408 protein-coding genes, 4 tRNA genes, 1 other RNA gene, 1 pseudogene and 3 riboswitches (2 of these 417 cut by a window edge) are annotated in these 461,373 nt (G+C 62.9%); of the genes and pseudogenes, 153 read left to right on the forward strand and 261 right to left on the reverse strand.

Going from position 1 to position 461,373, the window contains the following annotated elements:
- Positions 1-61 carry the 3' portion of an ABC transporter ATP-binding protein gene (locus A0W34_RS16035; protein WP_063316078.1) on the forward strand. 968 nt of this gene lie to the left of the window's left edge, so 61 of the gene's 1,029 nt are visible here — the last part of the coding sequence; the start codon falls outside the window, past its left edge; it ends in the stop codon at positions 59-61.
- Entirely contained in the window at positions 58-864 is an 807-nt protein-coding gene (locus A0W34_RS16040) for an ABC transporter ATP-binding protein (RefSeq protein ID WP_007728720.1), read from the forward strand. Before A0W34_RS16035 ends, A0W34_RS16040 begins: the two co-directional genes overlap by 4 nt.
- Before the next feature lie 71 nt (positions 865-935).
- On the opposite strand, the gene A0W34_RS16045 is transcribed toward A0W34_RS16040, so the two are convergent.
- Together A0W34_RS16045 and A0W34_RS16050 are read right to left on the reverse strand one after the other, a co-directional pair.
- Complete coding sequence (locus A0W34_RS16045) at positions 936-2,267, reverse strand: ABC transporter substrate-binding protein (protein ID WP_003944031.1); 1,332 nt, start codon at positions 2,265-2,267, stop codon at positions 936-938.
- 208 nt (positions 2,268-2,475) lie between these two features.
- Positions 2,476-3,093, reverse strand: coding sequence for an ANTAR domain-containing response regulator (locus A0W34_RS16050; protein ID WP_003944029.1), 618 nt, complete (start codon positions 3,091-3,093; stop codon positions 2,476-2,478).
- Between the two features lie 107 nt (positions 3,094-3,200).
- Here A0W34_RS16050 and A0W34_RS16055 point away from each other — a divergent pair.
- Positions 3,201-3,277: transfer RNA gene (locus tag A0W34_RS16055), tRNA-Leu, on the forward strand.
- Positions 3,278-3,352: 75 nt separating this feature from the next.
- Positions 3,353-3,967 carry an AMIN-like domain-containing (lipo)protein gene (locus A0W34_RS16060; protein WP_081557930.1) on the forward strand — a complete coding sequence of 205 codons (615 nt, stop codon included), beginning with the start codon at positions 3,353-3,355 and terminating at the stop codon, positions 3,965-3,967.
- A gap of 111 nt (positions 3,968-4,078) precedes the next feature.
- Here the strand turns inward: A0W34_RS16060 and A0W34_RS16065 are convergent, their stop codons facing one another.
- Positions 4,079-5,050: a bifunctional 5,10-methylenetetrahydrofolate dehydrogenase/5,10-methenyltetrahydrofolate cyclohydrolase gene (locus tag A0W34_RS16065; RefSeq protein WP_081557931.1), complete on the reverse strand. Its 972-nt coding sequence runs from the start codon at positions 5,048-5,050 to the stop codon at positions 4,079-4,081.
- Between the two features lie 22 nt (positions 5,051-5,072).
- A riboswitch (ZMP/ZTP riboswitch) is annotated at positions 5,073-5,153 on the reverse strand.
- A 174-nt stretch (positions 5,154-5,327) separates the two neighbouring features.
- On the opposite strand from A0W34_RS16065, the gene A0W34_RS16070 reads away from it, so the two are divergent.
- Complete coding sequence (locus tag A0W34_RS16070; RefSeq protein WP_030536752.1) at positions 5,328-5,831, forward strand: SRPBCC domain-containing protein; 504 nt, start codon at positions 5,328-5,330, stop codon at positions 5,829-5,831.
- A gap of 33 nt (positions 5,832-5,864) precedes the next feature.
- Here A0W34_RS16070 and A0W34_RS16075 read toward each other — a convergent pair whose 3' ends face one another.
- From A0W34_RS16075 to A0W34_RS16130, 12 genes are all read right to left on the reverse strand, one after another.
- Entirely contained in the window at positions 5,865-6,746 is an 882-nt protein-coding gene (locus A0W34_RS16075) for an acyl-CoA thioesterase (protein ID WP_003944096.1), read from the reverse strand.
- Positions 6,747-8,165, reverse strand: coding sequence for a pyruvate kinase (gene pyk / locus A0W34_RS16080; protein ID WP_003944038.1), 1,419 nt, complete (start codon positions 8,163-8,165; stop codon positions 6,747-6,749).
- A gap of 82 nt (positions 8,166-8,247) precedes the next feature.
- Positions 8,248-9,750, reverse strand: a complete 1,503-nt coding sequence (locus A0W34_RS16085; RefSeq protein ID WP_050656517.1) for a glutamate synthase subunit beta — start codon at positions 9,748-9,750, stop codon at positions 8,248-8,250.
- Entirely contained in the window at positions 9,743-14,227 is a 4,485-nt protein-coding gene (gene gltB, locus A0W34_RS16090) for a glutamate synthase large subunit (protein WP_081557932.1), read from the reverse strand. Before gltB ends, A0W34_RS16085 begins: the two co-directional genes overlap by 8 nt.
- Before the next feature lie 133 nt (positions 14,228-14,360).
- On the reverse strand, positions 14,361-15,188 hold the full coding sequence (locus A0W34_RS16095) for a TM2 domain-containing protein (RefSeq protein ID WP_081557933.1): 828 nt from the start codon (positions 15,186-15,188) through the stop codon (positions 14,361-14,363).
- 126 nt (positions 15,189-15,314) lie between these two features.
- Positions 15,315-15,740 carry a TM2 domain-containing protein gene (locus A0W34_RS16100; protein WP_030536756.1) on the reverse strand — a complete coding sequence of 142 codons (426 nt, stop codon included), beginning with the start codon at positions 15,738-15,740 and terminating at the stop codon, positions 15,315-15,317.
- Positions 15,737-16,810: a prolipoprotein diacylglyceryl transferase gene (gene lgt / locus A0W34_RS16105; RefSeq protein ID WP_180279703.1), complete on the reverse strand. Its 1,074-nt coding sequence runs from the start codon at positions 16,808-16,810 to the stop codon at positions 15,737-15,739. The genes A0W34_RS16100 and lgt overlap by 4 nt, the downstream gene beginning before the upstream one ends.
- Entirely contained in the window at positions 16,807-17,610 is an 804-nt protein-coding gene (trpA, locus tag A0W34_RS16110) for a tryptophan synthase subunit alpha (RefSeq protein WP_003944010.1), read from the reverse strand. Before trpA ends, lgt begins: the two co-directional genes overlap by 4 nt.
- A complete protein-coding gene (gene trpB / locus A0W34_RS16115) occupies positions 17,607-18,956 on the reverse strand; it encodes a tryptophan synthase subunit beta (RefSeq protein WP_007728699.1) in 1,350 nt (449 codons plus the stop codon). The genes trpA and trpB overlap by 4 nt, the downstream gene beginning before the upstream one ends.
- A 74-nt stretch (positions 18,957-19,030) precedes the next feature.
- Complete coding sequence (gene trpC / locus A0W34_RS16120) at positions 19,031-19,840, reverse strand: indole-3-glycerol phosphate synthase TrpC (RefSeq protein WP_003944016.1); 810 nt, start codon at positions 19,838-19,840, stop codon at positions 19,031-19,033.
- A gap of 125 nt (positions 19,841-19,965) precedes the next feature.
- Positions 19,966-20,670, reverse strand: coding sequence for a TIGR02234 family membrane protein (locus tag A0W34_RS16125; RefSeq protein WP_081557934.1), 705 nt, complete (start codon positions 20,668-20,670; stop codon positions 19,966-19,968).
- Complete coding sequence (locus tag A0W34_RS16130; protein WP_058227001.1) at positions 20,667-22,253, reverse strand: anthranilate synthase component I; 1,587 nt, start codon at positions 22,251-22,253, stop codon at positions 20,667-20,669. The genes A0W34_RS16125 and A0W34_RS16130 overlap by 4 nt, the downstream gene beginning before the upstream one ends.
- A 57-nt stretch (positions 22,254-22,310) precedes the next feature.
- On the opposite strand from A0W34_RS16130, the gene A0W34_RS16135 reads away from it, so the two are divergent.
- Complete coding sequence (locus A0W34_RS16135; protein ID WP_081557935.1) at positions 22,311-22,769, forward strand: peroxiredoxin; 459 nt, start codon at positions 22,311-22,313, stop codon at positions 22,767-22,769.
- A gap of 39 nt (positions 22,770-22,808) precedes the next feature.
- Here the strand turns inward: A0W34_RS16135 and A0W34_RS16140 are convergent, their stop codons facing one another.
- Positions 22,809-23,591 carry a dioxygenase family protein gene (locus A0W34_RS16140; RefSeq protein ID WP_003944012.1) on the reverse strand — a complete coding sequence of 261 codons (783 nt, stop codon included), beginning with the start codon at positions 23,589-23,591 and terminating at the stop codon, positions 22,809-22,811.
- A 174-nt stretch (positions 23,592-23,765) separates the two neighbouring features.
- Here A0W34_RS16140 and A0W34_RS16145 point away from each other — a divergent pair, with 174 nt between their 5' ends.
- A complete protein-coding gene (locus A0W34_RS16145) occupies positions 23,766-24,275 on the forward strand; it encodes a MarR family winged helix-turn-helix transcriptional regulator (RefSeq protein ID WP_030536759.1) in 510 nt (169 codons plus the stop codon).
- A gap of 28 nt (positions 24,276-24,303) precedes the next feature.
- Here the strand turns inward: A0W34_RS16145 and A0W34_RS16150 are convergent, their stop codons facing one another.
- Positions 24,304-25,842: an FAD-binding protein gene (locus tag A0W34_RS16150; protein ID WP_058037528.1), complete on the reverse strand. Its 1,539-nt coding sequence runs from the start codon at positions 25,840-25,842 to the stop codon at positions 24,304-24,306.
- Positions 25,843-26,039: 197 nt separating this feature from the next.
- Between A0W34_RS16150 and A0W34_RS16155 the strand changes: the two genes are divergently transcribed.
- On the forward strand, positions 26,040-26,630 hold the full coding sequence (locus A0W34_RS16155) for a TetR/AcrR family transcriptional regulator (protein WP_003943994.1): 591 nt from the start codon (positions 26,040-26,042) through the stop codon (positions 26,628-26,630).
- Here A0W34_RS16155 and A0W34_RS16160 read toward each other — a convergent pair.
- The 20 genes from A0W34_RS16160 to A0W34_RS16255 all read right to left on the reverse strand — a co-directional run bounded on the left by A0W34_RS16160 (position 26,627) and on the right by A0W34_RS16255 (position 46,129).
- Positions 26,627-27,085, reverse strand: a complete 459-nt coding sequence (locus tag A0W34_RS16160; protein WP_232330054.1) for a hypothetical protein — start codon at positions 27,083-27,085, stop codon at positions 26,627-26,629. The genes A0W34_RS16155 and A0W34_RS16160 overlap by 4 nt on opposite strands.
- Before the next feature lie 5 nt (positions 27,086-27,090).
- Complete coding sequence (locus A0W34_RS16165) at positions 27,091-27,627, reverse strand: hypothetical protein (protein WP_231915200.1); 537 nt, start codon at positions 27,625-27,627, stop codon at positions 27,091-27,093.
- Entirely contained in the window at positions 27,594-28,913 is a 1,320-nt protein-coding gene (locus A0W34_RS16170) for an MCE family protein (protein ID WP_081557936.1), read from the reverse strand. Before A0W34_RS16170 ends, A0W34_RS16165 begins: the two co-directional genes overlap by 34 nt.
- Positions 28,910-30,043 (reverse strand): MCE family protein, encoded by a 1,134-nt coding sequence (locus A0W34_RS16175; protein ID WP_198035648.1) that lies wholly within the window; start codon positions 30,041-30,043, stop codon positions 28,910-28,912. The genes A0W34_RS16170 and A0W34_RS16175 overlap by 4 nt, the downstream gene beginning before the upstream one ends.
- Positions 30,040-31,302 (reverse strand): MCE family protein, encoded by a 1,263-nt coding sequence (locus A0W34_RS16180; protein WP_030536765.1) that lies wholly within the window; start codon positions 31,300-31,302, stop codon positions 30,040-30,042. The genes A0W34_RS16175 and A0W34_RS16180 overlap by 4 nt, the downstream gene beginning before the upstream one ends.
- A complete protein-coding gene (locus A0W34_RS16185) occupies positions 31,302-32,324 on the reverse strand; it encodes an MCE family protein (RefSeq protein WP_030536766.1) in 1,023 nt (340 codons plus the stop codon). Before A0W34_RS16185 ends, A0W34_RS16180 begins: the two co-directional genes overlap by 1 nt.
- Positions 32,321-33,343 (reverse strand): MCE family protein, encoded by a 1,023-nt coding sequence (locus A0W34_RS16190; protein ID WP_081557938.1) that lies wholly within the window; start codon positions 33,341-33,343, stop codon positions 32,321-32,323. The genes A0W34_RS16185 and A0W34_RS16190 overlap by 4 nt, the downstream gene beginning before the upstream one ends.
- The gene (locus A0W34_RS16195) at positions 33,340-34,509 is read right to left on the reverse strand and encodes an MCE family protein (protein ID WP_064689619.1); all 1,170 of its coding nucleotides are present in this window, start codon (positions 34,507-34,509) and stop codon (positions 33,340-33,342) included. The genes A0W34_RS16190 and A0W34_RS16195 overlap by 4 nt, the downstream gene beginning before the upstream one ends.
- A gap of 9 nt (positions 34,510-34,518) precedes the next feature.
- Positions 34,519-35,391 (reverse strand): MlaE family ABC transporter permease, encoded by an 873-nt coding sequence (locus A0W34_RS16200; RefSeq protein ID WP_003944051.1) that lies wholly within the window; start codon positions 35,389-35,391, stop codon positions 34,519-34,521.
- Positions 35,388-36,128 carry an MlaE family ABC transporter permease gene (locus A0W34_RS16205; RefSeq protein WP_030536769.1) on the reverse strand — a complete coding sequence of 247 codons (741 nt, stop codon included), beginning with the start codon at positions 36,126-36,128 and terminating at the stop codon, positions 35,388-35,390. The genes A0W34_RS16200 and A0W34_RS16205 overlap by 4 nt, the downstream gene beginning before the upstream one ends.
- Positions 36,129-36,162: 34 nt before the next feature.
- Positions 36,163-37,416 (reverse strand): cytochrome P450, encoded by a 1,254-nt coding sequence (locus A0W34_RS16210; RefSeq protein WP_030536770.1) that lies wholly within the window; start codon positions 37,414-37,416, stop codon positions 36,163-36,165.
- Positions 37,417-37,469: 53 nt separating this feature from the next.
- A complete protein-coding gene (locus tag A0W34_RS16215; protein ID WP_030536771.1) occupies positions 37,470-39,107 on the reverse strand; it encodes an acyl-CoA synthetase in 1,638 nt (545 codons plus the stop codon).
- Between the two features lie 26 nt (positions 39,108-39,133).
- Positions 39,134-40,381, reverse strand: coding sequence for a hypothetical protein (locus A0W34_RS16220; RefSeq protein WP_081557939.1), 1,248 nt, complete (start codon positions 40,379-40,381; stop codon positions 39,134-39,136).
- A 5-nt stretch (positions 40,382-40,386) separates the two neighbouring features.
- Positions 40,387-40,938, reverse strand: a complete 552-nt coding sequence (locus A0W34_RS16225) for a hypothetical protein (RefSeq protein WP_007728648.1) — start codon at positions 40,936-40,938, stop codon at positions 40,387-40,389.
- A 37-nt stretch (positions 40,939-40,975) separates the two neighbouring features.
- Positions 40,976-41,167, reverse strand: coding sequence for a ferredoxin (locus A0W34_RS16230; protein WP_020907945.1), 192 nt, complete (start codon positions 41,165-41,167; stop codon positions 40,976-40,978).
- Positions 41,168-41,169: 2 nt separating this feature from the next.
- Positions 41,170-42,564, reverse strand: a complete 1,395-nt coding sequence (locus tag A0W34_RS16235) for a cytochrome P450 (protein ID WP_007728646.1) — start codon at positions 42,562-42,564, stop codon at positions 41,170-41,172.
- Positions 42,561-43,367 carry an SDR family oxidoreductase gene (locus tag A0W34_RS16240; RefSeq protein ID WP_003944110.1) on the reverse strand — a complete coding sequence of 269 codons (807 nt, stop codon included), beginning with the start codon at positions 43,365-43,367 and terminating at the stop codon, positions 42,561-42,563. The genes A0W34_RS16235 and A0W34_RS16240 overlap by 4 nt, the downstream gene beginning before the upstream one ends.
- A complete protein-coding gene (locus A0W34_RS16245; protein ID WP_003944019.1) occupies positions 43,367-44,572 on the reverse strand; it encodes a cytochrome P450 in 1,206 nt (401 codons plus the stop codon). Before A0W34_RS16245 ends, A0W34_RS16240 begins: the two co-directional genes overlap by 1 nt.
- Complete coding sequence (locus A0W34_RS16250) at positions 44,569-45,135, reverse strand: TetR/AcrR family transcriptional regulator (protein ID WP_024487471.1); 567 nt, start codon at positions 45,133-45,135, stop codon at positions 44,569-44,571. Before A0W34_RS16250 ends, A0W34_RS16245 begins: the two co-directional genes overlap by 4 nt.
- A 136-nt stretch (positions 45,136-45,271) precedes the next feature.
- Positions 45,272-46,129 (reverse strand): mycofactocin-coupled SDR family oxidoreductase, encoded by an 858-nt coding sequence (locus A0W34_RS16255; protein WP_007728643.1) that lies wholly within the window; start codon positions 46,127-46,129, stop codon positions 45,272-45,274.
- A gap of 217 nt (positions 46,130-46,346) precedes the next feature.
- On the opposite strand from A0W34_RS16255, the gene A0W34_RS16260 reads away from it, so the two are divergent.
- From A0W34_RS16260 to A0W34_RS16280, 5 genes are all read left to right on the forward strand, one after another.
- Entirely contained in the window at positions 46,347-47,813 is a 1,467-nt protein-coding gene (locus tag A0W34_RS16260) for an aldehyde dehydrogenase (RefSeq protein WP_007728641.1), read from the forward strand.
- A 47-nt stretch (positions 47,814-47,860) separates the two neighbouring features.
- On the forward strand, positions 47,861-48,610 hold the full coding sequence (locus tag A0W34_RS16265) for an SDR family oxidoreductase (RefSeq protein ID WP_081557940.1): 750 nt from the start codon (positions 47,861-47,863) through the stop codon (positions 48,608-48,610).
- Positions 48,607-49,542, forward strand: a complete 936-nt coding sequence (locus A0W34_RS16270; protein WP_081557941.1) for an NAD(P)-dependent oxidoreductase — start codon at positions 48,607-48,609, stop codon at positions 49,540-49,542. Before A0W34_RS16265 ends, A0W34_RS16270 begins: the two co-directional genes overlap by 4 nt.
- A complete protein-coding gene (locus tag A0W34_RS16275) occupies positions 49,539-50,000 on the forward strand; it encodes a carboxymuconolactone decarboxylase family protein (protein WP_003944075.1) in 462 nt (153 codons plus the stop codon). Before A0W34_RS16270 ends, A0W34_RS16275 begins: the two co-directional genes overlap by 4 nt.
- An 87-nt stretch (positions 50,001-50,087) precedes the next feature.
- Entirely contained in the window at positions 50,088-51,554 is a 1,467-nt protein-coding gene (locus A0W34_RS16280; protein WP_047272229.1) for an FAD-dependent oxidoreductase, read from the forward strand.
- Between the two features lie 10 nt (positions 51,555-51,564).
- On the opposite strand, the gene A0W34_RS16285 is transcribed toward A0W34_RS16280, so the two are convergent.
- The 3 genes from A0W34_RS16285 to A0W34_RS16295 all read right to left on the reverse strand — a co-directional run bounded on the left by A0W34_RS16285 (position 51,565) and on the right by A0W34_RS16295 (position 80,408).
- Positions 51,565-52,386 (reverse strand): helix-turn-helix domain-containing GNAT family N-acetyltransferase, encoded by an 822-nt coding sequence (locus tag A0W34_RS16285; protein ID WP_003944042.1) that lies wholly within the window; start codon positions 52,384-52,386, stop codon positions 51,565-51,567.
- A gap of 102 nt (positions 52,387-52,488) precedes the next feature.
- On the reverse strand, positions 52,489-53,511 hold the full coding sequence (locus A0W34_RS16290; RefSeq protein WP_003944025.1) for an alpha/beta hydrolase: 1,023 nt from the start codon (positions 53,509-53,511) through the stop codon (positions 52,489-52,491).
- A gap of 86 nt (positions 53,512-53,597) precedes the next feature.
- On the reverse strand, positions 53,598-80,408 hold the full coding sequence (locus A0W34_RS16295; RefSeq protein ID WP_081557942.1) for a non-ribosomal peptide synthase/polyketide synthase: 26,811 nt from the start codon (positions 80,406-80,408) through the stop codon (positions 53,598-53,600).
- A gap of 260 nt (positions 80,409-80,668) precedes the next feature.
- Here A0W34_RS16295 and A0W34_RS16300 point away from each other — a divergent pair, with 260 nt between their 5' ends.
- The 3 genes from A0W34_RS16300 to A0W34_RS16310 are packed head-to-tail and all read left to right on the forward strand — an operon-like array spanning position 80,669 to position 85,151.
- A complete protein-coding gene (locus A0W34_RS16300) occupies positions 80,669-81,493 on the forward strand; it encodes an FAD binding domain-containing protein (protein ID WP_007733027.1) in 825 nt (274 codons plus the stop codon).
- Complete coding sequence (locus A0W34_RS16305) at positions 81,490-84,183, forward strand: molybdopterin-dependent oxidoreductase (RefSeq protein ID WP_054828039.1); 2,694 nt, start codon at positions 81,490-81,492, stop codon at positions 84,181-84,183. Before A0W34_RS16300 ends, A0W34_RS16305 begins: the two co-directional genes overlap by 4 nt.
- Positions 84,180-85,151 carry an antibiotic biosynthesis monooxygenase gene (locus A0W34_RS16310; protein ID WP_021333615.1) on the forward strand — a complete coding sequence of 324 codons (972 nt, stop codon included), beginning with the start codon at positions 84,180-84,182 and terminating at the stop codon, positions 85,149-85,151. The genes A0W34_RS16305 and A0W34_RS16310 overlap by 4 nt, the downstream gene beginning before the upstream one ends.
- Before the next feature lie 85 nt (positions 85,152-85,236).
- Here the strand turns inward: A0W34_RS16310 and A0W34_RS16315 are convergent, their stop codons facing one another.
- Both A0W34_RS16315 and A0W34_RS16320 read right to left on the reverse strand, forming a co-directional pair.
- Entirely contained in the window at positions 85,237-86,475 is a 1,239-nt protein-coding gene (locus A0W34_RS16315) for an HNH endonuclease signature motif containing protein (RefSeq protein ID WP_081557943.1), read from the reverse strand.
- 117 nt (positions 86,476-86,592) lie between these two features.
- Positions 86,593-89,745 carry a multicopper oxidase family protein gene (locus tag A0W34_RS16320; protein WP_081557944.1) on the reverse strand — a complete coding sequence of 1,051 codons (3,153 nt, stop codon included), beginning with the start codon at positions 89,743-89,745 and terminating at the stop codon, positions 86,593-86,595.
- A 269-nt stretch (positions 89,746-90,014) separates the two neighbouring features.
- Between A0W34_RS16320 and A0W34_RS16325 the strand changes: the two genes are divergently transcribed.
- Entirely contained in the window at positions 90,015-90,626 is a 612-nt protein-coding gene (locus A0W34_RS16325; RefSeq protein WP_007732226.1) for a hypothetical protein, read from the forward strand.
- A gap of 34 nt (positions 90,627-90,660) precedes the next feature.
- Here the strand turns inward: A0W34_RS16325 and A0W34_RS16330 are convergent, their stop codons facing one another.
- Both A0W34_RS16330 and A0W34_RS16335 read right to left on the reverse strand, forming a co-directional pair.
- Entirely contained in the window at positions 90,661-91,674 is a 1,014-nt protein-coding gene (locus A0W34_RS16330; protein WP_007732228.1) for a cation diffusion facilitator family transporter, read from the reverse strand.
- Positions 91,671-92,093 (reverse strand): ArsR/SmtB family transcription factor, encoded by a 423-nt coding sequence (locus tag A0W34_RS16335; protein WP_003942406.1) that lies wholly within the window; start codon positions 92,091-92,093, stop codon positions 91,671-91,673. The genes A0W34_RS16330 and A0W34_RS16335 overlap by 4 nt, the downstream gene beginning before the upstream one ends.
- A gap of 109 nt (positions 92,094-92,202) precedes the next feature.
- Here A0W34_RS16335 and A0W34_RS16340 point away from each other — a divergent pair, with 109 nt between their 5' ends.
- On the forward strand, positions 92,203-92,628 hold the full coding sequence (locus tag A0W34_RS16340) for a nitroreductase/quinone reductase family protein (RefSeq protein ID WP_029255500.1): 426 nt from the start codon (positions 92,203-92,205) through the stop codon (positions 92,626-92,628).
- Positions 92,629-92,688: 60 nt separating this feature from the next.
- Here A0W34_RS16340 and A0W34_RS16345 read toward each other — a convergent pair whose 3' ends face one another.
- The 4 genes from A0W34_RS16345 to hisI form a co-directional block, all read right to left on the reverse strand.
- The gene (locus A0W34_RS16345) at positions 92,689-93,075 is read right to left on the reverse strand and encodes a DUF2784 domain-containing protein (protein WP_003942402.1); all 387 of its coding nucleotides are present in this window, start codon (positions 93,073-93,075) and stop codon (positions 92,689-92,691) included.
- Positions 93,076-93,148: 73 nt separating this feature from the next.
- Positions 93,149-93,409: a hypothetical protein gene (locus A0W34_RS16350; protein WP_232329864.1), complete on the reverse strand. Its 261-nt coding sequence runs from the start codon at positions 93,407-93,409 to the stop codon at positions 93,149-93,151.
- A 62-nt stretch (positions 93,410-93,471) separates the two neighbouring features.
- Positions 93,472-93,765 (reverse strand): DUF1905 domain-containing protein, encoded by a 294-nt coding sequence (locus tag A0W34_RS16355; RefSeq protein ID WP_054828037.1) that lies wholly within the window; start codon positions 93,763-93,765, stop codon positions 93,472-93,474.
- A 6-nt stretch (positions 93,766-93,771) separates the two neighbouring features.
- Positions 93,772-94,119 carry a phosphoribosyl-AMP cyclohydrolase gene (hisI, locus tag A0W34_RS16360; RefSeq protein WP_003942390.1) on the reverse strand — a complete coding sequence of 116 codons (348 nt, stop codon included), beginning with the start codon at positions 94,117-94,119 and terminating at the stop codon, positions 93,772-93,774.
- Between the two features lie 101 nt (positions 94,120-94,220).
- Here hisI and A0W34_RS16365 point away from each other — a divergent pair, with 101 nt between their 5' ends.
- Positions 94,221-94,742 carry a universal stress protein gene (locus A0W34_RS16365; protein ID WP_054828036.1) on the forward strand — a complete coding sequence of 174 codons (522 nt, stop codon included), beginning with the start codon at positions 94,221-94,223 and terminating at the stop codon, positions 94,740-94,742.
- A gap of 21 nt (positions 94,743-94,763) precedes the next feature.
- On the opposite strand, the gene A0W34_RS16370 is transcribed toward A0W34_RS16365, so the two are convergent.
- The gene (locus A0W34_RS16370; RefSeq protein ID WP_081557945.1) at positions 94,764-96,245 is read right to left on the reverse strand and encodes a flavin-containing monooxygenase; all 1,482 of its coding nucleotides are present in this window, start codon (positions 96,243-96,245) and stop codon (positions 94,764-94,766) included.
- Positions 96,246-96,349: 104 nt separating this feature from the next.
- On the opposite strand from A0W34_RS16370, the gene A0W34_RS16375 reads away from it, so the two are divergent.
- Positions 96,350-96,967 (forward strand): TetR/AcrR family transcriptional regulator, encoded by a 618-nt coding sequence (locus A0W34_RS16375; protein WP_030537064.1) that lies wholly within the window; start codon positions 96,350-96,352, stop codon positions 96,965-96,967.
- Here the strand turns inward: A0W34_RS16375 and hisF are convergent.
- The 11 genes from hisF to A0W34_RS16425 form a co-directional block, all read right to left on the reverse strand.
- Positions 96,964-97,737, reverse strand: a complete 774-nt coding sequence (hisF, locus tag A0W34_RS16380; protein ID WP_081557946.1) for an imidazole glycerol phosphate synthase subunit HisF — start codon at positions 97,735-97,737, stop codon at positions 96,964-96,966. The two genes, A0W34_RS16375 and hisF, sit on opposite strands and share 4 nt — an antisense overlap.
- On the reverse strand, positions 97,734-98,567 hold the full coding sequence (locus A0W34_RS16385; RefSeq protein ID WP_003942414.1) for an inositol monophosphatase family protein: 834 nt from the start codon (positions 98,565-98,567) through the stop codon (positions 97,734-97,736). Before A0W34_RS16385 ends, hisF begins: the two co-directional genes overlap by 4 nt.
- A 9-nt stretch (positions 98,568-98,576) precedes the next feature.
- Positions 98,577-99,311, reverse strand: coding sequence for a bifunctional 1-(5-phosphoribosyl)-5-((5-phosphoribosylamino)methylideneamino)imidazole-4-carboxamide isomerase/phosphoribosylanthranilate isomerase PriA (gene priA, locus A0W34_RS16390; RefSeq protein ID WP_003942371.1), 735 nt, complete (start codon positions 99,309-99,311; stop codon positions 98,577-98,579).
- Between the two features lie 19 nt (positions 99,312-99,330).
- Entirely contained in the window at positions 99,331-99,582 is a 252-nt protein-coding gene (locus A0W34_RS16395) for a hypothetical protein (RefSeq protein WP_042449550.1), read from the reverse strand.
- Positions 99,579-100,214, reverse strand: a complete 636-nt coding sequence (hisH, locus tag A0W34_RS16400) for an imidazole glycerol phosphate synthase subunit HisH (RefSeq protein ID WP_003942389.1) — start codon at positions 100,212-100,214, stop codon at positions 99,579-99,581. Before hisH ends, A0W34_RS16395 begins: the two co-directional genes overlap by 4 nt.
- Positions 100,215-100,223: 9 nt before the next feature.
- On the reverse strand, positions 100,224-101,345 hold the full coding sequence (locus A0W34_RS16405; protein ID WP_081557947.1) for an MFS transporter: 1,122 nt from the start codon (positions 101,343-101,345) through the stop codon (positions 100,224-100,226).
- A gap of 68 nt (positions 101,346-101,413) precedes the next feature.
- Positions 101,414-101,563, reverse strand: coding sequence for a hypothetical protein (locus A0W34_RS33190; RefSeq protein WP_007732248.1), 150 nt, complete (start codon positions 101,561-101,563; stop codon positions 101,414-101,416).
- The gene (gene hisB, locus A0W34_RS16410) at positions 101,560-102,174 is read right to left on the reverse strand and encodes an imidazoleglycerol-phosphate dehydratase HisB (protein ID WP_003942383.1); all 615 of its coding nucleotides are present in this window, start codon (positions 102,172-102,174) and stop codon (positions 101,560-101,562) included. Before hisB ends, A0W34_RS33190 begins: the two co-directional genes overlap by 4 nt.
- The gene (locus A0W34_RS16415; RefSeq protein WP_042449556.1) at positions 102,171-103,313 is read right to left on the reverse strand and encodes a histidinol-phosphate transaminase; all 1,143 of its coding nucleotides are present in this window, start codon (positions 103,311-103,313) and stop codon (positions 102,171-102,173) included. Before A0W34_RS16415 ends, hisB begins: the two co-directional genes overlap by 4 nt.
- Complete coding sequence (hisD, locus tag A0W34_RS16420; RefSeq protein WP_037130144.1) at positions 103,310-104,632, reverse strand: histidinol dehydrogenase; 1,323 nt, start codon at positions 104,630-104,632, stop codon at positions 103,310-103,312. The genes A0W34_RS16415 and hisD overlap by 4 nt, the downstream gene beginning before the upstream one ends.
- Positions 104,633-104,785: 153 nt before the next feature.
- A complete protein-coding gene (locus A0W34_RS16425) occupies positions 104,786-105,268 on the reverse strand; it encodes a hypothetical protein (RefSeq protein ID WP_232329865.1) in 483 nt (160 codons plus the stop codon).
- A 132-nt stretch (positions 105,269-105,400) separates the two neighbouring features.
- On the opposite strand from A0W34_RS16425, the gene A0W34_RS16430 reads away from it, so the two are divergent.
- The 3 genes from A0W34_RS16430 (at position 105,401) to A0W34_RS16440 (ending at position 110,545) form a co-directional block, all read left to right on the forward strand.
- Complete coding sequence (locus A0W34_RS16430; protein ID WP_081557948.1) at positions 105,401-108,655, forward strand: arabinosyltransferase domain-containing protein; 3,255 nt, start codon at positions 105,401-105,403, stop codon at positions 108,653-108,655.
- Positions 108,656-108,795: 140 nt separating this feature from the next.
- Positions 108,796-110,049 (forward strand): glycoside hydrolase family 1 protein, encoded by a 1,254-nt coding sequence (locus A0W34_RS16435; RefSeq protein ID WP_081557949.1) that lies wholly within the window; start codon positions 108,796-108,798, stop codon positions 110,047-110,049.
- Positions 110,050-110,095: 46 nt separating this feature from the next.
- Positions 110,096-110,545 carry a hypothetical protein gene (locus tag A0W34_RS16440; protein WP_007732260.1) on the forward strand — a complete coding sequence of 150 codons (450 nt, stop codon included), beginning with the start codon at positions 110,096-110,098 and terminating at the stop codon, positions 110,543-110,545.
- On the opposite strand, the gene A0W34_RS16445 is transcribed toward A0W34_RS16440, so the two are convergent.
- On the reverse strand, positions 110,523-111,326 hold the full coding sequence (locus A0W34_RS16445; RefSeq protein WP_081557950.1) for an AraC family transcriptional regulator: 804 nt from the start codon (positions 111,324-111,326) through the stop codon (positions 110,523-110,525). The genes A0W34_RS16440 and A0W34_RS16445 overlap by 23 nt on opposite strands.
- Before the next feature lie 92 nt (positions 111,327-111,418).
- Between A0W34_RS16445 and A0W34_RS16450 the strand changes: the two genes are divergently transcribed.
- The gene (locus A0W34_RS16450) at positions 111,419-112,222 is read left to right on the forward strand and encodes a sulfite exporter TauE/SafE family protein (protein WP_197492815.1); all 804 of its coding nucleotides are present in this window, start codon (positions 111,419-111,421) and stop codon (positions 112,220-112,222) included.
- Here A0W34_RS16450 and A0W34_RS16455 read toward each other — a convergent pair.
- Both A0W34_RS16455 and A0W34_RS16460 read right to left on the reverse strand, forming a co-directional pair.
- On the reverse strand, positions 112,219-112,824 hold the full coding sequence (locus A0W34_RS16455; protein ID WP_030537073.1) for a dihydrofolate reductase family protein: 606 nt from the start codon (positions 112,822-112,824) through the stop codon (positions 112,219-112,221). The genes A0W34_RS16450 and A0W34_RS16455 overlap by 4 nt on opposite strands.
- On the reverse strand, positions 112,818-113,474 hold the full coding sequence (locus tag A0W34_RS16460) for a nitroreductase family protein (RefSeq protein WP_003942413.1): 657 nt from the start codon (positions 113,472-113,474) through the stop codon (positions 112,818-112,820). Before A0W34_RS16460 ends, A0W34_RS16455 begins: the two co-directional genes overlap by 7 nt.
- Before the next feature lie 110 nt (positions 113,475-113,584).
- Between A0W34_RS16460 and A0W34_RS16465 the strand changes: the two genes are divergently transcribed.
- Positions 113,585-114,214 carry a LysE family transporter gene (locus A0W34_RS16465; RefSeq protein WP_037130153.1) on the forward strand — a complete coding sequence of 210 codons (630 nt, stop codon included), beginning with the start codon at positions 113,585-113,587 and terminating at the stop codon, positions 114,212-114,214.
- Between the two features lie 21 nt (positions 114,215-114,235).
- Here the strand turns inward: A0W34_RS16465 and A0W34_RS16470 are convergent, their stop codons facing one another.
- The 5 genes from A0W34_RS16470 to A0W34_RS16490 form a co-directional block, all read right to left on the reverse strand.
- Positions 114,236-114,907, reverse strand: coding sequence for a DUF1345 domain-containing protein (locus A0W34_RS16470; RefSeq protein WP_030537075.1), 672 nt, complete (start codon positions 114,905-114,907; stop codon positions 114,236-114,238).
- A 53-nt stretch (positions 114,908-114,960) separates the two neighbouring features.
- Positions 114,961-116,280 carry a lipase family protein gene (locus A0W34_RS16475; RefSeq protein WP_081557951.1) on the reverse strand — a complete coding sequence of 440 codons (1,320 nt, stop codon included), beginning with the start codon at positions 116,278-116,280 and terminating at the stop codon, positions 114,961-114,963.
- Between the two features lie 20 nt (positions 116,281-116,300).
- Positions 116,301-117,632 carry an SAM-dependent methyltransferase gene (locus A0W34_RS16480; protein ID WP_081557952.1) on the reverse strand — a complete coding sequence of 444 codons (1,332 nt, stop codon included), beginning with the start codon at positions 117,630-117,632 and terminating at the stop codon, positions 116,301-116,303.
- A 127-nt stretch (positions 117,633-117,759) separates the two neighbouring features.
- Positions 117,760-119,316 carry a pyridoxal phosphate-dependent decarboxylase family protein gene (locus A0W34_RS16485; protein ID WP_198035649.1) on the reverse strand — a complete coding sequence of 519 codons (1,557 nt, stop codon included), beginning with the start codon at positions 119,314-119,316 and terminating at the stop codon, positions 117,760-117,762.
- A 3-nt stretch (positions 119,317-119,319) separates the two neighbouring features.
- Positions 119,320-120,711 (reverse strand): MFS transporter, encoded by a 1,392-nt coding sequence (locus tag A0W34_RS16490; RefSeq protein ID WP_198035650.1) that lies wholly within the window; start codon positions 120,709-120,711, stop codon positions 119,320-119,322.
- Positions 120,712-120,835: 124 nt separating this feature from the next.
- On the opposite strand from A0W34_RS16490, the gene A0W34_RS16495 reads away from it, so the two are divergent.
- From A0W34_RS16495 to A0W34_RS16500, 3 genes and pseudogenes are all read left to right on the forward strand, one after another.
- Positions 120,836-121,489, forward strand: a complete 654-nt coding sequence (locus A0W34_RS16495) for a GNAT family N-acetyltransferase (RefSeq protein ID WP_193595236.1) — start codon at positions 120,836-120,838, stop codon at positions 121,487-121,489.
- A 116-nt stretch (positions 121,490-121,605) separates the two neighbouring features.
- Positions 121,606-121,656: pseudogene (locus tag A0W34_RS33745) on the forward strand (hypothetical protein); the annotation flags it as partial.
- A 41-nt stretch (positions 121,657-121,697) separates the two neighbouring features.
- Complete coding sequence (locus tag A0W34_RS16500) at positions 121,698-122,135, forward strand: DUF5655 domain-containing protein (protein WP_232329866.1); 438 nt, start codon at positions 121,698-121,700, stop codon at positions 122,133-122,135.
- Positions 122,136-122,483: 348 nt separating this feature from the next.
- On the opposite strand, the gene A0W34_RS16505 is transcribed toward A0W34_RS16500, so the two are convergent.
- Positions 122,484-138,695, reverse strand: a complete 16,212-nt coding sequence (locus A0W34_RS16505; protein ID WP_081557953.1) for a non-ribosomal peptide synthetase — start codon at positions 138,693-138,695, stop codon at positions 122,484-122,486.
- Between the two features lie 192 nt (positions 138,696-138,887).
- Here A0W34_RS16505 and A0W34_RS16510 point away from each other — a divergent pair, with 192 nt between their 5' ends.
- Entirely contained in the window at positions 138,888-140,747 is a 1,860-nt protein-coding gene (locus A0W34_RS16510) for a DUF4012 domain-containing protein (protein ID WP_081557954.1), read from the forward strand.
- A gap of 181 nt (positions 140,748-140,928) precedes the next feature.
- Positions 140,929-141,960: an iron-siderophore ABC transporter substrate-binding protein gene (locus A0W34_RS16515; RefSeq protein WP_007732282.1), complete on the forward strand. Its 1,032-nt coding sequence runs from the start codon at positions 140,929-140,931 to the stop codon at positions 141,958-141,960.
- 36 nt (positions 141,961-141,996) lie between these two features.
- On the opposite strand, the gene A0W34_RS16520 is transcribed toward A0W34_RS16515, so the two are convergent.
- From A0W34_RS16520 to A0W34_RS16545, 6 genes are all read right to left on the reverse strand, one after another.
- On the reverse strand, positions 141,997-142,500 hold the full coding sequence (locus A0W34_RS16520) for a GbsR/MarR family transcriptional regulator (RefSeq protein ID WP_003942377.1): 504 nt from the start codon (positions 142,498-142,500) through the stop codon (positions 141,997-141,999).
- 61 nt (positions 142,501-142,561) lie between these two features.
- Positions 142,562-143,818 carry a hypothetical protein gene (locus A0W34_RS16525; protein WP_081557955.1) on the reverse strand — a complete coding sequence of 419 codons (1,257 nt, stop codon included), beginning with the start codon at positions 143,816-143,818 and terminating at the stop codon, positions 142,562-142,564.
- Between the two features lie 34 nt (positions 143,819-143,852).
- A complete protein-coding gene (locus tag A0W34_RS16530) occupies positions 143,853-145,844 on the reverse strand; it encodes a glycosyltransferase family 39 protein (protein WP_081557956.1) in 1,992 nt (663 codons plus the stop codon).
- 93 nt (positions 145,845-145,937) lie between these two features.
- Complete coding sequence (locus A0W34_RS16535) at positions 145,938-146,450, reverse strand: GNAT family N-acetyltransferase (protein WP_081557957.1); 513 nt, start codon at positions 146,448-146,450, stop codon at positions 145,938-145,940.
- A 123-nt stretch (positions 146,451-146,573) separates the two neighbouring features.
- Positions 146,574-147,878, reverse strand: coding sequence for an HNH endonuclease signature motif containing protein (locus A0W34_RS16540; RefSeq protein ID WP_081557958.1), 1,305 nt, complete (start codon positions 147,876-147,878; stop codon positions 146,574-146,576).
- A 48-nt stretch (positions 147,879-147,926) separates the two neighbouring features.
- Positions 147,927-148,820, reverse strand: coding sequence for a dihydrodipicolinate synthase family protein (locus A0W34_RS16545; RefSeq protein WP_081557959.1), 894 nt, complete (start codon positions 148,818-148,820; stop codon positions 147,927-147,929).
- Positions 148,821-148,891: 71 nt separating this feature from the next.
- On the opposite strand from A0W34_RS16545, the gene A0W34_RS16550 reads away from it, so the two are divergent.
- Complete coding sequence (locus A0W34_RS16550) at positions 148,892-149,800, forward strand: LysR substrate-binding domain-containing protein (RefSeq protein WP_042450126.1); 909 nt, start codon at positions 148,892-148,894, stop codon at positions 149,798-149,800.
- A 6-nt stretch (positions 149,801-149,806) separates the two neighbouring features.
- On the opposite strand, the gene nadC is transcribed toward A0W34_RS16550, so the two are convergent.
- The 3 genes from nadC to nadA are packed head-to-tail and all read right to left on the reverse strand — an operon-like array spanning position 149,807 to position 153,284.
- Positions 149,807-150,679 (reverse strand): carboxylating nicotinate-nucleotide diphosphorylase, encoded by an 873-nt coding sequence (nadC, locus tag A0W34_RS16555; RefSeq protein WP_003941805.1) that lies wholly within the window; start codon positions 150,677-150,679, stop codon positions 149,807-149,809.
- Entirely contained in the window at positions 150,679-152,250 is a 1,572-nt protein-coding gene (locus A0W34_RS16560) for an L-aspartate oxidase (protein WP_003941771.1), read from the reverse strand. The genes nadC and A0W34_RS16560 overlap by 1 nt, the downstream gene beginning before the upstream one ends.
- Positions 152,247-153,284, reverse strand: coding sequence for a quinolinate synthase NadA (gene nadA, locus A0W34_RS16565; protein WP_003941702.1), 1,038 nt, complete (start codon positions 153,282-153,284; stop codon positions 152,247-152,249). The genes A0W34_RS16560 and nadA overlap by 4 nt, the downstream gene beginning before the upstream one ends.
- Positions 153,285-153,386: 102 nt before the next feature.
- Between nadA and A0W34_RS16570 the strand changes: the two genes are divergently transcribed.
- The gene (locus A0W34_RS16570) at positions 153,387-154,115 is read left to right on the forward strand and encodes an NUDIX hydrolase (protein ID WP_007733069.1); all 729 of its coding nucleotides are present in this window, start codon (positions 153,387-153,389) and stop codon (positions 154,113-154,115) included.
- 14 nt (positions 154,116-154,129) lie between these two features.
- Here the strand turns inward: A0W34_RS16570 and A0W34_RS16575 are convergent, their stop codons facing one another.
- Positions 154,130-154,462 (reverse strand): short-chain dehydrogenase, encoded by a 333-nt coding sequence (locus tag A0W34_RS16575; protein ID WP_081557960.1) that lies wholly within the window; start codon positions 154,460-154,462, stop codon positions 154,130-154,132.
- 109 nt (positions 154,463-154,571) lie between these two features.
- Positions 154,572-155,174 carry a TetR/AcrR family transcriptional regulator gene (locus tag A0W34_RS16580; RefSeq protein WP_007733070.1) on the reverse strand — a complete coding sequence of 201 codons (603 nt, stop codon included), beginning with the start codon at positions 155,172-155,174 and terminating at the stop codon, positions 154,572-154,574.
- An 83-nt stretch (positions 155,175-155,257) separates the two neighbouring features.
- Here A0W34_RS16580 and A0W34_RS16585 point away from each other — a divergent pair, with 83 nt between their 5' ends.
- The gene (locus A0W34_RS16585) at positions 155,258-156,088 is read left to right on the forward strand and encodes an SDR family NAD(P)-dependent oxidoreductase (protein ID WP_081557961.1); all 831 of its coding nucleotides are present in this window, start codon (positions 155,258-155,260) and stop codon (positions 156,086-156,088) included.
- Between the two features lie 11 nt (positions 156,089-156,099).
- Here the strand turns inward: A0W34_RS16585 and A0W34_RS16590 are convergent, their stop codons facing one another.
- Genes A0W34_RS16590 through bioB form a run of 3 tightly spaced genes read right to left on the reverse strand, consistent with a single transcriptional unit; the run spans position 156,100 to position 157,936 of the window.
- On the reverse strand, positions 156,100-156,690 hold the full coding sequence (locus A0W34_RS16590; protein ID WP_081557962.1) for a DUF2567 domain-containing protein: 591 nt from the start codon (positions 156,688-156,690) through the stop codon (positions 156,100-156,102).
- Between the two features lie 11 nt (positions 156,691-156,701).
- A complete protein-coding gene (gene bsaP / locus A0W34_RS16595; protein WP_003941741.1) occupies positions 156,702-156,926 on the reverse strand; it encodes a biotin synthase auxiliary protein BsaP in 225 nt (74 codons plus the stop codon).
- A complete protein-coding gene (bioB, locus tag A0W34_RS16600; protein ID WP_024487821.1) occupies positions 156,923-157,936 on the reverse strand; it encodes a biotin synthase BioB in 1,014 nt (337 codons plus the stop codon). The genes bsaP and bioB overlap by 4 nt, the downstream gene beginning before the upstream one ends.
- 164 nt (positions 157,937-158,100) lie before the next feature.
- Between bioB and A0W34_RS16605 the strand changes: the two genes are divergently transcribed.
- Complete coding sequence (locus tag A0W34_RS16605) at positions 158,101-158,757, forward strand: TetR/AcrR family transcriptional regulator C-terminal domain-containing protein (protein ID WP_065352567.1); 657 nt, start codon at positions 158,101-158,103, stop codon at positions 158,755-158,757.
- Here A0W34_RS16605 and A0W34_RS16610 read toward each other — a convergent pair.
- Together A0W34_RS16610 and A0W34_RS16615 are read right to left on the reverse strand one after the other, a co-directional pair.
- Positions 158,743-159,063 (reverse strand): AzlD domain-containing protein, encoded by a 321-nt coding sequence (locus tag A0W34_RS16610; RefSeq protein WP_058226959.1) that lies wholly within the window; start codon positions 159,061-159,063, stop codon positions 158,743-158,745. The genes A0W34_RS16605 and A0W34_RS16610 overlap by 15 nt on opposite strands.
- A complete protein-coding gene (locus A0W34_RS16615; protein WP_198035651.1) occupies positions 159,060-159,755 on the reverse strand; it encodes an AzlC family ABC transporter permease in 696 nt (231 codons plus the stop codon). The genes A0W34_RS16610 and A0W34_RS16615 overlap by 4 nt, the downstream gene beginning before the upstream one ends.
- A 64-nt stretch (positions 159,756-159,819) precedes the next feature.
- On the opposite strand from A0W34_RS16615, the gene A0W34_RS16620 reads away from it, so the two are divergent.
- The 3 genes from A0W34_RS16620 (at position 159,820) to A0W34_RS16630 (ending at position 161,311) form a co-directional block, all read left to right on the forward strand.
- Entirely contained in the window at positions 159,820-160,392 is a 573-nt protein-coding gene (locus tag A0W34_RS16620; protein ID WP_058226957.1) for a helix-turn-helix domain-containing protein, read from the forward strand.
- A gap of 101 nt (positions 160,393-160,493) precedes the next feature.
- A complete protein-coding gene (locus tag A0W34_RS16625) occupies positions 160,494-160,907 on the forward strand; it encodes a VOC family protein (protein WP_003941719.1) in 414 nt (137 codons plus the stop codon).
- 29 nt (positions 160,908-160,936) lie between these two features.
- Positions 160,937-161,311 carry a VOC family protein gene (locus A0W34_RS16630; RefSeq protein ID WP_003941681.1) on the forward strand — a complete coding sequence of 125 codons (375 nt, stop codon included), beginning with the start codon at positions 160,937-160,939 and terminating at the stop codon, positions 161,309-161,311.
- A 5-nt stretch (positions 161,312-161,316) separates the two neighbouring features.
- On the opposite strand, the gene A0W34_RS33195 is transcribed toward A0W34_RS16630, so the two are convergent.
- Complete coding sequence (locus A0W34_RS33195) at positions 161,317-161,481, reverse strand: hypothetical protein (protein WP_003941708.1); 165 nt, start codon at positions 161,479-161,481, stop codon at positions 161,317-161,319.
- A gap of 288 nt (positions 161,482-161,769) precedes the next feature.
- Here A0W34_RS33195 and A0W34_RS33655 point away from each other — a divergent pair, with 288 nt between their 5' ends.
- From A0W34_RS33655 to A0W34_RS16660, 7 genes are all read left to right on the forward strand, one after another.
- Entirely contained in the window at positions 161,770-161,898 is a 129-nt protein-coding gene (locus A0W34_RS33655) for a hypothetical protein (protein ID WP_003941742.1), read from the forward strand.
- Entirely contained in the window at positions 161,882-162,397 is a 516-nt protein-coding gene (locus A0W34_RS16635; protein ID WP_100084659.1) for a tail fiber domain-containing protein, read from the forward strand. The genes A0W34_RS33655 and A0W34_RS16635 overlap by 17 nt, the downstream gene beginning before the upstream one ends.
- A 10-nt stretch (positions 162,398-162,407) precedes the next feature.
- The gene (locus tag A0W34_RS16640; protein ID WP_232329867.1) at positions 162,408-164,381 is read left to right on the forward strand and encodes a helix-turn-helix domain-containing protein; all 1,974 of its coding nucleotides are present in this window, start codon (positions 162,408-162,410) and stop codon (positions 164,379-164,381) included.
- 106 nt (positions 164,382-164,487) lie between these two features.
- Entirely contained in the window at positions 164,488-165,780 is a 1,293-nt protein-coding gene (locus A0W34_RS16645; protein WP_050655329.1) for a hydroxymethylglutaryl-CoA reductase, degradative, read from the forward strand.
- 5 nt (positions 165,781-165,785) lie between these two features.
- The gene (locus A0W34_RS16650) at positions 165,786-166,754 is read left to right on the forward strand and encodes a hydroxymethylglutaryl-CoA lyase (protein ID WP_081557965.1); all 969 of its coding nucleotides are present in this window, start codon (positions 165,786-165,788) and stop codon (positions 166,752-166,754) included.
- A gap of 76 nt (positions 166,755-166,830) precedes the next feature.
- Positions 166,831-167,322 carry a hypothetical protein gene (locus A0W34_RS16655; RefSeq protein ID WP_003941716.1) on the forward strand — a complete coding sequence of 164 codons (492 nt, stop codon included), beginning with the start codon at positions 166,831-166,833 and terminating at the stop codon, positions 167,320-167,322.
- Positions 167,319-168,701, forward strand: coding sequence for a tripartite tricarboxylate transporter permease (locus tag A0W34_RS16660; RefSeq protein WP_003941745.1), 1,383 nt, complete (start codon positions 167,319-167,321; stop codon positions 168,699-168,701). The genes A0W34_RS16655 and A0W34_RS16660 overlap by 4 nt, the downstream gene beginning before the upstream one ends.
- Before the next feature lie 61 nt (positions 168,702-168,762).
- Here the strand turns inward: A0W34_RS16660 and A0W34_RS16665 are convergent, their stop codons facing one another.
- The 3 genes from A0W34_RS16665 to A0W34_RS16675 form a co-directional block, all read right to left on the reverse strand.
- Entirely contained in the window at positions 168,763-170,175 is a 1,413-nt protein-coding gene (locus A0W34_RS16665; RefSeq protein WP_232329868.1) for a GGDEF domain-containing protein, read from the reverse strand.
- A 187-nt stretch (positions 170,176-170,362) separates the two neighbouring features.
- The gene (bioD, locus tag A0W34_RS16670) at positions 170,363-171,046 is read right to left on the reverse strand and encodes a dethiobiotin synthase (protein ID WP_058226955.1); all 684 of its coding nucleotides are present in this window, start codon (positions 171,044-171,046) and stop codon (positions 170,363-170,365) included.
- Positions 171,043-172,188: an 8-amino-7-oxononanoate synthase gene (locus tag A0W34_RS16675; protein WP_081557966.1), complete on the reverse strand. Its 1,146-nt coding sequence runs from the start codon at positions 172,186-172,188 to the stop codon at positions 171,043-171,045. The genes bioD and A0W34_RS16675 overlap by 4 nt, the downstream gene beginning before the upstream one ends.
- A 38-nt stretch (positions 172,189-172,226) precedes the next feature.
- On the opposite strand from A0W34_RS16675, the gene A0W34_RS16680 reads away from it, so the two are divergent.
- From A0W34_RS16680 to A0W34_RS16700, 5 genes are all read left to right on the forward strand, one after another.
- Entirely contained in the window at positions 172,227-173,519 is a 1,293-nt protein-coding gene (locus A0W34_RS16680; protein WP_030537108.1) for an adenosylmethionine--8-amino-7-oxononanoate transaminase, read from the forward strand.
- Between the two features lie 57 nt (positions 173,520-173,576).
- Positions 173,577-175,916 (forward strand): glycogen debranching protein GlgX, encoded by a 2,340-nt coding sequence (gene glgX / locus A0W34_RS16685; protein WP_003941662.1) that lies wholly within the window; start codon positions 173,577-173,579, stop codon positions 175,914-175,916.
- Between the two features lie 13 nt (positions 175,917-175,929).
- On the forward strand, positions 175,930-178,296 hold the full coding sequence (treY, locus tag A0W34_RS16690; protein ID WP_081557967.1) for a malto-oligosyltrehalose synthase: 2,367 nt from the start codon (positions 175,930-175,932) through the stop codon (positions 178,294-178,296).
- A gap of 94 nt (positions 178,297-178,390) precedes the next feature.
- A complete protein-coding gene (locus A0W34_RS16695) occupies positions 178,391-179,203 on the forward strand; it encodes a mycofactocin-coupled SDR family oxidoreductase (protein WP_081557968.1) in 813 nt (270 codons plus the stop codon).
- A 66-nt stretch (positions 179,204-179,269) separates the two neighbouring features.
- Positions 179,270-180,199 (forward strand): NADP-dependent oxidoreductase, encoded by a 930-nt coding sequence (locus tag A0W34_RS16700; RefSeq protein ID WP_058226951.1) that lies wholly within the window; start codon positions 179,270-179,272, stop codon positions 180,197-180,199.
- On the opposite strand, the gene A0W34_RS16705 is transcribed toward A0W34_RS16700, so the two are convergent.
- Positions 180,189-180,635 (reverse strand): PaaI family thioesterase, encoded by a 447-nt coding sequence (locus A0W34_RS16705; protein WP_232329869.1) that lies wholly within the window; start codon positions 180,633-180,635, stop codon positions 180,189-180,191. The genes A0W34_RS16700 and A0W34_RS16705 overlap by 11 nt on opposite strands.
- Positions 180,636-180,690: 55 nt before the next feature.
- Here A0W34_RS16705 and A0W34_RS16710 point away from each other — a divergent pair, with 55 nt between their 5' ends.
- On the forward strand, positions 180,691-181,284 hold the full coding sequence (locus tag A0W34_RS16710; protein ID WP_081557969.1) for a TetR/AcrR family transcriptional regulator: 594 nt from the start codon (positions 180,691-180,693) through the stop codon (positions 181,282-181,284).
- Between the two features lie 34 nt (positions 181,285-181,318).
- Here A0W34_RS16710 and A0W34_RS16715 read toward each other — a convergent pair whose 3' ends face one another.
- Positions 181,319-182,227 (reverse strand): EamA family transporter, encoded by a 909-nt coding sequence (locus tag A0W34_RS16715; protein ID WP_065456576.1) that lies wholly within the window; start codon positions 182,225-182,227, stop codon positions 181,319-181,321.
- Between the two features lie 83 nt (positions 182,228-182,310).
- On the opposite strand from A0W34_RS16715, the gene A0W34_RS16720 reads away from it, so the two are divergent.
- Positions 182,311-183,201 (forward strand): LysR family transcriptional regulator, encoded by an 891-nt coding sequence (locus tag A0W34_RS16720; protein ID WP_081557970.1) that lies wholly within the window; start codon positions 182,311-182,313, stop codon positions 183,199-183,201.
- A gap of 1 nt (position 183,202) precedes the next feature.
- Here A0W34_RS16720 and A0W34_RS16725 read toward each other — a convergent pair whose 3' ends face one another.
- Genes A0W34_RS16725 through A0W34_RS16735 form a run of 3 tightly spaced genes read right to left on the reverse strand, consistent with a single transcriptional unit; the run spans position 183,203 to position 184,493 of the window.
- A complete protein-coding gene (locus A0W34_RS16725; protein WP_081557971.1) occupies positions 183,203-183,559 on the reverse strand; it encodes a PLD nuclease N-terminal domain-containing protein in 357 nt (118 codons plus the stop codon).
- Between the two features lie 58 nt (positions 183,560-183,617).
- Positions 183,618-184,241 carry a TetR/AcrR family transcriptional regulator gene (locus tag A0W34_RS16730; protein WP_081557972.1) on the reverse strand — a complete coding sequence of 208 codons (624 nt, stop codon included), beginning with the start codon at positions 184,239-184,241 and terminating at the stop codon, positions 183,618-183,620.
- A 57-nt stretch (positions 184,242-184,298) separates the two neighbouring features.
- Positions 184,299-184,493: a DUF1918 domain-containing protein gene (locus tag A0W34_RS16735; RefSeq protein WP_003941743.1), complete on the reverse strand. Its 195-nt coding sequence runs from the start codon at positions 184,491-184,493 to the stop codon at positions 184,299-184,301.
- A gap of 179 nt (positions 184,494-184,672) precedes the next feature.
- Here A0W34_RS16735 and A0W34_RS16740 point away from each other — a divergent pair, with 179 nt between their 5' ends.
- From A0W34_RS16740 to A0W34_RS33660, 3 genes are read left to right on the forward strand one after another with little or no spacing between them, the layout of a single operon-like run.
- Entirely contained in the window at positions 184,673-186,685 is a 2,013-nt protein-coding gene (locus A0W34_RS16740; RefSeq protein ID WP_003941782.1) for an MFS transporter, read from the forward strand.
- 58 nt (positions 186,686-186,743) lie between these two features.
- Positions 186,744-187,334, forward strand: a complete 591-nt coding sequence (locus A0W34_RS16745; RefSeq protein WP_003941800.1) for a TetR/AcrR family transcriptional regulator — start codon at positions 186,744-186,746, stop codon at positions 187,332-187,334.
- Positions 187,331-187,462: a hypothetical protein gene (locus A0W34_RS33660; RefSeq protein ID WP_007733137.1), complete on the forward strand. Its 132-nt coding sequence runs from the start codon at positions 187,331-187,333 to the stop codon at positions 187,460-187,462. Before A0W34_RS16745 ends, A0W34_RS33660 begins: the two co-directional genes overlap by 4 nt.
- Before the next feature lie 21 nt (positions 187,463-187,483).
- Here A0W34_RS33660 and A0W34_RS16750 read toward each other — a convergent pair whose 3' ends face one another.
- The 4 genes from A0W34_RS16750 to A0W34_RS16765 form a co-directional block, all read right to left on the reverse strand.
- A complete protein-coding gene (locus tag A0W34_RS16750) occupies positions 187,484-187,897 on the reverse strand; it encodes an arsenate reductase ArsC (RefSeq protein WP_054781566.1) in 414 nt (137 codons plus the stop codon).
- Positions 187,894-188,997, reverse strand: coding sequence for an ACR3 family arsenite efflux transporter (arsB, locus tag A0W34_RS16755; RefSeq protein ID WP_003941673.1), 1,104 nt, complete (start codon positions 188,995-188,997; stop codon positions 187,894-187,896). The genes A0W34_RS16750 and arsB overlap by 4 nt, the downstream gene beginning before the upstream one ends.
- Positions 188,994-189,380: an ArsR/SmtB family transcription factor gene (locus tag A0W34_RS16760; RefSeq protein WP_081557973.1), complete on the reverse strand. Its 387-nt coding sequence runs from the start codon at positions 189,378-189,380 to the stop codon at positions 188,994-188,996. Before A0W34_RS16760 ends, arsB begins: the two co-directional genes overlap by 4 nt.
- Before the next feature lie 64 nt (positions 189,381-189,444).
- Positions 189,445-190,329: a helix-turn-helix domain-containing GNAT family N-acetyltransferase gene (locus A0W34_RS16765; protein ID WP_058039465.1), complete on the reverse strand. Its 885-nt coding sequence runs from the start codon at positions 190,327-190,329 to the stop codon at positions 189,445-189,447.
- 96 nt (positions 190,330-190,425) lie between these two features.
- Here A0W34_RS16765 and A0W34_RS16770 point away from each other — a divergent pair, with 96 nt between their 5' ends.
- Positions 190,426-191,787, forward strand: a complete 1,362-nt coding sequence (locus A0W34_RS16770; protein WP_081557974.1) for an NAD(P)-binding domain-containing protein — start codon at positions 190,426-190,428, stop codon at positions 191,785-191,787.
- Between the two features lie 69 nt (positions 191,788-191,856).
- Positions 191,857-193,578 carry a malto-oligosyltrehalose trehalohydrolase gene (gene treZ, locus A0W34_RS16775; protein ID WP_081557975.1) on the forward strand — a complete coding sequence of 574 codons (1,722 nt, stop codon included), beginning with the start codon at positions 191,857-191,859 and terminating at the stop codon, positions 193,576-193,578.
- A 21-nt stretch (positions 193,579-193,599) separates the two neighbouring features.
- Here the strand turns inward: treZ and A0W34_RS16780 are convergent, their stop codons facing one another.
- Positions 193,600-195,141, reverse strand: coding sequence for an MFS transporter (locus A0W34_RS16780; protein WP_042452853.1), 1,542 nt, complete (start codon positions 195,139-195,141; stop codon positions 193,600-193,602).
- Between the two features lie 128 nt (positions 195,142-195,269).
- On the opposite strand from A0W34_RS16780, the gene A0W34_RS16785 reads away from it, so the two are divergent.
- Positions 195,270-195,791 carry a TetR/AcrR family transcriptional regulator gene (locus tag A0W34_RS16785; RefSeq protein ID WP_081557976.1) on the forward strand — a complete coding sequence of 174 codons (522 nt, stop codon included), beginning with the start codon at positions 195,270-195,272 and terminating at the stop codon, positions 195,789-195,791.
- A 13-nt stretch (positions 195,792-195,804) separates the two neighbouring features.
- Here A0W34_RS16785 and ilvA read toward each other — a convergent pair whose 3' ends face one another.
- The 3 genes from ilvA to A0W34_RS16800 form a co-directional block, all read right to left on the reverse strand.
- The gene (gene ilvA / locus A0W34_RS16790; RefSeq protein WP_007733150.1) at positions 195,805-197,160 is read right to left on the reverse strand and encodes a threonine ammonia-lyase IlvA; all 1,356 of its coding nucleotides are present in this window, start codon (positions 197,158-197,160) and stop codon (positions 195,805-195,807) included.
- Between the two features lie 78 nt (positions 197,161-197,238).
- Positions 197,239-199,014 (reverse strand): pyruvate dehydrogenase, encoded by a 1,776-nt coding sequence (locus tag A0W34_RS16795; protein ID WP_075833420.1) that lies wholly within the window; start codon positions 199,012-199,014, stop codon positions 197,239-197,241.
- Between the two features lie 97 nt (positions 199,015-199,111).
- A complete protein-coding gene (locus tag A0W34_RS16800) occupies positions 199,112-199,546 on the reverse strand; it encodes a nitroreductase family deazaflavin-dependent oxidoreductase (protein ID WP_003941666.1) in 435 nt (144 codons plus the stop codon).
- 186 nt (positions 199,547-199,732) lie between these two features.
- Here A0W34_RS16800 and A0W34_RS16805 point away from each other — a divergent pair, with 186 nt between their 5' ends.
- The gene (locus A0W34_RS16805) at positions 199,733-199,966 is read left to right on the forward strand and encodes a hypothetical protein (protein WP_003941759.1); all 234 of its coding nucleotides are present in this window, start codon (positions 199,733-199,735) and stop codon (positions 199,964-199,966) included.
- Between the two features lie 92 nt (positions 199,967-200,058).
- Here the strand turns inward: A0W34_RS16805 and dnaE are convergent, their stop codons facing one another.
- The 5 genes from dnaE to lspA form a co-directional block, all read right to left on the reverse strand.
- Positions 200,059-203,595: a DNA polymerase III subunit alpha gene (gene dnaE / locus A0W34_RS16810; RefSeq protein WP_003941755.1), complete on the reverse strand. Its 3,537-nt coding sequence runs from the start codon at positions 203,593-203,595 to the stop codon at positions 200,059-200,061.
- A 99-nt stretch (positions 203,596-203,694) separates the two neighbouring features.
- Positions 203,695-204,648, reverse strand: coding sequence for an EamA family transporter RarD (rarD, locus tag A0W34_RS16815; RefSeq protein ID WP_422395647.1), 954 nt, complete (start codon positions 204,646-204,648; stop codon positions 203,695-203,697).
- Positions 204,645-205,328 (reverse strand): hypothetical protein, encoded by a 684-nt coding sequence (locus A0W34_RS16820; protein ID WP_064113283.1) that lies wholly within the window; start codon positions 205,326-205,328, stop codon positions 204,645-204,647. Before A0W34_RS16820 ends, rarD begins: the two co-directional genes overlap by 4 nt.
- Positions 205,325-206,251, reverse strand: coding sequence for an RluA family pseudouridine synthase (locus A0W34_RS16825; protein WP_007733161.1), 927 nt, complete (start codon positions 206,249-206,251; stop codon positions 205,325-205,327). The genes A0W34_RS16820 and A0W34_RS16825 overlap by 4 nt, the downstream gene beginning before the upstream one ends.
- A complete protein-coding gene (gene lspA / locus A0W34_RS16830; RefSeq protein ID WP_003941684.1) occupies positions 206,248-206,934 on the reverse strand; it encodes a signal peptidase II in 687 nt (228 codons plus the stop codon). The genes A0W34_RS16825 and lspA overlap by 4 nt, the downstream gene beginning before the upstream one ends.
- A 68-nt stretch (positions 206,935-207,002) precedes the next feature.
- On the opposite strand from lspA, the gene A0W34_RS16835 reads away from it, so the two are divergent.
- Both A0W34_RS16835 and A0W34_RS16840 read left to right on the forward strand, forming a co-directional pair.
- Positions 207,003-207,929, forward strand: coding sequence for a hypothetical protein (locus tag A0W34_RS16835; protein ID WP_081557977.1), 927 nt, complete (start codon positions 207,003-207,005; stop codon positions 207,927-207,929).
- On the forward strand, positions 207,926-208,693 hold the full coding sequence (locus A0W34_RS16840; protein WP_223304503.1) for a sensor domain-containing protein: 768 nt from the start codon (positions 207,926-207,928) through the stop codon (positions 208,691-208,693). The genes A0W34_RS16835 and A0W34_RS16840 overlap by 4 nt, the downstream gene beginning before the upstream one ends.
- A gap of 364 nt (positions 208,694-209,057) precedes the next feature.
- Here the strand turns inward: A0W34_RS16840 and A0W34_RS16845 are convergent, their stop codons facing one another.
- The 3 genes from A0W34_RS16845 to A0W34_RS16855 all read right to left on the reverse strand — a co-directional run bounded on the left by A0W34_RS16845 (position 209,058) and on the right by A0W34_RS16855 (position 212,579).
- Entirely contained in the window at positions 209,058-209,708 is a 651-nt protein-coding gene (locus tag A0W34_RS16845) for an NAD(P)-binding protein (protein ID WP_087503813.1), read from the reverse strand.
- Positions 209,709-209,936: 228 nt separating this feature from the next.
- Complete coding sequence (locus A0W34_RS16850) at positions 209,937-211,352, reverse strand: DUF1254 domain-containing protein (RefSeq protein ID WP_063316143.1); 1,416 nt, start codon at positions 211,350-211,352, stop codon at positions 209,937-209,939.
- 285 nt (positions 211,353-211,637) lie between these two features.
- Positions 211,638-212,579: a helix-turn-helix domain-containing protein gene (locus A0W34_RS16855; RefSeq protein WP_081557978.1), complete on the reverse strand. Its 942-nt coding sequence runs from the start codon at positions 212,577-212,579 to the stop codon at positions 211,638-211,640.
- 155 nt (positions 212,580-212,734) lie between these two features.
- Here A0W34_RS16855 and A0W34_RS16860 point away from each other — a divergent pair, with 155 nt between their 5' ends.
- The 5 genes from A0W34_RS16860 to A0W34_RS16880 all read left to right on the forward strand — a co-directional run bounded on the left by A0W34_RS16860 (position 212,735) and on the right by A0W34_RS16880 (position 217,941).
- The gene (locus tag A0W34_RS16860; protein ID WP_269750069.1) at positions 212,735-214,333 is read left to right on the forward strand and encodes an MFS transporter; all 1,599 of its coding nucleotides are present in this window, start codon (positions 212,735-212,737) and stop codon (positions 214,331-214,333) included.
- Positions 214,317-215,150: an SDR family NAD(P)-dependent oxidoreductase gene (locus A0W34_RS16865; protein ID WP_198035653.1), complete on the forward strand. Its 834-nt coding sequence runs from the start codon at positions 214,317-214,319 to the stop codon at positions 215,148-215,150. The genes A0W34_RS16860 and A0W34_RS16865 overlap by 17 nt, the downstream gene beginning before the upstream one ends.
- Entirely contained in the window at positions 215,147-215,509 is a 363-nt protein-coding gene (locus A0W34_RS16870; protein ID WP_054781930.1) for a YidH family protein, read from the forward strand. Before A0W34_RS16865 ends, A0W34_RS16870 begins: the two co-directional genes overlap by 4 nt.
- Positions 215,506-215,838, forward strand: a complete 333-nt coding sequence (locus tag A0W34_RS16875; protein WP_198035654.1) for a DUF202 domain-containing protein — start codon at positions 215,506-215,508, stop codon at positions 215,836-215,838. The genes A0W34_RS16870 and A0W34_RS16875 overlap by 4 nt, the downstream gene beginning before the upstream one ends.
- 711 nt (positions 215,839-216,549) lie before the next feature.
- Complete coding sequence (locus tag A0W34_RS16880; protein ID WP_042921836.1) at positions 216,550-217,941, forward strand: glutamate decarboxylase; 1,392 nt, start codon at positions 216,550-216,552, stop codon at positions 217,939-217,941.
- A gap of 83 nt (positions 217,942-218,024) precedes the next feature.
- Here the strand turns inward: A0W34_RS16880 and A0W34_RS16885 are convergent, their stop codons facing one another.
- The 25 genes from A0W34_RS16885 to A0W34_RS17015 all read right to left on the reverse strand — a co-directional run bounded on the left by A0W34_RS16885 (position 218,025) and on the right by A0W34_RS17015 (position 246,331).
- A complete protein-coding gene (locus A0W34_RS16885) occupies positions 218,025-218,513 on the reverse strand; it encodes a hypothetical protein (protein WP_371713249.1) in 489 nt (162 codons plus the stop codon).
- A gap of 131 nt (positions 218,514-218,644) precedes the next feature.
- Complete coding sequence (locus A0W34_RS16890) at positions 218,645-220,009, reverse strand: DNA polymerase IV (protein ID WP_042452844.1); 1,365 nt, start codon at positions 220,007-220,009, stop codon at positions 218,645-218,647.
- A gap of 36 nt (positions 220,010-220,045) precedes the next feature.
- Complete coding sequence (locus A0W34_RS16895; protein ID WP_003941748.1) at positions 220,046-220,384, reverse strand: TfoX/Sxy family protein; 339 nt, start codon at positions 220,382-220,384, stop codon at positions 220,046-220,048.
- A 68-nt stretch (positions 220,385-220,452) separates the two neighbouring features.
- The gene (gene ileS, locus A0W34_RS16900) at positions 220,453-223,566 is read right to left on the reverse strand and encodes an isoleucine--tRNA ligase (RefSeq protein ID WP_047270136.1); all 3,114 of its coding nucleotides are present in this window, start codon (positions 223,564-223,566) and stop codon (positions 220,453-220,455) included.
- 281 nt (positions 223,567-223,847) lie between these two features.
- A complete protein-coding gene (locus A0W34_RS16905; protein WP_075833426.1) occupies positions 223,848-224,162 on the reverse strand; it encodes a hypothetical protein in 315 nt (104 codons plus the stop codon).
- A 49-nt stretch (positions 224,163-224,211) separates the two neighbouring features.
- Positions 224,212-225,039: a DivIVA-like cell division protein Wag31 gene (wag31, locus tag A0W34_RS16910; protein ID WP_003941722.1), complete on the reverse strand. Its 828-nt coding sequence runs from the start codon at positions 225,037-225,039 to the stop codon at positions 224,212-224,214.
- Positions 225,040-225,165: 126 nt separating this feature from the next.
- Positions 225,166-225,444, reverse strand: coding sequence for a YggT family protein (locus A0W34_RS16915; RefSeq protein ID WP_003941780.1), 279 nt, complete (start codon positions 225,442-225,444; stop codon positions 225,166-225,168).
- A gap of 189 nt (positions 225,445-225,633) precedes the next feature.
- Positions 225,634-226,284 carry a cell division protein SepF gene (locus A0W34_RS16925; RefSeq protein WP_003941752.1) on the reverse strand — a complete coding sequence of 217 codons (651 nt, stop codon included), beginning with the start codon at positions 226,282-226,284 and terminating at the stop codon, positions 225,634-225,636.
- 85 nt (positions 226,285-226,369) lie between these two features.
- Positions 226,370-227,119, reverse strand: a complete 750-nt coding sequence (locus A0W34_RS16930) for a YggS family pyridoxal phosphate-dependent enzyme (RefSeq protein WP_081557980.1) — start codon at positions 227,117-227,119, stop codon at positions 226,370-226,372.
- A gap of 6 nt (positions 227,120-227,125) precedes the next feature.
- Positions 227,126-227,893 (reverse strand): peptidoglycan editing factor PgeF, encoded by a 768-nt coding sequence (gene pgeF, locus A0W34_RS16935; RefSeq protein ID WP_051649556.1) that lies wholly within the window; start codon positions 227,891-227,893, stop codon positions 227,126-227,128.
- Positions 227,894-228,001: 108 nt separating this feature from the next.
- Positions 228,002-229,189, reverse strand: a complete 1,188-nt coding sequence (gene ftsZ, locus A0W34_RS16940) for a cell division protein FtsZ (protein ID WP_003941788.1) — start codon at positions 229,187-229,189, stop codon at positions 228,002-228,004.
- 239 nt (positions 229,190-229,428) lie between these two features.
- Positions 229,429-230,067, reverse strand: a complete 639-nt coding sequence (locus A0W34_RS16945; RefSeq protein ID WP_063316280.1) for a cell division protein FtsQ/DivIB — start codon at positions 230,065-230,067, stop codon at positions 229,429-229,431.
- Between the two features lie 164 nt (positions 230,068-230,231).
- A complete protein-coding gene (gene murC / locus A0W34_RS16950; protein WP_030537033.1) occupies positions 230,232-231,740 on the reverse strand; it encodes a UDP-N-acetylmuramate--L-alanine ligase in 1,509 nt (502 codons plus the stop codon).
- Complete coding sequence (gene murG / locus A0W34_RS16955) at positions 231,737-232,906, reverse strand: undecaprenyldiphospho-muramoylpentapeptide beta-N-acetylglucosaminyltransferase (protein WP_003941767.1); 1,170 nt, start codon at positions 232,904-232,906, stop codon at positions 231,737-231,739. The genes murC and murG overlap by 4 nt, the downstream gene beginning before the upstream one ends.
- On the reverse strand, positions 232,903-234,381 hold the full coding sequence (gene ftsW, locus A0W34_RS16960) for a putative lipid II flippase FtsW (protein ID WP_003941724.1): 1,479 nt from the start codon (positions 234,379-234,381) through the stop codon (positions 232,903-232,905). Before ftsW ends, murG begins: the two co-directional genes overlap by 4 nt.
- Entirely contained in the window at positions 234,378-235,901 is a 1,524-nt protein-coding gene (murD, locus tag A0W34_RS16965) for a UDP-N-acetylmuramoyl-L-alanine--D-glutamate ligase (protein WP_081557981.1), read from the reverse strand. Before murD ends, ftsW begins: the two co-directional genes overlap by 4 nt.
- A gap of 5 nt (positions 235,902-235,906) precedes the next feature.
- Positions 235,907-236,989 carry a phospho-N-acetylmuramoyl-pentapeptide-transferase gene (gene mraY / locus A0W34_RS16970; RefSeq protein WP_003941699.1) on the reverse strand — a complete coding sequence of 361 codons (1,083 nt, stop codon included), beginning with the start codon at positions 236,987-236,989 and terminating at the stop codon, positions 235,907-235,909.
- Complete coding sequence (locus A0W34_RS16975) at positions 236,986-238,539, reverse strand: UDP-N-acetylmuramoyl-tripeptide--D-alanyl-D-alanine ligase (RefSeq protein ID WP_065456587.1); 1,554 nt, start codon at positions 238,537-238,539, stop codon at positions 236,986-236,988. The genes mraY and A0W34_RS16975 overlap by 4 nt, the downstream gene beginning before the upstream one ends.
- Entirely contained in the window at positions 238,536-240,170 is a 1,635-nt protein-coding gene (locus tag A0W34_RS16980; RefSeq protein WP_042921840.1) for a UDP-N-acetylmuramoyl-L-alanyl-D-glutamate--2,6-diaminopimelate ligase, read from the reverse strand. Before A0W34_RS16980 ends, A0W34_RS16975 begins: the two co-directional genes overlap by 4 nt.
- A gap of 183 nt (positions 240,171-240,353) precedes the next feature.
- Positions 240,354-242,228, reverse strand: coding sequence for a peptidoglycan D,D-transpeptidase FtsI family protein (locus A0W34_RS16985; RefSeq protein ID WP_003941764.1), 1,875 nt, complete (start codon positions 242,226-242,228; stop codon positions 240,354-240,356).
- Positions 242,225-242,869, reverse strand: coding sequence for a hypothetical protein (locus A0W34_RS16990; RefSeq protein ID WP_003941715.1), 645 nt, complete (start codon positions 242,867-242,869; stop codon positions 242,225-242,227). The genes A0W34_RS16985 and A0W34_RS16990 overlap by 4 nt, the downstream gene beginning before the upstream one ends.
- Positions 242,866-243,879 (reverse strand): 16S rRNA (cytosine(1402)-N(4))-methyltransferase RsmH, encoded by a 1,014-nt coding sequence (gene rsmH, locus A0W34_RS16995; protein WP_007730079.1) that lies wholly within the window; start codon positions 243,877-243,879, stop codon positions 242,866-242,868. Before rsmH ends, A0W34_RS16990 begins: the two co-directional genes overlap by 4 nt.
- Positions 243,880-244,069: 190 nt before the next feature.
- Complete coding sequence (mraZ, locus tag A0W34_RS17000; RefSeq protein WP_003941779.1) at positions 244,070-244,501, reverse strand: division/cell wall cluster transcriptional repressor MraZ; 432 nt, start codon at positions 244,499-244,501, stop codon at positions 244,070-244,072.
- A gap of 594 nt (positions 244,502-245,095) precedes the next feature.
- A complete protein-coding gene (locus A0W34_RS17010) occupies positions 245,096-245,542 on the reverse strand; it encodes a DUF3040 domain-containing protein (protein ID WP_003941660.1) in 447 nt (148 codons plus the stop codon).
- 237 nt (positions 245,543-245,779) lie between these two features.
- The gene (locus tag A0W34_RS17015) at positions 245,780-246,331 is read right to left on the reverse strand and encodes an SAV_6107 family HEPN domain-containing protein (protein ID WP_232329871.1); all 552 of its coding nucleotides are present in this window, start codon (positions 246,329-246,331) and stop codon (positions 245,780-245,782) included.
- A 147-nt stretch (positions 246,332-246,478) separates the two neighbouring features.
- On the opposite strand from A0W34_RS17015, the gene A0W34_RS17020 reads away from it, so the two are divergent.
- The 3 genes from A0W34_RS17020 to A0W34_RS17030 all read left to right on the forward strand — a co-directional run bounded on the left by A0W34_RS17020 (position 246,479) and on the right by A0W34_RS17030 (position 249,544).
- Complete coding sequence (locus tag A0W34_RS17020) at positions 246,479-247,084, forward strand: GNAT family N-acetyltransferase (protein WP_003941672.1); 606 nt, start codon at positions 246,479-246,481, stop codon at positions 247,082-247,084.
- Positions 247,081-248,679 (forward strand): phytoene desaturase family protein, encoded by a 1,599-nt coding sequence (locus tag A0W34_RS17025; RefSeq protein ID WP_081557982.1) that lies wholly within the window; start codon positions 247,081-247,083, stop codon positions 248,677-248,679. The genes A0W34_RS17020 and A0W34_RS17025 overlap by 4 nt, the downstream gene beginning before the upstream one ends.
- 70 nt (positions 248,680-248,749) lie before the next feature.
- Positions 248,750-249,544, forward strand: coding sequence for an LppM family (lipo)protein (locus tag A0W34_RS17030; RefSeq protein ID WP_063892119.1), 795 nt, complete (start codon positions 248,750-248,752; stop codon positions 249,542-249,544).
- 48 nt (positions 249,545-249,592) lie between these two features.
- Here A0W34_RS17030 and A0W34_RS17035 read toward each other — a convergent pair whose 3' ends face one another.
- Complete coding sequence (locus tag A0W34_RS17035; protein WP_003941803.1) at positions 249,593-250,582, reverse strand: methylenetetrahydrofolate reductase; 990 nt, start codon at positions 250,580-250,582, stop codon at positions 249,593-249,595.
- 170 nt (positions 250,583-250,752) lie between these two features.
- On the opposite strand from A0W34_RS17035, the gene A0W34_RS17040 reads away from it, so the two are divergent.
- From A0W34_RS17040 to A0W34_RS17055, 4 genes are all read left to right on the forward strand, one after another.
- On the forward strand, positions 250,753-251,892 hold the full coding sequence (locus A0W34_RS17040; RefSeq protein WP_003941696.1) for a polyprenyl synthetase family protein: 1,140 nt from the start codon (positions 250,753-250,755) through the stop codon (positions 251,890-251,892).
- A 2-nt stretch (positions 251,893-251,894) separates the two neighbouring features.
- Positions 251,895-253,487 carry a phytoene desaturase family protein gene (gene crtI, locus A0W34_RS17045; RefSeq protein ID WP_081557983.1) on the forward strand — a complete coding sequence of 531 codons (1,593 nt, stop codon included), beginning with the start codon at positions 251,895-251,897 and terminating at the stop codon, positions 253,485-253,487.
- Positions 253,488-253,586: 99 nt separating this feature from the next.
- A complete protein-coding gene (locus A0W34_RS17050; protein ID WP_003941737.1) occupies positions 253,587-255,164 on the forward strand; it encodes an alpha-(1->6)-mannopyranosyltransferase A in 1,578 nt (525 codons plus the stop codon).
- A gap of 10 nt (positions 255,165-255,174) precedes the next feature.
- Positions 255,175-256,119 carry a phytoene/squalene synthase family protein gene (locus A0W34_RS17055; protein ID WP_064075442.1) on the forward strand — a complete coding sequence of 315 codons (945 nt, stop codon included), beginning with the start codon at positions 255,175-255,177 and terminating at the stop codon, positions 256,117-256,119.
- A gap of 20 nt (positions 256,120-256,139) precedes the next feature.
- Here the strand turns inward: A0W34_RS17055 and A0W34_RS17060 are convergent, their stop codons facing one another.
- Entirely contained in the window at positions 256,140-256,508 is a 369-nt protein-coding gene (locus A0W34_RS17060) for an Rv2175c family DNA-binding protein (RefSeq protein WP_020969869.1), read from the reverse strand.
- 334 nt (positions 256,509-256,842) lie between these two features.
- Here A0W34_RS17060 and pknB point away from each other — a divergent pair, with 334 nt between their 5' ends.
- Together pknB and A0W34_RS17070 are read left to right on the forward strand one after the other, a co-directional pair.
- A complete protein-coding gene (gene pknB, locus A0W34_RS17065; RefSeq protein ID WP_081557984.1) occupies positions 256,843-258,906 on the forward strand; it encodes a Stk1 family PASTA domain-containing Ser/Thr kinase in 2,064 nt (687 codons plus the stop codon).
- Positions 258,907-258,933: 27 nt separating this feature from the next.
- Positions 258,934-259,362 (forward strand): protein-tyrosine phosphatase family protein, encoded by a 429-nt coding sequence (locus A0W34_RS17070; RefSeq protein WP_003941706.1) that lies wholly within the window; start codon positions 258,934-258,936, stop codon positions 259,360-259,362.
- An 84-nt stretch (positions 259,363-259,446) separates the two neighbouring features.
- Here A0W34_RS17070 and A0W34_RS17075 read toward each other — a convergent pair whose 3' ends face one another.
- The 8 genes from A0W34_RS17075 to A0W34_RS17110 form a co-directional block, all read right to left on the reverse strand.
- Positions 259,447-260,832: a class II 3-deoxy-7-phosphoheptulonate synthase gene (locus tag A0W34_RS17075; protein ID WP_007730070.1), complete on the reverse strand. Its 1,386-nt coding sequence runs from the start codon at positions 260,830-260,832 to the stop codon at positions 259,447-259,449.
- 90 nt (positions 260,833-260,922) lie between these two features.
- On the reverse strand, positions 260,923-261,414 hold the full coding sequence (locus A0W34_RS17080; RefSeq protein WP_003941683.1) for a polyadenylate-specific 3'-exoribonuclease AS: 492 nt from the start codon (positions 261,412-261,414) through the stop codon (positions 260,923-260,925).
- A gap of 66 nt (positions 261,415-261,480) precedes the next feature.
- On the reverse strand, positions 261,481-262,287 hold the full coding sequence (locus tag A0W34_RS17085) for a lysophospholipid acyltransferase family protein (protein ID WP_003941692.1): 807 nt from the start codon (positions 262,285-262,287) through the stop codon (positions 261,481-261,483).
- A gap of 94 nt (positions 262,288-262,381) precedes the next feature.
- Positions 262,382-263,422: an ROK family protein gene (locus tag A0W34_RS17090; protein WP_020969875.1), complete on the reverse strand. Its 1,041-nt coding sequence runs from the start codon at positions 263,420-263,422 to the stop codon at positions 262,382-262,384.
- Positions 263,423-263,546: 124 nt separating this feature from the next.
- A complete protein-coding gene (locus A0W34_RS17095) occupies positions 263,547-263,942 on the reverse strand; it encodes a hypothetical protein (RefSeq protein WP_007730069.1) in 396 nt (131 codons plus the stop codon).
- Positions 263,939-265,189 carry an ArsA family ATPase gene (locus A0W34_RS17100; RefSeq protein WP_003941793.1) on the reverse strand — a complete coding sequence of 417 codons (1,251 nt, stop codon included), beginning with the start codon at positions 265,187-265,189 and terminating at the stop codon, positions 263,939-263,941. Before A0W34_RS17100 ends, A0W34_RS17095 begins: the two co-directional genes overlap by 4 nt.
- The gene (locus tag A0W34_RS17105) at positions 265,190-265,627 is read right to left on the reverse strand and encodes an SRPBCC family protein (RefSeq protein WP_081557985.1); all 438 of its coding nucleotides are present in this window, start codon (positions 265,625-265,627) and stop codon (positions 265,190-265,192) included.
- A 63-nt stretch (positions 265,628-265,690) separates the two neighbouring features.
- Positions 265,691-266,077: a hypothetical protein gene (locus A0W34_RS17110; protein ID WP_003941776.1), complete on the reverse strand. Its 387-nt coding sequence runs from the start codon at positions 266,075-266,077 to the stop codon at positions 265,691-265,693.
- Positions 266,078-266,236: 159 nt separating this feature from the next.
- Between A0W34_RS17110 and A0W34_RS17115 the strand changes: the two genes are divergently transcribed.
- Complete coding sequence (locus A0W34_RS17115; RefSeq protein ID WP_003941777.1) at positions 266,237-268,048, forward strand: AMP-dependent synthetase/ligase; 1,812 nt, start codon at positions 266,237-266,239, stop codon at positions 268,046-268,048.
- 96 nt (positions 268,049-268,144) lie between these two features.
- Here the strand turns inward: A0W34_RS17115 and A0W34_RS17120 are convergent, their stop codons facing one another.
- The 4 genes from A0W34_RS17120 to A0W34_RS17135 all read right to left on the reverse strand — a co-directional run bounded on the left by A0W34_RS17120 (position 268,145) and on the right by A0W34_RS17135 (position 272,718).
- Positions 268,145-269,272: a glycosyltransferase family 4 protein gene (locus A0W34_RS17120; protein ID WP_003941734.1), complete on the reverse strand. Its 1,128-nt coding sequence runs from the start codon at positions 269,270-269,272 to the stop codon at positions 268,145-268,147.
- Between the two features lie 78 nt (positions 269,273-269,350).
- Positions 269,351-270,709, reverse strand: coding sequence for a peptidase MA family metallohydrolase (locus tag A0W34_RS17125; protein ID WP_223304499.1), 1,359 nt, complete (start codon positions 270,707-270,709; stop codon positions 269,351-269,353).
- Between the two features lie 74 nt (positions 270,710-270,783).
- Positions 270,784-271,836: a C40 family peptidase gene (locus A0W34_RS17130; protein WP_003941704.1), complete on the reverse strand. Its 1,053-nt coding sequence runs from the start codon at positions 271,834-271,836 to the stop codon at positions 270,784-270,786.
- A 324-nt stretch (positions 271,837-272,160) separates the two neighbouring features.
- Entirely contained in the window at positions 272,161-272,718 is a 558-nt protein-coding gene (locus A0W34_RS17135) for a C40 family peptidase (protein WP_003941754.1), read from the reverse strand.
- Positions 272,719-272,732: 14 nt separating this feature from the next.
- Positions 272,733-272,911, reverse strand: a riboswitch (cyclic di-AMP (ydaO/yuaA leader).
- A 521-nt stretch (positions 272,912-273,432) separates the two neighbouring features.
- Here A0W34_RS17135 and A0W34_RS17140 point away from each other — a divergent pair.
- Both A0W34_RS17140 and A0W34_RS17145 read left to right on the forward strand, forming a co-directional pair.
- Complete coding sequence (locus A0W34_RS17140) at positions 273,433-275,193, forward strand: DEDD exonuclease domain-containing protein (RefSeq protein WP_198035655.1); 1,761 nt, start codon at positions 273,433-273,435, stop codon at positions 275,191-275,193.
- A 78-nt stretch (positions 275,194-275,271) separates the two neighbouring features.
- Positions 275,272-275,547, forward strand: a complete 276-nt coding sequence (locus A0W34_RS17145) for an Lrp/AsnC family transcriptional regulator (protein ID WP_003941677.1) — start codon at positions 275,272-275,274, stop codon at positions 275,545-275,547.
- An 8-nt stretch (positions 275,548-275,555) separates the two neighbouring features.
- Here the strand turns inward: A0W34_RS17145 and trpD are convergent, their stop codons facing one another.
- Both trpD and A0W34_RS17155 read right to left on the reverse strand, forming a co-directional pair.
- Entirely contained in the window at positions 275,556-276,647 is a 1,092-nt protein-coding gene (gene trpD / locus A0W34_RS17150) for an anthranilate phosphoribosyltransferase (RefSeq protein ID WP_003941751.1), read from the reverse strand.
- Positions 276,648-276,786: 139 nt separating this feature from the next.
- Entirely contained in the window at positions 276,787-277,275 is a 489-nt protein-coding gene (locus tag A0W34_RS17155; protein ID WP_030537046.1) for a hypothetical protein, read from the reverse strand.
- A 127-nt stretch (positions 277,276-277,402) separates the two neighbouring features.
- Here A0W34_RS17155 and ctaE point away from each other — a divergent pair, with 127 nt between their 5' ends.
- The 4 genes from ctaE to qcrB all read left to right on the forward strand — a co-directional run bounded on the left by ctaE (position 277,403) and on the right by qcrB (position 281,733).
- Positions 277,403-278,014: an aa3-type cytochrome oxidase subunit III gene (gene ctaE, locus A0W34_RS17160; RefSeq protein ID WP_007730060.1), complete on the forward strand. Its 612-nt coding sequence runs from the start codon at positions 277,403-277,405 to the stop codon at positions 278,012-278,014.
- Between the two features lie 64 nt (positions 278,015-278,078).
- Entirely contained in the window at positions 278,079-278,930 is an 852-nt protein-coding gene (gene qcrC, locus A0W34_RS17165; protein ID WP_003941682.1) for a cytochrome bc1 complex diheme cytochrome c subunit, read from the forward strand.
- Positions 278,927-280,069, forward strand: a complete 1,143-nt coding sequence (gene qcrA / locus A0W34_RS17170; protein ID WP_007730058.1) for a cytochrome bc1 complex Rieske iron-sulfur subunit — start codon at positions 278,927-278,929, stop codon at positions 280,067-280,069. The genes qcrC and qcrA overlap by 4 nt, the downstream gene beginning before the upstream one ends.
- A gap of 59 nt (positions 280,070-280,128) precedes the next feature.
- A complete protein-coding gene (gene qcrB / locus A0W34_RS17175) occupies positions 280,129-281,733 on the forward strand; it encodes a cytochrome bc1 complex cytochrome b subunit (protein WP_007730057.1) in 1,605 nt (534 codons plus the stop codon).
- Positions 281,734-281,882: 149 nt separating this feature from the next.
- Here the strand turns inward: qcrB and A0W34_RS17180 are convergent, their stop codons facing one another.
- Positions 281,883-282,179 carry an antibiotic biosynthesis monooxygenase family protein gene (locus tag A0W34_RS17180; RefSeq protein WP_075833449.1) on the reverse strand — a complete coding sequence of 99 codons (297 nt, stop codon included), beginning with the start codon at positions 282,177-282,179 and terminating at the stop codon, positions 281,883-281,885.
- A 66-nt stretch (positions 282,180-282,245) separates the two neighbouring features.
- Between A0W34_RS17180 and A0W34_RS17185 the strand changes: the two genes are divergently transcribed.
- Positions 282,246-282,635: a DUF3224 domain-containing protein gene (locus tag A0W34_RS17185; protein ID WP_030537047.1), complete on the forward strand. Its 390-nt coding sequence runs from the start codon at positions 282,246-282,248 to the stop codon at positions 282,633-282,635.
- A gap of 109 nt (positions 282,636-282,744) precedes the next feature.
- Here the strand turns inward: A0W34_RS17185 and A0W34_RS17190 are convergent, their stop codons facing one another.
- Together A0W34_RS17190 and ctaC are read right to left on the reverse strand one after the other, a co-directional pair.
- On the reverse strand, positions 282,745-283,161 hold the full coding sequence (locus tag A0W34_RS17190; RefSeq protein ID WP_003941723.1) for a cytochrome c oxidase subunit 4: 417 nt from the start codon (positions 283,159-283,161) through the stop codon (positions 282,745-282,747).
- Between the two features lie 39 nt (positions 283,162-283,200).
- Positions 283,201-284,265, reverse strand: a complete 1,065-nt coding sequence (gene ctaC, locus A0W34_RS17195; RefSeq protein WP_030537048.1) for an aa3-type cytochrome oxidase subunit II — start codon at positions 284,263-284,265, stop codon at positions 283,201-283,203.
- Positions 284,266-284,584: 319 nt separating this feature from the next.
- On the opposite strand from ctaC, the gene asnB reads away from it, so the two are divergent.
- A complete protein-coding gene (gene asnB / locus A0W34_RS17200) occupies positions 284,585-286,510 on the forward strand; it encodes an asparagine synthase (glutamine-hydrolyzing) (protein WP_003941790.1) in 1,926 nt (641 codons plus the stop codon).
- A gap of 63 nt (positions 286,511-286,573) precedes the next feature.
- On the opposite strand, the gene A0W34_RS17205 is transcribed toward asnB, so the two are convergent.
- The 3 genes from A0W34_RS17205 to A0W34_RS17215 all read right to left on the reverse strand — a co-directional run bounded on the left by A0W34_RS17205 (position 286,574) and on the right by A0W34_RS17215 (position 289,316).
- Positions 286,574-287,551, reverse strand: a complete 978-nt coding sequence (locus A0W34_RS17205) for a carbohydrate kinase family protein (protein WP_003941700.1) — start codon at positions 287,549-287,551, stop codon at positions 286,574-286,576.
- A 196-nt stretch (positions 287,552-287,747) separates the two neighbouring features.
- Positions 287,748-288,098, reverse strand: a complete 351-nt coding sequence (locus A0W34_RS17210) for a HesB/IscA family protein (RefSeq protein ID WP_007730053.1) — start codon at positions 288,096-288,098, stop codon at positions 287,748-287,750.
- 150 nt (positions 288,099-288,248) lie between these two features.
- Entirely contained in the window at positions 288,249-289,316 is a 1,068-nt protein-coding gene (locus A0W34_RS17215) for a glycerate kinase family protein (RefSeq protein ID WP_081557987.1), read from the reverse strand.
- A gap of 134 nt (positions 289,317-289,450) precedes the next feature.
- Between A0W34_RS17215 and A0W34_RS17220 the strand changes: the two genes are divergently transcribed.
- From A0W34_RS17220 to A0W34_RS17245, 6 genes are all read left to right on the forward strand, one after another.
- On the forward strand, positions 289,451-290,107 hold the full coding sequence (locus A0W34_RS17220; protein WP_007730051.1) for a DUF3043 domain-containing protein: 657 nt from the start codon (positions 289,451-289,453) through the stop codon (positions 290,105-290,107).
- A 2-nt stretch (positions 290,108-290,109) separates the two neighbouring features.
- Positions 290,110-290,697 (forward strand): bifunctional adenosylcobinamide kinase/adenosylcobinamide-phosphate guanylyltransferase, encoded by a 588-nt coding sequence (gene cobU / locus A0W34_RS17225; protein ID WP_232329872.1) that lies wholly within the window; start codon positions 290,110-290,112, stop codon positions 290,695-290,697.
- Positions 290,698-290,819: 122 nt separating this feature from the next.
- On the forward strand, positions 290,820-291,878 hold the full coding sequence (gene cobT, locus A0W34_RS17230; protein WP_232330057.1) for a nicotinate-nucleotide--dimethylbenzimidazole phosphoribosyltransferase: 1,059 nt from the start codon (positions 290,820-290,822) through the stop codon (positions 291,876-291,878).
- A 2-nt stretch (positions 291,879-291,880) separates the two neighbouring features.
- Positions 291,881-292,648 carry an adenosylcobinamide-GDP ribazoletransferase gene (locus tag A0W34_RS17235; protein WP_080572302.1) on the forward strand — a complete coding sequence of 256 codons (768 nt, stop codon included), beginning with the start codon at positions 291,881-291,883 and terminating at the stop codon, positions 292,646-292,648.
- 9 nt (positions 292,649-292,657) lie between these two features.
- On the forward strand, positions 292,658-293,632 hold the full coding sequence (locus A0W34_RS17240; protein WP_019748916.1) for a GlxA family transcriptional regulator: 975 nt from the start codon (positions 292,658-292,660) through the stop codon (positions 293,630-293,632).
- A gap of 123 nt (positions 293,633-293,755) precedes the next feature.
- Positions 293,756-294,577 (forward strand): dienelactone hydrolase family protein, encoded by an 822-nt coding sequence (locus A0W34_RS17245; RefSeq protein WP_081557989.1) that lies wholly within the window; start codon positions 293,756-293,758, stop codon positions 294,575-294,577.
- Here the strand turns inward: A0W34_RS17245 and A0W34_RS17250 are convergent.
- Both A0W34_RS17250 and gcvT read right to left on the reverse strand, forming a co-directional pair.
- Complete coding sequence (locus A0W34_RS17250; protein WP_003941766.1) at positions 294,571-295,674, reverse strand: branched-chain amino acid aminotransferase; 1,104 nt, start codon at positions 295,672-295,674, stop codon at positions 294,571-294,573. The genes A0W34_RS17245 and A0W34_RS17250 overlap by 7 nt on opposite strands.
- A gap of 32 nt (positions 295,675-295,706) precedes the next feature.
- Positions 295,707-296,807, reverse strand: a complete 1,101-nt coding sequence (gene gcvT / locus A0W34_RS17255) for a glycine cleavage system aminomethyltransferase GcvT (protein ID WP_050655819.1) — start codon at positions 296,805-296,807, stop codon at positions 295,707-295,709.
- 158 nt (positions 296,808-296,965) lie between these two features.
- Here gcvT and A0W34_RS17260 point away from each other — a divergent pair, with 158 nt between their 5' ends.
- Positions 296,966-298,483 carry a leucyl aminopeptidase gene (locus A0W34_RS17260; protein ID WP_007730044.1) on the forward strand — a complete coding sequence of 506 codons (1,518 nt, stop codon included), beginning with the start codon at positions 296,966-296,968 and terminating at the stop codon, positions 298,481-298,483.
- A gap of 55 nt (positions 298,484-298,538) precedes the next feature.
- Here the strand turns inward: A0W34_RS17260 and A0W34_RS17265 are convergent, their stop codons facing one another.
- The gene (locus A0W34_RS17265) at positions 298,539-298,889 is read right to left on the reverse strand and encodes a hypothetical protein (protein ID WP_003941713.1); all 351 of its coding nucleotides are present in this window, start codon (positions 298,887-298,889) and stop codon (positions 298,539-298,541) included.
- A 364-nt stretch (positions 298,890-299,253) separates the two neighbouring features.
- Here A0W34_RS17265 and sucB point away from each other — a divergent pair, with 364 nt between their 5' ends.
- The 5 genes from sucB (at position 299,254) to A0W34_RS17290 (ending at position 304,695) form a co-directional block, all read left to right on the forward strand.
- A complete protein-coding gene (gene sucB / locus A0W34_RS17270) occupies positions 299,254-301,002 on the forward strand; it encodes a 2-oxoglutarate dehydrogenase, E2 component, dihydrolipoamide succinyltransferase (protein ID WP_081558827.1) in 1,749 nt (582 codons plus the stop codon).
- 120 nt (positions 301,003-301,122) lie between these two features.
- Positions 301,123-302,010 carry a TIGR01777 family oxidoreductase gene (locus tag A0W34_RS17275; protein WP_003941584.1) on the forward strand — a complete coding sequence of 296 codons (888 nt, stop codon included), beginning with the start codon at positions 301,123-301,125 and terminating at the stop codon, positions 302,008-302,010.
- Positions 302,011-302,039: 29 nt separating this feature from the next.
- Positions 302,040-302,801, forward strand: a complete 762-nt coding sequence (gene lipB, locus A0W34_RS17280) for a lipoyl(octanoyl) transferase LipB (RefSeq protein WP_003941602.1) — start codon at positions 302,040-302,042, stop codon at positions 302,799-302,801.
- Between the two features lie 51 nt (positions 302,802-302,852).
- Entirely contained in the window at positions 302,853-303,863 is a 1,011-nt protein-coding gene (lipA, locus tag A0W34_RS17285; protein ID WP_003941610.1) for a lipoyl synthase, read from the forward strand.
- A 76-nt stretch (positions 303,864-303,939) separates the two neighbouring features.
- Positions 303,940-304,695, forward strand: coding sequence for a DUF4191 domain-containing protein (locus A0W34_RS17290; RefSeq protein WP_081557990.1), 756 nt, complete (start codon positions 303,940-303,942; stop codon positions 304,693-304,695).
- Positions 304,696-304,768: 73 nt separating this feature from the next.
- Here A0W34_RS17290 and A0W34_RS17295 read toward each other — a convergent pair whose 3' ends face one another.
- Complete coding sequence (locus A0W34_RS17295) at positions 304,769-305,242, reverse strand: RDD family protein (protein WP_003941579.1); 474 nt, start codon at positions 305,240-305,242, stop codon at positions 304,769-304,771.
- Between the two features lie 213 nt (positions 305,243-305,455).
- On the opposite strand from A0W34_RS17295, the gene glnA reads away from it, so the two are divergent.
- Positions 305,456-306,892, forward strand: coding sequence for a type I glutamate--ammonia ligase (gene glnA, locus A0W34_RS17300; RefSeq protein WP_003941609.1), 1,437 nt, complete (start codon positions 305,456-305,458; stop codon positions 306,890-306,892).
- Between the two features lie 144 nt (positions 306,893-307,036).
- Here the strand turns inward: glnA and A0W34_RS17305 are convergent, their stop codons facing one another.
- The gene (locus A0W34_RS17305) at positions 307,037-307,657 is read right to left on the reverse strand and encodes a YdeI/OmpD-associated family protein (protein WP_042445829.1); all 621 of its coding nucleotides are present in this window, start codon (positions 307,655-307,657) and stop codon (positions 307,037-307,039) included.
- Between the two features lie 122 nt (positions 307,658-307,779).
- On the reverse strand, positions 307,780-308,745 hold the full coding sequence (locus tag A0W34_RS17310) for a helix-turn-helix transcriptional regulator (RefSeq protein WP_081557991.1): 966 nt from the start codon (positions 308,743-308,745) through the stop codon (positions 307,780-307,782).
- A gap of 110 nt (positions 308,746-308,855) precedes the next feature.
- Between A0W34_RS17310 and A0W34_RS17315 the strand changes: the two genes are divergently transcribed.
- Positions 308,856-309,797 carry an alpha/beta fold hydrolase gene (locus tag A0W34_RS17315; protein WP_156888930.1) on the forward strand — a complete coding sequence of 314 codons (942 nt, stop codon included), beginning with the start codon at positions 308,856-308,858 and terminating at the stop codon, positions 309,795-309,797.
- Between the two features lie 42 nt (positions 309,798-309,839).
- On the opposite strand, the gene A0W34_RS17320 is transcribed toward A0W34_RS17315, so the two are convergent.
- The 3 genes from A0W34_RS17320 to A0W34_RS17330 form a co-directional block, all read right to left on the reverse strand.
- Positions 309,840-310,157, reverse strand: coding sequence for a hypothetical protein (locus tag A0W34_RS17320; RefSeq protein WP_228232664.1), 318 nt, complete (start codon positions 310,155-310,157; stop codon positions 309,840-309,842).
- 320 nt (positions 310,158-310,477) lie between these two features.
- Entirely contained in the window at positions 310,478-310,936 is a 459-nt protein-coding gene (locus A0W34_RS17325; protein WP_081557992.1) for a DUF5994 family protein, read from the reverse strand.
- A gap of 96 nt (positions 310,937-311,032) precedes the next feature.
- Positions 311,033-311,428, reverse strand: coding sequence for a PPOX class F420-dependent oxidoreductase (locus A0W34_RS17330; RefSeq protein ID WP_232329873.1), 396 nt, complete (start codon positions 311,426-311,428; stop codon positions 311,033-311,035).
- A 187-nt stretch (positions 311,429-311,615) separates the two neighbouring features.
- On the opposite strand from A0W34_RS17330, the gene A0W34_RS17335 reads away from it, so the two are divergent.
- From A0W34_RS17335 to A0W34_RS17355, 5 genes are all read left to right on the forward strand, one after another.
- Positions 311,616-312,803 (forward strand): inorganic phosphate transporter, encoded by a 1,188-nt coding sequence (locus A0W34_RS17335; protein WP_007735433.1) that lies wholly within the window; start codon positions 311,616-311,618, stop codon positions 312,801-312,803.
- Between the two features lie 14 nt (positions 312,804-312,817).
- The gene (locus A0W34_RS17340; protein ID WP_003941641.1) at positions 312,818-313,099 is read left to right on the forward strand and encodes a hypothetical protein; all 282 of its coding nucleotides are present in this window, start codon (positions 312,818-312,820) and stop codon (positions 313,097-313,099) included.
- Between the two features lie 34 nt (positions 313,100-313,133).
- Positions 313,134-313,460, forward strand: a complete 327-nt coding sequence (locus A0W34_RS17345; protein ID WP_003941653.1) for a DUF3349 domain-containing protein — start codon at positions 313,134-313,136, stop codon at positions 313,458-313,460.
- 11 nt (positions 313,461-313,471) lie between these two features.
- Positions 313,472-313,810 (forward strand): DUF3349 domain-containing protein, encoded by a 339-nt coding sequence (locus A0W34_RS17350; protein WP_007735437.1) that lies wholly within the window; start codon positions 313,472-313,474, stop codon positions 313,808-313,810.
- A gap of 151 nt (positions 313,811-313,961) precedes the next feature.
- The gene (locus tag A0W34_RS17355) at positions 313,962-315,005 is read left to right on the forward strand and encodes an alpha/beta hydrolase (protein ID WP_172827113.1); all 1,044 of its coding nucleotides are present in this window, start codon (positions 313,962-313,964) and stop codon (positions 315,003-315,005) included.
- 72 nt (positions 315,006-315,077) lie between these two features.
- Here A0W34_RS17355 and A0W34_RS17360 read toward each other — a convergent pair whose 3' ends face one another.
- Positions 315,078-315,470 carry a VOC family protein gene (locus A0W34_RS17360; RefSeq protein ID WP_047270830.1) on the reverse strand — a complete coding sequence of 131 codons (393 nt, stop codon included), beginning with the start codon at positions 315,468-315,470 and terminating at the stop codon, positions 315,078-315,080.
- 56 nt (positions 315,471-315,526) lie between these two features.
- Between A0W34_RS17360 and A0W34_RS17365 the strand changes: the two genes are divergently transcribed.
- Together A0W34_RS17365 and A0W34_RS17370 are read left to right on the forward strand one after the other, a co-directional pair.
- Complete coding sequence (locus A0W34_RS17365; protein ID WP_232329874.1) at positions 315,527-316,306, forward strand: helix-turn-helix domain-containing protein; 780 nt, start codon at positions 315,527-315,529, stop codon at positions 316,304-316,306.
- 2 nt (positions 316,307-316,308) lie between these two features.
- Positions 316,309-316,659, forward strand: a complete 351-nt coding sequence (locus tag A0W34_RS17370; RefSeq protein WP_047270827.1) for an inorganic pyrophosphatase — start codon at positions 316,309-316,311, stop codon at positions 316,657-316,659.
- Here A0W34_RS17370 and A0W34_RS17375 read toward each other — a convergent pair.
- From A0W34_RS17375 to A0W34_RS17385, 3 genes are read right to left on the reverse strand one after another with little or no spacing between them, the layout of a single operon-like run.
- The gene (locus A0W34_RS17375) at positions 316,652-317,761 is read right to left on the reverse strand and encodes an LLM class flavin-dependent oxidoreductase (RefSeq protein ID WP_081557995.1); all 1,110 of its coding nucleotides are present in this window, start codon (positions 317,759-317,761) and stop codon (positions 316,652-316,654) included. The genes A0W34_RS17370 and A0W34_RS17375 overlap by 8 nt on opposite strands.
- Positions 317,761-318,606, reverse strand: a complete 846-nt coding sequence (gene thiM / locus A0W34_RS17380) for a hydroxyethylthiazole kinase (protein WP_081557996.1) — start codon at positions 318,604-318,606, stop codon at positions 317,761-317,763. The genes A0W34_RS17375 and thiM overlap by 1 nt, the downstream gene beginning before the upstream one ends.
- Positions 318,607-318,649: 43 nt before the next feature.
- Positions 318,650-319,570, reverse strand: coding sequence for a sulfurtransferase (locus A0W34_RS17385; protein ID WP_081557997.1), 921 nt, complete (start codon positions 319,568-319,570; stop codon positions 318,650-318,652).
- A 128-nt stretch (positions 319,571-319,698) separates the two neighbouring features.
- Between A0W34_RS17385 and A0W34_RS17390 the strand changes: the two genes are divergently transcribed.
- The gene (locus A0W34_RS17390; protein ID WP_003941581.1) at positions 319,699-320,385 is read left to right on the forward strand and encodes a GntR family transcriptional regulator; all 687 of its coding nucleotides are present in this window, start codon (positions 319,699-319,701) and stop codon (positions 320,383-320,385) included.
- 48 nt (positions 320,386-320,433) lie between these two features.
- Here A0W34_RS17390 and A0W34_RS17395 read toward each other — a convergent pair whose 3' ends face one another.
- From A0W34_RS17395 to A0W34_RS17410, 4 genes are all read right to left on the reverse strand, one after another.
- A complete protein-coding gene (locus A0W34_RS17395; RefSeq protein ID WP_081557998.1) occupies positions 320,434-320,955 on the reverse strand; it encodes a hypothetical protein in 522 nt (173 codons plus the stop codon).
- 18 nt (positions 320,956-320,973) lie between these two features.
- The gene (locus tag A0W34_RS17400) at positions 320,974-322,005 is read right to left on the reverse strand and encodes a cupin domain-containing protein (RefSeq protein WP_064074741.1); all 1,032 of its coding nucleotides are present in this window, start codon (positions 322,003-322,005) and stop codon (positions 320,974-320,976) included.
- A 59-nt stretch (positions 322,006-322,064) separates the two neighbouring features.
- Positions 322,065-322,886: an alpha/beta fold hydrolase gene (locus A0W34_RS17405; RefSeq protein ID WP_003941629.1), complete on the reverse strand. Its 822-nt coding sequence runs from the start codon at positions 322,884-322,886 to the stop codon at positions 322,065-322,067.
- A 188-nt stretch (positions 322,887-323,074) separates the two neighbouring features.
- Positions 323,075-324,202: an NDMA-dependent alcohol dehydrogenase gene (locus A0W34_RS17410; protein ID WP_003941634.1), complete on the reverse strand. Its 1,128-nt coding sequence runs from the start codon at positions 324,200-324,202 to the stop codon at positions 323,075-323,077.
- Between the two features lie 166 nt (positions 324,203-324,368).
- Between A0W34_RS17410 and A0W34_RS17415 the strand changes: the two genes are divergently transcribed.
- On the forward strand, positions 324,369-325,229 hold the full coding sequence (locus A0W34_RS17415) for a spermidine synthase (RefSeq protein ID WP_081557999.1): 861 nt from the start codon (positions 324,369-324,371) through the stop codon (positions 325,227-325,229).
- Between the two features lie 9 nt (positions 325,230-325,238).
- On the opposite strand, the gene A0W34_RS17420 is transcribed toward A0W34_RS17415, so the two are convergent.
- The 3 genes from A0W34_RS17420 to A0W34_RS17430 form a co-directional block, all read right to left on the reverse strand.
- On the reverse strand, positions 325,239-328,253 hold the full coding sequence (locus A0W34_RS17420) for a bifunctional [glutamine synthetase] adenylyltransferase/[glutamine synthetase]-adenylyl-L-tyrosine phosphorylase (protein ID WP_081558000.1): 3,015 nt from the start codon (positions 328,251-328,253) through the stop codon (positions 325,239-325,241).
- Entirely contained in the window at positions 328,250-329,590 is a 1,341-nt protein-coding gene (locus A0W34_RS17425) for a glutamine synthetase family protein (protein WP_003941637.1), read from the reverse strand. Before A0W34_RS17425 ends, A0W34_RS17420 begins: the two co-directional genes overlap by 4 nt.
- A gap of 107 nt (positions 329,591-329,697) precedes the next feature.
- A complete protein-coding gene (locus A0W34_RS17430) occupies positions 329,698-331,269 on the reverse strand; it encodes an alpha/beta hydrolase (RefSeq protein WP_081558001.1) in 1,572 nt (523 codons plus the stop codon).
- Positions 331,270-331,476: 207 nt separating this feature from the next.
- Here A0W34_RS17430 and panB point away from each other — a divergent pair, with 207 nt between their 5' ends.
- Genes panB through pip form a run of 3 tightly spaced genes read left to right on the forward strand, consistent with a single transcriptional unit; the run spans position 331,477 to position 333,827 of the window.
- A complete protein-coding gene (gene panB, locus A0W34_RS17435) occupies positions 331,477-332,346 on the forward strand; it encodes a 3-methyl-2-oxobutanoate hydroxymethyltransferase (RefSeq protein WP_007735454.1) in 870 nt (289 codons plus the stop codon).
- 51 nt (positions 332,347-332,397) lie between these two features.
- Positions 332,398-332,835 (forward strand): hypothetical protein, encoded by a 438-nt coding sequence (locus A0W34_RS17440; RefSeq protein ID WP_063316287.1) that lies wholly within the window; start codon positions 332,398-332,400, stop codon positions 332,833-332,835.
- Complete coding sequence (pip, locus tag A0W34_RS17445; protein WP_081558003.1) at positions 332,835-333,827, forward strand: prolyl aminopeptidase; 993 nt, start codon at positions 332,835-332,837, stop codon at positions 333,825-333,827. The genes A0W34_RS17440 and pip overlap by 1 nt, the downstream gene beginning before the upstream one ends.
- Before the next feature lie 4 nt (positions 333,828-333,831).
- Here the strand turns inward: pip and A0W34_RS17450 are convergent, their stop codons facing one another.
- The 3 genes from A0W34_RS17450 to rnpB all read right to left on the reverse strand — a co-directional run bounded on the left by A0W34_RS17450 (position 333,832) and on the right by rnpB (position 336,269).
- Entirely contained in the window at positions 333,832-335,241 is a 1,410-nt protein-coding gene (locus A0W34_RS17450; protein WP_081558004.1) for an RNB domain-containing ribonuclease, read from the reverse strand.
- Positions 335,242-335,349: 108 nt separating this feature from the next.
- Positions 335,350-335,535, reverse strand: coding sequence for a hypothetical protein (locus A0W34_RS17455; protein WP_007735457.1), 186 nt, complete (start codon positions 335,533-335,535; stop codon positions 335,350-335,352).
- A 319-nt stretch (positions 335,536-335,854) separates the two neighbouring features.
- An RNA gene (gene rnpB, locus A0W34_RS17460) (RNase P RNA component class A) lies at positions 335,855-336,269 on the reverse strand.
- A gap of 54 nt (positions 336,270-336,323) precedes the next feature.
- Between rnpB and A0W34_RS17465 the strand changes: the two genes are divergently transcribed.
- Positions 336,324-336,851, forward strand: coding sequence for a DUF1697 domain-containing protein (locus A0W34_RS17465; RefSeq protein WP_007735458.1), 528 nt, complete (start codon positions 336,324-336,326; stop codon positions 336,849-336,851).
- A gap of 28 nt (positions 336,852-336,879) precedes the next feature.
- Positions 336,880-338,115 (forward strand): SLC13 family permease, encoded by a 1,236-nt coding sequence (locus A0W34_RS17470; RefSeq protein ID WP_081558005.1) that lies wholly within the window; start codon positions 336,880-336,882, stop codon positions 338,113-338,115.
- Positions 338,116-338,144: 29 nt separating this feature from the next.
- On the opposite strand, the gene A0W34_RS17475 is transcribed toward A0W34_RS17470, so the two are convergent.
- The 4 genes from A0W34_RS17475 to cobC all read right to left on the reverse strand — a co-directional run bounded on the left by A0W34_RS17475 (position 338,145) and on the right by cobC (position 342,291).
- Positions 338,145-339,284 (reverse strand): bifunctional RNase H/acid phosphatase, encoded by a 1,140-nt coding sequence (locus A0W34_RS17475; RefSeq protein ID WP_081558006.1) that lies wholly within the window; start codon positions 339,282-339,284, stop codon positions 338,145-338,147.
- Positions 339,281-340,018 carry a zinc ribbon domain-containing protein gene (locus A0W34_RS17480; RefSeq protein ID WP_081558007.1) on the reverse strand — a complete coding sequence of 246 codons (738 nt, stop codon included), beginning with the start codon at positions 340,016-340,018 and terminating at the stop codon, positions 339,281-339,283. Before A0W34_RS17480 ends, A0W34_RS17475 begins: the two co-directional genes overlap by 4 nt.
- A 108-nt stretch (positions 340,019-340,126) precedes the next feature.
- Entirely contained in the window at positions 340,127-341,260 is a 1,134-nt protein-coding gene (locus A0W34_RS17485) for a Nif3-like dinuclear metal center hexameric protein (protein ID WP_030537562.1), read from the reverse strand.
- Complete coding sequence (gene cobC / locus A0W34_RS17490; protein WP_081558008.1) at positions 341,257-342,291, reverse strand: Rv2231c family pyridoxal phosphate-dependent protein CobC; 1,035 nt, start codon at positions 342,289-342,291, stop codon at positions 341,257-341,259. Before cobC ends, A0W34_RS17485 begins: the two co-directional genes overlap by 4 nt.
- A gap of 56 nt (positions 342,292-342,347) precedes the next feature.
- Between cobC and A0W34_RS17495 the strand changes: the two genes are divergently transcribed.
- From A0W34_RS17495 to A0W34_RS17505, 3 genes are read left to right on the forward strand one after another with little or no spacing between them, the layout of a single operon-like run.
- Complete coding sequence (locus A0W34_RS17495) at positions 342,348-343,043, forward strand: HAD hydrolase-like protein (protein WP_081558009.1); 696 nt, start codon at positions 342,348-342,350, stop codon at positions 343,041-343,043.
- Complete coding sequence (locus A0W34_RS17500; protein WP_007735468.1) at positions 343,030-343,521, forward strand: low molecular weight protein-tyrosine-phosphatase; 492 nt, start codon at positions 343,030-343,032, stop codon at positions 343,519-343,521. The genes A0W34_RS17495 and A0W34_RS17500 overlap by 14 nt, the downstream gene beginning before the upstream one ends.
- A gap of 48 nt (positions 343,522-343,569) precedes the next feature.
- Entirely contained in the window at positions 343,570-344,508 is a 939-nt protein-coding gene (locus tag A0W34_RS17505) for an SURF1 family cytochrome oxidase biogenesis protein (RefSeq protein WP_081558010.1), read from the forward strand.
- On the opposite strand, the gene A0W34_RS17510 is transcribed toward A0W34_RS17505, so the two are convergent.
- The 6 genes from A0W34_RS17510 to A0W34_RS33445 form a co-directional block, all read right to left on the reverse strand.
- Positions 344,449-345,468: a cobalamin biosynthesis protein gene (locus A0W34_RS17510; protein WP_081558011.1), complete on the reverse strand. Its 1,020-nt coding sequence runs from the start codon at positions 345,466-345,468 to the stop codon at positions 344,449-344,451. The genes A0W34_RS17505 and A0W34_RS17510 overlap by 60 nt on opposite strands.
- Positions 345,469-345,533: 65 nt before the next feature.
- On the reverse strand, positions 345,534-345,758 hold the full coding sequence (locus A0W34_RS17515) for a hypothetical protein (RefSeq protein WP_081558012.1): 225 nt from the start codon (positions 345,756-345,758) through the stop codon (positions 345,534-345,536).
- A 91-nt stretch (positions 345,759-345,849) separates the two neighbouring features.
- Positions 345,850-345,921, reverse strand: a tRNA-Val gene (locus A0W34_RS17520).
- Between the two features lie 32 nt (positions 345,922-345,953).
- Complete coding sequence (locus A0W34_RS17525) at positions 345,954-346,418, reverse strand: peroxiredoxin (RefSeq protein ID WP_003941619.1); 465 nt, start codon at positions 346,416-346,418, stop codon at positions 345,954-345,956.
- A 35-nt stretch (positions 346,419-346,453) separates the two neighbouring features.
- Entirely contained in the window at positions 346,454-346,879 is a 426-nt protein-coding gene (locus A0W34_RS17530; RefSeq protein ID WP_003941575.1) for a DUF3052 domain-containing protein, read from the reverse strand.
- Between the two features lie 177 nt (positions 346,880-347,056).
- Positions 347,057-347,617, reverse strand: coding sequence for a hypothetical protein (locus tag A0W34_RS33445; protein WP_232329876.1), 561 nt, complete (start codon positions 347,615-347,617; stop codon positions 347,057-347,059).
- A 233-nt stretch (positions 347,618-347,850) separates the two neighbouring features.
- Here A0W34_RS33445 and aceE point away from each other — a divergent pair, with 233 nt between their 5' ends.
- The 6 genes from aceE (at position 347,851) to A0W34_RS17570 (ending at position 356,330) form a co-directional block, all read left to right on the forward strand.
- Positions 347,851-350,706: a pyruvate dehydrogenase (acetyl-transferring), homodimeric type gene (gene aceE, locus A0W34_RS17545; RefSeq protein WP_042445740.1), complete on the forward strand. Its 2,856-nt coding sequence runs from the start codon at positions 347,851-347,853 to the stop codon at positions 350,704-350,706.
- A 99-nt stretch (positions 350,707-350,805) separates the two neighbouring features.
- Positions 350,806-352,134 (forward strand): PucR family transcriptional regulator, encoded by a 1,329-nt coding sequence (locus A0W34_RS17550; protein ID WP_003941635.1) that lies wholly within the window; start codon positions 350,806-350,808, stop codon positions 352,132-352,134.
- Positions 352,135-352,261: 127 nt separating this feature from the next.
- Entirely contained in the window at positions 352,262-353,170 is a 909-nt protein-coding gene (locus A0W34_RS17555; protein WP_081558014.1) for an ACP S-malonyltransferase, read from the forward strand.
- Between the two features lie 84 nt (positions 353,171-353,254).
- Positions 353,255-353,530 carry a meromycolate extension acyl carrier protein AcpM gene (gene acpM, locus A0W34_RS17560; protein ID WP_003941649.1) on the forward strand — a complete coding sequence of 92 codons (276 nt, stop codon included), beginning with the start codon at positions 353,255-353,257 and terminating at the stop codon, positions 353,528-353,530.
- Between the two features lie 7 nt (positions 353,531-353,537).
- Positions 353,538-354,788, forward strand: coding sequence for a KasA/KasB family beta-ketoacyl-ACP synthase (locus A0W34_RS17565; protein ID WP_003941591.1), 1,251 nt, complete (start codon positions 353,538-353,540; stop codon positions 354,786-354,788).
- Between the two features lie 108 nt (positions 354,789-354,896).
- Positions 354,897-356,330 (forward strand): acyl-CoA carboxylase subunit beta, encoded by a 1,434-nt coding sequence (locus A0W34_RS17570; RefSeq protein WP_003941597.1) that lies wholly within the window; start codon positions 354,897-354,899, stop codon positions 356,328-356,330.
- A 110-nt stretch (positions 356,331-356,440) separates the two neighbouring features.
- Here A0W34_RS17570 and A0W34_RS17575 read toward each other — a convergent pair whose 3' ends face one another.
- The 13 genes from A0W34_RS17575 to A0W34_RS17635 all read right to left on the reverse strand — a co-directional run bounded on the left by A0W34_RS17575 (position 356,441) and on the right by A0W34_RS17635 (position 371,325).
- Positions 356,441-356,950 carry a DUF3145 domain-containing protein gene (locus A0W34_RS17575; protein WP_042445731.1) on the reverse strand — a complete coding sequence of 170 codons (510 nt, stop codon included), beginning with the start codon at positions 356,948-356,950 and terminating at the stop codon, positions 356,441-356,443.
- A gap of 128 nt (positions 356,951-357,078) precedes the next feature.
- Positions 357,079-357,918, reverse strand: coding sequence for a serine hydrolase domain-containing protein (locus tag A0W34_RS17580; RefSeq protein ID WP_007735479.1), 840 nt, complete (start codon positions 357,916-357,918; stop codon positions 357,079-357,081).
- 36 nt (positions 357,919-357,954) lie between these two features.
- The gene (locus A0W34_RS17585; RefSeq protein WP_007735481.1) at positions 357,955-359,082 is read right to left on the reverse strand and encodes an NDMA-dependent alcohol dehydrogenase; all 1,128 of its coding nucleotides are present in this window, start codon (positions 359,080-359,082) and stop codon (positions 357,955-357,957) included.
- Between the two features lie 307 nt (positions 359,083-359,389).
- Positions 359,390-360,694 carry an HNH endonuclease signature motif containing protein gene (locus A0W34_RS17590; protein WP_081558015.1) on the reverse strand — a complete coding sequence of 435 codons (1,305 nt, stop codon included), beginning with the start codon at positions 360,692-360,694 and terminating at the stop codon, positions 359,390-359,392.
- A 64-nt stretch (positions 360,695-360,758) separates the two neighbouring features.
- The gene (locus tag A0W34_RS17595; protein ID WP_042921920.1) at positions 360,759-361,433 is read right to left on the reverse strand and encodes a response regulator; all 675 of its coding nucleotides are present in this window, start codon (positions 361,431-361,433) and stop codon (positions 360,759-360,761) included.
- Positions 361,430-362,632, reverse strand: coding sequence for a sensor histidine kinase (locus tag A0W34_RS17600; protein ID WP_030536577.1), 1,203 nt, complete (start codon positions 362,630-362,632; stop codon positions 361,430-361,432). Before A0W34_RS17600 ends, A0W34_RS17595 begins: the two co-directional genes overlap by 4 nt.
- An 18-nt stretch (positions 362,633-362,650) precedes the next feature.
- Complete coding sequence (locus A0W34_RS17605) at positions 362,651-364,867, reverse strand: MMPL family transporter (protein WP_058039427.1); 2,217 nt, start codon at positions 364,865-364,867, stop codon at positions 362,651-362,653.
- A 95-nt stretch (positions 364,868-364,962) separates the two neighbouring features.
- Positions 364,963-365,880 (reverse strand): carbohydrate kinase family protein, encoded by a 918-nt coding sequence (locus A0W34_RS17610; protein ID WP_081558016.1) that lies wholly within the window; start codon positions 365,878-365,880, stop codon positions 364,963-364,965.
- 95 nt (positions 365,881-365,975) lie between these two features.
- Positions 365,976-367,070, reverse strand: a complete 1,095-nt coding sequence (locus A0W34_RS17615; protein ID WP_042450146.1) for an ABC transporter ATP-binding protein — start codon at positions 367,068-367,070, stop codon at positions 365,976-365,978.
- Between the two features lie 27 nt (positions 367,071-367,097).
- Positions 367,098-367,964, reverse strand: a complete 867-nt coding sequence (locus tag A0W34_RS17620; protein ID WP_054781981.1) for a carbohydrate ABC transporter permease — start codon at positions 367,962-367,964, stop codon at positions 367,098-367,100.
- Positions 367,964-368,914 (reverse strand): carbohydrate ABC transporter permease, encoded by a 951-nt coding sequence (locus A0W34_RS17625; RefSeq protein WP_019748978.1) that lies wholly within the window; start codon positions 368,912-368,914, stop codon positions 367,964-367,966. The genes A0W34_RS17620 and A0W34_RS17625 overlap by 1 nt, the downstream gene beginning before the upstream one ends.
- Positions 368,911-370,263, reverse strand: coding sequence for an ABC transporter substrate-binding protein (locus tag A0W34_RS17630; RefSeq protein WP_081558017.1), 1,353 nt, complete (start codon positions 370,261-370,263; stop codon positions 368,911-368,913). The genes A0W34_RS17625 and A0W34_RS17630 overlap by 4 nt, the downstream gene beginning before the upstream one ends.
- 63 nt (positions 370,264-370,326) lie before the next feature.
- A complete protein-coding gene (locus A0W34_RS17635; RefSeq protein ID WP_054781980.1) occupies positions 370,327-371,325 on the reverse strand; it encodes a sugar-binding transcriptional regulator in 999 nt (332 codons plus the stop codon).
- A gap of 139 nt (positions 371,326-371,464) precedes the next feature.
- Between A0W34_RS17635 and A0W34_RS17640 the strand changes: the two genes are divergently transcribed.
- Both A0W34_RS17640 and A0W34_RS17645 read left to right on the forward strand, forming a co-directional pair.
- Entirely contained in the window at positions 371,465-372,475 is a 1,011-nt protein-coding gene (locus tag A0W34_RS17640) for an NAD(P)-dependent alcohol dehydrogenase (RefSeq protein ID WP_042450271.1), read from the forward strand.
- A gap of 7 nt (positions 372,476-372,482) precedes the next feature.
- Entirely contained in the window at positions 372,483-373,955 is a 1,473-nt protein-coding gene (locus A0W34_RS17645) for a mannitol dehydrogenase family protein (protein ID WP_081558018.1), read from the forward strand.
- Here the strand turns inward: A0W34_RS17645 and A0W34_RS17650 are convergent, their stop codons facing one another.
- The gene (locus tag A0W34_RS17650) at positions 373,956-374,474 is read right to left on the reverse strand and encodes a DinB family protein (RefSeq protein WP_054781979.1); all 519 of its coding nucleotides are present in this window, start codon (positions 374,472-374,474) and stop codon (positions 373,956-373,958) included.
- Positions 374,475-374,523: 49 nt separating this feature from the next.
- Between A0W34_RS17650 and A0W34_RS17655 the strand changes: the two genes are divergently transcribed.
- Positions 374,524-374,814, forward strand: a complete 291-nt coding sequence (locus A0W34_RS17655) for a hypothetical protein (RefSeq protein WP_081558019.1) — start codon at positions 374,524-374,526, stop codon at positions 374,812-374,814.
- Between the two features lie 370 nt (positions 374,815-375,184).
- Here A0W34_RS17655 and A0W34_RS17665 read toward each other — a convergent pair whose 3' ends face one another.
- Together A0W34_RS17665 and A0W34_RS17670 are read right to left on the reverse strand one after the other, a co-directional pair.
- Positions 375,185-375,589 carry a hypothetical protein gene (locus tag A0W34_RS17665; protein ID WP_232329877.1) on the reverse strand — a complete coding sequence of 135 codons (405 nt, stop codon included), beginning with the start codon at positions 375,587-375,589 and terminating at the stop codon, positions 375,185-375,187.
- A gap of 932 nt (positions 375,590-376,521) precedes the next feature.
- Positions 376,522-376,595 (reverse strand) — tRNA-Ile (locus A0W34_RS17670).
- A 177-nt stretch (positions 376,596-376,772) separates the two neighbouring features.
- On the opposite strand from A0W34_RS17670, the gene A0W34_RS33450 reads away from it, so the two are divergent.
- On the forward strand, positions 376,773-376,970 hold the full coding sequence (locus A0W34_RS33450; protein WP_223304512.1) for a hypothetical protein: 198 nt from the start codon (positions 376,773-376,775) through the stop codon (positions 376,968-376,970).
- Positions 376,971-377,102: 132 nt separating this feature from the next.
- A complete protein-coding gene (locus A0W34_RS17680) occupies positions 377,103-377,726 on the forward strand; it encodes an HAD family hydrolase (protein ID WP_232329878.1) in 624 nt (207 codons plus the stop codon).
- 56 nt (positions 377,727-377,782) lie between these two features.
- Here the strand turns inward: A0W34_RS17680 and A0W34_RS17685 are convergent.
- Positions 377,783-377,855, reverse strand: a tRNA-Asn gene (locus A0W34_RS17685).
- Between the two features lie 136 nt (positions 377,856-377,991).
- On the opposite strand from A0W34_RS17685, the gene A0W34_RS17690 reads away from it, so the two are divergent.
- A complete protein-coding gene (locus tag A0W34_RS17690; RefSeq protein ID WP_003941570.1) occupies positions 377,992-378,243 on the forward strand; it encodes a hypothetical protein in 252 nt (83 codons plus the stop codon).
- A gap of 1 nt (position 378,244) precedes the next feature.
- Here A0W34_RS17690 and dnaG read toward each other — a convergent pair whose 3' ends face one another.
- The gene (gene dnaG, locus A0W34_RS17695) at positions 378,245-380,164 is read right to left on the reverse strand and encodes a DNA primase (protein ID WP_030536590.1); all 1,920 of its coding nucleotides are present in this window, start codon (positions 380,162-380,164) and stop codon (positions 378,245-378,247) included.
- 72 nt (positions 380,165-380,236) lie between these two features.
- On the opposite strand from dnaG, the gene A0W34_RS17700 reads away from it, so the two are divergent.
- Entirely contained in the window at positions 380,237-381,787 is a 1,551-nt protein-coding gene (locus A0W34_RS17700; RefSeq protein WP_081558021.1) for a serine/threonine-protein kinase, read from the forward strand.
- A 13-nt stretch (positions 381,788-381,800) separates the two neighbouring features.
- Here A0W34_RS17700 and A0W34_RS17705 read toward each other — a convergent pair whose 3' ends face one another.
- Entirely contained in the window at positions 381,801-383,099 is a 1,299-nt protein-coding gene (locus A0W34_RS17705) for a deoxyguanosinetriphosphate triphosphohydrolase (protein ID WP_081558022.1), read from the reverse strand.
- 5 nt (positions 383,100-383,104) lie between these two features.
- A complete protein-coding gene (locus A0W34_RS17710; protein ID WP_081558023.1) occupies positions 383,105-383,794 on the reverse strand; it encodes a YdcF family protein in 690 nt (229 codons plus the stop codon).
- Positions 383,795-383,863: 69 nt separating this feature from the next.
- Here A0W34_RS17710 and A0W34_RS17715 point away from each other — a divergent pair, with 69 nt between their 5' ends.
- Complete coding sequence (locus A0W34_RS17715; protein ID WP_081558024.1) at positions 383,864-385,930, forward strand: TPM domain-containing protein; 2,067 nt, start codon at positions 383,864-383,866, stop codon at positions 385,928-385,930.
- Positions 385,931-386,029: 99 nt separating this feature from the next.
- The gene (locus A0W34_RS17720) at positions 386,030-386,767 is read left to right on the forward strand and encodes a polyprenol monophosphomannose synthase (protein WP_003944487.1); all 738 of its coding nucleotides are present in this window, start codon (positions 386,030-386,032) and stop codon (positions 386,765-386,767) included.
- Here A0W34_RS17720 and A0W34_RS17725 read toward each other — a convergent pair.
- Positions 386,742-387,548, reverse strand: coding sequence for a helix-turn-helix domain-containing protein (locus A0W34_RS17725; RefSeq protein ID WP_047270801.1), 807 nt, complete (start codon positions 387,546-387,548; stop codon positions 386,742-386,744). The genes A0W34_RS17720 and A0W34_RS17725 overlap by 26 nt on opposite strands.
- 138 nt (positions 387,549-387,686) lie before the next feature.
- Between A0W34_RS17725 and A0W34_RS17730 the strand changes: the two genes are divergently transcribed.
- Together A0W34_RS17730 and A0W34_RS17735 are read left to right on the forward strand one after the other, a co-directional pair.
- Positions 387,687-388,052 carry a nuclear transport factor 2 family protein gene (locus A0W34_RS17730; RefSeq protein ID WP_054781579.1) on the forward strand — a complete coding sequence of 122 codons (366 nt, stop codon included), beginning with the start codon at positions 387,687-387,689 and terminating at the stop codon, positions 388,050-388,052.
- A 48-nt stretch (positions 388,053-388,100) separates the two neighbouring features.
- Positions 388,101-388,592, forward strand: a complete 492-nt coding sequence (locus tag A0W34_RS17735) for a MepB family protein (RefSeq protein ID WP_054781578.1) — start codon at positions 388,101-388,103, stop codon at positions 388,590-388,592.
- On the opposite strand, the gene A0W34_RS17740 is transcribed toward A0W34_RS17735, so the two are convergent.
- Both A0W34_RS17740 and A0W34_RS17745 read right to left on the reverse strand, forming a co-directional pair.
- The gene (locus A0W34_RS17740) at positions 388,567-389,148 is read right to left on the reverse strand and encodes a dihydrofolate reductase family protein (protein WP_054781577.1); all 582 of its coding nucleotides are present in this window, start codon (positions 389,146-389,148) and stop codon (positions 388,567-388,569) included. The genes A0W34_RS17735 and A0W34_RS17740 overlap by 26 nt on opposite strands.
- Positions 389,149-389,242: 94 nt before the next feature.
- The gene (locus A0W34_RS17745; RefSeq protein WP_003944491.1) at positions 389,243-390,634 is read right to left on the reverse strand and encodes a glycine--tRNA ligase; all 1,392 of its coding nucleotides are present in this window, start codon (positions 390,632-390,634) and stop codon (positions 389,243-389,245) included.
- A 198-nt stretch (positions 390,635-390,832) separates the two neighbouring features.
- On the opposite strand from A0W34_RS17745, the gene A0W34_RS17750 reads away from it, so the two are divergent.
- On the forward strand, positions 390,833-391,216 hold the full coding sequence (locus A0W34_RS17750; RefSeq protein ID WP_003944457.1) for an ArsR/SmtB family transcription factor: 384 nt from the start codon (positions 390,833-390,835) through the stop codon (positions 391,214-391,216).
- An 11-nt stretch (positions 391,217-391,227) separates the two neighbouring features.
- Complete coding sequence (locus tag A0W34_RS17755) at positions 391,228-391,659, forward strand: Fur family transcriptional regulator (protein ID WP_003944514.1); 432 nt, start codon at positions 391,228-391,230, stop codon at positions 391,657-391,659.
- Positions 391,660-391,664: 5 nt separating this feature from the next.
- On the opposite strand, the gene A0W34_RS17760 is transcribed toward A0W34_RS17755, so the two are convergent.
- Genes A0W34_RS17760 through recO form a run of 3 tightly spaced genes read right to left on the reverse strand, consistent with a single transcriptional unit; the run spans position 391,665 to position 393,674 of the window.
- The gene (locus A0W34_RS17760; RefSeq protein WP_019749000.1) at positions 391,665-392,087 is read right to left on the reverse strand and encodes a YbjN domain-containing protein; all 423 of its coding nucleotides are present in this window, start codon (positions 392,085-392,087) and stop codon (positions 391,665-391,667) included.
- Positions 392,084-392,902: an isoprenyl transferase gene (locus A0W34_RS17765; protein WP_003944543.1), complete on the reverse strand. Its 819-nt coding sequence runs from the start codon at positions 392,900-392,902 to the stop codon at positions 392,084-392,086. Before A0W34_RS17765 ends, A0W34_RS17760 begins: the two co-directional genes overlap by 4 nt.
- Positions 392,859-393,674 (reverse strand): DNA repair protein RecO, encoded by an 816-nt coding sequence (gene recO, locus A0W34_RS17770; protein ID WP_029255636.1) that lies wholly within the window; start codon positions 393,672-393,674, stop codon positions 392,859-392,861. Before recO ends, A0W34_RS17765 begins: the two co-directional genes overlap by 44 nt.
- A gap of 96 nt (positions 393,675-393,770) precedes the next feature.
- Here recO and A0W34_RS17775 point away from each other — a divergent pair, with 96 nt between their 5' ends.
- The gene (locus tag A0W34_RS17775) at positions 393,771-394,520 is read left to right on the forward strand and encodes a TetR/AcrR family transcriptional regulator (RefSeq protein ID WP_003944575.1); all 750 of its coding nucleotides are present in this window, start codon (positions 393,771-393,773) and stop codon (positions 394,518-394,520) included.
- Here A0W34_RS17775 and A0W34_RS17780 read toward each other — a convergent pair.
- Both A0W34_RS17780 and A0W34_RS17785 read right to left on the reverse strand, forming a co-directional pair.
- The gene (locus A0W34_RS17780; protein ID WP_003944493.1) at positions 394,517-395,506 is read right to left on the reverse strand and encodes an AurF N-oxygenase family protein; all 990 of its coding nucleotides are present in this window, start codon (positions 395,504-395,506) and stop codon (positions 394,517-394,519) included. The genes A0W34_RS17775 and A0W34_RS17780 overlap by 4 nt on opposite strands.
- A gap of 103 nt (positions 395,507-395,609) precedes the next feature.
- A complete protein-coding gene (locus A0W34_RS17785; protein ID WP_003944516.1) occupies positions 395,610-396,050 on the reverse strand; it encodes a DoxX family protein in 441 nt (146 codons plus the stop codon).
- Between the two features lie 138 nt (positions 396,051-396,188).
- Positions 396,189-396,282, forward strand: a riboswitch (TPP riboswitch).
- A gap of 17 nt (positions 396,283-396,299) precedes the next feature.
- Between A0W34_RS17785 and A0W34_RS17790 the strand changes: the two genes are divergently transcribed.
- Positions 396,300-397,064 carry a 3-oxoacyl-ACP reductase gene (locus A0W34_RS17790; protein ID WP_007731086.1) on the forward strand — a complete coding sequence of 255 codons (765 nt, stop codon included), beginning with the start codon at positions 396,300-396,302 and terminating at the stop codon, positions 397,062-397,064.
- Entirely contained in the window at positions 397,064-398,344 is a 1,281-nt protein-coding gene (locus A0W34_RS17795; RefSeq protein WP_007731085.1) for an LLM class flavin-dependent oxidoreductase, read from the forward strand. The genes A0W34_RS17790 and A0W34_RS17795 overlap by 1 nt, the downstream gene beginning before the upstream one ends.
- Here the strand turns inward: A0W34_RS17795 and dinB are convergent.
- The gene (gene dinB / locus A0W34_RS17800; protein WP_081558025.1) at positions 398,341-399,639 is read right to left on the reverse strand and encodes a DNA polymerase IV; all 1,299 of its coding nucleotides are present in this window, start codon (positions 399,637-399,639) and stop codon (positions 398,341-398,343) included. The two genes, A0W34_RS17795 and dinB, sit on opposite strands and share 4 nt — an antisense overlap.
- Before the next feature lie 122 nt (positions 399,640-399,761).
- Here dinB and A0W34_RS17805 point away from each other — a divergent pair, with 122 nt between their 5' ends.
- Positions 399,762-400,223, forward strand: a complete 462-nt coding sequence (locus A0W34_RS17805; RefSeq protein ID WP_081558026.1) for a MarR family winged helix-turn-helix transcriptional regulator — start codon at positions 399,762-399,764, stop codon at positions 400,221-400,223.
- Positions 400,220-401,200: a zinc-binding alcohol dehydrogenase family protein gene (locus A0W34_RS17810; protein ID WP_081558027.1), complete on the forward strand. Its 981-nt coding sequence runs from the start codon at positions 400,220-400,222 to the stop codon at positions 401,198-401,200. Before A0W34_RS17805 ends, A0W34_RS17810 begins: the two co-directional genes overlap by 4 nt.
- 9 nt (positions 401,201-401,209) lie before the next feature.
- Here A0W34_RS17810 and A0W34_RS17815 read toward each other — a convergent pair whose 3' ends face one another.
- Genes A0W34_RS17815 through kdpF form a run of 6 tightly spaced genes read right to left on the reverse strand, consistent with a single transcriptional unit; the run spans position 401,210 to position 408,977 of the window.
- Entirely contained in the window at positions 401,210-401,890 is a 681-nt protein-coding gene (locus A0W34_RS17815) for a response regulator (RefSeq protein WP_081558028.1), read from the reverse strand.
- Positions 401,887-404,427 (reverse strand): sensor histidine kinase, encoded by a 2,541-nt coding sequence (locus tag A0W34_RS17820; RefSeq protein ID WP_081558829.1) that lies wholly within the window; start codon positions 404,425-404,427, stop codon positions 401,887-401,889. The genes A0W34_RS17815 and A0W34_RS17820 overlap by 4 nt, the downstream gene beginning before the upstream one ends.
- 7 nt (positions 404,428-404,434) lie before the next feature.
- Entirely contained in the window at positions 404,435-405,085 is a 651-nt protein-coding gene (locus A0W34_RS17825) for a potassium-transporting ATPase subunit C (RefSeq protein WP_007731080.1), read from the reverse strand.
- A 6-nt stretch (positions 405,086-405,091) separates the two neighbouring features.
- The gene (gene kdpB, locus A0W34_RS17830; RefSeq protein ID WP_081558029.1) at positions 405,092-407,197 is read right to left on the reverse strand and encodes a potassium-transporting ATPase subunit KdpB; all 2,106 of its coding nucleotides are present in this window, start codon (positions 407,195-407,197) and stop codon (positions 405,092-405,094) included.
- Positions 407,194-408,879, reverse strand: a complete 1,686-nt coding sequence (gene kdpA / locus A0W34_RS17835; protein WP_081558030.1) for a potassium-transporting ATPase subunit KdpA — start codon at positions 408,877-408,879, stop codon at positions 407,194-407,196. The genes kdpB and kdpA overlap by 4 nt, the downstream gene beginning before the upstream one ends.
- Positions 408,879-408,977, reverse strand: a complete 99-nt coding sequence (gene kdpF / locus A0W34_RS17840; RefSeq protein ID WP_007731078.1) for a K(+)-transporting ATPase subunit F — start codon at positions 408,975-408,977, stop codon at positions 408,879-408,881. Before kdpF ends, kdpA begins: the two co-directional genes overlap by 1 nt.
- Before the next feature lie 329 nt (positions 408,978-409,306).
- On the opposite strand from kdpF, the gene A0W34_RS17845 reads away from it, so the two are divergent.
- The gene (locus A0W34_RS17845; protein WP_042450174.1) at positions 409,307-410,725 is read left to right on the forward strand and encodes an amidase; all 1,419 of its coding nucleotides are present in this window, start codon (positions 409,307-409,309) and stop codon (positions 410,723-410,725) included.
- A gap of 4 nt (positions 410,726-410,729) precedes the next feature.
- Entirely contained in the window at positions 410,730-411,281 is a 552-nt protein-coding gene (locus A0W34_RS17850) for a TetR/AcrR family transcriptional regulator (protein ID WP_081558031.1), read from the forward strand.
- On the opposite strand, the gene era is transcribed toward A0W34_RS17850, so the two are convergent.
- The 5 genes from era to A0W34_RS17875 all read right to left on the reverse strand — a co-directional run bounded on the left by era (position 411,278) and on the right by A0W34_RS17875 (position 416,033).
- Positions 411,278-412,195 carry a GTPase Era gene (gene era / locus A0W34_RS17855; protein WP_003944451.1) on the reverse strand — a complete coding sequence of 306 codons (918 nt, stop codon included), beginning with the start codon at positions 412,193-412,195 and terminating at the stop codon, positions 411,278-411,280. The genes A0W34_RS17850 and era overlap by 4 nt on opposite strands.
- A gap of 24 nt (positions 412,196-412,219) precedes the next feature.
- On the reverse strand, positions 412,220-413,524 hold the full coding sequence (locus A0W34_RS17860) for a hemolysin family protein (RefSeq protein ID WP_003944509.1): 1,305 nt from the start codon (positions 413,522-413,524) through the stop codon (positions 412,220-412,222).
- Positions 413,525-413,545: 21 nt separating this feature from the next.
- Complete coding sequence (gene ybeY / locus A0W34_RS17865) at positions 413,546-414,088, reverse strand: rRNA maturation RNase YbeY (RefSeq protein WP_003944525.1); 543 nt, start codon at positions 414,086-414,088, stop codon at positions 413,546-413,548.
- 48 nt (positions 414,089-414,136) lie between these two features.
- Entirely contained in the window at positions 414,137-415,225 is a 1,089-nt protein-coding gene (locus A0W34_RS17870) for a PhoH family protein (protein WP_081558032.1), read from the reverse strand.
- Positions 415,226-415,337: 112 nt separating this feature from the next.
- Positions 415,338-416,033 (reverse strand): TetR/AcrR family transcriptional regulator, encoded by a 696-nt coding sequence (locus A0W34_RS17875; RefSeq protein WP_081558033.1) that lies wholly within the window; start codon positions 416,031-416,033, stop codon positions 415,338-415,340.
- Between the two features lie 128 nt (positions 416,034-416,161).
- Here A0W34_RS17875 and A0W34_RS17880 point away from each other — a divergent pair, with 128 nt between their 5' ends.
- Positions 416,162-417,766 carry an MFS transporter gene (locus A0W34_RS17880; RefSeq protein WP_054187677.1) on the forward strand — a complete coding sequence of 535 codons (1,605 nt, stop codon included), beginning with the start codon at positions 416,162-416,164 and terminating at the stop codon, positions 417,764-417,766.
- Here the strand turns inward: A0W34_RS17880 and A0W34_RS17885 are convergent.
- The 5 genes from A0W34_RS17885 to hrcA all read right to left on the reverse strand — a co-directional run bounded on the left by A0W34_RS17885 (position 417,758) and on the right by hrcA (position 422,950).
- Positions 417,758-418,534: an alpha/beta hydrolase family protein gene (locus tag A0W34_RS17885; protein WP_081558034.1), complete on the reverse strand. Its 777-nt coding sequence runs from the start codon at positions 418,532-418,534 to the stop codon at positions 417,758-417,760. The genes A0W34_RS17880 and A0W34_RS17885 overlap by 9 nt on opposite strands.
- 14 nt (positions 418,535-418,548) lie before the next feature.
- Entirely contained in the window at positions 418,549-419,787 is a 1,239-nt protein-coding gene (locus A0W34_RS17890; protein ID WP_003944568.1) for a L,D-transpeptidase, read from the reverse strand.
- A gap of 123 nt (positions 419,788-419,910) precedes the next feature.
- Positions 419,911-420,672: a 16S rRNA (uracil(1498)-N(3))-methyltransferase gene (locus tag A0W34_RS17895; protein WP_003944495.1), complete on the reverse strand. Its 762-nt coding sequence runs from the start codon at positions 420,670-420,672 to the stop codon at positions 419,911-419,913.
- Positions 420,673-420,674: 2 nt separating this feature from the next.
- Positions 420,675-421,826 (reverse strand): molecular chaperone DnaJ, encoded by a 1,152-nt coding sequence (gene dnaJ / locus A0W34_RS17900; RefSeq protein ID WP_003944460.1) that lies wholly within the window; start codon positions 421,824-421,826, stop codon positions 420,675-420,677.
- Positions 421,827-421,906: 80 nt separating this feature from the next.
- Positions 421,907-422,950, reverse strand: coding sequence for a heat-inducible transcriptional repressor HrcA (gene hrcA, locus A0W34_RS17905; protein ID WP_003944583.1), 1,044 nt, complete (start codon positions 422,948-422,950; stop codon positions 421,907-421,909).
- A 157-nt stretch (positions 422,951-423,107) separates the two neighbouring features.
- On the opposite strand from hrcA, the gene A0W34_RS17910 reads away from it, so the two are divergent.
- The gene (locus tag A0W34_RS17910) at positions 423,108-423,431 is read left to right on the forward strand and encodes a type II toxin-antitoxin system VapB family antitoxin (protein WP_003944521.1); all 324 of its coding nucleotides are present in this window, start codon (positions 423,108-423,110) and stop codon (positions 423,429-423,431) included.
- 3 nt (positions 423,432-423,434) lie between these two features.
- On the opposite strand, the gene A0W34_RS17915 is transcribed toward A0W34_RS17910, so the two are convergent.
- Both A0W34_RS17915 and hemW read right to left on the reverse strand, forming a co-directional pair.
- Positions 423,435-424,055: a CG0192-related protein gene (locus tag A0W34_RS17915; RefSeq protein WP_054782177.1), complete on the reverse strand. Its 621-nt coding sequence runs from the start codon at positions 424,053-424,055 to the stop codon at positions 423,435-423,437.
- A gap of 35 nt (positions 424,056-424,090) precedes the next feature.
- Positions 424,091-425,317, reverse strand: a complete 1,227-nt coding sequence (gene hemW, locus A0W34_RS17920; protein WP_042450186.1) for a radical SAM family heme chaperone HemW — start codon at positions 425,315-425,317, stop codon at positions 424,091-424,093.
- A gap of 502 nt (positions 425,318-425,819) precedes the next feature.
- On the opposite strand from hemW, the gene A0W34_RS17930 reads away from it, so the two are divergent.
- From A0W34_RS17930 to A0W34_RS17960, 7 genes are all read left to right on the forward strand, one after another.
- On the forward strand, positions 425,820-427,547 hold the full coding sequence (locus tag A0W34_RS17930; RefSeq protein ID WP_063316224.1) for a nitrite/sulfite reductase: 1,728 nt from the start codon (positions 425,820-425,822) through the stop codon (positions 427,545-427,547).
- Positions 427,544-428,257, forward strand: a complete 714-nt coding sequence (locus A0W34_RS17935; protein WP_047270796.1) for a phosphoadenylyl-sulfate reductase — start codon at positions 427,544-427,546, stop codon at positions 428,255-428,257. Before A0W34_RS17930 ends, A0W34_RS17935 begins: the two co-directional genes overlap by 4 nt.
- Entirely contained in the window at positions 428,254-429,189 is a 936-nt protein-coding gene (cysD, locus tag A0W34_RS17940) for a sulfate adenylyltransferase subunit CysD (protein ID WP_007731054.1), read from the forward strand. The genes A0W34_RS17935 and cysD overlap by 4 nt, the downstream gene beginning before the upstream one ends.
- Entirely contained in the window at positions 429,189-430,475 is a 1,287-nt protein-coding gene (locus A0W34_RS17945; RefSeq protein WP_020969973.1) for a sulfate adenylyltransferase subunit 1, read from the forward strand. The genes cysD and A0W34_RS17945 overlap by 1 nt, the downstream gene beginning before the upstream one ends.
- A gap of 4 nt (positions 430,476-430,479) precedes the next feature.
- Positions 430,480-431,235 carry a sirohydrochlorin chelatase gene (locus A0W34_RS17950; protein ID WP_081558035.1) on the forward strand — a complete coding sequence of 252 codons (756 nt, stop codon included), beginning with the start codon at positions 430,480-430,482 and terminating at the stop codon, positions 431,233-431,235.
- Positions 431,236-431,329: 94 nt separating this feature from the next.
- On the forward strand, positions 431,330-432,106 hold the full coding sequence (locus A0W34_RS17955; protein ID WP_030536614.1) for a DUF998 domain-containing protein: 777 nt from the start codon (positions 431,330-431,332) through the stop codon (positions 432,104-432,106).
- 55 nt (positions 432,107-432,161) lie between these two features.
- On the forward strand, positions 432,162-433,058 hold the full coding sequence (locus tag A0W34_RS17960; protein WP_064689230.1) for a universal stress protein: 897 nt from the start codon (positions 432,162-432,164) through the stop codon (positions 433,056-433,058).
- Positions 433,059-433,183: 125 nt separating this feature from the next.
- Here the strand turns inward: A0W34_RS17960 and A0W34_RS17965 are convergent, their stop codons facing one another.
- The 6 genes from A0W34_RS17965 to A0W34_RS17985 form a co-directional block, all read right to left on the reverse strand.
- Positions 433,184-434,233 carry a sulfate/molybdate ABC transporter ATP-binding protein gene (locus A0W34_RS17965; protein WP_081558036.1) on the reverse strand — a complete coding sequence of 350 codons (1,050 nt, stop codon included), beginning with the start codon at positions 434,231-434,233 and terminating at the stop codon, positions 433,184-433,186.
- The gene (cysW, locus tag A0W34_RS17970; protein ID WP_003944503.1) at positions 434,230-435,036 is read right to left on the reverse strand and encodes a sulfate ABC transporter permease subunit CysW; all 807 of its coding nucleotides are present in this window, start codon (positions 435,034-435,036) and stop codon (positions 434,230-434,232) included. The genes A0W34_RS17965 and cysW overlap by 4 nt, the downstream gene beginning before the upstream one ends.
- Positions 435,033-435,881 carry a sulfate ABC transporter permease subunit CysT gene (gene cysT / locus A0W34_RS17975; protein WP_030536617.1) on the reverse strand — a complete coding sequence of 283 codons (849 nt, stop codon included), beginning with the start codon at positions 435,879-435,881 and terminating at the stop codon, positions 435,033-435,035. Before cysT ends, cysW begins: the two co-directional genes overlap by 4 nt.
- Positions 435,882-435,888: 7 nt before the next feature.
- Positions 435,889-436,920 carry a sulfate ABC transporter substrate-binding protein gene (locus A0W34_RS17980; protein ID WP_003944569.1) on the reverse strand — a complete coding sequence of 344 codons (1,032 nt, stop codon included), beginning with the start codon at positions 436,918-436,920 and terminating at the stop codon, positions 435,889-435,891.
- 196 nt (positions 436,921-437,116) lie between these two features.
- Positions 437,117-437,206 carry an Ms4533A family Cys-rich leader peptide gene (locus tag A0W34_RS33750; RefSeq protein WP_309599318.1) on the reverse strand — a complete coding sequence of 30 codons (90 nt, stop codon included), beginning with the start codon at positions 437,204-437,206 and terminating at the stop codon, positions 437,117-437,119.
- 123 nt (positions 437,207-437,329) lie between these two features.
- Positions 437,330-437,536, reverse strand: coding sequence for a hypothetical protein (locus tag A0W34_RS17985; protein ID WP_003944489.1), 207 nt, complete (start codon positions 437,534-437,536; stop codon positions 437,330-437,332).
- Between the two features lie 82 nt (positions 437,537-437,618).
- On the opposite strand from A0W34_RS17985, the gene A0W34_RS17990 reads away from it, so the two are divergent.
- Positions 437,619-439,577 carry a glycoside hydrolase family 15 protein gene (locus A0W34_RS17990; protein WP_003944557.1) on the forward strand — a complete coding sequence of 653 codons (1,959 nt, stop codon included), beginning with the start codon at positions 437,619-437,621 and terminating at the stop codon, positions 439,575-439,577.
- Positions 439,578-439,634: 57 nt separating this feature from the next.
- Here A0W34_RS17990 and A0W34_RS17995 read toward each other — a convergent pair whose 3' ends face one another.
- From A0W34_RS17995 to lepA, 3 genes are all read right to left on the reverse strand, one after another.
- Positions 439,635-440,615 carry an ABC transporter substrate-binding protein gene (locus A0W34_RS17995; RefSeq protein WP_232330060.1) on the reverse strand — a complete coding sequence of 327 codons (981 nt, stop codon included), beginning with the start codon at positions 440,613-440,615 and terminating at the stop codon, positions 439,635-439,637.
- An 80-nt stretch (positions 440,616-440,695) separates the two neighbouring features.
- A complete protein-coding gene (locus tag A0W34_RS18000) occupies positions 440,696-441,625 on the reverse strand; it encodes an NAD(P)H-dependent flavin oxidoreductase (RefSeq protein WP_081558038.1) in 930 nt (309 codons plus the stop codon).
- A gap of 6 nt (positions 441,626-441,631) precedes the next feature.
- Positions 441,632-443,524 (reverse strand): translation elongation factor 4, encoded by a 1,893-nt coding sequence (gene lepA / locus A0W34_RS18005; protein WP_003944564.1) that lies wholly within the window; start codon positions 443,522-443,524, stop codon positions 441,632-441,634.
- Positions 443,525-443,596: 72 nt separating this feature from the next.
- Here lepA and A0W34_RS18010 point away from each other — a divergent pair, with 72 nt between their 5' ends.
- A complete protein-coding gene (locus A0W34_RS18010) occupies positions 443,597-444,130 on the forward strand; it encodes a type II toxin-antitoxin system PemK/MazF family toxin (protein ID WP_020969977.1) in 534 nt (177 codons plus the stop codon).
- 30 nt (positions 444,131-444,160) lie between these two features.
- Here A0W34_RS18010 and A0W34_RS18015 read toward each other — a convergent pair whose 3' ends face one another.
- Genes A0W34_RS18015 through A0W34_RS18030 form a run of 4 tightly spaced genes read right to left on the reverse strand, consistent with a single transcriptional unit; the run spans position 444,161 to position 448,486 of the window.
- The gene (locus tag A0W34_RS18015) at positions 444,161-444,934 is read right to left on the reverse strand and encodes an aquaporin (protein ID WP_058039402.1); all 774 of its coding nucleotides are present in this window, start codon (positions 444,932-444,934) and stop codon (positions 444,161-444,163) included.
- Positions 444,935-444,993: 59 nt separating this feature from the next.
- Positions 444,994-445,824 carry a transglutaminase family protein gene (locus A0W34_RS18020; protein WP_007731033.1) on the reverse strand — a complete coding sequence of 277 codons (831 nt, stop codon included), beginning with the start codon at positions 445,822-445,824 and terminating at the stop codon, positions 444,994-444,996.
- A gap of 8 nt (positions 445,825-445,832) precedes the next feature.
- Positions 445,833-446,804, reverse strand: coding sequence for an alpha-E domain-containing protein (locus A0W34_RS18025; protein ID WP_003944483.1), 972 nt, complete (start codon positions 446,802-446,804; stop codon positions 445,833-445,835).
- A 56-nt stretch (positions 446,805-446,860) separates the two neighbouring features.
- A complete protein-coding gene (locus A0W34_RS18030; protein WP_081558039.1) occupies positions 446,861-448,486 on the reverse strand; it encodes a circularly permuted type 2 ATP-grasp protein in 1,626 nt (541 codons plus the stop codon).
- 197 nt (positions 448,487-448,683) lie between these two features.
- On the opposite strand from A0W34_RS18030, the gene rpsT reads away from it, so the two are divergent.
- Positions 448,684-448,944 (forward strand): 30S ribosomal protein S20, encoded by a 261-nt coding sequence (gene rpsT, locus A0W34_RS18035; RefSeq protein ID WP_003944567.1) that lies wholly within the window; start codon positions 448,684-448,686, stop codon positions 448,942-448,944.
- Between the two features lie 672 nt (positions 448,945-449,616).
- Here the strand turns inward: rpsT and holA are convergent.
- The 11 genes from holA to A0W34_RS18095 all read right to left on the reverse strand — a co-directional run bounded on the left by holA (position 449,617) and on the right by A0W34_RS18095 (position 461,136).
- Positions 449,617-450,594 (reverse strand): DNA polymerase III subunit delta, encoded by a 978-nt coding sequence (holA, locus tag A0W34_RS18045; protein ID WP_003944476.1) that lies wholly within the window; start codon positions 450,592-450,594, stop codon positions 449,617-449,619.
- Positions 450,591-452,951: a ComEC/Rec2 family competence protein gene (locus A0W34_RS18050; RefSeq protein WP_081558040.1), complete on the reverse strand. Its 2,361-nt coding sequence runs from the start codon at positions 452,949-452,951 to the stop codon at positions 450,591-450,593. The genes holA and A0W34_RS18050 overlap by 4 nt, the downstream gene beginning before the upstream one ends.
- Positions 452,948-453,829: a helix-hairpin-helix domain-containing protein gene (locus A0W34_RS18055; RefSeq protein WP_081558041.1), complete on the reverse strand. Its 882-nt coding sequence runs from the start codon at positions 453,827-453,829 to the stop codon at positions 452,948-452,950. The genes A0W34_RS18050 and A0W34_RS18055 overlap by 4 nt, the downstream gene beginning before the upstream one ends.
- Positions 453,830-453,910: 81 nt before the next feature.
- Entirely contained in the window at positions 453,911-454,753 is an 843-nt protein-coding gene (locus A0W34_RS18060) for a DegV family protein (RefSeq protein WP_003944515.1), read from the reverse strand.
- 4 nt (positions 454,754-454,757) lie between these two features.
- Complete coding sequence (gene octT, locus A0W34_RS18065; RefSeq protein WP_081558042.1) at positions 454,758-455,540, reverse strand: diglucosylglycerate octanoyltransferase; 783 nt, start codon at positions 455,538-455,540, stop codon at positions 454,758-454,760.
- The gene (locus A0W34_RS18070; RefSeq protein WP_081558043.1) at positions 455,527-456,201 is read right to left on the reverse strand and encodes a histidine phosphatase family protein; all 675 of its coding nucleotides are present in this window, start codon (positions 456,199-456,201) and stop codon (positions 455,527-455,529) included. The genes octT and A0W34_RS18070 overlap by 14 nt, the downstream gene beginning before the upstream one ends.
- Positions 456,198-456,644 (reverse strand): ribosome silencing factor, encoded by a 447-nt coding sequence (gene rsfS, locus A0W34_RS18075; protein ID WP_003944502.1) that lies wholly within the window; start codon positions 456,642-456,644, stop codon positions 456,198-456,200. Before rsfS ends, A0W34_RS18070 begins: the two co-directional genes overlap by 4 nt.
- A 46-nt stretch (positions 456,645-456,690) precedes the next feature.
- The gene (gene nadD, locus A0W34_RS18080) at positions 456,691-457,407 is read right to left on the reverse strand and encodes a nicotinate-nucleotide adenylyltransferase (protein ID WP_003944462.1); all 717 of its coding nucleotides are present in this window, start codon (positions 457,405-457,407) and stop codon (positions 456,691-456,693) included.
- An 18-nt stretch (positions 457,408-457,425) separates the two neighbouring features.
- Positions 457,426-458,889, reverse strand: coding sequence for a vWA domain-containing protein (locus tag A0W34_RS18085; protein WP_003944477.1), 1,464 nt, complete (start codon positions 458,887-458,889; stop codon positions 457,426-457,428).
- Positions 458,890-458,897: 8 nt separating this feature from the next.
- A complete protein-coding gene (locus A0W34_RS18090; protein ID WP_003944506.1) occupies positions 458,898-459,809 on the reverse strand; it encodes an AAA family ATPase in 912 nt (303 codons plus the stop codon).
- Positions 459,810-459,849: 40 nt separating this feature from the next.
- Positions 459,850-461,136, reverse strand: a complete 1,287-nt coding sequence (locus tag A0W34_RS18095; RefSeq protein WP_063316232.1) for a glutamate-5-semialdehyde dehydrogenase — start codon at positions 461,134-461,136, stop codon at positions 459,850-459,852.
- 149 nt (positions 461,137-461,285) lie between these two features.
- Here A0W34_RS18095 and A0W34_RS18100 point away from each other — a divergent pair, with 149 nt between their 5' ends.
- Positions 461,286-461,373: the start of an NADH:flavin oxidoreductase/NADH oxidase gene (locus tag A0W34_RS18100; RefSeq protein WP_042924054.1), read on the forward strand. Its footprint extends 1,016 nt past the window's final position; the window shows 88 of its 1,104 coding nt (coding positions 1-88); it begins with the start codon at positions 461,286-461,288; its stop codon lies off the right edge, out of view.

A 461,373-nucleotide genomic window follows, 5' to 3' on the forward strand; every position in this document is an offset into this window, starting at 1 on the left:
TCTCGCCGCGACGCTGGAATCGAGTCCCGAGGAACCGCGCGGAAGGCACGAGAAGCCATGAGCGAGAACCACGCACGTTCACTCACGCCTGCAGAGTTCGCCGCGACGGCCGAGGAGCATCAGCGACTGTCGGCAGGTGCCCTGCTCCGCGCCGACAGCCTCGTCGCGGGCTACATTCCCGGCGTCAACATCCTGCGTGAATGCAACTTCTTCCTGAAGGAAGGGGAAATCGTCGGGATCATCGGACCGAACGGCGCAGGCAAATCGACACTCCTGAAATCACTGTTCGGACTGATACCGGTACGCGAAGGGTCGGTCACCCTACGCGAGGACAACATCACGTCTGCGCCCGCTCACGTCCTCGTTCAGAAGGGAGTCGGGTACGTCCCTCAGACACAGAACGTCTTTCAGACTCTGACCATCGAAGAAAACCTCGAAATGGGCATCTATCTGCGGCCCAAGGCATTCGCGGAACGATTCGCCTTCGTGAGTGAACTGTTCCCTCTTCTGAGTGAACGACGAAAGGTGAAGGCCGGCGCACTCTCCGGCGGCGAACGCCAGATGGTCGCGATGGGCCGGGCCCTGATGATGGATCCGTCGGTGCTGCTGCTCGACGAACCGTCCGCGGGCCTGTCCCCCATGTTCCAGGACGAGGTGTTCATCCGCTGCAAGAAGATCAATGCTGCGGGTGTCTCGGTCATCATGGTCGAGCAGAACGCGCGCCGCTGCCTTCAGATCTGCGACCGCGGTTACGTACTCGATCAGGGTAAGAACGCGTACACCGACACCGGCGCCAATCTGATGAACGACCCCAAGGTGATCGAGTTGTACTTGGGAACGCTCGCTGGAAGCAAAGAGAAGTAGTACAGACACGAGAATGGGCCAGGGTCGCGAGACCCTGGCCCATTCTCGTTGGCTGCTTACCTGCCCACGACTTACTTGCCCACCACCACGAATCCTTCTGTGGTCAGGGTGTTCTCAGGGCCGAACTTGAGCTTTCCGTACGAACCGATGGACGGCTCCCCCGAATCGTTGAAGTCCAACTCACCGGTGATGCCGTCGTAGTCGATGTCGGTTCCCGCCTTCACCAACGGCAGGCACTCGACGTAGGACGTGCACTTGGTGCCGCCTTCGGTGACGCTGTTGATGTTGGCCGCGATGTCGGTACCGGCCGTCGACTTCGCCTGCTCGGCAGCGAGCGCTGAGATCACCACCGCGTCGTATGACTCTCCGGCGTAGTTGAAGTCGATCAGAGAGGGGTTCACAGCCTTCAGACGATCCTGGAAGGCAGCTCCGACGTCCGTCAGGGGCGTCGTTCCCTGCATGGTGTCGAGCAACGGCTTCGCCACGGATTCGCCGAGAGCGTTGCCCATGTTGCCGTCGACGCCGTACATCGCCATTCCGTCCGACGGGCCGATGCCCACTTCGTGCATGCGCGTGATGATCTTCGCCGACTCTTCGAAGCCCACCAGTGCCACTGCATCCGGATTGAAGTTCTTGACTTGATCGACTTCGGAGTTGAACGACTGCGCGTTCGGGTCGTAGATGATCTTCTCGATCTGATCGGAGGGGACACCCGAATCGATCAGATTCTTTTCGATGTTGTCCGCCAGACCCGTCCCGTACGGGTCGTTGAGGGCCATGATCGCTACGCGCTGACCACCGTCGTCCGAAATGAGCTGTGCGACGGCCTGAGCCTGCAGTACGTCCGTCGGAGCGGTGCGGAAGTACATGCCCTTGTCTGGGTAGCAGACGAATTGGTCCGAGGTGTTGGCAGGCGAGAACATCACGACGCCTGCGCTGGCGATCTTGTCGATCACCTTGAGCGAGACCGAAGACGACGCGGCGCCGACGATGACCTGAGTGCCTGCAGCCAATTCGCGGTCGACGGTGGTATTGGCGGTGTCCGTTGTGGTGTCACCCGAATCGCCGGGAATCAGCTGGACCGGTTGGCCGAGAACGCCTCCGGCTGCATTGACGTCGTTGACTCCCAGCTGGGTGCCCGCGACCATCGGCGGCCCGAGGAACGACAAGCTGCCTGTATCGGGAAGAAGCGTGCCGATGCGCAGCGCTTCCGTGGACGGGGTGGCGCCGGCCTTGGCCTGCTCCGGGGTGCAATCAGTCGTGACGGATGTCGTCGCGGCAGAAGCGCCGGACGTAGAGCCACTCGAAGACGAGTCATCCGACTTGTCCGAGCTACAGCCTGCAAGTGCCAGTGATGCCGCGCCGAGAACTGCAGCAGTACGCACAAGTGTTCGTCTAGCCATCCCACGCTCCTAAGATCAGCCGGTGCTCGCGCCACCCGAACTGGCGCTCGCTGTGGGATCAGACGCTAGACCTTGGAACCGTTTCGCGATCCTTCAAGAAAGCCCTGTGACCTGACTGTTATCTGAAGGTGCACAGTGTTTACACGGCTGTAGCGCTGCGCGACGTTTCGACGGTCGACGCAGCAACCGGGTAACCCGGACACTTTGCTCAAGCGTCCGGTTCACCGCCCAGAGTTTCCAGTACGACCTGTGCGACCGCCTTCATCGTGGAGCGCCGATCCATCGCGGCGCGCTGAATCCACTTGAACGCCTCAGGTTCGGTGAGCGCTTGGCGAACCATTAGAACACTCTTGGCTCGCTCGATCAGCTTGCGTGCTTCGAGCCGGTCCGAAAGATCAGCGACCTCACGCTCGAGCGCCGTCACCTCGCGGAAACGACTGACCGCCAATTCGACAGCGGGAACGAGGTCACTGATCGAGAACGGCTTGACCAAGTAAGCCATGGCGCCGGCATCGCGTGCGCGCTCGACCAACTCGCGCTGACTGAACGCTGTGAGAATGACAACAGGAGCGATGCGTTTGGCGGCAATCTCCGAAGCGGCGTCGATGCCGTCTCTCCTGGGCATTTTCACGTCCATGATGACCAGATCAGGCTTGAGCGACTCGGCCAACTCCACCGCAACCTGCCCGTCACCGGCCTCACCGACGACGTCGTAGCCCTCTTCGCGGAGCATCTCGACCAGATCCATGCGGATCAACGCCTCGTCTTCAGCGACGACAACACGACGGGGTGCGAGCTGATTGCCTTGCGGCTGCGGCGAATTCATGGCCACCATCCTCCTCCATCGAACCGCCCCGACACGAGACGCGAACGATTAGAGGGTACCGGTGTTTGACATTGAAATCGCATCTTCTAATGTAGTCATCGCAACAAGCCCTCGTATCCCAATTGGCAGAGGAAACGGATTCAAAACCCGTCCAGTGTGAGTTCGAGTCTCACCGAGGGCACCACCTGCCGCAGCTGGCCGCACCGCAAGGTTTCGGCATTCGGCTGTACCCCAGATCGACCGCCGTTAGATTCGATCCATGAACGGTCGTCGCCTGATTGCTCTGCTCGGAGCCATATCTGTTTTCGCGCTGCTCCCCGGATGTCAGACTGACGACCAATCCGACACTGCCGGCGAATCTTCCACCCAGACCGTCCTCGATGCTGCAACACAGACAGGCGCCCTTCAGGTCGGCACTCCCCCGATCGATGCCCCACCAACCGAGATCTCCATGCCTCCCCCGTTCCCGAACGACACGGAGGTCCCTTCACCGACTCCGCGCGTCGATGTGACCGAGATCGACGTGATCGATCACGATGGTTTCACCCGCATCACCTATCGCTTCGACGGAAGCGGATCTGTGTTCTGGAAAACCGAATACGTCAGTGAAGCAATCCGAGCGGGTGACAGCACAGTCGTGGACGTCGGAAGTCGATCGATACTTCAAGTCGACCTGATGGGAGTCCAATCGGATTCGTCGCTCAACTCCGTATCTCACGAGGGCGAAAACATCACGCGCATAGACAGTGCAGCCAGGAACAGTGCGATCCTGCAGTCGTTTGTCGGCACGGTCGACATCCGTCCGGCATACACCGTATCGACATCCGATTCACCGTCCCAGTTGACGATCGACATCCCCAAGGCAGACAGCTGACTGTCGAATACCCAATTGCGCGCTCAGCTCAGCCATTCCAGCGCAGCGGTGCGCGACGCGGTAATTCGGTTATCGCGGGGCGGATGAATACTCCGTCTCGAAACCGAGGTCTCACAATCGATCCGAGGCGATTGCGGGGTCCGGTTCAACACGACTGTCATGATTCTCACTGCATGCCCGAACTTCCGCTGCTCGAACTGCTGCTGCCAGTGTTTGTTCCAGCAGGACTGCCACCGTCATGGGGCCGACGCCACCCGGCACCGGTGTGATCGCACCGGCATGTGGGAGCGCAGCGGCGTACTCCACATCTCCGACGTTGCCCTCGTTGTACCCCGCATCGATCACCACTGCCCCAGGCTTGATCCACGTCCCTTTGATCAGTTCCGGAACACCGACGGCCGCGATGACGACGTCTGCCGAGGCGACGTGTGCGGCCAGGTCGACGGTGCGCGAATGGCAGTATGTCACCGTTGCGCCTCGACGCAGGAGGAGCATTCCCATCGGCAATCCGAGTATCGGGCTTCGGCCGACCACGACGGCATGCTTTCCGGAGAGTTCGACGCCTGTGGCGTCGAGGAGGCGCAGGATGCCACTCGGTGTACATGATTCGAATCCCCCACCGGTCAACGCCATTGCCGCGAACGCTGCCGAGGTAACGCCGTCAACGTCTTTGTCGGCCGAGATGGCATCGAACGCGGCCCGTTCGTCGATGTGGCCTGGCACCGGGTGTTGCAGCAGTATGCCGTCGATCGAAGGGTCCGCCGACAACGCTCTCAGCACGTCGACCAGTTCTTCAGTGGTTGTACTCACCGGGAGTTCGACCGTCCGCAACGTCATTCCGACGGCGACAGATCGTTTGACCTTCATCTGTACATACGCCTTCGAGGCCGGGTCCGCTCCCACGATGACGGCGGCCAGGCAAGGAACGTGCCCCGCCTCATCACGAAACTGCCTGGTGCGCACTGACAGGTCCGCGAGCGCAGCATCGGCAATTGCGCGTCCGTCGATTATTCGAGCGGGCGCGGTCTGGGTCGACAGATTCTTGGTAGAGACGTTTTCGGTAGGCCGATTCTCGGTAGACATGGATCCCCTTCACACAAGATGTGTGAAGCACCCAGGCGGTCGATGCCTCGCGATGTGCACTCCCCGGTGGTAATTCCCACCCGCGCCAGTCGTGCGTGGTCAGCGTACCGCGCGTTTGTCTCACTGCCACGAAACGCATCCGGAACGCCGCTCTCAAAACGAGACAAATCGACATAACCTATCAATAGGTAACGATCTGACCTGCAGTTATTCCATCCTAAGCAATTAGATGGCACGATGGGGGCAACCGCACGGGCACCAAGCATTGGAGGCACCGATGGACAACGGCAAGATAAACCTGACCTATGACGGTCGGGTGTCACTGAGCTTCCAACTGGCAATTCCGCACGCACCGGACAAGGTCTGGAAAGTGATAACGGAACGCGAGTACCTCGACGCCTGGTTCCCGGCGGACGTCGATTTCGATCTCACTCCCGGCGCGGATCTGCTGTTCAAGGTGACCCCGGAACAAGTCGAGCGTTTCGGACTGCCAGCAGATCACGTGACGCGCGGGACGGTCATCAGCGTCCACCCGCACCGAATTCTCGAATTCCTCTGGGACGCAGATACTCTGCATTGGGAACTGGCACCGGACGGCACCGGCGGTTGCTGGCTGACCCTCACCCACACGATGGAAGACGAAGAGTCCGCGTACGCCCACGCTGCCGGCTGGCACGCGGGCTTGGAAGTTGTTGCGGCCCAACTCGATGGACGCAAAGTCGACTGGTCTCCGTGGGACCGCGCCGACGAACTCTCACCGCAATATCGCAAGTCTGCTTGATTCTGGGCCCGAGTTCAGTCTCGGGCCCGCATCTCATTCCCCTTTACGCGGGAAATGCCTGATCATTCCTTCTTGGACCACCGTCGCCAACAGCAGTCCTTCCACCGAGAAGTACCGTCCGGTTGCCAGACCGCGCGAACCTGCGGCGACCGGCGATTCGGTGGCGTACAGAACCCAGTCGGTGAACCGGAACGGGCGATGGAACCAGATCGAATGATTGACCGTCGCCGCGACGATACGATCATGACCCCAGGACAAACCATGAGTGGTCAGAATCGAATCGAGCACGGTGGTGTCGGACGAATATGCCAGCGTCGCAGCATGAATGAGCGAATCGTCCGGCAGATCACCGTCGGGGCGCATCCACACCCGATTGTGGTTGAGTTTCTCGCCGGTGCCCTTGAGGATCCACGCCGGATCGTTGGCGTACCGCATGTCGATCGGCTTGAGCGCCGCACTGAAATGCGGCAGTTTTTCCTCGTACCCCACCAGATGATCGCCGATGGGAGGCAACGACTCCGGAAGTGGAACATCCGGGATCTCGACAGCATGGTCGAGCCCCTTGCCGGAGTCCTGGAACGCCGCGAGCATCACGAACAATTCGTTCTCACCCTGATAGGCAGTCACCTGACGGTTGGCGAACGCCCGCCCGTCGCGATGACGATCCACCCGATACTCGATGGGCGCCTTGACATCTCCGCCGCGAATGAAATGGGCATTCACCGCATGGATGGGGCGATCACCGTCGACGGTCCGCCCGGCGGCCATCAGTGCCTGAGACACCAACTGACCGCCGAACGTCCGCGAACCTACCTGTTTCGGGTGGTATCCACGGAACGCGTCTTCACCGATCTGCTCCAGATCCAACAAACCGAGGAGAGTACCGAGGTCGGTGGACGCGTTCGCGTGGGTCACTCAGTGGTCCTCTTCGCCGATACGGTGGACGTGAATGAGGTTGGTGGAACCGACAGTTCCCGGAGGGGATCCGGCAACGATGACCACGAGGTCGCCCTTGACGTACCGCCCGAGGGAGAGCAACGCACTGTCCACCTGACGCACCATCTCGTCGGTTGTGGCCACCGCATCGACCAGGAACGTCTCGGTTCCCCACGTCAGCGTCAGCTGACTGCGCACCGCGGGCAGCGGTGTGAAGGCGAGCAACGGCAGCGGCGTGTGCAGACGAGCCAGTCGACGCACAGTGTCACCGGACTGAGTGAACGCAACCAAGGCCTTGGCGTCGAGACGTTCGCCGATGTCGCGTGCTGCGTACGAGATGACACCGCGCTTGGTGCGCGGGACGTGGGTCAACGGTGGGACACGGGTTGATTCGTTCTCGACGGCCTCGACGATGCGGGCCATGGTGCGAACGGTTTCCATGACGTACTTGCCCACCGAAGTCTCGCCCGAGAGCATGACTGCGTCGGCGCCGTCGAGAACGGCGTTGGCGACATCGGATGCCTCTGCGCGAGTGGGACGTGAGTTCTCGATCATCGACTCGAGCATCTGCGTCGCGACGATGACCGGCTTCGCGTTCTCACGAGCAATCTGGATTGCGCGCTTCTGAACGAGCGGGACCTGCTCGAGCGGCAACTCGACACCGAGGTCACCGCGGGCGACCATGACGGCGTCGAACGCGAGCACGATGGCTTCGAGATTGTCGATGGCCTCGGGCTTCTCGAGCTTCGCGATGACGGGAACGCGGCGCCCGACTCGATCCATGATGGCGTGAACCAATTCGACGTCCGCCGGTGAGCGAACGAAGGAGAGTGCAATGAAGTCGACACCCAGCTTGAGAGCGAACTCGAGGTCGGCGATGTCCTTGCCCGACAGGGCTGGAACGGAGACGTTCATACCGGGCAGTGAGAGGCCCTTGTTGTTGCTGACCGGACCGCCTTCGGTGACCCGACAGACGACGTCGTTGCCGTCGATGGACGTGACGACCAGGCCGACCTTTCCGTCGTCGACCAGCAGTCGATCGCCGGCCTTGGCGTCGCGCGCCAATTCCTTGTACGTGGTCCCGACGCGATCGTGCGTTCCCTCGACGTCGTCGACGGTGATACGAACCTCTTCACCGTTGGCCCAGGTGGTCCGCTCGTCCTTGAATCGGCCGAGGCGAATCTTGGGCCCCTGAAGGTCGGCGAGAACACCGACGGCCTTTCCGGTGGCGTCCGACGCGGCGCGGACGCGAATGTAGTTTTCTTCGTGATCGGCATGCTCGCCGTGGCTGAAGTTGAGGCGCGCCACGTCCATGCCGCTCTCCACGAGCTCACGGATGCGGTCGCCAGAAGCTGTCGCAGGTCCAAGTGTGCATACAATTTTTGTCCGTCGGTTCACGGCTCGAGCCTAGTCGCTACCCCACCGCACTTCTATCCGGCATTTGCGACCTGCACTTTCTGTACTTACTCGATTCAGTTGGTCAGCTCACGAACAGCGGAAATGCCTTTGGATGAACCGGAGCCGGAAGCGCCGACTCGCCTGTGAGAAACATGTCGACGGCACGTGCGGCCGACCTTCCCTCGGCAATCGCCCACACGACCAGCGACGCCCCGCGATGCGCGTCGCCGCAGACGAATACGCCGGGTGTCCGGGTCTGCCACCCGACATCACACTCGATTCTGCCGAGTGGATCGGTGCCGACATCAAGGTCGGTGAGCAGTGGAGCGGTTTCGACGCCGTCGAAACCCAGAGCGAGCAGGACCATCTCGCACACCAGATCCGTCGTGTCGCCGGTCTCCACCAGGGTCCGTTGTCCGTCCTTCGCTCGTGACACGGCTACCGGAACCATCCGGATTGCGCGGACCGCACCCCCACCGTCGTCGAGAAATTCCTGCGCCGCCCATCGGAATCGTTTGTCACTGCCCTCCTCGTCCGCCGGCGAGGTGCGCAGGACCCGCGGCCACAACGGCCATGGGTCGCGATCTCGATCGCGGCGTGCCGGAGGTGGGACGTGGTAGTCCAATTCCGTCACCGAGAGCGCACCCTGGCGATGCACCGTGCCGAGGCAGTCGGCGGCCGTGTCGCCGCCACCGATGATCACGACGTTTTTACCTCGCGCCGAGATGCTCGACGCACCATCACCCTCGCATTCGCGGTTGGCCGCCCGCAGGTACGTCATCGCAGGATGGATTCCGCGAAGACTACGACCCGGTACGTCGGTGTCTCTGACACGATCAGCCCCGACCGCCAGGATTACCGCCTCGAAATCCGTCAGGAGGTCGTGCGCGCTCACGTTCACTCCGACGGCGCAGTCAGTGACGAATCGGGTCCCCTCGGCGGTCAGTTGGTCCAGCCGCCGGTTGATGAGGGCCTTGGGCAACTTGAATTCAGGAATTCCGTAGCGAAGCAGTCCCCCGATCCGATCGCTCCGCTCGAACACCGTGACACTGTGTCCGGCTCGTGTCAGTTGTTGAGCCGCGGCCAGTCCCGCCGGTCCCGAACCGACAACCGCAACACGGTTTCCGCTGTGAACTACCGCAGCCTGCGGCCCCAACCAACCCGACTCCCAGGCGTTGTCGACAATCGCCTGTTCGATGCGCTTGATGGTGACACCCCCCGACGTGTGCTTGTCGTCGAGTGCGAGAACGCACGCCGTTTCGCACGGTGCGGGGCACAGATGTCCGGTGAACTCGGGGAAATTGTTGGTGGAATGCAAATTCTCCGAGGCTTCGGACCACCGTCCACGCCGAACCAGGTCGTTCCATTCCGGAATGAGATTGCCGAGCGGACACCCCACGTCGGCCGAATGGCAGTACGGCACAGCGCAGTCCATGCAACGCGAGGCCTGTGCAGATACGTCTCGATTTCGCACGACGGGATCCAGCGACTCGTATACCGACGCCCAGTCGCCGACACGCACATCGGTCGATCTGGTCGGTGAGCCGGATCGTTTCACGTTGAGGAACCCGCGTGCGTCAGGCATGAGCCGGCTCCACCAGTTCGTTCTCTTCCACGACCTTCCGGTAGTCGACAGGCAAAACTTTGGTGAATCTCGGACTCTGGCCAACCCAGTCGTCGAGAAGTTTTGCCGCCACCGGCGAGCCGGTCGCAGCCAAATGCTCGCCGAGAATTTCGACCAGCTGACTGCAGTCTTCCGCCGAAGGCCGCTCCAGAACGACCATGTCGCCGTTGACCTTCTCTGCCTTCACGTCGAGTACGAAGGCAATTCCGCCCGACATTCCCGCAGCAAGGTTCCTACCGGTTGGGCCGATGATGACGACGCGACCCCCGGTCATGTACTCGCACGCATGGTCTCCGACGCCTTCCACCACAGCGACCGCGCCCGAGTTGCGCACCGCGAATCGTTCCCCGACACGCCCCCTGGCATAGAGCGCACCGCTAGTAGCGCCGTACAGCAGCGTATTGCCGGCAATCACCTGATCCTCCGCCACGAAGGGCGCGTCCTCACTCGGCCGAAGCGCGATTCGTCCACCGGAGAGCCCCTTCCCCACGTAATCGTTTGCATCGCCGACGACGACCAGCGAGATGCCGGGCGGCAGGAACGCACCGAGTGACTGGCCTGCCGTTCCACGGAGCACGACGTCGATGGTGCCTTGAGGTAGCCCGACGGCGCCGTAGCGTCTGGTCACCTCTGCGCCCAGCCTCGTCCCCACCGCCCGATCCGTATTGTGTACTGGCAGTTCGATATGCACGGGTCGAGCGTCCTCGAGTGAGTTCGCGGCGCACTCGATCAGGGTGCGTTCGAGTTCGCTCGAAACAGGTACACACGGCGGGTAGGCCGCGCCGGTCGGCGCGGCCGGAACGTCGAAGAGTGGTGAGAGGTCCAACGTGCGGCTCTTCCAATGCGCCACCGCCGGAGACATTTCCAATACGTCTGCGTGCCCCAGCGCATCGTCGATACTTCGAAACCCCAGTTCTGCCAACAACCGTCGTACGTCGGCGGCGATGAAGCGAAAGAAGTTCTCGACGTACTCGGGCCGGCCGGTGAATCGCTCGCGCAGTTCGGGATTCTGCGTCGCTACTCCGACAGGGCAGGTGTCGAGGTGACATACCCGCATCATGACGCACCCGGCCGCGATGAGTGGCGCCGTGGAAAACCCGTACTCCTGCGCCCCCAGCAACGCGGCGACGACGACGTCCCGCGCCGTGCGCACACCCCCGTCACACTGGACGACGATCCGATCGCGTAACCCGTTGAGCACCAGGGTCTGCTGAGTTTCGGCCAGCCCGATCTCCCACGGCGTACCCGCGTGGTGGATGGACGAGAGTGCCGCAGCACCCGTCCCACCGTCGTGACCGGAGATCAGCACCACGTCGGCGTGCGCTTTGGCCACACCTGCCGCAACAGTCCCGACTCCGACTGCGCTGACCAACTTCACGTGTATCCGCGCACGATCGTTTGCGCATCTGAGGTCGTAGATCAATTGGGCGAGATCCTCGATCGAATAGATGTCGTGGTGCGGGGGCGGAGAAATGAGCCCGACCCCAGGCGTCGAGTACCGGGTTTCCGCGATCCACGGGTACACCTTGGACCCCGGAAGCTGCCCTCCTTCACCGGGCTTGGCACCTTGGGCCATCTTGATCTGAATGTCGGTGGCATTGACCAGGTAATCGCTGGTCACCCCGAAGCGCCCACTCGCGACCTGCTTGACTGCGCTTCGACGCTTGTCGTCACGCAACCGCTCCGGCGACTCTCCGCCCTCACCGGTGTTGGAACGCCCGCCGAGAGCATTCATCGCAACCGCCATCGTCTCGTGCGCCTCCGCAGAGAGGGAACCGTAGCTCATCGCACCGGTGTTGAATCGAGCGAGAATCATCTCGACGGGTTCGACCTGATCGAGCGGAATCGGCGGACGAACCTCACACCGAAATCGAAACAATCCCCGCGGTGTTCCGCCCTGCGCGCTCAGTCGATCGACTTCATCGCTGTAGCGGCGAAAGATTTCACTTCGCCCCGTCCGGGTCGCATGCTGAAGGAAGAACACGGACTCGGGTGTGAACACATGCAATTCACCACCGCGGCGATACCGGAACTCTCCACTGCTGCTCAACTGACGATGCTGCACTGCGGACGACGAGAACGCAGCCGTGTGGCGCATCAGAACTTCGCGCGCGACTTCGGTGATACCGATCCCGCCGATCCGGCTCCGTGTGTTGCAGAAGTATTCGTCGACCAACTCTCGACCCAAGCCCACGGCCTCGAATACCTGTGCGCCCGTGTAGGAGTGAACCGTAGCGATTCCCATCTTCGACATCACTTTGAGCACGCCGAAATTTGTTGCTCTCAGGTAGTTGTCCGACGCAGTCTTCGGATCTATCCCGGGAAGTTCGTCCTGCTCGCTGAGGGCTTGGACAGATTCGAGAGCAAGATACGGGTGGACAGCCGCCGCACCGTAGCCGATCAGCAGCGCGATGTGATGAACTTCGCGCGCGTCACCCGAGTCGACGACAAGGGAAACCTTGGTCCGCAGGCCATGACGAACCAGATCGTGGTGCACGGCTGATACTGCGAGCAATGACGGAATGGGAGCCTGCTCAGGGCCTGATCCACGGTCGGAGATCACCAGAATCTCGATTCCGGCTGCGGCGGCTGTTCGGGCGGACTCACGAAGCCTCTCGACGCCTTCGGTGAGACTGCCCCTCGGATCGAAACCTGCGCGAAGGACAGCGCTTCTCGGAGTTCTTGCGCCGTATAGTTCGGCGACCTTCGCCATCTTTCCCGGTCCGATCACCGGTTTGTCGAGAACAATCCTTCGGCACGACAGCGCCGACGCTTCGAACAAGTTCTGCTCAGCGCCGAGGGTGACACCAAGCGTAGTGACGACTTCCTCTCGAATCGCGTCCAAAGGCGGGTTGGTCACCTGAGCAAAGAGCTGAATAAAGTAGTCGTACAACAGCTTCGGCCGATCCGAGAGAACGGCGAGAGGCGTGTCGACACCCATCGACCCCAACGGCTCCGATCCTGAGCTTGCCATCGGGACAAGAATGTCCCGCAGGTCCTCGGCGTGGTATCCGAAGAGCAACTGCCGTTGCAACAGCGGAGCCGGATCGCCTCGGGCAGGCGCAGTCTCGGGGATGTCCTCGAGGTCGACCAATCCCCCGTCGAGCCAGTCCCGGTAGGGGGCTGTGCTCGCGAGTTCGGACTTGATCTCCGCATCGGAAACGATGCGATGGCGAGCGGTGTCCACGAGAAACATGCGTCCCGGTTCGAGGCGCCCCTTCTCCAACACCTCGGACGTGGGAGCGTCGAACACGCCGCTCTCACTGGCCAACACGATACGGTCGTTCTTCATCCGCCACCATCGCCCTGGGCGAAGACCGTTGCGATCCAACACGGCCCCGACAACAATGCCGTCGCTGAACGTCACGGACGCAGGACCGTCCCACGGTTCCATCAGACAACCGTGAAATTGGTAGAAGGCCTTTATCTCGTCGGGCATCGAAGAATCGTTCTCCCAGGCTCCGGGAATCATCATCGCGATGGCGTGTTGCACACTGCGGCCCCCGAGCGTCAAAAACTCCAGTACTTCGTCGAACGACGAAGAGTCGGATCCTCCCGGGGTGCAGATCGGAAACAGGCGATCGATGTCCCCACCTAAAAGTGTGCTCCGCAGCATCGGCTCGCGAGCGCGCATCCAATTCCTGTTTCCCACAATCGTATTGATCTCGCCGTTGTGGGCGATGCAGCGATACGGCTGAGCGAGTGGCCACGACGGAAATGTGTTCGTGGAGTATCGACTGTGCACGACTGCCAACGCAGTTCGCATTCGGTCGTCGCGTAGGTCGGTGAAGTAACCGGGTAACTGCGCCGGCGTCAGCATGCCCTTGTACACGATGGTTCGGGCGGACAACGAGGGGAAATACACCGCATCATCGGCCGAATGAATTCGCTCGACTTGTCTCCTGAGGGCAAAGACTCGTCGGTCCAAGGCAATTCCGCCCACACTACGATCTCGCGACTCGGCGCACGTCACAAAACACTGACTGATGTACGGAGCGCACTGCGCGGCAACGGTTCCGACGCAGTCTCGGTCGACCGGCACCTCTCGCCACCCGATAATCTGCAGTCCTTCTGCCGCTGCGTACCGGTGTATCCGAACTACCGCGCGCCAACGTGCTTCCTGATCCACCGGGAGAAAGCAGTTTCCGGCCGCGTAGGTGTTCTCACCCATCGCGTTGGGTGGTGGAAGCTCGAACTCGGTCACCGCGTCGAAGAACTCCGTCGGCAGCTGAATCAGAATGCCCGCGCCGTCTCCGCTGTTGGATTCGCGCCCAACTGCGCCGCGATGGGAGAGATTGCCCAGGACCGCCAGCGCATCGTCGACAACGGAATGCAGGTGGCGTCCAGAGGTGTCTGCTACCACGGCTACACCACACGAATCGGTTTCCTGATCGGGGTCGTACAGGCCCCGAGGTTCAGGTATTCGAGAAAACAGCACTCGGCGACCTCCACGCGGACATGCAGCCGACGTGCGCTAGTTTATCAGCCCATAACCGCAGGTCGCGAGAGCAAAACGGTGACCCCCTGATACCGAGGCATCAGGGGGTCACACTTGCCGAGGGTCGTTTCGATCAGCTACGCAAAGGGCGGTTGTACTGATCGCGCACACTGCCGGTCAACATCATGATTCCGTCGATGAGCGGCCAGATGCCACCGATTCCACACGTCAACCAAGTGACCGCGATCTGTGCGACAGCCATGCCGGGCTGGTTGAGATAAAAACGTCCTGCACCGAATCCGCCGAGCAGAATGCCCAGCAATCCGGCAGTCGTCTTCGACTTGTCCGAGTACGGTTCACCGGTCATCGGGTCACGTCCGTATGGTGCGGACGGGTCGACCAGGCCGTAGCCAGGCTGAGGATAACCCTGAGCTTGTGGGTACCCCTGAGGCTGACCGTAACCCGGCTGTGAGTATCCCGGCTGTGAGTATCCCGGCTGGGGGTAGCCCTGCGGCGGAGCCGCGTAGGGATTCGGAGTTTGATCTGCCGGTGCACCGTAGACGGGACCGTCCGTCGGGGTTTGGGTCGGGCTCGAGTAGTCAGGCGCCGGATAGTTCTGGGCGGCGTAGCTTTCCTGCGACGTGTACGGCGCTGTCGGCTGATTCGGGGTGGAATCAGAATCGGCAGCGGGAAACGCTGTGGTCGATGCGGTTCCGGTCGGCGGCGGGTAGATGGGGTGGTTTCCCCACCCCGGACCGTTTCCGACTCCCGAATACGTGTCCCAGCCTGGACCGGTGCCGGTGGTCTCCGTCGACGGCGTCTTTTCGGTGGGTGCCGAGGTTTCCGTCAACGACGCATCCGCCGTCGCGTCGTAGTCGAACGGCGACCCGAACTGCGGTGGAACCGGCGGCTGTGATCCAGACGAGTCCCCCGACTCGGAAGGTTCCGGATTCTTGTTCAAGTTAGGCAACGTACTTTCCTTCGATTCGACGACGGTACGTAATAGCTTTTGTTATCGGACTTCGAGAAGGTTCGACCTTCTCGAGGCCAGTCCCCCACACATGTTTCCTCGGTTCGCGCTCGCGACTCATCCTCGCAATGGCCGGCGAGCACCGTCCCGCGCATTGCCCGAAAGTATCACGATGCCGTCGACGAACGCCCAGATCCAGATTCCGATCGCAAATGGAATTCCGATGAGGAACGCCGACATGAACAGCGCGAAGAACATGCCGAGCAGTTGGCACAATCCGATGCCGACACTTCCGATATAGAGGCGCCCGACTCCACAGATTCCGAAGAAGCCCAGCAAGATCTGCAACAGTCCAGCGGTGGCCTTCGACTTGTCGGAATACGGTTCCCCGGTTACCGGGTGCCGACCGTACGGGGCGTAGGGATCTCCGAACCCGTACATCGATGGAGGCGGCAATGGCTGCTGATATCCGTACGGATTGGGCGCGCCGTAGACCGGTCCCTGATCCTCGGGGAATCCCCCCTGCGAATAGGGACCTGTCACGGCTTGTCTTTCTTCGACAGCTTCACCGCGTCCGACGACTCATCCGACGCTGCCGTGGAGGCGCTTGCCTCACTGGAAGCGGATTCAGCAGCATCGGATTCAGAATCTTCAGCGTCGGCGACTTTCGCGTCGGCCTTCGCCGAGTCAGTTTCGGTAACTGGCGCCGCGACTCCTGCTTCGCCGGCAGCTACCGCAGCGACGTAGTCCTTCGACTTCAAATCAGCCGGATCCTCACGACCCTTCTTCGCCAGGAAGAAGTAGGCCAGTGCGGCGAAGAACACGATCCCCGAAGTGAATGTGTTGACGCGAATGCCGGCGATCTCGTAGGCGAAATCGTCGCGCATCAGTTCGACGACGAACCGGCCCAGGCAATAGCCCGCGACGTACAGAGCAAACAGACGTCCGTGGCCGATCTTGAATCGGCGGTCGACGAGGACCAGCAGGATCACGATCAGGACGTTCCACACAGCTTCGTAGAGGAACGTCGGGTGAACGACCCGAATGACTTCTCCGTTGGAGACACCTGCCAGTTGATCGAGCTGGCCGGAAGAGTTCACACGCTCGAAGATCTCGAGGCCCCACGGGACGGTGGTCTCGCGACCGTACAACTCCTGGTTGAAGTAGTTGCCGATACGACCGATGGCCTGCGCGAGCAAGATTCCGGGCGCAATCGCATCACCGAGCGCGGACACCGGAATGCCGCGTCGACGGCAGCCGATCCACGCACCGATGCCGCCGAGGAACACTGCTCCCCAGATTCCGAGGCCCCCCTGCCACACCTTGAGTGCGTCGAGTGGCTGACCGTTCTCGCCGAAATAGGCGGGCCAGTCGGTCAAAACGTGGTAGAGCCTGCCACCGATCAGACCGAAGGGAACGGCCCAGATCGCGATGTCGAGAACGGTCCCCTTCTCGCCGCCGCGGGCGACCCAACGACGATCTCCCCACACGATCGCGACGATGATGCCGAGGATGATGAAGAGCGCGTAGGCGCGAAGCGCCACCGGTCCGACGTACCAGACGCCTTGGGGCGGGCTGGGGATATAGGCCAGCAGGTCCACAGTTGAGGTCACGACGCCACGGTAGCCGAGCGGACGCCCTCGGCGAGTTCTTCGGTGAGCGAGCGAACCGCTCCCAGGCCGTTCTCGACCGCGGAGACCAGAGCCGAGCCGACGATGACGGCATCGGCGTATGCCGCGATTTCGGCAGCCTGTGCGCCGGAGCGAACTCCCAATCCGACGCCGACGGGAATGTCGGAATGCGCGCGGATTCGTGCGGTCAGTTCCGGAGCCATCGAAGACACGGCGTCGCGAGCGCCGGTGACACCCATCGTCGAGGCCGCGTAGATGAATCCACTACTCGCATCGAGTGTCATCGCGAGTCGTTCTTCCGTCGAGGACGGAGCGACAAGGAAGATCCGGTCGAGGTGGTGCTCCTCGGATGCTTCCATCCAGGCGCCGGCTTCTTCCGGAATGAGGTTGGGGGTGATCAGTCCGAGCCCGCCGGCGGAAGCGAGGTCTCGTGCGAACTTGTCGACGCCGTACTGCAGTACCGGGTTCCAGTAGGTCATCACGACGGCCTTGCCGCCGACCGAACTGATCTGCTCGATCACGGTGAAGATGTCGCGAAGGCGAACGCCGTTGGTGAGTGCAGTTTCGGCTGCACGCTGGATGGTCGGACCGTCCATGACCGGATCGGAATACGCGACACCGACTTCGATGATGTCGCAGCCACCGTCGACCATCGCCTTGAACACGTCGATCGATTCGGGAACGGTCGGATAACCGGCAGGCAGGTAACCGACGAGGGCGGCACGCTTGTCAGCCTTGCAGGCGGCAAAGGTGGGTGCGAGGCGTGATGGTCGTTCGCTCACTTGTCCGAGCCTTCCGTGTTGTCGTTCTCGTCTGCTGCATCATCCGGAGCGGCTGCCTGACCTGAGGCGCCGTCGAAAAGACCGAACCAGCTTGCGGCGGTGTCCATGTCCTTGTCACCGCGACCGGAGAGATTGACGACGATGATCGCGCCCTCACCGAGTTCTTTGCCCAGTCGGAGTGCGCCGGCGACGGCGTGGGCCGATTCGATGGCCGGGATGATGCCCTCGCGGCGCGAGAGCAGCAGCAGCGCATCCATGGCTTCACTGTCGGTGACGGGTTCGTAGGTCGCACGCCCGATATCGCTCAGGTAAGCGTGCTCGGGTCCGACGCCCGGGTAGTCCAGACCAGCAGAGATCGAGTGCGATTCGATGGTCTGACCGTCTTCGTCCTGGAGGAGGTAGGAGTAGGCACCCTGGAATGCACCAGGGGTACCGCCGGCGAACGTTGCTGCATGCCTTCCCGTTTCGACACCGTCGCCGGCCGCTTCGTAGCCAACCAGCCGTACCGACAGATCGTCGATGAACGGGTGGAAGATTCCGATTGCGTTGGAGCCGCCTCCGACGCAGGCTGTGACTGCATCGGGCAGGCGGCCGGTCAGTGCCTGAACCTGGACGCGTGTTTCGAGGCCGACCACTCGCTGGAAGTCCCGAACGATGGTGGGGAACGGGTGCGGGCCTGCCGCGGTACCGAAGCAGTAATAGGTGTTGTCCGCGTGGGAAACCCAGTCGCGCAAGGCTTCGTTGATCGCGTCCTTGAGCGTGCGCGAACCGGTCTCGACCGAAACGACCTCCGCGCCGAGCAGGCGCATGCGTGCGACGTTCAGTGCTTGACGTTCGGTGTCGACAGCACCCATGTAGATGACGCACTCGAGACCGAGCAGTGCACAGGCGGTGGCCGATGCCACACCGTGCTGGCCCGCTCCGGTCTCGGCGATGATGCGGGTCTTGCCCATACGCTTTGCCAGCAGAACCTGACCGAGAACGTTGTTGATCTTGTGAGAACCGGTGTGGTTCAGATCTTCACGCTTGAGAAGGATGCGCGCACCGCCGGCGAACTCGCTCATTCGCGTTGCCTCGAAAATCGGCGACGGGCGCCCGGTGTAATCGCGCTGCAAGCGGTCGAGTTCGTTCAAGAACGTGTCGTCCGCTCGAGCCTTTTCGTACTCCGCAGTGACTTCGTCGATAACCGCCATGAGGGCTTCCGGCACATGCCGTCCGCCGTAGACGCCGAAATGGCCTCCGGCGTCGGGATCGTGGGAGCGCTCGGTGAGTCCCGCGCTGGCCGGCGGCAGATTGCCGCCCTTGAATATTGCACCGGAGCCTGGTTCCTGAGTACGTGAAGTCACCCCACCAGTCTGCCCCAACGGTGTCGCTGGTCACCGCCCGGGTGCATCAAAGCACGCCGGGCGGGTGAAGCGATTTATCGAGACGGTTTGGGGCAGGACGGGTGCGCACCTGCATTGACCAGATCTGCGACGGCCTTGCGAGGGTCGCCGCTGGTCACGAGGCCTTCACCGACGAGCACTGCGTCGGCGCCCGCCCCGGCGTACGCCAACAGATCGGCAGTTCCGCGAACACCGGACTCGGCAATCTTGATCGTCTCGGTCGGAAGACCGGGAGCGATGCGACCGAAGGTGTTCTTGTCCACCTCGAGAGTCTTGAGATTGCGGGCGTTCACACCGATCACCTTGGCGCCGGCTTCGAGCGCGCGGTTGGCTTCTTCCTCCGTGTGCACCTCGACGAGGGCAGTCATTCCCAGAGATTCGGTGCGATCGATCAACGAGGCGAGCGCCTGCTGCTCGAGTGCCGCGACGATCAGCAAGATGACGTCGGCGCCGTGAGCGCGAGCCTCGTGAATCTGGTACGGCCCCACGATGAAGTCCTTGCGGAGCACCGGAATGGTGACCGCTTTACGGACTGCGTCCAGGTCGGCCAACGAGCCGTGAAAACGGCGCTCTTCGGTGAGAACACTGATGATGCGTGCGCCACCGGCTTGGTACGCCGCGGCAAGCTCAGCGGGATCGGCAATGTCGGCCAACGCACCCTTTGACGGGCTCGCTCGCTTGACCTCGGCGATGACGCCGATGCTCGATTCCAGAAGTGCTGCTGCAGCATCGAGTGCAGGCGGTGCAGCGGCCGCAGCAGCCTTGACTGCAGCGAAGTCGAGTACGGCTTCGCGGGCGGCGACATCAGCGCGCACCCCGTCGAGAATCGAGTCGAGTACGGTCATCGTGGCCCGAATCCTTTCTGGGCAAGAGCCCGATGTGAGATACGTCATCAGGGTGGTCTCAGCCTAGTGGGACGAAATTTTGCTACTCCGTCGGGGTACCCACGCAGGTGAGGGTTCAGTCTTACTCAGTGGGACGACCCCGGTTTCGCGCCGTTGTCTCCCCCAACTCCGTCGTCCCCGTCAGTCGCTGTCGGGTCCTCTCCGGCGTCGAGCGCATCCCACAACATCCGTTGTGTCACAGGCTCGTCCGATGCAGGTTTGTCTCCCTGACCGAGCTTGGCCGCGGCCTCGCGGCGCGCGGCAGGGTTGTCGTATTTCGACGACAACCCGCCTCGCACTGGAGGTTTGCGCATCAGAAGTACTGCCGCGCCGAGCGCCGCCACCGCTCCGACCAACGCAAGCAAGGCAGGCAGTACCGAAACAGTCGTCGAGAGATCTTCCGGGTGACCGGACAACTCGGCCAACTCCACCGCTCGGTCCGCAGAGGCTCCGGACACCAACAACTGCACTGCCGGAACCGCTACCGCGACGGCGACGAGGGCAACCAACAGTCCGACTACCCGAAGTGCCCAACCTCGCACCGCAAACGACGCCGCGATCGCCGCCAGAAGCGCGAGCGCGAGCGGAGTCATCGCCGCCGCCCAGGTGCTGCCGTCGAGATCCGTCGTCCTCTCCAGCGTCTTGCCGTCGCTCGAGGTCAGATGAACCCACGTCATTCGTGAGCTGCCCCACAGAGCTGCTGCCGACAACGCCAGCAGAAGCGTTCTCGGCACGGCGGTGCCACGAGACGCGCTTGTAGGCTCCGCTGCACTCGACTCGTTCTCACTCACTGATCGTCACCTCCGATGGTGCGCAGGGTGTGCGCCGACGCAATCGCGCTCAGCACTGCCATCGCCTTGTTGCGGGCCTCGGTGTCCTCGTAGACCGGATCCGAGTCGGCGACGACGCCGGCGCCCGCCTGGACGTATCCGATCCCGTCCTTGATCAATGCCGTTCGGATCGCGATCGCGGTGTCGGCGTCGCCGGCGAAGTCGAGGTAGCCGACGATGCCGCCGTAGATACCGCGCCTGGTCGGTTCCAGTTCTTCGATCAGCTGCATCGCTCGGACCTTGGGTGCCCCCGAGAGGGTTCCAGCGGGGAAGCATGCGGTGACGGCGTCGAGAGCGTGCTTTCCCTCGGCCAGATGACCGGTGACGGTCGATACGAGATGCATCACGTGGCTGTACCGCTCGATGTGCCGGTAGTCGTGCACCTTCACCGTGCCCGGGCGACAGACACGACCCAGATCGTTTCGCCCCAGATCGACGAGCATGAGGTGCTCGGAGTTTTCCTTCTCGTCGGCGAGGAGGTCCTTCTCGAGCAGGATGTCGTCCTCCTCTGTGGCACCGCGCCATCTGGTTCCAGCGATCGGGTGTGTTGTCGCGACGCCCTCGGCGACGGTTACCAGTGCTTCCGGGCTCGAACCGACGATCGAAAACGCCGTCTCTCCATCACCGTTCGGCACGTTGAGCAGATACATGTACGGGCTGGGGTTCGACGCTCGCAGCATCCGGTACACGTCGATCGGTGCTGCAGTGCAATCGATCTCGAATCGCTGCGAGAGAACTACCTGGAATGCCTCGCCCGCTTCGATGTCGCCGATCAACTTGTCGACATCGACACCGAAGCTCTCGGTGGTGCGCTGACGACGGTAGTTCGGAGTCGCTTTCGAAAATGTCGACACCGTCGATTTCGCCGGCGCCGCGAGAGCACGAGTCATCGCGTCCAACCTGGCGACTGCGTCGTCGTACGCCGTGTCGACGCGCTCGTCCGTGCCGTCCCAGTTGACGGCATTGGCGATGAGGGTGATCGCCCCTTCGTGGTGATCGACTGCGGCGATGTCGGCGGCAAGCAGCATGACCATCTCGGGGATCTGCAGGTCGTCGACCGCGGAGTCACCCAATCTCTCGAGGCGCCGCACCGCGTCGTAGCCGAGGAATCCGACCATTCCGCCGGTCAGCGGTGGCAGGTCGGGCAGCCGCTCCGAACGAAGCAGCTCGAGGGTGGCGCCGAGCGCGTCGATCGGGTCGCCGCCGGCCGGAGCACCGGCCGGAACGTTGCCGTACCAGGCCGCCTCTCCGTCCACGACGGTCAGTGCAGCCGGACTTCCGACGCCGATGAACGACCACCGCGACCACGAACGACCGTTCTCGGCCGACTCGAGCAAGAAGGTGCCGGGACGATTGCCGGCCAACTTCTCGTATGCCGAGAGCGGAGTTTCGGAGTCCGCCAACACTTTCCGAGTGACCGGAACGACCCGGTGCTCAGCTGCGAGGGCACGGAACTGCTCCCGGGTGGTGGTGGAATCGGACGCGTCACCGACGATCGCGGTGTCGGACGACCGTGCGGACATGGAGGTGGGCTCGCCGTGCATGCCTCCATCATCCCAGGCTCCCCCACACGGTCGTCGTGCGCGGGTAACCTCGGCCGAATGAAACCAGGCCAACTCGCCCCCGATTTCTCGCTGCCCGACCAGGACGGAACTCCGCGCTCGCTGACGAGCCTGCTCGCGAACGGCCCCTTGGTCCTCTTCTTCTACCCGGCAGCCTCGACGCCGGTGTGCACCGCCGAGGCGTGCCACTTCCGTGACCTGGGCAGCGAATTCGCCGCGGCGGGCGCTTCGCGGGCGGGTATCAGCACCGATACGGTCGAAGCTCAGTCCACCTTTGCCACCGCACAATCCTTCGACTACCCCCTACTCGCCGACACCGAGGGCAAGGTAGCCGAACAGTTCGGCGTCAAGCGCGGACTCCTGGGCAAGTTAGCTCCGGTCAAACGCTCGACCTTCGTGATCGACACCGACCGCACCGTCCTCAAAGTCATCTCGAGTGAACTACGCGCCAACACCCACGGAGACCAGGCGCTCGAGTTCCTTCGCAATCGAAGCTGACGTGCCTGGGCACCTGATTCTCTGCGCGATTTAAACCCTCTATGCGACCTGAATCGAGCGCTTCGCAAGCCCCATCCAGAATCCGTCGATCACCTGGGTGGGCACCTGTTCCGGATCGGACGACGCACCGAGCGTGACGAACAACGGGGCGAAGTGCTCGATGGTCGGATGCGCGTACGGCATCCCGGGAGCTTGAGCGCGGAAGTCGATCAAGGAATCGACGTCACCGGCAGCGAACCTCTCCCCTGCCCACGCGTCGAATTCCGCCGACCATCCCGGGGCCTGCGCCTCCGGTGACGGATCGCGCAGGAACGGTAGCCCGTGCGTGGTGAATCCGGATCCCACGATCAGTACACCTTGCTCACGGAGTGGCCGTAGGCGCTGTCCGAGATGGAGCAAACGCTCGGGATCGAGGGTTGGCAGCGAAATTTGCAGTACCGGGATGTCTGCGTCCGGGTACATCACCGTGAGCGGCACGTAGGCACCGTGATCCAGGCCTCGATTCGGCTGCTGAACCACGCGTTCGTTGTCCGGCATCAACGCGGCAACCTGGGCGGCGAGTTCCGGAGCGCCGGGAGAGTTGTACTTCGCGCGGTAGAACCTCTCGGGAAAACCACCGAAGTCGTAGATGAGCGGGGTGCCCGTGGTCGTCGATCCGATCGTCAGCGGTGCTGATTCCCAGTGCGCCGATACGACGAGGATTGCCGTCGGCCGCGGAAGATCGCCGGCCCACGCCCCCAACTGGTCGACCCACAACGCGCTGTCCACCAGCGGCGGAGCACCGTGGCTGAGATACAGCGCAGGCATGGTTGTGGTGGACATACGGACTCCTCGGGATAGACATTCGTCGTAAGTTGAAGATTCAACCTAATATAGAACTCAACACTTGCGTCCCGCAACTATTCCCCGCAGGATTCTTCTGGACATGCGTCTGAGACGCTGTACACAAGCACGCTCCGTGCACGAAGAATGCTCGACCCGAAGGAGAAGTCACCGATGAGTGAACCGACCGCGCAGCCCGACGCGCAGTCTCAGACGAAGTGGCTCACAGCCGAGCAGCAGGAAGCATGGCTGACACTGATCGCTCTCGTGACACGGTTGCCTGCCGCACTCGACACTCAACTACAACGCGATTCGGCACTCACACACTTCGAATACTTCGTACTCGCGGCACTCTCGGACGCCCCCGACCACAAGCTCCAGTTGTCGGTACTGGCCCAGCGCGCGAACGCGTCCCTGTCCCGCCTCTCGCACGTGATCACGAAGATGGAGAAGGCCGGCTGGGTGAAACGGGAAGTCATTCGTGGCAGCCGCGGCTCCAACGCAGTGCTCACCGACGAGGGAATGGCAAAGGTGGTCGCGGCCGCGCCGCCGCACGTCGCCTCAGTTCAAGGTCTCCTCTTCGAGGGCCTCGACGATCGCCAGGTCGCCCAGCTTTCGTCGTTGGGTACAGCAATGCTCACCCAACTGGACAAGGGAATCGCCGCCGGACTCGGCAAGGCCTGACCACATCCCCGAGACGAGCGACTGATGATCAAGACGGCAGCTTCGCGAGGTCGAGTGCAGCCAAGTGACTGAACAGCATGCTCGCTCCGATCGGGTTTCCACCGCCGGGGTACGTAGTCCCGCTGGCCGCTGCCATCGTGTTCCCCGCCGCGTACAACCCGGCAATCGCCGTACCGTCGGCTTTGAGCACCCTCCCGGTCGCGTCGGTGCGTAGACCACCTTTGGTCCCGAGGTCGGAGATGCCGAACGCGGCAGCGTGAAACGGCCCTTGGTCGATCGGTACGAGCGGCGAAGCCCCCTCGGAGAAGGCGCGGTCGTACGCAGTGTCTCCTCGACCGAAGTCCGTGTCGACGCCAGTCGCCGCAAACGCGTTGAATCGCTTCACGGTCTCCACCAGTTCCGCTGCGGGAACATCGATCTGGGCAGCGAGGTCTTCGAGTGTCTGTGCACTCTTCCACAACCCCGCATCCACATACTGCTCCGTCTGTGCCATGGGTACGTTGGGTGCCTTCACCGGCGGCACTGCGCCTTCTCTGTTGTCGTAGATCATCCAGTACGGCGTGGTTACTTTCCCTGCCCGCATGTGTTCGATGACGGCGCGACCCAAGCGGTCGTACGGCGCTGATTCGTTGACGAATCGGCGACCGTCGTCGTCCACGAAGATTCCGCCGGTGAACCACAGCGCAAACGCGGAGCGCCCATCTGGATGGGTGAGTCCCGGCGACCACCAGGCCTCTCCCATGAGGTCGGTGTCGGCGCCCGCGGCGATGGCCGCCTGGTGCGCCTTCCCGAGGTTGCCGGGGCAGCCCATCGTGTCGAGAGCGGATCCGGGGACACCGAATTCGGCCCGCATGGTCTCGTTCTGCTCGAATCCACCGGCGGCGAGGATCACTCCTCTGCGTGCCTGAATGGTTCGACGCCGACCATCTCGGTCGACGACGGCTCCGACCACCACTCCGTCCTCGACAACCAGTTCCTCGAGAGTGGTCTTCAGGTGCATGGTGGCGTTCGGGAGTTCCGCAAGAGCCAACAGGAATCGACCGATCAACGACTGGCCGCCGACGAGGTACTTCGGCAACTCCTCCCCCAGCCGTTCCGTCGCCAGCGGCGGACGAAGCGAATCACGAAGCGCACCCAGCTTGTTCGCGTTCATCGGCTTGGGAACAATGTGCCGTCCGCTCGCTCGAGCCTTGGGCTCTTCACCGAAGTAGTCGGGCCACGGCAGTATCTGGAACTCGAAGTTCGAGTCCTCTTCGAGGTAGTCGATCAACCCGGCGCCACCTCGAACGTAGGCTTCCTGAACGTCGGCGGGTGTACGATCACCCACCACTGATCGGTAGTACTCCAGCGCATCCTCGATGGTGTCGACGTCCCCGCCCCGACGAAGAACGGCGTTGCACGGGAACCACATTCCGCCGCCGCCCGAGTACGCCGTTGTTCCGCCGTACTTGTCGGTTGCTTCGATCGCAATGACGTCGAGGCCTTCGCGGGCTGCCGTGTACGCGCCGGTGAGTCCACCACCTGATCCCACAGCGAGTACGTCGCACGTCTCGTCCCACTTCGTCATCGTCAGCCTCTCTGATTCTGGGCACAGTTTCCGAACATGTTCTAGAAATCGTTCTAACACATGGACTTAGCGATCGCGGGGGTTCGAAATTCTGTCCCACCGAGCGGGAGCGAGACATGACGCCGAGCGGGAGCGAGAACGAGCAGCGATAGCGCACACTTTGCTCGCACGGGCCTGATCCCGTAGTGTCTGGACACATGTCTGGTAAGACCAAGTTCGAGTCCACTCGTCGACGGCTCACACAGCAGCAAGCCGAAACCGTCGATCGATTGACCGCGGCAGCGATCACGGTCCTGCGCGACAAAGGGTTTGCCGATCTGACTGTGCGAATGGTGGCAGCGGAAGCCGGTGTCGCCGCAGCCACGGCATACACCTACTTTTCGTCCAAGAGTCACCTTGTGGCAGAACTGTTCTGGCGCCGACTCGACGCGGTACCGCACGAGCCCTCCCCCGAGGCGGAACGAGAAGCGCAGGTCTGCTCGGTCCTTCGAAGCGTCGCACTCCTCGTTTCCGACGAACCGGAGCTGGCCGCGGCCGTGACCACGGCGATGATGGGCAATGATCCCGACGTCGAACACCTTCGGGGACGTATCGGCAAGAACATCCGCGAGCGGCTCATCGAGGCGCTGGGGCCGTCATACGATCCCGACGTACTCGAAGCACTCGAAATCTCCTGGTCCGGAGCGCTTGTTCGAGCCGGCATGGGTTACGAGTCCTATTCGCAGATCGCAGACCGGCTCGAAGTCACTGCCAGGCTGATCATGGCGGGCCGCGACAACCTTCACTAGACGGGGGTCATGGCACTCACCAGCCATGTGCCGTCGACTCGATCGAGTGTCACCTCGACTCGGCTCGACGTCGACGCTGGTGCCGGCCGCGCGGTACTCGTCGTGATCTGATCGACGAACACGAGCACTTCCGCGCGGTCCGCGGCAACGGAGAGCACACCGACATCGACGACTCGGGCTTTCGTGCTGATTCCCTGCTCCTTCGACTGTGGGGCAACTGTTTTCGATCCGAATTCGGTGAAACTGTCCTGAAACGATCCGCCGGCGCCTTCGGCCGCTCGTGCGAGATCGTCGTCGACGGTATCGCTGTTGTAGCTCAGGAGCTTCTCGACGAGCGTGGGCGCCACACCGATCACCTCGGCACGTGCGGTTTCAGCGTCCCCCGAACGGTGGTGACTCCAGATCGCAGTGCCGCCGACTCCCATCAAGACCAACGCTGCAAGCGCTATGACCATGCGCTTCACGGCACGAACTCCACACTCGACATCAGTACCCGCCCGTCGACGTCCTCGACACCGACGCGCAGACGGTAGGTGCGCGCCGAAGACTCTCCCGCTGAATTGCCGACCTGAGCAGATGCCGCGATCAGCACCACCCCCGAGTTACCGGATTCCGATGCCAAGGCTGCGGTGTCGACACGCCCGTCGGAATCGACGGCAAAATCACGGATGGACGCGACGAACGCAGATTCGCCGGACTTCAGTTCGTCGGCAAAGGTTCCCGTACTCAGCGACTGCAGTGTCTCGAGGTCCTCGTCGACTGTGGCGGAGTGAACGTCGATCAGAGCGAGGGCTCCTGCGACCGCACCGTCGACGTACTCTTGACGCTGGGACTCTCGCGCGCGGTCCGATCGAACTGCCAGAGCACCGAAGACCACAACGACGCTCAGAGCCGCGAGTGCAATCCAGACCAGGGCAGTGAGTACACCGCGCTTCCCTCCGACCGGATCCAGCACCTCACCTCTCAGCGATTCGTCGGCGTCAGCAACTGTTGCCACGGCTCACCCTCCCCCGGGCCGGAGTCAGCCGGAGCCAACTCCGTGTGTTGATAGTCGACTCCGTCAGGCCCGGTGTACAACTCGCCGGGCGCATTGGTCCCCGACGGCACGTACGCTTCGGGGCTCCGACAGATCTCCGGGCTCGGTGCTCGTTTGCCCGGTACCTCCATGCAGGGAATGTTCCGGGATCCACGAACTGCGAAGACCGAGTTCTGCGGAACTTTGCAGTACAGATCAGCCGGGGTGTCCGGCACACTCATCTGGGTCGGGTCCCGTCGCTGATCGGCCGGAAGGTAACCGGTCGAGCACGCCGCGGGGTCCTGCGCTTGGAGGTGGAAGTTGACGTTCGCGGCGCCGTCCACCTGCCCGCGTTGGACAACGGTTTCCTGTGCCGCAACCAGTGGCGGCAAGATGACGAGCACCTGCTCCAACCCGGCGTTGTACGTCAAAGCCACCTGAGCGGTGCTGGTGAAATTGGCAAGCAGCACAGGCAAAGTGGGCTTGAGGCCTTGAAACAGCAGGTCGGCTTCAGTCGCGAAGCCCGGTCCGGTCTCGAGGATATTGCGCACGGACCCGTCGGCGACCGCCAACTGTCCACTGAGTTGAGCGACACTGGACGCCCACTGGCGAATCTGATCGCCCGTCACCACCTGTGTCTGCAGGAGCGGATCCAACTGCTGTACGAGCGTCGTAGCCGGCGTTGTGGCAGCGGACATCTGATCGACGAACGAAGTGGTCGAATCCAGCAGACGAGCCAGATCCTCGCCCCTGCCTCCGAAAGCTGCCGCGGACTCGTCGATCGCCGATCGCAACTTGTCCTGCGGTACGGATGCGAGCATCGCCTGCGCCTGATCGAGGACCGGTCCGATCTCGGTCGGGATCGTGACAGCGTCGGGGCCGATCACGTCTCCGTCGGTCAGAAAGGGTCCGTCCGCGGTGCTCGGTTGCATGTCGACGTATTGCTCGCCGATTGCCGACACGCTTCGCACCGCTACTGTGAGCCCGCTGGAGGGAACGGGAACCGCACTCTCCAAAGATAATTCGGCGCGTACCACTCCCGGAGACAGACGCACCGACCTGACCTGACCGATGGTGTCGCCGCGATAGGTCACGTTCGCGTTCCGATACAGGCCGCCGGCGTCCGGCAGTTCGACTGTCACCGAGTAGCGCCCGATGCCGAGCATGGTCGGAACTCTCAGGTACGAGATAGCCGCTGCGCTCATGCCTATCACCGCCAGGATCGCGAAGATCGTCAATTGCCTTCGCACCAACTTCGTGAGAATCATCGTCCACCTCCCTGGGCGGGTTGCGCTGTGCCAGGTGGGCCGGGCTGCCCTGTGCCGAGTGGGGCGGTCAAGGGATCGACCAGTACTCCGTTCTCCACGGGGGTTTGCGGCGCCCCGAACGGAGTGCCGAAGCCGAGCCCCGACTGGAGACGATTACTCGTGAGGTCGATCAGCGCCCACAAATTGGTGTAATCGCCGCGCATTCCGTCGTCAATGGTCGTCTGGGGGAAGGGGAAGGTACTCAGGTTGCCCAAATTGTTGATCAGGTCCGGTCCTGTTTCGACCACCTTCTGCAGCGTCAATTCCAAGGCGCTCAAATTGGCTTTCAAATCGTCGCGGGTCCGGTCGACCAGATCGGTCCCGACGTCCCCGAACCTGCCGACCGCATCGAGGGCGGTGGTCAGGTCGACGCGTTGGGCGCTGAGTTCCGCCAAGGCCGGATCAAGGGTCTCCAACGCCTCACCGAGAACGTCTCGCTGAGCCGTGATCTCGCCGGCGAAGACGTCGAGATTCTCCATGGTCGTGACCATCGCATCACGTTGGCGGTCGAGTGTTTCGGTCACGGTATCCATCTGACTCAGCAGGTCGCGCGCCGCATCCGTCCGTCCGCCGAGCGCCGTGTTCAGCTCCGTGGTGATGCTGTGAATCTGAGCGAGCCCGCCGCCGTTGAGGACCAATGACAGTGCCGTCAACGCTTCCTCGGTGGTGGGATAGACGCCGGCCGACGCGAGGGGGATCACCGATCCCTCCGACAACCGCCCTTCCGGCGCAACATCGGTAGGCGGCGCAAGCGCAACGTGTTTGGACCCGAGCAGGCTGGTTTGGCCGATCTTGGCAGTCGCATTGGCGGGCAGGGACACCGAACCGTCGAGTGCAACCGTCACCCGTGCGTGCCAGTTGTCGGTCTCGATCGCACTGATGCTTCCGACCGTCACGTCGTTGACCATGACCGGAGAGTTGGGACTTATCGACGTGACGTCCGGCATCTCGATCACGACTGCGAAACTCCCCTCACCGCGCCCAGCCGCGCCTGGCAGCGAAACCGAATTCAGCCCGCTCCATTGGCAACCCGCCAGAACCAGCACGGTGCTCGCCCCCACACAGACTGTCACCCACCTCCGGGTAGTCATCGGGGTTCCGTCGACGGCATGAGCAGTCCGGCCAGGTCAGGCGCCGGGGGCATGATCGGAAAGCTCAAGGCGCCAGTCGGTTCCAGATCAGGCTCGCTGTACACCAGTTGGTCCGGAAGAGCCCCGAGCGCCCGGGTCGGATTGATGCTCAGGTCCGGGTAGTTCGCCTTGATCGTGTTGAGCAACGGGCCGAGGTATTCGATGCACAAATCCGCGCCCTTCTTCGAGGTGTCGTTGGCCAGGCCGGCGATTCCGCCGCAGATCAAGTCGATCGGGTTGCCGACGTTCTGGAATGCGGGCACACCCACCATCGCTCCTTGGGCCGGCCGGTAGACGTTGTAGTAGTTCGACAACGCTGTCGGAGCCAGATGCAGTACCTTCTCGAGACCTGCGCGCTTGTCGACCAATACCTGGGACACGTCGGCCAACTTCGCGATCTGCTCCGTCAAGCCGGTTCGGTTCTGTTCGACGAACCGCTGTACGTCGACGACGGCGGCGTCCAGATCGGCGAGAGCCGGAGCCAATTGCGTCCGGCTCTCGGCGAGCACACTCGAGACATTTGCCAGTCGTCCTTGGAACTGAACGATCTGTTCGTCGCTTGCGGCGAGTGCGGTCGTGAAGGTCTGCAGGCCGCGGATGGTGCCGAACAGATCGGCTCCGCCTTCGTCGAGTGTGCTCATAGCCTCCGAGAGTTCGGTCACCGAGCGCCCCAGCGCTTCCCCGTTGCCAGCCAGTGCGGATCCGGCACCGTCGAGGAAGTTGGCGGCGGGACCGCGATCGTCCCCGACGGGGCCCAAAGCGTCGGCAGCCCGGCCCAGCTGTTCCTTGATCTGGTCCCACTCGACCGGGACGGCCGTTCTGTCGAGTGGGATCTCCGCACCGTCATTCAGTGCGTCGGCGCCGTCCGTCACCGCCGGCGTCAACTGCACGAAGCGGGCCGAGACCAGCGACTGGGCAACGATCACCGCTTTCGCGTCCTCGGCGACGGGAACCTCGCGCGCCAATTTCAGTTCGACGCGCATTCGATCTCCCTGTGGGGCGATCGCGGTGACGCGGCCGACGTCGACTCCCACGACACGAACGTCGTCACCGACATACAGACCGGTCGTCGAGGTGAAGTAGGCCGTCACGTTGTAGTAGCGCAGATGTTGCACCGCAAGGTATCCCGACACGACGACGATCGCCGCACCGATGACGCTTCCACCAACGACGGCGATTCGGCGCCAGTTCACCGGTTTGCGAACTCGTAAGGCACCCATCATCGAACCTCCGGAATCGGTAGCGGCGCAGGTGGTAGCCCGAACATCGCGTTGATCAACGGTTGGGTGTATTGCGCCGGCACCAGGTTCTGGACGTAGGCGTAGTAGAAGGGGCCGCTGGCCACGGTGTCACCGAGCGTGCCCACGTACGTACCGAGACCGTCGATTCCCTGAGAAAGGTTGTCCTTGTTGTTCTGCAGAATTCCGACAACCGTGTCGAGTTTGCCGAGGACCGGCTGCAATTGCGCCTCGTTGTCGTGGACGAGTCCGCTCAGCTGGGTCGACAACGCCGAGATGTTCGTGATCACTTCCCCCAGCGCCGCCTGTCGCCGATCCAGTTCTCCCAACAAGGCGTTGCCGTCGACGAGTAGCGCGTTGACCTGTGGTCCACGCTCGGCCAGCGTCCCGGCGACGTCGTTTGCATCGGACAGCAAGGTGCGCAACATGTCGTCGCGTCTATTGACGCTGTCGGAGATCCGTGCGACACCGTCCAGCGCCGGCCTCAGGTTCGGCGCACTGTCGGACATCACCTGCCCCACTGCGTCGAGCGATTCGGAGAGTTGGTCGAGATCGATGTCCTCGACCGTCGTGGTGAGGTCACCGAGCACGTCGGGCAGCGAGTACGCCGATCTTGTTCGCTCGACCGGGATCTCGCCGCCGACCGCGATCCTTCCCGGACCGTCCAGATCGAGCGATACCGCTCGCTTGCCGAGCAACGACATCGTGGTGACGGCCGCCGATGTGCTTTCTCCCAAACCGATCGAGCCTTCCAGTGTGAAATCCACGCGCGCGAGTCCGTGCTCGACCTCGATCCGATCCACCGTTCCGATCTTCACTCCGGCGGCGTTGACTTCGTCTCCCGGCGCGAGACCGCTGGCGTCGGCGAACACCGCGCTGTACCCGACACCCGATTTCAGGAACTGCAGATTCTGATACTGGAGCGATGCCAATACGACGGCGGCCGTGACGACCAATCCCACGACCCCCACGCGTACGGCCTGGCTCTGTGCCATCTCTCTCATCGTGGTGCGCACCTTCCGGTCGTCTGATCCACCAGGTCGACAGTGAGCGGCGTACCGTCGGCACCGTCGACCTTCAGTGCGATTCCGCACAGATAGAAGTTGAAGAACGACCCGTACGAGCCGACTCGGATCAGCTGCTTGTAGTTCGAGGGCATGGACGCGAGAATCCGATCGAGCTCACTTTGTTGCTCGATCAGCGGATTCAGGCTTGCGTCCAGCTTCGACAGGTTTCCCGCGATGTCCGGGCGAACTCCGGCGAGGAGATCGGCGAAGGCGCCTGATGCGGTGTTCACACTCTCGACGGCAGTCCCGATCATCTCCCGGTCCGCCGCGAGCCCGCTGACCAGCTGTTGTAGGTGATCGAGAGTGTCACTGAACTGACCACCGCGGCTGCGCAATTCGCTGAGCACACCGTCGAGGTTGCCGATCACTCGACCGATCAGTTGGTCGCGGTCTGCGAGAGTGTTCGTAATCGATCCGGTGTGCGCCAGCACCGATGCCACAGTTCCGGACTGGCCTTGAAACACCTCGAGCAAGGACATCGACAACGCGTTGACCTGCTCCGGGTCCAGGGCTTGAAACAGCGGCTTGAAACCACCGAGTAGCGCATCGAGGTCGAGTGCCGGTGCGGTGCGATCGACGAGGATGCTCTCGCCCTCCGGTTGCGGTTCCGCGATCCCCGGATCGTCGAGCAGTTCGAGGTATCGATTACCCACCAGATCCTGATATCGAACAGCGGCTCTGGTCGATACGGTCACGGTGTCACCCGTATCCACACTGAAACTCACGTGGGCACGGTGATTCCCACCGAATTCGACGGAGCCGACAGAACCGACCGGCACACCGGCGATGCGCACCTTGTCGCCGGCTCTGAGCCCGGAGGCGTTGACGAACTCCGCCGAGTACGACCTCGCGTCGCCACCTCGCATCTGGCCGAACACGAGGATCAGCCCGGCGTTGACGAGGATCATCACCAGAACAAAAATTCCGAACTTGACGGTGTACCCACGAACTTTCATCGGATCTCCGTCCCGAACAGGTAGCTCATCAGATCCGGGACCGTGTTCATCGGTTGCCCACCGTTCGGCTGACGCTCGGGCGCAAACGGATTCACCCCGGTGTCGGTCACCAGGTACGGCGCATTGACGTTCGGGTCGCGCAGTGGAAGGCCCATACACTGCGGGCCACCGGTTGCCGCGACCTTCGGGAGGTCGTCGGGATATCGGTACGGTTCGGTTCCGGCGATCAGACCGATCGACATCTTGATTCCTGGTTGTCCGTTGTAGGCGCCGTCGCCGATCTTCTTGCTCTCCTGCAGTCCGTGGAACATGCAGGGAATCACCGGGGAGTATTCCTCGAGCAGTGCGGTGGTCGGCCGCAGTAACGACAGAACGGTGTCGATACCGGCGGCGTTGGCTCCCAGTACATCTTCTCCGGTGCGGGCGACCCCGATCACGTTGAGCAAGAGGAGATCAAGATTCTGCTGCTCGTCGAGAACAGTGGTTCCCGTCGTCGTGAGCGAGTCGAGGGTGTCCATCAAGTCGAGAACAGCGTCGCGGTAGGTCTGTGTGACGGCTGGTAAATCCGTCAACACATGATCGAGAGCCTCACGTGCAGTGTTGAATTCGAGCAAGGAGGAATCTGCTTGTTCGAGTGCGACCCCGAGCCGTTCGCCGCGTCCTTGCAGAGCAGTCGAGAGGGCACCCAATGTCGAATCGAGTTTGCCCGGGTCCACCGTCCGGAGCACGGTGGTGAGTTTCTCGAACACCGTGTTCAGCTCGACGGTCACCCGGGATGCGTCGATCGTCGCTCCGGCGGCAAGTCGCGCACTACTCGGCTGCTCCGGCGAGGACAGGCTGACGAACTTCGCGCCGAAGGCCGTGTTCGACGTGATCGCCACATTCACGTTTGACGGAATCGATTCGAGCGCTTCGGGATCGATCGACAACGACAGTTGTGCGGTGGCGTCGTCAGTCGGCGTGATGGACTCCACCGAGCCCACGGTCACCCCGGCCATCTTCACCCGCGCGCCCGGATCCATCACGAGCCCCGCGCGCTCCGCGATCACCGTGATCGGGACGCGAGCGACAAACACCTGGTTGAAAGACGCGACCGACAACGCGATGACCCCGACGATCGCCGCAGCCAAGCCCAGAGCAGCCAACTTGTAGCCGTATCTGTGCACGCAGTCCCCCTAACCGGACAGATTGAAGTTGCCGGAACCGCCGTAGAGCGCGAGTGAGACGAGCAGGGTCACCGCCACGACGCAGATCAGCGAGAGCCGAACCCCGCGGCCCACTGCAGTTCCCACGCCCGACGGTCCCCCGGACGCGTTGTATCCGTAGTACGTGTGGATCAGCATCACCAGTAGTGCCATCACGAGCACTTGAACGAAGGACCATGCGACGTCGACCGGATCGAGGAACGTCGTGAAGTAGTGGTCGTAAAGACCCGAGGACTGACCGAACAGCACGACCGTGGTGAATCGTCCGGCCAGAAATGATCCTACGAGCGCCAGTGAGTACAGCGGCAAGATCGCGATCATCCCTGCGGTGACGCGGGTGCTGACGACGTACGGGACCGAACTGATCGCCATCGATTCGAGGGCGTCGATTTCCTCACTGATGCGCATGGCACCGATCTGCGCGGTCGAACCTGCTCCGATCGTGGCCGACAGGCCGATTCCCGCGATGACCGGCGCAGCGATACGAACGTTGATGAAGGCGGAGAAGAATCCGGTGAGCGCTTCGACTCCGATATTTCCCAGTGAGCTGAAACCTTGGATCGCAATGGTGCCACCCGAGGCGAGAGTCAAAAATCCTACGACCGCAACCGTGCCGCCGATCACTGCCAAAGCTCCGGTGCCCATGCTGATCTCGGCTACCAGCCTCAACACTTCTTTCGGGTGTTTGCGAATTGCCCACGGGATGTGAGCGATGGCGCGCGCGAAGAAGACAGCTTGTCGCCCGACGTCGTCGATCGAGCGTGACGTTCGAGCCACCCGAGCCCGCGTGCGTCCGAACTTGCCGATTTGTGCCAGCGAATCCGAAAGCGTCACCTCGATCACCCCGCCGTCAATCGGATGCCGACCGCGGTGACGATGGTGTTGACGACGAACAACGCCATGAATGCGTACACCACCGTTTCGTTGACGGCCTCCCCCACGCCTTTCGGCCCACCCCGTACCGACAGTCCGCGATAGCAGGCCACCAATCCCGCCAGCATCCCGAACAGTGCAGCTTTGACCATCGACAACGCCACCTCGGGCAGGCCGGTCAGCAACGTGATTCCCTCGACGAAGGCTCCAGGGTTCACGCCCTGGAGAAACACCGAGAAGGCGTAACCGCCGGCGATGCCGATGACGCAGACGAGTCCGTTGAGCAGCAAAGCCACCACGGTCGACGCGACCACCCGCGGAATCACCAGCCGAGTGATCGGATCGATCCCGAGCACCTCCATGGCGTCGATCTCTTCACGAATCGTTCTCGATCCCAGATCGGCGGCGATGGCTGTCGCGCCCGCACCTGCCACGATCAGCACCGTCACCACCGGACCGACCTGAGTCACGGCACCGAGCGCGGCCCCGGCGCCGCTGAGGTCGGCGGCACCGATTTCGCGGAGAAGGATGTTGAGGGTGAAACTCACCAGGACCGTGAACGGCACGGCTACCAACACTGTCGGCACGATCGACACCCGGGCGATCATCCAACTCTGCTCGAGAAACTCCTGCACCTGAAAGCGGGTGCGGAACAAGCCCACTGCGACATCGGCGCCCATCCGGTAGAACTGGCCGAGTTCGCGCATCGGGCCCGCAAGTGCAACTCTTCCGCTGTACACGTCAATGCCCCGAAGGGCATGACGTGGAGTTGCCGTAGTCGACCTTGAATTCCTTGATCCCGTTGAGCCAACCGGACGAGAGCCTGCTCGGATCGCCGAGCTTGCTGATGTCGGGCATGTGATCGGCGATCTTGCCGAAGATCAGATCGACCTCCATTCTGGCCAGGTTGGCGCCGACGCAGTAGTGCGGCCCGGTTCCTCCGAACGCGAGGTGCGGGTTCGGGTCTCGGGTGATGTCGAAGACGTCGGGGTTCCCGAAGACGGTTTCGTCGAAGTTCGCCGAGCCGTAGAGCAGTACGACGCGCTGCCCCTTCGCAATCGCAGTGCCGGCAATCTGTGTGTCCACCACTGCTGTTCGTTGCATCGACGTCAGTGGCGAAGCCCAGCGGATGATCTCGTCCGCGGCGGTGCGCGGACGCTCACGCTTGTACAGTTCCCACTGATCCGGATGCTCGAGAAATGCCATCATGCCGAGTGTCGTTGCGTTTCGCGTCGTTTCGTTGCCCGCGACAGCCAACATGATGACGAAGAAACCGAACTGTTCCGGGGTGAGTTTCTGCCCGTCGATGTCGGCATGCACCAAGCGTGAGATGATGTCGTCGAGCGGTTCCTCCCGTCTCGCCTCAGCCAGTTGATAGGCGTAGCCCAGGATCTGCGCCGACGCCATCCGAGACTCGCCGGCGAGCGACTCGTCGTCGTATCCCGTCATCTGATTCGACCATTCGTACAGCTGACGGCGCCCGTCCTGCGGTACACCGATCAGCTCCGAGATCGCCTGCATGGGTAACTCGCTGGCGACCTGGCTGACAAAATCACCGCTACCTTCCGCCACGGCAGCCGACGCTATGTCTTCTGCCCGCGCTTCCAACCCGGCCCGCATCGCTTCCACCGACCGCGGAGTGAACAAGCGCGCCACCAACTTGCGCAGCTGTGTGTGCTCAGGGGCGTCCTTGTTGATGAGGACGTGTTTTGTCGCCTCCAACTCCTCCGCCGAGATGTTGTCTTCATGCCGCGGAATGCAGCCGTTGACGTTGCTCGAGAACTCCTCGCTGCGCAACGAGACGTCGCGGACGTCTGCGTGGCGGGAGACAACCCAACAACCACCGTCGTGAAATCCGCCGGTACCCGGTTCCTGGGCGTTCCACCAGACCGGAGCGCATCGTCGTAGTTCGGCGAACTCGGCAAGCGGGACGCGCTCGCCGTACAGATGCGGGTCGGTCACGTCGAACCCGTCGGGAAGGTCGATCTCAGGCATTGCAGATGCTCCTTTACGGATGGGTGCCGGGTGCCGGGTGTTGCGTGTGAGCGCTAGTCGATCCGGTGGACCGGGTCGCTGTTCTGTGAGAACTCCTTGGCCCAGCGGTAGTCCGGCTTGCCGCTCGGCGCTCGAACGACCTCGTCGGCGATCCAGAAGGAACGCGGAATCTTGTAGCCGGCGAGGTGACTGCGGGCGTGCTTCTCGATGGATTCGAAATCCGGTTCCACACCGTCGCGGATGCGAAGCACTGCCGCCACCCGATTGCCCCACCGCTCGTCCGGAACACCGATCACTGTCGCGTCGTAGATGTCGGGATGGGCCTTCACCACGGCTTCGACTTCTTCCACGAAGACCTTCTCGCCGCCGGTGTTGACCACCATGTTTCCCCGTCCGAGGAGGGTGACCGAGCCGTCGTCCTCGATCCGCGCCCGGTCTCCGGTCACCACTGCCCGTGCGCCGTTCACCTCGCGGAATATCTCGGCCGACTTCACCGGATCCTTGTAGTAGCCGAGTGGAACGTTTCCGAGTTTCGCCAGCCATCCTTCGGCGCCCGAGCCCGGCTCCAACACACGGTTGTCGTCGTCGACGACGACCGTGAATCTGTTGGCACCCACTTTGGGTCCGCCACGCTGCTCGAGCCCTTTGGTTGCGAATCCGATTCCGCCGAAGCCTGTTTCGGACGATCCAACCGAATCGGAGATCATCAGATTCGGAAAGACGTCGAAGAACGCATCTTTGACCGATCCGGAGAAGAGCGCAGCGCCAGAGGCGAGCACAGCCAGGCTCGACCCATCCGGTTGCAATTCGTGATGGGCTTCGACCAGTGGACGGCCCATGGCGTCGCCGGTGATGACCATGACCTGCGGCCGATACTCGGCGACGACTTTCCAGACCTGTGCCGCATCGAACTTCGGTTCGAAGATGACGGTGTTTCCGGAGAACAGAGCGTTGAACGTCGGCATCAGTGCCGAGGTGTGGATCAGCGGTGGAAGCATGCACCACCGCATCGGTTCGGCTGCCGCGGCGCCACCGCGCGACTGCTGGTACTCGTCGGCGATCGGCTCACCCGAATAGAAGTCGTAACCGCCGGCCAATACGCGCCAGATGTCTTCCTGCCGCCAGACGACGCCTTTCGGTCGTCCGGTTGTTCCGCCGGTGTAGAGAACGTAGACGTCATCGCCGGAACGCTCGGGAAATGCATGTTCACCTGTGCGAAGCGAGGATTGGTTGCCGAGCGCATCCTCGTACGCCACTGCCCCTGGAATCGACGGTTCGTTCCCGAGAGCGAGTTCGTCCGCCGCCTCGATCACGTACTTGACCCGCGGCGTGGCCACCAAGGCCTCGGCGACCCGCTCAGCGAAACCACGATGGAAAACCAACGCCGTGAGATCCGCGTTCTCGTACAGATAAACCAATTCGTCGCTCGTGTAGCGGTAGTTCACCGTGATGGGAACGCCGCGGATCTTGAAGGCCGCGAGGACAGCAACCATCGCCTCGATCGAGTTGTGCAGCTGAATACCGATGTGCGAACCGACACCCAACCCGACGGACTGGAAGTAATGCGCCAATCGGTTGGCCCGCTCGTCGAGCTCACGGTATGTCACCTCCTCGCCGGAAACGATCAGCGCGAGGCGATCGGGCATCACATCGACGGAATGCTCGAACAGGTCTGCAAACGTGTACGCCATAGGTTGAGTCCTTCGGGTTCGGCCGGTCAGACGACGAAGAGAGGCAAGGGGATTCCGCGATCTTCGAATACGAATGCCGCGCCGGTACTGACCTTCGTGATGGCGACTTCGACGCATTCCGGAGCGGGAGCTTCGGTGATGTCGACGGCCAGAAGAAGCCCCGCGGCATCTTCGGCCACCACTCTCACGGTGAAGTGCGGATTCACGCCGCGGACCAAAGCTTGGAGAGGATCGAGGTGCTCGCTGCCGAGCAAGGTCGGCCAACCGCCGTCGCGGTCGACAAGAGCTTCTCGCGAGATCCGCAGCTCCAGAGCACCGCCGTCCTGTCGAATCTCGCTCTCCACATACTGCTTCGGATTCAGCAAGGGATGCACGGACAGGACCAATGCCAACGATTCCAGCGTCGAAGGAAGCCCGAGCGCATCTCGAATACGCTGTGCCGCAACTCCCGCGATTCCGGTCAATTGCTTTCGCGTGATCTCGCGAGCCTTGTCTTCGTCGGCACGGCGGCGAACCGCTGCCAGAAAGCCCAACGCCAACAGATGATGCTGCACGCAGATCTCCTCTGCGATACGAACCAAGGCTGATCGCGAGAAGTCGGAAAACCTCAGGTCGGACAACAACGGACCCGAGTAGTCCGCCCTACCGTCCCCACCGTGATCGATCGGGCTCAGCTCGACCGTCACCGCGGCGGTGCTTCCGATCTGCTCGGTGTGCGCGGTCATCACGGGAGGCGTGTGCGACGGGTCGATGGACACGGTCCAGGCGCAGTGCGGATGTCGGTCGGCGGGCCTGCGCGGTGGTCGGTGAATCGGCCGGATCTGGGCGCGCGGGTTGGTCGCGATAGCCGTTGCATCGAAAGTCGGATCCTCGATGTCGTGACACATCGAGGTCACGAACTCATCGCCCAACGGCTCGACGTCCATGAGTGCTCCGCAATGGTCGAGCCAGAATTCACCGTGCAGCGGATCGTCGACCCGGTATCGGAAGTCCATGAACTGTGGAGGAGCGCCGATGTCGAGTTGTAATCCTTTGAAGATCGTCACGACGTCGTCGCCCTCGTATCCGAGAGCCTTCTGCATGCGGCGGGTGTACCAGGGGCTGGCCGACTCCCACTCCTCGACGGCCACCTGTGCCATACCCTCGCGTCCGAATTCGACGATCAGATGCGCCATGCCCGAGCGATCGATCAGCTGCCCGCACAGGAGCAACTCGGGCACCAGCACGGCAAGGTCGCGCTGCGAGAGTGCCTCGAAGGAATCGCGCACCGACATCGGACTCACCACAGCGAAACCGGCGCGGTGCCCACCGGATACCAGCCCGGTAGCGGGTCGCCCGAGATCGATCGCTGGATCCGGCCCTGCATCCCCTTCGAGAGAGCGTTGTTGCCGATCATCTCCATGAACAGTGCCGACACGTTCCCGAAGTCGAAGAAGTCACGCTGCCACGACCATTGGAAATCCCCGCCGTAGCGGAACCAACTACCACCGATACCGTAGACGGAGTAGTTGCTACCGTCCTCACGCTTGGCATCGGAAATCTGCTTCCACAAGCCGATCACGTTTCCGCTACGGTCGTCGATCACAAAGTCTTGATACGGATACTCCCAGCCTTCGAGGCCCTTCATCTCGAGACCGAGCGCGACTTCGCGAATCTCCTCGCGCCCCACCGCCATGAAATCCTGCTTGGGGCCGTAGTTCCACCCGTACGTGGCGTCCTCGGTATACATGTCCGCCAACGGTTTCCAATCGCCGGCGGCTTCGGCCTTTTTGTTTGCCTCGATCCAGCGTTGGACCATCTCGTCGAGCTCTGCGCGGTCGAAACCCGTCATCTGAACTTCCTCCCTCGAGCACATGAATTCGCTGCAATCAATCGACAATTCTCAGGGCGCCGGTCGGGCAGTACCTGACCGCCATCTCGGCTTCACCGCGGAGCGACTCGGGTGGGTCCGAGTCCAGAAGACTGACCTTCCCCCGCTTCGGGACGACAAAGATCTCCGGTGCCTCCAGCTCGCATGCCGCATGGCCTTGGCACAGGTCGAGGTCGACTTCGACGTGCATGATCACCCCTCACGCCCGGGACGTGTTCGGCGCCGGTACCTCACCGCGCACGGCTGCTGCAACTGGACGACCATCTTGCTGTGGTCGTTTCGGTAGGATTCCGACGGCTGCGCCATCTCGAACTCGAAGTCCCGCAGCAGGATCGAGAAGATCGCTTTGAGCTGCATCTGGGCGAACGCAGCGCCGACGCAGCGATGCCGGCCGGCTCCGAACGGAATCCACGTCCAGCGGTTGACGATGTCCTCTTGATTCGGGTCGATGTACCTCCCGGGATCGAAGGTGTCCGGCCGGGGAAAGTCCTCGGCGATTCGATTGGAGATCGCGGGTGTCGCGGCGACAAGATGGCCCTCTCGGATCTCGAAGCCGCCCACTTCGAAATCTCCACGTGCCACCCGCAAAAGGATGATCAACGGCGGATGCAGTCGAAGGGTTTCCTTGACCACAGCCTCAAGAACCGGAATCTGGCGCAGGGCATGAAAACTGATATCGGCGCCGTCGGAGTACAGATTGTCGAGTTCGTCGACGACGTCCGTCATGGTGTCGGGATGCCGCAACATCTCGATCAGCGACCACGCTGCCGTGCCGGAAGTCGTGTGGTGGCCGGCGAACATCATCGAGATGAAGATTCCGGTGATCTCGTCGGCACTGAACCGGAGGTCGCCGTTCTCGTCCTTGACCGAGACCAACACGTCCAACATGTCGCGGTCATCCTTGCCCTGCGGAGGATTCGCGATGCGCCCGTTCATGATGTCCTGTACCAGAGCGACCAACGCCAACCGGGCCTCGTCGCGGCGGCGGAAACTCTCGATCGGCGCGTACGGATCCACGAAAGCCAATGCATCCGTTCCCTGTTCGAGCTCGTGATACAGCTTGGCGAAGCTATCGTCCAGTTCGTCGCGGAACTTCTTGCCGATCAGGCACGCCGACGAGGTGTAGATGGTCAGCTCGGCGAAGAAGTCGAGCAGATCGATCTCGCCTTCGTCTCCCCACTGCGCGACCATCGCCTCGACTTCGCGGCCGATCGTGGCGGCGTGCCCGCGCATCTGTTCGCCGCGCAGAGCCGAGTTGTGCAGCATCTCTTTACGCCGCTCCGGGCTGGCGTCGAAGACGACGCCTTCACCGAATATCGGCTTCATGAAGGGGTAAGCCGCTTGTTGGTCGAGATCCTCGTCGGTGGAGCGGAAGAAGAACTCGTTTGCCTCGGCTCCGGACAGCAAGATCACTGTGCGGTCGGCAAGTTGAAAGGCGCCGACGTCACCACATTCCTCACGCACCCGGCGCATGAGCGCTATCGGGTCGGTTCGCAGTTCCTCGAGATGCCCGTGCGGGAGGTCCCCGCCGGACACCCGCGGCGGCTCGGGCAGTGTTCGCGACGTCTCTTGCACTCCGTGCGTCATGTCGTCTCCTGTGAGTTCGCAGTGGGAAGTTTGTCCAGTGGCGCCTCGGGCTGAACTTCGACGAGCACGATGTGTGCTCCTCGCGGCGCCGACACAACGGCGACGATGGCATTGGCGATGTCCGAGGCGCGCAGAAAGTAACCATGGCGGGCGAACCCCCACTTGCTCCACGATTCCCCGACCGGTCCGATGATCTCCGGCGTCGTGTCCATCCCCATGCCGGTCAGTGTCGGCCCGGGTCGCACGATCGACGCGCGAATGCCTGTTCCCTCGAGCTCCATTCGCATCTGACGCCCCATTGCCTCGAGCCCGGCCTTCGCTGCGTCGTACGCACCCATGAGTGGACGCTGGCGCTCGGCACAATCCGAGCCGATCAGTACGAAGTCACCGCGCTGTCGTTGCCTCATACCGGGGAGTACGCGATGCGCCAATCGCTGCGCACCGACGAGGTGAACTTGGATCTGCCGTAGAAACGCCTCAGGATTCATCTCGTCCGCAGCCCCGAATTCGAGGTCTCCGGCACCGGAGACGACGATTTCCGCGGGGCCGTGGACTGCCTCTGCGGCCGAGACGAACCCGTCGACCGAATCACCGTCCGTGACGTCGAGGAAGTGGGCGAACGCTTCACCACCGTTGCTGCGGATCTTCTCGGCGATGGCTTCGCATTCGGCGACTCGACGCGCACCGAGTGCAACCGGATGCCCGAGTTCGGCCAGGGCATACGCGGTGGCTGTGCCGATTCCCGACGACGCACCACTGATCAGTGCCGGCCGGCGAACGGGATTGGGTTCGAAACGAGGCATCAGCGCACCTGCACTTTCACCGGCAGGGCCGCAAAGCCCCGGACATTTGTCGAATGAACACGCTCGATTCCGGACTCGACGACTTCGTAGTCGCTGACCCGACGCCCGAACTCCGCCAGGGCGATCTTGGCTTCGAGCTTGGCAAGGTGGGCACCGAGGCAGAAGTGCACGCCACCACCGAAACTCGCGAGTTTGCCCGACGAACTCCGGCCGATCTGGAAGCTGTCGGCATCGTCGAAGACGTCGGCGTCTCGGTTGGCCGATCCGATCAGGAGCAGGACCTTCTCCCCCGCCGGAATGGTGCGCCCGTGGTATTCGAGGTCGACAACCGAAGTCCGAGCCACGATCTGACTCGACGTGTCGTAGCGAAGAGTCTCTTCCACCCATTCCGAGGCTCGTTCGGGATCGTCGAGGACCGGTGCGATCTGCTCCCGGTGGTGCGAACCCCAGTACAGAGCGTTTCCGAGAAGCTTGGTCGTGGTCTCGTTTCCGGCCACGACCATCAGAAACATGAATCCGAGGATCTCCTGGTCCGAAAGCTTGTCTCCGTCGATCTCGGCGTCGAGCAAGGCCGAGGTCAGATCGTCCGTCCGCGATCGGCGACGCTGCGCGATCATCTCCTTGTAGTAGCCCATCAAACTGATCGAAGCCTCCACCGCAGGTTGCGGCACGTCGAGAACACCCGCCTCTCGATGCACCACCAGATCCGCCTTGCGCCGCAGTTCGGCTCGGTCGGGTTCGGGGACACCCATGAGTTCGGAGATGACGTCCATCGGCAGCTTTCCCGCCACCTCCGTAATCCAGTCGAACTCCCCCGCGCCCAGCGCGGGTATCAGATGTTGCTTCGTCAGTTCGAGTATCCGGCCGTCGAGCTCCGCAACACGCCGCGGTGTGAATCCGCGAGAAACCAACTGGCGCAACCGCATATGGCGGGGATCATCCATAGCGAGAAACGACATCACATAATGCGCGTGTGGACCGTATGCAGCGGGGTCGAGTGATACTCCGTTTGCGCTCGACAGACGCTTGTTGTCCTTGAATCCGTCGACCACGTCCGCATATCGCGACAATGCCCAAAAGCCCACGTCCGGATTGTGATACAGGGGTGATTCTTCGCGCAGACGCTTGTACGTCGGATACGGATCGTCGTGAAAGTGGTAGTCGTACGGATTGAAGACCACCGGATCGATCAAAGCTTCTGTCATGATTTCTCCAGGATCAGTAGAGCTGAGGCCTCGAGGCGTCCAGCGATTTGCGCGTAGGTTCCGTAGCCGATCCCTGCGCGCAGAAGCGCCCCGGCATAAAGCATTTCGAGCGCTTCCAACACTTCGGGTTCGCCATTCGGATCCAACGCCGAGGCGAGTCGTTGATGGATCTCGAGCCCGATCCGGCCGCGAAGATGTTCCACTTCAGGATCGGATCCGAGCAGTGCATTGGTCACGGCGGCCGATACCTCCGGTTCGTCCGCGAGAAGCAGCGCGATATTTCGAAGTACAGACAGCACGTGCGCGGTACGATCCAACCCTGAGCCATCAGGCGCCGACGAGTTCTGAAGTCTTCGCCAGAAAACCTCTGCGACGAGATGCTCCTTGGACGCGAAATACGTGTAGGCGGTCGCAGTTCCTACGCCCGCTTCGGCCGCAACCGAACGGACAGTCAGTCCGGAAAACTCTTGTTTGCGTAGAACTTTCACTGTTGCTTCGGCAAGCCTAGCCACAGTTTCCGCCTGTTTGCCCGTGAGGCGCCTGCGAGTGGATTCGTAGACAATCGATCCCCCGCCACTTGAATCGCCCCGTTTGCTGGACACGTGTCTGGACGTTACTACAGCGTCCTGTCCAGGGCAACGAAATGGGGAAACTTGGAAAATTCACCACGAACAGGCAGCAGCGACGCGAAAAGTTCTACTACAGACCGATCTTCATCCCGGCACCAGCGTCCACGCGCAGTTGCTGGCCGGTGACGAATCGCGACTCGTCCGAGGACAGGTACACGACTGCATGCGAGATGTCCGCGGGTTCGACCCACGGGGTCGGCATCGCCTGCATGAACGGGAACGTCACAGCCGCATCCTCGGCGGTCGGATTCTCGAGGTCGGGACGGAACGTCCGGTACATCGGCATGCTCTGCAACATGTCGGTGTTCACATTGGTCGGATGAATCGCGTTGACGCGAATGGAACTCGGCCCGAGGGTCAGCGCCAACGAACTGGTATAGGCCTGAATCAGCTTCTTGGCCAAGCCGTATCCGTCGCCACCCGGACCCTGGAGCGCCTGTTGCCCGTTGAATCCGGTCTGCGGCACCAGACCGGCAACAGATCCGATCGCGATGATCGAACCCCCTTCGCCGAGGTATTCCATCGACGCGTGCACTGTATTGACGACACCGAGAAAGTTCACATCGAAGGCGTCGACGAAACCGGCGGTCGACACGTGTTTGCCGAGCGGACAGATACCGGCGTTCGCCACGACGACATGCAATCCGCCCAACTGCCCTACCGCCTCGGCAAGTGCTGTTTCGAGTCCGGCGCGATCACGGACGTCGACACGCGCCGTCACCACCTGCTGCCCGGCCTCTTTCACCAGTCGAGCCGTTTCCTCCAGATCGGCTGGACTGGCGAGCGGGTATTCGTTGCTGGCGATGTCTGCGCACAGATCGAAGGCGATGATGTGCGCGCCCTCCTGCGCGAGACGGACGGCGTGACTGCGCCCCTGACCTCGAGCAGCGCCGGTCACCAACACCACTTTTCCGTCAACTCTGTTCATTTCGACCTCTCTCCTGTGGCTGTGAAGACGTGGTTGTGAATGTGCGGTGAACCGTAGCGGCGCCGCACCGGACACGAGGCGCTTTTCGTCGAAGCAGATCCGAGACCCTCTCGAGACTGCTGGGCTCTCGAAATCTCTTATGCCCCAAAAACCATTGCCTCAACCACAAGTGTGAACTAGAGTCCAGACACATGTCCAGAAAGAGAGGGTTTGCGCTATGACGCTTCGACCCGCAGACAGTTCTGCACTTCTCGTCGACGGAAAGCTGGTTCCCGGATCCGGCGGAACCTTCGAAGTTTTCAACCCGGCGACCGAGGAACTGATCGGCCGTGCGGCCGAAGGCACCGCCGCGGACATGGACGCGGCCATCGCCGCTGCGCGCCGTGCGTTCGACGACACCGAATGGGCACGCGATCACGGGTTTCGCGCTCGCTGCCTGCGCCAACTGTGCGATGCACTCCAGTCCCACATCGAGGAGTTGCGTGAGATCACCGTCGCCGAGGTCGGCGCACCGGTCATGCTGACGAGCGGTCCGCAACTCGAAGGCCCGATCGAAGATCTTCGCTACTGGGCCGATCTGATCGAAACCTATTCGTGGGAACAAGATCTCGGGCACGCGTCACCCATGGGGATTCCGACCCATCGCCGACTGCTCAAGGAAGCCGTCGGCGTCGTCGGCGCAATCACACCGTGGAACTTTCCGCACCAGATCAATTTCGCCAAGCTCGGTCCCGCCCTCGCAGCCGGCAACACCATCGTTCTCAAACCCGCGCCGGACACGCCCTGGTGCGCCGCGCTGGTCGCCAAGGTGATTGCAGAAGAAACCGAGATCCCGGCCGGCGTAGTCAACGTCGTGACGTCGACGGATCACTCCCTAGGCGCGCAGCTGTGCAGCGATCCGCGCGTCGATCTCGTGTCCTTCACCGGTTCCACCGCCACCGGACGCACAGTGATGGCCACGGCCGCGCAAACTCTCAAGAAGGTCTTCCTCGAACTCGGGGGTAAGTCCGCATTCATCGTCCTCGACGATGCGGACATCAAAGGTGCATGCTCGGTTGCCGCGTTCTCCGTCTGCGTTCATGCCGGTCAGGGATGCGCGCTCAGTACCAGACTTCTGGTGCCGCGCGCTCGGTACGACGATGCTCTGGCCGCGGCATCTGCCGCGATGGCGGGTATCCGAGCCGGCGACCCCAGCGCGCGCGGAACGGTGTGTGGCCCGGTCATCTCGGCGCGCCAGCGCGCCAGGGTGGAGAGCTACCTCACCCTCGCGGTCGAAGAGGGCGGCACGATCGTGACGGGTGGGGGCCGTCCCGACGATCGCGAGAGGGGTTTCTTCGTCGAACCCACTCTCATTGCCGGGCTGGACAACTCGTCTCGCGTAGCGCAGGAGGAGATTTTCGGGCCCGTCCTCGTGATCCTTCCGTACGACAACGACGACGACGCTATCCGGATTGCCAACGATTCCCCCTACGGCCTGTCCGGGTCGGTGTGGGGCACCGATCCCGATCGCGTCGCGCACGTCGTTGCCGGTGTCAGAACCGGAACGCTGAGCGTCAACGGCGGCGTCTGGTATTCGGCCGACGCACCGTTCGGCGGCTACAAACAATCCGGGATCGGCCGCGAAATGGGCCTCGCGGGTTTCGAGGAATACCTCGAAACCAAGCTCGTCGCTTCACCTTCCTGACATTCCACACCCTCACCACAGGATCATCACCACGAAAGTAGGTCGACATGGGACGTTTCGACGGTCGCACCGCGATAGTCACCGGAGCAGCGCAGGGTATCGGAGAGGCGTATGCCCGCGCTCTGGCCGCGGAGGGGGCCAACGTGGTCGTGGCGGACCTCAATCGCGAACTCGGTGAAGCTGTCGCCAAGCAGATCACGGCAGACGGTGGAAGTGCCGTGTTCAAGGACGTCGACGTCGCCGACGGGGAGTCGACTGCGGCACTCGCCGACTTCACGATCGAGCAGTTCGGCAGCATCGAGCACCTGGTGAACAACGCTGCCATCTACGGCGGAATGAAGATCGATTCCCTGTTGACGGTGGACTGGGACTACTACCGAAAGTTCATGAGCGTCAACATGGACGGCGCATTGCACGTGTGCAGGGCGGTAGTACCTCACATGCGAGCGAAGGGCGGTTCGATCGTCAACCAGTCCTCCACAGCAGCCTGGCTGTACTCGAACTACTACGGACTCGCGAAGGCCGGCGTCAACAGCCTGACACAACAACTCGCGACCGAACTCGGCTGGTCGAACATCCGGATCAACGCCATCGCTCCCGGCCCTATCGACACGGAGGCGACTCGAACCGTCACCCCCGGCAACATCGTCAAGGACATGGTGAAGCGAATCCCGTTGCAGCGCATGGGAACACCGGACGATCTCGTCGGCATGTGCCTGTTCCTTCTCTCCGACGACGCAGGCTGGGTGACCGGGCAGATCTTCAACGTCGACGGAGGCCAGGTGTACCGGTCATGACGCAATCGGCGCCGAAAGCCAGCGCTTCGAAAACCAGACTGGGATACATCGGCCTAGGCAACATGGGCGCGCCGATGGCGCAGCGCCTCCTGGACTGGCCGGGCGGACTGGTGGTGTGTGATGCCCGCGCAGAAGCGCTCGAACCGTTCACCACTGCGGGCGCGAGCGCAGCATCGACGCCCGCCGACGTTGCAGCGCAGGCGAGCATCATCTCCGTCACGGTGCTCGACGACGCGCAGGTACGCGAGGTTGTGTGCGGGCCGCACGGGATTCTGTCGACCGCACAGCCAGGCACTGTCGTCGCGATTCACTCCACTATCTCGGACACCACGGCGGTGGAACTCGCTGACATCTGTCAACAGCGTGGTGTTCTGCTGGTCGACGCGCCGATCAGTGGCGGTGCCGGCGGCGCAGCGCAGGGCAGGCTGGCAGTGATGATCGGCGGCTCCGACGAGGCGTTCGAAGCCGTCCGCGAGCCCTTCGGATCCTGGGCCGAGCTGGTGGTTCACGCCGGTGACGTCGGCGCGGGAACGCGAATGAAGCTCGCACGCAACCTTCTTCACTTCGTCTCGTTCACCGCCACGACCGAGGCCGCGCGACTCGCCGAAGCAGCAGGACTCGATCTCCGCACGCTCGGAAAGGTCGTCAGGCACACCGATGCGATCACCGGTGGCGCGGGCGCGATCATGCTCCGCGACACCACCGCACCGGTCTCGGAGGACGACCCGTGGTTCTCGATACTGCGGCATGTTCGCAATCTCGGGGAGAAGGACTTGGCCTTGGCCATCGACCTCGGTGATCGGCTGAATCTCGACCTGCCGCTCGCGCACCTTGCGCTCGCCGGACTCGGTGCCGGTCTGGGCGTCGGGAATGACAGCGAAGACAGGCCGGCCGAACCTTCAACGGCATCTACTACTCGGGAGCACGCATGACCGACACCACTCACATGACCGATGCCGGTGGAACCGACGAAAGCCGCATCTCCGAGGCCCGTGCTCGTGGCGTCGCGAAGATGAACGAGGTGTACGGCTGGGAGCTTCCCGCCGACGTTCCCGGCGACTTCTTCGCGGTCACCGCCGACCACCTCTTTGCCGACATCTGGACGCGACCGGGACTGTCGGTACGTGATCGACGACTACTCCTGATCGGTGCCATCACCGCCCAGGGGCAGAACGATGTGGCGAAGATCCAGATCAACGCTGCTCTCCACAACGAGGAGTTGACCGAGCAGCAGTTCGAAGAGGCCGCAATCTTCCTGTGCCACTACGTCGGCTGGCCGCTGGCCACCGGGCTCAACAATGCGCTGATCGCCGTGAAGGCCGACAGACGTAAAGCCGCGCGCGCCAAGGAGAAGGCCGCGGCCGATTCCGCGAAAACGGACACCGACTGACTTTCGGTCGAGATACTGCCATCAGGGCATCGATCACACCCACCGATTCCCCCACCAACCAACCAGAAGAACGAAGGATCCGAATCCATGGCCGAGGCCAGCTCAATCCGTCCGCAGTCCTCCGCAAACATCGAGCAGTGGCACTTCGAGGCTGACGTCGTCGTCGCCGGCTACGGCATTGCCGGAGTGAGTGCTTCGATCGAGGCCGCGCGAGCGGGCGCCGACGTGTTGGTGCTCGAGCGCACGAGCGGCTGGGGCGGCGCTGCGGCGCTGGCAGGCGGATTCATCTATCTGGGCGGCGGGACCCCGTTGCAGCAGGCACTCGGGTTCGAGGACTCCCCCGCCAACATGAAATCGTTCATGATGGCCGCACTCGGTCCCGGCGCCGACGAGGAGAAGATCACCGACTACTGCGAAGGCAGCGTCGAGCACTACAACTGGCTCGTCGACAACGGTGTGCCGTTCAAGGAGAGTTTCTACGGCCAACCCGGCTGGGAAACACCCTTCGACGACGGACTCATGTATTCCGGCGGCGAGAACTCGGCACCGTTCAACACGATCGCGACACCGGCCCCTCGCGGGCACGTTCCACAGATGAGCGGCAAGCGCACCGGGGAGAAGGGCGGTGGTTTCATGTTGATGAAGCCACTGATCGAGACGGCCGAAAGCCTCGGCGTACGAGCAGAATACGACATGCGAGTCCAGCGCCTGGTCGTCGACGGAGATCGAGTGGTCGGCATCATCGCCAAGCAGTACGGCAAGGAAGTGGCAGTTCGAGCACGCACGGGTGTCGTTCTGGCGACGGGAAGCTTCGCCTACAACGAAGCGATGATCCAGTCGTACGCCCCACGGCTGATCGGGCGCCCCGGTGCGGCTATCGAAGAGCACGACGGAAAGTCCATCCAGATGGCGCAGGCTCTCGGGGCCGACCTCGCGCACATGGACGCCACCGAGGTCGCATTCTTCGGCGACCCCCAGTTGATGATCCGCGGCATTCTCGTCAACGGACGCGGCCAGCGCTACGTCAACGAGGACACGTACCCGGGAAGAATCGGCCAGGAGACGCTGCTGCGCAACGAGAATCAGGCCTACCTGATCATCGACGAAGCTTCCTACGAAGAGGGCTGCGCCGCCGACAGTTCCACACCGTTCTTCAGATTCCAGCCCAAGTGGGTGGCCGAGACCGTCGAGGAACTCGAATCCGACATGGGTCTGCCGGAAGGCACCCTCCAGTCGACCGTCGAGGTCTACAACCGCCACGCCGCCCGTGGTGAGGACCCGGTATTGGGAAAGAAGAAGGAGTGGGTCAAGCCGATCGGCTCACCCGTCGCTGCGCTCGATCTTCGCAATTTCACCGCCGGATTCACGCTCGGCGGTCTGCGCACGTCGATCAACTCGGAGGTCATGCACGTCTCCGGCGAACCGATCCCGGGTCTGTTTGCCGCTGGACGATGCACCGCCGGTGTCTGCGCTGGCGGGTATGCCTCCGGAACGTCCCTCGGAGACGGCAGTTTCTACGGGCGACGCGCCGGAGTCAGCGCTGCCAAGGGCTGAGCGTCTCTTCTCAGATGTCAGCGTCCTCGCTGCGACGTTCGAGGAACAACGTGTCACGCCACCGCCCACCCAGTTGAGCGATACGCGAGCGAGTGCCGACGACTCGGAATCCGACGGCCTGGTGCAAGGCGACGCTTGCCCGGTTCTCCGGGAAAATCGACGACTGCACTGTCCAGATCTCACTGGCGTCGGCGGCTTGCACCTGTCGGCGAAGCAGCAGCTTGCCCACGCCGCGCCCGCGAGCGCCGCTACCGATGTAGATGGAGTTCTCGGCGACCCCGCGGTAGCAGTCTCGCGAGGACACCGGGCTGAGGCTCGCCCAGCCTTCGACGCGGCCGTCGATCTCGGCCACCCATCGATGATCGGGTAACCATTGCGCGTCGAGCTTCTCGGCGGATGGCACCGAGGTGGTGAACGTCGCGGTTCCGGTGTCGATTCCTTCGCGGTAGATCGAGCGGACGGCATCCCAGTCGCCGGATTCCATGCGGCGCACCACCACGTCATCGGGAAGAACTCCCAGTGTGTCTTCGACCGGACCGCGAGCAGCCACGACGGCGGCCGCTGCCATCAGATCGGAGTATGCCGTTCCGGCAACACTGACAACCGAAGTGCCTTCACGCACCGAAGCCTCGACAAAACCGACCTCGATCAAGGCCTCGAGGTGGGCACTCAACGCCGACGGCTCGAGTGATGCGGCGTGTGCAATCGTGTCGACGTCGATCGGACCGCCGGCAGCAAGTCGGAGCACTCGCAGCCGCGTCGGATCACCCAGGCACGCAAACCTGCGCGCAAGTACGTCGGTGTCGAGGGGAGCGAGTGTTTCTGAACTCATGAGGCGACTATAACGCCGCTGACCTGCAGTTCGGTCGGCTAGGTTCGGCAAGAGTGTCCCGGAGTGAGAAACAACTCAGCCACCGACCCCAGGGTTCGCCGGCTAACGCGCACCGATCGACGCGGCAATCATCGACCACGAGTTGTGAAGATCGTCCTGCCAGTAACCCCAAGAGTGAGTGCCAGTTGCCCGGAAATCATAGGTGGCCGGGATGCCCAAGGAGTCGAGCCGCTCGGCCAAACGCTGGGTGCACTGGTTCGTCCCGGCCTCGATGACTCCACCCACGATCACCTGGTTCGCCAGAACGCCGAGGTCGCCGTTGACCATCGGTCCGCCCAGATTCTCGTGTGGGCCGGGCAGGCCCGATCCATTGCTGATGTAGAGGTCGACCCCCCGCAATCTCTCGGCGTTGACCACAGGATCGTTGGCTACCCAGCCCGGACCGCCGGGAGGACCCCACATGTTGTCCACGTTGCCGCCGCGGAATCCGACCACGAATCTCACGTAGTCCTGACCGGGTTGAGTACTCGTCTCGGCACACCCGCTGAAAGCACCGACGGCACGGTAAACGGATGGCGCCGCCTCGGCCAGGCTCAGAACCGAGGTACCTGCCATCGACAATCCGGCAACGGCATTCGTACCCGTAGTCCCGAGCGTGGCATCGACGATCGGTGGCAACTCCTGGGTGAGAAATGTGGTCCACTTGTTCAGTCCGAGAACAGGATCGGGCTTCTCCCAGTCGGTGTAGTAGCTGTAGGCACCGCCGATCGGGTTGACGACGTTGACGTTCTTGTCGCCGAAGAAGTCGACGACGTCTGTCCGTGTCTGCCACGTCGCCGTGTCCTCGCCTCCGCCGGCGCCATTGAGTAGATAGAGGGTCGGCCGGGGCGCACTTGTGTCTGCCGGCCGAATCACCTCGAGCGGAATCACCTTGTCCATCGCAGCCGAGTAGACGTACATAGTCAGCTGACGGGCGTTGATCTCCTCGACGTGATCGAGAGCTGAACCGCCTGAAGGGGATGTCGGGGCCGGGTCAGCCGAGGCCAACGCTGCTTCGCCGAACAGTCCCGTCCACGCGACGAGGGCGACGACAAGCATTGCCCGAGTACGTCCGATTCTTCTCATTGCCGCTCCTCGTGCTCGATTGCGGTGCCCGGCAACAGCTCGGTGGCGCTCGCTTCGCGGGCGTGCGGCTTGGTGGCTTGAAGTTGTCATGCCCGTTCGGGGTATCCGGAAAACATCGAGAGCACCCGGGCGAGCTCCGGTCCGATGACCGCCATGGCCGGAGGTTCGATCATCTCGTTGTGTTCGCAGCGCACGGGCACCTCCACGATCCGGCCCGTCACGAGTGGGCTCCATTCCTGCGGCGACCTGTCGCGCGGAATTGTGTCGTCTTCTCCGGATGCCAGGAAGATCAGCAGATCTCCTTCGTAGACCTGGGGAACGAACTGGTGCGTGATTCTCTGTGAAGTCTCGTACCCTCGGGCAATCCGTTCGAGGTCCCGACCGTCGACTCCCGTCTCGGGCCCGAGCCTCCGGGCCAACACGGCCGCCGCCTCGTCGAAGGTCAGATCTCGGTCGGTCTGGGGTTCGAGGCCGAGTCCTCGCAGTATGTCTCGGACGTCGAGTTCGGCTGACGCAGGGGCATCGCCGTTGTCGGGGTAGCTGTCCATCATCGCCAGTGTGGCGACGTCGCGGCCGGACGATTGCAGTTCGACGGCCATGGCGTGCGCGATGACTCCGCCGAGGGACCATCCGAGTAAGTCGTACGGCCCGTCCGGCGAAACGGCCTCCACCTCTTCGACGTAGCGATGGGCTAACTGTTCGATCGACTGATAGTCACCGTCGTCGCTGAGAGCGGGGAGCTGAAGTCCGTACACGGGTCTGTCCTCGGGCAGATACCGCACCAAGCCGGCATACCCCCAGGACAGGCCGATACCGGGGTGCACACAGAACAGCGGTCGCCCAGTCCCTTTCGTCCGCAGTGGAACAACCACGGCGAGAAGCTCTTCCATACCGGCGTCGGCTGTCGGCATGTCGAGGCGTCGAGCGATTCCAGCGGGTGTCGGGTCGAGGAACATCCACTGAAGCGGGATTCTCCGTTGGAAACGAGAGTGCAGTGCGCTGACGATTCGGGTGGCCACCAGGGAGGACCCGCCCAGGTCGAAGAAGCTGTCGGTAGTGCTCACCCGGTCGACACCCAGAACCTCGACGAACGAGTCGACCACGGCGCGCTCGGTGCCGGTGACCGGCTCGCGGAACTCGGCTGCAGCCGAACCGAATTCGGGTTCCGGTAAGGCCTTTCGGTCGAGCTTGCCCACCGGTGTCATCGGAATCCGCTCGAGAAGCACCACTGCCGACGGAACCATGTGCGAGGGTAGTCGGTCGGCTGCGTACGCCCGTATCTCGTCGGTGCCGGTGGCGTCGGCAGCTGACGCACGCACGTACGACACCAGGACCGTTTCACCCGACGGTCCCGTGTGGCCGACAGTCGCGGCGAAGTCCACCGACGGATGGCGTGAGAGAACTGCATCGATTTCCCCGAGTTCGATCCGAAAACCACGGACCTTGACCTGGAAGTCGCTGCGCCCGATGTATTCGAGCGTGTGATGCACTCCATCGCCGGAGCCAACGATTTTGGCACTGTCACCGCCGGATTCACGCCAACGCACGACATCTCCGGTGCGGTACATCCGGCGCCCCGGCGACCCGTACGAGCACGCGACAAATCGTTCCGACGTGAGCGACGCCCGATTATGGTACCCACGTGCCATACCTGGACCGATGATGTACAACTCCCCCGGCACGCCCACCGGGACGGGCTGCAAACGCTCGTCCAGCACCAGGAAGCCGAAGCCCACTGCCGGCGAGCCGATGTTCACTCCCGCACCGGGTTTCATCGAATCGCTGACGCTCGCCTGCACGGTGGTTTCAGTCGGGCCATAGCCGTTGTGCAGCCTCCGACCCGGCGCCCATTGCGCGACGACCTCCGGCGGGCAGGCCTCGCCCACCAGATCGAGAACACGGAGCGCCTCGAAACCGTTGTCACCCAACGCCGCCAGCGCGGTCGGTGTAATGGTGGCATGAGTGACCTGCTCGCGCCGGAAAACATCGGCCAATTCGGCGCCACCGTACACAGCAGGCGGAACGATCACGACTTGCGCCGAGGCGCTGAATGCCATCGTCAACTCGAAGATGGAAGCGTCGAAACTCGGCGATGCCAACTGAGAGACATGAGAGTCGTGAGTGACCTCGAACCTCTCACGAGTTTCGGCCGTGAAGCTCGCCAAACCTCGATGAGTAATGTTCACTCCCTTGGGTTTCCCGGTAGATCCCGAGGTGTAGATCAGGTAGGCCGGATGATCGAGGTTCAGTTCACCGGTTCGATCGTCATCGGTGATCGGTTCCGGCGACAGCGCGGCTACCCGCCGGGTGAAGTGTGGGTCGTCGAGTTCCAGCCAGGGAACAACGTCGGGTAGGTGAGTTCGGCTGGTCTGAACAGTCAAACCGAGCGAGGCTCGGCAATCGGCGAGCATGTATTCGACGCGCTCGCGCGGATAGGCCGGATCGACAGGCACAAAAGCCGCTCCGGCTTTGGTCACCGACCAGATCGCCACCACCGATTCGATCGAGCGAGGCATTCCCAGTGCCACGAAGGTCTCCGGACCCACACCGCGACCGCACAACTCCCGGGCAACACGATTCGACCACTCGTCCAGGTCGCGATAACTGAGCTGCCGGTTCTCGAGCGACAGGGCCACCGAGTCAGGATCGATCGCCACGGCGTCCGCCAACAACTCAGGCCACAATTTCGGAGGTACTTCGGGGAGCCCATGCGCCGGCGTCAACTCGCGACGTTCGAGATCGCCGAGTAGGTCGATGTCACCGATCGGTACCTGCGGATTCCGGGTCACGGCCTCGAGCACACGAACGAACATGTCGGCAAAACCGCCGACCGTACCGGGGTCGAAGAGATCAGTGGCAAAGTCGACGGCTCCGCTCATCCCTCCCGGTTCACCGCGATCGTCGTACTCCTCGGCCAGAAGGAATTCCAGGTCTACCTTCACTACCTCGAGTTCAGGGTCGATCCCACGGACTTCCAGTCCCGGTAGCTTCAGAATCGGTCGTTTGTTGTTCTGGAATTCCAGCGACACCGAGGAAATCGGTGCATAAGCGCTCGACCGTTTCGGCCCGACCGCGTCCACTACCCGCTCGAAGGGCACGTCGGAATGAGCGAACGCGGCGAGGTCGACTTCGCGGCAATGCTCAACCAACTCGCGGAACGATCGAGCCGGATCCACCTGTGTGCGCAGTGCGAGCGTGCCGACGAACATGCCGACCAGATCATCGAGGGCACGATCTCCCCGGCCGGCGATCGGCGTGCCGATCACGATGTCGTCGGTGCTGCCCAAACGTGCCAGCAAGAGCGCGAGCGCTGCATGCACAGTCATGAATGCAGTGGACTCGTGCTGCCGCGACACGTTCAGAATACGGCGGTGAAGATCATTGCTGATCGAGAAGTGAATCCGCGAGCCGTGAAAACTCTGTTGCGTCGGCCGGTCTCGATCGAGCGGAAGTTCCAAGAGGTCGGGAGCACCTGACAGTGCACGTCGCCAGTAAGCCAACTGCTCGGCGATCACCGACCCGGGGTCGTCGACTGAGCCCAGAATCTCCCGTTGCCAGAGCGCAAAGTCGGCGTACTGGACTGGAAGCGGCGTCCACTGGGGATCCCCGCCGTACGCGTGGGCCTCGTATGCAATCATCACGTCTCGGGTCAACGGAGACATCGAGAAGCCGTCAGCCGAGATGTGGTGCACCACTACGGCAAGCACGTGTTCGCGCTCATCGATGGTGAACAACGCTGCCCGCAGGGGAATTCGTGCGGCGACGTCGAAACCGGCCGAGACCATCCGGGCAAGCTCGTCACGGAGATGATGTTCGTCGGTCACCGATGTCTCGGTCAGTTGCGGCAGCTCGGCGCTCTCGGTGGGCAGGATGTGCTGGACCGGTCCGTCACCGTGGACCGGGAACATCGTTCGCAGCGATTCGTGGCGGGCGATGACATCGGACATCGCTGATCTCCAGGCCGGTTTGTCGAGTTCACCGCTCAACCGCACCACGAGCGGAATGTTGTATGCAGGAGAACTGGTGTCGAGTTGATTGACGAACCACATCCGCTGCTGAGCAAACGACAAGGGGATGTTGTCGGGTCGGGGGCGCGGTCCCAGTCGCTCCGACCCTTCGGCAACCGACTGGCCGATCACCGTAGCCAACTCGGCGACCGTCGGCGTCTCGAACAGATCCCGCACGCCTACGGTAGCTCCGAGCACCGCCCGTAGCCTCGCCGCGACCGAAGTGGCGCTCAGAGAATTTCCACCGAGCTCGAAGAAACTGATGTCGGTACCGACTCGTTCGAGGCCGAGCACCTCGCCGAACACGTCCGACACTGCCTGTTCGACCGGGCCGACCGGGGGACGGAAATCCCCTGTGGTCGTCTCGATTTCGGGTCTTGGCAACGCCGAACGGTCGACTTTTCCGACAGCGGTCAACGGAATGTTCTCCAGCACCGTGAGAACGGCAGGCACCATGTGCGAAGGCAAGCGCCGGGCCACGGCGCGAATCAGGATCCTGGTGTCCAGTCGACCCGCCGTGGGCACGACGTACGACACGAGTCGGGTGTCTCCGGTGGGGCCGGAATCGGCAACCGTAACGGCAAAACCGACGTTGGGCTCCGACATCAGCACACTGTCGATCTCACCGAGTTCGACACGGAAGCCTCGAACCTTGACCTGGAAGTCGCTTCGCCCGACGTACTCGACACACATGTCCGCCGTCCATCGCACGATGTCGCCGGTGCGGTACATCCGCGTTCCTGGGTCAGCCGGGTTGGCAACAAAGCGTTCTGCCGTCAACCCCGCCCTTCGGTGATATCCCCGTGCCACGCCTGGTCCGGCCAGGTACAGCTCGCCGGGGACCCCGACGGGAACCGCTTGAAGTCGAGTGTCGAGCACCAGTTCGCTGACGCCCCTGACGGGTCCACCGATGGTGATTGGTTCTCCGGCGGTCATCGGTGGGCTGACGTTGGACATGATCGTTGCTTCGGTCGGTCCGTACGCGTTGTACAGGCGGCGGCCAGGTGCCCAGCGAGCGACGAGGTCGGGCGGGCACGCCTCGCCCCCGAATACGACTTCCGAAAGTTGTTCCAGCCCAGCCGGGTCCACCGATGCCAATGCCGCTGTGGTGACGAACGCGTGCGTGACGGCGTGCTCTGCCAGAAGTTGCGCCAGGTCCTCGCCCCCGTAGATCCCGGGTGGAGCGACAACCATCGTCGCCCCGGCTCCGAAAGCCTGCAGATATTCGAAGAGCGACCCGTCGAAACTCGGAGTGGAGAAGTGCAGCGTGCGTGATTGTGGAGTTGCGCCGTAGCGTTCGAGCTGGTCTCGGGCGAAGTTGTCGAGCCCTCGCTGCGTGACCACGACGCCCTTGGGCACGCCGGTCGACCCCGAGGTGTAGACCACGTAGGCAGCTGAATCCAACCCGATCGGACGGAGTCGGTCGTTGTCGGTCAACGGGCTCCCCGAGAATCCCTCGCACTTCTTAGTGAAATGCGGATCGTCGATAATCAGCCACTCCGCGATATCGGGCAATCGATCTCGGCCCGCGGTGGTGGTCAATCCGAAGCTGACCTTCGAATCGATCAGCATGTGATTGATCCGCTCGTCCGGATAGTCGGGATCGATCGGCACGAACGCAGCGCCTGTCTTGGCGACGGCAAGTATCGACACCACGGACGCGAGAGAACGTGGGACACCGACCGCTACATAGTCCTCGGTTCCCAGGCCGTGCGAGACGAGCATGCGAGCAATGCGATTGGAAAGGATGTCCAGCTCGCCGTAGGTCATGCTGCCGTCCGCCGATTCCACGGCCGGTGCGTTCGGATCACGCTGGGCTGCCTCGTCGAAGATCTCCGGGAAGACGCGCGACGACCCGCCGGCCGTGCCACGGACTGGCACCAATTCAGTATGTTCGGAGGCTGCGAGCACCGACACCACAGCCAAGGGACGATCCGGCTGGGTACACGCTTCGAGTACGCGCCGCAGTCGTCCGGCGATCTCTTCGATGTCGGCGGCACCGAAAACCTCGGGTATGTACTCGAATTTCAGGCGGAGCCTGGTGTCGACCGATGCTACGAGGCTGAGCGGGTAGTGGGCAGCGTCCTTGGCTTCGACATCGGTGATCCGGACCCCCGCAATATCGGCATCGGACGAAAGCCCCTGACGGTCAACGGGATACGATTCGAAGACAGTCAACGTGTCGAATCCGATCTCCGGCCCCGCGCCTACGTGGATCTCGGAAAGCCCGAGACAGTGGTGATCCGACAGCTCTGCTTGCTCGGCCTGGATCCGCGCGAGGAGTGTGCCGATACTTTCACTCGGGCGCAGCGTGATTCGGACCGGAATTGTGTTGATGAACAGCCCGACCATGGTTTCGATCCCGGTCAGCTCGGGAGGTCGACCCGACACCGTCGCTCCGAACACCACATCGTCTCTCCCGGTCAGTGCAGCAAGGACGATCCCCCACGATGCCTGAACAATCGTGTTGATCGTCAGCCCGAGTTCACGCGCCATTCCGCGAAGTGAGGTTGTGAATTCCTCGTCCAGATCGAACACCCACTCGGCCGCCATGGTGGAGAGTCGACGCGATCGAACCGCTGGAGCCAACAGCGTCGGTCCTTCGACTCCGCTCAGCGTCCTCGCCCACACAGCTCGGGAAGCTTGCTGATCGCGGCGGCTCATCCAGGTCAGATAGTCGCGATACGCGCGCGCGTGAGGCAAGGCCGCCACTTGACCGTCGGCGGCATAGAGCGTCGCCAATTCCCGGATCAGCAGGGGCATGGACCAGCCGTCCAGAAGGATGTGATGATTGGTGAGCACGAGCGTGAACTTCTCGGGGGCGAGAGCGATCAGGGTGAATCGGATCAACGGCGCCCGTGCCATGTCGAACGGGCGCGCTCGGTCCTCGGCCAGCGCTCGATCAATTTCCTGATCTGGTGCACCAGTGAGGTCGATTTCCTGCCACGGCGCTGCCACGTTGCTTCGGACCACCTGGACGGCACGGCCGTCGGCGCTGTGAAGGAAGGCGGTACGCAGGTTCTCATGCCGGCCGAGCAGCGCGTCGGCGGCGCGGCGCAGGCGCTCCGAATCGACTGCGCCGGCTAGATCGAGAGCCACTTGTACGAGGTATGCGTCGACCGATCGTTCGGCCAATTCGGCGTGGAACAACAACCCCGCTTGCAGTGGAGAGAGTGGCCAGACATCGCTCAGGTCGGGACACCGACTTTCGAGGTCGTCGATCGCCTCCTGTCTAAGATCGACCAGATCGAAGTCCGAGGGTGTGAATCCGCCGCCGCCCGCCGCGAACTCTCCGAGCCCGGCCAGTGCGTCGAGCCACCACTGCCCCAGTTGCCGAACGTCGTCCGCACCCAGAATGTCCGGTGGGAACGTCCAGCCGGCAACGAGCTGCGGACCGTTCTCGGTATCGCTGTCGACCGTCATCACGTTGACCTCGAGGACGCTGGCGAGTGGGAGATCGACGGCCGCAACCGTCCGCAGGTCCTCGTCACGGATCGGTACCCATCCCGCTGAAGCGTCGGCGTCGGTTCCACCGACGCGTCCGAGGTAGTTGAAGCTGATCTGAGGCACCGGAAGTTGCGAAAGAGTGTGTGCCGTTTCGCGGTTCAGATAGCGCAGCAACCCGAAGCCGATGCCGCGGTCCGGCACCGCCCGGAGTTGTTCCTTGACAGTCTTGGCAGCGACGCCGGCAGCCGGGCCGCCGGCGAAGGCGTCACCCGGATCCACTCCGCTCAGATCGATCCGCACCGGGAAGATCGTCGTGAACCATCCCACCGTGCGAGCAAGATCTGCCCCGGGAACCACCTGTTCCTCGCGTCCGTGCCCCTCGAGACTGATCAATGTCTCCGGATTGTCGATGCCGCGGTCCATGCGCCAGCGGACCATCGCAAGTGCCAAAGCCGTCAACAATCCGTCCTCGACGCTCCCGTGAATCGCCTGCGGAACTGTCGTCGACACGGCCTCGGTCAATCCCGTGGGAACTCGTACTTCGATGTCAATGGTGGCCGAGGCGGTGTCCCTCTTCGTCAGGGCGTGCACACCCAGAGTCGGATCGGGACCCTCGAGCACCTCTCGCCAATAGTCGATCTCAGCCACCCGATCGGGCTCGCACGCGGCGTCGACGAGGCCATGTGCCCATCGACGCATCGAGGTTCCGACCGGAGCAAGTGACGGGTCGACGCCTGACTGCACCTGCGCACAGGCAAGTGCAAGATCGGGGATCAGGATTCGCCAGGAAACACCGTCCGTCACCAGATGGTGCGCTACCAGTAGCAACCGTTTCCGGCTCTGCCGGTCCTTTTGAATCTGCCGGTCCTTTTGAATCTGCCCGTCGGTGTCGAGCAGGACTGCCTGCACCATCACACCTGCCTCCGGGTCGAGCCGCCCCAGAGCTGCGTCGAGTTCTGTCGAGACCGTCTCCGCGGCAGAACCCCCGAGGCTCCCGTGGCGTACGACGGTCTCCGCCCGCACCGTACCTACAGGCGCAACGTCCATCCGCCGAGCGGATTCAGGATGATGCGTCGCCCGGATGCCTGCGCGGAGGATGTCGTGGTGGTCCAGCACAGCCTGCATGGCCAGTGTCAGCGTGACCTCGTCGAGCGTGGCAGGAACCGAGAGCAGAACAGATTGGGAGTACCGGAGAAAATCTCCACCACGGTCAAGCATCCATTCGACGATCGGCGTCAATTCGATCTCACCGACGCCGCCGCCAGGCAATTCGTCGACGACGACACGGTTGCCAGCCGTTCCGGCCGTCTCGGACAGCGCCGCAACAGTTTTGCGTTCGAACACCTCGCGCGGTGTGATCAGAACTCCGGCAGACCTGGCGCGCGTCACCAACTGGATGGACATGATCGAGTCACCGCCTAGAGTGAAGAACGAATCGTCGACCCCCACCTCCTCGAGTCCCAGAACTTCGGCGAACAGACTCGCAAGGATGTTTTCCGTCGCGGACGCGGGGCCACGACTTACGGTTGCCTGTCGCCCGAAGTCAGGTTCAGGCAATGCATTCCGGTCGAGCTTTCCGTTCACCGTCAGCGGCAAACCCTCGAGAACCGTCACGACAGCGGGGACCATGTGGGGCGCCAACCTCTGTGAGACATACTCGAGCAACGCCGCCGGAGAGATAGTGGCACCGGACTCCGGCACCACGTAGCCCACCAACCGGTCTCTGCGGGCTACCACCGCCGACTGAGACACGCCCACTCCGGAGAGCAGTGCAGCCTCCACCTCGCCGAGTTCGATTCGGTACCCCTTCACCTGCACCTGCAGATCGTTTCGTCCGAGGTACTCCAGCTGCCCGCTGTCGTTCCAGCGCCCCAGGTCACCGGATCGATACATACGCGCACCACTGACCGCGAGGTCGGGAATGAACCGCGCGGACGTCAGACCGAACCGGCCGAGGTATCCGCGTGAAACCTGATCACCGGAGACATACAGTTCACCCACCACACCGGGCGGCACCGGGTGCAACCGCTGATCCAACACATACACACGCAATCCGGGTAACGCCCGACCAATCACCGAGGCCGATCGTTGACGCACCAGCACACGATCGAGCGGTAAATGGCTGACGTGCACAGTGGTCTCCGTGATGCCGTACATGTTGACCAGATCTGGTGACGAAGTCCCGCGACGGGCGTACCAGCGCGTCAACTGTCCGAAGTCGAGCGCTTCTCCGCCGAAGATCACGTAGCGCAATGACAGGGCCGCACCCCCGGTAAGCCGGTCGGCTTCCGCCAATTGATAGAAGGCGGTGGGAGTTTGATTGAGCACCGTGACACGTTCGTGCCGTAGCAATTCGAGGAATGCCTCTGGTGAACGGGCCGTGAAGTAGTCGACCAGTACCAGTCGGCCACCGTGTGCGAGTGCGCCCCACATTTCCCAGACCGAGAAGTCGAATGCCTCCGAATGGAACATCGTCCACACATCGCCGCTGCCGAAGCCGAAGAGCGCTCTGGTGTTTGCCAGCAACGTCACTACGCTGCGGTGAGAAACCTGCACCCCCTTCGGGCGCCCGGTGGACCCCGAGGTGTAGATCACGTAGGCCACCGATTCGGGTCGGAGCGGTAGCAGCCGATCTCGGTCGGTCACCGCAAGCGGAGAAAACCTGTGCAGTGCATCGAGAATCACCGGGTCGTCTACCGCAATCACTGGAATCTCGCTGTCTGCGATTGCGTCACTGTCTCGTATGTAGACGCCGTCGGCCCGGGTGGTCAACACACACTTCGGCCGGGCGTCACGCAGCACGAAGTCCACCCGGTTTACCGGAGAAGTCGAGTCCACCGGTACGTATCCGCCACCCGCCTTCACCACCGCCAGCAATGCCACCATCAGGTCGATCGAGCGGGCCATCGCGACTGCCACCAAGGTTTCCGGCCCCACCCCCTGCGCCACCAACAGTCGAGCAAGGCGGTTTGCTCGCTCGTCGAGTTCGCGGTACGTAACCGACAATCCGCCGCAGCGCACCGCCACGGCAGCACCGGACGTCCGCGCCGTGCGATCGAAGAGATCCGACAACGAATCCTCGTCTGTTCCGGCGCCAGAGGGCGTGGGCGCAACCAGCAACCCGCTGAGTTCGCCGGCCAGAATCATGTCGATATCACCGACGACCACCGACTGGTTCTCGGTCACGGCGCCGATCACTCTTTCGAAGCGCGCCGCGATGCGCGCCACCGACATTCGATCGAAAATATCTGTTGCATAACGGAAACCGGCGCTGATACCAGCGGGCTCACCGTGCTCGTCGACGTGCTCCATCACACTCAGTTGCAGATCGAATTTCGCAACCGCGAGATCGACGTCGAGCGAGCGAACCGTCAGTTCCGGCAAGTCGAAGCGCAGTCCCGTATCGGTCTGGAATTCGAGGAGTACCTGAAACAGAGGTGAATGCTCGGTGGAACGGTCGGGCGAGAGGTAATCCACCAACCTCTCGAAGGGGATGTCTGCATGGTCCAGAGCACCGAGATCCGTTGACCGCACCGCGGCCAACACCTCGGCAAAGGTTGCTCCGGATGAGACAGGTGTGCGAAGGACGAGCGTGTTGACGAACATCCCGACCACATCGTCGAACTCCGATGCACCGCGACCTGCGACCGGAGTCCCGATCACTACGTCGTCCGCTGTAGTGAGCCGTGCCAGCAATACCGCCAGAGCCGCATGCATCACCATGAACAGAGACGAACCGTTCTGGTGTGCGAGTTCGTTCAAAGCTCGATGGATCTCGGGCGAGAAGTCCATCGAAACCACCGCGCCCTCGGCAGACCGTTTCGAGGTTCGTGGTCTATCGAGAGGGAGCGGCAAGACGTCCGGAATACCCGACAGCTTCGCTGTCCAATAATCGAATTCGGCCGAGAGCGAAGTTTCCGGACCAACGTCTGCGTCGACGATCTCACGCTGCCAGAGGGTGTAGTCGGCGTACTGAACCGGCAGCGGCGCCCAGTCCGGGCTCCGACCTTGCGTGCGCGCGGTATATGCACTCATCAGGTCGCGTGCCAGTGGTGCCATCGAGAAGCCGTCTGCGGCGATGTGGTGAACAACGATCGCGAGTACATGCTGCTCCGGTCCGGTTCGGAGTAACCTCACGTGCAGCGGGAACCCTTCGGACACATCGAATCCGATGTCGAAGAACGCGTGCAAGTCCGTGAAAAGCCACTCGCTGGGAATCGGCACGGGGTGGATTCGAGGAGCAGCGACCGCGGGTTCGGCGATCACCTGGTAGGGCCCGTCTGCGGACGCAGGAAAGATCGTTCGAAGAGATTCGTGCCGTTCCACCACATCACCCAGCGCGGCTTGGAGCGCACCCGAATCCAGGAACCCGTCCAGTTGTAGTGCGACGGGGATGTTGTAGAGCGGAGACGACGTGTCGAACTGGTTGACGAACCACATCCGCGATTGCGCGAACGACAGCGGAATACGTTCTGGCCGTGCCCTACTCGTGAGGGGAACACGAGTAGCTTCCTCGGGTCCAGGCTCGCCCGGCGCGGAGTCGATTGGATCTATCGAGGCCGCCAGGTCCGCGACCACGGGGGCGTCGAACAGTGCATTGACCCCCATATTGGTGTGCAATGCGGCGTTGATGCGGGCGATGACTCGAGTGGCGCTGAGGGAATCCCCGCCGAGTTCGAAGAAACTGTCGTCGGCACCCACCTGGTCGAGACCGAGAACGTCGGCAACAGCACGGGCGATTCCGATTTCGGCAGGAGTGGCAGGAATCCGATATGCAGCGCTCGCAAAATCGGTGTCCGGGAGGGCTTTACGGTCCAACTTCCCATGCACCGTCACCGGAAACTCCCCCAACACCACCACCACCGACGGCACCATGAACCCCGGAAGAGACCTCCGCACCCCCTCCAACACCACCACCTCATCGACCACCACCCCCACCTCACCCACCACAAACCCCACCAAAAAATCCCCACCCACACCCGACCGCAACACCACCACCGCACCAGCCACCCCCACCTGAGCAGCCAACACCGCCTCCACCTCACCCAACTCCACCCGCTGCCCCCGCACCTTCACCTGAAAATCCGTGCGCCCCACAAACTCCAACACCCCACCACACCCCCACCGCACCACATCACCCGTCCGATACACCCGAGCACCCACCACCCCCGACACCGGATCCGCCACAAACCGACCCACCGTCAAATCCACACGACCCTCATACCCCCGAGCCACCTGCACCCCACCCACATACAACTCCCCCACCACACCCACCGGAACCGGCCGCAACCGCGAATCCAACACCAACACCCGCGTATTCCACACCGGCCGACCAATCGGAACACCCACCCCCACAACACCCTCCACCACATGAAACGACACATCCACCGACGCCTCCGTCGGCCCGTACAAATTCACCAACTCCGCACCACACACCCCCGCAAACCGCCCCGCCAACACCGACGACAACCCCTCACCCGACACAAACACCCGACGCAAACCCGAACACCCCACCCCCAACTCCCCCACGCTCAACTCCCCCACGAACACCTCCAACATCGACGGCACAAAATGCACCACCGACACCCCCCACCGCTCGATCACACCCACCAAATACACCGGATCACGATGCCCACCCGGATCCGCCACCACCAACCGCGCACCCACCATCAACGGCCAAAACAACTCCCACACCGACACATCGAACGACACCGGCGTCTTCTGCAACACCACATCCCCCACACCCAACGGAAACTCCCCCTGCATCCACAACAACCGATTCACCACCCCCGCATGCGACACCACCACCCCCTTCGGACGACCCGTCGACCCCGACGTGAACATCACATACACCGCATGCTCAGGCAACAACACCCCCAACCGATCCCCCACCCCCACCGGACCACCCGAAAACCCCGAAACATCAACACAACCCACATCAACAAACCCCACCCCCACCGGCAAACACCCACCATCACCAACCCGCGACAACACCACCACCGGATCCACCACACCCACCACAAACCCCACCCGCTCCACCGGCGCACCCACATCCACCGGAACAAACACCCCACCAGCCCGCACCACCGCAAACACCGCCACCAACAACTCCACCGACCGCGACAACGCCACACACACCCGCGACTCCGGACCCACCCCCAACGAAATCAAAAACCGCGCAAAACGATTCACCCGAACATCGAACTCACCCCACGACAACACCACCCCACCACACACCAACCCCCCACCACCCACACCAGCAAACCGCCCATCCAACACATCCACCAACGTCAAACCCCCCACCACAACCCCCACACCATCCCAACCACCCACCACCAACCCAAGCTCACCGGCGACAAACACGTCGACCTCACCGACCGGTGTATCCGCGTTCGCTGCGAAGGCGGCAAGAATCCGCGACATTCGCTGTGCAATGGTGTCGACCGCGGCGCGGTCAAATGCCGCCGGCTGGTACCGCAGGCTGACCTGCAGCGTCGGTTCCGCGACCGACAGCACGGTGAGCGGGTAATGCGTGGCGTCGCGGGCATTCACAGCGGTGACGCGCATACCGGCAATGTCGGTGTTCCCGCCCATCCCCGAGGTATCGATCGGATACGACTCGAAGACCGACAGTGTGTCGAACAAATTGCCTGTCCCTACGACAGATTGAATCGCGCCGAGTCCGACATAGTGATGATCGAGCAGAGCTGTCTGCTCGCTTTGCAGTCGAGCGAGCAGCTGCGTACACGTCTCGTCCGGATCCAGTTGCACTCGGACAGGCAACGTGTTGATCAGCAGCCCCATCATGTTTTCCACACCAGGCAACTCGGGTGAGCGGCCCGAAACCGTGACGCCGAAGACTACGTCGTCACGGGAAAGCATCCGAGACAGTAGGACACCCCACGCCGCCTGGATCACCGTGTTCATCGTGATCCCGCTCCGTTGGACCAGCGCACCGAGTCCGTCGCGCACCGAATCGGGTAGATCGACGGCAACCTCTTCGGGCACCAGCTGCTCCGCGATCGGCGTCGAAGGCGCCAACAACGTCGGCTCGTCGACGCCTTCCAAGGCGTCCTCCCACGCCGCGAGCGAGGTCTCCATATCGCGGTGCATCAACCATTCCAGATAGGTGCGGTACGACGGAGTCTCGGGAAGATCGGCCGGGGCCCTCTCGACCGAGAGACTGTCGTCCGCGTATCGCATCAACAGTTCGCGAACCAGCAACGGCATCGACCAACCGTCGAGAACGATGTGATGGTTCGTCACCACCAACACACACCTCGTCGGCGAGGTTCGCAGCAACGTCAGCCGAAGCAGTGGCGGCGAAGCGAGGTCGAAGGGTGCACTGCGATCCTCGTCGAGGCGGCGCTCCAAATCTGCGTCGGTTGCCGATCCGCGATCACTCAGGTCGACCTCGGTCCAGGGAATCACTGCATCGTCGACAATCAACTGCACCGGTAGGCCGTTCACGTCGTAGAGAAACGCTGCACACAGATTCGCGTGGTTTGCGAGTAGTCCGGCAGCAGCGCCGCGCAAACGCTCGGAATCAACCGCTCCTTCGAGCTCGACGCACAACTGCGCTGTGTAGACGTCCGTCGACGTGGCCGCCAGTGAGGCATGGAACATCAGCCCGGCCTGAAGGGGCGACACCGACCAGACATCGCGCAATCCGGGGAAATCGTTCTCCCAGCGTTCGATCTGTTGTTGGTCCACCGAGACCAGGGGAATGTCCGACGGCGTCAGACCGCCCGCATCAGGTCGCGACGCGTGCGCGGTGAGTCCGTCGAGCGCACGACGCCACAGTTCCGCGAACTCCGCGACGTCAGACCCGTCGAGCACTCCGCGGGGAAAGGTGAAAGATGCTGTCAGGCAGGGCCCGTCGACATGGTCCTCAACCGCCGCGTTGATGTCGATCACGGACGCCACAGGCATGGACGGGTTCTGGGTTCCGCCGAGCCTTCGATTGCCCTCCACCGGCAGCCAGTCCTGTGTTCCGTCAGAGGAGCTGATCCGGCCCAGATAGTTGAAACTGATCTGAGGAGAACGGAATCGGCCGAGTGGGTCGCTCTCGCCAGACAGGTACCGCAACATCCCGAATCCGATTCCATGATCGGGGATCGCACGCAAGTACTCTTTGACAGCTTTGAGGGCCAGCCCGGCGTCGGCGCCACCGGCCAGTGCGTCGTCGACGTCGATTGCGCCGAGGTCCACGCGCACCGGGCAGAGTGTGGTGAACCAACCAACGGTGCGAGCGAGGTCTGCGCCAGGAACCACCCCTTCCTCGCGCCCGTGTCCTTCGAGCGTGATCAGGGCGGCAGCGGTATCCATACCGCGGCGTCGTCGCCACCCGATCGAGGCCAACGCAACAGCGGTGACAAGTCCGTCGTTCACGCCGGCGTGGAATGCCGCAGGAACCGTGGTGAGAAGGTTCCTGGTCGCCGAAGGCGAGATGTCCACTGTAACGGTGTCGACCGTGTCGTCGACGTCGATCGTGGGATCGATTGGGCGCGAACCGATCAACGGGTCATCGCCGTCCAGGATCGTTATCCACATGTCCAGTTCGACGCTCCGGTCGCCCACGTGCTCGACAAGCCCATGCGCCCATCGCCGGAACGACGTTCCGATCTGTGGCAGTTCGGGCGTGACACCGGCCTGGAGTTGTGCGGTCACCGACGCCAGGTCGGTGACCAGAATGCGCCACGAGACGCCGTCGACAACCATGTGATGAATCACCACAAGTAGTCGGCCCCGCCCGGTCGACACGTCAGGTTTGTCGGCCAGGTCGAACCAGATCACGCGCACCATGTCAGCCGCGGCGGGATCCAAGCTGTCGGCCACGGCCTCGAGTTCTCCCGACGCCAAGGCCCTGAAACCTTCGTCGTCCACCGAATCGACAGCTACGCGGTGGATCAGTCCTTCGGCCGAGATCGAGCCGGGTGGTAAGACTTCCATGACCCGGTCACTCTCAACCAAGCGAGCTCGAAGCATTCCGTGGCGGTCCAGCAACACCTGGAGACCACGGACAAGGAGGTCCTGGGTGAGATCAGCGGGAGCTGTCAGCAAGAGCGCCTGGGAGAACCGTTTCACTCCGCCGCCACGCAGCCCGCCACTGCTGCGGTCGAGCATCCACTGCGCCACCGGGCTCAGTGGAACAGTTCCGACAGCGGATCCCGGTAGCTCCGCGAGTACATCAGGCCTGTCCTGCTCAAGGTGCGCCGACTCGGCAAGCGCGGCGACGGATTTGTGGTCGAAAACATCTCGGGGTGAGATGATCACACCCGCATCGCGAGCGCGGGCCACCAATTGGATGGACATGATGCTGTCGCCACCGAGCTCGAAGAACGAATCATGCACTCCTACCGCGTCGAGACCGAGAACCTGCGCGAACAGAGCGGCAAGAAGATTCTCGGTTTCCGTTCGCGGTGGCCGGTCGGGTGTGGCGGCGGACGAGAAATCGGGTGTGGGAAGCGCTGCGCGGTCGAGTTTTCCGTGAACCGTCAGCGGAACGGCGTCGAGCACCACCACCGCCGCCGGCACCATGTACGACGGCAGGCGCTTGCCTGCATGGGCGAGGACGTCTCGCGGATCGACACTCGCTCCGCGATCGGGAACCACGTAGCCGATCAACCGATCCCTGCCGTCGCCGTTCCAGACGGCCGTCACCGCCTGGGCCACGCGCGGGTGCGTCTGCAGTGCCACCTCGACTTCCCCGAGTTCGATGCGGAACCCACGGACTTTGACTTGGGCATCGGTGCGCCCGAGATACTCCAGCCGTCGGTCGGGCGTCCACCGCACGCGATCGCCCGTGCGATAGATCCGCGTTCCCGGCGCACCGAAGGGATCTGCGACAAACTGCGTGGCGGTCAACGGGTATCGCCGGTGATAGCCGCGAGCGAGAGCCGGCCCGGCAAGATACAACTCCCCCGCGACACCTACCGGTACCGCTCGCAGACGCGAGTCCAGCACTACCTCGCTGAATCCGCGAGTAGGTGTGCCGATAGTGACCGGGTCGTTCGGAGCCAGTGCCGCACTGATGCTCGACACGACAGTTGCCTCGGTAGGACCGTAGGCGTTGAACATCTTTCTGCCCGGCGCCCAGCGGGCCACCAATTCCGGCGGACACGCTTCCCCACCTGTCACGACACAACCGACAGTGGTGAGACCGTCTGGGTCGACGGACGTTAAGGCCGCCGGAGTCACAAAACAATGGGTGACGCGCTCGCGCTCCAGTAGCGCCGCCAGTTCCGACCCGCCGTAGACGGTCGGTGGCACGATCACCATCGTGGCTCCAGCACCAACGGCCATCACGAGCTCGAGAACCGACGCGTCGAAACTCGGCGAAGCGAAGTGCAGAGTTCTGGATCGGGTCGTGGCGGCGAAGGCCTCACGCTCCTGGAGCGCGAAGTCGCTCAACCCGCGATGTGTGACCGTCACGCCCTTGGGTGTTCCTGTCGACCCCGACGTGTAGATCAGATAGACCGGATTGTCGATGCGAATCGGTGCCTTCCGATCCGCGTCGGTGACTTTCGATGGCGAGTACGCCCGCAGCCGTTCCTCGAAACCGGCATCGTCGAGGACCAGCCACGGCACGAGGCCGGACAATGCCGCGTTGTGAGCTCGAGACGTTATCCCCCACCCTGCACCGGAGTCGCCCAGCATGTGCTCGATACGAGCAGCAGGATGTCCCGGGTCCACGGGAAGGAATGCCGCACCTGTCTTGGCAATGGACCACACCGCCAGAACGGACTCGATGGAGCGTGGGAGACACAACGCCACCACCGATTCGGGACCCACTCCGGATTCGATCAGCATGCGGGCCAATCGGTTCGACTGCGCGTCGAGTTCGAGATAGGTCACTTCACGTTCCTCGAACACCAGCGCAACGGCGCCGGGATCCTGGGCAGTCGCCATATCTGTTGCTGCAGTCAGCAAATCCGGAAGGGTCTGAACAGCGGCGGAAATCTCACCTCGCACGGGTACCAGTTCGGCTGACTCATAGGCGTCGAGGATCTCGATATCTCCGATCCGTGATTGCGGATCCGTGATAACGCGCTCGAGAATCCGTTGCAGGCGGTCGGCGAAGCCCGCTACCGTTTCCTCGTCGAAAATATCTGTGGCATATCCGAATTCGGCGCGAAGACCGTCCGATTCGCCGGCTGCGCCGGCATTCTGCGTCACCGTCAACTGAAGATCGAAGTTGATGGTGTCGATCTCGACGCCCACGTCGGTCACCTGCAGGTCGGGGAGTTCGAGTGCAGGCCGTTCGATGTCTTGGAACTCCAACATGACTTGAAACAGGGGCGAGTACGCCGTCGAACGTGAAGGATTCACGATCTCGACGACTCTTTCGAACGGCACGTCCGCGTGAATGAAGGCGCTCAGATCTACGTTTCGGACCTGGTCGAGGAAGTCTCCGAAAGTTGCGCCGCGGTCCACTGCAGTGCGCAAGACCAACGTGTTGACGAACATGCCCACCAGGTCGTCGAGTTCGCGCTCCCCACGCCCGGCGATGGGAGTTCCGACGGCTACGTCGTCCTCATCACTGAGCCTCGCCAGCAGCACTGCCAAGGCTGCGTGCACAACCATGAAGACCGTGGCGTTGTGTTTGCGCGACAGGGCAACCACACCCGCATGCACCTTCGGACCGAACTCGAACCTGATCCGTCCGCGTCGAAGCGAACGCACATCACCGCGCGGTCGATCGGTCGGAATGTCGAGAACCTCAGGTGCGCCCGCAAGATTCTCGGCCCAATAGCCGAGCTGTTTCGAGATCAGAGACCGAGAGTCCGATTCCGAGCCCAACCAACCACGTTGCCACAACGCGTAGTCGGCATACTGGATCCCGAGCGGCGCCCACTGCGGTGCCTTACCGTTCGCACGGGAGGAGTATGCGCTCATGAGATCTCGGGCCAGCGGTACCGTCGAGAATCCGTCGGCGGCGATGTGGTGAATCACGATCACCAGGACATGCGAGTGGACCTGGTCGTCTCGCCGCAACAAGGTGGCGCGCATCGGGACCTGCTGCGTGACGTCGAAACCATCCGAAGCGATCTGCCGGCTACGCTCGCGCAGCTCTTCCTCTCCCTGCACAAGTATCGGTGCAAGATCCGATACCACCTGTGAGGTGGACATGATCACTTGACGCGGGCCGTCGTCAGTGAGAGGAAAAACAGTGCGCAAGGACTCGTGCCGCTCGACGACGTCGACAAATGCAGCGTGAAGCGCACTCACGTTCACTGCACCTTCGAGCCTCAACGCGCACGCGACGTTGTAGGCGGCGGACTCGGGGGCGAACTGATTCGCAAACCACATTCGCTCCTGCGCCGGTGAAAGTGGGATATCTGTCGTCATAACCCGCGGCGTCAACGCCGGCTTGGCCCCCTCTCCTCCGCGACACTGCGCCAATTCGGCCAGCGCTGCAACGGTAGAAGCATCGAAGACGTCACGAATATTGATCCGTTCGCCGAGAACAGAATTCACTCGCGCAACCAACCTGGCCGCACTGAGAGAGTTCCCACCCAGGGCAAAAAAGTCGTCGTTCACGCCCACCGTCGACGTTCCCAGCAGATCATCGAAGATTGCGGCAACCGTCTCCTCGACCGGCGTTCGTGGCGCAACATACTGCAGCGCTTGAGGTTCGAAGTTGACGTCCGGGAGGGCTTTACGGTCCAACTTCCCATGCACCGTCACCGGAAACTCCCCCAACACCACCACCACCGACGGCACCATGAACCCCGGAAGAGACCTCCGCACCCCCTCCAACACCACCACCTCATCGACCACCACCCCCACCTCACCCACCACAAACCCCACCAAAAAATCCCCACCCACACCCGACCGCAACACCACCACCGCACCAGCCACCCCCACCTGAGCAGCCAACACCGCCTCCACCTCACCCAACTCCACCCGCTGCCCCCGCACCTTCACCTGAAAATCCGTGCGCCCCACAAACTCCAACACCCCACCACACCCCCACCGCACCACATCACCCGTCCGATACACCCGAGCACCCACCACCCCCGACACCGGATCCGCCACAAACCGACCCACCGTCAAATCCACACGACCCTCATACCCCCGAGCCACCTGCACCCCACCCACATACAACTCCCCCACCACACCCACCGGAACCGGCCGCAACCGCGAATCCAACACCAACACCCGCGTATTCCACACCGGCCGACCAATCGGAACACCCACCCCCACAACACCCTCCACCACATGAAACGACACATCCACCGACGCCTCCGTCGGCCCGTACAAATTCACCAACTCCGCACCACACACCCCCGCAAACCGCCCCGCCAACACCGACGACAACCCCTCACCCGACACAAACACCCGACGCAAACCCGAACACCCCACCCCCAACTCCCCCACGCTCAACTCCCCCACGAACACCTCCAACATCGACGGCACAAAATGCACCACCGACACCCCCCACCGCTCGATCACACCCACCAAATACACCGGATCACGATGCCCACCCGGATCCGCCACCACCAACCGCGCACCCACCATCAACGGCCAAAACAACTCCCACACCGACACATCGAACGACACCGGCGTCTTCTGCAACACCACATCCCCCACACCCAACGGAAACTCCCCCTGCATCCACAACAACCGATTCACCACCCCCGCATGCGACACCACCACCCCCTTCGGACGACCCGTCGACCCCGACGTGAACATCACATACACCGCATGCTCAGGCAACAACACCCCCAACCGATCCCCCACCCCCACCGGACCACCCGAAAACCCCGAAACATCAACACAACCCACATCAACAAACCCCACCCCCACCGGCAAACACCCACCATCACCAACCCGCGACAACACCACCACCGGATCCACCACACCCACCACAAACCCCACCCGCTCCACCGGCGCACCCACATCCACCGGAACAAACACCCCACCAGCCCGCACCACCGCAAACACCGCCACCAACAACTCCACCGACCGCGACAACGCCACACACACCCGCGACTCCGGACCCACCCCCAACGAAATCAAAAACCGCGCAAAACGATTCACCCGAACATCGAACTCACCCCACGACAACACCACCCCACCACACACCAACCCCCCACCACCCACACCAGCAAACCGCCCATCCAACACATCCACCAACGTCAAACCCCCCACCACAACCCCCACACCATCCCAACCACCCACCACCAACCCACGCTCGGGCGCGCCCAAAATTTCCGTATCCCCTACTGGCACTGTTGGATCCGACACGACCGACCGGAGGAGGCGGACGAAACGCTCGCCGAACTCGGCGACTGTGGTGCGCTCGAAGATATCGGAGGCATAGGTGAAGGCGGCATCGAAACCCATGGGGACGCCGTCTTTGCCACGCTGCTCGGAGAGCGACAGTTGCAAGTCGAATTTGGCGACACCGACGTCGACTGGAACAACATCGACACCCAGTCCGGGTAGTTCGAGGTGGGGATCTGCGGTGTTCTGGAATTCCAACAGAACCTGGAAGAGCGGTGAGCGAGATGACGAACGCTCCGGCGCAACTGCATCGACGACTCGCTCGAACGGCACCTCGGCTTGTCCGAACGCTGCCAGATCGACTTCGCGAGTTCGTGAAAGGATCTCCTCGAAAGTCGCGGCGGTGTCAACGGTGATTCGCAGGACGACCGTGTTGACGAACATCCCGACCAGATCGTCGAGGACTTGCTCGGCGCGCCCTCCTACCGGAGTCCCGATCGCTATGTCCGGCGAGGCGCTCAGCCGTGCCAACAGAACCGCCAGCACTGCGTGCATCACCATGAACGGTGTCGTGTTGTGATTCCGAGCGAGTTCGAGGAGTTCACTGTGCACGTCTGCGGGCACCGAGAATCGGACCGATTCACCGCGCATGGATCGTTCCGCCGGTCTCGGTCGATCCAGCGGAAGGTCGATCACGTCAGGTAGACCGGCCAGGGTGGACGTCCAGTAGTCCAACTGCTTCGCCTCGAGCGTGTCCGGATCGTCGTCACTGCCGAGCAGTTCGATCTGCCATTGGCTGTAGTCGGCGTACTGCACAGGCAAAGGCGACCAGTCCGGTGCCCGTTTCGCAGCCCGCGCCGCGTAGGCGCGGGTCAGGTCGCGGGCCAGCGGCTCGAGGGATGCTCCGTCCGCCGAAATATGGTGAACCACCAGCGCAAGGACATGATCGTCCGGCGTGACCCGAAAAAGGGAGCCGCGCAGGGGCACGTTCGCGCTCACGTCGAACCCCTCGCGAGCGAGATCGGCGATGCGCCTGTCCAAGGCTTCCTCGTCCACGGATACTTCCCACGCGATCTTCGACGTCACGCGTTCCGAAGGCACTACTACCTGATGGGGGCCGTCGACCGACGCCGGGTAGACGGTACGGAGCGATTCATGCCGATCGACAACATCTCCCACCGCGCGCTGCATCGCAGCGACATCCAAGGCACCTGACAGTCGGACCACCATCGGAATGTTGTAGGCCGGGGACGACGTGTCGAACTGATTGACGAACCACAGGCGTCGTTGTGCCACAGACACCGGAATCTTGTCCCTGTACGAATGTGCCTGCAGGATTGGACGCTTCGAACGCGTGCGATCAACGCGGGATGACTTCGCATCCCGCACGTGACGGGCCAATGATTCGATAGTCGGTGCTTCGAACAAAGTCCGCACCCCGAAATCGATTTCTTCAGCGGCATTTACGCGAGCGATCAGCTTCGTGGCAATCAGTGAGTTCCCGCCCAGATCGAAGAAGTCGTCACCCGCACCCACCGTCTCGAAGCCTAGAACATCGGCAAAAATCTCGGCGAGCACTAGTTCCTCAGCGCCCTCGGGCGGTCGAAAGTCGTCCGACCGAGCATCGAGCCGAGGTGCAGGTAAGGCAGCGCGATCGACCTTTCCCGCCGGAGTTACCGGCAACTCGTCGAGTAGAACAAATGCCGCAGGAACCATGTACGACGGAACACGGCTCGCGACGTACCGCGTCAGCTCGGCCGTCGAGAGCGCACTTCCGCCGGCAGGCACGACGTACGTGGTGATCGTCGCTGTCCCGGAGGGAGCCGCACGCGCCACGGTGACTGCATTCTCGACCTGCGGACACGACCGCACGACGCTGTCGATTTCCCCGAGTTCGATACGAAATCCGCGAACTTTCACCTGGAAGTCACTACGACCGACGTACTCGAGTCCACGGCCACGGCGCCACCGCACCAAATCCCCCGTTCGATACATCCGCTGCCCGGGGAGGCCGAAGGGGTCTGCCACGAATCGTTCTGCGGTCAACGCATACTTCCGGTGATATCCACGTGCGAGCGCGTCTCCCGAGATGTACAGCTCGCCCACAACACCGTCGGGGACGGGGTGCAATCGCTGATCGAGCACGATCTCCTCGAAGCCGCGGAGCGGACCGCCCACTGTGATGTCCTCCGACGACACCATCGGCTCGCCGATGTTCGACATGACGGTGGTCTCGGTCGGCCCGTACGCATTGCACAGCCGTCGGCCGGGAGCCCACCGCTGCACGAGATCCGGCGGACAGGCCTCACCACCGACCACCACTTCGCCGAAGTCCGAAAGGCCCTCGGGCGAAACTGTTCCGAGCGCCGCAGTAGTGACAAAACCATGCGTGACACGCTGGGATTCGAGGAAGTGAGACAACTCGTCACCGCCGTAGATCGTGCTCGGCGCAATCACCATGGTCGCTCCGGCACCGAAAGCCAGCAGGTACTCGAAAATCGAGGCGTCGAAACTCGGGGTCGAGAAGTGCAACGTTCGCGCATCCTGGGTCGCACCGAACCGCGAACGCTGTTCGGCAGCAAGCGCTTCCAGTCCACGATGCGAGACCGTCACCCCCTTGGGGAGTCCGGTGGACCCGGACGTGTAGATCACGTATGCGGGATTGTCGGGCCGGATCGGGCGCACCCGATCGACATCGGAGATGGAGCGCACGGACAACCGTGCAAGTCGGCCACGGAACTCAGCGTCGTCGATTGCTATCCAGGAAATCGAATCCGGCAAGCGATGAAGTTCCGCGACGACCGTGAGCCCCAGTACGGCGCCGGAATCGGTCAGCATGAAGCGAACACGTTCATCCGGATAGGTCGGATCCACCGGCAAGAATGCCGCGCCGGCTTTGGTCACCGCCAACATCGCGACAACCGATTCGATCGAACGCGTCAAACCCAGCGCCACACTGTTTTCCGGACCGATGCCGCGGTCGATCAATTCTCGGGCCAACTTCGACGAACGCTCGTCGAGTTCTCGATACGTCAACTCGGCATCGAGATACGACAGGGCCACGCCGTCGGGGTGTGTGCGCGCCGCACCGTCGAACAAATCGGCCAGGGTGCGATGCGAAGCGCGCGGGTCACCGCGGACAGGCCGTATCGCGGATCGCTCGTCGTCGGACAAGATATCGATGTCGCCGACCATGATTGCCGGATCCGCTGTGACGGATTCCAGGACGCACGCGAGCCGCAAACCGAGGCCGCGTACCGTCTCGGCGTCGAATAGATCGGTGGCAAACGCGAGCCTCACCGAGATTCCGGACGGCGTACCCACCTCGTCGAAAGTCTCGACTGCAGACACTCCGAGATCGAAGCGGCCGATGTCGCGAGGGTGCTCGTCAGCGCCGGCCACGGACTCGAACGTCACCTGTATCACCGGCGCATACGCAGGTATATCCTCCACCTCGAGCGACTCCGCCACCTGCTCGAGCCGTATCCCACTGTGCGGCAGCGCATTACTTCGGACCTCGACGACACTGCCCAAGAGCGCCGTGAACGGCGTCTCCAGATCGATGCGACTCCGGATGGCGACGATGCTCGCGTCGGATCCCGCGGGCGTACCGATCACAACATCCGAAGCCCCGGACAACCGGCTCACCAGGAGAGCAAAGCTCGCATGTAAGACCGCACGAGTGTCCGTCCCGAGATCACTCGCCATCGCCGTGATCCGCGCGTGGGTGTCGGTGGCGATCAGGACCTCAACCTGTGCACTGTCCAGCGATTGCGTTGCAGGTCTGGGCCGATCGAACGGAAGTTGCAATAGTTCGGGCGCCCCGGCGAGCTCATGTCTCCAATACTCGAGGTGCCGGACTTCGCGTTGTCGTCGCTCGCCCTCTCGGGCCGTCGGGCCGTGAATGTCTGCGAGTTCGGCACCGGAATCAGACGCGATCAACTCTTCCAGCAAGCCGACAAAGTTCCGGTGGTGCTCGCGTAAACCCGCCTCCTCGTATCGGATCGGGTTTGCCCGGAAGTCGACACGCAGCCTGTCGCCGCTCGGATACACGTTGACCAGAAGGTCTTCCACCGGCCCGGAGGTGACGATGTGATACTCCCCAACCACCTCGCCCAACTGCACCTCCTGGCGAAACAGCATGACGTTGACCATGGGCCCGGCATATGAGTCTTCGCCTTCCAGACCGCTCGTCACGCCTGCGTCCCGACGGATGTCGTCGAGGCTGCAGCGCTGGTGCCGCAATGCACCCATGAGCTCATGTTGGACCTGGGCGAACAGTTCACCGACGGTGTCGACCGCTGCGACACGGATGAGCAGTGGCGTGACGTTCACCATCATGCCGCCCGAGTCCCGCAGCACCGCCGTAGTCCGTCCGGACATCGGAACATGAATCTGGACAGTCTCTTTCGCCGTCATCCGCGCGAGGTACAACGCGAGCGCAGCGATGACCGGTGCAGCGTGGTTCTCGGATTCGTAGAGAAGGGCACAACTTCGGTCCGACATCAGTGTGCTTTCGAGTCGGCTCTCGGTTTGCGCGGGCCCAGAAGCCTCCGCCAGGCTGGATCCGGCGAGGGTGGTATTGCGCTCAGCCCAGTACTCCCGGTCGGCGGCAAATCGATCCGACATTCTGTACCGCTCGTCGATGTCGTACAGCGTGCGCAGCGTCGCGGCACGACTCAGCTGCGAGTCCTTTCTCGCCGCCGAGGCCGAGTACCGATGCGCAATGCGGTTCATCATGGTCATGGCACCGAAACCGTCGAGCGCAACATGATGGATGCGGCTGTACCACAAATAGTGCGCGTCCCCGACGCGCAGCACAGCGGTCGCGACGATTCCGTCGACTGCCAGGTCGAGCTGCGTCCGGCAATCTCGGCGCATCCACCCGAGGGCATCCTCGATCGGATCGGGGGACCCACGGAGGTCGACAAGACGGACGGTGATCTCAGATGTCTCGTCCACGTACTGCATCGGTTGACCGTCGATCTCGATCACTTTGAGCAAAGGAGATTGAAACTCGTATGCCACCGCTCGCGTTTCGCGATCCAGCAGTTCGACGTCGAGTTCGCCGCGCAGCTCCACGTAGTGCGCTATCAGAATCGGGACTTCGGGATCGAATTGCTGAGCGAACCAGGTTGCCCGTTGGGCGGCCGAGAGCGGAAAGAGCGTCTCATCAGAAGGGTCGGTCCGACTTACCTCGAAGGGTTTCACAGCGCCCCGCCCCGCATGATCTCCGCGGCCGCCGAGTGCGTAGCCGCGTCCGAATCAACAGCGCGAAAGCAAGAGGCTGATCGCGCCTCTCAAGCAGTCGTACCCAGAATCGGCACGCGCATGCACCGCCCCACCAGTCGATGTCACGTACGTATCGCTCATGTTTCGCGTGCCCGATATGTACTAAAAGTGTGAATGCGTCTCGTCACCTCGGTAATGTCCCACTCCGAGAAGACACATCCCCCGAGGGGAGCAGGCGCATGGACATCACCACCATTACCGACGTGATACGCCGACCACCGGATCGCCCAGGGGACGTGTGGCGTCCCGGCGACGCCTGGCTCGCGGGAGGAACGTGGCTGTTCTCAGCAGAACAACCCGACACGCGTCGACTGGTCGACCTCACCGCGCTCGGTTGGACACCACTGGAGGTCGGCCCGACTCATTTCGGTGTCGGAGCTACGTGCACCGTTGCCGAACTGTATGCGTTTGTCCCGCCGGACAATTGGCGTGCGAGTCCACTTATTCGCGTCAGCTGCGAGTACTTCCTCTCGTCTTTCAAGGTGTGGAATTCGGCCACCGTAGGCGGCAACATCTGTATGTCGCTTCCGGCCGGACCGATGATCACCCTGGCAGTTGCACTCGAGGCTTCGTTCACACTATGGGCTACCGACGGAACAGTGAGGACCGTCGACGCGTGCGACTTCGTGACCGGTGACCACCAGAATGTCCTGGAGCCGGGCGAAGTCCTTCGGAGCATCGAGTTCCCGGTGCACGCACTCACCAAACGGCACGCCCACCGCCGCTTCAGTCTCACGCACCTCGGCCGTTCGACGATCTTCATGATCGCGACGCAGACTCCTGGCGCCGACGACTTTCACCTCACCATCACCGCCGGCACCACCCATCCGATCCGGCTGACGTTCGACACCATGCCGGACGAGCACTCTCTGCGACGAGCCGTCGACTCCATTTCGGCCGACATTTGGTTCGACGATCCCAACGGAACCCCAGACCACCGCCTCCACCTCGCCCGCCACTACGCCGACGAGCTCCGAAACGAACTCACGGGGAGCCAGTCATGAGCTACACGGTGAACGACCGGCAGTTCCACGAGGAGCCGTTCCCGGGACAGTGTCTCCGGACGTTTCTTCGGCACCTCGGACACCACGGGGTGAAGAAGGGGTGCGACGGCGGGGACTGCGGGGCGTGCACAGTGTGGCTCGACGGAACACCGATACACAGCTGCATCACGCCCGCCTTTCGCGCCGACGGTCGCGCGGTAACCACGATCGAGGGACTCGGCACGCCCGAAGATCTCCATCCGATTCAGCAGCAGTTCCGGGATGCACCCGGCTTTCAGTGTGGGTTCTGCACCGCCGGGATGATCATGACCTCGGCGGCGCTCACCGACGCGCAGAAAGAAGACTTGCCGCGAGCGCTCAAGGGAAACCTGTGCCGCTGCACCGGTTACCGATCCATCGAAGACGCGGTCAACGGTGTCGGTGCTGTCGAAGTTGCCCTCCCGGGACAGGCCGTCGGAACCAGCGTCGGGGCGCCGGCGGCCACCGACGTGGTGACCGGCCGAGCCGAATACACTATGGACACCGCGATCGACGGCATGCTGCACCTGAAAGTGCTGCACTCGCCGCACGCACATGCCCGCATCACCTCCATCGACACCACCGAGGCGCTCGCCGTCCCCGGTGTCCATCGCGTCTACACCTGGAAAGACGTGCCGCGCAAGCTCTTCACCACGGCAATACATACCGACCACCTTGTCGATCCGGACGACACCTACATTCTCGACAACGTCGTGCGGTTCGTGGGTCAGCGTGTAGTGGCCGTCCTCGCCGACTCCGTCGTCGCTGCGGAAGAAGGCCGTCGGAAGGTGAAGGTCGATTACGAGATCCTGCCTTCCGTGTTCGATCCGGAAGAGGCCATGGCCGACGGCGCTCCAGCCCTGCACGGATCCGACGATCCCTTTGTTCGAGATCCCGAGCACAACATCCTGCTCGAACTTCACGGTCATGTGGGCGACGTCGAGGCAGGGTTCGCCGAGGCCGACGTCATCCACGAAGGCACCTACTTCTCGCCGCGGGTTCAGCACGCGCACCTCGAGACGCACGGTTCGATCTCCTGGATGGAAGACGGACGCCTTCACGTTCGCACAAGTTCGCAGTCCCCCTCCATCGCCAAGGTCAAACTCGCCCATCTCTTCGACCTCCGCCCGGATCAGCTACGCGTGTTCTGCAAACGCGTGGGCGGCGGGTTCGGAGGAAAACAGGAAGTGATCAGCGAGGATCTGGTGGCGCTCGCCACCCTCGACACCGGTCGTCCCGTCTGCCTCGAGTTCACCCGAGAAGAAGAGTTCACCACCGCGTCGCCGCGTCATCCGATGAAGCTCACGATCAAGCTCGGTGCCAAGTCGGACGGAACCCTCACAGCCTTTCAGTATCGCAACGTATCGAACACCGGTGCGTACGGAAACCACGGTGGAGAGACACTCTTTGCCGGCGGCGCGGCAGTATCGCTCTACCGCTGCGCCAACAAGAAGTTCGATGCGTATTCCGTGTACACCAATAACGTCCCGAGCGGCGCTCTGCGTGGGTACGGGATGACGCAACCGGCCTTTGCCGTGGAATCGGCCATGACCGAATTGGCCGTCGCGCTGAACATGGATCCGCTCGAACTGCGTCGACGCAATATCGTCCGACCGGGCGATTCGCTGATCGCACTCGAAGACGGCCCAGACGACGTGATCTTCACCGAAGACGGACTGGGGCAATGCATCGATCTGATCGACACCGCGTTGAAGCGGCAACAGGTTCCCTCGCTCGGAGACGATTGGCTGATCGGCACCGGTACCGCCAGTTCACTACATGAGACCGCGCCACCCACCGAGCACATTTCCGAGGCTTGGCTCACCCTCGGCGAAGACTGTGTATACGAACTTGCCATCGGCACAGTCGAATTCGGTGAGGGAACTTCTACGGCCCACGTGCAGATCGCCGCAAATCAGCTGGGCACAACTCCGTCGCGTGTACGAATCATTCAGTCGGACACCGACCGAACCGGTTTCGACACAGGCGCTTTCGCCAGCGCCGGCCTGTTTGTCGCTGGGAACGCGGTACTTCGCGCGTCGAATGCGCTCCGCGATCGCCTACTTGCCTTCGCCGCGCACCACACCGGCGTGTCGATTGACCAGTGCTCGATGGACGACGACAAGATCGTCTGCGGTAGTACTCGATTAACACTGCAAGAGATACTCGAGGCCGCGCGCCCGCGCGGGATCCGATTCACCGAGGCGCGGAAGGCATACGGATCTCCGCGCAGCGTGGTGTCCAACACACATGGCTTCCGGATTGCCGTCCATCGCATCACCGGCGAGATCCGCATTCTCTACAGCGTCCAAGCCACCGACGCTGGGGTGATCATCAATCCGGCGCAGGTGCGGGGACAGATCGAAGGTGGCGTCGCCCAGGGCATCGGCTTCGCACTCACCGAGAACTTCCACGTAGACGCAAACGGCGCGATGATGAACCCGAATCTACGTAACTACCGGATCCCGACATATGCAGATATCCCACGCACGGAGGTGATCCTCGTCGAGTCATCAGACTCCGTCGGTCCTCTCCGCTCCAAGGGCATGGCGGAGTGCTGCATCAATCCGGTTGCCCCTGCATTGGCGAACGCACTGCAGGATGCAACCGGGTCACGATTCCGGTCGCTACCGCTCACCCCGGAACGCATCTACACAGGCCTGAACCGATGACCGCGCACACGTCGGCGGACAGCGCCGCGACGGTCATCATCGGCCAGCGAGTGCGTGCCGGACTGGAGAAAGAATTCGAGGTATGGCAGAAAGATCTCAACCGGGCGGCCGCAGATTATGCAGGCTTCCTCGGGGCAGAAATCGCGGCTCCGACGCCCACCCAACCTGATTGGGTGATCGTGTACCGATTCGACTCCATCGCTCATGTTCAAGCGTGGATCAACAGCGCGACGAGGCAGGACTACCTCGACAGCGGTCGTCAGTTCTTCGACGGCCCGGCCACGCAGCAGGTAGTGAGCGGCGGGATCAGGCCTCCGGACCCACTGCTGACCGTCGTAGTGACGCACCGAGTCGGTGACGACAGCATCGACGAGTTCCTTGCCTGGCAGGATCGCCTTCGGGAGGTGGAGAGTGCTTTCGACGGATTCCGCGGCACCGAACTGTTTCGCCCCGTCGACGGTGTGCAGGATGAATGGACCCTGCTGTATCGCTTCGACAATGCTGCCCACCTCGATACGTGGCTGACTTCCCCTGAGCGACAACAACTCCTCGCCGAGGGCCGCAAGTTTCACGACTTCGAACTGCGAACCGTGGACAATTCGTTCGGCAGTTGGTTTGCCTTCGACGAGAACGGAAACGAGGCCCCTCCACCTTCGGAGACAAAAACCTCGATCGCGGTCTGGGTCGGTCTCTACCCGACTGTCGTCTTGCTTACTTTGGCGCTGTCACCGCTGAAGCTGCCACTCTGGCTCGGATTGTTGATCGGCAATCTGCTGTCGAGCTTCATCATGAGTTTCTTCACGATGCCGTACTACGTGAATCGACTCCTGCGCCGTTGGCTGCGTCCGCCTCCGGGGATTCCTGTCGCAAAAACCAACGCACAAGGGGTGGCAATCGTCGCCGCTGTGACCTTGTTCTGGGTTATCGTCTTCTACCTCGTGACTACTCAGTTCTGGTCGCTGCCCTGAACTCTCCGGAACACGAAAAGCCAGCGCATGTAACGGGGCATGATTCTTCCCCGGTGCATACGCTGGCATTTTCAGTTATGGCCGTTCACGCGGCCGTTGGTGGGCTGTTCCCGCCGATCGGCTGCTGGAACGGATCGATCGACATCGGTGGATAGAACACCGATTTCCGATCCGGACCGATCTCCACCCGCCACTCCGTGTGATGCAGCGTCCGATGATGATGACCACACAACAAGACCAGATTATCGAGATCCGTTGGGCCACCATCGTTCCAGTGAACAATATGATGAGCATCGCACCACCCCGACGGAGTCCCGCACCCCGGAAACGCACACCCACCATCACGAACCGCCAACGCCCGCCGCTGCGGAACCGTCGCCGTTCTCGCTTCCTTACCGCACTCGAGCGGAACACCATTCTCATCCAACAAAATCCGCGTCACGGTGCAGTCGCACGCCAACATCCGCGCGGTATCGATACTGATCGGACCGACCCAATCCGTCCACGCGAAACCCAACTCCTCAGTGGACGGCAAGAGGTCTTTCAACGCCTTGAGGTCCGTCATGTCTTTTGCGCTGGCGGTGACCGTGATGTGCGGTTTCACCCCGCCCTCGACCGGACCCAACCCCGCCCGCTCGTACCGGCGCAACAACTCGCAAAACCCGTCCGCCCGCCGCAGCGCCGGAGTACGCGTGTCCTTGACGCCGTCCTTCTCCGGCGTCGGCGCAGACAGGCTCGACAACAACGTGATCAGACGGGCCCCGTTCACCGCATCCAGATCACCCTTCACCGACACCCGCCCGTACAAACCCTTCGACGCGTAGAACTCGTTACGCTCCGAATCCTCACCCACCGGAACGCCGTCCTCACGCTTGCCGTACTGCTTCTCGATCCGCCGAATCGCTGCCCGCACCGCATCACAATCGGCGATGTTCTTCGACGCCAACCCCAACAGAATCCCGCGAGCCTTGTCCACATCCGCCGGCGTCATGTTCTTCGGCGGATGCTGACAAAACGACGCCACCTGCCGCGCCTTCAACGCATCCACGTCACCGCGATGAAACGCATCCGCCACCACGGGTTCGAGCATCAACAACCGCGCCAACCCGACCAGCAGACTGCACTCACCGATCTCCAGATTCGTCGACCCGTGCAACCACTGCGCGATCGCCCGAAAACCCTTCCCGACCACAGTCTCCCGGGAAAACATCTCCACGATCAGCAACACCAACCGCGACTGCAACTCGTGCCGGACACGCACCAGATCCAGAACCTCACCCTTGAGGCCCTCATCATCCAGCTGCCACGCTTCCCGACTGTCCATACCGAAAGTTTAATCGAACACACTTTCGATAACCAGAGACAAAACGGACAACTTCGAGAACAGGAAGGCTCGAGACCCGTTGACATGAAACTACTTTCAGTAAATCTCAAAACCGGATCATCGGCCACCGAGCGGCAAAACTCCCCCGCCGACGGGATAGGGCGGCAGCGTTCCCACAAGCGTCGGTGTCAATGTGGTCGCAGACGGATCGGAACGACCGAGAGTGAATTTCCGAACTTCGGCACCACTTCCGTCGCTGCCGCTGACGAGGAGATCCGCGCCGGTAGTCGTGCTCGTCGTGGCTACTCCGACACCCGTCCCTGGACCGGCGAACGGATCGAAGGATGCAACTTCCCGAAACACCACGTCCGTCGAATGATGATCTGGGCTCTCCAGGTACATCTCGGGCGCACCGTCGAGCCTCGATCCACTCGAGAAGACGCGGACGGATCCTTCGCCTCCGAGCATGCCTGCCACTATCGACTTTGCTCCGCCCTCGGCGCCGGCCACCCAACCCGTCGACAGAGACACCCCGTCGCGGTAGTCCTGATCGAATGCCAAGAACTGTGATGTCGTTGCCGGACCAGCCGTATGACCTGCGTGTTCATCGGAGCCGCCCTGCGCAGCCGCCGTCGGTTCGTACAGGTCGTAGCGGAACGTCTTGATCAACGGCTCCTCGCCCGCACCGGGTGCGGTCACGATGCTCGCTCGACCGGAGTGACTGTCAACCATTCCGGTTGCGAACGTGACTCCGCTACTCGATCCCGGGTACGGCGAGAACGAACCGAATTCTGTGGGTGCGGACCTCTTGTCCGCCGGAAGGTCGGTGGAGTAGATCTTGACCTGCGACTCCATCCCTGGGCCTGATGCAACGATGATGTTGTCTGCCAGTGCATTTCCGTCGATGTCGACACCGCCGACGTTCACTCCACCGCGGAAACCCACATCGAAGGGGGCGAATCTTGCCAACTCGTCGGTGAACGGCACGCCGCCGACTGCGTTGTACGCCACCACTTCCGGAGCCGAGCCTGCACCTGTTCCAGCGACCAGATCAAGCACCATGTCTCCGTTCACGTCCGCCATCGCAACACTCGGGGTGCCTTCGAACGACGGGAAGGGCGTCACAGCAGTGATCAGTTTGTCGCCGTTGGCATCGAATATCTGCACCTTGGCGGGCACGCCGGCCGAACCAGGTATCGCGACGGCATATGTCGATACCTCGGGAATCACGTTGACAGTCGCCATCAAACCGTTGTCCTCGTGATTGAGTCGGTGGCAGTGAATCACAAAGGTTCCGGTGTACTCGGTGAACTTCGTTCGCAACGTCACTGACGCAGGCTCGAGAGCATTCTCATTCTCGTCAGTCACCGGAGCGGGCACGTTCACGTTGTCGATTCCCCAGGGCTGAACGCCCGTCGTGGTACCTGCGACGGGATCCACAACTTCCGTTACCTGGAAGTCGTTGACGTGAATATGCATCGGGTGTTCGTCGTTGTTGAGGTTCGTGATCTTCCATTCCTCAACGGAATTCAGTCGCGGTTGAATCAGCGGAATGTTGGGGAACGTGTTGTCGGCGAATTCGTAGGTGAAGGCCTTCGGATCGCTGTTGCTGGCCTTCTCGTTTCCGAACCCACCGGACACTGTGAGATTGCGGGTCACGTCGGGCGTCATCGCTGCGGTATCCACGAACGAGGTGTAGGTATCGAGCTTCTGTCCGAACTCGAAGGGAGTCGTCTTTCCTTCACCCTCGTCTGGCGTCACACGGATCAACTGCTGAGTCGGGAACGTGAAGAATCCGTCCGCGTAACTGATCACCGACGGGTCGACGGTGACGGTTCCGAGTTCGGCGGGCGGATTGTCGGTACCGTTGTTGGTGTAGAGAATGCCTGGATTGCTCACCGGCTTTGCACCTTCGAGCGGTGGCATCTCCAGCACCAGATCGCCGGACTCCGGCATCGTCACTGCGATTGCGTATCGCGAGGCCGGCGGAATCACCAGCCTGGTTCCGTCCCCGTCCACGGGTGGCCTGACCTCGTCGAACGGGTTTCCGTCCTGCCCTACGATGGCGAACTTCGGATGGGCGCCGGTTGCGGTTTCCGTCAACGTGACCGGCATGTAGGCAAAGTCGCTGATGTTGGCAAGCACCCAGATCTCGGTCTGCCCCGGCTTCAGTTTCAGCGACGGCTGGAACTGACCGTTCACGGTGTACTGCACATCGCGTTGGTTGTCCGGCAGTGAAGGATCGGCCGGTACAGTCGTCGATTCACCCACGAAGCTCTGCAGATTGCCTGGAACGAATTGATTCTGTCCACGATGATTGGCCGGGGACAACGGTCCGGTGTACCAGTTGGTGAAATACTGCGCGCCCTCGGTGGTGTCCGAGAAATTCACCGGAGCAAGGCTCGGACGGTACGTCCCGTCGGCTAGTTCCGTACCGGCGGGTGGCGTCAACGTACTGACGAATTGGGGCCAGTTCGCGTCGTTGAGCTGTCGGCCCTTTCCTTTGCGGTCGAATACGAAGTTGTACTGCAGTGCCATATCGCGAATCGGAACGTCGTTTGCCGTCACGACAGGCAGATTGCCGTCCGGCCGGCCGATTTCCAGTAGCCCGGCCAGGCCCATGTACGTCTGCTGCGCAGTGAGGGTGTGCCGGTGACTGTGATACCAGTACAGACCGTTCGGCATCGTCGCCGGAATCGCGTAGTCGTACACGTTTCCCTGGCCGGCTGGAATGTTGAGCAACACGTTGTCCGCATTGCCGTCCGGACTCACGTGCACTCCGTGCGTGTGCAGATTCAGCGGAGCCGACGTCAGCGCCGGCGGATAGATCGGCACGCCCCCGCCCGCCGGTGTGAATGCCGGATCGTAGAAGTCCTGGATCGTGAGATCCTGCAAATCGTTGTCGTAATGAATGATCAATCGCTCTCCGGGATTGACGCGGAGAGTCGGCGCCGGATAGACGTCACTCGCCGAGGTCGATCCGTCCGACGCCGTACCGCGGATGACCTCGTACCCGAAGAGCAGAAAATTCGACACGGGCGCCGAAGCGGTATCGAGCGGAATCACTCCCTGATGAGCGGACAAGCGCACCTCGAGAACACCATCTCGGCTACTCAGTTTCACCGGCTCCCGATAGTCGACGGCGGTTCCGCCAGAGCCGTAATTGCCGCCCACCTCGGGCGCCGATTCACCGGAGGTACACGCGGCCAACGCCATCGTCATGGACACCACAACTGCTGCGGCTAACGACTTTCGTCGCAGTGCGATCACTGGTTTCCCCGTTCCATGGTGGCGTGAGGTACGTCCGATCAGCGCTCACCAGCCTATCGAGAAAACATCGGCTGAACAGGATATTCACGACAAATCGCCCACCTAAGGCCTGCGTGAGTGCTGCACCTTGCAAGCAGTCTCAGCAAACCGATCAGAAATCGAGAAGCACAGCCACGGGACCCGCAATTACGTTGAAACACATGAACACACCACAGAAGTCCACTTCCGACCACACGTCGCCAATCCACACATCAGCAGGGAGCGCCCAGATGACCACCGCGAAATCCGTGATACTCGACGTTCCCGACCTCGCGGCAGCCGAAGCCTTCTACAACGCTCTCGGCGTCGGAGATCGAATCCAGCTACGCGAATCGAACGAACCGACAACAGGGTTTCGTGGGTACACCCTTTCGCTCGTCGTCTCCCAACCGAACATCGTCGACGCCTTCGTCGGCGCAGCACTCGCAGCCGGTGCCACCGCCTTGAAGCCTGTGAAGAAATCCCTCTGGGGATACGGCGGAGTCGTCCAGGCTCCAGACGGTTCGATCTGGAAGATCGCCACGTCGTCGAAGAAGAACGACGGGCCGGCCACCCGCACGATCGACAGCCTCGTGCTGCTGCTCGGCGCCGAAGACGTCAAGGCCAGCAAGCAGTTCTACCTCGACCGCGGACTCGAGGTGTCCAAGAGCTTCGGTCGCAAGTACGTCGAATTCACCAGTGCAGCAAACAATGTGACACTCGCACTGTATGGTCGCCGCGCTTTGGCAAAGGATGCCGGGGTTGCTCCGGAAGGCACCGGATCACACCGTCTGACCGTTGCCGGCACGTCTGAAACCTTCACAGACCCAGACGGTTTCGCCTGGGAAGCCGCCTGCGCTTGACATCAAGCACAGATCACCGGGAAGGCGGCCGGTATCAGACTTCGGAGTTGGCCGCGTCATGCGCCGGGTACGCATGCACCAAGGCAGTAGCGAGTTTGGGCACCGCGTGAGTGAGCGAATGCTCGGCGCTGTGTGCAATCGCATGAGCTTCGGCAAGTGTTGCCCGGGGATCGATGTCGAGTTCTGCATCGGCATGCAGTCGGTGTCCGATCCACCGCATCTTCAGATCACGAACACCGAGGACTCCAGGTTCGTGCATCAATGCATGCTCTGCGTCGTCCACCAACTCAGGTTCGACGCCGTCCATCAACCTCCGGAAGACGTCTCGCGCTGCAGTCCTGAGCACCGCCACGATGGCAACGGTGATGACAAGGCCGATGATCGGATCTGCCAACGGGAAACCCAGCGCAACTCCCCCCGCCCCCAGAAGGACTGCGAGCGAAGTGAATCCGTCGGTCCGAGCATGCAATCCATCGGCCACCAGGGCCGCTGAACCGATTTGCCTGCCGACCCTGATCCGATACAACGCCACCAATTCGTTTCCGATGAAACCGATCAAACCTGCCGCCGCTACCCAACCGAGGTGCTCGATCTCGACCGGGTTGATCAATCGCCTCACCGCCTCGACACCGGCGATCACTGCCGACAGTGCGATCATGGCGAGCACGAACAGTCCGGCCAAATCCTCCGCACGCCCGAAACCATAGGTATAGCGCCTGGTCGCAGCGCGCCGACCGAGCGCGAAGGCAATCCAGAGTGGGACTGCCGTGAGCGCGTCGGAGAAGTTGTGAATGGTGTCCGCCAGCAGCGCCACCGAACCCGAGATCGCCACGATCGCGACCTGAGCAACTGCGGTGACTCCGAGCGCAACAAGACTGATCTTGACCGCCCGGATGCCGATTGCGCTCGATTCCAATGCGTCGTCGACACTGTCGGCAGCGTCGTGACTGTGCGGCGAGAACACTTCGCGGACTGCCGATCGAAATCCCTTCGGCCCGTGGCCATGGGTGTGGCCGTGGCCGTGGGACGTCTTGGGTTCGTGCGTCACGACGCACCTTCTTCTTGATCGGTCCGATCGACGTTCGCCGAGCGCTCCGGGTGTATCTCCCGAAGCTCACCTTCACTACGGTGATGCCCCGGCAATCCGGGTCCGGCATGCTCCGCATTGAAGACCGCGTCCGTAACCAGTTGGCGCACATGGTCGTTCTCCAGGCGATAGAACACCGTCGTACCATCGCGGCGGGTTCGTACCAACCTTGCCATGCGCAATTTCGCCAGGTGCTGCGACACCGAGGGCGCCGGCTTGCCGACGCGTTCCGCCAGTTCGTTCACCGAGCACTCGCGGTCGACCAATGCCCACAAGACCTGCACACGGGTTGCGTCGGCCAGCATGCGGAACACCTCGACGACGAGGTCGACTTGATCATCGGGAAGCTTGCGGCGACAAACACCACTATCTGCGTTCATACGTAGATAGTAGATCATGCTGGACGCCGAAGATGACCTCTCGTCGATTCACCAGTTGTGCAAAGCTTGGCGGCAGAGCCCTTCGCCACTCGCAGACCGGGAGACAACGATGAGTACCGACGATTGGAACGCAGGAATCATTGCGGAATTTCGGGAGAACGAGGGCAAGGTAGGTGGCCCCTTCGAAGGTGCGCCCATGGTGTTGGTCCACCACACAGGACGCAAATCCGGACGCGATTTCGTGAGTCCCATGATGTATCTGGCAGACGAGCAGGATCCGAAGACCATCTACGTTTTTGCATCCAAGGCCGGTGCCCCGACCAATCCCGACTGGTACTACAACCTCGTTGCCACCGACCAGGCAGAGGTCGAGATCGGCACCGAAACATACCCGGTCTCCGTCAGCGAAGTAACCGGCGAGAAGCGTGACCGCATCTACGACGAGCAGGCCAGTCGATACCCGGGATTTGCCGAATACGCGGAGAAGACCGCTGGGATCCGCACAATCCCGGTGGTAGCCCTGACTCGCGCGTAAATCCTGGTAGCACCTCCCAGTCGTTTCCATTCAGAAACGGCTGGGATCGTTTGTACGGAATCAGGTCGCTGAAGAGGCTTTGACCTCACCCTTCGCATGCCGTCCGAGCAGCACGTATCCGACCCAGGATCCGACAACCACTGTCGCCGCGAGCGCCTGTACAAGGCCTTCGATACTCGCCGGATAGAACACGCCGGTGATGTAGTGCGAGATGAATCCGGTGGACGGCAACTCCGCGATCCCGGCCATCCGGCGGGCCCAGTTCTCGAGATTGGTCAGCGGGCAGTCATATCCGACCGCTATCGAACCGGCTCCCCAGACGACTGCAAGTAGGTGGAAACCGATGGTACGACGCCACTTCCACGCCACGAACCCACCCAGCACCACATAGAGGACAAACCCGAAGTGAACGAACACCGTTACTACTTCGATGAGCCGATACACCATCGTCGTCTCCGCTCGTGGCGCGGAAGTCCCGCAACAACCAGACTAATCCGATGTTAGTCCTCGTAGAGGTGATCTACCCGGTGTATGCAGCGGTCGTGCGAGCAGCGGCGGCTGCAGCCGCATCCGGGTCGTCGCCCGATGCGATCGCAGCTTCGGCCCACAGTTCACTGCTTCCCGCGATGAATGCCTTGGCCTCGTCGCTCGCCGACCACTCGGGCGTCTCGAGTGGCGTCGCGATCCTCAGTTCCACGTGTCGAGCCAGCCCGAGCAGTCCCATGTCCCACCCGACGCCGACGGCACCTGGACCGTACTCGGCCCACCGATCCGGCTCCACGTCCGCGGCATGTTCGAAATCGAACAGAATTGCACGACGGCGCTCCTTGGTTCGGGAAAACTTCAGCTCAGTCGCTGCTGTAGATGTACCGCTACCTCTTCTCCAGCGGCGCTCTTGCCGATCGCCTTGCACAGCGCCACGCGCAGCGGAAGCCAGTGCGGTCCGTCACCGGAGGGCATCAGCGTCGCCTCGAAGGGATGCTCACCATCGAGGGTCCCGACCACCTTCACAGCGCGTCTGGTTCCCAGAATTTCCGCCGAGCCGGGCACGGTCAAGAACGTTGCGAACGCACCGTCTTTCTCGATGGGAGCGGTGAACGAGTAATCGAGCGGTTGTGGAGTCTTGTCAGTGGCCATCTCGCGTCACTGCTCAGCAGCGAGCAGGACGTCGGTGTCGAAACACGTGTGAGTGCCGGTGTGGCACGCGGCGCCCTCCTGATCGACGATCAGCAAGACGGAATCGCCGTCACAGTCGAGGCGCACCTCGTGCACGTACTGGGTGTGCCCGGAGGTCTCTCCCTTGACCCAGTACTGCTGCCGCGAGCGCGAATAGTACGTCCCCTTACGGGTTTCCAGTGTTCGCGCGAGCGCTTCGTCGTCCATCCACGCGACCATCAGCACATCACCGGTCGACTTCTCCTGCGCAACCGCGCTGAACAGTCCGGCGTCGTTTCGCTTCAGCTTCGCCGCGATTGCGGGATCAAGGCTCATATGACGTTTATACCTTCCACCTGTGACTTCCGTGGAATTCCCCTGCACGGCCGCCCTAGAATGGAAGTTCCTTCGCTTCTCGCTCTGGAAGAAGATCCGACATGAACCATCAACGTCATGACGGTCCGCACCCGGAGTACATCTGCCATCTCGCGAACCCGAGTACCGATCGCGTCCCGGCCCGCCACATCGTTGTCGGGATCGGCCCAGGTGCTACCAGCAAGAATGTCATCAGCTACGGATTGACGCTTGCCGCCAAGGAGGATTCAGCCCTCCACGTCGTTCACTGCATCACGTCCGAGGACCTACCTGTCGAAACCGACTCACCAGAATTCGAAACGCGTCTGCACGACGAGATGGTGTCGCAACGCGAGCAGACAACCTCGGCACTTGCCTCGCACGCCGACACCTGGACGTACGACTGCACCTATGGAGACCCGGCCGGTGTCATTCTCGCAACCGCGGACAAATACGACGCATTTACCATCGTGATCGGATCTCCGCGAAAAGGCGCTGCCTCCGCGGTGAGCCGACTGATGCACATCTCGGTCACTTCCCGACTGAACCGGCAGAACCGTTATCCCGTGATATCGGTTCCGACCGGAGTCAGCTCGGCAAGATAGCCGAACGCGGGACAAGCCCGCCTAGATGATCGAATAGTCCTCGAGCGGAAAGCGTTTCGCTTCGACGAACGCATTCCGTGTAGACGTGGGCCGCAGAATCGCAGCCTCGCCGTGCTGATTGAAGTAATAGCTTCGTGCAGTCTGGCAACTACCGCCGTAGAAGACGGAGTCCGCCAGGTTCTCGGTCATCCGGTCGAGAAACTCGGCGTTGGCAGTTTCGGTGACCTCGAATGTTTCCGCGCCGCGCCGTTTCACCTCGCCGAACAGTCGATCCATGTGCTGCATCTGGGATTCGATCGTCGTGAAGTAGGACAACCCGCTGTACGAGTACGGACTGGCGAGCGTGAGGAAATTGGGGAAATACGGAACCGCGACCCCTTCGTAGGCCTGGAAACGGTTGTCGCGCCACCACTTACCGAGGTTTCGTCCCTCTCGACCGATAACCTCGATGGCTGGAAAATTCACATCCCAGAGGTTGAATCCCGTTGCCAGCACCAAGGTGTCGATCTCGGTCTTGCGACCGTCGGCGGTGACGATTCCGTCGGCAGCGATGTGGTCGATCGGCGTCGTTTCGAGATGCACGTTGTCCTTGGTGAACGTACGGAAGTAGCTGTTGGAAAATGTGGGACGCTTGCACCCGAAGTCGTAGTCCGGTGTGAGTTGTTTGCGAAGGCTGGCGTCGCTGACCTGGGACCGCAGAAACGCACGTGATGCGGCCGCCGCACCCTTGTTCAACAGTTTGACCTGCTTGTAGTGCAGGACCGCGCTGACCATGATCATTTCTAGGATCGACGAACTGACAGCGCGCGAAATTCGCTGGGTGAGCGGAATACGCGAGAACAGCTTCTGCACTGCATTCGGAATGGGGACGTCGATCTTGGGAACCACCCAGATCGGGGTGCGTTGGTAGACGGTCAACTCTGCGGCCTGCCGCGCCACCTCGGGGATCAACTGCACAGCGGTGGCGCCGGTTCCGATGATTGCGGTCTTGGTGCCGGACAGATCGTAGGAATCGTCCCAGGCCGTGGTGTGGATGATCTTGCCGGCGAAGTCGTCGATACCGGAGATGTCGGGCCGATGCGGTTGCGAGAGGAAACCCGTCGCAGTCAGGAGGTACTTGGCAGTGATGTCCGGCGCGCCTTCGACGGATACGACCCAGTGCGAGGAATCCTCGTCCCAGCGGGCTCCGTTGACCACGGCACCGAACGTCATGTGCTTCCGCAGATCGTACTTGTCCGCGACGTGATCGGCGTACTTCTTCAGTTCCGCGCCCGGTGCGAAAAGCCTGGACCAGTTCGGATTGGGCTCGAACGAATACGAGTAGGTGACCGACGCGATGTCGACAGCCAGACCGGGATAGCGGTTGACGTGCCAGGTTCCACCCAGATCGTCCTCGCGCTCGAGGATCGCCAGGTTGTTCAGGCCCAGCCGCTTGAGTTGAATGGCCGCACCCATTCCGCCGAAGCCCGCCCCCACCACAACTGCGTCGTACTGCACTGCCATCGGAGAATCCCTCTCGTGAACTGCACATCAGAAAAACTGCACATCAGAAACTGACACGTCATTCCGTTATTGAGAACGGTATCATTCCTGATGTGACGAAGGCCATGACCAGAGCGGAACGAAAAAAGGCGGAATTGCGCCGCGAGATCATCGACGCATCATTCGAGTGCTTCGCCCAGCGCGGCTATCACGCAACCGGAATTGCCGACATCGCAACAACTCTCGGAATCGGCCACGGGACCTTCTACCGGTACTTCGAGAACAAGCGCGACATCATCGATCACGTCATCGACGACCTCGTCGCAAAGATCATCAGCGCACTGGCCACCGAGAATGCTCCCGACGCCGCCAGCACACTGGACGAGTACCGCGCCCAGGTGGGACGGATCGCCGAGGCGCTCCCCCGCATCTTCTTCGACGACCCCCGCATCCCGCGGGTTCTGCTGTTCGAGACGACGGGCGTCGACGCCGATCTGACGGGCCGGATGCTCGATCTACTCGACCAGTCGGCTTCGTTGACCGCGGCGTACCTGCACCACGGAGTCGAATGCGGCTATCTACGCGCCGACCTCGATGTCGACAACACTGCCCACGCCGTCAACGGCATGATGCTGGCAAGTGCGATTCAAGGATTGCGAGCCGGTTCGTCCGTCGACTGCACGGCGTTGAACCAAGCCATCAGCCGCCTCATGTTCGACGGAATCCGCGCCGAGAACGCCTAGCGAACGACGATTCCCTCGGCACGCATCGCATCCTTGACCTCCGGGATGCTCAGATCGCCGAAGTGGAAGACACTTGCTGCGAGAACTGCGTCCGCGCCCGCTCCGACAGCCGGGGCAAAGTGCTCGACCAGGCCGGCACCGCCACTGGCGATCACCGGTACGTGGACTGCCGCCCGGACAGCGCGGATCATCAGAAGGTCGAAGCCCGCTTTGGTGCCGTCGGCATCCATCGAGTTGAGCAGGATCTCCCCCACTCCCAACTCTGCACCACGCTCGGCCCACTCGACAGCGTCGATCCCGGTGCCGCGCTTGCCCCCGTGCGTCGTGACCTCCCACCCCGACGGTGTGTCCGGCTGCCCCTGGGGAACGGTGCGGGCATCGACCGAGAGGACGATGCACTGCGAGCCGAAACGCTCACTCAGTTCCTTCAGCAGATCCGGGCGCGCAATCGCCGCGGTGTTGACGCTGACCTTGTCGGCACCGGCACGCAGCAGACGATCGACATCCGCGACCGTGCGCACTCCACCGCCGACGGTCAGTGGAATGAAAACCTGCTCGGCAGTGCGACTTACGACGTCGAGCATCGTGCCGCGATCCGACGTGGAGGCGGTCACGTCCAGGAAGGTCAGTTCGTCGGCGCCCTGAGCGTCGTACGCTGCCGCGAGTTCCACCGGATCTCCGGCGTCGCGAAGATTCTCGAAATTGACACCCTTGACCACTCGCCCGGCGTCGACGTCGAGGCACGGAATCACACGAACTGCGAGGGTCATGACTGTGGTCCTCCTGAGGACGAAGCGCGCGGATCACCGAGCGCGTTGAGGATATCGAGAATCTCACCGTGGATGCCCGGAGCGGCAGCGAGCACCGACTCCGATTCTACGGTCCACGGGCGGCCGGCCAGGTCGGTGACCACCCCGCCCGCACCGCGAACGAGCGCGACCCCGGCCGCGTTGTCCCACGCGTTGCGGCCGTAGACGATCGCACCGCCCAGGATGCCGGCCGCGGTGAAGGCCAGATCGACTCCGGTTGAACCGTGTATCCGGATCCGCGAGGACACCTTGCTGATCTCGGCGAGGAGGTCGAGACGGAAACTGCCGGGGATCCGCCCTCGACTGTTGACGTTGAGCGCACCCAAGCCGACGATCGACGACGCCAGATCGGTTGGCTCCAGCGGCGGTACGGCGATTCCATTGACCAACAACGGACCGCCGGCGCGAGTCGCGTACGTGTGACCGATCAATGGAAGCCAGGTCAATCCGAGCACCGGAACACCGTCGTCGAGAAGCGCCAACAACGTTCCGGCAGTGGGCAATCCGGCCGAGTAGTTGAAAGTACCGTCAACGGGGTCGAGAACCCAGACGAGCCCGGAACCGACGTCGGGACCGCCGAATTCCTCGCCGTGCACCTCGATGCCGGTCTGCTCGAACAACTCCGCGGTCAACCGCTTCTCGAGCGCAAGATCGACCTCGGTGGCAAAATCACCCCAGCCCTTGCGGACCGCACTCGGGGCGCCGACACCGGAGACGAACTGATCGTGGACGCCGTCGAGAAGCCGACCCGCAATCGCGAGAAGTTCGTCGAGGTCACGCGTCGGAGTCATCTGGAAAATCTATCCGGAAACTGCTGCCAGTGCTTCGGGGAGAGTGAAGCGACCGGCATACAATGCCTTGCCCACGATCGCGCCCTCGACACCCTGATCAACCAGGCTGGAAATGGCGAGTAGATCCTCGATGGTCGACACACCACCGGAGGCGACGACGTGCGCGTCGGTGACCGCGCAGACCTGGCTGAGAAGTTCGAGATTGGGACCGGTCAGGGTGCCGTCCTTGGAGACGTCGGTGACGACGTAACGAGTGCAGCCGTCACGGTCCAGACGCGCGAGGGTCTCCCACAGATCGCCGCCGTCGGTGACCCAGCCGCGACCACGGGTGCGGTACTGACCGTCGACGAGACGAACATCGAGGCCGACAGCGATCTTGTCGCCGTACTTGGCCAATGCACGCGCGCACCACTCGGGATCCTCGATAGCGGCAGTACCGAGATTCACGCGAGCACAGCCGGTGGCCAGTGCGGCTTCCAGGGAAGCGTCGTCGCGGATTCCACCGGACAGTTCCACCTTGACCGTCAGGTCGCCGATGACGCCGGCCAACAGTTCACTGTTGGACCCACGCCCGAAAGCAGCGTCGAGGTCGACAAGATGCACCCATTCGGCACCGTCGTTCTGCCACGCAAGAGCAGCGTCGCGGGGCGACCCGTAACCGGTCTCACTTCCCGCCTCTCCTTGCACGAGGCGAACAGCTTCACCGTTGACGACATCTACAGCAGGCAAAAGGACCAGGCTCACGTGCGGTAACCCTAGTAGGTCAGGACCTCGAACCGTCTTCCGGGTCACCGAACGCTTTTCGGGTCATCCGCTTGGATACGACGCCCATTGCCGCAATCGCAGCGACGACCCCCACGAGACCGATCACGAGGCCGACGCCCGGCGATGGTTTGAGAACAACGATGACGACGGTTGCGACCGCCAGCGCAGCCACAGCGGCGCCGAGCGAGAACAACGCCAGACGGGCGAGGGAGAAATCGTCACCGCGGTTCGGTCCGGATCCCCCGGTCACAAACTCTGCACCCAGTTGCTCAGCAACTCGGCGCCTGCGTCACCGGATTTCTCGGGGTGGAACTGCGTTGCCGACAACGCACCGTTCTCGACGGCAGCGAGGAACTTTCCGCCGTGATCGGCCCATGTCAGCTTCGGGGGTGCAATGTGCTCGGACGGCGCGAGCTCCCAACTCTGCACACCGTAGGAGTGGACGAAGTAGAAGCGGGTATCGGCGTCTATGCCCTTGAACAGGGTGCTGGACTCCGGCGCCTCCACGGTGTTCCAGCCCATGTGCGGCAAAACCTCTGCTTGCAGCCTCTCGACGGTGCCGGGCCATTCGCCACAGCCCTCCGCCTCGACACCGAATTCGACTCCCCGGTCGAACAGAATCTGCATACCGACGCAGATGCCCAGCACCGGTCGGCCACCAGCCAGGCGTCTGCCGATGATTCGGTCACCCTGCACTGCACGCAGACCTTCCATGCAGGCCGCGAACGCGCCGACGCCGGGCACCACGAGACCGTCGGCCGCCAGTGCAACCTTCATGTCGTTGGTCACCTCCACCTGCGCCCCGGTGCGCGCCAGTGCGCGAGTAGCCGAATGCAGGTTGCCGGAGCCGTAATCGAGTACAGCAATCGTGGAAGCGCTCATGCCCCAACTCTATCGGGCAACCCTGCTGCCGATCACTTTGCCGCCCGCGGCCAGTACCGGGAGCAGAGCGACAACGACCGCAGAGACCGCGAAGACCCACGCATAGCCGGCAGTCGTGGCCACGAATCCCAACGCCAGTGCACCGATTCCGGTGCCGGCGTCGTAGCCGATGTTCCAGATCGCGCTGGCGGATCCGAGTTGCCTCGGGCCGGCAGCCTGAAACGCCATGACCAAGGACTCGTTCTGCACCGCCCCGAACCCCAGCCCGAAAAGGACCGCCGCGCAGAACAAGACCGGCGTCGACCCGCCGTCGACGTTGATCGCGAACAGCACCAATCCGATGGTCGACGACGCCAATGCCGGCGCGAGTGTCCGACCACTGCCGAGACGATCGGCGATCAGGCCCGCCGAGTACCGGCCGACCAACATCGACCCACTGGCGGTCGCCAACACCACTCCAGCAACGGCCGCACGCTCCGAGATTGCGATCGGCAGTAGAGACGACAATCCGCCGAACGAGGCGGACACACACGCCAGAGCGAGCACCGGAACCAAGACGGCGAACACACTCAGTCGAACGGATTCCCCGGTCGGCTGGGCGAAGATCTTCGGCAACCCGGCAATGGCCACCAGCGCGAGCGCCGGGATCAGCGCACCGAGGACGAACACCGGTGTCGCCGACCACCGTTCCATGATCGCAAGCCCCAGCGGAAGCCCCGCCATTTGTGACGCTGCGATCGCGATTCCCTGAGCACCGGTGGCACGGCCCAGAATTCGTTTGGGCGCCAACTCCGCCACCAGTGCACTGCCGGCCACCGTCAGCATGCCGAAACCGATGCCACGCACCGCGGAAACCGCCAGGACAGGGCCGGCGTCGGCCGAGATCAACAGCACCAACGACGGTGGGCCGAGGAGCAGACACCCGACCGCCAGCACGCGCCGGTAGCCCTGCGTCCGCAACAACCGAGGCACGAGCAGTTGCGTCAAGACCGTGGCCGCCATGAAGACACCGGTCACCGATCCGGCAAGCGCATCCGATCCGCCGGACTGCGCAACCAGCAACGGCACCACCGGCAACAGCAACGACCAGCCACCGAAAGCTGTTGCCGCCATGATCAGGACACCGATCATGCCCGGAGTGCGAAACAACCCCGGTGATGGAACAGGATCTTGCGTCTCAGACACAGTCACTTTTCGCGTCACAGACGCAGTGCGCCCGCTACCGCCGCCAGAACCGCCAACGCCAGAAGGATTCCCGACGCAAGCTTGTTGACCTTGAACATCGAGTAGGCGCCGCCCACGGCAATTCCCGCACCGATGAACAGCAGATAGGTGAAGAGGACGCTCACAGTGTGCCCTTCGTCGACGGCACGCCGCTCACGCGCGGATCCGGCTCGACCGCCTCACGCAGAGCGCGCGCAACGGCCTTGTACTCGGCTTCGGTGATGTGATGCTGATCGCGGCCGTACAGAACCCGAACGTGCAGTGCGATACGTGCATTCAATGCGATCGACTCGAACACGTGGCGGTTGATCACCGCGTGATACGGAACGCCCGGGTACCCGCCGATGACGGAATGCACCATGTAGTCGGGCTCCCCGGTGTGCACGCAGTACGGGCGACCGGAGACGTCGACCGACGCGTGCGCCAGCGTTTCGTCCATCGGGATGAAAGCGTCGCCGAAACGACGGATGCCCTTCTTGTCGCCGAGTGCCTGGCCGAGCGCCTGGCCGAAGACGATCGCGGTGTCCTCGACGGTGTGGTGAGCGTCGATCTCGACGTCGCCCTTCGCCTTGACGTCGAGATCGAAGCTGGCGTGAGTACCCAACGCGTTGAGCATGTGGTCGAAGAACGGAACGCCGGTGGAGACGTCGACGATGCCGGTCCCGTCCAGATTCAGTTCGACGACGATGCTTGATTCCCGAGTTGTTCGTTCGATCCGCGCGATGCGATCGCTCATGCCGTCTCTCCTGAATTCGTGTCGACCAGCTGGGTGCCTGCGATTTCGTCACTGGCCTTGATGAACGCGTCGTTCTCGGCTTCGAGTCCCACGGTGGCCCGCAGATATCCGGGGATGCCGATGTCGCGGATGAGAACCCCGCGGTCGAGGTATTCCTTCCACGCCTGTGCACTGTCGGTGAACTGACCGAACAAGATGAAGTTCGCGTCACTGGGAATCACTCGGAAACCGGTGTCCGCCAGCGCCTTCGACACGCGATCGCGCTCGGCGGACAAGGCGTGCACACTGCCGAGGGTCTCGTCGGCGTGACGCAGGGCGGCACGTGCCGCCGCCTGCGTGACCACCGAGAGGTGATAAGGCAAGCGCACCAATAACAGTGCGTCGATGAACGCGGGAGCGGCGGCGAGGTAGCCGAGTCGGCCACCGGCAAACGCGAAAGCCTTGCTCATGGTGCGGGTCACAACCAGCTTGGCCGGGAACTCGTCGATCAGCGTCATCGCGCTCGGGGCAGCGGAGAACTCCGCGTACGCCTCGTCCACGATCACGATGCCCGGCGCCACGTCGAGGATGCGTCGCAGTTCTGCAATGCCGACGCTGTGTCCGGTCGGGTTGTTGGGGCTGGTCACGAACACGACGTCGGGTCGACGTTCCGCGATCACGGTGACGGCAGCATCCACGTCGAGTGCGAAGTCGTCCCGACGGAAGACCTCGACCCACTCGGTATCGGTACCGTCGGCGATGATCGGGTGCATCGAGTACGAAGGCACAAAACCCATCGCGCTACGTCCCGGACCTGCGAACGCCTGAAGAAGTTGCTGCAGAATCTCGTTCGATCCGTTTGCCGCCCACAGATTGTCGACGGTGACCGGTACACCTGTCTGCTTCGCCAGGTACGCCGCCAGATCCGTCCGCAACGCCACAGCGTCACGGTCGGGGTAGCGGTGCAGTTCCTTCGCGGCTTCGCGCACGGATTCGGCCACATCGTCGATGAGCGCCTGGGTCGGCGGATGCGGGTTCTCGTTCGTGTTGAGCTGAACCGGAACCGTCAACTGCGGTGCGCCGTACGCCGACTTTCCACGCAGGTTCTCGCGAATCGGCAGGGCGTCGACCGAAATCGACTCTCCAGGAGCACTACTCATCGCAGAGCCTCGAATCGCAGACGCACAGCCTCGCCGTGAGCCGGCAGATCCTCCGCATTGGCCAGCGTGATGACATGTCCGGCAACGTCTTTCAGTGCAGACTCGGAGTAGTCGATCACGTGGATTCCACGAAGGAACGTCTGCACACTCAGACCGGAGGAGTGGCGTGCACACCCGGCCGTCGGCAGAACGTGGTTGGAGCCGGCGCAGTAGTCGCCGAGACTGACCGGCGCCCACGGGCCGACGAACACGGCACCAGCGCTGGTGACCTGAGCTGCCACCCCGGTTGCATCCTCGGTCTGGATCTCGAGGTGCTCTGCCGCATACGCATTGACGACGCGCAGACCAGCGGAAACATCAGAAACGAGCACCGTGCCCGACTGGCTACCGGTCAGTGCCGTGGTGACGCGCTCGCGATGCTTGGTGATCTCGAGCTGCGCAGCCAGAGCCTTGTCGACCGCGTCGGCCAAGTCGACGCTGGTCGTGACAAGAACGCTAGCGGCCATCACGTCGTGCTCGGCCTGACTGATGAGGTCGGCGGCAACGTGGACCGGGTCAGCGGTGTGGTCGGCGAGGATCGCGATCTCGGTGGGACCGGCTTCCGCGTCGATGCCGACCAGTCCGCGGCACAGACGCTTGGCGGCAGTGACATAGATGTTGCCGGGACCGGTGATGAGGTCGACCGGGACAAGCTCGGTTCCATCGGTGTCGGTTCCGCCGTAGGTAAGGAGGGCGACGCCCTGCCCGCCGCCGACGGCCCACACCTCGTCGACGCCGAGCATGGCTGCTGCGGCAAGGATGGTCGGGTGCGGCAATCCGCCGAAGTCGGCTTGGGGCGGCGAGGCGACAACAAGTGATCCGACGCCGGCGGTCTGAGCCGGCACGACGTTCATGACAACGCTGGACGGGTACACGGCATTGCCGCCGGGCACGTACAGCCCGACGCGCTCGACCGGAACCCAACGCTCGGTGACCGTGCCACCCGGAACGACCTCGGTGACGGTGTCCTTGCGACGCTGATCGGCGTGCACCGTGCGGGTGCGCTCGATCGCAACCTCGAGGGCTTCCTTGACTGCGGGGTCGAGTTCACGAAGTGCGCGCTCGAGCTCGGCCGCGGGTACACGAACCGAAGCCGGACGAACGCCGTCGAACTTCTCGCCGAATTCGAGGGCGGCTTCTGCCCCGCGATCACGGACGGCTTCGACCATCGGGCGAACCTGATGCAGTACCGCGTCCACATCCACTCCACCTCGGGGAAGCGCGGCGCGAAGTTCGGCCGTGGATGGGGTACGACCACGCAGGTCGGTGCGGGCAAGCATGAGAGTTCCTCTCGTACGCAAACGGGGTGCCTGTGCAAGCGGCAGCAAACCGGTCCGGCATCACAGGCCCTGAACAGCGCGCCTGAAACACAGAACTGATGTCAATTATCCAGGATAGGCGCACCCCGTTTTTCACCGGTCCACCTGCAACGCTCACTGCAGGTCCGGCGCCCGCCGCCGGGCGAGTTCGATCAGCTCGTCCCTTCGAGGTGTTGCCACCGAGATTTCACGGCCGTCATGCAGACGAAAGCGGACCCCGTCGCCGGGAGATGCGAGAATTACCCGCAAACCTGGGCCGGTCATTCGATAACCGATTCCGGAGCCCATCCCGATATGTACTGCAGTGGCAGACACAACTTCGTCCCACCGAAATACCTGACACAGCCCCGGAGACAGCGCGATCGACACTCGTTCGACGTCTGTGGTGATGATCACGCGCACCTTCCACATGTACGCGGCCAACCCGAAGGACAGGACCGCGGACAACACGGCGCCGACGTAGCCCGCCGAGTCGCGATCCACGATTGCCGCGAACCCGCAGACAATTACCAGGACAATTCCGAGGACGACGCACAATGCGACCGCCGACCGCCGCAGTAGTGGGCTCAGGGGAATGGACTCGTGAAATTCGCGCACAGCACCCCCGCCTCGATCGCCGACAACCCCACCCCGAGGAATGACACCGGGAACACGACCATCCCATTACTCGCGCTTTTATAACAAACACGTCACGCACAGCTAGGGTCCAAAGTCGTGACAGACAGTGACGTGGCCACGACCGCACCTCCGGCCTTGCCGACCCCTCAGCGATCCAGCGGACCGAACCGAGCACGGATCGTTGGGATTGTCGCATCGATCCTCGGCATAGTTTTGTGCGGATCAGTGCCGTTCCTGCCGATCGAGCAGGACACCGCCGCCGTCAACTGGCCGCAGGCCGGGTCGACGACAAGCGTCGAGGCGCCATTGGTCTCGTACACACCGTTGCGCATGGAGTCATCGATTCCGTGCGCGTCGATCAGTGAGTTGGCTGCCACCGGCGGAACGCTCGTCTCGACTGCTCCCCCGGGTGCCGCCGATGCGCGCCGCTACGGATTTGTTGCCACTGTCTCCCCCGAATCCGCCGACGCTCCCGCTCGGGTCGACGTTGTCCTACGCGATCGAGTGTTGCTCTCGACACCCGTCGCTGATCTGCCGAGTGGATGCGCACTCACGCTCGCCGCCGAGCCGACCCGAACCACCTTCAGTGCCACCGGTTCCGAACCGCGCGTCATCGAGGGCGACAGCCGGCCACAGGTAGTCGGCGTCTTCAGCGACCTCGATTCGGCGGCAGCCGGTTTGAACGTCTCGATCGAGGCGGACTCTCGCTTCACGTCGAGCCCGTCGGTGATCAAGACTCTCGCCATGATTCTCGGGGCACTCACGGCTCTCGTGTCCCTCTTCGCGCTGCACCGCCTCGACAACCGCGACGGCCGGGGCACACGCAAATTTCTGCCCGCCCGATGGTGGAAGTTCACCGTCCTCGACGGGGTCGTCGTCGGAACTCTGGTGCTGTGGCACTTCATCGGCGCTACCACCACCGACGACGGCTACCAGTTCACGATGGCAAGAGCCTCCGAGCAATCGGGCTACATGTCCAACTACTTCCGGTGGTTCGCGGTCCCCGAAACCCCGTTCGGAACGCCGTATTACAACATCCTCGGACTCCTGGCCCACGTCAGCACCGCAAGCCCCTGGGTCCGTCTGCCTGCTCTGTTGGCAGGCATCATCACCTGGCTCGTCATCAGCCGGGAGGTTGCGCCTCGGCTGGGCGCCGCCATTCGCGGAAATCGACTCGCCCTCTGGACCGGCGCGCTTGTCTTCCTCGCTTTCTGGCTTCCGTTCAACAACGGACTGCGCCCCGAACCGATCGTTGCCCTCGGCGTGCTGCTGACCTGGTGCTCGATCGAACGCGCCGTCGCGACGAGACGACTTCTGCCGGTCGCAGTCGCGATCCTGATCGCCGGATTCACCTTGACTGCCGGCCCTTCCGGCCTCATCTGCTTTGCCGCACTCATCGCCGGAATACGCCCGATCATGCGCATCATCATCGAACGTGCGCGCACCACCGGTTACGTCGCGGCTGTCGGGCCACTGCTAGCTGCCGGACTCTCGATTCTCATCCCCGCGTTCGGCGATCAAAGTCTGGCCGCCGTCATCGAGATGCAACGCGTCCACTCGATCTCACCGAATCAGCCCTGGTTCGACGAGTACCTCCGCTATCAGTACCTCTTCAACATCTCCGTCGACGGTTCCCTGACTCGCAGATTCGGTGTGTTCGTCATGGTTCTGTGCCTTGGCGTCTGCACCGCGATGATGCTGCGCAAGGGGGGCCGGATTCCCGGTTTGGCCGCCGGCCCGTCACGCCGCGTCGTGGGGCTGACGATCGGCGCACTGCCACTGCTGATGTTCTCGCCGACCAAGTGGACGCACCACTTCGGAATCTTTGCCGGACTCACCGCCGTTCTGGCGATGATGACGGCCGTCGCCGTGGGAACGAAACTCCTGCGCTCGCCGCGCAATCGGGCCCTCTTCGCGGCGGCCGTCCTGTTCCTCCTCGCGGTGGCATTCACCGGCAGCAACAGCTACTACTACGTGTCCAGCTACAGCGTTCCGTGGTGGGACAAGCCTGTGTCCATCAGCGGACTCGGCGCGAGCACCGTCCTCCTCGGGCTGACGGTGCTGATGCTCGGCGTCGCCGCGTGGTACTTCTTCCGTGAGCCGTACACCGCGGGGAAGGAACCGTCCGCGAAGCACGCTCGACTGCTTGCCATCTCGCCACTGACGGTTGCCGCAGGTGCCATGGTCCTCTTCGAGGTGCTGTCCATGGCCAAGGGCGCGGTCACCCAGTACCCGGCCTATTCGGTGGGCCGTGCAAACGTCGACGCCGTTCTCGGCCGACATTGCGGTCTCGCCAACGACGTTCTGCTCGAGACCGATCCGAACGCCTCGATGCTGACGCCCCTCTCGGGCAGCGTCGCCACAGGACTGTCCGCCGGTGGGGCTACGGGATTCGATCCGAATGGCGTCGCTTCCGACCTTCGAGCAGACAAGGAAGCCACGGCTACCGGCGGCGCGAACACCGTCGACACCTCCGAGGACACCGCCGGCAACTCGGCCGGAACCGGCGGTGGCGCCGGACAGACCGGAGTCAACGGCAGTTCGGTCGCGTTGCCGTTCGGTCTCGACCCGGCGACAACACCCGTCATGGGTAGTTACGGTCAGCCCTCCCCCGGCACTCTGACCAGTGACTGGTACCAACTCCCCGACGTGGGCGAGAACGCCACGCGTGGCGACATCATCTCGATTGCCGCGGCTGGTCGTGTTCGGTCCGTCGACAAGGACGGAATCGTCACCTACGGCCAGAACGTCGAGGTCGAGTACGGCACAGCGCGTGGCGTCGACGATGCCGAAACAGACGCTGTCGAAACACTCGGAAAGATCGCGCCCCTCGACATCGGCCCGGCGCCGTCATGGCGGAACCTGCGTGTGCCGTTGGATCAGATTCCCGTCGAAGCCAACAGCATTCGACTGGTCGTCAGCGACTACGACAGCAAGCCCGACCAATGGGTGGCCGTCACCCCGCCGCGGGTTCCGAAGACCCAGAAGCTCAACGACGTCGTCGGTTCACAGGCGCCCGTCATGCTGGATTGGGCTGTCGGACTGGCATTCCCATGCCAACGCCCCTTCGATCATCGGGTCGGTATCGCCGAGGTCCCCGAGTATCGGATCCTTCCCGACCATTCCGGTGCGCTCGTGACCAGTGCCTGGCAGGACCACTACGGTGGTGGACCGTTGGGGTGGATCGATCTGCTCCTGACCGCGCAGACCATTCCGTCGTATCTCGACAACGACTGGGCTCGCGACTGGGGTTCGATCGAGAAGTACACACCGATCGATCCGAGTGCAGTACCTGCCCAGGTCGACGAAACGACCGTTCAGCGCTCCGGGACGTGGAACCCGGGATCGATGACCATGGATTTCTGAGCGGAATTTCTGAGCGGCTGGGTCACTGAGTGACACGGTCCAGCCGCGGGCGGATCGGACGAAACGCCTGCGACTGGACACTTGTATGACTTAGTCTCCCAGGCATGGGAGCCCTGTCACGGTCTATCGCGCCTGCGCTGATGGCACTGACGTGCCTGTTCGGGGTGCTGGCCCTTCCCGCGCACGCCTCGGCTGAGGTACCGGATGACTTCCTCTGGGGCGTTGCCACCTCCGGGTTCCAATCGGAAGGTTCGTCGCCGGACAGCAACTGGTCTCGATACTCCGATTCCGAACGAACCCACGACAAGATCGGTGACTCGGTCGACTTCCGTCATCGCTACGCCGAGGACATCGACCGGGCGGCCGATCTGGGATCGAAGGTTTTCCGATTCGGCGTCGAGTGGGCGCGAGTTCAGCCCGCCGCCGGGAGCTGGAACGAGACCGAATTCGCCTACTACGACGACGTGGTAGCTCACATCCGCGCGCGGGGCATGACTCCGATGATCACACTCGACCACTGGGTGTATCCGGGATGGGTTGTCGATCAAGGCGGCTGGACAAATCCGAAGACGGAAGCCGATTGGCTGGTCAACGCAGAGAAGGTAGTCGAGCGGTACTCCGGAATCGGGGCACTCTGGATCACGATCAACGAGCCGACTGTGTACGTTCAGCGCGAATTGACCTACGGCGGAATCGCACTCACCCAGGCGCCGTCGATGTTCGACTCATTGGTCCGAGTCCACCGGGCGATCTACGACCGCATCCATGTTCTCGATCCCGGTGCCCGCGTAAGCAGTAATTTCTCCTTCATTCCCGGCGTGTCCGAGGCGATCGATTCGGTATTCACGGATCGAGTTCGCGACAAGCTCGACTTTCTCGGCATCGACTACTACTACGGTGTGGCCCTGAACAATCCGACTGCCGCGTACGCCGCACTCGACGAGTTCTACAACGTCACGCCGCAGCCCGAAGGCCTGTACGACGCATTGATGCAGTACTCGGGCAAGTATCCGGAACTCCCCCTCTACATCGTCGAGAACGGCATGCCCACCGACAACGGAGCGCCGCGCGCCGACGGATACACACGCGCGAATCACTTACGCGATCACATCTATTGGATGGAACGCGCCCGAGAGGACGGTGCCGACGTGATCGGCTACAACTACTGGTCCATCACCGACAACTACGAATGGGGTTCGTACCGACCTCGATTCGGCCTCTACACGGTCGATGTTCTCGGCGATCCCACTGCGGCCCGAATCCCGACCGACGGCGTCGCCGCCTACCGCCGAATCATCCACGACAACGGCGTCGGAGCCGACTACGTGCCCGTCATGGCCCCGGCTTTCTGCTCGCTCGTCGATCCTCCCCGCAGCTGTACGGCTACTCGATGAGGGCCGTTTTCCGAATTTCCTCCACTCCTCGTCGTTAGGATGTCCCATGCGAACACTGCGAAATATCGCCGGAACTGCCGCTGCCACCGCTGTCCTGATCCTGGTTGCCGGAGGCGCTGCGACGGCAGCCCCGAACCCGGCCGATTCACCCCGCGAGGCGCAAGCACGCGCCTACATCGACGCCCTCGTCTCCCATGACGTCTCCGATGTTCATTTCGCCCCGGATGCGACCCGCGTCGAAGCCGGACTCAAGACGGGGTTCTCCGGACCACAGATGTCCGCCGACCTCGAAAACGGCATCCAATACCGCGTTATCCAGGGCGTCCGAGACCTCGAGATGTCGGAGGCCGGGGACATCGTCTCGACCACCTACCTGCTGGACGCGGGAATCGGCGGCACTCGCCTCATGACCGTGGAGATTCGTGAAACCTTCGAAGTCCGTGACGGTCTCATCCACGACGTCGTCGCCGACATCATCCCTGTGTCTGTGTCGTGACGCGCGCCCGATAGCTACTGGGCGGTGCACCCGAGACTCGGGTGCACATCGCCGCGAAGGCAGCCGGCGTCGAGTATCCGAGTTCAGACGCAACGGCCGTCACACTGGCCCCGGCAGAAAGTTTCGGAAGCGCGTGAAGAATGCAGGCACGCTGCATCCACGACGACGCGCTCATCCCCGTTTCCGAGATCAGCAAGCGGTGCAGTGTCCGTTCACTGACGTGGAGTCGGTCAGCCCACCGCGTGGGCGAGTCATGGATCGACGGGGCTGCGAGATACTGCGCGCACAACGCCCGCAATCCCGAGTGCCGAGGCAGCGGGAGTTCCACAGGTAGGGGCGCAAGATCGCGAAGTTCGTGCAGGATCAGCTGAAATACCGCGGCGCTGCGTCCGTGTGCGGGGAAGTCGTCCTCCACATTCAGCTCGACATCCACGTCGACTGCAGCGACAAGTAACTCACGCAGGAGCGACGATACTGCGACGACTCGGCACCTGACCGGGAACCACGGCGCTGCGGACGGTTCGATGTAGAGGCTTCGCGTGCTGACGCCGTCCATTGTCACGGCATGAGCGACACCGGCGGGAATCATGACCGCATTGGACGGCAGAACAGTCCACTCACCGTCTTCGGTTTCGACGTTCATCGCACCGTTCACAGCGAAGAGAAACTGGGCTCGTCGATGTTCGTGGGCGGCCAGCACGTGACCGGGTGGGTAGTCGGTTCCGATTGCGAGAACACCGCGGGGTGAGTGATCGACGTCGTTGATCGAGATGTTGCGCACCGGAGGAACCTACCGAGTCCGTGTCTGATTGACAATGGAACCTGGCGAACCTTCGAATGTGCGCCAGCGGAGAAATCGCTACCGTTCATCGAGTGCTTCACTACGCCCTCATCCTTCTCGCTTTCGGCGCCTTGACCGGAGTCACCACCGTTCTGTTCGGATTCGGTGGCGGGTTTGTCACTGTCCCAGTCGTTTACGCTGCATCGACGCTGAGGCCGGACGTCATCGATCCGATGCATGTCGCCGTAGCATCCTCGGCGGCCGTGATGGTGGTCAATTCACTCGGTGCCACAGTCGCATTCAGGAAGTCAGGACGGCTTCGGACGGAGTACATCAGACCTCTGATCGGCCCCGTCGCACTCGGAGCCGGGCTCGGAGCGGTTGCGGCGGGCCACGTAGACGACGGCGTCGTCCGGATTCTGTTTGTGCTCTACCTGCTGGTGACAATCTTGGACAGTCTTCTGCGACAAGGGTTTCTGACACCATCTGAACCTCGCGAACATCTTGACCGTCACGGCGTCCGCGCTGTCGGGATAGGCATCGGTGCCGTCGCAAGTTTCCTCGGAGTCGGCGGGAGCGTCATGACGGTTCCGATGATGCGACGCCGCGGAGTTCCGATGGCCGACGCCGCCGCGAGCGCCAACCCGTTGAGCTTGCCTGTCGCCGTCGTCGCGACTGCGGTGTATGCGGTTTCATCAGGGCACAGTTCAGCCTCGGATCTGTCGGCGGGCAGAGTCGGCGCTGTCGACCTTCTGGCCGTCTGTGCACTACTCGCCGGTTCCCTACCGGCGATCGCGCTGAGCCGACGAATCGTCGGTGCCATACCGGACCGAGTCCATGCCGCCGCCTACATCGCTCTACTCGGCGTCGTCACGGCAGTGATGGTGATTGCTTAGCGAACGGCGTATCGCAGATAGATGACGCCGCCGTCGAAGGTTTTCTCCTCGAGCAGTTGCAGATCAAGCCGGCTTTCCGGGAGAGCTCGCAATCCGCCACCGATATTGACCGGACACAGGAACAGTCTGACTTCATCGACCAAACCCGCCGCGAAAGCACTAACCGCAACCGTCGGTCCACCGATCGAGATATCTTGTACCGCTTCACTCTCGAGCAAACGGATGAAGTCTTCATCGAAGCTCGGGACAATCCTGGTACGTGCGGTCGACACCTCGTTCAGCGTCGTGGAGTACACGATCTTGTCGATTCCACGCCAGATCTGAGCGAACTCGGCGGTCGCCGCCTCGATACCGGCAAACTCGCCCGGAGCCGAAGGTCCTCCTGCCACCGAAGAACGCTCGAGATCCTCGGACGCCATTGTTTCCCAGGGAATCATCGTCTCGTACATCCGGCGCCCGAGCAGGTACGTGCCGACTCCCCTCTCTAGCTCGTTGACGAACGCGTGGACCTGCGCGTCGGGAACCGCCCAGTCGAAGTTCCCCTGCTCATCGGCCACATACCCGTCGATCGAGCAGATCGCCGAGTAGATCAGGCTCACCATCGGTCCACGTGCAGCACGTTGTCGACCGGTTCACGGGCGGCGGGTTTGAACGTCTCGCCGGTGAAGTACGCCGTCGGGATGAGCGCAGCCTGATGGAATCCGGCCGGAATGCCCAGCAGCTCCGCAACTTCCGCTTCACGCTGCAAATGCAATGTCGTCCACGCCGTACCGAGCCCACGTGCCCGCGCGGCCAGCGCGTAACTCCACGCAGCCGGGAGTAGCGAACCCCACAGGCCGGCTTGGTTCCCCTCCGGCAGCGTCTTGCCCGCCTTGATACACGGAATGAGAAGGACCGGCACCTCACCCATGTGCTCACCGAGCCACGCGACGCTGGTGCCCACGCGTTGTTGAATCGGCGCGCGATCGGGATCATCGGCGAAGAGTTTTGCCGCCGAACCGTGAGAGGCAAGGTACTCGTCGGTGACTTCCTTGTAGATCTGCCCGACTGCTGCACGCAGTGCCGGATCGGTCACCACCATCCACTGCCAGCCCTGGCGATTCGAACCGGAGGGCGCTTGCAGGGCGATCTGGAGGCATTCCTTCACCAGGTCCAACGGCACGGGACGGGTCAGATCCAGACGCTTTCGAACGGTCCGCGTTGTGGTCAGCAATTCGTCGGGTGTCAGGTCGAGTACGGGATACGACGTCATCTCCCGATCATTGCACTGTCGCGAGCAGTGAGCAGGACTGTCCGTCTACACTTTTCTGATCCCGTGCGTGCTCGTTGTCGGGAGTATTTCCCGATCAAAGGACTTTCGACATGAGTTGGCACGTCTGGTTGGCGTTCTTCGGAGCAAGTTGGGTGATCAGCCTGTCGCCGGGGGCCGGCGCCATTGCGTCGATGTCGTCGGGACTTGCCTACGGCTTGCGACGCGGATACTGGAACATCTTCGGGCTGCAGTTGGGATTGTTGCTGCAGATCGGAATTGTCGCGGCGGGGGTCGGTGCAATTCTCGCCAGTTCGACCGTGGCCTTTTCCTTGATCAAGTGGTTCGGTGTCGCATACCTCGTCTACCTGGGGATCAGGCAGTGGCGATCGGCGCCCACCGAGGTGGAGACCGACGAGGCAGCCGCGAGCAGCTCCGGTCCGATGATGATGCTTCGCGGATTTCTCGTGAACGCGAGCAATCCGAAGGCCGTCGTTTTCATGCTCGCAGTGCTCCCGCAGTTCCTGGACCCGTCGGCGCCGCTGCTGCCGCAGTATCTGATCATCGCCGCCACGATGTGCGCAGTCGACGTGATCGTGATGACCGGATACACCGGCCTGGCCGCCCGGGTACTCACCTTGATGCGCTCCCCCAAACAGCAGCGAACCACCAATCGAGTGTTCGCCGGCCTGTTCTTCGGAGCCGCCGGCTTCCTCTCGAGCATCGGGCGTGCAGCGGCTTGATCGGTAACACGGCTCGAGAGATCACAGGCCCGCAATCAAGTTGACGACGGACGCCACGATCACCGAACCGAACAGGTACGACAGCAATGCGTGGCCGAGTGCCATCGCGCGCATGTCCGACGACTTCAAGTTGGTGTCGGAAATCGCGAAGCTCATCCCGACCGTGTACGCCACGTAGGCGAAATCGCTGTACCTCGGCGGTTCTTCCTGATTGAAATCGATTCCGCCGTCGGGGCCGGAGTAGTACAGCCGTGCATATCCGAGGGCGAAGAGCGTGTGGACCGCCAGCCACGAGATCACGACGCTGCCGACTGCAACCGATGCCGCCACTACTTGGTAGTGATGTCCGTCGGGTGCCGCCAGGAGCAGGAACGCGATACCGACCAGGCTAGCGACGGCGGCACCGAGAATCAGCAGGTGCGCGACGTTTCGGGCCGGCTCTTCGCGCGTTGCGTGACTTGCGGTGAGCGTCGCGTCGAAGGGCCAGACCAGAATCCACGTCCACACCGTGAACACCATCGCCGCCACATCCCAGCCGATCAGAAACGCGAATCGGGGGTAGCCGACCAACGCCGTGACGACACCGGCGGCCACACCGAGCAGCAGACCCGTCGACACTCTCAGCGCCGGCCCGGCACCCAGGGCGCTCCGTGGAACCGGGTTGATCGGAAGGTCGTGCGGTCGATCGTTCACGGGCTCAGTCAACCACTGTTCGAAGTGAGACGGTGGTTACGTGACACGGCGACTCAGGCGTTGCACGCACCGACTATCGGCTTGCCATTGAATCTGTCCAGCACGTACTGCAATCCGACGCCGAAATCCGCTACGGCCGGCGCGAGGTGGTTGTTGCCGCTCCCCGGATTCACCGCAGGCAAGGTGTCGGTGAACAACGTCGCCTCGGCCCCGCGCGCGCACCAGTCCTGAACCAGGCGCCGGGTTTGCTCGTACGGGATGAAATCGTCGTTGAGCGCTCCGTTGACCAGAATCGGCGAGGCCGGGGTTCGCCACCCGATGCGTTGTTCCTCGATCACCTGTTGGATCTCCGGTACCGATTCCACCACGTCGGCGAGTGGTCGTCCGTCTGTGGTCCACGACGCCGTCGACTGCTTCCCGTACTTGGTTCGGGAATCGATGAGGCATTGCCCGGCGACGTCGGCGAGCACGGACCGGCCGTAGTCGTTGAGTCGAGATTCGATTGGCTCTCGGGCGGCGGGATAGCGGTCGAGGACGCCGTTGATCGTGTAACCGATCGCGGCCATCAGGCCGGTACCGTCGATATGACGCAGAACGCTTGCCAGGTCTGCCGGGGGCGCGCTCGCGTAACTCCCGACCAGATTCAACTCAGGCGCGTATTCGGGTGCCAGTTCGGTTGCAGCGGCAGTGGCGCCGCCGCCCTGCGAGTGGCCCCACAGCGCTATCGGATCGTCCTCTCCTGCCCGCGCGAGGGCTCGGGCAGCGCGCGCACCGTCCAACATCGCATGGGCTTCCTCGGCGCGATTGACGTAGGTATGGACGCCGGGTGTTCCGAGTCCGATGTAGTCGGTGACGAATACACGAACGCCCTGGGTGAGGAAAGCGAAAGCAAAAGCTGACTCGTAGTTGACACCGACACTGTCCACACCGGCACCGTAGTTCGACGGATTCCCGGGTTCCGCCAGGCGGAGCTGACCGGCAGTGGGAAACATCCTCGACGGCGCGCACTGATCACCTTGGCCCTGCGTACCCGGACCGATCACCACCGTCGGGCGGGGGCCCGCTCCTGACCACGGGGCAGCCGGCTCCAGGTACGAGCCCGACACAGCAACCTTGGATCCGTGGGTGTCGGTACTCGAATACAGGATCCGGGTCCCCACACCAGGCACTCCGCCGACGGCACCGGCCAGAGCCAGCGGTTCCGTCCGAATCACCGAACCCGGATCACCGACGTCGCCCGGAATCGCATCGTAGAAATCGTTCACAGGTTCGGCGTTCGACATCGGTGTGAACAGCAGCGAGGTCGGCAACAGCGCCGATACCGCAACGGCCGAAACCTTCAGTGCCGCGAGGACAACCTTCCGGGTGCTCATGGAAATCCAACGTATAGGCCTCAGTCGACGCGCGGACCGGTTTCGATCTGCGGGACTTCAATCGATCGATACCAACTGTCACGCGAGCGGGCCATGCCGCTGGCCCCCCGATCCCCTGGTTTCACGGCCAGAACCTGATGAATCGTAAGCCTGTGCGGCTCCTCGAAACCCAGGGCACTGGCAGCGAGATACAGCAACCAGGTACGCACCCGGGGAGCACCGACCTGTAAGACCGATGCGTCCCAGTTCTCGCGAAGGTTCTGCACCCATGCGCGCAGTGTCAGTGCGTAATGCTCGCGCAACGCTTCGCTGTCACGCGTCTCGAAACCCGAAAGTTCCAGCGCATCAATGGTTTTACTCAACGGAAGGATCTCACCGTCCGGGAAGATGTACCTGTCGATGAAGCTGGGACCGTCATCGACGTTGTCCGACAACGACTTCACCGCGGCGATGGCATGATTGAGCAGACGACCCTGCGGCACGAGCAAGTCGTAGAGTTTTGCCGTGTACACCGGCAAATTGACCAGGCCCACGTGCTCGGACATGCCGATGCTCGAAATCGCGTCGTAAGGGCCGTCGTCGACGTCGCGGTAGTCCTGCACCCGAATCTCGATGCGATCGGTCAAACCCGCGTCGGCAACTCGCCCCTTGGCGTATTCGACCTGCTCGTTGCTCAGCGAGACTCCGACGACGTCGACGCCGTAGTTCTGGGCGGCGTGCACTGCCATCGATCCCCAACCGCAGCCGACGTCGAGCAGTCGCATTCCCGGCTTCAGATCGAGCTTGCGGCAAATCAAGTCCAGCTTCGCGTACTGAGCAGCTTCGAGGGATTCGACACCTTCCGGCCAGTATCCGCACGAATAAACCATGCTCGGCCCGAGGAACAGTTCGTAGAAGCGATTCCCGACGTCGTAGTGATGGGAGACAGTCGCCGAATCGCGTGATCTACTGTGCCGCTTGCCTCGCTTACTACGCATCTCGATCGCCGGGGGTGACGGTGGTGGACCGACCGCCCCCAAGCCGGCGAAAGTACCGGCGGCGCGAACAATCGAGCGCAGCGGCAACGTCGACAAACGATTCTCACCGAGCCGCGTGACCAGTTCCGGGACGTCGAGGAGCGCGAAGATGTCGCCGTCTACGTCCAGATCGCCGGAAACGTACGCCCTCGCCAGCCCTAATTCGTTGGGAGAGTAGAGGACCCGCCGTAGGGCACGCCGATTCCGGAAGTGAACCTGCGCAGCGGCGTCCGGTGGCCCTGCCTCCGAACCGTCCCAACATCGCACGCGAACCGGAAGCGGAACCCCGATCACTTCCTCGAACACCGTCAAAATCTTGGCCGCGGCACCAGTCACTGATCAACCCTCCGACAAAAGATGGTTAGCCGATGACAGAAAACTTACGCCCGATTCGCGAATCTTTCGCGCCATTTGTCCGAGTTTTGGACAGTGTTCATCGCGGTTTCGGTATTCATCGCCGAGTTCAGGGCTCCACCATTCCGGCGAGGAATTCCACCAGCAGTCTCTTCGTGACCTCACGTGGCAGCGATTCCACTGCCGCGAGGACGGCCGCCATGTCCAAGGGAGAATCGGAAGAGCCCCGAGGATCCAGCCCCGCCGACGTCAACGCTGCCGCGACGGCGTCACTGGGCAACGCAAGAACATCGGCGACGGTGACATCGCCACGTTCGAATGCTCCGGCCAACTCTGCCAGGGCCGGCGGCGCCTCGGCTGCCGCCGAGCCGCGAACGTCGTCGGCACCGAGGACGAGTGCGCTGGTCAACTCGCCGAGCACAGATTCCGTCACCGGGGTGACGGTGAGGTGGGTTGTTCGAGGCAACGTCGTCCCGTCAGGTTGCGTCGACGCCGGCTGCCCTTGAAGGACGAAGCCGCGAGCACCGACAGCGCTCACCCAGCGATGCGGATCCACTCGCCGTTCGAGCGGCACGGAATCGTCGGTAGCGACCGCGAACAGTGGTACCACCGGCGAGCCCACGACGCGAAGACCCTCGATTGCCTCGACCGTGCCGATCAGTGCACGAGTGGCCCGCTGCGCCCGGGACACCAATTCGGCGTACCCGGATTGCCCGAGGACTTGCGAAATCGCCCAAGCACCGGCAAGAGCAGCAACGGATTTGGAACCGAGAAGCGTGGGATTGACCACCGGGTACCCCGGCCAGTCCGTGAGTCCGAAATACTGCTTGCGATGCAGATCTCGCCCTCGGTGCAGCAGGACCGAAACGCCTTTGGGCGAGTATCCGTACTTGTGGAAGTCGACGGACATGCTGGTGACCCCGGGCACCCGGAAATCCCAGGGTGGCAGATCACCCCACCACGGCAACGCAAGCCCACCGATGCAGGCGTCGACATGCAGTGGAATCGAATGTGCACGAGCAACTTCCGCGACATCGGCGATCGGGTCGAGCGCCGCGAACGGGTAGCTGGGCGCGGAGACGACGATCAAGACCGTGTCTTTCCGAACTGCCGTCGCAATATCTTGTGCGCCGACGCGCCCCGACGTGGGATCTACTGGTACCAGGATCAGTTCCAGTCCGAGCAGGTGAGCTGCCTTGTGGAAAGCGGCATGCGCGGTGGTCGGAAGAACCAGCGAACCCTCACCCGGCGGGAGCCCACGGAAGTCGCGAGCTGCCTTGACGGCCAACACACAACTCTCCGTTCCGCCGCTGGTGACATTGCCGACGACTACGCCTCCGGCGTCTGTATCTGCGGCTGGGTCTGAAGCTCCATGGAGGAACTCGCGTGCGAACGCAACCAACTCACGCTCCATCACCGCGGTGGACGGGAACACCGTCGGGTCGAGACCGTTGACCGGCTGAACCAATCGAGCTGCGTCCGCTGCCAACTCGTCGAGCGCTGCGAGGCCGCTGTCGTACACGTACGACAGAACCCGGCCTCCGTGCGTCGGAGCGTCCTGCTCGCGAAGCGAACGCAACCGAGTCAAGATGTCGGCCGCCCTCTTCTCGAGGTTTGCGCTCTCGACGATCTTGCCCTGAAGTTCCTCGACCCGAGTGAAACTCATCGTTCACCTTTCGTTCTCGTGAGTGGATTCTTGTTCGGTGCGGTAATTCCGCAATACGACCAGGCTGATCGCAACCAGGATCGCCGGCACGACCGAGAAGCCGAGGGCAATTCCGGTCAGCGCCGATTCCGGTTGCACGACAGTCTCGCCCGCAGTTTTCGAGACGAAGCCGGTCACCGCGAGTACACCCAAGAACACCGCGGGTCCCAGGGCAAGGGCTGCGGTTTCCGCGGCGGTCCAGATACCACTGAGCGAACCACCGCGTTGGCGCCCACCGATTCGCGCGTCGTCCTCGATGACGTCCGGAAGCATCGCCAGCGGGAACACCTGCATGCCGGCGTAGCCGACGCCGGCAAGCGCGACGGCACCGTAGATCCACGAACCCGCGTCGACAGCCGCAAGCGTCAACAACGCCGTGGCGACAACGAACAGAACCGAAGACACCACGTAACCGCGAAGCTTTCCGTACCGATGCGAGAACCGGTACCACAGCGGCATGACGACGAGAGCTGGTCCGACGAGTGCAACGAAAAGACCGGTGAGCGCACCTTCGTTGCCCATCACATAGGTCGCCAGATATTGCGCACCCGCCAACATCACGGCGGTGGCAAGAGCTTGGAGCACGAAGACGCTGACCAGCAATCGGAACGCGCGGGTACGTCGTATCGCGTCGAACCCGTCCCGGTACTGCGAGAGCAACGAGCCGACCGGCGCGTCCGCGTGAGTCACCGTGTGGCGCGCGGCTCCGCGAACTGCCCAGATCATTGCCCCGCACATCAGCGCCGACACCCCGATCGCCATGACCAGATAACCGCGTGCTCCGCCTCCGGCAGCATCGCGGAGCTCGGGTCCGCCGGCGCCGATGACCAGAATTGTCAGGGCCAACACCGCAATTCGAACCGATACCAACCGAGTGCGCTCGTGGTAATCGCCGGTCAACTCGGTCGGCAACGCGATATATGGAACCTGAAAGAGGCTGTAGGCACTCGCCGCGAGCAGGAAGAAGACGAGCACCCACATCGCCCCGACTCCTGGGCCGGCCGACACCGGGGCCGAGAACGTGAGAATGAAGAGCAACGGCAGTCCCAGAGCGCCTGCGAGCATGAGTGGCACTCGCGTACCGGTTCGATGAGAGCTTCGGTCGCTGATCGACCCGATCAGCGGATCGATCAGGACGTCGGCGATTTTCGGGACAATGACCACAAGGGACGCGAGCGCCGCGGCAACGCCGAGCGTGTCGGTCAGGTAGTACGCCAGTACCAGACCTGGCAGAACACCGAATCCACCCGTACCGACACTTCCCGCTGCGTATCCGGCCACCACACCACGCGAAAGCCTGTCGGGCGATCTACCTTCACGAAGACGTACCGGTTTGTCTGTAGTCACCGTCCACACACTAATGTCACGACTTCGTACCGCGAGGGCAAAAGAATCCCGATGACCAGAAGTCGCTCACTCGGACGGGCCTGGCATGCCAGACTGTGACCCGATTCGCACACGAAACGAAGGTCTGAAGACGATGGTTGACCCACTGCGAGAGATCTGGCCTCCGTACGGAGTCACGATCACGTGTGGGCCCGTCACCTTGCTCCCTGTGCGCGACGATCATTTCCCCGAACTCACTGCGCTGGTCCGAGCCGGCATTCACCCTGCCGAACAGATGCCGTTTCTCGTCCCCTGGACGGTGGGCACTCCCGACGAAGTGTCGCGAAGATTCATCCAATACCACTGGTCGGTCCGCGGAGCGATGACCATGACCGACTGGAAATTCGAAACAGCCATTGTCGTCGACGGAGAAATCGTCGGCTGCCAGGCGTTCGCCGCGACGGACTTTCCTACCAGTCGTACCGGTGAAACCGGCTCGTGGATTGGACGCGGGTTCCAAGGCCGGGGTGTCGGCACTCTCGCCCGACAGGCAATCTGCGCATTCGCATTCGACTCTTTGGGTGCACGAAGCGTCGTGTCATCGGCATTCACGGACAACCCCGCCTCGATCACGGTGTCCACCAAAGTCGGGTACCGCGCAGACGGCACAGTAGAGGAGTTGGCTGCCGACGGTCGCATGACCGTGCGTCGTCTCTTCACCCTCAGCCGCGAAGATTTTGTCGCACCGCCGTATCCCGTCGAAGTGACCGGCGTGCGCGCGTTCAAGACGATGCTCGGCATCGACTGAGCGAGCTACCCGTGCACCGTGAGAACCGAGAGAGCAGCGACAACCGGAAGACCAGCGACAACCGGTAGAACAGACACATGGAACCCTCCGACATGATGGCCGCAGTCACCTCGTCCATGCGCGACCGTACCGGGCGCACCCTCGAAGAATGGGTTGAGGCCGTACGGACGTCCGGGGTCGACCCGCTCGATCAGAACGAAGTGCGCAAGTGGCTGAAAGCAGAGCCGGTGTGCCGCAGAATTCGCAGTGGGCAATTGCATTCGAGACTGCCGAACAGTCCGGATGGGTGGAGCCGACCGTCGAGCAATACATCGACCAGCAGTACAGCGGCCCGAAGGCGGCACTGCGGCCGATCTTCGATGCAGCCCGACGTCTGATCGAAGAACTCGGAACCGATGTTCGGGTCGAAGGCCGCGGAACCTACACGCCCTTCATTCGCGCTCGCCAATTCGCCGCCATCGCAGCGGCCACCACGGCCCGAGTCGACCTCGGACTACGTTTTGTCGAGGCCCCCGAATCCGAACTTCTTGTCACGGCCAAAGCTCCCGGGCAGTCGACCCACAAGATCGGGCTCACCAGCACCGCAGACGTGAACGACGAAGTCGGATCGCTGACAGCGATCGCGTATCAACAGAACGGCCGGTAGGTCACCCACTCACCGCCACGCAAACGCACCTGCAGGCTGCACGAAAGTCCCTGTCCTCCTTGTCGGAGAACAGGGACTTTCTTCACCGCGGGGGAAGGTCGCTGCGACGTGTCAGCTCAGGCCGAAGAGCGCGCCGATGATGGTCCGAGCAGCCTCGAAGAGCGCGTCGACGGACGGAACACCGATTTCAGAGCTGATGGAAAAAAGGGAACCCAACATACGATCCTCCGGAGATAGTTTCTGAATGGCTTACTGCCACAAGGGAAATGCTACCGATTCCACTTGCGGAACTGAAGCAAGGGGACCACGGGAGTGACAATTCCGGACCAAAGTCCCGGCCCGTTAGATCTACTGCACCCCAGTATGATTGCGATCCTTCGAATCCGAATCGACACCTTCGAGATAGCCGACGAGAACTTGGGCGACCTCCGCCAACACCTCAGTGCTCGACATTTCCGAGTGGGAGCAGTCGACCAGGTACGCCCGCAACGGCCCCACCAGTTCGGACCACCTTTCGACCAGGTGACGATGTTCAGGCAGATCATGCTGCGCCACAAACAGTTCCACTGACCCGAAATAGTGCCTCGGCGTGTGGTCCCGAACGATTCGCGACAGTTTTTCCACCCGACCCACTACGGATTCGAGTACCGTATCGGAAAGGAAATCCATACCGGTCTGCCTTCGGATCTCTGTCGCAACGTCTGTGAAAGTCAGTGCTGCAGTTTCAGTTTCAACCTCGGATAGCCCGATCTGCGCGAACAGTTCGGAAGGTTTCGGAGCCGCTTGTACCGATGGCATCATCTCCGGTAACAGCGCGTCGAGCATGACAACCGAACCGACCAGATCGCCGGCCTCTTCGAGCTGGCTCGCCATCTCGAGCGCGATCGTTCCGCCGGCAGACCAACCCAGTAGATGGTATTCACCCGACGGCTGCACCGTCCGTACGGCATCGACGTACCCCGACGCCAACTCCGCCACCGTGCCTGGCAATTCACCTGCTCCCGTTGCCTGGATGCCGTACACCCGTCGACCCCGCAGCTGACCGACGAGTCCGGCGTAGCACCAGGCAATTCCGCTGACCGGATGCACACAGAACAACGGCGGCCGTTGGTCATCGGGGTCGCCTCCGAGCATGACGACCGTGTCCAGCGGATCCGAACGAAGCGAATCACCCTCGAAGACATCGGCATGAACGAGATCCATCCGAGAGGCAAGCTCCGCCACAGTTCGGTCGGTGAAAATCCATTGAACCGGGAATTCCCTGTTCAGGCTCTCACGCAAGCGCGTAGCCACTCGAACTGCACCCATCGATGTCCCGCCGAGCTCGAAGAAGTCGTCGTAGCGGCCGACCGATATCGCGCCGGTCACGCCCTCGAATGCCTGTGCCACGTGACGTTCGGTATCCGAGATGGGTCGATCCACACTCGACCCTGGCTGCGGTGAAGGAGCAGGAAGTGCCGCTGCGTCTATCTTCCCCGAAGCGAGCAACGGTACCTCGCCCACTATCGTCACCGACGAAGGCAGCAGGTGCTTCGGCAGCAGGCCGGAGACGAACCCGCGAAGCTCCGATTCCGTCGCCGAACCGTTTTCCGCCAACGTCACATACGAACGGAGCTCAGCGGATCCGTGCCCGTCGTCACAGACAACGGTTACCGAGAAGGCCACTGCTCCATGGCTTGACAGAGCCGCGTCGACCTCCGCCGGTTCCACGCGGACACCCCGCACCTTCACCTGCGCGTCGTTGCGACCCAGGTACTCGAGCGCTCGGTCGTGACGCCTACGACGCACGAGGTCACCCGTGCGATACATCCGAGTCCCCACCGCATGAGGATTGGCAACAAAGCGCTCGGAAGTCAGAGCCGGGGAAGCGACGTACCCCCGTGCCACATTCTCACCGGCGAGGAACAGTTCTCCCGCAACGCCATCCGGAACCGGTCGGAGCCTCTGATCGAGAACAAATGCTGTCGTACCAGGGACTGGAGTGCCGACAGTGACGTCCGCGTCAGTGATCCGTGCGGAAATCGATGCCGCGATCGTTGATTCGGTCGGTCCGTATCCGTTGACGATGCGATGTCGGGGTGACCACGCCGACGCAAGGCGCGCAGAGAGCGGCTCCCCCATCGATTCGACGATCAACGGTTGCACTGCATCCGGATCGACTGTCGCCAGGACCGTCGGCGTCACGATCAGATGTGTTACGTCGGCGGCTATCAGCAGATTCGTGAGTTCTTCTCCCCCGTAGACGAAGTCGGGAGTCAGAATCAGCGTTCCACACCCTGCAGCCGCGAGAAGGATCTCGATCACCGACGCGTCGAAGGTCGACGACGCCAATTGCAGGACTCGGGGGCCACGCTCGAGCTCGGCGATCTCGGCGTGTGCGGTGCAGACGTTCATGATTCCGCGGTGTGAAACCTCCACGCCCTTGGGTCTTCCCGTGGAACCCGACGTGTAGATGACGTAGGCGAGGTTGTCGGGGTGAGCCGGCGTTGCCGATACCTCGGCAGCGCCACCAGCAGTGCGGGATTCGTCCATCGCCACCCACTCGACGCACTCGGGCAAACTCTCGGATGCACCTCCCGCTGTCAAACCGACAACCGAACCGCATTCCTCGACCATCGTCTGCCGGCGCGCTGTCGGCAGCGCCGGATCGAGCGACAGCCACGCTGCGCCTGCACGCGCTACTGCCCACAACGCAACGATCCACAGATGCCCGCGCCCGAGCGCAACGGCCACCACGTCGTCGGGTCCGATTCCTCGGACCACCAACTCGCGTGTCCAGTGCGACGACTCCTCGTGCAGGTCGCGGTAAGTCCAGCGTCTGCCGTTCTCTTCCAGCGCGACGCCGTCGGGCGCCTGACGCAGAGCGCGTTCGAAAATGTCGGCAATCGTCAGAGGTTCGACGTGGCGAGGATTCGCAGCAGTCAGCGCCGAGCGTTCGAGTCCGGACAGCAGTTCGATCTCCCCGATCACAATCTCGGGTTCCGCGGTCACTGATTCGGCGATACGTCTCACCCGCTGCATGAACAGTTCCGCGGTCGACTCGCGGAACTTGTCCGTCGCATACAGCAATCGAATAGTCAGACTGTCACCGGTGTCGACCAGGTCCCACGTCAAGTCGTAACCGGTCGACGCCCCTGAATTCTCGATGTCGAAGACGGTAATGCCGTCGATCTGCGGCAACTCCAGCGCTCGCCGGTACGCCAGCATGACCGTGAACAGCGGATGCTCGTTCATCCTGCGCGGCGGATCGACCTTCGCAACGACGTCGTCGAACGAGACGTCCGCGTTCGCCATTGCTTCCAGATCGACACGGCGAACCTCGTCCAGAACAGCAGCGAAGCGATCGGTGGAGTTGATCCTCGTGCGCAATGCGACAGTACCCACCATCATTCCGGCGACGCTCAGCAGCGCCGGATCGTTCCGCAGACTCACAGCTGCTCCCACCACGACGTCGTCCGTGACGCACTCGCGAGCGAGCAGCACGGCAATCACGCTGTGGACGACCATGAATACCGTGACACCATGCGAACGAGCCAACGCCGACAACGCGTCGTAGGTGGCGCCGTCGAGGACTTCCGTCACCATCTCCTCGGATCGTGAAGACACGGGACTCCGGGGGTTGTCGACGGGTAGAGCCAACACATCCTCGACGCCACAAAGTGCGTCCGACCAGTAGTCGAGTTGCCGGTGGGCCATGCTGAGAGAATCCTCGGGGTCACCCAAGCTCTCTCTCGCCCAGAAACTGTAGTCGCCGTAGCTGATCTCCCCCGACGAGCGATCCCAGGGAAGACCTGCCGACCTGGCCTCGAAGGCTGCCACGAAATCGGTCAGGATCGGGCCCATCGACGCTCCGTCGATCGCGATGTGGTGAACAACTATGACCAGGACCGTCAGTCCTGCAGAGTCGACTCCTGCCTTTTCGGTGAACACACGCACACGGAACGGAACATCTCGTTCGAGATCGAACGGCACAGTCGCGAATGCCGAAGCGCTCGCACGGATTTCGCCGACGTGTACCGCAGTGAGATCGAATGCAACAGAGTCCATTTCAAGTTGTTCCGGACCGAATTCACCCGGAACACAGACAGTTCGCAAAACGGCATGGTGATCGACGACGTCGCTGAGCGCGCTGCTCAAGACCGAACGATCGACGTCGTCTGCCAGGACCGCTGCAAACGTCAGGTTGTACGCAGTCGATTCCGGCTGAAGCTGATTGATCAGCCAGAGTCGTTGTTGCGAGGGCGCCAGCGGGGCCGGCTTGCCGGGATCACGTCGAGTCAGTTCGCGGCGTTTGCCATCGGACGCGCTCGCCGACAGCCACTGAGACATCGCTCGCGGCGACGGATTGTCGAAGACGGCGCGAACAGGCACATCCCGCGCGAAGATCGAGGCGAGTCGACCTGCCACCGCTGCCGCGGCCAACGAATCACCACCTGATTCGAACAGGTTGTGCAGAGCGCCGAAACTTCCGGACACGTGTTCCGACATGACAGCGGTGACGAGTTCCTCCGAAACCGTCACTGCTGCATCGGGCGCCTGGCTCTCGAACACATGGCGCCGCAACGCATCTGCGTCCAGTTTTCCGTTCGTCGTGAGCGGGATCGACTCCAATACGACCACGCGGCCGGGCATCAGATACGCAGGCAACATCGCGGCCAACTCGATTGTCAGCTGATCCGCCTCCACACCATCGCCGACCGCACATGCAACCGCAATGTCGTCGACGAGGACAACCGCCGCAGCCTCGACGCCCGTGCACCGACGCAGAGCTGATTCGATTTCGGCGGGCTCGACGCGGATTCCTCGCACGCTCATCTGACGGTCGGAGCGTCCGACGAATCCGAGCGTGTCATCCGTGCGGCGATGAACCAGATCACCGGTCCGATAACGGCGGTGCCCACCGGGTGCTGCGATGAACGACGTGGCGGTGCCGGCAGGATCTCCGGCATAGCCCATCGCAAGCCCGGGCCCGCTGACGTACAACTCACCGATCCCGGCCCACGGCACCGGACGCAGTCGCGTATCGAGCACCTCTGCACCGATTCCGGCGAGCGGGACTCCGATGGTGACCCGATGATCCACTTCGGCGACAGTGGTGACCACCGTGCATTCCGTCGGTCCGTACGCATTGAGCATTCGCGCGCGGCGACTCCACGCACGCGCGGTGGAAGGTGAGAGCACATCGCCACCGACTGCCACCACCTCGAGCGAATCGAACCGCTCCGGAGCCATCGTGTCGAGTACGGCTGGAGTGGACAACATGTGAGTGACGCCGCGTTCTGCGACGAATTCTTCGAGTGCCCTTCCGCCGAAAGCCTCCCGAGGAGCGACCGCCAAGGTAGCCCCGGCGCCGATCGCCAACATCATCTCGAGGATTGCTGCATCGAACGTCGGTTTGTAACCGTGCAGCACAACCGAGTCCGAAGTCACGCCGTACTTGCGGACAGCATCGTCGGTCAGCAGGCCCAGTCCTCGGTGTGTGACTGCAACGCCTTTCGGTTCACCGGTCGACCCGGACGTGTGAACAACGTACGCGACTGAATCCGGATACTGCCGACCGGGAACAGGGCTGCGATCGGAGAGGACTGTGCGCAGCTGCTTCAGACGTGCCGGTGGCAGGTCGGGGTCGATCGGCACGAATGCCGCGCCCGTTTTCGAGATCGCCAACATTCGGACCAGGTACGCGATAGTCCGTACCGCCGGAATCTCGTACACGGCACCCGGTCCTGCTCCCCGAGCCACCAGTTCCCAGGCTTGGGCATCCGAGGCAGAGTCGAGTTCGGCATACGTCACCGTGCGGTGTCCGTCGTCGAGAGCAATGTTGTTCGGGAATCGCGCCGCGGTGGCGGCGAAGATCTCGGTCAGTGTGCGGGACGAATCGACTTCGGCAGCAGTCCAACTGGGCGCCGCGCCCACCGCGAGATCCGAAACGAGTACTGGTACATCCTCGGCAATCGAGGTGAGCACTCTCGACAGCTGTCGGGTAACCGCGTCGGCGCTCGAAGGATCGAATGCGCTCGCGGCATAGATGAGCGCTCCGGTCAATGAACCGTCGTCAGCGGGTGCGAGCGAGACATGCATGGGGAACTTCGTTGTCGCGGTCTCGATTTCGCGAGCCTCAATCGTGAGGCCGGAAACCTCCACGGCAGGGATCGCGAAGTTCTGCAGACCCAGCGCAATCTGGGGAGTTCGTCCACCGAGCAGCTCACCAACCAACTCGGCAGGAACAGAGCTGTTTTCGAACGCTGCCACATCAGCATCGAAAGCTGCACCCAACAGAAGATCGATCGGCACGTCCCCGTCGATCCGAAGGCGAAGAGGCACCGTATCCACGAACATGCCGACCACGCCGTCGAGCTGAGGCGCCCGCCGTCCGTCGACAGCTGTCGCGATCACGACATCGGGATTTCCACTCAGCTTGGCAAGCACCACCGACAACGCCGCATGAACCACCGCGAACAGCGAAACCTTCAATCGGTCGGCTCGCGCCTGCAGTGCCGAGGTGATGACGGCTGGTATCACGAAGTTCACTCGCTGCGCTAAGGTATCCGGCCCGCCATCGGAGTGATCCACCGTCAGCGGAGACACAGATGTCACACCGTCGAGCGTTCGGCGCCAGAACTGCTCGACGACAGGGGAAACATCACGTGCTGCCTCCCACGCGGCAAAATCCCCGTACTGGATCGGCAACGGAGACCATTGCGAATCCAGTCCAGCTCGTCGCTTGCCGTACGCGGTCAGCAGGTCGCCGACCACCGTTCGCATCGACACCCCGTCGACTGCGATGTGATGAAAGCTCACTGCCAGAACGTGCCTGACCGGTGACACCTGGAGCAGCATCCAGCGCACCGGCAGGTCTGCCGCTACATCGAAACCACGCGAGCCGAACTCTCGCAGCAGCACCTCGACCTCGATGTCGGCGACCAGCCGCGTTTCCATTGTCACGGAGGTCGGAGGATCCACGACCTGAACCGGTGGAGTGCCCGGATACCGGGTTCTGAGGACATCATGACGACCGACAAGATCCGTTGCTGCCTGACGCAGCGCGGCCGCGTCGAGTTCACCGTCGATCTCGATGCAGATCGGCAGGTTGTACGCGCCGCTCGCCGTGTTCCGCTGATTCAGTACCCACATCGCACGCTGGTTTCGTGACAGGGGTGCGGGCGTGGGGTCGCGGCGCGGTTCCAGTCGGACAAGATCGGTCACCGAGTCGTTCTGCTCGAGCGAATCGAGCCGGGCTGCCAACGCCGCAACTGTTGGATGCTCGAATACGGTCCTGAGCGGAACAACCAGCCCCAGAGTACTACTCAAGAGCGAGGTAACCTCCGCGGCCGACAGCGAGTTGCCCCCGAGCGAGAAGAAGTCTGCGTCGCGGTCGTCCTCATTCCCACCGAGGACGGAACCAAAAGCTCCGGCTACAACACGTTCGGTGGCGGTGGCCGGCCCCTCTGCACGGGAAGCATCCAGTGTCGGAGACGGGAGACGGGCGAAGTCGACCTTTCCGTTCCGCATCGGAAGCTCGCCCTCGATGTCGACGATGGCATGCGGAACCATGTACGTCGGAAGGACTTCTGCGGCGGCAGCGCGAAGTTGACCAGTGTCAACTCTTTCGGCACCTGAGCTTCTCACGTAGGCGACCAACAGAGGACTTCCACCTTCGGCCGACCGAACCCCGACGACACAGAAGTCGACGTTCGCGACAGACTGAATGACTGCCTCGATCTCACCCGGTTCGATCCGGACACCGTTGACCTTCACCTGCACGTCGGTTCGCCCGAGATAATGCAGGCGATACGTATTTCCCTCGGATTTGGGGCTTTCCGGCTTCCACATCACCAGGTCGCCGGTCCGGTACATCCGGGCGCCTGAACCGGTTGCCACGAATCGTTCCGCAGTTCGGGCCGGTTGGCCGGCGTAACCGCGAGCGAGCATTCGACCTGAGAGATACAGTTCGCCGGCGACTCTCGGCGGCACCGGTTCGAGTCGATCATCGAGCACGACGGCGTCGACCCCGGCCAGTGGATACCCGATCGATCCGTCGTGAGTGTCAGCCGACAGTTGTTCGATCGACAGTGGTTCGGTAGCAAGCGAATACATGGTCGACTCGGCAGGTCCGTATCCGTTGATGACTCGGCGTCCGGCTTGCCAGCGCTTCGCCAACGCGCCGCCGAGTCGCTCGCCCCCGAACATCACCGTGGAAAGGTCCGGCAGCGAAGGGTCGCCGATCGAGGCGACGACAGTAGGTGTGGCGCACAGATGAGTAATTCGCTCGCGCCTCAGTGCTGATGCGAGTCCCGAGCCGAACAGTTCTTCGTTCTTCGCCAGAACGAGCGTGGCCCCGGACGCACTCGCGATGAGCACCTCGAGCAACGTCATGTCGAATCCTGGCGCTCCGCGATGGAATACGCGAGAACCTGGCCCAGCCGAGAATCGACCGGGCAGGTCTTCGGCGATCACACCGAGCCCGCCGTTGGTCACGACCACAGCCTTGGGGGTTCCGGTCGTTCCTGACGTGAAAACTACGTAGGCCGCCAGGTTCTCGGAATATTCGCGCACCGAGTCGGTGACCTTCTCACCACCAGCGTCTTCACCACCAGCGTCTTCACCACCAGCGTTGCGGCCGCCGATTGCTCCGGTGCCCAGTGTTTCGAGGACATCGCGTACTCGCGCCTGCGGCTGTTCCGGGTCCGTCAATGCCGGAGCTGCACCGACCTTCGCGATTGCCCACAGTTGCACGATCGACGCAATCGACCGATCTGCAGTCCAAGCAGCGACCTGGTCGACTCCAACTCCCCGGGAGCGCAACTCGTCGGCTGCGACATCCGACTGGGCATCGAGTTCCCGGTAAGTCAGTGTGTTGCCCTCACCCTCGACCGCCACAGCGTCCGGGGCGGATTCGACGCCGAAGCGCAGCATGGAGGCAAGTGTCGTACCGGAAAGTCGAGATCGATCAGGCCGGTCGACCGCGCCGTGTGCGGGGACGAGAAGAGCTCGTTCCGCACTGTCCAACAGGTCGATTTGCCCTACGGCGACATTCGGGTCGACAGACACTTGATTCAGGAAGCGCTCGAACCGGCCCGCAAAGCTCGATACCGTCAGATCATCGAATAGATCAGCGTTGTAGACGAATTCGAGACCGAGTTCGCCCCCGACCCCCTCGTCCGTGACGTTGACCTGCAGATCGAAATTTGCGTGCCTGACTTCAGGAGCAATCTGTGTGATGTCCAGCCATGGTATCGACCACGCGGCGGTCTCAGCAGTTCGGAACGAGAGCGCCACCTGGAACAACGGATGTCGCGAACGCGATCGCGGTGGGTCGATCAGATCGACCAGCGATTCGAAGGGCATCTCTGCGTGCGCGAACGCCGCTACGTCACGCTGACGAACCTGCTCGACCAACCGGCCGAACGAGTTCGACGGATCGACTTCGGTTCGAAGAACAATCGTGCCGGCAAACATGCCGACCAGCTCGTCGAGTTCAGGTGTGACGCGTCCGGACACAACAGTGCCGACAGCTACGTCATTGCTACCGTTGTACCTCGCCAACAGCGCCGCGAGAGCGGCGTGTACAACCATGAACATGGTCGCGTTGTTCGATCGTGCGAGTGTCTGAAGGCCCGTTCGTACCGAACCTGAGATCTCCACCCGACAGCTCGACGCACGGGCGAACGTCGAACGTGGACGATCGAGGGGAAGCGTCACCTGCTCGGGAAGTCCTTCGAGAGCCTGCATCCAGTAGCTGCGTACCGTCTCGGGAATCCCCGATTCCCTTTGCCATGCACTGTAATCGGAGTATTCGAGCGCGAGCGGCGACCACTGCGGAGCGTGCTGCGCCGAGCGGGCGATGTACGCCGCAGTGAAGTCGCGGACCAACAATTCGAGTGATCGAGCGTCGGCGGCAATGTGATGGACGACGACAGCCAGGATGTGCTCGACAGGTGAAACCTGGAGAAGTGCCGCACGTACGGGCGGATCAACGGTGACATCGAAGCCCGAACCCACCAGTTCTGCTACACAATTCTCGGCGTCACCGCCGTCGAGTGCCTCGAGCTGAAAGGCCGGAAGCGCATCCTCGGCGTCGAGCACCGTCTGAACCGGGCCGCCGCCGACAACCGGGTACACGGTCCGCAGAGTGCGATGGCGATTGATCACGTCACGAATTGCCAGTTCGGCCGCAACCACGTCCAGCTCGCCTGCCAAGCGCAGCACGATCGGGATGTTGTATCCGGCGGAGTCTGTATCCAACTGATTCAGAATCCACATTCGATGCTGGGAAGCTGACAGGTGCACTTCCTTGTTGTCCGAACGAGGCCCCAAGGACACGTCAGACGCGTGCTCCGCGCCGGTTCGCCCTACACCTATCCGCGCAGCAGCGATGTCTGCGAGCTGATCGACGGATGGGTGCTCGAACACATCGCGGACGTCGAGGTTGCAGCCCAGGGCGGAGTTCAGACGCGACGAAAGACGAGTGGCGATCAAGGAATTGGCGCCTTGATCGAAGAGGTTCCGGACCGGATCGACATGCGGAACTTCCATCAAATCGCTCAGAATAGCTGCGACTGTCTGCTCGAAGAAGTCTCGCGACTGCCGAGTCGGCTGCGTGAGAGACACCGGGGTCGGCAACGATGCTCGGTCGATTTTGCCGTTGATCGTGACCGGTAATGACGCGAGCACCATCAAAGCCGACGGAACCATGTGCGCGGGCAGCAACGAACGAGCAGTCCGCAAGACGCCGTCGAGGTCGTGTCCGCTCCCCGGGGTGATGTAACCGACCAAAGTCGGCCCGCTGTCGAGTTCTCTCACCACTACCGCGGCCTGCTCCACCGACGTGTGAGCCAACAGCGCGGATTCGACCTCGCCCGGTTCGATGCGGTAACCGCGCAGTGCCATCTGACCGTCGGCGCGGCGAACATATTCGAGTCGGCCGGCTCGCCAACGGACCAGATCGCCGCTGCGGTACATCCGTGATCCATCGAATCCGGGTTCAGGCACGAATCGCGAAGACGTCATCGCGGGTCGACCCAAGTAGCCTTCGGCCACCTGCGGACCCGCAACATACAGTTCGCCGACAGATCCCGGAGGGACGGGCTTAAACGACGCGTCCAGTACGTAGCTGCGCAACCCTGGTAGTGGGGACCCGATCGGCGAGACAGTCTCGTCACCGGGGACAAGATCGAAACTGGTGACATGGACTGTGGTTTCGGTGATTCCGAACATGTTGACGCCCCGCACGTCCGGGTGCCGATCGAACCAAGCCTCCACGCGCCCGGCGTCGAGGCGATCACCGCCGAAAACAATCGTCCGGAGCGGAAGCAGCATTTCCTGCGTGACTTCCGCCAACGCATAGAAGGCGGCCGGGGTCTGATTGAGAACGGTCACTCGTTCCCGCACAATCAGATTCGCGAATCTTTCGGGTGAGCGCGCGACATCACCGTCCACGATCACGAGGGATCCGCCAGTGGTCAACGAACCCCACATCTCCCAGACCGAGAAGTCGAATGCGTACGAATGAAACATCGTCCACACATCTTCGGCGTTGAAGTCGAAGATCTCTCGGGTCGAGGCGAGCAGCGCCAACACGTTGTCCTGAGACACCACTACGCCTTTGGGAGCTCCGGTTGATCCGGAAGTGTAGATCACGTAGGCGGCGGACTCCGACTGTGCAACGGGCCAGTCGGCCGTAGCGTCAGTCGTCTCGTCCACGAAGATGACAGGTTGCTCGTACCCAACGAACCGCCCAGCTGATTCGTCCGTCGACAGAATCGCTTTCGGGCCTGCATCGGCAAGTACGTAGTGGATACGAGCGTCGGGATACTGCAAGTCGATCGGGACGTACGTCGCGCCCGCGCGAACGACAGCGATGATGGCTACGACGAGGTCGACCGATCGAGGCAGGGCGACCGCCACGCGATCACCGACTCGAATTCCTCGATCGATCAAGACAGCGGCAAGGCCCTCCGAACGAACTCGCACCTCTTCATAGGTGACGCGAGTATCGCCACTCGACACCGCGATTGCATTCGGATGCCGGGCTGCGACGGCCCCGAAGAGGTCAGGCAGCGACTGCGCGACAATCGAAGGCGTCGGCACCCGAGCCGACAATTCTTCGCGTTCCGCAACACTGAGAACATCGATGTCACGCAGCATGATTGACGAGTTCTCGGTAATCGAGTCACATACTCGACGAAGCCGCTCGACCCAGCTCTGCACGGTGCCTGCATCGAACAGATCGGCGGCATATCGGAAAGTGCCGCGAACACCGCTCGCGTCTCCGTCAATCGTACGATCCTCGCGCACCGTCACTTCGAGGTCGAAGCGAGGGTGGACCGGAGGTAGCGGAGTGCCGTGCGCCGTCAAAGTTCCCATCGCGATCTCGGAGTCGGGCGCTACCGGATCGACAGCGAAAACAACTCGGAGGAAGGAATTCTTCTCACCTACGCCCCCACCGACCGCACGGTCGACCACCCAGTCGAACGGAACGTCGGCATTGGACAGGGCCGCCACATCAACCTCGCGCACCCGAGTCAAGAACTCACCGAACGTGTCTCCGCCGCGAAGGAGCGTTCGCAGCGCGACGGTCCCGACGAACATACCGACGACACCGTCGAACGAAGGATGCGTTCGTCCGGAGGTCGGGGTCCCGATGACCACATCGGACGCACCGGTGATCTTGCTCAGTGCGATCGCAAGGCAGGCGTGCAACACCATGAAGGTTGTGCAGTCGTGCGCGCGAGCGATCTCGTTCAGCGCCGCATGGATAGGTGAGGGCAACTCGAACGCCACGTCCCGCGCCGACGACGGTTGGTCCGGCCGGCGGGATCTGTCCACGGGAAGCGCAAGAGTCGGATCAACACCGGCGAGTGTGTCGGACCAGAATTCCAGCTGGCGTCCTGCCAAGCTCTGTGGATCCGCGGGATCACCGAGAATGGTTCTGTGCCAAGCGGAATAGTCGCGGTAGTCGAGAGCGGGCGAAGGCCAGATCGGCGACCGTCCGTCGGCGCGAGCGTCGTACGCCGCGACGAGGTCCGAGACGATCGTCGCGAACGAAAGGCCGTCCAGGGCGACGTGATGGGCAACCACGGTCATGCGGTGGTCGGCGTCGCTGCCGGAGGCGAGGATCAAGCGAAGAGGCGCATCGGTCGCCAGGTCGAAACCCGCCGCAACCAAATCCGCTGACGCAGCCTCGTAATCCTCGGACGCAACCTCGATCAGAGTCACCGGAGTCGCGGTCGCAACCTGGATCGGCCACGCATCGTGATTCTGGTCGAACGAGAAAACAGTACGCAAGACGAGATGGCGATCGGTCAGGTCACCTACCGCCGCCCTCGTCGCCTCGATATCCAGAGCACCACTGAACGCGACCTCGAACGCAATGTTGTACGCCGACGACTGGGGATCCAGACGGTTGAGTAACCACAGGCGTTGTTGCGCCGGTGCGATTTCCACGACGAGGTCGTCCGAAATGCGCTGGGGTTCCTCCACCCACTCCGCGCGCCCCGCACGGATCACCCGGGCCAGGCGCGCCGGCGTCGGGGCACCGAACACGTCCCTCACGCCAACCCGTCTTCCGAGGGCGGAACTCACTCGCGCGGCAACATACACGGCGTCGAGTGAACTACCGCCCCAGGCGAACAAGTCGGAGTGCGGTCCGAGAACTCCGACGCCGAGGACCTCGGCCATCACCGAGGCAATCAATTCCTCGTCGTACTCGATCGGACGGTTGACCGCCGCGCGCTGCTCGGCCGGCGCGGACGACGCCGGTTCGGGGAGCGCTGAACGGTCGGTCTTTCCATGGCTCGTGACGGGCAATGCTGCCAAAATAGTCATCGAACTCGGCAGCATGGAACGAGGAAGTCGGGAAGCCAGATGATCGAGCACCATCGTCTGGCTCAACGGATGAGCTGCACCTTCGGCCACGGTCACATACGCCGCAAGCGACCCGGATCGCTCGACCACCGCTGCTTGCGCAACGCCGGGAGTCGACAGGAGCACAGCCTCGATCTCGCCCAGTTCGACGCGTACTCCACGGATCTTGACTTGTTGATCAGAGCGACCCAAGAACTCGAGTTGACCGGCATCGTTCCATCGCACGACATCCCCGGTGCGGTACATGCGCTCGCCGGCACCAGTGGCACCAAAGGGCGCCGCTACGAAACGCTCCGAGGTCAGCGTCGCGGAAAGATACCCGCGCGCCAGTCCTGGTCCCATCACGTACAGCTCCCCCACGGCGCCGACCGGAGTCGGACGCAACCACGAATCCAACACCACAGCGGCAACGCCGTCGATCGGACGCCCGATCGGAGTATCACCGCCAGGCTCGAGTGGCTCGCTCATGAATGCCGCGACGGTTGCTTCACTGGGGCCGTACGAATTCACGATGTCGACATGACTCGACCACACATCCACGAGCGCCACCGGCGGTCGCTCGCCACCGACGTTCAACACTCGAAGATCCGGCAGTTTCCGAGGATCCATCGTCAGCGGAACAGATGGTGTCGAGATCAGGTGCGTGACACCCTCAAGCCGCAGGTAGTCTTCAAGGTCCACTCCGCCGATCAATCCGGGAGGAACGATCACTGCGGTCGCGCCGCAGCCGTGTGCAAGCAGAATCTCGAGGATCGCCACGTCGAACGATGTGTTTGCAAGGAGCGCGACGCGGGAGGAACTATCGATGTTCAGACGCCGTGCGTGAGAACGCAGCAACGGCACAATGCCTCGGTGCGTGACCGCGACACCCTTCGGTCGCCCGGTAGAACCAGAGGTGTAGACCACGTAGGCGGTGTCGTCCAGAGACAGGTCGGCGATAGATGAACCCGCCCCCACGCGTCGATCCACCGGCCCTTCGACGGTCTCGTCGCCACTGGGATCAACGACGCACACCCAAGCCGGCACGTCCACGAGTTCGCCACCGACCACAACGGACACGTCGGCGTCGTCGAGAATGAAAGCGACACGCTCGGAGGGTGTTTGAGGATCCACGAAAAGAAGGACAGCACCAACCCGCACTACCGCGTGGAATGCAACTACGGAATCGGTCGAGCGCTCGGTGAGGATCCCGACGACGTCGCCTCGTCCGACTCCGTTCTCCACGAGCAAGGCGCAGAGTGCATCCGCGCGAGCGCCGAGCTGGTCGTAAGTGACGTCCACACCTTGCTCGCGGATCGCGACAGCACTCCCCTGCCCTGCGCCGCCTCTGATGACCGAATCGAGCGTCGCGAATCCGTCCGTCCGCGGACCCAGCGCGGGGACCAGATCCTTCACTTCATCCGTCGAGAGGATGGGGAGGTCACCGAGCGCACGGGTAGCCGAGTCGAGGAACCCCTCGAGTAGCCGAACGAACTGACGATGATGCATCGCCAAGTCACGTTCGCTGTAGAGGTGCGGATTGGCTTCGAAGGAAAGGCGAACGTTCTCCCCCGCGATCGACGGATAGATGCTGAAGAACAGGTCTTCGGTGGGGCCGGATGTGAGGACGTGAAACTCGCCGACGACGTCGCCGAGCCGAATGGCTTCGTGAAACATCATGACGTTCACGGCCGGGCCCGCCGCCTCACGGGATCCGCCCTGACCTTCCTGGAAGCCCATGTCCTCGTAGCGGAATCGCTGGTGGCGTAGTGCACCGGTCATCTGAACCGAGATCTGACGCACCAGTTCTCGTGGCGACAGATCCCGTTCGAGTTGCGCACGAACAGGCACGATGTTGGACAGCATCCCACCTGACCGTTTCGACGTCGCCGTGGTGCGGCCGGACACCGGCAAGCTGAGGACTACGTCATCGGAATCAGTCATGCGACCGAGATAGGACGCGAATGCACCGACGAGGACCGCCACCTCGGAGGTAGTCCACTCGGTCGCGACATCCGAAAGCTGTTTTGCAAGAGTTGGATTCAGCGTCCGAACCATCATGCGCTGCGGCATGGACGTCAGCCCGGCGCCGTCGGCGAGGCGAACCGGGCGGGGCAGGCCTTCGGACATCTCCGTCCAGTACTGCTCGTCCGATCGATACCGCGACGAGGATCGGTAGTCGACGTCGAGGTCATGCAGTGCACGTACCCCGAGACCACCGAAAGGAGTCAGCGTCTTGCCATGAACCAGATGCGAATAGCGCTCGGCCACCCGAGCGGTGAGTGTCATCGCCGCATGTCCGTCGAGCACGAGGTGATGGGCGTGCGAGTACCAGTAGTAGTGCTCATCTGCCAGGTGAAGCAAGGTTGCCGAGATCAGGCGGTCAGACATCACGTCAAGTGGCCGTGAGTATTCCGCTGTCATCCACTCGTTCGCGCGCCGAACCGGGTCGCGGTCGCTGCGTAAGTCGAGGTATGCGAGATCGTCGACGATCGAATGATCGACGACCTGTGCCGGCTCGGCATCGGTAGCGACGAGGCGAACGAACGGCGACTCCAATTCATGACATGCCGTATTCGTTGCCTCGATCAGCGCGTCGACGTCAACCGGTCCGCGTAGTTCCACGTACTGAGCCACCACGAACGGAGTTGACGGACTCAATTGCTGCGCGAACCACAGCGCGAGCTGAGCCCGAGACAACGGAAAAGCACTCAACCCGTCACCTCACATTTCACCAGCCTTGTTTTTCACGAACGTTCGGTGGCTGATCACGTGAATCCATGGGAGCGAACACCACGAACGGCCGAACCGAACCCTACTGTCTCGTCTAAGTTTTCACCACTGGGCCAACACTGCTAGACATGTCGACGCAGCTTTCACGCACTCAAACGTCAGGAGCTTCAGCGGATGAACAACGACACGGTGGGACCAAAGTCCGACGACGATTCCGGGGCTGAACCGAGCGGCTCCAACACCATCCCACCGAGGGGCCCGGAGCGCGAAACCAAGGGGGCGGCCGCTTTTCTCCGAAGCCGTAGAACGGCAGTCGCGATCACCGCAACGACGCTGGTAGTGGGCGGTTTCGTGGCATGGCTCGGGTACACGGCATACGAAGCGAAAGACAACCTGGAGGCGGCTCGCGACCACGCACAGTCGGCGAAGAGCGCTCTCCTGGCCGGAGATACGGGAGTCGCAGAGTCTGCCGCGGCGGAAGCCGATCGCGAAGCATCGGCCGCATACGACAACACCCATTCACTCCCCTGGAACATCACCGCCGCAATTCCCGTCATCGGGTCGCCGTTCGAGTCGACGCGCCAGATGACCGAGGTCGTTCAGGGGCTTACGCGTGACGTTCTCGGCCCTGCCGTGACTACCGGAACTTCACTCGCACCAACGGAATTGGTGCAGCCCGGTGGGCGCTTGGCACTCGCACCGTTACGCGAAGCGGAACCGAAACTGGCCGAAACAGCTATCGCCGCGGAATTGCTGTCGTCGCAGGCACAGGAAGTTCCCGAATCGAAGTACCTGGGCCGAGTTAACGATGCCAGAGCAGAATTACAGTCGCAGACAAGCGAACTGGCTACCCTCCTGACGAACACCGCCACCGCGGCGCGCATCGCACCGGCAATGCTCGGCACCGACGGACCGCGCAACTACTTCATCGGTTTCCAGACCAATGCGGAAGCGCGAGGAACCGGCGGCCTGTTGGGTGGATACGGCATCGTCCGAGTCGACGACGGCGCCGCTCGGGTGGACACACTCTCCCCCAACTCCGAACTAACACTGGACAATCAACCGATAGACCTTGGTCCTGACTTCAACCAGCTGTACGGAAACAGTCGCCCGACCACCGATTCTCGCAACAGCAACCTCAGCTCGCACTTTCCCTACGCAGCGCAGATCTGGCAGTCCCTGTGGTCACAGGAGTCCGGGGGTGAGATGGTCGACGGTGCGATAGCGACCGATCCGATCGCCCTGAGTTACATCCTCGAAGCGGTAGGACCGATCAAGATGCCCGACGGAGAGTCGGTCACCGCCGACAACGTCGTGGAACTGACCGAGTCGACTGCGTACGCTCGCTTCCCTTCCGACAACAAGGCACGAAAGCAGTATCTGCAGACAATCGCAGCTCGTGTCGTGGAGAAGATGACCGGGAACATCAAGTCGCCGAGCGCACTGCTGGAAGCTCTGGGCAGAGGTGTCAGCGAGGGCAGAATCGCCGTGTGGAGCTCTCACCCCGACGAACAATCGGTTCTCGCCGACACCGTCCTCGGGCACACCATTCCCGATGATGCGGCGCCGTACGCCGGTGTGGTGATCAACAACCAAGCCGGCAACAAGCTCGACTACTACCTCACACGAGAAATCGACTACACAGCCCAGACGTGCACCGGCGACACCCGAAAGACAACGGTCACTGTTCGACTGACAAACAACGCGCCCGACGCCGACCTGACCGAATATGTCAGCGGGATCGTCGACAACCCCGGACGACTACCCAAGGGCACCAACGTGGCTGCAGTCACACTACTGGCAACGACCGGCGCCAAACTCGACGCAGTCTCCGTGGGCGGGCAGATTTCGTTTGCCGTCAACGGAACCGAACAGGGCCACCCGGCATTCATGACCAGGGCCGTCATTCCGCGAGGCCAGACCGTTGAGCTGAAGTTCGATCTGACCGAGCCCACAGCCGAGGGTGAAGCACGCGTACCGGTCCAGCCGCTTGTCGACGACCCGAAGATTACCGTCGACGTTCCTAGCTGCTGAGCTTGACCGGCAAACGTCGACGAGGCCCCAGGCATGTCGCCGTTGTCGGGCTCGTGAACTTTCAGCAGATTTGAAACTTCGCCAAAGGCTAGCCTATGCTTCCTGACGCGCCTGGAACCGGCCGTCGGCTGCGATCCGTCGGAGTCTCACTCCTCGGCGCATCGACAACGGAAGGTTCCCCATGCGATACGCCCGTGTGCGCTCACTTCGCCGAACTGTGGCGCTGAGTGGATTGGTCATTGCCGCCCTGGTAATCGGCGGATGCAGTAACAACGACACCGCAACCGAATCGAGCAGCAGCGACTTCGAAACCGTCACCATCGAAAGTGCGCTCGGAAACGCCGTCATCACCGAAAAGCCCGAGCGAATCGTGACTCTCGGCATGGGGTCGGCGGAGACCGTAATCGCGCTCGGCACGATCCCCGTCGGCGTCGAAAAGTACGCATGGGGCAGCGACGACACCGGGTATCTGCCGTGGGTCCACGAAGCGGTCACGAAGCAAGGTGGCGAACTGCCAGAGCAGTTCACCGGCGGAACCGATCTCAACATCGAGGCGATCATCGCTCTCGAACCCGACCTGATCCTCGCCCCGTGGTCCGGCATCACACAGCAGCAGTTCGACTCACTCAACGCGTTCGCGCCGACCGTCGCCTACGCCGAGAGCCCCTGGACCATCACGTGGGAAGACCAGATCAACGTCATCGGCAAAGCCATGGGCGAATCCGAGAAGGCGACAGCCGAAATCGACAAGATCAAGTCGCAGTTCGCGGAATCGACTGCAGCACATCCGAACTACGCCGACGTCAGCTTCTCCTTCATCTACAACACGGGCCCAGGAACCCTCGGCGTCTTTTTCGCCGAAGAGCAGCGTGTGGCCATGGTCCGCGCACTTGGCCTGCAGGTGGATCCCGTCGTCTACACCTTGACGGAATCTGAAGGAACAGACTCCGCCGTCATCGGCCTCGAGAACGCAAACCTCCTCGACAAGTCCGACCTGCTCTTCACCTTCTACTCGGACCCGGCCAACCGGGCCGAGATCGAAGCGCAGCCCGCTTACCAGGCAATCCCCGCTGTGGCTCGGGGAACTGTCATCGCTCCGACCGAACAGCCCTTCGTCACCGGTTCCTCGATGATCAACCCTCTGACCGTGCCCTGGTCGCTCGAGCGCTACGTGCCGATGATCGACGAGGCAATCGCGAAGCTGAACAAGTGATGTAGATCAGCATCGTGCGATCGAGAAACCCGCGTCCTATTCGGACGCGGGTTTCTTGCCGTCGCGTTCAGCTTTGAATCGCATCCACTCACTGCTCAGCATGCGATTGTCGATGATCCACCCCATGTAATCGCGCATGTTGAGCACACGAATGTACGCGGGACCGTTGGGGTTTGCGTACTGCAGGGCCTCGGTCGCAAGCTTGCGTTGATTCTCGAGATATACGTGCTCTGTTTCGAGGAATCCGCCCCACACGTCGGAATCCATGACGTAGTAGTGAGTCCGATCCCGAGGCTTGCGCGTGAGCTTGACGAACCCCCGGTCGATCAACCGACGAATGTAGGTGGACACCGATCCGCGACTTGCTCCGAGTGCCTGCGCCAACTCTTCGGCGCTGACCCCTGGCGACTCGCTGATCAACAGATAGCCCGCAATACGTCCTTCGATGCGGGCCCCACCGCCGGACTGCCAGTACACGGAGAACTGATCGATGAACCAGGTGGAGAAATCGTCACCGCGAGCAGGGCTGGCATCGCCCATTCGTTGAGCCTCCGACGTCTCTGGGTACGAACAATTCGCCACTATTGTGCCAGCACCACCGTCACCGAGCCGAAATCACCAGCCCTGGAGTGGTTGCGATGAACTCGAGCTGTTCGATTGTCAAAGGCGACGCCGATGTGGAGCCAGCCGATGTCACGAACTGGGTCACCACTACTGTTTCGCCGGAGGGGTGAACAACCCGGACCGTGTCATCGCCCGAGCCATCGGGATCGACCAGGCGAGTCACGGTGGTGGAGCCTGGCAACGTCAGTGTGTCACCCGGTTCCGGCACAGCGGTACCAACTGATATTTCGACATCGCTGCTGCCGTCCGCTGTCGAGGCGACGATCCGCTCGCACACTCCTCCCTGTCCGTAATCATCTGGAACCAACGAACCGAGCGGGCGCTCCAAAGTGACGCCTGCCGCGCCGAGATCCTTCCAACGTGCATCGAGCAACTGATTCAGTCGGTCGATATCCATGCGCGACGCAGGTGGACCGGCATTCACAGAATCGGTGTAGCAGGATGCCATCGGCGGCGGCGTCGAGTCTGGAACCGGCGCAGTCACCGCAAGCCCCGGCGCGGTCGCTAACGCGATCAGTTCGTCCATCGTCAAGAGCGGGGAAGCATCCGACGAAGTTCCGGTCGACGTGTCGACGCTGGCAACAACCCGGGATCCATCACCGAGATACGCGACGACTCCGCGCTCGCCCCCGACTTCCGAACCGTCTTTGTCTTCGAAATCGGCTCTGTCCTCGAAATCGGCGATGTCGAGCACTGTTCCGTTTTCGAGATGCTCCCGCCGATCCACCAGACCCTCCAAGCACGGCGGCACCGGCTGATCCCATGCACGCACCTGAACCGAGATATCGGCAGTCCGCCCGACGCGAGTCAAGGTTCCCTTCGCCGACGTAGAACCGCTGAACTCGATCGGGTCGACCCCGTCAGGAAACGAGGCACCCCGGTAATTCTGGATCGGCGCAAACTCGAGCGATTTCGATGGACTCGCAAATGCAACGTCGACATCGGAAGGCAGCGATTCGAGTAGTGCGTCGCTCATGGCGGTGGCCTTCGGTCCCGAGAACCATGGATAGTCCGGGTCGTCATAGCCGGGCTCACCGGCAAAACCGTAGTTGATACGCACCGGCGGACCCGGCGATGCCACCGAATCGCAGCCGGGAATCGACGTGCCCGTGTCTTCGTACGTCACCGCCGCGACAACAGTTCCCAAGGCGACGATCGAGACGATCACCAGCCCGTCACGCCAGGTCCATTGCTCGCGGCGACGGTTCGACTCGTGTGCGGTGCGCCCAGACATTTCTCGATCATTGCCTGCCACAACAACTACGTCGCTATCCGACATACCCGCTGAGGTCGTAGATCGTGGAATTTCCCACCGTTGTCGACGTGAAATTCGTTTCGACCCATTCCTGAATAGCACTCGACGTACTGTCCCCGCCTTGGCCATCCTTCGGGCTTCCCCCCTGGCCACCGGCAATGTAGTAGTGAACTTTCCCGTCTGCCACGTACTGGATGAATTGATCCAATGTCGGTGCGGGATCGGAACTCCAACCGCCGATCGCCATGACCGCGGTGTTGCTGGCCAATTCGTAGGTTGCTGCGCTTTGCGAGCCGTTGGTCGCGGCCGACCACGTGGTGCCCGCATTGACCAGCATTGCCGTCAGCTCGGAAGCATTTTCGCTACCGCTACTCAGTTCTTGCCCGTTCGACGTCGGATTTACAGTCGCGTCAGAAGAATTCGGTGGAGCGTCACCGTTTTGCAGCTCTGGGCCCCCACCCATACCTCCTCCCCCGCCCATTCCGGAGTCGGACACGGCGCCGGTTGGTCCGGCCGTCGGGATGGACCCACCGTGCGCGGCTGCAGCAGTGGCAATCGCGTGAGACGCCGAACCTGCTATCCCTGCCAACGAGCCGATGATCAATCCAGCAACAGCAAGCCTTCGGAATCGATCCTTGGCTCCCACTAAAACCAGGATCGCGCCGACGACAGTGCCCGCCAACAGAATCCACTTCAGCATCGGCAGCCAGTCGGCATTGCGGTGCAACAACACCCAACTCCAGATTCCTGCGGCCAGCATCATCGCAGCCAACCCGCAACGTCCGATCCAACGGGCACGGACCAACCACAGAGCGTATCCACCGGTCCCGATCATCCCCGCGACGGCGGGCGCCAGCGCAACTGTGTAATAGGGGTGGATCGTGCCGGACATGTAGCTGAAGATCAGGCCGGTAACGAGAAACCAGCCACCCCAAAGGATCAACGACGCACGGACAAGATCTGTGCGCGGTGCGCGCCCACAGGCGAGTAAGCCGAACACCAACGCAATCAAAGCCGCAGGAATAAGCCAGGAAATCTGGATACCCATCTCGCTGCCGAACAGCCGTTCGAGTCCGGCACTTCCCCCGAAGCTCGAACCTGCACTGCCACCGGCCATTCCGCCACCGCCACCGGTGCTCCCGAAAAGTCGACCCAATCCGTTGTATCCCACTACCAAGTCCATGACGCTGTTGTTGGTCGATCCGCCGATGTACGGGCGAGAATCAGCGGGCCACAGCCACACTGCCAACACCCACCACCCAGCCGATATGACAACGGACGCAGCACCGATCACCAGGTGGACCAGGCGAGTCCGCAAGCGCACCTGTCCGGCGATCAAATACGCGGCACCAAATGCAGGCAACACCATCAGCCCTTGCAGCATCTTGGTGAGAAAGGCAAACCCCAGCGCTACTCCTGCGAGCGCCACCCACATAGCGGCTCGACGACCGATCGCCGTGCACATGGCGCGAATAACGAAGTAGCCGGCGAGAGTCATGAGCAGAACCAACAGTGCATCAGGATTGTCGAACTTGAACATCAGGGCGGCAGCGGGCGTAGCTGCCAAAACAGCTCCCGCCACCAAACCCGCAGCGGGCGACGCCACTCGTTTGACGGCCGCATACACGAGCGCAACTGATCCGACGCCCATCAACGCCTGCGGAACTAGAAGACTGGCACTCGAGAATCCGAAGATTCGCCCGGACACACCCATGACCCACAATGAAGCGGGCGGTTTGTCGACCGTGATGAAATTCGAGGTATCGAGGGACCCGAAGAACCACGCTTTCCAATTCTGGGAGCCGGCCTGCGCCGCTGCAGCGTAGAAGGTGTTGGCGTAGCCACTCGCGGTCAGATTCCACAAATACAGGACTGCCGTTGCTGCCAACAGGATCGTCAGCGCCAATCCTGTACTGCGCGTGCGGAACCACGACGGCGAGGGCTCCGCGCGATGGGCAGTTGGTGCCGGCCGCTGACGCGGGGCCGGATGCAGAACGGCGGTCATCAGGAAGTCCCTTCACGAGTTACTGTCCTGCCAACGATCGCGTCTCCAACCCTGGCGGCACTGGGAGCCGGCTGGAAAGTTGCTGTGAATGGCTCAGGTCAGGGAGCGCTCGAATAGCACGACGCTGAACCAACCGTTGTCGGCATCGTCTCCGAAGTCACGACGCCCTACCTCGGTAAAACCGGCGTCCAAGTAGTAGCGGCGCAACCGCACGTTGGTTTCTACACAATCGAGCCGCAGGTACTGCGCGTTCTCGTCCGCGGACCGTCGATGGGCCCAGACGAGTAAGCGTTCGCCCATCGAGGTTCCCGAGAATTCTCGATCGATAACCAATCCGTGCACGTAGCCGGCAGGCTCGTTCGAATCGGGCCAGACCACAGGGTCCGACCAGATCAACCGCAGGGCACCGACAATCCTCGACTGCTCCCGGCCTCGCGCAACAAAGAACTCCCCTCTCGAAATCTGCTGCTCGACCTGCTCGACAGACACTTCACGCGGGCGCCACTGGATGATTCCGCGTTCTGCCAACCAGTCTTCTGCCGCGTGCCGCAGCGCCAGAATCTCCGGCCCATCGGTCTCGACCGCTTGCACAACGTCCACAACCATATGACCTCCCCCATATCTGCAGCCGTTCACAACAACACGGCCTCCAGGCCCCAACCCGGGTGTATCTCCGAGTTGAAGCCTATCGGCGTGAAGTTGTGCGCCTGAACGGGTGTCACCACTCAGTCAGGTTTTGAATGTGGTGTTCGCCGGGCGCGGGTGCTGCTGCGGGTCGATCGAGGGCGGCGGAATGAACCAGGGCTTGTTGTCGACACCGATCCGAATCGCCCATTTCCCGACGAACCCTGATTTCCGGTGCATCAGCCGGTGGTGTGAACGGCACAGCAGGACCAGGTTGTTCATCTCCGTCGGCCCACCGTTCGCCCAGTGCCGGATATGGTGCGCATCCGTCCAGGCGGGTACGCACGTGCAGCCGGGGAACGCGCAGCCTTTGTCTCGGGCGATCAACGCCACTCGCTGTTCGGCGGTGACCAACCTCTTTCCTGGTTGCGCATCCAAGGGCGCGCCGTGATCGTCGAGCAGCACGGTGGACAGGAAACAATCACAGCCGAGGAGTCTGGTCTGCGACACGGACAGCGGTCCGAGCCAGGGCATGTGCCCGACATCAAGATCCGACACAGCCATTCCACCACCATCGGGCGAGGGTGTGGCGGCGCAGTCCCGATGCTCAGCGAGATCACGGGCGTTGATGTGCACGTTCACGTGCGGGCGCTGACCACCGTCGGTGCCGGTTGTGGCGCAGTCGAGATAGCGGCGGATCAGTTCGGTGAACCCGTCCGCGGTCCGTTTCGCCGCCGACCGAGAATCCGGGGTTCCATCCGGTGCCGGGGTCGGCATCGTCAGATTCGACAACGCCGACAACAACATTTCACCGGTGAGGGCATCGAAATCACCACGCACCACCACCCGACCGTTCAACGTCGACGCGATCCGCAACTCATTGAGATCGACATCCTCGGCGGGCGGGATCTCATCCGATTCGAACAACCGCTCCAAGGCCGCGATCACGTTCCGCACTTTCGTCGTCGTCGCCTCCACCCCCGACGCAGCAGCCAACAACAAATCGATGCACTTCGGTAGCGCCTCCTCCGGCATGCCTTTCGGTGGTGATTCACAGAACGCCACGATCAACACGGCATGCTCGAACGAGCAATCCCCGCCATCGAACCGAGCAGCCACCGCCGGAAACGGCCGCAAAGCCGCACCCAACGCGGCGATCTTCTTCCCGTCCCGAACCTGCAGCATCGTGTTAGCCGCCAACCAGGACCCCACTCCGCGGCTGGCAATCACCTGATCATCCGGGCGCAACGACAACTCGTCCACCACCGCCACACGAACCGCCTCGAGGCGCAGAATCTCAGCACTCGCCTCGACAGCAGCAGCACGCAACTCAGCAGCAGACAACTGCCACAACCGTCCGCGCAACCCCACCGCAGAACCCGACACCACATCCGACAACAAGACACTCATTGAATCCCCCGATCCCCTCCCCAAACAATACTCGAACACACGTTCGAGTCAAGAGTGGTAGACCTCGAGCGCCCGCGCTACCGATTCGTCACCCGCAGGTAGCAACGGCAGTCGCACATGGGGAGTCGGAATCTGTCCCAACGCATGCAATACGCCCTTGATCACAGTCGGGTTCGGTTCGGAAAACAGAGCTCCGGACAGCTTCGACAAACTCCGCCCGAGGTCACGGGCGCCGTCCACATCGCCACTGTCCCAAGCTTTTACCAAGCGGACGAACTCAGCGGTCGACACATGAGCGGACGCCAAGATGCCACCGGCCGCACCCAAGGCCAGAAGAGGCGCGAGAAATAGATCATCCCCCGCCAGTACGGCGAAGTCGCCTGGAAGATCCGCGAAGAGTTCGACGGCAGCTACGTCGATACCGCCCGCGGCATACTTCACACCAACAACCCCGGGCAAAGTACCCACCTCCTGCAAAGTGCCGCTGTCCAGATCGCACGCAGTCCGGTACGGCACGTGATAGACGATCAGCGGCACTGGGCTCGACGACTGCAGATGCGCGAAATGCGCCACCACACCGGCTTTCGACGGCCTCGTGAAGGAGGGAACCGGCACCAACGCCGCCGAGACCTCAGGCCACCGAGCCAGCCTCCCGAGCGCCTGCGCACTGCCCGCCGTGTCGTTACTGCCCGCGCCGACGATCAACGTCGTACCTCTCGCACGGCACACATTCGCACAGATATCCAGAACGGTCACTCTCTCCTGTTCGGTGAGTGTTGCGGCTTCCGCTGTAGTCCCCAGCGCAACGAGTCCGACCGCACCCTCGGAGAGGACCTGGTGCGCAAGCTGTTCGAGTGCATCGGTTGCAATACGACCGTCGCTCTCGAAGGGCGTGATCAGTGGAACATGGATTCCGGCCAGGTCAACTCGAGTCGTAGTCATAGAACTCAGCCTCACCGAACAAACCTTGTAGGTCTAGTTCGCATTTCCATCGTCGAGCGTAAGCTGAGCTGATGCTCGATGTTCGCCGACTGAAGCTCTTGCGCGAACTAGCGCTGCGCGGAACCATCGTTGCCGTTGCCGAGGCGCTGTCGTTCAGTCCCTCCGCGGTGTCGCAGCAGTTGGCCGTCCTCGAACGTGAAGCCGGCGTGCCGCTGCTGGAACGAACAGGCCGTCGCGTCCGACTCACACCCGCCGGTGAGAACCTCGCACGTCATGCCGAAGCCATCCTGCAACGCCTGGAGCAGGCGTCAGGTGAATTGGTCGACGCACGTCGTGGACTGGCGGGGCCGCTGCGCATCGGAACGTTCCCGACCGCGGCACGGGCGATCCTCCCGGCGGCATTGATCGCCCTGTCTCGCGAGCATCCCGGGTTGGAACCGATGGTTTCGGAGATCGACCCGGCGGACGTCGCCGACGACCTACGAGCTGGGACTCTGGACTTGGCATTGATTCACGACTACGACTTCGTCCCTCGCCCCACCGAACCGGGCCTGACGACATTGCCGCTGTGCAGCGAAGCCGTGTACCTCGCTTCGAGTGACATCGAGTCAGATTCCCACGACGCTGTCGCATCGCTGACCGACTGCGTAGAACGTCCCTGGATTACCGCAATTCCCGGAACTGCTTGTCATGCAATGACTATTCGCGCATGCCAGGCAGCTGGATTCACCCCGAAAGTGCGACACCACATCGACGAGTTCGCCACCGTTCTCGCCCTCGTCGCTGCGGGACAGGGTGTTTCGCTGGTTCCTGAACTCGGAGCAATCCATCCGCCGCTAGGTGTGCGCCTGACGCCGATGCCCATTCGACGAAGGACGAAGATTGCACACCGAGCGGGCTCCGACGCTCACCCGGCGGTCGCAACCGTGACAAACGCGCTTCGCTCGGCCGTCCCACAACTGCTGGACGCCGAGCAATAGCGGCATCTACATGTCGAGCCCGAGGTCGAGGACCGTCACCGAGTGTGTCAGGGCACCTACAGCGAGGTAGTCGACGCCGGTTCGAGCGTACTCTGCGGCAACGTCGATGGTGAGACCACCGGATGACTCGAGTTTGGTTTCTGGAGCAACAGCGTCTCGGCGCTGGACCGCGATCTGCGTCTGCCACAGCGGGAAGTTGTCCAGCAGAACAAGTTCCACGTTCTCCGCCAGCACCTGATCGAGCTGAGTGAGGTTGTCGACCTCAACTTCGCACTCGATGTCCGGGGCGAGCTCACGGACCGCACGAAGTGCTGCGACCACCGAACCGGCAGCAGCAACATGGTTGTCCTTGATCAACGCCGCGTCGCCCAATCCCATACGGTGGTTGACGCCTCCGCCCACGTGGACTGCATATTTCTGCAGAGAACGCAGTCCGGGCAGCGTCTTTCGGCTGTCCCGCACTTTGGCATGAGTGCCGGCGATGGCGTCGACCCACTGTGATGTCGCCGTGGCGATTCCCGAGAGATGGCAGACGAGGTTGAGCATCGTGCGCTCTGCCGTGAGAAGTCCGCGGGTGGGCGCGACAACGGTGAGCACCGATTGACCTGGCGCAACCCGAGTTCCGTCGGCCACCCGATCAACGACCTCGTAGTTACCCGCGCCGATCACCTCGTCGAGAACAAGCAGTCCGACGTCGATGCCGGCGACAGTACCCGAGGAGCGTGAGACGACCGACGCCTTCGCGACCGCATCGGCGGGAACCGTTGCGGTAGAAGTGATGTCGGGTCCATAGCGCAGATCCTCGTCCAGAGCGAGCCTGACCAATGTGAGCAGCTCGTCACGGTCGAGCGGCGCGGGCAGGATCTTCTGCTCGGTCATCAATGAACTCCTGTCAACAACATGTCGGGTATTTCGAGCGCTCCGTCGGCACCCATCTTGATCCGAGTGCTGCGACGCTGATTCGGATCTGTTTCAGGATAGTCGGTGCGGGTATGGCAGCCACGGCTCTCGGTTCGCGCGACGGCCACGTCGACCAATGCAGTCGCGGTCAACGTGAGCGCCGCGTCTTCGAGGTCCGGAGCAGCCACCGCCACTGTCTGTTCGGCGTCGGCAAGCGCGGCTCGCGCAATCTGGAGACCGCCTCCGTCGCGAACCACTGACGCGTGTGCCGTCATGACGGACTGCACGGTCTCTCGCGGCAGGATCGGCATCGGCTTGCGCACCACGTTGACCACTTCGGCATGAACCTCGCGACGCTCGGCAGCTGCGATTCCTGCACGCTCCCCGACTACCAAACCCTCGAGAAGGCTGTTGGACGCAAGACGATTCGCGCCGTGCAATCCCGTGCGAGCCACTTCGCCTGCTGCGTAGAGACCAGGCACTCCCGTTCGTCCATGGACGTCGGTGGCGACTCCGCCGCACGAATAGTGCGCGGCCGGGGCGACCGGAATTAATTGGGTGCGTGGATCGATGCCCGCTTCGAGGCAGGACGCCGTGATGGTCGGGAATCTCGAATCGAAACCGTCGAGCTTGCGAGCGTCGAGATAGACGTGATCAGTGCCGAGATCGCGTAGGCGTGCTGCGATTGCCCTCGAGACCACGTCACGCGGGGCGAGATCACCCAGCGGATGAACACCTGCGGTGACCGAATCACCGTTGGTGTCGACAAGAATCGCGCCCTCGCCGCGGACCGCCTCACTGATCAGGGGTCGGCGGCCTACCCCGCCCGGAGTGAAGAGCACCGTCGGATGGAACTGAACGAACTCCAGGTCCGCAATCGCCGCACCGGCTTCGAGTGCCAACGCGATTCCGTCGGCAGTCGCTCCGGGCGGATTTGTGCTGCAGGCATACAGCTGACCGAGTCCGCCGGTAGCGAGCAGCACCGCGGGCGCATGGATCACTCCGAGGCCTTCCGGCGAGGAGACGATGAGTCCGCACACCCCACGCCGGTTGGTCACCACCTGGACTGCCGCTGCACCGAACAGAACGGGGAGCCCGGCAGCATTGAGAGCCCGCTGCACTTCCGCGCCAGTGGCGTCGCCGCCGGCATGGATGATCCGACGCGTGCTGTGCCCACCCTCGCGGGTGCGCGACACCTCGCCGTCTCGCCCGCGATCGAAGACCGCTCCCAACGCGGCCAGCGCAGCAACAGCGTCGTGACCAGCTTCGACGATGGAATAGACGGCTTCCTCGTCGCACAAACCGACGCCGGCCTCACACGTATCCGAAACGTGCGACTCGACGGAATCGGTATTCAGATCGTCGACGACCGCGATGCCGCCCTGCGCGTACTGAGTCGCGGTGTCCGTCGGACCGCCCTTGCTGACCGTGAGTACTTTCAATCCCCGCAGAGAAGCGGTGCGCGCAGCGGTGAGGCCCGCGACACCGCCTCCCACGACGACCAGGTCGGCATGAGCCTCCCAGGCGAAACGCCCGGCAGGGCTGGTCACTCGCCGCCGCCCGGATTACCGATCTCGATCATGCGCTGCACCGACTTCTGTGCACGCTTGGCCATCTCGAGATCGACGTGGACCTCGTCCTTGCCCTCGAGAAGGCAGCGAAGCAACGCGGCAGGCGTGATCATCTTCATGTACGGGCACGACGCGCGGTCGTTGACGGCCTGGAAATCGACGTCGGGCGCTGCCTTGCGCAACTGGTGCAGCATCCCGATCTCGGTCGCGACCAGAACCTGCTTGCTCTTGGTGACGCGGGCAGCGTCGAGCATTCCGCCGGTGGAGAGAATCTTGACCTTGTCCGCGGGGACCGCGCCTTCACCTGCTAGGTACAGAGCCGAAGTAGCGCAACCACATTCAGGGTGCACGAACAGCTCGGCGTCCGGGTGCGACTTGGACTTGGCCGTCAGCTCGTCACCGTTGATGCCGGCGTGCACGTGGCACTCACCAGCCCAGATCTGCATGTTGGTACGGCCCGTCACGCGCTTGACGTGAGCTCCCAGGAACTGGTCCGGCAGGAACAGAACCTCGCGGTCGGGATCGATCGAGTTGACCACGTCGACCGCATTGGACGAGGTGCAGCAGATGTCGGTGAGACCCTTCACCTCTGCGGTTGTGTTCACGTACGACACCACCAGGGCGTTCGGGTTGTCGGCCTTCCACTCACGAAGCTGCTCGGCATTGATCGAGTCGGCCAGAGAGCAGCCGGCTCGCTCGTCCGGGATCAGCACAGTCTTGGACGGCGACAGGATCTTCGCGGTCTCGGCCATGAAGTGCACACCGCAGAAGACAATCGTGTCCTCGGGCGCCTCGGCAGCGATTCGCGACAGCGCCAGGGAGTCACCGACATGATCGGCGACGTCCTGAATCGCAGGCAGCTGGTAGTTGTGCGCAAGAATCGTCGCGCCGCGTTCGCGAGCCAGACGTTTGATCTCAGCGGCCCACTCGGGGGTCGCTTCGACTCCGTTGTATCCGCCGGGGCCGTCGTGAATCTGCGAGGCCGATCCCTCCCATAACGTCGTGGTCGTCATGGCGTTCTCCTTCACCGTGAACCCGGGCTCGTCACCCAGTTCAAATCCGGACGGGCTGGCCCGGATTTCCGTATTCGAGGTTTTCGACTTAGGATCGAAAACGTGCCCAATAGTAACACCACCCACGAAGTGCTTGCAGCGGTGTTCCAAGTTCGCACCTTCCCCGCAAGCATCGCCGCAGGTGACGGCGATCACTGCCCGCAAGGTCGTGAAGAGTTGGCCGTGCTGCTGTGGCAGCGTGCACTCAACCCACAGAAGGGCACGTGGTCCCTGCCCGGGGGCACTCTGCGCGACGACGAGGACCTGACGACCTCCGCTCGACGACTCCTCGCCGAGAAGGTCGACCTAAGAAAGGTCGCCCACCTCGAACAGCTCTCCGTCTTCAGTGATCCACAGCGCGTGCCGGGTCCGCGCCGCATCGCGTCGACCTTCCTCGGACTCGTTCCCCTCAGCGCCGACCCACAACTGCCACCGGACACGGCCTGGCACCCCGTTTCGAAGTTGCCGGAGATGTCGTTCGACCACGGAACCGTCGTACGGCACGCGCGCAATCGACTTGCCGCGAAACTCTCGTACACCAACATCGCATTCGGGCTGGCCCCGGAAGAGTTCGCGATGTCGACACTGCGCGAAATCTACTGCGCTGCCCTCGGTTACCAGGTCGATGCCACCAACTTGCAACGCGTGCTGGGGCGTCGAGGCGTTCTGACTCCCACCGGCAACACCGCACCGTCCGGCAAGTCGGGTGGACGTCCACCCGCCCTGTACCGTTTCACCGACTCCACCTTGCGGGTCACCGACGAATTCGCCGCACTACGGCCGCCAAGCTGACACCGATCGCACTGTCAGGCAACAGCTTCGAGACTTCCGCGCTGCAACCACACCGAGGTCACGGCGCCGGCCGGATCGATGACCCGGTTGATTACACCGAACCGAGTAGTCACCCGATCGAGAATCCGATCGGCCTGCCAACGATCCGTCGGATCGGCGACAATCGCAAAGAAGCGATGGGCAGGTCTTCCCGCCATGACGCGAACCAATTCGGTGACCGTCCGCGCCGTGACTGCCACGCTCCAACCAGCGTCGAGAAACTCGGCGGCCGTGCGCGCACCGTGCTCGAATCCGATGTCCGTGACAAGTACAACTCCCCTGTTGGGGGCGATCTCTGAATCACTCATTGCCGAACCTCCACTCGGAATCAAACTTCTTGACTCCTATGTAAGTCCGCAATCTTGTGCTTCCCTTGTGCTGGTTCTGTGAGAACTCTGGGGAATTGCGCGCCCCACCTCAGACAGCCCTGGAAAGGCCCGCCCAGAAGACCGTCGAGGCCGCGTTCACCACCTCGCCCACCGGCACGTCGCCCAACATTCCGCCCGCAGCAAGCGTCGCGACGCCGTGGAACGTCGCAAAGGCAACCAGCGCAATACTTTCCGGATCACCGGCGGCAATGTCACCTGCGGCCTGAGCTTCCGAAACGAGCCGGACGGTCAGGTCCATCGTCGCGTGCCCCGCGTTGACGACAGTTTCGGCGGCGCCCGGCGCATGCTTGTTGCTGTACATCAGAGAGAGCAGGCCCGGATGCTCCAGCGCAAAATCCACGTAGGCATTGGCGAGCGAGGAGAACCGGGCCCTCGCGGTCGGTGGAGCATCCGCGACTGCCCGCTCGAGCGCACCGGTCATCCGATGGAATCCACTTTCGGCCAAGGCATCGAGCAAAGCCTGGCGATCACGAAAGTGCTTGCCCGGAGCCGCGTGGCTAACGCCCGCCTCACGCGCGAGTTGCCTCAGCGACAACTTGTCGACGCCATCTCGTTCGAGTGTTGCTTCGGCCGACGCCAGGAGTTCCTGTCGCAGGCTGCCGTGATGATACGGCTGTTCGTGGGCGGGCATGGTGGCACCATATCAAAATGTTGTCATTGACAACTATGGTGTCAGTGCCTACATTTGGGATCACCCGAACCGAAGGAGCCACCATGGCCATCGACGTAGCCGGAACCACCGTCCTCATCACCGGAGCCAGCGCTGGGCTCGGAGTGGAATTCGCTCATCGCTTTGCCGCTCGCGGCAACAACCTGGTTCTGGTCGCCAGGCGGGCCGACCGCCTCGAGGCACTCGCCACCGAACTCCGTGGCGCCCACGGCATCATCGTGACAGTCCTGCCCGCCGACCTGGCCGCACCCGGCGTCGGTGCATCGCTGCACCAGGAGCTGACAAACCGTGGCATCACCGTCGACTCGCTGATCAACAACGCCGGATTCGGAACACACGGGGCATTCGTGGACGAAGATCTCGAGCGCGTCACGTCCGAGATTCAGCTCAACATCGCCACGCTGGTCGAGCTGACACACACATTCCTGCCCGACCTTCTCACCGGCCGCGGAGCACTGGTCAACATCGCCAGCACAGCGTCGTTCCAGCCAACACCGGGCATGGCCGTCTACGGCGCGTCCAAGGCGTTCGTACTCAACTTCACCGAAGCACTCTGGGCCGAAGCTCGCGGCAGCGGATTGACTGTATTGGCGGTGTGCCCCGGTCCGACGCGCACCGAGTTCTTCGACGTAGTCGGCTCCGAAGACGCGGCGGTCGGGCGAATGCAGACGGCAACTCAGGTGGTGGACACCGCTTTCAGAGCACTGGATCGACGCTACGCGCCGCCGACCGTCGTATCGGGACTGCCGAACTGGGTGTCCTCGATCAGCACTCGCTTCGCAACCCGCCGGTTGGGCGCGCTGATTTCCGGGCGACTGTTGGGTGACGTGCGAATGAAAGCCGAAACCAAGCGCTCGTCGACCTCTGCGGCGTAGCGACGCAACAGTTACGGAAGTTTCGGCTGGCTTTCGACTTCGGCCTGTTCGGTGTCGGTGGCCGGATCCCCAGATTCCGGATCCCCGGATTCCGGGTGGTCCCCCACCCCGAGGTCGTCGTACGGATTGAGCACTGCAAGAACCAATGTCACGACGCACGCCGCGAGCGGCTGAAACAGAAGCACGAGCAAAGTTCCGACGTTCGGGGCCCGCGCGATGATCTCCCCGACCGCCGGATTGTCGGCCGTAGGGAAACGCAGTTTTGTCACGCCCGAACCCACGAGTGCCATCAGTCCGGCACCTGCCACTGAACCGACTATCAACCCGCCCAGGGCAAAAGGACCTCGACTCAGGCGTGCCAACCAGGCCGCCACCGCCGACAGCACACCGACGATCAGTGCCAGCCAGATGAACACGGCGCTCGCGTCGAACTGATGAAGGCTCTCACCCGTCAACGCGACGCCGCGCCCCTCGGACACCACCAACAGGTGCTCGGCCGGAGCCAAGAACGCCCACAGCACACCGACGAGCACGCTCACGCCCGCAATGGTTGCGGCGATCACGATCGCGGTGCGCAGACGAATCTGCCGAAGAGAGATCACACAGAGTGACGCTACCTGCGGGCGACGTCGATCGAGTCGACGACACCGTGTCGGGAGCATTTCGCCCACCATCCGTCAGGGCTGACCTGAACGATCATGCGGCGCCCGCACTGCTCGCAGAAGCGAGGAGGCTCGAGCCCCATCGACGCCGCAGTCGGCGTCGGATCGTCGACGCCGTCGACGATCCGACGCCCGGTGAACGGGTTGTACCGCTCCTCGGTCACCGGAGTGCTCACAGAGTGTCGTTCAGTGCTTTGATCGGCATCTGCAGATCCACCAACAAATCCAGATCCTTCTCGGCGGGACGTCCGAGGGTCGTCAGATAGTTGCCGACGATCACGGCGTTGATTCCGCCGAGGATGCCCTGCTTGGCACCCAGGTCGCCGAGAGTGATCTCGCGTCCACCCGCGAAGCGCAAGATCGTGCGAGGCAGCGCGAGACGGAATGCCGCCACGGACTTGAGCGCCTCGCTGGCGGGCAACACGTCCAGATCACCGAACGGGGTACCCGGACGCGGGTTGAGGAAGTTGAGCGGGACCTCGTCCGGCTCCAGTTCAGCCAGGTTGGCCGCGAATTCTGCGCGCTGCTCCAGGGATTCGCCCATGCCGAGGATTCCGCCGCAGCACACTTCCATGCCCGCTTCACGAACCATCCGAAGCGTGTTCCACCGCTCTTCCCACGAGTGCGTGGTCACGACGTTCGGGAAATGCGACTTCGAAGTTTCCAAGTTGTGGTTGTACCGGTGCACACCCATGGCGGCCAGTTGGTCGACCTGCTCCTGGGTGAGCATGCCGAGCGAGCAGGCGATCTGGATGTCGACCTCGTTGCGGATCGCCTCGATGCCTGCGGCAACCTGAGCGAGCAACCGGGCATCGGGTCCGCGGACGGCGGCCACGATGCAGAACTCGGTAGCGCCCGACTTCGCAGTCTGCTTGGCAGCTTCCACCAAGCTCGGGATGTCCAACCACGCCGCGCGAACCGGCGACTGGAAGAGTCCGGACTGCGAGCAGAAATGGCAGTCCTCAGGGCAGCCGCCCGTCTTCAGGCTGATGATGCCCTCGACCTCGACCTCCGGTCCACACCACTTCATACGCACATCGTGGGCGAGAGCCAGCAGGTCTTCGAGCCTGTCGTCGTCGAGTCGGAGTACGTCGAGCACCTGGCTTTCGGTCAGGCCAACTCCTCTTTCGAGAACTTGCTCGCGCGCCTGGTCGAGGATGTCGACCGTCGCAGGGGCCGTGCTAATCGGGGGCGGGGTCACAGACGTCTCCTTCGAAACCAGCAAAATTGAACACCGTACAAGTTGAACGGTGTTCACGTTAGAGACGTGGTGGAATACTGTCAAAGGCGGGTCCGATCGACATCCGATCGCGAGCGGTCCACAGCGGGACGAAACGAGGGGAACGACAAGTGCAGTTGCGACGCGGCGACGTGCTGGACGGCGCCATGGCGATACTCGACGAGTTCGGACTTGCCGACCTCACGATGCGCAGGCTCGCAACCTCACTAGGCGTCCAACCCGGCGCCCTGTACTGGCACTTCCCGAACAAGCAGACCTTGCTCGGCGCGGTCGTCGACAAGATCCTCGAAGACCTCGACGCCCCCGTCGACGCAGACACGTGGCAAGAAGCGTATTCCGAACTGGCACACAGACTTCGGTCTGCCCTACTGGCGCACCGCGACGGCGCCGAGTTGGTCAGCGCCACCTTCGCTTCGCGGATGACAAGCAGCAAGGTGCGCGAGCATTTCGTACAAGCCGGGCAAGAATCCGGGCTATCACGCGAGCATGCCCAACTCGCGGCGTACGCCCTGCTGTACTACGTGCTCGGCCACACCGTCGACGAGCAGTCCCGAGCGCAGATGGAAGAAATGGGGGCACTTACCCGAGCACCCATTTCCCCCGACTCCCCCGAGGTGATCGGCGGCGGTTCCGACGAGGACCTCCTCGATGGCGATCCGACAGTGCGCTTCCAGTTCGGCCTGGACCTGTTCATCGACGGCATCCGCACTCGCCTGAATTCGACCACACATTCAACGCGCACCGAATCGGCTCTACGACACTCCTGACAGTCGGAGTACTGCAGTAGTGCCGGCCGCGACAATCACCACGACCACCAACGGCGCCTTGAACCAGGCGCAGATGCCTCCGGCCACCACGCCGAGCATCCGCGCCGGCCCCGCAACGTCATGCCCGGTGAAGACCGTCGATGTCGCAACCACTGCGAGCAGCAGCACTACGACAGCACGATCGAGGGTTTTCTCGGCAAAGCTCGAAAGCTTCACCCGAGCGCGGAGCAGAACGCCACTTGCCCGCAAAGCGTAAGAGCCGCAAGCGAACACGACAATACCGATCCAGACCGATGCGGTATTCATCGAACCTTCTCCCGGAACGGGATCGTCACCGCGATACTCAGCAGCGCTACGAGCGGAGCGGTACCGGGCGGCAGGAACGGCGACGTGGACACCGCGACTGCTGCACCGATCAGGGCGGCAAGCAGCGTCACCTTCTCCTTCAGCGCAGGCAGGACAAGGGCCAGAATGACAGCCGGAAACGCGGCATCCAATCCCAACGCGCCAGGGTCTCGGACGACGCTGCCGAGCAGCCCGCCCAGGAGAGCTCCGATCGGCCACGACACCGCGATCCCGATTCCACAGAACCAGAAAGCCGCACACTTGCGCTCCACGGAGTCCTGCGCCATGGCGACCGCGACGCTTTCGTCGTTGACCAGGTGCGCGCCGACCATACTGCGCCAGCCTGAATCTTTGTAGCGATCCCTGCCGAGAAATGATCCTGCCGACATCCCGTAGGCGAAGTTTCGGGAGTTGATCAACAAGCCCGCCACAACAGCAGCGGTGGCACTGCCTCCGGCTGCGATGATTCCGATGAACAGGAACTCCGAGGAGGCACCCAGAACGAGTACAGCCAACGCCAAAAGCTGCCACAACGAGAATCCAGCCGATCCTGCCGTCACACCGTAGGACACACCGACGATGGCCACGGAGAGACAGATCAGCACGCTCACCCGAACCGTGTCTCGATCAACTGTTCGCCATAAAGAACGCATGTATTCTATGTTGAACGAAGTGACACTGTTCATCAAGTAGAACGATCGATCGGAGAATCGAACGATGACCAGTAATGAAACGGATACAGCGGAGACTCCTCAGAAACTGGTCGCCGTCGCACTCAAACGCGAACGTGCCCGAGCAGGCTTGAGCCTTTCGGAGGTCGCCCGGCGCGCCGATATCGCCAAGTCCACACTCTCCCAACTCGAATCCGGACTCGGAAATCCGAGCCTCGAAACTCTGTGGGCACTCGGAAACGCATTGGGTGTGCCGTTCTCACAACTCGTCGACTCTCAGGCACAGACCGTTCAGTTGATTCGAGCCGGAGAAGGTCCCGCGATTGCGTCGGCAAACGCGTCGTACATCGCGACGCTCTTGGCGCCGAGCCCACCGAACGCACGACGCGATCTGTATCGGATAGTCGCCGAACCGGGCGAGCCGCGTATTTCCACTCCGCATGCACGCGGCACCACCGAACACGTCGTGATCGGCACCGGACGGGCGGAGGTCGGGCCCACTGCAAATCCGATCGAACTCGGACCGGGCGACTATCTTGCTTATCCCGGCGACGAGGAGCACATCTTTCGGGCGCTCGAACCAGGGACGACAGCGATCTTGGTGTCGGAACACACCTGAGCCGCGATGAGTTTCGCCGCTGCGGGAAGTCTGTATCTGGGAGGTGATGTGGCCAGAGCCTCGATTGCCGACGACAGTAACGACCGACAGCAGGAGGACCCATGTCCGGATCCAGCATCAGCAGCATTTTGCTCTCGAGCACCGACCCCGAACGCTTGCGCGACTGGTACGCCGAGGCGTTCGCCCCGAAGGTCGACCGGACTCCCGGCGAACCCGGCTACGACGTGCTCGACTTCAACGGTTTCTACGTGATGCTCGACAGACGCGACGACGTCGGCGAGACCAACCCCCAGCCGGGTCGCATGTTCCTCAACGTCGAGACCGACGACGCCCGGTCGATCGCGCAGCGCATCGATGCACTCGGCGGAAACTGGCACGCTCCACTCGAAGACCGCGGGGGCAGTTTGTTCGCCACCGCGATCGACCCCGACGGAAACTACGTTCAGATCATCGAGTTCAGCGAGGAAGCCAGGGCCGAGATGGAATCCGGGATGACGGATTCCCAAACCACCTAGTCCGGCAACCGCTGGGAACGGAGATAGTCATGCTTACAGACACGAAAGCATTCAGCGGATTTTCGGTGACAGACATCGACTCTGCAAAGAAGTTCTACGGCGAAACACTCGGGTTGAAGGTAACCGACGAAGACATGGGACTGATTCGCCTACATATTGCCGGCGGAACCGAGATCCTCGTTTATCCGAAGCCGAATCACGAAGCGGCGACCTACACGATTCTCAACTTCGTCGTCGACGACATCGACACAACCGTCGACCAACTGACCGCACGTGGCGTGGAATTTCTCAAATACGACGGATTCCCCCAGGATGCGCGAGGCATCATGCGTGGCAACGGCCCCGACATCGCCTGGTTCACCGATCCCGCCGGCAATGTTCTGTCGGTGATCAAGGAGTCCTGACGCGCTTAACCGCTGAACAGCTGCGACTGCCGCTGTTCAGCGGTGTCGGTGTTGGAGCGTTCTGCTGCCGCAGTTTCACGCTCGGCAGCCAGTTGCTCGGCGCTTTTTGCGTCGACAACGGGCTCCGACGCGCTGAGGTCGGAAAACAAGCCACTGCTCGATTCGTTCACATGCCACCCTTTTGCCTGGTCATCGTTGCCGCGCGCAGATAAACCTGCGTTAGAGATCGGTCGATGGCTACTCAATTACTGCCGCCCGTACGGCGCCGACAAGACGCCGATGACTCAGCAGTTCTTCACCCAGTGTTGCACGCCTGTGTTTTCCACGAGAAATTCGGTCCAGACGGGTTGTCATCGCCCGCACGGCGGAGCAATGTGAAAGATGAGCGCGGAGCAGGTCGGCAGCACTTTCGTCGGACACCTGGCCCCTCAATTCACCGCACAATTTTTGGAGGAATCATGTTGGGAATTGCTTTGGGCCTCGGCAGCGCCGCTGTCGGAATCGGCCTCGGACTGCTCGGCGCAGGAGCGGGAATTCTGCTGAGCGACAAGACCGTCAAAACCGCACGACGTGAACTCACCGCCTGACGAGGGCGAGGGCACTGAATTTTTGGGCACTCGGGTCGGTATTCGGGTGAACGCCGCGATGCGACACCCCGCGCAGTGGGTGTTCGCACGGGCCGCGCATCGACGTGGCGTGCATACCGGCGTAGATGTTCCGACGAGCGCGCAGGACGTGCTCGACCGGTTGACGGCACTCCGAATAAGTACGTGGAGTTACGGATTCGACCACAAGTCGGTCCGTCACCTGGGTCCGATGGCGCAAGACTTTGCGGCGATTTTCGGCTTGGGATCCAACGCCCGCCGGATCTCCGCCGTCGACGCGAACGGCGTCTGCATGGCGAGCATCCAAGCGTTGAACCGCAAAATCAGTGCCCTCGAGACAGAAGTCAGCGCGCTCGAGAAGGACGTGAACAGACTGAGACGGGAAACGGGAGACACGAGCACGACTCGGAATGCATTGGAAACAAACAACAATCACATATCCACACCGCTCGACGAATTCGGTGGATCCACCGGTCTGTAGTTTGTTCGGTGTGACCGCCCCTGATTCAGACTCCGACTCAGCGCCCAACGTGATTGCCGCGCTGTTCGACGTGACGTCCGATGCAGTCGGCGACGAACATGTCGAACAGGTACTTGCCGAATTCGGCGTTGGCGCAACGGAGGTCGCGGAGACCGCGGCCCGCATCCGGGCCAGTCGGTCGGAATTTCGGCGACTTCGCCGTCGCGAGAACGAATTGGCGGTTCTGTATTCGAGTGCGCGTGAGCTCGCGCAGGTTCGCGACGTGGACACACTGCTGCAGAGGCTGGTCAACCGCGCACACGACATCATGGGCACCGACGTCACGTACCTGTCCGAGTTCGACGTGATCACTCGTGACCTGAATGTTCGAAAGACGGCCGGCGCGGTCTCGCCGGAACTCCAGCATCTGCAAGTTCCTGCCGGCGCGGGACTGGTCAGCGCGATTGCCGAATCTCGAGCAGCCCAATGGGTTCAGAACTACAGCGACTACACGCAGTCGCGCCATGACGAAGTGGTCGATGCCGCGATCGTCGCCGAGGGTCTGGTGGCGATTCTCGGCGTGCCGATGCTCTCCGACGGCCAGATCCTCGGAGTCCTGTTTGCCGCCGACCGTCGGGAACGGCGTTTTACCGCAGATCAGATCGCCCTGCTCTCGGCGCTGGCTGATCACGCCTCGGTGGTCCTGCAAACCGCGCGGGCACTCGACCGCGCCGAGGAATCCGCTGCCGAGACCGGGAGAGCACTCGACGAGCTGCGCGAGCACGTGTCCGCGCGGGACAAATCGAACGTCGTCCACCAGGATCTGATCCACGCCGTTCTCCGCGGCGGCGGATACGCCCAGGTTGCACGAACTCTCAGCAGCTCTCTCGAGCGCAGCACCGTCGTCGTCGACAGTGAGCTACGCCCTCTCGTGAAATCCTCTGGCGAGCAGATCACGACGGTGCCGATGTCTCTTCCTCCCGCCGTGTCCGAGGCCATCGACCAGAGTCGCCGAAGCGGCCGATGCACGTTTGTCGCCGATGACAGTGAGACCGTGATCCAACTCGTCAGCGCCGTCACCGCCGGAGAATCGTTCCTCGGGGCCATCTTGCTGAATCGTTCGGACGCGCCGATCGGCCCCGTCGAACTCCGGACCGTGGAACGGGCAGCTCAGGTCACTGCCATCCTCGTGTTGCAACACTCGGCGGCGGCAGCAGCGGACCGGCGTGCACGTGACGAACTGGTCGCCGACTTGCTGAGCACTGCGCCCGAGCGCAGGCGCGATCTCGAACGTAGGACCCGAAACCTCGGCATCTCCCTCGGCGAACTGGACACCGTCCTCGTGGTGTCGGTCGCTCCGGAACTCCGCACCGCCGCGCTCCGCGCAATCGGGCAGTCACTGCCGGTAGCGGCATTGGCGGCGCAGCATGCCGGATTGATCGCGGTGGTCTCGCGCTCGGGAAACCCGGCAGCCGCGGCGACGGTCATTCACCGTCAGATCACCGGTTCGGTAGGACCCCACGCAGTAGTTATTGCGCCGACGACGGCGGAACGCCCCGAAGAGCTCCCGGCGCGCTTCACCTCTGCGCTGCGCACGGCCCGCCTACTCACGGCATTGGGCAAGACCGAAGGCGCGGTCACGACGGCGTCGTATCTGCCGTACACCGTTCTGTTCGGCGAAAATCCGGAATCACTTCATCAGTTCATCGACGAAGTAATCGGCCCGGTACTCGCGTACGACCGCGACAAGGACACCGATCTCACCGCGACCCTTCGTGCCCTGGTACGCAACGACGGAAGCCCGACCAAGGCTGCCCGCGCACTCAACTATCACCCCAACACCGTCGTTCAGCGTCTCGACCGCATCCGTACGCTCCTCGGTCAATCGTGGCGCGAAGACGAGAACTTCTTCCGGGTGTCCATGGCGACGAGGCTCGACGAACTTCGGGACGTGGGAACCGAAGAGGCCGGAAGCGACATCAACGACAGCGGCGATGGTGCATGACACTACAATTTCGACCGATCGATGTGTCGTGAGCACGTGGCCTGGCAAGCATCGACCTCCCTACTGTGAAGCGGAGCACAGAACCACTTCAGGAGGACGACCCCCCGTGTCATCAACCAGCAGCCGATCAACCAACAGCCGCATCGCCGATTTCCGGTCCTACGACGTCGCCGCACGGCGCGCCGAGATCGTTCGCCAGACCGACCTGACCGAAGCAGACATCGCGGTCTACGACGCTGCCGACGGCCTCACCATCGACCAGGCCGATCGCATGGTCGAGAACGTCCTCGGCGTCATCGGCATCCCGGTCGGCGTGGCCACCAACTTCACGATCAACGGCACGGACTACCTGATCCCCCTCGCCACCGAGGAGCCGTCGGTGGTCGCCGCCGCGAGTAACGCTGCTCGCATCGCACGCGGACTCGGGGGCTTTCACGTCTCGAGCACGCAGCCGATCATGCAAGCCCAGATTCAACTCGTCGACGTCGTGGATCCGGCAGCTGCCCGCATCCGACTCCTCGAGGCACGTGAAGAAATCATTGCACTCGCCAACGAGCAGGACCCGAAGCTGGTCAGCGTCGGGGGTGGCGTGAAGGACATTTCGGTTCGCATCGTGTCCTCGGACAAGGCCGCCTACGTCGTCCTCCACCTTCATGTCGACGTACGAGATGCGATGGGCGCCAACGCAGTCAACACGATGGCAGAAGCAATCGCGGATCGAGTAGCCGAGATCGGCGGCGGACACGTCGTCCTGCGCATCCTCACCAACAAGGCCGATCTGCGGCTGACGCGCGTTCGTGCCGTGTTCGACGCCGAATTGATCGGCGGCGCAGAGGTTGTGGACAACCTGATCCATGCCGCACGCTTGGCAGAGCTGGATCCCTACCGCGCCGCGACACACAACAAGGGCATCATGAACGGCATCAGCGCCGTGGTGTTGGCAACCGGAAACGACACGCGCGCAGTCGAAGCCGGGTGCCATTCCCATGCAGTCAACGCCGACGGAATCTACTCCTCACTCTCGCATTTCGAGAAGAATGCCGACGGCAACATCGTCGGCACCCTCGAGCTACCCATGCCGGTCGGCCTCGTCGGCGGCGCCACCAAGGTGCACCCGGTAGCGCAGGCCGCAATCAAGATGCTCGGCGTCGAGAGCGCCGAGGAACTCGCCGGCATCATTCTGGCAGTCGGCCTGGCGCAGAACCTGGCTGCGGTCCGCGTTCTGGCCAGTGAGGGTGTCCAGCGCGGACACATGGGGCTGCACGCCCGCAACATCGCTGCCACCGCCGGAGCGCAGAAGAGCGAGATCGACGCCGTGGTGGCACGCCTGATCGCGGACAAGAGCATTCGCGTCGAGCATGCCGAGAAGGTTCTCGCCGAGATCCGCGGCGGAAACTGACGACAATGACCGAAACAGTTGCAGGATCACCGGTGTGGAAGCCGGCGCCTCATCGAGTGCCGGCGCCGGGACTGCCGACCTCGGTCCGGATCTACGAAGTCGGGCCACGCGACGGACTTCAAGCGGAAACAGCGGTGATCCCGACCGAGACGAAAGCCCAGTTCATCGAACGCCTGGTCGCGGCCGGCTCCCGCACTGTCGAATTGACGAGTTTCGTCTCACCTCGATGGATCCCGCAACTTGCGGACGCGGAAGAATTGATGGGTCGGCTGCACCTGCCGGACTCGGTACGTACGGTCGTTCTTGTCCCGAACCGCAAGGGTCTCGAGCGGGCCGTCGCCGCCGGAGCGAGCGAGGTTGCAGTATTCGTCAGCGCCACAAAGGAATTCGCGAAACGCAACCTCAATTCCACGGTGGACGGCGCGATCGCCGCGGCTGCCGAGGTCACTACGGCCGCCCGAGCCCTGGGACTTCCCGTCCGCGGCTACATCTCCATGTGCTTCGGCGACCCCTGGGAAGGCTCCGTGCCCGTCGAGCGTGTCGCCGACATCGCAAAGACCCTGATCGACAGCGGTGTCACGTCACTCTCACTCGGCGACACCATCGGCGTCGGCACACCTGGCCATGTGCTCGCTTTGCTCGGCGCCCTCCGAGAACGTGGCATCCCCACATCGCAGATCGCCATGCACTTTCACGACACCTACGGCCAGGCGCTGTCGAACGTCTATGCGTCGTTGACCGCTGGGGTATCCGAATTCGACAGTTCCGCAGGTGGTCTCGGACGGTGCCCGTATGCCAAGGGCGCGACCGGAAATCTCGCCACCGAGGATCTGGTGTGGATGCTCCACGGCCTCGGGATCGACACCGGCATCGACCTGGATTCGCTCACCGATACAAGCATCTGGATGGCCGAACAGATCGGCCACTCGAGCCCGTCCCGAGTTGTCACCGCCCTCCGCGCAGCACGCACCTGACACCCGCAACGCAAGCCCCTCATCTCGCAAGCCCCTCCCTGTACGACCCCGCCATGCATGACACTGGAGAAGACTGATGTCACCACCGCAGCCGGCAACGACGCCGACCACCACAACCGAGCCGACCGAGCAGCAGACATACCTCGAAGTCTGGGGCGACACCGTCAACGGTCGACACCTCGCGATCTCCGTTGCAGTCGGCAGTGTCGTCGGCGCCTCGGCCCTTCTCGCGGCCCAGGCACTGTTCGAACGGGTCGTCAGCGAACCGTCGTTGGCCCAGGCTTACAGCCTTCTGGTCGGCATCGCGGCCTGCCTGCTCGCCGGCGTGGTCTGCGGAATCTTCATCAAGCCGAAGCGGATAGTCGCCTTGGCCGCCGCCGACGCGGAGTCGATCGACGGTGTCATCACGACGATGAGTGAACAGCGCCAGGGTCTGGGCACTCTCGCCGACATTCCGGAGCAGAGCCGACAGGAACTTCGCGAGCTGGGTCTGTACGACCACTTCGCCGCTGCCGAGGCCGAGCACGCACGGGTCTCGAACACACCGAAGGACGGTGGGCGCGCATGAGTTCGGTTCTGACCAACGAAATTCTGATTGCCGTTCTCTTCGGCATCATCGGCGCGGTCGCATTCACGTTCATCGGATTGATCTCCGGCACGGACGAGACCGCCACGATCGCACCGCTGACTCTGCTCGTGATTCTGCTCGGCGCTCCCCCGGCGGCGGTCTTCACGTTCTTCCTCTCCGGTGCGATCGCCAAACACATGACGCACGCGGTGCCGACGATGCTGCTGGGCATTCCCGGCGACACGATGGCGATTCCACTCTTGCCGGAAGCGCAGATGATGCGCTCACTCGGCATCCCGCACATCGCACTCCGCAAGGCGATCTCGGGAGCAGTGATCTCGGCGTTCGTCGCTGTGCCGGTTGCCGTTTTGTTCGCGACCATCCTCGCGCCGTTCGCGGACACCGTTCAGTCGATAGCACCGTGGCTGTTCCTGGTCGCCGCCATCGGCATCGCCTACGCCTCACCAGGCCGCTGGGCCGGGGTTGTCGCCCTCGTTCCCTTCGTCATCTTGATCCTCGGCGCCCGCGCGTTGACGTCGAATTACGATGTGTCGCTGAACATCAGCTACTTCCTTGCGATCGCAGTCGGGCCGCTGATCGCGGACCTCGCACTGACCTTGGGCCCGTCTAGCCGTAAGGACATGGAACGCAGTGAACCCAAAACCGTTGCATTGGCCCCGGACATCAAAGGATGGAAGGGATACTTCCCCAATCCTCTGAAGGTCCTCGATCGCAAGCAGATCGGTTACACCGCCGCCGCTTCCACGGTGTCGAGCGCAACCTTCGTCTTCAGCCCGGTCGCCATGACTGTTCTGATGGGTGAACTGGTAGGTGCGCGGATCAAGAACGGCTATCACCGACTGACCACAATGGTCTCGGCGAAGAACGGTACGACGGAATCCACCTACATCGCGGAAACCCTCATCCCACTCGTCGCTTTCGGCCTTCCGCTCAGCCCGCTCGCGGCAGGCCCCGCAGCCCCTCTGTTCAACGCTCCACCGGTGTTCGAGACCAATCAGGAAACCGGAGTGATCAACAATCTCTCCACGTACCTGACGCAGTGGGAGTTCCTGCTCTACGGCCTGCTCGCTGTGGTCACGGCGACGGTCATCGCATACCCGTTTGCCATGAACTACGCGTACCGCGCTGCGTCAGCGGTGGTCAAGCACATCAGTCACGAAGCTGTGATCGCGGTGTTCACGGGACTGGTCGTGGTCATCAGCATCTGGGAGGGCGGCATCCTCGGGCTTCTGATCACCGTGACGGTCGGCCTGGTCGGTGGTCTTCTCGGGCGCCTGTTCAAGATTCACGGCGGAGTTCTGTTCATGGGTTACTACGTAGCGCTGTTCAGTGTTCCTGCCCTGATCAATCTGTTCTGAATCGGTCGACTCCACCACCACGTGCGGACCCGCAACAAACTGCGGGTCCGCACGTATTTCTTCAGCTTCCGACCGTGAGCGCCACGGTTCGATTGCGGTCCAACTTCTTCGCTCGATACAACGCCTCGTCAGCGCAATCGACCAATTGCGTCAGGTCTGCGTCGCCGTGGGGTGAACACGCGACACCGATGCTGACCGTCGGCCCGAAGTCACCCAATACTGCCGACGAATTCTCCGCTTGCGCGCGTCGAATCATCTCGGCTGTTTCGGTCGCACCCTCGAGATCGACACCGGCCATCAGTACGACGAACTCCTCGCCGCCCAATCGGGCGAAGAGATGCTTGTCATCGAGGTGCCGCCGCACCTGATCGGCAAAACTCACCAACGCTGTATCGCCGGCACGATGACCGAGGTTGTCGTTCACCATCTTGAAGTGATCCAGATCCATCATCAGGACGCTGACCGGACGTCCAGAGTGGCGACGCGGATCGGTCGCACCCGTCACGCTGCCGCCTCGCCGCAAGAATTCGTCCCGGCGCAACGCACCGGTCAGATCGTCGTGGGTGACGGCCTGGGTGAGTGCCTCGAGCGCGCGGCGACGCTCGAGGATCACGCAGGCCACCGCGATCGGCGCTACCGCCAGCAGCGACAATCCGATCTGGACCGACGCGCTGACCGGCGAGACGCCCTCGCTGGACAATCCGAGATGGCCGTCGGCCGTCAGTACCAACGTCCAGGCAGTTGACACAGCTGTGAGCACCGACGTGACAAATACATTGGTGAGCAAGGCTGCAGTCACCAGCGCCGGCATGGCAAACGCGATCGCTCCGGCACCGCCTATCACCCACTCCAAGATGATGCAGACGGCCAGCAGCGCCGTCGGAACGACTGATCGACGCAGAAGCGTGGCAACAGCTTTCGGTTCCCGATCCACTCGTCGAAGCGAAGGGAATGTCAGCACCAAGGGGACGATGGTCATGTAGTTGACGAACTCACTCGAGAACCAGAGCAACCAGCCGTCCCACCACTGCCCGCCGAACAGCACGCGGTTCGCGATACCGCCCACGAGCGCCGCCATCGACGCGGCGGCGACAGTCATCGACACGAGATAGCCGACGGACTGAATACTGGTCAGTCGACGGTCCTCACTGTCGACCCAGCGAAAGGCGTAGAAGCCGCTCGCAACCCCGACGATGTTGGCCGCGTTGAGCCACACCGTGGACTCCCATGCCCCACCGGTGATCAGGTCGGCTCCGACATAACCGACTACGACGCAGATCCAGGTGAGCAATGTGGCGGAACGCGGCGACCGAAAGAGGATCCCGAGTAGCAGCGCGTTGGCCGGCCAGAAGACTGCAAGCGTGCCCGGCAGACGGCTCAGAATTCCGACCAGGCACGAGACGAAGACGACTACGCCGATAAGCAGTGCGCGACGTACGGCCGATGACGACAACGACTTTTCGACCGTGCTCACCACCTACATTCGACTGACCTACTCACAATTCGACAACCACTATCGGTGACCAAGGCGCCCCGGATGCAGGGTCGCCGCAAGACACCCGTCGAAATATACCGACCGGAATCGTACGCGAGGGACGTCGAAACCCAAGGCGCCCCACTGTGCTTTGGCTATCGATGAGGACAAATCGGATGTTACGTCGTCAGTTGGTCAAATGAAGTTCACCGAGCGTGATCGAAGCGGTGCGAGCAAACTCTCGGACACTCGCGCCTCCACTTCCGGCAGGCATTACCCCGAGAAGGGGAACACCGCTGACCGAGACCAGATCCTCGCGATTGCATCTCTCGGCGAGGTCCGGTTCCTGCGGCCACGAACCGATCACCAATCCGGCGCAGTCCACGCCGTATGCACGTAGGGCTTCCACGGTCAGTGCGGTGTGATTGAGCGTGCCCAGGCCGGACGCAACCACCAACACCACTGGCGCTGCCAGAGCCGCGGCAAGATCGCGAGCGGTGAACCCGTCGACGCCCAAGCGGACCAGCAAGCCGCCGGCGCCTTCGATCAGGGTCAGGTCGTGGGTGGTGTCAAGGTCGGAGGCGACCCGAACCACGTCGTCGAGCGCCAACAACGGGAGACCACTTCGACGTGCAGCAGTATCCGGCGCCAAAGGTTCGGGGTACCGCGCCAACTCGACCAGCGTCACGCCGCCGCCGGTCAGACGCTCGATCTCGGCCAGATCACCCGCACCGTCCACGTCGACGCCGGTCTGGGCCGGTTTGAGCACTGCAACCGACTTGCCCGACTGCAAGGCCACCGATGCCAATGCGGCTGTCACCACTGTTTTTCCGACGTCGGTCGACGTTCCGGTCACCAGGAAAATGCTCATGCTCGGGCTCCGGCCAATACTTCGCGCAGTACGAGAGCGATCTGCTCCATCTCGGATGCGGACAGCGTCGCTCGTGCGGTCAGACGCAGCCGTGACGTTCCTTCCGGAACCGACGGCGGGCGGAAGCAACCGACATGCAACCCCTGATCCCGGCACGCCGACGCGGCATCGAACGCCCGCTGCGGATCACCGAGAACGACTGAGACGACAGCAGATTCAGGCGACGGAGCACCGGTGACGTCCGCCAGCTCGGATGCCCGGGCCAGGACGTCGAGCGCTCGCGTCGGCTCACGCTGGAGTACGGCGAGTGCAGCCCTGGCCGCGCCTACGGCGGCCGGTGCGAGCCCGGTGTCGAAGATGAACGTTCTTGCCGCGTCGATGAGATGCGCGCGGATCTTGTTGTCACCGAGCACAACTCCGCCCTGGCTGGCGAGCGACTTGGACAGTGTTGCAGTCACGACGACGTCGGGTTCACCGGCCAGGCCCGACTCGTGGACGAGTCCACGTCCAGCGGCACCGCGCACACCGATGCCATGCGCCTCGTCGACCAACAGGATCGCCCCGTACTCGCGGCACACCTGATGCATCTGCCGCAGTGGCGCGAGGCCTCCGTCGGCACTGAAGACCGAATCGGTGACGACCAGCGCTCGCTCTTCCACTCTGCTGCGCAACGTGTCGGCGAGAAAGCCCACGTCCGAATGCGGAGCCACGGCGACCCGAGCACGTGACAGGCGGCAGGCATCCACCAGCGAGGCATGCGATCCCGCATCGGAGACGATCAACGCCCCTGGACCCGAGAGCGCCGTCACCGCGCCGAGATTGGCTGTGTAACCGGAGGAGAAGACAAGTCCGGAGTCCGCCCCGACGAACTCGGCCAGTTCGACTTCGAGCAGTTCGTGTTCGGTGGTGGTGCCGGTGACCAGACGCGAGCCCGTGGCGCCCGCGCCCCAACGGCGCAGAGCCGCCGTGGCACCCTCGATCACATCGGGGTGCCGCACGAGTCCGAGGTAATCGTTCGACGCCAGGTCGATCAACGGGGAGTCGACCGTGCGAGGACGGAGTTCGCGACGCAGTCCGGCGGCCCTGCGGTCCGCTTCGACGGCCGTCAGCCAATTCAGCGAGGTGTTCACTTTTCCGACCATACTTGAACACCGTTCAACTCAATGGTTAGGGTGCATCCGTGCTCACAACCGGACTTGATCCCCATGACGTCTCCGCCATCGATGCCGATGTCCTCTGGCATCCGTACGGATCGTTTCCCGCGTCGACTCGTCCGCTGATCGTCGACTCTGCGCAGGGGGCTACCCTGACGCTCTCCGACGGCCGCCGATTGGTCGACGGGATGAGCTCGTGGTGGGCCGCCATTCACGGCTACCGCAATCCCGTGCTCGACACCGCCGCCGCACGGCAGCTCGGCAAGATGAGCCATGTCATGTTCGGCGGACTGACGCACGAACCCGCCGCTCGCCTCGGGCGACTGCTCGTCGACATCACACCACCTCACCTCGACAAGGTGTTCCTCTCCGACTCCGGTTCGGTGGCCGTCGAAGTCGCAGTGAAGATGTGCCTGCAGTACTGGCGAAGCCTCGGAAAGCCGTCGAAGAATCGTTTGATGACCTGGCGCGGCGGATACCACGGTGACACCTTCACCCCCATGAGCGTCTGCGATCCCGACGGCGGCATGCATTCCCTCTGGACCGACGTCCTGCGCCCTCAGGTCTTCGCGCAGGCTCCCCCGGCGGGCTATCTCCCCGAATACGTGCAGGAGTTGGAATCGCTCTTGGCCGAGCATCACGAGGACCTCGCAGCGGTGATCGTGGAACCGGTGGTTCAAGGCGCCGGCGGAATGCGTTTCCACGATCCCGCGTACCTGATCGACCTGCGTAACCTCTGCGACAAGTACCAAGTCCTCCTGGTCTTCGACGAGATCGCGACCGGATTCGGACGCACCGGAGAATTGTTCGCCGCCGATCACGCCGGCGTCAGTCCCGACGTCATGTGCGTCGGCAAGGCACTGACCGGCGGGTACATGAGTCTGGCGGCAACGCTGTGCACCACGGAGATCGCGGAGACCATCACTGCCGGTGAGGGCGGCGGGCTGATGCACGGCCCTACCTTCATGGGCAATCCACTCGCGTGCGCCGTCGCGGTGGCGTCGACCGAACTTCTGCTTGCAATGGACTGGCGGCGTGACGTCGCAACCCTCGAACGTGGCCTCGCTCGAGGCCTCGCCGAAGCCGTCACAATTCCCGGGGTCGTCGACGTCCGCGTCAAAGGCGGAATCGGAGTGATCGAACTCGAACAGCCGGTCGACATGCAGAGCGCGACCGATGCAGCCGTCGACGCCGGCGTCTGGCTCCGGCCGTTCCGCAACCTCGTATACGCGATGCCTCCGTACCTGTGTTCGGAGGCAGAGGTGGAACAGATCACAGCCGGAATGCTTGCAACCGCCCGCAGCCAGGCGAAACGGTGATCGGCACCGTAGACAGTCGACGAGATTCGATCGGCTGCACCCGATAGGGTCTGATTCATGGATCAACCGCCGAGCGAGACCTCAGCCACTCCCATCCCGGTATGGCCTGGCAGTGCGTACCCACTCGGTGCCACCTACGACGGCGCGGGGACCAATTTCTCGCTCTTCTCCGAGGTCGCCGAGGCCGTCGAGCTGTGCCTGATCGCCAAGGACGGAACCGAAACCCGCATTCGGATGGACGAGGTCGACGGTTACGTCTGGCATGCGTACCTTCCGTCGGTATCCCCCGGCCAGCGATACGGCTACCGCGTACACGGGCCGTACGATCCGGCTGCAGGTCTGCGATGCGATCCGAGCAAGCTCCTGCTGGACCCGTACGGAAAAGCGTTCGACGGAGACTTCGACGGAGACCGTTCGCTGTTCTCGTACGACGTCGAATCGGCGGCGGACCCCGAACCTTCAGGAGACGACGAATCTCCCGCCGTGGAGCCGCAAGAGGCTACCGACGAAACGAGTTCGGAAGCCGAATCGGACGAGGTGGGCCTCGAAGACGACTCGCCCACGGGCGATCAGGAATCGGACGAGATCCTCGAGCCCGAACCCTTCGAGCCGGAACCACTCGTCGACGAACCCGCCACCATCCCTTTCCCCCAACATGATTCGCTCGGCCATACGATGTCGACCGTCGTCATCAACCCGTTCTTCGATTGGGCGTCCGACCACTCGCCGAAGCGTCCGTATCACGAGACGGTCATCTACGAAGCGCACGTCAAGGGTATGACCGCGACGCACCCCGGAGTTCCGGAGGAATTGCGCGGCACGTACGCGGGGCTCGCTCATCCGGTGATCATCGAGCACCTCACCGATCTGGGTGTCACGGCGATCGAACTGATGCCGGTCCACCAGTTCATGCACGATCAGGTGCTTCTCGACCAAGGTCTGCGAAACTACTGGGGTTACAACACCTTCGGCTTTCTCGCTCCGCACACCGACTACTCCTCGGCCACGAAACCCGATGCGGCCGTAGCGGAATTCAAAGCCATGGTGCGCAGCTTCCACCAGGCGGGTATCGAAGTGATCCTCGACGTGGTCTACAACCACACCGCCGAGGGCAATCACATGGGGCCGACCATCAGCTTCCGCGGAATCGACAATGCCGCCTACTACCGCCTGGTCGACGGCGACGAAGAGCACTACATGGACTACACCGGAACGGGCAACAGCCTCAACGCCCGTCATCCGCATACGCTGCAATTGATCATGGACTCTCTGCGGTACTGGGTCACGGAGATGCACGTCGACGGTTTCCGCTTCGACCTCGCCTCGACACTCGCCCGTGAACTGCACGACGTGGACCGCCTTTCGGCCTTCTTCGATCTCGTGCAACAGGATCCGATCGTCAGTCAGGTGAAGCTGATCGCCGAACCGTGGGACGTCGGCGAAGGCGGTTACCAGGTCGGCAACTTCCCCGGCCTGTGGACCGAATGGAACGGCAAATACCGCGACACCGTCCGCGACTACTGGCGTGGTGAGCCGGCAACGCTGGGGGAGTTCGCCTCCCGTCTCACCGGATCCTCTGATCTCTACGAGGCCACCGGACGTCGCCCAGGCGCGAGCATCAACTTCGTCATCGCTCACGACGGTTTCACCCTCCACGACCTCGTCTCGTACAACGAGAAGCACAACGAAGCCAACGGCGAGAACAACAACGACGGCGAATCGCACAACCGATCTTGGAACTGCGGGGTCGAAGGCCCCACCGACGACCCGGAAATCCTCGAACTGCGTGGCCGTCAGAGCCGGAACATACTGGCTACACTGATGCTCAGCCAGGGCACCCCGATGCTTGCTCACGGCGACGAGATGGGCCGAACTCAGCAGGGTAACAACAACGTTTACTGCCAGGATTCGGAACTGTCATGGATGGATTGGACTCTCGCGGAAACCAACGCCGACCTCGTCGAGTTCACCAAGCGCGCAATTGCCTTGCGCGCCAAGAACCCGGTCTTCCGGCGTCGTCGATTCTTCGAGGGGCGACCTATTCGAAGCGGCGATCAGAGTCGCGACATCGCCTGGCTCACGCCGTCTGGCGAAGAGATGACTCCGGCCGACTGGGACAGCGGTTTCGGCAAGTCGTTGGCTGTCTTTCTCAACGGTGACGCGATCCCGGAACCGAACTACCGTGGCGAGCGCGTCACCGGAGATTCGTTCCTTCTCTGCTTCAACGCCCACTACGAAGATCTCGAATTCTCCACCCCCAACGCGGACTACGCGTCGGAGTGGACCGTCGTACTCGACACCTCGGTCCCCACCGGTGAGAGCGATACCGTGATCAAAGCCGGAACAACATTGGATGTAAAAGCGCGAGCATTGACGGTACTTCGCAGAACCGCTTGAGGGAGACGTGCACATGGCCCCGATAACCAGCACCTACCGACTGCAGTTGCGACCGGATGCATTCACTCTTCGTGATGCGGCCGCACAGGTGGACTACTTCGAGGCATTGGGGGTCTCACATCTCTATCTCTCCCCCATCCTCACGGCAACGTCCGGATCGACGCACGGCTACGACGTCACCGATCCGACAACCGTGTCCGAAGGACTTGGTGGCCGCGAGGCCCTGGTGGAGCTCTCGCGCGCCGTTCGATCACGTGGGATGGGCCTGATCGTCGATCTGGTCCCCAACCATGTCGGTGTCGCCAAACCTCGCGAAAATGCTTGGTGGTGGGACGTTCTCACGCACGGGCAGTCGTCGGAGTACGCGCATTTCTTCGACATCGATTGGGCCGAGGACAACGGAGCCAACGGCGCCGACGGCAAACTCTCACTCCCAGTACTGGGCAGCCCGGACGATCTCGACGCACTGACTGTCGAGAAAGATGGCGAGGAAACACTTCTCGCGTTCTACGAGCACCGCTTCCCCATCGCTGCCGGTACTGAATTCGGATCTCCACAGGAGGTGCACTCCAGGCAGTCGTACCGACTCGTACCGTGGAACGCCGGGATCGTCAACTACCGACGGTTCTTTGCCGTCAACGAACTCGCTGCGCTGCGCCAGGAGGACCCCCAAGTCTTCGAACTCTGCCATCGGCAAGTGAAGTCGTGGGTCGACGAAGGACTGATCGACGGCGTTCGCATCGATCATCCGGACGGACTCGCGAATCCGGCGGAATATCTCGGGCGCCTGCGAGAACTGATCGGACCAGATCAGTGGCTCGTGATCGAAAAGATCCTCGGCCATACGGAACCACTCGATCCGATGCTCCCGATCGACGGCACCACCGGATACGACGCCCTCAATCAGCTGGGCGGCGTTTTCGTCGATCCCGCCGCCGAACTCGAATTGACCGAACTCTCGGCAGATCTGACCGGCGACGACGGGGACAGTACGTGGTTGCATCACACCGAACGTCAGTTCAAACGCGACACCGGGCGCGGTGACCTGGCACCGGAGGTTCGCAGGCTCGTACGTGGAATCCGACGCGAAACCGGAAGTCGTTGCAGTGAGACCGAACTGAACGACGCAGTTGTCGTCGCGATCGCTCGGATGCCGGTGTACCGATCCGACTACAGTCCCCTCGCCGGTTTGGCCGCTCGGATCGTCGGCGACATGCACGAATTGGCTCCCGGACATGAACCATCGTTCAACGTGTTGGCGCAATCCCTGGTGAACAGCGGTGAAGCCTCAGTTCGCTTCCAGCAGGTGTGTGGCGCTGTCATGGCCAAGTCCGTCGAAGATCGACTCTTCTATCGGACGGCGCGCCTGGTCTCACGTCAGGAAGTCGGCGGCAACCCGGCATCGCTTGCCGTCTCCGTCGCCGAATTCCATCTCCACAACGCGGACCGAGCGAAGCGGTGGCCGCGCGCGATGACGAGTCTGTCCACTCACGACACCAAACGCGGCGAGGACGTGCGGGCACGGATCGGTGTTGTGTCTCAGGTGCCGACGCTGTGGGCCCGGCTGATTCGCGAGTGGGAAGACGTGTGCCCCAGCCCTGATCCGCTTACCGGATTGTTCTTGTGGCAGAACATCATCGGTGTGTGGCCGGCGGACGGCCGCTCGGCAGCCTCGGTTCCAGAGCTGCGCGAGCGTTTGCACGCCTATGCGGAGAAAGCCGTCCGCGAGTCCGGCGCCAGAACTTCCTGGAACGATCCGGACGTCGACTTCGAGTCGGCAGTGCACCGCTGGATCGACCAGGTGATCGACGGCCCGGTCGGTGATTCGGTCAGCGAATTCGTCGGCAGGATCGCGCGTCACGGCTGGTCGGACTCTCTGGGCCAAAAGCTGCTCCAACTTCTCGGGCCCGGCGTTCCCGACGTCTACCAGGGCACTGAGCTGTGGGAGGACTCGTTGGTCGATCCGGACAACCGGCGGCTTGTCGACTACGGAACGAGGCGATCACTGCTCGATTCCGGCGCCGCGCCGATCGACGCAACAGGAACCGCAAAGTTGCACCTCGTTCGCACGGCACTGACACTGCGGCGGGAGAACCCCTCGTGGTTCGATCACGGTGAGTACCGGCCGGTCTTCGCTTCAGGTTCCGGATCCGGTCATCTGGTCGGCTTCTCGCGCGGCCCGGCAGGTGATCCGCCTATGGTCGTTGCTCTGGCGACGCGACATTCGCTCAGACTCTCGTCGCACGGTTGGAGAGATACGCGAGTGGACCTGCCAGATGGCGAATGGGTCGACGCACTGAGCGGACAACCCGTCTTGTCTTCGGATGCGCGGGACATCTTCGCTGCCGGGCCATGTGCCCTGTTGACCAGGGTGCGCTGAGCGGTTTCCGCTGACTGGGCATTCACCCCCGAAAAGAACTTCGTCGCGCTAACTTCCGAAGAGCAGATCATCACCACTAGTCGGAGGTTTGAGCATGGCCGCCAGTCGATTCACCGGAAAAGTTGCCTTCATCACCGGAGCCGCCCGTGGTCAGGGGCGCGCCGAAGCTGTCCGGCTGGCAGAAGAGGGCGCAGACATCATCGCCATCGACGCGTGTGTTCAATTCGAATCCACCTCGTATGCCGGCGCCACCGACGACGACCTGGCCGAGACAGTCGAACTGGTCAAGGCCCTGGACCGTCGAATTGTCGCTACCAAGACCGACGTTCGCGACTTCTCTGCGCTGTCCGCGGCGCTCGCGGCCGGCATCGACGAATTGGGGCGACTTGACGTCGTCGTCGCGAACGCCGGAATCTGTTCTGCCAACATGTCCTGGGAAATCACGCCCGAGCAGTGGCAGGAAACGCTCGACGTCAACCTGACCGGCGTCTTCCACACCGCCAAGGCAGCGATCCCGCACCTGATCAAGCAAGGCACCGGTGGCTCGATCATCTTCACCAGCTCCGTCGCCGGCCTGCGCGGCCTCCCCTTCCTCGGCCATTACGTCGCGAGCAAACACGGCATCACCGGTCTGGCCAAGACGATGGCCTCGGAGTTGGGGCAGTACAACATTCGGGTCAACACCATCCACCCACACGGCGTGGAAACCGGAATGCAGATGACGGACATGCGGCCGCTCATCGACGCCAACGCCCACACACTCGGTCCGATCTTCATGCAGACCTTGCCCGACCCGGTCAGCCAGCCGGAGGACATCGCCGCCGCCGTCGCGTTCCTCGGTTCCGACGAGGCCCATCACATCACCGGCATCGCGATGCCGCTCGATCTGGGCACCCTGATCCGCTGATCGAATCTTCTCGAGTTTTTCCCGTCCTCGGGGAATATCGCTTCCCCGAGGACGGTTGCGCGAGACATGACCAAAACTGTTGTAGCGCAGACGTACGGCACGCCCGAGGTCCTGAAGCTCGTGGACGTCGATTTACCGGCACCGAAATCAGGTGAAGTCCTGGTCGACGTGAAGGCGATCGGCGTCAATCCCTTCGACTTCAAGCTCTACAGCGGCGCTTTCGGCACCGACCCCGAGAAACTTCCCATCCGCCTCGGCGGCGAGGCAGCGGGCGTCGTCTCGGCTGTCGGCGACGGCGTCACAAATGTGAACGTCGGCGACGAAGTGATCGTCAGCCCCGGCAACGGCCTCTACTCCGAACAAGTAGTCGTGCCGGTCTCCTCTGTCACCGCGAAGCCCGCAGGCATCAGCTGGGAACAGGCAGCCGGCCTCCTTCTGGTCGGCGGAACTGCAGTCGACGCCCTCGACACCATCCGGGTCGGCTCCGGCGACACCGTTCTCATCCACGGCGCGTCCGGCGGCGTCGGCGCGATCGCTGTTCAGCTGGCAGTTGGTCGCGGAGCTACGGTGATCGGCACTGCGGGAGCCTCGAATCAGGATTACGTGCGCTCGCTCGGCGCCACGCCTGTGCTCTACGGCCACGGCCTCGAAGCGCGTGTCCGTGAACTCGCGCCGAACGGCGTCGACGCCGCCTTCGACACCGCCGGAACGGATGAAGCCGTCGATACATCTCTGGCGTTGGTCACCGACAAGAGCCGTATCGTCACCATCGTCGCGTTCGGACGCGCCCAGACCGACGGCTTCGCTTCCGTCGGCGGAGGCAATCCGGCAAGTGCCGAAGCACGTTTGAAGGCTCGATCCGAACTTGTCGAACAAGCCGGTTCCGGACATCTCACCGTGAAGATCGCCAAGACTTTCCCACTAACGGACGTCGCGCTCGCTCACACCGAGTTGCAGAGCTCCCATCCCGCCGGGAAGTTCATCCTCATTCCCTGACGTTGCTTGCGGTTCCCTGTGTCTGAGGGGCGAGTGGAACCAACAGGGTGGTGCCGAACGCGACGAGCACGGATTCGCCTTCGCGTTCGGCATGTACCTCGGCAGTGACGAACACCTGCTTGCGCCCGGCCTTGACCGAGCGCGCCGTAGCGACAAATGCGGTTCCGACGCCCGGACTCACGAAATTGACCGCGCAGTTGGACGCCGCCACGACACCTACCTGGGTGAAAGCAGCAAATCCGCACGCGGTGTCGACGAGTCCCGCCACGAGCGCAGCGTGCAGGTGTCCCGAGTACTGGCCCAGATCCTCACGCCATTCGAGCCGCAGACAGACGCGACCCGGTTCGGCCTCCGTGACTTCGAATCCGGCCCACCGGTTGAAGGCCGCCGAGGCGTTGACCGCGCGCAACTGATCGAGCATTTCATCGTTGTCCATGTAGACCAGTCTACATAGGTTGTGATGGATCACTGGGGTGTTTAAGCTCCAACTCGTGGCGACTCCCCCGAAACACCGCGAAGCACTCGTACGAGCTGCGGCCGATCTGTTTCGCCGCCGGGGGTATGCGGCAACGGGCCTCAACGAGATCCTCAAGTCGAGCGGGGCGCCGAAAGGTTCGCTCTACCACTACTTTCCCGGCGGCAAAGAGCAGATCGGCGAAGAGGTCGTCCGCGTCGGCGGGCAGCTGGTCACCGACACCCTGACCGAACTCGCCGACAGCCAATCGGACGCCGGGTCGCTGCTGCGCGAGTACGCGCGGTTGCTCGCCGGATGGGTGAGCGATTCGGATTTCCACGAAGGCTCGCCGATCACGACGGTGTTGTTGGAACTTGCCCCCGATTCGGAGAGCGTGACAGCCGCCGGACAGGCGGTGTATCGACAGTGGACTTCGCTACTGCGCGACACACTGATCGCGTCCGGGGTCGGACGTGCGCGAGCGGAACGGCTTGCCGTCCTGGCAGTGTCCGCACTCGAGGGCTCGCTGGTGCGGGCTCGCGTCGAACGATCCGGTCAGCCGATTCTCGATTCCCTCGGCGAGGTCGCCGACGTGTTCGACGGAGCAATCGCCGCGGCGCACTCGCACTGAGCGAACGCGACCTGAGCGAACGGCACTCTCGGTCTCATGAAGGCGCCGAAAGGTACGTTCGCTCGGAATCGGAGGGTGACTCAGTCGGCTTCCGGGCGCCATCCCGAGCACCATCCCGAGCACCACCGCGGGCCGCGCCGATTCCTGCGACGACGACGCACGCGATACCTGCCACGGCCAGAACACTCGGAACCTGTTGCAGCACAACCAGACCGATAAGCTGCGCGAAAGCAGGCTCGAGACTCATCAGCGTGCCGAACGCCGCCGTGGACAGCCTTCGCAACGAGACCATCTCCAGAACGAACGGCACGACGGGCAGCAAGATCGCGAGTCCGAGGCCCACGAGAATCAGATGCGGAGTCAGCCGCCCGATAGCCGAGTGGCCTACGGCAATTGTCGCGGCCAACCCGGCTACCGCCATCGACACCGCCAGCCCGTTGATACCGGCAACCTCGTCGCCGACGCGCTGGGTGAGCACTATGTACATCGCCCAGCAGAGCGCCGCACCGAGTGCGTACGCCACACCGACCAGATCGACTGTCCCTGCCCATGGTTCGGTGAGAAGCACGACGCCCACGCCTGCCAGAACCGGCCACAGAACGCGGCCACGCCCCCGGAGCAATGCAACCGTCAGCGGACCCAAGAATTCCAATGCGCTTGCTGTTCCCAGCGGAAGGCGCTCCACCGCTGCCATGAACAGGAGCGTCATGCCTGCGGTGACCACACCCAGAACCACGCAAGCCAGAAACGCCTTGCGAGTGAACGCCGAAGGGCGGGGCCTGACGATGATCAGAAGAATGATGCCTGCCCAGGCGAGTCGTAGCCACGCCGCTCCGTCTGCGCCGAGCTGATCGATCAGGCCCACCGACACAGCGAGCCCGAGCTGCACGCACAACATCGCCAAAACAGCCAGGCCCACTCCGGCCCGCGCTTTCGTATCCATAGCTGAATTGAACGGGAGGCCAACCGTTCGTGTCCACGCGATTTTGACCTACATTATGTTCACGATTAGTGAATGATCGAAGGATGGAAACCCGTCGACTCCATCTCCTCCTCGAACTCTCCCGCTTGGGTTCGATGCGTGCGGTCGCCGAAGCGCACAACCTCACGACGTCGACAGTGTCCCAACAACTCGCGGCCTTGACCGCGGAGACCGGTACCGCACTGATCGAGCCCGACGGTCGCCGGGTGCGGCTGACGCCGGCCGGTCAACGACTGGCCGATCATGCCGTCACCATCCTGGCAGCCGTCGATGCAGCTCGCCTGGACCTCGATCCGGACGCGGAACCGGTGGGGACCCTGCGAGTCGGCGGATTCGCAACTGCGATCAGAACCGCGATGCTCCCCGTCGCTCGAAGCCTGCAACGCAGTCACCCGCAGGTGGACGTGATGATCTACGAATACGAACCCGTGGAGGCTTTTGCACTCCTCGAACGCGACGATCTAGACCTCGCACTGACGTACGACTACAACCTTGCCCCCGCGTCGCCGAGCCCACTACTCGAAGCAATTCCGCTCTGGTCGACGCCCTGGGGACTGTGTGTTCCCGACGACGCCAAAGCTCCCGACAAGTCCACAGAATCCGGAATCGATCTCCGCGCCTTCGCCGACACGTCATGGATAGTGAACTCACGCAACACGGCAGACGAGCGCGCTGTGCGAACCCTCGCGTCGCTGGCCGGGTTCACCCCTCGGATCACTCACCAGATCGACAGTCTCGACTTGGTCGAACTCTTGATCCTCAGTGATTACGGCGTGGGGCTGATGCCGCTCGAACGCAAGACTCGCGAAGGCGTGCGCGTCGAACCACTCGTCGATCCGCCCGTCATCCTCACTGCCTATGCGGTGACGCGTCGCGGCCGATCGTCGTGGCCGCCGCTTCGGCTCGTGTTGGACCGACTCACGGCCTACCGATAACTCACATCCGATCAGCGTCGCCGTCGCGGCGCTGCTGCTTGGCAATTCGACGCTGCTCTTCCGCCCGTTCGCGGCACTGACGCAAGAAGGCTTCGTCCGCCGCCGGATCCTGCGCAACGGCACGTCCCGGGCGCTCGTATTCGCCGTACCCGGTTGGGCCGACGTATCTGCGGGGCGCGTTCTGTCCGCGCCCGACCACCAGCCACAGAACCGATCCCAAAGTAGGAAGGAAGATGATGATCAGAATCCAGACGACCTTGGGTAGGTACTGGATGTAGGCGTCATCTCTCGTGATGGCGTCGACGATGCAGAAAATCCACAGCAACATCGTGATGAGGCCGAACAAGGCATAGGGCACGCTGGCGATTCCTCCCGAGAATAAAAAAACCCTCGCCATGCTAACGAAAACAGACCAATTAGTACATTAGATTCTGGCGAATGTTGAACTCGAGCCATCCTCGGTACGCATCGACGTCCCATCCACTGACCCGACGCAATTGCTGATGAAGCTGCGGCGAGACGAAAGCGGCAAGTATGCCCGCGGCTTTCTCGAGCGAAATCTCAGGCCTCAACAAGCCATGCTCGGAGAGACCCTCGGCTATCGACATCGCATTGACGGCCGACTGATCCGACGACTCCTCGGATAGTCGACGCATGTCGGCATCCGCACCCGAGGATTCGACCGCGACCATCATCAGAGCGCCGGCACGTTCGAGCAGTCCGATGCCCTGTGCCACGATCTGGGAGACGATCCGGCGAACGTCATCGGGGTCCGAGGCCAGGCTCGGCGCGCCGAGTGGAACCTCTTCGGCATCGAGCGCCGCAGCGAGGGCCGCTTCGAAGATCTCGAGTTTCCCGCCAGGGAAGGCTGTGAACACCGTCCGATCGGCGACGCCGGCCGAGGCGGCAATCTGCTTGACGGTGGCACTGACATACCCGTCTCGAATAAACAAGGCCGTCGCCGCATCACGAATGAGTTCACGCGTTCGCTGCGCGGAAGCTTCACGCACGCGGGAGTGGTACTGGCGTCTGCCCTCCATTGCGCACACTTTAGCCGCATTCGATGCAACGACCATGCATGGAAAGAATCGTGCAGCTCAGGAGCCTTTTCCGGGGTGATCTATCCAGCCGTCGCTACCGGGAAACACCAACGCCTCGTGGCCGTTGTCGTACCTGACCAGATAGGGAGGACCGCCGTCCTCGCCGTGCACCTCGAGAACCTCGGCAGTTACCTCCGCCTGCCCCACCACGCGCCCCTGGACGTGGAGACGGTCACCCACTTCGGCATGCATCACTCCTCCTCGCTGCCCGCTCGCGCAGGCGCAGACCAACCACTGACGTTGTTCCCGCCATGCCGACTCGGAAACCCTGGGGCGAGTTGCCGTCGTGAGAAATCGCATATTCACCGAAGGTGACAGCGACAGGTGAACAGTGGTTCACTCATGGGTGAATTCCCGTTCACCATCGCCGCGTGAAGGACCGTCTCTTGGCATTGCACTCGTCTCCGACCACTCGCCGTTCAAGTCGGCTCATTACCGCAATTCTCTGTCTTTCCGGCACCGTGGTCGCGCTGCAACAAACGATGGTCATTCCGTTGTTGCCCGATTTCCCGAAGATCCTCGGCGTCAGCGCTGACGACGCCTCCTGGCTCGTCACCGTCACGCTCCTCACGAGTGCCGTCGCCACTCCGATCGTCTCCCGCCTGGCAGACATGTTCGGAAAACGACGCATGATGCTGATCTCGATGACGATGATCGTGGTCGGATCACTGGTGGCGGCGATCGGCGGCAACTTTGTCGCCCTGCTGATCGGACGTGGTCTCCAGGGCTTCGCGATCTCGATGATCCCCGTCGGAATCAGCATCATGCGCGACGAACTGCCCAAGGAGAAGGTGGCGTCGGCAACAGCGTTGATGAGTGCCACTCTCGGAATCGGCAGCGCACTCGGGCTCCCGCTGTCCGGGTTGATCTTCGAGCATCTGGGCTGGCCCGCCATCTTCTGGCTCTCGGCGATCGTGGGCGTCCTGCTGATCATCGCGGTAGCCGTCGTCGTCCCGGAATCGAGTGTTCGTACCCGCGGCAAATTCGACTTCCTGGGCGCGGTCATGCTCTCGACAGCACTCACGGCGATCCTCCTCGCCATCTCCAAGGGCGCCCGTTGGGGATGGACGAGCGAACTGACATTGCTGATGTTCGTCATCGGAATCGTGACTCTCGCATTGTGGTTCCCTTACGAACTCCGCGTCACCCAGCCGATGGTCGATCTACGAACGTCGGCCAAGCGGCCTGTTCTGCTGACCAACGTCGCCTCGATCCTCGTCGGCTTCTCGATGTACGCGAACAACCTCTCCACCACCCAACAACTTCAGATGCCGAAGATCTCCGGCTACGGCTTCGAACTGGGCGTGATGGCGGCCGGACTGTGCATGATTCCGGCAGGCCTCGCGATGGTCTTCTTCGCGCCCGTCTCCGCGAACATCACGAAGCGATTCGGAGCCAAGATCACCCTGATCGTCGGCGGCACGGTGCTCGCGCTCGCCTACATCGCGCGAGTGTTCCTGACCGGTTCGATAGCACTGATCATCATCAGCGCGGCGGTGGTCAGCATCGGAACCGCAATTGCCTACTCCGCGATGCCGATGCTGATCATGCGATCGGTTCCGATTACCGAAACCGCGTCGGCAAACGGCCTCAATTCGCTGCTCCGCTCAGTCGGTACTTCCACGTCCAGCGCGGTGGTTGCCGCCATGCTCACGTCGATGGTCATCCCGTCCGGGCCGGGCGAGGGCCTTCCGTCGATCGACGCCTTCAAGAACATCTTCTGGCTGGCCGCCCTCGCCGCCGTGGCTGCTGCCGCTGCCGCTGCGTTCATTCCTCGCCGCGGCGCAAAACCGGAAGCGGCACTTCGCCCGGTGACCCCGGAAGGGTTCGAGCTTCCCGACGCCGCCGTGTCCGAAACGGAAATTGTGGTTGCCGGTCGTGTGATCCGGGCCGACAGCCGACCGATCCGGCAGGCCGTTGTCACCGTGATGGACATGGAGGGGCGACCGATCGACTGGAGTCGCGCCGACAACGAGGGCAACTTCTCCCTCGCCCTACCCCGGCCCGGCCGGTACCTGGTGGTCACGAGCGCCGACGGTTGGTCCCCGAGATCACAGGTAATCAGCTTCGACAGCGCGCAATCGACGCACACCGTCGAACTCGGTGACCGCCTCACCATCTCCGGCAAGGTCGGAGTCGGCGGCCGAACAACCTCGGGAACCGTCGTCACGCTCACGAAACCGACCGGCGAATTCGTCGCATCCACGGTCACCGACGGAACCGGGCACTACGGAATCGCACTTCCCACATCCGGCCGGTACATCCTGACCGCGCTGACCGAGAGCGGACACGGCACATTGGCTCGTCAGATAGCGGTCATCGCGCAGTCCACCGTCGTCGATTTCGACGTACCCGTCGATGCCGAGCCGTTGACGACAGTATGAACGCCAGTACGAGCAACCGAACGCATGGCGATCGGGTATCGAGGCGGAGGCGAGCGACATGAGCAGCGGCGAAGCCAGCATCCTCACAGCAGCGAAAGCCTTGTTCGCGGAACGAGGTTACGCATCGACGACCATCAAGGACATCGCGGTCGCAGCCGGCTACTCCCCTGCCCTGGTCATGAAGATCTACGGCAGCAAAGCTCGGCTGTACTCGGCTGCGATCCCGTCCGCACCTCCGATGGACGAGGATCCGAATGCCGACGCCACCGGAGACATCGGCTGTCAACTGGTCGAGAAACTTGTCGCTCGTAGAGAATCCGACGAAACCGATCCGTGGGCAATGCTCGCAGTACACGTTCACGAGGCGCCAGATCCGGCCGCCGCTCGGGCCGAGATCAAGCAACGATACGTTCACGGGATCGCGCGCCGCATCGGCGACACGGAGCCCGGTTTGGTACGCAGCCAGATCGTCGTCTCACTGCTGCTCGGACTGGCCACCGGCATGCGGACGCTCGAACTCCTCGGTGAGGATTCACTGTCGTCGGAGGATCTGATCCGGCGCTACGGAAGGCTGATTCAAATAGCCGTCGACGAAATCGAACCGGTATCCGAGCACGAATCGTTCATCAGTGACACGGTGGAGGAATGACTACTTACCGATACCTCGACGCCGACCGGAATCTCCTCGAAGAGAAAGATTTCGAAACCGAGCAGGACGCACAGGAATACCGACTCTCCGTCCTCGGTGCCGAACACATCGAGCCCGCGGGCGAATGATCCTGTCGAGTCCCCGATCGGTCAGGAAGACTTCGCGGCAGTGGTGAGTTCGTCGATCAGAGCTTGAACGCGCCGCTCGATTTCGTCACGGATCGGGCGAACTGCTTCAAGGCCCTGTCCGGCCGGGTCGTCGAGAACCCAGTCTCGGTAACTCTTGCCGGGGAAGATCGGGCACGTGTCGCCGCAGCCCATGGTGATGACGACATCCGAATCCTGGACGGCGTCGACAGTGAGGATCTTCGGAGACTGCGCTGAGATGTCGATACCGCGCTCTGCCATCGCCTCGACCGCTGCCGAATTGACGGTCTCGGCGGGTGCGGATCCGGCGGAACGGACCTCGATGGCGTCGCCTGCGAGATGGCTCAGGAATCCCGCGGCCATCTGAGATCGACCGGCATTGTGGACGCAGACGAACAACACCGATGGTTTGCTCATGACCTCGCTCTTTCTCGACTGGATGAAACCTCTTCGACTGCAAAGCGTTTGCGTAGAGCAAGGGAGACATAGACCAGCCCGACGAGCACCGGTACCTCGATCAGCGGGCCGACGACACCGGCAAGAGCTTGCCCCGAGGTGGCGCCGTAGGTGGCGATGGCTACCGCGATCGCGAGTTCGAAGTTGTTGCCCGCGGCGGTGAACGCCAGGGTCGTGGTGCGTTCATAGCCCAATCCGATTGCGGCGCCGAGGATGTAGCCTCCGCCCCACATGAGCGCGAAGTACGCGAGCAAGGGCAGCGCGATCCGGACGACATCCCAAGGCTGGGAGGTGATCTGTTCGCCCTGCATCGAGAAGAGCACGACGATGGTGAACAGCAGACCGTAGAGCGCCCAGGGGCTGATCTTGGGGATGAACTTGTTGTCGTACCAGTCGCGGCCTTTGGCGCGTTCGCCGAAGAAGCGGGACAGAAAACCTGCCAGCAGCGGGATACCGAGGAAGATCAGGACCGATTTCGCAATCTGCCAGGGCGAGGTGTCGATGGTGGTCTGTTCGAGGCCGAGCCACCCGGGCAGGACCGAGAGGTAGAACCAACCGAGCACGGCGAACATGATCACCTGGAACACCGAATTGATGGCGACCAGCACCGCGGCGGCTTCGCGGTCTCCGCAGGCCAGGTCGTTCCAGATGATCACCATCGCGATGCAGCGAGCGAGACCGACGATGATCAAACCGGTTCGGTATTCCGGCAGGTCAGGCAGAAACAGCCAGGCGAGGGCGAACATCAGCGCCGGGCCGAGAACCCAGTTCAGGAACAGGGAGCCGGCGAGGAGTTTCTTGTCCCCGGTGACTGTGTCGAGGCGGTCGTAGCGGACCTTCGCCAGGACCGGGTACATCATGATCAGCAGACCGAGGGCGATCGGTAGCGAGATGCCGTCGATCTGCACCTTGTCCAGGGCAGTGTTCACACCGGGGATCCAGCGTCCAACCAGCAGGCCGACGACCATGGCCACGCCGATCCAGACCGCCAGATAGCGGTCGAGGGTGGAGAGTTTTCCGACGACTTCGGGGTGTTCGGTGGTGGCAGCGGTGTTGCTCATGCGGTGACCTCAGCGCAAGTGTCCGCGGCACTCACGCTCGCACCTTCTACCAGCAGAACGGCGGAAAGCTGTTGCAGCGCAGCCGGAATAACCCAGTAGTACACCCAGGTCCCGCGTCGTTCACAATCGAGCAGCCCGGCCTGGCGCAACACCTTCAGGTGATGCGAGATAGTCGGCTGAGACAAGTCGAACGAGTCGGAGATGTCGCAGACGCAGGCTTCACCACCCTCGTGACTTGCCACCAAGCTGAGCAAGCGGAGACGAACCGGATCGCCGAGGGCCTTGAACATCCGAGACAAGTCGCCGGCCCAATCCTCGGTCAACGGTTCACGAACGAGCGGGCTGCAGCAACCCTCGGAGTCCGGCAGCTCTTGATTCGACATTCTTCGATATTGGCAGATATCGAATCAACGCGCAATCGGGCATCCGGTCAGCCGGATCCCGGACTCATCCCTCGGCGATCGCCGTTCGACGCTCGAGCAGAACAGTGTCGCGCCACACGCCGTCGAGTTCGGCGATCTTCTCACGAAGGCCGACCGTTCGAAACCCGGCCGAATGATGGAGCGAGATGGAGGCACGGTTCTCCGGGAACATCGACGTCTGCAGAGTCCAGAGTCCGTCGGCGTCGGCGGCCATGACTTGCTTGCGCAACAACGCCTTTCCGACGCCACGACCACGCATGCCGTCCGCAACGTACACGGAGTTCTCGGCAACCCCGCGGTAGCAGTCACGCTCGGAAACCGGACTCAACGCAGCCCATCCGACAACAACACCCCCGATAGTCGCCACCCATCGATGCTGCGGCAGCCACCGTTCGTGGAGATGCTCACGCGAGGGGACCTCAGCGGCAAAGGTGGCATTTCGGGTGTCGATACCCTCGCCGTAAATACGGCGAACCGCATCCCAGTCGTCGTCGATCATGGCCCGGACAGAGACATCGTCGGGCAGATCACTCGGGCAGCACGGACGCGGAGCAAGGACTCCCATCACCACATCCGCCGCCTGCGGCAAGGCAACGCAACACGTCGGACTCATCGCGACGACCGTGCTCGTCCCTTCCTTACGCATGGTCACAAAACCCACATCGGCGAGCTTGCGCAGGTGGTGCGACACCGTCGGTTGCCCGATCCCCAACGCCTCGGCGAGCGCTCCGACGGTAATACCACCGACCGCGCTCGCTACCCGGTGAAGCAATCGGACGCGCATCGGCTCGGCAAGGCAGGCGAACCACTGCGCGTAGGTATCGGCATCGCCCTGCGCGAGGACGGAAGAACGGATCTGATCCGGGTCCGAATCGCCGACTCGCACCGTCGGAGTCTGCAGCGAAGTCATCTCTCCACTATATCGACAGCTGTCGATGGTTGCCTACATTGATGATCGTCGATACAGTTTTCCGTAGATCGATAATCGTCGATGAAAGGCACGAAAATGAACCCCCTACCCGTTGTCGTGATCGGGGCCGGCCCGATCGGCCTGGCAGCCGCAGCAGAACTGCGCGAGCGCGGACTCACACCCCTTGTATTCGAGCGCGGAACCACAGCCGGTGCTGCGATCTCCGAGTGGAATCACGTTCGACTGTTCTCCCGGTGGTCCGAACTCGTCTCCCCCGCCGCGCGGCGACTCCTCGACCAGAATGGATGGAGCTCACCCGACGGGCAGACCTATCCGACCGGCCGGCAATGGCGCGAGCTCTACCTCGAACCACTCGCCTCGGCCCTCGCCGACCTGGTCCAGTTCGACACCGAGGTGATCGGCGTCGCTCGACGCGGACGTGACCTGGTCGTCGACGCCGGACGCGACAGCGAACCCCTCTCGATTCACCTGCGGCGCCGGGACGGAACCGAGGATCGGATGTTCGCCCAGGCCATTGTGGATGCGTCCGGCACCTGGGGCACCCCGAACCCGCTCGGTGGTGAAGGTCTTCCTGCACTCGGCGAAGGCGCTGTGGGTACTGCGATCCGGTACCGGGTTCCTGATCTCGACGATCCGGCAGTGCGGGCACAGTTCGCCGGAACGCACACCGTCATCGCAGGTAGTGGCCACTCCGCGCTGACGGCGATCGTTGCGCTGTCAGGGTTGGCAGAGCAGGCTCCGAGCACCCGCATCACCTGGGCGGTCCGCCGAGGAAACATCGGCTCTGCATTCGGAGGCGGCGACGCTGACGAACTGCCCGCGCGCGGCGCCCTGGGATTGCGCGCAAAGAAGGCCGTCGAGGATGGCCTGTTGAGCGTCGTCAGCGGCTTCCGCACCACAGAGGTGACAACTACCCCTTCGGGACAACTCATACTTGCCTCCGATGCGGGTGATCGCATCGAGAACGTGGACAACGTCATAACGCTGACCGGCTTCCGCCCCGATCTGTCCTGGCTCTCGGAAATTCGACTCGGCCTCGACCCGGTCTTACAAGCACCGGTCGAGCTTGCTCCGCTGATCGACCCGAACGTCCACTCGTGCGGCACCGTTTACCCGCATGGCGCGAAGGAGCTTCGCCATCCGGAGCCGGGGGTGTACTTGGCTGGAATGAAAAGCTACGGCCGAGCACCCACCTTCCTGGCGATGACCGGCTACGAGCAGGTTCGCAGCATCGCAGCCGAGCTCGCCGGCGATCACGAAGCAGCGGCCCGCGTCGAGTTGGTCCTTCCGGAGACCGGAGTCTGCGGCGGCGCAGGCATTTTCGACGAACCTGACACAGCAGAAACCGACACAGGGAAAGCCGAGGGCGGATGCTGCAGCGCCCCCGCTCCGAAACTGATCACGCTGTCTGCACCGTCCGGCAACACCTGCGGATAGAAACAGTCCTTGACGACGGAACCAGCCCGCCGGGCTGCCACATCCGGCCGAACAAGGCATGCTGATCGTGTGCATACATTCGAGGTCTGGGCGCCCACACCGGAATCGGTCCGGGTCGAAGTCGACGGCATCACGCACGAGATGGACCGGACCGACGACGGGTGGTGGCGCGCCGAGGTCGACTGCGACAACCGCGCTCGCTACGGCTTTGTCGTCGACGGTGAAACACTCCCGGATCCGCGTTCACCACGCCAGCCCGAAGGCGTGCATCTCCGCTCCCAGTTGCATCAGCTCGACGAGGCGTCCTGGACCGACTCTCAGTGGACCGGACGACAACTCCCAGGATCATCGGTCTACGAACTGCACATCGGAACGTTCACCCCCGAAGGAACATTCGACGCCGCGATCGAACGTCTCGATCACCTGGTAGACCTCGGCGTCGGCTTCGTGGAAATCATGCCGGTCAACAGCTTCAACGGAACTCACAACTGGGGCTACGACGGTGTGCTCTGGTACACGGTCCACGAGATCTACGGTGGCCCGGACGGATTGCAACGCTTGGTGAATGCGGCCCACGAACGCGGACTCGGCGTGATTCTTGACGTGGTCTACAACCACCTGGGCCCGTCGGGCAACTACCTCGAAAAGTTCGGCCCCTACATTGCCGATGGAGCGAACACCTGGGGCCGAACGATCAACATCGGCGGTCCGCAGTCGGGCGAGGTTCGCGAGTACATCATCGGGAATGCCCTGCGATGGATGCGCGATTTCCACATCGACGGTCTACGCCTCGACGCCGTCCACGCGTTGGTCGATCACACCGGAACGCACATCCTCGAGGAACTCGCCGTCCGAACGGAAACACTGTCGGCTCATCTGGGTCGACCGCTCACGTTGATCGCCGAAAGCGATCTCAACGACGCCACTCTGATCACGCCACGAGCGGCCGGCGGGTTCGGCTTGGACGCGCAGTGGGACGACGACATCCACCACACCATTCACACGGCCGTGTCCGGCGAACGCCAGGGTTATTACGCCGACTTCGGATCCTTGGAATCCCTTGCAAATACATTGCGGCGCGGTTTCTTCCACGCCGGAACGTATTCCTCGTTCCGTGGACGGGTTCACGGCCGGCCGATCGACATCACGCATCAGCCCGCCAGCGCCCTGCTCGCATACACGTGCACCCACGATCAGATCGGCAACCGCGCGATCGGGGACCGCCCGAGCGCCTATCTGACGCCAGGACAATTGGCGATCAAGGCGGCGCTGGTCCTGCTATCGCCGTACACGCCGATGCTGTTCATGGGCGAGGAATGGGGAGCGACCACTCCGTTCCAGTTCTTCACCTCGCATCCGGAACCGGAACTCGGCGAGGCCACTGCCAAAGGCCGCAAAGCGGAGTTCGCGGCGCACGGCTGGAACAGTGACGACATTCCGGATCCGCAAGACCCACAGACATTTCTGCGATCGAAACTGGACTGGGACGAGCGAGACGACGAGACACGCGCTCGCGTCCTGGCCTGCTATCGCGATCTACTTGCCCTGCGCAGGAAGCGAATCGAGATCACCGACCCTTGGCTGGGGCACCTGCACGTCGACTACGACGAGGACGACCAGTGGATCACCCTGCGCCGCGGCGCATTACAGATCGTGTGCAATCTGGGAACGGACGCGGCCTCGGTCCCGGCCGGCGGAACCCCCATCCTCTGGTGGGATCCGCCGACACAGGACGAGACCGCGTCCGCAACAGTGGTGCCGGGGCACTCGTTCGTCGTACTCGAAAGCTGACTAACTCTCGAGATTCCGGTATTAACGCTTCGCGTTCTCTGGTGTACTCCGCAGCATCCTCAACACCAATGCGGCACTGACGAACAGAACCAAAGCTGTTGCACCGGCAGCAACGTGCATACCGTCGACAAACGCCGACTTCGCGGAATCGGCAAGCACCGAACCGAGTTCACCAGGTAGGTACGTTGCTTCCTGCAGGGCACCGCCGAGTGTGCCCTGTGCAGCGTGCGCCTGATCTGCTTCGAGCATCGAGGTGTCGATTCCCTTGCGGAAGATCGCCATCACCACGCTGCCCAGGATCGCCACGCCGAGCGCGATGCCGAGTTCGTACGCGGTCTCCGACACAGCGGAAGCAGCGCCGGCGCGTTCGGGTTCCACCGAACTGACCACGAGATCCGATGTCAACGTCAACGCGACACCGACACCAGCACCGGCCAGACCGAAGCCGATCACGAACATCAACGGGCCGCTGTCGACGCCGAGCGCGAGCAGCATCGCAGCACCGATACCGGCAACCGCGAGGCCCGCGCTGAGCACGTGAGACACCGACCACCGGCGAATCAACCAGGCTGCCGCAACCGCGGTGAATGCGCTGAGCAACATACCCGGGAGCATCAGCAGGCCGGCGTCGAGCGCCGAGTTACCCAGCACCAACTGCAGGTACTGCGAGCCGAAGAACAGGACACCTGCCAGCGCGAAGATCGAGAGCAGGTTGGTGATGACGGCGGTGGAGAACGACGCGTTGGCAAACAGCTTCAGATCCAACATCGGATCCTTCAGCATCCGCTGACGACGCACGAACACGTAACCCGCCGCGAGACCAACGAGGCCGATCACCAGCAACGTGATGCTGACGCCGTGCACCACGGATTCCTTGACCGCGTACACCAGCGGCAACATGGTCGCCATCGACAGACCAGCGCTGATGAGGTCGAATCGACCCGGATTGGGGTCCTTCGACTCCGGGATCAGGATCGGGCCGAGTACAACCAGCGCGATCATGACCGGAATGTTGATCAAGAAGACCGAACCCCACCAGAAGTGCTCGAGCAACCAACCACCGACCAACGGGCCGGCCGCTGTACCGCCACCGGCCATCGCGCCCCAGACACCGATCGCCTCGGTGCGCTGACGCGGGTTGACGAAGATCGTGCGGATCAGACCGAGGGTGGCAGGCATCAGCGTTGCACCGGAAATACCCTGCAGCACGCGGGCGGCAATGAGCATCTCGGGACTGACAGCGAGAGCGGCGATGATCGAGGCGAGACCGAAGCCGACTGCGCCGATCAGGAGCAGTTTTCGCCTACCGATCCGGTCGCCGAGCGTACCCATGGTGATGAGCAGACCGGCGAGCACGAACGAATAGACGTCGATGATCCACAGCAACTGCGTGCTGCTCGGTTCGAGGTCGGCGCTGATGAACGGAAGCGCAAGATCGAGCACCGTGCCGTCGACTGCGATGAGCAACACAGCAAAGGCAAGGACTATCAAGCCCGCCCAGTCACGCTTTGTCGCCCGAACCTCGTCGGGATTGATTGCAGACGTATCTGCCGACACTGACATTGCTCCCCTGCGACTTTCTCTGAGTTCTTTCGAAAAGACTTCACTGCACCGTCCAGCCGGTACAGTAGGTCTACGGTAACAGTGAACCGTCCGAGCGGTAAAGTTATTTCCGGGTAGGGTCACATCACATGGCTGCCGACACTCGCGATCGAATTCCCGACGCACTGGAGAAGCTGCTGCTGGTCAGCGGCGTCGCCCAAGTCACGCTCGAAGGCGTTGCCGCCGAAGCCGGGGTTTCCAAGGGCGGACTTCTCTATCACTTCCCCAGCAAGGAAGCACTGCTCGCGGCGATGGTCCGCAGACTCGGAGAACGCTCGGATCAGCAACTCGAAGACGCCGTAGCAGGCGGTACGACGGTCACCGAGTTCTATCTGCAGATCCCCGATGCGAACGAAAGCGAAGAACTCTCACTCTTCCGGTCGATCATCGCGGCACTGAGAACAGTCGACGGACAACACGACGAAATCCAGAAAGCCGTCACACATGTGATGCGGAGCTGGGACAAGGGCCTTCAGACCGAGATCGCCGACCCTGTGCAGGCCGAGATCATCCGACTCGTCGGCGACGGCCTGTATTTGGCGGCGATGCTCGGGCTCCCCCAGCCGGATCCCGAACTGCATCGACAGGTGGTCGAGCGACTGCGGCCATGACCGGGGGCGTCTCTTACGTCAGATAGCGGTACGCCGGGCTTCCCGGCTCGAGCCTCTCGGACTGCATCGGCGCGCGCTCCATCCGCTCGAGTAACGCCGCCAACCCGTCGGCGGAACCGAGTTCGATACCCACCAACGCGGCACCCGTCTCGCGATTGTTTCGCTTGACGTACTCGAACAGCGCGATGTCGTCGTCCGGCCCGAGCACGTCCGAGAGGAAGCGACGGAGCGCTCCCGGTTCCTGCGGAAAGTCGACCAGGAAGTAGTGCTTGAGCCCGAGGTGAACGAGCGAACGCTCGAGGATTTCGCCGTAACGAGAGACGTCGTTGTTGCCACCGGAGATCAGGCACACGACGGTTGAACCCGGCTCGAACGTCAAATTCTGAAGTGCCGCAACGGAAAGCGCTCCCGCGGGTTCGGCGATGATGCCCTCGCTCTGATACAGCTCGAGCATCGCCGTGCAGATAGCGCCCTCGTCGATCTGATTGACGACAAACGATCCCGAACCGGACCGTGTCTGAAGTTGACGAGCCACGAGCGGCAACGACGCGTGCGACACCACGGCGGCACCCAGACGTGAGACGACCTCGTAGGGAACATCGCCGATCCTCTTGACCGCTGCTCCGTCGACAAATGGATCGACGTCGGGAAGAGTCACCGGGCCCCCGGCAACAAGAGCGGCCGTCATTGACGCCGCACCGGACGGCTCGATCCCGACGATCGACGTCTTCGGCGACCGTTCGTGCAGGTAGGTGGCGATGCCCGCAATGCAACCGCCGCCGCCGACCGGCACGACGATCGTGTCGAGAGGGGCGTCCAATTGCGTGAGAATCTCCGCTGCGATGGTTCCTTGCCCCGCAGCGGTGCGCACGTCGTCGAACGGGGGAACCATGGTTGCGCCGGTTTCGGCTACGTCCTCGGCGGCCGCAGCAGCGGCGGCGTCATAGGTCTCACCGATCATGAACAGTTCGACAAACGCTCCGCCGTGGGCGCGAATGCGATCACGCTTCTGCTTGGGGGTATTGGCCGGAACGTAGATCCGACCCTTGATCTGCATCGTTCGGCACGCGAAAGCAACACCCTGCGCATGGTTACCGGCACTGGCAGTCACTACGCCGGCACCGCGTTCGGCCTCGTTGAGCTGAGCGATCAGGTTGTACGCTCCACGAATCTTGTACGAACGAACGCCCTGGAGGTCCTCGCGCTTGAGGTACACGTGTGCCCCGGTCAACGCCGAAAGACGGTCGCTGTACTGCAGAGGTGTCGCCGCAATGACGTGCTGAATTCGCTCGATGGCCGCGTCGATCTCCTGCGCGTCGAGCGCGGGGACGGTGGACTTCGTTACTACGACATCGGGCGAGTTAGACACCCCGCCATTTTCGCACGTCGGAGATCAACCTTCCCACCACCCCGCCCCGCATGGTCTGCGAGGCAGGGTGGCGGTAGGTCAGCCGCGAGGATCCAACTGTGAGGGACGTGGCACGTTCCGCAGATTCGACTTGGCCATCTGCACTGCCTCGCCGACGCCGCCGTTCATCACCATCTTCGACATCGCCAAAGCGAAGCCCTTCATCTGACCACCGGTGATGGTGGGCGGCAACGACAATGCCAGCGGATCGGTCACCAGATCAACCAAGGCCGGACCGTCGTGATCGAGCGCGGCGCGTAGGCCCGCTTCGATATCCGCGGGATTCTCGATTCGGCGCGAAAAGATACCGAGCGCAGCAGCAACCGCCGCGTAGTCGACCGCGGGCACGTCGACCCCGAAATCCGGAAGGCCGTCGACCAGCATCTCGAGCTTGACCATTCCGAGCGTCGAGTTGTTGAACACCACGATCTTGACCGGCAACTTGTACATCGCGACGGTGACCAACTCACCGAGCAGCATCGACAATCCACCGTCGCCCGACACCGAGATGACCTGACGCCCCGGACTCGACCATGCAGCACCCATCGCGTGTGGGAGCGCATTGGACATCGATCCGTGCAGCGCCGAGGAGATGAAGCGTCTCGATCCGTTCGGATTAAGATAGCGCGCCGTCCACACGTTGCACATCCCGGTGTCGGCGGTGAAGATTGCGTCGTCGGCTGCCAGATCGTCCAAGATCGATGCCGCATACTCGGGGTGAATCGGCGTGCGCTGCTTGACCGGATCCGTGTATGCACCAACCACTTTGGTCATCAGAGTGTTGTGCTTGGCGAGCGTGTCCTCCAGGAACCCGCGGTCGGTCTTTCGATCGAGCTGCGGAATCAGTGCGCTCAAGGTGCTCGCGACGTCGCCGTGCACAGCCAGGTCCAGGCTGGTTCGACGCCCCAACCGCTCGGCCGCGATGTCGATCTGAGCAGTGCGAACGTCGTCGGGCAAGAACTGATCGTAGGGAAAGTCCGTACCGATCAGGAGCAGGAGATCGGCGCCGTGGATACCGTCGTGCGCCGCACCGTAACCGAGCAATCCGGTCATCCCGACGTCGTATGGATTGTCGTACTGGATCCATTCCTTGCCACGCAGTGAATGCCCGATGGGAGCGCCGACGGTTTCGGCCAACGCCAGAACCTCCGCGCGCGCATCTCGCACGCCCGCGCCGGCGAAGATCGCAACCTTACGCGAGCCGTTGATCACATCTGCCAACGCCTTGACGTCACCGGCATCCGGAACGACTGTCGGCCTTCGGGTTTCGACGAGCGTCGGCGGGGTGCCTTCTGCCGGACAATCGGCGATGTCCCCGGGAAGCACGATCACCGAGACGCCGTTTCGAGCCACCGAATGCTGAATCGCCGACTGCACCACGCGAGGTGATTGGACTGCCGTGCTGACGAGTTCGGTGTAACTCGAACATTCGATGAAGATCCGCTCGGGATGCGTTTCCTGGAAGTAACCCATACCGATCTGGGCACTCGGAATGTGCGAGGCGATCGCGAGGACCGGAGCGCCCGAACGATGAGCGTCGTACAGGCCGTTGATCAGGTGAAGGTTTCCGGGGCCGCAGGATCCGGCACACACTGCGAGTTTTCCGGTGATCTGGGCATCCGCTGCGGCCGCAAAGGCGGCTGCTTCCTCATGCCGGACGTGTATCCAATCGATTCCGCCCTTCTCGGAACCACCGGTGCGACGAACCGCATCGACGATGGGATTGAGACTGTCACCGACAATGCCGTAGATCCGACTGACACCCACGTCAACGAGCTGCTGAACCAATTGATCTGCAACGGTTTTCGGACTCATCAGACCTCCATGACACACTCACGGGAGTCGGGATCGCCGACCCCCGGGAGTGACGATTTACTTGTGATTGATGAAGCGCTTCTTGTGGAATGCGGGGTTACTTGGGTTCGAGCACGAACACCGGAATCTCACGATCGGTCTTCGTCTGATAATCGGCGTAGTCGGGGTACGCAGCGACAGCGCGCTCCCACCAGACCGCCTTCTCGTCGCCGGTGACTTCCCGAGCAACCAGGTCGAAGACCTGCGTCGCGTCACGCAGCGTGACGTGCGGGTCGGCTTTGACGTTGTAGTACCAGACCGGATTCTTCGGGGCGCCACCGAGCGAAGCCACAACGGCATACGAACCGTCGTGCTCGACCCGCATCAGCGGCGTCTTCCTGACCTTGCCGGACTTTGCCCCGATGGTCGTGAGAACGACGACGGGCATGCCGTTCATGTCGTTTCCCTCGGTGCCACCGGAGTTCTCGATGCGTGCGACCTGATCGGCGGCCCACGACGCTGGACTGGGTTCGTACTCACCTGTGATTGGCATGTATACCAGTGAACACCCACTCGAGCACCTTGGCCACCGAACCACGCCGACCAGGCCTGTCGCCCGCGCACTCCCCTGGTTGATCGATTAAGTGAGCTGCCGATCAATAAAGTTCGCTTGCCCGAACTCTCATCTCTGGCTACTCTGAAACCACAGCTTCGAACAGCCGTATCGGAAAGGGACGAGATGACCACCGCCGATATCTCCACTCGCGAATCACGCCCCTCCCCCGACTATTGCGTCGATCTGGCCGGAACTCGGTGGCCGCTGTACAAGATCGAAGCTCTCGTGGTCGGGTTCGTGCTGTTCGTCGTCGCCGGTGCCGTCACGCAGTCGATGCAGGTGGCCGTACTGACTGCCGCAACGGCCGCTGTAGTCACGTGGTGGGTACGGCGCGTGCACTACTCACGCACCACCTGATCACCGCACTCCCCCGAACTCCCGCGAACCACGAAGGGACCTTGCTGCATCAGCAGCAAGGTCCCTTCGTTCGGTTCAGGTCCGCTCGGCGGTCAGACCGTCAGGCAACTCGGTCCGAGCAATGCCTTCAGGTCGCCCATCAGTGCCGAGGACGGTTCGACCCGAAGGACGTCGTCGACCTTCCACAAGCTGATTTCGGTTCCGCCGATCAGTCGGACATGGACATCGGACGTCCCCGGATGCCTGGTCAACACCTGCTTGAGAGCACTGAGCTTGTCCTTGGTGCATTGCCGAAGCGGCAGCGAGACCGACAGCGGACGCGCAACCCCGATCGCCGAAATATCAGGTACCGCAAGGTCGTTGCCGATCAGTGACATCCGATCGTCTCGGATCGAAACGCGAGCCTTGACCAACACGATGGCATCCTCGGCGATGTCCATTCCGTACACGGCGTACGCCTGCGGGAAGAACAGCACCTCGATTCCACCCACGAGATCTTCGAGCTGCACGATGCACCAGGTCAGACCGTTCTTGTTGACCCGGCGGTCCACCGAGGCGATGATGCCGCCGAGAGTTACCTGGGCACCGTCCTGGACGCCGCCTTCCAAAATCGCGGCGATGGACGTGTCGGACTGCTGGCGAAGAATGTGCTCGACGCCGTTGAGCGGGTGACCGGAGACATACAGCCCCAGCATCTCTCGTTCGAGCGCCAGGCGATGCTTGGAATCCCACTCTTCGTCAGGAATCTTGACGTCGAACACCGAGGTGATCGACTCGTCCGCCTCGGCACCGCCGAAGAGGTCGAACTGTCCGATCGCCTCCGCCTTCTTGGTGCTCATCACGGAATCGATGGCGTCGGCATGGACCAACATCAGGCCCTTGCGCGGATGACCCAACGAGTCGAAAGCACCGGCCTTGATGAGCGATTCGGTGACCTTCTTGTTGCAAGCCATCGCGTCGATCTTGCCGAGATAGTCGGAGAAATCTGTGAACTTCGACTTCTCGGTGCGCGCCTTGATGATCGAGGCGACGACGTTGGCGCCGACGTTGCGCACCGACCCCATACCGAAACGGATGTCGTCGCCGACGGTCGCGAAGTCGACGCGTGACTCGTTGACGTCCGGCGGGAGAACGGTGATGCCCAACTTGCGGCAGTCGGCGAGGTAGATCGCGGACTTGTCCTTGTCGTCACCGACGGAGGTCAGCAGACCCGCCATGTACTCGGCCGGGTAGTTCGCCTTGAGGTACGCAGTCCAGTACGACACGAGTCCGTAGCCGGCGGAGTGCGACTTGTTGAACGCGTAGCCGGCGAAGGGAAGGACCGTGTCCCACAGCGCCTTGATGGCGGCTTCGCTGAAGTTGTTGTCCAACATGCCCTGCCGGAAGCCGGCGTAGGCCTTTTCCAGCTCGGACAGCTTCTTCTTACCCATGGCGCGACGCAGCAAGTCGGCCTGACCCAGGGTGTACCCGGCCACCTTCTGCGCCAGTTGCATGATCTGCTCCTGGTAGATGATCAGGCCGTAGGTCTCGGAGAGGATCTCCGCGAGCGGCTCCTCCAGTTCGGGGTGAATCGGCTTGACGTCTTCCAAGGCGTTCTTGCGCTTGGCGTACGAGATGTGGGCGTCCACACCCATCGGTCCCGGTCGATACAGCGCCAAGGCGGCGACGATGTCGCCGAATCCGGTGGGCTGCATCAATTTCAGCAACTCGCGCATACCGCCGCCGTCGAGCTGGAACACACCGAGAGTGTCACCGCGGGCGAGCAGTTCGTATGTTGCCGCATCGTCCATCGGCAAAGTGTCGAGGTCGAGGTCGATGCCGCGGTTGGCTTTGATGTTCTCGAGCGTGTCGCCGATGACCGTGAGGTTTCGCAGACCGAGGAAGTCCATCTTGAGCAGGCCGATGGCTTCACACGAGGGGTAGTCCCACCCGGTGATGATGGCGCCGTCCTGGGCGCGCTTCCAGACCGGGATTGCGTCGGTGAGCGGTTCGGACGACATGATGACCGCGCAGGCGTGCACACCGGCGTTACGGATCAGCCCTTCCAGACCCACCGCGGTCTTGTAGATCTTCGCGACGTCCGGGCTGGAGTCGATGAGTGCTCGAACCTCGACGGCCTCCTTGTACCGCTCGTGCTTCGGATCGGTGATACCGGAGACAGAGATGTCCTTGGCCATGATGGGCGGCGGGAGTGCCTTGGTGATCTGATCGGCGATGGCGAAGCCCGGCTTGCCGAACTGGACGCGAGCCGAGTCCTTGATGGCAGCCTTGGTCTTGATGGTGCCGAAGGTGATGACCTGGGCGACCTTGTCGTTGCCCCACTTGTCCGTCGCGTAGCGAACCATCTCGCCGCGACGGCGATCATCGAAGTCGATATCGATATCGGGCATGGACACACGCTCGGGGTTGAGGAATCGCTCGAACAGCAACCCGTACGGGATGGGGTCGATGTTGGTGATACCCATCGCGTAGGCCACCAACGAACCGGCAGCCGATCCACGGCCGGGCCCGACACGGATCCCGACGTCCTTGGCGTGGTTGATCAGGTCGCCGACCACGAGGAAGTAGGCCGGGAAGCCCATTTCGTTGATGACGCCGATCTCGTAGTCGGCGCGGGCGAGGTACTCCTGCGGCGGTCCGCTCGGGAAGCGGCGATCGAGTCCGCGCATCACCTCGGCGCGCAGGAAGGTCTGCTGCGTGTGTCCCTCCGGGACCGGGAAGATCGGCATGCGGTCGTGGAATGCCCAGACGTCCTCGTACGACTGCACACGCTCGCCGATGGCAACGGTGTTGTCGCATGCCCCCGGTACCTCGTTGTCCCAGATGGCGCGCATCTCGGCAGCGGACTTGAGGTAGTAGCCGTCGCCGTCGAACTTGAAGCGAGTGGGGTCGGAGAGCGTCTTGCCGGTCTGAATGCAGAGCAGCGCCTCGTGATTCTCGGCGGCGTCCTTGGTGACGTAATGGCAGTCGTTGGTGGCAAGTGGCGGAATACCGAGTTGCTTGCCGATGTCGAGCAGACCCTCTCGCACACGGCGCTCGATCGAGAGACCGTGATCCATCAGTTCGAGGAAGAAGTTGTCCGGCCCCCAGATCTCCTGCCACTTCGCGGCAGCTTCGAGAGCCTCGCGATCGTGGCCGAGACGAAGGCGCGTCTGGATCTCACCGGACGGGCAACCCGTGGTCGCGATGATGCCCTCGGCGTGCGCGGCGATGAGCTCCTCGTCCATCCGTGGCCATTTACCGAGCTGGCCCTCGATGGACGCGAGCGACGACAGCTTGAAGAGGTTGCGGAGTCCGGTCGCGTTCTCGGCCACCATCGTCATGTGGGTGTACGCACCGCTACCGGAGACGTCGTCGGACTTCTGGCTGCGATCGCCCCACAGAACTCGCTTGGTGTTGAAGCGAGACTCGGGTGCGATGTAGGCCTCGATGCCGATGATCGGCTTGATGCCGGCGCTCTTTGCCTCGTTGTAGAACTGGCTGGCGCCGTACATGTTTCCGTGGTCGGTCATGCCGACTGCGGTCATTTCGAGACGAGCGGCCTCCTCGAACATGGCGCCGACCTTGGCCGCACCGTCGAGCATCGAGTACTCGGTGTGATTGTGAAGATGTACGAACGAGTCAGCCACGTGCGCCTCTCTGAAGGTCTGGGAGCGAGATCGAGTGTATGCCGCGCTGCCGACACGACCGGCGACCGACGTAGCGGAGTCGCCGTGCGCCGCCTCCGGTCACGTGACCGGAACCTCGGGTTCGGCGCTCGACCTCACCGAACGCCGCGAACGTCGACTGGCGACGAAGGTGTCTGTCGTGAAGATCACCAGTGCAGCCCAGATCAGAACGAAGCCGATCCAGCGTGAGGCCGGCATGTCCTCGTGCATGACGGCCACACCCCACGCCATCTGGAGCGCCGGGGTGAGGTACTGCAGCATGCCCATCGTCGCCAACGGAACTCTCTGAGCGGCGACGCCGAACAGGAGCAGCGGCAGCGCGGTGACCGGGCCGGCGGCAAGCAGCAACAGGCTGTGCCCGGTACCGCTGCTGATGAATGCACCGGCCCCGGTCAGGCCGAGAAACACGAGGTAGCCGACCGCGAACGGTGCGGCAACGACTCCCTCGGCAGTCAAACTGGTTCGAGGATCGAGCGGAACCACCTTCTTGACCAACCCATAGGTGGCAAACGAGCCGGCGAGCAGCAAAGCGACGATCGGAGGTTTCCCGAAGTCGACCGTGATCACCACAACTGCCGTGGCAGCGAGAACGAGCGCGGCAATCTGGGCGGGACGCAGTCGTTCGCGGAAGATCACGACGCCGAGCAGAACGGTGACCAGCGGGTTGATGAAGTACCCGAGAGCCGCCTCCACGACGCGGCCTGACACCACGGCATAGATGTACGTCCCCCAGTTCACGGCGATCGCCGCTGACGCCGCGGTCACCAGCAGCCAGGTGCGTGCGCTGATTCCGCGAAGCGATCCGAGGCGGCCGGCAAAGGCCAACACGATCAGCATCAACAGAAGGGTCCACACCACCCGGTGCGCCAGGATCTCGACCGGATCGGCGAAGTCGAGTAGTCCGAAGAATGCCGGGAACATTCCCCACAACAGGAACGCAGCCACACCGTAGAGGATCCCCGAGGACGAACCGGACCTAGCGCGTTCGTCCTTGTTCACAGAACCGGAGTTCACGGGACCGGGCCGTCGTCGGGGCCGGGAGCAACGACGTCCACGTACTCCGGCAGCAAGGGGCGGACAGCTGCCAGCCACGGCGAGGCGTCGGACGGCAACGCTTCCACTGCACGGACGTTCGAGTCATGTTCGATCGCTTCGAGTCCTTCGGGAGTAGCTCGCACCAGCACGCCCACCGCGCAGGCGCACCCGGCGGACAATCGCTTCGCCGACGCGAGCGCCACCTGTTGCTGACGATCGGTGTCGCCGCCGAGCGAGACCAGTCGCGTGGCTGCAACCCCGGGCGATCTGCGCACTGCTTCGTCGTTGTCGGGCACGGGCACCGACATGAGCGGCGTCTGGACGCGTTCGATCGGAACTCGGAACATGACCCTGGACACGCGAACGCCCGAGACCTCAGCGCCCGGCACCTGAACACTGCTGGTCGACGTGATGACCTCGCCGACGGTGAGTGCCTTCGTGAACGAGACCAACGCCCACGCCGGCCCGTCGACCGACGCAACAGAATCTCGCGCTCGGTCGAGGTAGTCCGGGACAGCTTCCCCGCTGTCCGGACCCAGAGTGTCCGTCCGGATCGGCGGGGTCGGCACGGGATTCGCGAACCCCACGCCCACCACCGCCGCCACACCGACCACCACCGCGACGACGGCCGGCGCGGGGGTAAGCCCGCGCGGTGTCATGAGGACCGGAGAACTTCGAGTGCGTGTTCGAGATCCTTCGGGTACTTGCTCTTGATCTCGACCCAGCGACCGTCCGCCGGATGTGCGAATCCAAGAGACACGGCGTGCAACCACTGGCGCTCGAGGCCGAGCCTTTCGGCAAGTCGAGGGTCCGCGCCGTAAGTCAGGTCGCCGCAGCACGGATGGCGCAACGCCGAAAAGTGGACACGGATCTGGTGTGTGCGACCGGTTTCGAGGTGCACGTCCAGCAGACTCGCTGCCTGGAACGCCTCGATGGTGTCGTAGTGCGTGACGCTGGGCTTGCCGTCGGCCGTGACCGTGAATCGCCAGTCGTTCCCGTGATGGCGTCCGATGGGCGCGTCGATCGTTCCGCTGCTCGGGTCGGGATGTCCCTGCACGAGAGCGTGGTAGCGCTTGTCGATGGTCCGCTGCTTGAAAGCGCGCTTGAGCAACGTGTACGCGCGCTCGGATGTGGCAACCACCATGACACCCGACGTTCCGACGTCCAGGCGGTGGACGATGCCCTGACGCTCGTGGGCACCGGACGTCGAGATGCGGAAACCGGCCGCGGCAAGTCCGCCGATGACGGTCGGTCCCGTCCACCCGACGCTGGCGTGCGCGGCAACTCCGACGGGCTTGTCGACTGCCACGACGTCGTCGTCGGCGTAGAGGATCTCCATTCCCTCGACCGGTGTCGCTTCGATGGTCAGGGGCCGCGGCGGTTCGGGCAGGACTACCTCGAGCCACGACCCTGCGGTCAGACGATCGGACTTGCCGACGGCCACACCGTCGACGAGTACCGAGCCTTCTTCCGCGAGTGTCGCGACCACGGTGCGCGAGAGTCCGAGAAGGCGCGCGAGGCCGGCATCGACGCGCATGGCATCGAGACCGTCGGGCACGGGCATCGAACGGGATTCCCTCACTTGGTTTCTCCCTCGGCTGCAGCCTTCGATTCGGTGAGCTTCTTGTCGTCCGCCTTGTGATCACGCAGGCGTTCACCGTTGGGTTCGAAGCCGAACAGTGTCAGGACGACGAGCAGAATCGCGCCACAGACGATCGCGGAATCCGCGATGTTGAACACCGGCCACCAGCCGACGGAGACGAAATCCACCACATGTCCGCGCATGATTCCGGGAGAGCGGAAGAATCGGTCGACGAGGTTACCCAGCGCGCCGCCGAGAACGAGGCCGAGACCGAGCGCCCACCACGGTGATCGGAGCGTGCGACCGATCTTGATCACACCGATGACCACACCGATTGCGACGAGAGTGAGGATCCACGTCATCGACGTCGCCATCGAGAACGCTGCCCCCGGATTGCGCACCATCGTGAATGTGACCACGTCACCGATGATTTCGATCGGCTGCCCCGGTTTGACCGCGGCGACTGCCCACACCTTCGTGAGAATGTCCGAGAGCAGGATGACAGCGGCGATGGCAATGAGCATGGTCAGCCGGCGGGGCTTTTCGACCGGCGCAACCGCCAGGTCACCGTCTTCCGATTTCACGGCTTCCGGTTTCACGGTTTCGGGCTCGTCGGCCTTCGAGATTTCGGTAATCGGCTGATCCTCCGCGTTGACATCTCGGTCTGGGTGGTCTGTACTCACGCAACCATCATCCCTCATGTTCACCGCACCGGGTCACGCACTCTGCAACTGCGGCTAGCCTGGAGCGCGTGCCACTGCTGTCCACGACCGGCCGACGCGTTCCGTTCGCCCTCGCTGCCCTCGCTCTCACCACCGTTCTCACCGCTTGCGGCGGTTCGGATCAACCTCCGAACACCCCGACCTCCTCGCCGAGTGAGGTGACTGTTCCGGTGACCGCCGCGACGGTCGAAGTTCTCGAGGCGGGAAGCGAGCCGCGCGAGGTTTTGCGTACGAACTTGCCTGTCGGCACCACGCAGACGGCGACGCTCGTCACCCAGGCCGTCGTGAGTCAGCAGATCGATCAACAACCGGCGCAGGATTTCTCTTCGCCGGAGATCACGATCCCGCTCTCGGCAAACGTGACCGCTGACGATCCCACCGCAGTCGTTGACCTCACGCTGTCGTCGATGACCTCGCCCGATGCAACGCTGCAGGCTGCGCTGAGCGGGGCCGACGGGTCTGCGGCCGGATTGTCGGTCACGGATTCGGGCGCCATCACCGCCCTACGGTTGAAGCCCTCCGCCAACTCGGCCAATGCTGCCCGCGCTGCAATCGAACAAGCGCTGGGCCAAGCGGTCTACCGGACCGCCGCACTCCCCGACGCTCCGGTCGGTGTCGGCGCACGTTGGGTGGTTCGGCAGCAAGTCAGCAGCGAAATCCTGCTCGATCAGACAACCACCGTCACGCTCACCGCGCGCGAGGGCAATCGGCTTTCGCTCGCGGTGGACGTATCGCAGACCCCGCAGAGCCCGGTCTGGAACCTGGCTGGTGACGCCGGAACGCTGAACATCGATCAGTACGTCATGGCCGGCTCCGGAAACCTCACCGTCGACCTCTCACTCCCCTTGCCGATCGACGGACAGATGACCGTCGGCGGCGACCAGGCATACGGCGACCCGGACAGCTCCTCGGTGATCCGGCAGACCATCTCCAACAGCATTCGGTGGGAATCGTGACACGCCGGTCGCTTCTCGCACTTGGTCTGACAGCAACGGCGGCACTGTTCGTCGTGACCGGTTGCGGCTCGGACGACTCGCCTGGTGCCGACACGACTACGCAGGTTTCCGCCCCACAGGTCGGCTTGGCGCCGTTCACGGCTGCTCCGGCCGCACCGCTGAGCGGGGCGCCTCTCGACCGTGACGGCCTGCAACGAGCCGCGCTCACCCTGTCCGAGCTACCTGCCGACTTCGACGTAGTTCCCGACCCGGTCGACGACCTCGGCCTCGCACCGGCGCCGGAAAATTCGGAGGCGGACAAGTCGAGCACCGACCCCGCCGTCTGCGCCCAGGTTCTGGCGCCGATAGCCACCCAGGCTCCCGGATCGGTCGCCGACCTCTCCGACATGTTCACCGGCCCCGATTTCACGAGCATCGATCAAGACTCTGCTTCGTACGCCGACGGCACTGCAGCAGCAGCAGCTTTCGAGAAACTTCAGACCACGCTGGCTGGGTGTGCGGAGTATTCGGGAACCGATGCCGACGGAACGACAATCACCTATCGCGTCGGCGGAGCGTCGGACCCGAACGTCGGCGACGCGTCTTTCGCTTTCCGAATCATCACGGAGAGTGGCGGTTTCACCTTGGTTGCCGACGCGATCGTGGCCGCAGTCGGGACGACGTTGACTCAGGTGTCCGCGACGGCGCCGAGTCCGATCGCCCCCGATGTTCTCCACTCGATGGCATCGGCCGCCGCAGATCGCCTGCGCGCCCAGTCACCTTAAACAGTTCGGCCGGAAACACTCTCGCGAACCTCCGGACTATGTTCTTGTGAATGGAATTGCCTCGCTGACGCTTCTGTGGTCTGTCAGCGCTCGGAAGATCGCTGTCTTCGGCCTTGGAACACCAAAAGGACGGCGGCGTTCGCAGAGCGCCGACAGCCCTCGATTCCGTTCCGTTCACTGGCACCCTGGCGAGCGTGCGAATGCATCTACGACCGCAGTGAACAGCACCGTCTCGAACATCTACGCCGAGCAGGGAATGTCAATTGGTGACGGCCACCGCGCCCGCGTCGACCGACTGGCCGTTAAGGCCCGCAAAATATCGGCTCGATGTCCGCACGCGCCGGCGTATCGAGATCAGGGTGCCTCATTCGGCAGGCGTCATTATGCACACGTGCTCACGCTCGGCGAATCCGCGGCCGGCGGCGTACAGCTCGCCAACCTGGGTACGGGCCCATGCCTCGGCCTGTTCCGTCTCCGGCTCGTGTACCCAGTAGATCGCAAGGTACGAACCGTCCGCGATCTCGGCCGCGACCGGTCCGCTCGCCGGGAAGCGCAGGTCCTTGAGTCGCATCGGCGCCACCCAACGGCGACCTGCGAACCAGCCTGGACCGATCATGCAGCCCGAGTAGATATGCTCAGTCGGGATGTAACCGGTCTCTTCCAGGTAAGGCAGGTAGACGTACGACTCGACGTCACAGCGCACACCCGGGTACCGATTCCAATACCAGGTGCCGCCGAAGTCCGTTGCGGCATCAAGAATCTTGAAGTTGGTGACACCGACTTTCTTCAGTTCGACGCCAGCACTGATGCCCACGAAGCCGGCGCCGACGATGAGCACGTCGAGATCGGCGGTCAACGGCGGTGCGGTGCGAGAATCGCTCGCATTCGGATCGCTGTCGAACGATGCGAAAGTACCTTCGAAATCAATCGCCTGAACGGTGTCGGCCCCGGTATTCGGCAGACGTTTGTCGCGCTCGGCCGCGTACTTCTCCCGAAACGATTCGAGATCTTCCACCTTCCGTTGTGATACCCAGAGGTGCGGATCTTCTCGCACAGGTTGCCTTCGACAGTCGCGGAACCGATACGGTCCGGCAGATTTCTACTACTGCCGGACCGCCTCGGCACTGGGTCCGGCTCGCATCATGGATCCGACTCAACTTGTACACCAACTCAATTCATACACAGACAGTCGATGAAAGAGTGGCCATTCGCGCCTACGAAGGCGGGGACCGGAACCCGAGGGTCATGCCCCCGCGCGCACCACCGGGGGCATCGGATAGGTGCCGTCGATCAGCTGCGCCAGGGGGCCGTAGAAGCGAGCCGCAATCTGGAAGCCATCCGTCGCGGAGACAGGAAGCCAATTCCTGGCAAGATCAGAATCAGAGGGTCGCTCAGCCTGGAGGTAGAACGTCAACTTCCCGTCCCGAACGGCGTATTCTCCGGCTCGCGCGAGGTAACTCGTTGCGCTGTAACGGTTCTCAGAGTTTTCGATAAAGTACCCCTGAGAGTCGTATACCGGGAGCTCCCAGAACTCGGTGACCGGCGGCAAATCCTCCACGTCGAATGTAATGGTGTAGCAGTTCGCACCATCGAGAGGGAAACCCTCGGCGTCGTCGAACAGGTAACCAATTGTGTGGGACTGAAAGGGCACTGGGGTGCCCCACGCCACGTCGTTAGCACCAGCTTTGGCACGGTAGTCGAGATCGTCGTAGAAAAGGCTGGATTGCAACTTCCACCCGCTCATATCCACCTGCGTCTTCTCGAATGCCTGCCTGGCATCGGTCCGCGCCCGCGCGAATCCGCGATCGATCACCTCGCGCTGTTCATCGGTGATCTGCGAGGGGTCGAAGCAAGTCCCCGGACGCAACCCGAGCCGAGCGAGATTCGCGAGGGCTTCCCGCTCCTTTACCGAATCCGACCGGCGAGTCATGGAAGGATCGTTGATTACCAAACTCAGGAGCTGTAGATAGTCGATCGCGGTCATCGACTTTCCGATGTCGGCAATCAGGTCCATCCGCGGAAACGTGGCGTAGTCGGACTTGACAATTGGCTGATCCACGAGGTCCGGAACGCGGCCACCGCCGGCGTGCCACAGCGAAAGTGGAGCCGCGCGGACGCCCGTCACCGCGGCCCGTGCACCGGCCAGGTCCTGCTCAGTTCGACTCGTCACTGCCACGCGAACAGTGAGCACGAATGCATCGGACGGTGATCGCACGACCTCAGTGCCAGCGAACCCGGCCGGTAGGAGGCCTCTCCACCTCGGACCAACGATCACGTATCGCTGCGGCCCATTTCCGGTGAATTGCGATCCGGCCATGAAGAACCAGTCAATGTTCGGGCCAAGTGCCTGAATACTCCAGTACCGACCGTCAGCTACGCCCGGAGCTTCGATGACGACCGGATCGTTCGACAAGTCGAACATCCCACCGGAATAGAGCGTCGAGGCATTTACTGTCGTGGCGATGCGAACCTTGGCGTCGAACAAATCGAGGATCGGCTGGAGACGATTGAGCCCGCGATATGCCGGCTGCCCCTCCAAACCCGTGTAGACGTGCCGCAATTCGTAAAACCCGGCAAGATGTATGCCCCAGTCGAAGGCATCGGCGATCAGATCGCTGACATCGTCGACACTCAAAGACTGGTCGATCATGGTGGTCATCAAGGAACTCCTCGGGAGTCGTTACGTGTCAGTGAGATTCGCTCGACGCAAAGCCCCACACATCGCCGAAGAGGCGTCGGCGACAGCCTCCTCGCACGGCCGCAGCCTTAGCGTCGATACGCCTCACACAAATTGCGTCCCAGAACTGAACGACCCGGGCAGTGCGGCGACCGGGAGCAATCGGACTCGGGCGCCGCAACTTCCATTGACGGTCTAAATATCGACCAGCACGGTCGGATATGGGAACGAATTGAGGTTACAAGCCAATTCCTGACCAGTCAACGGTCAATTTCCGCGGCCGGCAAAGGGATTGCGGCCACCGACGTCGGATGTCACCGCGTCGGCCACCTGTTTCAGTGCCAACGCTCGGTTGGCGATTTCAAGGTTGCTGATCTCGCCGCCGACGTAGACGGTCAAAACGAGAGACTGGTGACCGTCCGCGTCGAAGGTCGGGGCCGCTACCAGGCTGACTGGGTGTTTTCCAGCGGAAGCGCGAACCGCTTCCCCGAGGAATCTCCGCTCGCCCAGACTCGACACCAGGTCACCGACAAGCTCGAGTACGGCAGGCGGCACGTCGTGCGCAGCAACCCCGGCCATCAGCCGGTGCAACCGCTGAACGGTCGGCGAGAGGTTCTCAACCAGATATCCTTCCGCCCGGCACTCGGCGGCCATCAGCCGGATGTGTTCGAAGTCTGTCCCGACAGCCAGCGCGGACTCGCTCCGCAGCCAACGTTCCAGCTCCTCGTCCGGTTCCCACAGCATGAACATGAGCCCCAGCGGCGGCGCGAACGGATACACGTCGCCGACACTGGCCGGCGGCTCGACGCCCGGGGGCGCGACCATCTCGAGAACCATGACATTGTCGCCAACCACGGCCGATGCCATACAGATAGCGCTGAACTGCTCACTCAGGCCCTCGAGACGGTCGCGCACCATCGAGCCCAGCGCAAAATCGCGCTGGGCCGCCCGCCCGGCCGAGACCAATGCTGGCCCAAGCCCGTAAGACTTGGTCTGTGTGTCACGAATGAGATATCCGCACGCGGTCAGTTCGGTCACGATGCCGAGACAGGTCGGTTTGGTGATTTCGCATCGTCGCGCAAGCTCTGAAAGACCGAAACGCTTCCCCTGGTTACGCACCAAAAAGTCGATAACCTGCACTACGCGCGCAGTGGGCGGCGACACGACCTCCCTGCCTGCCGAGCGGTCCGCCACTTCGGAATCAACCATTGACCAATCCTTCCCAAGGCACCTACAGTAACGCGCATCACCTTACCGCATCGGTCGATATTTCGACCAATTGCGACACAACCTTGATACGCGCACTCCGTGCTCCCAAAGTCCCTCACGGCCGACATCGCCGAATGTTCCGGGTCCGCGGACTCATGGATCGACGTTCGAATCGCCACGAAACCACAACTCAAGGAAACGAGACTGTCGTGACTCGACCTACCCCCCTACCGCCGCAACAACGCCGAGCGCCTGAACGATCAACCAAATACTATGTGGGCCTGTTGATCTCGATCGTTCTACTGTTCGAAGTCGCCCCCCTCGAATACAGCATGGTGTACCCATCACTGCGATACATGGCGGCCGAATTCAACACTCCTGACATCGGCTGGGTGGTGACCATCCTCGGTCTTGTCGGGGTCGTCAGCTTGCCGATCATCGGCAAGCTCGGAGACATCTACGGCAAGAAGCGCATGCTGATGGTCGTCGCCGGCATATTCAGCATCGGAACGCTGACCTGCGCCCTCGCCCCGACCTTTCCGATTCTGCTGCTCGGGCGCGCCCTCGAGGCCGCGAGCGTCGGCATGACCCCGCTCGCTTACGGCCTCATCCGCGATGTCTTCCCACGACGCATGATCCCCGTGGCCCTGTCGGCAGTGTCCACCGGCATCGGATTCAACGGTATCGCCGGCCCGCTCATCGGCGGCTACCTCTCGACCGAGTTCGGTTACCGCGCAATCTTCTGGTTCCTCCTCGCCTATGTCGCCGTCATCGCCCCGGCGGTCTATTTCACCGCGCCGGAATCGCCGCTGCGCCTGTCCCACCAGCTCGACTGGGTAGGCGCGGGCCTGCTGGGCGGCGGATCATTGCTGCTGATGCTCTCCATCAACCAGGGTCGCTCTTGGGGATGGGACTCACCAAAGACGCTGATTGCGTTCGCGGTCTCTGCGGTCCTGATCGCGGTGTTCGTCCTCTACGAATTGCACACCACGAAACCTCTGATCGACATGCGGGTGCTGTGGGCGCGTGCCATGCGCAGCACGATGCTCGCAAGCTTACTCGGCTCATTCGCTATCGGTGGATACGCGTTCGCGTTGCCACTGATGCTCATGACGCCACGGGTTGACGGCATCTCTTACGGGTTCGGGCTCACTGCCTTCGCCTTCGCGCTGTGGACTCTCCCACATGGCATCCTCGCCATGGCGAGCGGCCCCCTGGCCGGACTGCTCGCGCGCAGCAGTGGCCCCCGGGCGAGCCTCATCGTCGCCATGACCGCGATCATGATCAGCCTGAGCCTGCTGGCCTTTGTGCACGACCAACAGTGGCAGATCATCACACTGGTCGCCATCTTCGGCGTCGGCCAGGGTTTCTTCTACGCAGCCAGCGCCAACCTTGTCGTCGAAGCGGTACCGCCATCTCAGACGGGGGCGAACGCCGGCGTACTCGGCTCCAGCAACAGCCTCGGCGCTGCATTCGGCGTCACCATCCTCAGCGCGATCCTCTCCGCGCACATTTGGTCCGTCGACCAAGGCACACGCCAGATCATTTACACGGATGCGGGATTCACCTACGTCTTCCTACTACTCGGTGCACTCGGCGCCATCGGTCTCATAGTGGCGTTCACGATGAGTCACGGACGCGCCCCCGCCTCCGGCGGAGCAACGATTGGCGCGAATACTGCACGTCCTGCCGCCGCGACAATACCGGTCAAGCAACAGTCCCCCACGGAGGCCACAAGTGACTATCACGCATGACAAGTTCTCCGGCGGCACCGCCGTCATCACCGGCGCGGCATCCGGAATCGGCGAGGGGCTCGCACGACACGCGGCCTCCATCGGAATGAACGTGGTGTTGGCGGACATCGACATGCCCCGGGCCGAACAACTCGCAGCCGAACTGTCAACGGCAGCCACCGAGGCCACTGCGGTCCAGACGGACGTCAGTGCCCCGTCGTCGGTGGAGGGGCTGGCCCGGGCCGCGTACGAGCGGTTCGGCTCTGTCCGATTGCTCGTCAACAACGCCGGGATCGAGGCCCCTGGCCTATTTTGGGAGGTTCCGATAGACCGCTGGCAGCGGTTGCTGTCGATAAATGTGGGCGGTGTGCTCAACGGGGTCCACGCATTCCTCCCACGAATGATCGCGTCTGGCGAGGAGGCATACGTGCTCAATCTCAGCTCTATCGGTGGCCTCAGCGCGGGCGCACTGCAATCGCCATATCTCACGAGTAAGCACGCGGTGCTAGCCCTGACCGAGACGCTCTACCTGGACGTGAAGACCGTCGGCGCTCCCATTCAGGTATCGGCAGTGCTCCCGGGCGCGGTACGGACCCAGATCTATTCAGGTGCTTCAGCCAGCGGCCTGGCCGGTGAAGCGCTTCGCGAGCAACTCGACCGGTACCTCGGCCAGGGCCTGACACCCGAGCAGGCTGCAGAGAGCATCTTCGCTCAGCTCGCGAAAGGCGCATTCTGGATCGGCACACAGCCGGAGGTCCTCGAGGCCTTCGCCGCATATCACGCGGATCATCTCACGAAGCTCACCCCGCCGGCCCCCTTCGTCGCCGTCGCCAAATGAGACCGTTCTGGTGCCCCGGTGCGTTCCGGGTCGGCGAAGACCCGGACCCTCGATTCACCCTGGCCAACGAACGCACATTCCTCGCCTGGATCCGGACCGCCCTGGCTTTGGTTGCCGCCGCCGTCGGCTTCGAGGCATTCGGCTCCGAGATGGTTGGCCCCACCGTTCACGCCACCCTGGTAGTTGGCGTGTTGACTGGGTCAACCATGCTGTCTGTCAGTGCATTTCATCGATGGATCGCGGTCGAACGCGCTTTGCGGTTGGGGCGAAGCCTCCCAGTCCCTACGTTCGCAGGCATCGCCGCGGGGCTTGTACTGGGATCCGCGCTGACGTTGTTGATGGTCGAGGTGACGCGGTGACACCCCTTCAACCCACACATGCCGACCGATGGCTACAGCCAGAACGGACCACGATGGCATGGGTTCGGACTGGTACCTCCTTGGCTACGGCGGCGCTGATCTACCTGCGCTATGTCCCCGGCCCAACAGTCGCAATCGGTATTCTCGGGGGAAGCACGCTGATCGGTGCAGTCGGCATTATTGCAATCAGTCACCGAGGGCACCGCCGCAGATCCGACGATTTCGGGATCGGCCGCAGCTTCCCGGGGCCAACACGAAATTCAGCGCTGGTGTTGCTGGTCGCCACCTTGGCCATCAGCGCCGGGATCTTGGTGCTCGCCAGCCTGTGAATCGATGATGCTCCACGACCAAGCACGACGCCCTGAACGCAATTTCACCAAAGGAGCCGAGCGCCGAGGCCAGGCGCCCCCGACACCCGAATCACCAAACCTCCAAAGTTCGACGGTTTTCGAAGATGTGGAATCCGCTGGCGGACAGGCTCACCGGCGATCAGGTCGCCGCGGGACAGACATGCGAACTCGCTCGCTGCACTGACGAGCGATGGGCAGGATCCTGTCGGCCGAAGGGTGTTTGCCGACATGATCCGGCCCGAAGCTTCACTCGCGCTGTCGCAACTCGCGTTCGATCGTGCCTGCGTTCCTCCAGCCACGAAATCTCCCGGGTGACGCTACTAAGACCGTCGGAGTCGCGGTGACTCTGCGAATTCATGTCAACCGGTGGATCGCTCCAGGAGGCAAGCCATCTGCGATCCGGCCCTTTCGTCGCAGTTGCGATCAGCGAAACAGAAGTCCGTCCTCGATTGCGGCGCGGCGGGCGCAGGGCCTCTGATTCTCGCCTGTCCTTACCTCGCATCGTAGGCCCACTCATGATTGTCACCACCGTGTGTTCTTTCGCCGCTTTCTACGATGTGTGCAGACTAGGACTTCAGACCGGATAATTGATTGATCATGGACCCTTTGACAACTGCCCGTCCACACTGAACGGTGAGAGTAGGTACGAAACAGACCAACGCGACACACTGATGTGAGGAGCCAGAGTTCATGCCGGAACCCAGAAGGTCAGATCACACCGATTACGTAGCCGTCAATCCGATCTTCTCGAGGCCTGGCGAGGATTCGGTTGCATCGAAGTACACACTCGAACCCGACGGCATGCTTCCCGAGACCGCGTATCAGATCGTCCACGACGAAACGATGCTCGACGGCAATGCGCGGCTCAATCTCGCGACGTTCGTCAGCACGTGGATGGACGATCACGCCACCAAACTGTATGCCGAGTCGTTCGACAAGAACATGATCGACAAGGACGAGTATCCGCAGACCGCCGCGATCGAAACCTATTGCTGGCGCATCCTTGCCGACCTCTGGCACTCACCCTCCCCCAAGGACGCAATCGGCACCTCGACGATCGGTTCGTCCGAAGCCTGCATGCTCGGCGGCCTGGCGATGAAACGACGCTGGCAGCACGCACGAAAAGCCGCGGGCAAGTCCACCGAAAAGCCAAATCTCATCATGAGTTCCGCGGTCCAGGTGTGCTGGGAGAAGTTCTGCAACTACTGGGACGTCGAAGCGCGTTACGTGCCGATCAGCGAGGAACACCGCACCCTCGACGGTCACGATCTGGACAAGTACGTCGACGAGAACACCATCGGCGTCGTCGCGATCATGGGCGTCACGTACACCGGGATGTACGAGCCGGTCCTGGAAATCTCGAAGGCACTCGATGCGATCCAGGCGAAGACGGGACTCGACGTCCCCATCCACGTCGACGGCGCTTCCGGTGCGATGATCGCACCGTTCCTTCAGCCCGAACTCGAATGGGATTTCCGGCTCCCGCGCGTCCACTCCATCAACACCTCGGCGCACAAGTACGGGCTCGTCTACCCCGGCCTCGGCTGGGTGGTCTGGCGATCGCAGGATCTACTTCCCGACGACCTCGTCTTCAAGGTGAGCTACCTCGGCGGCAGTATGCCGACCTTCGCACTGAACTTCTCGCGCCCCGGCGCTCAGGTGATCCTGCAGTTCTACTTGTTCCTGCGTCTCGGCCACGACGGCTATCGCGCGATCCAGCAGTCCTCCCAGGACGTGGCGAAATTTCTCGCCGAAGGGATCGGGAAACTCGACGCGTTCGAACTGTGGAACGACGGTTCCGACATCCCGGTCTTCGCGTGGCGCCTCGCCGAGGGGCACACGTCCAACTGGACGCTGTACGACCTCTCGGACCGGTTGCGAGGCAAGGGCTGGTTGGTGCCGGCCTACCCCATGCCGGACGATCTCGCGGATCTGACAGTGCAGCGCATCGTGGTTCGTAACGGACTGAGCATGGACCTGGCGGCCAATCTGCTGCGCATCATCGAAGAGGAAACCGCGTTCCTCGACGAACTGGACAGCCCGATGCCGCGGCCGCGCGTCACCGAGGGATTCCATCACTGACGTCGCTTACCACGTGAAGAGCGGCCGCCCACTCCCCTTCGGGAGTCGGCGGCCGCTCTGGTGTTTCAGGTGTTACCGAGAGATCAAGCAGCGCAAGCCGGCGAGGTCAGACCTGCAACGCCGACGATCTGGCAAGCGGTGGTCTTCGAGAGCTTCCAGACGCCGTCTTCGTAGACGAACGAAGCCTGCAGGCCCTGCTGCAGCGGCTGGCCGTTGACGACGATGTTCAGCGAAGCTGCTGCCGTCTCGCTGCCCGTGTCGGTGACCGGGTCGAGGATCTCGACCTGCGCGCCGGCAGCCTTGGCGGCAGCGGCGACCTGGTTGATCAGCTCGGGATCAGCCTCGGCGCCCTGGACGAGGTTGACCTTGTCTGCGGCCGGAACGCTCTCGTCGAGTGCCTGAGCGACCTTGGCGTTGAGCTCAGGGGCGGTCGGCAGAACAACCTCGGACGTGGGTGCCGCAGAGGTGGTGGTCGTGGGCTTCGCCGAAGTCGTCTTGTCGGAGTCTCCTCCGTCTGAACCACACGCGGTCATCGTCAGGGCTGCTGCGATCGCCACGGCTGCAACGGTCATCTTCTGAAGCTTCAACTTCTCAGTCCTATCCATTCGGGTGTTCACATTCGAGCGTCAGTCGAACATCGTGCTTGCTCGAGGATCGTCGACAACATTACCCAACGGTAAGCGGAAAAAGTCTAAGGACATCCTCAGAGAAGGCTGTCGACCGCATCTGCTACCTCGAGCACCTCATCGGATTCGGCAAAAGTTTTGGCGATTCCCGTTCCGCTGGAACGGGTTTCGAAGCGAACGGTGACCACACCGTGCCCGGCGCCCTGCACCCAACCGTGTCCGTATTCTGGATGCTTCACGTCCAAACCGGGGTGCCAGTAGCGCTGAGGGACACGTGCTGCCACCGGAACGTCGAGTTCGGCCTCATCGAGGGCGCCCGTGAGAGTCTCGACCGGATAGCCGGGAACATCCTGATCCAACTCGGGAAAAAGTGATCCTTGCCGAACGGTGGACAAACCGGCGAATCCCACACCGACCAGGCGAATCGGCCCCAATTCCTGTGGATCGATGACCTGTTTCTGCGCAGTCGCGATGAGGATTTGGCGGTCGATGGTGGCAAACGGCAGCGTCACGGATCGAGTCAAGATACTCATATCGGACTTCTTGAGCTTCAGTACGACGGTGCGAGCAGCTCTTCCGTCCTTCTCCAGCCTGGAAAATGCTGCACGACCACTACTTTCGACGGCGGCGCGCAGTTGCGCCATCGTGACGATGTCTGCGGCGAAAGTGGATTCCGCGCTGATCTGCTTGGATTCGGCACGCTCGGCGACCGGCCGATCGTCGATCCCCTGCGCAAGCCGATGCAACCCCGGACCGACAGTGGTTCCGAGTATCGACGCCACCTCCGCTATGGGAGTGCGGGCAAACCCACCGATGGTTTCGATGCCGAGACGCTTGAGCTTTTCCTCGGCGACGGGACCGATCCCCCAGAGCTTTCGCACCGGCAGTGGATCGAGCAACTCGTGCTGCATCCCGGGAGGAATCACTGCGACGCCGTCGGGCTTTGCCAGTCCCGACGCGATCTTGGCGACCTGCTTACCTGCGCCGGCCCCGATCGAAGCGACCAACCCGGTCTCGGCTTTGATCAACGCCCGCAGGTCCTCGCAAAACGCGCGGACCTCGTCAGCTCCGACACCGGCCAACTCCACCGGTTCCCCGAAAGCCTCGTCCACCGACAGTTGCTCGAGGATCGGCATACGAAGGCGCAACGCGTCGAAGGTGCGTTTACTCAGAACCGAATACAACGACATCCGCGGTGGCAATACCACCGCTCCACCACCGACCATCCGGCGTGCTTGATGCATCGGCATTGCCGAACGCGCACCGAAAACTCTCGCTTCGTAACTTGCCCCGGCCACCACCCCGCGCCCGCCCAAGCCGCCGACCAGCACCGGGCGACCTCGCAGAGTGGGACGCGTCAACTGCTCGGCGGAAGCGAAAAACGCATCCATGTCGAGATGCAGCACCCACCTACGACTTCGTGTGGGATCACCTTGATTCATCGGGCGTTACGGTTCTCTCAAAAGTAGGTGCAGAATTTACGTCCGCGCCTTCTTCTTCGGCGACTTCTTCTTCGGCAGGGGCAATACGTCGGCAGTCCGTTGAATGAAGGCGTGCAGGTGATCGAGGTCCTGCAACCGTTCCTCCGTCACCCGGTAATAATCCTTCGCTCCCGGGTACGGCGGAGCCAGATCGGCCTCTGATCCGAACTCCGTACTGACCTCGGTGGGTTTGACGAACAGGACGTCTCCGCAGATCAAGCCCACGATCTTCTCGTCGCAATACAGTCCGTACTCGCCGAACATCGCCCTTGCCCGCACGTCGAGCGGTTCCAACTGCTCGAGAATGCGCGCCACGGTTTCCTTGCTCGTGCTCATGAGAGCAAACTACTCCGGCACCCCGACATACAGACATTCATCGGGGAGCCGGAGTAGCTATGGCGGTATTAGACCTTCGTGATCGCGGCGCGGATACCGTCACCGAGATCGACGGCGTCGTCTCCCGCTTCACCCACCGAGAAGGAGGTGGCCAGAACCTCACCGGCGATCAATTCGCGATGACGCTCCGCCCACTCCTTGCAGTCCTGCGGAACCTCGAGCACGACGTTGATCCGGTCCGAGACGTCGAAACCGGCGGCGCGGCGCGCATCCTGCAACTGACGGATACGGTCCTTCGCCCATCCCTCGGCTTCGAGTTCCTCCGTCACCGCGGAATCGAGTACGACCAGTCCCGCACCGTCCGGCAGTGCAGCCGTCGAATCCGGCTCGGCCGCAACCAGTTTCTGCGTGTACTCCTCGGGCAGCAGTTCGATGCCCGCCGCAACCACGACGCCGTCCGCGTTCTCGGTCCAGTCGCCCGCCTTGACCGCCTTGATGACAGTCTGAACGGACTTGCCCAGACGCGGTCCTGCAGCACGCGCATTGACCGCGATCTCGAAGCGCCCGTGCACGTCGACGTCATCGGTCAGATCAACCTTCTTGACGTTGACCTCGTCGGCGATCAGTCCGAGGAACGGACGCAGACGCTCGGCATCCGGCGCCGCAACCGTGACCTCGGGCAGCGGAAGACGAACACGCAGATTCTGCGCCTTGCGCAGGCTCAGCACCGTGGAGCACACGGTCCGGACGTCGTCCATCGCCGCTACCAGCTCGGGGTTCGCGGGGAGCTCCGACGCCTCGGGCCAATCAGCCAGGTGAACCGAGCGCTCCCCGGTCAGCCCGCGCCAGATCACCTCGGACACCAGCGGCAACAGCGGCGCAGCGAGACGCGTCACGACCTCGAGCACGGTGTGCAGGGTGTCGATCGCGTCGCGATCCTCGTCCCAGAACCGCGAACGAGACCGTCGCACATACCAGTTGGTGAGCGCATCACAGAACAACCGAAGCTCGTCGCACGCGCCGGCGATGTCGTTGACCTCGAGGGCCTCGGTGATCACGTCGCGGGTGGTAGCGAGCTTGGCCAGGATGTACTGATCGAGGATGTTCTCCGAGTCGGTACGCCACACACCGGATTCCGGGGCGTACAACTGCAGGAAGCTCCAGGCGTTCCACAGCGGGAGCAATGCCTGACGCACACCTTCGCGGATGCCCTGCTCGGTCACGATGAGGTTTCCGCCGCGCAAGATCGGCGAAGACATCAGGAACCATCGCATCGCATCGCTGCCGTCGCGGTTGAACACCTCCTTCACGTCCGGGTAGTTGCCCTTGGACTTGCTCATCTTGAGTCCGTCGTCGCCGAGCACGATGCCGTGCGCAGCAACGGTTTTGAACGCCGGACGATCGAAGAGTGCGGTGGCCAGCACGTGCAGCGTGTAGAACCAGCCGCGAGTCTGCCCGTTGTACTCGACGATGAAATCGCCCGGGAAATGACCCTCGAACCATTCACGGTTCTCGAATGGGTAGTGCACCTGCGCGTACGGCATCGAACCGGATTCGAACCAGCAGTCGAGCACCTCGGGAACGCGGCGCATCATCGACTTCCCGGTCGGGTCGTCGGGGTTCGGGCGGACCAGGTCGTCGATCATCGGGCGATGCAGATCGGTCGGACGCACACCGAAGTCTGCCTCCAACTGATCGAGCGATCCGTAGACGTCCGTACGCGGGTACTGCGGATCGTCCGACACCCACACCGGGATCGGGCTGCCCCAGTAGCGGTTTCGGCTGATGTTCCAGTCGCGTGCACCTTCGAGCCACTTGCCGAACTGGCCGTCACGGATGTGCTCGGGCACCCACGTGATGTCCTTGTTCAGCTCGACCATGCGATCGCGGAACTTGGTGACCGCGACGAACCACGAGGGAACCGCCATGTAGATGAGCGGCTGCCCACTGCGCCAACTGTGCGGGTACGAGTGCTCGATCGTCTCGTGCCGCAGCAGCTTTCCAGCGGCCTTGAGGTCCTTGATGATGACCGGGTTGGCGTCGAAGACCATCAAGCCCTCGTACGGCGGAACCATCGAGGTGAACTTTCCACCCGGATCGAGCGGCTGCACGACCTCGATACCGTTGGCCGTGGCGACATCCATATCCTCCTCACCGAAAGCCGGTGCGAGGTGGACGATTCCGGTTCCGGAATCGGTTGTCACGTAGTCGGCCGAAAGCACGACGTGCGCGTTCGGATGTCCGAGGAAGAAGTCGAACGGCGGTGTGTACGACAGTCCGACCAGCTCGGCGCCCTTGTGACGGGAAACGACCTCGGGGTCCTCCCCCAGCTCACGTGCGTAATGAGCAACCCGTGCTTCCGCGAGCACGTACCGCTTTCCGTCCTCGCCGAGCACCTGGACGTAGTCGACCTCGGGATGAACCGCAGTGGCCAAGTTGGACGGCAGTGTCCACGGAGTCGTGGTCCAGATGATCGCGTTTGCGCCGTCCAATGGTGAACCCGGAGCGACCAGCGGCATGTCGACCGTGACTGCAGGATCCTGACGCATCTTGTACGCGTCGTCGAGACGAGTCTCTTGATTGGACAGCGGAGTCTGCTCGTACCAGCTGTAGGGCAGCACGCGGAAGCCCTGATAGATCAGGCCCTTGTCGTGCAGCTCCTTGAAGGCCCACATGACGGACTCCATGAAGTCGACGTCCAGGGTCTTGTAGTCGTTGTCGAAGTCGACCCAACGTGCCTGGCGGGTGACGTAGTCGCGCCACTCGTCGGTGTACTTGAGCACCGAGGCCTTGCAGTACTCGTTGAACTTGGCCAGACCCATGACTTCGATCTCGGCCTTGTCCTTGATGCCGAGTTGCTTCTCCGCTTCGAGTTCTGCGGGCAGGCCATGGCAGTCCCAGCCGAAGCGTCGCTCGACCTTGCGTCCACGCATGGTCTGGAAGCGCGGCACCAGGTCCTTGACGTACCCCGTCAGCAGGTGACCGTAATGCGGCAAGCCGTTTGCGAAAGGCGGTCCGTCGTAGAAAACGAACTCTTCGCTGCCGTCCCGATTGGAAACCGACGCACGGAAGGTGTCGTCGTCGTCCCACTGTTTCAGGACTTTCTGTTCCAGTTCGGGGAACTTGACTCCGGTGTCGGCGGGGACACCGTAGTCGACTTTGGGATACCCGTTACTCGCCATGGCGATCTCCTCGTGCCAGTCGGACTCGGCACGGGGACGACGTGGCGCTTGTGCGCCGACACCGCGGTACCACCCCGTTTGCACCCCGTAGATCCGCGCTTGGATCCCGAGGTGCCACTCGATCGAGCTGTGACGGGCTCACCCGTTCGGTTCTACTGAGTTCTGGGCGCCTGAAGCGACAAGAACCGTTCTTCCGAAAGCTCCCCGGTGATTGCCGGATCACAGCCTGGTATTCGTGTTGGACAGTCTAATACTCGTCCTGGACCTTGTCGGAACTCGCCCTAGGACTTGTCGGGGCCACCCGGCGACTCGCCATCATTTCTCTGATTGTCATCGTTGGCGGTGGCTGCATCGTCGATCGACGAATTCGAGGAACTCTCGACTCGACCGTAAGGCGACGACATTCCGCTGCCCGATGCCGGGTCATCCAACGAAGGAACCGCCTTCCTGCTGGTCAGCGCACTGACCAGCAGGAGGACGGCACCTGCTACACAAATCGCGATACATGCCCACGCCCAGATCAACGACCCTGTGGTCAGGGCGACGATCAGGAGAGCGAAACCAACTCCCGCGAGAACCAACGTCACGACCAGCACGTATCAACCTTTGTCCGGTCCGATAGCTGAGCCGACGGGGCGCTCTCGGTCAGCTGTTTCCCTTGGCGAAGGACGGGCTGTAGGAATCCTGTCCACCGTCGACCGGAACGGCCGAGCCGCGCTGTTCGAGCTCTTCGAGCTGCGATTCCAGGTAGGACTTCAGGCGCACCCGGTACTCGCGTTCGAACGTCTTGAGCTGCTCGATACGGCCCTCGAGGACCGAACGCTGCTGGTTGATGGTCGCCATGATTTCGGTGTGCTTCTTCTCGGCGTCCGCCTTGAGAGCGTCTGCCTTCTCCTGAGCCTGGCGAAGCTGGGTCTCGGAGCGAGTCTGAGCGTCGGTGAGCATCGCCTCCGACTTGTTGCGCGCATCCGCGATCATGCCGTCAGCCTTGCTGCGAGCCTCGCTCATGAGCTGCTCGGAGTTGGTGCGGGCACTGCCGAGCAGCTGCTCGGACTCGGTCTTGGCATCGTTGGTGAGGCGATCCGCCATCTCCTGAGCCAGTCCGAGGACCTTTGCGGCCTGCATGTGGGTGTCGCCGCTCTGCGGCGCTGCAACGGCAGCGGCGGCGGGAACCGGCGCTGCAACAGGTGCAGGCTTGGGCGGTTCGACGACCCGAGCGGGCTCCGGCTTGGGCTGCGCTGCGACGGGTGCTGCCTGCTGAGCAGGTGCCGGCGACTTCTTGGCAGCCGCGAGCTCCTGATCCAGCTCACCTACGCGCTGGCGCAGGTCCGCATTCTCTTCGATGAGCTGCGACAGCGCCTGCTCGACGAGGTCGAGGAATGCGTCGACCTCGTCCTCGTTGTAGCCACGCTTGCCGATAGGCGGCTTGCTGAACGCAACGTTGTGCACGTCAGCTGGAGTCAGTTGCGGCATGGAAGGATCCCTTCACGCGTCATTTGGCGGTCTAGCAAGCATTCAGTTGCAACACAGTCTACGTAGTGGCGAACCACTGGATGAGTTATGGCATCCATTCTGGCATACCACTCACTCGGACTGCGCTCAGCGAACAACCGACATCAGGATGATGACGATGAAAAGCAAGACCATGATGGATAGATCCAAGCGAACTCCACCGAGGTTGATCGGGGGGATCAACCTGCGGAGCAGTTTCACCGGAGGATCGGTGATCGTAAAAATGGTTTCGAGAATGACTGCGACCAATCCGGTCGGTCGCCAATCTCTGGCAAACGAACGAACGAACTCGACGATCACTCTGCCGATCAGCAACAGCCAGAAGACAACCAGCACCAGATAGATCACAGAGAGAAGCGCGTCCACACCCTCACTCTGCCTGACTTCTGCGGTGTGTCCAAAACAGACACACCGCAGCAATTCCGGAACCGGTCCGCATCGAGTCCGTCTTGTAACGGCCGGCGATGGGTCCGAATGCGGCGTCCGCCGAGGCGGGCCGCCGTTCGAATGTGCTCACGTCACCCCTGCTCAGGGGCCGGACTGCGGTCGAGACCATCATTTCTGGCTGTAGAAACCCGTCTCGGCGATCCGACGGCGCTCCTCGGCGGAAACGTCGATGTCCGCCGGTGAGAGAAGAAACACTTTGGTGGCTACCTTGTCGAAAGAACCACGCAATGCGAATGCCAGGCCGGCCGCGAAATCGACCAGACGCTTCGCGTCGGCGTTGCTCATGTCGACCAGATCCATGATGACGGGAGTGCCGTCCCGGAACCGCTCACCGATGGTGCGGGCCTCTGCGTAGCTCTGCGGACGCAGTGTCGTGATCTTGGCGAGCGGGCCGCCGTCGTCGACAACCGGCGCACGTCGCGCTTCGGGTCGCTCTGCGCGCGCGTCGACCGCGAGGTTGCCACGGCTTGCCGGGCGCGGCGCCATCGCCGGGCGGCTGCTGCGGCTGGGAACGGTGTCGACGCGGGGCCGGGAATCGTAGCGATCGAACTCCGCGTCCTCTTCGTCACGACGACTGGGCGCGTAGCTCGCCTTCGAGAAGGCAGGTTCGACGAACTCGCGGTCGTCGCGCTCGGCATAGCCGTCGTGACTACGACGGGGTGCGCGGCGAGCCTGATCGGGCTCCTCCACGTATTCGTCCTCGTAGTCATCGAGGGGAACCATGCCGAAGTAAGCCTTGAACTTATGCAGGTTGCTCATTGATCGACCTTCCTTGGCGCGGCGGAATCAATCCGACTGCGACCGGTCGCAGCGGTGTGGACGGGTTGGGCGATCACCTGAGCGATCACCTCGAGATTACTGGTCGTGAGCCGAGCAGTGCGGTTCCGACACGCACGCAGGTTGATCCGTGGCGCACTGCAGCCTCCAGATCGCCGGTCATACCGGCCGAGAGTTCGGTTGCCCGGGGATGCGATTCGAGGATCAAAAGATGTGCCCTGCGGAGGATTTCGAACTGCTCGTCCGGATCTGATCCAAGCGGCGGGACGGCCATCAGTCCCGCGAATTCGAGACCTTCGGCTGATTCGATCCGCTCGGCGAGAGGCGTTAGCTCGCCCGTCGGAACTCCGCCACGCGCGGGGTCTCCGTCGAGACTTACCTGGATGAGCGCCCGGAGCGGCTCCGTGCGCTCACCGTCCGACAAAGCACTCAGCGCAGCCCGATCGAGTGCATCGGCCAGTCGCGCACTGCCTACCGAGTGAATTGCATAGGCCCACTTCGCTACCGACCGAGCTTTGTTGCGCTGCAACTGTCCGATCATGTGCCAGCGAACCGGATCATCGATCGCGCCCGTCTGTGCAGCGCCGTCGAAGTCCGCGACCTTCTCCACTGCTTCCTGCTCACGAGACTCACCGAATTCACGGCAACCCAGTTCGTACAGGATTCGAGCGTCGGACGCCGGAAAGAATTTGGTCACCGGCAGCAGTGCTACGTCGGAAACCTCGCGACCGGCGGCAAGGCAGGCGGCCGCCAATCGCGCCCTCACCGAGTCGAGTGCCGTCGATATTTCTGTCAGCCGCATTTCCGTCTCGCGCATTTCTGCCTAGACGGTTTCCTGCGCTGCGGGCGCTTCCATCCAGATCACTGCAGCTTGACGCCCGGTCAGAGATTCTCGGCGATGACTGAACAACGCGCGATCCTCGATCGTGCACCGCGGGTCCTCGGCGACACCGGACACACCCGCGGCGAGCAACTGCTTACGCAGTCCCGCACGCAGATCGAGCCCCGGCGTGCCCTTCTCGGTGCGAGTTGCGCTGCCCGGCAAGTGCTTTTCCACGTCCGCGCGCATCGCAGCGGGAACCTCGTACTGGCGTCCGCTCGCAGCCGGACCGAGGAAGGCGCCGATACGCGAAACGTCCGCGCCCTGACGCACCATCTCCGCGAGGACGCGCGGGACGATACCGATGCGGGCACCGATCCGTCCGGCATGAACGGCCGCGATCACACCGGCCTCCTCGTCGGAGAGCAGAACGGGAACACAATCTGCACTGAGGGTGGCGAGCGCCAGGCCGGGAACAGTGGTGACCAGAGCATCCGTCGCCGGAATCACTTCGTCGGTCGGTTCCGTCACGACAGTGACGTTGCGCGAATGGATTTGTTCCATCCACACGAGATGGTCAGGCTCGACGCCTATTTCGCGTGCCAGACGTCGGCGATTCGCATCGACGGCTGCCGGATCGTCTCCGACGTGATCGCCCAGATTGAACGACTCGTACGGTGACGCGGAAACACCACCGGCTCGGCTGGTCACGACGCGGCGAATGCGGGTGCGGGTGGTCGACTTCTCGGTACTCAAGATAAGTGTGCTCACAAACGTCGAAAGTTGTCGTCCGGCTCAGACGTGACCGGACATCCAGTCAAGAACAGGGTACCCAGAAATTCCGGGCACCCTGTTCTCGAAACTGTTTGTAGCCCTACGTCAGCGACGCATGAAGACCGGCACGTCGACGTCGTCGTCGCCCTCGTCTTCCTGGACCGGCGCATGGCGGGGGCCACCGATCGGAGGCAAGCTGCCCGAACCGGTGGTCTCGCGCGCTGCGGAAATCGGCTGCTCGCCAGCAGGTTCGGCGGCCACCGGCGACCGGCCGACCTCACCCGCGCGCCCGGCGCCGATAGCTCCACGTCCCTGCGCGGTCGACTCCACGGGACGACGAGCCGGAGCTCCTCCGTCGAATCCCGCAGCGATGACCGTCACACGAACCTCGTCACCGAGTGAATCGTCGATGACCGTTCCGAAGATGATGTTGGCGTCGATGTGGGCAGCTTCCTGCACCAGCGAAGCCGCCTCGTTGATCTCGAACAGACCCAGATCGCTACCGCCGGCGATCGACAGGAGCACGCCGCGGGCGCCTTCCATCGAAGCTTCGAGGAGCGGGGAATTGATCGCGGATTCCGCCGCCTTGATCGCGCGTCCCTCACCCCGCGAGGAACCGATTCCCATCAACGCACTACCGGCACCGGACATGACACCCTTGACGTCCGCGAAGTCGACGTTGATCAGACCCGGAGTGGTGATGAGGTCGGTGATGCCCTGGACGCCGTTGAGGAGAACCTCGTCCGCGCTGCGGAACGCGTCCATCAGGCTGACGGCCGCGTCACCGAGCTGGAGCAGGCGATCGTTGGGAATGACGATGAGCGTGTCGCAGGACTCGCGGAGCGCCTGGATTCCGGTATCCGCCTGTCCCCCACGACGCTTGCCCTCGAAAGAGAACGGTCGCGTCACGACACCGACGGTGAGTGCGCCCAGCTTCCGGGCGATGCTTGCCACGACAGGGGCACCACCGGTTCCGGTGCCACCGCCCTCGCCTGCGGTCACGAACACCATGTCGGCGCCCTTGATGACCTCTTCGATCTCGTCCTTGTGATCTTCGGCTGCCTTGCGACCCACTTCCGGGTCGGCACCGGCGCCGAGGCCACGGGTCAATTCACGACCGACGTCGAGCTTGACGTCGGCGTCACTCATCAGAAGGGCTTGCGCGTCCGTGTTGACCGCGATGAACTCGACTCCCTTGAGTCCCTGTTCGATCATGCGGTTGACTGCGTTCACGCCGCCGCCGCCGATGCCGACGACCTTGATTACGGCGAGGTAGTTGTGCGGGGGCGTCATCGGCTCTCGCCTTCCGTGTCGTGTTTCACGCTGCTTGTCAGTGCTGCTGTCTTTGTTACTGCTGTTTTTGTAGCTTCATGCTTTTCGAGAACAACCCTAAACCTCAACCACAGGGTTAGAGTTATGTCAAGTATTCGATCTGAAACGAAACGCTATGCACCGTCGTCGCGTTCCGCCATTAGGCGCGCCGAGACACACCGAAGTATTTGCTGCGCACTGACGCACGGCTGCACCGGGCGCTATCGCACCGTCGGCAGATCAGGACTGGACACGTCGTACGTCTGCCCCGGTTGGGTCAACAGCGGAAGCGTCACAGCAGCCTTACGATCCGAGTGCTCGACACCGCCCCAGTTTACGACGCGACCGTCGAGCAGAGTCAGCGTGACACTCGAAATCGACCGAGCGGCAACCTCTCCCACCTGAAATCTCAGATCCGGCGGCAACACCGACAACACCTCGAGCGCGGCAAGCGTCGGCTCGTCGTTCCACCCGGGCGTCGGTGTCACCAGACGCGGAACCCCGGGCGGCGGGACGCCCATCTCGAAGTCGACGCCCTTCTCGTCCAGCAGGTGTGCACCCTCAGGTGAGTCGACGAAGACGACCGGTACCCGTTCGGTGACGGTGACGCGGATAGTCGACGGATACATCCGCTGCACACGAGCCGAGGCCACCTTCGGAATCGTCGCCACACGTGCGGCGGCGGCGCCGGTGTCTACCCGCATCAACGGCTGACCGGTCGGTACGGCCAGGAGCGAAAGGATCTGTTCCTCACTGACGGTCGTCGCACCGAGAATTTCGGTGCCCCGGACCGAGAGCACCGGAGACAACCAAGCCGTCAACGCAATTCCCACCACCAGCACGATTGCCAGCGGTGCCACGATCAGCGGTCGCTTGAACCACTTACGAGTCGGTGTGGGTTCGGGAGCCGGCTCCGTCGACCGCGTCGAGTATCGCGATTCGGTGCGAGTACTGCGCCGACGCGTACTGGTGGCTTGTCTGGCTCGAGGATCTCGACGCCCGCGCCGACTTCGTGCGTCGGGTGTCATCGCGGCGCGGGATGCGGCGCCGAACGCAAAGCATCGAGGATCTGTTTGCCGAGCATGGTCACGTCACCGGCACCCATCGTGATGACGATGTCGCCGGGGTGAGCCAACGCCGCCACCTGCTTCGGCGCCTGTGACAGATCCGGTTGATAGTGAACAGGTTTCGTTACCGACTGAGCGACCAGCGCACCACTGACGCCCGGCATCGGCTCTTCGCGAGCGCCGTAGACATCGAGAACGACAACCTCGTCGGCCAAGTCCAGCGCCTGCGCGAACTCCTCGGCAAACGCGGCGGTGCGTGAATAGAGATGAGGTTGGAAGACCACGATCACGCGTCCGGCTGCCGAATTGGTCGACGACGAATCGTCCTCCGGTCGAACCAGATCCGCCGCCGCGCCGAGAACCGCACGAACTTCGGTCGGATGGTGGGCGTAGTCGTCGAACACCCGGACACCACGCTCGCGGCCGGTGAACTGGAACCGGCGGTGTACGCCACCGAATCCGGCGAGCCCCTCGACGATCTCCTCCGTCTCGGCGCCGGCGTCACGGGCAGCCAGTAGAGCCGCAAGTGCGTTGAGCGCCATGTGACGACCCGGCACTGCCATCCGCACGGTTCGCGCGGCGCTCTCGCCCGCCAGGTGGAACTGCAGGACTCCCCCGACATCGTGCGCATGGAAGCCCAGTAGTCGGACTCCGACCTCGACACCGTCGACAGGCTCGAAGGCGGTGCCCGCCTCCACTTCCTGCGCGTCTGCCGATCCGTAACCGAGTACCCGGATGTCCGAACGGCCCGAGGCCACGATTCGCTTCGCGAGATCCGCCGATCCCGGGTCGTCGAGGCAAGCAATCAAGAGCCCACCCGGACGCAACTTGTCGACAAAATCGTCGAACACCTTCACATACGCTTCGACACTCCCGAAATAGTCGAGGTGATCGGCCTCGATGTTGGTCACGACGATCACGTTGGGGTCGTACTGCAACAGCGACCCGTCACTCTCGTCCGCCTCCGCGACAAAGACGTCACCGCTGCCGTGATGGGCATTCGTTCCCGCTTCGTTGAGTTCGCCGCCAACGGCGAACGAAGGGTCGAAACCACAGTGCTGCAGGGCGACCACGAGCATCGACGTTGTCGACGTCTTGCCGTGTGTACCCGAAACCAGGAACGTGCGATTGCCCTGCATCAGTGATGCAAGGACAGCCGGACGAAGAATCACCGGGATTCCGCGGCGAGCGGCCTCGACGAGTTCCGGGTTGTCCTTCGGGATAGCCGCGTGCGTCGTGACGACGACGGTCGGACCACCCGGCAGCAGGTCGAGAGCATCGGCGTCGTGGCCGATGCGGACCTGCGCCCCGCGTGCACGGAGCGCCAGGACTCCTCGGCTCTCCTTGGCGTCCGAACCCGAGACGAGGCCCCCGCGGGAAAGCAGAATTCGAGCGATGCCGGACATACCGGCACCGCCGATTCCGACCATGTGTACTCGCTCGAGGTGGGCGGGCAGCGCGGTCATCGGTTTCCCCTTGCGTTTTCCTGGACGGCGTTTTCCTTTGCCGCGATGTCGAGCACGATCCGTGCGATCTCGGTTGCCGCGGTGCGGTGCCCGACGTTGGCAGCGCCACTGCTCATCTTGTCGAGGCGCGCGCTGTCGCTCAGCATCGGGACGACGGTACCGGCGACGAACGTCGGCGTGAGCTCGTTGTCGGAGACGATGATCGCACCGCCCGCTGCGACAACGGGTTTCGCGTTGAGTTCCTGCTCACCATTGCCGTGCGGCAACGGAACGTAGACGGCCGGAAGCCCGACCGCCGAGACCTCGGCGACCGTCATCGCGCCCGAACGACAGATAGTCGCGTCGGCTGCGGCATACGCGAGATCCATCCGCGAAAGATAAGGAACAGCCACATACGGTGCCGTCTCCGAGTACTGCGTGACTTCGAGGGAGTTCTTGGGTCCGTGTGCGTGAAGGACCGAGATCCCGGCCTTCGCCAGTTCTTCCGCTGCTCCGGACACCGCGTCGTTGAGCGACTTCGCGCCTTGCGATCCGCCGAAGACGAGCAGAACGGGACCGTCCTGAGGTAGTCCGAAGTACTCGCGAGCTTGCGAGCGGAGTCCAGCTCGATCGAAATTGGCGATCGACGCGCGAACCGGGATGCCGACGATCTCGGCGTCCTGATCGCCGCGGTTCTTCACTCCGGAACCCGGAACAGCAGCAAGCACCCGCGTCGCCAGGCGAGCACCGATCTTGTTCGCGATGCCGGCACTGGCGTTCGCCTCGTGGATGACGATCGGAATCTTGCGGCGGCGCCGAAGAACACCGCCACGTGCGGCAAGATACGCCGGAAGCGCGACGTAACCACCGAAACCGACGATCACGTCGGCGTCGACGGAATCGAGTACCTCACGGGTCTTGCGCACCGAGGCGAGGATGCGTGTCGGCAGTTTGACGAGATCCATCGTGGGCTTACGAGGAAGCGGAACCGGGGGAATGAGCTCGAGCGTGTACCCGCGAGCCGGCACCAAGGTGGTTTCGAGACCACGCGCCGTCCCGAGCGCAGTGATTCTGGTGTCGGGCGCAGCGGCCTTGACCGCGTCCGCGACAGCAAGTGCGGGTTCGATGTGACCAGCCGTGCCTCCCCCTGCCACCACTACCGACAGAGCCGATTTGTTGCCGCTCACCTACGAATTCCTCGCTCTCGAACTTCTCGTGGATCTTGTGCCCTACGTGTCGGCGCCTGCCGACGCTGACCATTCTGCCCTCCCGCGGTGCGCTTCCGTGACCCAGCGGCCGCACCTCGGTTGGAATCCGAGGAAGGGCGAGCACCTTGATCTGCCCGCTTGCGTCGATCGCCCGTCTCGATCGCGCGCCGGCCGTCGCGTCCGCGTGCCGGTTCGATCTGCCGTGCGGGCTTCGGTCGACGGATCGGCCGGCCCCCTGACGGCGGGTGGTACAGCACGGGCTTCGGCAGTCTGAGCAACTTCGAGATCTTGCCGTCCTGCCCGGAGTTCAGAGCGGCAACTGCTTCGGGCTCGTGGCGCGCTGCATTGGCGATGACACCGAACATGAACAATGTGATCGCCAAGGACGAACCGCCGGCGGAGACCAGGGGCAACTGGAGTCCGGTCACCGGCAGCAGTCCGATGACGTAACCGATGTTGATCATTGCCTGGCCGACGATCCAGGTAGTTGCAGTGGCCGACAGGAGCCGCCAGAACGGATCGATGCTGCGGGCTGCGATCCGCAATCCCGTGTAGACGAATACAGCGAACAAACCGATCACCACTGCGCAGCCGACAAATCCCAACTCTTCGCCGATGATCGCGAAGATGAAGTCGTTGTGCGCGTTGGGTAGGTAGTTCCACTTGGCGACGCTCTGACCGAGTCCGCGTCCGAAAACGCCCCCGTCGGCGAGCGAATACAAAGCCTGCTTGGCCTGATAGTTGTTGCCCTGCAGGTCGTCGCTCTTGTTGAAGAAGGCTTGAACTCGATCGGAACGATAACCGGCCGTCATCGCCAGCACGCCCGCCACGACGACGCCCGTCACCGCGATCGAGCCGAAGAGCTTCAGTGGCAGCCCACCGAACCACAGCAGGGCCCCGACGATGATTCCCAATGCGATGGTCGTACTGAGGTTCGGCTGCGCGACGACCAAGGCGAAGACCAGCATTGCTGCGGGCACGAGCGGAATCAGGATCGACTTCACGGATCGGTCGTCCGGACGCCTCGAGGCCAACAGATGCGCGCCCCAGATCGCCAAGGCGACCTTCATGATTTCCGAGGGCTGCACCGAGAACCCGCCGACGTTGAACCAGCGACGCGCGCCCTGCGCTTCTGTGCCGATTCCCGGAATCAGGACGAGTACCAGCATGATCAGCACGACGACGAACAGCGGAAACGAATACTGCCGGAGCACTCTCGCCGGGATCCGGAGCGCGACGTAGAAGAGCACAGCTCCGAGAATCGCGAAGATCAACTGCTGGGTGAACAACGAATACGCCGAGCCACCGGACACGTACTGCTCGACGCTCGACGCCGACAGAACCATCACGAGCCCCAAGACAGTCAACATCGTGGCAATCGTCACCACCAGGTGGAACGACGCCAACGGCCGCGCCAACCAGGCACCGATTCGGGTCTTGGGACCCTTGGTCATCGCAAGTTCCCGGCTTGGCCAGGCGAATCCGTGAACGGATCGGGTAATGCGGCGACGGCGGCGGCGAAGCTGTCACCACGATGTCCGTAGCTGGCGAACATGTCCAAGGACGCGGCGGCCGGGGCGAGTACAACTGCATCACCGGGGGACGCCAACTCGGCAGCTTCGACTACCACTGCGGCCATGACGGCATCCGCGTCGGCACCCGACGGCAGCCGGATGGTGAGAGTCGAGTTGCTGCTGTTTTCGCTCACCACTGCATCGTCCCCCGACATCACGTGCACCACGGGAACATCGGGCGCGTGTCGCGCGAGCGCGTCCTCGATCACACCAGCGTCACGCCCGAGAAGGACAGCGCCGGAGAGTCGAGGGCCGACTTCGCTCACCAATTGGTCGACGCTGGCTCCCTTGAGCAGACCGCCTGCAACCCAGACGACGCGATCGTGCGCGAGTATCGACGGTCGGGCTGCGTGCGGATTGGTGGCCTTGGAATCGTCGATGTACACAACGGACCCGACACGGCCGACCAGCGCCCCTCGGTGTGGGCCGACCTTGTGTGCGGCCAGACCGCGTTCGACGACGTCTGCCTCGAATCCGAGTGCCCGCGCCAAGGCGGCGGCGGCCAGCGCGTCCATGACGCCTGCCGGGCCGGCGGGATCTATCGACGCTGCTTCGGCCAAGCGGACGTGATCGCCGAATGCGTTGTCCACGAGGTGTCCCGCTTCGACACCCAGTTCTCCTTCGCCCGGTTCACCCAATCTGAACCCGGTGACAATGTCTGCAGTTGCGCGAGTTCCCAGTTCGGAAGCGATCGCGTCATCGAGGCCGACCACCGCGACCTTTCCGCTCAGCGCCCGTGACTTGGCCTCGGCGTACGCGCTCATTCCGCCGTGCCAGTCGAGGTGATCCTCGGCGACGTTGAGGACCACGCCGGCATCCGGACGCACCGAAGGCGCCCAGTGCAATTGGAAGGACGACAGTTCGACAGCGAGGTACTCCACGCGCGGCGACGTCTCGGCGAGTGCGTCGAGTATCGGTAGCCCGATGTTTCCGCAGGCTCGGCCGACAACTCCAGCGGCGTCGAGAATCGAGGCCAGCATCGACGTCGTCGTGGTCTTTCCGTTCGTCCCCGTCACGACGAGCCATTTACGGGGTGTGCCGAAGTGCCCGCTGTGGTCGACGCGCCAGGAAAACTCGACGTCTCCCCAGATGGGAATCCCGTGACCGGCGGCGGCTGCAAGGATCGGTGCATCCGGCCGAAAGCCCGGACTGGTGACGACGAGCCCGTACTCGGTGATCGAATCCGGGGCATCCTCGATCGAGGTGGTGGTCACCATGTCCGCGCCGAGCTCCGCGCAGCGCTCCGCGAAGTCCAAGGTCGAATCGGCAACCGTCACGACAGCACCGAGGGCGACGAGAGGTTCGATGGTCGCTTGACCGGACACCCGCCCACCGGCGACCAGCACTCGCGTACCGCGGAGCCAGGACAGGTCGTTCTCGGAATCCGCTGAGCTGGTCATGGTTTTCAGCCTCCGAGCGCTGCGAGGTATTCGCTGTAGAAGAGTGCCAATCCGATAGCCGACGCAATAGCCGCCAACAACCAGAATCTGATGATCACCGTGGTTTCAGCCCACCCGGCGAGTTCGAAGTGGTGATGGAACGGCGCCATTCGGAACACCCGCCGTCGGCTGGACCGGAACACCGCTACCTGGATCACCACCGACGCGGCCTCCGCGACGAACAGTGCACCGATGACCACCATCAACAGTTCCGTGCTGGTGGTGATCGACAATCCGGCGAGCATGCCGCCGAGGGCAAGTGAACCGGTGTCGCCCATGAAGATCTTGGCGGGTGCGGCATTCCACCAGAGGAAACCGATGCACGCGCCGGCGCCTGCCGCGCAGAGCACCGCGAGGTCGAGCGGGTCTCGGACGTCGTAGCAACCCTTACCGGGATTCGTCTCGCACGAGTAGCGGAACTGCCAGAACGTGATGATGACGTAGGCGCCGAGAACGAAACTCATCGCTCCGGCGGCCAATCCGTCGAGGCCGTCGGTCAGGTTGACGGCATTGGACCAGGCGCTTACCAGTAGGTAGCAGAAGGCGATGAAGACCACGGAACCGAGTGAGACGGTGGCGATGTCGCGGACGTACGACAGATGAACACTGCCCGGAGTCAGCCCGTCGTCACCGCGGAACTGAAGGGCCAAAATTCCGAAGGCAATGGCAGCGACGAACTGGCCGACCAGCTTCGCTGTCTTGTTCAGTCCCAGATTGCGCTGCTTGCGGATCTTGATGAAGTCGTCGAGGAAACCGACTCCACCGAGCGCGGTGGTCAGACCGAGAACGAGTAGGCCGGACGCCGATGGCCCCTCCGCGTTGTCCATGCCGAGACCGATGAGGTGTGAGCCGAGATAGCCGGCCCAGATTCCGGTCAGGATCGCGACGCCGCCCATCGTGGGAGTGCCGCGCTTGGCCTGGTGACTGGCTGGACCTTCGGTTCGGATCTCCTGCCCGAAACCTTGTTTCGAGAACGCCTTGATCAGGATCGGCGTGAGCATGATGGAGACCGCCAGCGCGATGCCTGCGGCGAGAAGAATCTGGATCACTGCGAATCCCCGCCGTTCTCGCCGTCGGTGTTCTCGCTGTCGGTGTTGGGCGTTGCAGCCAGTATCGCTTCGGCGACCGTCCACAGTTCAACCGACTTGGACGCCTTCACCAGGACGAGATCGCCCGGTTCGAGTTCCGCTTCGAGAATGGCGATTGCCGCAGCTGCGTCGGGCACGACGACGGACTCGTCACCCCACGACCCCTCCATCACCGCACCTTGATGCATCGCACGCGAGGTGCGGCCCGTTCCGACGACGATCAACTTGCTGACATCGAGTCTGACGGCCAGGCGACCGATCGCGTCGTGCTCGACAACTGATTCCGGTCCGAGCTCACCCATCTCTCCGAGCACAGCCCAGCTACGGCGACCGAAGTGCCGATCCGATCGCGCCATGGACACCAACGCTTTGAGCGCAGCGCGCATGGAATCGGGATTGGCGTTGTAACTGTCGTTGACGACGGTGACGCCGTCGGCGCGCTCGGTGACTTCCATCCGCCTCGCGGACGCTGCCTTCGTGCCCTCGAGGACACGTGCGATGTCTGCAACCGCGAGGCCGTTCTCGAGTGCGACGGCCGCCGCGGCCAGGGCGTTGCTCACGTGGTGTTCGCCGTGAACGGCCAGGCGAATACGTGCAGAACCCTGTGAACAGTTCAGTGTGAAGGAAGCCCTGGCCTGGTCGTCGACAACCACGTCGGTCGCCCGAACGTCGCAGTCTTCCGACTGGCCGACGAATACGATCCGGGCCTTGGTTCGACTCGCCATTGCGGCGACCATGCGGTCGTCGGCGTTGAGGACCGCAACTCCACCGTCGGCTGCCGACGGGAGTGCTTCCACCAGTTCACCTTTGGCGACCGCGATCGCTTCACGCGAACCGAACTCACCGAGATGGGCAGTGCCCACATTGAGAACTACGCCGATCTTCGGCGGCGCGATCTTCGTCAGTTCGCCGACATGACCGACCCCACGGGCCGACATCTCGAGAACGAGGAAGCGGGTCTTCTCGTCGGCGCGGAGCACTGTCCACGGCAGACCCAATTCGTTGTTGAACGACCCGGGGGGCGCAACCACCTCGCCGCACTCGCGCAGCAGCGCTGCTATCAGATCCTTGGTCGAGGTCTTGCCGGCAGAACCGGTGACACCGACCAGCGTCAGTCCACCATCGGCCGGTGTGCCATCAGTTGCCAGTTCGTCGACGACTGCTCGGGCCAGAAGGCCGAGGGCATGCAGGACCGCGGCTCCGGACCCGTCGGTGTCGTGTTCGAGCAGCATCACTGCACTGGGACCGTCGTTCGGCACCGATGGAACGACGATTGCCGGAACTCCGACCGGCCGCGCCGCGAGCACCGCCACAGCGCCCGCTGCCACCGCCGCTTCCGCGTGATCATGACCGTCGACACGCGCTCCGGGTAGGGCGAGGAAGAGCCCACCTGGAGCTACTTTGCGCGAATCGAATTCGACGGTTCCAGTCACCTGCGTCGACGAATCGTCGACGTCGTGCAGGGTTCCTCCGACGATCTCGGCGATCCGAGAGAGCGTCATCGGGATCATTGCTTGCCTCCATGTGCTGTGTTGATCGCGAATCGGCCGATCATTTCGCCCAACACCTCGCGGTCGTCGAACGGGTGTTTGACCCCGTCGATTTCTTGACCTACTTCGTGGCCTTTGCCTGCCACCAGGACGACATCTCCTGGCTGTGCCCACCGGACTGCTTGCTCGATCGCGGCGGCCCGGTCCCCCACTTCGCGAACCTCGCCGCGTTCGGATTCGGGCACGTCCATGGCGCCTTGCATCACCGAAGCGCGAATCTTCGCCGGATCCTCGGTGCGTGGGTTGTCGTCGGTGACGATCAGCAGGTCTGCGCCTCGCGCACCCGCTTCACCCATGAGTGCCCGTTTGCCGGCGTCGCGGTCACCGCCCGCACCGACCACCACGGCCACTCGGCCGGGAACCTGGTTGCGCAGCGTGGCGATCACGGCTTCGAGCGCTGCCGGCTTGTGGGCGTAGTCGACCACGGCGAGAAAGCTCTGCCCCCGGTCGATCCGCTGAACTCGCCCCGGGACGTCCACGGTCCCGAGCGCTCGAACAGCCGCGTCCGGGTCGAGTCCCGCAGCAAAACTGACGGTCAACGCCAGCGCAGCGTTGGCCACGTTGTATCGCCCGGGGAGACGAAGTGAGACTGGCCACGACTGTCCGTCCGGCCCGACCAACTCGAAGGTCTGCGAGCCGTCCTCGGCAACCTCGACTGCGCCGACCGTCCACTCGGCCTCGGCCGTCGAGGTCGAGACCGTGGTCACCGCGTCGCTCTCGTCGGTCGCGGCCAACTCGGCCATCCGTCGACCCCACACGTCGTCGACGCAGACGACGGCATGCTCGGCTCGCACCGTCGACTCAGGATCGAACAACCGAGCCTTGGCCTGGAAGTACTCCTCGAAGTCCCGATGGAAATCCAGGTGGTCCTGCGAAAGATTGGTGAACGCGCCGATGTCGAAGCGGATGCCGTCGACGCGTCCGAGAGCAAGAGCGTGACTGGAGACCTCCATGACGACGGTATCGATCCCCTGCTCTGCCATCACGGCGAACAGAGCATGCAGTTGCGGAGCTTCCGGCGTGGTCAGAGCGCTGGGCACCCGGCGGCCGTCGATTCGAGTCTCGATGGTCCCGACCAGGCCGGGCTTGCGGCCGGCTCCGGCAATCGCAGCTTCGAGCAAGTACGACGTCGTGGTCTTGCCCGATGTACCGGTAATGCCGACGACCTGCATCTTCTCCGAGGGCCGGCCGTAGATTTCCGCGGAGATCTCACCGAGCACATCCCGCGGGTTCGGATGAACGAGAACTGGGACGGACCGGTCAGGCGCCTTGTCCGCGGCCTCGATCAGTTCGAGGCCGGCCTCGTCGGTCAAGATCGCGGTCGCACCGCGCCCCAGAGCGTCGACGGCGAACTGAGCGCCATGGGTCCGTGCACCGGGCAGAGCGGCGAAGAGGTCATCGGTCACTATTCCCTGCGCACGCAGGTCGACCCCCTTGACGACGACCTCAGAGGACTGTGATCCCGGTTGCCCCACCCATTCGAGGCGAGCCCCGGACAGTTCGGAGAGCGCCGTGATCGCGGTAGCAACCGGTTGTGTCGGACGCGTCCCGGGAGCGCCGTCCGAGTTCGACGATTGCAAACGATTCGGCACTGTCACTCGACTCCTGGCAATTGTCGTTGTTCTATCGCGGTCGTTGTCTATGGCGGTCGTTGTCTATGGCGGTCGCAACGCAAGCAAAGTTCGGCGCACTGCGATGAATGAGGTTACTGCGACGTTTGAGATTACCGTGTCCGGGATTCACCCGAAGACCGTGTCGAAACCGACACACCGCAATCAGTCCGCCTGCAACACCAACTTGCGACCGGGGTCCGGCGACATCGGGACACTGTCACGCTGGAGCATCCACGACGCGATGTTGTGGAACAACGGTGCCGCCGACTGACCGCCGCCGCCGTCCACGCCGCGAACCGGTGCGTCGAGCATGATTCCGATCACGAATCGAGGATTGTCCGCAGGCGCGATTCCCGCGAAGGTGATCCAGTAGTTGGAGTTGGAGTAGCACTTGCACGCGGGATCCACCTGCTGCGCGGTCCCGGTCTTTCCACTGACCTGGTATCCCTCGACGCCCGCGGCAACACCGGTTCCTCGTTGGTTGCCGGTGTCTTCCTGAGTGACCGACCGGAACATGTCCCGAACGGTCGCCGCTGTCTGGGCGCTGACCACCTCGACGCCCTCGGGCTGCGGCGTCTCGGTCCGCGTGCCGGAAGAGTCGACAGTCGACTTCACGATCCGCGGAGGAATTCGCACGCCGTCGTTGGCAATGGCCTGGTACATCCCGGTCATCTGCAGGGTTGTCATCGAGAGACCCTGCCCGATCGGCAGGTTCGCGAAGGTTCCGCCGGACCACTGGTCGCGACTCGGAACGCTGCCCGCGCTCTCGCCGGGAAGTCCGACGTCGGTGCGTTGTCCGAGGCCGAACCTGTTCAGCATGTCTGCGTAGCGATCCTCGCCCACTCGCTGAGCGAGCATCAAGGTGCCGACGTTCGAGGACTTTCCGAATACACCGGTAGAGGTGTACGGGGCCACACCGTGATCCCACGCGTCCTTGACTGTGGCACCGGACATCGTGATGCTGCCCGGGACCTGCAGAACTTCGTCCGGAGTTGTCTTACCGTCCTCGATGGCCGCTGCTGCGGTGACGATCTTGTTCACCGATCCGGGCTCGAACGGCGTACTGACCGACGGATTGCCCATTTCGGCTGTCGGCGCGTTCTTGTCGATGCCGATTGCGGGGTTGAAGGTGCTGTCGTTGGACATGGCCAACACCTGTCCCGTCTTGGAGTCCATGACCACAACCGAAGCGTTCTTTGCGCCCGACTTGTCCTTGGCGATCTGGACCTGCTGCTGAACGTAGAACTGGAGGTCCGAATCGATGGTCAGCTCGACACCCGAACCGTTGACTGCCGGTTGCTTGTCACGCCAGCTGCCGGGGATCACAGCGCCGTCGGAACCGCGGTCGTACGTTTCGGATCCATCGGTTCCGGCGAGCGTGGAGTCCATCGAATCTTCGAGACCGAGCAAACCGTGCCCGTCCCAGCCGGTCGCGCCGACGAGATTCGCGGCCAGAGAGCCACCGGGGTACTCGCGGATGTCCTGACGCTCGAGGCCGACCTCCCGGAACTTGTCCGAGATCTCGGCAGCAACCGCCGGATCCACGCTGCGCGCGAGGTACGTGAAAGTCTCGTTGCTGTTCATCTTCTGAAGCAGATCTTTTTCCGGAACGGTATCGCCGAGCTTGGCGTGGATTCCGGCGGCGATCTCGGCGAGGCGATCGCTCACTTCCGGCGCCTGCTTGTCACCCTCGGCGCCCTGCTCGATGCTCTTGGCGCGCGCTTCCTCGAGTTCCTTGCGTACCCGCACCGGCTGGAAAGTCAGCGCCTTGGCTTCCATGGTGAAGGCGAGGGGGTTTCCGTTGCGATCGGTTATCGAGCCACGTACAGCCGGATCGACCTGCGTCGTGGTTCGTTGATTGGCAGATTCCGCAGCCAGACTCGGCGCGTCGATTCCCTGAATCCACAAGAGCTGCAATGCCGCAACGGCGAGCGCACCACACATGGTGATACGACCGACTCGCTGACGAAACGGAAATGAGGCGGTGGCCGAGCGGCGCGGACGCCGACCGGGGTTGTTACGGGAGTTCTGACTCACCGACGTTCCTCAGGCGGAGCAGGCACCGCCGTCGTGGTGGCGGGTGCTGTCGTCGTGGGGATCACAGGAACCAATTGTTCACTCTGCGCGAGGTTTCGCGTGTTATTCGGAACGCTCGGCGTGGCTCCGGGAGCAACCGGCGTTGTGGTGCGCGGGGGTGTCGCAGTCGGTGCGGGCACCGATGTGGGCGCATCGAGCGGCGGCATAGCTCCGGCAGTCGCGGGAGTCGGCGTTCCGACGACCTCGACCGAACCGTCCGGATGAACTACCAGTCGTGCAGGGTCCTTGGCGGGGACCATGCCGAGAGCGCTTGCCTGATTTGCCAACTCCGGAGCCGAGTTACGCGACTGGAAGTCACGTTCGAGCGCTGCTTTCTGCTCGACCAAAGACTGGTTGTATGCACGTGCATCACTGAGTTGGTACGAATCCTCGGCAGCGCGAGTGGTCAGCAGCAGAGTCACCGCGAGACCGATGGACAGAAGTCCGATGACGGAGGCCACGAACGGCACTCTCCCCTTGAGCATCGCCCGAGGAGAGATAGACGGGCCGGCAGCAGCGACAGTTCCGGTCCGGCCTGCCGCCCGTGCGGTGCGCTTGTCGTATGCACGTTGCGCTGCACCGGATTTGCCCTGACGACTCATGCCCGCCTCCTGGAAATGCGTTCTGCGGCACGCAAACGCACCGGAGCTGATCGTGGGTTCTCTTCGATTTCCTGCTCTGACGCACGTTCTGCGCCACGGGTGAGAATGCGGAACTCCGGTCCCATACCCGGCAACTCGACCGGTAGTCCTTCAGGACTGGTGGACTTCGAGCGGGGAACCAACTCCGCCTTCACAACTCGATCCTCGAGCGACTGGTAGGACATGAACACCACTCGCCCACCGACTGCCAGTGCGTCGAGCCCGGCAGGAACGGCTGCACGAAGCGAATCCAACTCGGCATTGACTTCGATCCGCAGCGCTTGGAAGGTGCGCTTGGCCGGGTGTCCCCCCGTACGCCGCGTGGCTGCCGGGATTGTTCGGTACAGCAATTCGACCAGAGCTGCACTGGTGGTGAAGGGTTCACGCTCACGCTGCCGAAGGATCTCGGACGCAATCTTTCCCGCGAACCGTTCTTCGCCGTACGTGCTCAGAATGCGAGCAAGGTCGCCGTGACTGTAGGTGTTCAGGACCTCTGCCGCGGTCAGCCCGACCGTCTGATCCATCCGCATGTCGAGAGGAGCGTCGATCGAGTACGCAAAACCTCGGTCGGCTTCGTCCAACTGCATCGACGACACACCCAGATCGAAAAGGATCGCGTGAACCGACTCCGTCGACGGCAGACCTGCCTGTTCGAGCGCGTCCTCGATCCCGTCGTACGTGGTGTGCACGAACGTCGTTCGGTCCGCGAATGGCGCCAGACGCTCGGAAGCGATCCGGAGTGCGTTGGTGTCGCGATCGAGACCGATGAGGTGAAGGCCCGGGTACTTGCCCAGGAAGAATTCGGAGTGGCCACCGAGCCCCAACGTCGCATCGATCATGTATGCGCCCGCTCCACCGTCACCGACGGCGGTGATGGCAGGGCCGAGAAGATCGTCGGCGCGGTGCAGAAGTACAGGGACGTGCGCGAAGCCATCGGCATCCGAGGGTTCGTTCACCTCGTGATCCACCATGATTGCTCCGGCTCCTACTTTCATGATTTCCGATGACTTTTCGAAAAGGTGCTGACTTTCCGAGAAGGCGATGACTGTTCGAGAAGGCGAATGCTTCGAGGTCCCTGCCCGAAGGAGAACCTGGCGCTGGGGAAGTGCGTCAGGGTCTTTCCGGGCAGAGGCCTCGCGGCATTCGCCGGGGGCTCTTCGCCTAGACGATCTCGCTGAGAGATTCGCCTGTTGCCTGCGAATAGTCCTCTTCGTTGTCTCCGAGATACCTCTCCCAGGCTGCTAGATCCCAGATCTCGAGGTAATCGACGGAGCCGGTCACTACGCATTCCTTGGACAGGTTTGCGTAACGCCGATGATCAGCCGAGAGGGTGATTCGCCCCTGGGCATCGGCGTGCTGTTCATCTGTGCCGGCGGCCAGAGCACGGACATACGCCCGAGCTGCCGGATCATTGCGTGGAGCTGCCGCTGCCTTTCGAGCAAGCTTGACGAACTCGTCCCGGGGGTAGATGGCGAGGCTGTGATCCTGACTCTTGGTGATCATCAATCCTCCTGCCAGTTCGTCTCGGAACTTTGCCGGCAACGTGAGCCGACCTTTGTCGTCGAGCTTCGGCGTGAAGGTACCGAGGAACACTCGACACCTCCTGCGAGCTTGCGCTGAAACCCTCCCTATCGAGCGGATCGTGCTTCAGCTCTCCGCCCGAACCCACAGTACCCCACTTTCCCCCACAAACAAGGAGCACATGGTCCCTATTCAGCATCATTTGCTGATAAATAGCAGGTCAGCGCAGGTGGGGAGACGTGGGGGAAATTTGTAACCGTGTCCCGGCCCACACCGCCGTCAGATCGACCCTTTACGCCACGATCTGTTGCTCCCCCACACAAAATCGCAGTACAAGCGCGGTTTTCGAATAGACGTGAGCGGGACGAGGTCTGGTCGTGCGTTGCAGTTCGACCAGGGTGGAGGAAAGTGGAGGGCCGAGTGGAGCGAAGTGGAGGAAGCCCGCGGGCATGCCCTGAGGCAGCAGGAGTGGCGAGTGATTCGCTCGCACGTCACTGATTCACTCGATGGATTGCCGGCGCACACGTACAACACCCACAGCAACGGCGTGTGGCGGTCGGCAACCTTGGTTGCCGACCGCCACACGTGTGGTCGTCCGTGCCCTGCAGAGGGCGTCACGTCCGAACTGCATCACTCTCGAAGTACGCCCGAAGAAGGGCGGGAGAGCTAGTCCTGCTCGAACCTGCGTTTGAATCGATCTTCCATCCGCGACGAGAATCCGCCGCCGGACTTCCGGCCGCGTCCCCGCCCGGATCCGCCGGCACTACCCCTACCCGGCGGACCGGAGGGATGATTGCCACCTTCGGAAGCGGAGTCGGCGGCCGGCGCAGACTTACGTCCACCACCCCAGAGGAACAACACCCCTGCGCCGAACATGAACAAGAAACCGAACAGGCTGATGATCGGAAAACCGCCCGGCTTGAGCGGGAGTGCAACCCCCGCGATCAGCAGGACCAGACCCAGCACGAATAGAGCCGCTGCTTGGAACCGCCGTCTACTCGACGGCGCCCGCATACGGCCGCCCCTCACATTGGAGGCGAACTTGGGGTCTTCGGCATAGAGAGCGCTCTCGATCTGATCGAGCATGCGCTGCTCGTGCTCGGAGAGTGGCACGGTACCTCCCCCGGCACTGGAAGTTTGGCAACCACCCCACGGTGTGAGGCGGCGGGTAATCAAGTTGGACGATTACCTGTTTTCATAATACGAGCAGTTTAGGTCTCGGACCACCAACTCCGGGTACGAGTTCCGCCACAAGCGTACGTATTCGTGCCGAAGGGCCCCGATTCGGCTCCATTTGCCTGTGCGGACCAGGAAATTCCCCGGAAACAACTGCCGACACGGACCATTTGTTCACGACGCTCGCAAATGCTCGGACGCGTCCTGACCGATGAAATCTTCGACCGCCGTGAGAAAACGGCCGACCTCGGCGAAGAATGCGTCGGAATCGGAGTCCGTGATCACGATCGACACGCCGGTTTCCACGGCCGCACGCGTAGAGGACCACCCTGCGAAGAACTTCGACCACGCTCCGAACGCGGGCGCTGCGGCGTCCATCAGAACCCACGCGTTTCCGCTTCGCTTGCGCCTCGAGCCGGCACCGGCAGGAGCTGCGGCCAACACTGCCCCGGCACCACGTAGGGCCGCCAGGTAGGCACACCGGAACCGGTCGGCAGGATCGCCCGCCCCAATCGCTTCCTCGAGAAGCGCATCCGCCTTCCGGAGCAGCCCCCACGCCACACCGGACTTTCCCACTCGAGCAGTGCGGTCGCTGGCGTCCCTCGCGCCGAAGGACCGCCTCGCCGACATCGGCAATCGAGAAATTGCGGCATCCGACGGACTCGACAACTCGGCAGGAAGAGTTCGTTGGCACTTCACACGTTCAGGCTTCACACGCTCGGACATCGGGGCACCTCCTGCACCGTGAGGATCCAAGACCAGGTGGGCCGGAGATGCCCGCTTCCCTTCGGGCATCTCCGGATCACCCACATCGAACATCTGTTCGACCTATTCAATATAACTGCACCCACCGACACGCCGTCAAGAGAAGAGGTGAGACCGGTCGACCCGCAGATCGCCTGGACACCACATACGGTCGACCTCGATCGCGCAGAATTCGCGAGTCGACTCCACGAGGCACTGGCCGTGTACGTCACCGCGATGGACTATCCGCGAGGAACCGAGTTCCATCGCGCACCGATGTGGCAGGAGCACGCGAACCGGCCTGGCTGGAAGGCCGTCGGCGCATTGGCGGTTCCTCAGCAACCGTCACACGAAAATCTGCCGCTGGTGGGGATCGCTTACGGGTATCGCGGGAGCCCGGACCAGTGGTGGCATCAACAGGTACTGCACGGGCTTCGGCGCTCGGGTCGTCCCCAGAGCGAGATCGACGCGATTCTGAGCGACTACTTCGAACTCACCGAACTCCACGTGCATCCGAACGGACAAGGTCACCGGTTGGGCGAATCGCTCTTGCGTCACCTCCTCGTCGATCGACCCGAACGTAGTGTTCTGTTGTCGACACCCGAGGTGTACGACGAGGACAACCGAGCCTGGCGGCTGTACCGTCGCCTCGGCTTTCGTGACGTGCTCCGCAGATTTCGTTTTGCCGGCGACAACCGGCCGTTCGCAGTCCTCGGCCGTGGACTCCCGCTGTGAGCGCGCTTCTCGACGCCGTCGTCGTCGGCTCCGGACACAACGCGCTCGTATCGGCCGCCTACCTCGCACGCGAGGGTTGGTCGGTCGAGGTTCTGGAGAAGGACACGGTTCTCGGCGGCGCCGTCTCGACCGTCGAGCGATTTCCCGGATACAAGGTGGACCGGGGGTCGTCGGCACACCTCATGATCCGACACAGCGGCATCATCGAGGAACTCGGACTCGGCGCGCACGGACTGCGCTACATCGACTGTGACCCGTGGGCGTTCGCGCCGCCCGCCCCGGGCACCGACGGGCCGGGCATCGTGTTTCACCGCGACCTCGACGCAACCTGCTGGTCCATCGAACGAGCATGCGGGACAAAGGACGCCGACTCCTACCGGCGATTCGTCGCGGTCTGGTCGGAGCGCAGTCGACATGTCATGACAGCGTTTTCCGCACCGCCCACCGGATCGAACCTGATCGGTGCGTTCGGAGGTCTCGCCACCGCACGCGGCAACAGCGAACTGTCTCGGCAGTTCCTCGCGCCTGGCGACGCACTGCTCGACGAGTATTTCGACAGTGAGGCACTCAAAGCAGCGCTTGCGTGGTTCGGCGCCCAGTCCGGGCCTGCGATGTCGGAACCGGGAACCGCTCCGATGGTCGGCTTCGCGGCCCTCATGCACGTCTTGCCGCCAGGGCGAGCAGTCGGTGGAAGCGGCGCACTGAGTGCTGCGTTGGCCTCCCGGATGGCTGTCGACGGCGCCACGGTCGCGCTCGGTGACGGCGTGACGTCGATCCGTCGAAACTCGAGTCACTGGACCGCCACAACCGAGAGCGGTCGAGAAGTTCACGCTCGCAAGGTAATCGCCGGGTGCCACATCCTGACCACGCTCGACCTCCTGGGCCGAGGGGGCTTCGACCGAACCACGCTCGATCACTGGCGGCGGAAAATCAGGGTCGGCCCCGGCATCGGCGCGGTACTTCGACTGGCGACATCCGCGCTTCCGTCGTACCGCGGCGACGCCACGACACGGGAAAGTACCTCGGGATTGCAATTACTCGTCTCCGATCGCGCACACTTGCGCACGGCACACGGCGCAGCACTGGCGGGGGAACTTCCTCCTCGCCCTGCGGTTCTCGGAATGAGTTTCAGCGGAATCGATCCCACGATCGCCCCGGCCGGTCGGCATCAGGTGACACTGTGGTCGCAGTGGCAACCGTATCGCCTCAGCGGACATCGCGATTGGGCATCGGTCGCCGAGGCGGAGGCCGACCGGATCGTCGGCGAGATGGAGGCTTTCGCACCCGGGTTCGCCGATTCCGTCCTCGACCGGTTCATTCAGACCCCCCGGGACATCGAGTCGGAATTGGGGATGATCGGCGGAAATGTCATGCACGTCGAGATGTCACTCGATCAGATGATGTTGTGGCGACCGCTTCCGGAACTGTCCGGCCATCGCGTTCCGGGAGCAGACGGGTTGTATCTGACCGGAGCATCGACTCATCCCGGTGGCGGTGTGTCCGGAGCCAGTGGTCGCAGTGCGGCTCGAATCGCACTGTCGGACAGCCGCCGGGGCGCGACTCGTCGTTGGATGCGTCGTTCGAGCAGGTCGTGAAGGTCACCCGCCGAACTTCACCCGCCGACACGCCCCCGCCTCGATGACTGGCTACGCCACGGCTGGCACGATGACCACTGTGCAACAGTCCACCGATCCCGCCGCCAAGCCGACCAGTCGGAAACGTTTCCTGACGGTTGCCGCGCTCGCCCTCATGCTTGTTCCCTTGCTTGCCGGGTGCATCCGCGTGCAGGTGTCGATGGGAGTGTCCGCGAACGATCGTGTGACCGGACAGGTGGTAGCTGCCGCTATTCCGGCGAACGAGGCGGACAAGGGTCCGCAGCTGACCCCACCTTCGTCGCTGGAGGACAAGATACGGGTTCAGGAGTACAAGAAGGACGGGTACGTCGGCAGCCAGGCGTTCTTCAGCGACTTGTCCTTCGGTGACGTCGCCCAACTGGGCTCCATGTACGCCGAGGGGTCCGGGTCGTTCCAGATCACCCTCAAGCGATCCGGGGACACCGTCACGCTCGACGGCAAGGCAGACCTGAAGACGGTTCCAACTCAGGGCGCCGACGTCCAGGTCAGCATCGCCTTCCCGGCACGGGTCGGCACGACCAACGGAACACGAGACGGCGATTCCCGGGTGTCGTGGACCTTGCCCGCCGGCGAGGTGTCGACAATGCGCGCCGAGGTCAACTACGCGGACCCAAGCACCCGAAGCTTCGCCGGGTGGGCAGGAATCATGGCCGGGCTGGCGCTCGGTGTCGCGATTGTCGTCGGTGCGATGGCCTGGATGGCGCGCAATCGAGCACCGATCAAGCGCGCGCCCGCCGCGAAAGCACCGGTCATGAAGACGCCTGTCACGAAATCACCTGCCAGCAAGCAAGCTGACAACAGGAATCCGAAAAACACCACGAAGTAGCGCCTGGCGATTGCCCCACTCGATTGGTGTCGAGCGGGGCAACCGGGATCAGACGGCTTGCGCTGTCCCGACAGAGGTGTCGGGGGTGAGACCGAGTCGCTCGAGGACCTCACTGGTGGCGCGCGCAAAGTTCAAAGTGATGAAGTGCAGGCACGGAGCGCCTTCGGCGATCAACCGCTCACCCATCTCGGTGGCCAGATCGATGCCGAGTTCGCGGACCGCTGCACGGTTCTCGTCCGGACCGCTTCCGGCCGCGGCGTCGAATCGACGCTCGAGAGCGGGGGGCAACGACGAGCCCGAGAGCTCGAGCATGCGCCGCACCGAGCGCAGCGACGTCACCGGCATGATCTCCGGGATGATCGGCTTGGCGCCCTGTTCTGCGTCGTACGCACTCACCCGGTCACGAAGACGCAGGTAGTCCTCCACGTCGAAGAACATCTGCGTGATCGAGTACTCGGCGCCGGCACGCAACTTCGACACCAGGTACTTCGTGTCGTATGCCAAGTCCGGAGCGCGGTAGTGCCCCTCGGGGAACGACGCGACGCCGACGTGGAAGTCGCCCAGGTCACGGACCATCCGCACGAGTTCCTCGGCGTACTCGACGCCTTCGGGATGCTTCTTCCATTCGCCGAGCGGATCGCCGGGCGGATCGCCGCGCAATACGAGGATGTTGCTGATCCCACGATCGGCGTAGGCACCGACCATGGCGCGAAGCTCTTCGGTGCTGTGTGAGACAGCAGTCAGGTGAGCAACCGGCAGCAGGGTCGTCTCTTCGGCAAGTTCGCCGGTGACACGCACCGTACGATCGCGCGTCGAGCCACCTGCGCCGTAGGTCATCGAGACGAATGCCGGTCCGAGCCGCTCGAAGGTACGCACCGCACGCCACAGGCGCGCTTCGGCGTCCGCGTCACGCGGCGGCGAAAACTCGACCGAGAACGGAATACGGCTTCCTGTCGAGGAAGCGATCCGATCGACGATCGACGGTGTTCGGGTGGCCCATCCCTCGCTGGAGCGGCCCCTGACTGGATCGAATGTCACCGGTCAAGCATATGTTTTCCAGCTGCAAACAAGCTCATCGCCCAGTACTGCGTATCCCGAATGTCAGGATCGCGCAGTTCACGGCCCGACCCGCCGTTGATTCCAACCCCCACTAAGCTGGGCTCCAAGCTCGCTTCCGTGTAACCCTCCGGCGCGAGAACATACCGATCTTGGAGGCCACCCTGTCCGCAGGAACCGCGCGCGTTGGACAGAGTTCGACCAACACCGCACCGCATCCGACCTCACTCGAACTGCCGGGTCTGTTCGAAGCAGCGCTCCGCGACTTCTTCGATTCACGCCGCGAACTCGTCTCGAACATCGGCGGTGGATACGAGGAGGCCGTCAGCACCCTCGAGGCCTTCGTCCTGCGCGGAGGAAAGCGCGTCCGACCGTCGTTCGCCTGGACGGGATGGCTCGGCGCCGGAGGCGACCCGAACGGTAAGAACGCAGACGCGGTGATTCGTGCGTGCGCCGCCCTCGAACTGGTGCAGGCCTGCGCGCTCGTCCACGACGACATCATCGACGCATCCACGACCAGGCGCGGCTTCCCGACCGTTCACGTCGAATTCGAGAACCAGCACCGAGACGAGGAGTGGAGCGGCGATTCCGCGCACTTCGGCGAGGCCGTCGCCATTCTTCTCGGCGACCTGGCCTTGGCCTGGGCGGACGACATGATCCGAGAATCCGGGATCAGCCCCGAGGCGGCCGCACGTGTCAGCCCGGTCTGGTCGGCAATGCGCACCGAGGTGCTCGGTGGCCAATTCCTCGACATCAGCAACGAAGCCCGAGGCGACGAGACCGTCGAGGCAGCCATGCGGGTCAACCGCTACAAGACCGCCGCGTACACGATCGAACGCCCACTGCACCTCGGCGCCGCGCTGTTCGGTGCGGACGCCGAGTTGGTCGATGCCTACCGGACCTTCGGCACGGACATCGGTATCGCCTTCCAACTTCGCGACGACCTGCTCGGTGTCTTCGGAGATCCGTCCGTCACGGGCAAACCGTCGGGCGACGATCTCATCGCCGGTAAGCGAACTGTCCTGTTCGCGATGGCGCTTGCCCGCGCCGACGCCGCAGATCCGGCGGCAGCAGAACTGCTCCGCAACGGAATCGGCACCCAGCTGACCGACACCGAGGTCGACACTCTGCGCCAGGTGATCACCGATCTGGGCGCCGTCACCGACGTCGAAACTCAGATCGACACCCTCGTCGAGGCAGCTGCGAACGCCCTCGACTCGAGCACGGCAACGGCAGAGTCCAAGGCTCGCCTGACCGACATGGCGATCGCGGCCACGAAGCGAAGCTACTGACCGTGGCACACGTGGACCGCACTCGAACCGTCAGCTCGCCGACCGATCGAGTCGTGATCGTCGGCGCGGGACTTGCCGGACTGTCTGCGGGGTTGTATCTGCGTGGCGCCGGCCGCGACGTCACGATTCTCGAGAGCAACAGCTCGGTCGGTGGGCGAGTCGGTGTCTACCAGGGCAATGACTACAGCATCGACAACGGCGCAACGGTGCTCACGATGCCCGAACTCGTCGAAGACGCGCTTGCCGCCGTCGGTGCCGACCCAGCCTCGACAAACCCCAAATTCGTTGTGCACAAGCTCGATCCGACGTACCACGCGCGATTCGCAGACGGCACCGCTCTCGATGTCCACGCCGATCCAGAAGACATGGCTGCCGAGGTCTCCCGTGTCTGCGGGCCGGAAGAAGCGCAGCGATACCGTGCGTTGCGGCGATGGCTGAACCGGATCTTCGACGCGGAATTCGACCGCTTCATGGACGCCGACTTCGATTCTCCCCTCGGACTGGTCAATTCGCGTGACGCAGTCAAAGATCTGAGCCGGCTCGTCGCACTCGGAGGATTCGGGAGACTGGGCGGGCAGGTGGATCGCAAGATCCGCGACCCTCGCCTCCGGCGGATCTTCACCTTCCAAGCGCTGTATGCGGGCGTTGCTCCGTCTCGGGCCCTCGCGGTGTACGGGGCGATCGCTCACATGGACACCTCACTCGGCGTCTACTTCCCCGAGGGCGGGATGCGCACGATCGCCGAGTCGATGGCCGACGCCTTCACCGAGGCCGGCGGAATTCTGCATCTCGGCCGCACTGTCGAACGCCTCGAGGTGAGCGGACGGCGCGTGCACACCGTTCACACACGCGACGGCGAGCGCTTCGACTGTGACGCCGCCGTCCTCACTCCCGACATGGCCGTCACGGACTCGCTCTTGCGCCCGCATACGCGATTGCGTCCGCGCCCGGTGCGTACATCGCCGTCCGCTGTCGTGATTCACGGCACTGTTTCCTCCGCGGTCGCCGACGAATGGCCCGCACAGCGACACCACATGATCGACTTCGGCGAGGCGTGGAAGCGTACCTTCGCCGAGATCACGGCACGCCGCGGCCGCGGGCGGCTGATGAGTGATCCGTCACTGCTCGTCACCCGACCGGCGCAGACCGACCCGAGCCTGGTCTTCTCGCGAGACGGCCGGATCCGTGAACCGCTGTCAGTCCTCGCGCCGTGCCCGAATCTGGACAGTGCAAGGCTCGACTGGTCGACTCTCGGCCCGGCCTACGTGCGTGAAATCATCCTCACGCTGCAAGAACGTGGCTACACGGGACTGGTGGAGGGGTTCGATATCGATCACATCGACACCCCGCAGACCTGGCTCGAAAAGGGCATGGCCGCGGGTAGCCCGTTCGCGGCGTCACACACCTTCACCCAGACGGGGCCGTTCCGACGCAAGAACCTCGCCCGCGGCTTCGACAACGTCGTTCTCGCCGGATCGGGAACCGTTCCGGGGGTGGGAGTACCGACCGTTCTGCTGTCCGGACGGCTCGCCGCCGAACGTATTACCGGTACACGCGAGCGAGCCAGCGCGGTGGGCACTCGTGCGAGCAACTAAACTGGCCCCTCGTAACCGACCATTCATCCACGATTCACCGACTCGGGCGCTGCATGCGCCGATCGACAACCGATCTCCTCGGGGGAGGAACCTGCACCGATGACGTCCTCTGCCGCAGCCACTGAAAGACCGTGGCACCTAAGGGCCGCCAATTTCCTTCGGACTCCCGAAGGTCACAGTGCACTGCTCGGTTTCTTCGGCGCAGTCATGATCACTTTCGGCGGATTCGGTGCCGGTAGCGTCCGGCGCCAAGATCCGCTGCTCGAGTCGATGCATCTGTCCTGGCTCCGTTTCGGCCACGGATCGATTCTGTCGGCGGCCATCGTCTGGATCGGTGTCCTGTGCATGATCGCCGCCTGGGTTCGACTGGGCCGCTCGACTCTGCGCGGTGACGTCTCGTTGCGCGGATTGCGCTACGTCGTCCCGGTCTGGACGTTTCCGCTGCTGTTCGCGGTGCCCATGTTCAGCCGTGACGCCTACTCCTACCTGGCGCAAGGCGCGTTGTTGCGCAACGGCTTCGACCCGTATGCCGTCGGCCCCGTCGTCAATCCGGGAATCCTGCTCGACAACGTCTCCAACGTGTGGACGACGACAACTACCCCGTACGGTCCGGTTCACCTTCTCCTTGCCGACGCCATCGTTCGGCTGACCGGTGAGAACGTCATCGCCGGCACGATGCTGTTGCGGATCACGATGCTCCCCGGACTCGCCCTGATGATGTGGGCCGTTCCCCATCTCGCGACGAAGCTCGGCGGAAACACCTCGATCGCCCTGTGGCTCGCAGTACTCAATCCCCTCGTCCTGATCCACCTGATCGGCGGCGTTCACAACGAGATGCTCATGGTCGGCCTCATGGCCGCAGGCATTGCGCTCGCTCTCGAACGCAAGCACCTCTTCGGGATCGGGCTGATCGCGCTTGCCGTCGCGATCAAGGCAACCGCAGGCGTCGCACTTCCCTTCATAGTCTGGATCTGGATGATCCATGAGCGGGAGGACGCCGCAGCCGCCGGGCGAGAACCGGCGTCACCGATCCGATCGTTCGTCAAAACGGCCGGCGCAGGTTTCGCGGTGTTCGTGGCGGTACTCGGATCCACCTCACTGATCGCCGGAGTCGGCCTCGGCTGGACGACGGCACTCTCCGGTTCGGCAAAGATCATCAACTGGCTCTCGCTGCCCACGATCGTGGCGCACATCGGAACCATGGCAACCTCCTGGTTCGCCGGCGACCATTTCAACGACATCCTCGAAGTCTCCCGGACCATCTCGGCGGTTGTGTTGATCGCGATCATCGCCGTCGTGTGGTGGCGCTACCGCAAGACCGAGCGCGACGCCGTCATGGGCATCGTGATCGTGATGGTCGCCATCGTCGTTCTGTCCCCCGCAGCACTCCCCTGGTACTACTCCTGGCCGCTGGCAGTAGCTGCCGGTTTCGCAATGTCGCCGACGACTCTCGCCGTACTGACCGGGCTGTCCACCTGGCTGATGCTGGTGTTCCAGCCAGACGGATCGATCGGCCTGTACACCTTCCCGCACGTGGCTCTGGCCATCGTCGCTGCCGTGATCGCGGCGATGTCCTTGCAGACGGAAGACCCACTGCGACTTCGTGGACGCAAACACGAGAAACCGATCGAAATGACGTCAGCCGCCTCGGCGCCCTCGACGTCAGGATCTGCGTGATCCGCGTGTCATGAACGCACTGCCTGCGTCCTATGAATTCTGCGAGGGCGTGACGAGGGAACACGGCCGAACGTACTTTCTGGCCACCCGGTTGTTGCCCGTACCTCGACGCCGCGCAGTTCACGCGCTCTACGCATTTGCTCGCGTCGTCGACGACATCGTGGACGAACCCTCGGGTCCGCATGAACGAGGCACGGTGCTCGCCGACGTCGAACGTGCAGCCGTCAACGCACTCGACAACCCCACTGCGACAGGTGGCTTCCCGTCGACGGTTCCCCTCGACCTGACACGCGTACTCCCGGCCTTCGCGGATGCTGTGAAGACGTTCGACATCCCGCGCGCATATTTCGACGCCTTCTTCGAGTCCATGCGGATGGACGCCCCCGACACGGCGAAGTTTCGACCCGTTTACAACACGATGGACGAACTCAGCGAGTACATGTACGGCTCTGCCGTCGTCATCGGTTTGCAGATGCTCCCGATTCTCGGAGTGAGCGTTCCGCAGCAGGAAGCGGTAGTGCCCGCGTCGAATCTCGGTGAGGCGTTTCAGCTGACCAACTTCATCCGCGACGTCGGTGAAGACCTCGACCGGGGACGTCTGTATCTACCGGCGGGCGAGTTCGCCGCATTCGGGGTCGACATCGAGATGCTCGAACATGGGCGAAGAACCGAAACGGTGGACGTTCGGGTGAAGCGCGCGCTGGCACACTTCATCGCCGTGACGCGGGGGCGGTATCGGACCGCCGAATCCGGCATCCCGATGCTCGACCGACGGGTCCAGCCGTCGATCCGCACGGCTTTCGTGTTGTACGGAGCAATTCTCGACCAGGTCGAGCGCGCCGACTTCCGGATACTGCATCGACGTGTGTCCGTTCCAGGACGCACGCGACTTCGAGTCGCTGCGCCGGGTCTGGTCCGGTCGGCAACCTACGCGGCGAAAAACCGCATGCGGTGAGTTGTCAGAAGGCCGGCAGCTCAGAAAGCCATGGCCTGTGCGCGGCGGATGACCTCACGCGCGAGATCACCATGCAGTGCGTCCACCGGGCGCCCCGGCAGGGAATCGTCGGCCAGGAACAACCAGCGGAGGATTTCGATGTCGGTGTAACCGCCGTCGTGCAGCACCGCCAGCAGACCGGGCAGCCACTTGACGATCTGGCCGTCCTCGCCGAAGAACACTTCGGGGACACCGAGAACGCCATGCCGCTTGACTGCGATGATCTTGTGATCGCGAAGCAACTGGTGAACCTTGCTCACCGGCAACCCGACGTTCTTCGCCACATCCACCAGCTGGAACAGGGAAACCGAAGAATCCAGGACATCATCACAATAAGGAATCGCGCTCACCGCGAGAAGTTTATCCGGTCCGGCGAGCCCGCTGTGTACCGCCCGGTGCAGTGCTCGAAACTGCCGCTCCGCTCAGGTCACAGCGCTCTGTGACGTTCTCGAGACTTCCGCGTCGGTATCGCTGGCTACGATGGACGGGATGCGGCGTATCAGTAACCGGGATTTCGCGGTGGATGTGAATCGGTGCCCTCACTGCGGGAACCGGTACGCGGTATACAACCACCCACATTGCTGACAGCTACCACCCAGACCGCAAGCAGACAGATCACAAGCACGCAGATCACAAGCACGCAGATCGCAAGCACGGAGGAACAGTCATTACGGAGGTCGAGGGTTGATCGGCGAAATGCTCGAGCGCCGCTATCGAGTGGACGCACCGATCGCGCGCGGCGGTATGTCGACCGTGTATCGAGGCCTCGATACACGGTTGGATCGACCTGTCGCGATCAAGGTGATGGACCCGCAATTCGCCGGCGATCCAGCGTTCCTGACTCGTTTCGAGTTCGAGGCCCGGGCCGTGGCCCGACTCAAGCATCCGGCCCTTGTGGCCGTCTACGACCAAGGCAGCGATCGCAATCACGTGTTCCTCGTGATGGAACTCGTCGACGGTGGAACCTTGCGTGAACTCCTTCGTGAGCGCGGACCGATGCCGCCACACGCAGTCGCTGCAGTCGTGGCACCTGTCCTGGACGCGTTGGCGGTGGCGCATCGAGCGGGACTGGTTCACCGTGACGTCAAACCCGAGAACATCTTGATCTCGGACACCGGCGAAGTGAAGATCGCCGACTTCGGATTGGTGCGTGCAGCTGCGGCAGCAACCACCACCTCCAACAGCGTGATCCTCGGCACCGCGGCCTATCTGTCGCCGGAACAGGTGACGTCAGGAATTGCCGACACTCGAAGCGACGTCTACTCGACCGGTGTGTTGATGTTCGAACTTCTCACCGGTACAACACCGTTCACCGGCGATACGTCACTCTCCATCGCCTACCAACGCATCCACGACGATGTCCCGCGCCCAGGTTCACGTATCCCCGGTGTACCGGCGCAGTTCGATCGTCTGGTTGCCGAAGCCACTCACCGCGAGCCCGCACATCGTTTCGCCGACGCCGGTGAGATGGCAGCTGCACTTCGCAGTGTGAGCGAGCAACTGGAACTTCCGTCATACCGCGTTCCCGCTCCGCGTCGAAGCGCCCAGCACCAGAGCGCGCAAGTTGCCCCGGCCCGGCCACAACCGGCGCCTGCGCCTCCCACGGAGGTACACCCGAACTCTGCTGCGCGCCCGAACCCCGCTGCCACGACGGTATTGGCGTCCGGCGTGGCCCCGGCTGTGGCAGCCACCACGGCGCTCGGCACGGGCTCTCCTCCCCCTGGCGGTATCCAGCACACTCGCGCGGTCACCACACAAACTGCTCGTCCGGCGACGGTCGACGGCCACTCGGATTTCGACGACGGTTCCGATTTCGGCGACGACCACCCGGGGCACGACGATCCGCATGCTCATTTTGTCGAGGCACGTCGTAAATCGCGACGAGCCACCCTGATCTGGCTGCTCGTCATCGCGGTCCTCGCGCTCGCGTTGGGCTTCGGCGGATGGTGGATGGGCTCGGGCCGCTATACAGCTGTTCCCTCGATCGACGGGCTGACCAAGGACACTGCGGTCACCGCTCTGCAGGACGCCGGGCTCTCCCCCGACGTCCAGGGTCAGTACTCCGACGCCCAACCCATCGACACGGTGATCGGGACGGACCCGGCCTCCGGCTCGAGGGTTACCAAAGGCTCGACCGTCGCGCTGCTGACTTCGCTCGGGCGTCCGACTGTCCCGCCCATTCCGGCCGGCGGCGACGTCTCGGCCCTGGGCGCACAACTCGCCGACCGCACTCTCGTCGCGGTCGACGGCGGGGACACATTCAGCTCCAAGATCCCGATCGGCGGCGTGGCCGCGCTCGACCCGGCACCGGGAACCGAAGTTGCCGTGGGCTCCTCGGTCAAGGTCATCACATCCAAAGGGTCACCGCCCGTGGACATTCCCGATGTGAAGGGCATGTCCGAGAACGCTGCGCGCGCCGCCCTCGACAAGGTAGGCATCTCAGTCAGCACCACCAGAACAACGTTCGACGACGCCGTCGAGGGCGGTAGCGTAATCGGCACCGATCCCGCAGTCGGGTCCTCCGTCAACGCCGGCACCTCCGTGGTTCTCCTCATCTCCGACTCCGTCAAGGTTCCCTCGCTGATCGGCCGCTCCGTCTCCTCAGCACGCGAAGAACTCGGCCGCCTCGGCCTCGAGATCACCGTGCGTCAGCTCACCCAGAACGACAGCTCGGTCATCATCAGCCAGAGCGTCAAGAACGACCTCGTTGCCAAGGGCACCGACATCAGCGTCGTCGCAATTCCCTGACAGTCCGCTTCGGCCTAATCTGAATTCATGGCCACGTGGGAACCCGAGAGCATTGGGATACTCGACTTGCCGTCGGGGAGATCGATTCGGGGTCGAGGACTCCGCAATCCACTTCCTTCCGGACCTCTCCCCACCTTCGGCGTCTATCTGACCGGCAAAGAACCTCCCGACACCGAGTGGGAGTCGGAGTGGGTCCGCTGGCGAGATTTCTGGTTGCCGAGCGATCCCGATGCGCTGCGCAGGGCCCTGCACGAAGTGTGGGTGCGCTCGGAAACCGAAAGAGTCGAGATCGCGTGCGGTGGTGGATACGGCCGCACCGGAACAGCGTTGGCCGCTCTTGCCGTCATGGACGGAGTGCCCAGTAAGGACGCCACCGCGTACGTTCGCGCACGTTACTCACCTCGCGCCGTCGAAATGCCCTGGCAGCGCCGATTCGTCACACGATTCACGCAATAGCGAACGCCCCCACCTGCGCGAGCGGGTGAGGGCGTTTGCCGGAAATCAATGCCGGGCGCGAATCAGCTTCGGCGAAGCAAGGTTTCAGCCTCGCAGCATCTCGGCCACGAGGAACGCGAGCTCCAACGACTGTTGGGTGTTCAATCGGGGGTCGCACGCCGTCTCGTAGCGACCGCCGAGATCGAGGTCGGAGATGTCCTGCGCGCCGCCGAGGCACTCGGTGACGTTCTCACCGGTCAGCTCGACGTGGATGCCACCCGGATGCGTGCCGAGACCGTTGTGGACCTCGAAGAATCCCTGAACCTCGTCGACGATGCGGTCGAAGTGGCGCGTCTTGTACCCGGTGGAGGCTTCGTGGGTGTTGCCGTGCATCGGATCGCACTGCCAGATGACCTGGTGACCGGTGGCTTGGACCTTCTCGATGATCGCCGGCAGCAGGTCGCGGACCTTGCCGTTGCCCATGCGCGAGATCAGAGTCAGACGACCTGGCTTGTTGGTGGGGTCGAGACGCTCGACGTATTCCACCGCCATTTCCGGCGTCGTGCTCGGGCCGATCTTGAGGCCGATCGGGTTGGACACCAACTCGGCGAAGGCGATGTGCGCGCCGTCGAGCTGACGAGTGCGGTCACCGATCCAGAGGAAGTGAGCCGACAGGTCGTAGAGCTTGGGGTGATCGCTGTCGTTGTCGAGACGCAGCATCGCGCGCTCGTAGTCGAGAACCAGGGCCTCGTGGCTGGCAAAGATCTGTGCCTGGTGCAGGCTCGGATCGGTGACGCCACACGCGTTCATGAACTGCAGGCCGCGGTCGATCTCGGCTGCCAGTTGCTCGTAGCGTGCGCCCGCGGGCGACGCTGCGACGAATTCGCGGTTCCAATCGTGCACCTTGTGCAGGTCGGCCATGCCGGCGCCGGTGAGTGCGCGAACCAGGTTCATCGCGGCGCTGGCGTTGGCGTATGCACGCACCAGTCGCGAAGGATCGTGGGCGCGGACTGCCTCGTCGGCGACGAGCGAGTTGATCATGTCGCCGCGGTAGGACTTCAGACCCAACGAGTCGATGTCGGCAGAGCGCGGTTTGGCGTACTGGCCGGCGATGCGAGCGACCTTGACGACCGGCATCGAGGAACCGTAGGTGAGCACGACGGCCATCTGCAGCAACGTGCGGATGTTTCCCTTGATGTGCGGCTCGGTGTTGTCCGCGAAGGTCTCGGCGCAGTCACCGCCCTGAAGCAGAAATGCCTCACCACGCGCGACCTGCGCGAGACGCTCTTGCAGCGCCTCGACTTCGCTGGCCACTGTGATGGGAGGCACGCTCTCGAGCACAGTCCGCATGGCGGCCGCCTGGTCAGCAGGCCACGAGGGCTGCTGAGCAGCGGGCTTCGCGAGCGCCTCGTCGAGCTGCTTACGCAGTCCGGCAGGCAGCGGCGGGAGTTCGGGCAAGCGGTCGATCGGCACGTCGACAGTCCAGTTCACCTCTACAGGATATTCGCTCGCTCGTCGGCGCGTCACACAGGCTCTCGATCGCAGCCCAATCGGAACACTTCCCGCGCACCGAAACCGGGGTCAGCGAAGTGACCGTGCAGCCGAAATGGCGTCGAACTTCACGAGGTTGTGCCTGGCGTCGGCAAGTGCGTCGTGTGCGTCGGCGGGCGCCGACGGGAGGGCAGGACTGCCGTTGTCTTCCCAGAACTGTCGGAGTTCGCGGGTGTACCGCGGCATCGACTGCGGTAGTTCGGTCATATCGCCCCACAACTGGCACAGCGCGACGTGGTCGTAGGCGGCGACCCACGCCCAGAGCTCCGGAACCACCATCGGCCGCGGAACGAAGAATTTCAGAAGATCGTCGCGGATCTTCTCGCGTGATTTCCACAGCGGCGACGAAGGCTGCGGCAACTTCGGCAGCACGTTCTTGCGCACCCAACTACCGGCACGGGCGGGATCGAACTCCGTCGAGACAGCGTAATACTCTCGGCCGTCCTCACAGACAACGCCGATGGACACGAGATCGATGGTTCGACCGTCTTCGATGAATTCACAGTCGTAGAAGTAGCGCACGTCCGAAAACTATGCCGCACGCGCAGGCTCTGGAGCCAATGCGCGTGCGGCCGGTGTGGGAAATCTCTAGCTGGCTTGTGCGTCCGGGAGCGAATCCTTGTCGGACTTCGCGGATTCCTTCGACTCGGCCGAGGCCACGAGATCGACAACCGACTCGCCGCCTTCCGCCGGAACGTCGACGGCAGCTTCGGGTTTCGTGGGCGCCTGGTTCTTGAGGCTCGCCGCGTAGATGTCCACGTACTCCTGGCCGGAGAGTTTCATCAGCTTGTACATCACCTCGTCGGTCACAGCGCGCTCGACGAAGCGGTTTCCGCCCATGCCTTCGAAGCGGGAGAAATCGATGGGTTCGCCGACGATCACGGTGACCTTGGCGGGACGCCACATCCGTGAGCCGATCGGATTCATCTTGTCGGTGCCGACCATCGCTACCGGGATCACCTTGACGCCCGATTCAAGTGCGAGGCGCGCCATTCCGGTCTTGCCCTTGTAGAGGCGACCGTCAGGCGAGCGCGTCCCCTCGGGGTAGATACCCAGCAGGCTGCCCGAACCGAGGACCTTGAGACCGGCGTTGAGTGCATCCTGCGCCGCGTCTGCACCGGTTCGGTCGATGGGGACCTGACCGACCGCGGTGAAGAACCACTTCTGGAAAGCGCCCTTCAGACCGGAACCGGTGAAGTACTCACTCTTGGCAAGGAACGTGATGCGGCGGTTGACGCGAAGCGGAAGGTAGAACGAGTCCAGAACCGCCTGGTGATTGCTGGCCAGAATGGCCGCCCCGTCAGTCGGAATGTTCTCGTGACCCTTGACCGTCGGACGCCCGAGCAGCCAGAGAATCGGCCCCAGCAACACATACTTGAAGAGCCAATACCACACGGCGTCCCTCCCATTCACAGCTGAATTTCGCTGAGTACGACCTTACTGCCGACCGGTAACCCCCGCTACACACGCCCCTGCAGGATCGACCCGATCACAGTCCGGCAGACGTGGTTCCAGCGCCGTCGACCCCACCGAGATCCTGAGGCACTACCGATCGGGCCAATGCGGCGGCGCCGACCATGCCCGCAGCTTCGCCCAGCTGAGCGGAACGGATGCGGGCCAGTGGGCGGTGCTTCGCCCCGGTCAACAATGTCGCGTATTGCTCGCGGGCGTCGTCGAGAAACAGTGGGGCAGAACTCGCGACGCCGCCGGCGATCACGACCAGATCGGGATCGTAGACGTCACCGACCATGGCCAGACCCACGGCCAGCCAACGGGTGAACTCGGCGATCGTTGCCAGCGCGAGTGGGTCACCGTCCTGCGCGGCGTTGGCGATCCGGCGACCGGTGAGCGAACCAGGATCCACCGCTACCTCACGCGCCAGGACCGTCGACGCGGCCGGGTCGGCGGCAAGCAGTTCGATTGCCGTGTCGACGAGCGCCGTTCCGCTGCAATAGCGCTCCCAACACCCACGTTTGCCACACGCGCACTGACGCCCGCCCGGAACGACCTGGATGTGGCCCAGTTCGGGAGCGACGCCGTGACTCCCCCGGTACAGCTCACCGTTGATCAGCAGCGCTCCACCGATTCCGGTCCCGATCGCCACCATCACGACATTGCGGCCACCTGCGGCCGCGCCGAATCGGTGCTCCGCGAACGCCGCTGCATTGGCGTCGTGTTCGAGAACGACCGGCAAGCCGAGCCGCTTGCTCAAGTCACTTCCGACCGGCGCGTCCACCCATGGCAAGTGCGGAGCGAACCGAACCGAGCTTCGATCGGAGGTGATGAAGCCGGCGACCGCCAACCCCACGGCCGATACCTCGTGCCTGGTGACCAATTCGCGCACGACGCGATCGAGACCGTCTTCGAGTGCCCTGGCCGACTGCGGGGTCGGGGCTTGAATCATCTCGAGCACTTGTCCGTCGACGTCCACGACGGAGGCCCTGATACTCGTCCCGCCGACGTCGATGCCGACCGTCAAGATGTCGTCCATGGTGGAGTCGGAGACCGCTTTCAAGCGGCGCGCGCTCATCGCGACGATTCCCGCGCGAGCGGCGTCCGCTGGAGTGCGCACCCTGAATCGGTGCCTCGTGCGTCGGTGACCATTGTGTCGATTGTGCTCATCTCGGGCCGTTCGCTCTACCCGGGGTACTGAGTCAGTCCTTGACCGTCACGTTGATCGGGACAAATGCCGCCGTGCGAGTTCGCTCCGCACCTGGCGTCGTCGGACCGCCTTCGGGTCCACGATCGGGGCCTGACGGCCCCCCGAGAAACTCGTCGAGAATCTCACGAAGCAACGCAAGGAATGCTGCTGCTTGACCCGCGAGGAATGCCAACAGTTCGTGGTGCTCACCGCGAACCAGTGCGGCGAGGGCGCACACCGGGCACCAGCTGCAGCCGGTGAACACCGGCTGCGTGTCCGTGGACGCCGAGTCACTCGCAACGTCTGCCGTCGCTGCTGCGGCCTTCTGCAGCACCGGTTCCAGGCGCGTCAGAACGGTTTCCGCCAGCGCGCGAAACTCCGCGACGAGGCGCTCGTGCTCTTCGCTCATACCGGCCACACCGCGGGATCCGGGCTGAACCGGATGATCAGGTAACTGCCGTCCAACTCCGCCCCGTTCACGACACAACGACGCAGCACCGACGCCAAACGAACTCTGCGTCGTACGCCGTCTGCTCCCACCAGCACATCGTCCTCCACCCGGCCCAACGACAACGACGACGGATCCACGAGCGGAAGGTACATCCGCATCACGTACACCGAATCGACTCCGGTCCCGGACTCCAACGACACCACGATGTTGTCCGCGGTACCGACGGTGCCCGAATCCGTGCCCGCTCCACCCTCGAACGTGGCCGCGATCTCGCCCAGAGCGGCCAACCCTACCGGTTCGGCGCAAGCGCGTTCGACCGTTGTGACGGACATTCCATCGGTTGATCCACGCAGTTCGTCCACGACGAGTGCCTGAGCCGCCCGGATCGACGCGAGCCACTGCGCCGCCGGTGAATCGTCGACACCCTTCCCGGCGGACGAGTTGAACTGCGGGACAAGGTTGTTGACCACAATCCCGTCAACTCGCAACCCGGCCAGAGCCAGCCCGGACAACGTCCGACGAGTCGCCGCGACCGACACGCCGTCGGCCGACGTCACCACACGCACGCCGGTGTTCTCCCGATCCGAGAGGTGAACCGCGATCCGATCCACCGACGCGAGCACGCGTTCGACGACGGACACGAGCAGGAGCAGCCGCATGTCCGTACCTGTCACAGCGACCATCCGCCTGTGCCGCGGCCACAATCGCTCGAGATACTCCGACACCATCGACGGCGAGCCGAGTATCCGCAGCGCTTCGGCTGCGGCCGGACAGTCCACGATCACGACGTCGTAGTCGCCGCTGTCCGAGAGGTCGACGATCTCGGCGAGCCCGAGCATGTCTTGGATGCCCAGGGATCCCGTCAACTCTTCCGGTTCCAAGCCCTCGAACGACGAACCGTGTTCGTGATCTCCCGCTCCGAAAGTTCCTGCAGCGTCGATCAACCCCGACAATCCTCGGAACTTGTCCTCGAGGAGCGCTGACGTGTCGAGTTGCCGGACGTCGAGACGCTCGGTGAGAGATGTGGTCGTTCGCGGATTCGGCACGCCCAGGACGTCTGCAAGAGAACCTGCCTGATCGATCGACACGAGCAGCACTCTCGCCCCATCGGTCGCAGCCGACACAGCAGTCGCTGCGGCAAGCGTCGTCGTGCCTACTCCGCCTTTACCGACGAACAGTTGGACGCGCGATCGTTGCTCCGGCACTCAGCCCTCGACTCGCTTCTTCAGTTCCTTCAGAGCTGTGTCGGTGATGATCTTCTCGGCCTTGCGCTTGAACAGTCCGATCATCGGAATCGTCAGGTCGACCGTCAACTCGTAGGTGACCGACGTGGTGCCGTTCGGGCCGGGCTCGAGTGTGTACGAACCGAATTGGGACTTCTGAATCTCGCCCGAGATCAGCTCCCAACTCACCGCCATACCGTCCGGTGCCCACGAATACTGCAGTTCGTAGGTGTCCTTCACCATCCCCGCGTCGAGGACGAAACGTACTCGGTCCGCGCGGCCGCCCTGTCCCGGCGCCGTCACCTCGACGGACTTCGCCGCGGCCACCCACTCGGGGTACCGCTCGAAATCGGCGATGACGTCCATCACGGCGTCGGCAGGAGCGTCGATGCTGATCAACCCCTTGGTCCTCTCGGCCATACGACTGCGCTACCTTCCTTCGTCAAAAGTCCAGAACCTGCACAACGTGCAGTGCTTCGATTATCAGTCCGGTGCTACTCCGGCGGCACGTCCCGCTTCGAGTTCGCGTTTGAGCTGGAACGACATGACCTTGCCGTCGACCCGACGCTTGCGGTTCATCCCGGCGAGGTCGAGGGTCGCCAGATCGGACGGCGATACGCCGACCGGCTCACAATGCAGGAAGTAGTGCGCGATCGTCCCGTCCATGACCGGTTCGAGCCACACCTCCATGGTGCCGACCAGCTGACCGGACACCCCCCAACGGAATCCTGCGGGACCGCGATCTTCCCGGACTTCGAGCTCGAGATCACTGAACCAGCGACGCCACTGCGCGCGCGAGGACAACAGTTCGGCGACCCGCTCGGGCGGGGCGGCGATGAAAGTCTGGTCTGCGACCTGAATGCTGCTCACCGAAGTAGCTTCACACATCGCGTCCGCGAAGCGTCGAGGGGTGTCGCAACACTACATACCGGACAGACTGTAAGCCTGGCCACAACTGTGTCGGACATGCGACTACAGTAGGAGACGAAAACCCTACTCGTCAGTATTTCGCAGTGTCGGAGGTATTTCGTGCCTGAGTTCAGCGCACCCCAGACGTTCACCATTCCCGAGGATGCCTCCGCGGTCGACTCGGTCTTCGCCTTCGCGAAGACGAAGCCGGCGGCGGTTGTCTACAAGCGCAAAGTCGGAAATGCATGGGTCGATGTCACTGCAGGCGATTTCGCCGCTCAGGTGACTGCCGTCGCCAAGGGCCTGATCGCGATCGGAGTCGAGCAGGGCGATCGCGTCGGCCTCATGTCGGCGACTCGCTTCGAATGGCCGCTCGTCGACTACGCCATCTGGGCGGCCGGCGGCGTGACGGTTCCGATCTACGAAACCTCCGCAGCCGAGCAGGTTCGCTGGATTCTCGAGGACTCCGAAGCAATCGACCTCATCGTCGAGAACGACGCACATGCCGCGACCGTGAAGGACGTCGCTGCAGCCGCCCCCGCGCTGCGCACGGTGTACCAGATCGATGCCGCGGCAGGCGGTAAAGGTGTTGTCGAGGAATTGACCGCACTGGGCGCCGACATCTCCGACGAGGACGTCCACGCCCGCGTCGCTGCACTGAAGGCATCCGATCCCGCGACCCTGATCTACACGTCGGGCACCACGGGCCGACCCAAGGGCTGCCAGCTGACGCACTCCAACCTGATTGCCGAGTCGAAGGGCATCCTCGACTCCAACCTCGGCACGCTGCTCAAGACTCCTGGCGTTCGCACTCTGATGTTCTTGCCGCTCGCGCACGTTCTCGCTCGCGCAGTCAGCATCGCGTCGTTCGATGCCGGTGCAGCGCTGGGGCACACGAGCGACATCCCGAACCTCGTTCCGACGTTCGGCGAGTTCAAGCCCGACTTCATCCTCTCGGTGCCGCGCGTGTTCGAGAAGGTCTACAACAGCGCACGCGCCAAGGCGCACGGCGACGGCAAGGGAAAGATCTTCGACGCGGCCGCAGACACCGCCGTCGCGTGGAGCGAGGCGCAGGACAAGGGCGGCGCCGGCATCGTTCTCAAGGCCAAGCACGCTCTCTTCGACAAGCTCGTGTACTCGAAGCTGCGCGCAGCGCTCGGCGGGCAGTGCCAGCTGGCCATTTCCGGTGGTGCACCTCTGGGCGCTCGACTCGGCCACTTCTTCCGCGGTATCGGTGTCACGATCTACGAGGGCTACGGACTGACCGAGACCACCGCAGCGTTCGCCGTCAACACCATCGGCGCACAGAAGGTCGGTTCTGTCGGAAAGCCGTTGGCCGGCAACTCCGTTCGTATCGCAGAAGACGGCGAAATCCTCCTCTCGGGACCGGTGGTCTTCACCGGCTACTGGCGCAACGAGAAGGCGACCGCCGAGTCGATCGAGAACGGCTGGTTCCACACCGGCGACCTCGGCACCGTCGACAAGGACGGCTACATCACCATCACCGGCCGCAAGAAGGAAATCATCGTCACGGCAGGCGGCAAGAACGTCTCCCCCGCTCAGCTCGAGGATTCCCTTCGCGCGCACCCGCTGATCAGCCAGGCCATCGTGGTCGGCGACCAGAAGCCTTTCATCGGCGCCCTCATCACCATCGACGCCGAAGCTCTCCCCGCCTGGAACGAGCGCAACAACAAGGCCGCAGGAACCACAGCGGCCGACCTGGTTTCGGACGGCGAACTGGTCGGCGAAATCCAGGACGCCATCGACGAGGCCAACAAGCTCGTCTCACACGCCGAGGCGATCAAGAAGTTCCGCATTCTTCCGGTCGACTTCTCCGAGGACACAGGCGAACTCACGCCCACGATGAAGCTCAAGCGCAACGTCGTGCACGAGAGCTTTGCCGCCGACATCGAAAAGATCTACGCCAAGTAGTCTTTCGCCGATCAGCCCTCTGCCGACACGAACGTGCCGACATGAACGGCCCGCACCGAATTCGGTGCGGGCCGTTCGCGTTCGAGTCCCGTTTGCTCAGCCGAGGAGATTACGCAGTTTCGAAGCGAGCGTGTCCCACTTCCAGTCTTCGGCAACCCATGCCCGGCCGGCTGCTCCCATCGCGGCCGCGCGATCACGATCGGACAGCACCTCGATCACGGATTCGGCGACGTCGCGAACAGAGGTGCCGTCGACCACGAGCCCGGTCTTGTTCTGCTGCACCGTTTCCGGAGCGCCACCACTGCGCCCGGCGATGACCGGCACACCGGTAGCCGAGGCCTCGAGGTAGACGATTCCCAGTCCTTCGACGTCCAATCCGGCGCCTCGGGTACGGCACGGCATGGCGAACACGTCGGCGATCGTGTGGTGCGCTGCCAACTCTGCGGCGGGCACCGTGCCCGTGAAGACGACGTGATCGTCCATCCCGGTCTTACGCGCCAATTGGCGGAGATGGTCCTCGTACGGCCCACCTCCGACGATCACCAGTACCGCCCCGTCAATGCTCTTGCGTACGGTCGGCAGCGCCTTGATGAGCATGTCCTGCCCCTTGCGTGGCACGAGCCGCGACAGGCACAGGATCGTGGGCCGCTCGCCCAGCCCGTATCGCTTACGCAGTTCCGCGCGGGCGACCGAGTCCGGGTGGAACACTGACGTGTCCACTCCGGAAGGAAGGTGCTCGAGCGCCGCTTGCGGGCCGAAGGCCGCCGAGAACCGCCCACGGGTGTATTTGCTGACGAACGTCACCGCATCGGTGTGGTCACCGATCACACGCAACGACTGCCGCGCACCGGGAATCATCGACCATCCGACCTCGTGGCCGTGAGTACTCGCGATCACTCGGCTCGCTCCGGCGCGTCGAACAACCGGTGCCAACAACGCCAACGGCGCTGCCGCACCGAACCAGACCGACTCGCAGTCGTGCTTCTTGACCAACTTCGCGGCTCGACGAGCGACAAAAGGCGACGGCAGCATCAGCGTCGTCGGGTGCCGAACGACCTCGAAAGGCTGTGCCGCATCGAACTTCTTGTGCGAGTCGCCCCGCCACCGCGGTGCGTACACCACCAACTTGTCCGGCGGCAGATGCCCGGCGAACGTGTGGAGATAGGACTGGATACCTCCGGGGCGAGGAGGAAAATCGTTGGTCACCAAGAGGGTCCGGCGCATCCGTCCACCGTAGGGCACTCGGTGCTTCAAACGTGCGAAGGGCACCTCGCCGCTGCAATCGACCCAGCCGCGAACTACTCAGCCCAGATGGCTGTTGGTCCAGTCGACCCATCCGGCTCGCAGTTCCTCGGTTCCGACGCCAACGACCGCTCGGATCCGCGAATCGAGGTCTTCGGCCGTCATCTTTCCGGAGGCGAGAGCGCGAAAGAGGTCGGTCAGCTTTGCTTCTCCGAATCGATCGGCGATATACGCGTTGATCGACCACGCCGATTCGTACGCCAGTGAACTCACGACCGGTACACCGCTGAACTGCGTGTCGTCCGGAAACTCGGTCGGAGTATCGCCGGAGCGTACCGCTGCCGCCAGAGTCGGCGCGATCTCACCCCAGGCCCGCGAGGATCCACGGTTTCCCGCGTATTCGGCAAACCCTTCCAATACCCACATCGGCGACCCGTCACGGGTTTTCGATCGGGCGGCTATGTGCATCAGTTCGTGGCGCAACACCGTTCGCCTGGTGATGTCGGTCAACCTCGAAGCCGCGGCAGGCGAGAAGACCACCCGCTGGCCACTCACGTCGGAAGACCCGTCCGCCGTCGCATCCGCGACCGACACTGCAGCAATCGAAGCGCCGTCGTGATGGGAGCCGACCAGTGCGGTGAATTCCTCAGCGGACCCCGCCACCATGAGCACCGCGCGCTCGGACCACCACGGCCCCCACAACTGCGTCGTGTTCTCGATGGCTGAGTCCACATCGGCAGCCAAAGCGTCGACGAACGCCTGCTGACCCGGGTGGCCGATCACCAGCGCGTTACCCGCAGAATTCTCGGCGACGGCAAGCGGGCCGAAGTCCCAGGGGCCGTTCCAGGATTCGCCCGCCGTTCGGGCGCCGTCCAGTCCGACGATCGACCCGTCCGCAAGAACCGACCACTGATCGCCGCGTTTCGCGAGCGTCATGGACACTGCCTTGCGCGTGGGCAATGCGTCGACGCCGTCGAGGGCGTACCGCAACAGAACTTGCGCATTCCATACTTCGACGTCTCCGCCCGGCGCACCGGTTCGCGGCGCCGGAGTCAGGCCGCCGCTGGGAATCTCGTATCCCCAGTCGGAGAATTCAAGCGCTCCCGCAGCAGTGGCTCGTCGAACTTCCGCCTCGAGCACACCGGGTGCGGCGGCACTGTCGACGAACTTCGCCAGCCCCGACGGATCGTCGGACATCTGAGCCGCGGCCCATGCATCGAGAAAGCTCTGGACTTGAGCGCTGCGTTCCGCGTCCTGTTCGGCGGCGGCATTTTCGTCGGAATCGGACCTGTTCGTCAGGAAGATCGTCAGGCCCAGAACGAGCACCACGGCTACACCGAGCGCCACGAGGGCCGGATACTCCCAACGGCGTGGTCGATCTGCGCCGACGTCGGGCGTCGTCATCGGTTCAGTCGGCACGGTGCCGAGTGTAGGAGAACTCGACTCGACGCTTCACGGCGGCTGGCCACACGCCGCTCGGGCGCAGCAAGCCGTCAGTAACGACGCGCAGTGGAGAACTCCATGCCTGCCATCGACTGGACCTTCACCGGTACGCCGAACGTCGACGCATGCAGAATGTTTCCGTCGCCGGCGTAGATGCCGACATGCGAGTTGTCGCTGTAGAAAGTCACGACGTCGCCGGGCTGTAGTTGGTCCCTCGACACCGGTACACCGCCCTGCGCCTGCGCTTGGCTCGATCGCGGCAGAGTCTTTCCGATCTGCTTGTAGGCCCACACCACCAGACCTGAGCAGTCGAACTCGTTCGGGCCGGTCGCGCCCCAGACGTACGGGTCACCGATCCGCGTGAGGCCTGCCTGCAGAGCAGCAGCACCCGAGCCAGGGGTCAAGTTAGCCAGAATTTTGCTGAGATCGACATCCGGCGGGAAAGGCGTACCGCTCAGTTGGTTACGTTCGTCGTCGGTGAGATTCTGGAAGGCTTTGGTCACGTCGGCGATCTGCGTCTGCAGTTCACTCTGCTTGCGCTGCAAATCGTCACTGAGTGCGCGGGCTTGATCGGCGGCGGTTCGCGCTTCTTCGGCCGATCGCTTCGATGCTTCCGAGGCGGCACGCGCATCGGCAGTGGCTTGGTTGAACTGAGAGACCTGTACTGCCGCGTCGTTGGAAATCACGTCGAGCGCAGACATCTGGTCGAGCAACTGCTGCGGCGAGTCGCTCACCATCAACGCAAAGAGGCGATTGGTTCGCGCACCCTGGTAATTCGCTGTGGCAATACGGTTTACCGCCGGAGCGAACTCGGCGACGCGCGCCGAAGCCGCGTCGAGAAGACCCTGATCGGCTGCCGATCGCACGTCCGCATCATTCGCGACTGCCAGCTTCGCGTCGAGGTCGATCTGCGCGTTGTGCAGCGCTTCGTTGGTCTGCTCGGAAACCCGGGAGAGTTCACCGAGCTTGTCGAGCGCCTCGGTGGGGTTGGTGATGACGGGGTCGGCACCGGCCTGCATCGAAGGCCCTGCAACGAGTCCGAACGCCAGCACTCCCACTGTCAATGCGGCCCGTACTCGACTGTTGTTTTTCGATGAAACCACGGAATGCAACTCTCCGTCTCGGTGAAGCGACGCCGACCGGGGCCGGTCGACGATCTGTTAGCTGGCTGTCAACTATCCACAGTACCTGTCTCGGCCGCGCAATGTCTCGATAAGGTTACGGAACGGCATACGTTTGTGTCTACTCGCCGGTAGGCGTGTCGGGGTGAAGTACCGGGCGAATTGTCGCGAAACGAAAATGTGGGCCCCGAATCGAAGATTCGAGGCCCACATTCGAAGATCCGGAGCTCCCCCGAGCTCCGCCGCATCACAGCGGCGGATCGTTCCGACTGCCTACCGGAGACAGCCGTCGAGCGTGTTCAGAAATCAGTAACGGCGAGCGCCGTCGTACGGCATCGAGGACACCGGAGCGAGCTTCACGGGCTGACCAGCGGTCGACGCGTGGATGACATTGCCGTTACCGGCGTAGATGCCCGAATGCGATCCGCCGTAGAAGGAGATCACGTCGCCGACCTGAAGATCGGACTGTGCGACGGCAACGCCGGCTGCAGCCTGGTCGTAGCTCGTGCGAGGCAGGTTGAGACCGGCCTGCTTGTATGCCCACTGAACGAGACCGGAGCAGTCGAATGCGTCCGGGCCGGCTGCGCCGTACACGTACGGGGAGCCCAGCTTGCTCTCTGCGGCGCGAACTGCCTGCTCACCAACACTGGAGATGGGAGCGGCCGGTGCAGCCGGTGCGATGTCGGTGATGCCCGGAATGACCGGCAACTGAGGAATAGAAACGCCCGGAACCTCGAACGTGCCGACGCCGGGGATGGTGATGGGGTCTGCCGAGGCAGGTGCAGCGGTTGCAGCGAATGCTCCGACTGCGAGCGCGCCGGCTACTGCCAACTGCGCTGAACGCTTGAAACTCTGTGACGCCACTTAAGGGGTGCTCCATTTCTTCCATTCATCCGCCGACCGAGTTAGCTGACGGGTTCGGGCTGGGAAGATCAGCCCTACCCGCGTGGTCTGCAGCGATCCTGCGTGCTGCACCCCAGGCGGGATTCACCCCAGTGGAAACTTGGGTTCCCGGTTCGGGTTCCTCGCGGAGATCCCGATTAGGCGGTTCCTGACGATGCCGGTCCTGTTTGGTCCGGCAAGACTTCGTTAGGTCTCAGGAAGGTTACGAAATGATCGCGACGATGTCGACCGCTTCGTGACAATCGCGCCCGATTCGCCGGAAATCGTGGTGCCGCGCCCGCGATACGCCCGGCGGGTCACGGGGAGATAACAACAGGTCGGTTCGGCGACCCACTCCAGGCCGTCAAACCCGCGCCCGCTACCCACTGCCAAGGCTCACCAAACCCGACAATCCGATCTTCCATGCAGTTCAACGATGATTACTTGAAACTAGAACTTGTTCCGGTCACGGACGCGGTTTCAGCCATCGACAGACGCACCGAAGACCCCTCGACTCGCCCTACTCACAAGTAGGCGCGCGTCCACATTCGCGAGTTCCCACCGCAAGTGTGATCCTCGTCTCTCCTACCTTTGTCGGGCGTTCATCCACCGATTTCGCAATGGAAGTCCGTGCGGGTCGGATTCCGTGTCTGCACTCTCGAATTCGTGTCGGGGGGTACTTCTACTGTCTGCGGTGTGAGTCCCGCCTCGGCCCGAGAATTTCCGTCTCCGCCCCCGTTCTCCGACGGGGAGAAGTTCGACGTCGGGCGGCAACTGAGCTTCGACGAACTGGACACACCGCTGAGCGAGACAACATTTGTCGTCGTCGACCTCGAGACCACAGGGGGCAGCGCCGACCAGGACTCCATCACCGAGATCGGCGCCGTCAAGATCCGCGGCGGCGAGGTACTGGGCGAAATGGCAACACTCGTCGACCCCGGCCGGTCGATTCCGCCCTACATAGTCGAACTGACCGGAATCACCACGGCCATGCTGATCGGCGCACCTCCCATCGAACGTGTCCTGCCTGCATTTCTCGAGTTCGCCGAGGGCGCGGTGCTGGTGGCACACAACGCGCCGTTCGACATCGGTTTCCTCAAAGCAGCGGCGTCACGCAGCGCGCGCCCGTGGCCCGCGTTCCGTGTCCTGTGCACCGTCAAACTCGCCCGGCGCGTACTCACACGCGACGAAGCACCTTCGGTGAAGCTCTCCGCACTCGCCCATCTCTTCCAAGTGACCACCCAGCCGACGCACCGGGCTCTCGACGACGCGCGTGCGACCGTCGACGTCCTCCACGGACTGATCGACAGGGTCGGAAACCAGGGTGTCCACAGTTACAGCGAACTAGTCGACTACCTGCCCAACATTTCCTCGCATCAACGGGCCAAACGGTCCTTCGCCGCAAACCTGCCGCGAAGCCCCGGTGTCTACCTTTTCCGCGGTCCTTCCGACGAAGCCCTCTACATAGGAACTGCTACCGACCTTCGACGCCGCGTCCGCAACTACTTCACCGGTTCGGAGACCCGCGGCCGGATGAAGGAAATGGTCGCGCTGGCCACCCGCGTGGACCATGTCGAGTGCGCGCACGCTCTCGAAGCCGGGGTGCGTGAACTACGACTGCTGAGCGCGCATGCGCCGCCGTACAACCGTCGCTCCAAGTTTCCCAAGCGAGGTTGGTGGATCACCCTCACCGACGAGGCGTTTCCGAGACTGTCCGTGGTTCGCACGCCCACGGCCGATTCGATCGGCCCGTTCACCTCTCGCGCCGACGCAGTCGACGTCGCCGACACCGTCGCAGAGTTCAGTCGTCTGCGCACGTGTACCAAGCGTCTCGGACGCGGCGCCGTTCACGGCCCTGACTGCCCCGCTCGCGAACTGGGGGCGTGTCCAGCCTCCTGGACCCCGGAAATCAACGCAGAGGACTACGCGGCCGCCCCTGAGACCGTGCGTGGATTCTTCCGAGGAACCAACGACGCTCCCCTCCAACAGATGCAGGCCCGGATCGACGAGCTGTCCGCACACGCGTTGTTCGAGAATGCTGCTCGTCTGCGTGACCGAACGGTCGCAGTCGCCACCGCAGTGCGGCGCACTCAGCGACTCGCCGCAGTCGCGGCGATCGAACAACTCGTTCTCGCCCGCCCCACCGGAGACGGCGGCTGGGAGCTGTCGGTGATCCGGTCCGGGCGTCTCGCGTCCGCCGGGCTCGCCAGACGTGGGACTCACCCGATGCCCGTCGTCGACGCCATCACCGCGGCGGCCGAAACCGTCCTACCGGACGACGCCCCGTTCCGCGGCGCGTCACCCGAAGAACTGGGACTGATCGCAAGGTGGCTCTCGTCGGACGGTGTCCGAATCGTGTCGGCGACATCCGGATACGTCGAACCTGTGAGCGGCGCCGGCAAGTGGGAAGCCTGGTGCCGACTCGCCCGAGCCGGAACCGAATCCGAACATCGATGACGTAACGGCGGGGCGGCACCCCTAAGCTCGATCGAAACCACCGGGTCATCACAACCCGCAGGGAAATCGAGGAGAGAAATGATCAACGCCATCGTCATGATTCACGCCGAGTCCGCTCGGATCCCGGAAACCGCGCAGGCCGTCGCCGACCTGTCCGGAGTGACCGAGGTCTACTCGTGCGCAGGTGACGTCGATTTGATCGCCATCGTGAAAGTGCGTGACCACGCCCAGATCGCCGACGTGGTCACCGGAGGAATCAACAAGGTGCCCGGCGTTCTCCGAACCGCCACACACATTGCGTTCCAGTCATTCTCCAGCGCAGACGTCGAGGCCGGTTTCTCGCTGGGTGAATAGCCCCTCGATCAGGCTTGGTCGGCCAGCTCGGCGGTGAGCGCCGCCCACTTGTGAAGCAGTTCAGCGCCCGCGCCGCTGTCGATCGCGGCAGCGGCTGCAGTCATCCCGGCAGAGATCGCACTCTCGAGATCGTCGCCGACACCGTTGAATGCCGCGATGGCCGCTCCCGCGTTCAGCAGGACCGCGTCCCGGACCGGCCCCTTCTGCCCGGAAAGCAGCGTTCTGGCGACGGTGGCGTTGATTTCGGCGTCGCCTCCACGCAACTCTTCGAGAGGAACGCGGTCGATTCCGAGGTCACGCGGATCCAGCGTGACAGTTCGCACACTTCCACCCCCGACGATGTGAACCGTCGACGTCGTCGATGTGGTCAGTTCGTCCAGTCCGTCGTCTCCCCGTACCACCAACGCCGAATTACCGCGCTGCGCAAGGACTCCCGCGACGACCGAGATCAGTTTCGGAAATGCGCACCCGATCAGCCCGGCACGCGGACGAGCCGGATTGGTCAGTGGACCGAGGACGTTGAATGCCGTCGGAATGCCGATCTCCTTGCGAGGCACCGCCGCAAAGCGCAGTGCGGGATGGAAGACCGGCGCGAAACAAAAGCCGATGCCGACCTCTTCGACGCACCTCGCAACCTGCTCCGGCCCGAGGTTGATGCGAACGCCGAGCGCCTCGAGCACGTCGGCGCCACCGCTCTTGGACGAAGCAGCGCGGTTGCCGTGCTTGACAACTCGCACACCGGACGCGGCAACCACGATCGAGGCCATCGTCGAGATGTTCACCGTGTTGGAGCGGTCACCACCCGTGCCGACGATGTCGACGACGTCGGAATCGACCGGCACGCGCCTGGAGTGTTCGAGCATCGCGGCGGCGAGCCCTTCCAACTCCGCGGGGGTTTCTCCCTTCATCTTCAGACCGACCCCGAAAGCAGCGATCTGAGCGGAGGTGGCGTTGTCCGACATGATCTCGCCCATAGCCCAGCGACTGTCGGCTTCCGACAAGTCACTGCCGTCCGTGAGCAAACCGAGAATCATCGGCCAGGACCGCACCACTGCACTCGAATCGACGTTCACGGCGTTGGATGCGTCGGTGCCGGCCATAGTGCCTTGGTCCCCTGTCGTTCAAGTGGGCTGGATTTCGAGCTGTCGTTTCGAGCTGTCGTTTCGCGCTGCCATTTTGTGCTGCCGATGACCCTCGCAGCCTAGTCAGTGAGGTAACGAGGAAACCGAATAGGGCCGCTCAGGACTTTCTGCGACCGCGTTTGGGCGGCGCCTCCGCAAGTATCGGGGGCTGGAGCGCGTCCCACCCGGCGACCGAACCACCGAGTCGCTGCGCCAGACCAGCCATTCGTGACCGCTCCTGGGAGCAATGCAGGGCGTCAAGCACCTGGACACGCTCGAAGACGACGCGAACCGAATTCTCGACCACCGGAGTCACGTCCTCGGGCCGACCCACGCCTCGCACATATCCGTCCTGGGCGACGATGCTCTCGGCATCGGCTACCGAGCCCTCCGGGAGGTCGAGATGATGCCGCAGAACCACTTCGGACTCCGCCCTGAACTCCGGCTCGGTGGAGGCGGCACGTTCGAGAGCCGTCGAGCTCGCCTCGGCGTCGTCGAAGCCTTCGGCAACGACGACCAGATCCGACCGCCCTGCATCGAGCGGTGTCGGAATCTTCGTGCCGAAAATTCTCAGGAACCACGGTCTACTCTTGTGTGTAGCTGCCATCGCGCCAGCATATTCCGACCACGCCACCAGCGCGTTCGCCGCCCGATCCCGCGAACTCGAGCCGAGCGACGCGCCGATGGTGGACCCGAGTGGTCGTCTCTTACGACGAAGCGTCATACTTCTGTCTGTGACGAGCGCAGTAGGGACTTCAGGATCGGCAATCACCCAACGCGTGCACTCGCTGAACCGGCCGAATATGGTCAGCGTTGGCACCATCGTGTGGTTGTCAAGTGAGCTCATGTTCTTCGCAGGGCTCTTTGCCATGTACTTCGTGGCACGAGCTCAGGCGAACGGAAATTGGCCGCCGGAGCCAACCGAATTGAACCTGTATCTGGCCGTGCCGGTGACCTTGGTGCTTATCGCATCTTCGTTCACCTGCCAGATGGGTGTCTTCGCGGCTGAGCGTGGCGACGTCTTCGGACTTCGTCGCTGGTACACCATCACCTTGGTCATGGGGGCGTTCTTCGTCGCCGGCCAGGGTTACGAGTACTACCACCTCGTGCACGAGGGCACCACGATTTCGAGCAGCGTGTACGGCTCGGTGTTCTACATGACCACCGGCTTCCACGGTCTGCACGTCATCGGCGGTCTCATCGCCTTCGTCTTCTTGATCGCACGTACCCGGGTCAGCAAGTTCACGCCCGCCCAGGCCACCGCCGCGATCGTTGTTTCGTACTACTGGCACTTTGTCGACATCGTGTGGATCGCGCTGTTTGCCACGATTTATTTCATCCGTTAATCAGCTGTACGCCCCAGGCAGCCCCTGACGTCCAGTTCCGTCCCGACATACCAAAGGGATACAGATGAGTTCATCCCCCCCTCCCGCATCCGATAACTCAGCGAATGCCGCGAAGTCGCGTCGCCAGCGGAAAATCCGCCGGCGCGTCACTGGCGCGCTCGTATTGATGATGGGATTGATCAGCGCAGGTTTCCTCGCTTCGGCGTTGACACCAGCTCCGCAGGTTGCGACCGCCAGTGACGATTCAGCAGCCCTGATTCGTGAAGGCAAGCAGCTGTACGACACGTCATGCATCACGTGCCACGGCGCGAACTTGCAGGGCGTGCAGGACCGCGGTCCCAGCCTCATCGGCGTCGGCGAAGCAGCCGTGTACTTCCAGGTCTCCTCTGGTCGTATGCCGGCAGCTCGCAACGAGGCCCAGGCTGCACGCAAGGACCCCAAGTTCGATGCTGCGCAGACCGACGCCCTCGGCGCTTTCATCCAGGCCAACGGCGGCGGCCCGACGCTCATCCGCGACGAGAACGGCGAAATCGCCCAGTCCTCGCTGCGCGGTGGCGACGTCGGACGCGGCAGTGAGCTCTTCCGGCTCAACTGCGCGTCGTGCCACAACTTCACCGGCCGCGGTGGCGCACTGTCCTCGGGCAAGTACGCCCCGGTCCTGGATCCGGCCAGCGAGCAGCAGATCTACGCTGCCATGGTTACCGGTCCCCAGAACATGCCGAAGTTCTCGGATCGTCAGCTGACGATCGAGGAGAAGAAGGACATCATCGCCTACGTCAAGTCGTCGGGCGAGTCGAAGGACCCCGGTGGGTACGGGCTCGGTGGCCTCGGTCCGGCCTCTGAGGGTCTCGCCATGTGGGCCGTCGGAATCATCGCTGTCGTCGGTGCAGCATTGTGGATCGGAGCAAGGTCATGAGCGACGCTGGCCAGCATGGCGGCGATACGCCTAAGAAGTACACAGATGAAGAGCTCGACGCGATGTCACGCGACGACCTGGTCAAGCTGGGTACCAATCTCGATGGCGTCGATGTCGTCTACCGCCGTGATCGTTGGTCGGTAAAGGGCACCAGGGCGGAAAAGCGCGCCGAGCGCAACGTCGCCTTCTGGTTCGGCCTCGCCGGCGTTTCGGCGATCGCGTTCATCGCGATCTACCTGTTCTGGCCCTGGGAGTACGCAGGCGCCGGTGACGAGAACTACGGCAAGTACAGCCTGTACACCCCGCTGATCGGCTTGACCATGGGTCTGGCGATTCTCGGCGTCGGCATCGGTGCCGTTCAGTTCACGAAGAAGTTCATCCCCGAAGAGGTCTCGATCCAGGACCGCCACGACGGTGGTTCCACCGAGGTCGATCGTCGCACGATCGTCGCCGAGCTCGGCGATACCCTCGAGACGTCCACCCTCCCCCGCCGCAAGGCCATCAAGCGCAGCTTGATGTTCGGCGGCGGCGCACTCGGCGTCATGATGGTCATGCCCCTCGGCGGACTCATCAAGAACCCGTGGGCCAAGGGCGACGACTCACCTCTGTGGGTGTCCGGCTGGACCCCGAACTACCCGGGCGAGACCATCTACCTGCGTCGTGACACCGGCCGTCCCGAGGACATCGTCCTCGTTCGCCCGGAAGATCTCGATGCCGGTTCGATGGAAACGGTCTTCCCGTTCCGCGAGTCCGACCGTGGCGACGAGCACGCTCTGCTCGCAGCACTGCGCGGCATTCGTAACTCGGTGATGCTCATCCGCCTCCGCACGGAAGACACCGCGCGTGTCACCAAGCGTAAGGGCCAGGAAAGCTTCAACTACGGCGATTACTTCGCCTACTCGAAGATCTGCACCCACCTGGGTTGCCCCACCTCGCTCTACGAACAGCAGAGCAACCGTATTCTGTGCCCCTGCCACCAGTCGCAGTTCGACGCACTGACCTACGGCAAGCCGATCTTCGGTCCCGCTGCTCGCGCACTTCCGCAGTTGCCTATTACAGTGAACGAAGAGGGCTTCCTGGTCGCCGACGGTGACTTCATCGAAGCACTCGGCCCGGCATTTTGGGAGCGTCGACCGTGACCACAACAACAACCAAACCGTCCAAGATCAGCGCGGCAGCGGCTGGACAAGCGGAGGCTATGGACTCCCGCTACCACCTCGCCGCAGGCATGCGCCGGCAGATCAACAAGGTCTTCCCGACGCACTGGTCCTTCATGCTCGGCGAGATCGCGCTCTACAGCTTCGTGATCCTGCTGATCTCCGGTGTGTTCCTGACGCTGTTCTTCGATCCGTCGATGGCACACGTCGTCTACCAGGGCGCATACCAGCCGCTTCGCGGTGTCACGATGTCTCGCGCCTACGAGACGACCCTGAACATCTCCTTCGAGGTGCGCGGCGGTCTCTTCGTTCGCCAGATTCACCACTGGGCTGCACTGATGTTCGCGGCGTCGATCATCGTTCACCTCGCTCGCATCTTCTTCACCGGCGCCTTCCGTCGCCCACGTGAAGCGAACTGGGTCATCGGCTGCCTGCTGCTCATCCTGGCGATGTTCGAAGGCTTCTTCGGTTACACCATCCCCGACGACCTGCTCTCGGGCACCGGCCTCCGCGCCGCCTTCGGTGGTATCACGATGAGTATCCCGATCGTCGGTACCTGGATGCACTGGCTGATCTTCGACGGCGACTTCCCCGGCGACCTCATCATCCCGCGTCTCTACGTCGCTCACGTGCTGCTGTTCCCGGGCATCATCCTGGCTCTGATCGCCGGCCACCTCGCGTTGGTCTGGTACCAGAAGCACACGCAGTTCCCCGGCCCCGGCCGTACGGAACAGAACGTCGTCGGCGTGCGCATCCTCCCGGTCTTCGCGATGAAGGGTGGCGCGTTCTTCGCCATGACCTTCGGCGTGCTCGCACTGCTCGGTGGTCTGTTCCAGATCAACCCCGTGTGGAACATCGGTCCGTACAACCCGTCACAGGTCTCGGCAGGTTCCCAGCCCGATATCTACATGATGTGGACGGACGGCCTTGCTCGACTGTGGCCGGCGTGGGAGATCTACCTGTTCAACCGGTACACGATCCCTGCAGTGTTCGCCGTCGCCCTGATCATGGGCCTCGTCTTCGCACTGTTGATCGCGTACCCGTGGATCGAGAAGCGTCTCACCGGAGACGACGCTCACCACAACATCCTGCAGCGCCCGCGCGACGTGCCGGTCCGTACCGCTATCGGTGCGATGTCCATCGCGTTCTACCTGGTGCTCACGATCTCCTGCATCAACGACATCATCGCGTACCACCTGCACATCTCGCTGAACGCAATGACGTGGATCGGCCGTATCGGCATGGTCATCCTTCCGCCCATCGCGTACTTCGTGACGTACCGGTTCTGCATCGGCCTGCAGCGCAGTGACCGTGCAGTCCTCGAACACGGCATCGAGACCGGCATCATCAAGCGGATGCCGAACGGCCAGTACATCGAGATCCACCAGCCGCTCGGCCCCGTCGACGAGCACGGACACCCGATCCCGCTCGAGTACCAGGGTGCTGCTGTCCCGAAGAAGATGAACAAGCTCGGCCTCGCCGGCAAGCCCGGTAGCGGTAGCCTGATCACCGCTGACCCAGTCGAGGAGAGCGAGGCTCTCGAAGCCGCTCATCACGAAGCTGAGCACGAGCAGCTTCAGATCCTTCTGGACTACCAGAACCGAACCAACGGCAAGTCCGATGGTTCCAGTGGAGAACTCCACTAAGAACGTCAGTTGACCAGTGAGGCCCCGAACCGGATTCCGGTTCGGGGCCTCACTCGTTCTCTGAGCGATTCAGTATGGACAACCTCCAAGTGGGCACCACTCCCCCGGTTCGTTGTCCGAGCGCCGACAACAGCGGGCACTACGCCTTACTAGTCCTCGAACAGAGTTGAATAGTGCTCCACCGTCGGGAACGGCTCGTAGAAGTGATGGAGAAGTTCTCGCCACTTCTCGTATCCCGTGGACTGACGGAAGCCGATGGTGTGTGACTCCACGTCTTCCCACTCGACCAGCAGGAGATATCGCTCCGGTGATTCCAGGCAGTGCGAGAGCCGCAGCCTGATGAATCCGGGAACCTCGGAGATGATGGTTCGGGCCACGTCGAATGCGGCCTCGAAACGCGCTGACTGCGACGGATCGACCTGCAGGACGGCATGTTCGAGAATCATCTACGGAGTGTTGCACGTTCTCGGGAGTCCCCTCGAGGCGTTGTCGCTCGGTGAGATACTCGGACCATGACATCCCATGCACGCGGCACCTTCGAGATCGATCTTCGCCCCGCCGATCCTGAGCTCTCCGGACGCGTCGGACGCTTCGAGTTCGACAAGACGTTCATCGGCGGCGTCGAAGGCACGTCGTCCGGCCTGATGCTGTCCGCGGGCGATCCGACAGCCGGTGCAGCGGGCTATGTCGCTTTGGAGTTTGTCACGGGGCAGGTCGACGAAGCTGTGGGATCGTTCGCCCTGCAGCAGTTCGGTCAGATGATCGACGGAACGCAGAAGCTTCTGTACGAGATCGTGCCGGGGTCCGGAACCGGCGAGTTGAAGGGCATCGCAGGCACTCTCGAGCTGGAGGTCGTCGACGGTCTGCACCGCTACGACCTCGAATACTCGCTCCACGATTGACAGAGAGCGGTTGTTGACAGGCACCCTCCTACCACCGAAACGTACATAAACGACAACAGAGGCGCCGTACCCGGGTGGGTGCGGCGCCTCTGTTCGAGTGCGGGTGAAACTAGTGCTTCTCGGGTCCGGTGTAGTACTCGAACACCAGGCCTGCGGCTGCGGCGAGCACACAGACAACTGCGACTGCGATGAGCCACGGCTGGAAGTACGCCAGCGACACTGCCGCGAGTGCAGCAGCAGCGGCAAGCAGGATCGGCCAGAAGCTACCCGGGCTGAAGAAGCCCAGTTCTCCTGCACCATCCGAGATTTCAGCGTCGTCGTAGTCCTCGGGACGGGTGTCCAGACGACGGGCGACGAAGCGGAAGTAGGTACCCACGATGAGCGTCAGACCTGCAGACAGGACGATGGCCGTCAGTCCGGCCCACTCGATACCTGTGCGTGACAGAGCGGTGAACACTCCGTAGATGATCGCGACGAGAATGAAGAACATCGTCAGGATCTCGAAGAGCTTGGCTTCGATCTTCATATCAGCACTTGTCCTTGTTCAGTGAAGAGGCTGGCCGGCTCAGTTGCCTGCAGTGGCGACGGTTGCCTGACGGTACTCGCGGTCGGTGTTGAACGGCGTGGTCGACGTAGCCACCGGCGACTGACCGATTGCCTGCAGAGCCTCGGCGGTCGTCAGACCACCCTTGCCCTCCGCGTCACCCTTGCGCAGTTCGATGTACTTGGCGAAGTCCTCGGGCGAAACCGCACGAACCTCGAAGTTCATCATCGCGTGGAACGTGCCACACATTTCTGCACAACGCCCGACGAACGCGCCTTCCTTCTCGATCTCACTGATCTGGAAGATGTTGTCCGAGTGGTTCTCCTTGGGGTTCGGGAGAACGTCGCGCTTGAACAGGAACTCAGGCACCCAGAAAGCGTGAATGACGTCCGAGGAAGCAAGTTCGAACTGGATCCGCTTGCCGGTGGGCAGAACGAGGATCGGGATCTCCTGGCTGGAGCCGACGGTCTCGATCTTGTCGTAGTGCAGGTAGCTCAGGTCCTCGGTGCTGTTGCCGTGGATCGGGCCGGGAACTTCTTCCCCGTGTTCGTTCACGGTCGAGCCCTCGGTCTTGGCAGCCTCTTCGGCCTCGACGTCGATTCCGTTGTACTTGGCGGAACCGTCACCGAACTCGATGGAGCGGTAGCCGAACTTCCAGTTCCACTGGAAGGCCGTGACGTCTACAACGACGTCAGGGTTGTCCGTCTTGTCCAGAACATGGTTCTGAACGATGACGGTGAAGTAGAAGAGAACCGCGATGATGACGAAGGGAACTGCCGTGTAACCGAGTTCGAGCGGCACGTTGTATGCCGTCTGACGCGGGAATTCCGGCGAGTCCTTCTTCTTACGGTGGAAGATGACGGCCCAGAAGACCAACCCCCACACCAGCACACCCATGACGAGGGCGGCTACAACCGACCACGTCCACAGCTCACGCATGCGCGTCGCCTCCGGGGTGATGCCCGAAGGCCACCCGAAACGAAGCACTTCGTTGTCGATGGAGCAACCCGACAGCAGCAAGGCAGCAATGCCCAGAGATACTGCCAGCCCCGCTCGCCGAAGGATCCGACCTTGCGCCACGTTCACGCCTTCCTGATCGCCACAAAATTCAACTAGGGCATGCCCGGAGGGAAGGCCCAATTACTACGCAGCGTAGACCAAAGCCGGGCGCTATCCATCCTCGGGTCCTCGCCCGTGTCGCGGCGGACGTCACACAGCTCTCTCAGGTGCTGCTCAGGAACGGCTCAGGTCGTTTCGGCGACGCACATCACGTCGATTCGTTCCGCCGCGATCGGCAGGGACGTCGATCTGCGGCATACTTTCGTCAAGAGTTCGTTGACCTCTCCCCGACACTCGTGTCCGGGAGCCTTCTGTACAAAAATTCTGAATCGAGGAACCGGACGCTGTGTGTGGACTGCTCGGGCTACTGACATCTGGCGGAACCAGCGAGGACGCCGTCTCGCGGGTCGACCAGGCGATGCATTGCCTTCGTCACCGCGGGCCGGACGAACACGGGACGTGGAACGACGATCACCTCGTCTTCGGGTTCAACCGCCTGGCGATCATCGACATCGCTCATTCCCACCAGCCGCTGCGTTGGGGCCCACCGGAGAACCCTGAGCGTTATGCGCTCACGTTCAACGGCGAGATCTACAACTACTTGGAGATCCGCGCCGAACTGGTCAAGGACCACGACGCCAAGTTCTTCACCGAGGGCGACTCCGAGGCCATCGTCGCTGCATTCCACTACTGGGGTGAGGACGCGGTCCGGCGCCTGCGCGGAATGTTCGCGTTCGCGATCTGGGACACCGACACACGCGAGCTGTTCATCGCGCGCGATCCGTTCGGGATCAAGCCGCTGTTCATCGCGACCGGCGCCGGCGGCACCGCGTTCGGCAGCGAGAAGAAGAGCCTGCTCGAACTCACCGATCTGATCGGCATCGGTACCGAGCTGGATCCGCGTGCCATCGAGCACTACACCGTTCTGCAGTACGTACCGGAGCCGGAAACACTGCACAAGCAGATCCGACGCCTGGAGTCGGGCAGCTTCGCCCGGGTGCGTCCGGGCGAGGAGCCCACGTTCACGCGGTATTTCACGCCGAAGTTCCCGGCCAAGCCTTTTGCACCTGGCACCGAGAAGGCGCGCTACCAGGAAATCGCCGAGGCACTCGAGGATTCGGTCGCCAAGCACATGCGCGCCGACGTCACCGTCGGTTCGTTCTTGTCCGGTGGTATCGACTCCACGGCGATCGCGGCGCTGGCGATGCGCCACAACCCCAACCTGATCACCTTCACGACCGGTTTCGAACGTGAGGGCTATTCCGAGGTCGACGTCGCTGCAGAATCTGCCGCAGCGATCGGCGCGAAGCACGTCGTCAAGGTGGTCTCCCCCGCCGAGTTCGCCGCTGCCATTCCCGAGATCGTCTGGTACCTCGACGACCCGGTAGCCGATCCGGCATTGATTCCGCTGTGGTTCATCGCGAAGGAAGCGCGCAAGCACGTCAAGGTCGTGCTGTCCGGCGAGGGTGCCGACGAGCTGTTCGGCGGCTACACGATCTACCGTGAGCCGTTGTCGCTCAAGCCTTTCGAGTACCTCCCCAAGGGACTGCGTCGGGCTGCCGGCAAGTTGTCCGAACGCATCCCGGACGGCACTCGTGGCAAGAGTCTGCTCAACCGCGGTTCCTTGACGCTCGAGGAGCGCTACTACGGAAATGCTCGTAGCTTCAACGACGCTCAGCTCCGCGCCGTCCTGCGCGATTTCCGCCCGGAGTGGACTCACCAGGACGTCACTGCGCCGATCTACGCGCAGTCACGGGACTGGGATCCGGTTGCGCGGATGCAGCATCTCGACCTGTTCACCTGGCTGCGCGGCGACATCCTCGTCAAGGCAGACAAGATGACGATGGCCAACTCGCTGGAACTGCGTGTGCCGTTCCTCGATCCCGAGGTCTTCGACGTCGCGTCACGCGTACCGCTCGATCAGAAGATCACGAAGGACACGACCAAGTACGCACTGCGCCAGGCCCTGGAAGGCATTGTGCCGCACCATGTTCTGCACCGCGCGAAGCTCGGATTCCCGGTTCCCCTGCGCCACTGGCTGCGCGGCACCGAACTCTTCGACTGGGCACATCTGCAGATCGAGGAGTCGGGAACCGACCACATCTTCGACAAGCAGGCCGTCGTGAAGATGCTCAACGATCACCGCGAGGGCGTGTCCGACCACAGCCGACGCCTCTGGACCGTCCTGACCTTCATGGTCTGGCACGGAATCTTCGTGGAGAAGCGCATCGTGCCGCAGATCCAGGAGCCGGTGTACCCGGTCAATATCTAGGCCTTCGGCCCCGTGAGCGGTTAGGGAGTCTCCGAACTCCTCAACCACTCACGGGGCGGAGCCCTACTTCGGCAGGATCGTCGCGATCTCGTCCGCTGCCGCGCTGCCGTATGCGTCGGTAAGGCGCTTGAGTGCCTCGTCGCGATTGAACACCCACTCCTGCGTTCCCACGGTCTCGAGAATCAACACAGCGACCAAAGATCCCAACTGTGCAGCACGCTCGAAGCTCAGACCGGCGCCGTGTGCGAGCAGGAACCCGGCGCGGAAGCCGTCGCCAACGCCCGTCGGATCCACCTTGCCGGTCTCGGGCACTACGTCGACGCGCACCCAATTACCTTCGGCGTCAACAATTTCCACACCCTTGGAGCCGAGGGTGGTGACACGGATGCCGACCTGCGCGCGGATCTCTTCCTCGCTCAGACCAGTCTTCTGCTGAAGCAGACCCCACTCGTACTCGTTGGTGAACAAGTACTTCGCGCCGTGAATGAGCGCCTTGGCCTCGTCACCGGACAGGCGGGCAAGCTGCTGCGACGGATCCGCTGCGAACGGAATCCCGAGCAGACGGCATTCGTCGGTATGGCGAACCATGGCCTCGGGGTCGTTGGCGCCGATCAGCACCAACTCGACTGCGCCTGCAGTCTTGGCCACTGCCGCGAGTTCGATCTCGCGAGCCTCGCTCATCGCACCGGGGTAGAACGACGCGATCTGCGCCATGTCCTCGTCGGTGGTGCACACGAAACGCGCCGTATGTGCCTTGTCCGAGATACGGACCGCGCTGCAGTCGACGCCGTTGTCCTCGAGCCACGTGCGGTACTCGGCGAAGTCGGCACCGACTGCGCCGACGAGTAGCGGGGACCCACCGAGCACGCCCATGGCGTAAGCGATGTTGCCGCCGACACCACCGCGGCGAATCACGAGATCGTCGACCAGGAAACTCAGCGAAACGTGGGCGAGCTGATCGGCGAGGAGCTGATCGGCGAAGCGGCCGGGGAAGCGCATCAAGTGGTCGGTGGCGATGGAACCGGTTACCGCAATAGTCACGGATCGTGGCCTTTCAGCGAAGTGAGTACAAGAATGAAAGAGGAGCAAAAGTTCACGTTACCGCCCGTAGCGCCGTCATCGGCGCCCGAGCTGTCGGATCGGAACGGTCTACGTACGAGTCACCACAAACAACTGACGCGAAACCGAATGTCGGTTCCGCGTCAGTTGTTCGTGAATTGAGTTGTGATCGACAGACTCAGTTGAACGAGTCACCGCAGGCGCAGGAGCCTGTTGCATTGGGGTTGTCGATCGAGAAGCCCTGCTGCTCGATGGTGTCGAGGAAGTCGATGGACGCACCTTCGACGTACGGCGCGCTCATCCGGTCGACAACCAGGTTGACGCCGTTGAAGTCGACAGTGAGGTCACCGTCGAGCGTGCGGTCGTCGAAGAACAGCTGGTACTTCAGTCCGGCACAGCCGCCGGGCTGCACTGCAATACGCAGCGCGAGGTCGTCGCGACCCTCCTGATCGAAGAGTGCCTTCGCCTTGGCGGACGCGGCCTCGGTCATCTTGACGCCGTGGGTGGCGGTCTCGTTCTGCACAGTCATGGGCTCTCCCTAATGTTCGTACCAACCCGTGAACGCTTCAACGGTACGCCGCTGCCGACTTATTCCCGCCAGTCCTTTACCGGGTGCGATTCGTCTTCATCCTATCCGGTCTTCCCGACACGGCAACGGCGCGTCGACGCTTGTGGATCCTCAGCTCCGGACGCCGCGCCAGAAGTTCCACTCGCGCGCCGTGTGTTCGGCGAGTCCCTCGAGACACGCCGACGCTTCCTCCATCGCACGTTCCACCGACCCGGCGAAATCCGTCACCGACTTCGCCGCGACTATCGAGGTCGACGCATAGTCCGCCTCGTCGAGCGTCACCTGGCCGGCAAAGACGAGCGTCGGAACGCCGTGCGCTGCCCCCGCCGAAGCGAGCGTTGTGACGAGTTTGCCGCGCAGAGATTGGTGGTCGAACTTGCCTTCGCCTGTGATCACCAGGTCAGCGGAAGCCAGTAGCGCGGCCTGTCCGGTGCGATCCGCGACGACGTCGGCCCCGGATCGCCGCTGTGCACCGAGCGCAAAGAGCGCGGCACCGATACCACCCGCGGCGCCGGCACCCGGAAAATCCGACACTCGTTTTCCGGTGGCGGACTCCAACTGTTCGGCCCATCTCGCGTTCCGCGCTTCGAGGACAGCGACGGCTTCGGCGTCGGCGCCCTTTTGCGGGCCGAACACCGCTGCCGCACCGTGCTCGCCGAGAAGTACGTGTTCTACGTCGGTGGCGGCGAACAACTGAGTGCCTGCCGTAGCCGCCGCTGCAACCTCCAGGCCGCCCAGCGCCTCCACCAGTCCACGTCCCCCGTCGGTGCAGCAACTCCCACCGAGTCCGACGACAACCGTCTTCACGCCTGCCTCGAGCGCGACAGCGATCAGCTCTCCCACACCGAGACTGTGCGCGGCGAGTGCAGTGTCCCGCGTCGGCGGACCTCCGAGCAGGCCGAGCCCGACGGCCTCGGCGGACTCGATGTACGCCGTGTCCGAATCGAACAGCCACGTGGCGTCGACGGCGGCGGTCAAAGGCCCGGACACCCGTGCAGTCCGGATGTCGCCCCCAGCCGTGGCCAAGACGTCGACGAAACCCGGCCCACCGTCGGATTGTGGCGCGGTGACAACGTCGTCTTCGGGTCGGCCACGTCGCCAACCGGCAGAAATGGACTCAGCCGCCTCGACGGCCGTCAACGTCTCACCAAACGAATCTGGAGCAACTATTACCCGCATAGCCGAAGTCTAAGAGTCCCGAATGACCCCGATGTTTCACGATCTCGCGCGTTTCAGTGCCTCGGGCGATCGGGTTTTTCAGAAAGACCGAGGTCGGTTTCCCAGACCGTGCACTTATCCAATAGCCTGGAGGTGTGAAATTGCTACGCCGCGGTGACTCAGACAACTCCGACAAACGTGACGTCGAGGGCACTGAGGCATCCTCGGCCTCCGAAGAGGCGCCCATCGAGCAGGTGGGCAAGGGCCGCCCCACACCCAAGCGTCGTGACGCCGAGGCGAAGAGGCGTGGCCCCGTTGCCCCTGCCCCGCTGACCGCGAAGGAAGCCCGCGCCCGCCGTAAGGCGACCCGCGGCTCCAAGGAGGACCGCAAGGCCGAAGCCGCCGAGCGTCGCGCATCGTCGGCAGACCGCCGCGCCCGCATGCTCGCCGGCGAGGACAAGTACCTGCTCCCCCGCGACAAGGGACCGGTTCGCGCCTACGTCCGTGACTTCATCGACGCTCGCCGCAACCTCGTCGGGCTGTTCATGCCGCTCGCGTTGATCCTCATCATGACCATGTTCGTCACGCCCGCGCTCCAGCAGATCGTCACACTGGCAATGCTCGTGATGATGCTCTTCATGGTCGGTGAAGGCATCTGGCTCGGTCGCATGATCAACAACCGCGTCGCCGAGCGCTTCCCCGACAGCACCGACGGCGGATTCAAGCTCGGCTGGTACGCGTTCGTTCGCGCGTCGCAGATCCGCAAGCTGCGCGCACCGAAGCCTCGTGTGGGGCCGGGCGACGCAATCTGAGCGTGACGAACACGTATAGAACTTTGGTCCTCGGCGGCGCGCGGTCTGGTAAGTCCGCGCACGCCGAGGATTTGGTTTGTGCAGGCCACTTACCCGAAAGTTCGGCACCGATCCGGTACCTGGCGACGGCCAGGCGCGATGTCTCCGACGCAGACTGGGAAAGCCGGATCGACCAGCACCGCAACAGGCGGCCTTCCCATTGGTCGACGGTCGAAACCGCAGATGCCGGTGACCTCGCGGCGCAGCTCGAAAGCGATTCACACACAGCGACGTTGGTCGACGATCTGGGAACGTGGCTGACCACGGAACTCGATCGGCAAGGCGCCTGGGACGCTCCGCGCGGCACCGTCACTCCCGCTGCGGACAGCCTGGTCGCCAGTGTCGAGAACTATCGCGGACACCTGGTGCTGGTCAGCCCCGAAGTGGGTTTGGCCGTCATCCCCGAGACGCGGTCCGGACGATTGTTCCGCGACGAGATCGGCACTCTCAACGCTCGTATCGCCGCGGTGTGCGATCGTGTCGTACTAGTGGTTGCAGGGTTACCGCTCATCTTGAAAGATACTGCTGCACAACCGGAAGGCACGATGTGAGTACCGAGGCCAATCCAGGGGCCATTTCAGGGGCGAATCCAGTTGCCAACCCAGAATCCAACCCTGACGTCGCGCCAGTCAGTAGCGCCGACTTCGAACCCGTCACCCCGCCCGACCGCGAGGTGCGAGCGCAGGCCGATGCGCGTCAGCGTGATCTGACCAAGCCGGCCGGTTCGCTGGGCCGACTGGAGGCTCTCGCCGGCTGGGCATCAGCCTGCCAAGGAGTTTGTCCCCCACACGCTTTCGCTCGGCCTCGCGTCGTCGTGTTCGCGGGCGATCACGGAATCGCCCGCAACGGCGTCTCCGCCTATCCGCCGGAAGTGACCGCACAGATGGTCGCCAACTTCCTCGGGGGCGGCGCGGCAGTCAACGTCCTCGCCGAGGTTGCCGGCGCCACGGTACGCGTCGTCGACATCGCAGTGGACGGCGATACCGATCCGTCCGTCTCGAACCACAAGGTGCGCAGGTCTTCCGGGTCCATCGACCGCGAAGACGCCATGTCGAACGAGGAAACCCTTCAGGCCATCGCCGCCGGCCGAGCGATCGCGGACGAGGAAATCGACGGGGGCGCAGATCTTCTCATCGCCGGCGACATGGGCATCGGCAATACGACGCCCGCAACCGTACTCATCGCCGCACTCACGGACAGTGAACCCGTCGCGGTCGTGGGTCGAGGTACCGGTATCGACGACGCCGGATGGATCCGCAAGACCGCAGCGATTCGCGACGCTCTCCGGCGTGCCCGTCCGCACGTTCGCGACACAGTCGCGCTGCTGCGCACGTCTTCGGGTGCCGACCTCGCCGCGATGGCCGGCTTTCTGGCCCAGGCAGCTTCGCGTCGCACGCCGGTGATCCTCGACGGCGTAGTGGTCACCGCAGCCGCCATGGTTGCCGACGAACTGGCTTTCGGCGCACGTGAATGGTGGGTCGCCGGACACCGCTCCACCGAACCCGCCCACACCATCGCATTGACCCGCATGGGTCTCGACCCGATCGTCGAGTTCGACATGCGTCTCGGTGAAGGTTCAGGCGCAGTCACAGCGCTCCCGATTCTTCAGGGCGCAGTGGCAATCCTGGGCAAGATGGCGACATTCTCCGAAGCCGGTGTCAGCACTCAGGGCAGCGCACCTGTCGACGAACCCGAGTCGATCGACCTGACCAAGACCGATACGGCGGAGTGAGCGTGGCGGGCCCGCTGTCCGGAGTGCCACTGGCCTTCTCGTGGCTGACGGTCCTTCCGGTTCGTGGTCCCTCCGACATCGACCGAACTGCCGGCCGTCGCGCCATCGCGGCAGCTCCGCTCACCGGGATCGCTCTCGGCATTGCCGCGACGTTTCTGCTCTGGGGCACAACCAGTGTCGGCCTGAATCCCTATCTCGCAGGCTTGCTGACGGTAGGTGCGCTCGCTCTCGGGACACGCGGGATGCACGTGGACGGACTGGCAGACTCCGTCGACGGACTGGGTTGTTACGGTCCACCGGAGCGCGCCCGCGAGGTCATGCACAGCGGCGGTGCCGGACCGTTCGGGGTCGCGGCGCTGTTCATCTTCCTTGGGCTGCAATCGGTCTCCTTCGGCGTCCTCGCTGTTGCCGACTCCCCCACGCAGTGGATCGCCGTTCTCGTATCTGTCGCTGCGGGTCGTGTGGCCGTCGTTTTTGCCTGCCGCCGAGGTATTCTCGCGTCTGGCCCGAGCGGATTCGGTGCGCTCGTCGCCGATTCACAACCGTTGTGGGCCGCAATCGTGTGGTCGGTTCCGCTGATCGCCGCTTCCGGCTTTGCCACCGACCGGTGGTGGCTCGGCCCTCTCGTGACCGCGTCGGCGCTGGTGATCAGTGTGCTGTGCGTGCGTCACTGCGTCCGTAGATTCGGCGGACTCAACGGAGACGTTCTCGGATTCGCACTCGAACTCACTGTGACGCTTACGGCCGTCGGCCTCACTCTCGGACTGTGATCCGACGTCGTGCGAGTAGGTGTCCTTGCGTACGAAGGTTGCCTCGCGGCCGAGATCTTCGTTTTCACCGACCTTCTCCTGATCGCCAATCGCGTCGCTGATGGAGCGCCCGCCGACCCCTTCGAGGTATCGGTCATCGCAGCGTCCGGCACGCCCGTCGTTGCGGCAGGTGGATTTTCGCTCGGCGTGCAGGAGGGGCATCACGACATCGATCACTTGGTTGTGCCGGGGTTCGAACTCGTGCCGTCCGAAGACCCTGCGACGCGTTTGTCGCTGTGGGACAGAGAAATCGAGTTCATCCGTGCGTGCGAGGCGCGCGGCGTTCGGGTGTCGTCGGTCTGCGTCGGCGCGTATCTGCTGGGCGAGGCGGGACTGCTCGACGGACGCCGATGTACGACGTCGTGGCTGTACGGTGCGGACCTCGCGAGTCGTTACCCCGGTGCGACGGTTCGAACCGACTCGTTGATCGTCCAGGACGACGGCGTCACCACCACTGCTGCGTTCACCGCCGCGCTCGACCTCGCAACAGCACTCGTGCGCGAGCATCTCGGCGACAAGATTGCGCGTACGACCGCAAGAATTACGCTGGCGCCCGAAAACCGAACCAGTCAAGCTCCGTACATCCTCGACTCGATGCTGCCCGCCAAACACACACAGTTTGCCGACGACGTCGGAAGGTGGCTGGTCGAACGGATGGCGGAACCTTACGACTTGGATCTGCTGTCGAGTGCTTTTCACCTCAGCACCCGAACCATGCTTCGGAAGTTCAAGGACGAGACCGGGGAATCGCCGCGCAGTTATCTGCAGCGTGCACGGATCCGAAAAGCGAAACGGTTGTTGGAATCGACCGACTGGCCTCTCGGAAAGATCCTGGGGCACATCGGCTATCAGGATCCTGGAACCTTCCGTCGCCTGTTCACCGACCGCGTCGGCATCAGCCCGGCCGACTACCGAAAGCGATTCCGCAACGGCGGCGCCGGATAGGTGCGAGGCGAGCCCGCCCGAAAACATGGCGAACCGCCCTCTTCTGTAGTCGATCCCGCGCCGAAAGACTGTGCAGAGGAATTGTTTCGACTACTGAGAGGGCTCACCGTGCCGAACCGGAGCATGACCGAAGACGATCCGCTCGAAGACTTCGACCGTCGAACGATCACCATCGACGCAGTGGCGAAGTCCGTGTACGTGGCCGGCACCGGTCCCGCAGTAATCGTCATGCCGGAGATGCCGGGCATCAGCCCGCATGTAGCGCGATTCGCCCGCTGGGTGCGCGACGCCGGTTTCACTGTCTTCGTTCCGTCACTGTTCGGGCACGACGGCGCGGTCCCCACAGTGAACGAGGGGCTGACGGTATTCAAGAGAGCCTGCGTCAGTGCAGAATTCCGCGCCCTCGCTGCCGATGAACCGAGTCCGGCGGTCCGTTGGCTGCGTTCACTCGCCGCTTCCGCCCATGAGGAGAGCGGCGGACCTGGCGTCGGCGTGATCGGAATGTGCTTCACCGGTAACTTCGCGTTGTCGATGATGCTCGAACCCTCGGTCATCGCGCCGGTTCTCGCCCAACCGTCGTTACCGCTCGATCGACCGGACGAAACCGACAGCGGGCCCGAAGAACTCGAAGCCGTGCGCTCGAGACTCGAGGCCGAAGACCTCACGGTGCTTGCATACCGCTTTCGAGGTGACTCGTTCTGCCGCGCACAACGATTCGCCGCCTATTCGAAGGCCTTGGGCGAGCGCTTCGTCGGGAAGGTACTACCCGACGAAGCGGCCAACGCGACAACGTCGCCGTTCTTCGAACACGTCATTGCCAATCCACACAGCGTGTTGACGGCTCATCTCGTCGACGAGGCGGGATCGCCCACCACCGTCGCACGAGACGAGATTCTGCAGTTCTTCCGGGAGCGATTGCTCGCGGAACGAACCAGCGATCAGTGAAGTTTCGTCATCCAGCCGTGGGTGTCGGCGAAGGTTCCGCGCTGGATACCCGTGAGGGTGTCGCGCAGTGCCATCGTCACCTCACCCGGCTCGCCGTCGGCGATGGTGAACTCGCCCTCGGCGGACTTGACGCGTCCGACGGGGGTGATGACTGCTGCTGTGCCGCAAGCGAAGACCTCGGTGATTTCACCGCTCTTGCACTTGGTGCGCCATTCGTCGGTGCTGATCTTGCGCTCCTCGACGGCGAAACCGGAATCGGCGGCAAGGGCGAGCAACGAGTTGCGCGTGATGCCTGGCAACAACGAACCGGACAGCGACGGCGTCACGAGGCGAGCGTCGGGGCCCGAGCCGAAGACGAAGAACAGGTTCATTCCACCCATTTCCTCGACGTACGTGCGCTCGATGGCGTCGAGCCAGACCACCTGGTCGCAACCCTCGTCGGCGGCTTGCGCCTGGGCGAGGAGTGAAGCGGCGTAGTTGCCGGCGAACTTGGCCGCGCCGGTACCACCGGGGGCCGCGCGAACGTATTCGGTGGACAGCCACACACTGACCGGCTTGACGCCGCGCGGGAAGTACGCACCGGCAGGCGAGGCGATCAGCAGGTAGCGGTACTCGTCGGCGGGACGGACACCGAGTCCGGCTTCGGTGGAGAACATGAACGGACGGAGGTAGAGCGCGTCCTCGCCACCGGCTGCGGGAACCCAGTCGAGATCGACGTCGATCAGTTCGGTGATGGAATCGATGAACATCTGCGACGGGAGCTCCGGCATGGCCAGACGGCGCGCAGATGCCGCGAAACGCTCGGCGTTGGCCTCGACGCGGAACGAGCTGATCTCGCCACCCGGCTGACGGTATGCCTTGAGGCCCTCGAAGATGGCCTGTCCGTAGTGCAAAACCATTGCGGCCGGATCGAGCTCGATGTTTCCGTACGGCAACACCTGGGCGTCGTGCCAGCCCTTGCCCGCGGTGTAGTCGATCGAGACCATGTGGTCGGTGAAGTGCCGCCCGAAGCCGGGCGCCGCCAAAATGTCACGGCGCTCGGCGTCGGACTTCGGGGACGAGCTCTGAACACGAACGAAATCGGCGGCACCTGTCATGGGCGCAATCCTATCGAACGTGAAAAAGCTCTCTACTTGGTGTTGGTCTCCACGAACGGAGGAGACACCACGACGCACCGAAGAGCACGACCACGGACGTCGACTTCGATCTCGTCGCCGGCCGAGACATTGGCACCGGAATCGAGGAGCGCCAACGCAATTCCCACTTTGAGCGAGGGCGAAAACGTCCCCGAGGTGGTCTCGCCGATTGCCTCGCCGTCACTCAGAACACCGAGGCCGGCACGAAGCACGCCGCGATCGAGAGCCTTGATCCCCCAGAGTTTGCGAGCCGGGCCGGCAGCCTTCTCGTCGGTCAAGGTCTCTTTGCCCCAGAATGTCGGCTTCTTCCAACCGATCGCCCATCCGCAGCGCGCTTCGAGCGGAGAAATCTCGAGCGAAAGCTCATGCCCGTGCAGCGGATACCCCATCTCGGTACGAAGAGTGTCACGGGCGCCGAGTCCGGCGGCCTGCCCACCCTCGGCGCGCACTGCCTCGAGAAGCGCGCGGAACAACGGCTCGCTGTCGTCCCACCGCGGCAGGAGTTCGTAGCCGACCTCACCGGTGTAACCGCTGCGGCACACACGAACAGGCACGCCGTTCCATTCCGCATCTTCGTACGCCATGTACTCGATCTCGGTGGGAAGTCCCAGAGCGGTCAGAACCGCCACCGATTTCGGACCCTGCACTGCCAGCACACCGTAGGCACGATGCTGATCCTCGACGGTGATTCCGTCCGGTGCCACAGCGACCAGAGCCGCAACGACGTCCGCGGTATTGGCTGCGTTCGGGACGAGGAAGATCTCGTCGTCGCTGACGTAGTACGCAATGAGGTCGTCGATGACACCACCGGACTCGTTGCAGCACAACGTGTACTGAGCCTTACCCGGCCCGATCTTCTTCAGGTCGTTGGTCAGTGCGGAGTTCACGAATTCCGCGGCGCCCGCGCCACGCACGACGGCCTTGCCGAGGTGACTGACGTCGAAGAGTCCGACATTCTCACGCACAGAGGTGTGTTCGGCCACGACGCCGGCGTACGAAACCGGCATCTGCCACCCCCCGAACGGCGCGAACGTCGCGCCGAGTTCGACGTGGACGGGGTGGATCGGGCCCTGCAACAGTTGTTCGTCGGTCATGGCCCACAACCTATCGGACTTCGCCGATCGAAACATGTCCGCAGCGAGAGCTCACCCGGCCGTGACGATCGCCCGTCCGCAAACTGCAAAGGGCCTAACATCGACTCAGGCATCCGCCAGAACCGGACGCATCGCACACTCACCTCACAGGAGACACCTTGAGCACTCGCACAGCCCGATCGTTGGGACCCGACCTCGTTCTCGCCGGCACAGTCGCCAAGCGCGCAGAGATACTGGTCGTCGGTCTGACGTCGGGTCCGGACGGCCCCGAAATCGCACTCAGCGAAGGCATCGTCGCCGAAGACGTACTCGCCGAGATCCTCGACAGCCTCATCGCCGTCGGCGCCACGGGCAAGCCCGAGCAGCTCACTCGTGTCCCGGCACCGAGCGAACTGTCGGTCACCAGCGTTCTCGCCGTCGGACTCGGCTCTGCCGACAAGCTCGGCAGCGAGCAGATCCGTAAGTCCGCCGGCGCCGCAGCTCGCTCGTTGTCCGGCATCGACACCGTCGCAACCACGCTCTCGATCCTCGACCTCGGTGCAGCCGCCGAGGGATTTGCGTTGGGCGCGTACAGCTTCACCGAATTCAAGTCGTCCATGACGGCTCCCGGTCCCGATTCGCAGCCACTGGCCCGCGTCGAACTTCTGGTGCCGTCGCCGCGCACGAAGGAGACCAAAGCGACGCTGGCACGGTCGGCCGCCATCGCCGAGGCCGTCGCCACCGCACGCGAGTTCGTCAACACTCCCCCGAGCCACCTCTACCCCGCCGAGTTCGCCGCGCGCGCGAAGGCACTGGGCGTCGAGGCCGGGCTCACCGTCCAGGTTCTCGACGAGAAGGCACTCGAGAAGGGTGGCTACGGCGGAATCATCGGCGTCGGCAAGGGCTCGTCACGCCAGCCGCGTCTCGTCCGCCTCGAATACGCGTCGAAGAAGCGTGGCGCCCGCAAGGTCGCACTGGTGGGTAAGGGCATCACCTTCGACACCGGCGGAATCTCCATCAAGCCCGCCGCCGGCATGGAGAACATGACCTCGGACATGGGCGGCGCCGCAGCCGTCATCTCCACCGTCGTGCTTGCCGCCAAGCTCGGCCTGCCCGTCAACGTCGTCGCATACGTACCGATGGCCGAGAACATGCCGTCCGCGACCGCCCAGCGTCCCGGCGACGTGCTGACCCAGTACGGCGGAATCACCATCGAGGTCGTCAACACCGACGCCGAGGGCCGTTTGATTCTTGCCGACGCGATGGTTCGCGCGGGTGAGGACAACCCCGACTACATGATCGACACCGCCACCCTCACCGGTGCGCAGATGGTCGCGCTCGGCAACCGCACCCCCGGAGTCATGGGCACCGACGAGTTCCGTGACCGCGTCGCCTCCATCTCGCAGAGCGTCGGCGAGAACGGCTGGGCCATGCCGCTGCCGGAGGAATTGCGCGGAGATCTCGACTCCAAGGTCGCCGACATGGCCAATGTCACCCCGCACCGCTGGGGCGGCATGCTGGTCGCAGCTCACTACCTCAAGGAATTCGTTCCCGAGGGTGTCCAGTGGGCGCACATCGACGTCGCGGGGCCGGCCTACAACACGTCAGGGCCGTGGGGTTACACCGGCAAGGGCGGTACCGGCGTTCCCGTTCGCACGATGATCTCGGTCCTGGAGGACATCGCGGTCAACGGCTGACCCCTTGCTGTGCGCCTTTATTAACCCCCCGCGGTTAATAAAGGCGCACAGCAGTTCAGGCGCCGTCGCGTAATTCCTGCTCTCGGGCCCGCTTGCGTTCGATTCGCTTACGTTCGTCGTGATCGCGCATACGCTGCGGATATCCCGTCTTGCGGACGTCGTAGACCGGGATCTTCAGGTCCTGTCCCAATTTGCGGGCACCACGTTCGCCGCCGACACGACGACGAGTCCACTCCCCGTCCTTCGCAACCAGGACGACGGTCACCTCGGTCACCGTCGTCTGCGGTTCCACATAGGCCTCGACGCCTTCGTGCGAGTGCGCCCAATTCGCCAGATGATCCGCATCACTTTGCGCTGCGGCCTGAGCCGCACTTGGCGGACGCTTGAAACGATCGAACAGTCCCACGGTCGTACCCTCCTCGGTACCGACGCCGCGGATGCACCCCGGCGATATGTCAAGTTTGCCAGGCGATGTCCGTTGTGCCTGCGCACGACATACCGTTTGGTCCGCTTACGACGTTACAGCCGGACCCCCGACGCATACCTACTCGCCAGTAGCCGACACACCCGAAACGGACGGCATCCCCCTCATCGGACACGCCCGGCGTATCAATGGAAAGATGAACGACGGTGACGCCGCGCCCGCGCGTCGACATCGGCAAAATAGCTACAAGTAGCCGCACGTCGCGCGCCACTCGAGCACAATGCATTACGACCACAAGTCGACAAAATTCAACAACCCGAACACAACTGTCGAGGAGTCAAAAGACATGGCCTTCTCCGTCCAGATGCCAGCCCTAGGTGAGAGCGTCACCGAGGGAACTGTCACACGGTGGCTCAAGCAGGAAGGAGACACGGTCGAAGTCGACGAACCCTTGCTCGAAGTCTCCACGGACAAGGTCGACACCGAGATTCCGTCTCCCGTCGCCGGCGTCCTGACCAAGATCGTCGCGCAGGAAGACGACACCGTGGAAATCGGTGGCGAGCTCGCCCAGATCGGTGAAGCCGGCGAAGCCGCAGCACCCGCGGCAGAGGCACCCGCCCCCGCCGCCGAGGAAGCTCCCGCCGAGGAAGCGCCGGCTGCCGAAGCTCCCGCTGAAGAAGCTCCCGCTGCCGAGGTACCCGCTGCTTCCGGCGGTTCCGCTGAAGGTACCGCCGTGACGATGCCCGCCCTCGGCGAGTCCGTCACCGAAGGCACCGTCACCCGTTGGCTCAAGGCTGTCGGCGACGAGGTTGCCGTCGACGAGGCGCTGCTCGAAGTCTCGACCGACAAGGTCGACACAGAGATCCCGTCCCCCGTCGCCGGAATCCTGCTCGAGATCAATGCGCAGGAAGACGACACCGTCGAGATCGGTGGCCAGCTGGCCGTCGTCGGCTCCGGCGCACCCGCCGCGGCTCCGGCACCCAAGGCCGCTCCCGCAGCACCGGCAGCACCCCCTGCCCCCAAGGCCGAAGCTCCGAAGGCCGAAGCACCCAAGGCTGAAGCTCCCAAGCCTGCCGCCGCACCGGCCGCACCCGCTCCGAAGCCTGCTGCGGCTCCCGCACCGGCGGCTGCCCCCGCAGCTTCCGGTGACAGCAGCCCGTACGTCACCCCGCTCGTGCGCAAGCTCGCCACGGACAACGGCGTCGACCTCGCGACCGTCACCGGCACCGGCGTCGGCGGCCGCATCCGCAAGCAGGATGTGCTCGCCGCTGCGGAGGCCAAGAAGGCTCCCGCCGCCGCTCCTGCTGCTGCAGCACCCGCGGCCGCACCGGCCGCCACCGCAGCCGCAGGCGTCCGACCCGAACTGGCACACCTGCGTGGAACCACGCAGAAGGCCAACCGTATTCGGCAGATCACGGCCACCAAGACACGTGAGTCGCTGCAGAACACCGCTCAGCTCACGCAGACCTTCGAGGTGGACGTCACCAAGATCGTCGCCCTGCGGGCCCGTGCCAAGGCCGGCTTCATCGAGCGCGAAGGCGTCAACCTGACGTTCCTTCCGTTCTTCGCCAAGGCAGTCGTCGAGGCGCTGAAGTCGCACCCGAACATCAACGCCAGCTACGACGAGGCTGCCAAGCAGATCACCTACTACGACGCTGAGCACCTCGGCATCGCAGTGGACACCGATCAGGGCTTGCTCTCCCCCGTCATCCACAACGCCGGCGATCTCGGCCTGGCCGGCTTGGCCCGCGCCATCGCCGACATCGCCAAGCGTGCACGCTCGGGTGGCCTGAAGCCGGACGAGCTCTCGGGTGGCACCTTCACCATCACCAACATCGGCAGCCAGGGCGCGCTGTTCGACACCCCGATCCTGGTACCGCCGCAGGCGGCCATGCTCGGAACCGGCGCGATCGTCAAGCGCCCGATGGTGGTCACCGACGAGAACGGCAACGAGTCCATCGGCGTTCGCTCGATGATCTACTTGCCGCTGACCTACGATCACCGTCTGGTCGACGGCGCCGACGCCGGCCGATTCCTCACCACTGTGAAGCAGCGGTTGGAAGAAGCCTCGTTCGAAGCTGATCTGGGCCTGTAAGCAACTGCTCGGCCGGCCGGGGCGTCATCTCCATCAGGAGGTGGCGCCCCGGCTTTTTCAGTACGGTCGGAGATATACGTTCGGATATCGAAGCACGCTGAATCGAAGGAGGCTTTCCGAATGCGAGTAGTCATCGCCGGCTCGTCCGGTTTGATCGGAACGGCCTTGGTGTCATCGTTGCGCTCCGACAACCACGACGTGGTGCGTCTGGTGCGACGCTCGACCGCCGGCCCCGACGAATCGCGTTGGGACCCGGACCACGACCGTCTGGACCTCTCCGTCCTGCAGGGCGCCGACGCCGTCGTGAACCTCTGCGGCGTCGGCATCGGCGACAAACGGTGGTCGGGTTCCTACAAGCAAGCGATCCGTGACAGCCGCATCGTCGCGACCGACGTCTTGGCCGAAGCGGTCGCGAGTCAGAAGGTTCCCGTCCTCGCCAACGCGAGCGCCGTCGGCTATTACGGCGACACCGGCGACAAGATCGTCGACGAGGATTCGCCGGCAGGCACAGACTTTCTCGCCACGACGTGTCGCGATTGGGAACTTGCCACCGAACCGGCGCGTGCGGCGGGTGCCCGCGTCGTCAATCTGCGGTCCGGCGTCGTGATTTCACCTCATGGGGGCATGCTCGGTCGGCTTCGGCGCCTCTATTCGTTCGGCCTCGGCGGGCGACTGGGCAACGGTCGCCAGTACTTTCCGTGGATCTCACTCGAGGACGAGTGCGACGCGATCAAGTTCGCGCTCACGAATTCCGAACTCTCCGGTCCCGTCAACCTGACCGGTCCGGCCCCTGTCACCAATGCCCAGTTCAATGACGCCATGTCCCGTGCGGTCCACCGCCCGGCTCCCTGGATCGTTCCCGGGTTCGCACTCGAAGCGTTGATCGGAGAATTCGCCAAGAGCGGCATCCTCGGTGGCCAGCGCGCCATTCCCGCAGCTTTGGAAAAGGCGGGATTCTCTTTCCGCCACAACACGATCGGCGAAGCGCTGGCGGCCGCACTCGGTTGATTCCGAAGTCGGGCGTAATCTCTACGTCCATGAGCAGCGCTGCCGTTTCCGCCCGGTTCTCGAAACTGCCGATCGCCGTCGAGCAACTCGGTTCGATCGACTACAACGCCGCGTGGGACCGCCAGCGTGAGCTCGCGGCTGCGCGGGCGGACGACATCGGACCGGACACGCTACTGCTCCTCGAACACCCGCCGGTGTACACGGCAGGACGACGCACGGAACCCGAAGATCGTCCCGTCGACGGCACGCCTGTCATCGACGTCGACCGCGGCGGGAAGATCACCTGGCACGGCCCCGGCCAGCTGGTGGGATATCCGATCGTGAAACTGGCCGAGCCCATCGACGTGGTGCGGTATGTCCGACGCATCGAGGAAGCACTGATCACGGTGTGCACGGACCTCGGCCTGAACTGCGGGCGCATCGACGGCCGCTCCGGCGTCTGGCTGCCCGCCGAACTCGCAAACGGGCAATGGAAGCCCGAGCGCAAGGTTTCTGCCATCGGCGTGCGCGTCCAACGGGGCGTGGCACTGCACGGCTTCTCCCTGAACTGCAATTCGGTCCTGACCGGATTCGACAACATCATTCCCTGCGGCATCCGTGACGCCGGGGTCACGACGCTGTCGCATGAACTCGGTCGCGACGTCACCGTGGACGAAGTCACTCCCGCTGTGACCGAGGCAGTGATCGCTGCTCTCGACGGAACCATGCCCGTCACCGAACGGAACGTCGAGCGCGTCACCTTCGAAAGCGCCTCGCCTACTCCGACTTTTACTACCGTTCAGTACAGCTGACGGGCTCGCCCGAACCCCGTTGCAGTAATCACCGGGCGTAGGATCACTGTCGTGACTATCGCCCCAGAAGGACGTAAGCTGCTCCGTCTCGAGATCCGAAACGCGGAGACGCCCATCGAACGCAAACCCAACTGGATCAAGACCCGAGCAAAGATGGGCCCCGAGTACACGGAGCTCAAGGGCCTGGTCAAGCGTGAAGGTTTGCACACCGTCTGCGAGGAAGCGGGCTGCCCCAACATCTACGAGTGCTGGGAAGACCGCGAAGCCACGTTCCTGATCGGCGGTGAGCAGTGCACACGCCGCTGCGACTTCTGCCAGATCGACACCGGCAAGCCCGAAGCCCTCGACCGCGACGAGCCCCGTCGCGTCGCGGAAAGCGTTCAGGCCATGGGCCTTCGGTACTCCACGATCACCGGCGTCGCCCGCGACGACCTCCCCGACGGCGGCGCCTGGCTCTACGCCGAGACCGTCCGCAAGATCCACGAACTCAACCCGGGCACCGGCGTCGAGAACCTGGTTCCGGACTTCAACGGCAAGCCCGAACTGCTCGACGAGGTCTTCGCCTCACGCCCCGAGGTACTCGCACACAACCTCGAGACCGTCCCCCGCATCTTCAAGCGGATCCGTCCGGCATTCCGGTACCAGCGCAGCCTCGACGTCATCACCGCAGCACGCGACTACGGACTGGTCACCAAGTCCAACCTGATCCTCGGCATGGGCGAAACCCCTGAAGAGGTCACCGAGGCGATGGCAGATCTCCACGCCGCCGGTTGCGACATCCTCACCATCACCCAGTACCTGCGCCCCTCGCCCCGGCACCACCCCGTCGAGCGGTGGGTCAAGCCCGAGGAGTTCGTCGCACACTCGAAGGCTGCAGAAGAGATGGGCTTCGCCGGCGTCATGGCCGGTCCGTTGGTTCGCTCGTCGTACCGCGCCGGCCGCCTGTATGCGCAGGCCATGGCACATCACGGCCGTGAACTTCCCGAGGCGCAGCGTCATCTGACCGAGGGCGGCGACGCTTCCCAGGAAGCCAGCTCACTCATGGCGCGCCTGAATCGCTGATCCACTTTTTGCTGTGCGCCTTTATTAACCGCGGGCGGTTAGTAAAGGCGCACAGCAATGGACGTATCCTGGGTACATGGCGAACGGCAGCAAATCCGGTAAGGGCAAACCCACCAAACAGGCAAAGGCTGCAGCGAAGGCTGCCCGCAAGCAGGCTTCCAAGGAACGTAGAACTCAGCTCTGGCAGGCATTCCAGATGCAGCGCAAGGACGACAAGCTCCTCCTGCCGCTGATGATCGGCACCCTCGTCGGTGCGGCTCTGGTCTTCTTCCTGGTCGGCCTCATCTGGGGCCTTCAGTGGTTCCTGCTGCCGATCGGCATCGTTCTCGGTCTCCTCGGCGCCTTCATCATCTTCGGTCGTCGCGTCCAGAAATCGGTGTACAAGAAGGCTGAAGGTCAGGCCGGTGCCGCTGCGTGGGCGCTCGACAACATGCAGGGTGCGTGGCGCGTTACGAATGCCGTCGCCGGCACTACCCAACTCGATGCCGTTCACCGCGTCGTCGGACGGCCGGGTGTCATCCTCGTCGCCGAAGGTTCGCCGCAACGCGTCAAGGGCCTCCTCGCGCAGGAGAAGAAGAAGACCGCCCGCCTCATCGGCGACACCCCGATCTACGACATCATCATCGGCAACGACGAGGGCCAGGTTCCGCTCTCGCAGCTCCAGCGCTACTTGAACAAGTTGCCCCGCAACATCGACACCAAGCGCATGGACAACATCGAAGGTCGCCTCGCTGCACTGAGCGCACGCGGCGGCGGAGCAGCGCTTCCCAAGGGCCCGATGCCCGGAGGCGCGAAGATGAAGGGAATGCAGCGAACCATTCGTCGTCGCTGACACTCCCCCACAGCAAAACGAAACACCCGGGCCCACACGGACCCGGGTCTTTCTTTACTTCGAGAAATTTGTGTCAGCGCGATTTCACGAGCAAAGTGCCGGTCGCGCGGTCCTGCATACCGCGACCGTCGATGTCGGTGATGGTCGCGGGAATCACGAACACAAGCAGTGCCTGACGTCCGAGCGCGCGCACGAAGCCCACTCGGATCGGGCCTTCGATACGCGCAACCTGAAGGCCGAGGACGAACTGCCCCGGGGTGAAGTTGAACAGAGCCACGGTGACGACACCGACGGCGAACCACACCATCAGCGTGACAGTCGAGGTCATACCGTCGAAGAAGTCGCCGGTGATGAGCGAGGCCACTCCCACAGCCATCACCCAATCCACCAACAGTGCCGCGATACGACGGCCCGAACCGACCAGCGAACCCGGACCCTCCTGAGGGAAACCGAGGAGCTCGCCACGGTACGACTGCTCACGGCCGTCCGCGCTCTTCGGCAAAGCTGCTTGCGGCCCAGAGAGCCAAGTTCCGGTGATACGTGCCATGCTGTCCAGGATAGGCGTCGCAGCACCGTAGTCCAGATTTGCCGGGTTTTAACTGTGTGGCCGGTCACATGGACTTCGGAAATCCCCAGGATGCTGCGACGCGTAACACTGCCGAAACAAAGGGTTGACGAGCGGGCAACACCAGCTCCCTACCGTCTGCCTCGACGGATTCAACCGACATCACTTGGCTGAAGCGACTTAAGGAGCACAAGCGTGGCGTTCACCACGGCCGAAGAGGTCATCAAGTACATCGCGGACGAGAACATCGAGTACGTCGACATTCGGTTCAGCGACCTGCCCGGCGTCCAGCAGCACTTCTCGATCCCGGCGTCTGCTTTCAACCAGGACGTGTTCGAGGACGGCCTCGCATTCGACGGATCTTCGGTCCGCGGATTCCAGTCGATCCACGAGTCCGACATGATGTTGCTTCCCGACGTCACCACGGCGCAGATCGACCCCTTCCGCAAGGCGAAGACCCTCAACATCAACTTCTTCGTGCACGACCCGTTCACCCGTGAGTCCTACAGCCGCGACCCGCGCAACGTTGCCCGCAAGGCCGAGGAGTACTTGGTCAGCACCGGCATCGCGGACACCGCATTCTTCGGCGCCGAGGCCGAGTTCTACATCTTCGACTCGGTTCGCTACGACTCCGGCATGAACTCCGCTTTCTACGAATTGGATTCCATCTCCGGTTCCTGGAACACCGGCGCAGAGACCAACGCCGACGGCTCCCCGAACCTCGGCTACAAGGTTCGTGCCAAGGGTGGCTACTTCCCCGTCGCTCCGTACGACCACTACGTGGACCTGCGCGACGAAATCTCCACCAACCTGACCAACGCAGGCTTCGAGCTCGAGCGCGGCCACCACGAGGTCGGCACCGGCGGACAGCAGGAGATCAACTACAAGTTCAACACGCTGCTCGCAGCTGCTGACGACCTGCAGCTGTTCAAGTACATCGTCAAGAACACCTGCTGGCAGCACGGCAAGTCCGCAACCTTCATGCCGAAGCCGCTCTTCGGTGACAACGGCTCGGGCATGCACGTCCACCAGTCCCTGTGGAAGGACGGCAAGCCCCTCTTCCACGACGAGTCCGGCTACGCAGGCCTCTCGGACATGGCTCGCCACTACATCGGCGGCATCCTGCACCACGCTCCGTCGCTGTTGGCCTTCACCAACCCGACGATCAACTCGTACCACCGTCTGGTGCCGGGCTACGAAGCCCCCATCAACCTCGTGTACAGCCAGCGCAACCGCTCGGCAGCTGTCCGTATCCCGATCACGGGCAACAACCCGAAGGCAAAGCGTCTCGAGTTCCGCGCACCCGACTCCTCGGGTAACCCGTACCTCAACTTCGCTGCACAGATGATGGCCGGCCTGGACGGCATCAAGAACAAGATCGAGCCGATGGCTCCGGTCGACAAGGACCTCTACGAGCTTCCCCCGGAGGAGGCTCGCAACATCCCGCAGGCTCCGACCAGCCTCGAGACGGTCATCAACCGCCTCGAAGCCGATCACGAGTACCTGACCGAGGGTGGCGTCTTCACCACCGACCTGATCGAGACCTGGATCTCGCTCAAGCGTGAGCAGGAAATCGCTCCGGTCAACCTGCGTCCGCACCCGTACGAGTTCGAGCTCTACTACGACGTGTGATCCGCATCCTGACGTAAGTCAGACCTGCGAGTACCGAGTCCACCCGTCCCGCTTCTGCGGGGCGGGTGGACTTGTTTCGGTCCGAGGGAAACCCCTCGGACAGATGATGACCGGCCTTCATACCGGACGCGGTCGAATCGCGGATCAGCCGCGGGCACGTTGACCGATGGCCGCATTGTTGACGATATGGGCGATTCGACCTGCCCGTGTTGCGTCTCGAGCGGCACTGACGATCCACCACAGCATCTGTTTGCGGGCGCTGGGCGGAAAACTGTCCCAGTTACTTCGCGCTTGCGTGTCCAGGTCCAGCGCCGCCTGCAAGTCAGATGGTTCCTCGAGGTCTTCGACTTGGTCGAGAATCGTCCACCAACCAGTGGATTTCGCGGCAGCAATGGCACCACGACCAGCAGCGGTCATGAGGCCACGCGCCTCCATATCAGCTGCGCGTTCGCGGTTGAGTCGGGTCCAGGAACTCTTGCGTCTCCGCGGTGTGAACAGTTGCAAATTGCGCTCTTCGTCGAAGACGGTGTTGGTGGAATCGATCCACCCAAAGCAGATCGCTTCCTCAACGGCCTGAGGGTAGGGGCAGCGTGGTCGGCTGGTGGTGGTGCGCCAGGAGCACAACCACACTCCGCGGCCTGACGTGTGATTGTCCGTCAACCAAGTTCGCCACTGTTCGCGAGTCTCGGCGTGGATGATCGGGTAGTCGAACTTCCACGTCTGGGGGTGGACGGAAGCCGGCGGCGATGATTTCGAATCGGTCACTTACTCTCCAAGCCTAGAGGGAATCGGATACGTGTCTCGATAGACGAGGGGCCTGCGCAGGGAACACGTCCCCGCGGCAACTTGGACGTGAATGGTCTTGTCGCGCAATCCTCTTCTGACTGTCATGGTGGCGAGACCCTGAGGTGAAGGGCGAGCCGACTGACGGTGTCGGCAAGCTCGGTTGGTTCGATGACGACCACTGGGGCGGTGAGCGCAATGCGCGCAACCGTCATGGCGAGCCTGCCGAGATCTTCGCTGCGGATCTCGACAAGGCAGCGGTCCGCTGCCACCTCGATCGGTGTGTGGTCAATCCATCTGAGTACGCCCTCGAGGTCGGCGAACGTAGCTTCGATGGCGAGTTTTGCATCGTGGTGACGGGGTTGCGAGCCAACTGATCTCGCGACGAAGCCTGCCGCGTCACCGCCCGGGATCTCGCGTGGCGTGAAATGACTGCCTGCCAGCCAGGGCTCCGAGAGCCGGTCCAGTCGAAATGTTCGCCAATCCGAACGATGGTGGTCCCATGCTACGAGATACCAACGACGCCCCGCCGTGACAAGGCGGTGCGACTCGACGAGTCGTCTGCTGCTCTCGCCATCACCTCGCCGATAGTCGAAACGAACGTGCTCGTGGTCGCGACATGCCGCAGCGAGCACACTGAGTGCTTCGGGATCGACGATGTCGTCATTTGCCCGCCGCATGGAACTGACGCTCGAATGCAGTGCCGACACACGTCGGCGTAGTCGATGGGGCAGGAGTGTTTCGATCTTCGTCAGCGCGCGCAGCGCCGTTTCTTCGATGCCTCCGATGGCGGCCTCGGCGGCGTAGCGCAGTCCGACGGCTACCGCCACGGACTCGTCATCGTCGAGGATCAGGGGCGGCACGTGCGCCCCCGTTGCAAGTCGGTAGCCCCCGTATTTTCCGGACGTGGAATCGACCGGATAGCCGAGGTCGCGTAGGCGATCGATGTCGCGGCGCACCGTCCGCTGCGTGACATCGAGTCGTGCGGCAAGTTCGGCACAGTGCCAGAAGCGATGAGTCTGAAGGAGCGAGAGCAGTTGCAGTGCTCGGCCTGTGGGATCGTTCCGCATTTCTTCAGATTGCCAGCGATCTAGGACTTTATGTGTCCACGATGCTCCCTATCGTCGGAGCAACCGGTCGATCCAGACACGAGATCGGTACTCGACTCAAAGGAGCATCCGTGAATCCATCCGACTTCCCCAGGCCCGTCCTCATCCCAGTGAACGGCGTGGAACTCGAAGTCTTCGAAGCAGGGCGACACAATGCCGGGAAACCCATCGTGTTGTGTCACGGATGGCCAGAGCACGCCTATTCCTGGCGATACCAGGTGCCCGCCCTTGTCGAGGCGGGCTACCACGTCATCGTCCCGAACCAACGCGGCTACGGCAATTCGTCACGTCCGACCGAAGTGACGGACTATGACATCGAACATTTGGCGGGTGATCTCATCGCACTTCTCGATCGCTACGGCTACGACGATGCCACCTTTGTCGGTCACGATTGGGGTGCCTTTGTCGTGTGGGGCCTTACCCTGTTGCACCCGGACCGGGTAAACAAAGTGATCAACCTGAGCCTGCCCTACCAGGATCGCGGAGAGCAGCCGTGGATTGAGTTCATGGAAGCCGTGCTTGGCGGTGATTTCTACTTCGTCCATTTCAATCGACAGCCGGGCGTCGCGGACGCGGTGTTCGAAGACAACACCTTCCGGTTCCTCCGCAACCTGTACCGGAAGAACGAACCCCTCAGGGAACCTCAGCCGGGTATGGCGCTGATCGATCTCGCCAAAGCAGAGACACCACTCGGTGAGCCCCTGATGAGCGATAGAGAATTGGCCGTTTTCGTCTCCGCCTTCGAATCGACAGGATTCACGGGCAGTGTGAACTGGTACAGGAACCTTGACCGCAACTGGCATCTGCTGGCGGAGGTGGACCCGATCATCCAACAGCCCACACTCATGATCTACGGCGACCGTGACGCGATCGCGAGAGCTGAGAACCTGACAGAGTTCGTGCCCAATGTGGAAGTAGTCAATCTCGATTGCGGTCACTGGATCCAACAAGAAAGACCCGAAGAGACCAACCAAGCGATCTTGAAATGGCTGGAACGGCAGGATGCCACATAGTTTCAAGGCTAGGTGCGGTCTCAGTGAAAATGTCAGTCTCATTCAAGTCCAGTAGGGGGCTTGATCCGGACCGACCGTCTTCGAGATTTGGCGAGAGCGTCGGTAAACAAACCATGCACTCAACCCGACGATGGGCACAAGCCAAATCCCGACAGAGAAGGCGACAGCGCGCCACACACCGACTCGCCCGGACACAGAAACCACATCGGCCGTTCCGACAAGACACAGGGAAAGCCAAATCAAGGCGAGAATGAATCCGCCGCCGTACAGAAGAAAGAATGCTTCGAATCCGTCCATGCAGTCCATTCCACTGTCGGCGCAGTCCTGAAGCCCAGCCGCACCGAGTAGGGAAATGTTCACGGTGGCGATGCTATGGGCCAGGGCGTCCCGAACTGCCGAACAAGCGGGCGGATTCGGCGATGCGAACGCCGCTCAGCCCGAACAGAGTAGAAGCCCCACCCCCGTGGGGAGGGCGGGGCTTCCTCTGGTCCGGCGCTCACGCACAGTGGGAGGGTGGTGGACATGCCGGACCGACGACACGGCAGGGAGTCAAGCTGCGGCGCCCAAGCGCTGACCTGAAGGAATGCGCCTGAGATCGTGGTTACGAGAACCATCAAACCAGACAAACTGGACGCATGTTCAGGAATCGCGAGATTCGACCCCCGCACGTCAGAAAGATCTCACTGCACCCGATAGGTTTCGCTGCGGACAGGATCAACCAACTGCCGCATGATCTCGTACGCGCGGTCCGGATCCGTGTACGGCGGAATCATCATCAGAACGAGTTGACGACCATAGATGTCGTCGAGATACATCAAATCGTGGGGCTGGCCAGGGTACGGACCCCGCACTTCCAGTCCGTCGACCTCGTCGATACGACGCTGCGCGCTGCTGATCGTGTTCCAGTCGAACGCAACCCGCGCGATCGGCCCCAACCTCAGCGAAAGTGCGGATATCAGATCGTGAAGCTCCGCCGTGACGTTCGTGGTCCACGGGAACCACGCGCCGTCAACCGATGCCTTGACGGCACCTTGCCCACGAAGCAGGAATCGCGGAGTCCGCGTCGGCGACGGGAAAGGTTGCCCGACATGGCGCTGCGGCGCTTCCATTGCATAGTCGAGAGTGCTGATGTGCGCCATGACGAGGCTCCTTGACGGAGGATTCGTGGAACCGTCAGGCAGAGGTGCCCGGTCGTGGGTTCCATACCTTCAGACTACTCCGCTACGCAATCCCGACTACGCATCGACGGAAATGATCACGCCGGTGTCGCCGTACGGGAACGGACCATTACCGATGTGACCAAGGGTGTTGAAGAATTTCGAAATAGGCACCATCACACCGTATTTCGCTTTGACTTTGCTGCGGATCTCGTCGAATTCAGCTCCACCGCTCACCAACTGAGCGGTCCCGGTGACCGGCGACGCACCGTCGGCAACCTTTCCGCGGTTGTTGCACGGCACCACGGTGACGCGTGGGTTGTTCCGCAGACGCTTGGCCTTACCCGACTTCGAGGAAGTCCAGAAGCCGATACGTCCGTCAGGCAGAGGCACGACCCACGTCGGCGTGGCTACGCCGTCACCGCTCTTACGGAATGTGGTGACCGAGATCGTCGTCTCTTCGCCCAGGGACATGAAACGAGCGTATGCCTCCACAACCTCCACGACCATGCACGCGAATGAATTTTCTCTACCCCAGGAGTTTCAAAACGGACAATTATCCGGACGAAGGTGAACAACAGGTGCCGAGTGGTGGAAATGTCGCGGAACGACCACGTCTGAGGTCGATTTGAGGCCCGGAGGTGTTGGAACATGACTTCTCGTGAATGCGGAACTCATCGTTCTCCTCGTCGTCGTCGTAACCGCTCTGGGGTTCGACTTCACCAACGGTTTTCATGACACTGGCAACGCTATGGCCACGTCGATTGCAACCGGCGCCCTCAAGCCCAAGGTGGCAGTCGCTCTGTCTGCTTCCTTGAACCTGGTCGGAGCTTTCCTCTCGGTAGAGGTTGCTGCCACCGTGGCCAAGGGCGTGGTGAACCTCGGAAATGTGGGTGGCCAAGCGCTGCTCACCATCGTCTTCGCCGGCCTTGTCGGCGGCATCATCTGGAACCTGGCAACGTGGTTGCTCGGCATCCCCTCGAGTTCCTCACACGCACTGTTCGGCGGCCTGATCGGCGCCGCCATCGCGTCCCTCGGCATGAGCGGTGTCGCCTGGAGCGGCGTCCTCAGCAAGGTTGTCATCCCCGCAGTTCTCGCTCCCGTCGTGGCCGGCTTGGTTGCCGCGGCCGGCACCTGGCTCATCTACCGCATCACCTCCAACGTCGGAGAAGAAACCAAGGACAAAGGTTTCCGACTCGGCCAGATCGGTTCGGCTTCACTCGTTTCCCTCGCACACGGCACCAACGACGCTCAGAAGACCATGGGCGTCATCTTCCTTGCCCTGGTCGCCCACGGAACCATTTCCGCCGACGCGGACATGCCGTTCTGGGTCAAGCTCACCTGTGCGCTCGCGATCGCTGCCGGAACCTACCTCGGCGGTTGGCGAGTCATCCGCACTCTCGGCAAGGGACTTGTCGAGATTGCCGCACCACAAGGCATGGCAGCCGAAGCATCCTCTGCTGCAATCATTCTCACCTCCAGCCACCTCGGCCTTCCGCTCTCCACCACCCATGTGGCGACGGGTTCCATCATGGGAACCGGTCTGGGACGCAAGGGCGCCGAAGTTCGTTGGGGCGTAGCCGGACGTATGGCGGTCGCCTGGTTGATCACTCTTCCGTCCGCTGCAATCGTCGGCGCTCTGTGCTGGGGACTGGCCGACATCGTCGGCGGCCTGCCCGGTGTCCTGGTCGTCTTCGCCGTGCTCATCGCGTTGGCCGGCTGGATGTACCTGCGCTCCCGCAAGGAGCCCATCGATCCGAGCAACGTCAACGCCGAGTGGGACGGCGGCCTGGTACCCGCAGAGGTCCCCGGTCCGGACGCCCGCGTCACCACCGACGCCAAAGCCTGAAAGAGGGAATCGACATGGATATCTTGAAAAACACCGTCGACTCGCTCTGGCAGGTCGTACTGGTCGGCCTCCTGCTGGGCGCCGGACTACCGGCGATCTTCGCAATCGGCCTGAAGTCGCTCGACGCCGGACAACGTGGCAGTGGCGGCGGGAGCACTGCCGTCGCGGCTCGCAGTCCGTTGGCCGTGGCAGGCGCAGTGGTGTGCTTCGCGGTCGTGCTCATCGCGATCGTCACCGGAATCCTCTTCATCATGCAGGGCTTCCTCAGCCACACATTCGGCATCGAGATCTTCTGATCCCGTGCGCCCTCACGAGCGGAAAGACATCACCGTGACTGCACCGACTCCATCCCTTCCTCAATCCATTCTTGACTGGCTTCGCGCCGGCTACCCCGAAGGCATACCGCCCAAGGACCGCATTCCGCTGGTCGCATTGCTACGACGCAAACTCTCGGACGCGCAAATTCGAGACATTGCCATCGGCGCTGCACTCGCAGAACTGAGCGACGTCAACAGCGACCAGGTGATCTCGAGCGACGAGATCAGCGCTCAGATCGCCGATCTGACGAGCCAGACTCCCTCGGACGAGGACATCGCGCGCGTTGCCTCCGTCCTTGCTGCCGCCGGGTGGCCCCTCGCTGATCTCGACAACCACTGAAGCTCGATTCGTTGAGTCTTCCACCACTTCTGGCTTCGATACTCGGCTGGCTGCGTGCCGGGTATCCGAACGGTGTGCCGGAGCAGGACTACGTCCCTTTGATGGCCCTGCTCCGGCGACAACTGTCCGACGACGAGATCGCCGTTCTTGCTGACGATCTCGTCGCCGGCTTTCCGCTTCCGGTCGATCCGATCGACTTTCCCGGTTCGGTCGATCCGATCGACATCGGCGTCCTCATCACCAAGGTCACCGACGATATTCCGCACGAATCGGACGTCGCTCGGGTACGTGAACACCTGATTCGTGGAGGTTGGCAAATCGTGGCACAACCTCCGGTCGACGACGCCTGACGGCATTACGGTAAATCGGACCAGTTTGATAACGAACCGGTAACGGTGCCGTCGAGGTCAATACAGACCACTTAGTGTCATAAGGAATTCCGCGCCTCGGGGGGCTCGGTCGGATTTCGGTGTGCAAGCACCTTTGGGGCGGGAGTGATACATGCACGAGGCTCACACAGATTTGGCGAAGAACCCAGATATTTCGAACCCGGATCTTTCGAGAAACCGTATTTCGAAACGAATCAAGCGTCGGATCCTGGGCCTCGCAGCGACAGCACTCGCACTCCCCCTGACCGCAGGCCTGATCAGCGGATCGGTAGCGACCGCAGCGCCCGCGCGTACCGCCCCGGCCGGTGGCTACGAGGAAGTGTTCGTAGACTCGTCGATGGGACCGATCAAGGTTCAGATCCAGTGGGCTTCGCGCGGCGGCAACGCGGCGCTCTATCTTCTCGATGGCCTACGAGCACGCGACGACCGAAACGCATGGAGTTTCGAGACCAACGCTCTCGAGCAGTATCGCGGCGACAACGTCACGCTGGTCATGCCGGTCGGCGGGCAGTCCAGCTTTTACTCCGACTGGTATGCGAACAGCAATTTGAATCGCCAGCCGGTCACGTACAAATGGGAAACCTTCCTCACCCAGGAACTTCCCGCCTATCTGGAATCGCGCGGCGTCTCCCGAACCAACAACGGCGTGCTCGGACTGTCCATGGGTGGCAGCGCGGCACTGACGCTAGCCGCCTACCACCGCGATCAGTTCAAGTTCGCCGGTTCGCTCTCGGGATACCTCAACATCTCAGCTCCAGGCATGCGTGAGGCGATCCGGGTGGCCATGGTCAGCGCCGGGTCCTTCAATGTCGATGCAATGTGGGGACCGCCGTGGAACCCCGCTTGGCTCCGCAACGATCCCTTCGTGTTTGCACCCGAACTGGCTGGGCTCTCGCTGTACATCTCCGCTGCGAGCGGCCTGCCCGGGCAGTTCGATCAACCGCGTCGGCCCGTCGACTTCGTGAATACCGGTAGTGCCATCGGGCTCGAGGCCCTTGCCTTGATGAACTCACGGGCATTCCAACTGCGCATGAACTCCCTGGGAATTCCGGCAACGTACAGCTTCCCGGCCAACGGCACTCATTCGTGGCCGTACTGGGGTGCAGAACTGTGGAAGGCCCGAGGCCAGATCCTCGACACCCTGAACGCTTGGTGAACTGACAACGACTCGATCACCGACAACCGCAGGCCCCGACCGATATTCGTTCGGGGCCTGCGTCGTTGGAATTCAGAGCGCGGCAAAGAGATCCACGGTATTGCCGTCGGGATCGAGAAGAACGGCGTAACGCTGCCCCCATACGGCGTCGAAGGGCGCCTTGTGCCCGGGGAAGTCGGCTGTCATGCGCTGATACGCCTCGTCTACTGCGGCGGGAGTCCCGAAATCGAAGGCCAAAGCGACGGGGTGTCGACCTTCCCCGACAGCGAAGTCCGGATCGAAGCTCGCGATGGTGGACAGCGCGTCCCAGGCCAGCCGAAGCCCACGGTCGAAAGTGAACTCCACATGCGGAGCGTCAGCGGGTGTTTCCGGAATGTCGAGCCCGAGGGTTCGGTAGAACGCGAGGGAACGCGCGAGATCGTTGGTGACGATTCCGACGAGATCGAGTCTCGGAGAGACGGACACGGTATTTCTCCTGTTTCGGGTCGAGAAGTGATCGGCGAGTGTGTGACGATGATCTGATGACCGGCACTGACACCCTCGCTCTCGACGGTAGTCGGACGGTAGCGTCGAGTCTTGAACAAAACGGCCACACCTATGTCGAGACTCGGATCACCGGTTCGGCCGGCCTCTTCAGTTGCACGTGGAAAAGCACCAGCGAAGCCCATACGCCCACGGAAGCAAAGCGGATTCTTCCCGATCTCTGCGCCGACTTCATCGTCGACAGCACCGGAAAGTCGTGGCTCGTCGGACCTGCCACCGGTGCCGATCTGGTTTCGGTCGCCGCCGGTACAACCATGTGGGGCATCCGGATCAATCCACCGGCTCTGCGGAGCCTGCTCGGCACAGCTGCCGACGCGGTGCAGGATTCGAAGATCGCCTTCGACGACATCCTCACTTCCAGACAAGCGCGGGTACTTGCCGACGCCCTGAGCCACGAGGCAGTCGACGCTCACCTACTGGGCCAGTTGTGGCGCGGACTGGAACCCGACCACGGAATCGAGCGTGGTTACTCCGCGCTCATCTCCTCCCCTTCCACGCCGATACGAGAGATTGCTGCAGACCTCGGTGTTTCCGAACGTCATTTCAGACGATCGATCACATCGGCGGTCGGGCTGTCCCCCAAACTGATTCAGAAGGTGCAACGAATGCAGGACGTGTTGACTCTCAGCCGCGGCGCAAATCTCAGGCTGTCGTCGCTGGCCGGTCGCGCCGGCTACGCCGACCAAGCCCACCTCGCACGCGATACGCGTGCACTGGCAGGCCTGACACCGACTCAGCTACTGCGCGAGCACCGGTAACGATGAGTGAAGAACTGTTCGCCGCCCTCGATCACCTGGCTGCCACGTCAGCTGTCGTGATCGATCGCCCCCGAGGGTCGGCACACCCGCGGTACCCCGATGCGATCTATCCGCTCGACTACGGCTATCTCGACGGCACGGTCAGCGCGGACGGCGACGGGATCGATCTGTTCCGAGGCTCGGCCGTCGGCAACGGTGTTGTCGCCGTGGCCGTTGTTGCCGACATCGTCAAGAAGGACGTGGAAGTCAAGATCCTTCTCGAATGTACTGCGTCTGAAATCGACACTGCCACAGCATTTCTCCGCGACGTTCTAGGTCTGGGTGCCACTGTCTTGCGGCGCGCCGTCAGCTGAGTTCGTCGAATCGCGGAACAAGATGCTCCGCAACCCACTTCGCTTCCTCGATCAGAGGCCAACCTGCCAGGATCAGTGCAGTCAAACCGGTTCGGCTGCGAAGCGTGCGTACCGAGTCCGTGATCGAATCCGGATCGCCGACGTAGTACACGGCCGATGACCCGGTGCCGAAGATGTCGAGGGGTGACCACGCCGTGATACCCGCGTACAGCCCGTCACCGACGTACAACTCCTCCGGTTCCGGAAGTCGGCCGGAGGCAATCTTGTCCGCCCAACCCTGTCGCTGAGCGTCGCGGGCGGTGAAGGTCTTGAGGTCTTGCTTCCCCTGAGTACGACGACGCACTGCGTTGTCCAAGACATGAGCGATCTGCTCGACGCCCGTCTTCTCGAACAACGAACGGAACCGGTCGTGCGCCTGCGCCTTGGTGGGGCGAACGATCACACCGGTGAGCGCACCGAAGTCGGTGAACTCGCGCCCGGCTGCCTCCGCCGCCGCCCGTGCGGCAGAGAATTTGTCTTCGATGAACGAAGTCTCGCGCAGCATCGCCAAGTAGGTGTCGAGCACCTTGCCTGAATTCGCCAGGCCTGCAGGCGAATCACCGGTACCCCACAGCGGAACCTGATGCCCAGCGGGCGCATCGATACGCAGTGGTGTGTTGGAAAAGTTCGACTCCGTGCCTTCGGCGTAGATGCGGCGGAAGTCCGCCCAGTACTGTTCCCCCAACTCGTAACGCTCGTCGTGGGGCACGTTCATGTCGTACTTGGTCAGGATGTTCTCGCGTCCGTTGACCGAGTTGATCAACAGTCGGCCGCCGCTGAAGGCGTCGAAAGTCAATGCCTTCTCCGCCAGCAGTCGCGCCGGCGTCATGTTCGCGTAGACGGCGACGAGGAACTTCATGCGCGTGGTGTGCGCTGCCGCCCACGTCGCCGAGATGAACGGATCGTTCGGCCAGGTGGCAACAAGCGCACCTTCGAATCCGCCGTCGTCGATGGTCTTCGCGAGCTCGATCTGCCTGGCCCCGTCCACGGGGAACAGCCCACCGGGGCTCCACGGGTAGTCCCCGTCTGCCTGGGTGAGATACCAGAATGTCTTGATGCCCATCAGTTCTGCACTCCAGCCGGCAGGTCGAACGATTCGATTCGGGCACGCGAACGGATGGTGTCCGCATTCACGCTGTAGAGCGCGTCGAGGTATGCGACCGCGAAAGAACCGGGGCCCGAGGCATTTTCCTCGGCGATCTCCGATGCCACGGCAACATGCGTGTGCGCGGCAACCAATCCGTCCAGCGCGGTCGACGTGACGGCGAGGTATGCGGCGACAAGACCGCCCAGAGAGCAACCGGTACTGGTCACGCGCGGCAACAGCGCGCTGCCACCGGAGACTCGGATGCCCTGGGTGTCACCGCCCGCATCGCGGCCGACGATGTAGTCGACCGGTCCGGATGCCGACACGGCATCCGCATGCTTCAAGAGTGACAGAGCGGCGGGCACCGCGTCGGCGGAATCGGAGGCACTGTCGACGCCGCGGGTGTCACCGCCGAGTCCGGCCAGAGCGATGATCTCCGACGCGTTCCCTCGGATGGCGTTGGGGTGAAAGCACAACAAGTCCACAGCGATACCGCTCCGCCAGGGCAGTCCACCGACACCGACGGGATCCAAAACCCATGGCGTACCCGCAGTTCGCGCCGCTTCTGCTGCTACCAGGAAGGCTTCGGCAGTCCCGTCGTCCGGCGTCCCGAGGTTGACGAGCACTCCCCCGGCGACGGCAGCGAACCCACCGGCTTCGTGAACGTTGTCGATGTGAGCGTTGCTTGCGCCGGCAGCGAGCAGAACATTGGTCAAGAAGTTCGCAGAAACGATGTTGGTCAGCGACTGGACGAGCGGTACCTGATCGCGGAGTGCGTCGATCGCCGACGCGACGGTTTCGACAGAGACAGTGTCAGACATGAGAATTCCTTCAGAACGGGAGGTAATTTAGGACTGCGGCGATTCAGGACCGCGGACATCGAACATCCGCAAGCGCGCCGCCGGGCTCACCGCCGACAACCATCGGCAAAGTCGGATCTGCAGTCCATTCCTCCAACGAACCGTCGTAGACCTTGACGTCCTCATAGCCGCCGCGGATCAGTGCGAGTGCTGTCAGGCACGCCGAAACTCCACCGCCGCAATAGATCACGACAGGTTCAGCGACGGGTGGTAGAACGTCAGCAGATTTCGACCGAACATCGTCCGCCGGAAGCATCCGGGCATCGGCGTCGAGAAGACCCTTCGCAGACAGATTCACACTTGACGGAATATGTCCGCGTCGCGAATATCGCGTCTTCTCCGTTCCCTCGTACTGCTCAGGCGCCAGCGCGCACACCAGCGTTCCGGCTTCTTCTCCTGAGGACAGTGAGACAACGCGAGGTAGATCGACCCACAGGCCGAGGTCCGTCACACTCCAACGCTTCGACGCCGACGTGTGGGTGACGTCGTCGCCGCTCGCGAGGGCGAAGCCGCATCGAGTCCATTCGGCGAGGCCACCGTCGAGGACCCTTGCTTCGATGCCGGCGTTGCGAAACACCCACCAGAGCCGTGATGCCCAGGTGGTCGAACCCTGGTCGTAGATCACGATTGTCGCACCCGGTTCGATACCACTGGATTGGAGATCGGAAATCAACTGCTCCGTTGACGGGCGTGTGAAATGCAGCGCCGCTTCCCTTTCGGAAAAGACGTCCATGAGGTCGACGTGTCGGGAACCCGGGATGTGCGAGGAAACCCAGCCGTCGTACCCGGACTCCGGGCGATAGTCGCCGTCAAATCGCGCGGGAGGAAAATGAACCGTCGCGTCGAGCACAGCGACGCCTCCCTCGCGCAGCATCGCGTCGAGTTCAGCAGCACTCACCAGCGGCGACGCGGTCTCTCCAACCACTTCGGACCCTCTCCCTCGGAAACGAACAAGCACGAACCTAAATGAGTACTAGCGTATACGCAAGTACTCACTCGTCGCCGATGGCATAATCGAACGCGCTCTGCTTGCATGCACAGGAATGAGGACACATGGATCTCGACGCCGATACGAGCACCACCGATCTGCTGGTGCCAGAGGCTGCGCTGGGCCGGTCCGATCAGACCTCGCGGCAGTACCTACGCCTGCGAGCCGACATCCTGGCCGGCAAGTTCCCCCAGGGCTCTCCGCTGCACGAGACTCAATTGTGCGAATCGTACGGCGCATCGCGTACCCCGATCCGCGAGGCACTCAACTGGCTCGCGCACGACGGTCTACTCGAACGAGCCGCCCGCGGTTTTCGTGTCCGCTCCGGCACTCCCGAAGACGTCATCGAAATCTACGCAGCGCGGGTTGCCCTCGAATCGGAAGCCGCCGGCGCCGCCGCACTCCGCCACAGCGATCTCGACCTTGCCCGCCTGGACGGATTGCACGAGTTCTGCTGCACTGCAACAGAAGGCACCGAGGTTCGTGCCGGAAACTTCAAGTTTCACGAGGCCCTCTGGCAGGCCGCCCACAATTCCACGATCACCTCATTGCTGATCCGCCTCACCACCCAACTGCGAATCTACGACAGCGGCCCGCCGTCGAACTACGGCGAACCTGACCTGCTCAATTCGGAGCATCAAGAGATCCTGAACGCCATCCGCGCCCGGGACGAATCGTCCGCACGTGGTCACATGCGCAACCATCTCGAGCGCAGCCGCGACCAACGAATAAGGATGTTCGCCAGCCGCTGACTTCAGACAGCCCAGATTTCTGCACACTGACGCCTACGCCGCCGTCAGTCAGGCGGGGAGCGTGCCGATCTCGACGTCGTACACGCTCTCGGCCGGGCTCGACATCACTCGGTCCGCCATCTCCTGTTTGAGCACTGTCAGCCGTGACTCGTCTTCGACTGTCCGGTCAGTCTTGCGGGAGAGAGTGATCAACTCGTCGACGACAAATCCCTCCCGAACAGTCAGCGTGGCGCTCGCGCCGCGATAGCCGACCCGAAAGACATACAGTGCGAGCGTATTTCCTCGTTCTGGCCGGGCCAGGGAACTGTCAACGGTGTACCGCCCCTCGGCCACTGCGCGCGTGACCAGCTCGAACGCATCGCGCACTCCTGGTCCGCCGTGTGCAGTGGTGACGACCAACTCGCGACGCTCGACGGAGCCTTCCCCGCCGAGCACACCGAGAGCGCGCTCGAGAACCTTGTAGGCATGCGCCACGCCACCCGGGGCCTGCGGACCGTGATAGCGGAGGGCGTCCTCGTACGTGAAGTCGAGCGTCGTCCCGTGATCGGTCACGGTGAGCGTGGTGGTCATGATGGGCGTCCTTGCCGGTCAGTGCTGGCGGTCGATCGGATTGATCCGCGAGACGATGAGCGGATCGATCGGGGTGAAGGGAAAGTGCGGCAGCTCCCGTTCCGGAACACCGAACGAGGCCGAGAGAACGCCGCGTGAGAACGCGGAAGCCGTTGCACGGTAGCCTATGTCGCCCGGCGTCGGCTGGTCGAAGAAGATGAGGAAGTTGATGTCCTCGTCACCTAGAACCTCGATGTGATGGGGATAGGCACGCGGAACGAAATACACCTGACCAGGCTCCAGTAGGTAGGTGTCGAGCGAACCGTCCGGATCGAGGACCGTCATCCGCCCGTGACCACGATGCACGTATCCCATTTCGGCAGTGACGGGATGCCAGTGTGGCTCACGCATCCCACTCTCGCGAATAGTCAACGAGTACATCGAAAGATCCTCCAGCGCCGCCCAATACTGCTTGCGCGCCACTTTCGCCTGTCCGTACGGATATGCGAGAGGCGCGATCTGGCCTTCGAGATCGAAGAGATGCGCGTTGGGAAGGCCGGCGGTATCGGGAACGACGGCGGCGCCGTCCCGCCGAACTATCTGGGACGCATCGGCTCTACCGAAGACGTCGAAGGCCGATGCGGCGAGATCGTACGTGTTGCCGAGCACCGCGTTCGACATTGCGCTGACGCTACTCTGCAACGAAAAGTGCTGCGGGAGAGAAGTTCGCAGGGCGGCGATGATCTCCGCCTCCTCCTCTCCGACATTCTCGATGTGATAAATCGCGCCGGATTCGACGTGATACATCTGCCCCGCTCGCACCACGAAGCTGGCGAACTCGTCAGCATTGCCCAGCATCGAGACGAGCACGGTTCCGCTGGTGACGTAGGCGATCTGGTTCGCGTTGACGTTCCATTGTGGTTCACGGATCGCGCCGGGACCGAGAACAATTCGTTTGATCGACAGACCGGACAGGATCGGCAACGAACTCGTGTCGAGTTGCGAGATCGACCCAAGTTCGTTCTCGAAGACACTGGGGCCATTGCATAGTGAGGCAACGTGTGTAGACATGGCAATTTTATCCTTCCCACTCTGGTCCTTTCGACTCCGGTCCTTCCGCCTCGCTGACGTCAGTCCTCGATGAACGCGAGAATGTCCTGGTCCAGTGTCTTCTGATATGAGCCGTAGATGCCGTGAGGTGCGCCCGGATACACCTTCAGCGTGCCCTTCTTCACCAGCTTGATCGCCTTCTCGGCCGCTGCGCCGATCGGCACGATCTGATCGTCGTCGCCCTGAGCGATGAGGAACGGAACGTCGATGGCTTCGAGATCGGAGGTCTGGTCCGTCTCCGAGAATGCCTTGACGCAGTCGTAGGCCGCGGCGAGATTGACCAACATACCTTGCCGCCAGAAGTCGTCCTTCGCCCCTTGCGAGACGTCGGCACCTTCGCGGTTCGCGCCGTAAAAGCTCTCGCTGAGATCCTTGTAGAACTGCGATCGGTCTCGCAGAACTCCCTCACGGATGCCGTCGAAGACCTCGATCGGTGTGCCTTCGGGGTTGCCGTCCGACTTGACCATGATCGGCGGTACGGCGCCGGCGGTGATCACCTTGGCCACGCGCCCTTTGCCGTGCTGCGCCGCGTACCGGACCACTTCCCCGCCGCCGGTCGAATGGCCAACCAGGACCAGGTCTTTCAGGTCGAGTGTGTCGATCAGCTCAGCCAGGTCCTTGGCATATGTATCCATGTCGTTGCCGGTGTACGTCTTCGACGAGCGACCGTGTCCTCGACGATCGTGCGCGATGGTCCGGTATCCGGCGTCGGCGAACAACTTCATCTCGACCTGCCACGCGTCAGAACTCAGCGGCCACCCGTGGCTGAGGACGATCGGCCGACCGACGCCGTGCTCGGTGTAGTAGATCTCGGTTCCGTCGGAGGTGGTGATGTAGGGCATGCTCTGCTCTTCTCTGTCGAGTCGTGGACTGAGATCCGGACACGGTGCCCGGTTTCCTCACTCTGCGAGTGCCCACTACGGGGGCAGTCGACTCATCGATCGACAGAAATGTGCGTGGGGGCAGAAGACTCCGGCCCGACACCACGAAGCGTGGTGCCGGGCCGGAGCCTTCAGTCAAAGGGAAATGATCAGTAATCATCCTCCGTGTAGACGATCATCCCGCGCAGATTCTTTCCTTCGAGCATGTCGGCGTACCCCTCGTTGATCTCCTCGAGCTTGTAAGTCTTGGTCACCAACTCGTCGAGTTTGAGTGCGCCGCTTCGGTAGTGATCGAGCAACTTGGGAATCTGGGACCGTGGCCCTACCCCGCCGAAGATGGCTCCCTGCAAACGCTTCTGCAGAAGGGTCAGCTCGAAGAGGCTGAGCGTCACCTGCGAATCCGCGTAATGCCCCATTCCGACGACCACGACCTGGCCACCCTTGCCCGTCGCGCTGAGCGCGGGCTGAATGATGTCGCCGTGAATCTCGCCCACGGTGATCACGGTGACGTCGGCCATCTTGCCCCAGGTGATCTCGCCGATCACCGGTAGCGCTTCCTCGAGGGAGGCAAAAGTGTGTGTGGCGCCGAATTCCTTTGCCTTGTCGCGCTTGAACTCGACGGGATCGATCGCGATCACAAATCGTGCTCCGGCGGACGCCGCACCCTGCACCGAGTTGATTCCGACGCCGCCGACGCCGACGACCACCACCGTGTCGCCGACCTTGGCTCCACCGATCGCGGTGGCCGATCCCCAACCGGTGGCAACACCGCAGCCGAGCAAGGCCGCCTTGTCGAGCGGGATGTCCTTCTCGATCTTGATCACCGACGCCTCGTTGACGGTCACGTACGGCGAAAATGTTCCGAGCAGGCACATCTGGATGACCGGCTCGTCGTCGAGGGTGACGCGGTACGTCTTGTCGGAGATCGCCTGCCCGGTCAACAGGCCGGCTCCTTCGTCGCAGATGTTCTGCAGACCCTTCGCACAGGACGGACAACGTCCGCACGCCGGGATGAAGGCGAGAACCACGTGGTCGCCTTCTTCGACGCTCGCGACACCCGGTCCGACCTTCGTCACCACTCCGGCTCCTTCGTGCCCGCCCAGGGCCGGGTAGAAGGGCAGCGGGCTGGCGCCCGTACGCAAATGTTCGTCCGAATGGCACAGCCCCGATGCGGCGAGTCGGACCTGCACCTCACCCGAGACCGGGTCCCCCAGCTCGACCTCTTCGATCTCCCACGCCTGACCTGGCGCCTTGACTACCGCTGCCTTGACCTTCACCTGCACTCCTCGAAATTCTTCGTGATGCACGGACGACGAAAGAACGCGCCGGCATTTGTGTCGCCGATCACACTCCATGTACGAGTGTGCCTGAAGTAGCCCGAGAATACCGTCGGTCCGTGTGCCTTTTTGGTAGCCGCCTCTACCAGAAAGGCGCACGGCTAACATGGACACAGTGGCCAAGGGAACTCGCAAGACCAGAACTCGCAGCAGTACTCCCGAGCGAGGCGAGTCCGGTCCCGTCGCCGGCACTTTTCCGATCGATACCGGGACGTGCGAGCTTGTCCGCGATCAGTACTCCGATGACAGTTGGATCATCCAGATCAACGGAGTGCCCAGTTCCCACGTGAACGTCGCGGATCCCACGGTGCTCGATTTCGAGTACATGCGGTGGATCGCGCATCTGGTCGATTCCGAACGTGACAAGGCCGAGCGCCTGCGGGTGCTTCATCTCGGCGGTGGCGCCTGCTCCATGGCCAGATACTTCGCCGCCACGTACCCTGACGCGCGTCAAGTGGTGGTCGAAATCGACGGTGCTCTGGCGGAACTCGTACGCGATTGGTTCGACCTCCCGCGCGCGCCTCTTCTGCGCATCCGCGTCGGAGAAGCCCGCGCCGTCACCGAAACTCTCACCGAGTCCACCCGGGACATCGTGATTCGAGATGTCTTCGCCGGCAGCACAACTCCGACACCACTGACGACGGCGCAATTCACCACCCACGTACGACGCGTGCTCGCACCGGGCGGCATCTACATCGTCAACTGCGGCGACACCCCGGATCTCCAGGGCGCGCGCAGCGAGGCCGCAACCATCGGCGCACAGTTCGAACACATGGCGATCATCGCCGATCCCGCGATGCTCAAGGGCCGCCGCTACGGCAACATGATCATCGCCGGCAGCGACGTACCGATCGGCGGGCAACCTGCGCTCGCACGCGAGCTACTCGGCGGCGGCGTTCCCGCCCACGTGTGGCAGAACGCCGAAGTCCGCAAGTTCGCCGCGAATGCGGCGATTCGGCAGGACTGACCGAGAGCGCTACTCGCCGCCGAAGACCCTCTCCACCACAGCTTTTGCCCGACGCGTGATGCGCAGGTAGTTGTCGAGGAACTCCCCTGCGTCGTCGCCGTATCCAGCGACCTGCGCCACCGCCGCGAGGACACGGCCAGGGCCGGGAAGCTGATCTGTCGGCTTGCCCCGCACCAGAACGAGGCAGTTGCGTGCCTTCGTCGCGGTGATCCAGGCGTCACGCAGCAGTTCGACGTCACCTTCGCTGAGCAGTTCCGCGGCGCCGATGGCGTCGAGAGTCTCGAGCGTCGACGTGTTGTGCAGCGACTCGATCTTGTCCGCGTGGCGCAGCTGCAGCAATTGCACAGTCCACTCGATGTCGGCCAAGCCGCCGCGACCCAGTTTCGTGTGCGTCGCCGGATCGGCTCCGCGAGGAAGCCTTTCGGAATCGACTCGCGCCTTGATGCGCCGGATCTCGCGCACCGCCGCGTCACTGACGCCGCCTTCGGGGTAGCGCGTCTTGTCGATCATGTGCAGGAACCGCAGTCCCAGTTCAGGATCACCGGCAACCGGGTGCGCACGAAGCAGCGCTTGAATCTCCCACGCCTGAGCCCACTTCGCGTAGTACGCGTCGTACGACTCGAGCGTGCGAACCATCGGCCCGTTGCGGCCTTCCGGACGCAATCCGGTGTCGACTTCGAGCGGAGGATCCGTGCTCGGTGCCCCGAGAAGCTTGCGCACCTTGTCGGCAATGCTGTTGGCCCACTTGACCGCAACGGTCTCGTCGACGCCCTCGCGGGGTTCGCACACGAACAGCACGTCCGCATCGGATCCATAGCCGAGTTCGCCGCCGCCGAGTCGGCCCATGCCGATGACGGAGAAACTGGCCGGCGCCTCGGTCCCGAGTTCGGTGACGCTGGCCTTGATCACCGCGGAGAGCGATGCATTGAGCACCGCGGCCCACACCGAGGACAGCGCCTTGCAGACTGCAGGAACATCGAGCATGCCGAGGATGTCGGCCGAAGCGATGCGCGCAAGTTCGTGTCGCCGCAGCGAGCGGGCCGCGGCAACAGCACGATTGGGATCACTGTGTCGGCCGGAGGCGGTGAGTATTCCGCGAGCGACGTCCTCGGGCTTCGGCTCGACCAGGCGCGGTCCACTCGGCGAATCCGCGAACAAGCGAATCACGTCGGGAGCCTTGATGAGCAGGTCGGGTAGGTACGCCGACGAGCCCAGCACGGTCATCAGACGCTCGGCCACCGCAGCCTCGTCGCGGAGCAGGCGCAGGAACCACGTCTGGTCGACGAGCGCGTCCGAGAGCCTGCGGTAGGCGAGCAGACCGGCATCGGGATCCGGTGTGTCCGCGAGTGATTCGAGCAGAGTCGGCAACAGGAGCGCTTGAATGCGACCCTTGCGTGAAGCGCCACTCGTCAGTGCAGTCAGATGCCCGAGAGCATGCTCGGGTGCCGTGTAACCGAGAGCGGCCAACTGGCGAACCGCGGCTTCTGGCCCCAGGACCAGTGCTTCCTTGTCCATCCGCGCCACCGATTCGAGAAGCGGGCGGTAGAACAACTTGGCGTGCAGGCGGCGAATCCGATGCGAATTCCGCTTGATCTCGGCGCGCAGGACTCCCAGGGAATCCAGACGACCGTCGGGTCGCATGTGCGCGGCGCGGGCCAGCCAACGCAGCGCTTCCTCGTCGTCCGGCGGCGGCAGGGTGTGTGTGCGCTTGAGCTTCTGTAACTGCAGACGGTGCTCGAGCAGACGCAGGAATTCGTACGACGCAGTCAGGTTGGCGGCGTCGTCGCGGCCGACGTATCCACCCGCCGCCAATGCAGTCAGTGCATCGACGGTGCTCTGGACATGCAACGAACTGTCAGCGCGCCCGTGCACCAATTGCAGGAGTTGGACGGCGAATTCGACGTCGCGCAAACTTCCGCGGCCGAGTTTGAGTTCGCGCTCACGCAGTTCGGGGGGAACCATTTCCTCGACGCGTCGACGCATGGCTTGAACTTCGGGGACGAAGTCCTCGCGCTCGGAGGCGATCCACACCATCGGGCTCATCGCCTCGGAGTACTGGCGACCGAGCTCCATGTCGCCCGTCATCGGACGAGCCTTGAGCAGCGCCTGGAACTCCCAGGTCTTGGCCCAACGCTTGTAGTACGTGATGTGGGATTCGAGCGAGCGAACCAGTTCTCCGCGCTTACCTTCGGGACGCAGCGCAGCATCGACCTCGAAGAATGCGGAGGTTCCGATACGCATCATCTCACCGGCAACGCGACTGGCCGTCGCGTCGGCCGGTTCGGCGACGAACACGACGTCGACGTCGGAGACGTAGTTCAGTTCGCGCGCACCACATTTGCCCATGGCGATGACTGCGAGCCGGATCGGACAACTGCCCTCAGGGCACACCGTTGCGATGGCTACCGCGAGTGCAGCGGTCAGCGCAGCGTCAGCCAGGTCGGAAAGCTGATGCCCCACAGTCTGATACGGCACCACCGGTTCGTTCTCGACGGTCGCCGCAAGATCAGCCGCGGCCACAAGCATCAGCTGATCCTTGTAGCTCTTACGCAGAGCAACAACAGCTTCCGGTCCGGTCACGGTGGCGCGGTAGGTCAGTGAGCCTTCGGTGGCACCCTCGTCGAGCGTGGCACCCACGGCCTTGAGCAAGGCCGCAGTCGCCTCGTCTTTGGTCGGCAGAGCTGTGCCGTCGAGAAGTTTCCAGCCGATCGGATCCGCGGCCAGGTGATCGCCGAATGCCGACGATGCACCCACCAGCGCGAACAAACGGCCGCGCAGGCTCTTGTCCTTGCGCACTGCCTGATCGAGTTCACGCCACCCGTCGCCGAGCCCGTCCTTGATCCGCACAAGAGTGCGCAGAGCTAGATCGGCGTTCGCGGCACGCGAAAGCGACCACAAGAGTTCGATGCTCTCGGCGTCGACCCAACCGAGCTGACGCAACTCGTCGGCGGCGGTGGGCTCGACCAGCCCGAGACGACCCGGTCCTGGAACTGCTGATCTCGCAGCGGGCGGTTTCACCGTCACAGACCGAGGTAGGTCTTGAGCTCGAACGGCGTCACGTGGCTGCGGTATTCCTCCCACTCACGACGCTTGTTGCGCAGGAAGAAATCGAAGACGTGCTCGCCGAGTGCTTCGGCCACCAGTTCCGACTTCTCCATCTCGCGCAGAGCGCTGTCCAAGTTGCTCGGCAGTTCCTTGTAACCCATGGCGCGACGCTCGGCGGAGGTCAACGACCACACGTCGTCTTCTGCCTCGGGCGGCAGGGTGTAGCCCTTCTCGATGCCGCGAAGACCGGCAGCAAGCAGGACCGCGAAAGTCAGGTACGGGTTGCAAGCCGAGTCTGGGCTACGGATCTCGACGCGACGTGACGACGCCTTGTTGGGCGTGTACATCGGGACGCGGATGAGAGCCGATCGGTTGGACGGGCCCCACGACGCGGCAGTGGGTGCCTCTCCCCCGTGGACGAGTCGCTTGTACGAATTGACCCACTGGTTCGTGACCGCACTGATCTCGTTGGCGTGCTCGAGGATGCCGGCGATGAACGCCTTGCCGGTCTCGGAGAGCTGCATCGGATCGTCCGGATTGTGGAAGGCGTTGGTGTCGCCCTCGAACAGGCTCATGTGGGTGTGCATCGCGGAGCCGGCCTGATCGCTGAACGGCTTGGGCATGAAGCTCGCCCGGACGCCTTCACCGATCGCGACCTCCTTGACGACGTACCGGAACGTCATCACGTTGTCGGCCATCGAGAGTGCGTCGGCGTAGCGCAGATCGATCTCCTGCTGACCCGGCGCGGCCTCGTGGTGGCTGAACTCGACCGAGATGCCCATCGACTCGAGTGCGTCGATGGCGTGGCGGCGGAAATTCGGAGCCGAATCGTGCACGGCCTGGTCGAAGTATCCGCCCGAGTCGGCCGGGATCGGTGGAGTGCCGTCGATCGGGCCGTTCTCCAGAAGGAAGAACTCGATTTCCGGGTGGACGTAGCAGCTGAAGCCCAAGTCGCTGGCCTTGCTCAGCTGGCGACGCAGTACGTGGCGCGGATCGGCCCACGACGGCGAACCGTCGGGCATCGTGATGTCGCAGAACATGCGAGCGGAATGCTGCGCACCGTCCTTGTGCGCCCACGGCAGGATCTGGAATGTCGAGGCGTCGGGCCGAGCGACGGTGTCGGCTTCGGAGACTCGCGAGAATCCCTCGATGGCGGAACCGTCGAATCCGATTCCCTCCTCGAAGGCACCTTCGAGTTCGGCGGGGGCGATCGCCACCGATTTGAGGTACCCGAGAACATCGGTGAACCACAAGCGGACAAACCGAATGTCGCGCTCTTCCAGGGTACGAAGCACGAATTCTTTTTGGCGATCCATGCACGCGAGACTAAGCAAGCCACGTTAAATCTGTGTTACATCAGTGGTCCCGGTTAACAGAGTGATTGGTCACCATCGAATAGGCGCAGCGTACGGCGTCTCGCCGGCTAACATGTGAGACCTTCTTCCGGAGCCTTCAAGTAAACGAAGTAGTCGACGACGGCATCGTCGACGCAGGAGTTTCCGTCCAGAACCACCGTGTGCTGGGTTCCGTCGAACGTGATGAGGGCGGCGCCCAACTGCTTCGCGAGATCCACTCCGGCCTGATACGGGGTCGCCGGATCCTGCGTCGTGGATACGACGAGCAGCTGCGGCAGACCGGCGTCAGCGAGCGCCTGGGGGTCGAGCGCGTGGGGGCTGCCGGTTGCCGGAACGGGCCAGAACGCGCACAGGTCGAGCGGTGCTTGACCGGTCCCCCGTCCGTCGTCGAGGAACGGTGCCGCCTCGCGGTACCGAGTGTCGGATTCGCCGGCCTCGGCGCGGTCGGTGGTTGCCGGGTCGTCCACGCAGCGAATGGCGTTGAACGCGTCGTTGATGTTGGAGTAGCTGCCGTCGTCTTCACGGCCTTCGTACATGTCGGCGAGATTGAGCAGCGAGTCGCCGCGTCCGTCGGCCAGACTCGACAGACCCCCACGCAACGGCGTCCACAACTGTGGCGAATACAGAGCCTGCTGCACGCCCGTGATCGCGTCGGAATAACTCAGCCCTCGCGGATCGGTGGTCTGTGCCGGCTTCTCGATCAACGGATCGACGAGTGCCTGAAAGCGTGCCTGCGCCTGCGCCGGATCATCACCCAGCGGGCAATCCGTTCGCGAGACACAGTCGGCGACAAAGGCGTCGAACGCGCCTTGGAAGCCCTGCCCCTGCAAGACCACCTCGTCGACCGGATCCTGCTCGGGGTCGAGCGCGCCGTCGAGGACCATCGCTCGGACGTTCTGCGGAAAGGTTTCCGCGTACGTGGATCCGAGCCGGGTCCCGTACGAGAACCCGAGGTAGTTCATCTTCGGATCGCCGAGAACGCCCCGAATGACGTCCATATCTCGCACCACCTCGTAGGTACCGACATGAGCGAGGAACTCCGTACCGGTCCGCTCAGCGCACTTGGCGGCGTAGTCCTTGCTGTCCGCCTCGGCGAGAGCGATGCCGTCCGGCGTCATGTCGACGTTGACCTCCGCACGCTCCGCGTCGGTCTCCTCCGGCGTCAAACACCGAACCTGCGGGGTCGACGCCCCGATCCCCCGCGGATCGAAGCCGATCATGTCGAAACGTTCCTGCAATTCGGTGCCCGAACCCGAGGCCGCCATCGACAGCCCGGACCCACCCGGCCCGCCGGGGTTCAGCAACAGTGAGCCGATGCGGTCGCCGGTTGCCTTCGAACGCGAGATCACCACCTTCGCGGTGTCGCCGTTCGGATTCGCGTAGTCGACGGGAACGCTCACCTCGGCGCAGTCGATCCCACGCCCCAGCGGCGCAGTTCCTTCTTCGACAAATTGGTCGCACGAACCCCAGTCGAGCGTCTGCTCGTAGAATTTCTCGAGGCCGGACGGCACCGCGGACGCGGCAGAACCAGCAGGTTCCACTGATTCGGGCGTGCCTTCCGAACTGGTGCAACCGACAACCAACACGAGCACTGCTGCGCTTCCGGCGAGGGCACCGGAGAGGCGAACGAACTTCGACATGCCATCGATGGTGCCAGGAAACCGCGATAGCCAGCGGTTCGCCTCGTCTCGGCACCTACCTGATACGCGCGCGGTGATGTGACCCATTGCACCCCGTCAACTATTCGTGTCGGCGATGTCCGGTGGCAGACTGAACACGTCATCACCCACACCCGGGGACCCGAAGGCGATCAACGCTCAGGGCCTCGAGGCCAGAAAGGGACAACGATGTCCGAAACACCTCTCTACGGTTCTGTACCCAGTGCAGTTTCTGTACCCACTGCAAGCTCTACCGATGCACCGAAGCGTAAGACGCGCATTCACCACCTCGCCGAGATGAAGCAGAACGGCGAACGCTGGTCGATGCTCACCGCTTACGACTACTCCACGGCACGCATCTTCGAAGACGCAGGCATCCCGGTGCTGCTCGTCGGCGACTCTGCCGCCAACGTCGTCTACGGCTACGACACCACCGTGCCGATCACCGTCGACGAACTGCTCCCGCTCGTGCGTGGCGTGGTTCGCGGCGCGCCGCACGCACTCGTCGTCGCCGACCTCCCCTTCGGCACCTACGAGGGTTCCGCCGAGCAGGCCCTGGCGACTGCCACACGGTTCATGAAGGAAGGCCTCGCGCACGCCGTCAAACTCGAGGGCGGTGAGCGGATGAGCAAGCAGATCGCGGCTATCACCTCGGCCGGCATCCCCGTCATGGCTCACGTCGGATTCACCCCGCAGAGCGTGAACTCGCTCGGCGGATTCCGCGTCCAGGGTCGTGGCGACGCGGCCGAGCAACTTGTGGCGGACGCCATTGCAGTCCAGGAAGCCGGGGCGTTCTCCGTCGTCATGGAAATGGTTCCGGCCGAGATTGCGGGCCAGGTCAGCCGCAAACTCACCATCCCCACCGTCGGCATCGGGGCCGGTTCCGAATGCGACGCTCAGGTACTCGTCTGGCAGGACATGGCGGGTTACACGAGTGGTAAGACCGCCAAGTTCGTCAAGCGTTTCGGTAACGTCGGTGACGAACTGCGTTCCGCAGCCGCAGCCTACGCATCAGAAGTTCGCACTGGCGCTTTCCCGGCCGCAGAACACAGTTTCTGATCCGAGACCGGCGAACGCCGCCTGTCTCTCAACCAGCCAGGGGTGCGTTCAATGATCGGTAACCGTCGAAGTTCTACTGCCGCAGCTGCAGTCGGTGCGGCAGCTCTCGTCACGGTGCTGAGCGGATGCGCGGGAGGGTCCACCAACTCTCCCGCGCCCAGCAGCACTACGCCCGCGAGTTCCACCACGACGGCGCCGGCAACAACCGCGTCCGGTTCGACGTTCACCGACGCTCAGGTCCAGCAGTTGTGCTCGGATATGGAAGGGCAGCTGCAGAACTGGCGGACCGTCACCCCGACGCTCGGCAAGGGCGGACTGAACACGATCGTCATCACGTGGGCGACGCAGAACGGCATCAACCTGCTCGATCTCGCTCAGAACCGCGAAAGCATCGACGCGGCAACCTCAGCCGCGTGCCCCGACGTCCGGAGCGGCGCGATTTCCGCACTCGAGATCCCCGATCTCGCCTCCGGCCTGGTGGGCTTCTGATGACCGACACGTCAGCCACTTCAGGGCAGCCGTCGGCTCTCCGGAGTTTGTATCCCCCGATCGAGCCTTTCGTCACCGGCTTCCTCGATGTCGGTGACGGCCAGAGCATGTACTGGGAAGTCAGCGGAAATCCGGACGGCAAGCCGGTGGTGTTCCTGCACGGTGGCCCCGGCGGTGGTGCGCAACCGGCGGTACGCCAGTTCTTCGATCCGGCCGCATACCGCATCGTTCTACTCGACCAGCGCGGCTGCGGGCGGTCCACCCCTCACGTTGCCGACGGCGCCGACCTGTCGGTGAACACGACGGACACGCTGCTGGCCGACATCGAAGCCCTGCGTGAACATCTTTCGATCGACAAGTGGATGGTTTTCGGCGGGTCCTGGGGTTCCACGCTGTCCATCGCCTACGCCGAAACGTTTCCCACGCGCGTCACTGAGCTGGTCCTGCGCGGGATCTTCCTCCTGCGTCGCAGTGAGATCGACTGGTACTACAACGGCGGCGCGGGAAACATCTTCCCGGAGCGCTGGGACAAATTCCTCGAACCGGTACCCGAGGCGCAGCGCGGCGAAGACCTCGTCGCGGTCTATCACCAACTGCTCCATTCCGAAGACCCCGCCGTCGCAGCCCGGGCAGCGATCGCCTGGTCGGCCTGGGAAGGATCGACGAGCTACCTGTACCCACAGGCGGACAAGATCGAACAGAACTCCGAGACCAGGTTCGCCTTGGCCTTCGCTCGTATCGAGAACCACTACTTTGTCAACGGCGGATTCTTCGACGAGGGTCAACTCCTACGCGAAAGCTCCGCACTGCACGGCATTCCGGGGACGATCGTCCAGGGCCGCTACGACGTCGTCTGCCCCGCCACCAGCGCGTGGGCGCTGCACAAGGCGTGGCCCGAATCCAAGCTCGTGATCGTCGACGACGCCGGACACTCCGCGATGGAGCCCGGCATCGCACATCACTTGGTGGAAGCCACCGATTCTTACCGGTAGCTCGCTACGCCGGGAACGTGAACTCCACCGTCCGTTTGACGGTGTCGACGGCGGTGAGTCGCACCTTTGCGCGCTCACCGTCGTCGGGCGTTCCGACGCATTTCGCAATCACGGCGACCGACGGGACAAACACTTCCGCCGAGCGCTTTCCGTCCTTGGCGCGCATCACCACTGCGTCGAAGACCTCGCCGACCCGGCCGTCGAGCAGCGTGGACTCGGTCAGATCGATGCACGCACGGTCGACCTTGTTCGCCAGCGAGTCGGACCCACTCATGATGTCGGGCAGCTCGGGAAGTGCAGTGCGCGCCCATTCCGGTACCGGCGTACCAGCTGTGATCGCCAGACACACCTCGGTGCTGAAACGATCGGACAGCCGGCGCAGCGGAGCAGTCACGTGAGCGTAGGGCGCTCCGATCCCCGCATGCACCGTCAACTCCGGTAGTCGGCCGTCGAAGGCCGCGTAGTCTGCCCCGCGCAGCAACGACGGCGCAACCGACATCAGCGCCATAGTCGACGGCTCGTTGGAATCGAGTCCGGCAAGAATCTGCCCGACGCTTTGCCCCTCCGGCCACGTGATACCCAGCGCCACTGCAGTTCTCCGCAAGGTCCGAACCGCGGACTCCTCGGCCGGCGGCAGCGTGCGAAGCAACCCGATACCTGCGTCGATCATCATGCGGCCGGCACACATCCCGGTCAGCAGCGACACTTCTGCGTTCCAGTCGTCCGCTTCGGTGCGTGGCTCCAGTTCGATCCGCCAGCGAGCCGAGGACTCGTCCTCCGGCTGATCCCGAACCACTGACTGCTCGGGCAGTTTCAGCTCGATGGCGCCCCTGGCAACCGCCGAGGCACTGCGCAATCGTCCGAACTCCGGTAGTGCGGCGATGGACGGATGCAAGGTTCCCGCGTCGGCATCGCGCTGCACGGTCGAATAGTCCAGACGTGCCACGGATTTCACCAGAGCGCGTCTCACCTGCCACGACGTCGGCTCGGCCTGCGCGTCGAGTTCGATCCGCCACAGCGCGGCGGGACGAACCACGTCCGGCAGCAGACTCGCCGATCCCTCCGACAACGCTCGGGGATGCAGCGGGACGGAACCGTCCGGGAGATAGAAGGTTTGGCCCCGCTTGCGGGTTTCGATGTCGAGAGCGCCACCCGGCGTCACCACCGCCGCGACGTCGGCGATCGCGTAGTGCACGACGTACCCGGTCGAGATCTTCTCGATGTGCACTGCCTGGTCGAGGTCCATCGATCCGGGAGGGTCGATGGTCACGAAGGCGATACCCGTTTCGTCGACACGCCCGGCACCGAAACGATCCACGGCATTCTCGGCCTCGGCCTGCGCCGCAGCCGAGAATGCTCCTGGCAAGTCGAACTCCGCCCGAACCACTCCGAAGTCGATTCCCTGCACCATCATTCGACTTGCGGGCACGCATCCTCCATGATCGGTTCGGGCCGGTGTAGCAGCAGTACCGGTCCCAGTTGTTCGAGTCCCGACTGTTCCAAGGCTCAGTTATTCCAAGGCTCAGTTGTTCCAGTCTTCGTCTGCCCGATCGGCGGCTTTGTTGCGTTCGGCAGCGATCTTCAATGCATGCTCGGCAGAGTCCCGATCAGGGTACGGCCCCATCCTCGTCAGCGAGGACGCACCCTTTCCCTGCGTGACGGAACCGTCGGACACGTCGAAGTACCAGAGTCGATCTTCATCAGTCATATCCACAGTGTGACATCAGAGTGAGATAGAAGCTTGTAGATCGCTGTGAGACTGATATTCTTTCTACTTGGCCTGGCAGGTGAGAACCGGACATTCGAACGGTGAGTTCTGCTTGAATGCCCAACACAAGCTACGAACAGAAAATGGAGTGCGCATGTCCGCAATTCTTTACGATTACCTCCTCCCGCTCATGGGCCATGACGCGGCAACGTACTGGGCTACGCTGCTGGTCATCAAGCCTGTCTGACAGCTTTTCGAACAAAGAAGACCCCCACCGATCCGGTGGGGGTCTTCTTTTTCTCACTGTGCAGATCGCGGGCGGACGAGTCGGCGTGTAAGCCGGATCCTGTCCTGCGGCACCGAAGTGCCGAGTGGCGACCATCCATCTGGGCACACCGTCGCCGGGTGCCTCGAGCGGTTCACCCGCAGGCTCGGGCGAGCAGCCCTCGAACACCTGCGCAGCCGCACCGCGAGCGATGCGACCTTCAACCTTGCTCCGGGCGGGGTTTACCTAGCCACCCCGGTCACCCGAGGTGCTGGTGCGCTCTTACCGCACCGTTTCACCCTTACCTGCCTCGAAAGGCAGGCGGTCTGTTTTCTGTGGCACTGTCCCGCGAGTTGCCTCGGGTTGCCGTTAACAACCGCCCTGCTCTGTGGAGTCCGGACTTTCCTCGGCCCCAGGCCTGTGCGCGATACGCGCTGGTTCCAGAAGCCGCGGCCGCCCGGCCAACTCGTCCGCCCCCGTATGCTACCGGGCGCCTGTCGGTGGCCGGCACTATGGTCACCGTATGACTCGGTACGTGGCCCTGCTACGCGGTATCAACGTGGGCGGCATCAACATCAAGATGGCGGACCTGGCGAGAGTCTTCGGTGACCTCGGATTCCAAGGGGTGAAAACCGTGTTGGCCTCAGGCAACGTTCTGTTCGACAGTCCGAGCACCGACATCCCGACGCTGAAGAAACAGATCGAATCCGCCCTTGCCCGCGAGTTCGGCTACGAGGCTTGGGTGTTCGTCCTCGACCTTCCGACACTGCAGGCGATCGTGGACAACTACCCGTTCGAGCGCGAACGCGAGGGTTGGCATGCTTATGCGATGGTTGCCTCCGAGCCGGAAATCCTGGAGGAATTGAGCACTGCAGCAGCGCAACTCGATGCCTCGGTCGAGCGTGTGGCGGCAGGCGACGGAGTCCTGTACTGGGAGGTCGAGAAGGGGCAGACCGTCAAGAGCGCGTTCGGCAGGAACACCGGAAAACCGAAGTTCAAGGCGTTCACCACAACCCGAAACCTGAACACGCTCTACAAACTGCTCAAATGACGCTCGCCCCGACACGGAGCACCATCGCGTGACTCTTCTACCGATCCTGCTCGTCGCCCTCGTCCTCGTCTTCGCGATAGTGCGTCCACGCGGGCTTCCCGAGATCGTCATCGCCGGGCCGGCAGCTGTCGTCGTTCTCCTGACCGGCGTCGTAACTCTCGACGAAGCCCGCGACGAACTGGCGAGCATGGCACCCACCGTCGTCTTTCTGGTTGCCGTGCTGGTTCTCGCTCATGCCGCCGATGCTCTCGGCGTCTTTCGCTGGGTCAGCCAGATCCTGCAGCGAAAATCCCTCGCCGATCCACACCGGTTGCTGATCTATGTGTTCGGCGCCGCCGCCCTGACCACGGCGGTCCTGAGCCTCGACGCCACCGTCGTGCTGCTGACACCCGCGGTGATCGCGGCCGCACGATCCATCGGAGCAAGTCCCCGGCCGCATTCCTATGCCAGTGCGCACCTGTCGAATTCGGCGTCGACCCTGCTGCCGGTGTCCAACCTGACCAACCTCATCGCGTTTGCCGCAACAGGTTTGACGTTCTTGCACTTCACCGCATTGATGGCGTTGCCGTGGGTCGTGACGATCGCTGTCGAGTACCTGATTTTTCGACTGTTCTTCCGTTCGGAACTCGCGCGGGGCGACAGCGCCGAACCGCCGGTGGCAGCCAGATCTGCGCCTGCGCCGATTCTGCCGCTGACGGTGATCGGAATGACGCTGCTCGGTTTCGCGGTTTCGGGTTTCTTCGGGATCGAGCCCGCCTGGATCGCGGTGGTGGGTGCGAGTGTCCTGGGAGCGATCGCTCTGGCTCGGCACCGTACGACCGCCGCCAAGATGCTCTACGCTGCCGACCTCTGGTTCTGCGCGTTCGTCCTGGTTCTCGGAATCATCGTCGCCGGAGTCGCGAACGGGCCGGTGGGCGAATGGATTGCGCAGATCCTGCCAGGCGACACCAGCTACGGCTCACTGCTCTTTGTCGCCGCGGTAGCGGCGGTTGCGTCCAATCTCGTCAACAACCTGCCGGCAACCTTGCTGATGATCGCAGCGCTCGGAACGGCGGCACCTCCAGCGCTGGTGCTTGCGATGTTGATCGGCGTCAACCTCGGCCCCAACCTCACCTACGTGGGCTCACTGGCAACGATGCTCTGGCGACGAGTCGCCACCAGCGCGGGCGCACCGCCCACGCTGGCGACATTCACTCTGCTCGGGGTCATCACGACGCCGCTGACGCTGCTCGCCGCCGTGAGCGCCCTGTGGTTGGTGATCTGATCAGAGGCTGATCAGCCGTCGGGGCTCTTTCAGCGAAGGTGTGACGTGTCGTTGACCAACCGGACCGAGGCTCCCCCGTCGGGATAGAACTCGGTGATACTCAGCGACGCCAGATCCAGATGCAACCGGTACAGCAACGACGGCCCGGCATCGAGGGCCAGCTGCACCAAAGTCTTGATCGGGGTGACGTGAGAGACGACCAACAGCGTCGCGCCGCCGTAGGTCGAGATCAGGTCGTCACGCGCGGCGACGACTCGTTCGCGTACCTCGTCGAAACTCTCGCCGCCCGGTGGACGCACCGAAGTGTCCGAGAGCCATTCGCGATGCAGGTCCGGGTCACGCTCGGCTGCCTCGCGGAACGTGAGTCCGTCCCAGTCGCCGAAATCGGTTTCGATCAAACCCTTGTGCTCGACGACGGGTAAGCCGAGCACGCGGGCCGATGCCTCTGCCGTCTCACGGGTTCTGCCGAGGGGTGAGCAGACGATGGCGTCGATACCGCCTCGGTTCCCGAAGCGTCCGGCTGCGCCGGCAGCCTGCGCGCGGCCCAGTTCCGTGAGCTCCGGATTCCCACGTCCGGAGTACCGGCGATCGACCGACATCGCTGTCTGTCCGTGACGTAGCAACAACATTCGTGTCGGCTTGCCGGTGGTGGCGATCCATCCCGGAGAGCCGGCGATCTGCGGCTCCGACGTCTCTTCGGACGGCGCGGCAGGTGCAGCAGGTGCGGGGGCCGAAGGTGCGACTGGGCCGGTTTCGATGCCGGCAGCCGCGTCCATCGCCTCGTTGGCAAGGCGATCGGCATGAGAGTTCTCGCCGCGCGGAATCCACGTGTAGGTCACTCGCGAGAACTGCGTCGCCAGCTCGGCAGCGCGCCGCTGCAGCGGAATCATGTCCGGGTGCTTGACCTTCCAGCGCCCGGACATCTGCTCGACGACCAACTTGGAATCCATGCGGACGTCGACCGTCGACGCGCCGAGTTCACCGGCAGCGGTCAACCCGGCGATCAGTCCGCGGTACTCGGCGACGTTGTTGGTCGCGATACCGATGCTTTCCTTGCGTTCGGCCAACACCGAGCGCGAGGCGTCGAAGACCACGGCGCCGTAGCCGGCCGGGCCGGGGTTGCCGCGCGATCCACCGTCGGCCTCGACGATGACCTGCGTGGGATTCACAGACCGGACTCCTTGGTACGCACCATGATTGCATTGCACTCTGGGCAACGAACGACGACGTCGGCCGGTGTCGCGGCAATTCGGGAGATCTCGCCGCGGTCGATCTCGATCCGGCAAGCGCCGCATCGGCGTGCCTGCAGAAGCGCCGCGCCCGGTCCGCCCAGGGTGCGCTGCTTCTCGTAGACAGCAAGGAAATCGGCGGGGAATTCACCGACGAGTCGTTCACGATCGGCGGCGCAACGCTCCTGCGCCTTGTCCAGATCAGCGACGGCATCGTCGCGGCGACGCTTGGCGTCGATCAGCTTTTCTTCGGCCTGCGACAGCTGGGCACCGGCATGATCGTGATCGGCCTGCAACGCCTCACGCTGCTCCATCACTTCGAGCAACTCGTCTTCGAGGAGCCCCTGACGCCGGACCAGGCTGCCGAGTTCGTGTTCGAGTTCGGTGAGCTGCTTCGCCCCGACCGATCCGCTCTGCAGGAGTGTGCGGTCACGATCCTCGCGCTGACGAACCGCGTCGACCTCGCCTTCGAGCTTGCGAATGTCGCGATCGATGTCGTCGATCTGGATTTCGACGGCTACGGACGCGTCTTTACGGCTGATTCGCTCGGCCTCGAGACGTTCGACTTCCTGCTGCTCGGGAAGCGCTCCGCGTCGGTGGGTGATCCGAGTGAGCTCAGCATCCACCCCGGCGAGGTCGAGAAGCTTGGATTGCACCTGTGGTTCGACGTTCACGCTGTATAACTCCTGCTGTAAGTCCGATGTCGGCAGTGCTCGCGAAGGACGGCTCTCGAAGAACTGCTCTTGAATTGTTCGTGCAACCGTACCTTGCAGAGCGCTGCACTAATGCGCACTCAAACACCACGGATCGGTGCGAATTGTCGAAACCCGGCTTTCCCACTCCGGATTGTCGGCAAACGCGGCGTCGAGCACCGATTTCGCCTGTGCGCACCACGGGTATTCACTCGCCCAGTGCGCGACGTCGACCAGAGCCGGGCCACCGGCGCGTAGATGCTCGTCCGCGGGATGATGCCGCAGGTCCGCAGTGACGTAGACGTCGGCGCCCAGTGCCGCCACCACGTCGAGATACGAGTCGCCGGAACCGCCGCACACCGCCACGGTACGAACGGTCGCGTCTGGATCTCCGGCCGCGCGAACACCCCACTCGGTCGAGGGCAGTGAGCGCGCCACTCGCGCGGTGAATTCCCGCAAGGTTTCGGGGTGGTCGAGCTCACCCAACCGCCCCAGTCCGAGTGAACTGGGGAACGCTGCGAGTTCGAAGACATCGAAGGCCGGTTCCTCGTACGGATGGGAGGCACGCAATGCGCCCAGCACTGCGCTTCGCTTTCCGCGAGGGGCAATCACCTCCACACGATTCTCGCGAACCTGCTCCACAGCGCCGACGGTCCCGATCGTCGGATTCGCTCCGTCGGCGGGCAGGAACTGACCCGTACCGGTGACGGTCCAACTGCACTGGCTGTAGTCACCGATCCGCCCAGCCCCGGCCTCGAAAAGTGCATCCTGCACGGCCGATGCATTCTCCACCGGAACCATGACGACCCACTTGTCGAGCGGCTGCGTCGGCTTGGGTTCGATCGGGCGAAGCACGGTCAGGCCCAGAGCCTGCGCCAACGCGTCGGACACTCCGGGGTCGGCCGAGTCCGCATTGGTGTGCGCCGAGAACAGTGCGCATCCCGCCTTGATGAGCTTGTGAACCAACGCACCTTTGGGTGTGTGAGCACCGACGGTGTCCACCCCACGCAGCAGAAGTGGATGGTGAACGACCAGAAGGTCGGCACCGGAGGCGATGGCGTCGTCGACCACTGCCTCGGTCGGATCCACCGCGAAAACCACTCTCGTCACAGCGTCGGCCGGATCGCCGCAGACCAGACCGACCGAGTCCCACGATTCCGCCAGGGCCGGCGGATACGCGGATTCCAGCACGGCTATGACGTCCGCAAGGGTGGGGCCACTCACAAGATCTCCTTCATCGCTTCGATCAGTACCGCAACCTGCTCGGCTGGACGGACGGCCACGCGCAGCCGATCCGGGCCGAGTCCGGGAAAGGTGTCGCACCTGCGGACGGCGATTCCGCGGGCACGCAGGTGCTCTCGCATCGTGGCGCCGTCACGGACATCGATGAGCACGAACGGCCCCGCAGCGGGTTGGTGCACGGCAATCCCGATCTCGGTCAGTCGCCGCGACATGTCTCGGCGGTCCACGGCAATCGCGTCGGCTTTGATCCTCGACTGCTCGACGGCAAACGGTTCGCAGCACGCCGTGATGGCCTCGATCTGCAGACTGCCCAATGGCCAGTGGGCTCGGCCGTGACTGAGTCGAGCCAGAAGATCGGGAGAGCCGATCGCGTATCCACACCGCAATCCGGCGAGCGCCCACGTCTTGGTCAGGCTCCGAAGGACCAGTACATCCGCCGACTCGACACCGGCGATGCTCTCCGTTTCGCCGGGGACCGCGTCGCCGAAGGCCTCGTCCACCACCAGGATCCGGCCCGGCTGACGCAATGCCAACACATCGGCCTTGGGGTGAAGCACGGACGTCGGGTTGGTCGGATTGCCCAGAACGACAAGGTCCGCGGATTCGGGTATCTGCGCGGTCCGAAGCTCGAAAGGCGGCTCCAGAATCACTTGAGTCACCGGCACACCGGCCTCTCGCAGTGCCAGTTCCGGCTCGGTGAACGACGGATGGATCAGCGCTGCCGAACGAGCGCCCAGGCGCGGCAGCATCGCGAATCCCTCGGCACCGCCCGAGAGCAACAACACCTCTTCGGGCCGGCGCCCGTGCCGCTGCGCGACCGTTTCGCGTGCCTTCAGTTCCGCCGCGGCCGACGGGTACGAACCGAGCGTCGCCAGCCCTGCGGCCAGCCGATCCCGCAACCACTTCGGCGGGCCGGAGCCTTGAACGTTGACGGCAAAATCGAGTAACCCGGGCTCCGCTTCGACATCGCCATGATGTCGCAAGCTCTCCAGGTAAAACGTTCCGGTACTCACCCGGTCAGCCTACGGTCGAGCACCGTGCGCGGGCATCACCCCTGCCGTCCGGGACAATGAGTGCCGTGACGACACCACCGCTCGACCGCTTTCCCGTAGTTCTGTTCGATCTGGACGGCACCATCACCGATTCCGCTCCCGGCATTCACGGCGGCTTCCGACACGCGTTGGCAACTGTCGGCCATCCGGAGCCGACGGAAGCGATGTTGGCATCGGTGATCGGCCCGCCGATGGTCGACACCTTCAGGTCACTCGGTATGGCCCCGGCGGACGTGGATCGGGCGATCGCCGCGTACATCGAGCGTTACGACGCGACCGGGTGGCAGGAGAACTCGGTGTACGAAGGCATGGGCGTCGTCCTGGGTAAGGCTCGCGCGAGCGGCACCCGACTGGCCGTCGCCACCTCCAAGTCGGAGCGATTCGCCATTCGAATCCTCGAGCATTTCGGCCTGGCCGAGCACTTCGAGTTCATCGGCGGCGCGAGTGACGACGGAACTCGTCGGGCGAAACCCGATGTGATCGCGCATTCGCTGACCTCACTCGGGATCACTCCCGTCCTCGCATCCGACGGCGGAACCCCCGACGTTCTCATGATCGGCGACCGTGATCACGACGTGCTCGGCGCCGCGAAGTACGGCATCCCCACCGTCGTCGTCGAATGGGGCTACGGTTCCGCCGAGGAAGCGCGGCAAGCGTTTCGCTCCGTATCGTCGGCATCCGAACTGGGAGGACTTCTCGATGGCCGCCACTGAACCACTCCACGTGACTGAACCACTTCATGTGACGTTTGTGTGCACCGGCAATATCTGCCGGTCACCGATGGCCGAAAAGATCTTGCTCGCGCATCTGGACCGTGAAGGCCTCGCCGACCGAGTCCGTGTCAGCAGTGCAGGTACCGAGGGGTTTCACACCGGTAGCGAGGCCGACGAGCGGACCAACGTCGTGCTCCGAGCGGCCGGATATCCGACGGGCCACAGTGCCGCGCAGGTCAATGCAGATCATCTCGCGGCCGATCTGGTCGTCGCCCTCGACACCGGCCATGAACGTGAGCTTGCTCATCTCGGCGTGCCCACCGAGCGTCGGCGCCTACTGCGATCGTTCGACCCCGAGGCTGACGGAGAATCGGTTCCGGACCCGTACTACGGGGATCAGGAGGACTTCGAACTGGTGCGAGACCAGATCGAAGCAGCCATTCCCGACATACTCGACTGGATCCGCGAGCGGGCCTGAACCCGGAGCAAAATTCACTCCCGTTCGGGCAACGGATACCGTGGACGTGTGCGAAGACTGAAATTCCTGTTGCGGCCCGGTTGGTTGGTACTGGCAGCTGTGGTCGGGCTCTTCGCCTACCTGTGCTTCACCGTGCTCGCCCCATGGCAACTCGGCAAGAACACAAAGACCGAGCACCGCAATGATCTGATCTCGAACTCGATCAACGCGGAGACCGTGCCGATCGGTGACGTCATCGCCGATTCGACGATCGCACCGGACGACGAATGGCGAAACATCACCGCGGCAGGCACCTATCTGCCCGACGCCGACATCCTCGTTCGACTGCAGTCCATCGAGGGCGCACCGTCGTACGAGATCCTGACGCCTTTCCTTCTCGACGACGGCCGCACGATCCTCGTCAATCGCGGATACGTTCGGCCGATCAACGGCGCCGAGGCACCGCCCATCGCTGCGCCGCCGACCGATCCGGTCACTCTCAACGGTCGCGTGCGTCTGTCGGAAGGCACCGCGCCCGGCCGAGTTCCGATGTTCGAGAACGGCGCGAAACAGGTCTACTCGATCGACGCACAACCTATCGGCGAGTTCATCGGAACGGACCTGATCGACGCGTACATCCAACTCGAACCCGACCAGCCCGGCGGCCTGGGGACGATCCCTCTCCCCCAACTCGATGCAGGCCCCTACCTCTCGTACGGGTTCCAGTGGCTGGCGTTCGGCATCATGGCGCCGCTCGGACTGGCCTACTTCATTCGCGCGGAGTGGCGCGAACGTCGCAAGGAGAAGGCAGCTCAAGCAGCTGTCGACGGCTTCGCAGCGGACGACGCCGCTACCGAGACGACCCCGGAAGCGCCGGTATCCGCGCCTGCCGCACCCCCCGCCGAACCGACTCGTACCTTCAGCCGTCGCAAGAAGCCGGAGCCGGAATCAGTGCCGCTGACGGCGCAGGAAGCCAAACTTGCCGATCGATACGGCAATACCCGCTGAAATACCCGCTGACACCACAACTGCACTGATCTGCACCGCCGACGAAAGCCTCGACGCGCGGCGCAGATCGTTCGGCGTCGGCACAGTCCCGCGGCCGAGGACGGGACGCATCTCCACCCCGTGCGCGTACTCGGTCCGACCACCCAACGAAATGCCCAACGCCCCTGCCGCCGACGCTTCCGCGACGCCCGCATTGGGGCTTGGATGAGCCGCTGCGTCGCGTTTCCACGCTGCCAGTGATTCCTGAACCGAGCCGCCTACCACCGGTGCACACGCAGCCGTCAGCGCACCTGTCAGCCGAGCGGGGACGATGTTGACCAGGTCGTCGAACCTCGCCGCAGCCCACCCGAATCTGCGGTATTTCTCGGAGCTGTAGCCGATCATCGCGTCGAGGGTGTTGGCGGCGCGGTAGACGAACAGACCCGGCACGCCCGCAATTGCACCCCAGAACATTGCACCGACGCTTGCATCCGAGGTGTTTTCGGCGACCGACTCCAGCGCTGCACGCGTGAGGCCCTCCTCGCTCAGTACCGATGGATCGCGTCCACACAGTGAAGGGAGAAGCTCGCGCGCTTTCGTCAGGTCACCATCGACCTGTGACGCCTCCAATCGAGCGGCCATGTCGATGCCGGTGCGTGCAAGCGACGTCCCGCCGAGCACGGCCCAAGTAGCCATCGCTGTCGTACCCGTGACGGCCACCCAACCGGCCCGGCGCGACGCTGTTTCGGCTGCGAGCCCAAGTCCTGCGGTGCCGGCCAAGAGCACGGCAACATGAAGTGTTCCGGCCGCGCGCGAGTCCCGGTAGGACATCTTCTGCAGCGCGATAGCCGCGGTTCCGAAGCCGGCGACCGGATGGAACCGCCCCGGATCGGCGAAGACCCGATCCGCGACGAATCCGAGGAGAAGCCCGGCAGCTCGCGCGTTGAATCGAGATCGGGACGAGCGAACCGAAATGTGCACGAGCGTAGTTTTAGCAGCCACGCTCGTTCTCTGGCCAACCGTCACGTGTCTGCCCGAGCTGAGCACTACCTGTCCCAGTCGATCGTCAGATAGATCAAGCGGTGCATTCGGTTGATTTCCCAGACACGGGCAATCCCGGTCGCCAGTGCGTCGCTCTGGGAACGAACCCGGATCGTCTGCCCCGCGAACAACGCAACACTGAGACTGGGCATCTCGGCGATGTGTATGTGCGGACGGGTGGGATGCACGCGCGTCGGGTCGACGGCTACTTCGATCACAGAACTGGACATACGTCCAGAATGGCGTATTGCGGACAATTCGTTGCCGAAAATGAAAAAACCCCGATCTGCGTCGACGCAGATCGGGGCTTGAATTCTTCGGTGGGCGCGGAGGGTTTCGAACCCCCGACCGCTGGTGTGTAAAACCAGAGCTCTACCACTGAGCTACACGCCCGAACTCCCGGTGAGACCCTCACCGGGAGTGCTCTAAGACTCTAGCGCGGCAAGCGCATTTGCCCAAAGTCCGTGGTCACGGGCTTCTCCGGGGCCGTTCATCTCGGCAAAACGAATGATTCCGTCTTTGTCGATGACAAAGGTGCCACGATTCGCGAAGCCCAACTTGTCGTTGAACACCTCGTACTTCTGAGCGACCTCACCGTGCGGCCAGAAGTCCGACAGCAAGGGAAATGTGTATCCCTGCTCGGCCGACCAGATCTTGTGAGTCGGCGAAGCACCGACAGAAATCGCGAGAATGGCGGTGTCGTCGTTCTCGAACTTCGGAAGCTCGTCACGGACCTTGCAGAGTTCCCCCTGACAAGTACCGGTGAAGGCCAACGGATAGAAGACCAGCAGAACGTTCTTCTTACCGCGGAAATCTGCGAGCGAAACTTCCTGGTTGTTCTGGTCCTTCAAGGTGAAATCCGGTGCCTGGGCACCAACTTCGAGAGGCATGTGCGATTCCTTGGGAAAGTGCGGAAAGGACCGGGTCAGCGCTTGTTGGCCGGACGAGCCTTCGGCTGAACCAGTCGACTTCCCGACCAGTCACCGAGGTTGGCTGCCGATGTCTGCGTCAGGCCGGCAGTCGGCGCCGATTCGGCGATCTCGCTGGGCTCGACGTGTCCGTCGAGACCGGTCTTGGGAGTGAGAACCCACACGAAGCCTTCGTCGGCGAGGGGCCCGATGGCATCCATGAGGGCGTCCACCAGGTCACCGTCCTCGTCGCGCCACCACAGCAGCACGACGTCGATGACCTCGTCGGAATCCTCGTCGAGCATTTCCCCGCCGATGGTTTCCTCAACCGCGGCACGAATGCCGTCGTCGGTATCCTCATCCCAGCCCAGTTCCTGCACCACCATGTCAGTGGTAATCCCGAGTTTCTGAGCGTAGTTCTGGGCATCCGCCGCGGCGACCACGGTGGGGTCCTCCTTTTGTTGATGGTGTGTGGCGACCCCGCACACCTACCGTTTGACGATCAATTAGGGAAAGCGAACATGGTCTGAGGCGTTAGCGCAAGCCGACCACGCCGAAAACTTTCACCAAAGATCGTCTTCTGACACACGGCGAACCTTACGCCTGCGGATTACCGCAGGTCACAGGGATCCACATTCATCGAAGATCGACTTGCGAATCGAATTGCTCGCATCGCTGATCGAATTGATTTCATCCGCCGAATGATCACTCTCGATCACGACAGCAGATGAACGTAGGTTCGCGGCCAATTCGTCGAACAGTCCGGAGAGTTGCGCCGGAAGTTCACTCGAGACCGAGTGGAACCACGAGGCGGTGTCCCTGGCCGACGAAGCAGCAGCGCTTGCTTCGGCTCTCAGGTCGGTCTCACCATGATTTCCGGCGTCGACATAGGCGTTGAACGCGACCACGTCGTTTTTCGATCGAGAGACCGCTTCCTCACAGATCGCGAAAGCTGCCTCTGCCGCATCTGCCGCCGCTTTCGACGAGGACGCGGCGGCCATCGAAATACTCACCTCGGATTGGTATGCAGCCACGTGCGCTTCATTGGGTACTGCCGATCCGGTCACCGCCGCCGAACATCCCACGATCACCGACAGTCCCACTGCGATCGATCCGACCGAGACCCACGCCCCGACCCTGCCGTAATTGATTTCTTTGTTTATTTTTTCCCACCCCTTCATACGTTCCGATCGATCCCCCAAGCCTGTGACTACGGGGAACCATCACACCCCTGCGTCACGCCGAAAAACGCTACCCGAGAGTAACCAGAGGCGAGGTGTGCCGGACCGACCGGGATGGTGAAAGATGAGGTACGCGCCATATTCACGATGGAAGTGCGTCGGACCTAACAAGGCCTCGATCACCTATGTAAGGACGCCCCACCACGCGTCCCCAAACCAATGAGGAGCACACGTTGTCTGACCTGATCCAGGGTCCCGCGTCCGGGCAGAACGCCGATTCCGGCGCCGCCGGCGAGTCGGGTTCGCCCGCGTCGAATACGCCGGGGGGAACCGACGGTCGCGTTCGCGTCATTCGCGAAGGTGTTGCGTCGTACCTGCCGGACATCGATCCGGACGAGACCACCGAATGGCTCGAATCATTCGACGGACTTCTGGATCGATCCGGACCCACGCGTGCCCGCTACCTCATGCTCCGCATGCTCGAACGCGCCGGCGAGAAGCACGTCGCACTCCCCGCGCTCACTTCGACCGACTACGTCAACACGATTCCGACCGAAAACGAGCCGTGGTTCCCCGGTGACGAAGAGGTCGAGCGCCGCTATCGCGCCTGGATCCGTTGGAACGCCGCGATCATGGTCCATCGCGCCCAGCGACCGGGCGTCGGCGTCGGCGGTCACATCTCCACCTACGCATCCTCGGCAGCGTTGTACGAGGTCGGCTTCAACCACTTCTTCCGCGGCAAGGACCACCCGGGCGGTGGCGACCACATCTTCATCCAGGGTCACGCCTCCCCCGGCATCTACGCACGCGCCTTCCTCGAGGGCCGCATCCCCGCGGAACAGCTCGACGGATTCCGCCAGGAGAAGTCCCACGCCGACTTCGGCGGCGCACTGCCGTCCTACCCGCACCCACGGCTGCTTCCCGACTTCTGGGAGTTCCCGACGGTCTCGATGGGCCTCGGCCCGATGAACGCCATCTACCAGGCCCGGTTCAACCACTACCTCAACGACCGCGGCATCAAGGACACCACCGATCAGCACGTGTGGGCGTTCCTCGGCGACGGCGAAATGGACGAGCCCGAGTCACGCGGCCTCGCTCACGTCGCGGCAACCGAAGGCCTCGACAACCTCACGTTCGTCGTGAACTGCAACCTCCAACGCCTCGACGGCCCGGTCCGCGGCAACGGAAAGATCATCCAGGAACTGGAATCGTTCTTCCGCGGTGCCGGCTGGAACGTCATCAAGGTCGTCTGGGGTCGCGAGTGGGATGCGCTGCTGCACGCCGATCGCGACGGCGCACTGGTCAACCTGATGAACGTGACGCCGGACGGTGACTACCAGACGTACAAGGCCAACGACGGCGCGTTCGTACGCGATCACTTCTTCGGACGTGACCCCCGCACCAAGGAACTGGTCAAGGACCTCACAGACCAGGAAATCTGGAACCTCAAGCGCGGTGGCCACGACTACCGCAAGGTCCACGCCGCCTACGCAGCGGCCATGGCACACAAGGGCCAGCCGACGGTCATCCTGGCGCACACCATCAAGGGCTACACCCTCGGTAAGCACTTCGAGGGCCGCAACGCCACACACCAGATGAAGAAGCTGACGCTGGACGATCTCAAGGCGTTCCGCGACATGCAGCACATCCCGATCTCGGACGCCGAGCTCGAGAAGGATCCGTACCTGCCTCCGTACTACCACCCGGGCGCGGACGCTCCCGAGATCAAGTACATGCTCGACCGTCGTAAAGCACTCGGCGGGTTCCTGCCTTCCCGCAACACCGACGCTGCTCCGCTCAAGCTCCCCGAGGACAAGACGTACGACGTCATCCGCAAGGGTTCGGGCAAGCAGGAAGTCGCCACCACCATGGCGATCGTGCGCATCCTCAAGGAACTGTTGCGCGACAAGGAAATCGGCAAGCGCATCGTGCCGATCATCCCGGACGAGGCTCGCACGTTCGGTATGGACTCGTGGTTCCCGTCGCTGAAGATCTACAACCGCAACGGGCAGCTCTACACCTCCGTCGACGCCGAACTCATGCTCGCCTACAAGGAGAGCCCGATCGGCCAGATCCTGCACGAGGGCATCAACGAGGCCGGCTCGACGGCATCGTTCACCGCAGTCGGCACGTCGTACGCCACCCACGGTGAACCGATGATTCCGCTGTACATCTTCTACTCGATGTTCGGTTTCCAGCGCACCGGCGACGGCCTGTGGGCGGCCGCCGACCAGATGGCTCGCGGATTCGTTCTCGGCGCCACCGCCGGTCGTACAACTCTGACCGGTGAAGGTCTCCAGCACGCCGACGGACACTCCCTGCTCCTGGCATCCACCAACCCCGCAGCTGTCACCTACGACGCCGCGTTCTCGTACGAGTTGGCGCACATCGTCAAGGACGGCTTGCGCCGCATGTACGGCGGCACCGAGGGCGTCGACGGTTTCGGTGGCGAGAACATCTTCTACTACCTGACCATCTACAACGAGCCGTACGTTCAGCCGGCCGAGCCCGAAGGTCTCGACGTCGAGGGCTTGCTCAAGGGCATCTACCTCTACAAGACGTCCGAAGCATCCGGCCCGAAGGCACAGATCCTCGTATCCGGTGTCGCGATGCCCGAGGGGCTGCGCGCGCAGAAGCTGCTCGCCGACGAATGGGGCGTCTCGGCCGACGTCTGGTCGGTCACGTCCTGGGGTGAGCTGCGCCGCGAAGGCGTCGAATGCGAACGTCAGGCGCTGCTCAATCCGTCCGAGGATGCTCCGGTTCCCTTCGTCACCACGGCGTTGTCGTCGGCCCAAGGCCCCGTAGTTGCGGCTTCGGACTGGATGCGGGCGGTCTCGGACCAGATCCGTCAGTGGGTTCCCGGCGACTACACCACGCTCGGCACGGACGGGTTCGGGTTCTCCGACACCCGCACTGCAGCGCGTCGCTACTTCAACGTCGATGCCGAGTCCATCGTCGTTGCCGTGCTGATCGGTTTGGCGAAGGAAGGATCGATCGAGCGGTCGAAGGCCGTCGAAGCAGCGAGCCGATACCGCATCGACGACGTGAATGCTGCTCCCGAGCAGACCGGGGACACCGGTAGCGCCTAAGTCGTAGGGCAACAGTCCCAGCGATCGAAAACAGACCTACGCCCATCGCCGCGGGTGTCATCTCGACATCCGCTGCGGCGATGGGCGTAGGTTTTTCTCATGCCCGAACCTGATCCCGAGAAACCCGAAGAGGGCGTACGCCGCACTCGACCACAGTCGTCCGGGTTGCAGGCTGTACTCGCCCGCCGTCGTCAGGTTCGCGATCCACTTCCAGAAGCCTTGCTCCGCCGCGTCAAACAGTTCTCCGGCCGGCTCTCCACCGAGGCCGTGACCGTGATGGAGGAGCAGCTTCCGTTCTTCGACAGTCTCGACGCTTCGCAACGCGCCGACGTTCAACTGTTGGTGCAGACGTCGGTGGTGAATTTCCTGGAATGGCTGCGGCAACTCGACTCGGAGATCAGCTTCGGATACGAGTCGTTTCCGGTCATCCCTCAGGATCTTGCTCGACAGCTCACGCTGCGCCAGACCGTCGACATGGTCCGGGTGGCGATGGAGTTCTTCGAGAAATGGCTGCCGGCTCTCGCCCGCAACGATCAGCAGCTGATCGCGCTGACAGAAGCCGTCCTGCGCTACGGGCGTGAACTCGGTTTCGCAGCAGCGACGGTGTACGCAAGCGCTGCCGAGTCGCGGGGTGCCCTGGACACGCGACTGGAAGCGCTCGTCGTCGACGCCGTCGTGCAGGGAGACACCGGCTCGGACATGCTCTCTCGCGCCGCCACCTTGAACTGGGATGCCACGGCTCCGGCCACCGTCATCGTCGGGTCTCCCCCGCCGGACGAGCGGGTCTCGGTTGCCGGCACCGTCCACGCGACTGCCGCCGCGCACGGGCGCGCTGTTCTCGCCGTGGTGCAGGGTCCGCGACTGGTGATGATCGTCAGCGGCGAGCTGAGCAGTAAGACGGAAGGCAGCCAATTCCTTCAAGACCTGCTCATGAGTTTCGCCGACGAGCCGGTGGTGATCGGCCCGACGACACCCTCGTTGAGCGCAGCGCACTTCAGTGCGTCCGAAGCTCTGGCGGGAATCAAGGCTGTTGCCGGGTGGCGCGGCGCACCTCGTCCCGTTTTCGCGACTGAACTGCTCCCGGAACGGGCACTACTGGGAGACGCCGCTGCCGTGAAGGCTCTTCGCGATTTCCTCGTCGCACCTTTAGCTGAATCCGGCACAGTCTTGACCGATACTTTAGACAGTTATCTCGACTGTGGAGGTGCGGTTGAGACTTGTGCACGTCTTCTGTTTGTTCATCCAAATACCGTTCGGTACCGCTTGAAGCGAATCGCCGAAGTTACCGGCCGGGATCCAACGAATCCACGCGACGCGTATGTACTACGGATCGCCGCTACCGTGGGCCGATTGACACAAATCGATCTCAAATCGAACAATTCGGTTACTTCAGTCACATCTTTAACATCCGGACAAACAAACCTGTAACCCCTGAGCGTCCAATTTCGATGGCCGAGCGCGACGTGGGATTTTGTGGGAACCCTACAAAACACTTCGCCAGAGTTCATCGCGACCGACATCTCGCAGGTCGCTCGCGGCGGTGTTCTCTTAATAAGTGATTTCGTTGCTCGCCCCGGGACAGGGCTCTCAGACACCCGGCATGCTCAGCCCCTGGCTGGCACTGCCCGGAGCACAAGACCGCCTCGAAGTGTGGTCGAAGGCAGCCGGCCTGGACCTCGTCCGACTCGGCACGACCGCGACCGCCGAAGAAATCACCGACACCTCGGTAACCCAGCCCCTCGTCGTTGCCGCTGCTCTGCTGGCATACGAGGAAATCGAATCACGTGGGCTCCTCGGCGCCGACGTCATCGCTGCCGGCCATTCGGTGGGTGAGCTTGCCGCTGCTGCGGTCGCCGGTGTTATCGCCGCTGACGACGCGGTCGCGCTTGCCGCCCTCCGTGGCGCCGAGATGGCCAAGGCTTGTTCGCTCGAGCCCACGGGCATGTCAGCCGTTCTCGGTGGAGACGAAGCCGAAGTGCTCGCACGAATCGAAGAACTCGGGCTGGAAGCAGCCAACCGCAATGCGGCCGGCCAGATCGTGGCGGCCGGACTGCTCACCGCGCTCGAAGAACTCGCAGCAAACGCACCCGAAAAGGCCCGAGTCCGCGCACTACCCGTCGCCGGAGCTTTCCACACCCGCTTCATGGCGCCGGCGCAGGACGCCGTCGCAGCTGCTGCCGCCAAGATCACCCCTTCCGATCCGACGCGCACGCTGCTTTCCAACTCGGATGGCGCACCCGTCTCCTCGGGCGCCGACGCCCTCACCAAGCTTGCCGCGCAGGTAACCCGCCCCGTTCGTTGGGACCTCTGCTCCGCGTCGTTGCGGACAGCAGAAGTCAGCGCGATCGTGGAACTCCCGCCGGCCGGAACCCTCGTCGGAATTGCCAAGCGTGAAATGCGTGGCACACCGACGGTGGCCCTCAAGAACCCGGAGGATATCTCCGCACTGTCCGAGCTGACCTAGCTCGGACGCCCACCCGGCCGATCAGCCCGAACGGCGGCCGGACGTTTCACCCCACCTCAATCGATCAAGAAGGGAGCCACACCAGTGGCCCACACTCAGGAAGAAATCATCGCGGAACTCGGCCAGATCGTGGAGGAGGTCACCGGTATCGAGCCTTCCGAGGTCACCGTTGACAAGTCCTTCGTGGACGACCTCGATATCGACTCCCTGTCCATGGTCGAGATCGCCGTTCAGACCGAAGACAAGTACGGCGTGAAGGTCCCCGACGAGGATCTCGCAGGCCTGCGCACCGTCGGCGACATCGTCGCGTACATCCAGAAGCTCGAAGCCGAAGGCGCCGAAGCCAAGAACGCAGAGTGAGCCGACCGTGACTTCCGCTTCTACCCGCAAAGGGAAATTCCCCGACATCGTCGTCACGAGCCTCGCGACGTCGACCTCGGTGGCTGGTGATGTGGATGGCACGTGGAAGGCGCTCCTCGCCGGCGAAAGCGGCATCGGAATCCTCGATGACCCGTTCATCGACGAGTTCGACCTTCCCATTCGCATCGGCGGGCACCTGAAGGTTTCACCGGACGAGGGCTTGTCCCGCGTCGAAATTCGACGGATGAGCTGGGTGGAACGCCTTGCCCTCACGTTGAGTCGCACGGTCTGGAGCAACGCCGGCAGCCCTGAAGTCGATCAGGACCGCCTGGCCGTTGTCATCGGCACCGGACTCGGCGGCGGCGACACGCTCATCGACGCCGTCGACAAGCTCCGTGGCGGCGGATACCGCAAGGTGTCCCCGTTCTCGGTACAGATGGTCATGCCCAACGGACCGGCCGCAACGGTCGGACTCGAACTCGGGGCCCGCGGTGGCGTCATCACTCCGGTGTCGGCATGTTCATCAGGTTCCGAGGCAATTGCTCACGCTCACCGCATGCTTGTCATGGGTGACGCGGACATGGTTGTGGCTGGTGGAGTCGAGAGCTTCATCGACGCCGTTCCGATCGCGAGCTTCGCCATGATGCGTGCGATGAGCACCAACAACGACAATCCGGCCGCAGCTTCACGTCCTTTCGACAAGGACCGCGACGGATTTGTCTTCGGCGAAGCCGGCGCCTTGATGATCCTCGAAACCGAGGAGCACGCAAAGGCACGCGGGGCAACGATTCACGCCCGCCTGCTTGGTTCCGGAATCACTTCGGACGGGTACCACATCGTGGCACCGCATCCGGAAGGCCTGGGCGCGGCGCGAGCCATGACCCGAGCAATCGAGATGGCCGGACTGACGAAGTCCGACATCAAGCACATCAACGCCCACGCCACTGCGACGCCGATCGGTGACATCGCAGAGGCAAAGGCAATCAACGCAGCGGTCGGCAATCACGCTGCGGTGTACGGCCCGAAATCCGCGCTGGGACACTCGATCGGCGCTGTCGGCGCCCTCGAATCAGTCCTCACGGTTCTGGCAGTGCGTGACGGGATCATCCCGCCCACGCTCAATGTTGACAGCCAGGATCCAGAAATCGATCTCGATGTCGTCAAGGGTGAACCCCGAACCGGCTCTTTCGATTTCGCACTGAACAACTCGTTCGGTTTCGGTGGGCACAATGTCGCGCTCGCCTTCGGTCGGGCCTAGCCCGAACCGCGGTTTGCACCTGTCCGCGGGTGTCGTTGCAACACAACGTCACCCGCGGACAACACCGACCTTTCGTTCCACCCAAGGCTCGTACTGAAGGAGGACGCGATGACCATCCTGGCCCCCGTGACAAAGTCCGAATCATCGACAGACCCGCGCGATCCTCTTGCGCGCCTGGAAAATCTGTTCGACCCCGGCACAACAGTGCCGCTCCACGCCCGTGACAAGTCCGGTGTGCTCGCCGCGTCCGGAAACATCGACGGCGTCCGCACCATCGCATACTGCTCCGACGCCACTGTCATGGGTGGCGCCATGGGCGTCGACGGTTGCAAACACCTCGTCAAAGCCATCGATACCGCCATCGAGGAAGAGTCCCCGATCGTGGGCCTCTGGCACTCCGGTGGCGCGCGTCTGGCTGAAGGCGTCGAGGCGCTCCACGCCGTCGGACTGGTCTTCGAGGCCATGGTCCGCGCGTCGGGTCTCATACCTCAAATTTCCGTCGTGCTCGGCTTTGCCGCTGGCGGAGCCGCGTATGGTCCAGCCCTCACCGATGTCGTGATCATGGCGCCGGAAGGCCGAGTGTTCGTCACCGGGCCAGACGTAGTTCGTAGTGTCACCGGCGAACAGGTCGACATGGTGTCACTCGGCGGTCCGGACACACACACCAAGAAGTCGGGTGTCGCGCACATCGCCGCACACGACGAGGCCGACGCATTGCACCGCGCGCGCCGCCTGGTCTCGATGATGTGCGAGCAGGGCGAATTCGATCAGCGGGCAGCGGAACTCGGCGACAGCGATCTGCGCGCCATGATGCCTGCCTCCGCGAAACGCGCGTACGACGTTCGTCCGATCGTTCACGAAATGCTCGACAACGTCGAAGGCGAGTCGAGTTTCGAAGAACTGCAAGGCAATTACGCTCGGAGCATCGTCACCGGTTTCGGCCGGATGGCCGGACGCACCGTTGGCGTCATTGCGAACAACCCACTGCGACTCGGGGGGTGCCTGAACTCCGAAAGTGCAGAGAAGGCCGCTCGATTCGTGCGACTGTGCAACGCATTTGGCGTGCCGCTCGTGGTCGTCGTCGATGTTCCCGGGTATTTGCCGGGCGTCTCGATGGAGTGGGAAGGCGTTGTCCGACGCGGAGCGAAGTTACTTCACGCCTTCGCCGAGGCAACGGTCCCCCGCGTCACCGTCGTCACTCGAAAGATCTACGGCGGCGCCTACATCGCGATGAACTCGCGAGCACTGGGAGCCACGGCCGTATTCGCTTGGCCCAACTCCGAAGTAGCCGTGATGGGTGCGAAGGCTGCTGTCGGCATCCTGCACAAGCGGGCCCTCGCAGCTGCACCGGACGACGAGCGTGAAGCATTGCACGACCGACTCGCTGCCGAGCACGAGGCAATCGCGGGCGGCGTCGACCGCGCGGTCGAAATCGGCGTCGTCGACGAGGAAATCGACCCGGCGAAGACTCGCAGCATCGTGACCGCTGCCCTCGCGTCTGCACCATCTGTCCGCGCGCGGCACAAGAACATTCCGCTCTGACAACCCTGGACAGCAAGGTGGGCCTCGCCGATACGGCGGGGCCCACCTTTGTCATTCAAGTCTTTGTCGTTCAAGCCGCGAGAGCACTCCGGGTTCAGGATGGACCTCGGTCAGCTGACACGCCTTCGCAGCCATGTCACTTCGGCACCTTCGCCTGAACTCCGGAAGGGTTCGAGTTCCTCGTCCCACGGTGTACCTATCGCCCGATCGATTTCCGCGGCGATGTCTCCACCGGAATTCATGATGGACCGCAGTTTCATCTCCCCTACGACGACATCACCGTTCGCACTGGTGGATCCGCGCCACAGGCCCAGACCGGGCACATGGCTGTACCGTTCGCCGTCGACGCCATGACTCGGGTCCTCGGTGACCTCGAACCGCAACATCGGCCACGCGCGTAGCGAGTCGACCAGGCGGGCACAGGTTCCGACGGGACCCGTCCAGTCCGTCGTCGCACGCAGAAGCCCGTCGTAGGCAGGCTGTGAGGTCCATCTGAGCTTGGCAGGGCTGTCCAACGTGGCGGACAAAGCCCAATCCACGTGCGGGCACAGCGCCGCGGGCGACGAGTGGATGTAAACCACACCAGTCGTCACGTCCGCGAATTGATTCATTTCGCGCACTCGAGCCTCCTGCTTCGACGAGGGACGTCTTCCCCAACGACCTCTGTCGAGTTCGTGCAGCACGCTCGATTGAACAGTGTGCCTTGTGTTACCCGTGTTGCGCCAGTGGAAGGAGAGAAATTTGTGCTCTACCGCGAAACTTCACCGACCACGCCATCCGACAATTCGGTCCACAAAGGCTTGGCCCAATCACCGAAATCGCGATCGGTAAGCACGACGCACGCAGTATCGATCGTGGGATCGACCCACAGGAACGTCCCGGACTGGCCGAAATGACCGAAGGTAGCGGCCGAGTTCTCGAGACCCGTCCAATGCGGACGCTTGTCGCCCCGAATTTCGAATCCGAGCCCCCAGTCGTTGGGGCGCTGAGAGCCGTAACCCGGAAGAATTCCGTTGAGCCCCGGGAACTGCACAGTTGTCGCCTCTGCGAACGTCTGCGCCGAGACCAGAGTCGGCGAGAGCAGTTCAGCCGCGAACTTGGCCAAGTCGTCTGCCGATGCCTGCGCACCGTGACCGGCCGGACCGACAAGAGCCGCGCTGGTCATCGCCAACGGCGCGAACACCGCCTCGGCCAGATAGTCGGCAAATTCGATCTCGGTCTCCCGGGAAACCAACTCGGCAAGCACCTCGAACCCCGCACTCGAGTAAATCCGCTTCGACGCCACCGGCGCCTGAACAACACGTTCGGCGAATGCCAATCCCGAAGCATGTGCGAGGAGATGACGAACGGTCGACCCCTCAGGCCCGGCCGGCCCATCCAACTCGACCGCCCCCTCCTCCACTGCCACGAGAATCGCGTAGGCGCACAACAATTTTGTCACCGAAGCCAGGGGGAAAACATGCGCCTGGTCGCCACTGAAACCACGAATGCGGTCGCCCTCACCGGGATTCTTTCCGGAGAGGACGACCGCTGCCGCATTGTCGACCGGCCACTGCTGGATTACGTCGAGACTGTGAGTACTGGGCACCCGATCAGACTACTGGCACAAGGGTTGCGCTTCCGATCACCAGTCAGCTTCGGTGTAGCGGATGACGCCGCGGATGTTCTTGCCATCCAACATGTCCTGGTAGCCGTCGTTCACGCCTTCGAGCGTGTAGGTCCGAGTCACCATGTCGTCGAGGTTCAGCTTGCCTGCCTTGTACATCGCGAGGAGGTTCGGCACGTCCTGGCGAGCGTTGCCACCGCCGAAAATGTTGCCCTGAAGGTCCTTCTGAAGCATCGCCATCAGGAACAGGTTCAGCTTCACATCCATGTCCGTCAGGTGCCCCATTGCGGTGACGACACAACGGCCGGCCTTTGCCGTCAGAATCATCGCTTCTTCGACGTACTCACCCCTCATTTCGCCGACGGTGATGATCGTCTTCTGTGCCATGCGGCCATACGTAGCGTCGATGATCGGCTGAATGGCAGCGGCAGCGCTTTCGAAAGCGTGCGTTGCGCCGAACTTCAGAGCCTGCTCACGCTTCCACGGCACGGGGTCGATGGCAAAGATGTACCGGGCGCCCGATGCAACTGCACCCTGTAGCGCACTGATACCGACGCCGCCGACACCCATGATCACAACGTCTTCGCCGGGCTTCACATCGGCGATGTGGGTTGCCGATCCCCAACCGGTCGGGACGCCGCAACCGACGAGTGCGGCAACCTCGAACGGAATATCCTTGTCGATCTTCACCACTGACGACTGGTTCACGACCATGTAGGGCGAGAACGTCCCTAGCAGGCACATCGGGATCACGTTTTCGCCGCGAGCCTGGATCCGGTAAGTGCCGTCACTGATGGCCTGGCCGCTGAGGAGGCCCATCCCGAGGTCACACAGGTTCTGATGACCGGCCGAACACGCCGGACAGGTTCCACAAGCCGGAATGAAGGACAGAACGACGTGGTCGCCGACCTCCAGACCCTTGACCTCCGGGCCGAGCTTGGTGATGACGCCCGAACCCTCGTGCCCACCCATGACGGGGAACGACGGCATCGGGGTCGCGCCGGTGACGATGTGGTGATCGGAGTGGCACATTCCGGCCGCTTCCATGCGAATCTGAACTTCGCCGGCTACCGGCTCACCGATCTCGATCTCCTCGACGGACCACTTTTCATTGAGGCCCCACAGGATTGCACCCTTGGTCTTCACGTCACTTCACCCTTTCATTCGCACACCCGCATCTATCTCTGTGACCATAGCCACAAATCTGCGAAATTGGAACGTGTTCTAACGAAAGATTTTGCACTGCAGGTCAGACGTCCAAATGACCTGGCACAACCGGCGCGGCAACAACGGAATAATGACCCACTGAGTGGGACAGGCCACACGGGCACCCGAAAGTAGAGCCGCCCCGAAAGCACGCAACCATTCGACTCCACCCCCACCAATCGGTCGGACACAGAGCAGCGGGTCTGAAACAGACCTGGGCATGTTCTGGTGCATCTGAGGTTCGTCCTCAGGTTTTGAAGGTGGTGTTCGCCGGCCGCGGTTGCTGGCCGGGGTCGATCGAGGGTGGTGGGATGAACCAGGGTTTGTTGTCGACACCGATCCGAATCGCCCACTTCCCGACGAACCCTGATTTCCGGTGCATCAACCGGTGGTGCGAACGGCACAGCAGGACAAGGTTGTTCATCACCGTCGGGCCACCGTTGGCCCAGTGCCGGATATGGTGCGCATCCGTCCAGGCAGGCACACATGAACACCCCGGGAACGCGCAGCCCCTGTCTCGGGCGATCAACGCCACTCGCTGTTCGGGGGTGACCAATCGTTTTCCGGGTTTCGCATCGAGCGGTGCGCCGTGATCGTCGAGCAGAACCGTGGACAGGAAACAATCACACCCGAGAAGCCTGGTCTGCGACACCGACAGCGGTCCGAGCCAGGGCATGTGCCCGACATCGAGATCCGATACAGCCATTCCGTCATCAGCAGTGGAGGGTGTCGCGGCGCAGTCCCGATGCTCAGCGAGATCCCGAGCGTTGATGTGCACGTTCACGTGCGGGCGTTGACCACCGTCTGTGCCTGTTTTGGCGCAGTCCAGGTAACGGCGGATCAGTTCGGTGAACCCGTCCGCAGTGCGTTTCGCCGCCGACCGAGAATCCGGGGTTCCATCCGGAGCGGGGGTCGGCATCGTCAGATTCGACAACGCCGACAACAACATTTCACCGGTCAGGGCGTCGAAATCCCCACGCACCACCACCCGACCATTGAGCGTCGACGCGATCCGCAACTCGTTGAGATCGACATCCTCGGCGGGCGGAATCTCATCCGACTCGAACAACCGCTCCAACGTCGCGATCACGTTCCGCACCTTCGTCGTCGTCGCCTCCACACCCGACGCAGCAGCGAGCAACAAATCGATGCACTTCGGGAGCGCCTCCTCCGGCATCCCCTTCGGTGGTGATTCACAGAACGCCACGATCAACACGGCATGATCGAAGGAGCAATCCCCACAACCGAACCGAGCCGCCACACCCGGAAGCGGCCGCAAAGCCGCGCCCAACGCGGCGATCTTCTTCCCGTCCCGAACCTGCAACATCGTGTTCGCCGCCAACCAGGACCCCACACCGCGGCTCGCAATCACCTGATCATCCGGGCGCAACGAGAGTTCGTCGACCACCGCAACACGAACGGCTTCCAGGCGCAGAATCTCCGCACTCGCCTCGACAGCAGCAGCGCGCAACTCCGCAGCAGTCAACCGCCACAGACGTCCACGTAACCCCACCGCAGAACCAGACACCACATCCGACAACAAGACACTCATTGAATCCCCCGATCCCCTCCCCATATCATACTCGAACACCCGTTCGAGTCAAGAGTTTTTCGAGTCAATCCACCGAGCGTCCCGGAATCACCACACCGCATTGATATGCGAGAACCACCAGTTGCGCGCGGTCGCGGACATCCAGTTTCGTCATCGCCCGATTCACATGGGTTTTTGCCGTGACCGCGCTGATCACCAATTCCGCGGCGATTTCGTCGTTGGACATCCCGAGGGCAACGAGGGTTACCACTTCGAGTTCGCGTGGTGTCAATTGACCGAAAATCCCAGAAGTCGAGTCGGCCCGCGACGGAGTGGAAAGGAACCGAGAAATCAACGCGCTGGTCGCAATCGGCGACAGCAAAGAGTTCCCACCTGCGACCGTCCGAACAGCATCGAGTAGATCCTCCGCTCGGATTCCTTTGCCGATGAAGCCGCTGGCTCCAGCCCGGATCGCCTGTGCCACATGCTCATCCACTTCGAAGGTGGTAAGGATCAACACGCGCACGTCGGTCAAATCCGGATGATCGGCAATCATGGCGGTCGCTTCGACTCCGCTGGTGCCTGGCATTCGAATGTCCATCAATACAACGTCGGGTCGGTGCTCGATCGCCGCCTGGAATGCCTGCTCTCCGTCTGCCGCCTCGGCGACCACCTCCATGTCCTCTTCCGAACCGATCAGCAGCGCAAGCGTTTGACGGAAGAGCGCCTGATCGTCTGCCACTACCACCCGAATACTCACGACTCCCCACTCTCCGAACCCCTGGACACCGAGACAAGCGGCAGTTGGGCGTCCACACGAAATCCCCCGTCCGCGCGGAATCCTGCTGAGACCTCGCCTCCCATTGCCTGTGCCCTCTCCTTCATTCCCAGCAGTCCGTACCCGGGCGGTGACGTCGAAGGCACTGCCGTTCCGGAGTTTTCGACCGACAGCACCAGAACCTCGGCTTCGTACGACAACGACACGGTGACGGCCCCTGGCAACGCATGCTTGCTCGCATTCACGAGTGCTTCCTGGATAATTCGGTACGCCGTGAGGTCTACTGCTGGCCCGAGAGGGCGCAGCGAACCCACAGCGCGCACTTCGATTTCCATTCCCGCACTGACGAATTGATCCACCAGTGCCGGTAGATCCGAAAGCCCCGGAGCCGGCTTCATCGAGCGATCACCGTCCTGAGCATCACGGAGAACTCCGACCGTGGCCCGAATTTCATCGAGTGCCGCCTTGGACGTTTCCTCCACTCCGCGTAGTGCAGTCGTCGCCTTCTCCGGGTCTTTCCCGATCAAGTGCGACGCGACCCCGACTTGCAGGTTGACCAAGGCAATGTGGTGCGCGACAACGTCGTGCAGGTCTCGCGCAATCCGCATCCTTTCTTCGACGACGCGGTGTCGGGCCTCGTCCTCGCGCATTCTTTCCGCTTGCACCGCGCGCGCCTCGACGGACTCCAGATAGGCTCGGCGAGAACGGACCTCGGCGCCGGCAAAACTTGCCATCAGCAACCAAGCCAACAACCCCAGTGCCTCCTGCAGGAGATTGTTCCCCACTCCCAGGAAGATCGTGACGAGCATCAGCGAGCTGACTGTGCTCGCCGCTGCGAAGAAGGTCCTCCGGCGGTCACTCGTGCTGGCAACGTAGTAGAGGCACACCATCGCTGCGGACCCTGTGCCGGCATTCGGCGGCGCTGACAGTGCAATCATCAATACGCCGAGGAGTACTGCCACCGCCAGTGCCGAGAACGGATAGCGCCTTCGGAACACGATGGTTGCCGCTGCGATCGCTGTTACAAGCACTCCCACAACCGTGACCTCGCGGGTGTCATTGCCGTCGAGCGCGATGCGGTGCGCCGTCCACGTGGCAAGGAGCACGAGAATCGCCAGTGCCAGGTCGATGGTGCGCGGGTGTTCCGCACACCATCGACCCCACGTCGATGTCGAAGTCATCGATCTACCGTATCCGGGTCACACCGACAACTTGTCGCTCGTGGGTTCACTGGATTCCTTCGAATCTGCGAGCAGCGCAGTCAACTGCTCCCCCTCGACATCGACGTTCGGGACCAGCCGGTCCAGCCATGAGGGGAACCACCATGCCCTCGAGCCCAACAGGGACATGACGGCCGGTACGACGGTCATACGAATCACGAAGGCGTCGAACAGAACCGCGAACGAGAGTCCGAGTCCGATCTGCATGATGAAGGCGTCGCCGCCGAAGATGAAGCCCGCGAAAACGGCGATCATGATCAGCGCCGCGGCCGTGACCACTCGCGCGCCCTGGTCGAAGCCCTTCACGACTGCTTCATCCGGTCCGTCACCGTGGACGAACGCTTCACGCATTCTGGTCACCAGGAACACCTGGTAGTCCATCGCCAACCCGAAGACGATGCCAATCATGAAGATGGGCAACATCGCCACAACTGATCCGGTTTGACCTTCGATTCCGAGAATGCCGGCGAACCAACCCCACTGGAAGATCGCGACCAGCACACCGAACGTCGCACCGATCGAGAGCAGAAATCCGAGAGTTGCCTTGAGTGGTACCAAGATCGAGCGGAACACCAACATCAGGAGGATGAAGGCGAGGCCGACGACCAATGCGAGGTAGGGAACCAGGGCGTCGGCCAGGCGATCCGAAACGTCGATCGTCAACGCTGTCTGACCGGTGACCGACATCGTGGCTCCGGTCTCGTCGGTCAGTGATCCGGCGACCTCACGTATATCTGCGACGAGCGCCTTTGTTGCCTCGGTTTCCGGGCCACTCGAGGGAACCACCGTGATGACTGCTGTATCGCCGGCCTGATTGAGTGCTGGCGGCGTCACTGCCGCTACGTCGGGCAGAGCGCCGAGCTTTTCCTGGGCGCCGCTCAATGCCGCTGCCGGATCTGCGGCGTCGGCAACGTCGACGACCACCATGAGCGGGCCGCTGAACCCGGCACCGAACCCCTCGGATAGTCGGTCGGTAGCCCTGGCGGCAGTTGTGTCGGGCACTGGTGGGCTCGCCAAACTCAGGTTGATTCCGAAGGTGGGGATCGCCAGCAATCCCAGCCCGAGGACTGACGCGAGCAAAACCGGAACTCGACGCCGGATCACGAACTTGGCCCATCGCGAGCCCGCCCCCTCCGACTGTTTCCGGTGTGTCAGTTCACCGCCGGACGCCAGCAGTCGACGATCAGACCGACTCATGACGCGCGACCCTGCAAATCCGAGTGTGGCGGGCAGCAGCGTCAGTGAAATCACCACTGCAACAGCAACTGCGAATGCTGCAGCCAGACCCATGCTCGTCAGGAACGGGATGTTCACGACGAACAGTCCTGCCAATGCGATGAGCACCGTTAACCCCGCGAACACTACGGCCGAACCCGCAGTCCCCGCTGCGCGGCCCGCAGCAATTTCTGGATCATGTCCGTCACGTAGTTCGGAGCGGTAGCGCGAGACGATGAAGAGCGAATAGTCGATCGCCACGGCGAGCCCCAGCATCATTGCCAGGACGGTTGTGCTCGAACCTAATTCGATGAAACCAGTTGCGATTGTGATCGTGCAGATCGCGATGCCGATGCCGATCAACGCGCTGATCAAGGGAAGCCCCGCCGCAACCAAGGAACCGAAGGTGACGGTCAGCACCACCGCGGCGATCGCGACTCCGATCACCTCTCCCATCGATTCGGCGCTGCTTTCCATCAGCACGTTGCCGGCAACATCGACTGCCAGCCCTGAATCCGCGGCGTCGTGGACGGCGGACTCGAGCAGTTCTTTCGAACTGTCCGGTAAGTCCATCGAGTCGGCGGTATAGGAGACCTGCATGTATCCGATCGTCCCAGTCGGCGACACTCCGCCGGAGGCATACGGATCCGATACCGCTGCAATCTCAGGATCCTTCCCGAGCGCAGAGACCAAGTCACTGACGGATTGTCGAATCGCCGGATCGGTGAGCGTCGTGCCCGCCGGAGATTCGAAGACGATGCGAGCACTGGCTCCGTCGGTGGACGATTGCGGAAATCTTTCAGCCAGAAGATCTTGCGCCGCTTGTGATTCGGTGCCCGGAATCGACAACGTATTGACGGTCGGACCGGACAGCGTTGCTGCGCCTACTCCGCCCGCCACCAGCAGGACGACCCAGAAGCCCACCATTGCCCAACGGCGCCGAAACGCGAGTCGCGAGAGTTTGTACAGGAATATCGACATGCGTGTCACTGTGCCGATACACGACCCCGTCGCACATCGTGCACAGGTAGGCAGTTCGACGTACTGCGCTCGCAGTAGGGCGGTGGTCCCCAGTGCTAGACGGGCAAACCCAACTCCCTTGACCACGGCGGATCCGCCCCGGGACGTGACACGGTGACGGCTGCCGCGCGTGCGGCAAAGGTCAACGCGGCCGACCAATCTGCCTCGGTGAACGCACGCACAACAGCGACGTCGAGTGCGTCGTGACGATCAAGGTAGGCCAACAGGGCTCCGTGAACGGTATCGCCCGCACCGATCGTGTCCGCGACGTCGACCGCGGGCGCCGGCACCGAAACATCGAGTTCCTCGGTGATCAACCGCAACCCGTCACCACCACGGGTGAGCAGGACGGCGCCGACGCCTTCGTGGAGCCACTCGGCGCCGTCGACCGAACCCAACCACTTCGCGTCGTCGTCGCTCACTTTGAGAATATCGATGGCGGGCAACCACGAACGAAACCGTCGTCGATACGCGTCCGGGTCGGAGATCACCGCCGGACGAATGTTGGGGTCCACCATGGTGAGTCGACCGCGGGCGTGTGCTTCGTGCAGCAAAGCTTCGTAGGCAGAGGCCCCGGGCTCGAGCACCAGCGACAGCGTTCCGAACGAGAATGCCCGGGCAGAGGGAAGTTTCGGCAGCACGAACTGTCGATCCGCCGTTCCCTCGAGGTAGAAGGAATACCGCGCACCTCCGTCCGCTGCAAGGTTCACGACGGCCAGAGTTGTCGGCTCGGGCCCACGTTCGACCCCAGTTGTGTCGACATTGGACGCGGCCAGCGAGTCGATCATCCGATCTCCGAAAGCGTCTGTGGACAAGCGAGAGACGAATCCCACGTCGGATCCGAGTCGACCCAGTGCAATCGCAACGTTGAACGGTCCACCGCCCAACTTGGGTGAGAAGTTCTCCCCCACCGGAACCAGATCAACCAGTCCCTCACCACACACCACGACGGATCGTTCGCGTGTATCACTCATCGGTAGACCCTAACCTTCTCACCAGTCGAAGATGGATGTGACCTGCTCGGCACGAACGAGTTCGGGTGCCGAGCAGGTCACGATTGTGATGGGATTCAGCTACCCACACGCTCGCCCGTAGCCGGGTCGAAGAGGTGAACGAGGCCGTCCACCCGCTCGAAGCCCAGCGTCTGGCCGTACTGCAGCTTCGATCGCCCGCCGGTGCGTGCAACGAGCGAGATCGGGTCGGCTTCGGTACCAGGCACGTGTGCGTAGATGTACGACTCGTTGCCCAGTTCCTCTACCAGGTCGATCTGAGCTGCGATTCCGTCTCCGGCAGCGACCACCTGGAATTGCTCGGGCCGAATTCCTACTGTGACCGAAGCCAGACCGGCCGCGGCGATTGCCGCCATCTGCTCGCGGTCCAGCGGAACCTCGACGTCGCCGAAACGCACCCCACCCGAACTGACCGGCGCCGTTACCAAGTTCATACCTGGAGATCCGATGAAGCCTGCAACAAACGCATTGGCCGGCCGATCGTAAAGTTCGGTCGGAGAAGCGAATTGTTGCAACTTGCCGCCCTTGAGCACTGCCACGCGATCACCCATCGTCATCGCTTCCACCTGATCGTGCGTGACGTAGACGGTGGTGGTTCCGAGACGACGCTGCAACGCCGCGATCTGCGTGCGGGTCTGGACGCGTAGCTTTGCGTCGAGGTTGGAGAGCGGCTCGTCCATGCAGAACACTTGCGGTTCACGAACGATAGCTCGGCCCATGGCAACTCGCTGCCGTTGACCACCGGAAAGCTTGGCCGGCTTGCGGTCGAGATAGTCAGTCAGGTCAAGCAGTTTGGCCGCTTCGGCCACTTTCTTCTTACGCTCCTCAACGGGCACACCGCGCATCTTCAACGCGAACCCCATATTTTCCCCGACGGTTTTGTTGGGGTACAGCGCGTAATTCTGGAAGACCATTGCGATGTCGCGATCCTTGGACGGGACATCGGTCATGTCCTTGCCGTTGATGGTGATCGCGCCGGAATCGATGTCCTCGAGCCCTGCCAACATGCGCAGGGCCGTGGACTTTCCGGAACCTGACGGACCGACGAGCACGATGAACTCCCCGTCGTTGATGTCGAGATCGAGTGAATCGACAGCGAGGGTCCCGGCACCTTCGTAGATGCAAGACGCTTTCTGGTACGAGATTTCAGCCATGACGAACTCCTGAGAGGGTGAGGAGAATTATTTGATTGCACCGAAGGACAGGCCGCGCACCAGTTTGTTCTGGGCGAACCAACCGGCCAGGATGACGGGCAATGCCGCCATGGTCGCTGCCGCGGAGAGCCGAGCCCAGTACAGTCCCTCGCCGGTGATGAACCCGACCAGGAAGACCGGAATCGTCTGCGCTTGAACAGCTGTCAGGTTGACTGCGAAGAAGAATTCGTTCCACGAGAAGATCACGCAGATCAGCGCAGTCGCAGCAATTCCGGGCGAGATCAGCGGGAGGATCACCTCGCGAACCGAGGTCCACAAACTCGCGCCGTCCATGCTGGCAGCTTCGAGAAGTTCGCCGGGGACTTCGAGAAAGAACGAACGCATCATCCACACTGCGATCGGCAGATTCATCGATGTGTACAAGATGACCAGCGCCCAGATGTTGTCGAGCAATCCGATGTCGTTGACGATCACGTACAGCGGCACGATTGCAGCGACGACTGGGAGCATCTTGGTACTGATGAAAAAGAACAGAACGTCCTGAGTCTTGGCTACCGGGCGAAGCGACAATGCAAACGCAGCCGGAACACCCAGTAGCAGAACAAGAATCGTCGACATGGCCGTCGCAAATGCGGAGTTTGCCAGCGTCGTGCCGAGACCGGAGTCGAGGACGGCACGGAACTGTTCGAGGGTGGGAGTGAAGAACAGCTTCGGCGGATCCGTGTAGGCGTCTGCCTCGGTCTTGAACGCGGTGAGGACCATCCAGAAGACCGGGAAGAAAAACCCGAGAGCGGCGATCCACGCCACAACCGACCACGGACTGAACTTGCTGCTCTTCCTTTTCTTGACGACGGGCTTGTCGGCCGTCGCGCTTGTCGTCTCTACGGCAGTCATCACGCCGCCTCCTCGTTGCCGGTGAAGCTCTTGAAGATCAATCGGAGCGCAAGTGTCGACACGATGATCGTCGCGATCACTGTTACGACACCCATCGCCGCAGCTTGACCTACGTCGAAGCCGAGGAACGCGCGCTGGTAGATGTAGAACGGCAGGTTCGAGCTGGCCACGCCGGGCCCGCCCGACGTCATCATGTACACCGCGTCAAAGGTGTTCACGAGGTAGATCGCACCCAGAACTGCACCGAGTTCGATGAAGCGGCGCAGGTGCGGCAACGTCAGTTCGCGGAACATCGCAAACGGCTTGGCTCCGTCCACTCGTGCGGCTTCGAGAATGTCTCGGGGCATGGACTGCAAACCGGCCAGAATGAGCAGCATCATGAAGGGCGTCCACTGCCAGATCAGATTGATCATGACGGCGGCGAGCGGAAACTTGCTGACCCAGTCGACCTGGCCGACGCCGAAAGGCTGGAGTACGAAGTTCACGATACCGAACACCGGGTCGAACATTGTTGTCTTCCAAAGCAATGCGCCGGCGACGGGAGTGATGAGAAACGGCGTGATCAGCAGTGTCCGGACGATGCCCCGACCAAGGAATGCGCGGTCGAGCAGCAGCGCCAGCGCGAGTCCGAGGATCACCGAAACGATGACCGTACCCACGATCATGATGACCGTGTTGACCGCGACTTCCCGAAACTGACTGTCCTTGAAAACCTCTATGTAGTTATCGAACCCGTTGAAGTGCCGCGATCCCGGCCGGACAAGGTTCCACGACTGCGTCGAGTAGTAGAGGGTGAACAGAAACGGAATCTGAGTGACGACGATCGAGAAGATCAACGCCGGCAACAGGGGACCTCTACGACGCCAACCCTCGGCGCGGGAGATCTTCTTTTCGACACGGACCGGTGGCGCGTCGTCCACCGTAGTTCTGGGCTCGGCAACCGTAGTCATCGGTTCTCCTGATAGGTCTTGCCGACCACCTCGGCATACTGCTGGGATTGTTCGAGTGCTTCTTTCACGCTCTTCTGACCCGCGATGGCCGCACTGATCTGCTGGCTGACGCGAGTGCCCAGGTCCTGAAACTCAGGGATGGTGAGGAACTGGACGCCGGTGTACGGAACCGGTTGCACTGTCGGGTTTTTCGGATCTGCATTATTGATCGATTCGAGGGTGATCGGACCGAATGCCTGTGCGGCCTCTTGATATTCCGGAATCTCGTAGGTCGATAGGCGACTTCCCGGAGGAACTCTCGACCAGCCGAGTTCGGTTCCGACCTTCTGGATGTAGTCCTTGTTCGTCATCCAGGAAATGAACTTCCAGGCGTCATATTTGTTCTGTGCCGACTCCGGGATTCCGAGCGCCCACGTGTAGAGCCAACCAGGATCGGACTTCTCGACCTTCGGGGCCTTCGCATATCCGATGTTGCCGACTACCTTCGACGACGCAGGGTCCTCGAGAACCGACACAGCCGACGTCGCGTCGTACCACATCGCCGTGTTGCCTTGCGCGAATTGTGTTGCACATTCACCGAATCCGCTTGTGGCAGGACCCGGCTGACCGTGCTCCTTGACCGTGTCCACGTAGAACTGAACCGCATCCTCGACCTGCGGACTGGTCAGCTGCGCATTCCAATTCTCGTCGTACCAGCGTCCACCGAAGGTGTTGATCACGGTGTTCAGCGGTGCGAGTACCTCACCCCAGCCAGGCTTTCCGCGCAAGCAGATTCCCGCCATCTTGGCGTCCGGGTTGTCGAACTGTGCTGCCCAACCTGCAACTTCTTGCCACGTCGGGTCTTCGGGAACTGTAATCCCCGCCTGATCGAACAGATCCTTGCGGTACATCAGGAACGACGACTCCCCGTAGAAGGGGACCGCGTACATACTGTCCTCGTACGACAGAGAAGTCTTGATCGACGGTACGAAGTCGTCCTCGTCGTAACCGGGCGTCGTGTCTGCATAGTCGGACAGGTTCGTGAGCCAACCGTTGGCGGCCCACTGAGGTGTCTCGTAGTTGCTGATCATCACGACGTCGAACTCACCGCCGCCGGTTGCCGTCGACGCCGTGATCTTGGCGCGCGCCTGGTTCTCGGAAAGGCTGACGAATTTGAGGTCGATGCCAGGGTTCTCGGCTTCGAAAGCCGGCGCCAGTTTGATGGCGTCCTGCATCTGCGAGTTCGACACCATCGCGATGGTGACTGTTCGTTCGCCGGAACCACCGAGCGCACCAGCGCCCGCACATCCCGACACCAGGAGGCAGAGCGCCGCCGCGGCAGCGCCCCACACTCGTCTTCCTGTTTTCACGGATTACCTTCCTTCACACTTGCGTGTCAGTCGCGCGCTCGGACCGCGAAACTCGTGAGATCGCTAGCCTTCGAGCAGCCACTGGGCGCACTCGACGTCGGTGACGAGTACGTTTGCCAAACCTCCGCGCAATGCGCCCAGAACGGCCTGGCGTTTGTGTGTTCCTCCCGAAATCAGAATCGTCTGATCGCAGGATTTCACTGCGTCGAGCGAGACGGAGACCGTTCGCTCAGGTAGTGGCCCCTCCACTGGATTGCCGTCGACCGAGTAGAAACGGCCGCCGATTTCACCGACAGCGCCTCGACTTTCCAACTCGTCCAGCATGGTCGAGTCGACGAAGCTACCGGCAAACAAGGTCGTCGCGGTCGAGACGGCACCGACTCCGAAAACCATGATGTCGGAATCAGTTCCGGCTTGCAGCGCCTTCGAGATCACCGAGTCGTTTCGCATCGACTCCACGGTCGCCGGGTCGGCATACAGCGGAGCGTTGAGACGAATAGGATTGGCCTGCAACTGTTGTGCACATCGGCCGATGGTGAAGTCGACACCGGTTTGGTAGTCGGTCACCGTCATGGAGCCGTCAAGTTGTACCACAGCCGAGCACTTCGCGGCCTTGTCCGGCAAAGATCCTGCTACCGCAACGGTTTCCGGACCCCAGGTAAACCCGAGAACGCTCGAAGGCTGCAGACGACGAACCAGAACTTCCGCTGCTCGTCGACCGAGTGCGTCGAAGTCCGGGTCGTCCGCATCCGAAATCGCTTCGGGGACGATCAACACTTCGGCCAACCCGAAGTGCTTCTCCAGCTTCGATTCCAACTCCGTGTTCACCGAACCTTCGAGCTCCGGCGGTACCAAAATCTCGACCCTGACCAAACCTTGCGTCCGCGCCCTGGCCAACAGTCGCCCGGCTGTCGGCCGCGAGACGCCCAATTTCGCTGCAATCTCCGCCTGAGTGGCGCCTTCGAGGTGATACATCGTCGCCGCCCGCAAGGCGAGCCGCACATCCTCGGAAGCGGGCAACTTCGACGACTTGAGTCCTGTGGGCTGAGCCGACTGGTTCACACGGTCTCCTTGTGTATCAGGTTCAAAGTTTCTCGATCGTGAGCAAATGCTCACTAGATGTTCTTATGCTCATTAAGCTAACATCTACGTTGTGACCCACACAACAGTTTCCGGAGAATCCGTCGATCTACCTGCGACAATTCGGGCAAATGTCCTCGTCGAGACCGGAAAGATGCAGATGGTCGAGAGACCACGACCGTCCCCGAAGGCGGGTGAAGTCCTCGTTCGCATCCATGCCGTGGGCGTGTGCGGGTCGGACGCGCACTACTTTCACGAAGGTCGCATCGGCCCTTACGTAGTCAACTCACCGCTCGTTCTCGGACACGAAGCATCGGGACGCATCGCTGCGGTCGGTGACGGCGTCGACCCAAGACGCATCGGGCAGCGTGTCTCCATCGAGCCTCAGAAGCCCGATCCGACAAGTCCCGAATCCAAGGCAGGCAGATACAACCTCTGCCCTCATATGGAGTTCTTCGCGACGCCGCCGATCGACGGTGCGCTGACCGACTACGTCACGATCGGTGCCGACTTCGCCCATCCCATCGCAGATTCCGTGTCCTACGAGGCAGCTGCGCTGTTCGAGCCACTTTCCGTAGGGATCGCCTCAGCCCAGAAGGCGGGGATCACTGCCGGCTCTCGGGTGTTGATCGCCGGCGCCGGCCCGGTAGGAATCGTGACGACGCAGGTGGCCAAGGCATTCGGCGCGACGGAAGTCATCGTCTCGGACATCGACGCGGCCCGGCGTGATGTGGCACTGAAATTCGGCGCAACAACCGTCGTTGATCCACGTGAGAGCGACGTACGCTCGCTGGCCGTCGACGCATTCATCGACGCGTCGGGTGCCACGGCCGCAGTGATCGACGGGATTCACGCAGTTCGGCCCGCTGGAACCGTCGTTCTGGTCGGAATGGGTGCCGACGAGATACCGTTGCCGGTCCCGATCATTCAGAATCGCGAACTGATGCTGACCGGAGTGTTCCGGTACGCCAACACGTGGCCGATCGCCGCCGCATTGGTCGCTGCCGGGCGCGTCGATCTGGACTCGATGGTCACAGCACGCTTTTCACTCGAACAGTCGCAAGAGGCCCTGGTGGCCGATCGCATTCTCGGCAGCATCAAAGCCGTAGTCATCGTCGCCGAAGGAGACTAGTACTTTCATGGAACTCAATACGAAGACCCTGTTCGACTTCGATGCTGCACTCGAAGTGCCGAACTACGACCGGAGCAAAGTCACTACTGGCATAGTGCATTTCGGTGTCGGAGGCTTTCACCGTGCACACCAGGCCATGTACATCGATGATCTCCTGCGACGCGGTGAGGGCTTCGACTGGGGAATCTGCGGAGTGGGAGTGATGCCGTCGGACAAGCGGATGAAAGACGCTCTCCGCGCGCAGGACTGCCTCTACACGCTGGCGCTCAAGCATTCTGACGGAACCCTCGAGGCCCGGGTCATCGGGTCGATCGTCGAGTACCTGTTCGCTCCGGAGGATCCGGAGGCGGTGATCGAAAAGATGGCATCCGAATCGACGAAAATCGTATCTCTCACCATCACCGAGGGCGGATACAACATCTCGCACACTACGGGTGAGTTCGACGCGTCCGATCCCGATGTAATGCACGATCTCGAGCCGGGAACACTCCCCCACACCACCTTCGGTCTGATTTGTGCGGCACTCGCACTCCGTCGCGACCGGGGCCTCGCCCCGTTCACGATCATGAGTTGCGACAACATCGAAGGCAACGGATCGGTCGCCAGGACGGCAGTCGGAGCGTTCGCCGCCCTGAAGGATCCCGAACTTGCGGAGTGGATCGACGAGAACGGCGCCTTCCCCAACTCCATGGTCGACCGGATCACACCCGTCACGACAGCCGAGGTGACCACCGAGATCGCCGAGACGTTTGGCGTGGAAGATCAGTGGCCGGTCGCGGCTGAGCCGTTCACCGCGTGGTTCCTCGAGGACGAGTTCACCTCAGGCAGGCCACCTCTGGAGAATGTCGGCGTCAATCTCGTGCCGGATGTTCGCCCGTACGAACTGATGAAACTGCGCCTTCTCAATGCCGGCCATCAAGGCATCGCGTACTTCGGCTACCTTGCCGGATACCGCCTGGTCCACGAGGCATGCCAGGACGAACTCTTGTCGGGGTTCCTGCTCGACTACATGAATCTCGAAGCGACGCCGACCCTTGACCCGGTACCCGGCGTCGACCTCGATCAGTACAAGAAGACCCTCATCGAAAGATTCTCGAACCCCCAGATCCGCGACACGATTGCACGTCTGTGTGCCGAGTCGTCCGATCGAATTCCCAAGTGGCTGTTGCCCGTCATCCGGAACCAACTCGACACCGGTGGGTCGATCAACCTGTCCACCGCAATTGTCGCTAGCTGGGCCCGCTACGCCGAGGGCACAGACGAGAACGGAGATCCCATCACCGTCGTCGATCAGCTGTCGGACACTCTGGTGCCGCTCGCCCAGAAACAGTCGAGCGACCCGTTGGCCTTCATCGGGTACCGCCAAGTGTTCGGCGATCTCGTGGACGATCGCCGATTTGTCGCTAGCTTCCGAAAGACCCTCGACTCATTGCACTCCGTCGGAGCCAGAAGAACCCTCGAGGAGGTGCGCGGGCTCTGACTACACCGAGACGTCGTGCAGGTGATGGATCGGATCGTGAATGAAGTAGGCCGCCAACGATTCGACGGTGAACGCCGATCCGTCACTGCGGAGACCCCGTCGTTGGCGGCTACCCTCTGGCACGGTTTCGAAGGCATTCGCGACCTCCGCCGCGGCGTCGGACAATTCCGATGCCACCTTTGCCGGATCTTGGTCGTTGTACCGCTCGGCCTCAGCTGTTGCGTCTTGATCCCAGTTCTCGAATAGCGGATCGTCGAATTCGAGCATCTGTTCCAACCTCACCTTGAAGATCCTGAACACGTCGCGTACGTGGGCGGAATACTCCAGCGCTGACCATGTTTCGCTGTCCGGTCGCTCCGTCACATTCTCGCCCTCCAGTACCTCGGCCCACGAGACGGCATTGCTACGCACAAGATCTGGAACATCCGCGAACGCAACAGCGGACGAATCAAACCCGCACTCGCCGCATGGGCGTTCGAGGACCCAGGTCCAGTTCTTTGTATCCGGGGTGATCGGCATGCATCGAGAATAGTCCGCGGGAGCGGAGTCGGTCTGCTTCGATTGGCCGATGAAGCGCATCATGGTCGGTATTGCGATTCCATTCGTGCTGATGCTTACTTCGTGTGGCGGGGACGGGGGCGACGCCGAACCACACGAACTCGCCTTCACATGCGACGACGCACATGCGTACCTCGAAGTTTTCGGGACGGTCGAGGCGGCGTTGGCCCGGCTACAGAGCCCTGGATGGAACGATGTCCCTGAACTCGCGGGTTCCGCCAGCGCCTGGGCAGCGTTCACACCACAACAGCAGACTGCGATAGTCAATTCACTTCATTCGGCTTCCCGAGGTGAATGTTGATCCGTATTTCGGTGCCGGTATCCGGCATCTGACTCCGTCGACAAGATTTGCCGGTCGATACTCGGATCGGCCGAAGAACTGGACATACTCCGACTGATTCCACGTCGCCGATCGATCAAGTCCGCGATGACATGAGCGGGCCGCACGACGACTGGAGAGGATTCGACGCTGAGGCGCGTGAGCGCACCAAGAAGCCTTCGAAGCAGCGGAATCGGGATCGTGCGACTGAGCAACGCCGGAGGCCTGATTCGCCGGTCGCACAACAGAATTACAAACGACGACGTAACTACGTCATTCCGATCGTGACAAAATACTCGTTCGTCGGCGACGGACCGATCACTTCGATTTCCTCGACGGGTCTCGTCGCCCCTCAAGTGAAGGGCGTCGAGTCGACATGTACCCCTTCCGAACGCAGTAAATGCTCGGCCGCACAAATCAACAGGGAAAGGGATTCGTACGAGAGTCCCTCGATCGCATGCATCAGCCTGTCAGGCGCCGGAATCGACCGGTCGACCGGCGAACCCTCGGATCTCCGCACAGAAAGCACGGTCGAGAGTTCTCGTTGATTCACCACCTGACCTGCGCTGTTCGCTCGCTCGAACATGGCATTCAGCCGCTGGACCAGTTCCTCACCTTCAGCTGATCGAATAGTGTTGCCAAACAGCCTGTTTCCATGATCGGCTTCGACACCAGGCCCGATCGAGTTCTTGATTGTCACAGTATGTTCTCCGTTACGTTGGTCTGTCAGGTTGATCAGGGGTGCGACCCGGCGCAATTCACAGAGCCTTTATCCGTGCCGCCCAACGGCGTCGCGTCCATCGACAGCAGACGAATCTCCCCCGGCGCCCATCGGCTTCCGGTAGCGAGACCTTGAAGTTGCTGTTCACTTGCAGTTCGTCGTTACACTTTAACAATATTTGTAACGCATCGACAAGTGTTTTGTTCCGATTGCCCGGTTTTGCACCCGATCGAGGCAACTACTGAGCTCTCACGGGCTGCGGATTCTGCAATTCACGAAGCTCGGCAAAATGGATCCGACGCAGACAAGGACGGCGAGACAGCCCTCGTTGGCTCTCATTTCCAGTGATCGAGCACGAAGTCCTCAATGGTGATGACCCAAGTCCGACAGCGCTTTTCAGACAGGGAAAGGGCCCCGCAGTTGCGGGGCCCACTATCGTTGCCGTTCCTTGCGTAGAGTCGTTTCCGACAGTCGGCTGCCGGTCAGCGCGTCAACATTTGGGTGCAGCCGAGCCGCGGGGGGGACGGCTCGACTGCCTTGTACCTACACCGGTAGGCACGTCTAAAGCGTGACACTTCTGTACGTCGAGCACATACGCTGAAATACCCGGATAGGTACCTACTTTTCCTTCACGTCCGGCACGTCGCTCGCTCGGTTGCGCCCAATTGCACTGCGCTCCCGATACTTGTCGAGGATTGGGTATCCGGATCCGAGACTTTCACCTCGTCCGAGATCGACGATCGCGGTACGACATTTACTTGTGTAGCCACGAAGGATCAACTCAGCCGTACCCGCATGCGCGTTGCGTGCGATTCAATACCAACTACGTGTGGGCAACTGCACCAACTACCTGTGGGCAACTGCCCTGTTGATTGCACTCTGCGCACTTGTCGCCGTTGCGATCGTCGGCAGCATGACTTTCGACAAACGTCATTGGGTCTGACCTGCGGGCTCACGGCAACTGAATGTGGGGCGGGCGGGGCTCGAACCCGCGACCAATGGATTATGAGTCCACGGCTCTAACCGACTGAGCTACCGCCCCATCCGGATGCGATGCATCGCGGCGAATCCGAATGTTACCGGCACATCCGACGCGGATCACAATCGGGCAGGCGGTGACGCGTTGCACTCTTTCGAGTCGAGTCTTCCAAGGTTGGTCGGCACAGGCGCGATGAGCCGATACCGTGGGAGTGCACACCCCACGGAACAGGATCACCACATGAAGCTTGCACTGACCGAATTCAAGAACTCGAAGGCCACGATCCGGATCATCATGTCCGACGGCGCGAAACTGAACGGCACCGTCACCGATTTCACCGAAGACACTCTCGTTCTCAATTCTCCGAATGGTGTCTACTACATCAACCCCAGCCACATCGTCCGACTGTTCGAGCCTTCGGATCGCGCAGCGAAGTAAGCGCACCGGACGAACAGTTCGACGGTTCCGCCGAAAGCCCGACGCAGAGTATTGCGTCGGGCTTTTCGCATCTCCGCCGCCATCATCTTCGCTTCGCGTTCACTGATGCTGATGCCGCCTATCCTCTGCGACATGGCGAACGACAGCGGACCACCTGAACTCGTGTTGTTCGACTTGGGTGGCGTGCTGTGTCGATTCGAGCCTGACCGTCGCGCCGCAGAACTGGCTGCGGCCATCGGCGTCACGGAAGACGAGATTCATGCCCTCGTGTTCGCGTCCGGGTTCGACCAGGAATGCGATCTCGGCATTCACTCCGAAACAGCGATCCTGGAACGCTTTCGACGACTCGGGTTTCCTGGTGACCGCGACGAGCTACGCCGAGCCTGGGCCAAGGCCTTCATCCCGGACCGCGCGGTCATCGATCTCGCAATCGCGCTTCGAAGCGAGGGGGTCGTGGTCGCCACACTCTCCGACAACGGACCTGTTCTCTTGGCCGCCATCGAAAGTGTTGTAACTCCAGTGGCAATCGACGAGCATGTTTTCTCCTGCATGCTCGGAGCTACCAAACCCGACCCTGCGGCCTTCCTGGCTGCGCTGGAGTTTCTCGATGCGCGTCCACAGCAGACTTTCTTCGTCGACGACAACCCGGTGAACGTCCTCAGCGCTCGACGGCTGGGAATTCTCGCAGAACAAGCAAACAAAGCGGCAGACGTCGGATCGGCACTTCGATCGGTGGGTCTGCTGCAAACGCACTAGCGGCGACGAATACAAGAAAGCCCCCCACCCGATTTCTCAGGTGAGGGGCTTTGCTGCTCCCCCGGCTGGACTCGAACCAGCAACCGTCCGATTAACAGTCGGAAGCTCTGCCAATTGAGCTACAGGGGATTGTCTTGCTCGCTTCGCCCGTTCCGGCGTTGCCTGAGAAACTGTAGCGAATCCTTCACCGAAGTACCAAATCGCCTGCCCAGCGAGTCATCAGGCAGGATGGAGTCAGGACGATCGGTGCTGGAGGGAAGCAGGAATGATGCGTTTGTTGATCGGTGTTGCAGCTGGGTACGTCCTGGGAACCAAAGCGGGCCGCGCACGATACGAGCAGATCAGCCGGGCCGCGAAGGCGGTGGCCACCAGTCCGGCCACCAAGAAGGTGTTGGACGCGTCACGGCAGAAGCTGGCCGACTCACTGAGTACTCAGCCCAAGCTCGAGCCGATGAAGCCGATCAACGAGGAGACTACGATTCTGGTCCCCCACGACCAGTTGAAGAAAAACCGTTAGGTCAGACGCTTTGGTCGCCGACAGCCTGCTCACGCAGCTGTCGGCGATACTGCTCCAGCGCCACGAGGTCGCCGAACAGTGAGTTGTACTCCTCGGGGGCTGCAGCAGGTGAAACGCGCTGAAGCTTGGATTTGAGGTCGGCAACCTGCTCGCCCACCCACGCTTCCTGCAGTCGTGCGAGCACTCCGTTGATGTAGCGCGGAACCGTGTCTTCGTCACACGGCATCGGTTCGACGGCCAGCTCAGATACAACCGAGGCCACCGTCATGTCTTCGACGCCCTTGGTGACGACTTCGATCCACTCGGCGCCGCCGAGTCCCTTGCTCGTTCCACCGGCGTCAGCCATTGCCTGTCTGATGACAACGTAGGCGGGGTGGGTGAACGTCTCGGGCGGCAACGAGTCGAAGACACTGCCGGCGATGCCAGGGTGCTGCAATGCGGCCTTGAGGACAGCTCGCTGCGTCGAGAGCGCGGGATCGTTGGGCCGGGGCCTGGAGATTCCGATCGGCAGCGCAAGCGCATCGGCAGCAGGTTGGTCGACAACCTGACGACGCTTGGGCGCCGGTGACGATCCGCGCGTCGACGCCCGTTTGCGAGCTTCGTCACGCACGCGTCGTCGAACCGACGGAAGATCGTCCCAACCGACCCATCCGCACAACAGATTCGCGTAGCTGTCGCGCAGAGTTGATTCCTTGATCTGCGCAACGACGGGCACGGTACGACGCAGTGCCTCGACACGACCTTCAGCGGTCTCCAGATCGTGTTCGGTGAGGATGGACTTCACCACGAACTCGAACATCGGAGTGCGCCGTGCCACGAGGTCGCGAACGGCGGCGTCACCAGACTTCAGTCGCAGATCGCACGGGTCCATTCCGTCGGGCGCGACGGCAACGAACGTCTGCCCGGCCATCTTTTGATCACCCTCGAACGCCTTCATCGCAGCGGCCTGCCCCGCGGCATCGCCGTCGAAGGTGTAGATGATTTCACCGCGAAAGTAGCTGTCGTCCATCAGGAGTCGACGGAGCATCGCAAGGTGCTCCTCACCGAAGGCGGTCCCGCACGAAGCGACGGCGGTCTTGACGCCGGCCAAATGCATCGCCATGACGTCGGTGTAGCCCTCGACGACTACCGCCTGGTGTCCCTTGGCGATGTCGCGCTTGGCGAGGTCCAAGCCGAACAAGACCTGAGACTTCTTGTAGAGAATCGTTTCCGGCGTGTTGACGTACTTACCCGGCATGGTGTCGTCGTCGAAGAGCTTGCGGGCACCGAAGCCGATGACGTCACCGGCGACGCTGCGGATCGGCCACAGAAGTCGGCGATGGAACCGGTCGATCGGACCTCGTCGGCCTTCTTTGGACAGCCCGGCTGCTTCGAGTTCCTTGAACTCGAAACCTTTGGACATCAAGTGTTTTGTGAGAGTGTCCCAACCTTCTGGCGCGTATCCACACCCGAACTGCAAGGCCGCTGCACCGTCGAAGTTTCGCTCGGTGAGGTAGTCGCGAGCCGCCTGGGCATCGGGTTCGCGCAGACGAGCGGCGTAGAACTCCTGAGCCGCCGCGTTTGCTGCGATCAAGCGTGCACGGGTGCCGCGATCGCGCTGAACGGACGGTCCGCCGCCCTCGTACGAAATCGTGTAGCTGAGTCGATCCGCCAACTGCTCGACGGCCTCGACGAAGCTGATGTGATCCATCTTCTGCAGGAACGAGTACACGTCACCACCCTCACCGCAGCCGAAGCAGTGGTAGAGGCCGTGGTTGGGTCGCACGTGGAACGACGGCGACTTCTCGTCGTGAAAGGGACACAGACCTTTGATCGAATCGCCACCGGCACGCTTGAGTGAAACGTATTCACCGACGATGTCCTCGATGCGAGTGCGTTCGCGAATGGCCGCGATGTCTCTGTCAGAAATTCGGCCCGCCACGTACATCAGTCTAGGCGGTCCCCCGGCACCTCCTGACAACGATATGTTGATGGCCGACTCTGCACCGCAGCGATGGGACCGACGATGACTGAAAACGCCTCGAGCTCGCACGAAGGGCGATCAGGAACCCGATTCGGCGTGTACGAGTTGCGTAGCCTCCTCGGCCGAGGCGGAATGGGTGAAGTGTACGAGGCGTACGACACCTCGAAGGATCGCCTGGTCGCTCTCAAGTTGCTCCATCGAGAGCTTGCGGCCGACCCGTCATTCCAAGCTCGTTTCCGCCGAGAATCTCGCGCCACCGCCGCCCTGAACGAACCGCACGTGATCCCGGTGCACGACTGGGGCGAGATCGACGGAGTTCTCTTCATCGACATGCGATTGGTCGAAGGTCATACGTTGCGAGCCGAGTTGACCGAATTCGGCCGACTCACGCCTGTACGAGCCGTCGACATCGTCTCGCAAATCGCGTCGGCGTTGGACGCCGCCCATGCCCGCGGGCTCATCCATCGTGACGTCAAACCAGACAACATCATTCTCACGAACAACGGCTTCGCCTACCTCGTCGACTTCGGAATCGCATACTCACAGACGGACACGAAGATCACCACCGAGGGAAGCGCAGTCGGTTCGTATGCATACATGGCGCCGGAGCGGTTCGGAATCGAAACGCCGACGGCCGCAGCGGATGTCTATTCCCTGGCTTGCGTCCTCTACCAATCACTCACCGGAACAACACCTTTCAACACCACAAGCATCGAGCATCTGGTCAATTCGCACCTGAACGCTCCGCCGCCACGCCCCACACTGGCGGTTCCGTCGCTCCCGCAAGGCCTTGACGCCATCGTGGCTCGCGGCATGGCAAAGGATCCCGCACACCGCTATCCGACTACGGGAGCGCTCGCACTCCAAGCGCGGCAGGCCCTCTCGACGACCCACACCCCCGGTGCCGCCGGCGGATTGCAACCCACGATCGTCGGGCAGCCCACCTACACCACGGCGAATCCCGCTCACGGGAACTACACGCACATCGTGACAAAGACCAAGCGAAACCGAGCACCGATCGCGATCGGTGCGGCTGGAATTGCACTCGTTCTGGCCGCAGGAGGCACGGCGGCCTGGGTGACGCTGGGGAATTCGGGCCCCGAATCACCAACCGCTGTAGCAGCTTCCACCGCCACGTCGGCACCGGCACCCATTCAGGATCCAGTCAGAACGCCGAAGCTCGAGCCGCTACCCACCGCCGGACTGCAGGCGACCACGACCACCCGGGCGTCGAACCCGTCCGCGAGAAATGGCGACCTCGGGGTGAGCAAGCCGATCACCGTCCCCTCATGCAAAGGAACCGGAATCGTGGTGTTGGCCAATGCCACCGATCCGGCAACGTACGCCAGCGAGATTCAGAACTACCTCGACGCGTTCCCCGGCTCGAAATACCTACGCACAGACCAGTCCTGCCCGTCACTGCGTCAAGTCTCCGATTCGGGGACGGCGATCTACACGGTGTATCGCGAATCCGGGAACACCGAGTCGAAGATCTGCAAGGACGTTCGCGCAGCAGGTGGCGACGCTTACGGCAAGTGGCTCGATACCACTACCGACCCGTCGACGCGGATGACTTGCTGAGGGCGTAAGTGGCTCAGCCCCAGCTGGCCTGCGCGCCCAGGCTCGCTTTGTCCACCCGTTCGAGCCGACTCTCCGTGTACGACGCGATCTGATCCACCACTACCCGGACCCGAGCACCGTCGTCCGCGGCGCGTTCCCACGCGGGCAGCAGGATCGGATCGAGCCCGGCCGGCGCAGTTGCCAGCAGCCATTCCGCGACGCGATGAACACGATCACGCTGCCGATCCTGACGCGCTTTGTGTCCGGCGTCGGACATCACGTAGTACAGCGCCACGGTCTTGAGCAACGCCACCTCGGATGCGACGGCCTCGGGTATGTCGAGGTCGGCTTGATAGCGCGAGAGGGGTCGGTCACCGTGTGTCAGCCGGGTGCTGGCGATCGCCGCGGTGGCGAAGCGTCCCACCAATTCACTCGTCAGATTCTTCAATGCGACGGAACTCCCTAGCGTTCCGTCGAAACTTCCGACCCCGCGTACGACGGGGAGTTCGGACAGCCGTTGGGCGGCTTCGATCAGATCGTCGACTACCAATCCGCGAAACTCGGAGGCCCCGAGTTCTGCCAGTGCGCGCTGCTCGGACGGATCGGCAAGCGAGCAAAGGTCGATGCGGCCTGCGATCACCCCGTCCTCCACGTCGTGCACGGAATAGGCGATGTCATCGGCCCAGTCCATGACCTGAGCTTCCAGGCATTGCCGTCGCTCGGGCGCTCCCTCGCGAACCCAGGCGAGCACCTCTGCGTCGTCGTCGTATGCCCCGAACTTCGCGCCGGGCTCAGGGCGGGTCCAGGGATACTTGATGGCTGCGTCGAGTGACGCCCTGGTGAGATTGAGGCCTGCGCTCAGACCGTCGGGGCGCAGGATCTTGGGTTCGAGGCTGGTCAAGATCCGCAGATTCTGCGCATTGCCCTCGAAACCTCCGCAGTCCTTGGCGACTTCGTCGAGGGCCTTCTCGCCGTTGTGACCGTACGGTGGGTGCCCGATGTCGTGCGCGAGACCGGCGAGGTCCACCAGGTCCGGATCGCAACCGAGTCCGTCGGCAATCCCTCGCCCGATCTGTGCGACCTCCATCGAGTGTGTCAACCGCGTACGAGGCGTGTCACCGTCGCGCGGGCCGACAACCTGGGTCTTGTCGGCCAGCCGCCGCAAAGCCGCGGAGTGTTGGACGCGGGCCCGATCTCGCGAGAAGTCCGAACGATGCTGCGCCGCTGCGATCTGCGAACCCGGCAACCCCGCTCGCTTCGGCGCCTCGACGACACGACGTTCGAGGTCGTGTTCGGAGTAGGTACCGCCTCCGTAGGTGGTGTGAGCTGTCATGGTCTCTATTGCCCTGCCGTGTAGGGGAAGTCTGCCGAGAAGTGCGTGAGCTGATACCAGAGCAGCGCGCCGGTTTCGCGAGCGATTCCGTGCAACTGGGATTCGCGGGTGAAGACAGCCGGGCCCTGACGAGTAGGTGCGGTCCACGCCTGGAGTCCTGTGTCGCGGGCCATCGTCCGCGTTCGCAAGGAGTGCCACGGGTCACTGACCAGGACAGCGGAATTGATTCCCTGCGAGGACATCTCGGCACTGACTGCGTCGATGCTGAGCAGTGTGTCCGAACCGGTCTCCACCGCGGTGATCGCACTCGAAGGAATTCCGCGATCGGTCAGATACATCCTTCCCGACGCCGCTTCGGTGTACTCGTCGCCTTCTTGTTTACCGCCGACAGTGATGATCTGCGGAGCCACTCCGCGCTTGTACAGCTTGTACGCCTGCTCGAGTCGGGCCTCGAAGACGGATGACGGAGTGCCGGAATACTGAGCCGCGCCCAGAACGACTATCGCGTCGGCCGGCCGCGTGTCGTCGATGCGCGCCACCTGCCACACCCGGAACGCAGTACCCCCGACCAGAACCACGGCCATCAACACGGCACCGGCGATCAGTCGGCGCGTCCAGCGAGCCAATCCTGCCCCGAAGCCGCCCGCCCGTGAGGGTGATGGGTCGTGGGGGCGGTTACCGAAAGCAGGTTTCACTCCCGCAATTCTGCCAGTTCGCGGCGATCACCTCCGATGCCGACGCGCCACAACGGATAGATTTGCGTCATGGCCCTCGCACCACACTTCGCGCAGTTGTCCTCGGTAGAGCAGAGTCGGACAATCACCCGACCCGTTCGCCGTCGGGGAAGCGCCGCCGCCGTCGCTGCGATTTTCGCTTTGCTGGCGCTCGTCTTCAGTCCTGCGCTCGCCTTGGCGGACGCCCCGATGGTGTTGCCGAATCACATCACCGACACCTCCGGGGTCCTCGATTCCGGGCAACGCAGCGACATACAAGCCGCGATCGATCAACTCGGCGAGGACCACCAGATCGATCTGTGGGTCGCGTTCGTCCCCGATTTCAACAACCTGGGTGGCCAGGCGTGGGCACAGCAGACAGCCACGAAGTCGACGCTGAGTACCAAGTCCGTCCTGCTTGCAGTTGCCACGGCGGAGCGTGCTTACTACCTCGATGTGCCCGCTGAGCTGAGCAACATCACGGATTCCGACATCGAATCGATCAATACCGACGCGGTGGAACCGGCTCTCGCCGAGGATGATTGGACCGGCGCGGCAATTGCCGCAGCTGGAGCACTCGGCGACGCGAACAACACGAGCGGCGGAATGGGAGTCGGAACACTCCTCATCGCGGGCGGCGCTGTGGTGGTCGGGACGGGCGGCGTGGTCCTGTACTCACGTAAGCGCAAGAACGACAAGAACAAGGCAAGCGTCGAAGCCGCGAAGAACATCTCCCCCGACGACATCGCCAGCCTCAACGCACTCCCGCTGCCGACGCTCGACGAACGCGCGAAGGAGATCCTCGTCGAGACGGACAACGCGATCGCCGGCAGCCAGGAGGAACTCGATCTGGCCCGCAGCGAGTTCGGAGATTCCGCCGTCGCACCCTTCTCGGCAGCATTCGACAAGGCCAAGGCCACCCTCGCCGAAGCCTTCGCGATCAGGCAGCGACTCGACGACGCCATCCCGGAAACTCCCGATCAACGCCGACAGATGCTGATCGACATCATTTCCTCGTGCGGTCGAGCCGACCAAGAACTCGAAGCTCGCGTCGAGGAGTTCGACGGGCTTCGCGACCTTCTCATCAACGCCCCCGCACGTCTCGATGCGTTGACGCAGAGTGTTGTTTCTCTCAGCGTGCGCTTGCCCGAATCCGAGGCGATTCTGACCAAATTGAAGGATCAATTCCCCGCGCCGACGCTGGCATCGGTCGTGAACAACGTCACGATGGCGAGTGAACGCCTGACGCTCGCCGAGAAGTCGATCGAGGAAGGCCGCGATGCCACCGCGCTGCCGGCCGGTAAGCAAGGCGCTGCCGTCACTGCGATTCGCACGGCCGAAGCCGCCCTCGATCAGGCACGCAAGCTACTCGACGGCGTCGATCACGCCGCCGACGACATCCGAAACGCCATCGCGACACTTCCGTCCGCGATGGACGACGTCCAACAGGGCATCACCGCTGCGGACGCTTACCTGGCGCAAGGCGGGCAGAAGTTGGCGGACGCGAAGGCCGCAGCCCAGGCAGCGTTGGCGAATGCTCAGACGTCGAAGGACAGCGATCCGCTGACAGCCTTCAACCAGATCGTCGCAGCCGACGCCCAACTCGACGCGCTTCTTGCCGACGCTCAGGAGCAGAAGCAGCAGCTCGAACGTGCACAGCAGCGCCTCGCCCAGGACATTCTGGCCGCACAGGCTCAGGTGACCGCTGCAGGCGACTTCCTCGGAACCAGGCGCGGCGCGATCGGGGCGGAGGCGCGCACTCGCTACGCCGAGGCTCAGCGGCACCTGCAGGCGGCCCAGCAATTGCAGGCCTTGGATCCGTCGAAGGCGCTGCAACACGCCCAGGCCGCGACCACCTTGGCGACGCACTCACTTCGCGCCGCGCAGAACGACGTCAACACCTGGGAAGCAAACCAACGACCCCGTGGCGGCGGTGGCGATGCGACAGGAGCGATCCTCGGCGGCATCCTGATCAACAGCATTCTGCGAGGTGGCGGAGGGCCCCGTTCGTACGGCGGACCGAGCAGCAGCGGACGCTCCGGTCGCGGTGGCGGCGGCGGTGGTTTCGGCGGCGGGGGCGGCGGCCGAACCAGTCGAGGCGGCGGCGGCCGGTTCTGACGGATCCCGTCGAGGTAGTAAAATCCCTACTTTGTTCACGACCGCACTCGTCGTACGCTTCATCCGGCAAGTCGGGATCACAGATCATACGAAGGTGTTATGGAAAGCGTCGCCCCGCAGATAACCGTCGTTGTACCCACATACAACGAGCGTGAGAACCTGCCAAAGCTCGTCGATCGCCTCGCCGCGTTGAAGATCCCGAACCTGCACGTCCTCGTGGTGGATGACAACTCCCCCGACGGAACGGGCGAGGTTGCGGACAAGTTGGGTATCGATGGTCCCATCCCGGTCGGAGTGCTTCACCGCACGGTCAAGGACGGTCTCGGCCGTGCTTACGTCGCGGGCATGAGCCGGGCTCTGGCGGAGAACGCAGACATCGTCATTCAGATGGACGCAGATCTCTCGCACCCGTCCGAAGCGATCCCCGCCATGATCGAGATCCTCACCACTACCGATGCGGCAGTCGTTCTCGGCTCCCGCTACGTCGAAGGCGGCGCAGTCGCCGGCGACTGGCCGTGGCACCGCAAGGCCTTGTCCGCCTGGGCGAACTTCTACGTCAACGCCATTCTGCGACTGCACGTCAAGGATGCGACCGCCGGCTTCAAGGCGTGGCATGCAAAGACCTTGCGCGACATCGACGTCGAATCGGTGCAGAGCAACGGCTACGCGTTCCAGGTCGAGATGAACTACCGAGTTGTTCAGCGCGGCATGAAGATCGCCGAAACGCCCATCCGCTTCGAGGAGCGCACCGAAGGCGTCTCCAAGATGAGTCTCTCGGTTCAGTTGGAGTCTGCTCTGGTGCCGTGGAAGCTCAAGTTCGGCAAGAAGTCCCTGTGACCTCGGCGGCCGATCGAAAGTAGTCGGCCGTCTGCGTGTCCGACGGGTAGAACGATTCGATCGCAATCTCTGCGAGCGTGACGTCGCGCGGCGTACCGAACACGGTGGTGGTGCTGAACATCGCCAGTTCGGTATCGCCGACGCGTACACGCAACGGAACCAGCAGGGAATTCGCGCGGTCGTCGTGCCAGTCTCCGCCGCTCGGATAGGCGCGCAGCTCGTCGAGCAACGACGACAGCTGCACATCCGCACTGACCTCCACTTCCCGAGCCAGCCTTGTGAGCAGGTGGGCCCGCCACTGCGCGAGGTTCACGATCCGCGGCGCCATGCCCTCGGGATGCAAGCTCAGACGCAATACGTTCACCGGTGGTTCCAGGAGGAAATCAGCGGCGCCCGCGGTCAAAATTCCCACGGCCTGGTTCCCGGCGACCATCTCCCACTGCTGATCGACCACCACGGCCGGATACGGGTCATGCGCGTCGATGATGCGATCGATGGCCTCACTCACCGCTGACATCGGCGCTTCTGCCAACGACTTCTGCGAGTACTCCGGCGCGTGGCCACTTGCCAGCAGAAGCGTGTTCTGTTGTCGTAGAGGAACATCCAGACATTCGGACAGGTGAAGAATCATGTCCCGGCTCGGCTTGGAGCGGCCGGTTTCGATGAAGCTCAGATGCCTGGTCGACACTCCTGCCGCCGCCGAGAGTCCCAACTGAGTGAGCCTTCGCCGCTCCCGCCACCGCTTGAGTTCGGAGCCCACGTCCATCGTCTCGAAGGTCATTCTTTCAAGTTAGCGACCCGAGGTAGCCGAGGCCATGACCTCAGAGGTAATCGACCCGACGCAGTTTCGGAGGAACAGTGGTCTCAGCCGGCGAGGCCGCCGGACATTCACCACCGGAAACTGATCAAGGGAGCGACCATGAGCGACTTCGACGCAATCGCCGACGCCTACATCGACATGTGGAACGAAACCGATACCACCGCCCGTAAAGCACGGGTCGAGCAATTGTTCGCACCCGGCGGTCGCTACACCGATCCGCTCGCGGACGTCACCGGACACGATCAGATCGACGCGATGATCAACGCTGTGCAGCAACAATTTCCGGGCATGCACTTCACCCTCGTCGGACCTGTGGACGCGCATCACCGACAGGCCCGATTCGGTTGGGCTCTCGGCCCGTCGGGGGCCGAGTCACTGATCGACGGATTCGACGTACTCGAACGCGACGACGACGGCCGGGTGACGCTTGTCCTCGGGTTTCTCGACAAGGTGCCTTCGGCCTGAATCGGGACTACCACCGACAGCGTTCGTCACGAAGGTTGTCGGTGGTTCGTGGCATCATCGGTGCCGATGAACGCCGACGGATTTACCTGGTCCACACCGATTCCCGAGTCCGAGGGTGCTGAGTACGACGCTCACACGCTGACCGTCAACGGCCTTCCCACCGTCTATCGAACCGCCAAGACGACGCCGACCAAGCTCGGTCAGTTCGTCACACTGTGGCGCCGTTCCGAGGCCGGGCCCATCCGCCCCTTCGACGCCAGCGACCGCGTGATGCTGTTCGTGGTGAAGGTATACGACGAAGAGCATTCGGGGCACTTCGTCTTTCCCGTCGAAACCCTCGTCGAACACGACATCGTCTCGACGAACTTCTCCGGCGGTAAGCGCGCTGTCCGGGTCTATGCACCCTGGGTTACGCCGACCAGCGCGCAAGCAGTCAGAACTCAGCGCTGGCAGATCCGGCATTTCGGCGAGTTCCCTGATGTACTCAGCTCGACTGTGTTCAGCTCAACTGTGTTCAGCTCAACTGATACGTCGCGATGATGACGCCTGTTGTCGTGGGGACGCTGTCGGTGAGGGTGAACTGAGCGAGCGCAGCTCCGTCGGGGAACAATCTGCGCCCGGCTCCGAGAACCAGCGGATGTATCAGCAGAGTGTAGGTGTCGACGAGACGTCGCTCGGCCAAGGACGTGATCAAGTCGCCGCTGCCCAGAATCACCAGATCCGGGCCCTCACTTTCCTTGAGCGTGGCGACCGCTTCGGCGGCATCACCTTTCAACAAGGTCGAGTTCTTCCACGGCAGCGGTTCACCCAAAGTCCTTGACGCTACGTACTTCTGCGTGTTGTCGAGCACCTCGGTAAACGGATTGTCGGTCTGAAACGGCCAGTACGAGGCGAAGTTTTCGTAAGTTCTGCGACCGAACAGCAACGCCGATTTCTTCGCCATCCCCTCCCCCATCTTCTGCGCCATGACGGAATCGTTGAAGGGTGCTGCCCACCCACCGTGCTCGAATCCGCCACGACGGTCCTCGTCCGGCCCACCGGGCGCCTGCATGACACCGTCGAGAGTCACGCTGTTGGTCACGCTGAGTTTTCTCATAACTTCGATCCTGCGCCTGAAGGACCATCGGGGAAAGAGAAAACGGGCGGTCCTTCTCGATTGAGAAGGACCGCCCGTCAGCTTCGAACGAGAATCAGGAGCCGATCAGCCGTGCGGCCAGGTAGCTTTCCACCTGATCGAGGGCGACGCGTTCCTGCGCCATGGAGTCACGCTCACGCACCGTCACAGCCTGGTCTTCGAGAGTGTCGAAGTCGACCGTGATGCAGAACGGTGTGCCGATCTCGTCCTGGCGACGGTAACGACGACCGATGGCGCCGGCGTCGTCGAACTCGACGTTCCAATTCTGACGCAGCTGCGCTGCAAGATCTTTGGCCTTCGGCGTCAGGTCCGCGTTACGCGAGAGCGGCAGAACGGCAGCCTTGACGGGAGCGAGTCGGCGATCCAGGCGGAGCACTGTGCGCTTGTCGACGCCGCCCTTGGAGTTGGGCGCCTCGTCCTCGGTGTAGGCGTCGACCAGGAAGGCCATCAGCGAACGCGTGAGACCGGCCGCCGGCTCGATGACGTACGGCGTGTACCGCTCGCCCGTCGTCTGGTCGTAGTAGTTCAGCTCGGTGCCCGAGTGCTTGGAGTGCGTCGAGAGATCGAAGTCGGTACGGTTCGCGATACCTTCGAGCTCGCCCCATTCGCTGCCCTGGAAGTGGAAGCGGTACTCGATGTCGGTCGTGCCCTTCGAGTAGTGCGAAAGCTTTTCCGGCGCATGCTCGTACAGACGCAGGTTGTCCTTGTTGATACCGAGGCCGGTGTACCAGTCAAGGCGGTAGTCGATCCAGTACTGATGCCACTGCTCGTCCTCGCCCGGCTTGACGAAGAATTCCATCTCCATCTGCTCGAACTCACGGGTGCGGAAGATGAAGTTGCCGGGGGTGATCTCGTTGCGGAAGCTCTTGCCGATCTGGCCGATGCCGAACGGCGGCTTCTTACGCGAGGTGGTCAGCACGTTGGCGAAGTTCACGAAGATGCCCTGTGCGGTCTCGGGGCGAAGGTAGTGCATGCCCTCTTCGCTCTCGACGGGGCCGAGGTACGTCTTGAGCATCATGTTGAAGTCGCGCGGCTCGGTCCACTGGCCGACGGTGCCGCAATCGGGGCAACCGATGACATCCATCGAGACGTCGTCCGGGTTGTCGAGCTTCTTCTTCTCCGCGTACGCCTCCTGCAGGTGATCCTGACGGTGACGCTTGTGACAGTTGAGGCACTCGACGAGCGGGTCGTTGAAGACACCGACGTGACCGGACGCGACCCACACCTCGCGGGGCAGAATCACCGACGAGTCGAGGCCGACGACGTCCTCGCGGCTGGTGACCATGTTGCGCCACCACTGGCGCTTGATGTTCTCCTTGAGCTCGACACCCAATGGGCCGTAGTCCCATGCGGACTTGGTACCGCCGTAGATCTCACCGCACGGGTAGACCAGGCCTCGCCGCTTGGCGAGATTGACAACGGCTTCGATCTTGGACTTGGGTGCCACTCGATTGCTCTCCATCTGGGTAATAGATGCATGATTTTCGTGCGCTTTTCGCACCATCAGCCTATCTGGCGGCTGCCACGCACTTCCGTCCAAGGTTGACATGCATACTTGTGCATATCAAAATGAAAGTGATTTGCAATAATGTGGTGAGATGGCTATGCCCGGACATCATGATCTACCCCTCGAAGGAGCCTCGCTGTGAGCATTGCGGATACCGGCGATCTCCACAAAAGCCATGATCATTCCGACCTCGGACACACGCACGACCCGTTCGAAGCCGCACCGCCCGCGCCCGTGCCGCCCAAGGAAACCCTGGCGGCCGCCGGCGAAATTCTGCGGGCGCTCGCTGCACCCGTTCGGATCGCGATCGTGCTTCAGTTGCACGAGTCGGAGCGTTGCGTTCACGAACTCGTCGGAGCTCTCGGTGTCACTCAGCCACTCATCAGCCAGCATCTGCGCGTACTCAAAGCAGCGGGCGTCGTCCGCGGCGAGCGCAACGGACGAGAAGTTCTCTATCGACTCGTCGACGATCACCTTGCACACATCGTCGTCGACGCTGTCGCCCACGCCGAAGAAGGATGAGATTCCACCGCATGAACACCCCGGGCAGTACGACCTCGAAACGTGGACCGGCCACAGTCGGCGTTCGTTCCACGAAACAGCGCAGCGCCATCTCCGCCCTGCTCGACGACATCGACGAATTCAAGTCGGCACAGGAATTGCACGACGAACTGCGCAAGCGAGGTGAAGGCATCGGCCTGACCACCGTCTACCGCACGCTGCAGGCACTCTCCGACGCCGGAACCATCGACGTCCTACGCACCGACACAGGTGAGTCCGTCTACCGACGCTGCTCCTCCGGGCACCACCATCACCTGGTGTGCCGCAACTGCGGATTCACCGTCGAGGTCGAGGGCCCGACGGTCGAGCAGTGGTCACAGACCATCGCCGAGGACAACGGTTTCACCGAAGTGAGTCACACCGTCGAGATCTTCGGCACCTGCCGCGACTGCGCCGCCGCCTGAGAGCGTCAGGGAATCAAACCCTGCCGGGCGGTATCGGCACCGGTGAGCGCCAGTAGCAACATCGTGGTCAGTGCCTCGTCGTCCAGTCCGGCGGCAGGGAACGTGTAACGCAGGATGACGTCCGCCAGACTGCCGTGGCCGAACACCGCGATGGAGCCGAATTGGATGGTGCGATTTCGCTCGGCCACCTTGCGATGCAGTGCCGCGCTGACCGGTCGGTCCCATGCGAGAACGCACGTCATGGACAGCACGTCCAGACCCTCGGACAGATTCATCGCCTGGATGGAACACAGCGCGCCGGAGTACTGGAAACCCAGTGATCCGTCGGCAGCCACATCGACCGTCACGAAATGCGCCAGCGAGGCGGCCGCGCGTTCTTGTAGGCGGGCTGCTTCGTCGGTGGTGTCGGTCATGTTCTCCCCTGTCATTTGACGCCACCGAATCTACGGTCGCGTGAGGCGTACTCGACGCAGGCGGCCCAAAGGTCGCGGCGGTCGAAATCGGGAAACAGCTTCTCCTGGTACACCATTTCGGCGTAGGCGGATTGCCAGATCAAGAAATTGGACGTCCGCTGTTCCCCCGACGGACGCAGGAAGAGGTCGACGTCGGGCATGTCGGGTTCGTCGAGGTACTTGGCAACCGTCGCCTCGGTGATCTTGTCCGGATTGATCTCACCGGCCGCGACACGCTTCGCGATTTCCTTTACCGCATCGGCAATTTCGGCCCGGCCGCCGTAGTTCACACACATGGTCAAGTTCATGACGGTGTTGTTCTTGGTCAGTTCTTCGGCGATCTCGAGTTCCTTGATCACGCTGGCCCACAGGCGCGGCTTACGACCGGCCCAGCGAACACGCACACCCATTTCGTTCATCTCGTCGCGTCGGCGGCGGATGACATCACGGTTGAAGCCCATCAGGAATCGAACCTCGTCGGGACTGCGCTTCCAGTTCTCGGTGGAGAAGGCGTAAGCGGAGAGCCACTCGACACCCATCTCGATGCACCCGCAGACGGTGTCCATCAGGACAGCTTCGCCGCGTTCGTGCCCGGCGGTTCGGGGCAGACCGCGCTCCTGCGCCCATCGTCCGTTGCCGTCCATCACCAAAGCGACGTGGCGCGGGATCAGTTCGGTTTGCAGAATCGGCGGGGTCGCCCCGGACGGATGTGGGTCCGGTGGTCGGATCACCCGGTCAGCAGCAGAATCAAGCGGAGTTCGCGGTTCGCGTCGTCGAATCACGTGTTCCATCCTGCCTCACGGGCAAGTCGACCTCGACGGCTGCATGCGGCCTCGAACGCTCGATCAGCGGCAACGTCCGCAATTGGCGCTCGAGATGCCACTGCAGGTGTGCCGCGACCAGTCCGCTGGCTTGCGTCCGCAGCGTCGCGGGCGCCGAATCGGTACCCTCCCACTCCCCTCGGAGCAGGGCTTCCATCAAGTCGAGCACTCCGGGCGATGGCGTCGCAGCACCCGCCGGGCGGCAATAGGTACACACGGCTCCGCCTGCGGCGACATGAAAGGCCCGGTGCGGTCCAGGAGCACTGCAGCGGGCGCACTCTTCGAGGGCAGGCGCCCAACCCGCATAGCCCATGGCTCTCAACAAGAACGCGTCGAGCACGAACTCGACCGGTCGTGCCTGCTCGGCGATCGCACGCAGTGCTCCCACCGTCAATCGCTGAAGCTGCGGGGCCGGCGCGCGTTCCTCGCCGGCCAACCGCTCGGCAGTTTCGAGTACGGCGCAGGCCGTGGTGTACCGGCTGTAGTCGTCGACGATGTCGGTGGCGAATGCGTCGACCGTCTGCACCTGAGTGATGATGTCGAGATTCTTGCCCGGAAGTAGTTGCACGTCGATGTGAGCAAACGGTTCGAGTCTGGCACCGAATTTGGAGGTGGTTCGGCGGACACCTTTGGCCACGGCACGTACCAACCCGAACTGACGGGTGAGCAACGTGACGATGTGGTCGGCTTCGCCCAGTTTGTGCAGGCGCAGCACCACCGCCGTGTCTCGATACAACCTCACTCGACCAGTGTCCCACGTTGTACCGACGACCGATCCCGATGCCGCGCCCGATGACAAGTCGGAAACACGGCAGGTCCGTCCGGATAGACTGGCGCGATGCCGAGCGACGCAATTGTGCAACCTGTCACTGCAGAGTTGACCGGTCGCGAAGCGCGGTGGGAGCGACACAACTCCGAGCGTCAGAAACGGATACTCACCTCGGCGGTCGAACTGATCGAAGAGCGTGCGGCAGGTGCCGAGGTGTCCGTCCAGCAGATCGCCGATCGTGCCGGCCTCGCCAAGTCGGTGGTGTACCGCCAATTCAGCGGCCGAGACGACCTCGATCGACGAGTGCGAGCGTTTGTGCTCGGCCAATTTGCGGCGGCCCTGGATGCTTCGATGAGCATTTCGGTAGGCACTCTCGACCAGATCCTGACCCGAACCATCAGCGCCGTCGCCGAGTGGATCACCGAGCATCCGCGGATTCACGAGTTCATGGGTACCGGCCCCACCGACTACGACGACGAGAGCATCGACGCGATCAGCAGTCTGAAGGCCACAATCGCCGACTCCGCCCGCACCACTATCACCGAAGTCGGTCGATCCGTGGGGATCGACTCCTCACCCTTCGATTCACTACCGTTCGCAGTGGTGACAATGGTCGAGGGCACGCTCACCCACTGGGTCCGAAGCACCGATCCGAAACCGAGCCGCGAAGAGATCGTCGCCGACCTCGCGAAATACACCTGGTACATGTTCGACGGCGTTGCCCGCTCGAGCGGACTACAGATCGATCCCCATGTCGAATTGTCCACGCTCATAGCCGAGCTGGTGTCCTCCGACGGAGGAACTTCGCGGCCGGACTAGATCCGGGTCTTGTCGGAACGCTTCGGCTCGCCGCGGTAGCGGGCGTAGTCGCCGTCGATGCGCAGCTTTCGCCACGCACGCTTCGACACCGGATTCATCAATCCGAGTTCGTCTGCCAGGGCTCGCATTTCGCCGAAGTAGTTACCCAGGATGCGGCGTGAATGCGGGCTCCCCCAGAAGGCGCTCTTCATCACCTCGTCCGGGATTCCGAATTCTTCGGCGAATTCCTTTGGCGGTGACATGATTTCACCCGCAAGCCAACGCATCGCGCCGGGGAAGGCGACCGATGTGATGGCTCGACTCGTACGACTGAGTCTGGGGACGTGATTGCGCAGGAACTCGTGAGCAAACGAGATGTGTCTCGCTTCTTCGGCGATGTGGATCTCCATGGTGCGGAGCATCGCCGGCGGCGTGTCCTTACCCTCACGGATGAGATCCTTCTGGAAGTGGTCGATCGGTTCTTCACCAGCCAGAATGCCGATGAAGAAGATGACCGGGAACTTTGCTCCCAGCACTCCGATGATCGGCGACAGTCGCCGGAACATCGGACGCATACCCGGCACGTCGATGTCCATGCGATTGACGAGTTCCTGGAACATCTGGATGTGATTGCACTCTTCGGTCATCTCGTGCAGGCAGTACCGGAACTCAGGCGACTGGTTGGGTAGCGCCATGATGTATTGCAGCATTCCCCGGATCAAGATGCTCTCGAAGGCCGAACCCACCTTGGTCACGTTCGCCTGACGCCACATTCCCATGGCGATTCGACGCTCCAACGACTGATCCTGGTACCACTGCGTCGCCCCGAGGGGGTCCGACACGGACGAGAGCACCCATCTCGGATCATGCGGATCGATCGCGAACTCTGGTGAATCCCAGTCGATGTCGAGATAGGGATCGAAACTGCGGGCAACTGAGCCCTCGGACAAAGTCTGCAGTACCTGGTGGTACGGCTTTTCCACTTCGATCGACGCTGACCGAGCCATCGGTGTCTCCTCACGGCCAGTCCGTCGATTGCAGTCGACGGACTTGAATGAGGTCAAACATAATGGGACACCGCGTCCCACGCAACCCCCTCGGGGGCCTATTTCAGGCCCGACGCAGCGGGATGATCTCGCGAACCTTCTCGTCCCGGAGATACAGTCCCGCCCACATGACGATTCCGGTGTAAACGGCAAACAGGGTCGTGCTCAGCAGAGGCTGTTCAGCTCGAAGGTTGGTCAACACCGCTCCCCCCAGGTAACCGGTGAGCAGAATCGCGCCGAGTATCGACGTTCGCGGAATCACGTACAGCGCAAGGCAGATCAGTTGCACCACCCCAGCCGTCAATGCCAGCGAGTCCGGCAACCCAAGTTCAGCCGACGCATCCTTGACTGTCTGAAGGTTGAGAATGTGGATGATGCCGTCGAAGAGCATGAAAACGACGAACAGCCCACTCAGGACGTATCCGAGCTTGCGAGCCGTGGCCGAAGGTGTCGTCGTCGTGGCGTTACCGGAAACAGTTTCGTTGTGGACGGGCTGGGTGGTCATCGGAATCTCCTGGGGCGAAGGCGAGCGGCCGGTTGCCACTTCGCTTGCAATTACGACTCCCGCGCGATCGAAAACTCATCGCGCCGGCCGTTACAACGCACCCGGCGTTCAGGACGATTCACCTCACGTGGTCTGATGGACGGTGACACGGGGTGCCGAAAAAGTCGGCTGAGATCAGACCCGATGAACCTGACCAGTTAGCACTGGCGGAGGGATGTCGACGTGACCGAACAGCAATTTCAGCGCGCATTGAACCTCGACGAGCAGATCGTTCTGATCACCGGTGGCGCCCGCGGGCTAGGCGCCGCACTGAGCCGAGCATTCTCCCGCTCGGGCGCCCGCGTAATCGTGAACTACAACAAGAGCCGCGATGCCGCCGAGGCCCTGGTCGCCGAACTGGGTGAGGATCGCACCTTCGCAGTCCAGGCGGACGTGACGGACCGCAGTTCCGTCGACCAGTTGTTCTCCGCTGCACGCGAGAGATTCGACGCACCGATCTCGACCGTGGTCGACAATGCACTGGTCGACTTCTCGTTCAACGGCGATGCACGGCCGAACGCGGACACGATCACCTGGGCCGACTTCGAGTCTCAACTACGCGGAGCTGTTGCCGGAACACTCAATACCACCCAGGCAGCGCTACCAGGCATGCGCGAACTCGGCTTCGGCCGAATCATCACTGTCGGAACCAATCTGGTCCAGAATCCGGTAGTTCCGTACCACGACTACACCGCTGCCAAGGCCGCACTGTTGGCACTGACACGGACGCTGTCCGCCGACCTCGGTCCGGACGGGATCACAGTCAACATGGTCTCCGGCGGCTTGCTCCGCACCACCGATGCGAGTGCCGCGACACCGGAAGCCGTGTTCGACATGATCGCGGCAAGCACTCCCCTGCGCCGAGTCACGACGCCGGACGAATTTGCCGACGCTGCACTCTTTTTCGCCTCACCATGGTCACGGGCCGTGACCGGCCAGAACCTGGTTGTCGACGGCGGACTCGTCAAGAACTGATGGGCGCACAGCTGCGGATAGGTGCGTTCCTGCTCGGTTGCGGACATCACAGTGCGGCATGGCGTCATCGCGACTCACCGGTCGAAAGTCTCGGCGACATCACGTATTACGAGTCGCTCGCCCAGATCGCCGAACGCGGCAAGCTGGACGCCGTCTTCTTCGCTGACGGTCACAGTGTTCGCGAACCCGAGTCGGGTGCGTCGTGGTTTCTCGAGCCGATCACCGCATTGACTGCCATGGCACGAGCGACAGCGGACATCGGCCTGGTGACCACCATTTCCACCACTTTCTACACGCCGTTTCACGCGGCGCGACTGTTGGCCTCGCTCGACCACATCAGCGGCGGACGGGCCGGCTGGAACGTCGTGACCTCGATGTTCGACCAGGAGGCGCGCAACCACGGACTCGAGGCGATGCCCGATCACGCATCCCGATACGAACGAGCCGACGAATTTGTCGAAGTGGCCCTCGCATTGTGGGATTCATGGTCGGAAGACGCGCTGATTCTCGACCGGTCGGGGCGTTTTGCCGACGCAAACAGGATTTCTCGAATCGATCACGACGGCAAACATTTTCGGGTGGACGGGCCGTTGACGGTTCCGCGCTCCCCGCAAGGCCGGCCGGTGTTGTTCCAGGCCGGGGCGTCCGAGCAGGGCCGCGATCTGGCGGCGCGTCGCGCCGAGGCAATCTATTCGGTTGCCTACGACTTACCCAGCGCACAGGCCTACTACGCGGACGTGAAATCGAGAATCGAGCGAGCCGGCCGGGATTCGAACTCTGTCGCCGTGATGCCGGGACTGGTCACCTACGTCGGCAGCACCGTCGCCGAGGCCAGGGCGAAGAAGGCCGAACTCGATCTCCTGCTGCCCACCGAACAGTCGATACGCCAACTCTCGTTGTTCACCGGACAGGATTGCGAGAACTGGGATCTCGACGGGCCCGTGCCCCCGTTGCCTCCACTCGAAGCGTTCACCGGGCCGCAGGGACGCTACGCCACTATTTTGCGGATCGTCGAGAAGGACGCACCGACTGTGCGGGAGCTCCTCGGGACGCTCGCTGCGGGTGGTGGTCACGCAACGATGATCGGAACACCGGAGTCGATTGCCGACGAGATGGGATCCTGGTTGAACGGCCGCGGTGCCGACGGTTTCAATCTGATGCCGCCGACCTATCCGCAGGGTCTGGAAGATTTTGTCGATCACGTGATTCCGGTGCTGCAGGCGCGTGGGTTGTTCCGTCGCGAATACGAGGGAGCGACTCTGCGAGAAAACCTCACCTAGTCCGGCAGTAGCGGCACCGACAGGTCCGGATCGCGTCCCAGGAGCACTCCCCTCGTGAGGGCCGCGGAGCCGAACTTCTTCCGGACACTGTCCATTGCCGAGTCGAGGGCGGCAGTGTCCGGACCCGCGAATCCTCGACCGTCGAAGGGCAATTCGAGTTGTTCGGCGCCGTCCCGATCCAGGTTGGAGACAGCGACACCGATCAACGTGATGCCCTTGTCCGCGATCATCGGTATCGCTTCGTCCAGCAGCACCATCGAGGCGCTCAGCAATTCCGCTGTGTCGGCGGTGGACCGGCGCAGCGTGTGAGATCGAGTTGCCCGCGTGAAATCCGCGAAGCGGAGCCGGAGCGTGACCGTGCGCCCCGTCCGCTGCGCCGAACGCATGCGTCGACTGACACGGTCGACAAGGGACATCAACGACGCATCGAGTTCTGCGCGGGGATGGGATCCGCGACCCAGCGCATGCTGAGCACCCATCGAACTGCGGCCACGATAGGCGCGGACGGGGCGCGGATCTCGATTGTGTGAGAGTGCGTAGAGATGGCGACCGGCGCCGCCCCCGAGAATCGAGACGATCGAGGATTCGTCGTGCCGAGCGATGTCACCCACCGTCACGATGTCGAAGTTTCGCAGCTTCTGGGCCGTGATCTTGCCGACGCCCCACAGCTTCTCGACCGGCAAGGGATGCAGGAACTCGGTCTCGCCCTCCGGCGGCACTCGCAGCAATCCGTCGGGTTTCGCGAATGCACTGGCGACCTTGGCCAGGAACTTGGTGCGTGCGATTCCGACCGTGATCGGTAGTCCGACCTGCTCGGCCACATCGCGTCTGAGGTTGGCTCCGATCTGCAGCGGGTTTCCCACGATCTTGGCGAGCCCGCCGACCTCGAGAAAGGCCTCGTCTATGGAGATTCCTTCGACCAGCGGCGACGTGTCGTGAAAGACGTCGAACACGTCTTTGCTCGCCTGCGAGTACGCCGACATTCGCGGAGGGACAACTATCGCCTGAGGACACAGTGATCGAGCCTGACCACCGCTCATGGCTGTGCGAACCCCGAACGCCTTGGCCTCGTAGCTTGCCGCCAAAACCACCCCACCGCCGACGATGACCGGCCTGCCGGCCAGAGTCGGGTCGTCGCGTTGCTCGACTGATGCGTAGAACGAATCGAGGTCCGCATGCAGGATCGTTGCGTCACCCGTGGGCCGACTACTGCCAGAACAGTTCCCGCCAGAACGAGTATCGCCGGGGTGCTCACCTGGCGTTTCTTGGTCCAGCGGTTCATATGACACGAACATATGTTCCCATGCCCCACCGACACTGCGTAAGGTTCGGAAATAGATTCCATGGAATTAATCACGAATCGGGCGTACGGTGAGAAAATGATTCCACGGAATGCATATCGGTTCGGAGTCTGCTCGTGACCAGATCAGCCCTGAGCAGGCACTTCGACAACCTCATCCGCTTCGAAACCGAACTGTGGACGGCCGTCGACCAGCGACTCCGAATCGAGCACGACCTGCCACTGAGTCGATTCGAGCCGATGCAGATCATCGACAGGCTCGGCTCCTGCCGGGTCTTCGACATCGCCGAGGCCCTCGCGATCACCGTCGGTGGCACGAGCAAGCTGGTGGATCGAATCGAAGCGGCTGGGCACTGCCGTCGAAAATCCAATCCCACCGACAAACGATCCTCACTCATCGAGTTGACACCCGAGGGCAATGAGCTGTTGCGGCGGGCGAAGGCAACGTTCGACGACGAATTGGAGCGCCGTCTCGGTTCCGTGCTGACGCCCGACGCTCTCGATCGGTTCGGCGCCACACTGGCCACGCTGCGTGAAGCCAACCGAATCCTGACACCGACCACGAAGGAAAAAGCATGACCGACACAATGCGCGCAATCGTGCTCGACGCCCCCGGCCCGCCAGAAGCATTGACTATCAGAGTGATTCCGATACCCGTGCCGATTGCGGGCTGGGTACTGGTCCGGGTGAAGGCTTTCGGCCTCAATCGATCCGAACTTCACACCCGCCTCGGCCTCGCCGAAGGCGTGAGATTCCCGAGGGTGCTGGGCATCGAGGCCGTCGGCGAAGTGGTGAACTGCCCCGGCGGGGAGCTCACCGAAGGCCGGCAAGTCGCCGCCATGATGGGTGGGATGGGGAGGACGTTCGACGGCGGTTATGCCGAGTACACGTGCGTTCCCGTCAGTCAGGTCGTTCCCTTCTCGAGCGAACTGGACTGGTCGACAGTGGGAGCTGTTCCCGAGATGCTGCAGACGTCCTACGGCTCGCTGACGGTAGGACTGGACGCGAAATCCGGTCAATCCCTGTTGATCCGGGGAGGAACCTCCTCGGTCGGCATGGCAACCGCAGTCCTGGCGAAGCAGTGGGGACTCACTGTCCTTGCGACCACCCGAGATGCGAGCAAAGCGTCGTCGTTGACCGCGATCGGGGTTGACCACGTTATCGTCGACGACGGTGCTGTGGCCGGCAAGGTTCGAGACATCCTCCCGGGCGGTGTTGATCTGGCCCTCGAATTGGTCGGAACACCAACACTTCCCGACACGTTGCGCGCGACCCGCGTTCACGGCACCGTGTGTTTCACGGGAATGCTGTCCAACGAGTGGACAGTCAAAGACTTTTATCCGATCGACTACATTCCACGCGGAGTGCGATTGACCTCGTACGGTGGGGACGCGTCCGACCTGCCTGCCGACGTACTGCAAGACTTCCTCTCCGCTGTGGCGTCAGGCGAGGCGGTGGTACCGATCGACGAGGTGTTCGCGTTCGAGGACATCGCGCGAGCACATGCCAAGATGGAAGCCGGTACGGCACGTGGCAAATTGGTAGTTGTGCTCTGACCTGGCTTCTCACACCACGAATCGATAACCCATTCCTGCCTCGGTGATCAAATGCTTGGGGTTCGCCGGGTCATCCTCGAGCTTCCGACGAAGTTGAGCCAGGTAGACACGTAGATAGTGGGTCTCGGTGTCGTACGCCGGTCCCCACACGTCCCGAAGCAACTCCTTCTGCCCGACGAGCTTTCCGCGGTTGCGCACAAGCATCTCGAGCATGCCCCACTCGGTCGGAGTCAGGTGCACCTGTTCACCGCGCCGACTCACTGTTTTCGCAGCCAAGTCCACCGTGAAGGACGCGGTCTCGACCGACGGTTCCGAAGTGTCCGCCGCGGAGGTTCCCCGCCTCGCCGCAGCGCGCACGCGGGCCAGAAACTCGTCCATCCCGAAGGGCTTGGTGACGTAGTCGTCCGCACCGGCGTCGAGAGCCTCGACCTTGTCCGCGGAATCCGTGCGCGCCGACAGCACGATGACCGGCGCCGTGCACCAGCCACGCAGGCCGGCAAGCACTTCGGTGCCGTCCATGTCGGGCAGTCCGAGATCGAGTACCACGACGTCCGGTGGACGCTCGGCAGCAGCCCGCAAGGCACCGGCGCCCGTCGACGCGGTCACCACCTCGTACCCGCGCACCGAAAGATTGATACGCAGAGCTCGCAGAATCTGCGGTTCGTCGTCCACTACCAGGATTCGACTCATGATCCATTCCCATTCGTACCGGCCGCAGCCAACTCCACGATCATCGTCAATCCCCCACCAGGTGTGTCTGTGGCGCTGACCGTTCCGCCCATCGCATCGACAAATCCGCGCACCACGGAAAGTCCGAGGCCCACTCCGCCGGTGTTGTCGCGATCTCCCATCCGTTGGAACGGCTGGAACATCGTTTCGGCCTCACCTCGCGGAACACCTGGGCCCGTATCGGCAACACTGATCACCACACGATCACCGAGTTGCGCCGCCCTGACGCGCACCGGGGTTTCTCCCCCGTAGCGCAGAGCGTTGTCGACGATGTTCGCAATCACCCGCTCGAGCAGACCTTGATCTGCTTGCACTGCAACGGTACCCACGTCGACGACTACACTTCGAGCCCGCGAATCCGAGCGTCCACCGATGCCGAGGCCCAGCAACGCGCGGTGAACCACCTCGTCCAGATACACCGGCCGCAGCGTGGGTTTCACCACCCCGGCGGCAAGTCGGGACGAGTCGAGCAAGTTCCCGACCAGCGCCGTCAACTGATCCGCCGACTCCTCGATGGTTGCCAACAATTCAGCGGTGTCTTCGGGCGAGAACTCGATGTCGTCGCTGCGCAGACTCGACACCGCCGCCTTCACTCCGGCGAGAGGAGTTCGCAGGTCATGGCTTACCGCTGACAGCAGGGCTCGACGCAGTTGATCAGCCTCGGTGAGCGCGGCAGCCTTGCTCGCCTCGACTGTCAGTTTCTCCTGGCGGATCATCCCAACTGCTTGGTGAGCCACCACCGTCAGCACTCGTCGATCCCGCGCACTCAGGTCGGGCCCAGCCAACAACAGCGCGTATTCCCCGTCGTTGACCTCACAGACCGTATCCGCTTCGTCGTCCGTGGTCGGCGGCTGCGTACCCACGGCGGCGATGACTCCGTCGTCGTGATGAATGACGGAAACCCCTCGCTGGCGATAGATTTCGAGTGCCTTCGCCAGAAGTGTCGACAGATCCGCTCCGCGGAGAACTGATCCCGCGAACAGTGTGAGCAGTTCGGCTTCCTCGGATGCGCGCTTCGCCTCGCGGGCGCGCTTTGCTGCGGCGTCGACCAGAACGGCAACTGCCACAGCCACGATCAACAGCACGACAGTGGTGATGAAGTTGTCAGGTTCGGCGATGGTGAAGCTGTACCGCGGATCGGTGAAGAAGTAATTGAGCAGCAGTCCCGAGATCAGGGCCGACAATATCGCCGGGCCGACGCCGCCGAGGAGGGCGACCAGAACGACCACGACGAAGAACAGCGCGTTCTCGCCGTTGACCCCGGAGATTCGGTCGACGAGACCCATGATCGCGGCCGCGAGCGAAGGCACGACGATCGCCGCAATCCACGACAGGACCCGGCGCTCCGAGCGCCCCAGCACCGAAATGCGTCGTCGCGCCGTCGCTTCCTCGTGCGTGACCATGTGAACGTCGATACCACCGGACTGCTGAACCACCGCAGCGCCGATCCCCTCGTCGAGGATGCGAGCCAGGCGGGAACGCCGCGACGTTCCCAGCACCAACTGTGTGGCGTTCTCCTCACGCGCGAACTCGAGGAGCGTCGACGGTACGTCGTCACCGACAACAGTGTGAAGCGTGGCGCCGACTCCGACAGCCAACGCGCGCACCTTGCCCATCTCGGGGGCCGAGACGCCGGTGAGTCCGTCACCGCGTACGACGTGGACCACCATCAGCTCGGCGCTCGACTTCGACGCGATTCGCGATGCGCGTCGTACCAGGGTTTCCGACTCCGGTCCCCCGGTCACGGCAACGACGACACGCTCGCGCGCTTCCCAGGTATCGGTGATCTTGTTCTCGGCCCGGTATTTCGCCAGTGCGGCGTCCACCTGATCGGCCACCCACAGCAGAGCCAGTTCGCGTAGCGCCGTGAGGTTTCCGCGTCTGAAGTAATTGCCCAAGGCCGCATCGACCCGTTCTGGTGAATACACGTTTCCGTGAGAAAGTCTGCGGCGCAGCGCCTCCGGGGTGATGTCGACCAGCTCGACCTGCGCCGCACTACGCACTACCGCGTCCGGAACCGTCTCCTGCTGAACCACGCCGGTGATGTGCGCGACAACGTCGTTGAGGCTTTCGAGGTGTTGCACGTTGACCGTGGACAGAACGTCGATCCCGGCTTCGAGCAGTTCCTGTACGTCCTGCCAGCGCTTGTGATTCTTGCTCCCTGGCGTGTTGGTATGTGCCAACTCGTCCACCAGGACAAGGGCCGGACGCCGAGCCAACACGGCCTCGACGTCCAGTTCCGGCATCCGTGTTCCGCGATAATCCACCAGCTTGGGCGGCACTATTTCGAGGTCTCCGATCTGCGCCGCGGTGCGGGCGCGGCCGTGTGTCTCCACGACGGCCGCGACCACGTCACAGCCACGATCTCGACGCCGATGAGCCTCACCGAGCATCGCGAAGGTCTTTCCGACGCCGGGCGCAGCGCCGAGGTAGATACGCAATTCACCACGTTTGCGTGCCCTACCGAAAGATTGACCGACCTTCTCCGAAGAACTCACGTGACAATCATCCACCAGTCGTCGGCGCAGCACACGTAGGTGCCGTCAATCCGAGTGCCAGGTTCAATTCCAGTACGTTGACTCGCTCGGCTCCGAGAAATCCGAGTTGCCGACCGTCGGTGTGCTCGGCCACCAAGTCCCGCACCTGGTCTTCCGAGATGCCGTTGTTGGCCGCCACCCTCGCGACCTGCAGTTCGGCGTACGCCGGACTGATGTGGGGATCGATACCCGAGCCCGAACCGGTGACTGCGTCGACGGGAACCGATGCCGGGTCGACGCCCTCACGTGCCGCGATGGCTGCCCGGCGCTCGATGACGAATCCGGCCAGAATCTCGCTGCTCGGCCCCTGGTTGGACGGCAGTGCCGCCGCGGGATCACCGGTGGCAAACGGATCCTCGTCCGAAACGGATCCGACAACACGATTGTGGAAGAACGGGTCCTGCTGCCCTTCGGCGACCTGCGGATCGACACCCACCCAGGCACTGCCGACCACGCAACCGGCGGCATCGGTGACCGGTGAGCCTTCGGCAGATCCGGAACTGATCCGGCTGACACCCCACACCGCGGCGGGATAGACCACACCGAGAACGACGGTGAGCGCGAGCAATACGAGCAAACCCGCCCACACCTGTTTGGCAAAACCGATAGTGAAACGCATGTCAGGTCACCCAATTCCAGGAATCAAACGTACGACGAGATCGATCAACCAGATACCGACGAACGGTGTGATCACACCGCCGAGACCGTAGACGAGCAGGTTGCGTCCGAGCAACTGCGATGCCGTCGACGGTCGGTATCGAACACCCTTGAGTGCCAACGGAATCAAACCGATGATCACCAAGGCGTTGAAGATCACGGCCGAGACGATCGCCGATTCGGGGGTGGCGAGACGCATGATGTTCAACGCGTCCAGCTGCGGGTAGATGCCGCTGAACAAGGCCGGCAGGATTGCGAAATACTTCGCCAGGTCGTTCGCCAACGAGAATGTGGTCAACGCGCCGCGGGTGATCAGCAATTGCTTGCCGATTTCCACCACCTCGATCAGCTTGGTGGGATCGGAATCGAGATCGACCATGTTGCCGGCCTCTTTGGCTGCCGAGGTTCCCGTGTTCATCGCGACCCCGACATCCGCCTGGGCAAGGGCGGGAGCATCATTGGTCCCGTCACCTGTCATCGCGACGAGACGTCCGCCTTCCTGTTCCTTCCGGATCAGGGCCAGTTTGTCTTCCGGGGTGGCCTCCGCCATGAAGTCGTCGACGCCCGCCTCGTCGGCAATCGCCTTCGCGGTCAACGGATTGTCGCCGGTGATCATGATCGTGCGAATACCCATCGCCCGGAGTTCGGCGAACCTGTCAGCCATTCCCGGCTTGACGACGTCGGACAACGCGATCACGCCGAGGATCGAGGTACTCTCACCTTGCTTGACGGCAACTACCAGCGGCGTTCCGCCGGCTTGGGCGATGTCGCCCACGGTGTCGGTTACCGCGGTCTCCGCGTGTCCACCACCACTGACGACCCAGTTCATCACCGCATCCGCTGCACCCTTTCGGATTTGGCGTCCGGAGTGGTCGAGTCCGCTCATCCGGGTTTGTGCCGTGAACGGAACGAACTCGGCGCGTTCTTCGTCGAACGTCGGCTCGGCAGCGAGACCGAAATCCGCTGCGCACAGCTCGACGATGCTCCGTCCCTCGGGAGTTCCGTCGGCCAGGCTCGACAAGCGAGCTGCCGCAGCAAGATCGTCGGCGGATACACCGGGCGCCGGATGGAGTGCGGTGGCCCGGCGGTTACCGAAAGTGATGGTTCCGGTCTTGTCCATCAACAGGGTGTCGATGTCGCCCGCAGCTTCCACCGCGCGTCCCGACATCGCGAGAACGTTGCGCTGGACGAGGCGGTCCATGCCCGCGATACCGATCGCCGAGAGCAGCGCTCCGATGGTCGTCGGGATCAGGCAGACGAGAAGTGCGATCAGCTTGATCGGATCCTGCTCGTGCCCCGCGTACAAGCCCATCGGGCCGATGGCTACGACGGCGAGGAGGAAGATGACGGTCAACGACGCGAGCAGGATGTTGAGCGCAATCTCGTTGGGTGTCTTCTGACGTGAAGCACCCTCGACGAGTGCGATCATCCGGTCCACGAACGAACTGCCCGGTGCTGCGGTGATTTCCACGACGATGCGGTCCGAGAGAACCGTCGTACCACCGGTGACGGCGCACCGGTCACCACCGGATTCACGGACCACCGGCGCGGATTCACCGGTGATCGCCGATTCGTCTACGGAGGCAATACCTTCGACCACGTCGCCGTCGCCGGGGATGACCTCGCCGGCAACCACTATCACCCGATCGCCGACCACCAGTTCGGTGCCGGAAACCGATTCGATCGCACCGCTCATCGTGATCCGATGTGCTGTGGTGTCCTGCTTCACCTTTCGCAGGCTCGCCGCCTGCGCCTTGCCGCGCCCTTCGGCCACGGATTCAGCGAGGTTCGCGAAGATCACCGTGAACCAGAGCCACAGGGTGATCACCCAGGAGAACACCGAGGGATCGGCGATCGCCATGACAGTGGTGATGACGGAACCGACGAACACCACGAACATGACCGGGTTGCGGGCGAGGTGGCGTGGGTCGAGTTTGCGCACGGCCCCCGGCAACGCGGTGATCATCTGCCGCGGGTTGAAAACGCCTGCGTGTACTTGACGGGACTGCCCTGGATCAACCTTGTCGGCAGCGTCTTGCGCTACCACGGGTTTCTCACTGATACGCACGGTCATTGAAGAGCCTCCGCTAGCGGGCCCAGCGCGAGGGCCGGGAAGAATGTAAGTGCAGCAACAAGAACGACGGTGCCGGTCAACAAACCGGTGAACATCGGTCCGGACGTCGGGAGGGTGCCGGCCGTCGGCGCCACCTTCTTCTGCGAGGCAAGAGCACCGGCCAAAGCGAGAACGAAGATGATCGGCAGGAATCGGCCGAGAAGCATGCAGATTCCGAGAGACGACTGGAACCAGTCGCTGGTGACCGTCAGACCGCCGAAGGCGCTGCCGTTGTTGTTGGAGGCGGAGGCGAAGGCGTAAAGCACCTCACTGAACCCGTGGATCGATCCCGGCGTGCCCGGATCTCCCCCATTGCCTTGATAACCGGTGGTCGAACCGAGGATGACGGTGATGGCGGTACCGATCAAGACCAGCGCGGGCATGACCAGAATCGACAGCGCCGCAAGGGTGATCTCGCGTCGACCCAACTTCTTGCCGAGATATTCGGGCGTGCGACCGACCAGCAGTCCGCCGACGAACACTGCGATCAATGCCAGCACAAGAATCCCGTAGAGGCCGGTTCCGACTCCACCTGGCGCAATTTCGCCGAGCAACATGTTGAGCAGGACCGCGCCGCCGCCGAGGGGTGACATGCTGTCGTGGGCCGAGTTCACCGCGCCCGTCGACGTTCCCGTGGTCGCCACCGCGAACAACGCCGATCCGGGGATTCCGAAGCGAACTTCCTTGCCCTCCATCATCGAACCAGCTGCTGTGGCGGCAACACCGCGTGCGCCGGATTCGGCAGCGAGCGTGACTGCGAGCAGCCCGCTCCACAGGATTCCCATCACTGCCAGCAGGGTGAGGCCTTGCCTACGATCCCCGACGAGAGTTCCGAACGTTCGGGTGAGGCAGACCGGAATCAACAGGATCGCCAGGATCTCGACGACATTGCTCAACGGGGTGGGGTTCTCGAACGGGTGCGCCGAGTTGGCAGCCAAGATCCCGCCACCGTTGGTGCCGAGTTCCTTGATCGCTTCCTGGGACGCGACGGGGGCCAGTGCATTGGTCACCGCATTGCCGTCGAGGCCGGTGGAGGCGAAACCGCTGTGGAACGACTGGATCACTCCCTGGCTCAACAGGATCAGGGCGATCACGAAGGAGAACGGGAGGAGGATGCGCAGAGAACCACGCGTCAGATCGACCCAGAAGTTGCCGATCTCGCCGCCCCTGGCCACCCGAATGAAGCCGCGAACCAATGCGATGGCCACCGCCATGCCGACCGCTGCCGAGACGAAGTTCTGCACCGCCAGACCGACGGGCTGAACGAAGTTGCTCATCGTCGTTTCCGGCGTGTACGACTGCCAGTTGGTGTTCGCCACAAACGAAATCGCGGTGTTGAACGCTACGGCAGGACTGACCCCGGACAGACCGTCACTGAGCGGCAGTACTCCCTGAATCCGTTGCAGGAAGTACAGGAACAATGCGCTGGCCAGCGAGAGTCCGAGAACGCTTGCGGCGTAGCCGTACCACGTCTGCTCGGCCCTGGAGTCGATCCGACCGACGCGGTAGATCACACTCTCGACCCGAAGATCTCGCGTCGACGAGTAAACACGCGCCATGTAGTCGCCCACCGGAACGTAGGCGATTGCCAGAACGACGAGGACAAAAGCGATCTGCAGGCCGGCTGCAAGAGCGGGCGACATCAGAACCTCTCAGGATCTACGAGTGCAACGAGCAGGTAAATGACCAATGCCGCGGCGACGGCGATCAGAACCACGCTGACCACACCGGCAACCGTCATTTGGGAGCGCTCGCCTGTAGGGCGCGCAGTACCAGCGCGCACACGAGAAAACCGCCGAGAATCAGAGCAACGTAGGCCAGATCGGCCATGAGCTTCCCTCTTCGAAATCTTTTGCCGTGCTGCTGTGCATCGCAGCCATGACGCGCGGTCGCCCTCGACCGGATGCGCTCTCTCAGCTTCGACCTCCGGAAAGGCCGATTCCGCGTCTCTGACGATCCGCTTACGCACTGACCTGGCGTCTTGACGCGATCTTGACGCGAAACCGAAGTTCACTAATACTGAAACAAGTTACTGTTCGTTCGAACGAACAGTTTTGCGAAGGGAACCTGATGACTTCTCGAACCGACCACGATCTCGCCCCCGGTCTTGTCGACCAGGTTGCGAGTCTGGCCTCGGGCGCCACCTCGTCCGTCGCGGCCACGGAGGCAACGCTGAGCCGGATCGAGGCCACTCAGCCTCACCTCAATGCGTTCAAGATCGTGCGGCGCGAGAAGGCACTCGAGGAAGCTGCCGAGGCCGACAGGCGTCTCGCACTCGGCGAGCGCCTACCTCTTCTCGGCGTGCCGATCGCAGTGAAGGACGACGTCGACATCACCGGCGAACCCACCGCCTTCGGTTGCCCTGGCGATTTCCCGGCCAAGACCGAGGACTCGGAGATGGTTCGACGCCTCCGCGACGCCGGCGCAGTGATCGTGGGCAAGACCAACAGCCCGGAATTGGGCCAGTGGCCCCTTACGAGCGGTTCAGCCTTCGGTTACACGCGCAATCCGTGGTCGCGTCACCACACTCCAGGCGGATCGTCGGGCGGCACCGCCGCGGCCGTCGCCGCCGGATTGGTCAGCGCCGGAATCGGTTCCGACGGTGCCGGTTCCATCCGAATCCCTGCGGCCTGGACCAACCTCGTCGGAATCAAACCGCAGCGCGGGCGCATCTCCACCTGGCCCGACGCCGAAGCGTTCTACGGCCTGACGGTCAACGGCCCGCTCGCTCGCACCGTCGCCGACGCGGCACTGCTGCTCGACGTCGCTGCCGGCAACCATGACGGCGACCTCCACAAGCCGACACCGGTCACCGTCAGCGACGCGGTGGGACGCGACCCCGGAAAACTGAAAATCGCGCTTTCCCTTCGCAATCCGTTCACCGCCACTCCCGTGAAGCTGGACCCGGAAGTGCGCCTGGCCGTGCATTCGATCGCCGACACGCTGCGGGAACTCGGACACCACGTCGTCGTCGACGATCCCGCATACGGCCTGATCTTCGGCCTGAACTTTCTGCCCCGCTCACTCGTCGGGGTCCACGACTGGCTCGGACGCGTTCCCGACCCGACACTCGTCGATGCCAGAACACGTGGAAATGCCCAGAACGGCAAGCTACTTCGCGGCGCACCTCTGCGCGCGGCCCGCGCAGCCGAGCCGCGGATGCGAAAGCGGATCGGAGCGATCTTCGACACCTACGACGTCGTCCTGGCACCCACGACGGCAACTCCACCGATCATGGCGACCGCGATCGACGGCATCGGTGGCTGGGACACCGACAAGGTCATGACCGGCGCCTGCCCCTACGCGTGGCCGTGGAATGTCCTCGGCTGGCCCTCGGTCAACGTGCCGGCCGGATTCAGCAAGGCCGGCCTGCCCATCGGTGCGCAGTTGATGGGCAACGAGAACACCGAACCTCTGTTGGTCTCCCTCGCTTCACAATTGGAATCGGTCCTACGTTGGGATCAGATCCGCCCCGAGCCGTGGTGGTGACCCGATGAGTAACCGGGACGTTCGCGAGCAAATACTCGACGCCGTTCTGCACGTCGTCGGTACCGACGGCATCCCGGGTGTGAGCAACCGGCGCATCGCCGCGCAGGCCGGCGTCTCACTCGGATCGATCACGTATCACTTCGCCAGCCAGTCGGACATGCTCCGCGCTGCTCTGTCTCGTTTCGTGACAGACGAGACGACGCGCCTGCGCGCCTTGGCCGAGGAGTACCGCGACAAAGGTCTGAGCGTCGAGGACGCCGCGGCAATAGCCGAAAAGGTGACGCGAGATCTTTCGTTCTCGGCCGAGCGGATCGCGCCGTTCGAGATGTACATCGCCGCCGGGCGCGACCACGAACTCCACGAAGTCGCCGTCGAATGCTTCGCCGCCTACGACGATTTGACCGTCACGATTCTGACGGCACTCGGTGTACCTGATCCGGAGTCGATTGCATCGACGCTCGTCGCCGTCATCACCGGCCTCCAACTCCGACGCCTGGCCACCGGCGTCGACGAGCAGGACATCGGCGCGGCGATCCTCAGGGTCCTCCGGCCCTAGAAGCCCAGCCGGCCGAGCTGCTTCGGGTCGCGCTGCCAGTCCTTGGCGACCTTGACGTGCAGCTCCAGGAAGATCCGCACACCGAGCAGCTTCTCGATCTGCAGGCGCGCACTGGTACCGACTTCCCGCAGACGCGCCCCGCCCTTACCGATGACGATGCCCTTCTGACTGGGCCGCTCGACGTAGAGCAACGCATGCACGTCGAGCATCTCGCCCTGCTTCTCGGTGCGACCCTCACGCGGGATGACCTCCTCGATCACCACAGCCAAAGAGTGCGGCAATTCTTCGCCGAGCCCCTCGAGCGCAGCCTCACGGATCAGTTCGGCCATGAGCACCTCTTCGGGCTCGTCCGTCAATTCGCCGTCCGGGTAGAAGGCCGGGCCCTCGTCCATCAGACCGGCGAGGACGTCGACCAGGATCTCGACCTGTTCACCCGACTTCGCGGACACCGGAACGACCTCGGATTCGGGGCCGAGCAGGGTGGACAGCGCGAGCAACTGCTTTCCGACGGCGTCGCGGCTGACCTTGTCGATCTTGGTCACGATGCCGACAAGCTTGGTCTTGGGCGCCATCTGACGGACCTGCTGCACGATCCAGCGGTCTCCGGGCCCGATGGCCTCGTCGGCCGGGATGCACAGGCAGATGACGTCGACCTCGGAGTACGTGTCGCGAACCAGGTCATTGAGGCGCTGCCCGAGCAAAGTGCGGGGCTTGTGCAGTCCAGGGGTGTCCACCAGGATCAGCTGCGCATGCTCGCGGTGAACGATGCCGCGAATCGTGTGGCGCGTCGTCTGCGGGCGCGAGGACGTGATCGCGATCTTGCTGCCGACCAACGCGTTGGTCAGCGTGGACTTGCCCGTATTGGGTCGACCCACGAAACACACGAAGCCTGACCGGAATTCGTTCTTGCTCATAACTGCTCCTCGCTGAACTCTCGCTCAGTCATCGGTGTCTTCTGTCTCTTCGTCTTCGGACGGCGGGATGCGCTGCACGAACACCGTGCTGATGCGTACCCGGCCTCGGCCCGTATTGGTTCCCTCGCCGCGCAGGATCAAACCGTCGTACTCCACTTCGGAACCGGGAAGTGGCACTCGGCCGAGTACGTATCCGATCAGCCCGCCGACGGTCTCCACCTCGTCGAGTTCGAGTTCGAGATCGAACAATTCACCGAGGTCTTCGATGGGAAGTCTCGCGGATACGCGGAACATTCCGTCACCGAGATCCTCGATGGGCGGCGTCTCGTCCTCGTCGTACTCGTCGGCGATCTCACCGACGATCTCTTCGATGACGTCCTCGATCGTGACGAGCCCGGCGATTCCGCCGTACTCGTCGACGAGTATCGCCATGTGGTTGCGGTCGCGCTGCATCTCGGCCAGCAAGCTGTCGAGCGGCTTCGAGTCGGGAACGAAGACGGCGGGCCGCATGACGTCGCAGACGTTGACGTTCCGGCCGCCGTCGGGCAGGTGGTAGGTCTGCTTGACCAGATCCTTGAGGTAGACGACACCGAGCACGTCGTCGACGTTCTCCCCGATGACCGGCAGGCGCGAGTGACCACTGCGGACGGCCAACGACGTCGCCTGCCCGGCATTTTTGTCGTTCTCGATCCACACCATGTCGGTGCGCGGCACCATCACCTCGCGTGCCGACGTGTCTCCAAGCTCGAAGACGGACTGGATCATTCGGCGTTCTTCGTCGGCCACGACGCCACGTTCCTGCGCCATGTCCACGAGTTCACGCAACTCGATTTCCGACGCGAACGGGCCGTTGCGGAAGCCCTTACCCGGGGTCAATGCGTTACCCACGAGGATCAGGACGCGACTGATCGGCCCGAGCAGAACCCCGATCCACAGCAGTGGCAGCGACGCGGCCATCGCGATGGAGTACGCATGTTGGCGCCCAAGCGTTCTCGGTCCGACGCCGATGACCACGTACGAGACGAGAACCATGATCACCGCGGTGACGGTCAGTGCCCAGCCCAGCGAGAGGACGTCGATCAGGCCGCCCACGAGTACGACGGTGGCCGTGATCTCGCACAAAATGCGAAGCAGGACCATCAGATTCACGTATCGCGGGCGATCGGTCAGGATGCGTTGCACTCGCGCGGCGCCGGCTCGCTCTTCCTTTGCCATCTCGTCGATCCGCGCCGACGAAATGGTGTTGAGCGCCGAGTCGACGGCCGCGAACACACCACCGACCGGGACAAGAGCAATCGCCAGAACAAAGAGCGCTATGGCGCTACTCACTACAGAACCCCCGGATAACTGTTATCGGTCCACTCCGTCGACGAAACCGGTCTTACCGAGCAGCTTCTGATCGCGTTCGGCCAGTGCTGCTTCGCGGTCGATACGGCGAAGGTCTTCGTACCACTCTTCGAGGAGGCTGTTCTGCAAGCCGAACATCTCCTTCTCCTCCTCCGGCTCCGCATGGTCGTAGCCGAGAAGGTGCAACACACCGTGGACGGTCAGGAGGGCAAGTTCGTGAGCCAGTGAATGCCCGGCCTTGTCAGCCTGATCCGCGGCGAAAGACGGACACAGCACGATGTCGCCGAGCATCGACGGCCCCGGCTCGGGGGAATCGGGACGGCCACCCGGCTCGAGTTCGTCCATCGGGAACGACATGACGTCGGTCGGACCCGGCAGGTCCATCCAGCGAACGTGCAGATCCGCCATCGTCGCGGAGTCGACGAGAACCATCGACAGCTCGGCCGCCGGATGGACATCCATCCGAGCGATCACGAAACGGGCAACGCTGATCAACTCCGGTTCGGAGATGTCCATGCCCGATTCGTTCGAGACCTCGATGCTCATGTGCGACGCTCTTTCCTGGGAAAAGTAGGGGTTGATGCGTCGCTCAGCCTACCGTCGCGGTGAATGAGCATGTGCAGCGCGGCGCTGCGCCCGGTTTCCGACCGCCAACTCGCCGGACCGATCCGATTCGTGACGCGCGTAAGCGTCGACGATGTGAGAGACCAGCCGATGACGTACGACGTCGCTGCTGTCGAGAGTGGCGAAATGAATATCGTCGATCCCGGTGAGGATTTCGGATGCCGCGCGCAGACCCGAACGGGCCCCGCCCGGCAGATCGACCTGGGTCACGTCTCCGGTGACCACGATCTTGGAACCGAACCCGAGGCGGGTCAGGAACATCTTCATCTGCTCGGCCGTGGTGTTCTGCGCTTCGTCCAAGATGATGAAGGCGTCGTTGAGCGTCCGGCCACGCATGTAGGCGAGCGGAGCGACCTCGATGACTCCGGCCTGCATCAACTTCGGAATCGCCTCGGGATCCATCATGTCGTGCAATGCGTCGTGCAGCGGGCGGAGATACGGATCGATCTTCTCGTGCAGCGTGCCGGGCAGAAAGCCCAGTCGCTCGCCGGCCTCGACTGCCGGCCTGGTCAAGATGATCCGAGAGACCTGCTTGGCCTGCAACGCCTGAACGGCCTTGGCCATGGCGAGGTAGGTCTTGCCGGTACCGGCCGGGCCGACTCCGAACACGATGGTGTTCTCGTCGATGGCGTCGACGTAGCGTTTCTGGTTGAGGGTCTTCGGCCGAATCGTCTTGCCCCGACGCGAAAGAATGTCGAGGGAGAGCACCTCGGCCGGAGACTCGCCGACCTCGTTGGTGAGCATGCCGATGGTTCGTCGAACAGCGTCCGGGGCAATGGGCTGCCCTCGACCGGCCAGCGACGCCAATTCACTGAACACACGTTCTGCCAGCGCCACGTCTGCAGCCGTCCCCGACAAGGAGATGGTTCCGCCACGTACATGAATGTCGGCACGAAGCTCACGTTCGATCGCGGTGAGATTCTCGTCCGTCGCCCCCAGGATTTGACGCACGGTCTCCGGCGCCAGATCCATACTCGAACGGACGGTGCGCTCTGCGGGCAGAGCGCGCTCGGTGATGGTGGTTACACGGTTCCCGTCGAGTTCACTGTGTTCACTCACGTGGTGAATATGGCCTGCTTTCTGGTCCGATCAGCCCACTCGACTCGTGAGCCTCGATACTTCGAAGTCTAGCGCCAGAGTCGGACACGGCCCACTTGTTAATCGTCCCGGCCTAATCCTCGCGGCGACCGGACGGCAGCGATTCGCGGATCCACTCCGACGCTTCGGCGACGATCTCGGAGCTTCTGTCCGGACCGATACCCGCGATGACCAGGCACACGGCGGCAAAGGATTCGCCCGAGTCCGTGATGAGCCCACTGTTGGCCTGATCGAACAAAGTGATCGTGATCGCCTCGGTCATCGCTACCAGAGTCTCGGCCGGCAGGTATTTCGAGAAGGTTCCGTCACGCTGACCGCGCTCGACGACGCTGATACTCACGGCGCGCGCGGGCTCCATCAGATCGAGAATCCGCTGCTCCCCCAACTCTTTGCGAGCAAAGCTGAGCAGCATCCGGAAGCGATCACCGACCGGCCATGACAGCAATGCCAGTACGGCAGTCGCCAGATCCGGGCGCTCGGGCGGCTCGCCGGCTTGGCTCAGCGCAGCTACGAGATCGGTCGACGCCTCGTCCACGATGCCGTTGATCAGCGCCTCTCGGCTGTCGAAATGCGCGTACACGGTTCGCCTGACCACACCGGCGGCCTTTGCGACGTCGTCCATGCTCGCATCCGGATCAGCAGCGAACGCCGTGATCGCCGCCTCGATGATGCGATTGCGATTGGCCGCGGCCTGACTACGACGCTGCCGTCCGCCCGATTCGGCAGTTCCCGAAACGACTGTGCCCGAATGCGTCAACGCGCGTTCCACCTCTTTCGACTGCCCAACTGTGATCTAGGTCAATCATAGTTGCACATCGGTGTGCAAGTTATTAACTTACACATCAGTGTGCAAATAGATCGAGGAGTGTCTTCGATCATCAGGAACGGAGTCGCGTCATGACGACACTCATGAGCAAACCTGTCTCGGAGATGGACCAGCCGTACTCACGGCGGTGGGCCGCGCTCGGGGTGTTGTGCCTGAGTCTGCTGATCGTCGTGATGGCGAATACCGCGCTGATCGTCGCGGCGCCGGACATGACCAGAGACCTCGGCCTCACCAGCACGCAACTTCAATGGGTCATCGACGGCTACACCGTCCCCTACGCCGCATTGATGCTGCTGTTCGGCGTGATCGGTGACAAGTACAGTCGCCGCGGCGCACTTCTCGCCGGACTCGCCGTGTTCGCCGGCGGCGCCGTCTTCGGCAGCATCGCGGACACCACCAACGCCGTCATCGCGGCACGAATGATCATGGGCGTCGGCGCCGCGATCATCATGCCCGCGACGCTTTCGCTTCTGGTCGCTACCTTTCCCAAAGCGGAGCGATCACGCGCCATCGCGGCGTGGGCGGCGACGTCGGGTCTCGCGATTGCACTCGGTCCGCTGTTGGCCGGATGGATTCTCGACAGTCATTCCTGGAGCATCACTTTCCTGATCAACGTCCCGATCGCCGCAGTCGCTGCCGTCGCCGCCGTAATTCTGGTGCCGCCGAGCAAGGCCGAGCACCTGGGCCGGATCGACTGGATCGGCGGCGCACTCTCGGTGGTCACCATCGGCTCGCTCGTGTACTCGATCATCAACGGATTCCACTTCGGGTGGACCGGCGGACCCATCGGTGCCGCGGTACTCGCTGCGATCGGCCTCGTCTCGTTCGTCGTCTGGGAACTGCGTCACCCGCAGCCACTGCTCGACGTCCGTAAGCTCGGCCAGCGCATGGTCGGCGGCGCGACGCTCGCCGTACTTCTGCTGTTCCTGGCCGCCTTCGGCGCCATCTACTTCATCTCACAGCAGTTCCAGTTCATCCTCGGCTACGGCGCACTCGAAACCGGTGTTCGTTTGCTGCCCTTGGCAATTGCCGTTTCGATCGGCGCCGTTGTCAGTGGGCGGATCACTCCGCTGATCGGCGTCCGGGCGTCCATCGTCGGCGGCATGGTGGTCGCCGCGATCGGCGTTCTGATTCTCACGCAGGTCGACGGCGATTCGGGCTACTGGATGTTCGCAGTCCCACTGATCCTGCTCGGCCTGGGCATCGGTCTCAGCGAACCGCCGGCCACCGACGCCATCATGGACAACTTCTCCGAGGACGATCTCGGTGCTGCGGGTGGCCTCAACGACACCGCCATCGAACTCGGCGGCTCGCTGGGTATCGCGATCCTCGGCTCGATCCTCGCTGCGAGCTACAAGGATTCGATTGCCGGATTCATCGATGGAATGCAGGTTCCGCAGTTGACGGGCGAACTTGCACAACAGGCCGCGTACGCGATGGAGGTGTCGGGCGAATCCGTCGGCGGCGCTTCGTTGGTCGCCGAAGAGATGGCAGGCAACCCGTTGGCTGCAGCTCAGGCAGGGCCGTTGCTCGACGCCGCAGGCAGTGCCTACGCCGACGCGATTTCGGCGGCCAGTTGGGCGGGCGGTCTTGCACTGTTCGTGGGGGCAGTTGTCGTGGCGTTCATCCTGCCGGGCAAGAAGGCCCCTGTGGAAGTGGACCCCGCGTCAGTCTGACGTGCTCGGAGCCAGCGGGTCTTCGGCGAGAACCAACTCGCGGGAGACCCGCCACGACTCGGTCGAGGGTGAGAGAAATGCGTCGTGTCCTTCGCCCTCGATCACACGCAGTGCCACGGGATCACCAGCCGCTTCCGCGGCTTTCGCGTACCGGGAGCTCACCTTGGCCGGCACCTGCAGGTCCTCCGCACCCGTGACGCACACAACGGGGACGCCGATCGGCAATCGATGCTGCGGCGACGCACTGCGATACAGATCCGGGTCCGCGTCGAACGGAACGCCGAACAGATCCTCGATGAAGCTGATCCGTCGTCCACGCTCGCCTGCCGACGCCACATCGAGTGCGGCCGCCTGTGCGATGACCCGTTCAGGCCGGGTGAACGTGTCCTTCTCCCCCGCCAGCCACACTGCAAGATGTCCTCCGGCCGAATGCCCGAGCAAGCGAATCTGATTCAGATCCAATTCGGCCGAGGACTTCCCGGCAACCAGTCCGGGGATTTCGTCGTACGCCGTTTTCACGTCGGCGGACATCTCCGGCCAACCACCGCCCGCCCCGAGACGGCGGTATTCGATGTTCCACACCGCGACGCCGTGCCGCGCGAGTTCGACGGCAAATGCGGTGCCCAGAGTCAATCCGTACTGCCCGCTCCAGAAGCCGCCGTGGATCTGCATGACGACCGGGATCGGGCCGTCAGCGACTCCGTCGGGAACGTAGAGATGCCCGAACTGCTGCTCGTGTCGGCCGTACGGAATCTTGAATCGAGGCACCGAGGAAATCTATCTCAGGCGAGGGCGCTGCCTGCGGCCCAGTCTGCCCAGGAAAGGGTCCAGTCGCCGTTCTGCCACACCTCCAGCGGAGCGCCGCCGGTGTTCTTGATTTCGACGACATCTCCCGGCTGCGAGAAATCGAAGAACCATTTGGCATTGGCCGCACTGAGATTGAGGCAACCGTGCGAGGTGTCGGTGTTTCCCTGCGCCCAGACGGTGCTCTCCAACTCGTGAAGATAGATACCGTCGGTGCTGATGCGGGTGGCCCAGTTGATGGATTCCTTGTAGCCGAGGCGCGAGTTGATCGGCAGACCGTAGGTCGACGAATCCATGATGACGGGATTTGCCTTGTCCATCACGGTGTACGTGCCGGGCTGGGTCCAGAACGAGAGCGTCGTGCCGCCGATCGTCTCGGTGCCGCCCATTCCCATCGAGGTCGGCATTTCCTTGATCACCTGACCGTTTTCGTAGACGGTCACCATCTTGGTGTTGTCGTCGGCGACCGAGACGTGGGAGTCGCCGATCTTGAAGGACACGGTGTCGTCCTGCTGGCCGTACAGTCCGTTGCCGAGCTGCTTGCCGTAGATGTTCGCGTTCACCGAGACCGTCGTGCCTGGTGCGTAGTAGTTCTGCGGTCGCCAGTGAACGTTCTGACCGTCGACCCAGTACCACGATCCCTGTACGGGCGGATTGGTTGTGACCAGCAGAGACTTCTCGGCCGCGGCCTTGTCACCGATCAACTCGTCGAAATGAACGGCGACGACGGTGCCGACACCGTACGTGCCACCGTCCGATATCGAGGCGCCACCGGTGGTATTGATGTACGCCCGGGTCTGGTTACTCGGCGCGACGGTGGTCAGCGTCGTGTTCTTGGTCGTGGCAACACCATTCGCGTCGACGGCGTCGACGACCAGCTTGTAGGTCTTGCCGTATCCGAGTGGTTCGCTCGGTTTCCAGGACGTCTTGTCCGGCGTGGTGATACCGGCGACTTCCTTACCCTCGGGGTTGGTCAGCGCGACGGTCGTCAGTGTTCCCTTCGCGACCTGGACCTCGATGGGGTCGAGTGGACTCACCGGAGTTCCGCCGTCCGCCGGGGTGACGGTGACGAGAGCCTCGCTGGTCGGGGTAGTGGTGACGGCGCTGCTGGAGGAACCCGTGTTGTCTCCGGTGGAGACCGTGCACCCCGCGACGAGCATCAACGCCGCCGCGGCACACACCGCTCCAACGATTCGCATATGCGCACGTGACAACATCTGGCCTCCTGAAATCCCCGAACCAACTCACGCCGAAGGCGACCCCCGACGTCCTTACGATAGTGCGCAAATCTGACACTTCGCTGAGCGCCGGATCCGATTCAGCTCGGGATCACAACAAGATCAGTGCAGTGGCCGTGGTCCCCAGCGATCGGTCAGCACTCCGATCGCGCCCAGAGCAACAGCCCCGGCGGTCGACGTGCGCAGGACCGTCGGGCCGAGAAGCACCGGAGTGGCCCCGGCCTCCGACAACGCGCTGATCTCCGAATCGTCGAGCCCACCTTCGGGACCGACAACCAGAAATACCTCGTCCGCGCTCGCCAGCGGCAAACCGGCCAACGGCGTCGTCGCCGATTCGTGAAGCACCGCAACCACAGCGCCACGGGCAACGGCGTCACGAACCAACGCGATCACCGCCGGCGTCTTGTGCAGTTCCGCAATTTCCGGGACGAACGCGCGTCTGGACTGCTTTGCCGCAGACACTGCCGCACTTCGCCAGCGTGCGACGCCCTTGGCGAGCTTGGGGCCCTCCCACTTGGCGACACAACGCAAGGACTGCCACGGGATCACCGCGTCGATCCCCGCCTCGGTCGCCAGTTCGACGGCCAACTCGGAACGCTCGGCCTTGGGAAGTGCCTGAACGAGGGTCACCAACGGCTTGGGCTGCTCGAGAACCTGAACGTCACTGACCAACAGTTCCAGGCGGTCCTTGCCGACGCTCGTCACCTCGGCGTCGGCTACCCGGCCTCGGCCGTCGGCCAACACCAATCGCTCACCGACGCCGATCCGGCGGACAGTGGCCGCGTGGCGACCCTCCTGTCCGTCCAGAACTGCGATTTCACCGACGCCGGGAACCGGGTCGAGAAAGAAGACCGTTGCGGCCACCGTCAGCGGCCGCTGAATGCTTCGCGAAGACGCGAGAACAATCCACCGCTGTTCTGCGAGGCCGTCGAGACAACCTCGGCCTCGTCACGATCGCGGAGCAGCTTGAATTCCTTGAGCAGCTTGGACTGCTTGTGATCGAGACGGCTCGGGATGACCACCTCGAGGTGAGCGTGCACGTCGCCGCGCACTCCCGACCGCAGTTTCGGCATGCCATGACCGCGAAGAACAGCAACGTGTCCGGGCTGGGTGCCTGGCTCGATGGTGATTTCCTTGGGGCCGTCGATGATGGTGTCGACGGTGACAGTCGTACCGAGCGCTGCGTCGACCATCGGAACGCGGATCGTGCAGTGCAGGTCTTCACCGTCTCGAACGAAGACATCGTGCTGCTGCTCGACGATCTCGACGTAGAGGTCGCCGGGGTGTCCGCCGCCCGGGCCCACTTCACCCTGCGCGGTCAAACGGATGCGCATGCCACCGGCGACGCCCGCGGGAACCTTCACGGTGATGTCACGCTTGGCCCGAACTCGGCCGTCGCCGCCACACTTGTGGCAGGGATCCGGGATGGTCTCACCGGCACCGCGGCACGTCGGGCACGGACGCGAGGTCATGACCTGACCGAGGAACGAGCGCTGGATGGACTGAACTTCGCCGGCACCGTTGCAGGTCTCACAGCGGACAGGCTTGGAGTCGCCGTTGGTTCCGGCTCCGGTGCAGCTGTCGCACAGAATGGCCGTCTCGACGGTCACGTGCTTGCTGACTCCCGTCGCACATTCTGCGAGGGTCAGCTTGGTGCGAAGCAACGAGTCGGCTCCGGGCTGAACGCGACCGCGCGGCCCACGACCTGCGCCGCCACCGCCGCCGAAGAATGCTTCGAAGACGTCGCCGAGGCCGCCGCCACCGAATCCGCCGCCGAAGCCACCACCGCCGCCACCACCGGACTCGAGCGGGTCTCCGCCGAGATCGACGATGCGACGCTTCTCCGGGTCGGTCAGGACCTCGTAGGCCGTCGAGATCTCCTTGAACTTGGCCTGCGCCGCCTCGTCAGGGTTGACGTCCGGGTGCAGTTCGCGTGCCAGCTTGCGGTAAGCGCGCTTGAGCTCCTGGTCTGTCGCGTTCTTGTCGACGCCGAGCAATCCGTAGTAATCCCGTGCCACGTTGAGTCTCTCGTCCTTCTCTTACTTCTAGGTTTTCCTCAGTCCTCGCGAGGAGGCGTGCCGACGAATGTCGACGTCCGTCATCGCTCGGAGAGAACTTCGCCGATGTATCTGGCAACGGCGGCAACCGATGCAATTGTTCCCGGATAGTCCATCCGAGTGGGTCCGAGCACACCGACACCACCGAAAACGGTACCGGCCGCGCCGTAGCCAGTCGAAATCACGGAGGTTCCGCGCATCTGTTCGACCTGCGTCTCTTCACCGATCTGAACGGTGACCGTGCCGGAGTTCTGCGTCGCAGCGAGCAGTTTGAGGACCACTACCTGCTCTTCCAGTGCTTCGAGCACTGCGCGCAGCGAACCGGGGAAGCCGGCCAGACCGGAGAAATCGGCGGCGTTGCGCGTGAGATTCGAGGTTCCGCCCAGAACGAGACGATCTTCCGGATGTTCGACCAGGGTCTCGACCAGAACCGTTGCCGAGCGGATCACGGCGTCGCGAAGGTCGGCCGGAGACTCGTCGGCCAGTTCCGCCACGGCAATCGACGCGGCGGCCAGGCGCTTGCCTTCCAGTGCTCCGCCGAGAAGCGTGCGCAACCGGGAAAGGTCTTCGTCTTCGAGGACGTCTCCGAGTTCGACGATTCGCTGATCGACGCGGCCGGAATCGGTGATGAGAACGAGAAGCAGGCGCGCCGGCGTCAACGCGACCACCTCGAGGTGGCGAACCGACGACGCGGACAGCGACGGGTACTGGACAACCGCGACCTGACGGGTCAGTTGCGCGAGCAGTCGTACACCGCGGCGCAGAACGTCGTCGAGATCGACACCCGACTCCAAGAACTCGAGGATCGCTCGACGCTCGGGCCCGGACATGGGCTTGACGTCGGCGATGCGATCGACGAATTCGCGGTATCCCTTGTCGGTGGGGACGCGGCCGGAACTGGTGTGCGGTTGGGCGATGTAGCCCTCGGCCTCGAGGAATGCCATGTCGTTGCGCACAGTGGCGCTCGACACTCCGAGGTTGTGACGCTCGACCAGTGCCTTGGATCCCACCGGGTCCTGGGTGGAGACGTAATCGGCCACGATTGCACGTAAGACCTCGAAACGCCTGTCGTCGGTACTCGACATCGTTGCCACCTCCGTTTCCTGAAAAGAACGAACACCGACATTTACACATCGGTTTCCACTGGCAGTCTAATCGCCCGAGCGCCAGAGACGGCTGTTGCCCTTACTGTGGAGTGAGATCGGCGAAAGGTCGATCGCACAACCATGGACAAGGCGGCACATGATCTTCAAAGGCGTGATGGACGGCAAACCGTATCCCGATCACGGACTGTCTCTACGCGACTGGTCGAAGTTCCCCCCACGTCAGGTTCGACTCGACGAGATCGTGACCACCACGAAGGTCCTCGAACTCGATCGCCTGCTGTCGGAGGACTCGACCTTCTACGGCGATCTGTTCCCGCACGCAGTGCAGTGGCGCGGCACTCTCTACCTCGAGGACGGTCTGCACCGAGCGGTTCGTTCGGCCCTGCGAAACCGCGTCGTGCTGCACGCGCGCGTCTTCGACTTCGACGCGATGCCCGGTGTCATCGAGGGAGTCCGCTGACGCTCAGGCGATAGTCACGAGCAACGCAGGTGTCGTTTGCCCCGGCCAGGTTCCGGTGAGCGTCTCCGAGTCCGAGACTCGATCTGCGTCGATCACTCTCGCCACAGTCAGTTCCAGGCTTCCCGCGCGGATGATCGTGTCGGTGCCGACTGTCGAGCAGGTCACCGATTCGACTGCCGGTACGGAAGAGTGGGCCGTACCGCTGCCTACTACGTGAGCCGTCACGGGGATGTGATCGGCGGTGTCCGCGAAGACCAGTTCGACTCCGGCCCCACCGGTCAGAATCGCGGTCGCCACCGCGCTGACGTAGACCGGATCACAGCATGCGTCGTAAACCCACCGTTCGCCGAGTACCGAATGATCCATAGTTGCGATCAGTGCGGTCTCCGCCCCGTCCAGCGGAGCACCACGATAAGTGAGCGGGACCTGAAGAATTCGACCGTCGGCAGAGCGCATCAGGTGCGTCTCGATTCCGACCTCGCCGTCCGGGTCGTCGAAACGATAGGCGTCGACGCGTTCGAGCGTCGAACAGTCGACCGACCCGAGCCACGGCTGCTTGGGCACCCACGCTCGGAGCAGGTCGTTCTTGGACGGATTCAGCTGCGCACGATGAATGATGGCCACCACGGCCACATTACGCGGCGAAGGATGGTGGCGCGTCAGGTCAGGATCGTGCGAATCACCGCATCGGCGAGCAGGCGACCACGGTCGGTGAGAACCACGTGATCGTTCTCGATCACGGCCAACCCGTCGACTACCACCTGTTCGGCCGAAAGACGTTCGGATGCAGACAGTTCCGACAACGGAAGTCCCGTACGCAACCGTGCGGTCAGCATGACTCGCTCCATGTGTTCGTCCTCGGCGGTCAGTTCTTCGCTGCCGCCGACGGGAAGTTCGCCGAGCGCCAACTGTTCCGCGTACCGCGCCGGGTGCTTGACGTTCCACCACCGCACTCCGCCGACGTGGCTGTGCGCGCCCGGACCGGCACCCCACCAGTCACCGCCGTCCCAGTAGCCGAGGTTGTGACGGCACCGGGTGTCACCGGAGTCCGCGGTTTCCGCCTTTGCCCAGTTGGAGACCTCGTACCACCGCAAGCCTGCCTCGGACAGGCGTGAATCGATTCGTTCGTACCGCGAGGCCAGCACGTCGTCGTCCGGGGCGGGCAGCTCGCCGCGCCTGACCTTGCGAGCCATGGCGGTGCCGTCCTCGACGATCAACGCGTAGGCCGAGACGTGATCGACATCGGCGGAGAGGACCGCATCGAGTGAGGCGTCCAGGTCTTGATCGCGCTCCCCCGGGGTTCCATAGATCAAATCGAGATTCACGTGCGAAAAACCAGCTGCGCGAGCCTCTTTCGCGGCAGCGACGGCGCGGCCCGGAGTGTGCGTGCGGTCGAGAATCTTCAGCACGTGCTGGGCGGCCGACTGCATGCCGAGGGAAATCCGGGTGAATCCGGCACTGCGGAGAGCACCGAAGAACTCCGGCGACGTCGATTCGGGGTTCGATTCCGTGGTCACTTCGGCGCCGGACGCCAAGCCGAAGCTGCTCCGCACCGCCGACAGCACGTCGGACAATCCGTCGCCACCGAGCAGCGACGGCGTTCCACCGCCCACGAACACCGTCTCCGCCGCCGGGGCGCCCGTCATCTCGGCCGCGAGATCGAGTTCGCGCCGCAGACCCTCCAGCCACGACTGCGGCGACGCCGAGGTTCCGAGCTCACCGGCCGTGTAGGTGTTGAAATCGCAGTACCCACACCTGGTGGCACAGAACGGGACGTGGATGTAGATCCCGAACGGCCGTTTCCCGACACCCTCGAGCGATCGCGCGGGCAAGGCGAAGGGCGTCGCCTCGCTCTGTCGAGTGGGAGTCGTGCTGGTGGCATTCACACCTCCAGTGTCCCAGCATCCGGAACGCACACCTATTCAGCCTGCGATGCAGGTCGGCGCACGGCTTGAACTCGATATTTCCCCCGTTTTTCGTGGAAATATGCGCCCGAGTCGGAATTATCGAGTTGACGTGGCACAATGGTCCGCATGACCGGACTCGGAGTGCGACTTGTGGCGCGTCGCCATGTCGACTTCAAGCGTGTGTGCAGCTCGTCGTGTCTGCACCTGTGTAGCTGTTGATCTTTCACTGATCTTCCAGCCTTTCCCGCTCATCTCCATCTGCTTCACCGAAACACTCTCTGCAGAGACATGCCTTTTCAGGGACGCAGCTTCTCCAGCTGTTCGTTTTCGTGAGCACACCTGCCGGCCGCGAGCTTTCCGAGACCGAGGACAGCCCCCTCGATTTCCGACACGGACCGGTGCGTCCCGATCAGACACCGCCACAGTTCATCGATAGTGCGTGCCGCGTGCCGATCAACCGCCCAGATCCAGGAGTTCATCGATGACGTCGACCACCGACGCCGCCACACCCGCCGATTCGGCAGCTGCCGAAGCCCGGCCTGCACGCGCTGCGCGTCCCGCCAAGCGTCGCGCCGAAGGTCAGTGGGCCCTCGGTTACCGCGAGCCTCTCAACGCCAACGAGCAGGCCAAGAAGGACGACAACCCGCTCAACGTTCGGGCCCGCATCGAGAACATCTACTCCAAGCAGGGCTTCGACAGCATCGACAAGGGCGACCTTCGCGGCCGCTTCCGCTGGTGGGGTCTCTACACCCAGCGCGAAGAAGGCTACGACGGCACCTTCACCGGCGACGAGAACATCGACCTGCTCGAGGCCAAGTACTTCATGATGCGCGTGCGTTGCGACGCCGGCGCTCTGAACGTCGAGCAGCTGCGCACCATCGCCGGTATCTCGAAGGAATTCGGCCGGAACACCGCCGACCTGTCGGACCGTGAGAACGTTCAGTTCCACTGGATCGAAGTCGAGAACGTCCCGGAGATCTGGAAGCGCCTCGAAGCCGTCGGGCTCAAGACCACCGAAGCGTGCGGTGACTGCCCTCGCGTCGTCCTCGGTTCTCCCCTGGCCGGCGAATCGCTCGACGAGGTCCTCGATCCCACCCCGGCGATCGACGAGATCGTGCGCCGCTACATCGGCGACCCCAAGTACTCCAACCTGCCGCGCAAGTTCAAGACCGCTATCTCCGGTCAGCAGGACGTCGTTCACGAGATCAACGACATCGCCTTCATCGGCGTGAACCACCCCGAGCACGGCCCGGGCCTCGACCTCTGGGTCGGCGGCGGACTGTCCACCAACCCGATGCTGGCGCAGCGCGTCGGCGCGTGGATTCCGCTCGACGAGGTCCCCGATGTCTGGGAGGGCGTCGTCTCGATCTTCCGTGACTACGGCTACCGCCGTCTGCGCGCGAAGGCCAGGCTCAAGTTCCTCGTCAAGGACTGGGGTATCGAGAAGTTCCGCGAGGTTCTCGAGACCGAGTACCTGAAGCGTCCGCTCATCGACGGCCCCGCGCCCGAGAAGCCCAAGCGCCCGATCGATCACGTCGGTATCCAGAAGACCCGCAACGGCCACAACGCAGTCGGTTTCGCTCCGATCGCCGGCCGCGTCTCGGGAGACATCCTGGCTCAGGTCGCCGACGCCGCCGAGAAGGCCGGCAGCGACCGGATCCGCTTCACTCCGTACCAGAAGCTGATCATCCTCGACGTCGCCGACGAGACGCTCGAGCCGCTCATCGCCGATCTCGACGCGCTGGGTCTTCCCGCCCGTCCGTCGCACTGGCGCAAGAACCTGATGGCCTGCTCCGGCATCGAGTTCTGCAAGCTCTCGTTCGCCGAGACCCGCAAGCGTTCGCAGGTGCTCGTGCCCGAACTCGAACAGCGTCTTGCCGACATCAACAGCCAGCTCGACGTGCCGATCACCATCAACATCAACGGTTGCCCCAACTCCTGCGCTCGCTCGCAGATCGCCGACATCGGCTTCAAGGGCCAGCTCGTCGACGACGGTGAGGGGAATCAAGTCGAGGGTTTCCAGGTTCACCTGGGAGGCAGCCTCGGATTCGACAGCGCCTTCGGACGCAAGCTGCGCCAGCACAAGGTCACCAGCGTCGAGATGGGTGACTACATCGACCGCGTCGTACGTCAGTTCGTCAAGAACCGCAACGAAGGTGAACGGTTCGCCGAATGGGCAGTGCGCGCAGACGAAGGAGATTTGCGATGACAGTGGACATTTCGCGAGCAACTGCCGACGAGCTTCGGTCCATCGCCGAGCGCGGTGCAATAGAACTCGACGGAGCCAGCGCACAGGAACTGTTGCAGTGGACCGAGGACACGTTCGGTGACTCGTACATCGTGGCGTCGAACATGCAGGACGGGGTGTTGGTTCACCTTGCCGCACAGGTGCATCCGGGCGTCGACGTACTCTTCCTCGACACCGGCTACCACTTCCCCGAAACCATCGGCACGCGTGACGCGGTCGAGCAGGTGTACGGCGTCAACGTCATCAACGCTCGTGCGCTGGCAAGCGTCGCCGAGCAGGATGTCGCCGAGGGCAAGGATCTGTTCGCCCGTGATCCCAACCGCTGCTGCGCACTACGCAAAGTCGCGCCGCTCAAGCAGACACTGTCCGGGTACAGCGCGTGGGTGACCGGCATCCGCCGCGTCGAAGCGCCCACCCGCGCCAACGCTCCCCTGATCTCCTTCGACGAAGCCTTCGGACTCGTGAAGATCAACCCGATCGCTCCCTGGTCGGACGAGGAGATGCAGAACTACATCGATACCAATTCCATCCTCGTCAATCCCCTTGTCGACGAGGGATATCCGTCCATCGGCTGCGCACCCTGCACCAGCAAGCCAGCCCCCGGCAGCGATCCGCGTAGCGGTCGTTGGGCCGGTGCCTCCAAGACAGAATGCGGGTTGCACGCATCATGACAGTTGACTTGACACCTTCGCGGCCTCAGCTCGACGGCACACAGTTCGATACTCTCGATGCCCTCGAGTCCGAAGCGATCCACATCTTCCGAGAGGTGGCCGGCGAGTTCGAACGCCCGGTCATTCTCTTCTCGGGCGGTAAGGACTCCACCGTGCTGCTGCACCTGGCGATCAAGGCATTCTGGCCTGCGCCGTTGCCGTTCACCCTGCTGCATGTCGACACCGGCCACAACCTGCAGGAAGTCCTCGACTTCCGCGACCACGTGGTGGCCAAGTACAACCTGCGCCTGCACGTGGCCAGCGTCGAGGAGTACATCGCGGACGGCCGCCTCACCGAGCGTCCCGACGGTATCCGCAATCCTCTGCAGACCGTGCCGTTGCTGGACGCGATCTCCGAGAACCGCTTCGACGCCGTCTTCGGTGGCGCTCGCCGCGACGAGGAGCGGGCCCGCGCCAAGGAGCGGATCTTCTCGCTGCGCAACGCTTTCGGTCAGTGGGACCCCAAGAAGCAGCGCCCGGAACTGTGGAACCTGTACAACGGTCGCCACTCCCCCGGCGAGCAAGTGCGCGTCTTCCCGCTCAGCAACTTCACCGAGCTGGACATCTGGCGTTACATCGCCCGCGACAACGTCGAACTCGCCAGCATCTACTACGCCCACCAGCGTCCGGTGTACCAGCGCGACGGCATGTGGATGACGCCCGGCGTCTGGGGTGGACCGGCTGACGGCGAAGAGCTGCAGACCCTTTCGGTGCGTTACCGCACCGTCGGCGACGGTTCGACCACCGGTGCTGTTCTCTCCGATGCCGCTGACAACGAGGCCATCCTGGCCGAGGTTGCGGCATCACGTTTGACCGAGCGCGGCGCGACCCGTGGCGACGACCGAGTTTCCGAAGCGGCCATGGAAGACCGCAAGCGAGAGGGCTACTTCTGATGAGCGATCTGCTCAGACTGGCAACTGCCGGCAGCGTCGACGACGGAAAGTCCACCCTCGTGGGCCGCCTGTTGTACGACACGAAATCCGTTCTCGCCGACCAGATCGACGCCGTGACCCGTGCGTCGGTGGACCGCGGTCTCGACACCCCTGACCTCTCGCTCCTGGTGGACGGACTGCGCGCCGAGCGTGAGCAGGGCATCACGATCGACGTGGCGTACCGCTACTTCGCGACCCCCAAGCGCACCTTCGTGCTCGCCGATACACCGGGCCACGTGCAGTACACCCGCAACACTGTCTCCGGTGCCTCGACGGCTCAGCTCGTGATCCTGCTGGTCGATGCTCGCAAGGGCGTCATCGCGCAGACTCGCAGGCACGCAGCGGTTCTCGCGTTGCTCGGTGTCCCGAAGCTCGTTCTCGCCGTGAACAAGATCGACCTCGTCGAGAACCCCGAAGAGGTCTTCACCTCGATCTCCGCCGAGTTCAACGAACTCACCAGCTCACTTGGCTGGGCAAGCGAAGACGTCGTCGAGATCCCGGTGTCGGCACTGCACGGTGACAACGTCGCCATCCGCTCCGACAAGACCCCGTACTACACCGGCCCCACACTGATCGAGCACCTCGAGTCAATTCCGGTCGACGCCGAGCCACATCGCGTCGGTCTGCGTTTCCCGGTGCAGTACGTGATCCGCCCCCGCACCGCAGAGTTCCTCGACTACCGCGGCTACGCCGGTCAGGTCGCTGCAGGTTCCGTCGTGCCCGGCGACGAAGTGGTGATCCTGCCCTCGGGTACGCGCACCACCGTCACACGTATCGACACGGCCGACGGCGAACTGGACGTCGCCCACGCCGGACGCAGCGTCACGCTGATCCTGGCCGACGACGTCGACGTCTCTCGCGGCGACACCATCGCATCGCCGTCCGACGCACCCGAGCCGATCGGCGAATTCGACGCCACTGTCTGCTGGCTGGCCGAGAAGTCGCTGCGCCCCGGTGCACGTCTGCTGCTCAAGCACGGCACGCGAACGACGCAGGCCATCGTGGGCAGTTTGGTGGAACGCTTCAACGAGCAGGACCTCACCACGGATCAGGGCCCGGACACTCTCGAGCTCAACGAGATCGGCAAGATCTCCATCCGGGTGGCCGAGCCGATCGTGGCTGACGACTACGCCGTCAACCGCCACACCGGCAGCTTCCTGCTGATCGATCCCGCTGGTGGAAACACTCTCGCAGCCGGCCTGGTGGGCGACGTCATTTCCGCTGTCGAATTGGGCGAGCGCGTCTAAGTCGATGGTTCCGCTCATCGCTGTTGCGCACGGTAGCCGTGATCCCCGTTCTGCTCGGGTGATCGCGGCTGCTGTGGCAGCTCTTCGTGAAGTCCGGCCAGACCTCGATGTCCGGCTGGCGTTTCTCGACCTCAATGCACCGTCCATCGATCAGGTCCTGGACGGGGTTGCACACGACGGCCACACTCACGCCGTTGTTGTTCCGATGCTGCTGGGCAATGCCTTCCACGCCCGGGTAGATCTGCCCGGACTCTTGGCCGCTGCCGCGACACGCCACCCCCAGTTGACCGTGTTCCAAGCAGACGTACTGGGTCGCGATGCTCGGCTGATCGAGGCAGTACGCGAGCGAATTCTCGAAGCGGGTGCCCGGCCGGACGATCCGTCGGTCGGTGTCGCTCTTGCGGCAGTCGGCTCGTCCGATGCGCGCGCCAATGCCGCGACCGCAGAATTGGCGTCCACTCTCCTCGGCGGAACCAACTGGTCGGGCGTTCGAATCTGTTTCGCGACATCCGCGGAACCGACAGTTGCCCAGGCGATCTCCGCACTCGAGCAGGACGGCGCCGAACGTGTTGTCGTCGCGCCGTGGTTCTTGGCTCCCGGCCTACTGACCGATCGACTCAGCGCTGCCGCAGCAACTGCATGTCCGCGCGCGCGTTTCGCCGACACGATCGGTGGGCACTCTCTACTGATCGAAACGATGATCGACCGTTACCGACAAGTCGCTGATGCACTACCCGGCCGTCTGGTCCGCTCCGCCTGATTCGGTTTCACAGGCCGTTATCAGATTGTTACCGTAGTGTTGGATCTGTCCAGCTCGCGAAGGTACCTCCTTCGCCTGCGAAACAGATCTTTGGGTGCAATCCCCTCAGAGCGCCGCGAGAGGGAACACCATCACTCACAATCTTCGCCTCGGCACAGCCGGCATCGCATGGGTCCTGTCGGTGCTCTACCTGCTTGTCGAAATCTTCACAGCCGGAGCATGGAAGACGCCGTACAGCTTCGCGCGCGACTCCATCAGTTCGCTGGGCGTGACGACATGCAGCGTGGATTCATGTTCGCCGATGCACGACGTGATGAACGCGGCCTTCATGATCCTCGGTGCGCTCACCATCCTCGGTGCGGCCTTGCTGCACAAGTACATTCCGGACGGTCGTGCGAAGAAGTGGATTCTCGGTCTTGCCGTCGTCGTTGCATTGAGCACCGCGGCCACCGGCCTCTTCCCGGCGAACGACGGGACCTTCGTTCATTGGACCGCCGTACTTCCCGGCTTCGTCGCACGTCATGCCGTTCTCGTCCTCATGGCAATTCAATTCTGGAAGCACAGCAAATGGATCGCAGTGTGGTCAGGGCTGTGCGCGGCTACCGGAATCGTCGGTGCCGTACTGCTTCTCGGACGAACCCTCACTTTCGGCCTTGGTGAACGCCTGACGCTGTACCCGCTGCCTATGTGGATGGCCGTCACCGGCGTCGCGGCCCTGCTCGCGTTGATGCGCCGAACCGTGTTGAAGAACGTGGAACTGACACTGTCCGGTAACGGATTCATCACCGCTCTGTTGTCGTTGCGCCCGCGTCGATCTCGCGCGGCAGTGCCCACCGACGTTCTCGCACCACGGGAGCTGACCGGTTTGTAGCGAACCGGGGGTGAGCAGGGACACACTGGTAAGGAGGCGACGCGAGGAGACTTCCATGACCAGTGCATCTGTTCGACACGGAATCGTGGCCGGTATCGACGGCTCGGCAAGCGCGGTCAACGCCGCGAGGTGGGCAGCTTCGGCTGCAAAGAGATTCGACGAACCACTTCGCCTGACCCACGTGCTGCCAGGACAACCCGAGTCCGGTGGCGGTACCAACGTCACCGACGAAGAGATGTTCGACCACCACCTTCGCGTCGAGGGTGCAAAACTGCTCGACGAGGCCGAGGACGCCATCCGCGATGATCACACCGACGTCACCGTCGAACGTGGCCTCGTGACCGGTACTCCCGCAACCACACTCGTCGAACTCTCGAAGTCGGCTCGCATCGTTGCACTGGGTCAGGCCGGTACCAGCGAAATGCAGTCCGTGTTTCTCGGATCCGACACCATTCGGGTGGTCAACCGTGCGCACTGTCCCGTGGCCGTATTCCGCGGTACGGGTGATCACGCGATGGCCGACACCAGGCCCGTCGTCGTCGGCGTCGACGGGAGCAAGCTCAGCGAACTCGCCGTCGCGCATGCCTTCGAATTTGCCGCGTTCCTCGGCGCACCTTTGGTTGCGGTCCACACGTGGAACGAGCACGCCTCGCTGGGCGGGTACTCCGAAGCCAGGCGCTTCGTCGACTGGGGACCGTACGAACAGCATGAGCATGCACTGCTGTCCGAGTGCCTCGCCGGCTGGACGGAGAAGTACCCCGATGTCGAAGTCACCCGCAGTGTCCAGCGCAGCGGACCGATGAAGGCACTGCTCGAGCACTCGGCGGAAGCGCAACTCGTAGTCGTCGGTAGCCACGGCCGCAGCCCGTTCATGGCGTCGATAGTCGGATCGACCAGTCAGAGCCTCATCCACCACGCCCAGTGCCCGGTCCTCGTCTGCCGAGAGGGCTGAACTCGTCTCGCTGTTGCCCGACCACCTGCTCTGAGCGAACGGCACTTTCGGCGCCATCAGGAGGCCGAAAGTGCCGTTCGCTCAAACAGGAGTGGGGGTACAACAGGTCAAACAGGGCGAGCGGGTCATACCTGGCCGACCACGCTCACCGTGACCGGCTCCTGCACCGGCGTCGACACCGGGTTCTCCGGCAGATCCGGCACCCGGGTAGCACGCGCGTACACCGTCTCCCCCGCCTCGAGGTGCAGCGCTGCACTGTCACCGCGCGTGACCTGAGCCGAGAAGAGCTCGCCGGTTGCCTCGTTGCGCAGGTCCACTCGAACCTCGAAGCCGAGATACACGACGCGCTCGACTGTTGCGCGTGTGACGCCGAGCGACTCGGCCGTTCCGGATTCCTGCGCGAGAGCCATGCTCGGATCCCGGCCGAGACGGATGTCATGCGGACGGACCAACTGCCCGTTGAGCTTCGCGACGGATCCGAGGAAGGACATCACGAAGTCGTTGGACGGGCGGTCGTACAAGTCGGCAGGTTCACCGATCTGCTCGATCCGCCCCTTGTTCAGCACCGCGATGCGGTCGGCGACGTCGAGAGCCTCTTCCTGGTCGTGGGTGACCAGGACGGTGGTGACGTGCACCTCGTCGTGCAGGCGACGCAACCACGTGCGCAGGTCGGCACGCACCTTCGCGTCGAGCGCGCCGAAGGGCTCGTCGAGCAGGAGCACCTGCGGATCCACAGCCAGAGCGCGTGCCAACGCCATGCGCTGACGCTGACCGCCGGAGAGCTGCGCGGGGTACCGATGCTGAAAGCCGTCGAGACCGACGATCCCCAGTAGTTCGTTGACCTTCTTCTCGATCTCCGGCTTCGGGCGCTTGCGGATCTTGAGCCCGAACGCCACGTTGTCCCGCACCGTCATGTGCTTGAACGCCGCGTAGTGCTGGAACACGAAACCGATGTCACGCTTCTGCGGCGACACGCCGGTGACGTCCTTGCCTGCGATGGTGATGGTTCCCGAATCGAGTTCTTCGAGCCCTGCGATCGAACGCAGCAACGTCGACTTTCCCGAGCCACTGGGCCCGAGCAATGCCGTCAACGAACCCGAGGGAATGTTGACCGTCACGTCGTCGAGCGCCGCGAAATCACCGTAGTTCTTGCGGGCCCCGGTCACTGTGATCATGTGGTGCTCCTCTTACGGTCCAGCAGCGTCATCAGCAACAGGACAATGATGGCGATGCCCATCAGCAGCGTTGCCGCCGAATACGCACCAAAGGTGTTGTGGTCGTCGATGTATCGCGAGTGCACCAGCAACGTCAGTGTCTGGGATACCCCCGGGAAGCCGGAAGAGACCATGATGACTGCGCCGAATTCACCGAGCGAACGCGCCACCGTCAACACGATTCCGTATGTCAGGCCCCAACGGATCGCGGGCAAGGTGATCCGCCAGAACGTCTGCCAGCCCGAGGCACCGAGCGTCGCGGCTGCTTGTTCCTGCTCGTCGCCGATCTCGTGAAGTACGGGTTCGACTTCCCGGACGACGAAGGGCAGCGTCACGAAAATCGTCGCGATCACCATGCCTGGCAACCCGAAGATGACCTTGAACCCCAACGATTCGATGCCTCCGAACCAACCGTTGGCACCCCACAGAAGAATCAAGGACACACCGACGACGACGGGCGAGACTGCGAAGGGCAGGTCGACCACCGACTGCAGAACTCCGCGGCCCGGGAACCGACCACGCACGAGTGCCAGAGCGGTGACCACACCGAACACGACGTTGATCGGGACCACGATCGCCACGATGATCAGCGAAAGATTCAACGCGGAGATCGCTGCCGGTGTCGTGATCGATTCGAGAAACGGGCCGATTCCGTTCTCGAACGTTCGCGTCAGGATCACACCGATCGGCACGACCAGCAACACGAACAGGTAGACGAGAGCGATGGTCCGCAGACCGATCTTCGATCCTCTGGACACGTTCATCGGGAACTCTCCTCACGTCGCTGTCCCCGCGAGGCGAAGATTCGCAGGACGAACAGCGTCACGAATGCGATGGCCAGCAACGCTACCGAGACGGCAGCGGCGTTGGTCGGACGATCGATCTCGATCTGCTGCTGAATGTACTGCGACGTCATCTGTGTCACGCGTGGGATGTTGCCGCCGATCAGAACGACCGAGCCGTATTCACCGATCGCTCTGGCGAACGCGAGGCCCGCACCGGAGATGACGGCAGGCGCCAACGTCGGGAGAACAACCGAGCGAAAGATCGTCCAGTTGGAAGCTCCCAACGACGCAGCGGCTTCCTCGACTTCGCGGTCGACCTCCATCAGCACCGGCTGCACGGAACGGACGACGAACGGCAAGGTTACGAAGGCCAATGCCACGATCAGTCCGGGCTGGGTCGCATTGAGATGGATGTCGATCGGTGACTGCGGGCCGTAGAGGGACAGCAGCACGATCGATGCCACGATGGTCGGTAGCGCGAACGGCAGATCGATCATCGAGTTGACGATGCGCTTGCCCGGGAAGTCGTCCCGGACCAGCACCCACGCGATGATCGTGCCCATCACGACGTTGATCAATGCCACGATCACCGAGACCAACAACGTCACGCGCAACGACGCCAAGGCGACGGGTGCGGTGACGGCGTCCCAGAATCCGGAGATCCCCTCGTCGAACGCGGTGGCGGTCAACGCGGCGAGCGGAAGCAGAACGATGACGGAGAGCCACAGGGTGGCCACTCCGATTCCGAGCGGCCCCACACTCCCCGTGACCCGCGCGAGTTTTCGCCGACGAGCCACGGGGGTGGGGTCAATAGTGTCAGTCACGTCAGTCTTACTTGGTCGCGTTGTCGTAGATCACTGCGATCGAACCGGTGTCCTTGGTGAACAGAGCACTGTCCACGGCCTTCCAGCCGCCGAGGTCTGCAATGGTCCACAGCTTGGTCGGCTCGGGGAACTTGTCGGTGAACTTGGCAGCGACGGCGGGATCCACGGGACGGAATCCTGCTTCGGCCCAGAGCGTCTGACCCTCGGTCGTGTACAGGTAGTCCTTGAACGCGGTCGCCTTGTCGAGGACCTTGCTGTTCGAGATCACCGCAACCGGGTTCTCGATCTTGAAGGTCGTGGGCGGGGTGACGTGCTCGACCGGGTCGCCGTTGCCTTCGATGAACAGTGCCTCGTTCTCGTAACTGATCAGAACGTCACCGCTGCCCTGCAGGAAGGCTTCCGAAGCCTCGCGTCCCGACTTGGGCTGGATCTTGACGTGGTCGTTGACCAAGGCGGTGACGTAGTCGAGCCCCGCCTGCGGGTTTTTGCCACCGTCGCTCTTGGCGGCGTACGGCGCCAAGAGGTTCCACTTGGCCGAGCCGGAGCTGAACGGGTTCGGCGTGACGACCTCGAGGCCGGGCTGAAGCAGGTCGTCCCAGTCCTTGATGCCCTTCGGGTTCCCCGGACGCGTCACGATGGTGACTACCGATCCGAACGGAATTCCGTTGTAGGCGTCCTGGTTCCAGTTCTGATCGACCAGACCGGCATCGACCAGGCGGGTGATGTCGGGCTCGACGGAGAAGTTGACGAAGTCTGCCTCGGCGCCGTCCTTCACCTTGCGCGACTGGTCGCCCGAGGCGCCGTAGGAAGGATTGAAGTTGACGTTCTTGCCCTCGTCGGTCGCCTGGAAGGCTGCGGTGAGCTTGTCGAAGCCAGGCTTCGGCACGGCGTAGGCGAACAGGTTGATCGTGCCGGCGCTACCGTCGCTGGCGGCGCTGTCACCACCCACGGTGTCGCTCGAGCCACCACTGCACGCTGTGAGTACCACGGCCCCCATGGTCGCGATAGCAGTGAGAAGTGTGCGGGAACGGCGTTTCATTGCAGATACCTTCCTGAAAGGACTGACAAACGAGGGTTGGTCAAACGACAAGTCCGAGACCTCTGGGGCTGATTCCATCGGGATGTTCAGACATGGAGAGCCGACGGGCGATGAGCCCTGAATCGGGGGCGCGAGTTACGCGCAGAGAAGTTCGAGTGGGGTGCGCAGCACCACCGGAGAGGTCGAACTCAGGAAATCAACAACAGGCGACGTCAGCGACGTCGAGCATGCCGACAGCAATCAACGCCAACTGGTGGCGGATTACGGGAGCTGTTGCTTCGGACACGCGGTGGACTTTAGCAGAGCACCGGCGCCCGCTCTAATCGGGAGAACTAACGGGTGAGAAGCCACGCGACGATCACGAGGAGAATCAGGGCTATCAGGGCGAGAGTGACCCGTGAGCGGGGCATCAGCTTTCCTCTACTTCTCGAGAATTCCTACGCAACCAGCCGAAGAGCGGCAGAGCGAGAACGGCGGCCAACGCGCGATCCAGACCGATGGCCACCAGGCGGCACAGCGGAACGACGACGATCAGGACCAACGCGACCTGCGGGATGAACGGGAGCCCCGCCATCCACAGCTCGAAGCTGTCCCACCAATCCGCAATCCGATCCACGCCAACACCCTATCCTTCGGACGATACGGTCCCGACAGCGTGTGGATTGGACGTGTGCCGATTCTGGCCGGATGATGGCCGAATGAGTGCTGACGACGAAGTGGTGCAGACGATTCCTCCCGCCTCCACGGGTCACCATCGAAGCAACTTTCCCCCGATCGACGACTATGCGTTTCTTTCCGATTGCGAAACCTCGTGCCTGATTGCCCGTAACGGATCTGTCGAGTGGATGTGCGTTCCCCGCCCGGACTCCCCCAGCGTGTTCGGTGCCATCCTCGACCGCAGCGCAGGCCATTTCCGTATCGGCCCCTACGGCCAGAACGTGCCGGCCGCTCGGCGCTATCTGCCGGGTGGACTCATTCTCGAGACCACCTGGCAGACCGAGACCGGCTGGCTCGTCGTCCGCGACGCCCTGGTTCTCGGTCCCTGGCACAACGTCGACAAGCGATCGAACACGCACAAGCGCACACCGACCGACTGGGATGCCGAACACACCCTTCTCCGTACGGTCAAATGCGTCAGCGGCACCGTCGAACTCGAGATGAGCTGTGAGCCCGCGTTCGACTATCACCGTGGCACGGCGAATTGGGAGTACACCGGAAAGGTCTACGAGGAAGCAACGGCAACGTGTCGCTCCGCCAAGCCCGGAGACCATCCCACTCTGCGCTTGACCACCGACCTACGACTGGGTCTGGAAGGTCGTGAAGCACGAGCGCGGACGCGACTGGTCGAAGGCGACAACGTGTACGTCGCGCTCTCGTGGTCGGATCTTCCCGCGCCGCAGACGTTCGACGAGGCCGCCGACAAGATGTGGCAGACGTCCAAGTCCTGGCGTGAGTGGGTGACGATCGGCAAGTTCCCCGATCACCCGTGGCGCGGATACCTACAGCGCAGTGCGCTCACACTCAAGGGGCTCACCTACGCACCGACCGGAGCCCTACTCGCGGCTTCGACGACCTCGCTACCGGAAACACCAGGCGGAGAACGCAACTGGGACTATCGCTACGCGTGGGTTCGCGATTCCACCTTCGCGCTGTGGGGCCTCTACACGCTCGGGTTGGACCGTGAGGCCAACGACTTCTTCAACTTCATCTACGACGTGTCGAGTTCGGACAACGGTCAGCCGCATCCCTTGCAGGTGATGTACGGCATCGGCGGCGAGCGCACGCTCGAGGAATCCGAACTCAACCATCTGTCCGGCTACGACGGCGCCCGTCCGGTGCGTATCGGCAACGGGGCGTTCGATCAACAGCAGCACGACATCTGGGGCACCATGCTCGACTCGGTGTACCTCCACATCCGTACCCGCGAGCGCGTCCCCGAGGCGTTGTGGCCGCTGCTCAAGAAGCAGGTCGAGGAAGCGATCAAGCATTGGCGCCAGCCCGACCGCGGGATCTGGGAGGTGCGCGGTGAACCGCAGCACTTCACGTCGTCGAAGATCATGTGCTGGGTCGCTCTCGATCGCGGCGCCAAGCTGGCAGAGATGCAGGGCGAGAAGAGCTTTGCACAGCAATGGACAGCCATCGCGGACGAGATCAAGGCCGACATCCTCGCGCACGGTGTCGACTCGCGCGGAGTTCTGACGCAGCGGTACGGCCACGATTCACTCGACGCGTCGCTCTTGTTGGCACCGCTGCTGCGCTTCCTGCCGGCCGACGATCCGCGCATCCGGGCGACGGTGCTGGCGATCGCCGACGAGCTCACCGAAGAGGGGTTGGTCCTGCGCTATCGCGTCGACACCACCGACGACGGATTGAGCGGAGAGGAGGGCACGTTCACCATCTGTTCCTTCTGGTTGGTGTCCGCCCTCGTCGAGATCGGCGAACTGGATCGCGCAAAGCATCTCTGTGAGCGCCTGCTCGGGTTCGCGAGCCCGCTCAAGCTGTACGCGGAGGAGATCGACGCGCACACCGGTCGCCATCTGGGTAACTTCCCGCAGGCGTTCACACACCTGGCGCTGATCAACGCCGTGGTCCATGTGATCCGCGCCGAGGAAGCTGCCGAAGCCGGAGCTTTCCAGCCCGCGCACAACGCGACCTAGACCCCCTGCTGTGCGCCTTTATTAACCGCCCGCGGTTAATAAAGGCGCACAGCAGGTCTAGCCGGCCACCGCTTCGAGCTGCGGCGTGATCGATTCGAGCGAGTACTTCAGCGACAGCGACGACGGAGTGTTCAGGCCGGCAACAGTCGGATAGTCGACGATGGCCAATCCGCCACCCTTGACTGCAGGCAGGTCGGCAAACCCCGGCAGCTTCATCATGTCGTCGAGCGACCCGCCGTTGGGCAGCAGCACCACGACGTCGGCGCTGAGAGCGTCGACCCGTTCCGGGCTGAGTATCAGCCGGCCACCGGTCACACCGGCCTCGTCGACCAGCGTGGGCGGCAACGACATTCCCAGGCGCGTGAACAGTCCCGAAGCACCGTCCTTGGGATCAGCGACGATCACCAACTGCGACGTCGGGAAGACGTACTGCGACAAAAGAGCGGTCTTACCCTTCAGCCCCGGCAACCGCTGTGCGAGCGCATCGATCTGCCCGTTTGTCGCCTCGACGATCTCGTCGGCTCGCGACTCCTTGTCGAGAACCCGGCCGAGAATCTCCACCTGGTCCTGCCACGGATCGACCTGGACGTCGGACAGACCGGCAATGGTCGGAGCGATCTTGCTCAACTGGTCGAAATCGTCCTGATCGGCGACGGAGAACCCGCCGAGAATCAGATCGGGATCCAAGGCTGCAATTTCTTCAGCTTTGAGCGGGACACCGAACTGCTGGATCGCCGAGCGATCGAGTTCCTTCGCCGACGCGTCCACGCCACTCTCCCACGGGAACAGACCACGCTCGTCGCCCATCGGGCCGGCAGCCAGGTACCCCACCGGCTGGATTCCGAGTTCGAGCAGAGCGTCGAGCCACTGGGTGTCGGCCGCGACGATGCGCGTCGGCGTCCCGGTGATCGTGGTGGCGCCGAACTTGTGGTCGATCGTGGTGACCCGACCGCCCGCGATCTCGTCGGCGTCCGAGGACGAACATCCGCTGATACCTACGACCAGCGCTCCCAAGAGAGCCACCGCCGAAAACTTCATCGCACGCACGAAAATACTCCTCCACTAGTTAGCAGAGGCTTACCTTCTCATATGGGACCCGGCTGTGTCCGACCTTGCTTTCAGGCGAAACGAGAGAGCAGACGCTCCGCATCGGCGCCGATGCGTCGAACCACGTCGCCGGCCGGATGGGTTCCGTGTACGAGTCCGACAGCTTCTCCGGCGTAGACGACTCCGCTGTGGGGATCCGACGGGTCGTACGCCTTTGCCAGCATTTCCTTATCGGCGTCGACTCCGTGCCAGGCGGCGGTGAACTCGTTGGCCACCGCGCGGCCACCCCACCGCTGCGGCCACGGTTGACTGCGCGCTCGGTCGAACACCGAGGTGTAAATCGTGTCGGCACTTCCGGCTTCCACGACGCGCTCGCGGGCATAGTCCGGCCCGACCGTCTCCGGGCTGGCGAGCAGCGCCGTTCCGATCATCACGCCTTCCCCGCCGGCCGCCAGGACTGCGGCCAAACCGCGGCCGGTCCCGATTCCGCCGGCCGCCAGTACCGGAAGTGATGTCGTTTCGAGGATCTCCTGCAGCAGCGGCAAGGTTCCGATTCGGCCCGTGTGACCGCCTGCCTCACCGCCTTGCGCGATCACGCCGTCGACACCCGCGGCCTCGACAATGCGAAGGTCTTCGAGCGTATTGATCTGTGACACAACGGGAATGCCCGCATCGTGGATTCGTCCGACATACGAGGCGGGATCACCGAACGACAAGGTGATCATGGTCGGCTCGACGGCAATCGCGGCGTCGAGCATCAACTCGTTCTCGGGCAGCGACCACGTCATCAGGCCGACGCCGAACTTTCCGCCGATCGAGCGGGCCACCTCGGCTTCGGCCTCGATCCACTCCGGTGTGTTGTACCGAGCCGCGCCGAGCAGCCCCAACCCGCCGGCCGCCGAAACAGCTCCGGCGAGCGCGCCGCCCGCGCGACCACCCATGGGCGCCCCGAGAACCGGGATTTCGATTCCGAACTCTCGGGACAACCAGGTGGTGACCATGCGCTCCTACTTCTTGGGCTTCTCGCCGACCGATTCCGACGTCAAGGCCGCCACGAATGCTTCCTGCGGCACCTCGACGCGACCGATGGTCTTCATGCGCTTCTTGCCTTCCTTCTGCTTCTCGAGCAGCTTGCGCTTACGGCTGATGTCGCCGCCGTAGCACTTGGCGAGAACGTCCTTGCGGATTGCGCGAATGTTCTCGCGCGAGATGATCTTCGCGCCGATCGCGGCCTGGATCGGAACCTCGAACTGCTGGCGAGGAATCAGCTCACGAAGCTTCGACGTCATGCGTCCGCCGTAAGCGCCGGCGTTGGAACGGTGCACGATCGAGGAGAACGCGTCGACCGCCTCGCCCTGCAGCAGGATGTCGACCTTCACCAGGTCGGCCTGCTGCTCACCGGCCTCCTCGTAATCGAGGCTGGCATAACCCTTGGTGCGGGACTTGAGGGCGTCGAAGAAGTCGAACATGATCTCGCCCATGGGCAGTTCGTATCGCAGCTCGACACGAGTCTCGGAGAGGTAGTCCATGCCGCCGAGCTCACCGCGACGGGACTGGCACAGCTCCATGATGGCGCCGACGTACTCACTCGGGGCGATGACGGTGCACTTGGCGACAGGCTCGTAGACCTCGCGAACCTTGCCTTCCGGCCAGTACGACGGGTTGGTGACGATGACCTCGGCCCCGTCCTCCATCACGACGCGGTAGACGACGTTGGGCGCGGTGGAAATCAGTTCGAGGCCGAACTCACGCTCGAGGCGGTCGCGGGTGATCTCCATGTGGAGCAGGCCGAGGAAGCCGCAGCGGAAGCCGAATCCGAGGGCAACCGACGTCTCGGGTTCATACGCCAGGGCCGCGTCGTTGAGACGGAGCTTGTCGAGGGCATCGCGCAGCACGGGGTAGTCCGAGCCGTCCATCGGGTAGAGGCCCGAGTAGACCATCGGCTTGGGATCGCGGTAGCCGACCAGCGGTTCGGTCGCGCCGTTGCGGGTGGTGGTGACGGTGTCACCGACGCGCGACTGACGGACGTCCTTCACACCGGTGATGAGGTAGCCCACCTCGCCGACGCCCAGACCGATACTGGCCTTCGGCTCGGGGGAAATGATGCCGACCTCGAGCAGTTCGTGTGTAGTGCCCGTGGACATCATCGTGATCTTCTCGCGGGGACGGATCCGACCGTCGACCACACGCACGTAAGTGACCACGCCGCGGTAGGCGTCGTAGACGGAGTCGAAGATCATCGCGCGGGCGGGACCGTCAGCATCGCCGACAGGCGCAGGTACCTGCTTGATCACCTCGTCGAGCAGTTCCTTGACGCCCATACCGGTCTTACCCGAGACGCGCAGGACATCACCGGGCTCGCAGCCCGTGATGTGCGCGATCTCTTCGGCATAGCGGTCGGGATCCGCGGCCGGGAGGTCGATCTTGTTGAGGACGGGAATGATCTTGAGATCCTTCTCCATCGCCAGGTAGAGGTTCGCCAGCGTCTGAGCTTCGATGCCCTGAGCAGCGTCGACCAGCAGAATTGCGCCCTCGCATGCTTCGAGCGCACGGGAGACCTCGTACGTGAAGTCGACGTGGCCGGGAGTGTCGATGAGGTGGAGGACGAACTCTTCGCCGTCGACGGTCCAGGGCAGACGAACGTTCTGAGCCTTGATGGTGATGCCGCGTTCACGCTCGATGTCCATGCGGTCCAGGTACTGCGCACGCATCGCCCGCTCTTCGACCACACCGGTGAGCTGAAGCATGCGATCTGCCAGCGTCGACTTACCGTGGTCGATGTGCGCGATGATGCAGAAGTTCCGGATCTGCGCAGGATCCGTGAACGTCTTGTCGGCGAAGCTGCTGATGGGAGACCCCTTAGTCGGACCGGCACCGGCCCGGATCCGGGCCACTGTCAACCCTCAGGATATCCAAGTCTCGGCGCCGCCGTACCAGGGGTTCCCACGGGTGGGTGATTATGCTCGAACGCTATGGCAAGCATGTGGAAGCAGATCGGCAGAACCCTCGGCGCCCTCGCGGTGGAGAAGGGCCCTGCGTTGCTGCGCCAGCTGCAGTCGTCCACGTCCCAGTCGTCTGCCTCGAAGCCGGGTCCGTCCGGCCGCCCGATCGCCGCGCGGACGTCTCCGACCGCACATCGCGCCCGCAAGGTCGAGTACTCCCCCGACCTCGACGGCAAGGCCGATCCGGGCGAAATCGTCTGGACCTGGGTTGCCTACGAGGAGGATCCGACCCAAGGCAAAGACCGCCCGGTGCTGGTTGTCGGCCGCGACGGCAACACGCTGCTCGGTTTGATGCTGTCCTCGCAGAGCAAACGCGAAGGCGAGCGTGATTGGCTCGCAATCGGTTCGGGTCCATGGGACGGCGAGGGAAGGCCCAGCTGGGTCCGGCTCGACCGGGTGCTCGACGTTCCCGAGAGCGGGATCCGGCGCGAGGGCGCCGTCATGGATCACAAAAAGTTCGACGCGGTCGCGGCAAAACTTCGGGCCGACTTCAGCTGGAGCTGAAGCCGACCCGGACGATGGAAACAGTGTCGATCAGCTGTCCAGACGGTTGAACCGTCCGAAGAGTGCTCGATAGATGAGTGCACCGAGCGCACCGCCGATGAGCGGGAACACGATGAACAACCACACTTGACCTAATGCACCGTCCTGGAACGGTGCGACAGCGAGGCTTCGAGCGGGGTTGACGGAGGTGTTGTCGATCGGGATCGAGATCAGGTGAATGACGGCCAGCGTGAAGCCGATGGACACCCCGGCGAGCGGCACGTCGGAGATCTGGTCGGTCGACGCGAGAACGACGAATACCAGCAGTGCTGTCAGCAGGATCTCGATGATCATGGCGGCACCGATGCCGTAGCCGTCGGAAACCACATTTCCGAGAAGATTCTTCTCGGCAGACGGACTGTGTGCGCCCCAACCGTTTGCACCCAAACCGTCAGCAGCACGGTTGTACGCCGGGAGACTGTTGGCCACCGTGTAGATCACGACGCCTGCGACCAAGCCGCCGATCACTTGCGCGACAACGTAAATCGCCGCATTGACGGCTGAGATTCGCCCGATCACGAATTGGCCGAGAGTCACGGCTGGGTTGACGTGGCAACCGGAAATCGGGCCGATCGCATATACGAGGAACAGCAGGGTCAGGCCGAATGCGAAGGCAACTCCGAGGTTGCCGACTTTCGCACCTGCAAAGACGGCAGTTCCGACTGCGGAGAACACGAGCACAAATGTTCCCACCGCTTCGGCCGCATACTTCTTCACATCCGAGATCGGTTCGATCTCAGTCAATTCCTGTGCAGTTGGAGACATATTCCCACCTTCTTCTCATCGAACGGTAGTAATGCTCACGCGCCTAGATTTGCCGGACTTTACGCAAGCCTGGTGATCTCCACAACAACTTCGAGATCTGTGGAGCGTCCACCGGAAAAGATTCCCTTCAAAGGCGGCACATCCGAATAGTCCCTTCCTATTCCGACCGAGACATGCTGTTCATTCACAGCTATCGCATTGGTCGGGTCGTATCCCCACCACGCGCCGGTCCACGCTTCGATCCACGCGTGGGATTCCCCGACCACCGTGTCCCCGACTGCCGCATCACGTTTGGGGTGGAGATAGCCGGAAACGTATCGACACGGTATCCCCATCGTTCGAAGCAACACCAAGGTCAGATGCGCATAGTCCTGGCAGACACCTTTCCTGGCCGACCACGCCTCGACCGCCGACGTATGCACTCCGGTCGTACCCGGCACATATGACATTTCACCGTAAACCCATTGCGACGCAGCCACTACTGCATCTTCAGGTGATTTATCTTTGCGCAATTCCTTGGCAATTGTCGCCAGCTTACGATCACGCGGAACATATCTCGTGAAACTCAGTTGTTCGTTGAATCGATCTTTAATCGCGTTTCCCGACAATTCATCCCAGTCGACGGTTTCCTCGGGCTGAACGAACGGTTCCGTCTCCACCACCGACAGTCCGGTCACTTCGAGTTCCGTATGCGGGGCGTGCAAGTCGAAGGCGGTCACCGCGGTGCCCCAGTAATCGGTGTATCGGTAGGAACGCGTTGCCGGCTGGGTTTCGACGCGCGTGAGTATCACCGTCTGCCTGGTGTCGCCGCGAGGTGTCAATCGCGCTTCGTTGTACGACGACGTCACCGGGGCGTCGTACGCATATCCCGTGGTGTGCACGACCCTCATCCGCCAGCTCACAGCTCTCCCTCCACCGTCGACTCCGCATACGCGGCGCCGGCATCCGTCCACGCGACCCACGGCGCAGCGTGGAAGTACTGCAATGCAATTGCCTCACCCAGTTCGCGGCAGGTCTCCTGCCAACCGAGCAACCGTCCCTGCAGATCCTCGAGCAACACGCCCTGCGGCAGGAACTCGAGTTCGCTGCGTGCGCGGCCCAGAAGCCTCGGCGCCTCCGCCCGGATTCCGACGCGACTGCCCGGCTGCGGGTCGAGCTCCTGCAGGCACTTCTCGGCCTGCCTGATCGAGTGGAACACCGAGCGCGGAAAGAGCCTGTCCAACAAGATGAACTCGACGACGCGATTGGCGTCGAGCGCTCCGCGATACGTACGCAGATACGTGTCATGTGCGCCCGCCGAGCGAAGAACACTGACCCATGCCGGCGACGACGGGCGGTCACCGGCGCGCGCCAGAAGCATCCGCACGATCATGTCGACACGTTCGATCGACCTGCCCAGCAGAAGGAACCGATAGCCGTCGTCGCGACTGAGCGTGGAATCCGCCAGGCCCGCGAACATCGCTGCGCGTTCCTCCACATAGCGGAAGAACTCGTGTGGCCCCAGCCTGCGTGAGGCACGTTCACGCTCGGCCAGTCCGTTGTACGTGGTGTTCAGGCACTCCCACATCTCACTCGACGTGACCTCACGCGCCCCGCGAGCATTCTCACGAGCACTTGCCAGCGAGTCCACGATCGAACCAACCTGGTTGCGGCTGAACGCAACCAGATCGGTGAGCGAGCGCACGTCGAGCTTGCCCTCCGGCGCCTCGATGCCGAGGACACGCAGGAGCAGACGCGACGTGCGGTCCGGGTCGACGGTGGCGTCGTCGAGCAATTGATGGACGGCGACGTCGAGGATCCGAGCAGTGTCGTCGGCGCGCTCGACGTAGCGGCCGATCCAGTAGAGGGACTCTGCGTTGCGAGCAAGCATCGGTCACCACGCTCCGTTCACTGATAGTTCTTGGTAGCTGGGCACTTCCGAGGTGTTCACTGTTGCTGCTGCTGTTGTTGCTGCGAGGTGCTCAGTTCGGGACCCTGCACCGGCTCCGCGGATTCCGGGGGCTCGGACACCAACTCCTCGCCGGACAGCTCCGGGTCCTCGTGAGAGGTGCGGCTCGCAAGCACCCACGTGTCCTTGCTTCCGCCGCCCTGGCTGGAGTTGACCACCAGCGAACCTTCCGGAAGTGCCACCCGGGTCAGGCCGCCGGGCAACACCCACACGTCCTCACCGTCGTTGACGGCAAAGGGCCGCAAGTCCACGTGGCGCGGCGAGAGAACATCGTCGATCTTGGTCGGCACCGTGGACAACTGCAGGAGTGGCTGCGCAATCCACCCGCGCGGGTCTGCCTTGATCTTGCGGGTTATCGCGGCCAGTTCCTTGGGGCTCGCGTCGGGTCCGAAGACGATTCCGTAGCCGCCGGACCCTTCCACCGGCTTGATGACCAGTTCGGCGACGCGGTCGAGGACTTGCTCGCACTCCTCGTCCAACCAACAGCGGAACGTGTCGACGTTCTGCAAGAGCGGCTTCTCACCGAGGTAGTAGTCGATGATCTGCGGAACGTAGGTATAGACGAGTTTGTCGTCACCGACTCCGTTGCCGACGGCGCTCGAGATCACCACGTTGCCCGCCCGCGCCGCATTCAGTAGGCCTGCGACGCCGAGAATCGAATCCGGACGGAAGTGCATCGGGTCGAGATACTCGTCGTCGATGCGGCGATAGATGACATCGACCTGGCGCTCGCCTTCCGTAGTGCGCATGTACACCATGTTGTCGCGGCAGAACAGGTCGCGACCTTCGACGAGTTCCACACCCATCTGACGAGCGAGCAACGAATGCTCGAAATAGGCGGAATTGGCGATACCCGGTGTGAGAACAACCACTGTGGGGTCCGCTTCGTTGAGTGCAGCACCCGCACGCAGCGCCCTCAGCAGGTGTGTTGCGTAATCACCGACCGCCCGCACCTTGTGGGACATGAACAGATCCGGGAACACCCGAGTCATGGTGCGACGGTTTTCCATCACATAGGAGACACCGGACGGAGATCGCAGATTGTCCTCGAGGACTCGGAACTCTCCCGCCTCGTCTCGGACCAGGTCGATACCCGCGACGTGAATTCGCACACCGTTGGGCGGGACGATGCCTGCCGCTTCACGGTGGAAGTGCTCGCACGAGGTGACCAGGCGGCGCGGCAACACGTGATCGCGCAGGATTCGCTGCTCTCCGTAAATGTCCGCGAGGAACAACTCGAGCGCCTTCACCCGCTGTTTGATGCCCTTTTCCAGCCGCGACCACTCCTGGGCGGCGATGACGCGTGGCACCAGATCCAACGGGAAGGGTCGTTCCTGCCCGGACAGCGAAAACGTCACACCTTGGTCGATGAATGCGCGTCCAAGTGCGTCGGCACGCGCGGCGAGGTCGGCGCTGCTCGTCGGCGCCAGGGCTTTGTACACACCCTTGTACGGACCACGCACCGAGCCGTCGGGCTCGAACATCTCGTCGAAAGCCAACTCGTAGCGACCGATGTCTGAATATCCGTCGAACACTGCGGCAGGACGCGCTCGGGTGGTGGTCGAACCTGTTTTACTCGAACTTTTCGAAGGCGACGGCGTCATAGGGCAACATGCTGCTACAAGTGGGGCTATTCGGCAGCGCGGCGAGCAATCGGGCGCTCGGTGTACCCTTCTGGACAGACGCAACGTGCGACGGTTTGGGTTCTTGGGCCCTCGGCTGGTAATCTTGCCAGTCGGTGCATCAGTGCGCCCACAGCTTTCTCGACCGTAACCAGCTAAAGACGACAAGGATTTTACGCGTGGCCAACATCAAGTCCCAGGTGAAGCGAATCCGTACCAACGAGGCGGCCCGACTCCGTAACCAGTCGGTGAAGTCCTCGCTGCGTACCGCGATCCGTTCATTCCGCGAGGCTGCGGCAGCCGGTGACAAGGACAAGGCCAACGAGCTCCTCGTCTCCACCAGCCGCAAGCTCGACAAGGCAGCCAGCAAGGGCGTCATTCACGCCAACCAGGCTGCCAACAAGAAGTCTGCACTCTCGCAGGCTGCCAACAAGCTCTGACGTTTCCACTGTGACGGTTCGCCGTCACACTGGTTCGTCTCGATAGCCGCCAGGTCGAAAGACCAGGCGGCTATTTTGCGTATTCAATCGGGTCAGTGCGAAGACCCGCCATCCATGTCTTGCAGCGAATATGTGGAGCGGGCTGCAACCATCTGATGATGGCGATCAACGGGCACGGGAAGCGCCCTCGCAGCTGGTTGTTCACGACTGTCTTCTGGGCGGTCGTCGCTTTCGGCGTAGTGGCCGCCCTGGGAATCCCTCGTTGGTGGGAATCATTGACGGTTGCAGTCGTCGGAGGTGCCGCAAGCTACGGATGGTGTAGGCGCAGGCAACGTAGCGAATTCCGGATCTTCTTCGGCGTGATGTGTTCACTCGTTGCGATTCTGGCGTTTCTCGCCGTTGGACGAGCGGTACTCACCACCGTGAAGGTGCCGGTGGACAGCATCGGCCAAGAAACCATTGCCTGCGGCAGTGTGGTGAATCCGGTGTCGCACGACTCACTACGGGTGACCGACATCAGAACAGGTGAACCAACGACACGGCCTCAGGCCATTCCGCATACTCAGTTGGAGCAAGCCTGCGTGAAACGCCTCGACTACCGGGCGGGCGAGGCCACGGCCGCCACTGTCGTCGGACTACTTCTGGCCGGACGCGCAGTAGGCCACGTTGTACTCAGTTCTTCCGCAACGCGCACACTTTCCGCACTGCCATCTCCAGGGCGAAGGACGAGTCGACTGCGGCACCCTTCACGTCGGCGTTGAGGGCAGCGACGATCTGCATCGCAGCGCCGATCGACGTGGGATCCCAGCCGCCGACCTCCTTGATCGCCTTCTTGACCTTCCACGGCGGCATTCCGAGATCCGACGCCAACCGGAACGGGTCACCGCCCCGTGCAAACGGGCCGACCTTCGCGATGGTGTGGACTGCGTCGGCGAGGGCATCCGCGAGCAGAACATGGGCTGTTCCGATCTGATCTGCCCATCGGAGCGCCTCGAGCGCACCCCGGGTATCGCCGACGATGACTTTGTCGGCCACGTCGAATCCGGAAACCTCGGCCTTGCCCGAGTAATACTTGTGGACTGCATCCACGTCGATCTTGCCGCCCGTATCTGCCGCCAATTGCGAGCAGGCCGACGCGAGTTCGCGGAGGTTGGAGCCGACGCTTTCGATCATCGCGGCGATCGCATCTGGCGCAACCCTGACGTCTGCGGTCCGAAACTCACCCCGGACGAAGTCGACAAGCTGACTCTTGTTCAGTTTTCCGCAGTTGTGAACCGTCGCCCCGAGCTTCTCGAGGGCCGGCGCCAACGCTTTCGCGCGACCGCCGCCCGAGTGCACGACGATCAGAACCACACCTTCTGCCGGCTCGCGTGCAGCCTCCAGGACAAGCGCTACGGCATCTTTGCCTGCTTCTGCAGCCGATTCCAAGACGATCACACGGTCTTCGGCAAAAAGAGAAGGGCTGAGCAACTCGGCCAACTCGGGAGCATTGGTGTCGCCCGCGCGCATCTTGGTCACCGGGAGATCCGAAATACCCTGGCCGCGGTCACCGCGGACAGCTCTGATGAGCTGCGATACCGTGCGGTCGATCAGGAACTCGTCGTCCCCGAGAACAAGATGCAGCGGATCGACTCCAGACGGATTACTCACCCGAAGATGGTCCCACGAGGAACCGACACGATCGACACAGACCCGCCGCCCCCGCCGTACACAGCGACGGTGCCGTCGACGTCGGTCCGAACCACCGCCCCGCCCAATGAATCCAGTTCATCGAGAACCTCCGCATTCGGGTGCCCGAAACTGTTGCCGACGCCGACGCTGATCATCGTCAACCTCGGACGCACCGCTTCCAGAAATGCCGACGACGTGGTCCGAGAACCGTGATGGGGCAGCTTCAACACATCGGCCTTCACGTCCGCTCCCGATCGGAGGATCGCCTCCTCCCCCGCAACTTCGGCGTCGCCCGTCAACAGAATTCGACCCGCGCCCGTGTGCGCCATCACCACCAGCGACTGATCGTTCGCGGCGTCCGCGCCGTCCCCCGCATCGCGGGGAGCCGGAACCAACGGACCGAGAACCTCCACGTTCACCGATCCCAACGTCAACTCCATACCTGCGCGCAACGAGACAACCGGAACGGCCTGCGAGTCTGCGGTATCCTTCACCGCCCGAAAACCTGACTCCGGCAACAACATCGACCCGACTCCGATCGCAGCGACCGAACGCCCACTCAGGACTGCTTCCAATCCACCGATGTGATCGGCATGAAAATGACTGATCATCAGCAACGCGATGTCGTTGACGTCCAACATGTTCAGGCAACGATCCATCGACGTGGGATCAGGACCGACATCGATCACGATCACCCTGCCGTCTCCAGTCGAGAGCACAAGACCGTCCCCCTGACCGACGTCGCACATCACCAGCGCCCACCCCGGAGCAAAACGGCCACCCCCGAACACGTGTTGAAAGATCAGGGCCAGAACAACTCCCAGAACAAGAACGCCGAGCACCCATCTCGAAATCCGATTCCACAGCGTCAGGGCCGCGGCCAGTAGGACTCCCACGACGACGAGGGCACCGATGAGTCCTGACGGCACTACCACTGACGCTCCGGGAAGCGCCGCCGCCCGCTCGGACACGCACAGCAGCCACCCCATCGGCGGCCGCACCAATGGCGCGACGAACACCGCGATCGGTGGACAGATCAGCGCACACAAGGCAATCACCGCACCGAACACCGTGATGATTCCGATCACGGGCGCCACCGCCATGTTCGCGGCAATCGTGACTACGCTGAAGGTTCCCGCCATGGCGCCCACCAACGGTGCAGTCACGACAAACGCAGCACCCGAGACAGCTGTCATCTCCGAAAACCAACGGGGCCAGCCTCTTCGGCGAAGCACGTCCACCCACACCGGCGCAATGATCACCAGCGCGCCCGTGGCAGTAGTCGACAGCGCAAACCCCCAGTCGACGGCCAGCTCGGGCATCACGACTACCAGAACGATGACGGCGGCGGCAAGAGCAGGCAGCGCCTGTTTGCGCCGACCAGTGACCAGACTGAGCAGGCCTACCAAGCCCATCACCGAGGCGCGCAGAACACTCGGCGACGGCCTCGCGACGACAACAAAGGCAACGAGGGCTACCACCGCCAAAGCGGCGCCGACCCGTGGACTGAGCGCCGCGGCTCTGACCAACAGCAGAACGGCCCCGAGCAGAATGCTGATGTTGGCGCCGGACACCGCGGTGAGATGGGAAAGTCCGGCAACGGTGAAGTTGTCCTTCACCACCGGCAACAGCGCCGACGTGTCTCCGACGACGAGGCCAGGCAGCAGACCCGCCTGATCCGGCGGGAGTGCAGCCGAGCACGCAGCGGCGAAACGAATGCGCACCACACTTGCCCATCGCTGATACCAGGGCACTTCTCCCACCGCGACGGGAGGCCCTTCGGACGTGATCACGGCGAGCGTGGAATCGCTACGCCATGGCTGACTCGCCCGGCCACGAACCGTGAGGCTCTGCCCTGGAACAACTTCGAGCCACGACGAACTGGGCGCCCGGATGGTGACCAAGCCGCCTCCGGAGTACCTGCGGTTCTGGGCAGTCACCGAATTGACGGTTGCCCTGAAGACGACCTGACCTTGACCCACCGCGCCGGAGACCGCGTGCGGATCCTCCGAGGGTTCCACTTCGACACTCACCCAAGCTCCCTCGAGAGAAGCTCGGGTCAGTGGGTGCCTCTCCGCCTCGGACGCCCGCCACCCGCCGACGGCACTACACCCGGCACCGAACAGCAATGCAACCAACATGATTCGTACCCACCCCGCTGATGTCCGGCGCACAACCACGTAAGTGAGGAGTGCCGCTGGAACCGCACACGCCACCGCCAGTACCCACGCGGCGACCGGGCCGAACAGGATCCCCACCGCACTGCTCCCCCACACCGCGACCGCCGAAAGAAGCAGTCGAGCGTCGAGGACCGGCGAGGCTTCCGGTTCGTTCACACCGACACCAGCACTCGCAATTTGGCCAACCTTGCCGGGCCGATCCCGTCGACTTCCCCCAATTGTTCTATGTCCGTGAATTTTCCGTTGGAGGTGCGCCAGGAGATGATCTCCGCAGCCGTTACCGGCCCTACCCCGGGAAGCTCGTCCAGTTCGGCCTCGGTGGCGGTATTGAGGTTCACCAGCCCAGCCCCGCCGGATTCCCCCGTAGCTGCGGGGCTGGTCCCTCCTGCAGTGGTACTCGAAGAAACACCACCGGACTGATCGGCCGCACCAACCACGATCTGATCGCCGTCGACAAGTTTCTGAGCCAGATTCAGGCCCACCGTCTCCGCTCCGTCGAGCACGCCACCTGCCGCAGCAAGCGCGTCGGCGATGCGCGAGCCCGAATGAAGATTGACAAGCCCAGGCGTGCGCACGAGCCCGACGACACTGACCACCACAGCCTCGGGCGGCTGCTCTGCCACGACGCCGGTCGGTACAGGACTGGCTGATTCACCATCGCCGGCAGTCACATCCTTCTCCGTGACATTCTGGGGCGAAGGCAACGGTGGGACCGCCTGCATGCTCGGAGAATCCCACCACACGGCGAACAAGCCGATTCCCGTGGCCAGAACTGCAACGATCGCCAACACCCAGGTCGCCGACCGACTCGGGCGCCAACGTGTACCGCGCCAGTGTTCGGGCAATCGGTCGAACCGTGACGAGTCGGGCTGAGCGTCGTAGTCGTCCTCGTCGAAGTCCCGAAGCCACTCGGGGGACCTCTCGAAAGACCCTGAATCCTCGAATTCGTCGACGTCCTCGTGTCGCCGCCGGTAGTTGCCGTCCATCGCCGCGAGGCGATCACGCGCCCGCTCGCGCTCCTCGCTGATCCTCATGACTGGACGCTAACGAGAGACCTCGCCGCCAACGACGAACAATTTGTATCTGTGGAGAACTCGCGGATTGTGGAGAAACGATCAGGCGCTCGTGTCGATCTCCGGCAACGGGCACACCACAACACCGATCGCGCCGACACCGACGTGCGCTCCGATGACCGCGCTGAAGTCAGTGACCACGGATTCCGCTACATCGGGGATGCGCTCGGCCAACTGTTCCGCGATCCCGTCCGCACGCTCTCGCGCTCGCATGTGATGCACGGCTATCGCCACACGACCGAGACCAGCGCGCTCGACGGCCGAATCCACCAAGCGTGCAAGCGCTTTGGTGGTGGTACGTGTTTTCTCGCCGAGCACCAGCTTGCCGTCCACCAGATGCAGGATCGGCTTCATCGCCAATGCAGTGCCCAGCAACGCTGCTGCGGTTCCGATTCGTCCGCCCCGGCGCAATTGATCAAGTTTGTCGACGACGATGTAGCAGCGCCCACGACTTGCAACGTCGACCGCCCGGCCATATGCCTCTTCGAGTGAAGCGCCCTTCTCGGCCAAGCGCGCAGCTTCGAGAGCGGGATATCCCAAACCCATTCCGGCGGACTGTGAATCGACGATCCGAACAGCGCCACCGAACTCCTGGGCCGCGACTCGTCCGGCTTCCCACGTTCCCGACAGTTGCCGTGAAATGTGCACGGCGAGAACGCCGTCACCGTCGCTCATGTCCAGGGCGCGTGCATACGCTTCGGACAACTCGGCGGGCGACGCTCCGGCCGTTGTCACTCCCGACAGGTCGCTCGGCATTGCGTCGACACCCTCACGCAAGTCGCAGCCGTCACGGAGCACGTGGAGCGGAACAACCTGAATGCCACATGCGTCGGCCGACTCCTGCGGGATGCAGGCGGAGGAATCCGTGACGACGACGACCGGCATTCTGCTACCCGACTTCGCTCGGCGGTGATACCAGTTGCGGCGAAACCACTTTCTGCGCCTCGACCCCGCGAATCGCAGCGATCATCGCGCGGGCTACACCGACATGACCGTCCCAACCCCAGTGAATACCGTCGGGGTTGCCGTTCTCGGAAAAGACGTTGTCACGCACTGCATCCGCGAGATCGACTACGGGAACGTCTTTCTCCGTAGCCCACTCGGTGATCGCGGACACCGCGGCAGGTCGTCCGGCGTGCACGCTCGCGTAGGCATCGCTGCGGTGCACCGACGGCAGGGTCGCGATCATCGGCAGTTCCGGCCGCATGTACTCCAACGCATTTCGCGAGCTTTCCAAATACTCGACGCTCAGCTTGGGCGGAAGTGCGACCGGGCGGCCCAGAGGTGCAAGCCGCGGCTGCAGCCACTGATAACCCTCGCGCACCACGCGTCGAAGCGCGGGTGGCCGAACGTAGCGAATGGTCTCGCGGAGCGCGGTAGGCAATGGGGACGGTAGCGAGTCCATACCGCCGACCGCGAACACGACGGCGCCTGCCCGCGGCACCGCCGCCCACACACGAGGATCCTGAGTCAGTGCCCACCACGCATCGCGGCACGTCCAGCCGATACGGGCGACCAACTCGACGTCCCAGCCGAGTTCGTCGGCCACGATGTTGGGCCAGATCCGTGGATGATCTGCCGCGAGGCCGCCTTTGGGGCCGAAATACGACAGCGAATCCGCGAGCACGAGGAGGACGGGGCGCTGCCCGTCGGCACTTTCAGAGGACGTCATTTGCGACACTCGCAGAAGCATTCCATACGTCGAGTCGCCACTCGATCGACTTGACGTCACCATGTCCACTGAGTTGCACCCAACTGGTGTTTCCCAATCCGCCGAGGACGGCCCAGCGATCGACGGGTAAGTCGAGCAATGCCGCTGTCAGTGCCGCGATCAAGCCTCCGTGCGCCACCAGAACTACGGGCCGCTCGGCCCAGTCCGGGTGCGTGTCGAGCAATTCGTGAACTACGGGGAGGCTGCGATTCGCGACGTCGATTCGGCTTTCGCCGCCGGGCGGCGCCAACGTGGCATCCGCTCGCCAGGCAGATCGCACACCGGGAGTGCGCTCGTCGACGTCATGATGAGTCAGGCCCTGCCATTCCCCCAGGTGTGTCTCACGCAGACGCATGTCGGTGAGGACCGGAAGTCCGGCGGCATCACCGACAGCGACGGCCGTGAAATACGCGCGCCGCAGATCCGAGGACACGATCGTCAACGGCCTGCGATCGGCGATCACCGGACCTGCACTCTTGGCCTGCGTGCGTCCCAACTCCGACAGGTCGGTGTCGAGTTGCCCCTGCATCCGAGAGTCGGCGTTGTATTCGGTCTGTCCGTGACGCAGCAGGATGAGCCGGCGGACAGGGTTCGACGCCGCACTGGGCGCCGACGAAGTCACAGCGAGGGATCCTGCGCGTCCGGCTCGGAAACCGTGTCGGTCTCGAACACCGTGTTGGCGTCGGCGGGGCCGGGACGGTTCTGTCCGAGGCCTTCGACCTCGACCGTCGGGCAGTCCTTCCACAGACGATCGAGAGCGTAGAAGTTGCGCTCCTCGTCATGCTGGACGTGGACGACGATGTCGGCGTAGTCGAGCAGTGCCCAGCGGCCCTCGCGGGTGCCTTCACGGCGGACCGGCTTGTGTCCCGCTTCGCGGAGACGGTCTTCGATGTTCTCGACAATCGAGTTGACCTGACGCTCGTTCGTCGCAGATGCGATCACGAAGCAGTCCGTGATGACCAGCTGTTCGGACACATCGAGCACCACCACTTCGGTGGCCAGCTTCTCGTCGGCTGCCAAGGCCGCGATGCGTGCCATGTCGATGGCTTCGGTGTTTGCGCTCACTCGATGTTCTCCAGTTTCGTCTTCAGAAAGTACTTGTTGTGCTCGGCTAGCTCGATTCGGCGCCCGGGACGGCTTCCGACTTCCCCGGTGCGGGCTCCGACATCGTTGTAGCTCCGTCGCGGCGCTCCGCGTCGACAGGTCGATACAGGTTCCGCTTCGAGATGTACTGCACCACTCCGTCCGGCACCAGGTACCAGACGGGGCGGTCTTCACTTGCCCGACGCCGACATTCGGTCGACGAAATGGCAAGTGCCGGAATCTCTATCAACGTGACCGCGTCGGCGGGCATGGTGTCGAGGTGACCGGCCAGGTGCTCTGCATTGAGATCGAAACCCGGTCGCGATACCCCGACGAACTTCGCCAATGCGAACAACTCTTCCCAATCTTGCCAGGAAAGGATGCTGGCCAGCGCATCGGCACCGGTGATGAAGAAGAGTTCGGCGTCAGGGTGGTAGGCCCGGAGGTCTCGCAGCGTGTCCACGGTGTACGTCACTTTTTCACGGTCGACGTCGACCCGAGAGACGGAAAACCGCGGGTTGGAGGCGGTGGCGATGACCGTCATGAGGTACCGGTCCTCGGCAGGACTGACGCCCTTCCCCTGCTTCTGCCAGGGCCGCCCGGTGGGGACGAAGATCACTTCGTCGAGTCCGAACCGGTCGGCGACCTCACTGGCCGCAACGAGGTGGCCATGGTGAATGGGGTCGAAGGTGCCACCCATCACTCCTAGGCGTCGAGCACGTTCCACCGATAGTCCCTTCTGCACGAGTGTCGAGCTTACGGGTCAGACCGGCAGCAGACGGGACACGACGTCGGCAAGCTGCTGGGCCGAGCGGCACTCGTGCATGCTGATGACCTCGTTGTAGACCTTCGCCGCGGAGTCACCCGTTCCCCATTGCCCCTTCGGCTCGGGGTTGAGCCAGTGCGCGTGCTTGGCTACTGCCACCATCTGCGACAGCGACTGAAGGTTGGGATCGCGGTAGTTGTTGCGACCGTCGCCGAGTACCAGTAGCGACGTGCGACTGGTGATCGACTGCGCGAACTTCTCCTGGAACACTCCGAAGGCGTGTCCGTAGTCTGAGTGGCCGTCGTAGGTGATCAGTTCGGCCTCACGCACCATCCGTGACATCGCTGATCCGAGGTCTGCGTTCGAGTCGAAGAACCGCGTGACCTCGTCGGTCGTGTCGATGAACGCGAACACCCGCACGCGCGAGAACTGCTCACGCAAAGCGTTCACGAGCAGCAGAGTGAAATGGCTGAACCCCGCCACCGAGCCGGACACGTCGCACATCACCACAAGTTCGGGCCGCGCCCGCTTCGGCTTGCGCTGCACCAGATCGATCGGCACTCCGCCCGTCGACATGGACTTGCGCAACGTACGACGTAGGTCGATCGAACCCGCGCGAGAGCGGCTACGACGCACGGCGAGACGACTGGCCAACAAGCGAGCCAGGGGTGCGACGTTCTTCTTCAGCGTGGTGAGTTCGGCATCGGACGCTCGCAAGAAGTCGACTTCCTCGGCGAGTTTCGGAACGCCGTACGTGGCGACCCGCTCCTTGCCCAAATTCTCGGCTGTGCGTCGACGCGTTTCCTTCTCGACCATCTTGCGGAAGTCCGCGATGCGCTGCGCTGCCGTGCGCTTGGCGACCTCGGATTGATAGTCGGAGTTGTCCTTGCCCTCTGACCCGGAACCCTCCTGGTTGCCGAGCAGGCCCTGCAGGATCTTGTTGAGCAACGTCTCCGGGGCGACGTCGCGCAGCGCCTGGTAGGCGGAGAACGACGGGCCGTTACTCGACTGGTACTGCCCGAGTTCCTCGACCATCGCGGCGGTCAGGAGTTCGGTCATCTCCATCGCCTCGTCACTGCCGTCTGTCAGCAGTTCGGCAATGAGCTCACGCAATGCCTGCAGGTCGATCGAGCCGTCTGGCTTGCGCGGCAGTGTGACGTCGACGTCGCCGACCGCACGGTCACCGATCGCCTTGGGGAACCACAGGTCGAAGACGGCGTCGAACGTCGCCCGGTGGGTCGGCCTGCGCAGGAGCGAGCACGCCAGCCCTTCACGAAGCGCTTCACGATCGAGCAGATCGAGAACCGACATGACCTGACCGGCGTCGACGGTCTCGGACGGGCCGACCATGATTCCGCGTCGCCGCAGCGCCTCGACAAAATCGACGAGGTGACCGGGAATCCCGTGCGGCGCTGCCAGGCCGCCAGGTGAGAGCGGCGACGTCGATCCTGCGGGAGCCATGTCAGACCTCAGTTCAGCCGAAGTTCAGCGGCGGCACGCACCTGGTCCGACTGGTGCTTGAGGATCACGCCGAGCGTGGCGCGAACGGCATCGTCGTCGAGAGTGTCCATGCCCAAAGCAAGAAGGGTGCGTCCCCAGTCGATGGTCTCGGATACCGAAGGGACCTTCTTGAGCTGCATTCCGCGAAGAACACGAATGGTGTTGACCAGCTGCTCGGCAATCGCTTCAGGAAGCTCCGGCACACGGCTTGCGAGGATGCGACGCTCGAGGTCGGCGTCCGGGAAATCGAGATGCAGGAAGAGGCAACGACGCTTCAGAGCCTCCGAGAGTTCACGAGTGGCATTCGAGGTCAACACCGTGAACGGCTTGCGGGTGGCGGTGATCGTTCCGAGCTCGGGGATCGTGACCGCGAAGTCGCTGAGCACTTCGAGGAGCAGACCTTCGATCTCGACGTCTGCCTTGTCCGTCTCGTCGATCAACAGCACCGTCGGGTCCTCGCGGCGAATGGCCTTGAGCAGTGGACGTGCGAGCAGGAACTCCTCCGAGAACACATCCGCCTTCGTCGAATCCCAGCTGTGGTCGACCGCGACATCACCCCTCGCTCCGCTCGCCCCGCCCGACTGAATCCGAAGTATCTGCTTCGCGTGGTTCCACTCGTAGAGCGCACGAGCCTCGTCGACGCCCTCGTAGCACTGCAGACGCACCAGTTCTGCGCCCGTGGTCTGGGCGACTGCGCGGGCGAGTTCCGTCTTTCCGACACCGGCCGGGCCCTCGATGAGCAGCGGCTTGCCCAGACGATCGGCCAGGAAGACTGCCGTCGCGGTGGCCTTGTCGGACAGATAGCCGGTTTCGGCCAGCCGTTCGATCACGTCGTCGACGGTCGAGAAGAACGGCGTCGTGTCGGGAAGTGCTCGGTCCACGGTTAACTCCTTGAGAGGTGGGGCAAGTCTGGTGAACTTTTCAGGCGGGTCGGGTATGCCCGTCGCCCCAGACGATCCACTTGGTGGACGTCAGTTCCGGTAGCCCCATGGGGCCACGCGCGTGCAGTTTCTGGGTAGAGATGCCGATCTCGGCGCCGAACCCGAACTGCTCACCGTCGGTGAAGGCAGTCGACGCATTGACCATCACTGCCGCAGCGTCGACTCGAGCGGTGAACTCGCGGGCAGCCGAGAGATCGGATGTCACGATGGCTTCGGTGTGGCCGGTCCCGTACTGGTCGATGTGCTCGACGGCAGCGTCCAGGTCCTTGACGACCTTGAGGGCGACGTCGAGGGTGAGGTATTCCTTCGACCAGTCGTCCTCGGTCGCGGGAACCAGTCCCGGCAGATCACCGTGCACGACGACGTCGTGCATCTGAAGCGCTTGGAGCAGCTTCGGCACGGCCGTCTCGGCAATAGCGGCGTCGACCAGCACCGTCTCTGCCGTGTTGCACACACTGGGCCGACGGGTTTTGGAGTTGAGAAGAATCTTCTCGGCCATCAGTAGATCGGCGGCCGAGTGAACATAGACGTGGCAGTTACCGACACCGGTCTCGATGGTGGGCACGGTGGCATCACGCACGACGGCACTGATCAAGCCGGCACCGCCGCGCGGGATGACGACGTCGACGAGGCCGCGGGCCTGGATCAGGTGCGTGACCGTCGACCGATCCGCACTCGGCAGAAGTTGAACGGAATCCTCGGGCAGTCCCTGGTCAATCAACGACGCGCGCAGAGCCGCCACTAACGCTTCGTTGGACTTGACCGCCGAGGACGAACCACGAAGCAGCGCAGCATTTCCCGACTTGAGAGTGAGCCCGAAAGCGTCGACGGTAACGTTGGGGCGAGCCTCGTACACCATGCCGACGACACCGAGCGGAACGCGCTGCTGGCGTAGCTCCAAACCGTTCGGCAAAGTAGATCCACGAAGCACTTCACCGATCGGATCGGGTAGTCCGGCAACCTGACGCAAACCCGACGCGATGCCCTCGATCCGCTCAGCGGTCAGACGAAGACGGTCGAGCAGCGATTCCTCGGTGCCGCCCGCCTTCGCGGTGTCGATATCGAGAGCGTTGGCCGCGAGAATCCGATCACTTGCCGCGAGTACCGCGTCGGCTGCGGCGTTGAGCGCAGCATCCTTCTGCGCGGTGGTCAGCAGAGCCAGGACGCGCGAAGCCTTACGGGCTCGGCGTGCGGCGTCGTGCACGACGGACTTGGTGTCGGACGCGTTCGAGTCGACGGTTTCTGCGTTGGAAGTCACAGCGGTCATGAATACACATTAACCACCCACCGTGACGGCCTGCTCGGCGGAACGAGGCTGTGACCACCCGGGACCATTCCGGCGGACCGCCGGGGAACAATTCCGATGCGGGGCGCTGTTGCACCCACCGACCTTCTTCTTCGAGTCAGGAGCCATCCGTGAGTGTGTTGTTCGAGCCTTTGACCCTGCGCGGCGTCACCATCCCGAACCGCGTCTGGATGGCACCGATGTGCCAGTACTCCGCTG

This window comes from Rhodococcus sp. BH4 (assembly GCF_002079265.1).
GTDB classification, from domain to species: Bacteria; Actinomycetota; Actinomycetes; order Mycobacteriales; family Mycobacteriaceae; genus Rhodococcus_F; species Rhodococcus_F qingshengii.

What these genes read in the sequence shown, in the direction of transcription:
- A0W34_RS16545 (WP_081557959.1), bottom strand. Translation starts at nt 148,820, where the DNA reads ATGACTACGACTCGAGTTGACCTGGCCGGAATCCATGTTCCACTGATC.
- A0W34_RS16975 (WP_065456587.1), bottom strand. Translation starts at nt 238,539, where the DNA reads ATGATCCCGATGACGCTCTCTCGGATCGCCGAGATCGTCGGAGGAACC.
- A0W34_RS17275 (WP_003941584.1), top strand. Translation starts at nt 301,123, where the DNA reads ATGCGAGTAGTCATCGCCGGCTCGTCCGGTTTGATCGGAACGGCCTTG.
- dinB (WP_081558025.1), bottom strand. Translation starts at nt 399,639, where the DNA reads ATGTTCGTGTCATATGAACCGCTGGACCAAGAAACGCCAGGTGAGCAC.
- A0W34_RS16180 (WP_030536765.1), bottom strand. Translation starts at nt 31,302, where the DNA reads ATGGGTGCCTTACGAGTTCGCAAACCGGTGAACTGGCGCCGAATCGCC.
- A0W34_RS16630 (WP_003941681.1), top strand. Translation starts at nt 160,937, where the DNA reads ATGCTTACAGACACGAAAGCATTCAGCGGATTTTCGGTGACAGACATC.
- hisI (WP_003942390.1), bottom strand. Translation starts at nt 94,119, where the DNA reads ATGAGCCTTGATCCCGCAATCGCGGCGAAGCTGAAGCGAAACGACGCC.
- era (WP_003944451.1), bottom strand. Translation starts at nt 412,195, where the DNA reads ATGAGCAAGAACGAATTCCGGTCAGGCTTCGTGTGTTTCGTGGGTCGA.
- A0W34_RS17570 (WP_003941597.1), top strand. Translation starts at nt 354,897, where the DNA reads ATGACCATCCTGGCCCCCGTGACAAAGTCCGAATCATCGACAGACCCG.
- A0W34_RS16135 (WP_081557935.1), top strand. Translation starts at nt 22,311, where the DNA reads ATGAAACCAGGCCAACTCGCCCCCGATTTCTCGCTGCCCGACCAGGAC.
- A0W34_RS17815 (WP_081558028.1), bottom strand. Translation starts at nt 401,890, where the DNA reads ATGAGTCGAATCCTGGTAGTGGACGACGAACCGCAGATTCTGCGAGCT.
- A0W34_RS17180 (WP_075833449.1), bottom strand. Translation starts at nt 282,179, where the DNA reads ATGATTCTCGAACATGCCGTCCTGCAGGTCGATCCGTCGCAGTCAGCG.
- A0W34_RS17290 (WP_081557990.1), top strand. Translation starts at nt 303,940, where the DNA reads ATGGCGAACGGCAGCAAATCCGGTAAGGGCAAACCCACCAAACAGGCA.
- A0W34_RS16625 (WP_003941719.1), top strand. Translation starts at nt 160,494, where the DNA reads ATGTCCGGATCCAGCATCAGCAGCATTTTGCTCTCGAGCACCGACCCC.
- A0W34_RS18010 (WP_020969977.1), top strand. Translation starts at nt 443,597, where the DNA reads ATGGCAAGCATGTGGAAGCAGATCGGCAGAACCCTCGGCGCCCTCGCG.
- A0W34_RS16155 (WP_003943994.1), top strand. Translation starts at nt 26,040, where the DNA reads ATGTCTGGTAAGACCAAGTTCGAGTCCACTCGTCGACGGCTCACACAG.
- A0W34_RS16265 (WP_081557940.1), top strand. Translation starts at nt 47,861, where the DNA reads ATGGGACGTTTCGACGGTCGCACCGCGATAGTCACCGGAGCAGCGCAG.
- A0W34_RS16285 (WP_003944042.1), bottom strand. Translation starts at nt 52,386, where the DNA reads ATGAGTTCAGAAACACTCGCTCCCCTCGACACCGACGTACTTGCGCGC.
- A0W34_RS16040 (WP_007728720.1), top strand. Translation starts at nt 58, where the DNA reads ATGAGCGAGAACCACGCACGTTCACTCACGCCTGCAGAGTTCGCCGCG.
- A0W34_RS17525 (WP_003941619.1), bottom strand. Translation starts at nt 346,418, where the DNA reads ATGCCTCTCGAAGTTGGTGCCCAGGCACCGGATTTCACCTTGAAGGAC.
- A0W34_RS16255 (WP_007728643.1), bottom strand. Translation starts at nt 46,129, where the DNA reads ATGAACAGAGTTGACGGAAAAGTGGTGTTGGTGACCGGCGCTGCTCGA.
- A0W34_RS16405 (WP_081557947.1), bottom strand. Translation starts at nt 101,345, where the DNA reads ATGATCGGTGTCCTGATCATGGCGGCAACAGCTTTCGGTGGCTGGTCG.
- cysW (WP_003944503.1), bottom strand. Translation starts at nt 435,036, where the DNA reads ATGAACGTGTCCAGAGGATCGAAGATCGGTCTGCGGACCATCGCTCTC.
- lipB (WP_003941602.1), top strand. Translation starts at nt 302,040, where the DNA reads ATGAGCAGCGCTGCCGTTTCCGCCCGGTTCTCGAAACTGCCGATCGCC.
- A0W34_RS17760 (WP_019749000.1), bottom strand. Translation starts at nt 392,087, where the DNA reads ATGACAGGGGAGAACATGACCGACACCACCGACGAAGCAGCCCGCCTA.
- A0W34_RS16890 (WP_042452844.1), bottom strand. Translation starts at nt 220,009, where the DNA reads ATGAATCAAGGTGATCCCACACGAAGTCGTAGGTGGGTGCTGCATCTC.
- A0W34_RS17600 (WP_030536577.1), bottom strand. Translation starts at nt 362,632, where the DNA reads ATGACTTCGACATCGACGTGGGGTCGATGGTGTGCGGAACACCCGCGC.
- A0W34_RS16460 (WP_003942413.1), bottom strand. Translation starts at nt 113,474, where the DNA reads ATGACGTCGTATCCCGTACTCGACCTGACACCCGACGAATTGCTGACC.
- A0W34_RS16765 (WP_058039465.1), bottom strand. Translation starts at nt 190,329, where the DNA reads ATGACTTCGCTGCAGACTCCGACGGTGCGAGTCGGCGATTCGGACCCG.
- A0W34_RS18020 (WP_007731033.1), bottom strand. Translation starts at nt 445,824, where the DNA reads ATGAGGGTCGTGCACACCACGGGATATGCGTACGACGCCCCGGTGACG.
- A0W34_RS16340 (WP_029255500.1), top strand. Translation starts at nt 92,203, where the DNA reads ATGAGTACCGACGATTGGAACGCAGGAATCATTGCGGAATTTCGGGAG.
- A0W34_RS16300 (WP_007733027.1), top strand. Translation starts at nt 80,669, where the DNA reads ATGGACATCACCACCATTACCGACGTGATACGCCGACCACCGGATCGC.
- A0W34_RS17250 (WP_003941766.1), bottom strand. Translation starts at nt 295,674, where the DNA reads ATGACAGGTGCCGCCGATTTCGTTCGTGTTCAGAGCTCGTCCCCGAAG.
- A0W34_RS16735 (WP_003941743.1), bottom strand. Translation starts at nt 184,493, where the DNA reads ATGCATGCCGAAGTGGGTGACCGTCTCCACGTCCAGGGGCGCGTGGTG.
- A0W34_RS17720 (WP_003944487.1), top strand. Translation starts at nt 386,030, where the DNA reads ATGGAAAGCGTCGCCCCGCAGATAACCGTCGTTGTACCCACATACAAC.
- A0W34_RS17190 (WP_003941723.1), bottom strand. Translation starts at nt 283,161, where the DNA reads ATGAAGATCGAAGCCAAGCTCTTCGAGATCCTGACGATGTTCTTCATT.
- A0W34_RS16650 (WP_081557965.1), top strand. Translation starts at nt 165,786, where the DNA reads ATGACCGAAACAGTTGCAGGATCACCGGTGTGGAAGCCGGCGCCTCAT.
- glgX (WP_003941662.1), top strand. Translation starts at nt 173,577, where the DNA reads ATGGATCAACCGCCGAGCGAGACCTCAGCCACTCCCATCCCGGTATGG.
- murC (WP_030537033.1), bottom strand. Translation starts at nt 231,740, where the DNA reads ATGACCGCGCTGCCCGCCCACCTCGAGCGAGTACACATGGTCGGAATC.
- A0W34_RS17650 (WP_054781979.1), bottom strand. Translation starts at nt 374,474, where the DNA reads ATGCCGATCACCCCGGATACAAAGAACTGGACCTGGGTCCTCGAACGC.
- thiM (WP_081557996.1), bottom strand. Translation starts at nt 318,606, where the DNA reads ATGTCTGACACTGTCTCTGTCGAAACCGTCGCGTCGGCGATCGACGCA.
- A0W34_RS16415 (WP_042449556.1), bottom strand. Translation starts at nt 103,313, where the DNA reads ATGAGTAGTGCTCCTGGAGAGTCGATTTCGGTCGACGCCCTGCCGATT.
- A0W34_RS16750 (WP_054781566.1), bottom strand. Translation starts at nt 187,897, where the DNA reads ATGAGCAAACCATCGGTGTTGTTCGTCTGCGTCCACAATGCCGGTCGA.
- A0W34_RS16335 (WP_003942406.1), bottom strand. Translation starts at nt 92,093, where the DNA reads ATGAACGCAGATAGTGGTGTTTGTCGCCGCAAGCTTCCCGATGATCAA.
- A0W34_RS16475 (WP_081557951.1), bottom strand. Translation starts at nt 116,280, where the DNA reads ATGAGCACCCGGAAGGTTGTCCTCGCGGCACTGAAGGTTTCGGCCGTT.
- A0W34_RS16895 (WP_003941748.1), bottom strand. Translation starts at nt 220,384, where the DNA reads ATGAGCACGAGCAAGGAAACCGTGGCGCGCATTCTCGAGCAGTTGGAA.
- hrcA (WP_003944583.1), bottom strand. Translation starts at nt 422,950, where the DNA reads ATGTCGAGTACCGACGACAGGCGTTTCGAGGTCTTACGTGCAATCGTG.
- A0W34_RS33445 (WP_232329876.1), bottom strand. Translation starts at nt 347,617, where the DNA reads ATGAAGGGGTGGGAAAAAATAAACAAAGAAATCAATTACGGCAGGGTC.
- A0W34_RS16235 (WP_007728646.1), bottom strand. Translation starts at nt 42,564, where the DNA reads ATGACGCACGGAGTGCAAGAGACGTCGCGAACACTGCCCGAGCCGCCG.
- A0W34_RS16800 (WP_003941666.1), bottom strand. Translation starts at nt 199,546, where the DNA reads ATGCCAATCACAGGTGAGTACGAACCCAGTCCAGCGTCGTGGGCCGCC.
- ftsZ (WP_003941788.1), bottom strand. Translation starts at nt 229,189, where the DNA reads ATGACGCCCCCGCACAACTACCTCGCCGTAATCAAGGTCGTCGGCATC.
- A0W34_RS16575 (WP_081557960.1), bottom strand. Translation starts at nt 154,462, where the DNA reads ATGAGTGATTCAGAGATCGCCCCCAACAGGGGAGTTGTACTTGTCACG.
- A0W34_RS17845 (WP_042450174.1), top strand. Translation starts at nt 409,307, where the DNA reads ATGACTTCTCGAACCGACCACGATCTCGCCCCCGGTCTTGTCGACCAG.
- A0W34_RS17980 (WP_003944569.1), bottom strand. Translation starts at nt 436,920, where the DNA reads ATGAAACGCCGTTCCCGCACACTTCTCACTGCTATCGCGACCATGGGG.
- A0W34_RS17365 (WP_232329874.1), top strand. Translation starts at nt 315,527, where the DNA reads ATGACCGGCACTGACACCCTCGCTCTCGACGGTAGTCGGACGGTAGCG.
- qcrA (WP_007730058.1), top strand. Translation starts at nt 278,927, where the DNA reads ATGAGCGACGCTGGCCAGCATGGCGGCGATACGCCTAAGAAGTACACA.
- A0W34_RS16540 (WP_081557958.1), bottom strand. Translation starts at nt 147,878, where the DNA reads ATGAGTGTCTTGTTGTCGGATGTGGTGTCGGGTTCTGCGGTGGGGTTG.
- A0W34_RS17690 (WP_003941570.1), top strand. Translation starts at nt 377,992, where the DNA reads ATGATGCGTTTGTTGATCGGTGTTGCAGCTGGGTACGTCCTGGGAACC.
- A0W34_RS16715 (WP_065456576.1), bottom strand. Translation starts at nt 182,227, where the DNA reads ATGGATACGAAAGCGCGGGCCGGAGTGGGCCTGGCTGTTTTGGCGATG.
- A0W34_RS17395 (WP_081557998.1), bottom strand. Translation starts at nt 320,955, where the DNA reads ATGACCACCACGCTCACCGTGACCGATCACGGGACGACGCTCGACTTC.
- A0W34_RS16760 (WP_081557973.1), bottom strand. Translation starts at nt 189,380, where the DNA reads ATGTCGAATCAAGAGCTGCCGGACTCCGAGGGTTGCTGCAGCCCGCTC.
- A0W34_RS17440 (WP_063316287.1), top strand. Translation starts at nt 332,398, where the DNA reads ATGATCGGTAACCGTCGAAGTTCTACTGCCGCAGCTGCAGTCGGTGCG.
- wag31 (WP_003941722.1), bottom strand. Translation starts at nt 225,039, where the DNA reads ATGCCGCAACTGACTCCAGCTGACGTGCACAACGTTGCGTTCAGCAAG.
- A0W34_RS16185 (WP_030536766.1), bottom strand. Translation starts at nt 32,324, where the DNA reads ATGAGAGAGATGGCACAGAGCCAGGCCGTACGCGTGGGGGTCGTGGGA.
- A0W34_RS16310 (WP_021333615.1), top strand. Translation starts at nt 84,180, where the DNA reads ATGACCGCGCACACGTCGGCGGACAGCGCCGCGACGGTCATCATCGGC.
- A0W34_RS17755 (WP_003944514.1), top strand. Translation starts at nt 391,228, where the DNA reads ATGAACACCCCGGGCAGTACGACCTCGAAACGTGGACCGGCCACAGTC.
- A0W34_RS16695 (WP_081557968.1), top strand. Translation starts at nt 178,391, where the DNA reads ATGGCCGCCAGTCGATTCACCGGAAAAGTTGCCTTCATCACCGGAGCC.
- A0W34_RS17615 (WP_042450146.1), bottom strand. Translation starts at nt 367,070, where the DNA reads ATGGCTGAAATCTCGTACCAGAAAGCGTCTTGCATCTACGAAGGTGCC.
- A0W34_RS16130 (WP_058227001.1), bottom strand. Translation starts at nt 22,253, where the DNA reads ATGCACGGCGAGCCCACCTCCATGTCCGCACGGTCGTCCGACACCGCG.
- A0W34_RS16050 (WP_003944029.1), bottom strand. Translation starts at nt 3,093, where the DNA reads ATGAATTCGCCGCAGCCGCAAGGCAATCAGCTCGCACCCCGTCGTGTT.
- A0W34_RS16850 (WP_063316143.1), bottom strand. Translation starts at nt 211,352, where the DNA reads ATGACCACCATGATCGACCAGTCTTTGAGTGTCGACGATGTCAGCGAT.
- A0W34_RS16580 (WP_007733070.1), bottom strand. Translation starts at nt 155,174, where the DNA reads ATGCCCGCCCACGAACAGCCGTATCATCACGGCAGCCTGCGACAGGAA.
- A0W34_RS16785 (WP_081557976.1), top strand. Translation starts at nt 195,270, where the DNA reads ATGGCTGCCGACACTCGCGATCGAATTCCCGACGCACTGGAGAAGCTG.
- A0W34_RS16745 (WP_003941800.1), top strand. Translation starts at nt 186,744, where the DNA reads ATGAGCAGCGGCGAAGCCAGCATCCTCACAGCAGCGAAAGCCTTGTTC.
- A0W34_RS17355 (WP_172827113.1), top strand. Translation starts at nt 313,962, where the DNA reads ATGCACGAGGCTCACACAGATTTGGCGAAGAACCCAGATATTTCGAAC.
- bioD (WP_058226955.1), bottom strand. Translation starts at nt 171,046, where the DNA reads ATGAGCATTTTCCTGGTGACCGGAACGTCGACCGACGTCGGAAAAACA.
- A0W34_RS17645 (WP_081558018.1), top strand. Translation starts at nt 372,483, where the DNA reads ATGGAACTCAATACGAAGACCCTGTTCGACTTCGATGCTGCACTCGAA.
- A0W34_RS18000 (WP_081558038.1), bottom strand. Translation starts at nt 441,625, where the DNA reads ATGGTCACCACCTGGTTGTCCCGAGAGTTCGGAATCGAAATCCCGGTT.
- hisH (WP_003942389.1), bottom strand. Translation starts at nt 100,214, where the DNA reads ATGAGCGCTTCCACGATTGCTGTACTCGATTACGGCTCCGGCAACCTG.
- A0W34_RS16175 (WP_198035648.1), bottom strand. Translation starts at nt 30,043, where the DNA reads ATGACTACCCGGAGGTGGGTGACAGTCTGTGTGGGGGCGAGCACCGTG.
- A0W34_RS17425 (WP_003941637.1), bottom strand. Translation starts at nt 329,590, where the DNA reads ATGGATCGCCAAAAAGAATTCGTGCTTCGTACCCTGGAAGAGCGCGAC.
- A0W34_RS17405 (WP_003941629.1), bottom strand. Translation starts at nt 322,886, where the DNA reads ATGCCCTACATCACCACCTCCGACGGAACCGAGATCTACTACACCGAG.
- A0W34_RS16485 (WP_198035649.1), bottom strand. Translation starts at nt 119,316, where the DNA reads ATGAGTTTCACTCGGGTCGAGGAACTTCAGGGCAAGATCGTCGAGAGC.
- A0W34_RS17935 (WP_047270796.1), top strand. Translation starts at nt 427,544, where the DNA reads ATGACAGTGGACATTTCGCGAGCAACTGCCGACGAGCTTCGGTCCATC.
- A0W34_RS16930 (WP_081557980.1), bottom strand. Translation starts at nt 227,119, where the DNA reads ATGCGCGAGACGGAAATGCGGCTGACAGAAATATCGACGGCACTCGAC.
- A0W34_RS17610 (WP_081558016.1), bottom strand. Translation starts at nt 365,880, where the DNA reads ATGAGTGATACACGCGAACGATCCGTCGTGGTGTGTGGTGAGGGACTG.
- A0W34_RS16885 (WP_371713249.1), bottom strand. Translation starts at nt 218,513, where the DNA reads ATGACCGTTGCAGCCGTGGCGATCGCAGCAGCCCTGACGATGACCGCG.
- A0W34_RS17145 (WP_003941677.1), top strand. Translation starts at nt 275,272, where the DNA reads ATGATCAACGCCATCGTCATGATTCACGCCGAGTCCGCTCGGATCCCG.
- A0W34_RS17995 (WP_232330060.1), bottom strand. Translation starts at nt 440,615, where the DNA reads ATGAAGTTTTCGGCGGTGGCTCTCTTGGGAGCGCTGGTCGTAGGTATC.
- A0W34_RS16240 (WP_003944110.1), bottom strand. Translation starts at nt 43,367, where the DNA reads ATGCCTCGTTTCGAACCCAATCCCGTTCGCCGGCCGGCACTGATCAGT.
- A0W34_RS17680 (WP_232329878.1), top strand. Translation starts at nt 377,103, where the DNA reads ATGGCGAACGACAGCGGACCACCTGAACTCGTGTTGTTCGACTTGGGT.
- A0W34_RS33450 (WP_223304512.1), top strand. Translation starts at nt 376,773, where the DNA reads ATGAAGCTTGCACTGACCGAATTCAAGAACTCGAAGGCCACGATCCGG.
- hisD (WP_037130144.1), bottom strand. Translation starts at nt 104,632, where the DNA reads ATGCTTGCCCGCACCGACCTGCGTGGTCGTACCCCATCCACGGCCGAA.
- A0W34_RS16345 (WP_003942402.1), bottom strand. Translation starts at nt 93,075, where the DNA reads ATGGTGTATCGGCTCATCGAAGTAGTAACGGTGTTCGTTCACTTCGGG.
- A0W34_RS16260 (WP_007728641.1), top strand. Translation starts at nt 46,347, where the DNA reads ATGACGCTTCGACCCGCAGACAGTTCTGCACTTCTCGTCGACGGAAAG.
- A0W34_RS17965 (WP_081558036.1), bottom strand. Translation starts at nt 434,233, where the DNA reads ATGATCACAGTGACCGGGGCCCGCAAGAACTACGGTGATTTCGCGGCG.
- A0W34_RS17455 (WP_007735457.1), bottom strand. Translation starts at nt 335,535, where the DNA reads ATGACTGATGAAGATCGACTCTGGTACTTCGACGTGTCCGACGGTTCC.
- A0W34_RS17780 (WP_003944493.1), bottom strand. Translation starts at nt 395,506, where the DNA reads ATGGCTCGGTCAGCGTCGATCGAAGTGGAAAAGCCGTACCACCAGGTA.
- A0W34_RS17210 (WP_007730053.1), bottom strand. Translation starts at nt 288,098, where the DNA reads ATGACTGTGCAGAACGAGACCGCCACCCACGGCGTCAAGATGACCGAG.
- A0W34_RS17215 (WP_081557987.1), bottom strand. Translation starts at nt 289,316, where the DNA reads ATGCGGGTAATAGTTGCTCCAGATTCGTTTGGTGAGACGTTGACGGCC.
- A0W34_RS16305 (WP_054828039.1), top strand. Translation starts at nt 81,490, where the DNA reads ATGAGCTACACGGTGAACGACCGGCAGTTCCACGAGGAGCCGTTCCCG.
- trpC (WP_003944016.1), bottom strand. Translation starts at nt 19,840, where the DNA reads ATGACCGTACTCGACTCGATTCTCGACGGGGTGCGCGCTGATGTCGCC.
- A0W34_RS16770 (WP_081557974.1), top strand. Translation starts at nt 190,426, where the DNA reads ATGAACCCCCTACCCGTTGTCGTGATCGGGGCCGGCCCGATCGGCCTG.
- A0W34_RS16440 (WP_007732260.1), top strand. Translation starts at nt 110,096, where the DNA reads ATGCGAACACTGCGAAATATCGCCGGAACTGCCGCTGCCACCGCTGTC.
- qcrC (WP_003941682.1), top strand. Translation starts at nt 278,079, where the DNA reads ATGAGTTCATCCCCCCCTCCCGCATCCGATAACTCAGCGAATGCCGCG.
- A0W34_RS16140 (WP_003944012.1), bottom strand. Translation starts at nt 23,591, where the DNA reads ATGTCCACCACAACCATGCCTGCGCTGTATCTCAGCCACGGTGCTCCG.
- A0W34_RS16510 (WP_081557954.1), top strand. Translation starts at nt 138,888, where the DNA reads ATGAACAACGACACGGTGGGACCAAAGTCCGACGACGATTCCGGGGCT.
- A0W34_RS16675 (WP_081557966.1), bottom strand. Translation starts at nt 172,188, where the DNA reads ATGGTCGGAAAAGTGAACACCTCGCTGAATTGGCTGACGGCCGTCGAA.
- A0W34_RS17810 (WP_081558027.1), top strand. Translation starts at nt 400,220, where the DNA reads ATGACCGACACAATGCGCGCAATCGTGCTCGACGCCCCCGGCCCGCCA.
- ybeY (WP_003944525.1), bottom strand. Translation starts at nt 414,088, where the DNA reads ATGAGCATCGAGGTCTCGAACGAATCGGGCATGGACATCTCCGAACCG.
- A0W34_RS16535 (WP_081557957.1), bottom strand. Translation starts at nt 146,450, where the DNA reads ATGGTTGTGGACGTTGTGCAAGCGGTCGAGACCGATGGGCCGGAGATT.
- A0W34_RS16720 (WP_081557970.1), top strand. Translation starts at nt 182,311, where the DNA reads ATGGAAACCCGTCGACTCCATCTCCTCCTCGAACTCTCCCGCTTGGGT.
- A0W34_RS17155 (WP_030537046.1), bottom strand. Translation starts at nt 277,275, where the DNA reads ATGGCAGCTACACACAAGAGTAGACCGTGGTTCCTGAGAATTTTCGGC.
- A0W34_RS16700 (WP_058226951.1), top strand. Translation starts at nt 179,270, where the DNA reads ATGACCAAAACTGTTGTAGCGCAGACGTACGGCACGCCCGAGGTCCTG.
- A0W34_RS17785 (WP_003944516.1), bottom strand. Translation starts at nt 396,050, where the DNA reads ATGACCACCCAGCCCGTCCACAACGAAACTGTTTCCGGTAACGCCACG.
- A0W34_RS16820 (WP_064113283.1), bottom strand. Translation starts at nt 205,328, where the DNA reads ATGACACCGCGCGGGCTTACCCCCGCGCCGGCCGTCGTCGCGGTGGTG.
- A0W34_RS16060 (WP_081557930.1), top strand. Translation starts at nt 3,353, where the DNA reads ATGAACGGTCGTCGCCTGATTGCTCTGCTCGGAGCCATATCTGTTTTC.
- A0W34_RS17825 (WP_007731080.1), bottom strand. Translation starts at nt 405,085, where the DNA reads ATGCGTTTCACTATCGGTTTTGCCAAACAGGTGTGGGCGGGTTTGCTC.
- A0W34_RS16245 (WP_003944019.1), bottom strand. Translation starts at nt 44,572, where the DNA reads ATGACAGAAGCTTTGATCGATCCGGTGGTCTTCAATCCGTACGACTAC.
- A0W34_RS17430 (WP_081558001.1), bottom strand. Translation starts at nt 331,269, where the DNA reads ATGTCGAAGTTCGTTCGCCTCTCCGGTGCCCTCGCCGGAAGCGCAGCA.
- A0W34_RS16610 (WP_058226959.1), bottom strand. Translation starts at nt 159,063, where the DNA reads ATGAATACCGCATCGGTCTGGATCGGTATTGTCGTGTTCGCTTGCGGC.
- A0W34_RS17775 (WP_003944575.1), top strand. Translation starts at nt 393,771, where the DNA reads ATGCCGAGCGACGCAATTGTGCAACCTGTCACTGCAGAGTTGACCGGT.
- A0W34_RS16530 (WP_081557956.1), bottom strand. Translation starts at nt 145,844, where the DNA reads ATGACCGCCGTTCTGCATCCGGCCCCGCGTCAGCGGCCGGCACCAACT.
- A0W34_RS33660 (WP_007733137.1), top strand. Translation starts at nt 187,331, where the DNA reads ATGACTACTTACCGATACCTCGACGCCGACCGGAATCTCCTCGAAGAG.
- A0W34_RS17450 (WP_081558004.1), bottom strand. Translation starts at nt 335,241, where the DNA reads ATGATGGTGCAGGGAATCGACTTCGGAGTGGTTCGGGCGGAGTTCGAC.
- A0W34_RS16230 (WP_020907945.1), bottom strand. Translation starts at nt 41,167, where the DNA reads ATGCACGTCGAAGTCGACCTCGACCTGTGCCAAGGCCATGCGGCATGC.
- A0W34_RS17960 (WP_064689230.1), top strand. Translation starts at nt 432,162, where the DNA reads ATGACCAGTGCATCTGTTCGACACGGAATCGTGGCCGGTATCGACGGC.
- murD (WP_081557981.1), bottom strand. Translation starts at nt 235,901, where the DNA reads ATGACCAGCTCAGCGGATTCCGAGAACGACCTGTCCTGGCTCCGCGGT.
- A0W34_RS16655 (WP_003941716.1), top strand. Translation starts at nt 166,831, where the DNA reads ATGTCACCACCGCAGCCGGCAACGACGCCGACCACCACAACCGAGCCG.
- panB (WP_007735454.1), top strand. Translation starts at nt 331,477, where the DNA reads ATGTCCGAAACACCTCTCTACGGTTCTGTACCCAGTGCAGTTTCTGTA.
- A0W34_RS16495 (WP_193595236.1), top strand. Translation starts at nt 120,836, where the DNA reads ATGGTTGACCCACTGCGAGAGATCTGGCCTCCGTACGGAGTCACGATC.
- A0W34_RS17705 (WP_081558022.1), bottom strand. Translation starts at nt 383,099, where the DNA reads ATGACAGCTCACACCACCTACGGAGGCGGTACCTACTCCGAACACGAC.
- A0W34_RS16660 (WP_003941745.1), top strand. Translation starts at nt 167,319, where the DNA reads ATGAGTTCGGTTCTGACCAACGAAATTCTGATTGCCGTTCTCTTCGGC.
- A0W34_RS16070 (WP_030536752.1), top strand. Translation starts at nt 5,328, where the DNA reads ATGGACAACGGCAAGATAAACCTGACCTATGACGGTCGGGTGTCACTG.
- A0W34_RS16860 (WP_269750069.1), top strand. Translation starts at nt 212,735, where the DNA reads ATGGATCGACGTTCGAATCGCCACGAAACCACAACTCAAGGAAACGAG.
- octT (WP_081558042.1), bottom strand. Translation starts at nt 455,540, where the DNA reads ATGACGTCCTCTGAAAGTGCCGACGGGCAGCGCCCCGTCCTCCTCGTG.
- A0W34_RS17295 (WP_003941579.1), bottom strand. Translation starts at nt 305,242, where the DNA reads ATGGCACGTATCACCGGAACTTGGCTCTCTGGGCCGCAAGCAGCTTTG.
- A0W34_RS16990 (WP_003941715.1), bottom strand. Translation starts at nt 242,869, where the DNA reads ATGAGTCGTCAGGGCAAATCCGGTGCAGCGCAACGTGCATACGACAAG.
- A0W34_RS17990 (WP_003944557.1), top strand. Translation starts at nt 437,619, where the DNA reads ATGAGTGCTGACGACGAAGTGGTGCAGACGATTCCTCCCGCCTCCACG.
- A0W34_RS17120 (WP_003941734.1), bottom strand. Translation starts at nt 269,272, where the DNA reads ATGCGCCGGACCCTCTTGGTGACCAACGATTTTCCTCCTCGCCCCGGA.
- A0W34_RS17725 (WP_047270801.1), bottom strand. Translation starts at nt 387,548, where the DNA reads ATGACCTTCGAGACGATGGACGTGGGCTCCGAACTCAAGCGGTGGCGG.
- nadA (WP_003941702.1), bottom strand. Translation starts at nt 153,284, where the DNA reads ATGACGACCACGACGTTATGGGAGGGATCGGCCTCGCAGATTCACGAC.
- A0W34_RS16585 (WP_081557961.1), top strand. Translation starts at nt 155,258, where the DNA reads ATGGCCATCGACGTAGCCGGAACCACCGTCCTCATCACCGGAGCCAGC.
- A0W34_RS17620 (WP_054781981.1), bottom strand. Translation starts at nt 367,964, where the DNA reads ATGACTGCCGTAGAGACGACAAGCGCGACGGCCGACAAGCCCGTCGTC.
- A0W34_RS16880 (WP_042921836.1), top strand. Translation starts at nt 216,550, where the DNA reads ATGCCGGAACCCAGAAGGTCAGATCACACCGATTACGTAGCCGTCAAT.
- A0W34_RS17415 (WP_081557999.1), top strand. Translation starts at nt 324,369, where the DNA reads ATGGACACAGTGGCCAAGGGAACTCGCAAGACCAGAACTCGCAGCAGT.
- A0W34_RS17605 (WP_058039427.1), bottom strand. Translation starts at nt 364,867, where the DNA reads ATGTCGATATTCCTGTACAAACTCTCGCGACTCGCGTTTCGGCGCCGT.
- A0W34_RS16370 (WP_081557945.1), bottom strand. Translation starts at nt 96,245, where the DNA reads ATGGCAGTGCAGTACGACGCAGTTGTGGTGGGGGCGGGCTTCGGCGGA.
- A0W34_RS17050 (WP_003941737.1), top strand. Translation starts at nt 253,587, where the DNA reads ATGACGTCCTCTGCCGCAGCCACTGAAAGACCGTGGCACCTAAGGGCC.
- A0W34_RS17655 (WP_081558019.1), top strand. Translation starts at nt 374,524, where the DNA reads ATGAAGCGCATCATGGTCGGTATTGCGATTCCATTCGTGCTGATGCTT.
- A0W34_RS16435 (WP_081557949.1), top strand. Translation starts at nt 108,796, where the DNA reads ATGGCACTGACGTGCCTGTTCGGGGTGCTGGCCCTTCCCGCGCACGCC.
- A0W34_RS17465 (WP_007735458.1), top strand. Translation starts at nt 336,324, where the DNA reads ATGACTCGGTACGTGGCCCTGCTACGCGGTATCAACGTGGGCGGCATC.
- A0W34_RS17095 (WP_007730069.1), bottom strand. Translation starts at nt 263,942, where the DNA reads ATGAGCGAAGAGCACGAGCGCCTCGTCGCGGAGTTTCGCGCGCTGGCG.
- A0W34_RS16220 (WP_081557939.1), bottom strand. Translation starts at nt 40,381, where the DNA reads ATGTCGGTGCGCGATTCCTTCGAGGCACTCTCGCAGCGCGACCTTGCC.
- A0W34_RS17310 (WP_081557991.1), bottom strand. Translation starts at nt 308,745, where the DNA reads ATGCGGAACGATCCCACAGGCCGAGCACTGCAACTGCTCTCGCTCCTT.
- A0W34_RS17550 (WP_003941635.1), top strand. Translation starts at nt 350,806, where the DNA reads ATGCCCGAACCTGATCCCGAGAAACCCGAAGAGGGCGTACGCCGCACT.
- A0W34_RS16045 (WP_003944031.1), bottom strand. Translation starts at nt 2,267, where the DNA reads ATGGCTAGACGAACACTTGTGCGTACTGCTGCAGTTCTCGGCGCGGCA.
- A0W34_RS17950 (WP_081558035.1), top strand. Translation starts at nt 430,480, where the DNA reads ATGGTTCCGCTCATCGCTGTTGCGCACGGTAGCCGTGATCCCCGTTCT.
- A0W34_RS16550 (WP_042450126.1), top strand. Translation starts at nt 148,892, where the DNA reads ATGCTCGATGTTCGCCGACTGAAGCTCTTGCGCGAACTAGCGCTGCGC.
- A0W34_RS17400 (WP_064074741.1), bottom strand. Translation starts at nt 322,005, where the DNA reads ATGTCTACACACGTTGCCTCACTATGCAATGGCCCCAGTGTCTTCGAG.
- A0W34_RS18055 (WP_081558041.1), bottom strand. Translation starts at nt 453,829, where the DNA reads ATGAGGATCAGCGAGGAGCGCGAGCGGGCGCGTGATCGCCTCGCGGCG.
- hisF (WP_081557946.1), bottom strand. Translation starts at nt 97,737, where the DNA reads ATGACCCTCGCAGTTCGTGTGATTCCGTGCCTCGACGTCGACGCCGGG.
- A0W34_RS17945 (WP_020969973.1), top strand. Translation starts at nt 429,189, where the DNA reads ATGAGCGATCTGCTCAGACTGGCAACTGCCGGCAGCGTCGACGACGGA.
- A0W34_RS16705 (WP_232329869.1), bottom strand. Translation starts at nt 180,635, where the DNA reads ATGGACAACGATGAAATGCTCGATCAGTTGCGCGCGGTCAACGCCTCG.
- A0W34_RS16205 (WP_030536769.1), bottom strand. Translation starts at nt 36,128, where the DNA reads ATGCGCGAACTCGGCCAGTTCTACCGGATGGGCGCCGATGTCGCAGTG.
- nadC (WP_003941805.1), bottom strand. Translation starts at nt 150,679, where the DNA reads ATGACCGAGCAGAAGATCCTGCCCGCGCCGCTCGACCGTGACGAGCTG.
- A0W34_RS16170 (WP_081557936.1), bottom strand. Translation starts at nt 28,913, where the DNA reads ATGATTCTCACGAAGTTGGTGCGAAGGCAATTGACGATCTTCGCGATC.
- A0W34_RS17730 (WP_054781579.1), top strand. Translation starts at nt 387,687, where the DNA reads ATGAGCGACTTCGACGCAATCGCCGACGCCTACATCGACATGTGGAAC.
- A0W34_RS18085 (WP_003944477.1), bottom strand. Translation starts at nt 458,889, where the DNA reads ATGGCTCCCGCAGGATCGACGTCGCCGCTCTCACCTGGCGGCCTGGCA.
- A0W34_RS17740 (WP_054781577.1), bottom strand. Translation starts at nt 389,148, where the DNA reads ATGAGAAAACTCAGCGTGACCAACAGCGTGACTCTCGACGGTGTCATG.
- A0W34_RS16275 (WP_003944075.1), top strand. Translation starts at nt 49,539, where the DNA reads ATGACCGACACCACTCACATGACCGATGCCGGTGGAACCGACGAAAGC.
- kdpF (WP_007731078.1), bottom strand. Translation starts at nt 408,977, where the DNA reads ATGACGGTTGCCGGTGTGGTCAGCGTGGTTCTGATCGCCGTCGCCGCG.
- A0W34_RS17910 (WP_003944521.1), top strand. Translation starts at nt 423,108, where the DNA reads ATGATCTTCAAAGGCGTGATGGACGGCAAACCGTATCCCGATCACGGA.
- ileS (WP_047270136.1), bottom strand. Translation starts at nt 223,566, where the DNA reads ATGGCGAGTAACGGGTATCCCAAAGTCGACTACGGTGTCCCCGCCGAC.
- pip (WP_081558003.1), top strand. Translation starts at nt 332,835, where the DNA reads ATGACCGACACGTCAGCCACTTCAGGGCAGCCGTCGGCTCTCCGGAGT.
- kdpA (WP_081558030.1), bottom strand. Translation starts at nt 408,879, where the DNA reads ATGTCGCCCGCTCTTGCAGCCGGCCTGCAGATCGCTTTTGTCCTCGTC.
- A0W34_RS16855 (WP_081557978.1), bottom strand. Translation starts at nt 212,579, where the DNA reads ATGGTTGATTCCGAAGTGGCGGACCGCTCGGCAGGCAGGGAGGTCGTG.
- A0W34_RS16805 (WP_003941759.1), top strand. Translation starts at nt 199,733, where the DNA reads ATGACCACCGCCGATATCTCCACTCGCGAATCACGCCCCTCCCCCGAC.
- A0W34_RS16795 (WP_075833420.1), bottom strand. Translation starts at nt 199,014, where the DNA reads ATGAGTCCGAAAACCGTTGCAGATCAATTGGTTCAGCAGCTCGTTGAC.
- A0W34_RS16730 (WP_081557972.1), bottom strand. Translation starts at nt 184,241, where the DNA reads ATGGAGGGCAGACGCCAGTACCACTCCCGCGTGCGTGAAGCTTCCGCG.
- A0W34_RS17245 (WP_081557989.1), top strand. Translation starts at nt 293,756, where the DNA reads ATGACCGAAGACGATCCGCTCGAAGACTTCGACCGTCGAACGATCACC.
- A0W34_RS17930 (WP_063316224.1), top strand. Translation starts at nt 425,820, where the DNA reads ATGACGTCGACCACCGACGCCGCCACACCCGCCGATTCGGCAGCTGCC.
- A0W34_RS17715 (WP_081558024.1), top strand. Translation starts at nt 383,864, where the DNA reads ATGGCCCTCGCACCACACTTCGCGCAGTTGTCCTCGGTAGAGCAGAGT.
- A0W34_RS17090 (WP_020969875.1), bottom strand. Translation starts at nt 263,422, where the DNA reads ATGAGCGCGCGCCGCTTGAAAGCGGTCTCCGACTCCACCATGGACGAC.
- A0W34_RS16620 (WP_058226957.1), top strand. Translation starts at nt 159,820, where the DNA reads ATGACCAGTAATGAAACGGATACAGCGGAGACTCCTCAGAAACTGGTC.
- A0W34_RS17765 (WP_003944543.1), bottom strand. Translation starts at nt 392,902, where the DNA reads ATGGAACACGTGATTCGACGACGCGAACCGCGAACTCCGCTTGATTCT.
- sucB (WP_081558827.1), top strand. Translation starts at nt 299,254, where the DNA reads ATGGCCTTCTCCGTCCAGATGCCAGCCCTAGGTGAGAGCGTCACCGAG.
- A0W34_RS16085 (WP_050656517.1), bottom strand. Translation starts at nt 9,750, where the DNA reads ATGCCTGACGCACGCGGGTTCCTCAACGTGAAACGATCCGGCTCACCG.
- A0W34_RS16465 (WP_037130153.1), top strand. Translation starts at nt 113,585, where the DNA reads ATGAGTTGGCACGTCTGGTTGGCGTTCTTCGGAGCAAGTTGGGTGATC.
- A0W34_RS17590 (WP_081558015.1), bottom strand. Translation starts at nt 360,694, where the DNA reads ATGAGTGTCTTGTTGTCGGATGTGGTGTCTGGTTCTGCGGTGGGGTTA.
- A0W34_RS16280 (WP_047272229.1), top strand. Translation starts at nt 50,088, where the DNA reads ATGGCCGAGGCCAGCTCAATCCGTCCGCAGTCCTCCGCAAACATCGAG.
- A0W34_RS17330 (WP_232329873.1), bottom strand. Translation starts at nt 311,428, where the DNA reads ATGTCCCTGGGCGAAGAGACGACGATCTCGGTCACCACATTCCGTAAG.
- A0W34_RS17515 (WP_081558012.1), bottom strand. Translation starts at nt 345,758, where the DNA reads ATGTCCAGTTCTGTGATCGAAGTAGCCGTCGACCCGACGCGCGTGCAT.
- A0W34_RS16355 (WP_054828037.1), bottom strand. Translation starts at nt 93,765, where the DNA reads ATGGCCACTGACAAGACTCCACAACCGCTCGATTACTCGTTCACCGCT.
- A0W34_RS16365 (WP_054828036.1), top strand. Translation starts at nt 94,221, where the DNA reads ATGAACCATCAACGTCATGACGGTCCGCACCCGGAGTACATCTGCCAT.
- A0W34_RS33655 (WP_003941742.1), top strand. Translation starts at nt 161,770, where the DNA reads ATGTTGGGAATTGCTTTGGGCCTCGGCAGCGCCGCTGTCGGAATCGGC.
- A0W34_RS16160 (WP_232330054.1), bottom strand. Translation starts at nt 27,085, where the DNA reads ATGGTCATAGCGCTTGCAGCGTTGGTCTTGATGGGAGTCGGCGGCACT.
- A0W34_RS17185 (WP_030537047.1), top strand. Translation starts at nt 282,246, where the DNA reads ATGACATCCCATGCACGCGGCACCTTCGAGATCGATCTTCGCCCCGCC.
- A0W34_RS17370 (WP_047270827.1), top strand. Translation starts at nt 316,309, where the DNA reads ATGAGTGAAGAACTGTTCGCCGCCCTCGATCACCTGGCTGCCACGTCA.
- A0W34_RS16925 (WP_003941752.1), bottom strand. Translation starts at nt 226,284, where the DNA reads ATGAGCAACCTGCATAAGTTCAAGGCTTACTTCGGCATGGTTCCCCTC.
- A0W34_RS17495 (WP_081558009.1), top strand. Translation starts at nt 342,348, where the DNA reads ATGAGTGCCGTGACGACACCACCGCTCGACCGCTTTCCCGTAGTTCTG.
- kdpB (WP_081558029.1), bottom strand. Translation starts at nt 407,197, where the DNA reads ATGACCGTGCGTATCAGTGAGAAACCCGTGGTAGCGCAAGACGCTGCC.
- A0W34_RS16315 (WP_081557943.1), bottom strand. Translation starts at nt 86,475, where the DNA reads ATGGACAGTCGGGAAGCGTGGCAGCTGGATGATGAGGGCCTCAAGGGT.
- A0W34_RS16150 (WP_058037528.1), bottom strand. Translation starts at nt 25,842, where the DNA reads ATGACGAAGTGGGACGAGACGTGCGACGTACTCGCTGTGGGATCAGGT.
- A0W34_RS17070 (WP_003941706.1), top strand. Translation starts at nt 258,934, where the DNA reads ATGGCCACGTGGGAACCCGAGAGCATTGGGATACTCGACTTGCCGTCG.
- hisB (WP_003942383.1), bottom strand. Translation starts at nt 102,174, where the DNA reads ATGAGCGATCGCATCGCGCGGATCGAACGAACAACTCGGGAATCAAGC.
- A0W34_RS16065 (WP_081557931.1), bottom strand. Translation starts at nt 5,050, where the DNA reads ATGTCTACCGAGAATCGGCCTACCGAAAACGTCTCTACCAAGAATCTG.
- A0W34_RS17880 (WP_054187677.1), top strand. Translation starts at nt 416,162, where the DNA reads ATGACGACACTCATGAGCAAACCTGTCTCGGAGATGGACCAGCCGTAC.
- A0W34_RS16515 (WP_007732282.1), top strand. Translation starts at nt 140,929, where the DNA reads ATGCGATACGCCCGTGTGCGCTCACTTCGCCGAACTGTGGCGCTGAGT.
- A0W34_RS16870 (WP_054781930.1), top strand. Translation starts at nt 215,147, where the DNA reads ATGAGACCGTTCTGGTGCCCCGGTGCGTTCCGGGTCGGCGAAGACCCG.
- A0W34_RS17055 (WP_064075442.1), top strand. Translation starts at nt 255,175, where the DNA reads ATGAACGCACTGCCTGCGTCCTATGAATTCTGCGAGGGCGTGACGAGG.
- A0W34_RS16615 (WP_198035651.1), bottom strand. Translation starts at nt 159,755, where the DNA reads ATGCGTTCTTTATGGCGAACAGTTGATCGAGACACGGTTCGGGTGAGC.
- A0W34_RS16210 (WP_030536770.1), bottom strand. Translation starts at nt 37,416, where the DNA reads ATGCCTGAGATCGACCTTCCCGACGGGTTCGACGTGACCGACCCGCAT.
- A0W34_RS16325 (WP_007732226.1), top strand. Translation starts at nt 90,015, where the DNA reads ATGACCACCGCGAAATCCGTGATACTCGACGTTCCCGACCTCGCGGCA.
- arsB (WP_003941673.1), bottom strand. Translation starts at nt 188,997, where the DNA reads ATGAGCAACACCGCTGCCACCACCGAACACCCCGAAGTCGTCGGAAAA.
- A0W34_RS18030 (WP_081558039.1), bottom strand. Translation starts at nt 448,486, where the DNA reads ATGACGCCGTCGCCTTCGAAAAGTTCGAGTAAAACAGGTTCGACCACC.
- A0W34_RS17340 (WP_003941641.1), top strand. Translation starts at nt 312,818, where the DNA reads ATGGATATCTTGAAAAACACCGTCGACTCGCTCTGGCAGGTCGTACTG.
- A0W34_RS18015 (WP_058039402.1), bottom strand. Translation starts at nt 444,934, where the DNA reads ATGTCTCCAACTGCACAGGAATTGACTGAGATCGAACCGATCTCGGAT.
- A0W34_RS16190 (WP_081557938.1), bottom strand. Translation starts at nt 33,343, where the DNA reads ATGAAAGTTCGTGGGTACACCGTCAAGTTCGGAATTTTTGTTCTGGTG.
- A0W34_RS16780 (WP_042452853.1), bottom strand. Translation starts at nt 195,141, where the DNA reads ATGTCAGTGTCGGCAGATACGTCTGCAATCAATCCCGACGAGGTTCGG.
- A0W34_RS16290 (WP_003944025.1), bottom strand. Translation starts at nt 53,511, where the DNA reads ATGAGAAGAATCGGACGTACTCGGGCAATGCTTGTCGTCGCCCTCGTC.
- treY (WP_081557967.1), top strand. Translation starts at nt 175,930, where the DNA reads ATGGCCCCGATAACCAGCACCTACCGACTGCAGTTGCGACCGGATGCA.
- cysD (WP_007731054.1), top strand. Translation starts at nt 428,254, where the DNA reads ATGACAGTTGACTTGACACCTTCGCGGCCTCAGCTCGACGGCACACAG.
- A0W34_RS17105 (WP_081557985.1), bottom strand. Translation starts at nt 265,627, where the DNA reads ATGGCCGAGAGGACCAAGGGGTTGATCAGCATCGACGCTCCTGCCGAC.
- A0W34_RS16455 (WP_030537073.1), bottom strand. Translation starts at nt 112,824, where the DNA reads ATGGTGAGCCTGATCTACTCGGCGATCTGCTCGATCGACGGGTATGTG.
- A0W34_RS17375 (WP_081557995.1), bottom strand. Translation starts at nt 317,761, where the DNA reads ATGGGCATCAAGACATTCTGGTATCTCACCCAGGCAGACGGGGACTAC.
- A0W34_RS17030 (WP_063892119.1), top strand. Translation starts at nt 248,750, where the DNA reads ATGACCACTGTGCAACAGTCCACCGATCCCGCCGCCAAGCCGACCAGT.
- A0W34_RS17700 (WP_081558021.1), top strand. Translation starts at nt 380,237, where the DNA reads ATGGGACCGACGATGACTGAAAACGCCTCGAGCTCGCACGAAGGGCGA.
- A0W34_RS17890 (WP_003944568.1), bottom strand. Translation starts at nt 419,787, where the DNA reads ATGTTGTCACGTGCGCATATGCGAATCGTTGGAGCGGTGTGTGCCGCG.
- A0W34_RS18060 (WP_003944515.1), bottom strand. Translation starts at nt 454,753, where the DNA reads ATGCCGGTCGTCGTCGTCACGGATTCCTCCGCCTGCATCCCGCAGGAG.
- gcvT (WP_050655819.1), bottom strand. Translation starts at nt 296,807, where the DNA reads ATGACCGACGAACAACTGTTGCAGGGCCCGATCCACCCCGTCCACGTC.
- A0W34_RS16225 (WP_007728648.1), bottom strand. Translation starts at nt 40,938, where the DNA reads ATGACGGGTTTCGACCGCGCAGAGCTCGACGAGATGGTCCAACGCTGG.
- A0W34_RS16520 (WP_003942377.1), bottom strand. Translation starts at nt 142,500, where the DNA reads ATGGGCGATGCCAGCCCTGCTCGCGGTGACGATTTCTCCACCTGGTTC.
- A0W34_RS16215 (WP_030536771.1), bottom strand. Translation starts at nt 39,107, where the DNA reads ATGGCGTACACGTTTGCAGACCTGTTCGAGCATTCCGTCGATGTGATG.
- rsmH (WP_007730079.1), bottom strand. Translation starts at nt 243,879, where the DNA reads ATGGTGGATCACGAGGTGAACGAACCCTCGGATGCCGATGGCTTCGCG.
- A0W34_RS17850 (WP_081558031.1), top strand. Translation starts at nt 410,730, where the DNA reads ATGAGTAACCGGGACGTTCGCGAGCAAATACTCGACGCCGTTCTGCAC.
- A0W34_RS17325 (WP_081557992.1), bottom strand. Translation starts at nt 310,936, where the DNA reads ATGGCGCACATCAGCACTCTCGACTATGCAATGGAAGCGCCGCAGCGC.
- A0W34_RS18095 (WP_063316232.1), bottom strand. Translation starts at nt 461,136, where the DNA reads ATGACCGCTGTGACTTCCAACGCAGAAACCGTCGACTCGAACGCGTCC.
- A0W34_RS17625 (WP_019748978.1), bottom strand. Translation starts at nt 368,914, where the DNA reads ATGACTACGGTTGCCGAGCCCAGAACTACGGTGGACGACGCGCCACCG.
- ftsW (WP_003941724.1), bottom strand. Translation starts at nt 234,381, where the DNA reads ATGACCAAGGGTCCCAAGACCCGAATCGGTGCCTGGTTGGCGCGGCCG.
- trpD (WP_003941751.1), bottom strand. Translation starts at nt 276,647, where the DNA reads ATGGCCGGCACCGACGCATCCAACGCCGTGAACGTCGATTCGAGTGCA.
- A0W34_RS16385 (WP_003942414.1), bottom strand. Translation starts at nt 98,567, where the DNA reads ATGACTCCGACGCGTGACCTCGACGAACTTCTCGCGATTGCGGGTCGG.
- A0W34_RS18025 (WP_003944483.1), bottom strand. Translation starts at nt 446,804, where the DNA reads ATGCTTGCTCGCAACGCAGAGTCCCTCTACTGGATCGGCCGCTACGTC.
- qcrB (WP_007730057.1), top strand. Translation starts at nt 280,129, where the DNA reads ATGGACTCCCGCTACCACCTCGCCGCAGGCATGCGCCGGCAGATCAAC.
- A0W34_RS16525 (WP_081557955.1), bottom strand. Translation starts at nt 143,818, where the DNA reads ATGTCTGGGCGCACCGCACACGAGTCGAACCGTCGCCGCGAGCAATGG.
- A0W34_RS16270 (WP_081557941.1), top strand. Translation starts at nt 48,607, where the DNA reads ATGACGCAATCGGCGCCGAAAGCCAGCGCTTCGAAAACCAGACTGGGA.
- A0W34_RS17015 (WP_232329871.1), bottom strand. Translation starts at nt 246,331, where the DNA reads ATGTCCGAGCGTGTGAAGCCTGAACGTGTGAAGTGCCAACGAACTCTT.
- A0W34_RS17500 (WP_007735468.1), top strand. Translation starts at nt 343,030, where the DNA reads ATGGCCGCCACTGAACCACTCCACGTGACTGAACCACTTCATGTGACG.
- A0W34_RS16145 (WP_030536759.1), top strand. Translation starts at nt 23,766, where the DNA reads ATGAGTGAACCGACCGCGCAGCCCGACGCGCAGTCTCAGACGAAGTGG.
- A0W34_RS16375 (WP_030537064.1), top strand. Translation starts at nt 96,350, where the DNA reads ATGACCAGAGCGGAACGAAAAAAGGCGGAATTGCGCCGCGAGATCATC.
- A0W34_RS17390 (WP_003941581.1), top strand. Translation starts at nt 319,699, where the DNA reads ATGGATCTCGACGCCGATACGAGCACCACCGATCTGCTGGTGCCAGAG.
- A0W34_RS17795 (WP_007731085.1), top strand. Translation starts at nt 397,064, where the DNA reads ATGGGCGCACAGCTGCGGATAGGTGCGTTCCTGCTCGGTTGCGGACAT.